The 461,373-nt window shown below is 42.2% G+C and carries 409 protein-coding genes, 34 tRNA genes, 6 rRNA genes, 9 pseudogenes, 1 riboswitch and 2 other annotated features (2 of these 461 cut by a window edge); of the genes and pseudogenes, 77 read left to right on the top strand and 381 right to left on the bottom strand.

Annotation, left to right across the window (positions count from 1 at the left end; genetic code table 11):
* The 16 genes from MP387_RS03040 to MP387_RS02965 form a co-directional block, all read right to left on the bottom strand.
* Positions 1-1,385, bottom strand: partial view of a nicotinate phosphoribosyltransferase gene (locus MP387_RS03040; protein ID WP_242747597.1) — the 5' portion only. Its footprint begins 76 nt before the window's first position; 1,385 of the gene's 1,461 nt are visible here — the first part of the coding sequence; its start codon is at positions 1,383-1,385; its stop codon lies off the left edge, out of view.
* Between the two features lie 116 nt (positions 1,386-1,501).
* Positions 1,502-1,990 carry a DUF6773 family protein gene (locus MP387_RS03035; RefSeq protein ID WP_242747595.1) on the bottom strand — a complete coding sequence of 163 codons (489 nt, stop codon included), beginning with the start codon at positions 1,988-1,990 and terminating at the stop codon, positions 1,502-1,504.
* Positions 1,980-2,189, bottom strand: a complete 210-nt coding sequence (locus MP387_RS03030) for a helix-turn-helix transcriptional regulator (protein ID WP_001107501.1) — start codon at positions 2,187-2,189, stop codon at positions 1,980-1,982. Before MP387_RS03030 ends, MP387_RS03035 begins: the two co-directional genes overlap by 11 nt.
* Before the next feature lie 199 nt (positions 2,190-2,388).
* Positions 2,389-2,799 (bottom strand): GNAT family N-acetyltransferase, encoded by a 411-nt coding sequence (locus MP387_RS03025; protein WP_242747593.1) that lies wholly within the window; start codon positions 2,797-2,799, stop codon positions 2,389-2,391.
* Positions 2,800-2,898: 99 nt separating this feature from the next.
* Positions 2,899-4,263, bottom strand: coding sequence for an amino acid permease (locus tag MP387_RS03020; RefSeq protein ID WP_242747591.1), 1,365 nt, complete (start codon positions 4,261-4,263; stop codon positions 2,899-2,901).
* Between the two features lie 76 nt (positions 4,264-4,339).
* Positions 4,340-4,822: a transcription elongation factor GreA gene (greA, locus tag MP387_RS03015; RefSeq protein ID WP_000818765.1), complete on the bottom strand. Its 483-nt coding sequence runs from the start codon at positions 4,820-4,822 to the stop codon at positions 4,340-4,342.
* Positions 4,823-4,884: 62 nt separating this feature from the next.
* The gene (mltG, locus tag MP387_RS03010; RefSeq protein ID WP_242747589.1) at positions 4,885-6,591 is read right to left on the bottom strand and encodes an endolytic transglycosylase MltG; all 1,707 of its coding nucleotides are present in this window, start codon (positions 6,589-6,591) and stop codon (positions 4,885-4,887) included.
* A gap of 74 nt (positions 6,592-6,665) precedes the next feature.
* Positions 6,666-7,169 (bottom strand): GNAT family N-acetyltransferase, encoded by a 504-nt coding sequence (locus MP387_RS03005; RefSeq protein WP_242747587.1) that lies wholly within the window; start codon positions 7,167-7,169, stop codon positions 6,666-6,668.
* Positions 7,166-7,633 (bottom strand): GNAT family N-acetyltransferase, encoded by a 468-nt coding sequence (locus MP387_RS03000; RefSeq protein WP_242747585.1) that lies wholly within the window; start codon positions 7,631-7,633, stop codon positions 7,166-7,168. Before MP387_RS03000 ends, MP387_RS03005 begins: the two co-directional genes overlap by 4 nt.
* 9 nt (positions 7,634-7,642) lie before the next feature.
* Complete coding sequence (gene murC, locus MP387_RS02995) at positions 7,643-8,977, bottom strand: UDP-N-acetylmuramate--L-alanine ligase (RefSeq protein ID WP_242747583.1); 1,335 nt, start codon at positions 8,975-8,977, stop codon at positions 7,643-7,645.
* An 11-nt stretch (positions 8,978-8,988) separates the two neighbouring features.
* Entirely contained in the window at positions 8,989-9,600 is a 612-nt protein-coding gene (zapJ, locus tag MP387_RS02990; RefSeq protein ID WP_242747582.1) for a divisome accessory protein ZapJ, read from the bottom strand.
* A gap of 47 nt (positions 9,601-9,647) precedes the next feature.
* Positions 9,648-12,743, bottom strand: a complete 3,096-nt coding sequence (locus tag MP387_RS02985) for a pilus expression-regulating Snf2 family helicase (RefSeq protein WP_242747580.1) — start codon at positions 12,741-12,743, stop codon at positions 9,648-9,650.
* Between the two features lie 91 nt (positions 12,744-12,834).
* Complete coding sequence (locus tag MP387_RS02980) at positions 12,835-14,001, bottom strand: MalY/PatB family protein (RefSeq protein ID WP_242747578.1); 1,167 nt, start codon at positions 13,999-14,001, stop codon at positions 12,835-12,837.
* 7 nt (positions 14,002-14,008) lie between these two features.
* Positions 14,009-15,103 carry a cystathionine gamma-synthase gene (locus tag MP387_RS02975; protein ID WP_000031979.1) on the bottom strand — a complete coding sequence of 365 codons (1,095 nt, stop codon included), beginning with the start codon at positions 15,101-15,103 and terminating at the stop codon, positions 14,009-14,011.
* A gap of 145 nt (positions 15,104-15,248) precedes the next feature.
* Positions 15,249-17,207, bottom strand: coding sequence for a peptide ABC transporter substrate-binding protein (locus MP387_RS02970; protein WP_242747576.1), 1,959 nt, complete (start codon positions 17,205-17,207; stop codon positions 15,249-15,251).
* A gap of 202 nt (positions 17,208-17,409) precedes the next feature.
* Entirely contained in the window at positions 17,410-19,032 is a 1,623-nt protein-coding gene (locus tag MP387_RS02965) for a putative polysaccharide biosynthesis protein (protein ID WP_242747574.1), read from the bottom strand.
* Positions 19,033-19,137: 105 nt separating this feature from the next.
* Here MP387_RS02965 and MP387_RS02960 point away from each other — a divergent pair, with 105 nt between their 5' ends.
* A complete protein-coding gene (locus MP387_RS02960) occupies positions 19,138-20,583 on the top strand; it encodes a UDP-N-acetylmuramoyl-L-alanyl-D-glutamate--L-lysine ligase (protein WP_242747572.1) in 1,446 nt (481 codons plus the stop codon).
* A gap of 31 nt (positions 20,584-20,614) precedes the next feature.
* On the opposite strand, the gene MP387_RS02955 is transcribed toward MP387_RS02960, so the two are convergent.
* The 21 genes from MP387_RS02955 to MP387_RS02855 all read right to left on the bottom strand — a co-directional run bounded on the left by MP387_RS02955 (position 20,615) and on the right by MP387_RS02855 (position 37,994).
* Entirely contained in the window at positions 20,615-20,815 is a 201-nt protein-coding gene (locus MP387_RS02955) for a CsbD family protein (protein WP_000051178.1), read from the bottom strand.
* Between the two features lie 101 nt (positions 20,816-20,916).
* Complete coding sequence (locus tag MP387_RS02950; protein WP_033630026.1) at positions 20,917-21,567, bottom strand: DUF1803 domain-containing protein; 651 nt, start codon at positions 21,565-21,567, stop codon at positions 20,917-20,919.
* On the bottom strand, positions 21,551-22,063 hold the full coding sequence (locus MP387_RS02945; protein WP_242747570.1) for a YiiX/YebB-like N1pC/P60 family cysteine hydrolase: 513 nt from the start codon (positions 22,061-22,063) through the stop codon (positions 21,551-21,553). The genes MP387_RS02950 and MP387_RS02945 overlap by 17 nt, the downstream gene beginning before the upstream one ends.
* Positions 22,064-22,185: 122 nt before the next feature.
* Complete coding sequence (locus tag MP387_RS02940) at positions 22,186-22,512, bottom strand: DUF2568 domain-containing protein (RefSeq protein ID WP_242747568.1); 327 nt, start codon at positions 22,510-22,512, stop codon at positions 22,186-22,188.
* Positions 22,513-22,565: 53 nt separating this feature from the next.
* A complete protein-coding gene (locus tag MP387_RS02935) occupies positions 22,566-23,501 on the bottom strand; it encodes a manganese-dependent inorganic pyrophosphatase (protein WP_242747566.1) in 936 nt (311 codons plus the stop codon).
* 85 nt (positions 23,502-23,586) lie between these two features.
* Positions 23,587-23,871 (bottom strand): GIY-YIG nuclease family protein, encoded by a 285-nt coding sequence (locus tag MP387_RS02930; protein WP_242747564.1) that lies wholly within the window; start codon positions 23,869-23,871, stop codon positions 23,587-23,589.
* Positions 23,861-24,610, bottom strand: coding sequence for a tRNA1(Val) (adenine(37)-N6)-methyltransferase (locus tag MP387_RS02925; RefSeq protein WP_000657018.1), 750 nt, complete (start codon positions 24,608-24,610; stop codon positions 23,861-23,863). The genes MP387_RS02930 and MP387_RS02925 overlap by 11 nt, the downstream gene beginning before the upstream one ends.
* Before the next feature lie 53 nt (positions 24,611-24,663).
* Positions 24,664-25,023 (bottom strand): S1 RNA-binding domain-containing protein, encoded by a 360-nt coding sequence (locus MP387_RS02920; RefSeq protein WP_000689619.1) that lies wholly within the window; start codon positions 25,021-25,023, stop codon positions 24,664-24,666.
* A gap of 1 nt (position 25,024) precedes the next feature.
* A complete protein-coding gene (locus MP387_RS02915) occupies positions 25,025-26,425 on the bottom strand; it encodes a bifunctional Cof-type HAD-IIB family hydrolase/peptidylprolyl isomerase (RefSeq protein WP_242747562.1) in 1,401 nt (466 codons plus the stop codon).
* 122 nt (positions 26,426-26,547) lie between these two features.
* Entirely contained in the window at positions 26,548-27,651 is a 1,104-nt protein-coding gene (locus tag MP387_RS02910; protein WP_242747560.1) for a family 8 glycosyl hydrolase, read from the bottom strand.
* Between the two features lie 8 nt (positions 27,652-27,659).
* On the bottom strand, positions 27,660-28,970 hold the full coding sequence (locus MP387_RS02905; protein ID WP_242747558.1) for a glycosyltransferase family 2 protein: 1,311 nt from the start codon (positions 28,968-28,970) through the stop codon (positions 27,660-27,662).
* Positions 28,971-29,111: 141 nt separating this feature from the next.
* Positions 29,112-29,891, bottom strand: coding sequence for a hypothetical protein (locus MP387_RS02900; RefSeq protein WP_242747556.1), 780 nt, complete (start codon positions 29,889-29,891; stop codon positions 29,112-29,114).
* Complete coding sequence (gene wecB, locus MP387_RS02895; RefSeq protein ID WP_242747554.1) at positions 29,888-31,045, bottom strand: non-hydrolyzing UDP-N-acetylglucosamine 2-epimerase; 1,158 nt, start codon at positions 31,043-31,045, stop codon at positions 29,888-29,890. The genes MP387_RS02900 and wecB overlap by 4 nt, the downstream gene beginning before the upstream one ends.
* 437 nt (positions 31,046-31,482) lie before the next feature.
* Positions 31,483-31,992 (bottom strand): GNAT family N-acetyltransferase, encoded by a 510-nt coding sequence (locus MP387_RS02890; protein ID WP_242747552.1) that lies wholly within the window; start codon positions 31,990-31,992, stop codon positions 31,483-31,485.
* Between the two features lie 331 nt (positions 31,993-32,323).
* Positions 32,324-32,563 (bottom strand): 30S ribosomal protein S18, encoded by a 240-nt coding sequence (gene rpsR, locus MP387_RS02885; protein ID WP_000068664.1) that lies wholly within the window; start codon positions 32,561-32,563, stop codon positions 32,324-32,326.
* 31 nt (positions 32,564-32,594) lie between these two features.
* Positions 32,595-33,065, bottom strand: a complete 471-nt coding sequence (ssbA, locus tag MP387_RS02880; protein WP_242747550.1) for a single-stranded DNA-binding protein SsbA — start codon at positions 33,063-33,065, stop codon at positions 32,595-32,597.
* Between the two features lie 11 nt (positions 33,066-33,076).
* Positions 33,077-33,367: a 30S ribosomal protein S6 gene (gene rpsF, locus MP387_RS02875; protein ID WP_002896497.1), complete on the bottom strand. Its 291-nt coding sequence runs from the start codon at positions 33,365-33,367 to the stop codon at positions 33,077-33,079.
* A 135-nt stretch (positions 33,368-33,502) separates the two neighbouring features.
* Positions 33,503-34,708, bottom strand: coding sequence for an MFS transporter (locus MP387_RS02870; protein WP_070683872.1), 1,206 nt, complete (start codon positions 34,706-34,708; stop codon positions 33,503-33,505).
* 125 nt (positions 34,709-34,833) lie between these two features.
* A complete protein-coding gene (gene asnS, locus MP387_RS02865) occupies positions 34,834-36,177 on the bottom strand; it encodes an asparagine--tRNA ligase (RefSeq protein ID WP_423218897.1) in 1,344 nt (447 codons plus the stop codon).
* A gap of 152 nt (positions 36,178-36,329) precedes the next feature.
* Positions 36,330-37,508, bottom strand: a complete 1,179-nt coding sequence (locus MP387_RS02860) for a pyridoxal phosphate-dependent aminotransferase (RefSeq protein WP_242747548.1) — start codon at positions 37,506-37,508, stop codon at positions 36,330-36,332.
* Positions 37,509-37,517: 9 nt separating this feature from the next.
* Complete coding sequence (locus MP387_RS02855) at positions 37,518-37,994, bottom strand: cell wall elongation regulator TseB-like domain-containing protein (protein WP_000776858.1); 477 nt, start codon at positions 37,992-37,994, stop codon at positions 37,518-37,520.
* Between the two features lie 118 nt (positions 37,995-38,112).
* On the opposite strand from MP387_RS02855, the gene MP387_RS02850 reads away from it, so the two are divergent.
* Together MP387_RS02850 and MP387_RS02845 are read left to right on the top strand one after the other, a co-directional pair.
* Complete coding sequence (locus MP387_RS02850) at positions 38,113-38,559, top strand: MarR family winged helix-turn-helix transcriptional regulator (RefSeq protein WP_242747546.1); 447 nt, start codon at positions 38,113-38,115, stop codon at positions 38,557-38,559.
* Between the two features lie 91 nt (positions 38,560-38,650).
* Complete coding sequence (locus tag MP387_RS02845; RefSeq protein ID WP_242747544.1) at positions 38,651-39,199, top strand: NAD(P)H-dependent oxidoreductase; 549 nt, start codon at positions 38,651-38,653, stop codon at positions 39,197-39,199.
* Between the two features lie 31 nt (positions 39,200-39,230).
* On the opposite strand, the gene yaaA is transcribed toward MP387_RS02845, so the two are convergent.
* From yaaA to MP387_RS02820, 5 genes and pseudogenes are all read right to left on the bottom strand, one after another.
* A complete protein-coding gene (gene yaaA / locus MP387_RS02840; RefSeq protein WP_242747542.1) occupies positions 39,231-39,959 on the bottom strand; it encodes a peroxide stress protein YaaA in 729 nt (242 codons plus the stop codon).
* Positions 39,960-40,038: 79 nt separating this feature from the next.
* Positions 40,039-40,160, bottom strand: a pseudogene (locus MP387_RS02835) (DUF3953 domain-containing protein).
* 96 nt (positions 40,161-40,256) lie between these two features.
* Positions 40,257-41,852 carry a hypothetical protein gene (locus MP387_RS02830; RefSeq protein ID WP_242747540.1) on the bottom strand — a complete coding sequence of 532 codons (1,596 nt, stop codon included), beginning with the start codon at positions 41,850-41,852 and terminating at the stop codon, positions 40,257-40,259.
* Between the two features lie 11 nt (positions 41,853-41,863).
* Entirely contained in the window at positions 41,864-42,274 is a 411-nt protein-coding gene (locus MP387_RS02825) for a peptide deformylase (RefSeq protein WP_242747538.1), read from the bottom strand.
* Positions 42,275-42,378: 104 nt separating this feature from the next.
* Positions 42,379-45,075: a cation-translocating P-type ATPase gene (locus MP387_RS02820; protein ID WP_242747536.1), complete on the bottom strand. Its 2,697-nt coding sequence runs from the start codon at positions 45,073-45,075 to the stop codon at positions 42,379-42,381.
* Between the two features lie 306 nt (positions 45,076-45,381).
* Between MP387_RS02820 and mntE the strand changes: the two genes are divergently transcribed.
* Entirely contained in the window at positions 45,382-46,575 is a 1,194-nt protein-coding gene (gene mntE / locus MP387_RS02815) for a CDF family manganese efflux transporter MntE (RefSeq protein ID WP_242747534.1), read from the top strand.
* A gap of 53 nt (positions 46,576-46,628) precedes the next feature.
* On the opposite strand, the gene MP387_RS02810 is transcribed toward mntE, so the two are convergent.
* The 9 genes from MP387_RS02810 to cdaA all read right to left on the bottom strand — a co-directional run bounded on the left by MP387_RS02810 (position 46,629) and on the right by cdaA (position 55,653).
* The gene (locus tag MP387_RS02810) at positions 46,629-47,240 is read right to left on the bottom strand and encodes a hypothetical protein (RefSeq protein WP_061427806.1); all 612 of its coding nucleotides are present in this window, start codon (positions 47,238-47,240) and stop codon (positions 46,629-46,631) included.
* Positions 47,237-49,105, bottom strand: coding sequence for an ABC-F family ATP-binding cassette domain-containing protein (locus MP387_RS02805; RefSeq protein WP_242747532.1), 1,869 nt, complete (start codon positions 49,103-49,105; stop codon positions 47,237-47,239). Before MP387_RS02805 ends, MP387_RS02810 begins: the two co-directional genes overlap by 4 nt.
* Positions 49,102-50,301 carry a CCA tRNA nucleotidyltransferase gene (locus MP387_RS02800; RefSeq protein WP_278192663.1) on the bottom strand — a complete coding sequence of 400 codons (1,200 nt, stop codon included), beginning with the start codon at positions 50,299-50,301 and terminating at the stop codon, positions 49,102-49,104. Before MP387_RS02800 ends, MP387_RS02805 begins: the two co-directional genes overlap by 4 nt.
* On the bottom strand, positions 50,298-51,065 hold the full coding sequence (dapB, locus tag MP387_RS02795) for a 4-hydroxy-tetrahydrodipicolinate reductase (RefSeq protein WP_242747528.1): 768 nt from the start codon (positions 51,063-51,065) through the stop codon (positions 50,298-50,300). Before dapB ends, MP387_RS02800 begins: the two co-directional genes overlap by 4 nt.
* A gap of 264 nt (positions 51,066-51,329) precedes the next feature.
* The gene (locus MP387_RS02790; protein WP_242747526.1) at positions 51,330-52,178 is read right to left on the bottom strand and encodes a DegV family protein; all 849 of its coding nucleotides are present in this window, start codon (positions 52,176-52,178) and stop codon (positions 51,330-51,332) included.
* Between the two features lie 2 nt (positions 52,179-52,180).
* Positions 52,181-52,555, bottom strand: a complete 375-nt coding sequence (locus tag MP387_RS02785) for a DUF1149 family protein (RefSeq protein WP_242747524.1) — start codon at positions 52,553-52,555, stop codon at positions 52,181-52,183.
* 73 nt (positions 52,556-52,628) lie between these two features.
* Positions 52,629-53,981, bottom strand: coding sequence for a phosphoglucosamine mutase (glmM, locus tag MP387_RS02780; protein ID WP_242748030.1), 1,353 nt, complete (start codon positions 53,979-53,981; stop codon positions 52,629-52,631).
* A gap of 30 nt (positions 53,982-54,011) precedes the next feature.
* Positions 54,012-54,809 (bottom strand): CdaR family protein, encoded by a 798-nt coding sequence (locus MP387_RS02775; protein ID WP_001230932.1) that lies wholly within the window; start codon positions 54,807-54,809, stop codon positions 54,012-54,014.
* A complete protein-coding gene (gene cdaA, locus MP387_RS02770) occupies positions 54,796-55,653 on the bottom strand; it encodes a diadenylate cyclase CdaA (protein WP_033630051.1) in 858 nt (285 codons plus the stop codon). The genes MP387_RS02775 and cdaA overlap by 14 nt, the downstream gene beginning before the upstream one ends.
* Positions 55,654-55,789: 136 nt before the next feature.
* Here cdaA and MP387_RS02765 point away from each other — a divergent pair, with 136 nt between their 5' ends.
* Positions 55,790-56,758: an NAD(P)/FAD-dependent oxidoreductase gene (locus tag MP387_RS02765; RefSeq protein ID WP_242747522.1), complete on the top strand. Its 969-nt coding sequence runs from the start codon at positions 55,790-55,792 to the stop codon at positions 56,756-56,758.
* Between the two features lie 32 nt (positions 56,759-56,790).
* Here the strand turns inward: MP387_RS02765 and whiA are convergent, their stop codons facing one another.
* The 10 genes from whiA to MP387_RS02715 all read right to left on the bottom strand — a co-directional run bounded on the left by whiA (position 56,791) and on the right by MP387_RS02715 (position 63,851).
* On the bottom strand, positions 56,791-57,702 hold the full coding sequence (gene whiA, locus MP387_RS02760) for a DNA-binding protein WhiA (protein WP_049505290.1): 912 nt from the start codon (positions 57,700-57,702) through the stop codon (positions 56,791-56,793).
* Positions 57,699-58,676, bottom strand: a complete 978-nt coding sequence (locus MP387_RS02755; protein ID WP_242747520.1) for a YvcK family protein — start codon at positions 58,674-58,676, stop codon at positions 57,699-57,701. Before MP387_RS02755 ends, whiA begins: the two co-directional genes overlap by 4 nt.
* The gene (rapZ, locus tag MP387_RS02750) at positions 58,673-59,563 is read right to left on the bottom strand and encodes an RNase adapter RapZ (RefSeq protein ID WP_000163039.1); all 891 of its coding nucleotides are present in this window, start codon (positions 59,561-59,563) and stop codon (positions 58,673-58,675) included. Before rapZ ends, MP387_RS02755 begins: the two co-directional genes overlap by 4 nt.
* Positions 59,564-59,615: 52 nt before the next feature.
* Complete coding sequence (locus tag MP387_RS02745) at positions 59,616-59,996, bottom strand: RidA family protein (protein WP_001140417.1); 381 nt, start codon at positions 59,994-59,996, stop codon at positions 59,616-59,618.
* Positions 59,997-60,005: 9 nt separating this feature from the next.
* Positions 60,006-60,593, bottom strand: a complete 588-nt coding sequence (gene yihA / locus MP387_RS02740) for a ribosome biogenesis GTP-binding protein YihA/YsxC (protein ID WP_242747518.1) — start codon at positions 60,591-60,593, stop codon at positions 60,006-60,008.
* An 8-nt stretch (positions 60,594-60,601) separates the two neighbouring features.
* Positions 60,602-61,834, bottom strand: a complete 1,233-nt coding sequence (gene clpX / locus MP387_RS02735; RefSeq protein WP_061420517.1) for an ATP-dependent Clp protease ATP-binding subunit ClpX — start codon at positions 61,832-61,834, stop codon at positions 60,602-60,604.
* Positions 61,835-61,865: 31 nt separating this feature from the next.
* On the bottom strand, positions 61,866-62,036 hold the full coding sequence (locus MP387_RS02730; RefSeq protein ID WP_000442252.1) for a hypothetical protein: 171 nt from the start codon (positions 62,034-62,036) through the stop codon (positions 61,866-61,868).
* Positions 62,036-62,542: a dihydrofolate reductase gene (locus MP387_RS02725; protein ID WP_139658410.1), complete on the bottom strand. Its 507-nt coding sequence runs from the start codon at positions 62,540-62,542 to the stop codon at positions 62,036-62,038. Before MP387_RS02725 ends, MP387_RS02730 begins: the two co-directional genes overlap by 1 nt.
* 118 nt (positions 62,543-62,660) lie before the next feature.
* Complete coding sequence (gene cmk / locus MP387_RS02720; RefSeq protein ID WP_242747516.1) at positions 62,661-63,335, bottom strand: (d)CMP kinase; 675 nt, start codon at positions 63,333-63,335, stop codon at positions 62,661-62,663.
* Positions 63,336-63,344: 9 nt separating this feature from the next.
* Complete coding sequence (locus MP387_RS02715; protein WP_076984714.1) at positions 63,345-63,851, bottom strand: SAG1386/EF1546 family surface-associated protein; 507 nt, start codon at positions 63,849-63,851, stop codon at positions 63,345-63,347.
* Between the two features lie 45 nt (positions 63,852-63,896).
* On the opposite strand from MP387_RS02715, the gene MP387_RS02710 reads away from it, so the two are divergent.
* On the top strand, positions 63,897-64,100 hold the full coding sequence (locus MP387_RS02710) for a ferredoxin (RefSeq protein ID WP_002874767.1): 204 nt from the start codon (positions 63,897-63,899) through the stop codon (positions 64,098-64,100).
* Positions 64,101-64,175: 75 nt separating this feature from the next.
* Here the strand turns inward: MP387_RS02710 and MP387_RS02705 are convergent, their stop codons facing one another.
* The 6 genes from MP387_RS02705 to MP387_RS02680 form a co-directional block, all read right to left on the bottom strand.
* Complete coding sequence (locus MP387_RS02705) at positions 64,176-65,141, bottom strand: glycosyltransferase family 2 protein (RefSeq protein WP_242747514.1); 966 nt, start codon at positions 65,139-65,141, stop codon at positions 64,176-64,178.
* A 1-nt stretch (position 65,142) separates the two neighbouring features.
* A complete protein-coding gene (gene galE, locus MP387_RS02700) occupies positions 65,143-66,162 on the bottom strand; it encodes a UDP-glucose 4-epimerase GalE (protein WP_001156532.1) in 1,020 nt (339 codons plus the stop codon).
* 101 nt (positions 66,163-66,263) lie between these two features.
* A complete protein-coding gene (locus tag MP387_RS02695) occupies positions 66,264-67,367 on the bottom strand; it encodes an NAD(P)/FAD-dependent oxidoreductase (RefSeq protein ID WP_242747512.1) in 1,104 nt (367 codons plus the stop codon).
* A 16-nt stretch (positions 67,368-67,383) separates the two neighbouring features.
* Complete coding sequence (locus tag MP387_RS02690; RefSeq protein WP_242747510.1) at positions 67,384-68,181, bottom strand: Nif3-like dinuclear metal center hexameric protein; 798 nt, start codon at positions 68,179-68,181, stop codon at positions 67,384-67,386.
* Complete coding sequence (locus MP387_RS02685; protein WP_242747508.1) at positions 68,168-68,845, bottom strand: tRNA (adenine(22)-N(1))-methyltransferase; 678 nt, start codon at positions 68,843-68,845, stop codon at positions 68,168-68,170. The genes MP387_RS02690 and MP387_RS02685 overlap by 14 nt, the downstream gene beginning before the upstream one ends.
* A 101-nt stretch (positions 68,846-68,946) precedes the next feature.
* On the bottom strand, positions 68,947-71,283 hold the full coding sequence (locus MP387_RS02680; RefSeq protein ID WP_242748028.1) for a cation-translocating P-type ATPase: 2,337 nt from the start codon (positions 71,281-71,283) through the stop codon (positions 68,947-68,949).
* Positions 71,284-71,415: 132 nt separating this feature from the next.
* Between MP387_RS02680 and MP387_RS02675 the strand changes: the two genes are divergently transcribed.
* Positions 71,416-72,165: a lysophospholipid acyltransferase family protein gene (locus MP387_RS02675; protein WP_049485162.1), complete on the top strand. Its 750-nt coding sequence runs from the start codon at positions 71,416-71,418 to the stop codon at positions 72,163-72,165.
* A 41-nt stretch (positions 72,166-72,206) separates the two neighbouring features.
* Here the strand turns inward: MP387_RS02675 and MP387_RS02670 are convergent, their stop codons facing one another.
* From MP387_RS02670 to pbp2b, 26 genes and pseudogenes are all read right to left on the bottom strand, one after another.
* Positions 72,207-72,899 (bottom strand): alpha/beta hydrolase-fold protein, encoded by a 693-nt coding sequence (locus MP387_RS02670; RefSeq protein ID WP_242747506.1) that lies wholly within the window; start codon positions 72,897-72,899, stop codon positions 72,207-72,209.
* On the bottom strand, positions 72,880-73,890 hold the full coding sequence (locus MP387_RS02665; protein ID WP_242747504.1) for an ABC transporter substrate-binding protein: 1,011 nt from the start codon (positions 73,888-73,890) through the stop codon (positions 72,880-72,882). Before MP387_RS02665 ends, MP387_RS02670 begins: the two co-directional genes overlap by 20 nt.
* Before the next feature lie 19 nt (positions 73,891-73,909).
* Positions 73,910-74,665: an ABC transporter ATP-binding protein gene (locus MP387_RS02660; protein WP_242747503.1), complete on the bottom strand. Its 756-nt coding sequence runs from the start codon at positions 74,663-74,665 to the stop codon at positions 73,910-73,912.
* A 1-nt stretch (position 74,666) separates the two neighbouring features.
* Complete coding sequence (locus MP387_RS02655) at positions 74,667-75,713, bottom strand: FecCD family ABC transporter permease (RefSeq protein WP_242747501.1); 1,047 nt, start codon at positions 75,711-75,713, stop codon at positions 74,667-74,669.
* Between the two features lie 163 nt (positions 75,714-75,876).
* Positions 75,877-76,488: pseudogene (locus MP387_RS02650) on the bottom strand (CadD family cadmium resistance transporter).
* A gap of 849 nt (positions 76,489-77,337) precedes the next feature.
* On the bottom strand, positions 77,338-77,607 hold the full coding sequence (gene rpsO, locus MP387_RS02645; RefSeq protein WP_001018251.1) for a 30S ribosomal protein S15: 270 nt from the start codon (positions 77,605-77,607) through the stop codon (positions 77,338-77,340).
* Positions 77,608-77,899: 292 nt separating this feature from the next.
* Positions 77,900-78,592, bottom strand: a complete 693-nt coding sequence (locus MP387_RS02640; protein WP_000240130.1) for a phosphoglycerate mutase — start codon at positions 78,590-78,592, stop codon at positions 77,900-77,902.
* 196 nt (positions 78,593-78,788) lie between these two features.
* Positions 78,789-79,169: a hypothetical protein gene (locus MP387_RS02635; protein ID WP_180833429.1), complete on the bottom strand. Its 381-nt coding sequence runs from the start codon at positions 79,167-79,169 to the stop codon at positions 78,789-78,791.
* Positions 79,170-79,320: 151 nt separating this feature from the next.
* Positions 79,321-84,864, bottom strand: coding sequence for a ZmpA/ZmpB/ZmpC family metallo-endopeptidase (locus MP387_RS02630; protein WP_242747499.1), 5,544 nt, complete (start codon positions 84,862-84,864; stop codon positions 79,321-79,323).
* Between the two features lie 231 nt (positions 84,865-85,095).
* A complete protein-coding gene (locus MP387_RS02625; protein WP_242747497.1) occupies positions 85,096-85,476 on the bottom strand; it encodes a hypothetical protein in 381 nt (126 codons plus the stop codon).
* A 248-nt stretch (positions 85,477-85,724) separates the two neighbouring features.
* Positions 85,725-93,785, bottom strand: a complete 8,061-nt coding sequence (locus MP387_RS02620; RefSeq protein ID WP_242747496.1) for an SIALI-17 repeat-containing surface protein — start codon at positions 93,783-93,785, stop codon at positions 85,725-85,727.
* 304 nt (positions 93,786-94,089) lie between these two features.
* Entirely contained in the window at positions 94,090-96,882 is a 2,793-nt protein-coding gene (gene ileS, locus MP387_RS02615) for an isoleucine--tRNA ligase (protein WP_242747494.1), read from the bottom strand.
* A gap of 251 nt (positions 96,883-97,133) precedes the next feature.
* Positions 97,134-97,928, bottom strand: coding sequence for a DivIVA domain-containing protein (locus MP387_RS02610; protein ID WP_242747492.1), 795 nt, complete (start codon positions 97,926-97,928; stop codon positions 97,134-97,136).
* Positions 97,929-97,944: 16 nt separating this feature from the next.
* Entirely contained in the window at positions 97,945-98,199 is a 255-nt protein-coding gene (locus tag MP387_RS02605) for a DivIVA domain-containing protein (RefSeq protein ID WP_000028988.1), read from the bottom strand.
* An 8-nt stretch (positions 98,200-98,207) separates the two neighbouring features.
* Positions 98,208-98,999 (bottom strand): YlmH family RNA-binding protein, encoded by a 792-nt coding sequence (locus tag MP387_RS02600; RefSeq protein WP_242747490.1) that lies wholly within the window; start codon positions 98,997-98,999, stop codon positions 98,208-98,210.
* A complete protein-coding gene (locus tag MP387_RS02595) occupies positions 98,996-99,256 on the bottom strand; it encodes a YggT family protein (RefSeq protein WP_000576500.1) in 261 nt (86 codons plus the stop codon). Before MP387_RS02595 ends, MP387_RS02600 begins: the two co-directional genes overlap by 4 nt.
* On the bottom strand, positions 99,256-99,786 hold the full coding sequence (locus MP387_RS02590) for a cell division protein SepF (RefSeq protein WP_242747488.1): 531 nt from the start codon (positions 99,784-99,786) through the stop codon (positions 99,256-99,258). Before MP387_RS02590 ends, MP387_RS02595 begins: the two co-directional genes overlap by 1 nt.
* A 9-nt stretch (positions 99,787-99,795) precedes the next feature.
* On the bottom strand, positions 99,796-100,467 hold the full coding sequence (locus MP387_RS02585) for a YggS family pyridoxal phosphate-dependent enzyme (protein ID WP_049505659.1): 672 nt from the start codon (positions 100,465-100,467) through the stop codon (positions 99,796-99,798).
* Between the two features lie 3 nt (positions 100,468-100,470).
* Positions 100,471-101,727, bottom strand: a complete 1,257-nt coding sequence (gene ftsZ / locus MP387_RS02580) for a cell division protein FtsZ (RefSeq protein ID WP_242747486.1) — start codon at positions 101,725-101,727, stop codon at positions 100,471-100,473.
* A 16-nt stretch (positions 101,728-101,743) separates the two neighbouring features.
* Positions 101,744-103,114, bottom strand: coding sequence for a cell division protein FtsA (ftsA, locus tag MP387_RS02575; RefSeq protein ID WP_242747484.1), 1,371 nt, complete (start codon positions 103,112-103,114; stop codon positions 101,744-101,746).
* A 235-nt stretch (positions 103,115-103,349) separates the two neighbouring features.
* On the bottom strand, positions 103,350-104,054 hold the full coding sequence (locus MP387_RS02570; protein WP_242747482.1) for a YwaF family protein: 705 nt from the start codon (positions 104,052-104,054) through the stop codon (positions 103,350-103,352).
* Between the two features lie 198 nt (positions 104,055-104,252).
* The gene (locus tag MP387_RS02565) at positions 104,253-104,864 is read right to left on the bottom strand and encodes an NUDIX hydrolase N-terminal domain-containing protein (RefSeq protein ID WP_242747480.1); all 612 of its coding nucleotides are present in this window, start codon (positions 104,862-104,864) and stop codon (positions 104,253-104,255) included.
* Positions 104,851-106,224 (bottom strand): UDP-N-acetylmuramoyl-tripeptide--D-alanyl-D-alanine ligase, encoded by a 1,374-nt coding sequence (locus tag MP387_RS02560; RefSeq protein WP_242747478.1) that lies wholly within the window; start codon positions 106,222-106,224, stop codon positions 104,851-104,853. The genes MP387_RS02565 and MP387_RS02560 overlap by 14 nt, the downstream gene beginning before the upstream one ends.
* A gap of 84 nt (positions 106,225-106,308) precedes the next feature.
* The gene (locus tag MP387_RS02555; protein ID WP_242747476.1) at positions 106,309-107,352 is read right to left on the bottom strand and encodes a D-alanine--D-alanine ligase; all 1,044 of its coding nucleotides are present in this window, start codon (positions 107,350-107,352) and stop codon (positions 106,309-106,311) included.
* A 173-nt stretch (positions 107,353-107,525) separates the two neighbouring features.
* The gene (recR, locus tag MP387_RS02550) at positions 107,526-108,122 is read right to left on the bottom strand and encodes a recombination mediator RecR (RefSeq protein WP_000966754.1); all 597 of its coding nucleotides are present in this window, start codon (positions 108,120-108,122) and stop codon (positions 107,526-107,528) included.
* 10 nt (positions 108,123-108,132) lie between these two features.
* Complete coding sequence (pbp2b, locus tag MP387_RS02545; protein WP_242747474.1) at positions 108,133-110,175, bottom strand: penicillin-binding protein PBP2B; 2,043 nt, start codon at positions 110,173-110,175, stop codon at positions 108,133-108,135.
* A 255-nt stretch (positions 110,176-110,430) separates the two neighbouring features.
* Here pbp2b and MP387_RS02540 point away from each other — a divergent pair, with 255 nt between their 5' ends.
* Positions 110,431-111,282 (top strand): MurR/RpiR family transcriptional regulator, encoded by an 852-nt coding sequence (locus tag MP387_RS02540; protein WP_049479676.1) that lies wholly within the window; start codon positions 110,431-110,433, stop codon positions 111,280-111,282.
* 201 nt (positions 111,283-111,483) lie between these two features.
* Here the strand turns inward: MP387_RS02540 and MP387_RS02535 are convergent, their stop codons facing one another.
* The 28 genes from MP387_RS02535 to nrdR form a co-directional block, all read right to left on the bottom strand.
* Positions 111,484-112,248, bottom strand: coding sequence for a class I SAM-dependent methyltransferase (locus tag MP387_RS02535; RefSeq protein ID WP_242747472.1), 765 nt, complete (start codon positions 112,246-112,248; stop codon positions 111,484-111,486).
* Between the two features lie 328 nt (positions 112,249-112,576).
* Positions 112,577-113,461, bottom strand: coding sequence for an ROK family protein (locus tag MP387_RS02530; protein ID WP_242747469.1), 885 nt, complete (start codon positions 113,459-113,461; stop codon positions 112,577-112,579).
* A gap of 17 nt (positions 113,462-113,478) precedes the next feature.
* Positions 113,479-114,396 (bottom strand): dihydrodipicolinate synthase family protein, encoded by a 918-nt coding sequence (locus tag MP387_RS02525; RefSeq protein WP_001281471.1) that lies wholly within the window; start codon positions 114,394-114,396, stop codon positions 113,479-113,481.
* 170 nt (positions 114,397-114,566) lie between these two features.
* Positions 114,567-115,211, bottom strand: a complete 645-nt coding sequence (locus tag MP387_RS02520) for a YesL family protein (RefSeq protein WP_242747467.1) — start codon at positions 115,209-115,211, stop codon at positions 114,567-114,569.
* Positions 115,212-115,231: 20 nt separating this feature from the next.
* Entirely contained in the window at positions 115,232-115,684 is a 453-nt protein-coding gene (locus tag MP387_RS02515; RefSeq protein ID WP_000575429.1) for a NanQ anomerase/TabA/YiaL family protein, read from the bottom strand.
* Positions 115,685-116,129: 445 nt separating this feature from the next.
* Positions 116,130-116,969, bottom strand: a complete 840-nt coding sequence (locus MP387_RS02510) for a carbohydrate ABC transporter permease (protein WP_001183243.1) — start codon at positions 116,967-116,969, stop codon at positions 116,130-116,132.
* A 15-nt stretch (positions 116,970-116,984) separates the two neighbouring features.
* Positions 116,985-117,851, bottom strand: coding sequence for a carbohydrate ABC transporter permease (locus MP387_RS02505; RefSeq protein WP_161801140.1), 867 nt, complete (start codon positions 117,849-117,851; stop codon positions 116,985-116,987).
* Positions 117,852-118,070: 219 nt separating this feature from the next.
* Complete coding sequence (locus tag MP387_RS02500; RefSeq protein WP_242747465.1) at positions 118,071-119,399, bottom strand: ABC transporter substrate-binding protein; 1,329 nt, start codon at positions 119,397-119,399, stop codon at positions 118,071-118,073.
* A gap of 113 nt (positions 119,400-119,512) precedes the next feature.
* Positions 119,513-120,211, bottom strand: coding sequence for an N-acetylmannosamine-6-phosphate 2-epimerase (locus tag MP387_RS02495; RefSeq protein ID WP_001135658.1), 699 nt, complete (start codon positions 120,209-120,211; stop codon positions 119,513-119,515).
* Positions 120,212-120,443: 232 nt separating this feature from the next.
* Positions 120,444-123,836, bottom strand: a complete 3,393-nt coding sequence (locus MP387_RS02490) for an SIALI-17 repeat-containing surface protein (protein ID WP_242747463.1) — start codon at positions 123,834-123,836, stop codon at positions 120,444-120,446.
* Positions 123,837-124,498: 662 nt separating this feature from the next.
* Positions 124,499-125,572, bottom strand: a complete 1,074-nt coding sequence (locus MP387_RS02485; protein WP_242748026.1) for a restriction endonuclease subunit S — start codon at positions 125,570-125,572, stop codon at positions 124,499-124,501.
* A gap of 65 nt (positions 125,573-125,637) precedes the next feature.
* Complete coding sequence (locus MP387_RS02480; protein WP_242747461.1) at positions 125,638-127,692, bottom strand: HsdM family class I SAM-dependent methyltransferase; 2,055 nt, start codon at positions 127,690-127,692, stop codon at positions 125,638-125,640.
* A gap of 310 nt (positions 127,693-128,002) precedes the next feature.
* Positions 128,003-128,986, bottom strand: coding sequence for an acetylxylan esterase (locus MP387_RS02475; RefSeq protein WP_242747459.1), 984 nt, complete (start codon positions 128,984-128,986; stop codon positions 128,003-128,005).
* A 469-nt stretch (positions 128,987-129,455) separates the two neighbouring features.
* A complete protein-coding gene (gene recG / locus MP387_RS02470) occupies positions 129,456-131,471 on the bottom strand; it encodes an ATP-dependent DNA helicase RecG (RefSeq protein WP_242747456.1) in 2,016 nt (671 codons plus the stop codon).
* Positions 131,472-131,492: 21 nt separating this feature from the next.
* A complete protein-coding gene (alr, locus tag MP387_RS02465; RefSeq protein WP_242747455.1) occupies positions 131,493-132,596 on the bottom strand; it encodes an alanine racemase in 1,104 nt (367 codons plus the stop codon).
* Positions 132,586-132,948, bottom strand: coding sequence for a holo-ACP synthase (gene acpS / locus MP387_RS02460; protein ID WP_061420340.1), 363 nt, complete (start codon positions 132,946-132,948; stop codon positions 132,586-132,588). Before acpS ends, alr begins: the two co-directional genes overlap by 11 nt.
* 44 nt (positions 132,949-132,992) lie before the next feature.
* On the bottom strand, positions 132,993-134,024 hold the full coding sequence (locus MP387_RS02455; protein ID WP_061420336.1) for a 3-deoxy-7-phosphoheptulonate synthase: 1,032 nt from the start codon (positions 134,022-134,024) through the stop codon (positions 132,993-132,995).
* Between the two features lies 1 nt (position 134,025).
* Entirely contained in the window at positions 134,026-135,057 is a 1,032-nt protein-coding gene (locus tag MP387_RS02450; RefSeq protein WP_242747453.1) for a 3-deoxy-7-phosphoheptulonate synthase, read from the bottom strand.
* Between the two features lie 79 nt (positions 135,058-135,136).
* On the bottom strand, positions 135,137-137,650 hold the full coding sequence (secA, locus tag MP387_RS02445; protein WP_001284115.1) for a preprotein translocase subunit SecA: 2,514 nt from the start codon (positions 137,648-137,650) through the stop codon (positions 135,137-135,139).
* 115 nt (positions 137,651-137,765) lie between these two features.
* Positions 137,766-138,536: a DNA alkylation repair protein gene (locus MP387_RS02440; RefSeq protein WP_242747450.1), complete on the bottom strand. Its 771-nt coding sequence runs from the start codon at positions 138,534-138,536 to the stop codon at positions 137,766-137,768.
* Between the two features lie 142 nt (positions 138,537-138,678).
* Complete coding sequence (locus tag MP387_RS02435; protein ID WP_242747448.1) at positions 138,679-138,969, bottom strand: hypothetical protein; 291 nt, start codon at positions 138,967-138,969, stop codon at positions 138,679-138,681.
* A gap of 132 nt (positions 138,970-139,101) precedes the next feature.
* The gene (locus MP387_RS02430) at positions 139,102-139,698 is read right to left on the bottom strand and encodes a LemA family protein (RefSeq protein ID WP_000812471.1); all 597 of its coding nucleotides are present in this window, start codon (positions 139,696-139,698) and stop codon (positions 139,102-139,104) included.
* Positions 139,699-139,858: 160 nt separating this feature from the next.
* Entirely contained in the window at positions 139,859-140,710 is an 852-nt protein-coding gene (locus MP387_RS02425; RefSeq protein WP_242747446.1) for a TPM domain-containing protein, read from the bottom strand.
* Positions 140,711-140,938: 228 nt separating this feature from the next.
* A complete protein-coding gene (gene der, locus MP387_RS02420) occupies positions 140,939-142,249 on the bottom strand; it encodes a ribosome biogenesis GTPase Der (protein ID WP_242747444.1) in 1,311 nt (436 codons plus the stop codon).
* Positions 142,250-142,262: 13 nt separating this feature from the next.
* A complete protein-coding gene (locus MP387_RS02415) occupies positions 142,263-142,976 on the bottom strand; it encodes an NADPH-dependent oxidoreductase (RefSeq protein WP_242747442.1) in 714 nt (237 codons plus the stop codon).
* On the bottom strand, positions 142,973-143,869 hold the full coding sequence (gene dnaI / locus MP387_RS02410; protein ID WP_000446487.1) for a primosomal protein DnaI: 897 nt from the start codon (positions 143,867-143,869) through the stop codon (positions 142,973-142,975). The genes MP387_RS02415 and dnaI overlap by 4 nt, the downstream gene beginning before the upstream one ends.
* Positions 143,870-145,033, bottom strand: a complete 1,164-nt coding sequence (locus MP387_RS02405) for a DnaD domain protein (RefSeq protein WP_242747420.1) — start codon at positions 145,031-145,033, stop codon at positions 143,870-143,872.
* On the bottom strand, positions 145,034-145,507 hold the full coding sequence (gene nrdR, locus MP387_RS02400) for a transcriptional regulator NrdR (RefSeq protein ID WP_001203676.1): 474 nt from the start codon (positions 145,505-145,507) through the stop codon (positions 145,034-145,036).
* 140 nt (positions 145,508-145,647) lie between these two features.
* Here nrdR and MP387_RS02395 point away from each other — a divergent pair, with 140 nt between their 5' ends.
* Genes MP387_RS02395 through MP387_RS02385 form a run of 3 tightly spaced genes read left to right on the top strand, consistent with a single transcriptional unit; the run spans position 145,648 to position 147,457 of the window.
* On the top strand, positions 145,648-146,013 hold the full coding sequence (locus MP387_RS02395; RefSeq protein WP_242747417.1) for a GntR family transcriptional regulator: 366 nt from the start codon (positions 145,648-145,650) through the stop codon (positions 146,011-146,013).
* 4 nt (positions 146,014-146,017) lie between these two features.
* Positions 146,018-146,713: an ABC transporter ATP-binding protein gene (locus tag MP387_RS02390; RefSeq protein ID WP_242747415.1), complete on the top strand. Its 696-nt coding sequence runs from the start codon at positions 146,018-146,020 to the stop codon at positions 146,711-146,713.
* A gap of 15 nt (positions 146,714-146,728) precedes the next feature.
* Positions 146,729-147,457 (top strand): hypothetical protein, encoded by a 729-nt coding sequence (locus tag MP387_RS02385; protein ID WP_242747413.1) that lies wholly within the window; start codon positions 146,729-146,731, stop codon positions 147,455-147,457.
* Positions 147,458-147,488: 31 nt separating this feature from the next.
* On the opposite strand, the gene MP387_RS02380 is transcribed toward MP387_RS02385, so the two are convergent.
* Both MP387_RS02380 and MP387_RS02375 read right to left on the bottom strand, forming a co-directional pair.
* Positions 147,489-148,184 carry an LrgB family protein gene (locus MP387_RS02380; protein WP_001288935.1) on the bottom strand — a complete coding sequence of 232 codons (696 nt, stop codon included), beginning with the start codon at positions 148,182-148,184 and terminating at the stop codon, positions 147,489-147,491.
* A complete protein-coding gene (locus tag MP387_RS02375) occupies positions 148,181-148,555 on the bottom strand; it encodes a CidA/LrgA family protein (RefSeq protein WP_000781325.1) in 375 nt (124 codons plus the stop codon). Before MP387_RS02375 ends, MP387_RS02380 begins: the two co-directional genes overlap by 4 nt.
* Before the next feature lie 196 nt (positions 148,556-148,751).
* On the opposite strand from MP387_RS02375, the gene MP387_RS02370 reads away from it, so the two are divergent.
* The 7 genes from MP387_RS02370 to queF all read left to right on the top strand — a co-directional run bounded on the left by MP387_RS02370 (position 148,752) and on the right by queF (position 152,298).
* Positions 148,752-149,132, top strand: coding sequence for a MarR family winged helix-turn-helix transcriptional regulator (locus MP387_RS02370; protein ID WP_042768552.1), 381 nt, complete (start codon positions 148,752-148,754; stop codon positions 149,130-149,132).
* 97 nt (positions 149,133-149,229) lie between these two features.
* Positions 149,230-149,451 (top strand): DUF4649 family protein, encoded by a 222-nt coding sequence (locus MP387_RS02365; protein WP_000570263.1) that lies wholly within the window; start codon positions 149,230-149,232, stop codon positions 149,449-149,451.
* A gap of 15 nt (positions 149,452-149,466) precedes the next feature.
* The gene (trxA, locus tag MP387_RS02360; RefSeq protein WP_001029581.1) at positions 149,467-149,781 is read left to right on the top strand and encodes a thioredoxin; all 315 of its coding nucleotides are present in this window, start codon (positions 149,467-149,469) and stop codon (positions 149,779-149,781) included.
* Between the two features lie 202 nt (positions 149,782-149,983).
* Positions 149,984-150,637, top strand: coding sequence for a 7-cyano-7-deazaguanine synthase QueC (gene queC / locus MP387_RS02355; RefSeq protein ID WP_242747410.1), 654 nt, complete (start codon positions 149,984-149,986; stop codon positions 150,635-150,637).
* Positions 150,637-151,080 (top strand): 6-carboxytetrahydropterin synthase QueD, encoded by a 444-nt coding sequence (gene queD, locus MP387_RS02350; RefSeq protein WP_242747408.1) that lies wholly within the window; start codon positions 150,637-150,639, stop codon positions 151,078-151,080. The genes queC and queD overlap by 1 nt, the downstream gene beginning before the upstream one ends.
* Entirely contained in the window at positions 151,073-151,789 is a 717-nt protein-coding gene (queE, locus tag MP387_RS02345; protein ID WP_242747406.1) for a 7-carboxy-7-deazaguanine synthase QueE, read from the top strand. Before queD ends, queE begins: the two co-directional genes overlap by 8 nt.
* A gap of 17 nt (positions 151,790-151,806) precedes the next feature.
* Positions 151,807-152,298, top strand: coding sequence for a preQ(1) synthase (gene queF, locus MP387_RS02340; protein WP_000082582.1), 492 nt, complete (start codon positions 151,807-151,809; stop codon positions 152,296-152,298).
* 162 nt (positions 152,299-152,460) lie between these two features.
* Here the strand turns inward: queF and MP387_RS02335 are convergent, their stop codons facing one another.
* The 10 genes from MP387_RS02335 to MP387_RS02290 form a co-directional block, all read right to left on the bottom strand.
* The gene (locus tag MP387_RS02335) at positions 152,461-153,129 is read right to left on the bottom strand and encodes an MIP/aquaporin family protein (protein ID WP_242747404.1); all 669 of its coding nucleotides are present in this window, start codon (positions 153,127-153,129) and stop codon (positions 152,461-152,463) included.
* A 109-nt stretch (positions 153,130-153,238) separates the two neighbouring features.
* On the bottom strand, positions 153,239-154,030 hold the full coding sequence (locus MP387_RS02330) for a DUF2785 domain-containing protein (RefSeq protein ID WP_242747402.1): 792 nt from the start codon (positions 154,028-154,030) through the stop codon (positions 153,239-153,241).
* Positions 154,031-154,151: 121 nt separating this feature from the next.
* A complete protein-coding gene (gene pepF / locus MP387_RS02325) occupies positions 154,152-155,948 on the bottom strand; it encodes an oligoendopeptidase F (protein WP_242747400.1) in 1,797 nt (598 codons plus the stop codon).
* A gap of 10 nt (positions 155,949-155,958) precedes the next feature.
* Entirely contained in the window at positions 155,959-156,702 is a 744-nt protein-coding gene (locus tag MP387_RS02320; RefSeq protein ID WP_242747392.1) for a 16S rRNA (uracil(1498)-N(3))-methyltransferase, read from the bottom strand.
* A 1-nt stretch (position 156,703) separates the two neighbouring features.
* Entirely contained in the window at positions 156,704-157,654 is a 951-nt protein-coding gene (prmA, locus tag MP387_RS02315; RefSeq protein WP_217970964.1) for a 50S ribosomal protein L11 methyltransferase, read from the bottom strand.
* Positions 157,633-158,034 carry a hypothetical protein gene (locus MP387_RS02310; RefSeq protein WP_096422641.1) on the bottom strand — a complete coding sequence of 134 codons (402 nt, stop codon included), beginning with the start codon at positions 158,032-158,034 and terminating at the stop codon, positions 157,633-157,635. Before MP387_RS02310 ends, prmA begins: the two co-directional genes overlap by 22 nt.
* A complete protein-coding gene (locus MP387_RS02305) occupies positions 158,031-158,465 on the bottom strand; it encodes an NUDIX hydrolase (RefSeq protein WP_242747390.1) in 435 nt (144 codons plus the stop codon). The genes MP387_RS02310 and MP387_RS02305 overlap by 4 nt, the downstream gene beginning before the upstream one ends.
* A gap of 53 nt (positions 158,466-158,518) precedes the next feature.
* Positions 158,519-159,058, bottom strand: coding sequence for a hypothetical protein (locus tag MP387_RS02300; protein ID WP_049537159.1), 540 nt, complete (start codon positions 159,056-159,058; stop codon positions 158,519-158,521).
* A gap of 102 nt (positions 159,059-159,160) precedes the next feature.
* Complete coding sequence (locus tag MP387_RS02295) at positions 159,161-160,234, bottom strand: site-2 protease family protein (protein ID WP_242747388.1); 1,074 nt, start codon at positions 160,232-160,234, stop codon at positions 159,161-159,163.
* An 18-nt stretch (positions 160,235-160,252) separates the two neighbouring features.
* Complete coding sequence (locus MP387_RS02290) at positions 160,253-160,723, bottom strand: DUF3013 family protein (RefSeq protein ID WP_000257129.1); 471 nt, start codon at positions 160,721-160,723, stop codon at positions 160,253-160,255.
* Positions 160,724-160,838: 115 nt separating this feature from the next.
* On the opposite strand from MP387_RS02290, the gene MP387_RS02285 reads away from it, so the two are divergent.
* The 3 genes and pseudogenes from MP387_RS02285 to MP387_RS02275 all read left to right on the top strand — a co-directional run bounded on the left by MP387_RS02285 (position 160,839) and on the right by MP387_RS02275 (position 162,954).
* Positions 160,839-162,110, top strand: coding sequence for a replication-associated recombination protein A (locus MP387_RS02285; RefSeq protein ID WP_242747386.1), 1,272 nt, complete (start codon positions 160,839-160,841; stop codon positions 162,108-162,110).
* 263 nt (positions 162,111-162,373) lie between these two features.
* A tRNA-Lys gene (locus MP387_RS02280) sits at positions 162,374-162,446 on the top strand.
* A 71-nt stretch (positions 162,447-162,517) separates the two neighbouring features.
* A pseudogene (locus MP387_RS02275) lies at positions 162,518-162,954 on the top strand (XRE family transcriptional regulator).
* 248 nt (positions 162,955-163,202) lie between these two features.
* Here MP387_RS02275 and MP387_RS02270 read toward each other — a convergent pair.
* The 3 genes from MP387_RS02270 to MP387_RS02260 all read right to left on the bottom strand — a co-directional run bounded on the left by MP387_RS02270 (position 163,203) and on the right by MP387_RS02260 (position 165,985).
* Positions 163,203-163,913, bottom strand: coding sequence for a hypothetical protein (locus MP387_RS02270; RefSeq protein ID WP_242747384.1), 711 nt, complete (start codon positions 163,911-163,913; stop codon positions 163,203-163,205).
* Between the two features lie 120 nt (positions 163,914-164,033).
* Positions 164,034-164,234, bottom strand: a complete 201-nt coding sequence (locus tag MP387_RS02265; protein WP_278192669.1) for an immunity protein YezG family protein — start codon at positions 164,232-164,234, stop codon at positions 164,034-164,036.
* Positions 164,235-164,503: 269 nt separating this feature from the next.
* Positions 164,504-165,985 carry an AcpB/EbpR/MafR family transcriptional regulator gene (locus tag MP387_RS02260; RefSeq protein WP_242747379.1) on the bottom strand — a complete coding sequence of 494 codons (1,482 nt, stop codon included), beginning with the start codon at positions 165,983-165,985 and terminating at the stop codon, positions 164,504-164,506.
* Between the two features lie 296 nt (positions 165,986-166,281).
* Between MP387_RS02260 and MP387_RS02255 the strand changes: the two genes are divergently transcribed.
* The 5 genes from MP387_RS02255 (at position 166,282) to MP387_RS02235 (ending at position 168,216) form a co-directional block, all read left to right on the top strand.
* Complete coding sequence (locus MP387_RS02255) at positions 166,282-166,518, top strand: GlsB/YeaQ/YmgE family stress response membrane protein (RefSeq protein WP_033630119.1); 237 nt, start codon at positions 166,282-166,284, stop codon at positions 166,516-166,518.
* Positions 166,519-166,617: 99 nt separating this feature from the next.
* Entirely contained in the window at positions 166,618-167,181 is a 564-nt protein-coding gene (gene amaP / locus MP387_RS02250) for an alkaline shock response membrane anchor protein AmaP (RefSeq protein ID WP_000045613.1), read from the top strand.
* An 11-nt stretch (positions 167,182-167,192) separates the two neighbouring features.
* Positions 167,193-167,363, top strand: coding sequence for a DUF2273 domain-containing protein (locus tag MP387_RS02245; RefSeq protein ID WP_000454669.1), 171 nt, complete (start codon positions 167,193-167,195; stop codon positions 167,361-167,363).
* A gap of 11 nt (positions 167,364-167,374) precedes the next feature.
* Positions 167,375-167,971: an Asp23/Gls24 family envelope stress response protein gene (locus tag MP387_RS02240; RefSeq protein ID WP_045594996.1), complete on the top strand. Its 597-nt coding sequence runs from the start codon at positions 167,375-167,377 to the stop codon at positions 167,969-167,971.
* Positions 167,972-168,012: 41 nt separating this feature from the next.
* Entirely contained in the window at positions 168,013-168,216 is a 204-nt protein-coding gene (locus tag MP387_RS02235; protein ID WP_000102421.1) for a CsbD family protein, read from the top strand.
* A gap of 217 nt (positions 168,217-168,433) precedes the next feature.
* Here MP387_RS02235 and MP387_RS02230 read toward each other — a convergent pair whose 3' ends face one another.
* The 3 genes from MP387_RS02230 to MP387_RS02220 all read right to left on the bottom strand — a co-directional run bounded on the left by MP387_RS02230 (position 168,434) and on the right by MP387_RS02220 (position 170,107).
* On the bottom strand, positions 168,434-168,955 hold the full coding sequence (locus MP387_RS02230) for a hypothetical protein (RefSeq protein WP_242747370.1): 522 nt from the start codon (positions 168,953-168,955) through the stop codon (positions 168,434-168,436).
* A gap of 69 nt (positions 168,956-169,024) precedes the next feature.
* A complete protein-coding gene (locus tag MP387_RS02225; RefSeq protein ID WP_242747368.1) occupies positions 169,025-169,549 on the bottom strand; it encodes a thiol-disulfide isomerase in 525 nt (174 codons plus the stop codon).
* Between the two features lie 102 nt (positions 169,550-169,651).
* Positions 169,652-170,107, bottom strand: coding sequence for a GNAT family N-acetyltransferase (locus tag MP387_RS02220; RefSeq protein WP_242747366.1), 456 nt, complete (start codon positions 170,105-170,107; stop codon positions 169,652-169,654).
* A gap of 69 nt (positions 170,108-170,176) precedes the next feature.
* Between MP387_RS02220 and MP387_RS02215 the strand changes: the two genes are divergently transcribed.
* Positions 170,177-170,836 carry a prepilin peptidase gene (locus tag MP387_RS02215; RefSeq protein WP_242747364.1) on the top strand — a complete coding sequence of 220 codons (660 nt, stop codon included), beginning with the start codon at positions 170,177-170,179 and terminating at the stop codon, positions 170,834-170,836.
* Here the strand turns inward: MP387_RS02215 and trpA are convergent.
* From trpA to MP387_RS02145, 14 genes are all read right to left on the bottom strand, one after another.
* On the bottom strand, positions 170,808-171,584 hold the full coding sequence (gene trpA / locus MP387_RS02210) for a tryptophan synthase subunit alpha (RefSeq protein WP_242747362.1): 777 nt from the start codon (positions 171,582-171,584) through the stop codon (positions 170,808-170,810). The genes MP387_RS02215 and trpA overlap by 29 nt on opposite strands.
* Complete coding sequence (trpB, locus tag MP387_RS02205; RefSeq protein ID WP_242747354.1) at positions 171,577-172,800, bottom strand: tryptophan synthase subunit beta; 1,224 nt, start codon at positions 172,798-172,800, stop codon at positions 171,577-171,579. The genes trpA and trpB (MP387_RS02205) overlap by 8 nt, the downstream gene beginning before the upstream one ends.
* Entirely contained in the window at positions 172,778-173,377 is a 600-nt protein-coding gene (locus MP387_RS02200) for a phosphoribosylanthranilate isomerase (protein ID WP_242747352.1), read from the bottom strand. The genes trpB (MP387_RS02205) and MP387_RS02200 overlap by 23 nt, the downstream gene beginning before the upstream one ends.
* Positions 173,364-174,131: an indole-3-glycerol phosphate synthase TrpC gene (gene trpC / locus MP387_RS02195; RefSeq protein WP_242747344.1), complete on the bottom strand. Its 768-nt coding sequence runs from the start codon at positions 174,129-174,131 to the stop codon at positions 173,364-173,366. The genes MP387_RS02200 and trpC overlap by 14 nt, the downstream gene beginning before the upstream one ends.
* The gene (gene trpD, locus MP387_RS02190; RefSeq protein ID WP_242747342.1) at positions 174,128-175,132 is read right to left on the bottom strand and encodes an anthranilate phosphoribosyltransferase; all 1,005 of its coding nucleotides are present in this window, start codon (positions 175,130-175,132) and stop codon (positions 174,128-174,130) included. Before trpD ends, trpC begins: the two co-directional genes overlap by 4 nt.
* Before the next feature lie 10 nt (positions 175,133-175,142).
* Positions 175,143-175,709, bottom strand: a complete 567-nt coding sequence (locus MP387_RS02185) for an aminodeoxychorismate/anthranilate synthase component II (RefSeq protein ID WP_242747340.1) — start codon at positions 175,707-175,709, stop codon at positions 175,143-175,145.
* On the bottom strand, positions 175,706-177,067 hold the full coding sequence (trpE, locus tag MP387_RS02180) for an anthranilate synthase component I (protein ID WP_242747338.1): 1,362 nt from the start codon (positions 177,065-177,067) through the stop codon (positions 175,706-175,708). The genes MP387_RS02185 and trpE overlap by 4 nt, the downstream gene beginning before the upstream one ends.
* 376 nt (positions 177,068-177,443) lie before the next feature.
* Positions 177,444-177,669, bottom strand: a binding site (T-box leader).
* Positions 177,666-178,844: a tryptophan synthase subunit beta gene (gene trpB / locus MP387_RS02175; RefSeq protein ID WP_242747336.1), complete on the bottom strand. Its 1,179-nt coding sequence runs from the start codon at positions 178,842-178,844 to the stop codon at positions 177,666-177,668. Its footprint overlaps the feature before it by 4 nt.
* A 66-nt stretch (positions 178,845-178,910) precedes the next feature.
* Positions 178,911-179,136: a binding site (T-box leader), on the bottom strand.
* Positions 179,137-179,176: 40 nt separating this feature from the next.
* Positions 179,177-180,406 (bottom strand): DegT/DnrJ/EryC1/StrS family aminotransferase, encoded by a 1,230-nt coding sequence (locus MP387_RS02170; RefSeq protein WP_242747328.1) that lies wholly within the window; start codon positions 180,404-180,406, stop codon positions 179,177-179,179.
* Between the two features lie 42 nt (positions 180,407-180,448).
* Positions 180,449-181,141: a sugar transferase gene (locus tag MP387_RS02165; protein WP_000922221.1), complete on the bottom strand. Its 693-nt coding sequence runs from the start codon at positions 181,139-181,141 to the stop codon at positions 180,449-180,451.
* Positions 181,142-181,324: 183 nt separating this feature from the next.
* Positions 181,325-183,067, bottom strand: a complete 1,743-nt coding sequence (locus tag MP387_RS02160) for an ABC transporter ATP-binding protein (protein ID WP_242747326.1) — start codon at positions 183,065-183,067, stop codon at positions 181,325-181,327.
* On the bottom strand, positions 183,057-184,802 hold the full coding sequence (locus tag MP387_RS02155) for an ABC transporter ATP-binding protein (protein ID WP_242747324.1): 1,746 nt from the start codon (positions 184,800-184,802) through the stop codon (positions 183,057-183,059). The genes MP387_RS02160 and MP387_RS02155 overlap by 11 nt, the downstream gene beginning before the upstream one ends.
* A 206-nt stretch (positions 184,803-185,008) precedes the next feature.
* Positions 185,009-185,644 (bottom strand): DUF421 domain-containing protein, encoded by a 636-nt coding sequence (locus MP387_RS02150; RefSeq protein WP_000174434.1) that lies wholly within the window; start codon positions 185,642-185,644, stop codon positions 185,009-185,011.
* Entirely contained in the window at positions 185,641-186,096 is a 456-nt protein-coding gene (locus MP387_RS02145) for a DUF3290 family protein (protein ID WP_242747323.1), read from the bottom strand. Before MP387_RS02145 ends, MP387_RS02150 begins: the two co-directional genes overlap by 4 nt.
* A gap of 133 nt (positions 186,097-186,229) precedes the next feature.
* On the opposite strand from MP387_RS02145, the gene MP387_RS02140 reads away from it, so the two are divergent.
* The 4 genes from MP387_RS02140 (at position 186,230) to MP387_RS02125 (ending at position 189,910) form a co-directional block, all read left to right on the top strand.
* Complete coding sequence (locus tag MP387_RS02140) at positions 186,230-187,057, top strand: exodeoxyribonuclease III (RefSeq protein ID WP_242747321.1); 828 nt, start codon at positions 186,230-186,232, stop codon at positions 187,055-187,057.
* 11 nt (positions 187,058-187,068) lie between these two features.
* Entirely contained in the window at positions 187,069-187,455 is a 387-nt protein-coding gene (locus MP387_RS02135; protein WP_042902628.1) for a bleomycin resistance protein, read from the top strand.
* A gap of 131 nt (positions 187,456-187,586) precedes the next feature.
* A riboswitch (purine riboswitch) is annotated at positions 187,587-187,682 on the top strand.
* Between the two features lie 384 nt (positions 187,683-188,066).
* Positions 188,067-188,648, top strand: coding sequence for a xanthine phosphoribosyltransferase (locus MP387_RS02130; RefSeq protein WP_242747319.1), 582 nt, complete (start codon positions 188,067-188,069; stop codon positions 188,646-188,648).
* A complete protein-coding gene (locus tag MP387_RS02125) occupies positions 188,648-189,910 on the top strand; it encodes a nucleobase:cation symporter-2 family protein (protein ID WP_242747318.1) in 1,263 nt (420 codons plus the stop codon). Before MP387_RS02130 ends, MP387_RS02125 begins: the two co-directional genes overlap by 1 nt.
* 32 nt (positions 189,911-189,942) lie before the next feature.
* Here the strand turns inward: MP387_RS02125 and MP387_RS02120 are convergent, their stop codons facing one another.
* From MP387_RS02120 to MP387_RS02105, 4 genes are all read right to left on the bottom strand, one after another.
* The gene (locus MP387_RS02120) at positions 189,943-190,347 is read right to left on the bottom strand and encodes a PaaI family thioesterase (RefSeq protein ID WP_000651199.1); all 405 of its coding nucleotides are present in this window, start codon (positions 190,345-190,347) and stop codon (positions 189,943-189,945) included.
* Between the two features lie 69 nt (positions 190,348-190,416).
* Positions 190,417-191,904 carry a UDP-glucose--hexose-1-phosphate uridylyltransferase gene (locus MP387_RS02115; protein ID WP_242747316.1) on the bottom strand — a complete coding sequence of 496 codons (1,488 nt, stop codon included), beginning with the start codon at positions 191,902-191,904 and terminating at the stop codon, positions 190,417-190,419.
* The gene (locus MP387_RS02110) at positions 191,901-192,560 is read right to left on the bottom strand and encodes an HAD family hydrolase (RefSeq protein WP_242747313.1); all 660 of its coding nucleotides are present in this window, start codon (positions 192,558-192,560) and stop codon (positions 191,901-191,903) included. The genes MP387_RS02115 and MP387_RS02110 overlap by 4 nt, the downstream gene beginning before the upstream one ends.
* Before the next feature lie 11 nt (positions 192,561-192,571).
* The gene (locus MP387_RS02105; protein ID WP_242747311.1) at positions 192,572-193,750 is read right to left on the bottom strand and encodes a galactokinase; all 1,179 of its coding nucleotides are present in this window, start codon (positions 193,748-193,750) and stop codon (positions 192,572-192,574) included.
* A gap of 164 nt (positions 193,751-193,914) precedes the next feature.
* Here MP387_RS02105 and galR point away from each other — a divergent pair, with 164 nt between their 5' ends.
* Positions 193,915-194,916, top strand: coding sequence for a DNA-binding transcriptional regulator GalR (gene galR / locus MP387_RS02100; protein WP_242747309.1), 1,002 nt, complete (start codon positions 193,915-193,917; stop codon positions 194,914-194,916).
* Positions 194,917-194,983: 67 nt separating this feature from the next.
* On the opposite strand, the gene MP387_RS02095 is transcribed toward galR, so the two are convergent.
* From MP387_RS02095 to MP387_RS02085, 3 genes are all read right to left on the bottom strand, one after another.
* The gene (locus MP387_RS02095) at positions 194,984-196,021 is read right to left on the bottom strand and encodes a zinc-binding dehydrogenase (RefSeq protein ID WP_242747307.1); all 1,038 of its coding nucleotides are present in this window, start codon (positions 196,019-196,021) and stop codon (positions 194,984-194,986) included.
* Positions 196,022-196,375 carry a stress response transcriptional regulator NmlR gene (gene nmlR / locus MP387_RS02090; RefSeq protein ID WP_242747305.1) on the bottom strand — a complete coding sequence of 118 codons (354 nt, stop codon included), beginning with the start codon at positions 196,373-196,375 and terminating at the stop codon, positions 196,022-196,024.
* Positions 196,376-196,618: 243 nt separating this feature from the next.
* On the bottom strand, positions 196,619-197,506 hold the full coding sequence (locus MP387_RS02085) for a cation diffusion facilitator family transporter (RefSeq protein ID WP_242747303.1): 888 nt from the start codon (positions 197,504-197,506) through the stop codon (positions 196,619-196,621).
* Positions 197,507-197,638: 132 nt separating this feature from the next.
* Between MP387_RS02085 and MP387_RS02080 the strand changes: the two genes are divergently transcribed.
* Both MP387_RS02080 and MP387_RS02075 read left to right on the top strand, forming a co-directional pair.
* On the top strand, positions 197,639-198,193 hold the full coding sequence (locus MP387_RS02080; RefSeq protein WP_242747301.1) for a TetR/AcrR family transcriptional regulator: 555 nt from the start codon (positions 197,639-197,641) through the stop codon (positions 198,191-198,193).
* 26 nt (positions 198,194-198,219) lie between these two features.
* Complete coding sequence (locus MP387_RS02075) at positions 198,220-198,552, top strand: glucuronide permease (protein ID WP_242747299.1); 333 nt, start codon at positions 198,220-198,222, stop codon at positions 198,550-198,552.
* Between the two features lie 37 nt (positions 198,553-198,589).
* Here the strand turns inward: MP387_RS02075 and pnuC are convergent.
* A pseudogene (gene pnuC / locus MP387_RS02070) lies at positions 198,590-199,096 on the bottom strand (nicotinamide riboside transporter PnuC); the annotation flags it as partial.
* Between the two features lie 39 nt (positions 199,097-199,135).
* Between pnuC and MP387_RS02065 the strand changes: the two are divergent.
* From MP387_RS02065 to MP387_RS02045, 5 genes and pseudogenes are all read left to right on the top strand, one after another.
* Positions 199,136-199,459, top strand: a pseudogene (locus tag MP387_RS02065) (IS6 family transposase); the annotation flags it as partial.
* Positions 199,460-199,554: 95 nt separating this feature from the next.
* Complete coding sequence (locus tag MP387_RS02060) at positions 199,555-199,830, top strand: hypothetical protein (protein ID WP_423218896.1); 276 nt, start codon at positions 199,555-199,557, stop codon at positions 199,828-199,830.
* A complete protein-coding gene (locus MP387_RS02055; protein ID WP_242747296.1) occupies positions 199,823-200,059 on the top strand; it encodes a plasmid replication protein in 237 nt (78 codons plus the stop codon). The genes MP387_RS02060 and MP387_RS02055 overlap by 8 nt, the downstream gene beginning before the upstream one ends.
* Before the next feature lie 12 nt (positions 200,060-200,071).
* On the top strand, positions 200,072-200,299 hold the full coding sequence (locus MP387_RS02050) for a hypothetical protein (RefSeq protein ID WP_001152920.1): 228 nt from the start codon (positions 200,072-200,074) through the stop codon (positions 200,297-200,299).
* Positions 200,287-200,448 (top strand): hypothetical protein, encoded by a 162-nt coding sequence (locus tag MP387_RS02045; RefSeq protein ID WP_242747295.1) that lies wholly within the window; start codon positions 200,287-200,289, stop codon positions 200,446-200,448. Before MP387_RS02050 ends, MP387_RS02045 begins: the two co-directional genes overlap by 13 nt.
* A 224-nt stretch (positions 200,449-200,672) precedes the next feature.
* Here the strand turns inward: MP387_RS02045 and MP387_RS02040 are convergent, their stop codons facing one another.
* The 14 genes from MP387_RS02040 to MP387_RS01975 form a co-directional block, all read right to left on the bottom strand.
* The gene (locus MP387_RS02040) at positions 200,673-201,473 is read right to left on the bottom strand and encodes an energy-coupling factor ABC transporter ATP-binding protein (protein WP_049478413.1); all 801 of its coding nucleotides are present in this window, start codon (positions 201,471-201,473) and stop codon (positions 200,673-200,675) included.
* On the bottom strand, positions 201,460-202,296 hold the full coding sequence (locus MP387_RS02035) for an ABC transporter ATP-binding protein (protein WP_242747293.1): 837 nt from the start codon (positions 202,294-202,296) through the stop codon (positions 201,460-201,462). The genes MP387_RS02040 and MP387_RS02035 overlap by 14 nt, the downstream gene beginning before the upstream one ends.
* Complete coding sequence (locus MP387_RS02030) at positions 202,272-203,063, bottom strand: energy-coupling factor transporter transmembrane component T (RefSeq protein WP_000130448.1); 792 nt, start codon at positions 203,061-203,063, stop codon at positions 202,272-202,274. The genes MP387_RS02035 and MP387_RS02030 overlap by 25 nt, the downstream gene beginning before the upstream one ends.
* Entirely contained in the window at positions 203,063-203,665 is a 603-nt protein-coding gene (locus MP387_RS02025) for a hypothetical protein (protein WP_000846129.1), read from the bottom strand. Before MP387_RS02025 ends, MP387_RS02030 begins: the two co-directional genes overlap by 1 nt.
* A gap of 489 nt (positions 203,666-204,154) precedes the next feature.
* Positions 204,155-205,675 (bottom strand): ABC transporter permease/substrate-binding protein, encoded by a 1,521-nt coding sequence (locus tag MP387_RS02020; protein WP_242747291.1) that lies wholly within the window; start codon positions 205,673-205,675, stop codon positions 204,155-204,157.
* The gene (locus MP387_RS02015; RefSeq protein ID WP_242747289.1) at positions 205,668-206,396 is read right to left on the bottom strand and encodes an ATP-binding cassette domain-containing protein; all 729 of its coding nucleotides are present in this window, start codon (positions 206,394-206,396) and stop codon (positions 205,668-205,670) included. The genes MP387_RS02020 and MP387_RS02015 overlap by 8 nt, the downstream gene beginning before the upstream one ends.
* Positions 206,397-206,410: 14 nt before the next feature.
* Positions 206,411-207,175, bottom strand: coding sequence for a nuclear transport factor 2 family protein (locus MP387_RS02010; protein ID WP_242747287.1), 765 nt, complete (start codon positions 207,173-207,175; stop codon positions 206,411-206,413).
* 3 nt (positions 207,176-207,178) lie between these two features.
* A complete protein-coding gene (locus MP387_RS02005) occupies positions 207,179-207,616 on the bottom strand; it encodes a MarR family winged helix-turn-helix transcriptional regulator (RefSeq protein ID WP_242747285.1) in 438 nt (145 codons plus the stop codon).
* A 144-nt stretch (positions 207,617-207,760) separates the two neighbouring features.
* A complete protein-coding gene (locus MP387_RS02000) occupies positions 207,761-208,954 on the bottom strand; it encodes an O-antigen ligase family protein (RefSeq protein ID WP_025170970.1) in 1,194 nt (397 codons plus the stop codon).
* Between the two features lie 131 nt (positions 208,955-209,085).
* Positions 209,086-210,528 carry a sucrose phosphorylase gene (gene gtfA, locus MP387_RS01995; RefSeq protein WP_242747282.1) on the bottom strand — a complete coding sequence of 481 codons (1,443 nt, stop codon included), beginning with the start codon at positions 210,526-210,528 and terminating at the stop codon, positions 209,086-209,088.
* Between the two features lie 206 nt (positions 210,529-210,734).
* Positions 210,735-211,568, bottom strand: coding sequence for a carbohydrate ABC transporter permease (locus tag MP387_RS01990; RefSeq protein ID WP_242747280.1), 834 nt, complete (start codon positions 211,566-211,568; stop codon positions 210,735-210,737).
* A 16-nt stretch (positions 211,569-211,584) separates the two neighbouring features.
* Complete coding sequence (locus tag MP387_RS01985; RefSeq protein WP_242747278.1) at positions 211,585-212,457, bottom strand: carbohydrate ABC transporter permease; 873 nt, start codon at positions 212,455-212,457, stop codon at positions 211,585-211,587.
* 18 nt (positions 212,458-212,475) lie between these two features.
* Entirely contained in the window at positions 212,476-213,726 is a 1,251-nt protein-coding gene (locus MP387_RS01980; protein ID WP_242747277.1) for an extracellular solute-binding protein, read from the bottom strand.
* 34 nt (positions 213,727-213,760) lie between these two features.
* Positions 213,761-215,923 carry an alpha-galactosidase gene (locus MP387_RS01975; RefSeq protein WP_242747275.1) on the bottom strand — a complete coding sequence of 721 codons (2,163 nt, stop codon included), beginning with the start codon at positions 215,921-215,923 and terminating at the stop codon, positions 213,761-213,763.
* Between the two features lie 107 nt (positions 215,924-216,030).
* Between MP387_RS01975 and MP387_RS01970 the strand changes: the two genes are divergently transcribed.
* Complete coding sequence (locus MP387_RS01970) at positions 216,031-216,891, top strand: AraC family transcriptional regulator (RefSeq protein WP_242747273.1); 861 nt, start codon at positions 216,031-216,033, stop codon at positions 216,889-216,891.
* Entirely contained in the window at positions 216,888-217,823 is a 936-nt protein-coding gene (gene birA / locus MP387_RS01965) for a bifunctional biotin--[acetyl-CoA-carboxylase] ligase/biotin operon repressor BirA (RefSeq protein WP_242747271.1), read from the top strand. The genes MP387_RS01970 and birA overlap by 4 nt, the downstream gene beginning before the upstream one ends.
* 74 nt (positions 217,824-217,897) lie before the next feature.
* On the opposite strand, the gene MP387_RS01960 is transcribed toward birA, so the two are convergent.
* From MP387_RS01960 to rlmD, 23 genes are all read right to left on the bottom strand, one after another.
* Positions 217,898-217,985, bottom strand: a tRNA-Ser gene (locus MP387_RS01960).
* Positions 217,986-217,991: 6 nt separating this feature from the next.
* Positions 217,992-218,065: transfer RNA gene (locus MP387_RS01955), tRNA-Ile, on the bottom strand.
* Between the two features lie 33 nt (positions 218,066-218,098).
* A tRNA-Gly gene (locus MP387_RS01950) sits at positions 218,099-218,169 on the bottom strand.
* A 16-nt stretch (positions 218,170-218,185) separates the two neighbouring features.
* Positions 218,186-218,258: transfer RNA gene (locus tag MP387_RS01945), tRNA-Phe, on the bottom strand.
* 3 nt (positions 218,259-218,261) lie between these two features.
* A tRNA-Met gene (locus tag MP387_RS01940) sits at positions 218,262-218,335 on the bottom strand.
* An 11-nt stretch (positions 218,336-218,346) separates the two neighbouring features.
* Positions 218,347-218,436, bottom strand: a tRNA-Ser gene (locus tag MP387_RS01935).
* A gap of 11 nt (positions 218,437-218,447) precedes the next feature.
* Positions 218,448-218,521: transfer RNA gene (locus tag MP387_RS01930), tRNA-Ile, on the bottom strand.
* Positions 218,522-218,534: 13 nt separating this feature from the next.
* A tRNA-Met gene (locus MP387_RS01925) sits at positions 218,535-218,608 on the bottom strand.
* 5 nt (positions 218,609-218,613) lie between these two features.
* Positions 218,614-218,687: transfer RNA gene (locus MP387_RS01920), tRNA-Pro, on the bottom strand.
* 15 nt (positions 218,688-218,702) lie between these two features.
* Positions 218,703-218,776: transfer RNA gene (locus MP387_RS01915), tRNA-Arg, on the bottom strand.
* A gap of 11 nt (positions 218,777-218,787) precedes the next feature.
* Positions 218,788-218,873 (bottom strand) — tRNA-Leu (locus tag MP387_RS01910).
* Between the two features lie 7 nt (positions 218,874-218,880).
* Positions 218,881-218,952, bottom strand: a tRNA-Gly gene (locus tag MP387_RS01905).
* Positions 218,953-218,979: 27 nt separating this feature from the next.
* A tRNA-Thr gene (locus MP387_RS01900) sits at positions 218,980-219,052 on the bottom strand.
* Between the two features lie 12 nt (positions 219,053-219,064).
* Positions 219,065-219,146 (bottom strand) — tRNA-Leu (locus MP387_RS01895).
* A gap of 5 nt (positions 219,147-219,151) precedes the next feature.
* Positions 219,152-219,224 (bottom strand) — tRNA-Lys (locus MP387_RS01890).
* A gap of 24 nt (positions 219,225-219,248) precedes the next feature.
* A tRNA-Asp gene (locus tag MP387_RS01885) sits at positions 219,249-219,321 on the bottom strand.
* Between the two features lie 2 nt (positions 219,322-219,323).
* A tRNA-Val gene (locus MP387_RS01880) sits at positions 219,324-219,396 on the bottom strand.
* Between the two features lie 4 nt (positions 219,397-219,400).
* A 5S ribosomal RNA gene (gene rrf, locus MP387_RS01875) occupies positions 219,401-219,516 on the bottom strand.
* Positions 219,517-219,592: 76 nt separating this feature from the next.
* Positions 219,593-222,493 (bottom strand): 23S ribosomal RNA (locus MP387_RS01870).
* Positions 222,494-222,615: 122 nt separating this feature from the next.
* Positions 222,616-222,688: transfer RNA gene (locus MP387_RS01865), tRNA-Ala, on the bottom strand.
* A 51-nt stretch (positions 222,689-222,739) separates the two neighbouring features.
* A 16S ribosomal RNA gene (locus tag MP387_RS01860) occupies positions 222,740-224,286 on the bottom strand.
* Together the 16S, 23S and 5S rRNA genes with 19 tRNA genes alongside form the textbook arrangement of a ribosomal RNA operon.
* 232 nt (positions 224,287-224,518) lie before the next feature.
* Positions 224,519-224,590: transfer RNA gene (locus tag MP387_RS01855), tRNA-Glu, on the bottom strand.
* 45 nt (positions 224,591-224,635) lie between these two features.
* Positions 224,636-226,018, bottom strand: a complete 1,383-nt coding sequence (gene rlmD / locus MP387_RS01850) for a 23S rRNA (uracil(1939)-C(5))-methyltransferase RlmD (RefSeq protein WP_242747268.1) — start codon at positions 226,016-226,018, stop codon at positions 224,636-224,638.
* A 37-nt stretch (positions 226,019-226,055) separates the two neighbouring features.
* Between rlmD and recX the strand changes: the two genes are divergently transcribed.
* Positions 226,056-226,832, top strand: a complete 777-nt coding sequence (recX, locus tag MP387_RS01845) for a recombination regulator RecX (RefSeq protein WP_242747261.1) — start codon at positions 226,056-226,058, stop codon at positions 226,830-226,832.
* An 88-nt stretch (positions 226,833-226,920) separates the two neighbouring features.
* A complete protein-coding gene (ntdP, locus tag MP387_RS01840) occupies positions 226,921-227,454 on the top strand; it encodes a nucleoside tri-diphosphate phosphatase (RefSeq protein WP_000775318.1) in 534 nt (177 codons plus the stop codon).
* Between the two features lie 70 nt (positions 227,455-227,524).
* Here ntdP and MP387_RS01835 read toward each other — a convergent pair whose 3' ends face one another.
* The 16 genes from MP387_RS01835 to MP387_RS01760 form a co-directional block, all read right to left on the bottom strand.
* Positions 227,525-228,292: an epoxyqueuosine reductase QueH gene (locus MP387_RS01835; protein ID WP_242747259.1), complete on the bottom strand. Its 768-nt coding sequence runs from the start codon at positions 228,290-228,292 to the stop codon at positions 227,525-227,527.
* A 125-nt stretch (positions 228,293-228,417) separates the two neighbouring features.
* On the bottom strand, positions 228,418-230,040 hold the full coding sequence (gene groL, locus MP387_RS01830) for a chaperonin GroEL (RefSeq protein ID WP_242747257.1): 1,623 nt from the start codon (positions 230,038-230,040) through the stop codon (positions 228,418-228,420).
* A gap of 15 nt (positions 230,041-230,055) precedes the next feature.
* Positions 230,056-230,340, bottom strand: coding sequence for a co-chaperone GroES (groES, locus tag MP387_RS01825; RefSeq protein ID WP_000917326.1), 285 nt, complete (start codon positions 230,338-230,340; stop codon positions 230,056-230,058).
* A gap of 156 nt (positions 230,341-230,496) precedes the next feature.
* Positions 230,497-230,892: a single-stranded DNA-binding protein gene (locus MP387_RS01820; RefSeq protein ID WP_000282459.1), complete on the bottom strand. Its 396-nt coding sequence runs from the start codon at positions 230,890-230,892 to the stop codon at positions 230,497-230,499.
* Between the two features lie 78 nt (positions 230,893-230,970).
* A complete protein-coding gene (locus tag MP387_RS01815) occupies positions 230,971-231,732 on the bottom strand; it encodes an SDR family NAD(P)-dependent oxidoreductase (RefSeq protein WP_242747255.1) in 762 nt (253 codons plus the stop codon).
* A 41-nt stretch (positions 231,733-231,773) separates the two neighbouring features.
* A complete protein-coding gene (gene ytpR / locus MP387_RS01810; protein ID WP_242747253.1) occupies positions 231,774-232,400 on the bottom strand; it encodes a YtpR family tRNA-binding protein in 627 nt (208 codons plus the stop codon).
* A 15-nt stretch (positions 232,401-232,415) separates the two neighbouring features.
* Positions 232,416-232,733: a thioredoxin family protein gene (locus MP387_RS01805; RefSeq protein ID WP_049505072.1), complete on the bottom strand. Its 318-nt coding sequence runs from the start codon at positions 232,731-232,733 to the stop codon at positions 232,416-232,418.
* A complete protein-coding gene (locus MP387_RS01800) occupies positions 232,730-233,029 on the bottom strand; it encodes a DUF4651 domain-containing protein (protein WP_242747251.1) in 300 nt (99 codons plus the stop codon). Before MP387_RS01800 ends, MP387_RS01805 begins: the two co-directional genes overlap by 4 nt.
* A 176-nt stretch (positions 233,030-233,205) precedes the next feature.
* Complete coding sequence (locus MP387_RS01795; protein WP_084877510.1) at positions 233,206-234,813, bottom strand: CTP synthase; 1,608 nt, start codon at positions 234,811-234,813, stop codon at positions 233,206-233,208.
* Positions 234,814-235,131: 318 nt separating this feature from the next.
* Entirely contained in the window at positions 235,132-235,722 is a 591-nt protein-coding gene (rpoE, locus tag MP387_RS01790; RefSeq protein WP_000418417.1) for a DNA-directed RNA polymerase subunit delta, read from the bottom strand.
* Positions 235,723-235,977: 255 nt separating this feature from the next.
* Positions 235,978-237,186 (bottom strand): hypothetical protein, encoded by a 1,209-nt coding sequence (locus MP387_RS01785; protein ID WP_242747249.1) that lies wholly within the window; start codon positions 237,184-237,186, stop codon positions 235,978-235,980.
* Entirely contained in the window at positions 237,183-238,142 is a 960-nt protein-coding gene (locus MP387_RS01780) for a hypothetical protein (protein WP_242747247.1), read from the bottom strand. The genes MP387_RS01785 and MP387_RS01780 overlap by 4 nt, the downstream gene beginning before the upstream one ends.
* Positions 238,143-238,211: 69 nt before the next feature.
* Entirely contained in the window at positions 238,212-240,863 is a 2,652-nt protein-coding gene (locus MP387_RS01775; RefSeq protein WP_242747245.1) for a valine--tRNA ligase, read from the bottom strand.
* Positions 240,856-241,434 (bottom strand): AAA family ATPase, encoded by a 579-nt coding sequence (locus tag MP387_RS01770; RefSeq protein ID WP_242747237.1) that lies wholly within the window; start codon positions 241,432-241,434, stop codon positions 240,856-240,858. Before MP387_RS01770 ends, MP387_RS01775 begins: the two co-directional genes overlap by 8 nt.
* On the bottom strand, positions 241,434-241,994 hold the full coding sequence (locus MP387_RS01765) for a GNAT family N-acetyltransferase (RefSeq protein WP_242747234.1): 561 nt from the start codon (positions 241,992-241,994) through the stop codon (positions 241,434-241,436). Before MP387_RS01765 ends, MP387_RS01770 begins: the two co-directional genes overlap by 1 nt.
* A gap of 359 nt (positions 241,995-242,353) precedes the next feature.
* The gene (locus tag MP387_RS01760; protein ID WP_125422732.1) at positions 242,354-242,749 is read right to left on the bottom strand and encodes a helix-hairpin-helix domain-containing protein; all 396 of its coding nucleotides are present in this window, start codon (positions 242,747-242,749) and stop codon (positions 242,354-242,356) included.
* A gap of 217 nt (positions 242,750-242,966) precedes the next feature.
* Between MP387_RS01760 and MP387_RS01755 the strand changes: the two genes are divergently transcribed.
* On the top strand, positions 242,967-243,272 hold the full coding sequence (locus tag MP387_RS01755; RefSeq protein WP_001058555.1) for a DUF898 family protein: 306 nt from the start codon (positions 242,967-242,969) through the stop codon (positions 243,270-243,272).
* Positions 243,273-243,314: 42 nt separating this feature from the next.
* Here MP387_RS01755 and MP387_RS01750 read toward each other — a convergent pair whose 3' ends face one another.
* From MP387_RS01750 to MP387_RS01680, 15 genes are all read right to left on the bottom strand, one after another.
* A complete protein-coding gene (locus tag MP387_RS01750) occupies positions 243,315-243,569 on the bottom strand; it encodes a DUF1912 family protein (RefSeq protein ID WP_000119707.1) in 255 nt (84 codons plus the stop codon).
* A 9-nt stretch (positions 243,570-243,578) separates the two neighbouring features.
* Positions 243,579-244,913, bottom strand: a complete 1,335-nt coding sequence (locus tag MP387_RS01745; RefSeq protein WP_242747232.1) for a DUF438 domain-containing protein — start codon at positions 244,911-244,913, stop codon at positions 243,579-243,581.
* Complete coding sequence (locus MP387_RS01740) at positions 244,913-245,146, bottom strand: DUF1858 domain-containing protein (RefSeq protein WP_000368739.1); 234 nt, start codon at positions 245,144-245,146, stop codon at positions 244,913-244,915. The genes MP387_RS01745 and MP387_RS01740 overlap by 1 nt, the downstream gene beginning before the upstream one ends.
* Before the next feature lie 261 nt (positions 245,147-245,407).
* A complete protein-coding gene (locus tag MP387_RS01735) occupies positions 245,408-245,590 on the bottom strand; it encodes a hypothetical protein (protein WP_000505782.1) in 183 nt (60 codons plus the stop codon).
* Position 245,591: 1 nt separating this feature from the next.
* A complete protein-coding gene (locus MP387_RS01730; RefSeq protein WP_242747230.1) occupies positions 245,592-246,371 on the bottom strand; it encodes a hypothetical protein in 780 nt (259 codons plus the stop codon).
* A gap of 150 nt (positions 246,372-246,521) precedes the next feature.
* Positions 246,522-246,872, bottom strand: coding sequence for a 30S ribosome-binding factor RbfA (gene rbfA / locus MP387_RS01725; RefSeq protein WP_001273601.1), 351 nt, complete (start codon positions 246,870-246,872; stop codon positions 246,522-246,524).
* A gap of 250 nt (positions 246,873-247,122) precedes the next feature.
* On the bottom strand, positions 247,123-249,909 hold the full coding sequence (infB, locus tag MP387_RS01720; protein WP_242747222.1) for a translation initiation factor IF-2: 2,787 nt from the start codon (positions 249,907-249,909) through the stop codon (positions 247,123-247,125).
* A 16-nt stretch (positions 249,910-249,925) separates the two neighbouring features.
* Complete coding sequence (locus tag MP387_RS01715; RefSeq protein WP_001041402.1) at positions 249,926-250,225, bottom strand: YlxQ-related RNA-binding protein; 300 nt, start codon at positions 250,223-250,225, stop codon at positions 249,926-249,928.
* Complete coding sequence (rnpM, locus tag MP387_RS01710; protein WP_000857560.1) at positions 250,218-250,511, bottom strand: RNase P modulator RnpM; 294 nt, start codon at positions 250,509-250,511, stop codon at positions 250,218-250,220. The genes MP387_RS01715 and rnpM overlap by 8 nt, the downstream gene beginning before the upstream one ends.
* A gap of 21 nt (positions 250,512-250,532) precedes the next feature.
* A complete protein-coding gene (nusA, locus tag MP387_RS01705; protein ID WP_000032277.1) occupies positions 250,533-251,669 on the bottom strand; it encodes a transcription termination factor NusA in 1,137 nt (378 codons plus the stop codon).
* Positions 251,670-251,711: 42 nt separating this feature from the next.
* Complete coding sequence (gene rimP / locus MP387_RS01700; RefSeq protein ID WP_000338690.1) at positions 251,712-252,191, bottom strand: ribosome maturation factor RimP; 480 nt, start codon at positions 252,189-252,191, stop codon at positions 251,712-251,714.
* A gap of 126 nt (positions 252,192-252,317) precedes the next feature.
* Positions 252,318-252,953: a tRNA (guanosine(46)-N7)-methyltransferase TrmB gene (trmB, locus tag MP387_RS01695; RefSeq protein WP_033629357.1), complete on the bottom strand. Its 636-nt coding sequence runs from the start codon at positions 252,951-252,953 to the stop codon at positions 252,318-252,320.
* Complete coding sequence (gene ccrZ, locus MP387_RS01690; RefSeq protein WP_000363019.1) at positions 252,950-253,744, bottom strand: cell cycle regulator CcrZ; 795 nt, start codon at positions 253,742-253,744, stop codon at positions 252,950-252,952. Before ccrZ ends, trmB begins: the two co-directional genes overlap by 4 nt.
* A gap of 47 nt (positions 253,745-253,791) precedes the next feature.
* Positions 253,792-254,841 carry an ABC transporter permease gene (locus tag MP387_RS01685; RefSeq protein WP_242747219.1) on the bottom strand — a complete coding sequence of 350 codons (1,050 nt, stop codon included), beginning with the start codon at positions 254,839-254,841 and terminating at the stop codon, positions 253,792-253,794.
* The gene (locus MP387_RS01680; protein ID WP_242747218.1) at positions 254,838-255,569 is read right to left on the bottom strand and encodes an ABC transporter ATP-binding protein; all 732 of its coding nucleotides are present in this window, start codon (positions 255,567-255,569) and stop codon (positions 254,838-254,840) included. The genes MP387_RS01685 and MP387_RS01680 overlap by 4 nt, the downstream gene beginning before the upstream one ends.
* Positions 255,570-255,636: 67 nt before the next feature.
* On the opposite strand from MP387_RS01680, the gene MP387_RS01675 reads away from it, so the two are divergent.
* Together MP387_RS01675 and MP387_RS01670 are read left to right on the top strand one after the other, a co-directional pair.
* Complete coding sequence (locus tag MP387_RS01675) at positions 255,637-256,047, top strand: HIT family protein (RefSeq protein ID WP_242747216.1); 411 nt, start codon at positions 255,637-255,639, stop codon at positions 256,045-256,047.
* Between the two features lie 9 nt (positions 256,048-256,056).
* On the top strand, positions 256,057-256,344 hold the full coding sequence (locus MP387_RS01670) for a hypothetical protein (RefSeq protein ID WP_000777744.1): 288 nt from the start codon (positions 256,057-256,059) through the stop codon (positions 256,342-256,344).
* Between the two features lie 440 nt (positions 256,345-256,784).
* Here the strand turns inward: MP387_RS01670 and dnaJ are convergent, their stop codons facing one another.
* The 13 genes and pseudogenes from dnaJ to MP387_RS01605 all read right to left on the bottom strand — a co-directional run bounded on the left by dnaJ (position 256,785) and on the right by MP387_RS01605 (position 284,948).
* Positions 256,785-257,921: a molecular chaperone DnaJ gene (gene dnaJ, locus MP387_RS01665; RefSeq protein WP_001066315.1), complete on the bottom strand. Its 1,137-nt coding sequence runs from the start codon at positions 257,919-257,921 to the stop codon at positions 256,785-256,787.
* 403 nt (positions 257,922-258,324) lie between these two features.
* Entirely contained in the window at positions 258,325-260,148 is a 1,824-nt protein-coding gene (gene dnaK, locus MP387_RS01660; protein ID WP_242747214.1) for a molecular chaperone DnaK, read from the bottom strand.
* 258 nt (positions 260,149-260,406) lie between these two features.
* The gene (grpE, locus tag MP387_RS01655) at positions 260,407-260,922 is read right to left on the bottom strand and encodes a nucleotide exchange factor GrpE (protein WP_000046057.1); all 516 of its coding nucleotides are present in this window, start codon (positions 260,920-260,922) and stop codon (positions 260,407-260,409) included.
* 26 nt (positions 260,923-260,948) lie between these two features.
* On the bottom strand, positions 260,949-261,983 hold the full coding sequence (gene hrcA, locus MP387_RS01650) for a heat-inducible transcriptional repressor HrcA (RefSeq protein ID WP_242747212.1): 1,035 nt from the start codon (positions 261,981-261,983) through the stop codon (positions 260,949-260,951).
* 160 nt (positions 261,984-262,143) lie between these two features.
* Positions 262,144-262,230: pseudogene (locus MP387_RS01645) on the bottom strand (DUF2812 domain-containing protein); the annotation flags it as partial.
* Between the two features lie 92 nt (positions 262,231-262,322).
* Positions 262,323-265,640 (bottom strand): annotated as a pseudogene (locus MP387_RS01640) (SHIRT domain-containing protein); the annotation flags it as partial.
* Between the two features lie 364 nt (positions 265,641-266,004).
* Positions 266,005-267,837, bottom strand: a complete 1,833-nt coding sequence (locus MP387_RS01635) for a G5 domain-containing protein (RefSeq protein WP_242747208.1) — start codon at positions 267,835-267,837, stop codon at positions 266,005-266,007.
* Between the two features lie 75 nt (positions 267,838-267,912).
* Positions 267,913-277,017: pseudogene (locus MP387_RS01630) on the bottom strand (isopeptide-forming domain-containing fimbrial protein).
* A 61-nt stretch (positions 277,018-277,078) separates the two neighbouring features.
* Positions 277,079-277,668: pseudogene (locus MP387_RS01625) on the bottom strand (TlpA family protein disulfide reductase).
* Between the two features lie 389 nt (positions 277,669-278,057).
* Positions 278,058-279,404 (bottom strand): type I glutamate--ammonia ligase, encoded by a 1,347-nt coding sequence (gene glnA / locus MP387_RS01620; protein WP_001122885.1) that lies wholly within the window; start codon positions 279,402-279,404, stop codon positions 278,058-278,060.
* 36 nt (positions 279,405-279,440) lie between these two features.
* A complete protein-coding gene (gene glnR, locus MP387_RS01615) occupies positions 279,441-279,797 on the bottom strand; it encodes a transcriptional repressor GlnR (RefSeq protein WP_000664333.1) in 357 nt (118 codons plus the stop codon).
* 76 nt (positions 279,798-279,873) lie between these two features.
* A complete protein-coding gene (locus MP387_RS01610; RefSeq protein ID WP_000119887.1) occupies positions 279,874-280,401 on the bottom strand; it encodes an FUSC family protein in 528 nt (175 codons plus the stop codon).
* 131 nt (positions 280,402-280,532) lie between these two features.
* Positions 280,533-284,948: an antigen I/II family LPXTG-anchored adhesin gene (locus MP387_RS01605; protein ID WP_242747203.1), complete on the bottom strand. Its 4,416-nt coding sequence runs from the start codon at positions 284,946-284,948 to the stop codon at positions 280,533-280,535.
* Positions 284,949-285,247: 299 nt separating this feature from the next.
* Here MP387_RS01605 and MP387_RS01600 point away from each other — a divergent pair, with 299 nt between their 5' ends.
* The gene (locus MP387_RS01600; RefSeq protein ID WP_242747201.1) at positions 285,248-286,276 is read left to right on the top strand and encodes a transposase; all 1,029 of its coding nucleotides are present in this window, start codon (positions 285,248-285,250) and stop codon (positions 286,274-286,276) included.
* An 80-nt stretch (positions 286,277-286,356) separates the two neighbouring features.
* On the opposite strand, the gene MP387_RS01595 is transcribed toward MP387_RS01600, so the two are convergent.
* Together MP387_RS01595 and MP387_RS01590 are read right to left on the bottom strand one after the other, a co-directional pair.
* Complete coding sequence (locus tag MP387_RS01595) at positions 286,357-290,988, bottom strand: antigen I/II family LPXTG-anchored adhesin (protein WP_242747199.1); 4,632 nt, start codon at positions 290,986-290,988, stop codon at positions 286,357-286,359.
* 168 nt (positions 290,989-291,156) lie between these two features.
* Positions 291,157-292,356 (bottom strand): phosphoglycerate kinase, encoded by a 1,200-nt coding sequence (locus MP387_RS01590; RefSeq protein ID WP_001096777.1) that lies wholly within the window; start codon positions 292,354-292,356, stop codon positions 291,157-291,159.
* A 352-nt stretch (positions 292,357-292,708) separates the two neighbouring features.
* Between MP387_RS01590 and MP387_RS01585 the strand changes: the two genes are divergently transcribed.
* On the top strand, positions 292,709-293,635 hold the full coding sequence (locus MP387_RS01585) for a helix-turn-helix transcriptional regulator (protein WP_000764444.1): 927 nt from the start codon (positions 292,709-292,711) through the stop codon (positions 293,633-293,635).
* Positions 293,636-293,719: 84 nt separating this feature from the next.
* Positions 293,720-294,088, top strand: a complete 369-nt coding sequence (locus MP387_RS01580; RefSeq protein ID WP_002879468.1) for a hypothetical protein — start codon at positions 293,720-293,722, stop codon at positions 294,086-294,088.
* A 117-nt stretch (positions 294,089-294,205) separates the two neighbouring features.
* Here the strand turns inward: MP387_RS01580 and MP387_RS01575 are convergent, their stop codons facing one another.
* Positions 294,206-298,930 carry an endo-beta-N-acetylglucosaminidase gene (locus MP387_RS01575; RefSeq protein WP_242747197.1) on the bottom strand — a complete coding sequence of 1,575 codons (4,725 nt, stop codon included), beginning with the start codon at positions 298,928-298,930 and terminating at the stop codon, positions 294,206-294,208.
* A 332-nt stretch (positions 298,931-299,262) separates the two neighbouring features.
* On the opposite strand from MP387_RS01575, the gene MP387_RS01570 reads away from it, so the two are divergent.
* Positions 299,263-300,894 carry a Na/Pi cotransporter family protein gene (locus MP387_RS01570; protein ID WP_242747195.1) on the top strand — a complete coding sequence of 544 codons (1,632 nt, stop codon included), beginning with the start codon at positions 299,263-299,265 and terminating at the stop codon, positions 300,892-300,894.
* 200 nt (positions 300,895-301,094) lie between these two features.
* Here MP387_RS01570 and MP387_RS01565 read toward each other — a convergent pair whose 3' ends face one another.
* Positions 301,095-301,391, bottom strand: a complete 297-nt coding sequence (locus MP387_RS01565) for a bacteriocin immunity family protein (RefSeq protein ID WP_242747193.1) — start codon at positions 301,389-301,391, stop codon at positions 301,095-301,097.
* A gap of 22 nt (positions 301,392-301,413) precedes the next feature.
* On the bottom strand, positions 301,414-302,478 hold the full coding sequence (gene pepA, locus MP387_RS01560) for a glutamyl aminopeptidase (protein ID WP_242747191.1): 1,065 nt from the start codon (positions 302,476-302,478) through the stop codon (positions 301,414-301,416).
* 233 nt (positions 302,479-302,711) lie between these two features.
* Here pepA and MP387_RS01555 point away from each other — a divergent pair, with 233 nt between their 5' ends.
* The 4 genes from MP387_RS01555 to MP387_RS01540 all read left to right on the top strand — a co-directional run bounded on the left by MP387_RS01555 (position 302,712) and on the right by MP387_RS01540 (position 306,435).
* Positions 302,712-303,671 (top strand): ABC transporter permease, encoded by a 960-nt coding sequence (locus MP387_RS01555; protein ID WP_242747190.1) that lies wholly within the window; start codon positions 302,712-302,714, stop codon positions 303,669-303,671.
* Complete coding sequence (locus MP387_RS01550; RefSeq protein WP_242747188.1) at positions 303,661-304,617, top strand: iron chelate uptake ABC transporter family permease subunit; 957 nt, start codon at positions 303,661-303,663, stop codon at positions 304,615-304,617. Before MP387_RS01555 ends, MP387_RS01550 begins: the two co-directional genes overlap by 11 nt.
* Positions 304,614-305,366 carry an iron ABC transporter ATP-binding protein gene (locus MP387_RS01545; RefSeq protein ID WP_242747186.1) on the top strand — a complete coding sequence of 251 codons (753 nt, stop codon included), beginning with the start codon at positions 304,614-304,616 and terminating at the stop codon, positions 305,364-305,366. Before MP387_RS01550 ends, MP387_RS01545 begins: the two co-directional genes overlap by 4 nt.
* A 97-nt stretch (positions 305,367-305,463) precedes the next feature.
* The gene (locus MP387_RS01540; RefSeq protein ID WP_242747184.1) at positions 305,464-306,435 is read left to right on the top strand and encodes a siderophore ABC transporter substrate-binding protein; all 972 of its coding nucleotides are present in this window, start codon (positions 305,464-305,466) and stop codon (positions 306,433-306,435) included.
* 31 nt (positions 306,436-306,466) lie between these two features.
* Here MP387_RS01540 and yidD read toward each other — a convergent pair whose 3' ends face one another.
* The 13 genes from yidD to treP all read right to left on the bottom strand — a co-directional run bounded on the left by yidD (position 306,467) and on the right by treP (position 319,541).
* Entirely contained in the window at positions 306,467-306,709 is a 243-nt protein-coding gene (gene yidD / locus MP387_RS01535; protein ID WP_050251720.1) for a membrane protein insertion efficiency factor YidD, read from the bottom strand.
* On the bottom strand, positions 306,709-307,431 hold the full coding sequence (locus MP387_RS01530) for a pseudouridine synthase (protein ID WP_242747182.1): 723 nt from the start codon (positions 307,429-307,431) through the stop codon (positions 306,709-306,711). Before MP387_RS01530 ends, yidD begins: the two co-directional genes overlap by 1 nt.
* On the bottom strand, positions 307,418-307,987 hold the full coding sequence (scpB, locus tag MP387_RS01525) for an SMC-Scp complex subunit ScpB (protein ID WP_000105289.1): 570 nt from the start codon (positions 307,985-307,987) through the stop codon (positions 307,418-307,420). The genes MP387_RS01530 and scpB overlap by 14 nt, the downstream gene beginning before the upstream one ends.
* Positions 307,984-308,733 (bottom strand): segregation/condensation protein A, encoded by a 750-nt coding sequence (locus tag MP387_RS01520; RefSeq protein WP_242747180.1) that lies wholly within the window; start codon positions 308,731-308,733, stop codon positions 307,984-307,986. Before MP387_RS01520 ends, scpB begins: the two co-directional genes overlap by 4 nt.
* Positions 308,733-309,467: a site-specific tyrosine recombinase XerD gene (gene xerD / locus MP387_RS01515; protein ID WP_278192658.1), complete on the bottom strand. Its 735-nt coding sequence runs from the start codon at positions 309,465-309,467 to the stop codon at positions 308,733-308,735. The genes MP387_RS01520 and xerD overlap by 1 nt, the downstream gene beginning before the upstream one ends.
* The gene (gene cbpB, locus MP387_RS01510; protein ID WP_000560696.1) at positions 309,464-309,925 is read right to left on the bottom strand and encodes a cyclic-di-AMP-binding protein CbpB; all 462 of its coding nucleotides are present in this window, start codon (positions 309,923-309,925) and stop codon (positions 309,464-309,466) included. Before cbpB ends, xerD begins: the two co-directional genes overlap by 4 nt.
* Entirely contained in the window at positions 309,922-310,443 is a 522-nt protein-coding gene (locus tag MP387_RS01505) for a metallophosphoesterase (RefSeq protein ID WP_001118939.1), read from the bottom strand. Before MP387_RS01505 ends, cbpB begins: the two co-directional genes overlap by 4 nt.
* Positions 310,419-311,390 (bottom strand): nucleoside-triphosphate diphosphatase, encoded by a 972-nt coding sequence (locus tag MP387_RS01500; protein WP_242747175.1) that lies wholly within the window; start codon positions 311,388-311,390, stop codon positions 310,419-310,421. Before MP387_RS01500 ends, MP387_RS01505 begins: the two co-directional genes overlap by 25 nt.
* Complete coding sequence (racE, locus tag MP387_RS01495) at positions 311,387-312,181, bottom strand: glutamate racemase (protein ID WP_242747173.1); 795 nt, start codon at positions 312,179-312,181, stop codon at positions 311,387-311,389. Before racE ends, MP387_RS01500 begins: the two co-directional genes overlap by 4 nt.
* Positions 312,182-312,386: 205 nt before the next feature.
* Entirely contained in the window at positions 312,387-312,632 is a 246-nt protein-coding gene (locus tag MP387_RS01490; RefSeq protein ID WP_000364980.1) for a YneF family protein, read from the bottom strand.
* A 220-nt stretch (positions 312,633-312,852) separates the two neighbouring features.
* On the bottom strand, positions 312,853-315,483 hold the full coding sequence (locus MP387_RS01485; RefSeq protein ID WP_242747171.1) for an SEC10/PgrA surface exclusion domain-containing protein: 2,631 nt from the start codon (positions 315,481-315,483) through the stop codon (positions 312,853-312,855).
* 395 nt (positions 315,484-315,878) lie between these two features.
* Positions 315,879-317,510, bottom strand: coding sequence for an alpha,alpha-phosphotrehalase (gene treC / locus MP387_RS01480; protein WP_242747169.1), 1,632 nt, complete (start codon positions 317,508-317,510; stop codon positions 315,879-315,881).
* A gap of 63 nt (positions 317,511-317,573) precedes the next feature.
* Entirely contained in the window at positions 317,574-319,541 is a 1,968-nt protein-coding gene (gene treP, locus MP387_RS01475) for a PTS system trehalose-specific EIIBC component (protein WP_242747168.1), read from the bottom strand.
* A 184-nt stretch (positions 319,542-319,725) separates the two neighbouring features.
* Between treP and treR the strand changes: the two genes are divergently transcribed.
* Both treR and MP387_RS01465 read left to right on the top strand, forming a co-directional pair.
* Positions 319,726-320,439 (top strand): trehalose operon repressor, encoded by a 714-nt coding sequence (gene treR, locus MP387_RS01470; protein ID WP_242747166.1) that lies wholly within the window; start codon positions 319,726-319,728, stop codon positions 320,437-320,439.
* A gap of 252 nt (positions 320,440-320,691) precedes the next feature.
* The gene (locus MP387_RS01465) at positions 320,692-325,815 is read left to right on the top strand and encodes an SIALI-17 repeat-containing surface protein (RefSeq protein ID WP_242747164.1); all 5,124 of its coding nucleotides are present in this window, start codon (positions 320,692-320,694) and stop codon (positions 325,813-325,815) included.
* A 69-nt stretch (positions 325,816-325,884) separates the two neighbouring features.
* Here the strand turns inward: MP387_RS01465 and mraY are convergent, their stop codons facing one another.
* The 4 genes from mraY to rsmH are packed head-to-tail and all read right to left on the bottom strand — an operon-like array spanning position 325,885 to position 330,404.
* Positions 325,885-326,865 (bottom strand): phospho-N-acetylmuramoyl-pentapeptide-transferase, encoded by a 981-nt coding sequence (gene mraY / locus MP387_RS01460; protein WP_125413316.1) that lies wholly within the window; start codon positions 326,863-326,865, stop codon positions 325,885-325,887.
* A gap of 1 nt (position 326,866) precedes the next feature.
* On the bottom strand, positions 326,867-329,122 hold the full coding sequence (pbp2x, locus tag MP387_RS01455) for a penicillin-binding protein PBP2X (protein ID WP_125413317.1): 2,256 nt from the start codon (positions 329,120-329,122) through the stop codon (positions 326,867-326,869).
* Positions 329,123-329,125: 3 nt separating this feature from the next.
* Positions 329,126-329,443 (bottom strand): cell division protein FtsL, encoded by a 318-nt coding sequence (gene ftsL, locus MP387_RS01450; protein WP_000840795.1) that lies wholly within the window; start codon positions 329,441-329,443, stop codon positions 329,126-329,128.
* A gap of 10 nt (positions 329,444-329,453) precedes the next feature.
* Positions 329,454-330,404 (bottom strand): 16S rRNA (cytosine(1402)-N(4))-methyltransferase RsmH, encoded by a 951-nt coding sequence (rsmH, locus tag MP387_RS01445; RefSeq protein ID WP_000159431.1) that lies wholly within the window; start codon positions 330,402-330,404, stop codon positions 329,454-329,456.
* A 162-nt stretch (positions 330,405-330,566) separates the two neighbouring features.
* Between rsmH and MP387_RS01440 the strand changes: the two genes are divergently transcribed.
* The 6 genes from MP387_RS01440 (at position 330,567) to MP387_RS01415 (ending at position 339,118) form a co-directional block, all read left to right on the top strand.
* The gene (locus MP387_RS01440) at positions 330,567-330,761 is read left to right on the top strand and encodes a helix-turn-helix transcriptional regulator (protein WP_001082470.1); all 195 of its coding nucleotides are present in this window, start codon (positions 330,567-330,569) and stop codon (positions 330,759-330,761) included.
* Between the two features lie 15 nt (positions 330,762-330,776).
* Complete coding sequence (locus MP387_RS01435) at positions 330,777-331,319, top strand: DUF3278 domain-containing protein (RefSeq protein ID WP_139658336.1); 543 nt, start codon at positions 330,777-330,779, stop codon at positions 331,317-331,319.
* Positions 331,320-331,329: 10 nt separating this feature from the next.
* Positions 331,330-331,671 (top strand): hypothetical protein, encoded by a 342-nt coding sequence (locus tag MP387_RS01430; protein ID WP_139658335.1) that lies wholly within the window; start codon positions 331,330-331,332, stop codon positions 331,669-331,671.
* A gap of 12 nt (positions 331,672-331,683) precedes the next feature.
* Positions 331,684-332,262, top strand: coding sequence for a DUF3278 domain-containing protein (locus MP387_RS01425; RefSeq protein ID WP_139658334.1), 579 nt, complete (start codon positions 331,684-331,686; stop codon positions 332,260-332,262).
* Entirely contained in the window at positions 332,259-332,735 is a 477-nt protein-coding gene (locus MP387_RS01420; RefSeq protein ID WP_242747162.1) for a glutathione peroxidase, read from the top strand. Before MP387_RS01425 ends, MP387_RS01420 begins: the two co-directional genes overlap by 4 nt.
* Before the next feature lie 341 nt (positions 332,736-333,076).
* Positions 333,077-339,118: an alpha-L-fucosidase gene (locus tag MP387_RS01415; RefSeq protein WP_242747154.1), complete on the top strand. Its 6,042-nt coding sequence runs from the start codon at positions 333,077-333,079 to the stop codon at positions 339,116-339,118.
* Between the two features lie 360 nt (positions 339,119-339,478).
* Here the strand turns inward: MP387_RS01415 and MP387_RS01410 are convergent, their stop codons facing one another.
* The 15 genes from MP387_RS01410 to MP387_RS01340 all read right to left on the bottom strand — a co-directional run bounded on the left by MP387_RS01410 (position 339,479) and on the right by MP387_RS01340 (position 353,724).
* Positions 339,479-339,772 carry a DUF5960 family protein gene (locus MP387_RS01410; protein WP_061418039.1) on the bottom strand — a complete coding sequence of 98 codons (294 nt, stop codon included), beginning with the start codon at positions 339,770-339,772 and terminating at the stop codon, positions 339,479-339,481.
* Entirely contained in the window at positions 339,765-340,127 is a 363-nt protein-coding gene (locus MP387_RS01405; RefSeq protein ID WP_242747152.1) for a hypothetical protein, read from the bottom strand. The genes MP387_RS01410 and MP387_RS01405 overlap by 8 nt, the downstream gene beginning before the upstream one ends.
* Complete coding sequence (locus MP387_RS01400) at positions 340,124-341,539, bottom strand: Y-family DNA polymerase (RefSeq protein WP_242747150.1); 1,416 nt, start codon at positions 341,537-341,539, stop codon at positions 340,124-340,126. Before MP387_RS01400 ends, MP387_RS01405 begins: the two co-directional genes overlap by 4 nt.
* Positions 341,540-341,542: 3 nt before the next feature.
* Complete coding sequence (locus tag MP387_RS01395) at positions 341,543-342,229, bottom strand: XRE family transcriptional regulator (RefSeq protein ID WP_242747148.1); 687 nt, start codon at positions 342,227-342,229, stop codon at positions 341,543-341,545.
* 204 nt (positions 342,230-342,433) lie between these two features.
* Positions 342,434-343,399, bottom strand: coding sequence for a hypothetical protein (locus MP387_RS01390; RefSeq protein WP_242747146.1), 966 nt, complete (start codon positions 343,397-343,399; stop codon positions 342,434-342,436).
* 336 nt (positions 343,400-343,735) lie between these two features.
* Complete coding sequence (gene rpsI / locus MP387_RS01385) at positions 343,736-344,128, bottom strand: 30S ribosomal protein S9 (RefSeq protein WP_000075973.1); 393 nt, start codon at positions 344,126-344,128, stop codon at positions 343,736-343,738.
* Between the two features lie 18 nt (positions 344,129-344,146).
* Positions 344,147-344,593, bottom strand: coding sequence for a 50S ribosomal protein L13 (gene rplM, locus MP387_RS01380; protein ID WP_001044624.1), 447 nt, complete (start codon positions 344,591-344,593; stop codon positions 344,147-344,149).
* A gap of 210 nt (positions 344,594-344,803) precedes the next feature.
* Positions 344,804-346,003: an ABC transporter permease gene (locus MP387_RS01375; RefSeq protein ID WP_242747144.1), complete on the bottom strand. Its 1,200-nt coding sequence runs from the start codon at positions 346,001-346,003 to the stop codon at positions 344,804-344,806.
* Complete coding sequence (locus MP387_RS01370) at positions 346,000-346,893, bottom strand: ABC transporter ATP-binding protein (protein ID WP_125422907.1); 894 nt, start codon at positions 346,891-346,893, stop codon at positions 346,000-346,002. Before MP387_RS01370 ends, MP387_RS01375 begins: the two co-directional genes overlap by 4 nt.
* A gap of 251 nt (positions 346,894-347,144) precedes the next feature.
* A complete protein-coding gene (gene pheT, locus MP387_RS01365; protein WP_242747142.1) occupies positions 347,145-349,550 on the bottom strand; it encodes a phenylalanine--tRNA ligase subunit beta in 2,406 nt (801 codons plus the stop codon).
* A 128-nt stretch (positions 349,551-349,678) separates the two neighbouring features.
* On the bottom strand, positions 349,679-350,725 hold the full coding sequence (pheS, locus tag MP387_RS01360; RefSeq protein WP_242747140.1) for a phenylalanine--tRNA ligase subunit alpha: 1,047 nt from the start codon (positions 350,723-350,725) through the stop codon (positions 349,679-349,681).
* Between the two features lie 313 nt (positions 350,726-351,038).
* On the bottom strand, positions 351,039-351,458 hold the full coding sequence (locus MP387_RS01355; RefSeq protein ID WP_242747138.1) for a chromosome partitioning protein ParB: 420 nt from the start codon (positions 351,456-351,458) through the stop codon (positions 351,039-351,041).
* Positions 351,459-351,485: 27 nt separating this feature from the next.
* Positions 351,486-352,136: a phosphatase PAP2 family protein gene (locus tag MP387_RS01350; protein WP_242747136.1), complete on the bottom strand. Its 651-nt coding sequence runs from the start codon at positions 352,134-352,136 to the stop codon at positions 351,486-351,488.
* Positions 352,126-352,689: an ECF transporter S component gene (locus MP387_RS01345; protein WP_000185814.1), complete on the bottom strand. Its 564-nt coding sequence runs from the start codon at positions 352,687-352,689 to the stop codon at positions 352,126-352,128. The genes MP387_RS01350 and MP387_RS01345 overlap by 11 nt, the downstream gene beginning before the upstream one ends.
* Before the next feature lie 531 nt (positions 352,690-353,220).
* Positions 353,221-353,724 (bottom strand): tRNA (cytidine(34)-2'-O)-methyltransferase, encoded by a 504-nt coding sequence (locus MP387_RS01340; protein WP_242747135.1) that lies wholly within the window; start codon positions 353,722-353,724, stop codon positions 353,221-353,223.
* Positions 353,725-354,124: 400 nt separating this feature from the next.
* Here MP387_RS01340 and trkA point away from each other — a divergent pair, with 400 nt between their 5' ends.
* Together trkA and MP387_RS01330 are read left to right on the top strand one after the other, a co-directional pair.
* Positions 354,125-355,474 carry a Trk system potassium transporter TrkA gene (gene trkA / locus MP387_RS01335; protein ID WP_242747133.1) on the top strand — a complete coding sequence of 450 codons (1,350 nt, stop codon included), beginning with the start codon at positions 354,125-354,127 and terminating at the stop codon, positions 355,472-355,474.
* Between the two features lie 3 nt (positions 355,475-355,477).
* The gene (locus MP387_RS01330) at positions 355,478-356,917 is read left to right on the top strand and encodes a TrkH family potassium uptake protein (RefSeq protein ID WP_242747130.1); all 1,440 of its coding nucleotides are present in this window, start codon (positions 355,478-355,480) and stop codon (positions 356,915-356,917) included.
* An 88-nt stretch (positions 356,918-357,005) separates the two neighbouring features.
* Here MP387_RS01330 and MP387_RS01325 read toward each other — a convergent pair whose 3' ends face one another.
* The 5 genes from MP387_RS01325 to MP387_RS01305 form a co-directional block, all read right to left on the bottom strand.
* Entirely contained in the window at positions 357,006-357,935 is a 930-nt protein-coding gene (locus tag MP387_RS01325; protein ID WP_001291308.1) for an ATP-binding cassette domain-containing protein, read from the bottom strand.
* Between the two features lie 10 nt (positions 357,936-357,945).
* A complete protein-coding gene (locus MP387_RS01320; protein ID WP_242747119.1) occupies positions 357,946-359,013 on the bottom strand; it encodes an ABC transporter ATP-binding protein in 1,068 nt (355 codons plus the stop codon).
* Between the two features lie 8 nt (positions 359,014-359,021).
* Positions 359,022-359,948, bottom strand: a complete 927-nt coding sequence (oppC, locus tag MP387_RS01315) for an oligopeptide ABC transporter permease OppC (protein WP_000103692.1) — start codon at positions 359,946-359,948, stop codon at positions 359,022-359,024.
* Positions 359,948-361,444, bottom strand: a complete 1,497-nt coding sequence (locus MP387_RS01310) for an ABC transporter permease (protein WP_000759891.1) — start codon at positions 361,442-361,444, stop codon at positions 359,948-359,950. The genes oppC and MP387_RS01310 overlap by 1 nt, the downstream gene beginning before the upstream one ends.
* 66 nt (positions 361,445-361,510) lie before the next feature.
* Positions 361,511-363,490, bottom strand: coding sequence for a peptide ABC transporter substrate-binding protein (locus MP387_RS01305; RefSeq protein WP_242747116.1), 1,980 nt, complete (start codon positions 363,488-363,490; stop codon positions 361,511-361,513).
* Between the two features lie 298 nt (positions 363,491-363,788).
* Here MP387_RS01305 and MP387_RS01300 point away from each other — a divergent pair.
* Positions 363,789-363,859: transfer RNA gene (locus MP387_RS01300), tRNA-Cys, on the top strand.
* Between the two features lie 133 nt (positions 363,860-363,992).
* Here the strand turns inward: MP387_RS01300 and MP387_RS01295 are convergent.
* The 11 genes from MP387_RS01295 to MP387_RS01245 all read right to left on the bottom strand — a co-directional run bounded on the left by MP387_RS01295 (position 363,993) and on the right by MP387_RS01245 (position 372,782).
* Positions 363,993-365,324, bottom strand: coding sequence for a hemolysin family protein (locus MP387_RS01295; protein WP_000390020.1), 1,332 nt, complete (start codon positions 365,322-365,324; stop codon positions 363,993-363,995).
* A gap of 135 nt (positions 365,325-365,459) precedes the next feature.
* Positions 365,460-366,284 carry a DNA/RNA non-specific endonuclease gene (locus MP387_RS01290; RefSeq protein WP_242747114.1) on the bottom strand — a complete coding sequence of 275 codons (825 nt, stop codon included), beginning with the start codon at positions 366,282-366,284 and terminating at the stop codon, positions 365,460-365,462.
* A gap of 40 nt (positions 366,285-366,324) precedes the next feature.
* On the bottom strand, positions 366,325-366,519 hold the full coding sequence (locus tag MP387_RS01285; protein ID WP_000739701.1) for a DNA-directed RNA polymerase subunit beta: 195 nt from the start codon (positions 366,517-366,519) through the stop codon (positions 366,325-366,327).
* Positions 366,506-367,789 (bottom strand): UDP-N-acetylglucosamine 1-carboxyvinyltransferase, encoded by a 1,284-nt coding sequence (gene murA / locus MP387_RS01280; RefSeq protein ID WP_000411918.1) that lies wholly within the window; start codon positions 367,787-367,789, stop codon positions 366,506-366,508. The genes MP387_RS01285 and murA overlap by 14 nt, the downstream gene beginning before the upstream one ends.
* Positions 367,790-367,812: 23 nt before the next feature.
* Positions 367,813-368,043: a DUF1146 family protein gene (locus MP387_RS01275; protein WP_009013716.1), complete on the bottom strand. Its 231-nt coding sequence runs from the start codon at positions 368,041-368,043 to the stop codon at positions 367,813-367,815.
* A gap of 55 nt (positions 368,044-368,098) precedes the next feature.
* Positions 368,099-369,136, bottom strand: coding sequence for a SepM family pheromone-processing serine protease (locus MP387_RS01270; protein WP_000730765.1), 1,038 nt, complete (start codon positions 369,134-369,136; stop codon positions 368,099-368,101).
* A complete protein-coding gene (coaD, locus tag MP387_RS01265; RefSeq protein ID WP_242747112.1) occupies positions 369,120-369,608 on the bottom strand; it encodes a pantetheine-phosphate adenylyltransferase in 489 nt (162 codons plus the stop codon). Before coaD ends, MP387_RS01270 begins: the two co-directional genes overlap by 17 nt.
* The gene (gene rsmD / locus MP387_RS01260) at positions 369,598-370,137 is read right to left on the bottom strand and encodes a 16S rRNA (guanine(966)-N(2))-methyltransferase RsmD (RefSeq protein ID WP_242747101.1); all 540 of its coding nucleotides are present in this window, start codon (positions 370,135-370,137) and stop codon (positions 369,598-369,600) included. The genes coaD and rsmD overlap by 11 nt, the downstream gene beginning before the upstream one ends.
* A 64-nt stretch (positions 370,138-370,201) precedes the next feature.
* On the bottom strand, positions 370,202-371,194 hold the full coding sequence (gene asnA, locus MP387_RS01255; RefSeq protein ID WP_000747998.1) for an aspartate--ammonia ligase: 993 nt from the start codon (positions 371,192-371,194) through the stop codon (positions 370,202-370,204).
* Between the two features lie 109 nt (positions 371,195-371,303).
* Positions 371,304-371,987, bottom strand: a complete 684-nt coding sequence (locus tag MP387_RS01250) for a Bax inhibitor-1/YccA family protein (protein ID WP_242747098.1) — start codon at positions 371,985-371,987, stop codon at positions 371,304-371,306.
* A 54-nt stretch (positions 371,988-372,041) separates the two neighbouring features.
* The gene (locus MP387_RS01245; RefSeq protein WP_242747095.1) at positions 372,042-372,782 is read right to left on the bottom strand and encodes a TrmH family RNA methyltransferase; all 741 of its coding nucleotides are present in this window, start codon (positions 372,780-372,782) and stop codon (positions 372,042-372,044) included.
* Between the two features lie 33 nt (positions 372,783-372,815).
* Here MP387_RS01245 and MP387_RS01240 point away from each other — a divergent pair, with 33 nt between their 5' ends.
* Together MP387_RS01240 and yidC are read left to right on the top strand one after the other, a co-directional pair.
* Complete coding sequence (locus MP387_RS01240; RefSeq protein ID WP_001174620.1) at positions 372,816-373,094, top strand: acylphosphatase; 279 nt, start codon at positions 372,816-372,818, stop codon at positions 373,092-373,094.
* A gap of 77 nt (positions 373,095-373,171) precedes the next feature.
* Positions 373,172-374,101: a membrane protein insertase YidC gene (yidC, locus tag MP387_RS01235; RefSeq protein ID WP_242748024.1), complete on the top strand. Its 930-nt coding sequence runs from the start codon at positions 373,172-373,174 to the stop codon at positions 374,099-374,101.
* Positions 374,102-374,173: 72 nt separating this feature from the next.
* On the opposite strand, the gene pflA is transcribed toward yidC, so the two are convergent.
* The 13 genes from pflA to MP387_RS01170 form a co-directional block, all read right to left on the bottom strand.
* Positions 374,174-374,968, bottom strand: a complete 795-nt coding sequence (gene pflA / locus MP387_RS01230) for a pyruvate formate-lyase-activating protein (RefSeq protein WP_001288281.1) — start codon at positions 374,966-374,968, stop codon at positions 374,174-374,176.
* Between the two features lie 119 nt (positions 374,969-375,087).
* On the bottom strand, positions 375,088-376,344 hold the full coding sequence (locus MP387_RS01225; RefSeq protein ID WP_242747092.1) for a diaminopimelate decarboxylase: 1,257 nt from the start codon (positions 376,342-376,344) through the stop codon (positions 375,088-375,090).
* A 66-nt stretch (positions 376,345-376,410) separates the two neighbouring features.
* A complete protein-coding gene (gene purR / locus MP387_RS01220) occupies positions 376,411-377,238 on the bottom strand; it encodes a pur operon repressor (protein ID WP_002874197.1) in 828 nt (275 codons plus the stop codon).
* A 104-nt stretch (positions 377,239-377,342) separates the two neighbouring features.
* Complete coding sequence (locus tag MP387_RS01215) at positions 377,343-378,284, bottom strand: 3'-5' exoribonuclease YhaM family protein (protein ID WP_042903155.1); 942 nt, start codon at positions 378,282-378,284, stop codon at positions 377,343-377,345.
* Positions 378,274-379,530: a DNA recombination protein RmuC gene (locus tag MP387_RS01210; RefSeq protein WP_242747088.1), complete on the bottom strand. Its 1,257-nt coding sequence runs from the start codon at positions 379,528-379,530 to the stop codon at positions 378,274-378,276. The genes MP387_RS01215 and MP387_RS01210 overlap by 11 nt, the downstream gene beginning before the upstream one ends.
* Before the next feature lies 1 nt (position 379,531).
* Positions 379,532-380,194 (bottom strand): thiamine diphosphokinase, encoded by a 663-nt coding sequence (locus MP387_RS01205; RefSeq protein ID WP_198464977.1) that lies wholly within the window; start codon positions 380,192-380,194, stop codon positions 379,532-379,534.
* Complete coding sequence (gene rpe, locus MP387_RS01200; protein WP_061587992.1) at positions 380,157-380,813, bottom strand: ribulose-phosphate 3-epimerase; 657 nt, start codon at positions 380,811-380,813, stop codon at positions 380,157-380,159. Before rpe ends, MP387_RS01205 begins: the two co-directional genes overlap by 38 nt.
* A 10-nt stretch (positions 380,814-380,823) precedes the next feature.
* Entirely contained in the window at positions 380,824-381,702 is an 879-nt protein-coding gene (gene rsgA / locus MP387_RS01195) for a ribosome small subunit-dependent GTPase A (protein ID WP_242747085.1), read from the bottom strand.
* Position 381,703: 1 nt separating this feature from the next.
* On the bottom strand, positions 381,704-382,576 hold the full coding sequence (gene rsmA, locus MP387_RS01190) for a 16S rRNA (adenine(1518)-N(6)/adenine(1519)-N(6))-dimethyltransferase RsmA (protein ID WP_084880046.1): 873 nt from the start codon (positions 382,574-382,576) through the stop codon (positions 381,704-381,706).
* Positions 382,573-382,908 (bottom strand): hypothetical protein, encoded by a 336-nt coding sequence (locus MP387_RS01185; RefSeq protein ID WP_242747081.1) that lies wholly within the window; start codon positions 382,906-382,908, stop codon positions 382,573-382,575. The genes rsmA and MP387_RS01185 overlap by 4 nt, the downstream gene beginning before the upstream one ends.
* A 193-nt stretch (positions 382,909-383,101) precedes the next feature.
* Entirely contained in the window at positions 383,102-383,956 is an 855-nt protein-coding gene (locus tag MP387_RS01180) for an SDR family NAD(P)-dependent oxidoreductase (protein ID WP_242747079.1), read from the bottom strand.
* Positions 383,957-383,967: 11 nt separating this feature from the next.
* On the bottom strand, positions 383,968-384,531 hold the full coding sequence (gene rnmV / locus MP387_RS01175) for a ribonuclease M5 (RefSeq protein ID WP_242747075.1): 564 nt from the start codon (positions 384,529-384,531) through the stop codon (positions 383,968-383,970).
* Complete coding sequence (locus MP387_RS01170; protein WP_242748022.1) at positions 384,531-385,304, bottom strand: TatD family hydrolase; 774 nt, start codon at positions 385,302-385,304, stop codon at positions 384,531-384,533. Before MP387_RS01170 ends, rnmV begins: the two co-directional genes overlap by 1 nt.
* A 151-nt stretch (positions 385,305-385,455) precedes the next feature.
* On the opposite strand from MP387_RS01170, the gene MP387_RS01165 reads away from it, so the two are divergent.
* Positions 385,456-387,300 carry an APC family permease gene (locus MP387_RS01165; protein WP_242747063.1) on the top strand — a complete coding sequence of 615 codons (1,845 nt, stop codon included), beginning with the start codon at positions 385,456-385,458 and terminating at the stop codon, positions 387,298-387,300.
* A gap of 181 nt (positions 387,301-387,481) precedes the next feature.
* On the opposite strand, the gene rpmH is transcribed toward MP387_RS01165, so the two are convergent.
* The 3 genes from rpmH to MP387_RS01150 all read right to left on the bottom strand — a co-directional run bounded on the left by rpmH (position 387,482) and on the right by MP387_RS01150 (position 389,419).
* Positions 387,482-387,616, bottom strand: a complete 135-nt coding sequence (rpmH, locus tag MP387_RS01160; protein ID WP_000831905.1) for a 50S ribosomal protein L34 — start codon at positions 387,614-387,616, stop codon at positions 387,482-387,484.
* A gap of 144 nt (positions 387,617-387,760) precedes the next feature.
* Positions 387,761-388,975 (bottom strand): pyridoxal phosphate-dependent aminotransferase, encoded by a 1,215-nt coding sequence (locus MP387_RS01155; RefSeq protein WP_242747061.1) that lies wholly within the window; start codon positions 388,973-388,975, stop codon positions 387,761-387,763.
* 144 nt (positions 388,976-389,119) lie between these two features.
* On the bottom strand, positions 389,120-389,419 hold the full coding sequence (locus MP387_RS01150) for a hypothetical protein (protein WP_084849026.1): 300 nt from the start codon (positions 389,417-389,419) through the stop codon (positions 389,120-389,122).
* 166 nt (positions 389,420-389,585) lie between these two features.
* Between MP387_RS01150 and MP387_RS01145 the strand changes: the two genes are divergently transcribed.
* Complete coding sequence (locus MP387_RS01145) at positions 389,586-390,038, top strand: universal stress protein (protein WP_000079162.1); 453 nt, start codon at positions 389,586-389,588, stop codon at positions 390,036-390,038.
* A 120-nt stretch (positions 390,039-390,158) separates the two neighbouring features.
* On the opposite strand, the gene MP387_RS01140 is transcribed toward MP387_RS01145, so the two are convergent.
* Positions 390,159-392,135: a CAP domain-containing protein gene (locus MP387_RS01140; protein ID WP_242747059.1), complete on the bottom strand. Its 1,977-nt coding sequence runs from the start codon at positions 392,133-392,135 to the stop codon at positions 390,159-390,161.
* Positions 392,136-392,627: 492 nt separating this feature from the next.
* Entirely contained in the window at positions 392,628-394,019 is a 1,392-nt protein-coding gene (locus tag MP387_RS01135; protein WP_242747057.1) for a Cof-type HAD-IIB family hydrolase, read from the bottom strand.
* A gap of 65 nt (positions 394,020-394,084) precedes the next feature.
* Between MP387_RS01135 and MP387_RS01130 the strand changes: the two genes are divergently transcribed.
* A complete protein-coding gene (locus MP387_RS01130) occupies positions 394,085-395,047 on the top strand; it encodes an asparaginase (RefSeq protein WP_242747054.1) in 963 nt (320 codons plus the stop codon).
* A gap of 52 nt (positions 395,048-395,099) precedes the next feature.
* Here the strand turns inward: MP387_RS01130 and ccpA are convergent, their stop codons facing one another.
* Positions 395,100-396,110, bottom strand: coding sequence for a catabolite control protein A (ccpA, locus tag MP387_RS01125; protein WP_001090635.1), 1,011 nt, complete (start codon positions 396,108-396,110; stop codon positions 395,100-395,102).
* Between the two features lie 204 nt (positions 396,111-396,314).
* Here ccpA and MP387_RS01120 point away from each other — a divergent pair, with 204 nt between their 5' ends.
* Positions 396,315-396,632 (top strand): DUF960 domain-containing protein, encoded by a 318-nt coding sequence (locus MP387_RS01120; RefSeq protein ID WP_242747052.1) that lies wholly within the window; start codon positions 396,315-396,317, stop codon positions 396,630-396,632.
* Positions 396,633-396,682: 50 nt separating this feature from the next.
* Here MP387_RS01120 and MP387_RS01115 read toward each other — a convergent pair whose 3' ends face one another.
* The 7 genes from MP387_RS01115 to MP387_RS01085 form a co-directional block, all read right to left on the bottom strand.
* A complete protein-coding gene (locus MP387_RS01115; RefSeq protein WP_242747050.1) occupies positions 396,683-397,966 on the bottom strand; it encodes a DUF308 domain-containing protein in 1,284 nt (427 codons plus the stop codon).
* On the bottom strand, positions 397,959-398,780 hold the full coding sequence (gene folK / locus MP387_RS01110; RefSeq protein ID WP_242747048.1) for a 2-amino-4-hydroxy-6-hydroxymethyldihydropteridine diphosphokinase: 822 nt from the start codon (positions 398,778-398,780) through the stop codon (positions 397,959-397,961). Before folK ends, MP387_RS01115 begins: the two co-directional genes overlap by 8 nt.
* A gap of 159 nt (positions 398,781-398,939) precedes the next feature.
* Positions 398,940-399,494, bottom strand: a complete 555-nt coding sequence (folE, locus tag MP387_RS01105; RefSeq protein ID WP_000380931.1) for a GTP cyclohydrolase I FolE — start codon at positions 399,492-399,494, stop codon at positions 398,940-398,942.
* On the bottom strand, positions 399,475-400,797 hold the full coding sequence (locus MP387_RS01100) for a bifunctional folylpolyglutamate synthase/dihydrofolate synthase (RefSeq protein ID WP_242747046.1): 1,323 nt from the start codon (positions 400,795-400,797) through the stop codon (positions 399,475-399,477). The genes folE and MP387_RS01100 overlap by 20 nt, the downstream gene beginning before the upstream one ends.
* A 1-nt stretch (position 400,798) precedes the next feature.
* Positions 400,799-401,773 carry a dihydropteroate synthase gene (gene folP, locus MP387_RS01095; protein ID WP_242747044.1) on the bottom strand — a complete coding sequence of 325 codons (975 nt, stop codon included), beginning with the start codon at positions 401,771-401,773 and terminating at the stop codon, positions 400,799-400,801.
* Between the two features lie 74 nt (positions 401,774-401,847).
* Entirely contained in the window at positions 401,848-402,555 is a 708-nt protein-coding gene (locus tag MP387_RS01090; RefSeq protein ID WP_242747042.1) for a CPBP family intramembrane glutamic endopeptidase, read from the bottom strand.
* A 54-nt stretch (positions 402,556-402,609) separates the two neighbouring features.
* The gene (locus tag MP387_RS01085; protein WP_049520591.1) at positions 402,610-404,028 is read right to left on the bottom strand and encodes an NCS2 family permease; all 1,419 of its coding nucleotides are present in this window, start codon (positions 404,026-404,028) and stop codon (positions 402,610-402,612) included.
* 187 nt (positions 404,029-404,215) lie between these two features.
* Between MP387_RS01085 and MP387_RS01080 the strand changes: the two genes are divergently transcribed.
* From MP387_RS01080 to MP387_RS01065, 4 genes are all read left to right on the top strand, one after another.
* Positions 404,216-405,028: a Cof-type HAD-IIB family hydrolase gene (locus MP387_RS01080; protein WP_242747039.1), complete on the top strand. Its 813-nt coding sequence runs from the start codon at positions 404,216-404,218 to the stop codon at positions 405,026-405,028.
* 282 nt (positions 405,029-405,310) lie between these two features.
* Positions 405,311-406,300, top strand: coding sequence for a PTS sugar transporter subunit IIB (locus MP387_RS01075; RefSeq protein WP_242748021.1), 990 nt, complete (start codon positions 405,311-405,313; stop codon positions 406,298-406,300).
* A gap of 75 nt (positions 406,301-406,375) precedes the next feature.
* On the top strand, positions 406,376-407,188 hold the full coding sequence (locus MP387_RS01070) for a PTS mannose/fructose/sorbose transporter subunit IIC (RefSeq protein ID WP_061426591.1): 813 nt from the start codon (positions 406,376-406,378) through the stop codon (positions 407,186-407,188).
* A gap of 14 nt (positions 407,189-407,202) precedes the next feature.
* Positions 407,203-408,114, top strand: a complete 912-nt coding sequence (locus MP387_RS01065) for a PTS system mannose/fructose/sorbose family transporter subunit IID (protein ID WP_000818316.1) — start codon at positions 407,203-407,205, stop codon at positions 408,112-408,114.
* 57 nt (positions 408,115-408,171) lie between these two features.
* On the opposite strand, the gene MP387_RS01060 is transcribed toward MP387_RS01065, so the two are convergent.
* From MP387_RS01060 to pbp2a, 27 genes are all read right to left on the bottom strand, one after another.
* The gene (locus MP387_RS01060) at positions 408,172-410,400 is read right to left on the bottom strand and encodes an HAD-IC family P-type ATPase (protein WP_242747036.1); all 2,229 of its coding nucleotides are present in this window, start codon (positions 410,398-410,400) and stop codon (positions 408,172-408,174) included.
* 163 nt (positions 410,401-410,563) lie between these two features.
* Complete coding sequence (gene pepC / locus MP387_RS01055) at positions 410,564-411,898, bottom strand: C1 family peptidase (protein ID WP_242747033.1); 1,335 nt, start codon at positions 411,896-411,898, stop codon at positions 410,564-410,566.
* Between the two features lie 109 nt (positions 411,899-412,007).
* Positions 412,008-412,730: a pseudouridine synthase gene (locus MP387_RS01050; RefSeq protein WP_242747030.1), complete on the bottom strand. Its 723-nt coding sequence runs from the start codon at positions 412,728-412,730 to the stop codon at positions 412,008-412,010.
* Between the two features lie 72 nt (positions 412,731-412,802).
* Positions 412,803-413,033 carry a GlsB/YeaQ/YmgE family stress response membrane protein gene (locus MP387_RS01045; protein WP_216728805.1) on the bottom strand — a complete coding sequence of 77 codons (231 nt, stop codon included), beginning with the start codon at positions 413,031-413,033 and terminating at the stop codon, positions 412,803-412,805.
* A gap of 9 nt (positions 413,034-413,042) precedes the next feature.
* On the bottom strand, positions 413,043-414,284 hold the full coding sequence (locus MP387_RS01040; RefSeq protein WP_242747028.1) for an aminopeptidase: 1,242 nt from the start codon (positions 414,282-414,284) through the stop codon (positions 413,043-413,045).
* A 21-nt stretch (positions 414,285-414,305) separates the two neighbouring features.
* Complete coding sequence (locus tag MP387_RS01035; protein WP_000776623.1) at positions 414,306-414,458, bottom strand: hypothetical protein; 153 nt, start codon at positions 414,456-414,458, stop codon at positions 414,306-414,308.
* 13 nt (positions 414,459-414,471) lie between these two features.
* Positions 414,472-415,149 (bottom strand): hypothetical protein, encoded by a 678-nt coding sequence (locus MP387_RS01030; protein ID WP_242747025.1) that lies wholly within the window; start codon positions 415,147-415,149, stop codon positions 414,472-414,474.
* Positions 415,150-415,186: 37 nt separating this feature from the next.
* Complete coding sequence (locus MP387_RS01025) at positions 415,187-419,578, bottom strand: PolC-type DNA polymerase III (RefSeq protein ID WP_242747022.1); 4,392 nt, start codon at positions 419,576-419,578, stop codon at positions 415,187-415,189.
* Positions 419,579-419,754: 176 nt separating this feature from the next.
* Positions 419,755-419,828 (bottom strand) — tRNA-Pro (locus MP387_RS01020).
* 15 nt (positions 419,829-419,843) lie between these two features.
* Positions 419,844-419,917: transfer RNA gene (locus tag MP387_RS01015), tRNA-Arg, on the bottom strand.
* Between the two features lie 11 nt (positions 419,918-419,928).
* Positions 419,929-420,014, bottom strand: a tRNA-Leu gene (locus MP387_RS01010).
* Between the two features lie 7 nt (positions 420,015-420,021).
* Positions 420,022-420,093, bottom strand: a tRNA-Gly gene (locus MP387_RS01005).
* 27 nt (positions 420,094-420,120) lie between these two features.
* A tRNA-Thr gene (locus MP387_RS01000) sits at positions 420,121-420,193 on the bottom strand.
* Between the two features lie 12 nt (positions 420,194-420,205).
* A tRNA-Leu gene (locus MP387_RS00995) sits at positions 420,206-420,287 on the bottom strand.
* Between the two features lie 5 nt (positions 420,288-420,292).
* Positions 420,293-420,365 (bottom strand) — tRNA-Lys (locus tag MP387_RS00990).
* A gap of 24 nt (positions 420,366-420,389) precedes the next feature.
* Positions 420,390-420,462: transfer RNA gene (locus MP387_RS00985), tRNA-Asp, on the bottom strand.
* A gap of 2 nt (positions 420,463-420,464) precedes the next feature.
* Positions 420,465-420,537 (bottom strand) — tRNA-Val (locus MP387_RS00980).
* Positions 420,538-420,541: 4 nt separating this feature from the next.
* A 5S ribosomal RNA gene (gene rrf / locus MP387_RS00975) occupies positions 420,542-420,657 on the bottom strand.
* 76 nt (positions 420,658-420,733) lie between these two features.
* Positions 420,734-423,634 (bottom strand): 23S ribosomal RNA (locus MP387_RS00970).
* A gap of 122 nt (positions 423,635-423,756) precedes the next feature.
* Positions 423,757-423,829: transfer RNA gene (locus MP387_RS00965), tRNA-Ala, on the bottom strand.
* 51 nt (positions 423,830-423,880) lie between these two features.
* Positions 423,881-425,427: ribosomal RNA gene (locus MP387_RS00960) — 16S ribosomal RNA — on the bottom strand.
* Positions 425,428-425,659: 232 nt separating this feature from the next.
* Positions 425,660-425,731, bottom strand: a tRNA-Glu gene (locus tag MP387_RS00955).
* A gap of 64 nt (positions 425,732-425,795) precedes the next feature.
* A complete protein-coding gene (locus tag MP387_RS00950; RefSeq protein ID WP_242747020.1) occupies positions 425,796-426,269 on the bottom strand; it encodes a sigma-70 family RNA polymerase sigma factor in 474 nt (157 codons plus the stop codon).
* A 120-nt stretch (positions 426,270-426,389) separates the two neighbouring features.
* Positions 426,390-426,926 carry a transcription termination/antitermination protein NusG gene (nusG, locus tag MP387_RS00945; RefSeq protein WP_242747017.1) on the bottom strand — a complete coding sequence of 179 codons (537 nt, stop codon included), beginning with the start codon at positions 426,924-426,926 and terminating at the stop codon, positions 426,390-426,392.
* Positions 426,927-426,983: 57 nt separating this feature from the next.
* Entirely contained in the window at positions 426,984-427,160 is a 177-nt protein-coding gene (secE, locus tag MP387_RS00940; RefSeq protein WP_000505776.1) for a preprotein translocase subunit SecE, read from the bottom strand.
* Between the two features lie 9 nt (positions 427,161-427,169).
* Positions 427,170-427,322, bottom strand: a complete 153-nt coding sequence (rpmG, locus tag MP387_RS00935) for a 50S ribosomal protein L33 (protein ID WP_001809375.1) — start codon at positions 427,320-427,322, stop codon at positions 427,170-427,172.
* Positions 427,323-427,374: 52 nt separating this feature from the next.
* Positions 427,375-429,570: a penicillin-binding protein PBP2A gene (pbp2a, locus tag MP387_RS00930; protein WP_242747001.1), complete on the bottom strand. Its 2,196-nt coding sequence runs from the start codon at positions 429,568-429,570 to the stop codon at positions 427,375-427,377.
* An 86-nt stretch (positions 429,571-429,656) separates the two neighbouring features.
* Here pbp2a and MP387_RS00925 point away from each other — a divergent pair, with 86 nt between their 5' ends.
* Positions 429,657-430,532: an RluA family pseudouridine synthase gene (locus tag MP387_RS00925; protein WP_341275347.1), complete on the top strand. Its 876-nt coding sequence runs from the start codon at positions 429,657-429,659 to the stop codon at positions 430,530-430,532.
* A 66-nt stretch (positions 430,533-430,598) separates the two neighbouring features.
* Here MP387_RS00925 and gap read toward each other — a convergent pair whose 3' ends face one another.
* The 24 genes from gap to tgt all read right to left on the bottom strand — a co-directional run bounded on the left by gap (position 430,599) and on the right by tgt (position 452,859).
* Positions 430,599-431,606 carry a type I glyceraldehyde-3-phosphate dehydrogenase gene (gap, locus tag MP387_RS00920; RefSeq protein WP_000260682.1) on the bottom strand — a complete coding sequence of 336 codons (1,008 nt, stop codon included), beginning with the start codon at positions 431,604-431,606 and terminating at the stop codon, positions 430,599-430,601.
* 318 nt (positions 431,607-431,924) lie between these two features.
* Positions 431,925-434,576 carry a bifunctional acetaldehyde-CoA/alcohol dehydrogenase gene (gene adhE, locus MP387_RS00915; protein WP_198464993.1) on the bottom strand — a complete coding sequence of 884 codons (2,652 nt, stop codon included), beginning with the start codon at positions 434,574-434,576 and terminating at the stop codon, positions 431,925-431,927.
* A 295-nt stretch (positions 434,577-434,871) separates the two neighbouring features.
* Positions 434,872-435,285 carry an MORN repeat-containing protein gene (locus tag MP387_RS00910; protein WP_000413194.1) on the bottom strand — a complete coding sequence of 138 codons (414 nt, stop codon included), beginning with the start codon at positions 435,283-435,285 and terminating at the stop codon, positions 434,872-434,874.
* Positions 435,272-435,715 (bottom strand): low molecular weight protein-tyrosine-phosphatase, encoded by a 444-nt coding sequence (locus tag MP387_RS00905; protein ID WP_242746993.1) that lies wholly within the window; start codon positions 435,713-435,715, stop codon positions 435,272-435,274. Before MP387_RS00905 ends, MP387_RS00910 begins: the two co-directional genes overlap by 14 nt.
* A 47-nt stretch (positions 435,716-435,762) precedes the next feature.
* Positions 435,763-436,083 carry a preprotein translocase subunit YajC gene (yajC, locus tag MP387_RS00900; protein WP_070568166.1) on the bottom strand — a complete coding sequence of 107 codons (321 nt, stop codon included), beginning with the start codon at positions 436,081-436,083 and terminating at the stop codon, positions 435,763-435,765.
* Positions 436,084-436,211: 128 nt separating this feature from the next.
* On the bottom strand, positions 436,212-438,188 hold the full coding sequence (gene tkt, locus MP387_RS00895; RefSeq protein WP_242746989.1) for a transketolase: 1,977 nt from the start codon (positions 438,186-438,188) through the stop codon (positions 436,212-436,214).
* Positions 438,189-438,305: 117 nt separating this feature from the next.
* The gene (locus MP387_RS00890) at positions 438,306-438,929 is read right to left on the bottom strand and encodes a ribonuclease P (protein ID WP_242746984.1); all 624 of its coding nucleotides are present in this window, start codon (positions 438,927-438,929) and stop codon (positions 438,306-438,308) included.
* A 55-nt stretch (positions 438,930-438,984) separates the two neighbouring features.
* Positions 438,985-439,971 (bottom strand): RNA-binding cell elongation regulator Jag/EloR, encoded by a 987-nt coding sequence (jag, locus tag MP387_RS00885; RefSeq protein WP_242746983.1) that lies wholly within the window; start codon positions 439,969-439,971, stop codon positions 438,985-438,987.
* Positions 439,972-439,985: 14 nt separating this feature from the next.
* On the bottom strand, positions 439,986-440,813 hold the full coding sequence (locus MP387_RS00880) for a membrane protein insertase YidC (protein WP_242746981.1): 828 nt from the start codon (positions 440,811-440,813) through the stop codon (positions 439,986-439,988).
* On the bottom strand, positions 440,788-441,159 hold the full coding sequence (rnpA, locus tag MP387_RS00875; protein WP_000748120.1) for a ribonuclease P protein component: 372 nt from the start codon (positions 441,157-441,159) through the stop codon (positions 440,788-440,790). Before rnpA ends, MP387_RS00880 begins: the two co-directional genes overlap by 26 nt.
* A gap of 149 nt (positions 441,160-441,308) precedes the next feature.
* The gene (locus MP387_RS00870) at positions 441,309-442,499 is read right to left on the bottom strand and encodes an acetate kinase (protein WP_242746978.1); all 1,191 of its coding nucleotides are present in this window, start codon (positions 442,497-442,499) and stop codon (positions 441,309-441,311) included.
* Between the two features lie 50 nt (positions 442,500-442,549).
* Positions 442,550-443,503: a class I SAM-dependent methyltransferase gene (locus tag MP387_RS00865; RefSeq protein ID WP_242746975.1), complete on the bottom strand. Its 954-nt coding sequence runs from the start codon at positions 443,501-443,503 to the stop codon at positions 442,550-442,552.
* A gap of 58 nt (positions 443,504-443,561) precedes the next feature.
* Positions 443,562-444,152 carry a class I SAM-dependent methyltransferase gene (locus tag MP387_RS00860; RefSeq protein WP_242746972.1) on the bottom strand — a complete coding sequence of 197 codons (591 nt, stop codon included), beginning with the start codon at positions 444,150-444,152 and terminating at the stop codon, positions 443,562-443,564.
* Positions 444,153-444,184: 32 nt separating this feature from the next.
* Entirely contained in the window at positions 444,185-444,598 is a 414-nt protein-coding gene (comGG, locus tag MP387_RS00855; RefSeq protein ID WP_242746969.1) for a competence type IV pilus minor pilin ComGG, read from the bottom strand.
* The gene (gene comGF / locus MP387_RS00850) at positions 444,576-445,037 is read right to left on the bottom strand and encodes a competence type IV pilus minor pilin ComGF (protein WP_242746966.1); all 462 of its coding nucleotides are present in this window, start codon (positions 445,035-445,037) and stop codon (positions 444,576-444,578) included. Before comGF ends, comGG begins: the two co-directional genes overlap by 23 nt.
* Positions 445,000-445,302 carry a competence type IV pilus minor pilin ComGE gene (gene comGE / locus MP387_RS00845; RefSeq protein WP_242746963.1) on the bottom strand — a complete coding sequence of 101 codons (303 nt, stop codon included), beginning with the start codon at positions 445,300-445,302 and terminating at the stop codon, positions 445,000-445,002. The genes comGF and comGE overlap by 38 nt, the downstream gene beginning before the upstream one ends.
* Positions 445,265-445,699 (bottom strand): competence type IV pilus minor pilin ComGD, encoded by a 435-nt coding sequence (gene comGD, locus MP387_RS00840; protein ID WP_242746960.1) that lies wholly within the window; start codon positions 445,697-445,699, stop codon positions 445,265-445,267. The genes comGE and comGD overlap by 38 nt, the downstream gene beginning before the upstream one ends.
* Positions 445,662-445,985, bottom strand: coding sequence for a competence type IV pilus major pilin ComGC (gene comGC / locus MP387_RS00835; protein ID WP_000735798.1), 324 nt, complete (start codon positions 445,983-445,985; stop codon positions 445,662-445,664). Before comGC ends, comGD begins: the two co-directional genes overlap by 38 nt.
* A gap of 1 nt (position 445,986) precedes the next feature.
* Complete coding sequence (gene comGB / locus MP387_RS00830) at positions 445,987-447,003, bottom strand: competence type IV pilus assembly protein ComGB (RefSeq protein ID WP_242748017.1); 1,017 nt, start codon at positions 447,001-447,003, stop codon at positions 445,987-445,989.
* Positions 446,951-447,892, bottom strand: a complete 942-nt coding sequence (gene comGA / locus MP387_RS00825) for a competence type IV pilus ATPase ComGA (RefSeq protein ID WP_242746934.1) — start codon at positions 447,890-447,892, stop codon at positions 446,951-446,953. Before comGA ends, comGB begins: the two co-directional genes overlap by 53 nt.
* Positions 447,893-447,955: 63 nt before the next feature.
* A complete protein-coding gene (locus tag MP387_RS00820) occupies positions 447,956-448,321 on the bottom strand; it encodes a DUF1033 family protein (protein ID WP_000286396.1) in 366 nt (121 codons plus the stop codon).
* 152 nt (positions 448,322-448,473) lie between these two features.
* Positions 448,474-449,625, bottom strand: a complete 1,152-nt coding sequence (gene nagA / locus MP387_RS00815) for an N-acetylglucosamine-6-phosphate deacetylase (protein WP_001134442.1) — start codon at positions 449,623-449,625, stop codon at positions 448,474-448,476.
* A gap of 140 nt (positions 449,626-449,765) precedes the next feature.
* Entirely contained in the window at positions 449,766-451,583 is a 1,818-nt protein-coding gene (locus MP387_RS00810; RefSeq protein ID WP_242746929.1) for an acyltransferase family protein, read from the bottom strand.
* 133 nt (positions 451,584-451,716) lie between these two features.
* Entirely contained in the window at positions 451,717-452,859 is a 1,143-nt protein-coding gene (gene tgt, locus MP387_RS00805) for a tRNA guanosine(34) transglycosylase Tgt (protein ID WP_001285249.1), read from the bottom strand.
* Positions 452,860-452,975: 116 nt separating this feature from the next.
* On the opposite strand from tgt, the gene MP387_RS00800 reads away from it, so the two are divergent.
* Positions 452,976-453,833 carry a DUF975 family protein gene (locus MP387_RS00800; protein ID WP_242746926.1) on the top strand — a complete coding sequence of 286 codons (858 nt, stop codon included), beginning with the start codon at positions 452,976-452,978 and terminating at the stop codon, positions 453,831-453,833.
* A gap of 40 nt (positions 453,834-453,873) precedes the next feature.
* Here the strand turns inward: MP387_RS00800 and MP387_RS00795 are convergent, their stop codons facing one another.
* The 9 genes from MP387_RS00795 to MP387_RS00755 form a co-directional block, all read right to left on the bottom strand.
* Positions 453,874-454,236 (bottom strand): DUF1304 domain-containing protein, encoded by a 363-nt coding sequence (locus tag MP387_RS00795; protein ID WP_125441827.1) that lies wholly within the window; start codon positions 454,234-454,236, stop codon positions 453,874-453,876.
* Between the two features lie 10 nt (positions 454,237-454,246).
* Entirely contained in the window at positions 454,247-454,672 is a 426-nt protein-coding gene (locus MP387_RS00790) for a MarR family winged helix-turn-helix transcriptional regulator (protein ID WP_242746921.1), read from the bottom strand.
* Between the two features lie 196 nt (positions 454,673-454,868).
* A complete protein-coding gene (locus MP387_RS00785; protein WP_242746916.1) occupies positions 454,869-456,095 on the bottom strand; it encodes a LysM peptidoglycan-binding domain-containing protein in 1,227 nt (408 codons plus the stop codon).
* A 174-nt stretch (positions 456,096-456,269) separates the two neighbouring features.
* Positions 456,270-456,881 (bottom strand): HAD family hydrolase, encoded by a 612-nt coding sequence (locus MP387_RS00780; protein ID WP_242746914.1) that lies wholly within the window; start codon positions 456,879-456,881, stop codon positions 456,270-456,272.
* A gap of 3 nt (positions 456,882-456,884) precedes the next feature.
* On the bottom strand, positions 456,885-458,165 hold the full coding sequence (locus MP387_RS00775; RefSeq protein ID WP_242746911.1) for an MATE family efflux transporter: 1,281 nt from the start codon (positions 458,163-458,165) through the stop codon (positions 456,885-456,887).
* 60 nt (positions 458,166-458,225) lie between these two features.
* Positions 458,226-459,710 (bottom strand): threonine synthase, encoded by a 1,485-nt coding sequence (gene thrC / locus MP387_RS00770; protein WP_242746907.1) that lies wholly within the window; start codon positions 459,708-459,710, stop codon positions 458,226-458,228.
* A 75-nt stretch (positions 459,711-459,785) separates the two neighbouring features.
* Positions 459,786-461,063, bottom strand: coding sequence for a glutamate-cysteine ligase family protein (locus MP387_RS00765; protein ID WP_242746905.1), 1,278 nt, complete (start codon positions 461,061-461,063; stop codon positions 459,786-459,788).
* 184 nt (positions 461,064-461,247) lie between these two features.
* Positions 461,248-461,331, bottom strand: a tRNA-Leu gene (locus MP387_RS00760).
* Between the two features lie 9 nt (positions 461,332-461,340).
* Positions 461,341-461,373: transfer RNA gene (locus tag MP387_RS00755), tRNA-Gln, on the bottom strand (it continues 39 nt past the right edge of the window).

Here is a 461,373-nt window from a genome sequence, read left to right as displayed (position 1 = left end):
CGCGCCAAATCCACTGGATAGTGTTGCGGATTGAGTACCCGTTTGTACTCATCCCAAAGTTTGTCAAATTCCTTACGAGCATAGGCTTGAATGTCAGTCAAACTAGGCAAATCGTAAACTAATGTTCCTTCTTTAAAGATATCCACCAAGAGAGGAACAGCATCAAAATTACGAACGGTCTTTTTGATGTAGGTATAAGTTGGATGGAACATCTTGATTTCTGTCATGTCGCTCACATCCACACCGTCATAAGTAATGTAGTCGCCTTCTGACTTGCCTTTTTCACGACTGGTAATGCGCCATACCTGCTTCTTACCTGGCGTCGATACTTTTTCCGCATTATTAGACAGTTTGATGGTATTGCGCATCTGACCATTCCCATCTTCGATCGCAACAATCTTATAAACTGCCCCAAGAGCTGGCTGATCATAGGCTGTAATCAGCTTGGTACCCACACCCCAGACATCAATCTTTGCCTTTTGCATCTTGAGGTTGAGGATGGTATTTTCATCAAGGTCATTAGAAGCATAGATCTTTGCCTCTGTGAATCCGGCCTCGTCTAGTTGCTGACGGACTTTCTTGGAAATGTAGGCAATATCCCCAGAGTCGATACGAACGCCTTTAAAATTGATCTTATCACCTAACTCACGCGCCACCTGAATAGCAGCCGGCACACCTATACGCAACGTGTCATAAGTATCTACTAGAAAGACACAGTCACGATGGGTTGACGCATAGGCCTTAAAGGCCTTATAGTCGTTCCCATAGACCTGTACCAAGGCATGAGCATGAGTACCTAAGACAGGAATACCAAAGAGCTTCCCTGCTCGTACATTACTAGTACCATTGGCTCCACCAATCACGGCTGCACGTGTTCCCCAGATAGCTGCATCCATTTCTTGCGCACGACGTGTTCCGAATTCCATCAAAGGCTCATCTTCAATGACTGAACGAATACGTGCTGCCTTTGTCGCTATCAAGGTTTGAAAGTTAACGATGTTTAAAAGAGCCGTTTCGACCAATTGACATTGGGCTAGAGGTCCTTCAACCTGCACAATCGGCTCATTAGCAAAAACCAAGTCCCCTTCCTGAGCAGAACGAACCGTTAGTTCTAACTTGAGATCTCGTAGGTAATCCAAGAATTCTCCATGATACCCAAGCGTCTCCAAGTAGTCAATATCGCTATCTGAAAAGCGTAAGTCTTCAAGATAATGTACAATTCTTTCCAAGCCAGCAAAAACTGCATAACCGTTCTGAAAAGGTTGCTGGCGGAAATAAACTTCAAAGACCGCCTTTTTATTGTGAATTCCTTGGTCAAAGTAAACTTGCATCATGTTAATCTGGTACAAGTCCGTGTGCAATGTCAAACTATCATCTGGATACATCTGTTTTCCTTCTTCCTTATTTATAAAGGTATGAACGTATTCTACCACTTTCACACCGTCCGATAAATTAGTACTATTATAACACATTTTACCGAGATTGATAAAAAGCTAACAAGCTATTCTCCATTCTCAAGTTCATCCATATCTTGCTCAAACTTTTTTTGGGCCCATTCGCCATAACTTTTAAGGCCGAGATTGCCGATAAAAACCCAAGGAAGGTAAATCAGATAAGTAATAACCCAAGCAGACAAATACTTAACATTCAGAGGATTGTGCTGATAAATCTCAATATTGAACTGGTAGTTCTGTAGCATCAAGATGGCTGTAATTGCAAGAGTCACTACTAAGCATCCCAAAATCGTAAAATGAAAACGACTATAGTAGGTCGCTCCAAGTTGTCGTGCACGATTGAAAAAGAAGAAAATTCCTAAAAGAAGAGTAACCAGAAGAATATTAGGATTAAAAAGGGCAGGTGCTAATACAGCCACCAAATAACTTAGCAGAATGAGCCCGATAAACATATAAAAAGACTCTGTCCCAGCTTTGTTAATCAGTTGTTCTTCCCTTTCGTCTAATAATTGATAATAAAAAAATCTATTTTTCATCTTCTTCCTCCCAAAATAATTGATCTAAAGTTTTGCCTAAGCATCTGCAAATGGACTGGCAGAGGGAGAGACTAGGATTGTATTTCCCTGCTTCTATCAAACCTATAGTCTGCCTAGTAACACCAACAGCCTCTGCCAAATCACCCTGTGTCATATCAAGCTCCACCCGAGCTAGTTTTAACTTTAAATTTTTAGCCACTTGTTTCCTCCTTTTAATTTTTAAAAAGTTACGCTTCTTTTTAAACATATTATACCATATATCTAACTTAATGCAATATATAAATGTCATTTTGTAAGATTTTGTTAACAAAAAAACTCTCTATCATCTTACATGATAAAGAGTATTCGTTCTTTTTTGATACTTAGCTAAGTTCCTCTCCAAAAGAAAGAAGTCTAGGTCACAAATCCTTTTGGTAATAGTATCTTTTCCCTGTGTAGGGATAGTCTTGCAAGGTAAAAACTTCCTTGTAGCCATGACTTAGATAAAAATCTGGCGCTTGAAACTGGTAAGAATTCAAAAAAGCAAAACGACAATTTCGATTCTTGGCTTCACTTTCTGCTTGCTGCAGTAGTTTTGAACCAATTCCTTGTCCCCGTAATTCCTCTCTTACAAACAAATATTCGATTTCCAACCAATTTCCGAAAGTCTCAGCTACTAATCCTGCCATGAGATTGCCCTTTTCGTCTTCGACATAAAGGTTCAGTGGCTCGCTTTCAGCCTCTTCTCTTTTGGAACGATTATAAGCACGAATCAAATCCCCTATTTCTTGCGCTTTAAGCGATTCCTTATTTTCCAATCTAATGTGCATCCAAACCTCCCAATAAACTACTACAGCTTGATTATAGTCTTATTTCGATGGACTGTCAAACTAGAAAAACTCACCAAACAGAGTTGATGAGTTCATGATTTATTTTCTAAATTTCCACTGACTATAAATCCCAAAAACAAGGATCCAGATGGCAGAACCAACTGCCCCCATGAAAGTAGACTCTTGCAAAAAGAGAGTCACGAAAACAAAGACAAAAAAGAGAATGGTTAGGGGATTAAGCAAGCGATACTGAGGCATAAGGTAGCCATCAGCCATGAAATCTTGTGACTTGCGGTATTTGAGATGAGCCGCCATAATCAAGATATAAATCGCGATGTAAACACCTGATGAGGATGCGGTGATCAAAGCAAAGGCATCTGAAACACCTGGCAATACATTGATAAAGGCAGCGAGGGCAATCAAGATCGCTGAGGCGATGATGGCATTTTGTGGAACATTGTGACGAGAAAGGGTATCGACCTTGATGGCCTTTAAGAAACGATTGGGCGAATCATGGGCAATCTGATATAAGTGTCTCCCTGTTGAGTAGAGAGTTGAGTTAAGAGCAGACGCTGCTGAGGTCAAGACAACAAAGTTGATTAGAGCCGCTGCCCACTTGATCCCTGCCAGTTCAAAGACCGTTACAAATGGAGAATCTGAAGAATTAAGATAAGACCAAGGAATAATGGCCATAATCGCAATGAGAGCTCCCCCGTAGAAGAAGATAATTCTGAGAGGAATTTCCTTAACAGCTTTGGGCAAGACCTGACGAGGGTTCTTTGTTTCAGAAGTTGTCACCCCGATAAACTCAATCATCAGATAGGCAAAAAATACCATTTGAAAGGCCATGACAAAGTTCATAACTCCGTTTGGAAAAAGAGAGAACTGGTCGCTGATATTTGCCAAACTTGCAACACCATGAGGTGTCTTAAAGCCCGTCAAAACCATAAAGACCCCAGTGGCGATCATGGCTAAAATCGCCACAATCTTGACCATAGCAAACCAAAACTCGACTTCTCCAAAGAGCTTAACTGCAATCAGATTGACCAAAGCCAAAATCGTTAAAAAGACAAGCTGAATCAGCCAACTAGGCCATGTGGGAAACCAGAAGCGGACATAGTCTGAGATGGCAGTGATTTCTGCCATACCGATAAAGACAACTGATAACCAATAAGACCAAACTGAGAAATATCCCCAACCTTTCCCCAAATGACGGGTGATAAAGTTGATAAAGGTATGCTGTTCTGGATCCTGATACAGCATCTCCCCAACAGCCCTCATCATCAAAAACATAAAGGCTCCTGTAATCATGTAAATCAGAATGATAGAAGGTCCTGTAAGGCTGATAGAGCGACCAGCACCTAAGAAAAGTCCTGTTCCGATTGTTCCCGCAATGGCCATCACCTGAACATGGCGATTGGTTAAACCACGCTCCATTTTGTTTTTCTTCTTATTTTCACTCATATAGTCTCCTATTTATCCAAAAAACCAAAAAGGAGTTGAGCAAAGCAAAATCTTCACTACTCCTTTTTCATCCTATTTAGGCTGTTTTCTCAACCTTTAAAATTTTGACATCATAGCTACCAACTGGTGTTTCAATCGTTGCAGTATCGCCAGTCTTCTTGCCAATCAAAGCACGGCCAATCGGACTTTCATTTGATACTTTACCAGCAAAAGCATCTGCACCTGCAGAACCGACGATGATGTAGACCTCTTCTTCGTCTTCACCGACTTCTTGGATTGTTACTGTTTTACCGATTGCTACCTCATCTTGGGCAACTGCATCGCTATTAACAATTTCAGCATAGCGAATCTTTGTTTCTAGACTTGAAATTTGACCTTCAACAAAAGCTTGTTCATCTTTCGCTGCTTCATACTCACTATTTTCTGAAAGGTCTCCATAGGAACGAGCAATCTTGATACGCTCTACGACTTCAGGACGTCGAACGAGTTTCAACTCCTCTAATTCTTTTTCTAGTTTTTCCTTTTCTTCAAGGGTCATTGGGTAGGTTTTTTCTGCCATTTTTTTAACTTTCTTTTCTATTTACTTTTTTAAAACAAAATTATGTGGAAAACCACATAATTTTAGTTTGAACTACTTGCTTGAGGTAACTTGCTATTGATATGCTCTGCAACGTTTTGATCATGTTCTTCTTTTGTCGTCGCAAAGTATACTTTACCGTCTTCAACATTGGCTACAAAGTACAAGTACTCACTCTTTGTCTGGTTTACACTTGCTTCAATCGCATCGGAACTTGGGCTATCAACCGGTCCAGGCATGAGGCCAAGATTTGTATAGACATTATATGGTGAATCAATCGTTGTATCTATTCCAGCATCATCCGCTAGACTAATGTTTTGACCAAGTTTTCCTTGAGCATAAAGGATGGCGATATTGCTTTGAAGAGGCATACCGACATTCAAGCGGTTATAGAAGACACCTGCGATTTTCTTGCGGTCCTCGGTCTTAGCACCTTCTTTTTCAACAAGAGAAGCAATGCTGAGCAATTCATTAACTGTCAGATTCTTTTCTTTGATCGTAGCGTAATATGGTGACATAGCCTTATCCATAGCAGCAACCATCTCATCAATCAAACTTTCAACAGTTGTACTGTCTTTGATTGTATAGGTCGCTGGGAAAAGGTAGCCTTCAAGACGATAACGAACGCCACTGTCTTTTGTTGGAAGACTTCCTAGTAGGTTTGGATACTTAGCTACTAATTGTGAGATAAAGGTCTCATCTTGAGCTTTTGCCAAGAAAGCATCCGCAGTAAGAGGTTCTTTAAATTCACCTTGAAGTTGTCCTACTGTTTGAGCGATTTGCTCTAATGTATAGCCCTCTGGAATTGTCAAGTTTGTAAGAACAGGTGCCTGAGCTTCAGGAGTCCCACCTTTTTGCAATTCTTGAATCAACTCATCCGTACTCATACTCTTCTTCAAGTTGTAATAACCTGACTTCAAGTTGGCATGACTATAGTATTTAGCATAAAGGCTAAAGATAAGTCCATGTTTAACCAAACCAGATTTTTCCAAGGTGCTTCCAATTTCTTGAACATTTGCACCGTCTGGGATTTGAACCGTTACGTAATCCTTAGAGCTCGCATCCACAGGTTTCAAGGAATCTTGCACATAACCATAACCAAAGTAACCACCAACTGCAACGAGTACTAGGAAAACTAGAACTGTTACTAGGCAACCCTTGGCTTTTGATTTTTTCTTAGCTGGTTTTGCACCTTGGCGACGACTGCGACGAGTTTCTTCTCTTAAGCTGTCTGAGAACTCAGTAGAGTCAGGTGTCTCAAGCGCATTCTCAGGAGCAATTGAATCATCAGACTCTTTCGTCTTATAAGTCACCGCTATCTTAGTCGGAGTATCGTTAAATTCTTTCTCTTCGTGTTTAAGCTCAACTGGTTCTACCTTTGGTAAAACAGGTTCAGGTTCAGATTCTTCAGTTTCTACAACTTCAACCTTGTCGATGATGGGCTGTTCTCCCACTTCCTCAAGTGTCACTGTATCTTCACTTCCAGTTGCTGGACGTGGAGGAACACTTGGTGCATTTTTTAGGATTTTATCGACAACAGATAGGGAATCCGCCATCAACTCTTCTGTTGATGTTTCTGTTTCACGATTTGAAGGAGTTGCTGAACTAGCTTGAGATGACGAAGCCGTCAGATTTGGAAACTCTACTTCTTTCTCTCTTCTATCTTGTTCTTTTACTCTTTCTAAATCACGTAGAATCTGCTCTTTAAAGCTTAATTTTTCTTCTTCTCTTGATTTTTCAGTCAAAAGCATTACCTCCTTGTTGACAATCCATAATATTATATCTTAAAAGTCGCAGAAAAGCAACCAACTAGGGCATTCCCTAGCTAGTTTTCTTTATTTTCAGGCTGCCAGACCATATCATACCAGGTTTCCCCAGCAAAGCTTGACTGGGATATTCCTTCATTAACAAAGCCATGTTTTTCATAATAGGCTATAAGGTAGTCATGACACGTCAGGTTAATGCCCTCTCGTTCATGTTCTAAAGCGACTTCTTTCAGAGCCTTTAATAGTCTTTTCCCAACTCCCAAAGCTTGTGCTTCCTTGGCAATAGATAGGCAAGTCACAGAAATATAACCTCCAGGTTGATGGCTATAGTCTTTTATTTCTTCTGTAAAGGACTGATCATGGAGATGGCGGTGTGGGACGACTGGACCTTCGATATATCCAAGAATACTCCCCTCTTTTTCAGCTACCAGAAAACTGGTCTGAATTTCCTGCAAATGCGCCTCAAAGACCGAACGAGGAATGGCTTCCTCAAGGGAAAAATTCTCTAGCTCTATCTCTATAATCCGATCTAAATCCGAAAATCTTGCTTGTCTGATTTTCATATTTCCTCCTGATAAAAGGGATTTGCCCAAATCAGATACCATTCAGAACCACTGCCATAATGACTTTCTGTCATTTCTTCTTCAACAAAGCCATTCATTTCAAAATATGATAGCAGTTCATCAGGACTTTGCAAAAGAATACCTTGATAATCTAGTTCGACTGTCATCTGTTTCAAGGCTGCAAGAAGAAGAGTTCCCAGCCCCTGTCCCCAATGGTCAGGATGAATGGTCAATAATTTTATTTCTATCCATTTAGGATGGATAGACTGAACTTCTCCCAAAACATAGCCTAAGAGCTGATTTTCATCCCCAGCTACAAGAAAGGTACCCGCAGTCTTGCGGATACTCTCTTCTAAAGATTGGCGGCTAAATACCTCTTCTAACGAAGGATTGGCTTCTTCAATCGCCAACATTTCTTCTAAATCTGATAAGATAGCTTGCCTTATTGTGATTGGAAGTTCCATCTGTTTTCCTTATTGGACGTTGCTTGTCAAGTTAGACAAGAGACGTTCAAATGAATATTCATAGGTTTGGATGTCTCCAGCACCCATAAAGACATAAACAGCATTGTCATGGTCTAGGAGTGGAGAAACATTTTCAACAGTGATAACCTGGTGTTTCTTGTTGATTTTATTGGCTAAGTCTTCTACTTTGACATCACCATGGTCCACCTCACGAGCTGATCCATAGATTTGCGCTAGGTAGACGGCATCTGCTTGATTCAAAGCATGGGCAAATTCGTCCAACAAGGCAATGGTTCTTGTAAAGGTATGCGGTTGGAAGATTGCCACGATTTCCTTGCTTGGATATTTCTGACGAGCTGCATCCAAGGTTGCAATGATTTCTGTTGGATGGTGGGCAAAGTCATCAATGATCACTGTATCATTGACAATTTTCTCAGTGAAACGACGCTTAACACCTGCAAAAGTTTTCAAGTGTTCACGGACCAAGTTCAAATCAAATCCAGCTGTGTAAAGAAGACCAATAACAGCTGTCGCATTCATGATATTGTGACGACCAAAGGTTGGAATGTGGAATTGACCCAACTCTTGTTCACGGAAGTGAACGGTGAATGTCGAACCAGTCGTAGAACGAAGAAGATCGCTAGCTACAAAGTCATTGCCCTCAGCTTCAAAACCATAGTAATAGATTGGCGCATTGGCTGTGATCTTACGCAACTCAGGATCTTCACCATATACAAACAAACCTTTGGTAATTTGTTTGGCATAGTCGTTAAAGGCATTGAAAACATCCTCTAGACTTGTAAAGTAGTCTGGATGGTCAAAGTCAATGTTGGTGATGATAGAGTATTCTGGGTGGTAAGGCATGAAATGGCGCTCATATTCGTCTGACTCAAAGACAAAATATTTGGCATTGGCTGAGCCGCGACCTGTCCCGTCACCAATCAAGAAGCTGGTGTCTGTGATGTGAGACAAGACGTGTGACAGCATACCTGTTGTTGAAGTTTTTCCATGTGCTCCTGCCACTCCCATGCTGACAAAGTCGCGCATAAAGCTACCTAGGAATTCATGGTAACGTTTGTAGCTGATACCATTTTGATCCGCATAGGCGATTTCAACATTGTTATCTGGACGGAAAGCATTCCCCGCGATAATCTCCACATCACCTTGTAGGTTTTTTTCATCAAAAGGAAGAATCGCAATCCCTGCCTGCTCTAGTCCACGTTGAGTAAAGTAGTATTTTTCAACGTCTGAACCTTGAACCTTGTGTCCCATTTGGTGCAACATCAAGGCTAGGGCACTCATCCCTGATCCCTTGATTCCAATAAAATGATATGTTTTTGACATGCTTTTCTCCCCTACTCAGTAATTCTTGTCAGATTCAACTCTTGGGCAACCTGACGTTCCTGTTCTGTTTGCTTATTCTTTTTATTATAGATTTGACTCTTCTTTAGAAAATCGTAGTTGTTCTTTTTAGCTTTTTCCGCTTGGTTTTTCGGAGTTGGATTCGCCACTTGGCCAACCTCCTCAGCTAAGATATAGTGAGACTGGCTCAAGTTTTTGCTAAATTTGGCAAACTCACCAGGATTTTCCTTTTGAAATGGTGCTGTTGGTTGGTTTCCTTGACGAACAAGTGTTGAACCATTGTGTCGTCTGGTATGACTAACATCCTGAGTCAAATACTTGGCTGAACGTTTCTTCTTCAAGTCCGCACGCGCCTCTTCTCGAGCCAACTCTGCATAAGTCTTTTCAACTTTTTTAGGTTCTGGACTTGGCTTTGACTCCTTGTTAATCACTGGAGAAACTACGGTTTCTTCCTCATTGATAGGAGACCATTCCAAATAGTTCTTATCGCGGTAATCACCTTTGATATTGCTAATAAAGTCTGACTCATCGTACAAGTCCATGACTGGCATTTTGGTCAGCATGATCTCATCATCTGACACCAATGGAAATCGATCTTGTTTCATTTTGTATTTCCTTTCAACACTTCATTATAGCGTATTGTCTTGATTTTTCAAGTGCTGGCTTCAGAAATTCCCAAAATTTCACGAATTTCTGCCAGACTGAGACTCGCACGCGACTCCGTACCATCTAAAACTTGGGAAACCAAATGTTTCTTTTGTTCTTGAAGTTCTTGGATTTTTTCTTCAATGGTCCCCTTGGTAATCAAACGATAGACCTCGACCATCTGCTCCTGTCCCATGCGGTGAGCGCGTCCGATAGCTTGGGCTTCGACAGCGGGATTCCACCAAAGGTCAACTAAAATGACCGTATCAGCTCCCGTTAGATTGAGACCAACACCACCCGCCTTAAGGGAGATGAGAAAGGCATCTCTTTCCCCTTGGTTAAAGGCCTTAGTCATCTCCTGTCTGTCATGAGCAGGAGTTGAACCTGTGATTTTGAAGGAGGTCAAGCCCAAGTCTGGGAGTTCTTTCTCGATTTTTTCCAACATTCCTTTGAACTGGGAGAAAATCAAGACCCGATGCCCACCATCAGCCACTTGTAGCAATAAATCTCGGAGACTATCGAGTTTACCACTGGCTCCCTGGTAATCGTCCATGAAGAGGGCAGGCGTATCGCAGATCTGGCGCAATCGCATGAGACCAGATAAGATTTCTACCCGACTTCTTTGGAATTCTTGATCTGTCACTTGCGCTAGGCGGTCTCGCATCTGTTGCAACTGGGCGAGATAGATGGCCTTCTGTTGGTCTTCCAGTTCATTTTTATAGACGACTTCGATCAGATCAGGCAGTTCTGTAAGAACTTCTTCTTTCTTACGCCTCATGACGAAAGGCTTGATAAACTGCGCGACTCGGTCAGCCGGTAATTTCATAAACTCCTTTTTACTTGGCAAGAGCCCTGGAAGCACAATTTGAAAGATAGACCACAACTCTCCTAAATGATTTTCAATAGGCGTACCTGACAAAGCAAAGACTGCCGGCACCACAAACTGGCGCAAACTCTGAGCAATCTTGGTTTGGGCATTTTTCATGACCTGGGCTTCATCTAAGAAGAGAAAATCAAAAGCCATCTCTTGATAAAGCTCGCTGTCTTGACGAAAGGTGGCATAGCTAGTCACATAGATTTGGTGATTTTCAGAAAGAATCGCTTCTCGATTCGCTTTCAAACCATGAACGACAGCCAAATCCAACTGTGGGGCAAATTTCCTGAATTCATCTGCCCAGTTGTAGATTAAACCTGACGGCGCTAAAATCAAGACCCGACTGTCTTCTGTCACCTGACTGGTCAAAAAAGCGATGGTTTGCAATGTTTTTCCCAGTCCCATATCATCTGCCAGAATGCCACCAAAGCCATAGTGATAAAGCATCTGGAGCCAACGGACTCCCTTTTCCTGATAGTCTCTCAAACTCGCCTGCACCCGTATATCTCCCAAAGGAAAATCCTCTGGATGGGTCAAATCATGAGCTAAATGCTGAAATTCTTCCGAGAAAGAGATCCTGTTTCGACCTTCAAAAAGCTGAGAAAGGCTATAAGCCAGAGATTTTCGCGCTTGGAAAGAACCATCTTTTAGCTCAACCCCCAGTTCCTGCAAATTTTGACGAATCTGCTTGGTTTCCTCATCAAAAAAGTACACTTGATCAGAAGAACTGATATAGAAATCCTGATTACTGGTCAGGGCTTTAAGAGCTTGATCAATCTCTTCTTGGGCAATCCCTTGGAAATCAAATTGGATTTCCAACAGTCCTCCCTTGGACTCAATTTGAACCTGAGGAGCTTGGACGCTGTAGAGCTGATTCATCTCATCAGACAAGAAAAACTGACCCAATTTCTCAAAAGCTGGAATCGTATGGTGAAAGAAAGAATAAACTGCCTCTGGCTTCAAAGCCTGTCTCCAAGACTGAAAATCAGCCTCAAAACCAGCCCCTAAACAGACTTGAAATAGCTGGTTTTCCAAGACGGCATCACTTGAAAATGGTAATTGTTCCAGCTGTTGACGACTAGTCACCTTAACATCTCCATAGTCAAATTGGATATCTAAACGGATGCGGCCGTCATCCTCCCTATCAAAGTAAAAGATTGGTGAAAAGGGTCTGATTTGCAAGCGCTCAGGAGCAGAAACTGTGCCCAGCTGTCCAAACAAAGGCAGACAGGCAGCCAGACGGTCGCGATCACTGTTGTCAAACTGGAGGCATTTTCTCCCTCTCTCCTCCTGAGGAAGCTCCTTGATTTCCTTTAGGAGGCTGATTTGTTTAGGATTTAAGAGATAAAGATTCCCCTTACGAAATAGAACCGCTCCCCCATAGAATACGTTGACTCGCTCACTTTCAGAAATCTCCATTTCAAAATAATCGGGATACTCCTTCACAGAAAAAGAGAAAAGGTTTGCTTCTGGATCTAAATCATGAAAGAGAAGATTTTCATAACTAGTAATCTGGTGCTCAAAATAAGAATCCTCCAAATTCATCAGCAACTCCACTCCCTGCTCAAAAAAGGTTAGAGGGAAAAAGAGGTGACGACCTTGATTGGGGAAAAAGAGGTCTTGACTCAGTCCCTCCTCAATCAAGCCACATAAAAAAGTAAGAACATCTTGACTAGCTGTATCAAAAGCATCCCAAGACAAGTCATTTTCATAGTATTTCCCAATCATATATGGTTTTCGATGGACTAAGACCTTCAAAAAGAGAGGGATATCACGAATGACATAATATTTTTGACTATCAACTAAAGCGATTCGGAGAGTCCAAAGGAGACGATTGGTTCCAGCTTCTACCTGGCCTTGAGCCGACAAAGTGTAGATTTTCTCTCTCTTCTGAGGTTGGATACGCTCCAAAAAACTACCACCAAAACTAACCTTGGTTTCGACCTCTTCTTGCTCTTCATGTCCTTTTTCTAAGGCTTGTAAAATCACCTGGCCTTCTTCATCATTCTTCAGATAATGCTCGAGCGCTGCGAGGTGAACACAGTAACCTCTTTTTTGGAAAAAATCGCAAGCACAAAAAACCAGATCATCCTCTAAACTGTAGCGCAAGTCTTCTCCCGCCACACGAGTATAGAGGCGATTCCCTTTTTCCTTGATAATCTCAATGTTGCCTGTCTCATAGAGAGTAACACCCTCCATGCGCAACTTTCCCGGAATCAATTTAGCCATAGTTACCCCTTTATCTTATCTTTTCATTATACCACATTTTCCCCTATGAAAATAGCCTTCTAGGAAGACTTTTCTCCTAGAAGGCTCGATTTTAAAGTGTATCAAAAGTGGTCACGATGCGTTGGCAAACTTCTTCCAAAAGTGTTTTAGGCATAGCAACATTGAGGCGGGCATGAAGAGTTCCCTCCTCCCCAAAGTCCAAACCTCTGTTCAAGATGACCTTGGCTTCATTCTTCAAAAGCTCTTGCAAGCGATCATCCGTTAGGTCATAGGCTGAAAAATCAAGCCAGATCAAGTAGGTCCCTTGCGGTTTCATGACCTTAATCTTGGTTTCGTTGCCCAAAACATCCACTACATAGTAAATGTGGTCCTCAATGACTTCTTTCAACTCTCCTAACCAGTCCTTGCCATAACGGTAGGCAGCTTCTGTCGCCAAATACCCCAAGCCTGAGATTTCATGTTGGTTATTGGCCAACTGGCGTTTTTGGAAAGCCACACGAAGCTTTGGATTTTCAATAACTGCATAGGAATTCTTGGTCCCAGCAATATTAAAGGTCTTAGTGGCACTGCTCAAGATGAGGGCAAAGTCTTTGAAAGCAGGATCAATGGTGTTGAATGACTGGTGTTTGTGACCAAAGAGGGCCAAATCTTGGTGAATCTCATCCGAAACCAGCAATACACCATGTTTTTGGCAGAGATGACCAATCTTTTCTAACACTTCCTTTTCCCAAACACGTCCCCCAGGATTATGAGGATTGCAGAGGATATAAAGCTTCACATTCTCTTCCACCAATTGCTTCTCCAACTGGTCAAAGTCAATCTCAAACAGACCATCCTTTTCCACCAAAGGATTGGTAATCAATCGGCGATGGTTGAGTTTGACACTGCGAGCAAAAGGTGGATAGACCGGTGTGTTAATTAGAACAGCTTCCCCCTCTTTTGTAAAGGCTTGAATAGCTGTTGAAATAGCTGGTACCACCCCCTCGATAAAGACGAGGGCATCCTTGTCAAAGTGATAACCGTGTTGGCTGGCTTCCCAGTCCTGAACCGACTCAATCAAAGCGTCGCTTGCATAAGTATAGCCATAGACCAACTGGTCTGCGTAGGCTTGTACAGCTTGTCGAACCTCAGGCAAAACCACAAAGTCCATATCTGCTATCCAGGCTGGTAGAACTTCTCGGTCAGCTTCCGCTTCTTTCCATTTATAGGTATGATGCCCAAAACGATTGGGCAGGCTTGTAAAATCATATTTTCCCATATCTGTCTTATCCTTCCAAAGCTTGGCGCAAGTCCGCAATCAAATCTCTAGCATCCTCAATCCCAATGGATAAACGCAAGAGGTCATCTGTTAAGCCATAGGAATGGCGCACTTCTGCCGGAATATCCGCATGGGTTTGAGTCGTCGGATAGGTGATGAGACTCTCAACCCCACCTAAACTTTCCGCAAATGAAAAGACCTTGAGACTATTCAAAATATGAGGAATACGCTTTTCATTCACTACTTTAAAGGAAATCATGCCTCCACGTCCTGTATAGAGCACTTCCTTGACAGCAGGTGAATCCTTCAAAAAAGCAACCACTTCTTGGGCATTGGCTGTAGAACGTTCCATACGAAGAGGTAGAGTTTTAAGACCGCGAATCAACTGATAACTATCAAATGGTGACAAGACCGCACCAGTCGTATTCAAATTGTAGAACAGTTGCTCATATAGTTCTAAACTATTAGTCACAACTACCCCAGCCAAGACATCATTGTGCCCTGCTAGATACTTGGTGGCTGAATGAAGAACGATATCCGCACCATCTTCAATCGGACGTTGGTAAATCGGACTGTAGAAGGTATTGTCCACCACTACCTTGGCACCCTTGGCATGAGCTAGTTTGGCTAGTTTGGCAATATCAAATTCCAACATCAAGGGATTGGTTGGCGTTTCGATATAGAGAACATCCACATCTTTCTCTAACTCAGCAATCAGCTCTTCTTCTGTATTGGCATAGGTAAAATGGAAACGGCCTTCCTGCTCAACTTGGTTAAACCAACGGAAAGAGCCCCCATAAAGGTCACGAACAGCCAAGACTTTACTTCCTACTGGAAAAACACTAAAGGCCAGTACAATCGCAGCCATACCTGAACTCGTCGCTAGGGCATAGTCTGCTGATTCGATTGCCGCCAAGACTTCCTCCGCCTTACTGCGAGTTGGGTTTTTAGTCCGAGTATAGTCAAATCCAGTAGACTGGCCAAACTCTGGATGCTGATAAGTGGTTGAAAAATGAAGCGGTGTCACCAAGGCACCTGTCGCCTTATCCGACTTGATCCCAGCCTGGGCCAAAATTGTGTTGATGTGTAGTTCTTTGCTCATACAATACCTCCAAATCTATAGTAACTATTGTACCACTTATTTTCACTAACTTATTTTCTTGTTTTCAAGAGCTAGCTATAGTTTCAAACTATATAAAAACGATAGTTTCTTGAGAAACTATCGTTTTTCCTGTTGAATAGACTGGTTATTTAACGTGTTTTGCCAGTTCTTCTTGGGCTTTTTTATTTGATTCTTCTTTTTCTTTTAGCCATTTTTCTTTCGCTTTTTCATACTCATCAGCCGTTACAGTCTTATCTTGCAACTTGAGGTACTTGTATGATTCGACACCCTTATTTCCTGCTTGTGAGAATGGCGCTGAGAATGGAACTGTCTTTCTCAAGCCAGGTGTTCCACCTTGGGAAACATTTGGAATAGCAAGGGCGCTATCAACGAGCCAGGCTTGAACTTCAGCATATTTTTCATAACGTTTTGCTGGTTCTTGCTCCTTGTTCGCTTCTTCTAACATTTGAGTGTAAGTATCCAGACCAACTGCCTTAGCCTTGTCATTGACCTCACCTGGTTCTAGACCAAGGTTTTGCAACATACCACCGTTATTGACATTTAAGATATCAAGATAGCTTGATGGGTCCAAGTAGTCAGCACTCCAACCGCCATTATAGATATCAAAGTCTTTTTGAGATGCGGTTTGAGCTAGGTAGCTAGAGTTGTCAAAGTCATCTGTTGATAATTGTTGGATATCGATAACCACATTCTCAGCTCCTAGAACAGATTCAATGGATTGTTTCAAAGAGCTTGCTTCAAGTACACCTTTTTTAGCTGATTGGTCAACTGTTACATCCAAGTGGATTGGAAATTGCACACCCTTAGCTTCCAATTCTTTCTTGGCTTCTGCAAATTTAGCCTTAGCTTTATCAGGATTGTAGTATGGGTCTTGTGCATCTGCAAAGTTGATTCCTTGCCATTCTTGGCCATAGTTGACCATCTTTTCTGAAACAACATCGCCAAAGTCTTTTCCGTTGATACTTACAAACGTAGGAGGTACAACCAAGTTACGAATAATCTTTGTTGCTCCTTCTTCCCCTTGAGATTGTGCTCCATAGGCTGTACGGTTATAAGCATAGTTGAAGGCTTGACGGAAGTTTTTATTCAGAACTGCTTCTTGGGTTGATTTCTTTTCGATATCTGAGGATTTAGAAGTGAAGTTATAAGATTTTCTGTCCAAGTTGAAGTTCAAGTAATAAGAAGTTGCGTTTTGCATACTATAGATGATGTTATCCTTGTTCTTCTCTTTAATGCCTTCAAAGCTTGAGCTATTTGGGTAGAGAAGTGCGTAGCTGTATACTCCTTCTACGAAGTTACGAGCTAGGGCATCCTGGTCACTACCGTCATAGTAAGTCAATTTCACATCGTCCACAAAGACATTTTTAGCATCCCAGTAATTTGGATTTTTCTTGTATTCGATAACAGATTTTGAAACAAAAGATTTCATCAAGAAAGGTCCACTGTACAAAATGCTAGAAGGATCTACCTTACCAAAATCATCCCCTTTTGATTTCAAGAAGTCTGCATTGACAGGGAAGAGAATGGTTGAAGTTGTTTTAGAATTCCAATAAGGTTCTGGACGTGTCAAAGTGTACTGAACTGTTTGGTCATCAATAGCCTTAACACCGACTGTTGAAAAGTCAGTTGTTTTCCCGTTGATATAGTCATCCAAACCTGCTACAGAGTCTTGAACCAGGTACAAGGCTTCGGATTTTTTATCAGCAGCATATTTCAAACCTGTCACAAAGTCTTGGGCCGTTACAGGGGCGTATTCTTCACCCTCATAAGTATACCATTTTGCATCCTTACGCAATTTGTAAGTATAGGTCAAACCGTCCTGAGAAACAGTCCAATCCTCTGCCAATGATGGAACATAGTTACCGTATTGGTCATTTTCCATCAACCCATCCACCAAATTGGTCACGATGTCATTGGTTGTTGCACGGTTTTCTGCAAGATAGTTCAAACTAGATGGATCGTTCGAATAAACATAGTTATATGTTTTAGTAGCGCTACTTGAATTTCCACATGCGCTCAGTAAGATACCTGCGCTTAACACGACACTTGCAAGTGTCAGATACTTGGCCTTAGACTTTTTCATTTCCAGAACCTCCTGTTTAAAAGTTTTGTCTTATTATACAGCTTTGGTTTTATTTAGTCAAGTGATTTCTGAAGAAAAACTTAAAAAAGCATATTTTTTGCTCTTGATTTTAGAAAAAGTTCTCTTTTTTTAAGAAAAATGTAGTATAAAAACCTTTCTGTTAAAGAAAGGTTAAATTTATTACTTTTATTTATAAATCTTTTTACGATATTTTCAATCGTGTACGTAGTCGGTCTGCTTGAGCTTTGCCGATTATCTTGTCTAAGAGTCGTGTCCGTAGGCTCATCAAGCCATAAAGGCCTCCTCCAAGCCCTCCGATGAGAGCCACATAAAGGAAACTCCAGAAACGTCCACTTGGTTGGAAGACAAAACCGAGTAGCCACTGCAAGAAGCCAACTAGGATAAACATGACAAGAGTCAAGATGGTGATCAAAATAGTCCGTTTCAAGATAATCTTTCTACGAGCACCCGTTACCTGGCAGATATCTCGGTACATCAGGACATTCGGAATAATCAAACCGATAGTCGTTGAAATCAAGGGACCGTAGCTGTGGAAAATAGCAATGGTTGGCAATTGCAAGACGATCTTAGCAATGGAACCATAGATAAAGTATAGAACTGCCTTGCGGTTTCGGAACATGGCCTGAAGCATGGGAGACAAGACCATGTACAAACCTAGGATAGTAGACTGCAAAACTGCAAAGACAAATAAACCCATGGCCAGACTATCTGGCTTACCATAAAAGACTGTATAAAGAGGCTCCCCTACCATGACCACTCCAACTGTTGCAGGTAGTAGAAATAAGAAGAGCATGGTGAGGCTATCTTGGACTAGGCGAGCCGCTGCCTGCAAGTCGCCTTTTACATAGTTTTCCGTCAACAGCGGCAATCCGACACTCCCAATCGAAACCCCTACAGAGATTAAAATCATGGTGATTTTATTAGGATTGGCAGAGAAATAAGAAAACATGACAACCAAGTCTTCATTACTGTAGTTGGTAAACCACTTCATACTGTTGATAAAGGTCATCTGGTCTAAAATCTGGAAGAGCTGGATGGCTGATCCTGTCAGGATAAAGGGAATGGCTTCCTTGATCGTATCGACTAAGAGTCGCTTACTATTGATCCTATCCCGTGTTTCAAATACTCTTTTGAGTAAACCTTCTTGGGCAAGGAAATAAATCAAAACTGCAAAACTCGCCACCATCCCCACAAAGGCCGCAAAGGTCGATTGGGTAACGGCTGATAAGTAGTCACCAGAACCCATTTTCATAATGAAGAAGGTTGCCATCAACATCCAGATAACACGGATCACCTGCTCGGCGATTTGACTCATAGCATAGGGTTTCAGATTGTTCATCCCTTGGAAGAAGCCCCGAATGACACTCATAGATGGGAAAATCAAGACCGCCCAAGCCAAGCTCTGCATGATGGGAATCAGGTCTTTCCCCACACCTGACAAATCTGCTAACCAGGGAGAAAAGAGATACAAGACCAAGGCAAAGACTAAGCCCAAGCCTGTCATAAAGCTTAAGAAACTCCGAATCAAGGCAAAGCTATGCTCTTCTTCTCGCATGGTATTGTACTTAGCCACTTGTTTGGCGACCGCAACTGGGATACCCGCTGTCGAAATCAGCAAGAACCAGGCGTAAATATTGTAGCCCATGGTAAAGAGTCCATTTGCCTTAGCAGCATAGGTCCCCATCCAGATATACCAGGGAATAATGTAGATAGCACCAAGGAGGCGACTAATAAAGTTACTAGCTGTTAGCCAAGCAGTTCCTCGCAACATCTGGGCCTGCTGGTGATTGTTTTCGTTAGACATAGCTTCCTCATTCAATTTTGATAACTAGGAAAAGTTCCTTATCTTCCATTATAAACTTTTCCTTGTTACTTGTAAAATTCGGGCTTGAAGTTTATAATAGAAAGTATGATTAAGATTGAAACCGTATTAGATATTTTAAAGAAAGATGGCCTTTTTCGTGAGATTATTGATCAAGGACATTACCACTACAACTACAGTGAGGTTGTTTTTGATAGCATCAGTTACGACAGCAGAAAAGTAAAAGAAGGAACTCTTTTTTTTGCCAAAGGCGCTGCCTTTAAAAAAGAATACCTCCTTTCTGCTATAAGTCAAGGATTAGCTTGGTATGTCGCAGAAAAGGACTACGAAGTCGGTATCCCCGTCATCATTGTGAACGATATCAAAAAAGCCATGAGTTTGATTGCGATGGAATTTTACGGCAATCCACAAGAGAAACTCAAAATTCTCGCTTTCACAGGGACAAAAGGAAAGACAACAGCTGCTTACTTTGCTTACCACATCCTATCTCAACGCTATCCAACAGCTCTCTTGTCAACTATGAACACAACTCTGGATGGTGAGACCTTCTTTAAATCTTCCTTCTCAACACCTGAAAATATCGATCTTTTCGACATGATGGCTCAGGCTGTTCAGAATGGTCGAACCCATCTTGTAATGGAAGTTTCTAGCCAAGCCTATCTTGTTCATCGAGTATATGGTCTGACCTTTGATGTAGGTGTCTTTCTTAACATCACTCCTGACCATATCGGACCAATTGAACATCCAAGCTTTGAAGATTATTTCTACCACAAACGTCTCTTGATGGAAAATAGCCGAGCAGTTGTCATTAACAGCGATATGGATCACTTTTCTGTACTGAAAGAACAAGTTGAACATCAAGAGCATGACTTCTATGGTAGCCAGTCAAGTAACCAAATCGAGAATTCCAAAGCCTTTAGCTTTTCCGCTACAGGTAAACTCGCTGGTGATTATGATATCCAACTCATAGGTCACTTCAATCAAGAAAATGCAGTCGCTGCAGGACTTGCCTGCCTCCGTCTAGGCGCTAGTCTGGAAGATATCAAAAAAGGAATCGCTGCAACCCGCGTTCCTGGACGTATGGAAGTTCTCACTCAAAAAAATAGTGCCAAGGTCTTCATCGACTATGCCCACAACGGGGACAGTCTGAAAAAACTTATCAATGTAGTTGAAACTCATCAAACTGGAAAAATCGCTCTGGTTCTCGGTTCGACTGGAAACAAGGGGGAGAGTCGTCGCAAAGACTTTGGTCTCCTCCTCGATCAACATCCTGAGATTCAAGTCTTTCTCACAGCTGATGACCCCAACTATGAAGATCCAATGGCCATTGCTGAAGAAATCAGCAGCTACATCAGTCATCCTGTTGAAAAGATTGCCGATCGTGAAGAAGCCATCAAGGCGGCGATGGCCATCACAAATCAAGAACTCGATGCTGTGATTATTGCAGGCAAGGGAGCTGATTGTTATCAAATCGTCCAAGGAAAGAAAGAAGACTATCCTGGAGACGCAGCTATCGCAGAACGTTATCTATAAAAAAATCAAGGGAAACATTCCCTTGATTTTTTTAGTCTTCTTTCTTAAATGAATTTTTAAGACCTTCAACGGCACCTTCTACAGCACCTTTAGCATCTTCAACAACTTCTTTTGCTTTGGCAACTGTTTTTTCTACAGCACCTTCTGCTTCTGTCTTGCTATCACCAGTAACTTTACCAAATCCTTCTTTGATAGCACCAGTTGCTTGATCCAATTTATTTTCAAGTGACATAGTTCTGTCTCCTTTGCTTTTAATACGATAAACGTTATCGCTTACATTTAGTTTATGCTTATTCTTTAGTAAAGTCAAACAATCTGCTCAAAATGAAGCAATTAAGGTAAATAGAAAATCAACCGTTCCTTGTCGAAATCAACAGCCAACTCATACTTCCCTTCTTCGTTTTGCACAATATAGCCCAAGACGACTAGACTCTCAACGAAGATATCACGGCGTTTCTGTATCAGCTGGTCTTTTTTGAGAAACTTCAGTAAAAAGGTCGTCATATACTTGAGGGCGTACTCAAGATTGACATCTCCCAAAATGGCATAGAGTTCCTGCTGTTTTTCTGTCAAAGGATATTGGTGCTTGACCTTGTAGAAATAATTAGACAGGGACATCTTTTCTCTTGCAAAGTCAGACTTTTCAACTAAGATAGCTGCATTGGTTTGATTGCGCAATTCTGTCTCAAAAGTCTTCTCTAGCAAGGCTTGATAAACTGGACTGTCCTCTCTGATAAAAATTTCTTGGTCAAGGGCTAAATTATCCGTAGATTCTAAAAAAGGGAGATTGAGATAATAGCGTTTGTTTTCCCTTAGGATCAAGCCTGCCTTGATAAACTCTTCCATCAGTTTATCAACTGCAACATCTGGAAACCGAGCCTTGATTTCTCGTAGAGTCACATCGTCATGCTGGTTCAGATAGTCCACCAAATCTATAAAAAATGGCTGCCGAGTCAAACGGGAGGGATTAAAAATCTGAATCATGAAGATTCCTTTCTTTACATTCTAAAAGGGGGGATGCTGCTAGTTGACTAGGATTGCTCCCTGGTTGATTCAGAGGCACTGGAAGTTCGAGTTTCTTGTAGTATTCTCTCCAAAAATCACTAATCTCCTGCTCCCCGTCCCCAAATTGCATCGGAATAGTCTCAAAAATAGGAAGAATTTCCGCGATATACTGGGAGCAGTAAAAGCCAGGCCCATCTTGATAAAAAGAGGCATTATAGGGTGCACCTAAATGTTTGCCAGCTCTTTCCTTTACCAAGTCAGCTTCCAGCTCTGGATAGACATAAAGGTCATAGAGATGAGTCGGTTCAAAAAATTCAGCTGGTTCTTGACAAATAACACCTGCTTGCCCACTAGCATGATAGATCAATCCGTCCAAAAAGATAGCTACATGACTATAGTTCCCAGTGGAAGCCTGGATGGCCTGCCCCATATCTGAAAGATCCTTCACAAAAATCAAATCACCATTTTCTAACATCTTTCTCTCCTAGAAAAAAAGGAGCCGAAACCCCTTTAGCTATAAGGAAAACATCGTTTTCTCGTGTCAATCTCTAGTCAAATAATTACCATTTAAATAATTCATTGACTATATTATAAGAATCACTCTAGCTGAAAATAATAAAGCAGACCCAAACTTCCAAAAGACAGATCTAAGTATAGGATTCCTATTTGCAATCCATACAAATGCCAAAAACTACCACTAACTAAAATAAAAATCGATGTCTCAGCAATGAGGCGATGCCATTTTTTAAAAGCATGTGGAGATTTTGGTGCCATATATCGCGCCCAAAATAAGATTAATAGAACTGCTAGAAGAAAAAATAGGAATTTTTTTAGCCAAGAAATTTGTGTCACAGACACGGAGAAAAGACCAAGGATTGCCACAGCCTCAACCAAAAAGCGCAGTCCTTCAATCAATCGCATCATGCTATCACCTTCTATAAATAGTCAAATTAACAGTTCCAAATATTCCTTAAGAATTACCCATTAAAGCTTTCAGTCAATTGAGGTACCACTTGTTTCTTACGTGAAACGGCACCAGCAAGGAAAGCGTGGTTGTTTTCAAGTTTGAAGTTGAAAGCTGCTTCCACCTTGTCCATGTTTGATCCAAGAGCAAGGATTTCTGAGTTTGAGTTGACGATGTCTGTAATCATCAAAACAAAATCTGAGTAGCCATTTGCTGCATTAGCTGCTTGCATTGCTGCTTCGATTTCAGCTTGGCGTTCCAAGACTTCAGCAATATCAACAGTATTGACTTGGGCAACACGAACCTTATTTCCATTGAGTTCAAAGGTCTTAGCATCGATGTCAATCAATTCCTCAGCAGATTTGCTTGCCAAGTTCGTACCAGCCTTGAGCATAGCAAGACCGTACTCTTCCAAGTTGACACCAGCTAATTCAGCCAATTCAGGAGCAATGACTTTGTCAGATGGGTGAGTTGTTGGTGATTTCAAAAGAAGAGTATCTGAAATCAAACCTGAAAGCATCAAACCTGCGATTTCTTTAGGAACAGCTACACCGTGTTCTTTGAACATGCGGTAAACGATTGAAGACGCAGATCCAACTGGTTCCAAACGCATGTAGAGTGGGCTTGCAGTTTCAAAGTTAGCTACACGGTGGTGGTCTACAACACCGTAAACTTCTACTTCAGCGATATCTGATACAGACTGTTGGAATTCATTGTGGTCCGTTAAGATAACTTGCTCTACACCTTCTGCTTTAGCTGATGTGATGACGCGTGGTGCTTCAACACCAAAATAGTTCAATACATAGGCTGTTTCTTCGTTTGGTGTTCCAAGTGCTACTGCTTCTGTGTCCAATCCATAAGCCTCTTTTGCAAGATAAGCAAAGGCTACAGATGACCCGATGGCATCTGAGTCTGGATTTTGGTGACCAAATACTAGAATCTTAGACATGATAATACCTCTTTAAATTTATTCATCTTATTTTAGCACTTTTTTCCTCTTTTGACAAAAGTAAGAGGAGTCAAAGGACTCCTCGTTAGACATCAATATGATTGACTAGATTTTTCTCTTGATTTTCGGATAAAAATCGTTCTTTCTGTAGACGTTTCTTGCGTTTGAGGAGAGCTTCAGCAGACATGGCTTCTTCCTTAGTGGCAAAACCCTCTACATAGATAAGTTTGACTGGTAATCGAGCTCGGGTATACTTGGCTCCCTTACCACTATTATGAACGGCAAGGCGCCTCTTCACATCCGTTGTATAGCCCGTATAGTAAGAACCGTCGCGGCACTCCACCACGTACATATATGCCTTATGATCCATAGTAAATCTCTTGAATTTCTGGTGTATAGGAACCATCATCATTGTGAACGATGAGAGGTGGCAAGACCTTAAAGCCACTGGTCGATCCATCCTTGATAGCTTCGATTAAGAGCATATTGGCCTCCTTCTCACGTTTAGGATAGACAAATTGCAGGCGCTTGGGGGCCAAATTATGGCGTTGAAGCATGTCTAGAATATCCAAAAGTCGATCTGGACGATGAACCATGGCCAAACGGCCATTAGACTTGAGAATACTCTGAGCACTACGGCAAATTTCTTTCAGGTTAGTCGTAATTTCGTGTCTGGCCAGAAGGTAATGTTCACTCTCGTTCAGATTAGAATGCGGATCCACCTTAAAATAAGGCGGATTACACAAAATCATATCCACCTTACTTCCCTGAATGTGGGCAGGCATATTTTTCAAATCATCACAGATGACCTGCATCTGCTCTTCCAAGCCATTCAACTGAACCGAACGCTCTGCCATATCCGCCAAACGCTCCTGAATCTCCACAGATATTATCCGCGCCTGAGTACGTGAACTAGCAAAAAGTCCCACTGCACCATTTCCAGCACAAAAGTCCACAATTAACCCCCGTTTAGGGAAGCGAGGAAAGCGTGATAAAAGAACACTATCCACCGAATAGCTAAACACCTCTCTATTTTGAATGATCTTGATATCTGTTGAAAAGAGCTGATTGATTCGCTCTCCTGGTTTTAACAACTGTTCTTCTTTCATACTTTTATTATAACAAATTATGTTAATATTACAAATGATTTGGATAATCGTATTTATGGTTTCTTCTTTAAATGCTCAAGTGCCTCACGCGTCCAAACAGGCATCATTCGTCCAAGTGGTGCAAAACCGTGCTTGATACGATCATTTGAAAAACGTCTCCGTCTTGGCAATTGATGTTTCTCCTCTTCCAAAGTACGGATAGAAAGACTAGCCTTCCCAGTGTATTCGTCAAAATCCACCACCTGTACTTGAACCTCATCACCAATTTTTAAAATATCATAGATATTCTCAATAAATCCCGTTCGGATTTCCGAGATGTGAATCAGCCCTGTCACCCCTGTCTCTAACTCGACAAAGGCACCATAGGGCTGAATTCCCGTAATACGCCCAGTTAGCTTATCACCAATTTTCATTCTAGTCCTCAATTTCAATCGTTTCAATTACTACATCTTTAACTGGCTTGTCCATTGCACCTGTCTCAACAGCTGCAATGGCATCCAAGACCGCAAACGATTCTGCGTCCACCAATTGCCCAAAAACAGTATGGCGACGGTCAAGGTGAGGAGTTCCACCTTGTTCTGCATAAATCTCAGCAATTGGTTCAGGCCAGCCACCACGCGCAATCTCTTTCTTAGAGTACGGCAAATGTTGGTTTTGCACGATAAAGAACTGGCTACCATTGGTATTTGGACCCGCATTGGCCATAGAAAGGGCGCCACGGATATTATAAAGTTCTTCAGAAAATTCATCTTCAAAAGCTTGTCCATAAATTGACTCACCACCCATACCAGTACCAGTTGGGTCTCCACCTTGGATCATAAAGTCCTTGATAATACGGTGGAAAATCACACCATCATAGTAACCGTCTTTTGACAGAGCAACAAAGTTGGCTACTGTTTTAGGAGCATGTTCAGGGAAGAGCTTGATACGCAAGTCTCCGTGATTTGTCTTAATGGTCGCAAGAGGACCTTCTACTGTTTCAATTTCTACTTGTGGGAAATGCAATTCTTTTTCTACCATACCAAATCCTTCTAAGGCATCAAAAATACCATCTTCTTCTACTGTTTTTGTAATATAATCTGCTTTTTCTTTGATTTTTTCATGGGAAACTCCCATAGCAATACTGATTCCAGCATAATCAAAGAGTTCCAAGTCATTGAGCCCATCTCCAAAGACCATAACATTTTCTGGTTTCAAGCCTAGATATTCTACAACCTTGGCAACACCAGTTGCTTTGGATCCTGAAATCGGTACGATATCAGATGAATGTTCATGCCAACGCACCATGCGAAGTTTACCAGAGAGACTATCTGGTAACCGCAAGTCATCCCCTCTATCTTCAAAGGTCCACATCTGGTAAATATCTGCTTTTTCATGGAAGTTAGGATCCACATCCAAGTTTGGATAAATCGGGTCAATAGCCTCACTGATCAGTTCTGTTCGAGTAGAAAGTTTGGCGTCATGACTGCCAACCAAGCCATACTCAATTCCCTCTTCCTTCGTCCAAGAGACATACTCCTCAACATCTGACTTGTCAATCTGATGCTGATAAATCACCTTCCCTTTTTTATCTTCTATATAGCCCCCATTTAGGGTTACAAAAAAGTCAGGTTTGAGCTCACGAATCTCTGAAACAACACCGAAAATACCACGACCAGAGGCAATTCCTGTTAAAATTCCTTTCTCACGTAACTGTTTAAAGACAGTGGGAATTGTAGCTGGAATAAAACCTGTCTTTGACGTACGTAAGGTATCATCAATATCAAAAAAGATGATTTTAATCTTCTTTGCCTTGTATTTTAATTTCGCATCCATCTCTCTACCTCTTTTCCATCACTCTTTCCATTATACCATAAAGCTGATGAAATTCCTTTTTTGAAAAAAGATGAAAATCCTATCAAAAAGAGAGCTAGTAAAACTAGCCCTCCCTTTTCATCCTAGAACATCTCTAGAGCAATCATGGTAATCATCGTTGCATCATAGTAGTTGTCCAAAGGTAAATCTTGTGTGAAAATGTATTTATTTTGCTGAAGAAGTTTCAGATAACCTTCTCCCTTGTCAGATGCATAGGTAATCGGTGCCAAGAAACTACCTGCCTGGTATTGATTGAGGGCCGTTCCGTTCAAGTCATAACCAGCATAAATGCGTTGCTCTTTCATAAAGAAATCCATCATCTTTTGAACGAGTTTTTGGCTTCTTTCATCCTGACTCTGTGACAAGTGATATGGCAAACGACAAGCGTTATAAGAGTACGCCCCATCGTATTGAGATTCGATAGTGTTGGCATCAACAAGACGTGCCCCAGACTTCTCAGCCCAGATAAAGTCTGGCAAGAGACCCGTATCAGATTGAGAACTGATTTGCTCTAGTTGGCCAAGCATCTTATCCTTAATGTCTAACCACTGTTTATTTCCAGTCAGGTCATAAAAAGATTGGAAATAGTGAGGTAAGGTGTCAGACGTACGCATCAAGTAATAATAATCGGAATTCTTATTTGCCCAGTTCCCTACTGTTAAAACACCTGTCTCTTTATTGTAATTGTATCGAAGAATATCTTCTAAGATTTTTTTAGCCTGTTCTTGGTATTCCTGTGCTTTATCTGGCCACTGCTTAGAAGCTTCAATCAAGGAATAAGCAATGTAGAGATCTCCATCAGTTGCATTTTGCTTTTTGACCGTTTCACTACCATTTTTGATCACTTGTTTCCAAGACATTAACTGCGTTCCCTCTATGCGATGATTTTGATAATAGCGATAAAGGCTATCAAAATCTGCTTGTGTTGCTTGTCCTTTTTGGGCTGCTAAAACCGTTATGAGCATGCCGTAACTTTGAGCTTCTGATAGAACTGTCGTTTCCTCAGAATCATTCGTCGTACGAACATAAGACTGATCGCCTTTTGTAACAAGGAACTGTTGACTCCATTGACTGTAAATTCGATTACGCATCTCGATTTTAGTCCTTCCTCTTGCCAAAAACAAAGTTAAACAAAAGATAGATAGGATGAGCACAAACCAGACATATTTTAATTTATTTGTTTTCATAGAACCTCCTATCCTGCAAACCGTTTGGTTTTAACCCACTTGGTTTCTTTCCGTCGAAGTACCTTATCCAGTATAATAGATGAGATAGAATCAACCGATACGATAATAAAGATCTGAGAATAACTAAAATAAGATGCCAAGGCCAACCAGATTTGTTTAGTCGTCGCTTGTCCAAATTGACTTGCTAATGCTGTCATAATTTGCATCAAATACAGACCAATCATAAGTATCCAGTTGAAGAGCATAAGCTGGGCGATGTAGATATTGTCCGCATCAAAAGCGAATGGAACTCTGACATCTGGTAAGAAAAGATTAAGGCAGATCGCTAGCACATTCGCTAGGAAAATTAAATCTGAGAGAACAATGGCAAAGTTAAACCAAAAGAAGACACAAGAATAATTAAATACTTCTAGTTTGACACGCCAGTTTCCTCTGCTAAATAAATGCCTAAAGTTTGAGAGAACAACTTCATAATTTCCTTTCGCCCACCGTTTACGCTGCATATAGTAACTCTTTAAAGTCTCAGGTTCTTGTTGGAAAGCCTCTGAATTATAGGCAAGGGCAATCAATTTACCACTCTGCATGATTTTGAAGGAAATATCGGTATCCTCGGTCAAGGCACCATTTTTCCAACCACCGATACTCTTTACAAAGTCGGTTTGAATGAGAAAGTTGGTTCCTGGGATACGCCCAATTTTAAAGAGATGCCACATCCCAACGTGGTGCACCCGCTGAGTAACAACGATTTCTTGGTTGATACAACGTGTCAAGAAATTTTGATTGGCATTTCGAGTCTTGTTGCGACCGAAAGATGCCACGTGACGTTCTGGATCCTTCATCACTTCTTTTACAAGGAAATAAAGAGCGTTCTTTTCAGGCATGGCATCCGCATCATAAACACAGATATATTCGCCTGTTGCCATCTCCAAAGCATCGTTTAGAACGCCCGCTTTTCCTCCCGTACCAGTACGGTCGATAATAGTCAGATTTCTTCCTGCATATTCGGGCATGGCTTGTACAGACAAACACTCTGCATAGGTATTGTCCGAACAGTTATCCGCAAACAAGAGCAACTCCACACGGTCGTGAGGATAATTCATATCCAAGATAGCTTTTGTCGTCTGTGCAATAACCACATCCTCATTATGAGCAGGTACGACAATGGTAACCTTCGGATAATAAGGAAGTGGCGAAGTATCTACACGAAAATCACTGTGTTTAAACCAAAAGTGTACTGCCGAAAAGAGAATTACCAAGCCCCAAGCTAGAGAAATCCAAATTGTAAGCAAGGTAAAAATCATCAGTATTTGACTAATCATGTTTCACCGCCTTAAAATTCTTATTCACCCGATAGTAAAGAATATTATATGCAATAAATAGTATGGCAAAACAAATTCCAAAAAAGAAACTCACTCCCAAAGCAATTCTGAAAAATAGGTCTGTTAGAGTCATTTCCCCTCCTAATATTCTACAATTATATCCGTCTCTAATTGACGTTTCAAATAGCTCGCTAAATCAGAGTAATTTTGATACTTACTTTTATTTTGCGAGTCAACCACTAAGTAACCTAATTGAAATTGAATCTCTTGCATTCCATTTTTCCCATGGAAAAGCAAAGCCTCTAGATCCTTCACTATATTATTCAAACAAAATTCCTGTAAAGAAATCCGACTATCATTAGATAATATAATAAAATTCCCCTCCGAAAGATAGTAAAGTTTATCATTGTAACTTAGTTTTTGAGCAATTATTTCTTGAATACGAACTAACATGCGATTATATTCTCTTGGATTTATCTGAAAAAATAGGTCCTCATGCGACCAATGAATTAGTACTGACTGTAGCACAAATTCACTTTGTTTATTTACCATAGAATGATAATCTGATTTGGCATCATCTTCTTGATCCTGAACCTTTGAAGCCATTTTTAATAAATAATGTCGAACCTTCATTAGAATAGCAAGCAATGTTGGAAAACTGATTAATAAAAGCAGAACTGAAGAATTAGGGATGAAAACTACACCTGCTATTAAAACAATGACTCCCAATCCAAAAGATAAGATAAGTGTCCAAGCAAGGAGTAAATCAGATAAAACTAAAACCGAAAATAAGGCTAAGGCAAAAAACAATAGTTGCTCTAAAATAATAGTTCGAGCATAGAAAAAGCAAAGTACCAACAAAAGAAGCTCACATCCAAGCAAAGTCAGAAACCAGTTTCTAAATCTATACCAATTTTTCATTTTGTCCTAGCTCCTTCTTGAAACTCTGATGCAGATTCAGCAAAACCAAAATAATGTTTAATAGTTTGTACAATTCTTTCTGATGCATTTCCATCTCCATTAGGATTTGGTGCCTGAGACATTTGTCCATAAAGAGTTTCATCTGTTAAGAGTGCTGTCATCGCTTCTTTCACACTTACTGGATCCGTACCAACTAGCTTCAAAGTACCCGCACGTACTCCTTCTGGACGTTCCGTCGTGTCACGAAGGACAAGGACAGGTTTGCCGAGAGAAGGCGCCTCTTCTTGAACTCCGCCAGAGTCAGTCATGATAAAATAGCTTCTTGAAGCCAAATTATGAAAATCAAGTACATCTAGAGGTTCAATCAAGTGAATACGATTGTGCCCAGCTAAGATATCTTTTGCTGCTTCTTGAACGACAGGGCTAAGGTGAACAGGATAGACAACTTCAATTTCCTGATGAAGATCGACCATCTCACGTAAAGCTGTAAAGACATTTCTCATTGGTTGACCTTGATTTTCACGACGGTGCATGGTTACCAATACAAGTTTCTTATCTGGGTCCAATTGATCCAGAACTTTATGATAGTAATCCGATTGAACGGTTAGTTTCAAGGCATCAATGGCTGTATTTCCCGTAATGACAATAGCAGACTCAGGGTGATTTTCCTTGAGGAGATTTTCTTTACTCTCACTAGTTGGAGCAAAATAAAGATCCGCTAGGTTATCAGTCATCTGACGATTCATTTCTTCTGGGAAAGGAGAATACTTATCAAAGGTCCTTAGACCAGCTTCAACGTGGCCGATACGTACCTGATTATAGAAAGCAACTAAACTTGCTGCAAAAGTTGTTGTTGTATCTCCATGAACAAGAATTATATCTGGAAGTTCTTGCTTAACAACTGGATCAAACTTTTCTAAAATTTTTCCAGTAATATCTAAGAGAGATTGATTCTTCCCCATAATATCCAGGTCATAATGTGGCTCGATGCGAAACGTTTCAAGAACTTGGTCCAGCATTTGACGATGCTGAGCTGTCACAACTGTTATCGTCTCAATACTGTCACTATGTTTTTGCAATTCCAACACTAAAGGGGCCATTTTAATCGCTTCCGGTCGTGTCCCAAAAACAACCATCACTTTCAGTTTTTTCATTATAGTATCCTTTTGTTACAATAATATTTGATACATGATATTAATCACTATATCCAATTATTCCTCAAATCAATTAATTTGAGCATCATAATTATATTACCGCCTATTAATCTAAATGTCAATTTATTATTAAAGTATACTATTGCATTTAATTTAATTTTAACAATTTGTAACCTTTTTGTAACAATGTTATTTACAACCTCCAAAAAGCCTTATTTTAGGAAATTTTAAGACTTTTCAAAGAATCCGTATTTTAAAAAAACTAAACCTTATATGTTTTTTTCAATATTTATTTTTGTATCGAAATTTCAAACAATTATATTCTACCACTTTGAGGAATAGAGCAAGCTCATTCAAACAAAAAAATCCCTTTTTCGAATGAAAAAGGGACTGTGATTGTTTGCTATATTTAAAATTTAAACCTTATAAAATCTGTCTTAAAACAAATTTTTCGACAGATACAAGACTAATTCTCCGATATCTTCACAAACCGCATTCATGGCCGTTTGATGGTTCTGATACCAAACACCCGTCCCATCTGGAATATAGCCTCGTTTGATGTACAATCTCTGGGCAGGTCCATACCCTGAATGGAGCCCAACACCAAGGGTCACCTTATCCGATATGAGCCCAACTCGTTTTTCTGCTTCTTCCAGCAAGAGATTTCCAATACCTTGATTTTGAAAGGGCTCAAAGACATTGAAATCTGAAAGTTCTGGAGCCATTCCATCAAAGGGACCCTGCTTAGCATCGGGTAAAATCGTAATGTAACCCGCTACAGTACCCTCAACCTCTGCAACTAAAACTTCTCTCTCCCCACTTTCTTGTTCAAGAAAATATCTAGCCAAAATTTCTTCTCTACCCGGCCAACCTTGGCTGATAAATCCTCGAGATAGATCTTTAATGTCAGATTCTTGCATTTTTCTAATTGAACATGTCGTCTTCATAAGTTGCTCCTTTATAGCTTTCTCCTACCATTATAGCACGATAATAAAGATTAAAAGAAAAAACCTAGTAAGACAAAAGAATCTTACTAGGTCAACAGGGAATCCTTTCTAACAAAATCCTATAAAAATCTGAAAAAGAGGTCCACCCAGACTGAACTCGCCTTCTCATTTCCATGCTCGTGAAAAAAAGACCCGTCGGGGTCTTATTCGCTTTCTTATTTCCGAGCTCATGAAAAAGAGGTCCACTGGACCTCAACTCGCTCTCTCATTTCAAGGCTCGTGAAAAAAAGACCCGTAAGAGTCTGAAAAAGAGGTCCCCCGGACCTCTTTTTTAATCTTCGTTTACGAAAGGCATCAAAGCCATTACGCGAGCGCGTTTGATAGCTGTTGTTACTTTACGTTGGTTTTTAGCTGAAGTTCCTGTTACACGACGAGGAAGGATTTTCCCACGTTCTGAAACGAAACGGCTAAGAAGCTCAGTATCTTTGTAATCAACATATTCAATTTTGTTTGCTGCGATGTAATCAACTTTTTTACGGCGTTTGAATCCGCCACGACGTTGTTGAGCCATGTTTTTTCTCCTTTATAGTATTAATTGTCCATTAGAATGGTAAATCATCATCTGAAATGTCCAATGGATTGGTTGCTGCAAATGGATTTTCAGAACGTGAAAAGTCTGGTACTGGGTTTGCAGGTGCTGATTGGCCAGCAGTTGGTGCAGAATAAGCTCCACCTGAATGTCCTTCGCGCACTCCGCGGCTTTCCAACATTTGGAAATTCTCAGCCACGACTTCTGTTACGTAGACACGTTGTCCTTGCTGGTTATCGTAACTACGAGTCTGGATACGGCCTGTGATCCCGATAAGAGAGCCTTTTTTAGCCCAGTTAGCAAGATTTTCAGCCTGTTGGCGCCACATAACGACATTGATGAAATCAGCCTCACGTTCGCCATTTTGACTCTTAAATGTACGGTTTACTGCAAGAGTAAAAGTCGCAACTGCTACATTTGATGGGGTATAACGCAACTCAGCGTCACGTGTCATACGCCCTACAAGTACAACATTGTTAATCATAATTTACCTTCTTACGCGTCAAGTTTGACGATCATGTGACGAAGAATGTCAGCGTTGATTTTTGAAAGACGGTCAAACTCTTTAAGAGCTGCGTCGTCGTTTGCTTCAACGTTAACGATGTGGTAAAGTCCTTCACGGAAATCTTGGATTTCGTATGCAAGACGACGTTTTTCCCAGTCTTTTGATTCAACAACAGTTGCACCGTTGTCAGTCAAGATAGAGTCAAAACGTGCTACCAAAGCGTTTTTCGCTTCTTCTTCAATGTTTGGACGAATGATATAAAGAATTTCGTATTTAGCCATTGATATGTTCCTCCTTTTGGTCTAATGACCCCCAGTCTTTGCAAGGGGTAAGTGAGGTTCGCTCACAATAAACCATTATACTAGAAAAACTGATAGATAGCAAGTAAAAAAGATAAAAGTGAAAAAATAACTTTATTACTTAGAAATAACATCCTCTTCCAGTTTCAAAGCTCCAGCCATCTCTTTCAAAATGAAAAATAGCAAAAAGCTGGCTAGTACTAAAATGAGCCCTAAGTAAAGGAAGGCTACTACAAATCCTAGATAATCAATCAACCATCCCGTCAGAGGAAAAATGATAATCATGCTTAGGCTGAACATCATAGAGTAGACACTTAGCATGGTTGCCCGTACCTCACTTGGGAGTCGCTTTTGTAAATCATTATCAAAAATCGGCTGAAAGAGAGCATATAAGGCGTTACTGATCAAATAAACCAAAATATAAATCAGCGGCGTACCAAAGTAGGAAAGCAAATAAGTTCCTCCCGTCAAGAGTACAAGAATGGGAAAGAGTTTTAAGGCTGAATACTTCTTTCCAATCTTACTTGCTAGATAAACTGCCCAGATATTCAAAACACTGCCCATCAACATGACCATCGAAATCTGCCACCCTTCTAAGTCAGGAAGTTGATTTTGATAGTAAAAATAAAACATGCACATCAGTGTCCCGATGATTTGGGAAAGAATCATCCAACTAAAAAGACTGGGGTTTCTCCGCAACTCCTCTTTGACAGTCCAGATTATTTTTTTCATCGTCAAACGCTCAGATTTTTGCGCTTTAACACTAGGCTCTTTTAGCATCCAAGTTAGGAAAAGAACGATTATAGAAGTAACAATCATGATATAGTAGGTCAAGTGCAATTGACCATGGACAAAAAATCCCGCTAAAACGGTCCCCAAAGACCGAGTCCCTTCTGCGACTCCTGACATAAAACTGGAGATAGACAAGTAGCGCTCTTTTAATCCAGCCTCCACAGCCGAATCATAAACCATGGCTGCACTCGTCCCCGAATCAAAATTATAAGACAAGGCACTCACCACCATAGCGAGTGCGTAAATCCAAAAATTACCTTGCCCTGCTAACATGAGAATAGACGAGGCAATCCCAGCTATTCGACTTAAATATAGATTGGTTTTATAGGAATAGCGGTCAGCTAACATTCCTGAGGGAATTTCACAGATGACACTGGTGGCATGAAAAATACTTTCCAATAAGCCAATCTGCCAAAGCGACATCCCGTTTTGACTGAGAAATAGAATCCAAAAGCTGGTAATGCCCAGAAAGGCAAAAAATTCCACACCAGCCATGAGACCGATATTCTTCCGGTAATTTCGTTTAAACATAGTTTCTCCTTTAACAAGTGTATTTGTATCTTTGTGTTTGTCACTTGTTAAGCTGTGCTTTACATGTTCTCCACCTCTTCTTTCTTCTACTTTGAAAAAACGCCCTAAGGGCGTTTGGATTCATTTTATGGTTTGATACGATGCAACATACGTGGGAATGGAATGGCTTCACGGATGTGTTTGGTTCCAGCTGCGAAGGTTACCATACGCTCGATACCGATACCAAATCCTCCGTGTGGAACTGTACCGTATTTACGAAGGTCAAGATAGAATTCATACTCTGTACGATCCATACCAAGTTCATCCATCTTAGCGACAAGGGCATCGTAGTCTTCCTCACGCATAGAACCACCGATGATTTCTCCATATCCTTCTGGTGCAAGCAAGTCTGCACAAAGTACGCGTTCTGGATTTCCAGGAACTGGTTTCATGTAGAAGGCCTTGATAGCTGCTGGGTAGTTCATGACAAATGTTGGCACACCAAAGTGGTTTGAAATCCATGTTTCGTGTGGTGAACCAAAGTCATCGCCATGTTCCAAATGCTCGTAGTCAGCATCTTCATCGTTTTCATGCTCTTGCAAGAGGTCAATGGCTTGATCGTAAGTGATGCGTTTGAATGGCTCTGCAATGTAGCGTTTCAAGAGCTCTGTATCACGTTCCAAGGTTTCCAAGGCTTGAGGTGCACGATCCAAAACGCCCTGAAGAAGGGCTTTTACGTAAGCTTCTTGCAAGTCAAGTGACTCATCGTGTGTCAAGTAAGAGTACTCTGCGTCCATCATCCAGAACTCAGTCAAGTGACGGCGCGTTTTTGATTTTTCAGCACGGAATACTGGACCAAAGTCAAAGACACGACCAAGAGCCATAGCCCCTGCTTCTAGGTAAAGCTGACCTGATTGGCTCAAGTAGGCTGGTGTTCCAAAGTAGTCTGTTTCAAAGAGTTCTGTTGAATCTTCTGCTGCATTTCCTGAAAGGATTGGGCTATCAAACTTCATGAAGCCGTTCTTGTCGAAAAACTCATAAGTCGCATAGATAATCGCGTTACGGATTTGCATAACCGCTACTTGCTTACGAGAACGGAGCCACAAGTGACGGTTGTCCATCAAGAAGTCTGTGCCGTGTTCTTTTGGAGTGATTGGGTAGTCTTGAGATTCACCGATCACTTCGATGTCTGTGATATCGAGCTCATAGCCAAACTTAGAACGCTCATCTTCTTTGACAATTCCTGTCACATAAACAGAAGTTTCTTGGCTTAGGCGTTTAATTGTATCAAACTTCTCTAGTCCCACTTCCTCACCGAACTTTTCAATAAAGTTTGGTTTAAAGGCTACACCTTGGAAGAAGGCTGTTCCATCACGCAATTGCAAGAAGGCAATTTTCCCTTTTCCAGATTTGTTGGCAACCCAGGCTCCGATGGTCACTTCTTGACCAACGTAGTCTTTTACATCGATAATTGTTACACGTTTTGTCATAATCTATCTTCCTTTTTTCGTTTAACTTGTCCGAAGACATCATTACCCACTATTTTACCATAAATAGACTGCGATAGCTAGGTTCTACTAGAGAAAAATCGCGAGATTTTCGTTACAAAAAATCTTCGCTGAAAAGGCGAAGATTCTAAGTTTTATTTTTCCATAAATTGATGCAAACGGCGAATAGCTTCTTTTAATGTATCCAAGTCTGTGGCATAGCTGAGACGAACATTTTCTGGTGTTCCAAATCCAGCTCCTGTAATCAAGGCAAGACCGACTTCTTCGAGAATAGCCGTTGTAAACTCTGTCACATCAGTATAACCCTTCATCTCCATCGCTTTTTTAACATTTGGGAAAAGATAGAAGGCTCCTTGGGGCTTGACAACTTCAAATCCTGGCACTTGGCACAAGAGTGGATAAATGGTATTCAAACGTTCTTCAAAGGCTTGGCGCATGGTTTCAACAGAGTCTTGCGGTCCAGTCAGCGCCTCAATCGTTGCATACTGAGATACTGCTGTCAGATTTGAAGTCGTTTGTCCTGTCAATTTGCTCATGGCAGCAATAATTTCAGGATTTCCCACAGCATAACCTACCCGCCAACCAGTCATGGCATAGGCCTTAGATACACCGTTAATCACAATAGTTTGCTTGCGAATGGCTTCTGACAGACTAGAAATTGGAACAAATTCGTTCCCGTTATAAACCAGACGACCGTAAATATCATCTGCTAGGATAAGGACATCATGTTCAACAGCCCAATTTCCGATAGCCAAAAGTTCCTCGCGAGAGTAGATCATACCGGTCGGATTCGATGGTGAATTGAGAACCAAGACCTTGGTCTTATCTGTTCGCGCTGCTTCTAGCTGCTCTACTGTTACTTTAAAGTGATTGTCTTCCTTGGCCTGGACAAAGACTGGCACACCTTCTGCCATCTTGACCTGGTCTCCATAGCTGACCCAGTATGGTGTAGGAATGATGACCTCATCACCTGGATTGACCACAGCCATAAAGAAGGTGTAGAGAGAGAACTTAGCACCAGTGGCAAAGGTAACCTCGTTGGCTGCAACAGAATACCCATAATAGCGTTCAAAATAGGTATTAACCGCCGCTTTTAACTCTGGTAGGCCTGAAGCAACTGTATAAAAGGAAGCTCGTCCATCCCGAATCGCTTCTATCGCTGCATCCTGAATGTTTTCAGGAGTATGAAAATCAGGCTGTCCCAAGGTTAAGAAAAGAACATCCTTTCCCTGAGCTTTTAATGCTTTGGCTCTTGCATCACTGGCTAGAGTGACGCTTTCTTCCATTTCTAGTACACGTTTGGATAGTTTCATATGCCCTCCTTATTGGATCACTGCTCCTGTTTCAAAGTCAACCAGATAGTACTGGTTTCCTGACTTAACTTCCCAAATCGGCTTGTCCTGATAACGACCAAAGGTGATCTTGTCAATGTCGCTAGCTCCTTTTTCCCTCGAAATCGTCGCTGCCTTGTCTTGAGAAATCCCCTTATCAAGCTGATAGACATAAATCTTGTGGTCATTCTTTTCAATCAGTACGGCAATGGCCTCTTGCTTTTTATTATGTCCTAAAACGCTGTAATAACCTTCTAGTCCATTATAAAAATCAACCTGATCTGCCTGTTCCAATTCTGCATACTGCTTGGCTAGTTTTTCTCCCTCAACTCTAGCATCTTGATAGGGTTTCATGCTGAGTGATATCAGATAAAGGAAGGAAGTGGTCATGACTAGTACTACCAGAGCAATGCCGATTCCATACTGTAAAAGTAGCTTGTTTTTTGCTTTTTTCTGTCTTAGTTTCACTCGTCTATTTTACCATCTCTCCTTCTTTATTACAAGTGAAGACAGGAACATTCTAAGATTCTTTTCCTATAAAATGTAAGTTCTTGTTTTTCTCTCTCATTATTGATAAAATAGCCTTATGAAACAATATTTGAAAGAGAAAATTTCCGATAATCAATTAGACTTAAAAACGGCTATCGTCCTCAACAAAGCCATACGAACTTTTAAACCATATGAAGCCAATGCTGCCAAAGAACACGGATTAACCCCTACTCAATTTTCCGTTCTGGAGACCCTCTATAGCAAGGGGGAACTACGCATTCAGGACTTGATTGAAAAAATGCTAGCCACTTCTGGAAACATGACTGTTGTCATTCGAAATATGGTTCGAGATGGATGGATTTCTAGAACTTGCGACCCCAAGGATCGTCGCTCCTTTTTCCTGAAATTAACACCTGCAGGACGCAGAAAAATCGAAGAGGTTCTTCCTGACCATATCGATTCGATCGTAGAAGCACTCAGCATCTTGGAAGATGGCGAAAAGGAAGACTTAATCCAGATTTTAAAAAAATTTAAAAATTTGTGAGCAAAATTATTGCTAATTAGTATCATTTGTTGTAACATGGATGGTAACAAAAGAGTTCGCTCTTTGAATTTTAAACTAAAGGAGACATATCATGTCTAAAAAAGTATTATTTATCGTCGGTTCACTTCGCCAAGGTTCTTTCAACCACCAAATGGCCCTCGAAGCTGAAAAAGCACTTTCTGGAAAAGCAGAAGTTAGCTATCTTGATTACTCAGCTGTTCCTCTCTTCAGCCAAGATTTGGAAGTTCCAACTCATCCAGCTGTAGCTGCTGCTCGTGAAGCAGTCCTTGCTGCTGATGCAATCTGGATCTTCTCTCCAGTCTACAACTTCTCTATCCCTGGAACAGTGAAAAACTTGCTTGACTGGCTCTCTCGCGCCATTGACTTGTCTGATACACGTGGTGCTTCTGCCCTCCAAGACAAGTTTGTTACTGTCTCATCTGTAGCCAATGCCGGTCACGAGCAACTCTTTGCTATTTACAAAGACCTCTTGCCATTTATCCGTACACAAGTCGTTGGTGACTTTACAGCTGCTCGCGTCAATGACTCTGCTTGGGCTGACGGAAAATTGGTGTTAGAAGAAGCAACTGCTTCATCACTTGCAAAACAAGCTGACGACCTTCTTGCAGCCATCAACTAATCTAGCAAAAACCAGCTCGAATGAGCTGGTTTTATGCTTGTTTCACAAAGACGAGTTCTAAATCACTTGATAAATCAGGTCGGTAGTCAAAGCCGGCAAAGCAGAGCTTGCGAGCTTGTTCGACTGTTTGAACTTGTCCTTCTATCAAGGCGCTCAAAAAGGCGCCACGTGCTTTTTTTGAAATAGTTGAGTGAATCTTCAGCTGACCTTCCTTATCCTCCATAAATTTGAAGGTCACCATCTTTTCTCTGATTTTCTTCGAAAATACAGTTTCAAACTCTGATGATAGGAGTGAGAATATCAAGTTCTCATCCTGTAGGGCCTCATCGTAAGCTGACTTCCAATGACTCTTTAAAGTCTTACCAGCAACTTTTAACTTCATCAAGAAATCCAAACGGTGAGGAGCCATTGGAGATATGGCAGGGACAACACCGTATAAAGCTGATGTTATTAAAACATGATTTTCAAGATAGGTTTGTTCAGCCTCGGTTAACCCATCTCGTTTGATGTGACGATACATGAGACCATCGAAAAGTTTCAAGGCTGGATAATGTTTAGCCCTGTGATCTTTTAAAGCTTGAATATGGCCGTACTCTTCTTCTGCTTTCTCAGCAGATACCTTGTAAAAAGTCTCTAATTCACTAGCTGAGTAATTCGCCAGTGAGTCAAGGACTGCCTGACTTTTTTCCCTCAAAGGGAGCGCTTCGATACAAGGATGGTCTGTGTTCATTTCTTTTGCTGTTGGGATTAAAATTTTCATATTGTTAGTGTAGCATATTTTTCAATCACGACCAAGAATTTCATCTTAAAAACCTCGGTTCACACCGAGGTTTCTCTGTTTATTTTGGCCATCCTAACCAGATAGCCACGAGAACAAGGGCTGTGCCAGCTAAGCTTGTTAAGATAGATAAGAATTTATCTTTTTTCTCCTTGAACTGAAAAAACCTATTTTTATACTCAATGAAAATCAAAGAGCAAACTAGGAAGCTAGCCGCAGGCTGTACTTGAGTACAGCAAGGCGACGCTGACGTAGTTTGAATTTGATTTTCGAAGAGTATTATTGTACTTTAAAGGTCTTGAGATAATTATCTTTTCCAACTTGACCTTCGAAGGTTTGGCCATTTTCGAGGTAAGGAAGGTCGTCTGACACTGAAGCCTTGACCTTATAAATCTTGCCATCAACTTTAAAGAAGTAGACGGTATCCCCCTTGATGACAGCTGATTTAAGATCTGAAACCACTCCCTTGATGTTTTCTACCGTTTCATTATCCAGCTCGAGGTCGTTTTTATTGGCATATTTGCTAAGGAGTTCATCTACCGTAGTTGCTACGATAACGTTTTGGTACTCCACGGCATCGACCAATGCATACTCCTTGACCAAGCCTGCATTGTCCTTCAAGCCCATGATATAGAGAGGCTTGTCATTGAGATTGACAAGAATAGGGAAGGTAGCCTTATAGGCCTTCTCTTGCACTGCTCCTTCTGCGGAAGCACGGGCTGATTCTTCGGTTGCTGAAGCTAGATTGTACTTGGTGATTTCACCAGTGCGCATATTTTCAAGGATAAATCCTAGATTACTTTCGTCAGCGTTTGCTGAAGTCACCCCCGTGTAGAGATAGATGTCATTTCCGATAGAAAGATAGTTATAGCCCTCAGTCGTTTGAGTAACATTTTTCTTAGAAATCAAGGCATTCCAGAAACCGTCTTTATACTTACCGTTGTAGTTGATTTGTTCGATGGTTTCTTCTGCTGGATAGACACGATCCACCCATTCTGGGACTTCATCCAAGCTGTATTCCTTGGTTTCTCCATTGGTGGCGTCTAAGATAATAACAGATGAAGGACGCGGGACTCCTAGACCAAACTGCTTTTGATAAACGGTTGCTACATAGAAGGGATTGCCTTCATCATCCACCTCAAAGGATGGCGTTTTAAAAATCTTGGTTGGGTACTTGATCCGAAGATGGCGTTTAACGTCACGGTTAAAATACTCAGAGTCTGAATACTTCATTGGCGTTTTTAAATCCACCAATTCCGCATTTCCTGTCACCATATCAACCTTGATATACTCACCAATTCCCTTGGACTGATTATTAAACCATTTGATCGGGTCGGCATACTCCAAAGGAGTCACCCGATAAGGTTTGCCATCAACCGTCAGCTGAGTATAGGTATCTGCTGCCACGTACTGGGAGACCTTATCCGTCAGAGATCCTAGATAACGGTCTCCAATCTTTTCTGCAGTGCTCCGATCTAGGATTGGAACCTTACTGGTATCACTCTTAGGAAAATCTTTAAAGTCTTTTTCTGTAATGGATACCACATTAGCATAATTTTTTGCTTGGAAAAAGCTAGAGGTTACTAGGCTTACCAGACCAGCAAGGGCAAAGATAAGTCCTGCGGCCAGCAACAATCCTCCACCTAATTTATTAAAATGAAATCCTTCTAGATTGAGATCTTTGGCAGCCTTGCCATGACGTACATGAACAGTTTTAAGGAGATTGGTATCCTTGCGGAAACTAAACAAAATCCCCATCACCACCAGATGCCCACAGAGAAAGAAGATGAATTCCCAACTAGTCAGATTGAAGGGTGGTAAAAAGATATACCAAGTCGTTGCGATAAAAACAAGTTCAAATAGTATGCGTTTCATCTGAATTCCTCCTAAATAATCCGTCCTTCCAAATGATCCAGTTCATGTTGGCAGATCTGAGCCGGAAAACCTGTTAACGTAATGGTCTGTTCCTGCCACTTGCTATCACGATAGGAAACCGTAATCGTTTCATAACGAGTTGTTGGTCGCACCCCAGTCAAAGACAAACAACCTTCCTCTGTCTCGTAAGGTCCTTTATAGGAAAGGAGAACGGGATTAAACATGACTATGGGAACCAAGCCAAGATTAAAGATAATCACGCGCTTCTGCACGCCAATCATATTGGCTGCCAGACCGACACAGGTCTCGCGATTAGCCAGCAGGGTATCCTGCAAATCCTTAGCCAGATAAAGGTCTTCCTGACTTGCAGATTTCGAGACCTGCGACAAGAATAAGACATCTCGGACAATTTTCTTTTCCATTCTCTTTCACTCCTTGCTACTTTACTTTATTATAGCACAAAAGAGGATAACTTCTAACCATTCTCCTCAAATGAAAAAAAAGCCATCCGAAGATGACTTTCTTTTTAAATCGCATTCTTATCAAGACCAAGTTTACGTTGAACAAACTTGACGATTTCTACGATAAGTATCATTGAGAAGCTTCCAGCTAGAACAATAGCCCATTGAGACAAGTCTAGTTTGGTTACGTGGAAGATACCTTCAAGCGGTTCTATGACGATGGTTGCCATAAGAAGAATGAAGGATACCAAGATTGACCAGTTGAAGGTTTTAGACTTGAATGGTCCAACTGTCAAGATGGATTGGTAAACAGACTTAACGTTGTAGGCATGGAAGAGCTGAATCAAACCGAGTGTTGCAAAGGCCATTGTAAGGGCATCTGCGTGAATAGCTTGGTTGTCTCCTACATGGACTGGATAGGCAAGAGCTAGACCATAAACGGTCAAGACCAGTGCCCCTTGGAGTACACCTTGATAGATGATAGAACTCAAGACACCACCTGAGAAGAAGCTAGACTTACGTCCACGTGGTTTGTGGGTCATAACACCTGGCTCAGCAGGTTCAACACCAAGAGCAATAGCTGGGAAGGTATCGGTTACCAAGTTGATCCACAAAAGATGAACTGGTTGCAAAACATCCCATCCAAAGAGGGTTGCTAGGAAAATGGTCAAAACTTCAGCCGTATTGGCAGAAAGAAGATATTGAATTGTCTTTTGAATGTTTGAGAAGACCTTACGTCCTTCTTCAACTGCGACGATAATAGTCGCAAAGTTATCATCCGCAAGAATCATATCAGAAGCTCCCTTAGAAACCTCTGTACCAGTGATTCCCATACCAATACCGATGTCGGCTGTTTTCAGAGCTGGAGCGTCATTAACACCGTCACCTGTCATAGCAACGACCTTACCTTGGTTTTGCCAAGCTTTCACGATACGAACCTTGTGTTCTGGAGATACACGCGCGTAGACAGAGTATTGACCAACGACTTTTTCAAATTCTTCATCAGAAAGTTCGTTAAGCTCAGCACCAGTCAAGACATGGTCTTCTGAGTCATTTTCATCGATGATTCCCAAACGTTTGGCAATGGCTTCCGCTGTGTCTTGGTGGTCACCAGTAATCATAATTGGACGGATTCCTGCTTCCTTAGCGACACAAACCGCTTCAGCTGCTTCGGCACGCTCAGGGTCAATCATCCCAATCAAACCAGTAAAGATCAAGTTGTTTTCCAGTTCTTCAGAAGTCAAGTTTTCTGGAATGCTATCAATAATCTTATAAGCACCTGCAAGGACACGCAAGGCTTGGTGAGCCATTTCAGAGTTGTTTGTGTGAATTAAGTCATTGACTTGATCATCAATCGGAGCGACATCTCCAGCTTTATCACGAGCAACACAACGTTTCAAGAGTTGATCTGGAGCCCCTTTGACTGCCACGAGGAATTTACCATCTGACAATGGATGAACCGTTGACATGAGTTTACGATCTGAGTCAAACGGCAATTCAGCTACACGAGGATATTTCTCTAAGAACCCTTTAACATCGTAGCCCTTGTCCAAAGCATACTGGATGAAGGCTGTTTCCGTTGGATCCCCAATCAGATTTCCTTCAGCATCAATCTTGGTATCGTTGGCCAAGACAACAGAACGAAGAAGCGGCATGTCCAAGCCAAGTTCAATCTCATCAGCTGAGTCATGTAGGACTGCGTCATAGAAGACTTTCTCGACTGTCATCTTGTTCATGGTAAGCGTACCAGTCTTATCAGAAGCGATGATTTCTGTTGAACCAAGTGTTTCGACTGCTGGCAACTTACGAACGATAGAGTTTCGTTTTGCCAAAACTTGAGTACCAAGGGCAAGAACGATGGTCACGATAGCAGGAAGTCCTTCTGGGATGGCTGCAACAGCAAGTGCAACAGAGGTCATCAACTCACCAAGTGGATTTTTTCCTTGAATGAAGACTCCAACTACAAAAGTAACAAGGGCAATAACCAAAATTGCATAGGTCAAAACCTTAGAAAGGTTGTTCAAGTTTTGTTTGAGTGGCGTGTCTGTCTCGTCAGCATCTTGGAGCATACCAGCGATATGACCCACTTCAGTGTACATACCTGTATTGACAACAACACCAAGACCACGACCATAAGTCACATTTGAGTTTTGGAAGGCCATATTGACACGGTCACCAATACCAGCATCTGTAGCGAGCTCGACGGTCAAGTCTTTTTCAACTGGAACAGACTCACCTGTCAAAGCTGCTTCTTCGATTTTAAGAGAATTAGCTTCTAGCAAACGTAGGTCTGCTGGTACGACGTCACCTGCTTCAAGAGCAACGATATCACCTGGTACCAATTCTTTTGAGTCAATCTCAGCCATATGCCCATCACGAATAACGCGTGCTGCTGGACTAGACATAGACTTGAGGGCTTCGATGGCTTCTTCTGCTTTTCCTTCTTGGTAAACACCAAAGGCTGCGTTGATGATAACAACTGCTAGAATAATGATGGCATCTGCAATATCTTCCCCACCAGAAGTTATGACGGACAAGATGGCTGCAGCCACCAAAATAATAATCATCAAATCCTTAAACTGTTCGATGAATTTAACCAAGAGAGATTTTTTCTCACCCTCTTCGAGTTCATTGCGCCCATATTCAGCTAGGCGTTTCTGCGCTTCGCTTGACGAAAGGCCTTGTTCAGTTGCTTCAACCGACTTCAAGACTTCTTCGGGACTTTGAGTATAAAACGCTTGGCGTTTTTGTTCTTTTGACATGTGTCTCCTCCTTGACATTGTGTGCAAAACAAGGTCTCTTTTAGTTTTATGACAAACAAAAAGAGACCTGTTAATCATAACAAGTCTCGCTGTTTAAGATAGTGCCGGAAAACATACTTTTCAGTATACAATTCGGAATGACGACACTATCACAGGTTTCTGCCAGCTACTCCCTTGAGTAGTACTATTATATCAAAATTTGAAAAGTTTTCAAGGGTTTAAATCAGATGAAACAAGACTAAATTTGAATTTTCCCTTGAAAACCAGTATAATGGTAGAATACTATATGACTAGAAAGGAAGCCCGATGAACCAATCCATGTCAAATCTCAAATTGGCAGAGCGCGGAGCCATTATCAGTATTTCAACCTACCTCCTCTTGTCTGCAGCAAAATTGGCAACTGGTCACCTCCTGCATTCTTCCAGTTTGGTGGCAGATGGTTTCAACAACGTATCCGATATTATCGGAAACGTTGCCCTCTTGATTGGGATTCGGATGGCCCGCCAACCTGCAGACCGTGACCATCGCTTTGGTCACTGGAAGATTGAAGATTTGGCTAGCTTGATTACTTCCATCATCATGTTCTATGTTGGTTTTGATGTGCTTCGGGACACCATTCAGAAAATCCTCAGTCGGGAACAAACACCCATTGATCCTCTGGGAGCGATTCTAGGAATCATTTCAGCAGCGGTCATGTTTGCTGTTTATCTCTATAACACACGCCTCAGTAAGAAATCCAAATCCAAGGCTCTCAAGGCAGCTGCTAAGGACAATCTTTCCGATGCTGTCACCTCGCTTGGGACTTCCATTGCTATCTTAGCCAGCAGTTTCAATTATCCAATCGTGGATAAATTAGTCGCTATCATTATCACTTTCTTTATCTTAAAGACAGCCTATGATATCTTTATCGAGTCTTCCTTTAGTCTTTCAGATGGTTTTGACGACCGTCTGCTAGAGGACTACCAAAAGGCCATCATGGAGATTCCAAAGATTAGTAAGGTCAAGTCCCAAAGAGGGCGTACCTACGGTAGCAATATCTACCTGGATATTACACTAGAAATGAATCCTGACTTGTCTGTTTATGAAAGTCATGAAATTGCGGACCAGGTCGAATCCATGCTGGAAGAGCGTTTTGGAGTCTTTGATACCGATGTCCATATCGAGCCTGCTCCCATACCTGAGGACGAGATTTTGGACAATGTCTATAAAAAACTTCTCATGCGTGAGCAATTGATTGACCAAGGAAATCAGCTAGAAGAACTCCTTGCTGAGGACTTTCTCTATATCCGTCAAGATGGAGAGCAGATGGATAAAGAGGCTTATAAGTCTGAAAAAGAACTTAGTGCTGCGATTAAGGATATTCAAATCACTTCCATCAGTCAGAAAACCAAACTCATCTGCTATGAGTTAGATGGTATCGTCCATACCAGTATCTGGCGTCGCCATGAAACTTGGCAAAATATCTTTCATCAGGAAACTAAAAAAGAAGACAAACAATGACCCTATCCAGTGGATAGGGCCTTTTTGATTATTCTACTTTAAGCAAAGACAGACTATGACGGCTTGGAAGATTTGCTTTTCGAAGCTTGTTTGGTCTGTTTTCTAGCTTGGCGATTTTGCTCGATGCGCCATTCTCTTTCATAGTACTTCATGGCCTCATAGACCCTTTCAGGAAGTCCTACATCTAGTAGAAAGATCGGGATGATCAAATCTGCTGACGGATAAAAAGGGAGAACCCTTCTCTTCAGCAGTGTTAGAAAGGATTGGGATTTCACATTTTCCTTGTTTTTAAAATAGACTTCAATACGATAAGAATCCCTATACTTCCCTCTAATCCGAGAGAAGGAAAAGTCCTCTACATCTGCCCAAGCATAGAAACGACTAAGTTTCTTTGGATTTTGTTTGTAGTAAAACCCCTCGACAGTACATTTCAAATATTCCTTATCAGAGCTTAACAGTCTGTATGTCTGATAAACGACTACTCCAGCACAAAAGAGGACAAGCAGTATTAATAACAGACTTATCGTATGAAGTTTAGTTCCCTTTTGCGAGTACGAATGGAGATAAGAGAGAGGCAGCAAGAAGAAAAGCACTGAAGCCAAGCCAAACAAGGTATTCCAAATGATTTTCTTGGGACTACGTTTAATGACTTTTTCTTCCATCATGCCAACTCACTAAGGTATTCATAACGTTCGTATTTTTCAAGGAGTTCTTCGTTTTTCTCGTCTAGCTCTTTTTGAAGAGTCGCTAGTTTGCCAAAGTCAGAGCCATTTGCCTGCATTGCTTCTTCAATAGCAGCAATACGATTTTCCAAGGTTTCAATATCGCCTTCAATGCTTGCCCACTCCTGCTTTTCTTGGTAGGTCATGCGTTTCTTGTCTTCACGTACCCTGACTACTTTTTCCTTTTCTGCCTTTTGCACTTGATTGGCCATCTCTGTTTCAAAGGCTTTTTCATCAAGATAGTCGGTGTAATGACCAAAGAAAGGACGAATCTTGCCATCCTCAAAAGCGAGAATCTTGGTCGCTACCTTATCCAAGAAATAACGGTCGTGGCTAACTGTCAAGACAGGGCCGGCAAAGCTCTGCAAGAAATTTTCCAAAACTGTCAAGGTCGCAATATCTAGGTCATTTGTCGGCTCGTCCAAAAGAAGAACATTTGGTTTTTCAAGGAGTAGTTTGAGGAGATAAAGGCGTTTTTTCTCGCCACCAGACAATTTCTCAATCAAGGTTCCATGCGTCGAACGTGGGAAGAGGAACTGCTCCAGCAACTCTGCAATGGAAGTCGTAGAACCACCACTGGTCTTAACCTCTTCTGCCACTTCCTGCAGGTAATTGATAACGCGCTTGCTTTCATCTAAACCTTCGATTTGTTGAGAGAAATAGGCGATGCGAACCGTCTCACCGATGATAACTTGACCTTTAGTCGGCTCAAGACTTCCTGCGATGAGATTAAGCAGAGTTGATTTCCCCACACCGTTGTCCCCAACGATTCCGATACGGTCTTTGGCTTGCACCAAGAGATTAAAATCTTGCAAAATGGGCTTGTTTTCATAGGCAAAGGAAACATCCTGAAACTCGATGACTTTTTTCCCAATCCGACTGGTTTCAAAGTTCATGGTCAAGTCTGCCTCAGCAACGCCACCTGAAACTTCCTTTTTCAAATCGTGGAAACGATTGATACGAGCTTGTTGCTTGGTCGCACGCGCCTGCGGTTGTCTGCGCATCCAGGCCAGTTCTTGTTTGTAGAGTTGTTCTTTCTTGTGAAGAAGGGCAGCGTCACGCTCATCTTGTTCAGCCTTGAGGCGAACATAGTCCTGATAATTTCCCTGATACTCGGTCAAGCCTGCTCGGTCCAACTCGAAAATCCGCGTTGACAAAGCGTCTAGGAAATAACGATCGTGGGTGATAAAGAGAACTGTCTTCTTAGAATTTTTCAAAAAGAGGGTCAACCACTCAATGGTCGCAATATCCAAATGGTTAGTCGGCTCGTCCAGAAGCAAGAGGTCGTGGTTTCCTAGGAGAACTTGCGCCAACTGAACCCGTCTTCTTAGACCACCTGACAATTCACCAACTGGAGTCGACAAATCCTGAATACCCAACTTGCTGAGAACAGTCTTGACCTGACTTTCGATTTCCCAGGCTTGAAGAGAATCCATCTCTGCCATGACCCGTTCCAAACGAGCTTGCTTGTCCTCACTGTAGTTGAGCATGATTAACTCATACTCACGAATCAACTGGATTTCCTTGAGGTCGCTGGAGAGAACCGTATCCAAGACCGTCTTGCTATCATCAAAGTCTGGATTCTGGGTCAAGTAGCCAATCTTATAGTCATTCTTAGCGGAAAAAGGGCTAACGTCACCATCAAAGCCTGAAACTCCAGAAAGGACATCTAACAGAGTGGTCTTACCAGTCCCATTGACACCGATCAGACCGATTCTATCCAAGTCATGAATGATAAAGGAAATATCCTTAAAAACGGTCTTGTCACCAACGGATTTGCTTAGTTTTTCAACGATAAAATCACTCATTTTTTCTCCCTCAGGTAAGCATGGATTGCTTGACGATCATTTTCCAATTCTCCATCGACAATAGCAAACTCAATCTCTGTTAAAATCTCTCCCAAGTCTGGTCCTGGCTGGTAACCATATTCCTTAATCAAAATTCCACCATTAATCTGGATTTCTTTCTTATCATGAATGGTCAAACTCTGGTAAGTTTCTTTGATGGCTTGTGGGTTGACTTCTTTCCTTTGAGCCTGACGAAGATTTTCTGCCTGTAAAAGTAAATCCAAGTCAAAGCGGTAACAATCACGCTTACTCAGCTCTCCTTCTTCTCGCAAAGCCAAAATAGTCAGCAAATCCTGAACCTGCTTGGCAAACTGGCGTGAGGTTTTCCATACCTTCAAAAATGGCTGAGCATCCTCAATTTCCAGGACCCACAAGAGAGCCGCCCAGGCTTGTTCGGAAGACTCAAAAGTGAAATCAGTCTCCAAATCAAACAGTTTGTTGAGCTTGTCCTGGCTCCCTGCCATATCTGGAAGATAGTCATAAGCTCGACTCTCAATCATGGAAGACAGACCAACTCGCCAAAAAGGTGCCAGCAATAGTTTATCAAACTCAACGAAGGTGCGCTCCACAGAAATTTTCTCCAAAAGTGGCGTCAAAGTCTTCATCGCCTCAAAAGTTTCTGGCTCAAGTTCAAAACCAAGACTGGCTTGAAAGCGGAAACCACGCATAATACGCAAAGCATCCTCGTTGAAACGTTCACTAGCCACTCCAACTGCTCGCAAGACTTGGTTTTCTAAATCGTCTAAACCATGGAACAAGTCAATAATTTCGCCTGTCTCATCCAAGGCAAAGGCATTAACTGTAAAATCACGGCGCTTGAGGTCCTCTTCTAGCGAACGCACAAAGGAAACCGCGCTGGGCCTGCGAAAGTCCACATAGACATCTTCGGTCCGAAAGGTGGTTACCTCATACTCCTCATCCCCATCTAAGACCAAGACAGTTCCGTGCTCGATTCCGATATCAGCTGTTCGCGGAAAAATCTGCTTGGTCTCCTCTGGATAGGAAGAAGTCGCGATATCCACATCATGGATGGGGCGATTGAGGAGGGCATCTCGAACAGAGCCTCCAACAAAATAAGCTTCAAAGCCTGCTTCTTTAATTTTTTCTAATACTGGTAAAGCCTTCTGAAATTCAGAAGGCATTTGCGTTAATCTCATAATAAGTGTTCTAATCCATAGACAAGCTCATGACGCTTGACAACTTCTTTGATTCCCAAATTGACCCCTGTCATGAAGGAGCTGCGATCATAGGAGTCATGACGGATGGTCAATCCTTCTCCCTGATTGCCAAAAATGACTTCTTGATGGGCTACCAAGCCTGGTAGACGAACCGAGTGAATACGCATGCCATCAAAGTCAGCACCACGGGCACCTGCAATCAATTCTTCCTCATCAGGCGCACCTTGCTGGATAGACTCACGCACTTCTGCCATCAACTCAGCCGTTTTAATGGCTGTTCCGCTCGGAGCATCTTTTTTCTTGTCATGATGGAGCTCGATAATCTCCACATTTGGGAAATATTTGGCAGCCTGCGCCGCAAATTGCATGAGCAAGACAGCTCCCAAGGCAAAGTTAGGGGCAATCAAGCCACCCAAATCTTGTTCACGAGAAAATGCTTTTAGTTCTGTAATTTCTTCACTAGTGAATCCTGTTGTTCCAACTACTGGAGCAAAGCCTTTTTCAAGAGCAAAGCGTGTATTTTCGTAGGCAACGGCTGGTGTAGTAAAATCCACCCAGACATCCGCTTCAACACCAGCCAAGTCAGCCTTATCATTGAAGACAGGAATTCCCTGCCATTCTGACTCAGACTCAAAAGGATCCAAAACTGCGACCAAGTCCAAGTCTGGATCAGCCAAGACCATCTGACAAGCAGCTTGGCCCATCTTTCCCTTAAAACCGGCAATAATTACTCGAATACTCATCTCTACTCCTGTCTAAGATACAAAGCCTGTAAGAACACAAAGTGAAAATAGGAGTTCTGATCAAGGAGTGTCTACTCCTTGGAAGAACTATCTTTTTCACACAGGGTTCCAGGCGTGTTCAATTATCAAGATACAAAGGACGTTAGCTGCCCATGAAAAATAGGGAATGTCGCTGACTTTCCATGAAAGGCAAGACAGGCATCTTTTTTCAAGAGGCAAGTAGGCCGTGTTCAATTTCTAAGATACAAGGCCTATAAGAACAATTTAGACGATTGGTGTATAGCTCAAGGCGATACTACCTTCTCCAAGGTGGGTCCCAATGACACTACCAAAGGTTTCAATTGGAATTTCAGCAGTCACACCACTCTCCATCAAAAGCTGACGTAAATCCGCTGCCTTTTGAGGAGCATTCCCATGAATGACTGTTATACGGTAGTCCCCATCTTTTGTCAACTCCTTGATGATTTCCACCAAACGTTTAATTGCTTTCTTTTCTGTACGAACTTTTTCGTAAACTTCAATCACACCTTGGTCATTAAAGTAGAGGATAGGCTTGATACTGAGGAGATTTCCTAAGATAGCTGCTCCATTTGACAAACGTCCTCCCTTAACCAAGTGGTCGAGGTCATCTACTATGATAAAGGCTGAATTATCAGCAATTTGAATCCCCAACTTCTCCTGAATCTGGGCAAAATCATCGCCTTGTTCTGCCCATTCAAAAGCACTCTCTACCATAAATCCTAGAGGGGAGCTTGTGATATGGGTATCCGGAAAGGCAATGGTCAAGCCATCATACTCATCCAACATGTATTGGATGTTCTGATAAAAGCCTGAAATTCCAGACGAAAGAAAGAGTCCCAAGACATGGGTATAGCCCTCATCTTTCAAGGAATTTAGAATCTCATCCAATTTGGCAATACTCGGTTGACTGGTTTTAGGCAATTCTACAGACTGAGCCATTTTTTGATAAAATTCCTCAGCAGTCAGATTGACACCTTCGACATACTCCTCTCCATCGATATTGACAGGAATATCCAAGATAAATAGATTCTCTCTTTGCAGCGTCTTCTCCTCTAAATAGGCTGAAGAATCTGTAATGACAGCTAATTTCATGACTAAAACTCCAAATTGATCCCTGGAAGATCCAAGGCGATTTCTGTTACTTCATACGTCAAACGATTGAGCATGTTCAAACATGGACGAGCCAGAGTTTCAACTTCTTCTTGGTTAAATTCGCCTGGTTCGTTGACAATGCGACCTTCCACATGGTTAACTTGGGAAATCGTTCCGCTGATGACAAATTTGTCAAAGACAATCATGAAACTCAAGATAACAACAAGCGAAGTCACTTGGTTTTCTTGATCATGTTGGAGCAACTGAAAGTTCACATCTACCTTGGTTTCAGGAGCTCCATTTTCATTTTCCCATTCAAAATTACGAGCATCAAAGTGATACTGGCTAACAAATTCTTGTTCTCGTTTAAGATTCATTTTTCTCTCCCATTGCTACAATTTACTATGCAATTGTACCACATTTTTATCATTTCATCTAGTTTTCTAGGCTTTAGTCAATTCCGATTTCATCTTTAACAACAGCAGCAATTGTATCTACGTAGTAGTTAACTTCTTCTGTTGTTGGGGCTTCTGCCATGACGCGCAAGAGGGGTTCTGTTCCACTTGGACGGACAAGGATACGACCGTTCCCTGCCATTTCTTCTTCCATCTTTTCGATGATCGTTTTAATAGCTGGTACTTCCATGGCTTTTTCTTTCATGGCATTTTCCACTCGGATATTGACCAGTTTTTGTGGGTAAATCGTCACTTCTGATGCCAGTTGAGACAAGCTCTTGCCTGTTTCTTTCATGATTTTAGTCAATTGGACAGCTGATAATTGACCATCACCAGTTGTATTGTAATCCATTAAGATAACGTGACCAGACTGTTCACCACCAAGATTGTAGCCTGATTTTCTCATTTCTTCAACAACATAGCGGTCTCCAACAGCAGTCACTGCCTTGTTAATACCAGCACTTTCCAAGGCCTTATGGAAACCAAGGTTAGACATAACGGTTGTCACGATGGTGTTTTGAGCCAACTGGCCTTTTTCAGAAAGATATTTACCGATGATGTACATGATCTTATCACCATCGACGATCTCGCCATTTTCATCGACAGCAATCAAGCGGTCACTATCTCCGTCAAAGGCCAAACCAATAGCTGACTGGCTTTCTTTGACTAGTTCTTGGAGAGCTTCTGGGTGAGTTGAACCAACATTTAGGTTGATATTAAGACCATCTGGTGTTTCCCCGATTACAGTCAACTGGGCACCCAGATCAGCGAAAATCTGACGAGCACTTGTAGCAGCTGCACCGTTGGCTGTATCCAAGGCAACTTTCATTCCTTCAAGAGGAGTTCCAGTTGAAACAAGGTAGCCTTCATACTTACGCAAACCTTCTGGATAGTCCACTAAGGTTCCCAAGCCTTCGGCACTTGGACGAGGAAGAGTGTCTTCTGTAGCATCCAGCAAGGCTTCGATTTCTGCTTCTTTTTCATCATCAAGTTTGAAGCCATCCCCACCAAAGAATTTAATTCCATTATCAAGGGCTGGGTTGTGACTAGCGGAAATCATGACACCTGCACTGGCTCCCTCAGTTTTAACCAAGTAAGCTACTGCTGGTGTTGCAAGGACACCGAGTTTGTAGACGTGAATCCCTACAGAGAGGAGACCTGCCACTAAGGCAGATTCTAGCATTTCTCCTGAGATACGTGTATCACGTCCTACAAAGACTTTAGGGGCTTCTGTTTCGTGTTGGCTGAGAACATAACCACCAAAACGTCCCAGTTTAAAGGCCAATTCTGGCGTCAGTTCTACGTTTGCTTCTCCACGGACTCCATCGGTCCCAAAATATTTACCCATTTTATTTATCATCCTTTTCTACTATTTTATTTAGTCCTGTTTAGACGAGTCTGGTTTCGTTTCTGAACTCGTTGAAGACGAACTGCTGGTTGAAGAGCCCGTTGACGAGGTCGTTGACGAAGAACTCGAGCTAGACGATACTGTTTTGGTTGTAATTTTCATTGTAGTGTCAAATGGCATAATGACGCTTGGCAAGACATTTCCATTTTTATCAACTGCTTGTAGTGGAACAGATGCCGAGTAGTTACCTGTTATCCGTTCACTCGTTGGCAAGATGGCAATGACACGATCTACTCTAGAGAGAGTCTCCTCGTCACTAATAACCGTTACTTTTTCATCTGACACAGTGACTGTATCAATTTTCACACGAGAATCAATCTGGCTAGGGTCAATCTCCGGCACAACAATTACATTATCTCGTTTTGCTTTTTTACCAACCTTGACTGTTATCTTTTGCGGTGTCGCAACAGCTGTCAAACCACTCGGTAAATTTTCAATGGTTAGAGGAACTTCGATAGTTCCTACACTGGCATTGGTTAAGTCAGCTTTGACCTTGAATTTCCGAGTGCTTTCCTGCATTTCACTCGCCAAAGCAACTCTGTTTGACCCTGTCAGAAAGACGGTCACTTCAGAGGTAAAACCACTGATAAAGTACTGATCACTGTCATACTGAATATCGATTGGGACATTAAGAACCGTATTGGTATAGGTTTCTGTCCGCACTTGTCTGGCACTGTTGCTGTTCTGATAGTTTGTTGAAGTCGCATAGATAAAGAGGATGCAGGCGAAAAAGAAGGAAGAAATAATATAAAGACTATTTTTTCTCATGTTTCAATCCTCCTAGCAAACGCTCTTTCAGACCTTGTTTTTTCTCTGATGTTGGAAGCAAGATTCTTCTTAACTCCGATTCAAACTCTTCCAAGGTCAAATCATGCTTAAAGACTCCATTATAGGTGATTGAGATTCCGCCTGTTTCCTCTGAAACCACAAAGGTAAGAGCATCCGATACTTCTGACAGACCAATCGCTGCCCTGTGACGTGTCCCAAACTCCTTGGAAATTCCAGTATTTTCAGTCAGGGGTAGGTAGGCTGAAGTTACGGCAATCCGATCTTCTCTGACAATGACCGCTCCATCGTGTAAGGGTGTATTGGGGATAAAGATATTAATCAATAATTCAGAGGAAATCTTAGCATCTAGAGGAATCCCAGTTGAGATGTATTCCTGCAAGGTTCTCACACGCTGTACCGCTACCAGAGCACCAATCTTACGAGGGCTCATGTACTCGACTGATTTGACAAAGGCACGAACCATTTGCTCTTCCGCACTAATAGGGGCATTGTAGAAGAAATCCGTAGCCCGGCCCAATCGTTCCAAACCAGTCCGAATCTCTGGTGAAAAGATAACCACCGCTGCGATAACCCCATAAGTGATGATCTGATTGATCAACCAGGAAATGGTCGTCAAACCAATCATATTGGACAGAATCTGACCTAAAATAAAGACCAGAACTCCCCGCACCAATATCATGATTTTGGTCCCTGCAATCGCTTTGGTAAAATGATATAAAATATAAGTCACAATGAGAATATCAATCAGATTGGTGACTATTGTCCAAGGGCTTGAAAACAAACTCGTCCAGTATTGCAAATTGGATAATGGTTGAAAATTCATCCCTGGCCTCCTCCCTGTCAAAACACTTTCTGTACCATTATACCATTTTTTGCCCATTTTTTCCCTATCCTACCTCATTTTAAATTAAGCAAAAATATGATAAAATAAACTGACTAGAAAAAACGAAGGAGAAATCATGTCTCAACTCTATGATATTACTATTGTAGGTGGCGGTCCTGTTGGGCTCTTTGCTGCCTTTTACGCCCACCTACGTCAAGTCAAAGTCCAAATCATCGACTCCCTTCCCCAGCTAGGTGGCCAGCCTGCCATCCTCTACCCTGAGAAACAAATCCTTGATGTGCCAGGTTTTCCAAACTTGACCGGAGAAGAGTTGACCAATCGCTTGATTGAACAGCTAAACGGCTTTGATACCCCTATTCATCTCAATGAAACAGTTCTTGAGATTGAGAAACAAGATCAAGGTTTTAGAATTCAAACTAACAAAGGGAGCCATCTGACCAAAACAGTCATCATTGCCATGGGTGGTGGTGCCTTTAAACCACGTCCTCTTGAACTAGAAGGGATTGAGGCCTATGAAAATATCCACTACCACGTTTCCAACATTCAGCAATACGCTGGAAAGAAAGTGACCATCCTTGGTGGTGGGGACTCAGCAGTAGACTGGGCTCTGGCTTTTGAAAAGATTTCCCCAACTACCCTTGTTCACCGCAGAGATAATTTCCGCGCCTTGGAACATAGTGTGCAAGCCCTGCAAGAATCATCTGTGACCATCAAGACACCGTTCGTCCCTAGCCAACTCCTTGGAGATGGTAAGACACTCGACAAACTAGAAATCACCAAAGTCAAATCAGATGAAACTGAAACTATCGAAGTAGACCACCTCTTTGTCAACTACGGCTTCAAGTCTTCTGTCGGAAATCTTAAAAATTGGGGTCTGGACCTCAACCGTCACAAGATTATCGTCAATAGCAAGCAAGAATCTAGCCAAGCAGGTATCTATGCTATTGGCGACTGCTGCTACTATGAAGGTAAGATCGATTTAATTGCGACAGGACTGGGAGAAGCACCAACTGCTGTCAATAATGCCATTAACTACATTGACCCAGAACAAAAAGTGCAACCAAAACACTCGACCAGTTTATAAGAAAAGAACCACGAATCAACTGATTCGTGGTTTTATAATTCATCTGCTATTTTATTGATTTTTCTGAGTCTGTGGTTGACGCCACTTTTAGTCAAGGGATTGCTCAGACTATCTGCCAACTGCTGGATAGAGTAGTCTGGATGCTGGATTCGCAACTGAGCCACCTCCTGCAAATCCACGGGTAAATTTTCCAAACCCATTCTATCTTTGATTTTACTGATATTATTGATAGTCTTCATGCTGGCAGAAACTGTCCGAGCGATATTGGCTGTTTCAGCGTTATTGGCTCGATTGAGATCGTTACGAGTTTCACGCAAAATCTTGACGCGCTCAAAGTTATCACGCGCCTGCATAGCCCCAATTACGATCAAGAAATCCATGATGTCCTCTGCCCGCTGGAGATAGGTAACTGCACCTTTCTTTCGCTCAATAACCTTGGCATCCAGTAAAAATTGCTGGAGGAGAGAGGCTAGTCCTTGGGCGTGGTCCAGATAAACGGAACTGATCTCCAACTGGTACTTGCCAGACTCAGGATCTCGGATGCTACCATTTGCCAGAAAGGCCCCACATAAGTAAGCACGACCAGCCTCCTCATCTGCTAAGATATCGGGATCAATACCCGTCTCCAAACCAAAGAAGGAATCTGCAAGTCGCAAATCAGCTAAAAGCTCCTGCACCCTCTCATCTGTATAGACCGTATAGACACGATTCTTGCGAAGATTGCTTCTCTGATGGTGACGAATTTCTGACTTGATTTCATAAAAATGGAGAAAAGACTCATAAAGGTGCCGAGCTAACTTAGCATTTTCAGTCACAACAGACAAGGTCAGGCCAGAAGTCGAGAGACCGATACTGCCAGACATCTTGATAATGGCCGATAGTTCATAACGACTGAGATGGTGTTGACCAAGAATTTCCTCTTTTACTGCAACTGTAAAACTCATTTTCTCACCTGTATAATGCGCATCAATTCATCTACAATCAAATCGCCATCATGGAAGGCTCCTCCATTTTCCAAACGAAGGAAGTTGGATGAAATCACACGAGGGACCTGCTTGCAAAGACCAGCAAAATCATGCTCTACCTGAACCAAATATTCATCAAAACGGTTGGTATCCATGTATTCTCTAGGAACCTTTTCGATATTAACCAAGACCGTATCAATAAATGGCCGACCTAAGTGTCGATGGAGGACTTCCACGTGGTCACTGTCTGAAAAGTGCTCTGTTTCCCCACGCTGGGTCATGATATTGCAGACATAGGCGATCTCCGCCTTGGTCTCCAAGAGTGCCTGTCCAATCTCCTCGATGACAATATTGGGCAAAATTGATGTAAAGAGGGAACCAGGCCCCAAGACAATCATGTCACTCTCGAGAATGCTATTGACTACTCGACGGCTGGCTTGCGGTGTTTCATCATCCAAGGTATTGGTCACATAGACATGGTCAATCATGCCTGGATGATCTGCAATGTGGCTCTCACCTGCCACCTCAGAACCGTCTCTAAAGACTGCATGCAGTGTCAAAGGCTGATCACTTGAGGGGTAGATTTTTCCTGTTGTGTGGAAAAAGAGACTTAGCAGCTGCATGGCATTATAAGTGGACCCTTGCATTTCAGAGAGCCCTGCTATGATGATATTCCCCAGTGGATGACCCGCAAAAGCTCCAGCGTCTTCTGAAAAGCGGTACTGAAAAACCTTCTCATAAAACTTAGGCATATCCGACATAGCCACCAGAACATTACGAAGATCACCTGGTGGTGTCAGCTGTTGGATATTCTTTCTTAGCTCACCAGAAGAGCCACCATCATCAGCTACCGTTACGATAGCAGCAATCTCAACATCCTTTTCTCGCAAGCTTTTCAAAATGACGGGGATACCTGTTCCTCCACCAATCACCGTTATCTTTGGTTTTCTCATGAACGGTTTACCGTTTCCTTTCTTCTGTCTTTGTCACGATGGCTTTCATTGACAGGCCAATTTTTAGCAAGGTCCTCAGCGATTCGTTTGGCAAAGGCAACACTACGGTGCTGTCCACCTGTACATCCTACTGCGATGGTTAAAACAGACTTGCCTTCTTTTTTGTAACTTGGCAAAATGGGTTCAATCAAGGCGAGTAAGTGCTGATAGAAACTTTCAGACTCTTCATGATTCATCACATAGTCATAAACTGCTTGATCCTCACCTGTCTGATTACGAAGCTCCGGAAGGTAGTATGGATTTGGCAAGAAACGGACATCAAATACCAAGTCCGCATCGATCGGGATACCATACTTGAATCCAAAAGACATGACCTCGATACGGAAAGACTGGGCTTGTTCTTGGTCCGAAAATTGCTCAGCAATGGTTTTACGAAGTTCACGCGGAGTGAGTTCGGTCGTATCCACCACATTTTGGCTCATGTTTTTCAAAGGTGCCAAGAGCTCACGTTCCAGCTTGATACCATCTAAAATTCGACCATCTGCTGCTAGCGGGTGACTTCTTCTCGTTTCCTTATAGCGTGCTACCAATTCCTTATCTGCTGCGTCTAAAAAGAGGATTTTGAAGTCCAAATCGTCTTGGTTTTCCAATTCATCCAAAACTGCCTGAATCTCTGAAAAGAAGGAACGGCTCCGCATGTCCACAACCAAGGCCAGTTTGTGGTCATCATCTTTAGTTTCAACCAACTGCAAGAACTTTGGTAAGAGGGCTGGTGGCATATTATCAATGGTAAAATATCCCAAATCTTCGAAGGACTGAATGGCTACCGTTTTCCCTGCGCCACTCATCCCTGTCACAATCACCAGGTGAAGTTGTTTCTTTGTCATCTATCTCTCCTTATATCAAAAAAAAGTTTGGCAGAGCCAAACTTCAACTAGCTTATCCAATCTCTGCGATCACTTCAATTTCGACTTTTACATCACGAGGAAGACGTGCAACCTCTACAGCTGAACGAGCTGGGAACTCCTCTTTAAAGGCAGTCTGGTAAACCTCGTTAAAAGGAACAAAGTCATTCATATCGCTCAAGAAGCAAGTTGTTTTAACAACATGGTCAAAGTCTGTTCCTGCTTCAGCCAAAATAGCAGCAATGTTTTTCAAAACTTGTTCTGTCTGTTCTTGGATCGTTTCTCCTACAATTTCTCCAGTTTCAGGAGATAGAGGAACTTGACCGCTAGCAAACAAAAGATTGCCAACGATTTTCCCTTGAACATATGGTCCGATAGCCTTTGGAGCTTTGTCTGTATGAATTGTTTTTGCCATTTCTTTCCCTCACAATTTTTCTAATATTGCATCCCAAGCCTGATCCATCCCTGCCTTGCTGACAGATGAAAAGAGGATGAAGTCGTCACTTGGGTCAAAGTTTAATTTCTTTTTGATTGCTGATTCATGCTTATTCCACTTACCACGAGGAATCTTGTCCGCCTTGGTCGCAACGATGATAACCGGAATCTCATAATACTTGAGAAATTCGTACATCTGCACATCATCTGCTGACGGGTTGTGACGGAGGTCCACCAAACTGACTACGGCACGGAGATTTTCCCGAGTTGTCAGGTACTCCTCAATCATGCGCCCCCACTTTTCACGTTCCTTTTTGGAAACGCGGGCATAGCCATAACCTGGTACATCCACAAAACGCATCTTGTCATCAATGTTAAAGAAGTTGAGCAACTGGGTTTTGCCAGGTTTTCCTGATGTACGGGCCAGATTCTTGCGGTTCAGCATGGTGTTGATAAAGCTAGACTTGCCAACATTTGAACGCCCTGCAAGGGCAATCTCTGGCAATTCATCCTGCGGATAGTGGGACTTGTTTGCCGCACTGAGCAAGATTTCAGCATTGTGTGTATTGATTTCCATAGTCACCTCTAGGCTGTTTCTAGGATTGGTTTTTCCGTTCCATCGACAGCTTCTTTTGTGATGCGAACCAATTTCACATTTTCTTGACTTGGAACTTCAAACATAACGTCTAGCATGGTTTCTTCGATAATAGACCGAAGACCACGCGCACCAGTTTTGCGTTCGATAGCCTTATTGGCGATTTCCTGAAGGGCTTCATCGTCAAATTCCAACTCAACGTCATCATAAGAAAGCAAGGTTTGGTATTGTTTCACCAAGGCATTTCTTGGCTCTTTCAGGATGCGAACCAAGTCATCAACCGTCAATTGCTCAAGAGCAGCAAATACAGGCAAGCGTCCAATCAACTCAGGGATAATCCCGAATTTTTGAATGTCTTCTGCGATGATTTCTTGCATGTAGGAGCTGTTTTCGTCAATCGCCTTGTTGTTTTGACCAAATCCAATAACTTTCTCACCCAGACGTTGTTTAACGATTTCTTCGATGCCATCAAAGGCACCACCCACGATGAAGAGGATATTTTTAGTATCCACCTGAATCATCTCTTGTTGTGGATGTTTGCGTCCACCTTGAGGTGGCACGCTGGCTACAGTTCCCTCGATAATCTTGAGAAGGGCTTGTTGTACCCCTTCGCCCGAAACGTCACGTGTGATAGACACATTCTCGCTCTTCTTGGCAATTTTGTCAATTTCATCTACGTAGATAATCCCACGCTCTGCACGTTCGATGTTAAAGTCAGCAGCCTGCAAGAGTTTGAGGAGGATATTTTCCACATCCTCACCCACATACCCAGCCTCAGTCAGAGCTGTCGCATCTGCAATAGCAAAAGGCACGTTCAAGCTCCTAGCCAAAGTCTGAGCCAAGAAAGTTTTCCCAGAACCAGTTGGACCAATCATCAGGATATTTGACTTCTGCAAATCCACATCTTCTGACTCTTCACGCGTATCGTGGAAATTAATGCGTTTATAGTGATTGTATACAGCCACTGCCAAGGCACGTTTGGCACGATCCTGACCAATCACATAGTGGTTTAAGATATTGAGGAGTTCGATTGGTTTTGGTACTTCAGACAAGTCTGCCAAGACTTCCTCGGCCAACTCCTCCCGAATGATTTCCTGGGCCAACTCCACACATTCATTACAGATAAAGGCGTTGTTCCCAGCGATTATTTTCTTTACTTCTTCTTGGCTTTTGCCACAAAATGAGCAATAAACCATCATATCATTTTTCCTATTTGTAGGCATGATTTCCTTCCATTCTAATTTATCATTCTATCTAAAATAAGGTCATATAAAAAGCGTGGACACTGTTGACCAGATTGGTAAAAGCATTCAACCAGAGTAAGGCAGACAGTCCATAGCGCTTCTTACGAAAAGCCTGTGCTCCAGTCAAAATACAGATCACACACAAAAAAGCTGTAAAAAATCCAAATATACTGCGCTCCATTAGACTTCCTTTCTATCTCGGTATTCGATGGTAAAATCATAGTCGTTTTTCTCATCTCGGGTATAAGATTTGCTTGCAACTGTCTCAAAATGAGACAAGTCAAACTCCTCAGGAAAATAGGTATCTCCCTCCACCTGAGCATGAATCTGTGTCACAATGATTTCATCTAAATATGGCTCAAAAGCCTGAAAAATCTGTTTTCCGCCAATGATATAGAGATTTTTTTCCTGACTCTGATACCACGCTAAAACAGACTCCACATCTTGAAATACGAGCGCCCCATCTATGATTTCTTCGCTATTTCGCGTTAAAATCAGGGTTTGCCGTTTTGGAAGCAGACGACGTCCCATGCCATCAAAGGTCACTCGCCCCATCAGTATAGCATGATTTAAAGTTGTTTCCTTAAAATGTTGCAACTCTGCCGGCAAATGCCAAGGGAGACGATCTTCCTTCCCAATCACACCTTTTTCATCCTGGGCCCAAATGGCTATGATTTTCTTTGTCATGCTTCCGTCCTTTTTATTGATACTACTATTTTATCAAAATTCTCCCAAAAAGACTGTTTTGAAACGCGCGCAAAAGAGAGAAAAGGAGCAGGTATCATCTAGCCTGCTCCTCTCGTCCCTAGGACATATATTTTTTTGCTTCTGATTCGATTTTTTCGACCACTTCCTGGATACTTAGTCCAGTTGTGTCAAGGTAAACTGCGTCCTCAGCCTGTTTGAGAGGAGAGGTTTCACGATGACTGTCCTTGTAGTCACGCGCAGCAATGTCTTCTTTCAACGTTTCCAAGTCAGTCTCAATCCCTTTAGCAATGTTTTCCTTGTAACGACGCTCTGCTCTTTCTTCAACAGAAGCCACTAGGAAAATCTTGAGTTCAGCTTGTGGTAAAACAACTGTCCCGATATCACGCCCATCCATGACGATACCACCTTGCTGAGCAATCTCTTGCTGGAGCGAAACCAGCTTCTCACGCACCTCAGGAATGGCAGCAATGCTTGAAACTTTGTTGGTCACTTCATTTTCACGAATCGGATGCGTAATATCAACATCTCCTACAAAAACAAGTTGCTCACCAGTTTCTGAACGTCCAAAACTAATGGGGTGTTGGTTAAGAAGCTCAAGAAGTTGGTCTACATTTCCTGCATCCAACTGGTGTTTGAGCGCTATATAAGTCGCAGCACGGTACATAGCACCCGTATCGAGATAAGTGTAACCAAAATCCTTAGCGACAATCTTTGCGACCGTACTCTTGCCACTCGAAGCTGGACCATCGATAGCAATTTGAATTGTCTTCATGACCGACTCCTATCTTGTTTTAATCACATCACCTGGGTTGGCAAACCAAGATCCAGATGACATATGAGAAGGATTTAGGGCTTCTAGCTGGGCAATGGAAATCCCTGCACGTTGAGCAAGAGCTGCTTCTCCCTCTCCCGGCTGTACTGTAAGTGTTCCTTCACCCTCTGTATGTTCTTCCGAACTGCTCTCTGAAGGTGTTGATTCAGAAGAAGATGTTTCCTCTACCTTGCTACTTGAAGATGATGATGCTTCCACTTTAGAACTTGAACTTGTAGAAGGAGACGATGCATCATAGAAGTCCTTCAAAGATGAAGTACGATTGCTTCCTCCGGTTGATAGGTAAATCAATACAACTACCATTGCTACAACAATTACAAAGAAGAGGCTAGCTAGAACCGTCAAGACACGATTCGCAACAACGCCTTTCCCTTTTTGTTTCCGGTGTCGACGCTCTGATCTTGTTTCTTCCTCATTGTTTTCGTAAATATCTTCTTGCCATGGTTCTTTTTCCATACCTTACTCCTTGTTTTTTTTACATTTTCTTATTACAATATAAATATGAAAGTCACACTTATACCCGAACGGTGCATCGCCTGCGGGCTTTGCCAAACCTATTCTGAACTCTTTGATTACCATGATAATGGAATCGTTCGATTTTACGATGATCCAGTTGAATTGCAAAGAGAAATCGCTGAGACCAGCGATGTTCTGGAGGCCATCAAAAATTGTCCTACACGTGCACTCCTAAAAGATCCATCGTAGGAAGCAGGGAATAAATATAATTGATTTTTTCTCATTTTTCCCACACCTACTAGTTTAGCATATTTCTAGGTAAAATTATAGTCTTTTTTGGTTATTTTTTCCTTCAATAATAGAAAGGTCACTTTTTTCTTTGACGAGATAGAGTGGTCTTTTTTTGGTCTCTAGATAGATCTTACTGATATACTTACCGAGAATCCCAATCGTCAGGAGCTGAATCCCTCCAAGAAAAAGAATGACAGCCATCAAAGAGGTCCAACCAGATGTGGGATTTCCCAAGATAAGAGTCCGAAACACTACAAAAATAGTCATCACAAAAGAAAGAAAACAAGATAGGAGTCCCGCTACAAAGGCTATACTCAAGGGAAAATCTGAAAAGTTAAGAATTCCTTCAATCGAGTAGAAAAAGAGTTGTCTAAAACTCCAACTGGTCTTGCCAGCCTGTCGTTCAACGTTTGGATAATCAAGATAGTGCGTTTTAAAACCCACCCAGGCAAAGAGTCCTTTAGAAAAACGATTGGACTCGGTCAGGGTTAAAATAGCATCTACCACAGACCTTCTCATCATGCGAAAATCACGGACACCTGAGGGTAGAGCCACTGGGCTAATTTTTTGCATGAGGCGGTAAAAGAGGTCCGCACAGAAACTACGGAAAAAGGGTTCTCCCTCCCGACTAGTTCTCCGTGTCCCAACACAGTCTATATCTGCATTTTGGTCTAGTAAGGCTTTCATCTCAAGTAGCATACTAGGAGGATCCTGAAGATCTGCATCCATCACGACCACCAAGTCTCCAGTTGCATGCTGCAAGCCTGCGTATAAGGCTGCCTCTTTCCCAAAATTTCGTGAGAATGAGACATAACGGACCGCAGGATTTTGCTCCCGATAGGCCTTCAAAAGCTCTAAGGTTCCATCGTTTGATCCATCGTCTACAAAGACATATTCGACTTCTGCTCCCAAGTCAGGAAGCAGAGCTTCCACAGACTGATAAAAAAGAGGAAGTACTTCCTCTTCGTTGAGACAAGGGACAATGATTGAAATCATCATCTTAGTCTTCAAATCCATTTGGATGCTTGCTTTGCCAACGCCATGCGTCTTCACACATTTGGGTGATGTCGAGTTCTGCTTCCCATCCAAGCTCTGCTTTGGCTTTTGCTGGGTCTGAGTAGCAGGCAGCGATATCACCTGGGCGGCGTTCTACGATGCGGTAAGGAATAGGACGTCCCACTGCTTTTTCCATATTTTGGATAATTTCAAGAACGGAGTAACCTTTACCAGTTCCAAGGTTATAAATGTTTAGACCTGAACCTTTTTGGAGTTTTTTCAAAGCTGCAACGTGACCTTTAGCTAAATCGACAACATGGATATAGTCACGAACCCCAGTTCCATCTTCTGTATCGTAATCATCTCCAAAAACTTGTACTTGCTCTAGTTTGCCCACTGCTACTTGTGAAACATAAGGCAAGAGATTGTTTGGAATGCCGTTAGGATTTTCTCCCAAGTCACCGCTCTCATGTGCTCCGATTGGGTTGAAGTAACGCAGCAAGACCACATTCCATTCTGAGTCTGCCTTGTAGATATCGGTCAAAATTTCCTCTAGCATGAGCTTGGTACGACCGTATGGATTGGTCACTGAAAGTGGGAAATCTTCTAAGATTGGTACTGTATGAGGGTCTCCGTAAACTGTCGCCGAAGAACTGAAGATGATGTTCTTACAGTTATTTTCTTCCATGGCTTTTAGCAGGCTGACAGTTCCAGCGATATTGTTGTCATAGTAGGCAAGAGGGATACGGGTTGATTCGCCAACAGCCTTCAGACCAGCAAAGTGAATCACACCAGTCGGTTCTTCCTGCTTGAAAATATCTCTGAGGGTATCTGTATCACGGATATCTGCCTCATAAAAAGGAATCTCAACTCCTGTGATTCTTTCAACAACTTCTAAACTTTTACGATTGCTATTGACAAGATTATCCACCACGACCACTTGATGACCTGCTTGGATCAACTCAATAACAGTGTGGGTTCCGATAAATCCGGCACCACCCGTTACCAAAATCTTTTCTTGCATCTTATTTCCTCGATTCTCGGATTATTTTTTCTTATTTTATCATTTTTGATAGGGAATGTCATTTGACATCCTAAACTACCTGCTAAAATTTCAGTAAAATCTTACTCGCTTTTTACTCGGTTGACATAGTTTGCAATTGGGTAGTTTACTGGGTCCAAGGTCAACTCCTTGTCTTGGACCAGTTGAGCTAGATGATACCCGATGATTGGACCCGTTGTGAGACCTGATGAACCTAGACCACTAGCCGCATAAACACCCGCTAAGCCTGGCACCTGTCCAAAGAAAGGGGAGAAATTACTGGTATAGGCGCGAATTCCCACACGCTCACCTAATGATTTCGCTTCTGCCAAGGCTGGATAGTGGGGTAAGGATGCCTCCTCCATTTGTTGGAGCAAGGTTTCATCTACCGTCAAATCAAATCCCATATCATTTTCATGGGTGGCGCCCAAGGACAATTTCCCACCTACAAAAGGGATCAAATCCCACTCCCCTTCTGGCATGACAACAGGGTGAGATGCTAGGTCTTTGGAGAGCTGATAATCTCGGAGTTGTCCTTTTTGGGGACGAACATCTACCTCATATCCTAAAGGTTCCAAAACGTCTCCCAACCAAGCTCCTGTCGCCAAAATAACCTGATCAAACATCTCTTCACCAATCTGGTAACCTGATGCTAAAGGTGTCAGACTCACTTTTTCTTTGACCAGCTTGACTTGACTGGCTTCTAGCAAACGAGTCACTAATAGGTGGCCATCCACCCGTGCCCCACCAGAAGCATAGAGCAGGCGGTCAAATCCCTGCAAACCAGGGAATAATTCATTTGCAGACGCTTGGTCTAGAATGGCTAACCGGCCTATCAGGGGAGATTCTTCCCTACGCTGGAGTGCTAGTTCATAGAGTTCTTCTAACTTGGATTCATCCTTTTTCAAGAGAAAAACTCCCGAACGCTGGTAAAAGTCGATTTCCTGTCCTGACTTTTCTAAATCAGCCAACAAATCCACATAAAAGTCAGCCCCCAAGCGCGCCATCTTGTACCAAGCTTTATTGCGGCGTTTGGAAAACCAAGGACTGATAATTCCCGCTGCTGCCTTGGTTGCTTGTCCCTGTCCATGGTCAAAAACGGTCACCTCTAGGTCGCTTTCTTTCGCGAGGTAGTAGGCAGCAGTTGCCCCTACAATCCCTGCTCCAATAATGGCAACTTTTTTCATTTTCTTCACCTTCTAACTAGATATGGTGGAAAGGATTAGTCGATGCCTGACTAGGCAAAATATCAATAGACCAGCCCTTCTCTGCCTTCCATTGAATAAGGAGTGCAGTGATTTTTTCCACAAAAAGCACTTCGATATAATGTCCTGGGTCCAGTGCTAACAGGCCATCAGACAGCATATCCTGAGCTGTATGATAGTAGATATCGCCAGTGATATAAACATCTGCCCCCTTTGCTAAAGCATCAGAGTAGAAAGACTGCCCACTGCCACCACAGATGGCCACTCTTGAAATAGGCTTCTGCAAATCACTCTCTTGATAATGCACCATTCGAAGACTATCTAGGCCAAAGACTTGTTTGACATGCTGGGCCAATTCCCCAAATGTCTGAGGCTGAATATTCCCAATCCGTCCAATCCCACGTTCTGGGCCAGTTTCCTGCAGATAAGTCGTCTCCTCGATTCCTAGCATCTGGCAGAACCAGTCATTGAGACCATTTTCAACAATGTCAATATTGGTATGGCTGACATACACTGCAATGTCATGCTTAATCAAATCAATGTAAATCTGATTTTGCGGACGGCTGGCTACCAAGTCCTTGATGGGACGAAAGATAGGCGCGTGCTTAACGATAATCAAATCCACACCCTTTTCAATGGCCTCTGCCACCGTCTCTTCTCGAATATCGAGGGCAACCATGACCCTTTGGATATCCTTGTCCAAAGTACCGATTTGCAGGCCACGACTGTCTCCCTCCATGGAAAACTCCTGAGGGCAAAAGGCTTCATAAGCTCTAATTACTTCACTTGCTAGCATGGAGCACCTCCTTGATGGCTTGAATTTTATCTACAAGAACTTGACGTTCTTCTCGATTTTTCTCTGGGATTTGGTCAAGAGCAAACTCTAACTTAGCTGCTTCTTTTTGCCATTTTTGGACAAAGACTGGGCTGACTTCTTTGGACAAGAAAGGTCCAAAGCGAACATCACTGGCTGATAGCTTCATTTGTCCCGCTTCCACCACCAAAATCTCGTAGAATTTGCCAGATTCTTCTAGAATGCTTTCTGCCACAATCTGAAAACCATTGTCTTGCAACCAAATACGCAAGTCGTCTTCACGATTATTAGGTTGGAGGATTAAACGCTCTACATTAGCTAGTTTGTCCAAGCCTTCTTCCAATATGGTAGCAATCAAACGGCCACCCATACCAGCAATGGTGATAACCGATACTTGGTCTGCCTCTTCAAAGGCTGCCAAGCCATTGGCTAAACGAACTTGGATTTTCTCCTTTAGACCGTGAGCCTCAACATTTTTAACCGCAGACTGGTAAGGACCTTCCACCACTTCCCCTGCAATGGCGCTTTTGATTTGGCCTCTCTCAACTAACTCGATGGGCAGATAAGCATGGTCACTTCCCACATCTAGTAAAACGGCCCCCTGTGGCACAAAGGAAGCTACCAATTCTAATCTCTTTGAAATCATCTTCTCTCACTTTCCAAAACTCTATTACCTCTTATTATACCATATTTCAGCTAGCAATCTTGCACCTAAAAAGACCACAATCAACAGATTGCAGTCTTTCTTTATTTTCTAGATTGGTAACGACTGGTTAGAATGAAAATCACCGTAAATACCAGCATCATGGCCCCATAAACAGGTAACGTTTGTCCAGTTAAGGTCGAAATTTCAAGTAGCTTTTGAATCATTGGGAAGAGAGCTGTAGCTAGGAAGCCTCCTACAGACCAGACAATCAAGAGAACACGCCAGAGGGTAAATGGCATGCAGGCTCTAAATACAGATAAGAAACCGATAGAACCAAGGAGATAATAGAGTAGGGTTGAGATTTCTAACTCAGACCAACCTTGACTCGCTCCAAATATTTTCACAAAGAGAACGCTGAACACGACCATGAGTGCGCTTGGTAGGGCGCGAAGCATGGATCTTCTGAGGAAGTTTGGTTCAACAGGCTTGATATTTCGCTCAAAAGTCAGAACGAATGGTGGGAACCCTTCCACAAACTGGTCGATCATAGTAATCTGAATCGGAATGAAGGGGAAAATCAAGATCCACTCAGACCGTCCTAGTAAAACACTGGCAATACAGATAACTGCTAACAGGAAGGAATAGATAGTCTTAATCAAGAAAATCGGTGCGATATGGGCGATGTTATTGACCACGCGACGACCTTCAAAGAGAATCTCAGGAACATCATTAAAGTCTGAGTTCAAAAGAACTAGATTGGCAATCTGACGAGTCGCCGGATCTCCCTCCGCCATTACAATCGAACAATCCGCCTCACGAAGAGCTAGGATGTCATTGACTCCGTCCCCTGTCATTGCCGTTGTATGCCCTGCTTTTTTCAGCGTTTGGATGATGAGTTTCTTTTGATGAGGGGAAACACGTCCGAAAATAGCTGTCTCTTCAGCCATGGCAATCAATTCCTCATCCGTGATTTTTGAACAATCTACATAGCTGTGATAGTCTGCAAAACCAGCTTTCTGGGCAATACTGGAAACCGTGACTGGATTGTCGCCAGAGATAATCTTGAGGCCCACTTCCTGAGAACGGAGATAATCCAGTGTCTCAGCTGCTCCTTCTCGAATAGGGTCCAAGATTTCCAGCAAGGCGAGAGCCTGAATATCAGATGGTTTCTGTGGTTTATGATGGTCTAGTTCTTCCTGACTGAGGGCTAAGACCAAGACACGAGACCCTCTCTCCAAGGCCTCTCTAGCTTCTGGGACTTCAGAGTTTAACAACATTTCAGGCGCACCTAAGAAAACCGTTCCTAGCCCTTCTAACTCCATAGCTCCCCACTTGCGGTCGCTTGAGAAAGGAAGATTCGAAAGCATAGGATAAGAAACCTGACCTTGGAAACGCTGGCGAATGGCTTGAGCTGTTGGATTTTTATCCTCACTATGAGCGATATAGCTAGTCAAAATGCTGGCAATAGCCTCATCATCATAAGTTTCCGTCAGAGGAAGAACATCCTCCACCTGCATCTTTCCTTGAGTGATGGTGCCCGTCTTGTCCAGACAGAGCATATCCACGCGCGCCAAGGTCTCAACAGAGTACATCTCCTGCACCAATACCTTTTTCAAGCCCAGCTTGATCACCGCAGTCAAGAGTGAAGTAATGGTCAAAAGGGCGATTCCCTTGGGCAACATCCCCAAAAGGGCTGTTGACGAATTTACAACGGATGACTTGAGGGGCAAGCCTTTTAACATGAAGGCTTCTAGCAAGAGAGCAAGACCAAAGGGAATGATAATCTTCCCAGTAAAACCAGCTAGCTTGTCTAGCGATTTCATGATACGGGAATTGATCGGTTTCACAGTCTTAGCTTCCAGCATGAGTTTGGAAGCATAGTTTTCTGCCCCGACATGGTGGACTTGAGCCAAAACTGCGCCACTGGCTAGGAAACTCCCTGATAAAAGCAAAGTATCCACTTCTTTTTGCACCAAATCACTCTCACCCGTCAACATAGCTTCATTGACTTCTGCAAATCCTTCCAGAACCAGAGCATCACTAGGAATCTGCTCCCCAGCAGACAAACGAATGACATCTCCTAGAACCAACTCTTCTGGATCAAGAGCGACTTCTTGACCATCACGGATGGTTTTGACCTTTTCCTTAGTCATGAGATTGAGCTTGTCCACCATGTGTTTGGCCCGTAGCTCAGTCACAATCCCAGAAAAAGCGTTAAAGCAGATAACGGCAAAGAAAACCAGATTGCTCCAAGCCTGCACAAAGGCCAGCGCTAGGGCAATAACAAAGTTTAATGCGTTAAAAAGTGTAAAAACATTTCGTTTAAAGATTTGCCAAGTACTGGTACTAGCTGAAGCGGTAAAGTCATTGACCAAACCTTGAGCCTGTCTTTCCTTGACTTCTCTTTGGGTTAATCCCATAATCTTATTTTTATCCATAAATTCTATCATATCATTTTTTTTTAAAGAATTCTAATCCCATCTAAAACTGTTGGCTGATAACTGAAAAAGTTTGCCAGCAGTCTTTTGATAAGGTATAATAATAAAAGCAATACAATCGAAGGAGATCTCATGTTTTATACTTATTTACGTGGACTAGTCATGCTGATCTTGTGGTCCATCAATGGCAATGCCCACTATCACAATACTGATAAAATCCCTAGCCGAGACGAAAACTATATCCTCGTCGCTCCTCATCGTACTTGGTGGGATCCTGTATATATGGCTTTTGCGACCAAGCCAAAACAGTTCATCTTTATGGCCAAAAAAGAACTGTTTAACAACCGTATCTTTGGCTGGTGGATCCGTATGTGTGGCGCCTTTCCTATCGACCGAGAAAAACCTAATGCCTCTGCCATCAAGTACCCTATCAACGTCCTCAAAAAAAGCGACCGCTCTCTCATCATGTTCCCAAGCGGGAGCCGTCACTCAAACGATGTCAAGGGTGGAGTTGCCTTGATTGCCAAAATGGCCAAGGTCCGTATCATGCCGGTTACCTACACCGGTCCCATGACCTTGAAAGGCTTAGTCAGCCGTGAACGTGTGGATATGAACTTTGGAAATCCTATCGATATCTCAGACATTAAGAAAATGAATGATGAAGGGATTGAAATGGTTGCAGACCGCATCCAAGCTGAATTCCAACGTTTGGACGAAGAAACCAAGCAATGGCACAATGATAAAAAACCAAACCCACTCTGGTGGTTTGTCCGCATCCCTGCCCTCATCCTTGCTGTGGTTGTTGGTATCCTAACGATTATCTTTACCTTCATTGCAAGCTTTATCTGGAATCCAGATAAGAAGAGAGAGGCTCTTGGTTAAAAAATACAATTGTCCCTTGGCTTTTGCCAAGGGATATTTTTTTATTCGATTTTCCATTTTGGGGCCAACCAGCTGGAAAAGGCTAGAAATCGCTCAGCCACTTGCTCATGATGCCCATAGAGATCAAAGACAAACTGACCAGTCGGATAGCGTTGCTGAAGACTAGTATGAATCTGCTCAGCATAGGCTGGAGCTTGAGCCAAGCGATTGGTATGATGGGCTCCTTCTGTTTGACCATTCTGTAAATACAGTAAACAATCTAAATTTTTCACCTTTTCTTCCCTGCAATACGTCGTAAAATCAGGATACCAAAAGGAACCGCAGATAGAGAAGATACAGGAGACATTGTCAAAATGGAAAAGACTGTATACTGCTGTCAAACCACCTAGTGAGTAACCTCCATAGGCAAGGCGATCTTCGTCCAGGCGATAAAGAGACCGCAACTTATCTAAAAGACCTCCAAATAAATGACCATGATAGGCATTTGCCTGACCGCCAAAATCCGGAGCTCCATCCCTTAAAGCAGCTGCCTTCCAGGGCGTGTAGTCGTTTAGGCGATTTTTAGAGGTCAAACCAACTAAAATTACAGATTCTGAAAGGGAAGATAGAAAATCCAAGTTTCCATCATTCAAGAGAATAGCTGGATAGGTTTGATTGGGATCATAGGTCGAAGGAAGGCTGACCCTAACTTGAATCCCTTCCCAATCAAACTCATTATTTATTGATAAAGTCATTGATTTTCTCAAGGGAATCAATCACTGCTGGACCATAGTCCATCAACTCATCGTAAGAAATGGTCATGATTTTTTGATTCTTAATTGCAGGAACATTTTCCAAAACTTCATTTGCCTTCATCAACTCTACTGCGTTGGCATCCAATTTTTTGTTGCGGTCACTAGTTACATAGATAATCAACTCCGGATCCATTGACACGAGATTTTCCAAGGTCAAGCCTGATGTTCCCGTTGCAACGTTGGTATAACCAAGTTGATTCAACAAGCTTTCTTGCAAAGCAGACTTGTAAGCACCAAAGGTTTCGTCATTATAAGCAACCATAATCAAAGCCTTTTTCTTTTCACCTTGGCTTGCTGGGTTTGCTTTCTTAACAGCGTCAATTTTAGCTTGTAATTGGGCTGCGTATTCATTAGACTTGTCCTGAACATTGAAAATCATTCCAAGATTTTTGACATCTTCTACAATATTTCCCAAATCTTGCTGAATTGTTGAGAGAGAAGCTTTTTGCGTATAGACTGGGATTTTGTTTTCATTCCAAGTGCTAACTGTCCCCAAGGATTTTTCAGAAAACATCATGTTTCGACCCATCACAGCATCTGGTTCATAAGAAAGCACTGTCTCTTGAGAGACTGTTTTTTTATCGCCAATTTGAGGAATCGTCGCAATCGCGTCCTTGTATTTGTCCGTCACAGCATTGTCAGGGTTGAGCATGCCAGCAATTTTATCCTTCAAGCCTAACTCCAACAAGATTTCAGTGGTTGAAAGATTGTTGGTGATAACTTTTTCAGGTGCCTTGTCAAAGACTTGTTCGACTTCATTCCCTTTAGCATCATAGGTCTTGACCGTGAATGGATAAGTCGTCTCTGTGCTGGCCTTTTGACTTGTTTCTGTGCTAGACTGTGTGGTAGCTTTTTCTGTAGTAGTGTTACCACAAGCTGCCATAGTTAGGGTAGCTACTGTTACGAGTAAAATGCTTAGTGTTTTTTTCATCTTGTTTTCCTTTTCATTCTTATAAATAGTGAATCATGGCTTGCTGATCCTCAGTCCAAGTCACCTGACTTTGAACTCCATATACAGTTTGCAATGACTCAGGGGTGATGGTCTCCTTTGGAATACCTTGGTAAAGGATTTCCCCCTCCTTCATCAGATAGAGATAATCCGAATAGCGACAAGCAAGTTGAATGTCATGTAGGACAGCTAGAACATTGACCTTGAGATTCTTCACAATGGCCAACAAGTCTAACTGGTACTTGATATCCAGGTGATTGGTTGGCTCGTCCAGGAGCAAGAGAGTCGGTTCTTGCGCCAAGGCGCGTGCTAATAAGACTCGCTGTTTCTCCCCACCTGAAAGAGACGAATAGAGACGAGTTTTCTTCTCAAGCATATCCACCTTGACGAGAGCATCTTGAACGAGGGCATAATCCCTTTCCTTTTCCTTCTGTAAAAAAGAGAGGTGTGGAGTTCTTCCCAGCAAGACGATTTCCTCAACTGTACAATCAAACTGCAGTTGATTAAACTGGGTGACGACCGCCATTTGCTTGGCTGTTTCTTTGAGTGACCAATGCTCCAGCGGCTTTCCATCTAGGCTTATCAAGCCTTTGTTCGCCTTTTCCTGGCGATAGAGGAGTTTAAGCAGGCTGGTTTTTCCACTTCCATTTGGCCCTAGTATCGTATGAAATTGATGTCCCTCAACCTTAAGAGAAACTCCTTTGAGGATTTTTTTCTCTCCTAGTCCAAAATGGACATCCTGACAAATCAAGTCCATATCAGGCCCTCACCTCCTTTCGCCTACCTCCAACAATGTAGATAAAGAAGGGAGCACCCACTAAGGCTGTAAAAATACCAATAGGCAGCTCAGCATTTGGAATGATGACACGAGAGAGTACATCTGCCCAGACCACAAAGAGGGCACCCAGTATGGTCGCAACAGGAAAAAGTCTCCTGTAATTCGTTCCTACTAACCCTCGAGCTAAATGTGGAGTAATCAGACCGACAAATCCAATAATCCCACAGGTTGCCACTAAGACCGCTGTCAACACAGCCACCATGGTCACATAAAGATACCAATAAAAGCGTAAGGGAATCCCCAAAGTTAAAGCAGCCTCATCTCCCATCATCATCGCATTAAAAACACGATACTGGGTAGAGAAAAATAGAAAGGCCATACCTACTACTATAGTTGGCAGGACTAAATCAGACCAGGTAGTCCCGGCAAGCGAACCCATGGTCCAAAACTTAATGGTCATCACACTGTCCGCATTAGCGCCAACTGAGATAATAAAGTTGGAAAATGCCAGAAAGAGAGCATTGACCACCGTTCCTGATAAGATCAGACTGGAAGTCGTCATCCTTCCCTGCATAGAGGCAATGATAAGGACGGCAATTGTTGCCAAAATAGCTCCAAGAAAAGCTCCAAGGCTAATCATCACTTTTAAACCAAGAATGATGCTCAAAGTTGCTCCTAGAGTTGCACCCGCAGAGATACCTAAGACATAGGGCTCAGCAATGGGATTGTTCACTGTAGACTGCATCACGCTACCACACATGGAAAGACCAGCCCCTACTATCAAGCCTAACAATACTCGGGGGAACCTCATGTTCCATACAATGGCAAGAGTGGACTTGGAAACCTCTCCTATCTCAAGAGGAAAACCCAACCTGCTCAAAATAATCCGATAGGTATCGCCTAGATCAACCGCAACGGATCCCATAGAAACTGCCAGAAAGAGGGAAATCCCTAAAATACCTAGCAAAATACCTAAAAGTAACACAAATTGCAGGTCCCGTCGGCTTCCAGAAAATTTGGAAAGCATGCAAACCTCCTTTGATAGAATCTTAAAAATTTAGAAAATTCTCATGAAAAGTATACCATATTTCCATTAGATGGACAAGGATAGAGACATATATAGAAAAAGCCCTCTGAAATCTGAGAGCTTGATTTGAGCTCGGGCTATAATCCTAGTGAAACAAAAAAATCTACACGATCAGAAAAGTCTCTATCGTGCCATTTTCATACATAATGTATAGTCCAAGTAGAATGAATACTAAGGGCACAATGATTCGCTCGTATTTTTCAATTGTCTCGAATATTAACGGAATAGAGGATAACACCCGACTAATCTCGCAAAAGATAATTATGCCGATTACAAACACAAGCAACGCCACGAGGGTCTGTGACCAATCTAACGAAGCAAAATAAGGTATATAGATACCTAAATTATCTCCGCCAGACGCAATTGTCAGCAATGTAACTGTCCAAAACAGTTGATTTGCCTTGCTTTGTTCTAATCTTTCAATAATTTCTTCCTCTTCTTCCTCACCTTCTCCAACAATTGCAAAGCGAATCCCTAAATAGATAGGGATTAAACCAAGCAATCCAACCATCCATTATTCAGGCACGAAATTAACGACATAAGCAGCAACTAAACTCGCCCCTACAAGTAAGCCTGTTCCTAGATATTGCCCCGCATAAATATGCCATTTCTGTTTATTCTGTGATAGCTGTGCAAATAAAATAATTAAAATAATTAAATAATCGATACTGGTGGAAATATAAACACCAATAGCAGATATGATTGTCTGTCCCATAAAAACCTCCTGTATTAGTTAGTAATAAATCAGCAGATTTTAGGAGAGCACAGACACATTAATTTAGCTATCGCTAGTGGGTAATGTCGAACGTAGGAAAGCATTTTACTCCTCCTCAAAACGTAGTTACAAAGTAATTTCTAACTGGAATTCGGTGACTACTTCCATGTAAAGTATAACATACTAAACTTTACTTCGTAAAGTGTGGGCTCTCCGAGGGGGCTTGCAGACAGTTACTCGGCTTGAAAAGCCGAGTAACTGCGCACCTTCATGGTGTCATTAGCTGATACCATTTGAGGTTTTTGTAGTCTCCAAAATTATGACCGATAAAACAACTTGAAAACTAAAATTTTGCTCAGTTAGGTTTTTGTAGTCTCCAAAATTATGACCGATAAAACCTCAATAAAAAAGCTCTCTGAAGTCAGAGAGCTGATTTGAGCTCGGGCTAAAATCCTAGTGAAAAAGATGAAACTCCTTGTGTTCATCGAACACTGTTTCCTTTCCCTATTTTCATACGGATTTTTAACGCCCTTAGCATCATGATTCTTGCCGGATAAACCGTTTATAGACTAGGCGATGAGCTGAAGATTGTATAAAAATTTTAGTGAAACAAAAAATCTCCCCGAAGGGAGATGATCTGGTTTATTTTACCTTACAGTGCTAATGACCGTAACCGAAGATAATACTTGAGTTTATCGAGGTAAGGTGACGACATAAAAAGCTCTCTGAAATCAGAGAGCTTTATTCTTGCTGGATAAAACGTTTATAGACTAGGCGACAAGCCGAAGATTGTACTGATGGTACATCGAGGCGAAGGCAACGAAGTATAGAAACGTTTTAGACGCAAGATTAGCGACGAAGTCCAAGAGAGTTGATCAACTCACGGTAACGGTTAACGTCGTTTTTACGCAAGTATGCAAGCAAGTTACGACGGCGACCGATTTTCTTCATCAATCCACGGTAAGTAGCGTGGTCTTTTTTGTGTTGTTTGATGTGTTCGTTAAGGTGGTTGATTTCCCAAGTAAGGACAGCAACTTGAACCTCTACTGAACCTGTATCACCTTCGTGACGTGCATATTGTGCGATGATTTCATTTTTTTTCTCTTTTGAGATTGCCATGATGTTTCTCCTTTTTATTTGGCTTCATCCGAGTGACAGGTTGGCATGCCTGTAACCAAGAAGAAGTTATTTGTCTTTACGACAGTTCTTATTCTACCAAGAAGCAGGGACTTTGTCAACTGATTTACTATTTAAACCCTTGAATTACTCTACTGATTTCAGGACTTCGAGCATATCTACCTTTCTTACAATCAAGTCGCTCTTTACTATCATTATAAGGCTTTTTCAACTAGTTGAGAACTAGAAGCAAAAACAAAAAAGCCTAGGAATTCCTAGGCTTTCTGTTTATAGATTATTTTCCAAGGTAGTATTCAGAAACTACATTCAATTTTTCGTCGAATTCGAATACCAATGGTGGGAAGTTAGGGATTTCCACGTCCATGATTTCGTCGTCTGACAAGCGTTTGATGTGTTTTACAAGGGCACGGATTGAGTTACCGTGAGCTCCTACGAATACGTTTTTACCATCTTTAAGTGCTGGAGCGATTTTGTCTTCCCAGAATGGAAGGGCACGTTCCAAAGTCACTTTCAAGTTTTCAGCATCTGGGATAACTGAGTCGTCAAGTGAAGCGTAACGACGGTCAGTGTGAGCTGAATGCTCATCATCACGGTCCATGTTTGGAGGCAATACATCGTATGAACGACGCCAGATGTGAACTTGCTCATCACCAAATTGTTCAGCAGCTTCAGCTTTGTTTTTACCAGTCAAACCACCGTAGTGACGTTCGTTCAAGCGCCATGATTTTTCAACTGGAACCCACAATTGGTCAGAAGCTTCAAGAGCCAAGTTTGTTGTTTTGATCGCACGTTTCAATACTGAGGTGTAAGCTTGGTCAAATTCGATACCAGCTTCTTTGATCAATTTACCAGCGTCAATCGCTTGTTGTGTTCCTTTTTCAGACAAATCAACATCAGCCCAACCAGTGAAAAGGTTAGCTTTGTTCCATTCAGACTCACCGTGGCGAGCAAAAACCAATTTTACCATTAGATGGATTCTCCTTTTATTTTTCGAGGTTTCCCTCGTTTATCTATTCTATTTTACACAATTTTTCACAAAAAAGCTAGTTAAAATCAACTAAAAAGAGAAGAGTCTCAATATGACTCTTCTCTCAGCAATCTACTTTTAAAAATTGTTTTTGAAACACAAAAACAACCCTCAAACGGATTGTTTCACTAGACTATCAGACAAGACCACGGACTTCTTTCAAAAATTTAGAAAAAGAAACAGCACCTTTAATGATTAGAAATCCTCCTATCCACTCGGTCGCTGAAAGAAAGCCCAGCACGCCACCAATGATAAATAAAATAGATGGCAGCATTCGAAGTTGTTGATCCTCTTCGAAATAGATTAGCATAAAGGTTCCTAATGCAATTATCAAAATCTTAAAAAATGTCAGGAGCAGGGAAAAGGCAACCGTGACAACCAGCATTTTTGAAGGATCTTTATAGATGATGGCCCCAGTATAGGAAAGCAAAAATCGTAGAACAGGTCCCAAAAGCAAGGTTATACCTGCCAGCATGCCCAGTCTCCAATTGAGTCGAACCAATCTATCTCTCTCCATAAAAACCTCCTTCTATCGTAGCTATCATTCTACCATATTTGCTCCAGAAACAAAAGACCTTCTCAGTCACAAACAAATCGCCTACCAGCTTTCAGACATCCGAACATAAAAAGAGAAGATCTGTCGATCCTCCCTTTTCATTTTCCAACCCTTATTTCTTAAAAATAGAGGTTCTGAAGTCGTTTGTTTGGTCAAGATAGGATTTAAAGATTGCTCTCTTCAACTTATGAACAGCACTGTCATACTCTGGATTATAGTTGCTCCAACGAGGAGCATCCGCATCCTCCAGTACAGCTTGATCCATGAGGGCTTGCAATTCAGTCACACTATTGATGGTCTTTGTCGCATAGCTTGGCCATGGTTTTGTCGGATCTTTAAAGGTCACCTGTTTCAAGTTTTCAAACTGATCCACACGTTCTTTATACATGGCTTTCTTAAAGGTAGCCCAAGATGAATACTTGCCTTCAAATACCTTGTCCAATACAAGATCATCTGTCACCAATCCGCGTTCTTTACCATAGAGATTGATGGTTTTACCTTTTTGTTTGGCAACTTCTTCGTATTGGTTGGAGATATAAGGTACCATTCCATCCTTAAATCCTTTGGCAGCCAAAAGTTCGTAAGCGATCCGGCGTCCCATAAGGTCCCCTGGTGTTCCTTTCTCACTGCTGAGAGCTGAAAAGATTGGAGTAAAGAGTTTAATCGTATAGTAGCCATTTCGCTCATAGTCGCCAGACTGATACTGACGAGATGATAAGATGTTGTGGTCAATCAAACTATCAAAACTATTCAGGTTTCGGGCCTCTTCTTCTGTCAATTCTTTGACTACGTTAGTGGCATAAACCTCATTTCCATCTGCTGGATCTTTCACATACTTGTTCTCAATCTTTCTGAGAGCCGCCATTTTCTGGTAAACATTTAGTTTGTTAACGATTGACTGCCCTTCGAGATATTCCATCATGTAGATAAGGTCAAACATATTGTGAACATAGTTCTGAAGATCTGCTGCATTTTGGAATCTCTCTGTCGGATCCAAGACTTGCAGACGGGAGCCCTCTGTACTATCTGATGTTGAGTGTTTCAAGATAGAATTGATGGTAATAGTTGCGTCACTCGGCTGGTCAGGCGCTTGCAATAAGCCTTTTGCGAAGAACTCTGGTCCCAAGCCACTTCTTCGACCATAGCCGCCAAGGTAAATATCCTGATCGGAATCATGGGTCATTTCATGGGTATAAGTAATGGCTCCATCCTTGTCCAGCATACGGTAAGACATATAGTAGACGCCATCGCCTGTTGCGTAGGCTCCATGCTGATTGTGTACTACCTTATTGCCAACTGGTCCAAAGAAGTTCTTCATGGCTGGATTGGAACTATCAAACTTAGCCTCCACTGTAGCTTTTCCAGATGTTGTGTCATCACCAAACTTATAGGCATCATAAAGGAGAATTGTACGATAGAGTTTTTCACGTCCCTCATTATCTAAAATACGATACCAATAATCGTAGTGATCTCGCTGACGTTTGGCTGTTTCACGCGCATTTTCTTCTACAAAGTCATTGAGAGCCTTGCCCGCTTTATGCTCGCTATTGCGGTAGCGATCATAAGCTCCAAACCCTAGACTAGACATGGTCGAGATGACAAAGACGGATCTTTCTGGCAAGGTCAGGAGAGGCAAGACCATATTGCGGTATTTCCATGTGGCACTCGTGATGCGGTCATAGACACCGATAGAATACTTGGTGCCAGCTTGTCCTTGCTTTGTTTTCACCTCTTCGATAGTGGATTTTTCTTCGACGATGTAAGCCTTGGTCTCTGATTTAAACCAGTCATTGTTGCTTGTGGTTGGTAGAAAGACTTTTCGGTAATTTTCTAGCGTGCTAAACAAATCTGTCGTTCCATGATGGCTGGCAAGACTGATACCATAAGTATCGACATTATTCTTAGCTAGAAGATTGTTAAAACCAGATTTACCTAACTCAATCAGAGTGTCCAGTGGTGAAGCATTTCCCTTACCAAAGAAGTCCAGGTGGTACAGAACCAGGTCTTTGACGTTTACCTGACCATAGCTGAAGTTGTACCAACGTTCCAGATACGCCATACCAAGTAGCAAGGCTTCCTTGTTGCGTTTGATTTTATCTACAAGGTAGCCCTTGGTAACTGGGTTGTCACCAGCAAGCCCAGCATCTGCTGACAAGAGTTTTTTCAAACTGTCTTCCAAATGTTGTTTTGTTTTGGCGAACTGGTCTTCTAGATAGAGCTCGGTCTGTTTGACATTTGGAGAAATACCGAGTGTCTTTTTGATGGCTTCTGAGTGGTAGTCAACCTTTTGTAAGTCAGGTAAGACTTGCTTGATGATAGAAGATTGGTCATACAGGAATTGATTTGGCGTATAGAGAAGTCCAGTATCTCCTAGACTATATTCTGCTAATTTGGCAAAATCATCCTGGTATTTGAGATCCAGTTTCTCAGATGAATGGTCCTTGTAGTGAAGCAAGAGTTTGTTTGCAGTCTCTTTGTTAGAAACAATGTCTGTGATGACTTGGTTGTCCTTCATCATGACTGCTGACAAGAGTTCTTTTTGATATAAAAGACTGTTCTCATTGACCAGATTTCCGTATTTGACGATGGTTGCCTTGTTGTAGAAAGGTAGCAATTTTTCAATATTTTTATAAGCCAAGTTGCGCTTAGCTTGATAATGGGCCACCTTAGAAAAATCACTGTCTTTCTTGCTACTTGTTGAGAGGGGCTCCACTGTTGGTAGAGTGAGAGGATTGATGGCTGCTTTTTTGCTTTCAATTTGGGAAGCATCTAGCATTGTACCTCTTTCTTCAAAGGATTCCTTGCTGACGACCTCATCCTTGACCAAGGTGACATTGTAGACTCTGTTCGCCTTGCTGCTGAATGTGTCCTTCACCTTCATTCCATTATAGTGGTAACCGGTAATGGAATTCCCGTTGGTTACATTGACATCACTGAGAACATTGGTCAAACTTCCAGCATGCTTTTCTAGATTAGAAGTTCGGTCCCACAAATAGCCTGCTACTCCCGCTACTCTACCAAAGTGCTTGGCATTGTTAATATCGCCTTCAGCATAACTATCATGGATTTGTGCATCCTGATCTACTAGACCTGCAAGACCACCCACAGTCTGATCTGAACTATTTGTGTTAGATGAAATGGCTACTGTCGCTTTTGACTTCGTCAGCAAAGCTCTGCTACCTGTCAAATGACCGACAAGACCACCGATATTGTAAGCAGCAGTCGTTTCATAAGTGTTGATAATTCTTCCCTTGAAACTGCTCTCTGTGATGCTTGATTGGTCCGCCTTAGCCAGCAAACCACCGATACCGCGTTCACCTGCTAGAACACCATCGACATGAACTTGCTGAATCTTTGTGCTATTGTGCGCTTCATAGGCCAGTGCACCGATATCATCTTTCCCGGAAATAGAGACATTTTTTAGGCTCAGCTTTTCTACTGTGGCGCCATTCAAGGTTTCGAACAGAGGCTTTTTCAAGTTGTAAATAGCATACTGCTTGCCATCTTTTTCACCAATCAGCTGACCAGTAAAGGCGCCCTTGATATAGGATTTAGCTTCAGGCTCCAACTCCACTTCGTTGGCATTCAAACTAGCTGCTAAATGATAGGTTCCAGAGAGATTCTGGTTGATAGCTTTGACTAGGTTGCTAAAGGAAGTAAAGGTTGTTGTTTCCTCTCTAGCCTTCTTAGCTAGGTAGAAGGTGAAATTATCGACATATTTATTTTCTAGCTCTTGCTGGAGTTTCTCAGCCTTGGCTGTGATTTTATAAACTGGCTGACCATCTTTCGTTTCAGCCGTTATTGAAGCGACTGGTAGATAGACATCTTTAAACGACGAAGATTTAACCTTGACAAAGTAAGTATCTGGATTACTTGGGACACCGTCTAAAGAAACATGTTGTTTGTAAGTACCATTGGTCTGACTATACAACTCCAGATCCGAAACGTTTCTTAATTCAAGTGTTTTTTCTGTCGGAGCTTCCGGTTTTACTTGCTCGGTATTGCCAGTATATTCTGGAAGAGGAGCGACTTGTTCCGGTTCCACGATGGCTCCTGCTTGCTCACCTTTATATTCTGGTAGGGAAGACTGGGTCTCTGGTTCCACAATCGCACCTGCCTGTGTTCCCTGATACTCAGGTAGTGGAGTGACTTGTTCGGGTTCCACAATCGCACCTGATTGCGTATCTGTATATTCTGGTTTTTCAGCTGTTTCAGGAGCTACAATCGCTCCCGCTTGAGTTCCTGTATACTCTTGTGTCGGTGGTACCTTTTCAGGTTCTACGATTGCTCCAGACTGCTCGCCTGTATAGGTTGGTTTCTCAGCCGTTTCTGGTTCCACCAAAGCACCAGACTGGACGCCCCCAACCTCTGGCTCAACTTGTTCTGGCTCAACGATAGCACCAGCTTGGGTTCCCTGATATTCTGGTAGCGGAGCGACTTGCTCGGGTTCAACGACTGCTCCTGCTTGGGTGCCAGTATATTCAGGTTTTTCAGCTGTTTCAGGGGCAACAATCGCTCCCGCTTGATTCCCATTGTATTCTGGTAATGGAGCCTGAGTCTCAGGCTCTCCTTTTCTTGCAGACTGAGGTGCTTCACTCGCAGCTACTGCCTTCTTAGTCCCTTTCTCTACTATACGTGGCAAGGCTTCTTCTACTTTAGTTGATAGAACTTCACTAGAAATTTCTTGGTTTTCAACCGTGAAAATGCGAACAAGCTCAATCTTCTTCCCAGCACGACCTTCTTGTTTGACACGAATGGTTCCCTCTGTTAGTTCTGAATTTTCTTGAACCACTTCTGAAAAGCCTAGTTTGGTTACAATTTCTTGGTCCTTGTATAGGAGTTCTGGTTTATTCACGCGACCAGCCAAGACTTCATCCTGAGGATCCACACTAACAAGACCAGACGGTTTTAGATCGGATGAATCTTGAGAAGGGATTGTCTTGTCTGCAGGGCTTGTTGAAGACGGAGCTTTCTGCTCATCTCCTGCCTTTTGCCCACCTTCATTGGTCTGAAAATGAGGTTGAACCGTGTAGTATAGTTTCTGATCCCTAGCAGCAGTTTCTTGCTGACTAGAGTCCTTGTCTTGCTTAATATAGCCTAGGTAAGTATAACCCGATAAGGTACGTGGCAAAGGCAGACTATCTCCTTGGGATAATTGGTATTCCTGATTGTATTGGAGCAAAAGCTGATTTTCGATAGCCTGAACTGAAGAAGCCAAACCACTGCTCATCCCCGTTACCAAAATCACATTCAAGAGGGCTTTCTTCTTGCCTTTCTCTTTGGATACAACAAAAATAAGGAGGCCAATCGAAGCCAGGACTCCACCCGATAAAACGCTAGTAAGGCTATTCTGTCCACCTGTATTGGGCAACTGACCCAGCTGGGCTTTCTCATCCATACGGTAGACTAGATAATAAGTGCTCTCACTATCTTCAGCAATTTTAGGAATATCCTTGACAATCAAGTCCTTTTCTTGCCCACTCAGCTCCGTATCCGTCACATATTTGTAGTGAACAGCTGCATTTTCTTGAGCAAATACGGTACCACTGCTAGCAATGGACACAAAAAATAGGCTTGAAATCGAAGCTGACACAAGTCCAATTGCTAATTTTCGTAAGGAGAAACGATGCTGCTTCTCTCCAAAAATCTTTTTCATTCTAAATCCTCTAAACTTTTACCCTCTATCAAGAAAATAACTATTTTTATATTTTGATATAGGTATTTTACATCCACCATTATACTATAAAAAGAGTTGCTTGTCTCAAATAAATGCTTTAGATTTTACGATTGTCAATGCTTATTTATCCTGTCAAATTTCCCTCTGATTGATGACAAAAAAGAAGGCTAACCGCCTTCTCTTATTTGAAAATATTTCTAACAAAAGTCATTATTCTTGAATCTCGAATTTTTTCAAAAGTCCAAAGTAGAGGGATCCACCAATGATTGTCAGAATTCCTCCTACCCATCCCAAGAATGGGATCAATCCAACAGAACCACCCACGATAAACAAAACAGACGGTGCAGGAGTCACACGCTCATCGTCCTTGTAATACACAATAGACACAATTCCTAAAACCAAGATAGCAATTTTTACCAATGACAAAATGATTGAAAAAATCGTCAATATACCAACTGTTGCATCAGAGTCCTCCGTCGCAGCAGCAGCCCCGACAGCTATCATAAACATAACAACAGGCGCCAACAGTAAAACAATACCTGCGATAAGACCAAAAATCGCATTTACGCGAGCAAGTGTATTTGTTTTCATCTGAATCTCCTTAAAAATTTTTACAGCTATCATTTTATCATATTTTCATGAAAAACTGAAGAAATTTCAAAACGAGGATACTAGATGGTGAATGATTTCAATTTCTTATCTAAACAAGCTAAGAAGGAAATCAAAAAATCTACAGATTGGTTTGTAAGTCCATTCGTTTTTAGTAGTAAGCTAGTAATTTTCATAGAAAAAAGAAGATCACTTGGATCTTCTTTTTCGTATCTATCTTTGCAAAAAGCTTATTTTTCAAAGATGGACTGTCTGAAGTCGTCTGTCTCACGAAGATAAGCGTTGTAAATCTTCTTCTTGAGCAGGTTGACCCAGCTAGCTTCGACACGGCTAGTAGCATTGGTAATGTTGCGTACATCCTCTGCTACTGCTGCGTCCATCAACTGCTGCATCTCTGCATAAGAACGAATGGTTACTTTCTTGGTACTGTTTGGATTTTTAAGCTCGTACTCAATGGTGATTGGCTTCAGCTTGGTCAGCTGATCAATTCGCTCCTTGTACATGGCCTTCTTGAAGGCTGCCCAAGAGTCGTATTCACCCTTAAATACATTTTCCAAGACTTTCTGGTCTGTCACGAGACCGACATCTCTTCCAGACCATCCGTCCCACGTTTTCTTCCCTTCATCAAAGGCTTCCTGAGAGTACTGACCAGAAACATAAGGGACAAATCCTTCATGGTAGCCCTTGGCTGCCAGTAATTCATAGGCTGTGCGACGGAACATGACGTCACCTGGCGCTCCATTTGGATTGCTCAAGGCTGAGTAAATTGGTGAGAAGAGGCTGAGACTGAGGTAGCCATTTCGACCATATTTCCCACTTTCCTTATTCTCCCGACGAGTAATCACATCATTTTCAATCAGGGAATCAAAGGTCTTCAGCTGCTTGATTTCCTCAGCAGTAAAGCTTCGCGTCTGGTTACCTGCGTGAGTCTCCTTACCATACTTATCTGTAATATAGTAATTCTCCATCTTCCTGAACCACTGTAACTTGGCAGCATCGCTCTGCTTCAACATAGAAGTACCTTCTAGATAGTCCAAGGTGTAGATCATGTCAAACATACCATGGACATAGTGTTGTAGGTCTGCTTCATTTTGAACACGTTCCTTGAAATTATAGGTATGCATACGTGTCTTAGAATCTTTGTCCACCTTGAAGAGAGTATTGAGCGTAATAGTTGGTTCATCTGCGCTCGGTGAAGACTGCAAGAGTCCGCGAGCATAGAGTTCCGCACCTAGTCCCTCACGACGACCATATCCTTCAAAGTAAATTGCACCGTCAGAGTTATGGGTCATTTCATGGGTGTAGACAGAGTTTCCATAGTCTTCCAACAATTTAGCAGCATCAAAGTGAGTTACACTACCCGTAGCATAGGCATTATAGCCCTTGCTTGGATACCACTTGCCAGCTGGTCCAAAAAATTCCTGCATAGCCTGTGATTTTTTGTCATTAGCTGGAGCCCAATATCTTTGACCATTCTTGTCAACCAATGAGAATCCATCATAAACCAGAACTGAACGGAAGAGCTTGTCCTTGCTTTCCGGATTCAGAATCTTGTACCAGAAATCATAATGGTCGCGCTGGTATTCAGCTGTTTTTCTCACTCTGTGTTCAACATATTCAACTAGTTCTGCGTCTGTGCGCACTCTGTTATTGGCATCCAGGCGGTAGCGATCATAAGCTCCCATAGAGAGGGTAGACATATTAGAGATAGCATAGACACCCTTCTCCGTCATAGTCAAGAGTGGCAGGAGCATGCCCTTGTGTTCCCAATTATCTGCAGTAATCTTGTCATAAACACCGACAGAGTACTTGCTCTTGCCCTCGGCTGCGTCCTGAAGCTGTCTCGCTTCTGCTACATCGGACTTAGCCTCAACGATGTAGGCTTTTGTATTGGTCTTGAGCCATTCATTATTGGTCTTGTATGGTAGGAAGAGCTGACGGTAGCCTTCAAGGTAATTGAAGAGTCCTCGCTTGCCAGTTGCTTCAGAGAGCGAATTATCATATGCTGTATAGTTGTTCTTAGCCTTGAGATTCTCAAGTCCTGATTTCCCTAAAGCAATGATTGTATCAAGAACCGAAACGTCATTCTTACCATAGAAATCCATCTTGTAAGCCGACAAGTCCTTAACATTAAAGGTGTCATAGTTGATATTGTACCAACGGTTAAGGTAAGTCAACCCTAATAGGAAAGCTTCTTTATCAGCAAGAATCTTCTTAACAAGATAATCCTTAACTACTTCACCTTCAGTATTGATAGCCTTATCCATAGCCAGCACTTTGCGAAGCTCACCTGATAGCTTACTTTTCACTTGCGTAAATGCAGTGTCTAAGTATAGTTCATCCAAAGAAGTATCTGCTGCTACTCCGAGAGCTGTTCGCATAGCTGGCGAATCAAGAACGACCTTATTCAGCTCTGGCAAAACTTGATTTAGAATACTAGTATAATCTGATACAAAGGCTTCTGGAGTATAAAGAAGGTCTAACCCCTTGATACTATACTCAGCAATACCTTGGTTGACGAAATCTCCCTGATAAGATATTTCTAGGTAGTCAATAGTATTGTCCATGTAGTGCAGCATCAAACGATTGATTGCAGTTTTATTGCTATGGATATCTGTCACCACTTGATGGTCCTTCATCGGAACAACATCCAGTAGGTACTCCTTGTTCAACTTATGCTCTTTCGGGATCTTGTTAGCAAACGAAACAATAGTTTCTTTATTGTAGAAAGGAAGTAGTTTCTCCATATTTGCATAAGAATATCCGCGGTCGAACTGAGCATTGTTTACCTCACCATAGTCGACAAAACGCATATTTAGATTCGTATCATCTAGGCTAGTCGTGATGTCCATAGCAGTCAGTTTTTCTTCCATTTCTTCTTGAGTAATAGTAGAAGTAACAAACTGATCGTTTTTCAAGGTTTCACTCTTGGCAACTTTATATGCTTGCGTAATGCGGTCGTTTTTGTAGCCCTGATCCCCAGAAATACTGTAAACATTTGTACCGCTAACATTACTGATAACATTATCAACTAAACCATTAAAGTAGTTCGAGCCGACCACTCCACCGATTTGACCGTTAGTGGTTGCATTATATACTTTTCCTGTCACATAAGATTTGGTGATTCGAGCATTGTTTTCTAGACGTCCAACCAAACCACCGATACGTTGTTCATTTGATCGAGCACCACTAATAATCGTTACATCTGCTTTACTTTGGCTAAGAAGAGATTCTCCTCCTTTAAGGCTTGCAACCAAACCACCTACATTATAAGCTTTGATTTGTTGACTGTTAGATAGGATAGTCCCCGTAAAGGAACTATTGGTAATCTTCGTATTGGTTCCATTAACTACTAGACCCGCTACGTTAGAGGCGTTGCCTACTACCGATACTCTCCCCTGAACAGAAACATCTGTGATTAGCGCATTCTCCGCATTTCGTGCCACAGCAGCCGAGTCATAGGTACCCACGATATTCACATCTTTAAAGTCGATATTTGAAATGGTAGACCCACTCTTGAGGTTTTCAAATAAAGGCTTGGCTAGATTGTAAATGGCGTATTGCTTACCATTTTGACTACCTGTCAGACTGCCGGTGAAGTTCCCTTTGAGATAGACATAATCCGCAGGAGCTAGGTTGACCTCACTCGCATCCAAATCAGCACCCAACACATAGTTTCCTGCCATATTTCGCTTCATGGCGTCTACCAATCCAGCAAAGCTAGTGTAGACATTTTGCTGGCTTGGGACTGCCTTACTGATGTAGAAGTCGTGCCCAGACTTATAGCCCGTTTCACTTTCTTGGACGAGTTCAGGAAGGGTTACATTAACCTTATAGACGGCCTTGCCATCTTTCTCTGCTTCAGAAATGCTGTGAACTGGTAGGAGAATTTCCTTGGATTCGCTTGATTTGATCTTGACGAAGTAAGTAGACAGATCCGTAGGCATAGAGTTCATCGATACAAAGCGCTTGTATTGGTCGTTTTCTTTATGATAAAACTCAACGGAATCAATATCACGGAAGGCAATCTTCTTGTATTCTAGCTCAAAGTTACGACTGTCTGTTTCAAACTCAGTAAAGCTACCATTATCCAATTCATAAGTCAACTTAGTTTTTAGAGTGTAGCCTGTGTAGTAGTCTAAGTCGCCAATTTTCAAGCTGCCAGCAAAGTTAGTAATCGGAAGAGTGCGAACCAGCTGATCTCCCTGGTACAACTCTGCAGTCGCTGAACGGAAGGATTTGGTCTGGTCTTCCAATCTATATTGGACTGTCACCGACTTATCATCAGCATTCTCAGTCAGACTTAAAATCGAAACAGTCGGCTTGACTTTAGGCACTCCATTTAGAGCTTCTTTGGCTGCTGTCAGGCTAGCAAGAACTTGGTTGACTTGCACTTGTGTAGCTGTTTGATTGTTCAAAACTCCCTCTGCCTTGGTTAATTCGTCAGTATAAGCTGTCTGCTTTTCTGAATCCGCATTCTTATATTTAACCGAAGTTTTAACCGTTGGATTTAAATCGTACTCAGTCTGAAGAGCTGTTTTAACAACTTCAAGACCACTTAATTGAGCCTTGGCTTGATTGATTTGTTCCACCAGTTGGTTGACTTCTGCTTGGCTGGCTTGGGATTGGCTCAGAATCGCTTGACCAGCCGTCAAAGCAGCATCATAGTTAGATTGATGGCTCTGGCTATCGTTGAAATAACGGGCCTGAGCTTTAATCTGATCCGATTCTGCCAAGAGATTATGCAGTGAAATTAAATCGAACTCCTCTAAAGCTTCTGCTTTCGGTGCATCACTTGGTACCATATTTGGTTTAGCTGTTCCGACTTTGACAATTTGCGTTACAGGAGCTAGAGTTTCCTCGTTAGACAACTCTTGACGGTCAAGCTCTTGACCGTTAGAGCTGTAGACACGGGTCTTAATCGTGCGCTCACCCTCAACACCTGGAGTTGCGATCTGACGGGCATCTTGAACAAGCTCATCCGTATATTGCTCCTCGATATTGAACGCAATCTTCTCAATGCGGGTTTCATCTGTATATGTCAGTGGATACTCTGGTAAAGCATCTGCTTTCGGAGCTTCATTCGGTACCATAGTTGGCTTAGCCGTGCCGACTTTGACAATTTGCGTTACAGGAGCCAAGGTTTCTTCATTAGACAATTCTTGACGGTCAACAACTTGACCATTGGAACTGTAGACACGGGTCTTAATGGTACGTTCGCCTTGGACTCCCGGAGTCGCGATTTGACGAGCATCTTGAACCAATTCGTCCGTATGTTGCTCCTCGATATTGAAGGCTATTTTCTCTACGCGCGTTTCATCTGTATATGTCAGTGGATACTCTGGCAAAGTGTCTGCTTTCGGAGCTTCATTCGGTACCATGGTTGGTTTAGCAGTTCCGACTTTGACAATTTGCGTTACGGGAGCTAAAGTTTCCTCGTTGGACAACTCTTGGCGATCAACCTCTTGACCGTTAGAACTGTAGACGCGAGTCTTAATCGTGCGCTTTCCCTCAACACCTGGAGTTGTGATTTGACGAGCATCTTGAACAAGCTCATCGGTTTCTTCTTCACGAATGCTAAAGTTGATTTTTTCAACGCGCGTTTCGTCAGTATAAGTCAACGGATATTCTGGCAGGGCGTCTACTTGCGGTGGATCGTTCGGTACCATGGTTGGTTTAGCAGTTCCGACTTTGACAATTTGCGTTACGGGAGCTAAAGTTTCCTCGTTGGACAACTCTTGGCGATCAACCTCTTGACCGTTAGAACTGTAGACGCGAGTCTTAATCGTGCGCTTTCCCTCAACACCTGGAGTTGTGATTTGACGAGCATCTTGAACAAGCTCATCGGTTTCTTCTTCACGAATGCTAAAGTTGATTTTTTCAACGCGCGTTTCGTCAGTATAAGTCAACGGATATTCTGGCAGGGCGTCTACTTGCGGTGGATCGTTCGGTACCATGCTTGGTTTAGCAGTGCCGACCTTGACGATTTGCGTTACTGGAGCTAAGGTTTCTTCATTCGAAAGTTCTTGCCGGTCAACCTCTTGACCGTTAGAACTGTAGACACGAGTCTTGATCGTGCGCTCTCCCTCAACACCTGGAGTTGTGATTTGACGAGCATCTTGGACCAATTCATCCGTTTCTTCTTCATGAATGCTAAAGTTGATTTTTTCAACGCGCGTTTCGTCGGTATAAGTCAACGGATACTCTGGCAAAGCGTCTACTTGCGGTGGATCGTTCGGTACCATGTTTGGCTTAGCCGTGCCGACCTTGACGATTTGTGTTACGGGAGCTAGTGTTTCCTCGTTGGACAACTCTTGGCGGTCAATTTCCTGACCGTTAGAACTGTAGACACGAGTCTTAATCGTGCGCTCACCCTCAACACCCGGAGTTACGATTTGACGACTTCCTTCTGGAATCTCATCTGTATATTGCTCGTCAATAGAAAAATCAATCTTTTCTATTCTAACCTCATCATTTGTAGTCAATTCTAACTCAGAATTCTCATGAATAGGAGCTGTATCAAGAGTTGTACCATATTCCATCAGTTCTGGAATCTCTTGAACTGGAGGCGTATCAGAACTTGTGCCATACTCTGCTAATTCTGGAACTTCATGAACTGGCGCTGTTTCTGGACTGGTGCCATATTCCGTCAATTCTGGAACTTCGTGAACTGGTGCTATTTCAGGAGTTGTACCATATTCTGTCAATTCCGGAACTTCGTGAACTGGAGATGATTCAGGGTTTGTGCCATATTCTGTCAATTCTGGAACTTCGTGAACTGGGGATGTTTCAGGATTTGCCCCATATTCTGTCAGTTCTGGAATCTCTTGAACTGGAGGCGTATCAGAACTTGTGCCATACTCTGCTAATTCTGGAACTTCATGAACTGGCGCTGTTTCTGGACTGGTGCCATATTCCGTCAATTCTGGAACTTCGTGAACTGGTGCTATTTCAGGAGTTGTACCATATTCTGTCAATTCCGGAACTTCGTGAACTGGAGATGATTCAGGGTTTGTGCCATATTCTGTCAATTCTGGAACTTCGTGAACTGGGGATGTTTCAGGATTTGCCCCATATTCTGTCAGTTCTGGAATCTCTTGAACTGGAGCTGTATCAGAACTGGTGCCATACTCTGCCAATTCTGGAACTTCGTGAACTGGGGCTGTTTCTGGAGTTGTGCCATACTCCGTCAGTTCTGGAAGCTCATGAACTGGAGTTTCTTTTGGTATCGAGTTAGTTGAAGCTGTTCCAACTAAAATAATTTCAGAAACAGGTTCAAGCGTCACTTGATCAGAAATCATTTCGCTTTTCACGATTTCTTGACCCTTACGATAATGACGAGTCACAACTGTACGTTGACCTCGAACACCTGATTGTATAACTTTTGATTGACCTTGAGCCAATTCATCGGTATATTGGTATTTTGTCTGATAAGGAAGTTCTTGGACTGACTTTTGCTCACTAATTTTTAGTTCTGGTAAGTCATAAATAGGAGTTGAGCGTGTGAACTCTATCTCCTTAGCAGCTATAGCTTCTCTTTCTTCCTCCTTTAAACCATCACCCTTATCCGAAACAATCTCTTTCATATCAAGATTTGTTTCACTCGGTTTAAGTTCACTTTCCTTTCCTTTCTCCAAGTCAAGTGTCGGGTTTTCCTTCTGAACAGAATGAGCTAAATGACCATCATTTTGTTCTTTATTCTTTAAGTAACCTATATAGTCATAACCGTCAATTTTCAATGGCGCTGGCAGTGCATCTCCAAGACCCAAGTTAAGACTTTGATTATATGCTGCAAGTTCGATATTCGTCACTGCTAAGACTGTTGGAGATAGAAGTATAGATCCCATTCCAGTTACCAACAAGATCGAAGATAAATACCTCTTCCCATTTCTGCCTCTAACAACTACAAGCACTAGTAATGCAAGACCCATCGCTGTAAAAGTGGATTCCCAAAGGCCGGAGTGACCTGTCTTAGGTAATACTCCAGATTTATCCCCTTGAGTAGTCGGACGATAAACTAAGTAATAGGTCTCTGAAGCATCCTCAACATGCTTTGGAATCTCCCTGATCAAGGCACTCTTCTCTGCCTCCGTCAATTCAGACTCCACTACGTAGTGGTATTTGACCTGAGCAGACTGCTGACTTTGAATTTCTGCTGCCTTCACAGAAGTCAAGCCCCCAGCCATTTGCCCATTCAAAAAGAAGCTTCCAATAGTCGCCGAAACGAGCCCGACAGACAACTTTCTGAAAGAAAAACGTTGTCGTTTTTCTCCATAAAACCGATGTTTCATTCTCAAAATTTCCTCTTCAATATATTATTCAATCCTTTCTATTCTACCGAAATTTACTAGATTATTCAATTTATTTGTCACAATTTTTAAGGAAATCAATGCTTCTAAAAACACTCTTATCAAGCACTAAAGATTTTCATGATTCTTATAAAAACTTTCCGAAAATATACTCAAAAATCGTATTATATGCAAATTTATTTTAGATATAAGAAGACTAGAATCCAGCAAAAAAAGAGAGAAATGACTTTCTCTCTTTTACCTTTCCTCTCATCTTAAACTATGAGAAGACATATTTCTAATCTGATTATTTCGCTTCAAATCCTTCTGCAACTGCATCCGCAAAGTTTTCTTCTACGATGCTTGCACAGTGGTCACAGATAACTGCATGGTAGCTACGTTCTGCAGTAGTTGGATCGATACGACGGCAGCGGTCACATACTTCACCTGCAGCGCGTTTAACTGTAAAGGCTACATCTTCGAAGCTAACGGCACCTTCTGGAGCTGTACCTTCAGCGATGGTCAATTCTGACACGATCAAGAGTTGAGCCACATTGCTATCCACTGCTCCAAAAAGAGTTTTCACCACTTCATTTGGATAAACTGTCAAGTGGGCTTCGAGTGATTTACCGATTACTTTTGCATTACGCGCTTCTTCCAAGGCTTTTTGAGCTTGTCCACGGAAATCCATGAAGGCTGACCATGTATCCAAGATTTCTTCTTGGTTGGCAAAAGTTTGAGCCTCTGGTAATTCAGACAATTGAACGAAGTCTTCAGCTTCAAACTCAAGATATGACCAGATTTCCTCTGCTGTGTGAGGAAGGATTGGTGTCAAGAGTTTGGTGATTTTGACAAGAATGTCATAGAAGACAGTCTGCATTTGACGGCGTTCGAGTGATTTGGCACCTTCGATATAAACCACATCTTTGGCAAAATCAAGGTAGAAGGCTGACAAGTCAACGTTAATAAAATTCACCAAAGCCTTGTAGATAGTCAAGAATTCAAAATCAGCATAGGCATCACGAATCGTTTTCACAAGTTGGTTAAAGCGAATAGTCATGTACTTATCAACTGAACGAAGTTCATCGTAAGCTACTGTATCCTCAGCTGGGTTAAAGTCAGAAGTATTGGCAATCAAGAAACGAAGGGTGTTACGGATCTTACGGTAAGTTTCGGAGACTTGGCTCAAGATATCCATAGAGATACGGACGTCGTTGCTTGAGTCCACACTTGTTACCCAGAGACGCAAGATTTCCGCACCAAATTGTTTTTCAACATCGCTTGGAGCAATGGTATTCCCAAGAGATTTAGACATCTTCTCACCTTTACCATCAAGGGCAAAACCTTGTGACAAGATTTGTTTGTATGGCGCTACGCCATGGTTGGCAACGGATGTGATGAGTGAAGAGTTGAACCAACCACGGTATTGGTCAGAACCTTCAAGGTAGAGGTCAGCTGGGTATTTGAGTTCTGGACGGTTGACCACCACTCCATTCCATGACGAACCTGAGTCAAACCATACGTCCATGATGTCCGTTTCTTTCTTGAATTCGCCATTTGGTGAACCTGGATGCGTAAATCCTTCTGGCAAGAGATCTTTGGCATCTCGTTCCCACCAGATGATAGAACCATGTTCCTCAAAAAGTTGCGCTACATGTTCGATGGTTTCAGCTGTCATGATTGGTGTGCCATCTTCTGCGTAGAAGATTGGAAGAGGAACTCCCCAAGCACGTTGACGAGAGATAACCCAGTCGCCACGGTCACGGATCATATTGTAAAGACGCACTTTACCCCATTCTGAGTGGAACTTCACTTTTTCAATTTCATCCAAGATTTTTTGGCGGAATTTAGATACAGAGGCAAACCACTGTGGAACTGCACGCCAGATGATTGGTTTCTTGGTACGCCAGTCAAATGGGTATGAGTGAGAGATTTCTTCTTGAGCAAGGAGAAGATTACCAAGTTTCTCGATAACAGTCGGCACAACCTTGTCGTAGAATTGACCTTCAAAGTCAGAGCCAGCATTGGCCATCATAATACCGCGTTCGTTAACTGTTACAGCAACTTCAAGACCATTGGCAACACCGACATTGTAGTCGTCCTCACCAAAACCAGGGGCTGTATGGACAATACCAGTACCAGAGTCAGTTGTAACGTGGTCACCCAGGATTACCAACTCATCTACAGCCGTATCCCATGGGTGGACTGTCACAATGTGGTTCAATTCTTGACCACGGTAGGTTGCCAAGACTTGCACATCCGCCCAGCCAAATTTCTCAGACAAACTGTTCAACAATTCTGAAGCAACTACAAACTTACGAGATTCATCAGCTGGTTGAACGACTACGTAGTCAATATCAGCTCCAACTGTCAAACCACGAGAAGCTGTGATAGTAAATGGAGTAGTTGTCCAAACTACGATGTAAGTGTCTGTATCTAGGACACCTTTTCCGTCTTTGACGCGGTTAGCATAGTAAAGGGAAGTTGAAAGCAAGTCATGGTATTCAATTTCCGCTTCAGCAAGAGCTGATTCAGATGACCAAGACCAGTAAACTGGCTTGGCACCACGGTAGATGTAGCCTTTCTTAGCCATTTCTCCGAAGACACGGATTTGAGCCGCTTCATAGTCCGGAGTCAAAGTCACATAAGGATTTTCCCAGTCACCAGAAACACCCAATCGTTTAAAGTCTTCACGTTGTTTATCAACTTGAGAAAGAGCATACTCACGGCAAAGTTTCAAGTACTCAACCAAGTCCATTTCTTTGCGTTTAACGCCTTGTTTTGCCAAGACTTGCTCGATTGGCAGACCATGTGTATCCCAACCTGGGATGTAAGGTGCATAGAATCCTGACATAGACTTAGAACGAACAATAATATCTTTGGAAATCTTGTTCATGGCATGTCCAACGTGGATATTTCCGTTTGCATACGGAGGTCCATCATGCAAGGTGAAATGTGGTTTTCCTTGGTTCAATTCTTGACGACGTTGGTAAAGTTTTGCTTCTTCCCATTCTTTTTGCCAAACTGGTTCTTTAGTTGGAAGACCAGCACGCATAGGAAAGTCTGTTTTCCCTAAATTGAGGGTTTCTTTAAGTTTCATTGTTACTCCTTTAATTTAAACTGACAAAATAAAAACCACGATTCGCAAAAAGGACGAAAATCGTGGTACCACCTTTGTTCGAAAAAAGACAGGGTCTCTTTTCCTCTTTTCCCGTAACGTGGGGGACGTCCAGTCTTACTATTTTCGGACTGGATTGCTTGAGAGGATAATCTAACCACTAGGGATTGCAGGACTCTCACCATCTCCCGCTCGCTGAAAATATAGTTGGTTGGATCTTGTTCTCACATTTTTTATAGGATAAGAACAGATTCTTTGTTTGCATCGTTCTCAGTTGCCGTAGTAGCTTCTACTTCAACTGACTCTTCATGCTGGTCACTTTCTTCTGTCTGTTGATTTTGTTGAGCTTCAAACTCAGCTAATTCTTTGTTGCCAGCCTCGATACGAGCTTGCAATTCAGCAACCTCTTCTGGTGTGAATTGACGAGTCATATCAATTGGTTCTTCCTCTGGTTGTAAAGATACAGTTTCACCAAGAACTTCACCCACCACTTCTTTAAAGGCTTCATCACTTGTCTGAAGGTAAGTAGCTGTTGGGCGAAGAATATCTTCCCAATCAGATGACTCGACAATAGCCAATTGACTTTCAATCGTAGACTTGAGGCGTTGATGGAATACACGGCTCTTGTTCTTCAACTCTTCTGTCTCAACAGCCACTCTCTTCGCATTATCTGTTGCCTGACGGAGAATTTCATTTGCCTTGTATTTCGCTTCTTCAAGCAAACGTTGAGCGTCTTGTTCAGCTTGTTGAATAATATTGTTTGAACGTTCTTGAGCAGCCTGTTTAACACGCTCCGCAGTATCTTGAGCAATCAAAACTGACTGACTCAAGGAATCCTTCATCTCATCAAAGTAAGACAAACGTTCTTCCAAACTCTTGATGTGTGTCTCTTTATCGTGATTACTACGAACCAAGTCTTCATAGTCACGAACAACGATATCCAGAAATTCATCTACTTCTTCTGGATCAAAACCTCTAAATCTTGTACCAAAGGTTTTATCTTTAATTTCTAACGATGTAATTGGCATACTTTTCCTCACTTACTTAATAAAAAATAGAATCATTAATTGCTTCTGGTTCTTGCTCGCTTGTTACTGTTCTCTTAGGAATATCATTCGTATAATAGGAAAGACGTTCTTCTAGTTTTTTGATATAGAGTTCAGTTTCATCTTTGTATCGAATCATCTCCTCTAATTCAAAGTAAATCTTATCTAGAAAGAGGTCAACTTCTTCCTGATTGTAGCCTCTGAATGTTCTTGAGAAAGCTTTATCACTTATTTCTTGTGGTGTAATCGACATATTTTTTCTCACTTGCTTAAAAGTAGCCGGACTGTTAGTTTTTTCTTATCCTTTTTGGTCTGTCCATTGTCTTTGACAATTTTTAGACGACCAAACTTTCTCACACTGATCAAATCTCCAACAGCGACCTGGTAATCAGTTTTTTCAACCAGATGATAGTTTACCTGGACAGATTTTTTCTCAATCAGTTGACTAGTTTGATTTCTAGATAATTTCAAGGCACTTGATAAGAGGGCATCCAATCGAAAACTCGAAACTAAAATTTCTCGTTCTCTATAATCAATTTTAGACAAAATCCTATCGGTAAAAGGACATTCCTCCAGCGATACAGGAAGTCTGCCAATCTTTCTTATTCCATCCTGAAAAAGAGGAATGAAATCACGATTGACAAAAATCTGTGCTCTCTTTTCATCTACCAAGATATCACCAAATAATTTACGGTCAATTCCTAGTTGGTTGATAATTGTTCCCAATATTTTTCCATGACTCAGTTGCTCAAACTTACTCGGATAGCAAATTTCCAACAAGGCCATTTCAAAGTCTGATATCTCCGGTTCAAAGTAATCTGGATAGAGAAGAACACGAACCGACTCAGTCGGAAGAATATCACCACTACTTTGGCAACCCAGTCCATATGTCCCAGCTAGCACCCTCAAGATCTGTTCCTGATGGGGATTGATAAAGGGAGTAAGTACCGGTGCATAGGTATCTTCTACCCGCTTGATCCACTCTAAACCCTTATCAATAAAGGGAATATCATCTTGGGAAAAATGCTGATAAATGGCTCGATTTGCTGTCATAGTAATAAGACTAGTCGTGTTAAGATATTTCCAACAAACTGAATCAGAATCAGCGCTGCCCAAACCGTAAAATCAAGACCAGCAAATTGTAGATTGAGCTTACGAAGAGGCTCAATAACTGGGCGAGCAAGTCTGATAACTAAGCGACCTAGCTGGCTTTCATAGGCATTTGGAAACCATGAAAGAAGAGCAAATGCAACGAGAATGATGGAGTAAATGCTAACCGCATTTTGGATTAAACGGATTAAGAAAATCATTATCTTGCTCTATTTCGTTTAATATCAAAACCAAACTCAGCGCTTTGTGATTCGTCTGGAAGTTTGATATCTTCAATATTCACGATAACGTTGACAGGAGTCAATAGATACATCGTACTCGCAACTTTTTTCATATTTCCAGCCAAGACATGACGGGCTCCGTCCAAGTAATCAAGGCAACGACGGGCTTGTACTTCTGTCATGTATTGGAAATCAATCAAAATACTTTCATTTCCAGCCAATAAATCTACAATTTCAGTTGCATCTTCATATTTTCTTGGATAGCGAACGTCAATCGTCACTTTCTCATCTGAACGGTGACTTTGCATCGCCAATTCTTGCTGACGCGCATGAAGACGAGTAATATTTGCATCTTTTGCTGATCCTGACTGAGCAGGTGCTGGTAATTCTTTAGAAGATGAGATGGCTGGGCTAACTGTTTCCTCTTGTTGAGTCTCATAGTTAGTCGTTTCTTCTCCGTCTTCTGTAAAATAATCTATAAATTTATCGAATCTATCTTTTAAAGACATAGCTCTCTCCTATTTAAAAAATGCTGTACCGATTCGAACAAAGGTTGAGCCGAATTGAATCGCTTCTTTAAAATCACGACTCATTCCCATGCTTAGCTCTGTCATCGGCATATTAGGGATTTGTTTTTCTCTAATTTCTGCTTGCAGAGCCTGCGTATCCTTGAAAATTTCTTTCAATTCATCACTGTCTGCCTCAAAAGGAGCCATGGTCATTAAACCAACATACTCAATCTGATCTAACTTAGCCAATTCTGGCAAAAGTTCTAGCAATTCTTCTTTTGAAAATCCATGCTTGCTTTCTTCCCCAGAAATATTGACCTGCAAGAAACACTTGATAACATGATCTGTTCTCTTTTGAATTTCCTGGGCTAACTTTAGGGAGTCTAAAGCATGAAAGTAATCCACAAATGGGATTACTTCTTTCACTTTCCGTCTCTGTAGTGTTCCTATTAAATGCCAAGTAACTGGGTAATCTTTCAAGGCCTGATATTTTTCTAAAAATTTATCAACTCGATTTTCACCTATATGACGGACACCAAGCGGAAGCAAGGCTTCCGCTGTTTGTACATCTACATACTTTGTCACTGCGATTACTGAAACAGCATCTAGAGCACGGTTGGCTTCTTGACTAGCATCAGCTATTTGCTGAAAAACTAATTCAGTATTTTTTTTCAAATTCATTGATTAACGATTTTTGAAGAATGGAGGTGTATCCAATTCATCTTCATCTTGTGAAACTGGTGTTTCGAAGCGTTCTACTGATGAAACAACAGGATCTGTTTGGCGAACAATAGACTCGCGACGCAAGTCCCAGTCTCCAAAAGCAGACGCTTGGTTTGTTTCAAAACGACGAGGACTTGATTTAGGCAATTCTGCTGTTTCTTCCAAGTCGAATTGACGGTCAAATGTGTGTGCTTGAGGAGCTTTAGTTGATGGACGTCCAACTGGTTGGTTGTTACGAGCTCCAACTACTTTTTCCACGCGCTCTTGACGAACACCTGTCGCTACAACAGTAACACGGATTTCATCCTTCATGCTTTCGTCAATTGATGTTCCAAGCCAGATGTTTACACCTTGGCCAGCTGCTTGGTTGACGATTTCTGAAGCTTCTTCTGCTTCAATCAAGGTCAAGTCAAGACCACCAGTAACGTTGACGATGACATCCTCAGCACCATCGATAGTTGTTTCAAGAAGTGGAGAGTAAATTGCTTTACGAGCCGCTTCAACAACGCGTTCTTCACCACTACCGATACCGATACCCATAAGGGCATTTCCTTTATTTGCCATTACAGTTTTCACATCAGCAAAGTCAAGGTTAATCAATCCTGGGTTTGTGATCAAGTCAGTGATCCCTTGAACACCTTGGCGAAGAACGTTATCTGCTTCGCTAAGAGCTTCAAGAAGTGGGGTTTTCTTATCAACGATTTCAAGCAAGTTGTTGTTAGAGATAATCAACAAAGTATCAACATGCTCGCGAAGTTCGTTGATTCCTTCTACAGCGTACTGACCACGTTTGCTTCCTTCAAATCCGAAAGGACGTGTCACGACACCAACTGTAAGAGCACCAAGATCTTTAGCGATACGTGCAATAACAGGGGCTGCACCTGTACCAGATCCACCACCCATACCTGCAGTGATAAAGACCATGTCCGCTCCAGTGATAGCTTCCGTCAAAGCTTCTTCACTTTCTTCTGCAGCTTTACGTCCAACTTCCGGACGACCTCCAGCACCCAAACCACGAGTCAATTTTGGACCAAGTTGGATAACTGTTTCTGCTTTCGTACTGCTAAGGGCTTGTACATCAGTGTTGGCTGCGATAAATTCTACACCAGCAACACCTTCGTCAACCATGCGGTTGATGGCGTTACCACCACCACCACCGACACCAATTACCTTAATAACTGCGCCTTGAGCTGCTGCTGTATCAAATGAAAATGTCATAATTTCTTATCCTCTTTTATTCATCAAACATGCTTCCGATCAAACCACGGAAACGTTCTGTTAGCTTCGGTTTACTTTGAGAACTTGCTTGGAATTCTTCCTTGGGAGCAACTGGAGCTTCCTGCACAGTTTCAGCTGGTGCTGCTTGTGTTGGACTTGGTTGCGCTACTGGATTCAAACGTTGATTTGGAATGCCAAAGTTGATTGGTTTTTGACGAAGGAATTCATCTCCTTTAACTGCTTTTTGAGCAAGAAGATTGACTTCAGTCAATTTACCAGCAAACTCAGACAAGCTAATCACGTGCGCAAATGCAGGGTTGCGAATTCCAACTTGATTTGGTACATAAAGTTTTACGCGAACACCAAATACTTCTTGGGCTAATTCAACAATTCCTGGCAAAATTGCATTTCCACCGATAAGGACGATACCTCCTGGCAAATCTAACAAGTGTCTTCTTTCCAACTCTTGTTTGATTTGGTCAAAGATATGTTTGATGCGTGCTGAGATAATTTCTGCCAAATAGCTTTCTGTTACTTCAACAGGTTCTACTTCACCAATTACTTCAACTTGGAAAGTTTCGTTACTTGCAAGTGGAACGTAAGCTTCACCATAGTTCAGTTTCAAACTTTCTGCAATTTTTTGAGATGTTTTCAAGACTTTAGAGATGTCTTTAGTAACGTAATCTCCACCTTCTTGGTAGATGTTAGTGAACTGCAATTCTTGGTTGCGGATAGTCGCTACAGTAGTCTGACCTCCACCCATGTCAATGACAGTCGCACCAAATTCACGTTCACCTTCATTGAGAACGGAGTTCACGATTGCCAAAGGTGAAATAATCACGTTATCAACATGAATACCTACACGCTCAACCGTCTTGCGAAGATTGTGTAGAATCGTACGAGGACCTGTGTAAAGCAGACCACGCATTTCCAAGCGGACACCCATCATACCACGAGGGTCACGGATGCCTTGGAATCCATCCACGATGAATTCTTCTGGAATAAAGGTAATCACTTCACGGTCAGGAGTCATGCTCTTTGTCAAAGCTGATTTGACAACATTTTCAACATCTTGATCTGTGATTTCTTTGGTATCTGAAGTTACAGGAATCATTCCTTGTGTTGGTTCAACCTGCAAGAGGTTTGCTGGAAGGCCAACGTTAACAGACTTAATAGAAATACCCGCTTTCTCTTCTGCCTGTGTGATTGCAGATTTAATTGCTGAAGCAGCTGCTTCAATATCAACAATAATTCCGTCTTTGACACCTTTACTTTTGGCATTACTAACACCAATTACATTTACTTCGCCATCTCTATGCTCAGCTACTAGCACTTTAATCGAGCTAGTTCCGATATCTAAGCCTGTAAAAAAACCATCTCTAGTCATTACATCGCATCCTCTCTGTCTTCCAAGTTTCTCACTTCTATTTAATAACTATGTTTGGGCATAGCTATTCAAAGAATATTATAACACAAAAAATCCAATCGTGCTTAGTTTTTGATAAAATTCCTGCATGTTTTTTGAGAAAATTCTAGAAAAATTCTTCTTCTAAGAGATTATTTGAAGTTAACGTTCACAATTTCCTTTTTGTTTCTTAAAAATCCAAAAAAGAGAAGATCATTTAGATCTTCTCTTGAATAAATTCTTCCGATTTTTGTTGTAAAAAATTTTCTACTAATTTCCCTGTTAAGCGAATTGCTATCACGATAACAGTCGAAACAATGAGATAATTTAAGGGCTGGCCGAAACTTCCAACAAGTGGTGGTTTACTCAAAAATCCATAGTCCCCACCTACAACTAAATTGACAACCCATATCAAGCCATTTAAGGCAAAGGTAATCACCGCCACATTCTTCAAATCAAGAAGGGAAGCCTCATAGTTTCTAAACAAGTATAGAAGCGCATTTCCTAAAAGGGCAACATGTCCGATAATGAAAGACAAAATGGTCACGTGTGGAAATGGGTAGGGATCAAAGAGTGGGTAAGCCAGTGCCGCTGTTGCTCCAAAAGTTCCTAAAAGGGCAAAGTATTGTTTGTACTTGGATGTCCCTGGAATCAAGAGCATCACAAACATGGCGATACGGCAATGATAGAAGGGCAAACTTTCTGACAGAGGCATGAGATTGCCCCAATACCAGCTATACAGAACAATCAGTTGAACAGACTGAAGGATCTGAATAAAACGCTGGTAAGCCACTTTATCGCGAAAACGATAAGAAGCATAGAAAGTAAGAGCCAGTAAACATAACAAACCAATGTACCAGTGGAGTTCAAACTGGGGCGGTTCTGATATCTGTGTGGTAAATAATTTATCCCACAAATTCATATTCTATTCCTCGTTCATCTAGCTAGAGGCAGTAAAAAAAATTCACTCCCCCCAGCTTTTAAATTTTTTGAAAAAACTTGATTCTATGCCATGCATAGAATACTTGCGTCTTAAATTCGCAACCTATTATATCATTTGTATTGCAGAAATGCACCTTGTAGATACCCTTTTTTGATTTGTCAACTTCTCTAGCATAAACTAATCAACATATTGGTCTCTTTGTCCTTTATAAACTTGCCAAATAATCTCCATTTGCTCCTTGGTGATGCGTTTTTCAGATAAGACTGGCAATTGGTCAATGGCAAAAAATTGAAGCTCAGCAATTTCTTGATTCTCTTGAAATTGTCCATCAAGAAGCTTACATTCAAAGACAAACTTTGCATATTGTTTGCTCTGTAGTTGGAAACGATTGGTATCAAAAACTGCAAGTAACCTTTCAGCTTTTGCTGTAAAACCGGTTTCTTCTTCAATTTCTTTAAGAATATTTTCGGTTGGAGAATAGCCGACTTCACCAAAACCACCTGGCAAAGCCCAACTATCCTCTCCTTTTCCTCTAACTAAACAGATTTTTTCATCCTCAACAATCCAAGCACGGACGTCCATCAGAGGAGTTGCATAAGCGGACGTTGGTTTCAAGACTTCTGCCACTTCTTCTGCATCGAGGTCTGATACCTGATTCAACATTTCAGATAACAGGCTTCGCAAGTCCTCGTAGCGCTCACGGTCGAAAGGATCTTTTGTAAAGGTTAATCCAGTATCCGTAATGGCTAACATTCTTTGCAGATACTTGGTAAAATCACTTGCATTCATTTTCTAAACTTTCTACCAACTTGGCTAGATTCATGGAGTTAGAGCCTTTAAGCAAAATTTGGTCATTGGCACCGAGGCTTTCCTTGACTTGCTTGACAAGGTCTTCAAATTGGTCCTCGTCAGCTGTTTTCTTAAAATAGAAAACGTGGCCGATTGGAAACATTTGACTGGCAAGTTGTGCCAATTCGGCAATGTCTTCTCCATAGAAAATAACGGTATTCAGCACATCTGGCGATAGGCTTAAAATCATCTGGTTATGGAGCTGAACAGACTGGTCACCAAGTTCCTTCATGTCTGCCAAGACTGCGATTTTCTTGCCTCCTTCGTTGGCTGGAATGGCAGAGAATGTCTCCAAAATCAACTTCATAGCAGTTGGATTGGCATTGTATACGTCAGACAGAATATCTGCTCCATTGGCTGCCTTCTTCCACTCAGTACGGTTACGCGTCAATTCTAGGTTCTGGAAGGCCTGATGAATTTGCTCCTCTGAAACTCCTTCTTGTAGAGCCACATAAGCAGCAATCATAGCATTGGTGGCATTGTACTTACCTGTCACTGGCAAATCGAGGGCTTGTCCCAAGAAATTCGCCTTAAAGGTCAGACTATCCTTGCGCTCAATCAAGTCTGTGATTTCTAACTCAGCTCCTGGCCCAAAACAGACCACTTTTTTATCTGTAGGCAAGTAGTCCTCTACAATGGAGTCGGCTGGTGCCAAAAGCAAAGAACCTGGTGCCATACCATCAGCAATTTGCATCTTCCCTTTAGCAATCTCCGAACGGTCTTTGAAAAAGGCCAAATGAGCCTCTCCAACCAAGGTCACAATGGCTGTCTTAGGATGAGCTAATTCAGACAAGAGATGGATATCTCCCAAGTGATCCTGCCCCATCTCCAAGACCAACTTTTCAGTCTCCTCAGGCATATGGAGAACCGTATAGGGAAGACCAATCTCGTTATTGTAATTGCCTTGCGTTTTGTAGGTCTTGTAGGTTGTTGACAGTAAATGCGCCAACATATCCTTGGTCGTTGTCTTACCATTTGAACCTGTAACTGCAAAGACATCAACAGCTGTCTTTTCAAGATAGTAGGCAGCTAGGGATTGAAAGGCAGTCAAAACGTCATCTACTAGAATGTAGGGATGATTTGCAACCTCTTTCTCAGACAAGGTTACTACTGCACCATTTTCAAAAGCTGTTTCGATAAAGTCGTGACCGTCACGCGCACCTTTAAGTGGCACAAACAAATCTCCCGTCCCAATCAAACGACTGTCAAACTCAGCCTTTTCTAGCTGGATGTCCTCAAAGATGCTGACATCATTTTTAGCTCCAACAGCTTGGGCAACTTCGTGGATCGTTAATTTCATTTCTACTCCTTTAAAAAGGGTTGAAGTCCGAGAACTCTAGTCACCATGCAGTGATCGTTCCGGCTTCTACCCTCTCTTTCATTTTTATAGCAAATGCGCTTCGCGCTTGTCAAAACTTTGCTTAGCAAGGTCAACCAAATGCTCGATTAGTTCTGGGTAGCTGATTCCCATATTGTCCCAAAGTAGTGGATACATCGACCACTGGGTAAAACCTGGCATGGTATTGAGCTCGTTTAAGAAAATTTCGCCCTTATCTGTATAGAAGAAATCACAACGAGATAGACCAAGTCCACCAATCGCACGGAAGGCTGTTTCTGCATTATGACGCATGACAGCTACTACATCATCACTAATCTTGGCTGGGATGTCCATGGTAATCTTGTTATCGATATATTTGGCATCGTAGTCATAAAAGGCAACATCCTTGACCACTTCACCTGGCAAAGTGCTCTTAACATCGTAGTTGCCCAAGAGACCAACCTCGATTTCACGTGCATTTACCCCTTGCTCTACCAAGACACGGCTGTCATATTGGAAGGCGAGTTCCAAGGCTTGACGGAGTTCTTCTTGGTTTTCAGACTTAGAAATACCGACACTTGAACCCATATTGGACGGCTTCGTGAAGACTGGATAAGTCAATTTTTCTTCAACTTCAGCGATTTTAGCAGTCACATCATCTTCTTCGACGATGGCCACATAAGGTACTTGGGCAATTCCGACAGATTCTAAGACACGCTTGGTCGTGATTTTATCCATGGCAAGGCTGGATGACAAGATATTGCAGCCGACATAGGGCATTTTCAAAACTTCAAGGAATCCTTGAACAGAGCCATCTTCTCCCATCGGACCATGAAGAACTGGAAAGACCACTGCGCCTTCTTCGTAGATGGCACTTGGCGCTATTTTCTTATCCCAGTCAATAGTCGCATTGGTCATGAGACGATCTTCTTGACCTGGAGTCTGGCTAAATTCTTGCGTTTTAATAAAGTCACCTGACTGGCTGATGAAGAAAGTCTTGACTGTGAAACGGTCGTAGTTGACCGCACGCATAACACTTTCAGCTGAAAGGACAGAGACTTCACGCTCTGCACTACGCCCACCGTATAAAAGAATAATCGTTTGTTTCATATTGCTTGTCCTAATTCTAATAGAATACTCGTTCTTTAGTATATCATATTTGCTTCTTTTTTGAAACTTGAACATGGTACTAGAATTCAAGAAACATAAAAGAGACCTATAACATCAAAGTCGGTCTCCTTAATTTTCTTATGAATAAATTTAGTTCGTAAATTTGTCTACTCCTACAACTCTGTCCGATTTTCAATGGCTCGTAAGAGTGTGACTTCGTCCGCATACTCGATATCTGCTCCCACGGCTAGTCCTCGTGCTAGGCGAGTGACCTTGATACCAGCTGGCTTGAGGAGACGAGAGAGATACATCGATGTCGCTTCTCCATCCGCTGTCGCATTGGTTGCCACAATCACCTCTGAAACCTCACTATCCATGAGACGGGTCATGAGACTCTTGAGGTTGATATCGTCTGGGCTGATGCCATTCATCGGAGAAATGAGCCCGTGCAAGACGTGATAGAGGCCGTGGTATTCTTGGATGTTTTCCATAGCAGCCACATCGCGACTATCCTCTAACACCAAGATGGTTGTCTGGTCTCGAGTCGGGTCCGTACAGATAGAGCACGGATCATCATCGGTCAAGCGACCACAGATGGAACAATAGGTCAATTCCCGCTTAGCAGACAGGAGATTTTTGGCAAATTCATTGACATCGTCATCAGACATTCCAATGGTATAGAAGGCTAGGCGGGTAGCCGTTTTGATCCCGATACCTGGAAGCTTGGAATAGCTATCAATCAGCTTGGCAATAGGTGTTGGATACAGCATAAGTTCCTTTCTAATTCATTGGATGGTGTTGGTGATAAAGATTGATAATGTCGCGTGCAATCGAAGGTCCGACACCGTTTGTTAGGTTGGTGTTATGAGGAAAGACGACTGCGACTGCGATTTGGGGATTTTCGGTCGGTGCATAGGCGACTGCGTTGGTATTATTGGCTTTTTGACCACCATTAACATAACTTTCGGCAGTACCCGTTTTCCCGCTGATGGATACGGCTGCGCCATTTGAAAAGGCACGACCAGTTGTCAGAGCACTCGTTCCATGCGAAACTTGATAAAAACCTTGCTGCAAGATAGCCATATCTGATTCTGAGATATTGACCTTGTTCAGTTCCTTAGTGGCTGTTTCTTGAACCAGACTGCCTAAGCCACCTTGGTCATTGTTTCCATAAACCCCTTCAACGATGTGAGGAGCTAAACGGACACCATTGTTTGCAATGGTTGCAACATACTGGGCTAACTGCATCGGTGTATAGTTATCGAACTGGCCAAAGGAATTATTGATATAGTTCCCCAAATCAAATTCTTTTGGCGTAAATCCTGTGGATTCATCTGGGAGGTCAATTCCTGTTGAAGCTCCGAGTCCGTATTCCCCAAAGGTTGATCGCAATTTGCCCATTGCAGTCTCTAACTGTCCCGTTGCGGCCACCATATTTGGTGTGTAGGTCTGTCCCATGATTCCTAGCGCAGTTTGAACCATATAGGTATTAGAAGAGTACTCTAAAGCCTCAACTGCTGTGATAGGGAAAGAGCCATAGGACAAGGTGTACCATGAATTGATTGGGGCCGAACCTTGGAAAACAATAGGCTGGTCTGTCAAGGTTTGATTGCCTGACAAGACTCCATTTTCCCAACCAGAGCTGATGGTCGCTGCCTTAACAACAGATCCTGGCACAAAGACATTGGTTATCGTTCCAAGCGAATCTGAACTTAATTTCCCGGATTCGACATCATGCTTGACACCTGACATCGCCAAAACTGCACCGGTTTTAGGATTAAGGGCTACGGCGTAGACTCCTTCAGAGTATTTGGCTCCACCGTTACCCAACTCTGAGTTGAAGTAGCTCTTGAGTAGGTCGTCCACACCATTCTGGAAAGCTAGGTCAACCGTTAACTTGATATTGTTTCCTTTACTTCCTTCTTCGACATTTTCCACACTTTCCATATTTCCGTGTTTGTCGAGGTGGATTTCTTTGACGGAGCGTTTGCCTTGAAGAACATCTTCATATTGCTTTTCAAGATAGGAAGTTCCTACTCGGTCATTGAGAGAATAGCCTTTTTTGAGATAGGCATCAACTTCCTCTGCTGGAAGTCCTGACTTCTCATTTGAAACACTACCGACGATCGTCGATAAAGAAGTGTCCAAGACTTTACGATCCCATGAGGTTGAAATGCTGATACCTGGTAATTCCTTGGACGCTGATGCAACGAGAGCAACTTGGGTATCATCTAAGGCATCCGTAGAAATGGTTCCTGTCGCAAAATTTTCAACAGCATTGAGCTGACTAAAGAGATAGATTTCCTTTTTCTGGTCATCTGTATAATTGAGCTGACTCACGTCAATACTTTCAACCGCATTATTGTAAAGTGTCGCTTCTGATAAGCGATTTCCATCTGAATCCAGGCGTTTGTCACTTGGCAAGGATTCGACTGTTTTTTTGTAAATATCCTGATCCGCCAAGTAATAATCTGCAATCTGTCGATCTGTCAGATCAGGGGAGGTTACATTTACATATGTGAGGAGTTTCTTGGCTGTCTCCTTCAATTCAGCTGCTGTCATTTTATTGTTTCGTGTGAAAGAAACAACTTGCTTGACAGTATTTTCTACCAAGGGTTTCCCTGCCGCATCATAGATCTGTCCACGAGCTGAACTGGTTGTTACCCTTGTTTGGCTGGCTGAGGCCAATTTTGTTTCATAGAAATCTTTATTCAGTACCTGCATGTATAACAAACGACCAATAATGGCCATAAAGAGCAGGATGACAATCGCAAATAATAAATTAAGCCGAATCGGAATCGAATGGCTATTAAATTTTCTCATACAACTAAGACTCTTTTCTAGAAAAATTCCCGATTTCCACCTTTATTCCCCCTAAAATAATAGAGTAAATAGGTGAAGCTCAGCACATTTCATTGTACCATATTTTACGGAGAAACTCTTGGAAAAGTCGAAGTATTTTTTGACTTTTAACTGAAAATACCTTTTTATTTGGTTATCCTATTTTCTATGATATAATGATAGTAATAGTTAGGAAAGCGTTAACTTTTAAGACTTTGACTCATAAAAAGGAGCCTCATGAACAAGCCAGATATCGCAACCATAATCGACCTCCATTTTGAAGAATTAACCGAGCTCGAGCAAGAAATCGCTCGCTATTTTTTGCAAGCTGAAACGATCCAAGATGATCTCTCTTCTCAGCAAGTTACCCAGAAATTACATATCTCCCAAGCAGCCTTGACCCGCTTTGCCAAAAAGTGTGGTTTTACAGGCTACCGAGAATTCGTCTTTCAATACCAGCACCAAGCTAGTAAACCGGACACTCATTCGCACAAACACAGTCCTTTAACCAAACGTGTTTTGCGAAGCTACAGTATCATGCGAGAACAAACACAGGATTTGATTGACGAAGAACAACTGGAACGCGTCGCCCAATTAATCGATGACGCAGAACGAGTTTACTTCTTTGGGACGGGAAGTTCTGGTCTGATTGCCCGTGAGATGAAACTGCGCTTTATGCGACTAGGTGTTGTCTGTGAAGCTTTGACCGATCAGGATGGCTTTGCTTGGACGACCAGTATCATGGATGAAAACTGTCTGGTACTTGGCTTTTCCCTATCAGGAACTACCCAATCCGTCCTCGATAGTTTGTTGGATGCCAAGGAAATGGGTGCCAAGACCATTTTATTTACCAGCGCTCCAAACAAAAACAGTCAGGCCTACACCGAAACGGTCCTTGTGGCAAGCCATAGTCAATCTTCTTACATCCAGCGTATTTCCGCTCAACTCCCTATGCTCATTTTAATAGATTTGATTTATGCCTACTTTTTAGAAATCAATCGCGATAGCAAAGAAAAAATCTTTAATAGTTATTGGGAAAACAAAAAGCTCAACGGCTATCGTAGACAAAAACGTGTTAGAAAATCCTAGTTTGGTTAAACCAAACTAGGATTATTTTGTTTTAATACTCTTCGAAAATCTCTTCAAACCACGTCAGCTTCACTTTGCTCTTTGATTTTCATTGAGTATAAAATGATAATAGGCTCCCAACACACCTGCTGTGTTTTGGTGATGGGCAAATTCTAATCGGAAAATAAAACGGGCTATTCTCCTGAAGTATGTTCCATAACATTATAGTTTAATGCAAAGTGTAGCTATATAGTCATTTCCATAAGGTGATAAGCGATGTCTTTTGTCACACGATTCATAAAAATCGATCATAGCGAGGCCGTTTTTTAGTTGTCCTCTAATCTGACTTTCTAAGGTATGGCTAAATTCATATCCATATTCTGGATTGATGGTGATTTTGCCTTCCTCTTCAAGCTCTCTTGAATTAAAAGGTAGTGAAAACTTTAACTGTAATTCCTCATCGGGTTTGTCCCATACAGTGTCAGCATCATACATGTAGATCCAAGGATTCATAAATCCGACCATTAACAAACCGCCCTTTTTCAATACTCGAGAGGCTTCTTTATACATGTTTTCTAAATCCTCTATGTATACATTTGAAACCGGATTGAAAACAATATCAAAAGTTTCATTTTCAAATGGAAATGGTTTTGTCATATCACCTTGAACGGTATTGATTTTTAAGCCTTCTCGTTTTGCAACCATTTCATCTCTTTCTAATTGTGATTTAGAAAAATCCATAATGGTGACATCATAACCTTTTGCAGCAAAAACAGGACCCTGCTGTCCACCACCACAAGCTAACCCTAATATCTTTTTTCCCTTGGCTTTTTCAAACCATTCTATCGGAACTTTTTTCCCCACAGTTAAGGCGACAGAAATTGGATGCTTTCTAACTTCTTCTAATTCTTCCTGTGTCAATGGCTCAGTATAGGCATTTTTTACATTATTCCATCTATCTTCATTTAATTTTATATAATTACTCATCTTACAATCTCCTCGTAATTTTATAGTATTTCGATTTAAGTTGGATGTGTTGCCACACTTCTCTCACCTCTAGAAATTTTAATTTGTCAATTTTTCGTCCACCTCATTATATCATTTTTCCACATTTTCTCATTTACTCAAACTAAACACTAGTTGAATTTTATGATAGAATTGCTCTCGCTTCAACCTTTCATACAAGATGCTTATTTTCTCCTAGTTTCTCACGATTACCTCCTTTGGCTTAAATTTTTCAATAAAAAAAGAATTAAGCAAAACAGTTTTCACTCGAGTAGTGATTCAGTGTTTTTCTTAATTCTATAGTTCCAAACTAGGATTGTTTTGTTTTGAAATGATAATAGGCACCCAACATCCCTGCTGTATTTTGGTGATGGGCAAATTCCAATCGTGTTTTTTCAGCTAAGCTTGGTACCAAGGCCGCCTTCAAGGATGCGCGGATCTTTGGTTTGAGGATAGCCTCTTGCCCCATGATACCGCCACCGAGAATGACCACTTCTGGATTGGCCACATAGCAAATATTTGCCAGACCTTTTCCTAGATAGTCTACCATGCGGTCAATACCTGCCATACAGATTTTATTTCCTTCAGTGGCCTCCTTGAAAATGCGTCGGCCATTCCACTGATCAACTGGATCACCGTGAGCTGTTGCTACATACTCAACCAAGGCTGTCGTAGAAGCAAGATCCTGAAAAGCTCCATCCTGCATGTGCATGTAACCAACTTCGCAGGCCGAATTGCTAAATCCATGGAAGACTTTCCCATCCATAATCAAGCAACCACCGATACCGGTTCCAATGGTCAAGCAAAGTGTCACACTCGCTCCCTTGCCTGAACCAGATACTGCCTCAGCCAGACCTGCACAGTTGACATCATTTTCAATCTCACAAGGAATAGCAAAACTCGTCTTGATTTCCTTCTTGAACTGGGTTCCTGCATAGTTGGGAATCTGAGGACCAGCATAGAAAATCTCACCCTTATCAGGATCCACCATTCCTGCAGAAGAAATGGCAACACCTGCTACTGGGCATTTTTCTATATAGCTGGCTACGATATCTTTTGTCTTTTGTAAGATATGAGGTCCACCCTTATGCGCCTCGGTTGGCATTTCATGCGATTCAACAAGTTGGCCTTCTTGGTCAATCAAACCATATTTGATGTTGGTTCCACCGATATCAATTGCAACGTAGTGTGTCATAAATACCTCCTTATGGATTAGAGGAAGCGCTCCTTGGTTTCACGAATCAATTGCGCTGCTACTTCTACAACTGGTCGATCCTCTTCAGTCACTGGTGTCAATGGTGAACGAACTGATCCAATGTTCAAGCCTTCATTGATTTTCAAGACTTCTTTGATGACACCGTACATATTTCCATGTGCAGCAGTCAATTTACCAATGATTGCATTGATAGCGTATTGCAATTCACGCGCTGTTTCCAAGTCTTTCTCAGCAATCAACTCATTGAGTTTCAAGAAGAGTTCTGGCATCGCACCATAAGTACCACCGATACCAGCTTTAGCACCCATGAGGCGGCCACCTAGGAACTGTTCATCTGGACCATTGAATACGATATGATCTTCTCCACCAAGGCTGACAAAGGTTTGGATATCTTGAACTGGCATAGAAGAGTTCTTAACACCGATAACACGAGGATTCTTCAACATTTCAGTGTAGAGACTTGGAGTCAAAGCAACACCTGCCAATTGAGGAATGTTGTAAATCACGTAGTCTGTGTTTGGAGCTGCAGCACTAATGTCATTCCAGTATTTAGCAACTGAGTACTCAGGCAAGCGGAAGTAAATCGGTGGAATCGTTGCAATGGCATCTACACCCAAGCTTTCTGCGTGGCGAGCAAGTTCCATACTGTCTTTGGTATTATTGCAAGCAACGTGAGCAATGATAGTCAATTTTCCTTTGGCAACTGCCATGACTTCTTCCAAAATCAATTTGCGGTCTGCCACACTTTGGTAGATACATTCACCAGAAGAACCGTTGACATAGAGACCTTGAACTCCCTTATCAATGAAGTATTGAACCAAGGCACGCGTACGCTCTGGACTGACTTCTCCTTGATCATCATAACATGCGTAGAAGGCTGGAATGACACCTTCGTATTTTTTCAAATCTGACATAGATTTTCTCCTAAGATTTCTTTTTTCTGCTGAGAGCAGTTCTATTTTTTACAAGTTTAGTATACACCTTGTGAAAATCGCTTTCAATATCTTGTATACACTTAGATTTTAGTTTCTACTTGTATTTTAGAAACTATAACGATTGAAAGTAGTTTCAGAAACAAGCCATCCTACTGGTATTTGGCGAAAATTCTCTCCATCAATCCTGCTTGGAGAAAGACCAGCAAACCAAAACCAAAGAGGATAAAGCCCGATCCACCCAAAAGGAGAGTGAAGGCGGATAGATAAAGAACCATCACAATAAGAAAGAGAATGGCCAACATGAGGAAGAACCATGGAAAGTTAAAACTTGCCAAGATAAGCCCCTTTTGCAACACTTCTTTCCAAGACAAATCATAGCGCGCAGCGATGGGATAACTAGCCAACATCACGAGAGTGAGGAAGATGAGAATCCCCAAACAAATAGCCTTGACAATCTGGAAAGGCAAAGCTGTCTGTCCCCAGAAGAGATAGAGGTCTAGAAGGCTTAATGACACAATGCCCAACTCTAACAGACCCAACTGAAGCCCCAGTTTCAAATTTTGCTTGAAGGCCCTTATATAAGTTCTAAAGACTGGTACCCGTCTGCTTCTCTTAATCTCGAACATAGTCTCATAGAGGCTGATTTTCGCCACTCCAATCGTCACGATGGGCAAACAAGAGACGACAAAAAGAAGATTGACTGTCACGATATCCAAGACCTTCTCACTGAAACGCATGAGAAAATTATCTGTATCAAATGCTGCCTTGATAAGGCTTACTCCTTTTTGTGCCATGTTTGCTCCTCCTGATTCTTTTAATCAATCAAAATTTTAAAGAGATATTTGCGAACCTTTTCTTCCATACCCGCGTAGCCATTTGGCTGGTGTGGTTCTCCTGGGAAGAAAATTGCAAAATTGTGATAGCCCAACAAGAGTGGGTATTTTTCATGACAATGGACAAATCCAATGTCGCTCGCTTCGTCAAATGCTACCGCTTCGTCTTTGATACGTGAACCGTAGCTCGAATATTCATGTCCTTCTACCAGCAAATGCAAGTCTGCATAGTTCTTATGGTGCTCAAATTGATCATTTTCAGCTTGATTGAGGACATTTTCCTGAACAACTAGAAAGACCTTATCCCCGTCAATCTCATACTTACCGAGTTCGAAAGAATCCTTACGGTGCTGATAGAGATAGTCGATAGCCTTGTCTAGATTGGGATGGATTCCCTTGTAAAAGGCGATGTTTTTCAAATCGTCAAAAATCATACTGTTTCCTTCGTTTCTGATAGTTACTATTTTTCAGTTTCGAGTTATCCTTTCTCTATTTCCCTGTAATAGTGCGGACGGAAGCAAATTCCTTCGGAATTTCATTCCTAATTTTTGAGCCTTTTGCTCTTTCATCGTCAGTCTCAAAAATTCCGTCTAAGATAAGCATAAGATGCTTATCTTAGATACCACTAAAGCGGGAAATAGTTACCATAAAACGAACCTACTCTAACTAGTATCATGAAAAGAGTTCATTCTTAAGTTTATAAGTGTCTGACAAAACTTCACGAAGCAACTGCATACTCTCCATTTTGTAGACACTTATAACTCTGTATTCTCTTATACTCAATGAAAATCGAAGAACAAACTAGGAAGCTAACCCCAGGCAATACTTAAGTATGGCAAGGTAACGCTAACGTCGTTTAAGCTCGATTTTCGCAAGATCTTAACCTTTAACAGCTCCCATAGTGATACCCTGAGTGAAGGATTTTTGGAAGACAAGGAAGACGGTTACGATTGGCACGGCTGCAAGAGCTGCACCCGCCATGATCAAACCATAGTTGGTTGCCATTTCGGCCTGCATGGTCGCAACCCCGAGTGAGATGGTTAAGTTTTGACGTGAAGTCAACATAACCAACTGCATAAAGTAGTCGTTCCAAGTATTGATGAAGGTAAAGATCGCAAGGGCTGCAAATCCTGGTTTCACGATAGGGAAGGCTACGCTCCAGAAGGTACGAATCTCACCACAACCGTCGATTTTAGCTGATTCAAGCAATTCTGTAGGGATATTTTCACTAAATTGTTTCATAAGGAATACCCCAAATGGCCATCCAATCAAAGGCAAGATAACTGCCCAAAGAGTATCGTGAATTCCCATGAAGTTGACGATACGTACCAATGGTACAAGGACAACTTGTTTTGGAAGAGCCATGGCAGCGATAAAGACTGCAAAGAGGATGCGTTGACCATAGAAACGTTTCTTAGCCAAGACATAACCTGCTAGAGAAGAGGTTGCACACACTAGGAACATGGTTACCAGTGAGATAAATACAGAGTTCCACATCCACTGCATAGCAGGGTTTTGCACCATGAGTTGTTGGAAATTCTCCATGGTTGGCATTTTAGGGAACCACTGTGGCGGAATCATAATGGTGTCAGGTTGTGATTTGAAGGCCCCTGTCAAGATCCAGTAGAATGGAAAGATGAACAGTACGGTCAACAAGAGCAAGATAATCGTTGAAATAACAGTAAAAGCTGTTAAAGGTTTCTTTTGTGTAGGTTGCATAACTGTCTCCTTTCTTTAGTATTCTACATCGTTTCCGAGGATCTTGAATTGAGCAAAGCTGACAATGGCAATCATCACGGCCAAGAAGACACCGATGGTATTGGCATAGCCGTATTCTGTCAATTGGAAGGCTTTTTCGTAAAGGTAGTACATCAAGGTACTTGTTGAGTAGTTTGGACCACCAGAAGTCAACAACTGAATCAAAGCGAAACATTGGAATGAGTTGATAGTCGTAATAATCGCGATGTAAAGAGTTGTTGGAAGAAGGCTAGGCCATTTGATCTTCCAGAAGACTTGAAACTCAGTCGCACCGTCTACACGCGCTGCTTCAACAAGTGAGTTGTCAATATTCCCCATGGCAGCGATATAAAGAATAATCGGTTGACCAACAGATGTTGTCAAAAGGATGATCATAATCGCTAGCAAAGCCCAGTTTTTGTCACCCAGCCAAGAAATATTTTGGCTGATGATATGGCTTGACTTAAGGACAAAGTTTAGAATCCCTGATAGTGGGTCATAGATCCATTTCCATACAACCGTTACGGCAACACTACCTGTAACTACAGGAAGGAAGAAGACGAAACGATAGAAAGAACGGGCAATGGCATTTTGATGATAGGTTTGAGATGCTACAAAGAGCGAGAAGAGAACCACAATCGGAACAGATCCAATAACCAGGATAACGGTATTGATCAAAGACTTCACAAAGACAGGGTCTTTAAACATGCGAATGTAGTTGTCCAAGCCCACAAACTCAAATTTAGTCATGGAGTAGTTAAAGAAACTTGTAATGAATCCCATAATCATAGGAGCCAAAACAAAGATGACAAAGAAGAATAACACTGGTGCTAGGAAAGCGTAGGAAATCACTGTTTCCCGCATACGAATTTTATTGACTTTCACAGTCGGCACCTCTCTTTCAAATAGAATAGTTTTTGATTTTCTTGAACTGTTTTAAAACCAAAATGAAATTTTTTAAGATTCGCTTATGTAAGAACTTCATTTTAATTTCGTGACAGTTCCTACCATTTCAAACAAAAGTCCCCCTTTTCTTACACCGTAGTGCACAGGGAAAAGGGGGGAATCAATCTGACTTAGTGCTTATTGTTTTGTAGCTTTTTTGATTGTTTCGTTAGCTTTTTCAGTGAAGGCTTTCAAAGCATCCGCTGGTTTTTCGTCACCATTTGATACAGATTGCAACATTGGGAACCAAAGTGTTCTCATTTCAGCAAATCCGTCGATAGTATTGTAGTATGGTGAGTAGTATTTAGTCCAGCCACTGATTGTTTCCATACGTTTGTCTTCATAAAGTTTGCCAAATGAAGTACGAACTGGGAAGGCACCTGTACGAACTACGTCTTTAGGACCCCATTCTTTGTCATCAGCGATGAATTGAACGAATTTCTTAGCAGCTGCGACTTTCTTATCGTCTTTGTTATTAAATACTGCAAATCCGTTTACAAGGTATTCAAGAGATGGTTTACCAGAGTCTGATGGGAATGGTACTTCTACCACATCTACCTTACTTGCTTCCAAGAGTTTCGCTTGGATACCGTTTTGAGCTGGCGCCCAAAGGATTGTGTATGAAGTTTGACCGTTCGCAAAGTTTTGGATGTCTGCTCCACCGTCAAATTGTGAACCGTTGTTCAACAAACCGTCTTTAATCCAGCTAGCAGCTTTTTCAAGACCTTTGACGAATTTAGGATCGTCTGTTGTATATTTGGTTACTTTTTCATCTGTTACAGAACCTCCATAAAGGTTTGCAATGAAGGCACGTGTTCCTTGGTCTCCCCCTTGACCTGAACTGAACAATGAACCTGGAGTGTAGCCTTTATCTTTAAGGGCTTTCAAAACTTTTTCAAAGTCATCAGTTGTCCAACCTTCTTTTACAAGGTTAGCTACACCAGCATCTTCCAACATTTTCTTGTTCATTGCCATGTAGAATGGTGCTGAACTGATTGGATACATGTAGGCTTTGTCTCCAGCCTTACTTGCTTGTACGATGTTTTCGTTGTTCACATCTTTGACGAATTCGTCTGTGAAAAGGTCGTTCAACTCAGCCAATTTACCATTTTTACCGTATTGGATGATACGTCCTGGTGCGTCAAAGAGTACGTCTGGCGCTGTTCCCGCTTCGATAGCTGTTGTGATCTTTTCTGGACCTGACTTGAAGTCAATGGTTTCCAATTTCACTTTTACATCTGGATTTGCTTTTTCAAAAGCTTCGATGATTGATTTTTCATAAGTTCCAACACCGTCACCAGTTTTTTCTTGTGTGAATACTGGGAATGCCCACCAAGTGATTTCTGTTTTTCCGCTATCGCTACCAGAATTTGCAGCATCTTTGCTTCCACCAGAGTTACCACAAGCAGCAAGGCCAAGAATCGCAGCACCCGCAAGTACTGTACAAGCTAGTTTTCTAAATTTCATCTGTATTCTCCTAATTGATAAGCGTATCCATATTGGATAATGAGTTCTTTATATTTGTATACGTTTTCATTTTGTCCGACGCATCAACCACTCTCCTCTGTTTTGAGATTGTGTTATTTAAGACCGGCAACAAAGCGCTCCGTAATCTCTTTTGGTCTAGTAATAGCTCCACCAACAACGATGCCTCGCACCCCATATTCAAGGATTTGCTTAGCTTGTTCTGGTGTATGAATTTTCCCTTCCGCGATGACATCCACCCCTGCTTCACACAGTTTTTTGATCAGTTCAAAGTCTGGACCATCCACTTTGGGGCTATAAGAGGTGTAACCTGATAGGGTTGTTCCAACAAAATCAATCCCTGCTTCGACTGCAGCTATACCCTCTTCAAACGTGCTAGTATCAGCCATTAAGAGTTGATGCGGATATTTTTCTTTGACTTGTCGGATAAAGTCCTGAATTTCCAAACCGTCGTAACGTTCACGTTTGGTACAATCCAGAGCAATGACCTCAATATCGAGTTCAGCCAGTTCATCAACTTCTCTCATCGTAGCTGTAATGAAAGGCTCCTGTGGCGGATAGTCACGTTTGATAATCCCGATAATCGGGAGTTTCGTAACCTCCTTAATCTCCTTGATATCGCGAACACTGTTTGCTCGGATACCGACTGCTCCACCTTGCTCAGCCGCTTTGACTAGCAAGGGAATGACTCCTCCCGCTTCTGTATAAAGCGGTTCGTGAGGAAGTGCCTGGCAAGAGACAATGATTCCATCTTTGATTTGTTCAATCAAGGCTTCTTTGCTAATCTGTGGCATCCTCTTTCCTCCCTTTCTTGTTCTTATGGGCTTATTATATATCATTTGTTAAGCGCTTTCAATAGCTTGTAGTAGAATAGATTTCAGTTTCAAAACTATTTTATAGAACAGACTATCCTGAAAGTAGTTTCAGACTTCTTATGATTTCGAATCAACCTGAATGTCGTCAAAAAAGATAGCAGGCTGAAAAACCTGCTATCTCTTCTGAGACTTATTTAAATACTTTTGCTTATTATTCTTTTCTCTTCTTGCCAAATGCAAACAAGGATAAAAGAACACCTGCAAGACCAAGGGAAATCAGTGAGTTTGTTTCCTTGCTTCCAGTATTTGGTAGACCCGCTTGTTTAACTGCTGGCGCTTGATAGGTCACATCTTGTCCTAGAGATAGTTTGTCATTTGCAGCCGTTAAGACTGGTTTGATCTCTCCCTTATACTCTGGAAGTTCATGGATTGCCGCCTCAGCACCATTGACACCACCCTTATACTCTGGCAGGTCATTTGAAGCTGCCAAGACAAAGTTAGCACCTCCTCTATATTCCGGAAGCTCGTTTGAGGCTGCTAGAACTGCATTGACACCACCTTTAAACTCTGGCTGTTCATGGACTGCCGCTTCAACAGCGTTGATACCACCTGTAAATTCAGGTTTTTCAACCGTTGGAGCAGCTTCTTCGCCTACTGTTCCCATTGGACCTGTGTACTCTGGGATTTCTGCCACTGGGGCTTCCTCTGCATTTACACCACCTGTGAATTCAGGTTTTTCATCTGTTGGAGCTGCTTCTTCGCCTACTGTTGCTAATGATCCAGTGTACTCTGGTATCTCTGCCACAGTAGCTTCTTCTGCATTAACGCCTCCTGTGAACTCTGGCACCTCATGGATAGCAGCTTCACTGCCATTAATACCATCGCTTAGTTTAGAGCCGGCTAAAGATACTGGTAAATTATGCATACTTTCAATTGCACCCTCTGCCAGACCTGTAATCCTTTGACCCATATCCTCTGGATCTATTGTGAATAGGAGAGTTTTTGTATCGTACTGGGTCATAAAGGTTGCTGTCTTGCCATTTGCCAATTGAAGGGTCGGAGCCTTGTTTACCAATACTTCCGAATCGAACTCCATGGCAATAATACCTGGCCATTTTTGGATAGCATATTTCACTTTTGCTTCTTTAGGAGATATTCTTTCCTTGGTCAAGAAATCCCAGTTGAATTTCTTGAAGGAAAGTGTGTATGGAACACCTCCAGGAGCATAGTGTTCATATAAAAGTCCAAACTCATCTGGCCCGATTTGTTGAAGTGAGTTATAAGCATACTCACCTTCTTGAATCAAATGGTGGTGCAACCAAGTTAGCTGACCATCTTCTTCTACACGAGCCACTCGAATATAACCATTTTTACGACCAGGACCATTTGCATTTGCTAATAGAATATACTCTTTGCCATTTTGAACCGTGTGAGTCGCAGCCATTTGAACATAAACGTCTGGTACATCGTAGCGTTCAACGTTATTGTCCCAAGTTAGACCACCATCATGACTGGTTGCAACCTGTAGATCTTCTGTCAATCCACGCATAAAGAGTTTGAGGTCCCCATTGTTTAACTGAACAACTGAAGCTTCCGTATTTTGAGCATAATAATTACTCATGGTACTTGAATCGACTACTGTACCATCATAAAGTGTACGATTGTCGTTGACACCACCACCCATATGCCAAGTCTTACCATGGTCGTCTGAGTAGATGATTCGAGATGATTGAGAACCATTGAGGTGGTTAGCCCGGTTGGTCGTATAGACAGGAACGACGATTCGACCTTTATGTGGTCCAGTACGAAGGGTAATCCCCACTCCAGGACCTACTCCTAGGAATTTCATCCAATCGGCTTTGACCATCGGAGTAATATCTTGAGGCGCTGACCAGGTCTTCCCGTCGTCATCGCTGTAAGACATCCATAGGTAGCTATCCTTCGCAATTCTAAATGGAGAAGTTTTGTTTGTTGTGAAGTAGATATTGCCCAGTAGCTGGTCACCCTTGTATAGATCACCCTTGTCGCTATAGGCCGGTTTAACAGGTTCTACAACAACACGGTAGTCTGTTGCTTTACCATCTGGAGTGTAAACTGTACCATTTTCTCGAATAGTATAAGCTTCCTGTTCACCTTCTCGATAGAGGAGTTGATAGGTTTTACCATTGATTTCTTTGTAGGCTTCTTCTTTTTGCGAAGACATTCCAAAGATTCCTTTTCCTTCTGGGAACATGTCATAAATGGCAAAAATGCGTTTGGTTTCAGGATCTTGAGTCAGGGTCATATCGATATTCACTGGTGAACCGATTGATGGATCAGAAGCCTTTGGATTGTCACGTAGGTTGGTAATAGTTACTCGATCTCCCCAAGTTTTACCATTATCTTCACTGCGTCTGATGACCATGCCGATATCACCCCAGTCACTCGAATGGAGACGGCGTTCATCTGCACCTGCAATCAGCGTTCCTTTATCTGTCTTGAGAAGAGCTGGGATACGATAACTCTTGATACCATCTTTATTTGGTTGATTGTTCCTACCACCTTCAAAGACGTCTTCTTTCTCAGTGACTTTTGCTCCCTCAGGAAGTTTCTGTTCCAATTCACCTCTTTCAAATAATTGACTCCGTGTTTGAACTTCATCTGGGCTTAAAGCACGATCATAAACAGTTAGGTTTCGAACTTGTAGGTTTGATGCCCAAACTGTTTTATTGCCCCGTTTGGTTGCTCCAAGTTGAGCTTGATTAACATCTGGCATATCTTTAATGAAGTTCCCAGATTTTAGACTTGTTCGAGATAAGACACCGTTCACATAGAGACGAACTCGACCATGAGGTAACTCCGCTGTTGGTTGTTCGACAGTAAAGGTCACGGAATTCCATTGTCCAGGGCGAACTTTCAATGGAGCATCTGTATACTTATCATAGAACTGCTCTCCACTAGCGCCACGTCCTTCAATAAGAGCTGTATTATCAAGGACCGACATAGTAAAATACTCATTTTCCTTGGTTTCACTGGATACAGAGAAGAGATTGTAAAAGCGTGGAGCTGATGCATCTGGTTTGAACTCCATGTGAACTGTAGCATTTTTTAGTTGCTTTAGTTTATTTAGTTCACTTGATAAATCGACTCTCTGACCATTTGTTGCATTGGTTTCAACATCTTCTTTTTCAAGGACAGGATTGGCATTTTTTAAATCTCTTGAGTAATAGTCACGAGGAATAGCACCCTGATCCTCTGATTCCTCTTCCTTATTTGCTTCTTCTGCAGGGGTTTCCGTAGAGGATGGGGTTTCTGATTCTGCACTCTCATTTTTTTTCAAATGATCTTGGTCCACCTCAACACCGTTGTCTTGAGCTGCTGCCAATTTACCAGCCAAATCCTTATCCAAATGAGCAAGATCTCCCGAGGACGCTTCTTTTGGCAATTCTGATAAACCTTGACCAGGCTCGACAGTTTCTGTATTGGCCCCTGCTGCATTGGCTTGCTCTTGAGCTAAGACTGGATTTGCTCCAAATACTACTGTACCAATCACTACCGATGCTGCACCAACTGCAAATTTTCGAATTCCGTATCGCTGTTTCCGATGTAAAGATTTGTAATTCATGTTTGTCCTTTCATTTTTCATAAAATAAAGCGCTTTCTTTTTTCTTTAAAAATTTTTATTGTCTCTTCAAGAGACAAGTTTTACAAGAAAGTATCCAACTCAATGAGAGCTCCCAATCCTCTCCCATTTCTGCTGAGTCATTCTTTAAGCGCCCAGCAGCCTTTTTCCTCCTTTCACAAGTGACTTTTCCTTTATTATACAATAAAGTCTTATATTTATATCTATGTTACCACAGAATAGATTTTACTTTTAAGAATATTTTAATATTTTAAATTTTCTGAAAGTACTTTCAGGTTTTGGATGTTAAAAAGAGGGCTAGTGTGTACCGCACCCCAAAAAGTTCGATTTTATCCAATATCCAAAGATTTAATTTTTTCATGAAATTCTAATCATTCAGTTGATTTTTATTGAAGTACATTGATATTAAGAATTTCAAAAATCGCTGTAAAGCGAGGGCTCCTCGTTTCTATGGAAACATCGAACCTACTCTAGTTAACTTCTAACATTGCTTACGATATAACTAATCGCACTATAGAAAAAAGCATTCCGTAAATTTTTACGAAATGCTAAGACGATTTGGAATTTAGATTTACTTCCTAACTAACATATTTCTACCAATAGAAAGCTGAGTAATATGGTTAGTCAATTTGTTAAAATTGACTTTAATTTTGGTTTATATTGTGTTCTCCTACAACTCTTTTAGTCGCATCAATTCTTTCATCTGCATACTTAACTACATCTTGAATGATTAGTTTAGAAATAGCTTTTAAAAATATTTCAATATAATTGATGTCTATTTTATCATTTTTTATTGGTAAACAAAGCTTTTGATTTTGAATTATTTGAACACTATAACTAGAATTCCCCCATGAGAATTTTGAAAAAGATCTAGTTATTGCAGCCACAAATAATAAAGCATTTTCTTTTCTGAAATCCTGAAACTTCGGTTTCAAAATTTTTATTTTATCGCCAGTGAAATATGGTTTCTCCTGATAAAATGAAGTTGCAGTATCTTGTCCAAACGAAATTGTATTCCCATCATTCAAATAATCCGTACACTCCCGAATATAGCCTTTAATTCCATTATCAGAGCTTTTTCTTACTACATATGGATGTCCACCCTCGCTTAATAAATCAACTTTATTAGCATCAAATCGTTTTTTGTATGTTTGTACGTCAAATAGGTCACCTAATTTATACTCTCTCCACACCATAGAATCATAATCTTGAAGAGCTTTTAGCTCTTCAGCGGACAATTCATAATTGTCCAATCCGCTTACTTTTAAGTAAGCGGATAGCTCCGCTATACGCTCTGCCTCTAGCTCCGCTATAAAAGTATCCATAAATTTAAAATCTATTTGTTCATTATTTATCGGAAGCAAAATTGTTAGTTTCTTTAAGGTTGATAAAGTAGGATAGCTTGAATACCCTCCAAAACTAGATAAAGCTTTATTAATTGCAACAATTAACCATTGGTTGATTAATTTATCAGTTTTTGGCTTCAATATAAATATGTTTTGACTAGAATACCATTTTTTATTCCGTAGTTGCGCATGTACAGCACCAATCTGACTGACTGAGATACATCCACTATCATTTGGTTCTGAGTCTAACTTTAAAACATAACCTTGAACCCCATAATCAGACTGTGTACGTCCAATAAATTCAAAAGTTTCCTTACTTTTAGAAATAAAATTTAATTTCCCGGCATCATATCCTTTCGACGTTTTAACAATAAATAAATCTTCAATTTTATATTCCCCCCACTCAACGCTTCTCAGTTTCTCGTTAAGTGAGGCGTCTATTTTCCCAGCGTTTCATCCTCTACTGTTTGATTTCTTAACAAGTTAGAAACTTCCCAAGCTAAATAATCTCCAATTGTTTTCTTAAAGTCATTCAAAGTAGGCTTCAGGTCAACAGGTGCTGATTGATTCCAGTCATTTCCGTTAGTAACATCAATGTTACCTTCATAATATTCCTCTTCAGATAAATACTGTAGTTTACTTTTACCGTATTTCACCAAATCTACAACTTCTTGATATTTTTCTTTAGCATGGTCTGTATCCCTAAGATTGTTGCTTGCTTTCTTACGATTAGTTCTGGTATAACCATCATTTGTGAAATCAATAAATTTTACAATATAATCATTTTCATGCGCTTCTCCAACTCGAAAAACATAAATATAGGTTTGAACACTAGATTTACCTACAAATAAATCAATAGGCATCTTAATACTTGCAAGTAATCTATTCGACTCTAAAATTTCCTTGTTAATATCCGTTGCCTTACCACTTCCAGCCGAACCTTGAATAATGACAGAAGCATATCCTTTATCCATCATAGAAAGGGCACGTTTGACAAAAATCATTCCGTTACCCTCTGCTGAATATGGAGGATTAAGGATAAACGCAGTTGCTGGAAATTTCTCATCTTTCTTACCATAACCATATTTACCATTAAATTGTGTTAGAGAGTCTTCGTTGATAATATTTGATGAGCCATCTCCCATCATAATCATATTGAGAACAGCTAACATATAGACAGATGATAGTATTTCTAAACCTAAAAGTTGATTTGCTTTAATTTCCGCTTCTTTTTTGTATAATTCATCTGGTGAAGCAATTTTATTTTTAGCGTCATTCAGCATTTCATTCATTGCCGCAACCAACAAACCCGCAGAACCAGTCGCAAAGTCCCAAACATAGGAGTCTTTGTCAACACGAGCCAATTTCACTAATAAATTAGCTACGTATGATGGAGTTAGAACAACATCATTTAACTTATCTTGTGTAAAACCTAACCATGAATACATCTCATTAAAGAGTTTTCCAGTAAAATCAGTATTCAGACCAATTTTGTAGTAAATACCTAAATCATCAACAATTTTACTGAAAACTCGTTTGAGTTGGCTTTCGCCATTTACTGGTTTATTAATATTGTCCGTAGTTAATGTATTTTTCAATGTACGAATAATTATATTTTTTTTACCTTGCGGAATATTCTTCTCATTCAAAAAATTATTAACTTTTCTGATAATTATATCTCCATCTCGATAATCTTCTTCAATGGATGACTTTAAATCTTCTTTATCGAGTGGCTTAACCTTACCTGGAACTCCGAGAGTGGCAATGATAGAAGCTGCCACTAAATATACACGGTCATTTTCACCTAAACCTTTTTCGCTTTGATAGATATCATTATTAAGTTTCGTTAATCTGACATCGATTTCTCTTTCTCGCTGTTCTTTTAATTTTTCAGCTTCCTCAATCGTCAGTTCTAAAGTTTTGACTTTTTCGATAAAGGTATCGAAATGCTCAGACTTCAAAAAAGATAGATCAGTATAGTCATCTACCTTTTGGCCAATACCAAAGTTATCTTTTGAAACATAGTAGACCCCAATTTGTGTCTGAAGTTCCCCTTGTTCATCTTTGTATCCTGTAACCCCTATCGAAATAATGTCTGTATAACTCGTATAGTGTAATAATGCATTAGCATAATGTACTGCTCCATTAACGGCAAAAGAATTGATATGTGAATAATAAGGCTCATTCTTAGCATTTATATTATAAACTTGTCCATTGCCATCAAGTTTCTCCAACTTATCCTTATAACCTTTATACTCAATCAAAATTGGCCAATAATCCATATGTTTATCTTGCAGTAATAATTTTGCATCAGGACGATTTCCACCATCACCCCCACTTTTAGACGCATACTCCATTAAAGCTTTATCTATTTCTGAATTTAATGTTTCTTGTTCCAATTTGTATTTTAAACCATATGATTTCAACCAACCATTGACTAAATCAGCCACCATAGGCTCAACTGATTGAATTTTTTCTTTCCCTTTTGCCATCTGAACAATCTCCTATCATATTTGTAAAACATATATTTTTTTCTATTATATCATGTTTAATCTCTAATTGAACATGGTATTTATTAATTTAAAAATATAAAAGCCAGTATCTATTGATACTGGCTTCAGAACATAGAGAAACACTATCAGCAATTAAAAATTTCCCTTTTGGAGGTTGGCTACCGTATAGTGAAAATTCTTAGGTATACTGATATAATACTATTTTTAAGATTTTTTTAATTTCTCTAGCAAAAGAAAATTGGCCAAAATGGACTTTTTCTTCAATCTGAAGAAAGTCACTACTATCTCTTCATTTTTTTACATAAGAAAAAGGAATCTCACTGCCACAGAGCCAGTTGTAGACTTGGTCATTGACAAAAACATTCATGGCTTCGTGAGCATACTCGGGCATGATACGATAGGCCTTGTCGCAAGTTAGACGGTTGTAAATCGCAAACTGGGTAATAGGATAGCAGACATCGTCATCCAAGCCCGTAATCATCTTGACCTCACCTTGAATGCGATGGGCAAGATTTTTCACATCGATATAGGCAAGGGTCGCCATGATTTCCTCCTCTGTTTCATGGAAAGGATCGTGGAACTTGAAATATCGGAAAAGTTCATCATAGGCTTCACTGGTATTGCCAATCTCAAGCACTCGTCTAAAGTCTGACAAGAAAGGATAGATGGCAACTGTTTTCTGAATCCGAGGATTGAGCGCTGCTGCAACCAGGGCTAAAGCACCCCCTTGTGAGGCACCATAGCTAGAAAGTCTTTCCTCATCTACCTGAGGGAGACTGGCAACAATTTCAATCAACTGGTAAATATCCAGATAGACATCCTTATAAAAGAGATGCTCCCTACCTTCAACAGCACCACGGATGATATGCCCTTTCACCGTATTTCCAAGAGGAGAACGCATGCCGTCTTGAGAATAGCCAGACTGGCCCCGTACATCCATGGAGACAACACCGTAACCAGCTACAGTATAGGCCAGCATGTCGACCCAGTCCCAGCCACGTCCCATATAACCATGAAAGTGGAAGATTAGCGGAACCTTCTCCTCAGTCTTTGGAAGGACGATTCGTGCATAGACCTTTCCTTCATTAGTTCCTTCAAAGGTCAGCTCATAACACTTGACTTGAGGAATATGAAAATCTCTTTCCTCCAACTGGTAGGCTGGAAGAGATGAAACTTTTTTGACCTCTTCATCCCAGAAAGCATCAAAGTCTTCTGGAATCTCATCCCTTCCTTTATAAGTCTTGATTTCTTCTAACAAAGCTGGATGTTTCATAGCATGCTCCTTTTATTTTGTAATCGCTATCATAACTCTAGCATATCTAGGAAAGCAATGCAAGAAAGAAAGATAAACAGAAAGTGATTTTAGATTCTCTTTTCTCAAACCTATCGTCTGAAAGTAGTTTTAAAAATAAAAAGAGCGTTTCCGCTCTTCGTGTATCAATAGGTGCTAGCTCCTTTCTCTAGTTTGACGGTTTGAAATTTCTTTTGGTAGGTTACTTTAATCGTCATGTGAGAGTCCTCGTTTCTTTTTGATGACTCTAGTATAAAGCCCAAACCTAAAAGCTAGCTTAAGTTTTCCTTAGAGAAAGCTTATACTCAATGAAAATCAAAGAGCAAACTAGGAAACTAGCCGCAGGTTGCTCAAAGCACTGCTTTGAGGTTGTAGATAAGACTGACGAAGTCAGTTACATATATAATCCAAGGCGACGTTGACGTGGTTTGAATTTGATTTTCGAAGAGTATTAATCTAGATGTTCTTTCTTTTCCAGATGGAGAGCAATCATGCGCCATTCTGGATCCTCTTGCCAACCTTCTATCGAACTAATGTAGCTGGCAACCTTTCTGGCTTCTTCTAAAATCGGAAAATCTTCGATAATATCAGCCACTTGAAACTCTGGAAGTCCTGACTGTCTGGTTCCAAAAATCTCTCCAGAACCACGCATTTTCAAATCTTCCTCCGCAAGGACAAATCCATTAGTCGTTTCTGTCATGATGCGCATGCGATCCTTCCCAGAGTCCGTCTTGGGATTAGCCACAAGAACAGCATAGGACTGCTTGTCCCCCCGACCAACACGGCCTCTGAGCTGGTGAAGCTGACTGAGACCGAACCGATCGGCATCCATGATAATCATGACGGTCGCATTGGGAACATTAACCCCGACCTCGATAACCGTCGTCGAAACCAGAATATCCGTTTTTCTCTCTTTGAATTCCTGCATAATCTGGTCTTTTTCGTCACTCTTCATCTTACCATGTAGAAGAGCCACTTCTGTCTTGCCAGCAAAATGAGCTGTCAACTCCTCAGATAAGGCAATGGCATTTTTCAGATCTAGAGCTTCAGATTCTTCAATCAAGGGAGAGATGACATAGGCTTGAGAACCTTTTTGAATTTCTCCCTCTAACCAAGTCAAGACCTGAGGCAACTGCTCATGCTTAATCCAGCGCGTCACAATCGGCTTCCGCCCTGCTGGCATCTGGTCAATAATAGAAACATCCATATCGCCAAAGGCTGTGATAGCCAAGGTTCGTGGAATGGGCGTCGCTGTCATCATGAGAACGTCAGGATTGTCCCCTTTTTCCCGTAAAATACGCCTTTGGCCCACACCAAAACGGTGCTGCTCATCGATGATAATCAAACCAAGACGAGCATAATCAACCCCATCCTGTATCAGAGCGTGGGTTCCGATAATCAAATCAGCCCCACCCTTTGCTATGGTCTCCAAGACTTCTCTTTTTTCTGCAGCTTTCAGGGATCCTGTCAAGAGAGCGAGTTTCAAGTCTGGAAAGAGCCTCTGTAGACTTTCAAAGTGTTGCTCAGCAAGGATTTCTGTTGGCACCATGAGAGCCGCCTGGTAGCCAGCCGTCACCGCCGCAAACATAGCCAAACCAGCGACTACTGTTTTCCCGCTCCCCACATCTCCTTGCAGGAGACGATTCATGTGGTGGTCGGACTTCATGTCGGTCAAAATCTCCTGCAGACTCTTTTCTTGAGCTTGAGTCAGGGCAAAAGGAAGATTTTCTTTAACGGCAGTCACTTTTTCCTGAGACCAATCCAGAACCAGACCACTTCCTTGAACTCTATTTTCAGACTTGAGCGTCTGTAACTGCATTTGGAAATAAAAGAGTTCCTCAAACTTGATACGGCGAAGGGCCTGCTTGTATTCTGCCAAATCCTTTGGAAAATGCATAGCACGAACTGCCTGACAACGGGACATGAGTTTGTATTTGTCCAGCAAAGACTGGGGAAGGTTTTCCTCTATCAAGAGGTCCAGTCCCTGATCAAAAGCCGTCTTGATGACCTTGACCAGACTGGCCTGACTGATTCCTTGAGCCAGACGATAGACAGGCTGGAGGTCATCTTCCACCTGAGCTAGAACCTTCATCCCAGTCAGACTGGCCTTGGCACGGTCCCATTTTCCAAAAACGGCAAGAGTTGCTCCCAACTCTATCTTATCTGCTAGATAAGGCTGGTTAAAGAAATTAACCGCAAAAACGACTTCTCCCTGCTTGAGGCTAAAACGCAGGCGATTGCGCTTAAAACCATAATACTGGACACTGGCAGGAGTCACGACTTGACCAGAAAGAACAGCCTTTTCACCATCTTCCAGCTCTAGGACCTGCTTGGTCTTGAAATCTTCATAACGGAAAGGAAAGTAGAGCAAGAGGTCTTGTAAGTTTTCAATTCCTAGTTTAGCGTATTTCTCTGCTGACTTTGGTCCCACACCAGGCAAGACATGCAAGGGTTGATGTAGATTCATGCTCCCCCTCCTTTCTTAGTTTTAATAATATTCTCGAGGAATGCGATCGCTGAGGAGACAAAGCACCTCATAGTTAATAGTTCCACGGTAGGCCGCTACCTGAGTTGCTGTGATTTCCTTGTCACCGTCGGTACCGATCAGGGTTACTTTTGTTCCTAGCGGATAAACCTTAGGCAGTCGAATAGTGATTTGGTCCATTGATACTCGTCCGACGATTGGGCAAGCTTGTCCATCTACCAAGACAGTGAAATTTTGCATGTCTCGTGTCCAACCATCCGCATAGCCGATTGGCACAGTCGCGATGATTTGCTCACTATCCGCCTGATAAGTTGCTCCATAGCCCATGCAAGCTCCAGCTGGAACTGTCTTAACATGAACCAGGGCAGATTCCAAGGTCAAGGCTGGAGTCAAGTCATAAGGTAAGGCCAAGACCTCTCCACTTGGATTCAGACCATACATGGCATCTCCCATACGGACTGCATTGAAAATAGTCTCTGCATGCCAGAGGGTCGTTGCCGAGTTGCTAGCATGAATCTGCTCTGGCACTTCCTTCATACTTGCCAAAATAGCTTTAAATCGTTCTAACTGACTATTAAAGTAGGCATCTGATTCTTCATCTGCAGTAGCAAAGTGAGTAAAAATCCCCTCAACACGAGCACCGTGTTGCTTGAGCAAGTCTTGAGCTTGCTCAGCCTCACTGGCCTCTCGAAAACCAATCCGACCCATCCCTGAGTCAATCTTAAGGTGAACAGATAAGCCAGATAAATCAGCACCAGTAGCTAAGAGTGCTTGAATCCACTCCAGTCCAGCCACCGTCAAAGTGATGTCGTATTCTTTAGCTAGGCCAATAGCTTCTATTTCAGAAACTCCTAAGATGAGGATTTTCTTGCTAACTCCAGCCTGACGAAGTTCAATAGCTTCATCAATATTAGAAACACAAAAACCATCGACATCATCCTGAATGGCCTTGGCAACGGCAACAGCCCCATGCCCGTATGCGTTGGCCTTAACCACTGCCCACTTGAGCGTCCCTTCAGGGATATGAACCCCCATTTGATGGATATTTTGTTGAATAGCTTCTAGACATATCAGAGCCTTGGTTGGTCTATGTGGACTAGCTTTCATGATTTTCCTCCAAAATGACACTGGCTGTCACAAACTGATCTGTATGGCTGATCGATAGCCAAATCTTTCCTGAAAATGGTGCCTGACTAAAATAGGGAGCCCCGCGTTCATTGTTCAAAACTTCCAAATCCTGAAAGGTCAGTTTGCCAATACCAGTTCCCATAGCCTTAGAAAAGGCCTCCTTAGCTGACCAGCGGCCTGCCAAGTATTCGATCTGTCTGCGCCCTCTGAGACTGGCAAAGCGCTCCATTTCTTTAGGTGTCAGCACGCGCTTGGCAAAGCCCTCACGTCGTGTAACTGCACTTTCTATCGAAGCTAATTCTTCGATGTCAATTCCGTGTCCAACTATCATACTCACAAAAGGAGTTGAGATTCCCCCAACTCCATCCTTTTCACTTATTTTGTTAAGGTAGTATAAATTTCTTCTACCAAGGCTACTGTATTTTCCCAACCTAGACAAGGGTCGGTAATGGAACAACCAAAGACCTCTGGTTGATTTTGGCGACCGTCTGCTAGGTAAGATTCGATCATAAAGCCTCGAACCGTCTTTTTAATCTTTTCATTCCAGTCACGATTCAGCAAGGCTTGACGCACAATACGAATTTGTTCCATATACTGCTTGCCAGAATTGTCATGATTGGTATCGATGATAATGAAGGGATTTTCAAGTCCCATGGTCTCATAACGATTGATGGCATTTAAGAGGGTTTCATAGTAGAAATTGGGTTCATTTTTACCATATTCGTTCATGGCGCCACGAAGGATAACGTGAGCCAAAGGATTTCCTGAAGTTTCCACTTCTTGGCCATGGTAAAGGAAGGTTTGCTTGTTTTGAGCCGCATAGATGGCATTAAACATGACCCCAAGGTTCCCAGATGTTGGATTTTTCATCCCAACTGGAGCATCAATCCCAGACGCTACAAAACGGTGTTCCTGGTCTTCTACTGAACGAGCCCCTACAGCATGGTAGCTGACTAGATCATCAATCAAAACGAGATTTGACGGATAAAGCATCTCATCAGCTGTCGTCAATCCAGTTTCGGTAATCACTCGGTAGTGTAGCTGACGAACAGCCTGCAAACCATTGATGAGACTAGGCGCTTCACTGGTATTTGGCTGATGAATCATGCCCTTATAACCATCTCCATTAGTACGAGGTTTAGCCGTATAGACACGCATCACGATAAAAATTTTATCCGCAATTTTTTTCTGCAAGTCTGCTAAGCGACGAGCATATTCGAGCACAGCTTCTTCATTGTCTGAAGAACACGGTCCCATCACCAAAAGGATTCGGTCGTCCTCACCCGAGATGATGGCTGCCAACTCTCTATCGCGGGCTTCTTTCTTTCGCAAGGCTTCAGGTGACAACTGGGTCGCAGCCTTGATTGCTTCAATATCAATTTCTTGACCTTTTTCGATAAATGCCATCTTACTCTCCTAGCGTTTGGTAAATTTCGCGAACAAGTGCTTCTGAGTTGTCCCATCCGAGACACGGATCTGTAATGGACTTACCAAAAACTTCTGGCTCATTTTGACGTCCATCTTCTAGATAGGACTCAATCATAAAACCACGAACGTATTTTTTGATCTTCTCATTCCAGTCACGGTTAATCAAGGTCTGACGAACGATACGGATTTGATCCATGTACTGCTTGCCCGAATTATCATGATTGGTATCGATGATGATAAAGGGATTTTCCAAGCCCATCTTTTCATACTGATCAATGGTATCCATCAAATTGTCATAGTAGTAGTTAGGAATATTTTTCCCGTATTCGTTCAAGGCTCCGCGAAGAATGGCGTGGGACAATGGATTCCCCGTTGTTTCCACCTCTTTACCGAGGAAAAGGAAACTCTGTTTATTTTGCGCTGCGTAAATCCCGTTAAACATGACATTGAGATTTCCAGATGTGGGATTTTTAAATCCTGTTGAAAAGTCTGCTCCACTCGCTACAAAACGGTGCTGTTGATCCTCTACAGAACGAGCTCCAACAGCCATATAAGAAATCAAATCATCCACCAGCGGAAGATTTTCAGGATAAAGCATCTCATCCGCTGTTGTCATTCCCGTCTCGGTAATCACGCGGTAGTGGAGCTGACGAACAGCCTTGATCCCATTGATCAAGCTAGGAGCTTCTGTCGCATTTGGTTGATGAATCAAGCCCTTATAGCCATCTCCATTGGTGCGAGGTTTAGCCGTATAGACACGCATGACCATAAAAATACGGTCTTTGACCTCTTCTTGCAAAGCAGATAGACGCTTGGCATACTCAAGAACCGCCTCTTCGTTATCAGATGAACATGGTCCAATCACCAAGAGAATACGCTGGTCTTCCCCACGGATGATGGCTTCCAATTCCTGATCACGTTGATTTTTTCTCGCAAGAGCCGCTCCCTCTAATTTAGACAAGGCGCGAACTTCTTCAATGTTAATTTTAGGACTTTTAGCTTTAAATACCATGATTCATCTCCTTATAAAGCAAACGGACACCAAGCAAAAAATGATTTTTACCAGGTATCCGCCTGTATCTTATCTCATATTATTGTCTCTTACCATGACAGTTCTTGAATTTCTTACCTGATCCACATGGGCATTGGTCGTTTCGTCCGATTTGGCTCAAGTCCAAATCTTCTGGAAGGCTTGCCTGCTGCGCTGCGATATTACGAGTCGCAGTTGTACTGATATTGTGTTCAGTTTGCGGACGTTCTTGTTCATGGATTTGTGCTTTCATCATCAAGCGGGTCACATCGAATTCAATCGATCCAATCATGTCGTTAAACATGCGGAAACCTTCTGCTTGATATTCTACAACAGGGTTGTTTTGGGCATATCCACGAAGGCCAACAGCGTTTCGCAACTGGTCAAGGGCATCGATATGGTCAGTCCACTTGTTGTCTACAACACGTAGAATCAAGACTTTTTGGAATTCTTTTACTGCATCTTCGTCACGAAGCTTAGCAACTTGGCTGTCATAGACTTTCAAGGCACGTTGGAAAAGTTCATCTTTGATAGCTTGGTCTGACAAACCTGCAAGGTCTGAACGGCTAATTGAATCTTCTGGAAGCAAGTTATACTTAGCAAAGTTCAAGATTGCTTCCAATTTTTCGTCTTCTTTCGAACGAGCATGTGCATCCACGATACGGCCAATGGTACGACGGATCATAGCATGGATTTCAGGTGCCAAGTCACGATCTGCAGTAATGACATCATAACGTTGTGCATAGATAATCTCACGTTGTTCACGCATAACATCATCGTATTGAAGGACTTGTTTACGAGTATCGTAGTTGTTTCCTTCGACACGTTTTTGAGCTGCTTCAACTTGACGCGTTAACATGCGAGATTCGATGGCTTCGTCAGACATGTTGAGACGTTCAAAGACACCTTTCAAACGTTCTGAACCAAAACGTTTCATCAAATCATCTTCAAGAGACAAGTAGAATTGTGACTCACCTGGGTCTCCTTGACGCCCTGAACGTCCACGAAGCTGATTATCAATACGGCGACTTTCGTGGCGCTCAGTACCAATGACGCAAAGACCACCAAGTTCACGAACCCCTTCACCAAGCTTGATGTCGGTACCACGACCGGCCATGTTGGTTGCGATGGTAACTGCGCCACGTTGACCAGCGTTCATGATGATTTGCGCTTCTCTGTAGTGGTTCTTCGCATTCAAGACTTCGTGAGGAACACCTGCAGCAACCAATTTCTTAGAAAGGAAATCACTCGTTTCAACGGCAACTGTACCTACCAAGACCGGCTGACCTTTTTGGTAACGAGCTTTTACATCTTCAACTACAGCCTTAAATTTCGCATCAAGACTTGCATAGAGAAGGTCTGAGTGGTCGATACGTTGAATTGGACGGTTGGTTGGGATTGGGATAACACGAATGTTGTAGATTTCGCGGAATTCTTCTTCTTCTGTTTTACCAGTACCTGTCATACCTGCCAATTTCTTATACATACGGAAAAGGTTTTGGTAGGTAATAGAAGCTGAAGTCTTGGTCTCGTCTTGGATTGGCACACCTTCTTTTGCTTCAATCGCTTGGTGCAAACCATCAGAGTAACGACGACCTTCCATGGTACGACCTGTAAATTGGTCGACAATCAAGATTTCCTGCTCTTCACTAACCACATAGTCGATATCAAGAATCATGATATAGTTGGCACGGAGGGCATTGTCGATAAAGTGAGTAAGAGCTACATTTTCAATGTCGTAGAGATTTTCTAGTTTGAAGTAGCTTTCAGCCTTGTCAATACCAGAATCTGATAAACCGATTGTCTTAGACTGCACGTCAATGATATAGTCGTCCTTGTCCAAAGACTTCACAAAGTGGTCTGCCATATGGTAGAGTTGGCTTGTTTCAACTGCGTTGGCACCTGAAACGATCAAAGGAGTACGGGCTTCGTCGATCAAAATTGAGTCAACCTCATCGACCAAGGCATAGTTGAGTGGACGTTGCACCATGTTTTCTGCACGAACGACCATGTTGTCACGAAGGTAGTCGAAACCAATCTCTGAGTTGGTTGAGTAGGTAATATCACAAAGGTAAGCCTCTTTTTTCTCCATTGGAGATTTAGCTGCCAAGTTAATCCCTACTGACAGACCGAGCCATGAGTACAATTCACCCATTTCAGTCGCGTCACGTTCTGTTAGGTATTCGTTGACTGTAACTACGTGAACTCCTTTACCTGCAAGGGCATTGAGGTACACTGGCATGGTCGCTGTCAAGGTCTTCCCTTCACCCGTACGCATCTCTGGAACGTCACCATGGTGAAGAACAATCCCACCCATGACCTGAACCTTATAAGGGAAGAGCCCAAGGACACGTTTTGCAGCTTCACGAACTACTGCAAAAGCCTCATATAGCAATGAATCAAGTGATTCACCCTTGTTGTATCGTTCTTTAAATTCGTCAGTTTTCGCTTTTAGTTCTTCGTCTGACATTGCAGCCATTTGGCTCTCATAGTTAAGAACCTTATCAGCCATCTTTTCTAGACGACGAAGTTCTCCTTTATCATTTTCAATAATCGTTTTTAAAATATTAGCCATGATTTTCCTTACTTTTTATTCTGAATATTTTAGAATGTTCTTTTCATTTTAGCATATTTACCATTATTTTTCAAGAAAGAATCCTTAATTTACAACGGAAAAGGCCAGCCAAAATTCAGCTTTTTTTGCATAAATCTTCTGTGGCTACCTTTTTGTTTTTTGTTCGTGATGCATGCTTGATGATCCAAGCACAACTTGGACTCAGCTCCTCCTTTTGCCAAGTTTGAAGAATCCTTTCAAACTTATCAGGGTCTTCCTTGTACAAATCATTTAGATTATTGGCTACACTTTTTTGAATGGACTTGTCTCTATCATCCTTTAGATTGGTCAGAATAGTGGTGAAATCCTCAAAATAATCCAATACCACGGTTTGTCTCTTAGCCCAAGGCAGACGGATACGCATACATTCGCTGGCAAGTCTGCGAACGCGCAAATTTTCATCCCGACTCCATTCTAACAGCAAAGCCATTGTAGCCTTAGGATAGCGAGCCAGCAAAGGTCTCATAGAAAATTCTCCAGTAAATCGCTTGGTTAGTTCCTTACTAAAGGCCGCGCTCAATTCAAATTCCTTGTCCCCATATAGCTCTACATATTTTCCGATTGGCCAAAGCCAATATCCTTCTGAGAACATACCTAAACCACCCTCTAACTCAGGACCCAAAATTTTCTCAAAAACCTTGAGAGAGTCCTGATAAGATAAGGGAAGACATTCTTTGATACTTTTAGCCAAGAGTTCTTGACGCTGGCTAAACTCCAAATTTTCCAAGTCTTTTTCTAACAAGAGCCTAAACTTTTGTCCATCAAAGGCAACGGATGCTTTTTGCAACCGTCGACTCAAATCCATAGCATAAGCCAAGTCATAATAATCTTTTACTTTTTTAGCCATTTTTCAAATCCCTTAATCTTCTTTTACGGGACTTATTATATCATACAGACAGCTGTCAACAAAATTATTTTTATATCTCCAACTATTTTAATAAGAAAGAAAAAAGGACTAGAAGCTAGTCTAGTCCTTTATTTTTTAATGTTTAATTTCCCAAGAATACAGGCAATATACCAAAATACCAAAAGAGATTGAGCCAGAAGGCCAAGCAAAAGATGATGCCAAAGATGAGAAGACTGATTTTTTTAATCAGCACGGAGTATAGGATAGATAAAACGCCAAAAACCACAAAGAGTTTTCTCATAACGAAATAATATACTGCAACTCCTCCTATTTGCCAATCCCAAGGAAGGAAAAACATGAGGAACCAGAGAAGGCAAATCGTAAGAACATATCTCTTGTAGTGCGCTTCAAGAAAGGCTTTTGTTTTCTCCATAGCAAACCTCCATTTGAGTCACTGTCTCTTCCCTTTTATTATACCAAAAAAACCTGGAAAAAACTTTCCAGGTTCGGGTTTAAAATCACTAGTCATACTAGAGAAATTCCTTTATTCATAGGCTGATTCACTTTATTGACTTGATGAAGATGTTCCAAAATCGACCTTAGGAACTGTCTTGGCTTCTTCTGTTTCTTTAAAGGTTTCAGCTTCTTTAAAGTTCATCATATTCGCAAAAAGCACGGTTGGAAAACTTCTCAACTTTTGATTGTACTCAGCTGCAACCTTATTATAGTCCTTGCGTGCTACAAAGATACGATTTTCACTGCCTGAAAGTTCGACCATTAGTTGCTCAACATTTTGATTGCTCTTGAGTTCTGGATAATTCTCCGTCAAGGAAATCAAGCGGGAAAGAGCGGAGCTCAATTCGCCCTGAGCCTTTTGGTTTTCTTCCGATGTCACTGAGCTACTACCGATTTTAGCTCTAGCATCCGCAATCTTGGTAAAGACTTCGGTTTCATGATTCATTTGTCCTTTAACGGACTCCACCAAGTTACCAATCAAGTCCGAACGACGTTGGAGGGCTGTCGAGACATCGGCCTGAGCCTGCTCCACCTTAGTCTGTTCACCAACCAGACCATTATAGGTCGTCACTGCGGAACAACTTCCCAGAATTAGTAGTCCAAAGAAAATCGCCACTATTGAGAGAATTACTTTATTTTGTTTCATATCAAAACCTTAACACTTTCTTTTATTAACTTTTCTGAGAAAATACTCAGATTTTAAATCAATTTCCCAAACTTTGTTTTTATTTTTAATTAAGGAGTGAACTCTTGCAAAGGAGTCACCTTACTGTATGGAGAAATCGGTTTGTGCAATATATGATCACTCACCAGTCATCAGACGAACCACCGCCATCAAAGCCACCGCCGTCCCAGCCTCCAGATGAGTCGGAGCCCGAATCAGACCAAGAGGAACCTGAGTCTGATGAGTCACCGCCCCACCAGCCACTGCCAGAATCATCACCATGTGAACCGCTACCACGACCTCCAGATATAAATCCGATAATCATCACGATGAAGTAAATGAGAATTCCAAATCCGATAACTCCGTCACTCGAACTGCTTTTTCGATGCCGTCTCGAAGAACTGCTCTCACCAGCATACCTTTCAAGTTCCCTTAAGCGACTAGAGTTGGTAGTATAGCCGTAGCTACTTTTAGAACTTGAAGCAGTCGTACTCGATCCACTATAGAACATGTAGTTGAGATTATTGACTATTGAGAGAACACCCTTGTTATAGTCACCATTTTTAAAGTAAGGACGTGCTGTTGTCAAGAACCTGTGAGTCTGATAGTCAGTGATCTTACTGGCCACATTATTACTGGTTTCAATCCGTGATTTTCTATCTTGGACTGCTACCACAATCAAGACACCGTGATTGTCTCCCGAGTAGCCAATCTTCCAAGCCCTAGCTGTTTCATTAGCCACAGTCTCGATTGTTTCTCCATCTAGGCTTTTCACAACGTAAACACCCATCTGGAATTTTTCTGATTTTTTACTATTTACATTATTCAATTCCCGAATCTGACTTATAGTCTCATCCGTTAAATAATGATCCGGGTCATAGATCCCGTACTCAGGTTTTTCAGGTGCTGTGAATGCTGACAAGAAGAGAAAGGCCATCAGCAACCCAAGCAAGCGAACCAACAAACTATGTTTAAATAATCTGCTTTTTTTCATAATAACCTCCCTGATAAAGGAAAATTGATTTAAGGAATTATAGCATTTTGATTTTTACAAAGAAAGTGCATTTTCATTACAAATAGATTACAAAAGATAGGAGAATGATTGAAATTTGATGACAGATTATCCTCCAATTTGGCAGGTTCTTTTCTCCCCTTTTAGTATAGAAAAAAGAAGACTATGAAGTCTTCTTTCAATTTATTCTTATAGGAAAACAAGCAAGGTTTACTTGCGTTTTCTTGCAATCAAGTGAATCGGGGTTCCTTCAAAGACGAAGGCCTTGCGGATTTGATTTTCCAAGAAACGCAAGTAAGAGAAATGCATGAGTTCTTCTTCGTTGACAAAAATGACAAAGGTTGGTGGCTTGGTTGCCACTTGGGTAGCGTAGAAAATCTTGAGGCGTTTTCCTTTGTCTGTCGGTGTTGGATTGATAGCAATGGCATCCATAATGACATCATTCAAGACAGCTGATGGAATCCGTGTGTTTTGACTCTCGCTAATTTGCTTGATCATCTCAGGCAGTTTATGGAGACGTTGCTTGGTGAGAGCGGATACAAAGACAATCGGTGCATAAGGCAGATATTGGAACTGCTCACGGATATCTTCTTCCCATTTTTTCATGGTGTGGTTATCTTTCTCAAGGGTATCCCACTTATTGACCACGATGATCATCCCTTTACCGGCTTCGTGGGCAAAACCTGCAATACGCTTGTCGTACTCACGGATACCTTCTTCGGCATTAAGGACCATCAAGACCACGTCAGAACGATCAATGGCACGCATGGCACGCATGACAGAATATTTCTCCGTATTTTCATAGACTTTACCAGACTTACGCATACCAGCTGTATCAATCATGATGAACTCTTGTCCATCAGCATCTGTAAAATGGGTATCAATGGCATCGCGAGTCGTTCCAGCAACAGGGCTAGCAATCACGCGGTCTTCTCCCAAAATAGCGTTGATCAAGCTTGATTTTCCAACATTAGGACGGCCAATCAAGCTAAATTTAATGACATCTGGATTTTCTTCTTCAACTTCGTGTGGTAGATTTTCCACAATGGCATCCAGCACATCACCCGTACCGATACCGTGGACAGACGAAATTGGCAACGGTTCACCCAATCCTAGCGCATAGAAATCAAAGATATCATTTCGCATTTCTGGGTTGTCAACCTTGTTAACGGCAAGGATAACAGGTTTATGGGTTTTATAGAGTTTGCGAGCTACGTACTCATCTGCATCTGTGATTCCTTCTTTTCCAGACACCACAAAAACGATAACATCCGCTTCTTCCATAGCGATTTCTGCCTGGTGCTTGATTTGTTCCATGAAGGGAGCATCGACATCGTCAATCCCTCCAGTATCAATCATACTAAAAGAACGATTGAGCCACTCACCCGTTGCATAGATACGGTCACGTGTCACGCCCTCGACATCTTCTACGATGGAGATCCGCTCACCAGCGATCCGATTAAATAGGGTTGATTTCCCAACATTGGGACGTCCCACAATGGCAATAGTTGGTAAGGCCATGTTTTCTCACTTTCTACAATAACTTTTTCTGTTCTAGATTCTTCCGAGTTGAACTAGGTTCGGCTTGACCAAACTGCTCAGCCAAACGTTGACTCCAAGAGGTCGTCGCACGCGCACCAGCATAGTCTGCCTGAACTTGATCATAGTCCAAAATCGCCGCTACTGGCTGTTCTTGGTATTCTTCTTCAAAAACCACTTGGTTCAAAGGCAGTCTTGGTTTGACATCGTGTTGTTGATCTGGCACGCCAAGGGCAATCCCAAAAACAGGGTAGGTATAGTCAGGCAGGTTAAAGAGCGCTGCCACTTCTTCCGACTTGTAACGGACCAAACCGATAATCATACCACCATATCCCAGACTCTCAGCCGCAAGCAAGGTATTTTGCCCAGCAAGTGCAGCGTCCACAGACGTGATGAGGAGACCTTCCACTCCTTGAGGTTGGAAAGTTTCTGTATGAAGACTTGCTCCCTTTTCAGCTCGGTTCAAGTCACCGACAAAAAGCAAAAAGGCAGCTGACTGACGAATGGCTTCCTGAGGAACCAGTTCATATAAGGCATTTTTCTTCTCTTGACTGCGCACAAGAATCACAGAGTAGGATTGGAAATTTTTCCAAGATGACGCCATTTGCCCAGCAGTCAAAATCTCTTCCAAGTCTGCTTGAGGAATTTCTTCCTCCTTAAAGCGACGAACTGAAGTATGAGCTTTCATCAGTTTAATGGTTTCTGTCATCGGCGATTTTCTCCTTCTAGTCTCGTTTCCTCAGCCAAATAACGGATTCGCTCCATAACCCGTCTAGCTTCCCAAGTCTCGTCATTTCCATTCTTTCCTTTGGCAAAATGTTTTTCCAAATCTTGGAAATTAAAGTTGGAAGTAAAGAAGGTCGGCAAATCTTCCTGCATGCGGTACTGAAGAATGACTTGAAGAATCTCATCACGCACCCAAGGTGTCGACTGCTCTGCACCAATATCATCCAAGACCAGGACTTCTGCTAACTTGATGTCATCCACCAAGGTCTTCACTGATCCTTCACCAATGGCATTTTTCACATCAATGACAAAGCTTGGATAGTGGAGAATCGTCGTTGATGCCCCACGTTTTTCAGATAGGTCATGAGCTAAGGCTGCCATCATGAAACTCTTTCCAACACCAAAATCTCCGTAAAGATAGAGGCCTTTTCGGATACTTGGGTAAAGGTCAACAAAGGAATAGAGTCTCTCAAAAATCGGCAAGCGTCCTAGATCATCCAGGTCAATCTGAGCCAATTTCGCTTTCTTGAGACTTGCTGGTAGATTGATCAACTTAAGACGATTCTTAATTGCAGCCTCTTTTTCTGCTGCGATTAGTTCTGGTGTTTCTTCATAAGACACATCCGCATAGCCGTGATTCATAACCAAGATAGGCTTGTAGCCACGCGCTATATAGTCCGCATCCCCACGAAGAAACTTATCCCGTTCTGTGATATATTGGTTGAACTTGGAGATGCTACGATTCAACTCCTCTGGGCTGAGGGATTCTTTCTGGATAAAAGCCGCTACATCGGGGTCCTTCATGATCTGCTGGACCAAGTCCTGATACTGAAAACGACTTGTCTGACGTTTGATTACATCACCAACGCTTTCCATCTAGTCTCCTCCTTCTTCTAATCGGGCTAACATTTCTTGTTTTTTGCGTTCTAGTTCCAGACGAGTTTCCTCACTGGTTTGATTTTTATATTCTGGATTACTCCACTTGGGAACATTGCTCTTAGTCGAGCTCGTTTTCGATTTTTGGTCTTCTTGGCCTTTTTGCTGACGTTCTCGAACCCGAAGCACAGCTTCTTCTGCTGTTCGAATTTTTTGATAAGCATAGTCATTTGCGACCTTCATGGCATATTTTTCATTGACATTTGCCGAATCAACCTTGTTAAAGGTTAGAAGCAAGATGATATTGATGACTTCATCCAACAAGCCTAAAGACGCCATCTGGTGAAGGAGTTCTCTTTCACTTTGGGTGATGTTCCCCTTGCGCGTTTGCTTGATTTCCGCTAAAAATTGTAGGGGAGTTTTATTTTTGGCTTCCCTGATAATGGTCATTTCTTTGGAGCTAAAGTCAGAAGATGCTGGTTTTTGTGCTATCTTTTCACGCATGCGTTTGACTGAAATAACCTGAGCCACCGCTGTCGCCTTAGCTAATTGATAGGTTTCAAACCAGGTCCATTTTTTTTCGTCTGCGATGGCAAACAATTCCAAAACATCTGCCTGCTCATTTTCAAAACGCAAGCCATCTCGAGCCATCAGGCGCTGGAAATGTTCCAAGTCAAAATCATTTTTTAACTTGCTTTTAGACTCACTTGGTGTCACTTCTTCAGTCAGGGTTGGAAAGACTTGGCTCAAAGAAACAGAGAGTGCTTCTCCCTCACTTGGAGCCTGCTTCATGGAAGCGACTGCAGTATCCCCAATCTTTTTCTCTAATAATCTGCTATAGACAGAATGACTTAAAAAATCCTGACTGGAGAGGGGAGAATGAAGCTGTAATTCATAAGTTTCTCCCCTTTGATAAAGGGTCAACAGATCTAAGGCAGATAAGACTTTGAAGGATTGGAGCAAGGTCGGCATACCAAAGTTTAAGTGGTTGAGAATATTGGAAAAGAGGTGTTCCTTTTGTCCACCATCCCAAAAGGTAATGGCATATAGATAGAGGCTCAGCGCCTCCTGACCGATAATCGGGAGGTAGCACTGCACCAGAGAAGAGGTATCTTGCGACACCCGATTATTCTTTAGAAAAGAAAAACGGTCATTTGGTTTCATCTATTTTTCCTTTTTCTTTTTAGAGGACTGGGTGATCTGCTGGAGCAGGCTCTCCAACTCACTCACATCCTTAAAGCTACGGTAAACACTGGCAAAACGAACATAGGTAATCTCATCAAGCTCTGCCAATTCTTCCATGACTAAGGACCCAATGTATTCGCTTTGGATCTCATTCTCACTGCGACTACGGAGTTTTTGCTCGATGCGATTGACCACCATGCCGATTTCATCACTTGAAACAGGGCGTTTCTGGGCTGAGCGGATAATCCCATTAAAGATTTTATCTCTCGAAAACTGCTCTCGTGTACCGTCTTTTTTGACAACGACCAGCGTTCTTTCTTCTACTCGTTCATAGGTTGTAAAACGATGCTGGCACTCGTCGCACTCACGTCTTCGGCGGATGGTATTTCCTTCTTCAGCTTGTCGACTATCAACAACACTAGACTTGGTAGCCCCACATTTTGGACAACGCATGCATTTCCCTCCTTGTCGTTTTCTTTTCATTATACCATTTTTTGAGCAATTCCCAAAACAATTCTTATTTTTACTTGACAAGTTTTTTGTTTTATTGTATTATTTAATTAGAACAATAAAGACAAAGAAAGGAGACTATGATGTCCTGGTCATTTGATAATACAAAACCGATTTATTTACAGATTATGGAAAAAATCAAATTACAGATTGTTTCTCATGAACTGGAACCCAACCAACAGCTCCCTACCGTGAGAGATTTGGCGAGCGAAGCTGGGGTCAATCCTAATACCATTCAGCGCGCCTTGTCTGACCTCGAACGTGAAGGATTTGTATACAGTAAGCGGACAACTGGTCGTTTTGTCACCGAGGATTTGGACCTCATCCTTCAGTCCCGCAAACAACTTTCCGAGGAGCAACTGCAACAATTCGTCTCTTGCATGCTCCGATTTGGCTACAAAAAAGAAGAACTGCCAAATGTATTAAGCGACTATATTAAAGGAGTTTAAGACTATGACACTACTAGCACTTGAAAATGTAACAAAATCATATGGAGCAACTGCAGCACTTGACAATATCTCACTAGAGATCTCAGCCGGAAAGATTGTCGGGCTCCTTGGACCAAACGGATCCGGAAAAACAACCTTGATCAAACTGATCAATGGTCTCCTTCAACCAAATAAAGGACGTGTCTTCATTAACGGACAGGATCCAAGTCCTGCCACCAAGGCAATCGTCTCCTACCTACCAGATACAACCTACCTCAATGAAGAGATGAAAGTTAAGGATGCTCTAACCTATTTTAAAACCTTCTATCAGGATTTCAATCTCGAAAGAGCCCAACACCTTTTAGCCGATCTCGGTATTGATGAAAACAGTCGCCTCAAGAAACTATCAAAAGGAAACAAGGAAAAGGTCCAACTCATCTTGGTTATGAGCCGTGAAGCCCGCCTCTACGTTCTGGACGAACCAATCGGAGGCGTGGATCCAGCTGCCCGTGATTATATCCTCAATACCATCATCAATAACTACTCACCAACTTCTACGGTGCTGATTTCAACCCACTTGATTTCAGATATTGAGCCAATCTTGGATGAGATCATCTTCCTCAAAGACGGGAAAGTCGTCCGCCAAGGAAATGTTGATGATATTCGTTACGAGTCAGGTGAATCAATTGACCAGCTCTTCCGCCAGGAATTTAAAGCCTAAGCAAAGGAGATTATTATGTTTTGGAATCTAGTTCGTTATGAATTTAAAAATGTCAATAAATGGTATCTGGCACTCTACGGTGCTGTGCTTGCAATTTCAGTTTTGATTGGAGCTTTTATTAGCAGCCTTAGCCAGAGTTACAATCCTAACAATGCTGCTTATTTCATCTTCTTTTTAGTACTAGTCTTTGGAGGACTCAGCGTCACTCTTTGGATTGCAACAATCTTTTTAATCATCCGAAGATTCAAGGGTAGTGTTTATGACCGCCAAGGGTACTTGACCTTGACCTTGCCTGTCTCCGAGCACCAAATCATCACCGCAAAACTTTTAGGTGGTCTTGTCTGGTCCATCTTAAGCTATATCGTCTTTATCTTGAGTATATTGATTATCATCTTCTTAACACCAATAGAAAAAGACTTCACTGCCCTCTACAACTTCATTTCCCCTTATCTCAGCTACGGCTGGCTTTATGCCCTATCACTATTTGTCGGATCAATCGCATGGATTCTATCCATTTACCTCTCCATCTCTATCGGACAACTCTTTAACGAATATCGAACAGCTATGGGAATTTTAGCCTATATCGTCATTGCCATCGTCATTGGTTATGTTTCTCTCTTCTTCAGAATTGAAAATGACTTTAACGTGATGGCTAGTACAGAAATCTTGCGCAATCTCTTTTTATCAGCTATCTACTATCTCGGAACCTACTACATCTTGAAAAACAAGGTTAATTTGCAATAAAAAATACCCAGCTAGGAAGCTGGGTTTTTCTTTAACTCAAGATCAAGCTAGCTACGATGGGACTAACAAATACGTAGAGAATGCCGGTGACTCCGATAGCCAAGCCACCCATGGCTCCTGCTACCGAGCCGTATCGAAAGGCTGTTCCCGTTCCGACAGCGTGGCCTGTTCCTCCAAGGGAAAGCCCGACTGCTACCGGATCATCAATTTTCAACCACTTCAAAAGGGTTGGTCCAATCACACTGGTCAAAATCCCAGTGGCCACTACGACGACCAAGGTCACAGTCGTCAAACCCTGCAATTTTTCTGTGATTCCCACTGCCATGGCGGTTGTCACTGACTTAGGAAAGAGAGAAATGGCTAGGAAAAAGTCCATACCAAATATTTTCGCTACTATGGCAGTGAAGCTAGTATTGACAACTACTGCTAGCAGACTACCAAAGAGAATACTGCGAGCATGGTGCTTCATCAAATGAAAACTCTTATAAAGCGGAATCCCTAGAGCCACGGTCGATGGAACAATCAAGTTGTTCAGATAAACACCACCTTGGTAATAATCTTGATAAGAAATACCCGTCGCCTTAAGGAAAATAATGATAAAAATAGCTGACAAAAGCAGGGGCGTTGTCAATGGATGGGGAAAACGTCTGTAAATCAGCATTCCCACTAGATAAGCTAGGATAGATAATGCAATCCCAAACAGGGGATTGGATACAAATTCGCTCATTTAGCATCTCCTTTCTCATAATCTCCCTCAAATCGTCTCTTGATAAACTGAACCACTAGGGCAATAAGAATAATGTTGATGACAGCCGCAAAAAAGACAATCAAGACGATAGGCAAAAGATAAGGAGCAATCACATCAAACTTTTCCATGATACCCACTGCTGGTGGCAAAAAGAGAATGGTCATATTGGCCAGCAAGAAATTCCCGACCATATTGACATGTCTGGTCCTTAGCCACTTGAACTGTAAGGCTAGAAAGAGAATAATCAAACCGATAATACTGCCTGGGATGGGCAGATGAAAGAAACTGGAGATTCCCTCTCCGATAAGAGAAATCACAAAGAGAATCATTAATTGAACATATAATTTCATCCTAAACTCCACGAAATAGACTTCTTGCATACCAGTTTACTCTTTTTTCAGAAAATTTCAAGGAAATATTGCAATTCTTCTCTCTTGCAAGGATTAGTTAAAAGTAGTATAATCATTGCATGCGCAATCATCTTGTGTTGCAAAGACAATCAGTAATGACTTTGTGATTTTTACTTTGAAAAGAAAGGAGAAAGCAATGACCTATTTAGAAAAGTGGTTTGACTACAACCGCCGTCAAAAGGAAATGGAAGCCTTGTTGGAAGAAACTATTGCCCAGCAGAGTGAACAAAGGTTGACCTTGAAAGAGTTTTACCTACTCTACTATCTGGACCTAGCTGATGAAAAATCTTTACGGCAGATTGATTTACCTGATAAACTCCATCTCAGTCCAAGCGCAGTTTCTCGAATGGTGGCTCGCCTGGAAGAGAAAAACTGTGGTTTGCTTAGTCGCCGGTGTTGCGATCAGGATAGACGGGCTAGTTTTATCTGCCTGACTGACGAGGGACAGACAACTCTAGCTTACCTGCAAAAGGCTGTCGAGGAAAGACTGGAGACGAGTCTTGATTTCATTTCATAATCAGATTTTCTAAAAAAGTTGCGTGCGCAATCATTTTTCTTGACATTCCTCTTTCCAAGGAGTACAATAAAGTCAAGATCGAACAAAGGAGTTTTATATGATCGAAATTACTTATCTAGACGCCAGCAAGCAAGAGAGAACCATGACTTTCGAGTCTTACCAAGACTTTGAACGTTCTCAACATGCCTGCCTCATCGGCGTTGCTGATTACTATACTGTCCAAAAATTAACCTACAATGGTCATGATTTGGACTACCATGGGACTTATGGAGATGTCTTCTTCTATCTCATGAAACAAGATTTAAGCCAATATAACTAAAAAAGGAGAAATACAATGGCAAAAGCAATTACAGATGCAACATTCGAACAAGAAACAAAAGACGGTTTGGTCTTGGTAGACTTCTGGGCAACTTGGTGTGGTCCATGTCGTATGCAAGGTCCAATCTTGGATAAATTGTCTGAAGAACTTTCAGAAGATGTCTTGAAAATCGTTAAAATGGACGTTGATGAAAATCCAAACACAGCTCGTGCCTTTGGAATCATGTCTATCCCAACCCTTCTCTTCAAAAAAGACGGCCAAGTGGTGAAACAAGTTGCTGGAGTACACACAGCAGAACAAATCAAGGCCATCGTTGCTGAATTGAGCTAATCACACGAGAGACCAAGTGCTTCATTTGGTCTCTTTTTTCTTGCCCTTTGCCATTTTTCAAAAAATATGCTAGACTGTAGGTAGAATATTACGATGTTTGGGACATGCCATCGCTAAAAAAAACCTCTATTTGGTATTTTTTAGCTCCCCTCAAGGGAGCTTTTTGCGTGCTCTGAACATTTCCCATTTTGGAAGGAGTACTATGAAACGTCAATCAGCCTTGGTCGTCTTTAGTGGCGGTCAAGATTCCACAACCTGCCTCTTTTGGGCTAAAGAACACTATGAAACAGTCGAAGCTGTCACCTTTGCCTATGGCCAACGCCATCATCTCGAAATTCAAGTTGCTGAAGAAATCGCTAAGGAACAGGGTATTCGTCATCACATCCTCGATATGTCTCTGCTGGGGCAAATCACTGAAAATGCCTTAACCTCTAATTTGGAGATTGAGCAAAAAGAGGGAGAGGTTCCCAATACCTTTGTTGACGGCCGCAACCACCTCTTTCTATCCTTTGCAGCAGTTCTTGCCAAGCAACGTGGGATTAAAGATATCGTGACAGGTGTCTGCGAGACAGACTTCTCAGGCTACCCTGACTGCCGGGATGTCTTTGTCAAATCTCTCAATGTTACTCTCAACCTTGCCATGGATTACGACTTCGTTATCCAAACGCCTCTCATGTGGCTAGACAAGGCTGAAACTTGGGAATTAGCCGACCAACTCGGTGCCTTTGACTATGTTCGCGAAAAGACCTTGACCTGCTACAATGGGATTATCGGAAGTGGCTGTGGAGATTGCCCAGCCTGCCACCTACGCCAGCATGGTTTAGATGTTTATCTCTCACAGAAAGGAGAGGGCTAATGTTTTTTGCACCCAAAGAAATCAAACAGGAAACTGGGGAGTCTCTTGTCTACAATCCTCACAGAACCTTGGTATCAAAAGAGTTTACTTTCGACGCTGCCCACCACCTCTTTCACTATGAAGGAAAATGCAAGTCCTTGCACGGACATACCTATCATCTGCAAATTGCTGTCAGTGGATTTTTAGATGACCGTGGCATGACCTACGATTTTGGAGGCATCAAAGCTATCTACAAGGACTACTTGGAGCCCCATTTGGATCATCGCTATCTCAATGAAACCCTGCCTTATATGAACACGACTGCTGAAAACATGGTTTACTGGATTTTCCAAACCATGAGTCAAGAGTTGCCCGACGAACGCGGTCTCCGTATGGAATACGTTCGCCTCTATGAGACTCCGACTGCCTTTGCGGAGTTTAGACGGGAGTGGTTAGATGACTAGGGAACGTGTCCTCAAACTACCAGTTCTGGAAATTTTTGGCCCAACCTTTCAAGGTGAAGGCCGTGCTATTGGGCAGAAAACCATGTTTGTCCGCACTGCTGGTTGCGACTACCATTGCGACTGGTGCGACTCTGCCTTTACTTGGGATGGTTCTGAAAAGCCAACTCGCATGACCGCTGATGAAGTCATTGCTGCCTTAGATAAGCTAGGAAGCTACGACTACGTTACCCTGTCTGGGGGAAATCCTGCTATCCTAGCAGCCAACATGGCTCAACTCGTCACCAAGCTCAAGGAACGTGGTGTCACTCTGGCAGTTGAGACCCAAGGCTCCCGCTGGCAAAATTGGTTAAAAGATATCGATCAGGTCACTCTGAGTCCCAAGCCTCCTTCATCCAAGATGGAAGTCAACTTCGAGACCTTGGACTTTATCGTTTCCCAACTAGATCCAGACAAGGTCACCTTTAAAATCCCTGTCTTTGACGATGCCGATTTGGCCTTTGCTAAAGGGATTCAAGAACGCTACCAACCAGATGTCCTCTTCTTATCAGCAGGAAATCCTGAGCCCAAGGTTACAGGCAATATTGTCCAAGATCAACTGGACCGCCTCAAAGAACTCTGGGAACGCGTCGCTGCTGACGATAGCTGGGGCAATGTCCGCGTCCTTCCTCAACTCCATACCCTCCTCTACGACAACCAACGTGGTGTTTAAATTAGAAAGAAAAAATCATGTCACAACAAGAAGAAATGAAAAACCTTAGCCTCCTCGGCAACAAAGAAACCAACTACATTTTTGACTATCAACCAGAAGTCCTCGAATCTTTTGACAATCGTCATGTGGAAAATGACTATTTCATCAAATTCAACTGTCCTGAATTTACCTCGCTGTGCCCTATCACTGCTCAACCAGACTTTGCGACCATTTATATTTCCTACATTCCTGACAAGCTCTGTGTCGAGTCAAAATCCCTCAAACTCTACCTCTTTAGCTATCGAAACCATGGGGATTTTCACGAAAACTGTATCAACACTATCGGGAAAGATTTGGTCAATCTACTAGACCCTCGCTATTTGGAGGTATGGGGAAAATTCACTCCACGCGGTGGCATCTCAATCGACCCTTACTACAACTACGGTAGACCTGGAACTAAGTATGAAGGCTTAGCAGAACAACGCCTCTTCCAACACGACCTTTATCCAGAGAAAATTGACAACCGCTAAACTCATACTCAATGAAAATCAAAGAGCAAACTAGGAAGCTAGCCGCAGGCTATACTTGAGTACGGCAAGGTGAAGCTGACGTGGTTTGAAGAGATTTTCGAAGAGTATCATACGAAAAAGCCCTGTTCCTCAAGCTGAGGAGCAAGGCTTTTTGAGTTTCAATTATTCTTCTGTTCCAAGGAAGTTTTTCGCAACAAGAGCTGCAAGAACACCACCAACGATTGGGGCAAGGATGAAAATCCATACTTGTTGAAGGGCTGCGCCACCGACCAAGACAGCTGGTGCCAAGCTACGAGCTGGGTTAACTGAAAGTCCAGTAATGTTCAATCCAACAAGGATCATCGCCATCAAGGACAAGCCGATTATCAAACCAGCGATTGCGCCATTGCCCTTGCTTGCTGATGTTACCGTCATGATAACCAAGACAAACAAGAAAGTTGCGATAACTTCAAACAAGAAACCTCCAAAGACTGTGACACCGTTTGCCAAGGCGTTTTCACCAAGGCTAGCAGTTGACATGCCTGAGTTAGACAAGAGGAAGAATACTGCAGCTGATGCAAAGAAAGCTCCAACTACTTGTCCAAGGATGTAGTTTACAAGTTCTGAAGATGACAAACGTTTGTTTACAAACATAGCGATCGAAACGGCTGGGTTCAAGTGAGCACCTGAAACAGTTCCGATTGAGTAAGCTGCGACTACGATTGCCAAACCAAAGGCAAAAGCAATTCCAAGGTGTCCAAGGCCATTAAGACCATTTCCAAAAACAACAGCTCCTGTTCCAATGAACACAAGCATAAATGTACCGATTAATTCAGCAACAAATTTTTTCATGATAAATCTCCTTTTTTCAAACTATGTATTAGTCTATCAAAAGAAGGAAAGGGTTTCAAGAAAATTGACTGGAAAGTTCTTTGAAAATCATGAAACGACTCGCTTATCCTTAGTACTGAAAAGATTGAATGGCTTCTTTCAAGGCATCTTGTAAACTATTTTTCTGGTCAAGTTGGATATAGACTTCCAACAGACAGGATCTGAAGTTGGAAAATTTATAAAAATCTTCCTTCTCTTCTATCGGAAAGTCAATAGTTTTTATCCAAGAAGCTACTTGTTCTTGCCCTAATTTCCCTTGCAAAATGGGTTCATAAAGTACTCTCGCTAACCGCCAATCCTCATCATTTGTAAAACGAATGGTAATTCTTTTAAATAGTTGACCCAGTACATCAAATACTTCATAATCTCTATTTTTAGGAAAGTCTGGATGACAAACGACTTCAGTCAAGAGATCCGCTCCATGCGCAAAAGCGTGAACCCAACCATACTGACTTGAAAAACCTGTCGTATCCTTTTCTTTTTTAAGATAATACAAACCTTGATTTAAAAGGACATTGCGAATTTCTCCTTTTAATCCCTGATAAAAAACTGATTGCTGGTTGGCATCTGCAGACAAAAGATTAGCATAAATAAGTGCGCTAAAAGAACGTTTAAAAGCCGAAACTCCTCTACTATCAATCTCTTTGTATAGACCTTCATCAGAGGAGACCTCTTCTGAGATAAACTGAAACTGTTCAAGGGAAAACAGTTCTTCTTGAATCCCTCTAGCCAAACTCGTAAAAACAAGTTCGTCTCGAATTTCTGGAGAGGGATCTCCTAAATGATCAAGCAACCACTGAATTTCTTCTCGACTATAGCTTGGTTTTTCTTCTGTCACTTTTCTTTGTAATTCTTCATACATCTCAAGTACCTCTACATTTCTAGTAACTTATCAAAAAGTCATCCGAAGATGACTTTCTGTTCATTAAACTTCGAATTCAGTACGTACTCTATAGTAGGTTTAATTCTGACATCCTGTTTCTTTACTCCCCCAACTCAGCACTGTAGGCAATAATCTGGTCAACTGTGTCTGACAAAAATTGGATGGTATCACGGAGTGGTTTGTCTGTTGAGATATCCGCTCCGATAATCATGGCTGACTCAAGCGGTGTCTTACTACCACCTGATTTAAGGAGATTGAGCCAGTCTCTAGCCCCATTCTCAGAGTTTTTCAGATGGAGATAACCTGCTGTCGAGATGACAAGACCAGCAGAGTAGGTGTAGCTATACAAGCCCATGTAATAGTGAGCTTGTCGCATCCAAGTCAAGGCCGCATCGTCGTCAATTTCAATAGCATCTCCCCAGAAATCTGTCAAAACTTCCTTCATAATGCTGTTGAGCTTGCTTGCTCCAAAGGTCTCCCCTTCCTCAATCAATGTATATACCTTACGCTGGAAGGCTGCTTCCAAGAGGTGGGTGATGAAATTATGGAAGTAGGTGTCTGTCAAGCGGTGGGCAAGAGCAAAGCGTTTTTGACGCGGATCGTCAGACTGGTGCTCCAAGTAATCACTTAAAAGCAATTCATTGAAGGTTGATGGAGCTTCAACGTAGTAGGGCGACATGTGGGCATTGAAGTAGCTTTGGTGATTGTCTGAAAAGATAAATTGACCAGAATGCCCAATTTCATGAATCAAGGTATAGACATCACTCAAACGACCAGTCCAGCTCATGAGGACATAAGGGTGCACGCGATATGGATCCGCCGCATACCCACCAGAATCCTTGCCACTATTAGCAGCGAAGTCCACCCAGCGTTCTTCTTGATAGCGCGCAACTTCCTGACAATATTCTTGTCCCAAAGGTTCTACTGACTTCATGACCAAATCATAGGCGTCATCAATAGTCACTTCAGGATTAAGAGCACTATCCAAGTCCAATTTCCAGTCTGCAAAGGTCATCTTTTCAAGACCATTGATCTTGGCAACATGCTTGAGGTACCTCTGAGCAACTGGCGCAAATTCTTGCATGATGAGGTCAATCTGGCGGTCAAACATGGCACGGTCAACTTCTTGTTCAGCCAAAAGATAGTCGAATACTGAGTCATAACCTTTCATATCAGCCAACAGTTTTTCAGACTTGACTTGGGCTAAATAGGCTGCCGCAGCTGTATTTTGGTGCTTACGAAGTCCTTCTGAGAAAGAACGGAAGGATTTTTCACGAACCTCAGCGTCCTCGTGGTTTTGGTAGAAATTTTCATAGGTCACAAAGCTGTTTTTGTAGGTCTTGCCATGGGCTTCAAAGTCAGCCATTTCAAAGTCCCCAGCTCGCATCTTAGTATAAATGTCCTGTGGACTGTAGAAAACTTCACCCAGATTTGTCAAAGCCTTCTCCACATCCGCCCCTAGATAGTGGGCTTTTTTGATTTTGGCCTGACGAATGGCTGCCGTTAAATGTGGCAATTCACCCAAACTGTCCAAGACCTCCTCATCTGCAGCAACCAAAGCATCGTCAAAGAAGGTCAAGGCTACGCTGGCATCTGTTTCAAATTCCATCCCAGCTTGGGCAATGTTGGCAAATTCTTCATTGCTATAGTCTGTCGTCTGAGGCATAAAGGCATAATTGCCGATATGACTCATCTGGATATAGATTTGTTCCAATTCTGCAAAAGCCTTCTCGAAATCTTCAAAAGTGTGAAGATTGCCCTTGTAGTCACGGCTAAATTGGTTGATGTCTTCGCGCGTTTTCTCGATTGCACGCAAGAAATCCTCACGGTCCTGGTATAGGGCAGTTAAGTCCCAAAGTTCCTTTTCGGGAAATTCTGATCGGTGTTTTTGTTCCATTTTCTTCCTCTTATTTTTCTAATTCTACTAAAACACTAAGGGCTGATAAGGCATAAAGCGGGGCTGTTTCCGCTCGAAGAATCCTTGGACCAAGTCCTGCAAGAACAGCTCCTTTGGCTTCAAAACTTTCAATTTCGGCAGGTGAAAGACCGCCTTCTGGGCCAAAGATAAAGAGCAATTTGGCTCCTTTTTCAAGACCAGTGACTGCTTGTAAGAGCGCAGCAGCTTCTCCCTCTTTTGCTGATTCTTCATAAGCCACCACAATTGAGTCAAACTGGTCAAACTGAGCTAGAAAATCTGCTTTTTTCTCAAAAAGTTTGATACTTGGAACGATATTACGCTTGCTTTGTTCTGCCGCTCCAAGGGCGATTTTTTCTAGTTTTTCAACCTTTTTGCCTAGTTTCTTGCCGTCCCATTTGGCGACCGACCAGTCGGCAGGAAATGCCCAGATCTGGCTGGCACCTAGCTCTGTCACTTTTTGAGTGATGAACTCCAGCTTGTCTCCCTTGGGAAATCCTGATGCGATGGTTACTTGAACGGGCAATTCCATATTGTCAGCTAATTCTTCAACCAATTCAAACTGACGATTTTCCACATCCAGCACGCGCGCCAAGCGCTTGATACCATCATCAAAGACCAAGGTCACCTCATCATCTTCTTTCAAGCGCATGACCTGAAACATATGCTTGCTGGTTTCCTTGTCCTCAATAGTGACAGGAGAGACTGCACTGCCCTTGATAAAATACTGTTGCATGCTAGCCTCCAATCACACCAGAAATATCCTTGGTTTTCTTAAAGACACAGGCATTCCATTCCCCTTGAATCATATGGGTTTCAAGGAAAAATCCAGCTGACTCAGCTGACTCTCGCACCATGTCCCACTTGTCCTTGATAATGCCACTCATGATGAGGTAGCCTTCATCCTTGACCAAGCGATAAGCATCCTCTGTCAGATGAATGAGAATATCCGCCAAGATATTAGCCACGATGACATCTGCCTCAATCTCCACACCCTTAAGCAAATCTCCAGCAGCAACGTGGATGTTTTCCATGCCTGGATTAAGTTCAATATTTTCCTGAGCCACACGAACTGCCACATCATCCAGGTCATAGGCGAAAATTTCCTTAGCACCAAGTAGCGAGCTGGCAATAGAAAGGACACCTGAACCAGTCCCCACATCTAGCACCGTTTCGCCACCACGAAGAACCTGCTCCAAGGCAAAGAGGCTCATCTTGGTCGTTGGATGAGTACCCGTACCAAAGGCCATGCCTGGATCTAGCTTGATGATCTTTTCTCCCGCAGTCGCCTCGTAGTCCGTCCAAGACGGCACGATGGTCAAGTCATGAGTGATGCGAGCTGGCTCATAGTATTTCTTCCAGTTGTCAGCCCAGTCTTCCTCAGCCAAATCAGTCGTGCCCATCTTGACCTCTCCTAGATCCATAAAATCGGTCAATTCTGCTAGACGAGCCTGCAAATCCGCCTCAACCACTGCCACATCAACCGTATCAGGGTAGTAGGCTGTCACCACGATTTCTTCTTGCTGCTCGACTTCAGGGAATATTTCACCAAAACGGTCGACATTCCCCACATAGTCCATACTATCTTCAATCGCAACACCTTGCGCTCCTAGCTCAATCAAGAGATTAGAGACCAGCTCCTCCCCCTCACGCTTCACTGTAACTTTTAACTCTTGCCATGTTTCCATTTTGAATCTTCCTTATTTTTCTTAAATTCTTCAATCACATCTGTATAGTGTTCTTTCATTGCACTATGAATCTGCTGTTTAAAAATACCAAACGTAAGATAATAAACAAATAGAACAATTCCTTCAAACAGTATCAGAAACAAAAAATATTCTGAAAATGAAAGTGTTTGATTATTCTCACCTTGTAAAGACAGAACATACAGCAACCCCCAGATAAGGGCCATAGAAATCCCAGCTACTTTCGTACCACCTTCTCTCTGCTTCTTTAACTTTAAATATTCCAAATAGATGAATGTAGCTTCTTCTCTAGAATATTGTCCTGTTTTTAGTTTGCGTTTAACTTCCTTATTTAACGTCGTTGTTGCAATTGCAAAAATCATTTTACTTCCTCCAAATAATCCCTCACTCTATCCTGCAACTGGGGTACAACCTTATCTGAGCCAAGAAATTCCTCAATGCTCATCAACTTGTAGCCTTGCCCTTCATCACCAAAGACAATCTTGTCAAACTGTTCCTGATCCAATTTTCCAACTAGAAAGACGGATTCCTTCCCCTCAAAAAGCATACTTGGGTACACCTTACTCCAAAGCAGACAATCTTCAGTCAAATGTATCCCCAGTTCTTCAAAAACTTCGCGCGCTGCGCACTCAAAAGGACTTTCATCATCCTCACGGCCACCACCTGGTAACTCCCAGGTATTAGGGTATGGAATGTTTGATTTGTCATCACGTAAGATAGTTAAGAGCTTATCACCACAAAAGAGGGCAATTTTGCAACCTGTGAAATTCATTCTTTTATTCAATAATTCCATGATTAACTCTCTTCCTATGATAACAAACTGCTCTGTGCTAACATTCTACTTAGCTATTCTTGAATCAATTTTTGACAATCTAGATCCCAATATGCCTGCCATCTCCCCTGATTCTTACTAAAATAAACCGTAAACTCATCGTTTACATTATCTGCAACATAGCGAAGACTAGGTGGAGCCTCCTCGCAACTCAGTATCCATGGATGAAAATAAAAATATTTCTCTCGCCTCTCTCGACTATTGTTCAACTTTTTCTTGTTCTGAGGAATGGAGTTTTGAAACTCCCTTTCCAAACTGGACTGGATGGCATTATCAAAGTCGTTTAAAGAAGCTATCAACTGCTCAAACTGTTTCTCTTCACCAGTCTTAAAGTAAATCAAAAACTCAAATTCTCCAAAGCCTTCAGAAAACTCAAGTTCCATGATTTTTGCGCTCTCGTCATAAAGTCCCCCTTCATTAAAAAATCGGCGGCTTTCACACTTCAACACTCTCTCAAAATCTAAATTTTCAAATCGATTGCGTGGTAGAGAAATCCCATACTCTTGCGAGTTTGGGCTTATTTTCCTAAATAGCTGCTTGAATATATGAAACATTTTTCCCTCTTTTCTAGACTTCAAACCCTCTTCAGAAACACCAGTTAGATCCCCTTCTCATTTATATCAAGCAATCAAGCCGATTGAAACAAACCTAGCTTGTCAGCTTACAACAGAGTTTTCTTCATGGATTTCCTTCTCCAACTCCTCTAACCAGTTTTCATAGTAGCGTTTCTCATCTCGCAACATGCGACTAGTATTCATTTTCTGTCTAGCAATCTTCATAGCCTTGCGAGTTTGAGCCATGTCGTTCCTTACCTTAAATTGATACCAGGCTTGAATGCTCTGCATGTCTGCCATTTTTAGAGATAAGAAGGATTTAACTCCTCGATTACTTGCATATTCCTCTGCTTTCTCATGATCCCTTTCAAGCAAGGCTATTTGAAGAAGGTATAATTGAGAAAGAGTTTGAGACATTGGGTTATCTGTTTTATCTAATAAAGACTGAAAGTGTTTTTTGGCAGTCTCTATCTGACCATCGAATATGAAAACTAGTCCCTGAAAAATCTGAATGCTTTCTGCAAAACTCCCTCTTGCATCCTCATCAACAGGCACGATAAAGTCTTTCAAATCATATTCTTGAGGAGCTAGCAAGGTCTGGGCAGAATGCCTCAACACCGAGTAGGCGTATTTCGTATTTTCAGGTTGCTGTAGCAATTCCCAAATTTTCGCTCCATCGGTAATCCCAACTGGCTTTGCATTGATGAGAAGAAAAGATAGATTTAGACAAACCCAAGTAGCCGCAAAATACCAGTTAGCTGTCAAAATTCCATACAATATCGCCAAAAAAATCAAGACAAGATGAACTATCAAGCCTCCTGCAAGCATCAGGATGATTCTTTGATCACTTTCATCTTCTTTTGATCCAATATACTGAGCACCAACATTTTTCAGAACGGCTGTTCGACTCAGATGAAACTTGCCTAACTTTTTTGTCAAAAGAAAGTTTCCTAATCCAAAAGCCACCAGGCGATAGCCTGTCAGGTAACCGCAAAATGCATGACCTAGCTCATGAAGGATAAATATCAGATAAATACTGAGAAAAGTAAATAGATAGCCTGGAACAAAGACTAACGAGAAACCTAGCTCTTTGAAGGAAATCGTTCCAAAAGCAAATCCTAGCATCAAAAAAACAAAGGACAGACCAGAAATAAAAGACAAACCTATTTTCTTCATATACTTCCTCGCTAATTTCTAATACCTAGGATAAGGATAAAACTCCCCTTCTTCCAAACCCACCTTTCCTTCTTCAAAGACTTCTTGGTTCCATTCCATGACAAATTCTTCTGCTTCTGGGTCTTCCAAAAAGTCCATAAGGGCATCTAGTCCAACCTCAGCAGTGTCTTTGAGGAATAGCGCAAAATAAGCTAAAAATTCACGAGAAAATCCTTTTTTAGGTAGGTAAGGGATGACAGCCAAATAGTCTTCCTCATTGACGGTTGATTTGGCAGGATTGTAAAAGAGCACCGCTTCCTCAAATAGGATATCGTCCGATGACACCTCTCCGTCTTCATCCAGCATCTCCACACCTGTAGCATTTTGCGCTTCCAACAAAAAACTCACTTCAACCGCATGATTGCGCTTGTCCCAACTAATCTCAAAGTCAAAGGGAAAGTTCTTCTCCAATTCTTCCTCTAAAACATCTAAAAATCCGTATGTTGCCATTTTGTCCTCTTTCTATGCGACTCTTTAATCGCCCCGATTGCTCGGAAATATGCTAAAATAGATACTACCATCTTACCACATATACATCAGAAAATCCATGTTAGAAAGGACTGCTATGCCAGACAATCTCGCGCTTCGCATGCGCCCAAAAACCATTGACCAGGTCATCGGTCAGAAGCATCTAGTCGGACCTGGAAAAATTATCCGTCGCATGGTGGAAGCCAATCGTCTGTCCTCCATGATTCTCTACGGACCTCCAGGTATTGGAAAGACCAGTATTGCCTCTGCCATCGCTGGAACGACCAAGTATGCCTTTCGAACCTTTAATGCGACAGTGGATAGTAAAAAGCGACTCCAAGAAATCGCTGAAGAAGCTAAATTTTCAGGTGGATTGGTCCTACTACTGGACGAGATTCACCGACTAGATAAAACCAAGCAAGACTTTCTACTTCCCCTCTTGGAAAGTGGTCTGGTCATCATGATTGGCGCTACGACTGAAAATCCTTTCTTTTCTGTCACTCCTGCCATTCGTAGCCGTGTTCAAATTTTTGAGTTGGAACCTCTGTCTAACCAAGACGTCAAAGAGGCTCTTCAGATAGCTCTAAGTAACCCTGAGCGTGGTTTTGATTTTCCAGTTGAGCTAGATGAGGAGGCGCTGGATTTCATCGCAACTTCTACAAACGGAGATCTTCGCTCTGCCTTCAACTCACTTGACTTGGCTGTTCTTTCTACTCCCGAAAATGACAAGGGCATCCGCCATATCACTCTAGACATCATGGAAAATAGCCTGCAGCGGAGCTACATTACCATGGATAAGGATGGAGATGGACACTACGATGTCCTCTCAGCCCTGCAAAAGTCCATCCGTGGCTCTGATGTGGATGCTAGTCTCCACTATGCTGCCCGCTTGATTGAGGCTGGCGATTTGCCTAGTCTCGCTCGTCGCTTGACTGTTATCGCCTATGAAGATATCGGCTTGGCCAATCCTGAAGCCCAGATTCATACCGTGACTGCTCTAGATGCTGCTCAAAAGATTGGGTTCCCAGAAGCTCGCATCCTCATTGCCAATGTCGTGATTGATTTGGCCCTCTCTCCAAAATCCAACTCAGCCTATGTGGCTATGGACAAGGCTCTTGCTGACCTCAAAACATCGGGGCATTTGCCTATCCCTCGGCACCTGCGTGATGGTCATTACAGTGGAAGCAAGGAATTGGGCAATGCCCAAAACTATCTCTATCCGCACAACTATCCTGGAAACTGGGTCAAACAAGATTACTTACCCGAAAAAATACGTGATCATCACTACTTCTCACCAGAAGATAGTGGAAAATACGAACGGGCCTTAGCTCAACGCAAGGAAACCATTGATAAATTACGGGACTTGTGAAATCCTTTTCAAATAATTGCATTTTCCTCTTGATTTTTTTTGAAAAAGTGGTATCATATAAACATAGAAACGCTGTGGTGTACGACTTCACACTTAAGTGTTGACCGACTATTTTTTGTATTATTAGGGAAACAAAAGTCTTCTAACAGCATGTAGGCCGTCTCACACGGAAACAGCTTCAGTTAGAGCGAGTTGCCCACCTGCTTAATTGCGCGGGTTCAATACAAACCGTGAAGTTTCGGCACCAATACAGCTTTTTCTTTGCCTCCTTAGCTCAGTTGGTAGAGCAGTAGACTCTTAATCTATGGGTCGCAGGTTCGAGCCCTGCAGGGGGCATCTAGATACAACAGGAAAAGCTCTGGTTTCAGGGCTTTTTTGTGTCCTCCCTACTTTTATTCTATCAACGGATACTCAAGATATATTTGGTGTGTAAAAAATTCTTTTGCCCCTCTACGAAAAACAAAAAAGCTATCCTACCTTTGCAAATTTGGATAAGATAGCAGAATATTTTAATGCAACTCCAACCCAACTATTTGGAACTAGTAAAGAGATTAAATTAGAAAAGAGTGTTCTTGAATCGAATGAATACTCTGATAAAGTAAGTGAGATCTTAAAGGCTGTCAAATACATCGAACATTTCCTGCATACTGATGGACAGCACTTAGAGGATTTACTTTACCTAACAAGAGGTAACCAACTATACACAGAAGATGGAGGAGAGTTGTATATTGACCCAACTTCTCAGAAAAGAACATTTCATACCCAATATGAACCTGGTTTTATTGTAGCAAGAGATAAATCCCCACTAGAACTCTTAATTGAAAATAAGGACTTATTAGATTAATAGAAAGTAATCTTTTTAGAGTATCCTGACAAGAGAAACATATTGAAAAACCAATTCAAACCATAAATACTATAATAATGCAACATATTTTTCAAGATAAGATAGTATAAGTGCGTTTTTAAGATAATTTAAGTCTGTTATATATTTTTTTGAAATAACAAAAAATCCTTGATCTAAAAAATTAGAATCAAGGATTTTTGCAAGTACTATAATTAATTATTGATTATTTTTTAGTCTTTATAATTTCTTTAAGTCAACTCTTCATAATCAGGATGCTTCCTTATATAAATTGCTGCATAAACTGCATCTACCATGACCGCCGGCAAAGTCAAAGTCAATAAAATTCCCAATAAAACACCAAAAGCAATCTGAATATAACCGGTTAGGAGGGAGGGAATGATTGTTGCCCCAGCAAAAGCTATTGCAAAATTATTCCACCACGTTTTCTTTCTATCTCCTTCTTTTACTTGATTAAAGGTCCAGACTTTCCCCTGGTTCTTTGGAAGATAATACCAAGCATAGAGGCCACAAGCAAAGATAAAAAGGAACATCATCAATATTACATAAAATGGAGTGAGAGGTGATTGATATATCTCCTTAGCTCCGATAGGACTGCCGTCTGAAATAACCATTAATAAACCAATAAAATCTAAACCTATCACTAAACTTAACACTGTGAGGGCTATTAAATAATATGTTAAAGTCTTCCAGGCGTTTACCAAATAGGGAATAAAAGAAATGATAATACCCAATATATTCACAACACCGCAAAGCAAAGAAAGCCCTTTAAAGATACCTAGATTATCTTCATAACTTCCAACCAAATACATAAAACCGCTCAATGCCAAACCAATCCATGGATATAACTTAATATAACCTAAACTAACTTCATTTGTAATCAAAGGGCCGTGGTAGCGTTCTTCAATCACTGCTTTCTTTTTCTTTGAAGCTCTCGACATAAATATACCTACTTATCTGTTCTGAATGATATTTTAATACTAGTATACCACAAAACCCATGTACCAACTTTTATTAAATCACAAAAGAACGCCTAAAAGACAATCTTTGATCCAAGCAAACTATTTTTCATTCTGCTCTATTTTGAAGGTCTCCATTGCCTTGAACTGCTCTAGTTCTTTTTCATCTTGAGGTTCAAAACCAAGGTATTTATACTTAAAATATTTTAAAAGAGCACTTGATCCAAAGCCACTTTGATTCCATGGTGCATAGTCAAATTCAGCAGATAAGTTCATGCCAAGAACCTTTATGAGCCATTCGATTTTGCCCCACTTTTACCCCATTTTGAAATAATTAAATTGAAAATCACTCCAAATATATTCCGAAAAACACTTATATTCCAATATTTTTAATTACTTTCAAGATGATAAATCCTTCCAAATTCATGCAGGGGGCATCTAGATACAACAGGAAAAGCCTTGGTTTCAGGGCTTTTTTGCTTAGTTTTTTAGGATATTCTGAGTTTAGTATAGAGGAAATTCTTTTCTTATAAAACAAAAAACGCTATGTAGCGTTTTTTTGTTATTCTTAGTTACTCGTCTAGTCGAATAAACATCATTGCGTTAAGCAAAGAGATGAGAGCGACTGTATTGACATTATTGGAATAGATCAGTCTCTTATTTTCAATAGGAGGAATAATAAAATTAGAAATAATGATGTCGTAAGGTGATTCTTTTAGAGACTCAAGTGATAACTCTAATTCACTCCAGACCTCCAGTTCAAAATTGTTACTGCAATAGTAAGAAAGTGTCTCTGCTACTGATTTTGCATGATACTGATCAAAATTGCTCATAACCAAAACCTTTAATTTAGGTTGATTTTGTAAAAGGTTTAACACCAAGTGTTTGCTATGGGTGATAAAAGTATAGGTCAAATGATTGACCTTCATTGAACTACGATCCATATCCAAAGCCTCTAGATAGTGTTCAATCCCTTCCTTCACCTCTGAAACGAATCGAGGGAAAATATTTTGAAAGTTCTTGATTGTATTGCCTTTTTGATCAAATAAGATAAACTCTGTTGATAATTCCTGGCGATGCAGATGTGCCGTATTGTGCATATGCCAAATCAGATTGTCTCTATTGTCTACTTGGAGATTATACTCTCTTGATACCTGGTCTACTAGATCTCCCAATAACTGATACGATTTTTTTACATAGCTGTCTGTTTTTGCATGGTTGAGAAATACTTCTTCATCTATGAAAAACATTTTTTGAAAATAGGATACAAACAGTTGACCTATCACTTCTTTATTCAGTGAGATATGATATTCAGAATCAAAGCTCGCTACAATCTCGTCAATTCCTTCTGCCTGCATAAACGATTCCAACAATTGGTTGTTAAAAGAATTTTTCTCAACTTCCAAGAAATGACCAAACTTAATGCGGTATAAATTTGTTACGAGGAGTAACTTTAACATTCGTTGAGTGGCGAAATTGACTGGAAATGCAGTTTCTTTATAGACCAGTGCCAACAGCTTACACAAAGGTTCTACAGAAAAATCTTCAAAGGGCCATTCAAGGAAATAATATTTCTCTGAAAAATACTGGGCAAAAAAGTAACGGATATCGATTTCATTTCCAGTGATTCGAACTGGATTGAGGCTAATTTCAAAACGATATTGTTTCTTAATAATTTTATTAATATGACGGATGATACGGTAAAGAGAGGAAGAACTGATATAAAACTCTTTGCAAATACTATCAGTATCACATCCTTCATTAAAGAAGATAAATTCTAAAATTGAAAAGTGGGTTGAATGCTTAAAAAAATGATGATAGACCATCTCAATATCACTATCATCGGTATTAATGATACGGATGCCGTTTGTTGAGGAATGAAATATCAAGTCAGGAAAAGAAGACCTGACATGGGACAAGTCATCTTTTACAGAACGTTCTGTACAGTGCAATAATTCTGCTAGTTCTGAAATATGAAACCAGCGTTTGTTTTCAAATAGTAATTCTAATAATTCTAATTGTCTGTGACTTTTTTTCGATAATAAATCTCTCATGTATAACTTTTCTTTCTTTATAATAAACTAATTGATTGTCTTTCAATCTTCATGCAATTATACCATATAGAGTGTATTTATTCTCTTATAACGACTTTTGCTTGCGATGAAAAGACTCGCTTCATCACCTAGAACCTCAGTAGAATCAAATTTTTCTTATTTATCTGTATCTAAAGTACATATTTACAGTACGGATTTTAAGACGAACTATTATGTTTCCAAGTCGAGATAGTATATAATTAGTTCAGTCAAAGAAACAGATTCTTTGACTTAGAATTAGAAAAGGAGGATACACTATGTTGTGGTCCATTATTGTAGGAGGTCTTATTGGTCTCGCCGCAGGTGCAATCACTAAAAAAGGTGGTTCAATGGGATTGATTGCAAATATCTTTGCAGGTCTTATCGGTTCATCTGTAGGGCAATCACTTCTAGGAAGCTGGGGACCTTCATTGGCTGGAATGGCTATTATTCCGTCAATCGTAGGTGCAGTGATTGTTGTTGCAGTCGTTTCATTTCTATTTGGTAAAAAATAAGCATTACCTAATAGAACATTAAAAGTGATAAGCCATAATTTTGAATTCTTTAGACGGGTAAAATTATGGTTTAAAGCTTTTCATTTGAAAGGATTTAATATGTCAAAATCAAAGAAAATATTGCTACTTATTTTCTGTATTTTAATCTTGGCTATTTTCCTTCCTATTCTCATAGATTATCATCAGGTCAGTGATTTAGATATCCACTTATTCAGTTGGAGAGAACTCTACGCTGAATTTCTGATTGCTAGATATGTCTTTTGGGGGACACTTGTCCTATCTGTTTTAGTGTTAATTTCAATGTTAGTAATACTCTTCTATCCTAAACAGTATTTAGAGATTCAATTAGAGACTCAAGAAGATACATTAAAACTAAAAAATTCAGCTATCGAAGGCTTTGTTCGATGTTTGGTCATTGATCATCAGTTGATCAAAGAACCAACAGTCCATGTAAATAGCCGCAAAAATAAATGTTTCGTTTATGTTGAGGGCAAAATTCTTCCTTCGGACAACATCTCAAAACGATGTCTTGTCATTCAGAATGAAATAACTCATGGATTAAAGCAGTTCTTTGGTATTGAACGTGAGGTAAAACTTGAAGTTAAAGTGAAAGAATTTGAACCTCCAAAAACGACCAAAAAGACTGTTAGTCGTGTAAAGTAAGGAAGTAAAAAATGGAATGGTTTAAAAAATATCAGTATCCAATTATTGCAGGTCTAGTAGGTGTCATTCTCGCTTGCTTTATCTTATCCTTTGGCTTTTTCAAAACACTATTTGTACTAATTTGTGGAGCCCTAGGAGCATTTGCAGGATACTATGTTAAGGAAAAATATTTAAATAAATAAAGGAGTCTCGTATGTCAAACGTAGATAAAAATGTAGAAAAAAATGTAGAAAAAAAAGATGTTGCTGTTGTTTCTCAAAATGTTAAAGGGGAACTCACTTATGAAGACAAAGTAATCCAAAAAATCATTGGTCTTTCACTTGAAAAAGTACCTGGACTTTTGGATGTTGATGGAGGATTCTTCTCTAATCTAACAGAAAAAATTATCAATACTGATAATGTCACTCATGGTGTCAATGTTGAAGTTGGGAAAGAGCAAGTTGCAGTTGACTTGAACATTGTTGTTGAGTACCAAAAGAATGTCCCTGCTTTGTACAAAGAAATCAAAGATGTTGTCGTATCACAAGTTACAAAAATGACGGATCTAGAAGTTGTTGAAGTCAATGTGAATGTTGTTGATATCAAAACGAAGGAACAGCATGAAGCAGATTCAGTTAGCCTCCAAGACCGAGTAACTGACGTGGCTTCTTCAACAGGAGAATTTGCTTCAGAACAATTTGAAAAAGTGAAATCTGGTATCGGTTCAGGTGTTGCTGCTGTTCAAGAAAAAGTAGGCGAAGGTGTTGAAGCCGTTAAAGGCGAAACAAAGGAAAATGCTCGCGTACACTAATTTATCTTGTCAAAATCAATCAATTTAAAGGAGGCAGAATCATGTCAACAGAAGAAAAATTAAATCAAGCAAAAGGTTCCATTAAAGAAGGTGTCGGCAAAATGATCGGCGATGAAAAAATGGAAAAAGAAGGAACAGCTGAAAAAGTTGTTTCTAAAGTAAAAGAAGTTGCTGAAGATGCTAAAGACGCTGTCGAAGGCGCTATTGAAGGTGTGAAAAACATGCTTCACAAAGATGAAAAATAAGGCTAAACGTTAATTGACCTTTTCATTATAGTAGTCAAAAAGAGGACCGTAAATGTCCTCTTTTTTTGTAGATCGGATTCTAAACATGCTTCCCATTTTTCGTTAAAAGAGATTCTTAATAGGAAAGGCTCTGGTTTCAGGGCTTTTTTGCTTACTTAAAATAATATCTCCCTTTTAAAGAAAGAAAATTTAAAAGCTTGCACACTACTAGACTGGCTTATTTATCCACCACCTGAGCCTCAAATTGGGCTGGCTGGGTGTCTACATTGGTAATAGTTATCGTGTAGGGTTTGTTATTGGTGGCATCAAATACTTTTTCACCTTGGTAACTCACAACAACTCCATCTTTTTCTAAATAAATATCTGCTTGCTTGTTTGGAAGTTCTTCATCCTCCTCGTCCAAACCATGGCTTTTTATAATTTTTTGTTCCTCTACTCCATAATATACATCACCATTTCTCTCACTCCAAACACCAGAGCCAGTTAGTTTAATTTTACTTGAATCATTTTTCTTCAAGATGAAGATTGAATAGTATTCCAAATCTTGTGTTCTGGGATTTACTCTTAAGTTGACGGATTGACCTGGTTGAAGAGTGTATTTGCCATAGTTCAAAACGGAAAAGACAAACCAAACTAGTAGCAAACTATACAAGACTCCTATAATCATTCGTGAGCGCCTACTCTTAAACAAACGTAAAAGTAACACAAAAGAGACAATAAAGAGCAATTCTGTAAACATTCTTTTCTCCTTTTCTTATCGTCGTTGTCAGCCTCAGCAGAGTCTCGCATCCATTTCTCACTAGTAACATCAACCATACAAAGTCTGATACATCTTATCTAGAAAAGCTTTCAACTCTTTTCGAACAATCTTTAACAGGCGTTCTTCTTCGACTTGAGAGATGTTCACATCTTCTTTTTTTTGATTACTAATATAAGAATAGTAACTACGTTTTAGAGTAAATTGATGATCTAAAATATAGTAGGCATTTATTTTTTCCTCCTTTACCATTGTTGCAAATAAAACAGAAACTTCATCCCTGCCAGGATTCAACATTTTCAGATCGATGTCTCCTTTTATCCCTATGGAGTCAATTCCTCCATCCAAGCGAATGGCACCGTCGGGAGGAACGACATAGCCTGCTTTACGAATGTCAGACGCATATTTTCCTGACGCCGTTAAATGTTTTAAGACGGCTATAGTGTCCTGTTCTTCAAAGGAGGTTTTTAATTGGAGGCGTTCTTGGTGGCTTTGATACTGAGAATAAAGAGTGATACCAACAACTAAGGCAAGTACAGAAGCGAGCAAGATTCGTATTTTTCTAGGTCTCGACATGTTTATCTCCTCTATCTAAGAAATCATAGAAGGCTTGTTTCCAACTTTGAAAGGTAACTGCCTTATCCTTGGATATCCTTGGGACTCTAACTCAAGTGACTGCTATCTCCCCTTTTTCATGATGTATTTTCGTATAGGTGTTTCAACCATTTGAACGATTTCAAATCCTTCTTTTTGGTAAAGATTGTAAGCTGTGTGATTTGCCTCGTAGACATTTAGAGAAATAGTATCTATGTCTTCATTTTCAAAGGCCAAACTAACAAATTTCCTTAAAGCCTGGCTACCTAAGCCTTGCCCCTGTTTCTGGGGGTTGATAAAAAATCTCCCGATATGAAGATTCCTGTCTTCTAGCCTGATTTTCTGGATAAGCCCCACAAACTCTTGTCCATCAAAGATTGAAAAGATTCCTTCCAAATCTTGCAAGATTTGAATTGTTAAGGGAAAAGGAATCATTGTTCCCATCCATTGTTCTTGAAAGGATTTGCCAAGGGAGTTAGACCATTGGCATACGAGCTGAGCATTTTCTGTGCTCATATTTTCTTCAAAACGAATCATCATCTTGGCCTCACCATCTTATCAATATTTCTTTATTATACTACTTCTCTTATTTTTTACGAATAGATAAGTATGATTGATCTTTATTTTTTTCTTGTTGGGAGCATTCTCGCTTCTTTCTTGGGTTTGGTCATTGACCGATTCCCTGAGCAATCCATTATTCGACCAGCTAGCCACTGCGATTCCTGTCAGACTCGCTTGCGTCCCTTAGATTTGATTCCGATTATCTCTCAAGTAATTGGTCGCTTTCGCTGTCGCTACTGCAAGGCTCGCTATCCATTCTGGTATGCCCTCTTTGAACTCGGCTTAGGAATCCTCTTTCTAGCTTGGTCTTGGGGCTGGCTTTCCTTAGGTCAAATCATCCTCATCACTGCTGGCTCAACCTTGGGCATCTACGACTTTCGCCATCAGGAATATCCCTTAATGGTTTGGCTAACTTTCCACCTAATCCTCATGGCTTTCTGTGGCTGGAATCTGGTTATGATTTTCTTCCTTGTCCTCGGAATCATGGCCCATTTTATCGATATTCGCATGGGCGCAGGGGATTTTCTCTTTCTGGCTTCTTGTGCTCTCATCTTTAGCGCGACAGAATTACTGATTTTGATCCAGTTCGCTTCTGCGACGGGGATCCTAGCTTTTCTCCTGCAAAAGAAAAAGGAAAGACTTCCTTTCGTGCCTTTCCTCTTACTTGCTGCTTGTTTGATTATTTTTGGTAACCTACTGCTTGTTTGATAAAGTCCTCAATCGGCTCTCCTTGGTGGAGAGCTTTTACAATTTTTGAACCGACGATAACGCCATCTGACACCGCATTGAATCGTTCTACATCAGCCTGGCTAGACACACCGAAGCCTGTCAATACTGGGATGTCAGCTACTTGATGCAATTGCGCCAAGTGCTTGTCCAAGTCTGCACGGTAATTTCCTGATTTCCCTGTCACCCCATTGATGGCAACTGCATAGACAAATCCCTCAGCTCCCTTGATCAACTCTTTTTGGCGCTCAAGTCCTGTGGTCAAACTAACTAGGGGAATCAAGGCGATATCTGTGTCTACCAAAAATGGCTCCACAAAGTTGGCATGCTCATAAGGCAGGTCTGGGATAATCAAGCCCTTAACTGCTGTATCTGAAAGATCTTTGACAAATTTCTCCACACCGTACTGAAAGAGGGGGTTGAAGTAGGTCATGATGACCAGCGGAACCTCAGTCTGAATGGTTTTCAAGGTTTCAACCAAAGCCTGGGTAGAGGTCCCGTGGGCTAAACTGCGCAAGCCTGCTTCTTCGATCACAGGTCCATCTGCAACAGGGTCTGAAAAGGGAATACCCACTTCAATAGCTGAAACACCCAAATCTTCTAAAAAGTGGATTGTTTCACCGAGACCTTCCAAACCTTTTTCATGGTCTCCAGCCATGATATAGGGAACGAAAATTCCTTTTCCTGCTGCTTTGATAGCATTCAATTTTTCTGTTAGTGTCTTAGGCATGGGCTTCTCCCTTCTTTGCTGCATCTGCTTCCAAGCGGTCTTTGACTTGGACCACATCCTTGTCCCCACGACCTGATAGACAGACAATCATGGATTTGTCTGGACCGAGTTCTTTGGCCAATTTCACTGCAAAAGCGATAGCATGGCTAGATTCCAAGGCTGGGATAATCCCTTCCACACGAGACAAGAGTTGGAATCCTTCCAAGGCTTCTTCGTCTGTCACAGGAACATAGCTGGCACGTTTAATATCGTGGTAGTGAGAATGTTCTGGACCGATACCAGGATAGTCCAAACCTGCTGAGATAGAGAAGGCTTCAAGAATTTGACCATGAGCATCTTGAAGCACATCCATAAGAGAACCATGGAGGACACCTGGACGTCCCTTTGTCAAGGTCGCTGCGTGATGCTCTGTATCCACACCAAGTCCTGCCGCCTCAGCCCCATACATGGCTACTGACTCATCTTCTACAAATGGATGGAAGAGACCGATAGCATTAGAACCACCACCAACACAAGCTACTAGGGCATCTGGTAAGTCTTGTCCTGTCAAATCACGGTACTGTTGTTTAGCCTCCTTACCGATGACACTTTGGAAGTCACGAACGATTTCTGGGAAAGGATGAGGTCCCAAGGCAGAACCAAGGATATAGTGGGTATCGTCGATATTTGCCACCCATGAACGGAGGGCTGCATTGACCGCATCCTTGAGCACGCGCGAACCATCTGTCACGGCCTCGACCTTGGCTCCCAAGAGCTCCATACGGAAGACATTGAGTGCTTGGCGTTTGACATCTTCCTCACCCATGTAGATGGTGCATTCCATATTAAAGAGGGCTGCAGCTGTTGCAGTTGCTACACCGTGCTGACCGGCACCAGTTTCAGCGATAATTTTCTTTTTGCCCATGCGTTTAGCGAGAAGAACTTGTCCCAAGGCATTGTTAATCTTGTGGGCCCCTGTATGGTTGAGATCTTCCCGTTTGAGATAAATCTTGGCTCCGCCGATATGCTGGGTCAAGTTTTTTGCGTAGTAAAGAGGAGTTTCACGTCCTACGTACTGACGTAAGAGTTGGTTTAATTCCTCTTGGAAACTTGGGTCTGCCTGACTCTCACGGTAAGCCTTCTCCAACTCCAAAACTGCTGTCATCAGTGTTTCTGGGACGAAACGTCCGCCGAATTTTCCGTAAAATCCATCTTTATTTGGTTCTTGATATGCCATTCTTTACCCTCTCTATAAATCTTCTAATCTTTTCATGATCTTTCTGTCCATCTGTCTCCACTCCGCTCGATACATCTACTGCATAGGGAGTAAAGTGTTGAATTGCTTTTGCTACATTGTCTTCCTTAAGCCCACCTGCGATAAAGAAGGGCTGAGCAAGTCTTGCCGTATCTAGTTGACCCCAGTCAAAGGTCTGACCACTCCCTGCCACAGGCGCATCAAAGAGTAGATAATCTGCCCGAGAATGAGGCACATGACCATTTCCATCCACCTGCACAGCCTGAATGCTGGCACAAGGCAAATCCTCAAACAAATCATCTGCTACCTGACCATGAACTTGAACCAAGTCCAAGCCAACTTTTTCAATCGCTTCTAGCAGTTCTGCCCGACTTGGTGAAACAAATACGCCAACCTTTTTTACACCTGCAGGAATGAGCTTTGCCAGCTCTGTAGCCTCTTCCAAGGTCACCTGTCTTTTACTAGGTGCAAAGACAAAACCAATATAGTCTGCCCCTGCTGATACGGCTATCTCCACCGCTTCTTTGGTCGACAGTCCACAAATCTTAACCTTTGTCAATTTGCAACTCCTTGATTCTCTGGGCTACATCTTCTGCCTGCATGAGAGCTGTTCCTACCAAAATTCCGTTAAAATATGGTGCTACTCGTTCCGCATCCTGCCCTGTGAAAATAGCAGATTCAGAAATGTAATAGCGATCTTCCTCAAAGTGCTGGGCCAAGTCTACACTGGTCTGCAAATCGACTTCAAAGGTGGTCAAGTTGCGGTTGTTAACCCCAATAATCTCAGCACCCAGCCTGTGGGCCACTTCTAGTTCAGCTAGATTGTGAGTCTCCACCAAGACTTCCAAACCAAGCTCTGTCGCGTAGTCATACAGTTCCTTGAGGCGTTCTTCTGACAAGGCCGCGACGATGAGCAAGATAACTGTCGCGCCGGCATTGCGAGCACGGATGATTTGCTTTTCATCGATGATAAAGTCCTTGTTGAGCGTTGGAATGTTTACCTGACTGGAGATCTCACGTAAATAATCCAATTGCCCTTTAAAGAAAACTTCATCTGTCAAAACCGAAATCATCACTGCTCCATTTGCTTCATAAGTCTGGGCCTGTTGCACAATATCCACATCGAGATTGATATCTCCCAAACTAGGGCTAGCCTTCTTGACCTCAGCGATTACCTGCAAACGGTCCTGGTGATTCTTCAAAAATTCTGCCAAGCGATAGGTCTGGCGCAAGGGCTGGACTTGCTCCAGCTCCATTTGCTCGACTTCACGCGTCTTCTGTTCTAAGATTCGTGCTAAAAATTCCTGACTCATTTTTGGTACTCCTGTAACAGTCTGAGTTTTTCAAGGGCCTTACCACTAGCAATCACTTGACGAGCCAAGGCTACTCCTTCCTTGATACTAGCTACCTTACCATTGGCATAGAAACCAAGACCAGCATTTAAAACTGTCGTTTCCAAGAATGGACTTGGTTCGTTTTGAAGAACGCTAAGCAAAATTTCTGCATTTTCCTGAGCATTCCCTCCACGAATATCTTCGATAGCGTAGCGCTCCATCCCCAAATCCTCTGGAGTGAAGCTGGATAAGGTGATTTCGCCATTTTCAAGAAGAGCAATCTTGGTTGTTCCGTTCAAGCCAGCTTCATCAAGACCTTCTGGTCCAGCAACCACAATGGCACGCTTACGACCCATATTTTTCAAAACCTGAGCTGTACTTTCTAAAAGTTCTGGACGACTAATACCAAGAAGCTGTGTTTCCAAGGCCATTGGATGAATCAAGGGACCAGTCAAGTTCATAATTGTTGGAATTCCCAACTCCAAACGAGCTGGCATGATGTACTTCATAGCTGGGTGCATATTTTTAGCAAAGAGAAAGACGATTCCAGTTTTATCAAAGACCTTACCTAGTTCAGCTGGTTTGAGGTCAAGATTGATGCCCAATGCTTGAAGGACGTCTGCAGAACCCGATTTAGAAGAAATCGAGCGGTTGCCATGCTTGGCCATATGAATGCCGCCACCAGCCAAGACAAAGGCTGCAGTTGTTGAGATGTTAAAGCTGAAGGACTTGTCCCCACCAGTACCACAGTTATCCATAGCATCATGAATTTCAGTTGGAATATGTTGAGCATGCCCTCTCATGACTTGTGCAATGGCTGTGCGTTCTTCCGGTGTTTCCCCCTTCATCTTAAGGGCCAAGAGGATAGAAGCAATCTGCGCTTCGGTTACACGTCCAGTAACGATACGCTCGATGACATCCGTCATTTCCACACCTGATAAATTTTCAAATTTTGCTAGTTTTTCAATAATCTCTTTCATCCTAGTTTCCTCACTTTACAACCTTCTCGATAAAATTTCGAATAGAAGACAAGCCATCTGGCGTTCCGATACTTTCTGGATGGTACTGGAATCCATAAATCGGCAGGGTTTTGTGTTGAATTCCCATAATGGCCTGGTCATCAGTCGAACGAGCTGTCACTTCAAAGCATTCTGGCATTTCTTCAATTAAAATGCTGTGATAGCGCATGACTGGACGACCATCCTCAATGCCTTGATAGAGAACAGATGGCGCTTCAAAGCTGATATGGCTCTGTTTCCCATGCATGACTTTTGGAGCCAAACCTAACTTCCCACCAAAGACTTCTGCGATAGCTTGGTGACCCAAACAAATCCCTAGAATTGGCTTCTTACCTGCAAAATCACGAATCATGTCTTCCATCTTTCCGGCATCCACTGGCCAACCAGGACCGGGAGAAAAGACCAGTCCATCTGCTTTTTCAGCTTCTTCATACAGCTTGGGATCATCATTTCTCAAGACCTGCACTTCTGCAAAATTCCCAATGTATTGATCCAAGTTATAAGTAAAAGAATCATAGTTGTCAATCAATAAAATCATGGTCTTAGTTCTCCAATTCTAGTCATAGATTTAGCCTTGTTAATGGTTTCTTGGTATTCATTTTGGGCAATAGAGTCATAGACAATCCCTGCCCCAGCCTGCACATAGGCTGTTTGATTTTTGAGAATCATGGTTCGGATGGCAATGGCGAAATCCATATCACCCGTCGCAGACAAGTAGCCGATTGCTCCTGCGTATACGCCTCGTTTTTCCGTCTCCAGTTCATAGATGCGTCTCATGGCCCGAATCTTTGGTGCTCCTGAAACTGTTCCAGCTGGAAGTGTAGCTTTCAAAGCATCCATGGCAGTGAGGTCTGGAAGCAAACGTCCCTTGACCACGCTGGTCAAATGCATGACATAGCGGAAAAGCTCCACTTCCATATACTTGGTGACTTGAACACTGGCTGTTTCAGAGATACGACCAATATCATTACGTCCCAAGTCTACTAACATTCGATGTTCTGCTGTTTCCTTCTCATCAGACAGGAGGTCTGTCGCCAATGCCTTGTCCTCTTCATCCGTAGCCCCTCTTGGTCGCGTACCTGCAATCGGATTGGTAGTTACAATGCCATTTTTGACAGAAACCAAACTTTCTGGACTAGCACCGATAATTTGATAATCCCCAAAATCATAGAAATAGAGGTAATTAGATGGGTTGGTCACGCGGAGATTTCTATAGAAGTCAAATGGATTTCCAGTAACTTCTGCTGAGAAGCGCTGACTGAGTACGCATTGGAACATATCACCATTACGAATCAAGTCGCGAGCTGTTTCGACCATTTGCTCAAACTTCTGAGGAGCGATATGTGGTTTAAAGTTCAGCGGAGATAGATCCAAATCTTCAAATTCATTTGGAGCAGGAATGCGTAATTCCTCAAGCACTTGGTTCAAGGCTTTTTCCAAATCTTCTTGACTGCGATCGCTGTAAAGAGCATCCTCAATGACATGGATTTTTTCCTTCTTGTGGTCAAAGACCATATAACTCTCATAGACAAAGAAATGCATGTCTGGCGTCCCAATGGTATCCTCAGGGATTTGACCAATTTCTTCATGGAGCGAAATCATATCGTAACCAACAAAGCCAATAGCTCCCCCACCAAAAGGTAGGTCTGAATGGTGGTGGCTCTTATGAGTCACTTCATAAAGGAAATCCAAAGGATCCCGATCAATCACTTGACCATTTTGATAAAGGACTCCATTTTCAAACTGAATCTCAAAAACAGGATTATAAGCTAGGATAGAAAAACGAGCGGTTTCCTTGTCTCTCGGAATACTTTCTAAGATCACCTTGTGTTGTCCCTTTAGGCGCATGTAAGCCAAGATTGGTGATAAGACATCTCCATGAATGATTCGTTCCATTGTAATTTCCCTTTCAGTTCCTTATTTTTAATTTTTTATCTTTTTCTATTTCCCTTAAATAGTGCGGACGGGAGGTAAAATTATCCAGTGGATGATTTTAGAAATCCATGAAATAAAAGACCTAATTTTTGAGCTCCTCGCTCATTCATTTCTAGGCTCAGGCTAAAATAGTTCCCCAAACTATTTTACTCTCAAAAATTCCGTCCTAGAGAAGCATCTTTGCTTCTCTAGGATACCACTATGGCGGGAAATAGTGGTTTAATGCTCACTTCGTTCGCAAATATTTTATAGAAATCTATCTAGTGATGAAGCATAATTAAAAACTGATAGCCATATCTACGATAAATATATAAAAATCCCCACGCAAAATAACTTACGTGAGGACGAAATTCGCGGTGCCACCTCAATTATAGGATTTCTCCTATCTCTCATTCCTGTCTCAGAACTTTCCTGTAACAGGCTGTGCGATAAAGGGCACTCCCTTGAGAATTATGTTTTCTTCTCTCGTTTCAGATGGACCCAACCTTACAGCTTTCTCTGCTTGTTTCCAGCAACCACAAGCTCTCTGGGAAAGAAAGTACTGTAATTTTTCCATCTTTTATTTTTTAGCTTCTAGGTAGTCTGCAATCGCAGCTACGTCCTTGTCTCCACGACCAGAGACATTGATGATGATAAGCTCATCTTTACTTAGTTTCGGTGCGCGTTTAACCGCTTCTGCGATGGCGTGCGAACTTTCAATCGCTGGGATAATCCCTTCAGTCTTGCTTAGAAGGAGCAAGGCTTGAACAGCTTCTTCATCTGTCGCTGCTACGTATTCCACGCGACCTGAATCTTTGAAGTAGGCGTGTTCTGGGCCAACCCCTGGATAATCCAATCCAGCTGAGATAGAGTAAACTGGCGCCAGCTCTCCATCTTCCTTAAAGACTGCATAGGTCTTCATACCATCGACAATTCCGACACTACCTTTTGTCATAGTGGCTGCGTGCTTGTCTGTGTCCAGTCCGTGACCGGCAGCTTCGACCCCAACCAATTTGACTTCTTCATCAGCCACATACTGTGAAAAAGCACCGATAGCATTAGAACCACCACCTACACAGGCAATGACGTAGTCTGGTAAACGGCCTTCTTTTTCTAAGATTTGACGGCGAGATTCTTCACTGATGACTTTTTGGAATTCATGAACAATAGTTGGATAAGGGTGAGGTCCCACAGCAGAACCTAAAACGTAGAAGGCTTCAAGGTCATTCATCCATGCTCCAAAGGCTGCATCGACCGCATCCTTAAGAGTTCGTGTTCCTGTTTCAACTGCATGAACAGTTGCTCCCATCATCTCCATACGGAAAACATTGAGACGTTGACGCTCAACATCCTCTGCCCCCATATAGACATCACAGGCCATACCAAACTTGGCTGCAGCAGCTGCAGTCGCAACACCGTGCTGACCAGCTCCTGTTTCTGCGATCACTCGTTTTTTGCCCATACGTTTGGCAAGAAGGATTTGTCCTAAAACGTTGTTGAGCTTGTGAGAACCAAGGTGATTAAGGTCTTCGCGCTTGAGATAAATCTTAGCTCCACCTAGGTGGTCTGTCAAACTTTCCGCAAAATAAAGCGGTGTTTCGCGACCAGAATAATCCTTCAAGTAATGGCGAAATTCTGCCAAAAATTCTGAATCATCCTTGTATTTATCAAATGTCACTTCCAACTCATCCAACAAAGCCTGAATCGGCTCCGGTACAAAACTACCACCAAATTGTCCAAAATAACCTTTAGTTGTCATAAAATTTTTCCTCTTTCAGTATTGATTTCAAGATATGAAAAAAGCCCACACACAGATTGGATTCTGTGTGAGGGCGTTGGTAACGCGGTGCCACCTCAATTATAAAGGGACTATTCCCCTTTACATCTCTGCCTTGTCTAACAACAAGTTGCACTGTAAGGTGTGCGCACCGAATTTTCATTGTTTCAAATTCATTTTTTAAATCAGCCCACTTTCACTACTTCCAACCACCTGTTCACAATCACCACAGGCTCCCTGAAGATCAAAAATAGTTACTTTTCTGATTTGTTGAGAATATTATATGCTATTGTCCGCTTTTTGTCAAGATTTTTTTATGATTTTTTTCCAGAACCGAGGATTTCTTCGGAAATTCTCACCAAAGTCTTAACGATGTAATCAACTTCTTCATCGCTTAATTTTGTATGAAGAGGAAGCGTAATTTCATTTTCAAAGAAGGCATAGGCTCTTGGATAATCTGCCATATCGAAACCAAGATTCTTATAGGCTGTCAAGAGAGGAAGCGGTTTATAGTGTACATTACTTGCAATTCCTGCTTTGGCCAATTCTTGGATGATGAGGTTGCGTTCTTCTAAACTTGCTCCTTCTACATGGGTGATATAGAGGTGGCGTGAAGATTCAACAGTATCAGTCTTGTGTGCCAGTGGGTGAATACGAGTACCCGCAAAACCACGATCATAGCGGTCCACGATGTCCTTACGACGTTGTAGCAAAGCTGGGTAACGATCCAATTGTACCAAACCAATCGAAGCCATGATATCCGTCATGTTGCACTTGTAGGCAGGTGTTACGATATCGTACTCCCATGAACCCAGTTGCATCTTAGCAAGGGCGTCTTTGGTTTGACCATGAAGGGAAAGAATTTGGAATTCCTTATACATCTCTTCGTCGTCAATAGCTGGATTGGCCTTCCAAGTCGCACTTCCTCCCTCAGCAGTTGTAAAATTCTTAACGGCATGGAATGAGAAGGAAGTAAAGTCAGCGATAGATCCAGCTGGTTGCCCTTTATAAGTAGATCCCAAAGCATGAGCACTATCAGAGACAATCACGATACGGTTAAAGGCCTTTTGCCACTTGCTAGCAGCTGTAAAGAGATCCCGTTTTTTCTCCACGACTTGGAACAAACGGTCATGGTCGCACACAATCCCTGCAAGTTCAACCGGAATAATCACCTTAGTCTTTTCAGTGATGGCTTGCTCAAGAAGGTCATAGTCCATCTCAAACGTATCTGCTTGAATATCCACCATGACAGGTGTCGCTCCTACGTGAGTGATGACACTACATGAAGCTGTATAAGTCATAGCTGGAACGATGACTTCATCACCTGGTCCCACTTCCAAAACACGTAAAATCAACTCAAGAGCGGCTGTCGCAGAGTTGAGGCAGACAGTCTTAGGTGTCTGTGTATATTGAGACAAGCGACGCTCCAGTTCTTTTGTCTTAGGACCTGTTGTGATCCAACCAGAGCGCAGGGTATCCGCTACTTCAGCAATTTCTGCTTCTGTAATATCGGGTGGTGAAAATGGAATATTGTAATTTGGCATTGATTTGCTCCTTTTATCTGTACTCATTTTCTCATGACTACTTTATTTTAGCACTTCAAACACGGTTTGAAACATGATTTTGATGTCTCCAAGGAAACTAAACTCTCGAAGATAGGCGAGGTTATAGCGCATCTTCTCAGGGAGGACATGTTCGACATAGGCTTGGTCAACCGATAGGCCTTTCTCCGTCATTTGACTGATGATAGTATCCTCGTCCTTGTAGTTGATACTTGCTGGGGAGGTAATCCCTGCGGGTAAGAGCAAGGTCGCCATCATTTCAGGGCTATACTGCTCGGTGTAGCGTGGCACTTCAGGTCTTGTTCCTACAAAGGACATTTCGCCTTTAAGGACATTGACCAGCTGAGGCAGTTCGTCCAGACGCACACGGCGAATGAAATTTCCCACTTTGGTAATACGGCTATCGTTAGCAGAAGTCACCAGGCTTCCTTTTTTATCCGCATCCGTTACCATAGTACGGAACTTCCAAATCTTGAACGGACGGTTGTACTGGGTCACGCGCTCTTGCTTGTAAATGACAGGTCCCTTGCTATCCAACTTGATCCAAATGCTCAAGATAAGAAAGACGGGAGAAGTCAAAAGTAGCAAAAACAGGGCCAGAACCCAATCCAGGCAACGCTTGAAAATCAGCGAACCCTTCCTTTTAGAGACAAGCTGGTAGTAGGACTCAACCTCGCTTGATTGCATTTCCACGGGCAAGTCTTCCCATTTCAGCATGCTGTTTCTCCTTTGTTTTTATTATACTATTTGTCAACATTTTTCATTATACCACAAAATGGAAAAGGCGGTACAAGAAATCTGTGATTTGAAGAATTTCCTTCTGGTGCTCAATGAAAATCAAAGTACAGCTTTGAGGTTGCAGATAAAGCTGACTTGGTTTGAAGAGATTTCCAAAGAGTATTAGGACATAGCTCCAGCCTGCAAGCTATACATCTTGTGATAGGTTCCTCCCAAGTCCAAGAGTTCCTCATGGGTTCCACTCTCAATGATGCGCCCCTTGTCCAAGACATAAATGCAATTGGCGTCTTGGATGGTCGAAAGGCGATGAGCAATAGCAATGGTCGTCCGACCCTGCCTCATCTTGGCTAGGGAATCTTGAACCAAACTTTCTGTTTCAGAGTCAATATTGGCTGTCGCTTCATCCAAAATCAAGATTTTAGGCTGACTTGCGACTGTTCTGGCAAAGGCAAGAAGCTGGCGTTGGCCAGTAGAAAAGCTCGAACCACGCTCAGACACAGGTGCATCATAACCCAGCGGAAGGTCCTGAATAAAGGAATCTGCATCCACAAAGGCAGCCGCAGCCTGTACCTGATCATCACTAAGATCTTGGTACATGGCGATATTGGACTTGATAGTCCCATGATAGAGGAAGGGATCCTGTAAGACCAGACCGATGTTTTTTCTCAGCTCTTCCTGACTGTAGTTCCTGATATCCACATCATCCAAAAGAACGCGGCCTGACTGAAATTCATAAAAGCGCATGAGGACATTGATAATCGAAGATTTCCCAGAACCTGTATGTCCTACAAAAGCAATGGTTTCACCTTTCTTTACTGAAAAGGAAATATCATCCAGGATCGGATGTTTGCCATCATATGAGAAACACACATGTTCAAAACGGATATTGCCTTCTTTGACTTTAGCTTGCCCATCTTTTTGAAGAGGCTCATAGGTCGTTTCGTCAATCAAGGCAAAGACACGACCTGCAGATACCATGGACGTTTGAAGGGTTGAAAAGTTTTGCGTCACCTCAATTAAGGGATCAAAAAGACGGTTGATGTACTGGATAAAGGCATACATAGTTCCGGCCGTTATCCCAATAGAAAGACCACGATAGCCAAAGTAGGCCATCAAGACGGCGTAGCCTAAGAGTTTCAGCAAACTCATGGCAGGGCGCAAAAAGAGGGCATCCAAGGCTACAGAACGGTTGGCATAGACCAAGTGTTCTTGGTTAATCTCATCAAATTCTGCTTGCAGGCGCTTCTCTTGATTAAAGGCCTGGATAATCCTGATTCCCTCGATATTTTCTGCCAGCTTACTATTGATATCTGACAAGAGACTTCTGGTTTTTTCGATGATTTTCACTGATTTTTTCCGATAGAGATTGACCAACAGGAAAATCAAGGGAAGAAAGAGCAAGACTAAAGCTGTCAAACGAAAATCCAGCACCAACATGGTATACAGTGTTGTCAGAAAGATGAAAACTGCTGAGATAAAGCTGGACAAAATTCCCGAAAACATATCACTGATGGTCTCGGTGTCATTTGTCAAACGAGAGACGATGGAACCTGCTGGCGTCTTGTCAAAATAAGACATGCCGAGTTTTTCCATATTGGCAAAGGCATCGCGACGAATATCTCTGACAATACTGTAGGACACCCGCGCAAAGAGAAGATTGCCGACATACTGAACCAGAGTTTGCAGGATATAGAGGCCATAGTAGGCCAGCAAAACGGTCACGGCCAGTTGATTAAGATTGCTGAGGTACTGGTCGATAAAGTGGGAAGCCACAAGGGGAATGACACTTTTAATGACCGTCGTCGCAAGGAGAAAACTGAGTGCCAAAAAGGTCAGGAGGCCATAGGGCTTGAGATAGGACATCAAGCGCGTCAATACAGCCCATTGTTCTTTCTTATTCTGCATCTTCTTCTCCTTTCATTTCCAACTGCTGAGACTGGTAGGTTTGGGCATACCAGCCATCTAAAGCTAGCAGGTCTTCGTGTGTACCGCGTTCGATAATTTGGCCATTTTGCAGAACCAAAATCAAATCTGCATGAACAACTGCACTGAGACGATGTGCTGTGATGATAGTTGTCTTACCCTTCCGCGTCTCCTTGAGATTGTCGATGATGGCATACTCTGTCTTGGCATCCACGGCGGACAGGGAATCATCCAAAATTAAGATATCAGGGTCTAGAATCATAGCTCGACTCATGGCTAGGCGCTGCTTTTGCCCACCAGATAGACTGACCCCTTTTTCACCGATAACTGTATCAAATCCTTGAGGCATGTCCACAATATCTTTATAAACTTGAGCTAGCTTAGTCGCTTCCTCAACTGCTGAAAGGGGCAAGTTAGGATTGCCAAAGCGGATATTGTCTAAGATCGAGGTCGCAAAGAGGAACTGGTCCTGAGGAACATAGCCCATGAGGCTACGAAGGTCTGTCAGACGATAGTCCCGAATATCATGACCATTTAGGTAAATAGCACCCTTATCCACATCGTATTCTCGCAAGAGGAGCTTAATCAAGGACGTTTTCCCAGAGCCTGTCTGCCCGACCAAACCAAGAGTTTGCCCTTTTTCTAAACTAAAGTGAATATCCGTCAGTGTCTCCTCATTTTCAAAAGCAAAGCTGTCAATGGCGTACTCCAAACGTCCATTTTCAATACCGTCCAGAGGAAATTCAGGATCTTGTACAGGTGATTCCTGAGACAAAAGATCCTCAATCCGTTGGTAAGAAACCTTGCCTCGCTGAGTGATATTAAAGAGGAAGCCAATGGCCATAAGAGGCCAAACTAGCATATCCAAGTAGCTGATAAAGGTGACCAGATTCCCAACTGTAATCTGCCCCTCCTGCACCATTAAGGAACCGACCAAGAGGGTTAAAACATATGACGAACCAACAAACAAGAGAACCATGGGGTCAAAGAGACTGTCGTATTTCATGGTTTGCAGGTTCTTTTGGAAGGTCAATTCATTGACTGCTTGAAAGGACTTCAACTCGTCCGCCTGATAACCGAAAGACTTGGTCACCTTAATACCTGATACAGACTCCTGCACCTTGTTATTGAGTTCGGAAAAGGCTGCCTGTGACTCGCCAAAGGCCTTGTGGGTCTTTCTCCCTAAACGACTGGTGGCATAAGCCATGAAAGGCAAGGGAAGAATGGCAACCAAGGTCATCTGCCAAGAAATGCTAAAGAGCATGGTCAGCAAAGTCACCAGTGCCGTGATAGAAGCATCCACCGCAGACATAACACCTCCACCTGCTAAACGGGTTAAGGCGTTGATATCATTGGTGGCGTGTGCCATCAGGTCCCCTGTCCGATATGTTTGATAAAAGGCTGGCGACATTTTAGTAAAATGCTCAAACAAGCGAGACCGCATAATCTGCCCCAGACGGTAGGAAGTCCCAAGGATATACATGCGCCAAACATAGCGTAGATAGTACATCCCAAAGGCTGCCAGCAGTAGATAAAATAGATTAAGAAGGAGGTCCTGCTGGGTTAATTGTCCCCCAGTGATGGCGTCAATCACCCGTCCCATGACCATGGGGGGAATGAGATTGAGGACGGAAACCAAGACCAAGGCCACAATCCCGACTAGATAACGGCGCTTTTCTAACTTGAAAAACCACCAAAGTTTTTGAATAATGGACATAAAATCCCTTTCTGATTGCAAATGGAAACCTGAGACCAAGACTCAATGAAAATCAAAGATCAAACTAGGAAACTAGCCGCAGGCTGCTCAAAGCACTGCTTTGAGGTTGTAGATAGAACTGACGAAGTCAGTAACCTACATACGACAAGGCGACGTTGACGCAGTTTGAATTTGATTTTTGAAGAGTACAAGACCCCAGGTTTTTCTTATTCATAAGTTACGACTGAGACGACACCCTTGTCATACTCAGCGATAAAGATATTGGCAACATTATCATACCCTTGTTTACTGAGGTTATCAAGCAGCCATTCTTCGCTCCGACCAATGGTCTCCAAAATTTCGACTTGGATAACACCGTCTGTGACAACAGGATACTTGGGATTCTCATCTCCCATTTGGACTACGATGAGTTGACCGTTCTGCTCCTGCATAGCGCGTTTGACTTGTTTCATTTGGAAAATTCCCTGGCTACGGAGCTTAAGTGCTACGTCCGCTGCTGATAAACCAACCGAACGGCAGGCTTCTGGATCAATCTTCCCATTTTTGATAAGCAGGGTTGGCTTCCCATCAATCAAACGTTTCACAAAGTGAACATTATTGTTGAGCCATTTGAGAGTCAAGACCAGAATGGTCCACATAATCAGGATAACTGCATACTGAAGGATACTGATGGCACTATTGTAAATCACCCCACCGATGATACCCCCGAGTACATAGTTCTGAATTTGATCTATTGCTGAGTTAGGCGCCAGGTTGCCCTTTCCTGTCACATTGATTACAAAAACCAAAGAAAAGAGCCCCAAGGCTAGTTTAATTAAAATTTCGATATAATTGAGTGTCATTTGTTCACCTCCACCAGTTCAATTGCATCTGTTTTATACAATTCCACTTTCTCTAACAGGTACTTGTCTGGCTCACTTCCGTTCAAAGCACGGTAATAGCGATCTCCTACCTTGATAAGTGCACCATCCGTATCTGCAGAAGTATTGACATAGACTTCTGACTTGTCTACGCCCAATTCTTTGGAAACAAGCTCGATGAAATGAAGTGAAGCTTGAAATTTATTATTAGATACTTGATTGTTTTGATAAGTCGTGATGCTGACCAAAAGGAGAGCTAATAAGGTCAAAGCTGAAATCATGACCAACTCACGAAATTTGCTCCCCTTTTTATCATGATAAGCCTTGAAAGCTAAAAATCCTGTCACAGCTAATAGGACAATCCCTAAACCAATCATGATGCCATTTTGCTGACCGATTTGGCTAAGGACATAGTCATAAGAATAGAATTTCATGTATTTTCACTCCCTTTCATAAAATCATTCTTCATTATAAACGAAAGAGGGTAATTTTTCAAACCATACGTTGGGGAAATAGAGCTTTTTTTGGTATAATATAGTCTATAATCTCAATGAAAAAGGTAACTTTATGAAACTCATCTCATGGAATATCGATTCCCTAAATGCAGCCCTAACGAGCGACTCAGCTCGCGCCAAACTGTCACAGGAAGTCCTACAAACCTTGGTAGCCGAAAATGCTGATATTATCGCTATTCAGGAAACCAAGCTTTCTGCAAAAGGGCCTACAAAAAAACACTTGGAAATTTTAGAAGAACTCTTCCCAGGTTATGAAAACACTTGGCGTTCCTCTCAAGAACCTGCTCGCAAAGGCTACGCTGGAACCATGTTCCTTTATAAGAAAGAACTCACACCAACGATTAGCTTCCCAGAAATCGGGGCTCCTTCTACCATGGACTTGGAAGGCCGCATCATCACCTTGGAATTTGATGCATTTTTCGTGACCCAAGTATACACTCCAAACGCTGGCGATGGGCTCAAACGCTTGGAAGAACGCCAAGTCTGGGACGTCAAATACGCTGAGTATTTGGCGCAACTAGACAAAGAAAAACCAGTCCTTGCGACTGGAGACTACAACGTAGCTCACAAGGAAATAGACCTTGCAAATCCTGCCAGCAACCGCCGTTCACCAGGATTTACAGACGAGGAACGTGCTGGCTTTACCAACCTTTTGGCAACTGGATTTGCTGACACCTTCCGTCACATTCACGGCGATGTCCCGGAACGTTACACTTGGTGGGCGCAACGCAGCAAGACTTCTAAAATCAACAATACAGGCTGGAGAATCGACTACTGGCTCACCAGCAATCGCGTGGCTGACAAGGTGACTAAGTCTGACATGATTGACTCAGGTGCGCGTCAAGACCATACGCCGATTGTATTGGAAATTGAACTCTAAGGAGAAAGCTAATGGACTATCAAGCTGTCATTCCTGAATTTGTAGTATCTGACCTCGAAAAGTCACGCCACTTCTACTGCGACTTGCTGGGATTTTCTGTCGAATACGAGCGTCCAGAGGAGAAATTTCTCTTCCTCTCGCTTGAAGACTGCCAACTTATGCTAGAAGAAGGCAGCACAGAAGAATTAGCCCAACTAACCTATCCTTTCGGGCGCGGTGTCAATATTTCCTTTGGCATTGAAGATGTCCCTCAGCTCCACCAAAAACTGCTGGAAGCTGACTATCCTATTTATCGTCCTTTGACTAAACGAACATTTCGTGTTGGGGATCACTATATCTATCCTCATGAATTTGCCGTTTTGGATCCAGATGGTTATTTTCTAAGATTTAGCGAATAGAATAATCGAAGTCTACAATACTATCTAGCCTTGTAGGCTTTTTCGTTCGCTTTTATGATCTATTTACTAACAAAATATTTGATTTATAAAGCTAATTGGTGTAAAATAAAAACATTGGCAGCGGCCTGTTTAAAATTGAATATCATTTTACTTGTTTATGTCGTGAATTGGCACGACGTTTCTACAAGGTGCCGGAACACCTAACAATGAGTATGTCAGCTGAAGGTATGGTTTTGGCCATGCCTATTTTGGGGACTTACTTAGGGGATTAAGTAGGTCCTTTTTGAATATTTTTGTTAAATCACGCCTTTAAGTGTAAACTAAATATTTTTAATATTTCCCTTAATTAGTGCGGACGGGAGGTGAAATTACCCTGTGAGTAATTTCAGGAATCCAGGGAATTTCATCCCTAATTTTTGAGCCAAAAGTCTCAAAAATCCCGTCATAGACAATAACAAGATTATTGTCTATGATACCACTACGGCGGGAAATATTTGATAAAACTCGCTTCGCTCGTACTAGTTTTATCAAATATATAGTACTAGCAAACTGGTTCACTATAGAAATATTTAACCAACAAGTAAACTTGCTTTTAGACTTTAGGAGGTCTTATGAAATTATTAGAAGAGCGCATCCTCGAGGATGGGCATATCTTGGGTGACAACATCCTCAAAGTGGATTCCTTTCTAACCCACCAAGTTGACTTTAGCTTGATGCGAGAGATTGGTAAGGTATTTGCGGAAAAATTTGCTACTGCTGGCATTACCAAGGTCGTAACCATTGAAGCTTCAGGCATTGCCCCAGCCGTTTTTACAGCTGAAGCCTTAAACGTTCCCATGATTTTCGCCAAGAAAGCTAAAAACATCACCATGAACGAAGGTATCTTAACTGCCCAAGTCTACTCCTTTACCAAGCAGGTGACAAGCACCGTTTCCATCGCTGGAAAATTCCTTTCACCAGAGGACAAGGTATTGATTATTGACGATTTCCTTGCTAATGGCCAAGCTGCCAAAGGCTTGATCCAAATCATCGAACAAGCTGGAGCAAAAGTTGAAGCGATTGGTATCGTGATTGAAAAATCTTTCCAGGATGGTCGTAATTTGCTTGAAAAAGCAGGGTATCCAGTCCTATCACTGGCTCGCTTGGATCGTTTCGAAAATGGTCAGGTCGTATTTAAGGAGGCAGATCTCTAATGCAAAAACAAGAAAAACATTCGCAAGCAGCCGTTCTTGGCTTGCAGCACTTACTAGCCATGTACTCAGGTTCTATCCTGGTTCCCATCATGATTGCGACAGCCCTTGGCTATTCAGCTGAGCAGTTGACCTATCTAATCTCCACAGATATCTTCATGTGTGGGGTGGCCACTTTCCTTCAACTCCAACTCAACAAATACTTCGGAATTGGACTACCAGTCGTTCTCGGAGTTGCCTTCCAGTCCGTCGCTCCTTTAATTATGATTGGGCAAAGCCATGGTAGTGGTGCTATGTTTGGTGCCCTTATCGCATCAGGAATTTATGTGGTTCTGATTTCAGGTATTTTCTCAAAAGTGGCCAATCTCTTCCCATCTATCGTAACAGGTTCTGTTATTACCACGATTGGTTTAACCTTGATTCCTGTCGCTATTGGAAATATGGGAAATAATGTCCCAGAGCCAACTGGTCAAAGTCTTTTGCTTGCTGCTATTACTGTTCTGATCATCCTCTTGATTAACATCTTTACCAAAGGATTTATCAAGTCTATCTCTATTTTGATTGGTCTAGTTGTCGGAACCGCCATTGCTGCTACCATGGGCTTGGTTGACTTCTCTCCTGTGGCTGCAGCACCGCTTGTCCATGTTCCAACTCCCCTCTACTTTGGGGTGCCAACCTTTGAAATCTCATCCATCGTCATGATGTGTATCATTGCAACGGTTTCTATGGTTGAGTCCACTGGTGTTTATCTGGCCTTGTCTGATATTACTAATGACCCAATCGACAGCACGCGCCTGCGTAACGGTTACCGTGCAGAAGGTTTAGCCGTACTTCTCGGAGGAATCTTTAACACCTTCCCTTACACCGGATTTTCACAAAACGTTGGCTTGGTCAAATTGTCTGGTATCAAGACCCGTCTGCCAATCTACTACGCAGCTGGTTTCCTAGTCCTCCTTGGACTCCTACCTAAGTTTGGAGCCCTCGCCCAAATCATTCCGAGCCCTGTTCTTGGAGGGGCCATGCTGGTGATGTTTGGTTTTGTTTCCCTTCAAGGGATGCAAATCCTCGCTCGCGTTGATTTTGCTAACAATGAACACAACTTCCTTATCGCAGCTGTCTCCATCGCTGCAGGTGTCGGACTCAACAATAGCAATCTCTTTGTCAGCATGCCGACAGCCTTCCAAATGTTCTTCTCAAACGGAATTGTCGTAGCAAGCCTACTCGCAATTGTACTCAATGCTGTATTAAATCGGAAAAAGAAATAAGAAAAAGAGGTGTGAGCCTCTTTTTTGTTTATTTATATCCTTACCTGTCTTTCTTCTGACCGCTGGCCTGTGACAAACATGGTAAAGGTGGCTTTGCAGACATTTCTGCCTTCTTGATTGGTGATATCGACATCCACGACACAGGTTGTGCGACCTTGATGGACACATTCTCCTTTAATGGTCAGCACATCGTCGAGTTTTCCTGCTTTGAGGTAGTTGATAGAGGACTGGAGCGTCACTCCATCAAGCCCTAGCGAGATAACCACCAAACCACTGATCTGGTCACAAAGGGTAAAGAGATAGCCACCATGGGCATTGCCATAGTAGTTGAGCGACGAGTCCACTACTTTTGTCGTCACCACAACGTGACCGTCTCTCATTTTTTCTATTTCGTAATTTTCAAAGGCAGATATAGCGTCAAAATGAAAATCTTTCATCGTTTCCTCCTGATAGTTCAAACGACACTATGATACTACTTTTTATAGGACTGCGCAAGGAGAAAGCTCCTAGTTTGGCAAAATTCCTACCTGTTCTACAAAGCGCATAAAGGCTACCTGTCCTTGTTCCGTCTGCTTGTAAACCCCTGCGTCCTCCAAAACACGCGCAAAAATAGCGCCCACAGAGTCCTTAACGATTTCAAGGGCTTTTTCTTTATCCGCTAGGTCCGGATGTTGATCTTTGATCTGGTCTGCCCATTCCTGATGATAAGAGGCAACTGCTTCATCATCGCCTACAAGATAGCTGGCAACTTGCTCCACTTCTGCTTTCAGACGTGGTGGCAAAATAGCCAAGCCCATGACCTCAATCAAGCCGATATTTTCCTTCTTGATATGTTGGACATTCTTGTGGGGATGATAGATGCCATCAGGATGCTCTGGCGATGTCTGATTGTCTCGCAAGACCAAGTCCAACTCAAACTGTCCATCGCGTTTACGGGCAATGGGTGTAATGGTGTGATGCGGTGTCCCGTCTGTCTCTGCCAAAATCTGTACTTCAGGGTCTGAATATTGCCGCCATTCCTGCAAAATCTTGTCAGCCAAGTTGCTCAAGTCCTCTTTGGAATCCGAAGTCAAACGTAGCACTGACATAGGCCACTTGACAATTCCAGCCTTGACCTGCTCAAAACCAGCAAATCGGAAAGCCTTTTGCAAGGGAGCTAATTCCATAGGAAACACGTGACGTCCTCCCTGATAGTGGTCATGGGTTAGGATAGAACCACCAACGATTGGCAGGTCCGCATTCGAACCCGCAAAATATCCCGGAAATTGCTCTACGATCGCCAGCAGACGCTCAAAACTCTGACGACTAATCGCCATAGGTCGATGCTGACCATCTAAGAAGATACAGTGCTCATTAAAGTATGCATAGGGCGAATACTGGAAGCCCCACTCCTGCCCAGAAATATCAAAACGTATAATACGATGGTTAGTTCTAGCTGGATGGTTGACACGACCATGGTAGCCTTCATTTTCCATACAGAGCTGACATTGAGGATAGTTACTAGACTTGACTAACTTGGCTGCCGCAATCTCCTTTGGATCCTTTTCAGGCTTAGAGAGATTGATGGTAATCTCCAGTTCACCGTAGTCAGACGGTACACGATAAGCAATATTCTTAGCAATGGCCTTGAGTTTGATGTAGTCGTTTTTCTGGCTAAGTTGGTAAAAATCTGCAATTGCCTGCTCTGGTGACTGGGCATAGGTTTTCCAGAAGTCACGATTGACTTGACTTGGACAAGGGGTTACCAAGTCCATCAGTTCAGCACCGAGGATTTCACACGCAGTCTGACTATCCTCAATCGTCTCTAATCGAACCGCTTCTTCGACCAGCTGGTCCTTGAGGTCAATCAACTCATCTAGATCAGTCTCAACTTCCAAAACACCTTCACCCACTCGCGCCAAAACACGATTGGTCAGGTAGATTCGATCCATTTCCTCAAATGAACTTCCAGCAATGACTTCCGTGATAAATGCATCTAGAATTCCCTGACTCATTGATTCTCCTTCTTACTTTCTAAATAGTCTCTGACAGCATCTAAATCCTGAAAAACTTGTTCTGTTTTATTTAAGAAAGACTGTGCTGGCATTTTTAAGTCTGGAATACAAATAACTGGTATCCCAGCTCTATACGCTGCTTCAATCCCTGCTTCACTATCCTCTAGTACTAAGCAATTCTCTGGTAAAACATTCAAATCAATACAGGCCTTTAAAAATATATCAGGGTAAGGTTTGCTTCGCTTTACATCTTTTGCAAAAACTAGATGGTCAAATAAGGACAGTATACCATTACTATCCAAAATCATTCTAGCTCTAGATTCAACACTTGAAGTTGCTAGAGCGATTGGAATACCTTCTCTTTGCAAAAAAGCAAGCAAATTTTTAGCACCTTTTTTTAAATTTACACCTTTGGCTAATATTCGAGCTTCCAGTTCATAAACTTTTTCCAAGGTTTGTTCAAAGTTCCAAGGTAAATCATAGGTATCTAAAAATCGTTGAACATTCTCCTCTTCCCTATGTCCACTGTATTCTCTAGAATATGTTTCTTCTGTGAAAGGAATTCCAAAATCTTTAAGCAATTCTTGATAAACTTTTAGAGAAATGATCTCAGTATCAGCTAATAAGCCATCTAAATCAAATATTACAGCGTCCATTTACTTCTCTCCTAGTCTAAAACGCGAGTGCCACCTGCAACTTCAGCGATATAGAAGCTTGGAGCGTATCCAACTACTTCCTCGTAATGCTTGCCTACAGCTTCCTTAAAGGCCTCAACAGCATCTTTTTGCACCAAGGCAATGGCACAGCCACCAAAACCTGCCCCTGTCATACGAGCACCCAGAACACCTTCTTGATCCCAAGCTGTATGAACAAGTGTGTCCAATTCCAAACCAGTTACTTCATAGTCATGTTCTAGAGAGACGTGAGAAGCATTCATCAAGCGACCAAATGTTTCCAAATCACCTGCTTGAAGTGCTGCTTGAGCTTTAAGAGTACGTTGGTTTTCAAGCACAGCATGGCGAGCACGTTTTAAACGATTTTCGTCTTTAATCAGATAGCTGTATTGGTCAAAAGCCCACTCATCCAATTGACCCAAGGTCTGAATATCCAAGGCAGCTTGCAATTCTTCCACTGCTTTTTCACACTCAGAACGGCGTTCATTGTATTTGGAATCTGCCAATTCACGACGTTTGTTGGTATTCATGATAACAACAACATTGTCCTTCAAATCAAGGGGCACCAAGTCATATTCTAATGTGTTGGTATCTAGGTAAATAGCACGTTGGTCAGCCCCCATACCGATAGCAAACTGATCCATGATACCAGAGTTGACTCCGATAAAGTTGTTTTCTGTTTGTTTTCCGATTTTAACCAAATCCAAACGGTCTAGTTTTAAATCAAAGAGATGCTCTGCCACGACCCCTGTCAAGAGTTCCAAGGATGCTGATGAAGACAAGCCAGCACCATTTGGGATATTCCCATAAACATAAAAATCAAACCCTTTATCAATCATGTGCCCAGCTTCTTGCAAGAAATGAAGAACACCTTTTGGATAGTTGGTCCAGCTGTGCTCTTTTTCATATTTGAGGTCAGCAAGAGGTACTTCGATAATGCCCTTGTCCTCAAAGTTGGCTGAGTAGAAACGCAAAACTTGGTCGTCACGCTTGCGAGCCGCTCCATAGGTTCCCAAAGAAATAGCCGCCGGAAAAACGTGCCCACCGTTGTAGTCTGTGTGTTCACCAATCAAATTGATACGACCTGGTGAAAAGAAAGTTTGGTCTGCTTCTTGACCAAAAACGGCAAGAAAGTCTTTGCGAAGGGCTTCAGCAGTAAGATGTTGTGTCATATAAATTCTCCTTTGACTGTCCGTTAAGTCATCTTAACGTGTAATCGTTTTCTTCTATTGTATCCAAGGGATTTGCTAAGGTCAATCCTTTTTACTAAACTTTTACTAAACTATCAGTAAAAAGCAGAAAAATATGATATACTAACCTAAAAGGAGGAGGATTTATGGCTACCTTAAAAGACATTGCACAGCTAGCCTCTGTCTCTATCGCGACCGTATCTCGTGTCCTCAATCGCGACCAGAGCCTATCTGTTACAGAAGAAACCAGACACCGCATTTTAACTGTCGCTGAAGAGCTGGGCTATACTAAGCACCTCAAGACAGGCGAATCCCACAAACCCAAACAAAAGATTGCCATTATCCAATGGGTCAGCGAACAAGGGGAGTTGGACGATCTCTACTACTATCAGATTCGTCTCGGTATTGAAAAAAGAGCCCAAGAGTTGGACTATGATATCTTGCGCTATTTCAACGACCATCCTTTTACTCTGAGCGAAGAAGTGATTGGCATTCTCTGCATCGGAAAATTTAGCCGAGCACAGATTGCCGCCTTTGAAGAATACCAAAAACCTTTAGTCTTTATAGACAGTGATACCCTCTCGTTGGGACACACCTGTATTATTACTGACTTTTACACTGCTGTGAAACAAGTTGTAGACCATTTCCTCAGCCAAGGGATGAACCGTATCGGAATTCTCACAGGTCTTGAGGAAACAACCGACCAGGAAGAAATTATCCAGGATAAGCGGCTAGAAAATTTCAAAGACATTACCCAAGCAAATGGAATCTACCATGAAAAACTGGTCTTTCAAGGGAGCTTTACTGCCCAGTCTGGCTATGACTTGATGAAGGAGGCCATTCACAAGCTAGGAGAACAACTCCCACCAGCCTTTTTCGCTGCCAGCGATGGTTTAGCCATCGGTGCCCTCCGTGCCCTTCAAGAAGCAGGAATTAGCCTACCAGACCGCGTCAGCCTCATTTCTTTTAACGACACTAGCCTGACCAAGCAGGTCTATCCTCCTCTTTCAAGCATCACTGTCTATACCGAGGAAATGGGCCGAGCAGGTATGGATATTCTTAACAAGGAAGTTCTCCACGGTCGGAAAATCTCTAGCTTGACTATGTTGGGAACAAGACTGACTCTGAGAGAGAGTACGCTGCCATAACTCAACTAATATAATAAATCAAAAAATCCTAATAGAGAGTCTCAAATCTCCATTAGGATTTTCATTGTTAATCCATCACAATCATAGACTTAATGGTCTTGCGTTCATCCATATCTTTATAAGCCTGGTCAATATCTTCCAATTTATAACTTGATGTAAAGACACGGCCTGGATTGATGTCTCCATCAAGAATCGCTTTTAACAAAAATTGTTTGTCATAAGTAGTAACTGAGGCTGCTCCACCTGCCACTGAAATATTTTGAGCAAAGGTAGAACCGAGCGCACGGTTATTGTAATGAGGAACACCAACGAAGCCTAAACGTCCACCATTGTGAAGAACCCCAAGGGCTTGATCTACGGCTGCTTCAGTCCCAACACATTCAAGGGCTGCATCTGCTCCACCACCAAGGATTTCACGGACTTTGGCAATTCCCTCTTCGCCACGTTCAGCCACAACAGCTGTCGCCCCTGACTCCAAGGCCATTTGTTGACGGTCTTCATGACGGCTCATCAGGATAATTTGCGATGCACCACGCATTTTAGCCGCGATGACAGCACATTGACCAACAGCCCCATCACCGATAACGACCACCTTGTCCCCTTTTTGCACATTAGCAACACGCGCCGCATGATAGCCTGTCGGCATGACATCAGCAAGAGTCAATAGGGATTTTAGCATACCTTCGCTATAATCTGAAGGCTGTCCAGGGATTTTAACCAGTGCCCAATTAGCAAAGTGGAAACGGATATACTCAGCCTGGACACCACCTGACCAATTGGTGCCAATATGGCGGTCACAAGTCCCATCATAGCCAGCGCGACAGGCATCACACTCCCCACAGCCATGGGTGAAAGGTGCAATGACAAAATCTCCCGGTTTGACCGTTGTAATAGCCTCTCCGACTTCTTCGACAATCCCGATCGCCTCATGACCACTATTTCCATGCCCTTCTTCGATTTCGGGATTACGATAACTCCAGAGGTCCGATCCGCAAACGCAAGTACGGACAATGCGGATAATAGCATCATCTGCTTCTATAATTTGCGGACGTTCAATTGTAGCAAGTCCAACCTGGCCTGCCTTTGTATATACTGCTGATTTCATTTAAAATTTTCCTTCCTTGTAAAGTTTAATTTTGTGATTTAAGCGATTTAAAGCCGTCTGTAACTGAGACAAGCGCTCCTCTAATTTTTTCTTTTCGTCTTCTAAAATACCAAGCCTTTCCTCTCTCGTTTCATCCCCCTTTTGGTAGAGCGACATATAGTCAACTAAACTGTCTACAGAGACACCCGCCGAACGGAAACACTTAATAAATTCCAGTGCTTCTATATCCTGATCTTGAAAGTCACGAATTCCAGTTGCGGTTCGAGTAATCGGTGGCACAAGACCAACTCGCTCATAATACCGAATCGTATCCGCTGAAATTCCTAATAAGTCGCTGGCAGATTTAATATTCATATACTAGCCTCCTTTCATTATCTTCACTGAATTTAAGCAACTATAACTCATTCATCTTATTATACAACTTTGAGTTGACTCCAAGTCAAACTTTTTGCATCTAATCGAAAAATTTTTTTAATTACCAAACAACTAAGTAAAGTTTATACAGAGCCTTATAGGATCAAACTTTTAAAATATTTAAACCGAAAAGAAATACTCTATTTAAAATAACATAGGGGCTTAATCATTCTTTACTTTTTACTAATGATGCCCATGCTTCTGCTCTAACTCTCTCATCCTCCGCTTATGTTGCGCATGATTACTTTGACTGCTGTCCACTTCAATAGTGATATTCTGCACGCCTCTTTCTTCTAAACATTGACGCACCACTTCTTTGGTCTCCATCATCTGCTCCCAGTCCTTAATACAAATGTGAACAATAGCATTGTTCTCTAGACCGTCCATGGACCAAATACTAAGTTGATTGACACTGTTGACATTGGGTAGAGCCTCTAAATCCTTCTCCAAATCATGTGTCTCGACCCCTTCTGGCACAGCATCTAGGAAAATCTTCAGTGCGCTCCAAAAGCGAGGAATGGCTTTTGACAGAATAAAGATGGAAATAACCAGCGATAAAAGCGGATCAAGGATATACCAATCTGTAAATCGGAGGATAATCGCCATTAGGATGACAGCCAGCCAACCAAGGGTATCTTCCAAAAAATGCAAGCTCAAAATAGACTCGTTCTTTGTTTTCCCCTTTCGAACTACCAGACTTGCTAGCACATTAATAACTACTGCAATGATTCCCAGCCAGAGGATGCCCTCCTCATTAACGGGTTGCGGGTGAGCGATCTTTGTGATATTTTCCAAGATCACTAGGACAGACCCTATCGTAAGAATCACAGCCGTTAGCATTGCCCCTAAAAGACTAAAACGTTTGTAACCCAAGGTGTACTGTCTATCTTCTTCACGGTTTGAGATTGTTTCTAAAAGGGCTGAGATACCAATGGCTATAGCATCCCCCAGGTCATGAACAGAATCAGCAAGAACTGCACTCGAACCAAAGATTCCTCCTGCGATAAACTCAACAATCGCATAGCTTAAATTTAAGAAAAAAGCTAGCCAGATAGATGTTTTAGAACTCATTTCTCTCCCTCCTTTGGTATAATGGGTATATACATACTTCTTTCATTTGTATTATCTAATAAAATTCAAAGAAAGGATAGAAGCAAACTGTCAGCCATGTTCAGTTCTGAACAGTTTGTCTCAAGTGTCTATATGCCAAAAAGAGATCGTCGAGTCAGTAAGACTAAAAAAGCCATCTATCAAGCTTTTTTACAACTTTTAAACGACAAAGGCTATGATGCCACTACTGTCCAGGACATCATTGACCTAGCAGATGTTGGACGTTCTACTTTTTACTGTCATTACGAAAGTAAGGAACTCCTTTTAGATGAGCTCTGTCGCTACCTCTTTCACCATCTCTTTGAAAGGGAAGGACACTTTACTACCGAGGACTACCTCGCACATATCTTTTTACATTTTCAGAAAAACCAGGACCATGTCACCAGTCTCCTTTTTTCCAAAAACGACTACTTCCTCCGCCAACTACACAAGGAGCTCGAACACCACGTTTATCCCATGGTGGCGGATGACTTGCAAGAAGCCTATCCAAACATTCCGGCCTCCTACCTCCAGCATTTTGTTGTGACGAACTTTATCGAGACCCTGACTTGGTGGCTAAAAAAAGGAGAATCTTATACCGAAGAGCAAGTGGTGAGATTTTACCTTGATGTAATAGAGATGACCTCTACAACTCCACTTGATAACTAAGCCTGAAACTCAGAAAGGAACAAACTATGTTAACTTCGATGATTCTAGGAATACTAACAATTGTACTAGCTCTCGCCTTCTCATTGCTTCACCTTGCTGCTGCTTTTTCAGCCATGAAACAGAAGAACTACAGTCTGGGAAACACGTGCATCTTGGTCGGCAGTTGCCTCACATCTCTGGCTCTAGCCATCTTTTACTTCGTTCCAGTTGCAACCATTCTTCTATGGATTGTGGGTTCGAGCATCGTCTGCTATGGAGCCTACTGGAACGGCCAACAGAAAGAAAAACAACATATCTCGCACCACATCGTTCGTATAACGAGCGCTATTGTCATTACGGTATTATTCATTTTGCTCTAACACAAAAAAAGGATCATCTGATCCTTTTTTTACTTTTTTAAGCGCTTTTTGCTGCCTTGCTCCACTGATACCACCCAACTAGACTATTGATGAGATAAATTAGGTATTTCCCTTGGATTTGCAGGCTTTCTCCCCACCAGAGATAGATAGAAAAGACATTGGTAGCTGCCCAGAATATCCATTGTTCACGGTAAACAGCTGTCATGAGGATTTGCCCTACACCATTGGTCGCATCAGTGATAGAATCACGATAGGGACGATTAGCTCCGATAGACTGATAAATAAACCCAAAGGCCAACCACCAAAGAACACTAATAGAAAGATATTTTGTCCAACCCTTGCCGTCTAGTTTACGTGCGACAAACTCTTGTTGTTCTTTCTTAAACTGGGCTTGATAAATCGAAACCAAGAGACCAATTGGCTGCATAATTGTAAAATTGAGAGTTGTTAAAACCTCACCATAGAAGCCTTTTTGAAGGGCAAGCACCAGATAAATGATGGAATTAATCAAACCAAATAGGTAGTTACTAGCACGACCTTCAGCTTCTCAAAGAGCAGAAAAAAGGTTAGTAAGGCTTGAGAGATGAATCATTTTAAAGGCAAACAATTCCAACAAGACGTCATCATTGTCGCTGTTGGTTATTACCTACGTTACAATCTGAGCTATCGTGAAGTTCAGGAATTGCTTTATGACCGTGGAATAAATGTTTGTCACACTACGATTTATCGGTGGGTTCAAGAATACAGTAAAATCCTCTATCATCTCTGGAAAAAGAAAAATAAACAGTCCTTCTATTCGTGGAAAATGGATGAAACCTATATCAAAATTAAGGTGCGTTGGCATTATCTCTATCGAGCGATTGATGCGGACGGTTTAACATTGGATATCTGGTTACGAAAGAAACGTCGAGCAGACGATAACAGCTATAAGTTAGAAGATACCGCCTATCAAGAAGATAAAGCACGCAAAGCAGAAACCGAAGATAAGCTAGCTATTGAACAATGAAAAGCAAGTACACCACGCTATTGCTAGAAAATATGTTGCTAAGTCCGTTTGAAATGCAAGATACAAAAATCATGGCAGAATTGCAAGTCCATGTTTACCCCCTCTATGACGAACTGAAAGAATTAAGAGGGCTAAATAGTGTTAAAGACCACTTGTCTTATGTTGCCAGCAGACGTGAAGAATATTCTAAGCATAATATCGCACGCTACCTCAAAAAAGCCATTGAACAATATCTACCAACGGTTAAAAGGCAGGACTTAAACCATGAGTGAAGACTTAAAAACGATCAAAGAGCTGGCGGATGAGTTGAGTGTTACAAAACAAAATATTCAATATCACTACCAAAGGTTACCAAAAGAATTACAGTTTAAAAGTTCCAATGGGTCTAATCTAATAAATTCTAAAGCAGAAAAAATAATTTTAGGTAAAGTAGAAAGTAGTAGCAAATCAAATACCAAAGACCAACAAATAGAAAAACTAACTAATTTGTTAGACCAGTAACAATGATTAGCCTTGCAAGATAAAAAGTTGCTAGAAGAATACAAGGCGGAAAATGATAACTTAAAAGCCCTCAAAATGCCCTCACAGGAAACAGAATTCAAACACTTAGACAATCAATATAAAGATGAAGTGAACGCTCTTAAAGAGAAGTTGGAAAATTTACAGGAACAAATCAAAGATCAAAAAAGGATAGAAGAACAAGAAAAACCAATAAAATGGTGGGGACTATGGCGAAAATAGATGATTCAGTTAAAAAGAAAGTTCCAGAATTGCGATTTAAAGGATTCACGGATGAATGGGAACAGCGTAAGTTGGGAGACGAAGTTCGAATAGTGATGGGACAGTCTCCTAATTCAGAAAATTATACTGATGATCCTAATAGGCGCTAAAAATGCGAAGACCTATGAAGACCTATTTTGTATTAGTCAAACAAAAAATCCAAAAGAAATGGTATATGATTATGACCATGAAACAAAGTAAAATCAAACCGAGTGATCTGAGGAAGCACCCGATGATCATGAAACGTTATTAAACACAAAAGTCACCCATGTGAGTTCTTGCCAGAAGCTGAAGTTAATCCTTCAACCTGGAAAACCCGCAGAGGTGACTTTTTCTATACATCTCGATTTTTCTGGCAATAATCATTAACCGATAAATATGTCTGTGAATCACCCAGCGACTCCGCTATGTCCATAATCCGCGGTGGTAGTAATCCCACTCGCTGGACAAGTTCGTGATTGCTGAACAATTCCCGTGGACTGCCGGCGAAGCCAAACTTCCCGTGTTCCATAACATACACTGACTCAAACTCGGCGGCGACCCAATCCATGTCATGGGTGATGGTCACAACTTGGTGGCCCGAATCAGCCAACTGATGGAAAATTGCGGTCAACTTGCGCCGGCTTTCCCAATCAAGCGACATCATCGGCTCATCAAATAAATAAATCGCCGGATCCACCGCCAAAACTGTGGCAACGCTCAACAGCTTGCGTTCCGACAATGACAGGTCATATGGACTTTCAGCTGTTTTATCATCCAAGCCAACTCTTTTTAGAGCCGCTAAAGCCCGCCTCGTAATCGTGTCGTGGTCATCTATGACCTGCGCGACATTCCACTCCACCTCTCGTTGAACGGTCGGGTTGAAAAGCTGATCGTCAGGATTCTGAAAAGTAATCCCAACCTTCAGTAACTTTTCGACTGGTTTAAGATCATTAAAATTTTCTCCATCGATCTTAATCACACCGGTTTGTGGTGTCAGCAAACCCGTCAACAATTTGAAGAGCGTTGATTTGCCGGCACCATTTTGGCCGACAATCGCCACCATCGGATCGGCGAAGTGTTTGTCTTCAACATCCAAGCTAAAGGACCGTTCCGGATAAGTGAACGTCAGGTGGCTCAGTTCAATTGTGGACATAACGAACCTCCTTCAGATCAGCGTAATTCACCGGATACCGGCCATCAGCCAAGTGCCAATCCATTTTTTGAGCAAGTTGCTGGATTGTCGGGGCTGGAATCTGCCAGTCAGCTGCCAAATGATTAAACACCTCACCCGGCCTGCCCTGGGCTACCATTTGACCCTCGTGCAGCACCCACACAACGTCGGCGACTTCGCACAAATCGTCAATTTCACTGGTGACAATGAAGACAGTCGTCTCTTTGACTTGGGCCAGCCATTGGAAAAATTGCCGGCGGCCAAGGGGATCCATCTCACTGGTCGGATCATCCATAATCAAAACAGCCGGATTAGCCACAATCGCCGTGGCAATTGCCAACCGCTGGATCTGACCACCGGAAAGGCTCTCGGGACGCAAATTCAGCTGTTCAATCAGCCCCATTTGCGTGGCAACTTCTTCAACCCGTTTTTGAATCAGTCCTTCAGCCATTCCCTGATTAATCAAGTCAAAGGCGATTTCATCGGCAACCGTGTCTGCCAACCCGCTTAGTTGGCCAGCTGGATTTTGCAGTACAACTCCATTCATGGCATTATAAACGGGCCAATTGTCAGACACTCGCTGGCCAAACATGTGCCAATCGCCCTCAATCTTAGCAGACACAATTTTGGGAATGACCCCTGCCAGCACACGGCACAAAGTCGATTTGCCGGAGTGGCTATTCCCGATAATCCCAACCACCTGGCCGGTATGAACCTCCGCGTTAATCTGACGCAGTTGTGGTTGCTCAGTACCCGGATAAAGGGTGGTCAAATTTTCAATTACAATCCGTTTATCTTCGTCCATATCTTCCACCCAATCAATAAAATTGCCAATCCAGTCAGACCAATGTGCAGCGTCCGCGACAGGCGATACACGCGCTGGGAGGTTCTGACAGTCCGGTTGAGATTATCAAAACCTCTCAGTTGGAGAGAAATCGACCGCGTCATCGATTGATCCAAGGTCTTAATCACCAATGGAATTAGAACCGGCAGGACTGACTTTAATTTCTGAATCAACGTTTTTTGCGGATTGGTTCCGCGAACTTTTTGTGCCTGCTGGATTTTCCGCATATTGCGCATCATTTCCGGCAAAATATAACACACCGACATCAGAACGTAGACGGTTTTATAAGACAATCCGGACAGTTCCAAATAGGCCGCGTTTTCTGAAATACTCGTGGTCACCATAAAAAAGCCACTGGTCAAAATAATCACCAATACTCGACAACCCAGAGTGGTGGCGTAAATCAGGCCCTCTTTGTAGAACGACACCCCAAGCACAGAAAACAGCACAGTTTGATTCCGACTGTAAAATAACCCTTGGATGATCAGCATGGTGCAAATCAGAAACAGGCTGAATCCCAGCGCCTTAAAGGTGGTAGAACTCAATTTGGAAAATAACAATAGCAGTGTTGCGACAAGAATTAATCCGGCCTGAAGCAATAAATTCATACTGGCAAAGCTCAACAACGTCATGTCCAAGATGAACAAAAGCTTAGTAATCGGATCGATCACCTGGTACCACTTGAGCTTGACCCGTGGCGCTCCAGAAATCAATGTTTTATCAGTCATCATTTATCATCTCTAAAGAAGTGCACCATCCGCTTCGGCAGCTGACGATAGATGAAGAATGCCAGGTAGGCCACGCAGACTTTATCCAAAATATCCAAGACAAACTCATCGGTAAATGAGGCCAGCCACACTGGTGCATGATTGGCGACCATTACCGCAAACAATGAGTCACCCCAAGCGATACCGGTCTGACCACCCCAAAAGATGACGTTGAGTGGCGTTGAAATGACAGCTGAAACGATGGCAATAATAATAGCAGAAACAAATACTCGTCGCGCTGACGAGAACCACCCATTGGCGTGCAAAACTCCTACAGCAATCCCAATTCCGATGCTGGTAATCGCATACACGGTTGAAATTGGCGATAAGGTCAGCCCATAGATCACGTTGTTGATGAAACCACTAATGGCACCGGCAACCGGCCCAGCCAACATGCTGGTAAGAAAGGTTCCCAAAGACCCCAGCCAAACGGGCAACTTTAACCCCTCCGCCAATGCTTTGGCAACATAGTTAATCCCCACGGCAGCGGGAATCAAAGTCATGGTGGCAGCACTTAACTTAAATTTCCACATACTGGTACGATGAATCGGTTCTGTTTTCATAATCTTCTCCTTTTGTTTTTAAAGAGCCGTGTCTGGATAGACTTTCGGACGCAACGCTCTATTATATATCTACTGAACTGTCTATACACAAGATTTCCATCCTTAGTCGACATGAGCTGAAAATCTTTATTTGTTAAGTAGTTCACAACACATTATACACCTAATTTCTGAATAGTCAAGTGTATTTACAGTAAAAATCTAGAAAATCCTGAAAATTTCGTCTTATACTCTTCGAAAATCAATTTCAAACTACGTCAGCGTCGCCTTACCGTATATATGTTACTGACTTCGTCAGTTCTATCTACAACCTCAAAGCTGTACTTTGAGCAACCTGCGGCTAGCTTCCTAGTTTGCTCTTTGATTTTCATTGAGTATTATTTTCCATTTTAAATGACATTTAGTAACTCTAATATCAAAAAAGCCCAGACAAGATTGTCTGAGCATTCTTCTGTATGGTCATTTAAAGAAGTTGAGTTTGACATTTTCAATCTATTTCTTCAACAAACCTTGTTCTTGGAGAAACTCCTTGGCTACTTGTTCTGCTGACTTGCCTTCAACACCGACTTGGTAGTTGAGCTGGCTCATCTGGCTTTCAGTAATTTTACCTGCTAGTTTATTGAGAACTGTCTCCAACTCAGGATGTTTCTTGAGAAGAGCTTCTTTCATGAGTGGCGCTCCTTGATAAGGTGGGAAGAGTTGCTTGTCATCCTCCAAGACCTGCAAATCATAACGCGCCAACTCTGCATCTGTCGAATAGGCATCTGTGATTTGAATATTGCCTGACTGAATTGCCTGATAGCGAAGAGCTGGCTCCATAGTCGCTACGTTGAGATTGAGACCATACATTGATTGCAAGCCCTTATTGCCATCTTCTCGGTCATTAAATTCGAGTGTAAAGCCTGCCTTCAACTGCCCTTCCACTTTTTTCAAGTCCGAAATGGTCTTCAAGCCATATTCTTGAGCAATCTTTTTCGGAACAGCTACAGCGTAGGTATTTTGATAAGACATAGGTTTTAGATAGGCCAGATGATCCTGTTTGGCAATGCCATCACGCGCCACCTGATAAACCTGATCTGGCTCATGACCTACCTTGGGTGATGGCTGAAGCAAACTTTCAGTCACCGTACCAGTAAATTCAGGATAGATATCAATGTCCCCTTTTTTCAGAGCTTCATAGAGGAAGCTTGTTTTCCCAAAATTCGGCTTAACAGTCGCAGTCATACTGGTATTTTCTTCAATCAGCAACTTATACATATTTGCCAAAATTTCTGGTTCAGGTCCCAATTTCCCAGCAATCACCAAGTTTTCTTTCTCTTTTTGAGCTAAGAGGGCTGGACTATAAGACAGACCGAGCAATATGGTCACCAAGGCAAAACCAGAGAAAATCGTCCGCAATTTTGCTTTTTCCATCACTTTTAGTAGGAAGTTAAAGGCAATGGCAAGCACTGCTGAAGAAAGGGCCCCAATCAAAATCAGACTGGTATTATTGCGGTCAATTCCCAAAAGGATAAAGGAACCCAGTCCCCCTGCCCCAATCAAGGCAGCCAAGGTTGCCGTACCGATAATCAAAACCGCTGCCGTCCGAATACCAGACATAATGACCGGCATGGCAAGTGGAATTTCAAACTTCTTGAGACGCTCCCATCTAGTCATCCCAAAGGCAATCCCAGCTTCTTGCAGACTTGGATCAATTCCCTTCAGCCCAGTGATGGTATTTTGCAAAATTGGAAAAATCGCATAAATCACTAGAGCCGTCAAAGCAGGCAAGGTTCCAATTCCCATCAAGGGGATAAAGAGTCCCAACAAGGCCAGAGACGGGATAGTCTGGAAAATTCCTGCAATCTGCAAGACCCAGTCCGCCAACTTCTCATGATAGCGAAGATAAACAGCCAAAGGAATCGCTATAAAAATAGCTAGTAACAAAGTCAAAAGCGACAACTGCAAATGTTGAGATAGAGCTGTTACCCAGTCACCAAAACGATCCTGAAAAGTTGATATCAAATTAGTCATGAACACTACCTCCAAACAAGTCTGCTACAAAGTCCGTTGCAGGGGCCTTTAAAATCGTCTCAGGATTCGCCACCTGACGAATCTCTCCATCCTGCAAAACAGCAATACGGTCACCTAATTTCAAAGCTTCATCCGTATCATGGGTCACAAAAATCGTTGTCATCCCAAATTCTTTATGCAATTCTTTCGTCAAAACCTGCAACTGTTTTCTCGAAATAGCATCCAAGGCTGAAAAGGGCTCATCCATGAGGAGAATCTTAGGCTGACCAATCATGGCACGGACAATGCCCACCCGCTGCTGTTCTCCACCAGATAGTTCACTTGGAAGTCGATGCCCATACTCAGCTACCGGTAAACCAACCTTAGCCAAAAGCTCTTCAGTTTTCTGAGCAATTTCTTCCTTGCTCCAGTCCTTCATCTCAGGAATGAGGGCAATATTTTCCGCAACCGTTAGATTGGGAAACAGAGCAATGGCCTGTAAAACATAACCAGTAGAAAGACGAAGCTCACGCTCATCATAGTCTTTGATGCGCTTGCCATCCATATAAATATTTCCATCAGTTGGTTCCAAGAGACGGTTAATCATCTTAATCATGGTCGTCTTACCGGATCCAGAAGGTCCAACTAAAACCATGAACTCTCCATTCTCAATCCGTAAATTAACATCTCTCAAAACATCTTTTTCTGTGTAGCGTAGCGCTACATTTTTATATTCAATCATTCTTAGTCCTCAATTTAAAATTTTCCTCGGTTAGTCAAGTCTTCTACCTTAGGCATGACTTCCTTATTATCCCAATGCTCCACAATCAAGCCATTCTCCAAACGGAAGATGTCATACTGGGCATAAGGCACCCCATCTATCTGAGTCTGTCCATAGCTGACCACATAATTTCCTTGTCCCAAAAGCTGGAAAACAAAGTCGAAAGTAACCCTGTGCTCTGTAACATAGTCTTTGTAAGCTTGACTTCCTTGGCCAATCTCATGATTATGCTGAATCAAATCTTCTGCCACATAATCATTCCACTGCTCTAGTTCGCCGTTTTGAAAGATTTCTGTCAAGAAACGACGGACTAACTTTTTATTTTCTGCTGTCTTATCCAAATCTGTGATTTCAAAATCACCAAAAATCTGATCTAATTGTCCATTTTCTGGAGCACGATAGTAGTCAATGACATCCCAATGCTCCACGATACGACCATTCTCATCCGCACGGAAAGTATCTGTCGTCACCCATTGCGCTTCTCCGCCATTGAGATATTGATGAACATGGACGAAGACCAGATTGCCGTCTTCAATGGTGCGAACAATTTTCATCTCACGCTCGGGATGGCGCTCAAAGAAATTTGCAAAGAAAGCCGCAAACCCTTCTTTCCCATCTGGCACACCTGTCGAGTGTTGGATATAAGTATCCCCTACAGACTGAGCTTGAGCCTCAGCAACTCGTCCGTCTTGAATAGCATGAATATATAGATTTTGTGCATTTTCAACTTGTTTTGACATGATTTATGCCTCTTTTTCTTTTAAATTTGCTAAGATGCGTTCCTGATAACTTTCAAACTGGCGAATTTCTTCCTCAGTGAATCCTTTATAAAAAATTGCATCCAATTTTTGACTGATACGATAGCCAACTTCTTTCTGGGACCAACCCTGCTCTGTCAATTTGACATACTTCTTCCTCTTATCTATTCCACATGGACTAATGATGACCAGGTTTTGCTCCTCAAGTTTCTTAATCATAGTCGTCAGCGTATTATTCGCGAGACCAGTCGCAAGCGCGATATCTGTCGCCGTAGCACAACCTGTCTCACTATTCCATAAAACCGCTAAAATCTTACCCTGTTCACTCCGATAAAGAGCCTCAGGATCCTGACTCAGTAACTTTTGAAAAATCCGCCCATTTAACAAACGAATATGATGGGCTACCAAATGACTATCTTTCATGACCTCTCCAATTTGTTTCTATATCGAATTGTTTTTATTGTAACACCTCTCGTTCCATCTGTCAACTATTTCGATTTAGAAATAATTTTCACCAACAAAAAAAGATCTCCTACCTAAAGTAGAAGATCTTCACTATTTATTAACTTAATCTGTCATTTCGGACACCAAGGTTCGATGTTCCAGTGGTAGACTGCACATAACCAGCAAGAAGATGAATCCTGACTGAACCCAGAAGAGAGCCAAGTCAAAAATTCCATGTACAGCGACTACTGTCAGGAAGGAGAGATAAAGACCGATAATTGGTCGTTTACCAGACTCCTGACTCATATCCATCATCATGTGAACCGGGATAACTGAAGAAATGGATAGGAGAATGGTTCCAATCAAACCATAACTTAAAATAGTATCGATGTAAAGACTATGCGCGTGCTCGTGGTATGGTGCATGGATTCTCGGGAAAGAATTCATATAGGTCAGCGGACCCTCACCCCAGATAGGATTTTGCTTGAACAAAGTCATACCCGCATTCCAGATTGAAACACGCTCCTCCATTGAAGAATCTAGGGTTCCCATACGGACACCCAAATCGCTTGAGAAGAGGAAACAAAGTCCAATCCCGAAAACACCAATACTGAGCCAGAAGGCGCGCCAGTTTTTAATGGTTGTAAAGAGATAAATGATGGCCCCAGCGATGATGGCAGGAAAGGCTGTTCTATTTTGCGTAAAATTCAAACCAAATAGATTCACAAAACCTGCTAGCACACAAAAGACTTTCAACCATCTTAGCTTCGTCGTTGTAAAGAGATAAAAGGCAATCATGATACAGAAGCAACAAATGATCCCATAGTAGTTAGGATTAAAGAAGGTGACCTCTGCACGGTTCTGGTGCCACACTTGCATATTGGGCGAAAGAAAGGCGTAGTTAAATTTCTTTACAATTTGGAAATGCTCCAAAGTAGCAAAAACAGCAGAGAGCACACTACCAAACAAGATTGTCTGCAGTATCAGTCGAAAGAAAGCATGTGTCAGACGTTTCTGGTAGAAGCTAAAGAAAATGAGGAAGAGAAACATCAGTAAAGATGCAACCAATCCAAGCCAGTTCTTGGCGACGATAGAGATGATACTACTGTAGGCAATAAAAAAGAGAAGTACAGGATGTTTGGCCAATCCTTTGATAATTCCCTTCATCTCCCCAGTAACAAGTAAACCTATCAAATATAAAGCAAAGAGCGCTAAGAACAAATAAAAAGGTAAAAAGATACTTATGATCATCAAATACAAAAAGAAATCTTTTTTCGAAAGCCCTCTTATCTTATCCAGTAATCCAATTGATTTCAAAACGGATCCTTTCTGTTCTGGATTTCTCCAGAAGATAAATGCTAAACTATCTTTATATTCTACCATTTTTTCCGTCATTTGGGAACAATGAACACGTTTTCACCACAAAAAATTCTATCATCAATATAGCACTAGAATTGAATGTTTCTGCCGTTTTCCACTACTTGATAGGTCTGACTTTGCAAATCAATTTCTGCTACTGCTGTTACGGACTTGTCTTTATTTTGACGTTTGATTACAATGCTGTGAGCTGTTGGTGTTTCAATGTCAATAGTCCCTTCTAGGTCAAAGGCCTCTGACCGATTACGGAAAGAAAATAGATTGAGAAGAGACTTCACCACAGGACGTTGAACTTCTTCTGCTATTTCCTCATTGCTATAGTAATGACGATTAATATTTCGACCTTCTTTGGTTTCTTCTAATAATTTCAAGTCATTTTTTCCTGCTAATAGACCCACATAGTAAACCTGAGGAATGCCTGGCGCAAAAGCTTGAATCAAACGAGCGAGGAAGTACTTGACATCATCATCTCCAAGCGCAGAATAGTAGGTTGAATTGATTTGGTAGATATCTAGATTGTTATACTCTGCACTAGAGTACTTACGTTTGACATTCGCTCCAACCTTATAGAGCTCATTTGAAGCATAGTCAATTTCCTCATCGGTCAGGATATCCTTGACATCCACCACTCCAATCCCATCATGGGTATCTAGTGTCGTAAATTGCTTCATCGGGCTCATCTTTAACCACTTAGCCAAACGCTCTGTTCTGGAACTGTAAAGAGTATAAAGGGTCACCATTGGAAGGGCAAAATCGTAAACATAGTAATCATGGTCCGCTATTTTAAACTGAATCGAATAGTGTTCATGAATCTCAGGTAAGAGCTCTGTCTCATACTCAGCAGCGATATCTCGAACTTTGTCCAATAAATTCCAAATATCTGGTTCCACAAAGAAATCATTGGTATCCAATTTCTTCACTGCATAAGCAAAGGCATCTAGACGAATCAAATCACACCCGTTACTTGCTAGATGTTGAATCGTCTTACGGATAAATGACATCGTTACTTCTTTGGTCACATCAAGATCAATCTGCTCCTCACCAAAAGTATTCCACAAATGTTCTACTGAACCATCTGCAAAAAGAATCTCTTGCTTTGGTGCACGGTCCTTACGCTTGTAAATTAAATCTACATCAGCTTGTGTCGGACGATTTTCCGGCCAAAACTTATCCCAGTTTAAAAAGAGATCTTTAAATTCACTAGCTTCATTTTTTTCTTGATAGTCCTTATAATATTTCGATTGACGAGAAATATGATTAATCATAAAGTCAAACATAAGATAATATTTCTCACCTAAACTCTTAACATCCTCCCAATCACCAAACGCTGGATCCACTTCATCATAGTCAACTGGTGCAAATCCACGATCACCTGTTGACGGGAAAAATGGTAAAAGGTGCACTCCCCCAATAGCATCGCCAAAATGTTCTTCCAAATTCTCATACAAGTCTTTAAGGTTATTTCCAAGACTATCTGAGTAAGTAATCAACATAGTTTTATTTTGAATGGTCATATATGGTCTCCTTTTTCTGATGAAAGCCAAGTCTTATATGACCTGGCTTCGTAAATGAAAGATATTTTTAGGTTTTTGTTCACATCGAACTCGTACTAATATAGACTGCACGTAACTAAGTACTACTTTCTTGTTTTCTACATAGAATTGTAAACAAGCTGAACTGTTCCTCTATGTATGGAATTATAAATTCCCTAAGCACTTTTTTACTTCACTGCCCCGTTACTCATTCCTGAAATGATATGTTTTTGGAAGATGAGGTAGACAATGGTTATCGTTACAATTCCCACAATATAAGATGCAAAACTTGGGCCATAGTCATTGAAGTACTGACCTTGGTAGTTGTATTGGAAGAGAGGTAAAGTCCACATCTTGGAATCCTTATTCAGAATCAAGAGTGGCAACATAAAGTCATTCCAGAACCAGAGAGCATTGATAATCAAAGTTGTCGCATGCATGGGCTTCAACATTGGAAAAATGATTCGACGATAAATTGTAAAACGATCAGCCCCATCAATTTCCGCAGCTTCGTCCAAACTATCTGGTACACTGATTTTTATATAACCAACATACAAGAAGAGAGTCTGTGGAATAGCATAAGTTAGGTAGAGTATTACTAGCCCCCACATATTTGCTAGGCCGAGTTTACTCATCATAACTGTGATGGGAATCATAATCACCTGAAATGGAACAAATATCCCTAAGATCAAGAGCGAATACATAATTGCAAAGGCTTTTTTCTTGGACATATTTCGAGCAATGGAATAAGCTGCAGCTGGTATAAAGAAAGTTACTACAATCAATGATAACACCGTAATAACTGCTGAATTCCAGAAATAGCCTCCAATTCCATCCGAAATCAATCGTTCATAATTACTCAACGTAAAAGGATTGGGCAAACTAAAGAAATGATTCATGATATCCTTAGTTGTTTTGAAAGAACTAAACACTGTTACCAACAAAGGAACAAGTATAAGAATACCACCGACTATCAAGAGGACGTATTTCCAAAACTGATTCAATTTTTCTTCTTTTTTCATGTGTAGGACTCCTCTATTAGATTTCAAATTTCTTTGATAGCTTGATTTGGATAATAGAAACAATTCCAATAATTAAGAATAAAATCAAGGCAATTGCATTCGCATATCCATATTGATTACTCTTGAAAGCATAATTGTAGACTAAAAGTCCAAGAGACGTTGTAGCATTATTTGGACCACCACTCGTCAACGCAAAAATTTGGTCAAAGGCTGTCAAACCAGACTTAAGAGCCAAGATAAAAACCATTGAGATCGTTGGCAATAAATAGGGTAATTCAATCTTCCAAAAGGTTTGTTTACTTGTTGCACCATCAATTGATGCTGCCTCTAAAATATCATTTGGAATACTCTGAAGACCAGCAAGAAAGAGAATAATTGGCATTGCTACTCCTTGCCATAGAAGAACAAAAATAGTTGCCACTACCGCTCCGACTGGTGTCCCCAATAGACTCTCTTGTAAAAAACCAATCCCTAAAATTTTTCCAATCGTTGGAAGACCATAGTTGAAAAATTGTTTAAAAATCAAGGAAACTGTCAAACCAGACAAAACAGCCGGGAAAAAGAACCAAGCTCTAAAGAAGGTCTGTCCTTTCATCTTAGAATTTAAGGCTCGTGCCACAACCATCCCAATTGTAATCTCTCCAACAATCAATGCCAGAGTTAAAATCAAAGTAAAGGCTATGGCTGTGAAGAATTTCCCATCAATCATCAGCAATTTGTAGTTATTTAAACCAACAAATTTATAATTATAGGTCAATCCAGTCCAGTTAGTCAAACTATAGAAAGCGCCTTGTACCATTGGAAAGTAAAAGAAGATAGCTTGTAAAGCAAGCGGGATAAGCAAAAATGTCCAACCCCAGTATTTATTTAAAAATTTTCGAATAGCCATATCATCTTAACTCCTATTCTAGTCCAAATCTGCCTTCATTGGATTAAAGAAAGCATTGAGATTGTTTGCCATATTTTTCAGATTTTTATCCATCAGGTAACCTGCACTTAGATTAAAAAAGTCTTCTTCAGAGTTCCAGCGTTGGCCCAACCAAACATAATGTTTGTCCGTAAATGCCAGTTTAGAAATAGCTGCAAGCGCTGAATCTTCTTTTTCCTGTATGCCTTTTACCGCAACAGGTGATCCATCTACATCATAGTATGACTGCATAGCTTTTGGACTAGTCATATAGCTGATAAATTCTTCGGTTTCCTTAGGGTGTTTGGTAGTAGCTGAAGTTGATAATGCCATATCCCCTGCACCAACAGTGACTTCTTTTCCTACTTCTTCTCCAGGAAAAGCAAACATCCCCACCTCAAATTTTGGATCCTGTTGATTAATTGCGGCTAATGCCCATGATCCTTGTGGCATCATCAAGGCTTTTTCACTCGAAAATGCTACCACCGCATCATTATAAGAGGCACCACGCCAACCATCTTGAGCATTATCTGCTAATAAATCGAGTCGTTCTGCATCTGCTTTTAAAATAGCATCATCTGCAGAGATTGCGTTTGGTTTTGAAAAGCGAAGATAGTTATTAGCCGCGTCTCCACTACCCGTAAGGGTAATGAGAGAAAGTTGGTGGTAACCATTTAATGTCCAGCCTTCATTGCCTGCAACCGCAAACGGAGAATTTCCACTATCTTTTATCTTTTTAACAATCTCTTGAAACTCTTTAAAAGTCTTCGGTTCCTCAAGTCCTAATTCTTTAAACTTCGTTTTATTGTAATAGATTCCATAAAGGTTGGCCGTTAAAGGCACACTATAAACTTTATTATTAATCGCATACTTTTCGGCATAGTCATTCTTGATGTTCTCAAGATAGGGTTTTCCTGTCATATCTGCAAAATAGCCTGCCTTTGCCCACTCCTGAAAATCCATATTTTGAGGATAGATATTAATAATATCTGGAACATCTCCTGATAAAATCCGAGTCTTTAGAACAATTCCAGCTGAAGGTACTGTAGTCAGCTTCACATCAATATTAGGGTGTTCCTTTTCAAAATCATCCACTATCCTTTGCAAGGTATCTGCCATCTCGGTCTTCTGGTTAAAAAACTCAATCGTTACTTTACCATCAGCTGATTGATTGTTCTGACCACAAGCCACTAAGCCTAGTAAACTTGCCCCAGCTACTAAAAGAATACCTGCTTTCTTATACCATTTCATTGGAATGCCTCCTTGATAAATTTATACGCTTTTATTATAGTCTTTTGAATTTATACTGTCTACTTAAAAAATCTCCTGGTGATAGGGTAACAGTTAAACCTGCATACATGAGCTCTGCACCCGAATAAACAATGTTTGTCCCTTCCAGCTCATAAAGCCCTTCCACCTCCAAATCTTTCAGTTTCAAGGTGGTTTCCATTGTTTCCACAACTGACAGGACTCGGACATAGGTTACAATCGTTTGATTTCCATAGTTAAATTGTAGAGCTGCTTCATTGGATTCAGCATTGGGATTGATTAACCTATACTGATTTCCCAACTGGACTACTGGTCGCAATTCTTTATATAAGCTCACCTGATTAGCAATCTCAGCCTTCTCTTCATCTGATAAACTTGTCAAATCAAGCTCATAACCCAGATTTCCCATCATGGCTACATGACCACGAGTTTCCAATGGTGTCATTCGTCCCATCTGATGATTTGGTACTGCTGACACATGAGCCCCCATAGAAATGGTTGGATAGAGATAGGAAGAGCCGTATTGAATTGGTAAACGTGCAATAGCATCAGTATTATCACTAGCCCAGACCTGTGGGAAATAACGCATCATACCAAGATCATTTCGTCCACCACCACCAGAGCAGGACTCAAAGAGAATATGACTGTGTTTCTCTGTCAGATAAGAAACGAGTTCGTAAAGCCCCAGCATGTACTGATGAGACTGCATCTGAGTTTCCAGATAAACTAAACCATTCCCCAGATTAGTGATATTGCGGTTCATATCCCATTTGATGTAGTCAATATCATGATGAGAGAGGAGTTCATCTAAGACATTTTTCAAATATTCTACTACCTGAGGATTAGCAAGATTAAGTACTAATTGATTTCGAGAATAGGTATGCTCATAACCTGGAACCTGAATAGCCCAGTCAGGATGTTTACGATACAAGTCGCTATCAACAGAAATCATCTCAGGTTCTAACCAAAGCCCAAACTGCAAACCTCTTTCATGGATCGCTGAAATCAGACTTTCTAGACTTCCACCCAATTTTTCCTCATTAACACGCCAGTCACCTAAAGCACGATTATCATCAAAGCGATTACCAAACCACCCATCATCTAATACAAAAAGTTCAATTCCAACTTTCTTAGCTTCATCAGCTAGTTCTAACAGTTTTTCTTTCTGAAAGTCAAAGTAGGTAGCTTCCCAGTTATTGATTAGAATTGGACGCTCTTTTTTAGAAAATTTACTTGGCATAATGTGCTTAAGTACAAAATTCTGACTTTCATGACTGATACCAGTTAATCCCTTATCTGAATAGGTCACTAAAGCTACCGGTGTTTCAAAATTTTCCTCAGGATTTAACTTCCAAGAAAAATTTTCTGGATTAATGCCAATAGCCGCCCGAACTTCATTCAGTTGATTCTTTTGGACAAAAGCTTCGAAGTTTCCACTATACATCAGTTGTAGAGCAAACACATTCCCAGCATCCTCTGTAACTCCTTGATCACATAATAGAAGAGCTGGTGTTTGAGCATGCCCAGAAGCTCCACGGTTCGAACTAATCGAAAAGATTCCTTGCTCTACCTGTTGACGTCGGACAGTCTTTTCACGAGCATAAGCTCCCTGCAGAGTTAGTATTTCGTAAGCTGCAGCAGGAAAATCAGCCATAAAAGAAAAGTCCTTATGGATGACAACTTCCTGATTGCTATTATTCTCCAATTTGCTATAACTAGCAATTGTCGCATCGTTATCAAAAGCAGTATAATACAAAGTCAGACTAAGTTTAGCTTGAGGATCTTTTAAAATAAAGGCAAGCGTCTCTGTAGCATCCATGCTGTGAGGAGAAGGTAAGCCCTGTGGACCATTCTGACCTTTTAAAATCTTTGCTTCTACAAATCGAAAGTCTGTTACTTCAGCTGCATCATGTTGAATCTGTAAAGTTGGTTTTCTAAAGTCACCCAAACCATGTTGTCCAAAAATCTGACGTTGCGTATCCAAACTAAAGGTTCGATTGGTAGCTATGGGATTACCAGAAAAAGCATGATCGCGTTCGTAAACACTATTAGCCCCTCTATAGTTCTTAATAGTCTTTCCTAGATGTTTTAATAATAAGAACCCATCCCTATTTTCAATAATCAAACTTAAACCTTTACTCTCAACGTAAAATAGATTATTCTCTATCCGAATTCCCATAAATTGTACCTCATCGATTTCCTGATAAAATTTTAGCAAATAAAAGCGCTTTCTAAAATAGAAAAATGTCTCTAAAGTATGGTAAAATGTTAGGTAGGAGGTGGCCCATGCTCGTTTTTTCAGAATACCAGACTGGAACAATTGATCTTTCTCTTAGCTTCTACGGTTATGAAGAATGCACGCCTAACTATTCTTTTGGCCCAGCTATTCGTGACACATACGTTCTACATTACATTACTAAAGGAAAAGGTCAATTTCATTATAAGGGTAAAATTGTTGATTTAAAGACAGGAGATTTCTTTTTACTAAAACCAGATGAATTAACATTCTATCAAGCAGATAACCAGGATCCTTGGGCTTACTACTGGTTGGGGATCACTGGAGGGAGGGCACCTGACTACTTTGCTCTATCTCAAATTTCTAACCAATCTTACCTCATCCAGTCAAATAACTGTCATACACAGACAACTGCAAAACTCATCTCAGATATTGTCCGCTTTGCTCAGATTACAAAATCTAATGAATTGGCTCAACTCCACATCATGGGACAACTCCATGAACTAATGTTTCATCTAGGAACGATTGCTCCCAATCAGAAAAAAGAGAATATTTCATCAACCCACCAGCTCTATCTTGACTGCAAACGATTAATTGATAGTCACTATCCACAATCGCTCACCATTCAAGATTTAGCAAAAGAGCTATCGGTTCATAGAAGTTACTTAACTAGTGTGTTTAAAGAATTTCACCAACTCTCTCCAAAGGAATATTTACTTTTCGTTCGAATGAAGCGTGCGCAACAGTTACTAGAACACACCAATGAAACGATAAAAGTCATTGCGTATTCTGTGGGTTTTTCAGATCCACTACATTTCTCAAAAGCCTACAAGCAGTTTTTTCATAAAACACCTAGTCAAACTCGAAAAGAATACTCTCATTCCCTCTCAGCTAGAAAGGAAAATCAATGAAATCACACCAACTAGTCTACCAAATATTAGCTAGAGAAAACGATTATGTTAGCGGAGAAAAAATCGGAGAAGAACTGAATTTAAGCCGTACATCTATATGGAAAGCGATCCAACGTCTTCAACAAGATGGCCTAGAAATTGACAGTATCAAAAATAGAGGCTACAAGCTTATTCAAGGCGATTTGATATTGCCAGAATTGATTCAAGAGAACACCAACTTAACCATTCGCTACAAACCTGAGACCAAATCAACCCAAACAGATGCAAAAGAAGGGATTGAAGCTGGAAACCAAGGAAATACACTCTATCTTTCAACCTGTCAAACAGCAGGTCGTGGCCGCTTTCAGAGGCCCTACTATTCTCCATCTCAGGGAGGTATCTATATGTCCCTGCATATTCAACCAAACCTTCCCTATGAAAAACTCCCATCCTATACTCTTCTTGTGGCAGCTGCAGTCTGCAAAGCCATTAAAAATCTAACTATGATAGAAGTAGATATCAAATGGGTAAATGACATCTACTTCAAAAATAAAAAAATAGCAGGAATCCTCACCGAAGCGATGACATCAGTTGAGACAGGCTTGGTTACAGACGTCATTATCGGACTTGGTATAAATTTTTCTATAGCAGACTTCCCAGATGACCTAAAAGAAAAAGCAGGCAGCCTATTTATGCCACCTGCAGCAATTAGTCGTAATGAGCTCATCAGCGAAATATGGAATTGTTTCTACAATACGGATTCAGATGAACTACTTTATATCTATAAAGAAAGATCAATCGTTCTTGGAAAAGAAGTTACCTTCCAGCTAGATGGAAAATTGAAAAAAGGTCTTGCAAAAGAAATCTCAGAATCCGGCCAACTTCAAGTCGAACTTGAAGATAAACATACTATCTGGCTAAATAGCGGAGAAATATCACTAACAAGTTGGTAATAAACAAATCCCCCTTTTAACGATTTAGAAGGGGGATCAGCTTACAAAAAAAGAGCCCAGCAGCTCTTATCGTACGGAGAATGGGGGATTCGAACCCCCGCGCCGGTTACCCGACCTAACGATTTAGCAAACCGTCCTCTTCAGCCTCTTGAGTAATTCTCCTATTAATGGGCACGAGTGGACTCGAACCACCGACCTCACGCTTATCAGGCGTGCGCTCTAACCACCTGAGCTACGCGCCCAAGTTCAAAAACTTGGTATGAACTTTCGTTCAAAGCGGGTGACGAGAATCGAACTCGCGACAACAGCTTGGAAGGCTGTAGTTTTACCACTAAACTACACCCGCTTAATAAAATAAAATATGGCGCGAGACGGAATCGAACCGCCGACACATGGAGCTTCAATCCATTGCTCTACCAACTGAGCTACCGAGCCAAATTGCGGGAGCAGGATTTGAACCTACGACCTTCGGGTTATGAGCCCGACGAGCTACCGAGCTGCTCCATCCCGCGTTAATATAAAAAGGAGGATGTGGGATTCGAACCCACGCACGCTTTTACACGCCTGACGGTTTTCAAGACCGTTCCCTTCAGCCGGACTTGGGTAATCCTCCATTATTTACAATGGACCTTGTAGGACTTGAACCTACGACCACTCGGTTATGAGCCGAGAGCTCTAACCAGCTGAGCTAAAGGTCCAACAAGATCAATATAGCGGCGAAGGGGATCGAACCCCCGACCTCCCGGGTATGAACCGGACGCTCTAGCCAGCTGAGCTACACCGCCATGAATCGGGAAGACAGGATTCGAACCTGCGACACCTTGGTCCCAAACCAAGTACTCTACCAAGCTGAGCTACTTCCCGCGTTAAATAAAAAAATGCACCCTAGAGGAGTCGAACCTCTAACCGCCTGATTCGTAGTCAGGTACTCTATCCAGTTGAGCTAAGGGTGCTCATCATTATATGCCGAGGACCGGAATCGAACCGGTACGATCGTTACCAATCGCAGGATTTTAAGTCCTGTGCGTCTGCCAGTTCCGCCACCCCGGCCTCTCTAAGCGAACGACGGGATTCGAACCCGCGACCCCCACCTTGGCAAGGTGGTGTTCTACCACTGAACTACGTTCGCATCGACCTCTTATTCTATATAAAAAAATGCCGGCTACATGACTTGAACACGCGACCCTCTGATTACAAATCAGATGCTCTACCAACTGAGCTAAGCCGGCTGATTTCTATTATGCGGGTTAAGGGACTTGAACCCCCACGCCGTTAAGCGCCAGATCCTAAATCTGGTGCGTCTGCCAATTCCGCCAAACCCGCAAATATGACCCGTACTGGGCTCGAACCAGTGACCCATTGATTAAAAGTCAATTGCTCTACCAACTGAGCTAACGAGTCTAAAATAACTTCCGTTATCTTAAACGGTCCCGACGGGAATCGAACCCGCGATCTTCGCCGTGACAGGGCGACGTGATAACCGCTACACTACGGGACCTATGGGAGTTAACGGGATCGAACCGCTGACCCTCTGCTTGTAAGGCAGATGCTCTCCCAGCTGAGCTAAACTCCCTCAAGCTAAGCGACTTCCATATCTCACAGGGGGCAACCCCCAACTACTTCCGGCGTTCTAGGGCTTAACTGCTGTGTTCGGCATGGGTACAGGTGTATCTCCTAGGCTATCGTCACTTAACTCTGAGTAATACCTACTCAAAATTGAATATCTATCAAATACCAAGAAAACCTCACACTTCGTATTCTCAGTTACTTTGGATAAGTCCTCGAGCTATTAGTATTAGTCCGCTACATGTGTCGCCACACTTCCACTTCTAACCTATCTACCTGATCATCTCTCAGGGCTCTTACTGATATAAAATCATGGGAAATCTCATCTTGAGGTGGGTTTCACACTTAGATGCTTTCAGCGTTTATCCCTTCCCTACATAGCTACCCAGCGATGCCTTTGGCAAGACAACTGGTACACCAGCGGTAAGTCCACTCTGGTCCTCTCGTACTAGGAGCAGATCCTCTCAAATTTCCTACGCCCGCGACGGATAGGGACCGAACTGTCTCACGACGTTCTGAACCCAGCTCGCGTGCCGCTTTAATGGGCGAACAGCCCAACCCTTGGGACCGACTACAGCCCCAGGATGCGACGAGCCGACATCGAGGTGCCAAACCTCCCCGTCGATGTGAACTCTTGGGGGAGATAAGCCTGTTATCCCCAGGGTAGCTTTTATCCGTTGAGCGATGGCCCTTCCATACGGAACCACCGGATCACTAAGCCCGACTTTCGTCCCTGCTCGAGTTGTAGCTCTCGCAGTCAAGCTCCCTTATACCTTTACACTCTGCGAATGATTTCCAACCATTCTGAGGGAACCTTTGGGCGCCTCCGTTACCTTTTAGGAGGCGACCGCCCCAGTCAAACTGCCCGTCAGACACTGTCTCCGATAGGGATAACCTATCCGGGTTAGAGTGGCCATAACACAAGGGTAGTATCCCAACAACGTCTCCTTCGAAACTGGCGTCCCGATCTCATAGACTCCTACCTATCCTGTACATGTGGTACAGACACTCAATATCAAACTGCAGTAAAGCTCCATGGGGTCTTTCCGTCCTGTCGCGGGTAACCTGCATCTTCACAGGTACTAAAATTTCACCGAGTCTCTCGTTGAGACAGTGCCCAAATCATTACGCCTTTCGTGCGGGTCGGAACTTACCCGACAAGGAATTTCGCTACCTTAGGACCGTTATAGTTACGGCCGCCGTTTACTGGGGCTTCAATTCATACCTTCGCTTACGCTAAGCACTCCTCTTAACCTTCCAGCACCGGGCAGGCGTCACCCCCTATACATCATCTTACGATTTAGCAGAGAGCTGTGTTTTTGATAAACAGTTGCTTGGGCCTATTCACTGCGGCTGACGTAAAGTCAGCACCCCTTCTCCCGAAGTTACGGGGTCATTTTGCCGAGTTCCTTAACGAGAGTTCTCTCGCTCACCTGAGGCTACTCGCCTCGACTACCTGTGTCGGTTTGCGGTACGGGTAGAGTATGTTTAAACGCTAGAAGCTTTTCTTGGCAGTGTGACGTCACTAACTTCGCTACTAAACTTCGCTCCCCATCACAGCTCAATGTTATAGATATAAGCATTTGACTCATATCACACCTCACTGCTTAGACAGACACTTCCATTCGTCTGCTTTAGTTAGCCTACTGCGTCCCTCCATCACTACATACTCTAGTACAGGAATATCAACCTGTTGTCCATCGGATACACCTTTCGGTCTCTCCTTAGGTCCCGACTAACCCAGGGCGGACGAGCCTTCCCCTGGAAACCTTAGTCTTACGGTGGACAGGATTCTCACCTGTCTTTCGCTACTCATACCGGCATTCTCACTTCTATGCGTTCCAGCACTCCTCACGGTATACCTTCTTCACACATAGAACGCTCTCCTACCATACCTATAAAGGTATCCACAGCTTCGGTAAATTGTTTTAGCCCCGGTACATTTTCGGCGCAGGGTCACTCGACTAGTGAGCTATTACGCACTCTTTGAATGAATAGCTGCTTCTAAGCTAACATCCTAGTTGTCTGTGCAACCCCACATCCTTTTCCACTTAACAATTATTTTGGGACCTTAGCTGGTGGTCTGGGCTGTTTCCCTTTCGACTACGGATCTTAGCACTCGCAGTCTGACTGCCGACCATAATTCATTGGCATTCGGAGTTTATCTGAGATTGGTAATCCGGGATGGACCCCTCACCCAAACAGTGCTCTACCTCCAAGAATCTTTATGTCGACGCTAGCCCTAAAGCTATTTCGGAGAGAACCAGCTATCTCCAAGTTCGTTTGGAATTTCTCCGCTACCCACAAGTCATCCAAGCACTTTTCAACGTGCCCTGGTTCGGTCCTCCAGTGCGTCTTACCGCACCTTCAACCTGCTCATGGGTAGGTCACATGGTTTCGGGTCTACGACATGATACTAAAGCGCCCTATTCAGACTCGGTTTCCCTGCGGCTCCGTCTCTTCAACTTAACCTCGCATCATATCGTAACTCGCCGGTTCATTCTACAAAAGGCACGCTCTCACCCATTAACGGGCTCGAACTTGTTGTAGGCACACGGTTTCAGGTTCTATTTCACTCCCCTCCCGGGGTGCTTTTCACCTTTCCCTCACGGTACTGGTTCACTATCGGTCACTAGGGAGTATTTAGGGTTGGGAGATGGTCCTCCCAGATTCCGACGGGATTTCACGTGTCCCGCCGTACTCAGGATACTGCTAGGTACAAAGACTATTTTAAATACGAGGCTATTACTCTCTTTGGCTGATCTTCCCAAATCATTCTTCTATAATCTTTGAGTCCACATTGCAGTCCTACAACCCCGAAGAGTAAACTCTTCGGTTTGCCCTCCTGCCGTTTCGCTCGCCGCTACTAAGGCAATCGCTTTTGCTTTCTCTTCCTGCAGCTACTTAGATGTTTCAGTTCACTGCGTCTTCCTCCTCACATCCTTAACAGATGCGGGTAACAGGTAGTACCTGTTGGGTTCCCCCATTCGGAAATCCCTGGATCATCGCTTACTTACAGCTACCCAAGGCATATCGTCGTTTGTCACGTCCTTCTTCGGCTCCTAGTGCCAAGGCATCCACCGTGCGCCCTTATTAACTTAACCTTATTTTTTGACCTTTCAGTCATAAACTCTTTTAATACTACAGCGTTTCGGTTTATTTTCTTGTTACTATTTGATATAGATATTCAATTTTCAATGTGCATTACTTGGTGATCTCTCACCAATGGAGCCTAGCGGGATCGAACCGCTGACCTCCTGCGTGCAAAGCAGGCGCTCTCCCAGCTGAGCTAAGGCCCCACAAGACCTCTCAAGACTAAACAAGACCAATGTGCAGTTCCTTATCCTTAGAAAGGAGGTGATCCAGCCGCACCTTCCGATACGGCTACCTTGTTACGACTTCACCCCAATCATCTATCCCACCTTAGGCGGCTGGCTCCTAAAAGGTTACCTCACCGACTTCGGGTGTTACAAACTCTCGTGGTGTGACGGGCGGTGTGTACAAGGCCCGGGAACGTATTCACCGCGGCGTGCTGATCCGCGATTACTAGCGATTCCGACTTCATGTAGGCGAGTTGCAGCCTACAATCCGAACTGAGACTGGCTTTAAGAGATTAGCTTGCCGTCACCGGCTTGCGACTCGTTGTACCAGCCATTGTAGCACGTGTGTAGCCCAGGTCATAAGGGGCATGATGATTTGACGTCATCCCCACCTTCCTCCGGTTTATTACCGGCAGTCTCGCTAGAGTGCCCAACTGAATGATGGCAACTAACAATAGGGGTTGCGCTCGTTGCGGGACTTAACCCAACATCTCACGACACGAGCTGACGACAACCATGCACCACCTGTCACCTCTGTCCCGAAGGAAAACTCTATCTCTAGAGCGGTCAGAGGGATGTCAAGACCTGGTAAGGTTCTTCGCGTTGCTTCGAATTAAACCACATGCTCCACCGCTTGTGCGGGCCCCCGTCAATTCCTTTGAGTTTCAACCTTGCGGTCGTACTCCCCAGGCGGAGTGCTTAATGCGTTAGCTGCGGCACTAAACCCCGGAAAGGGTCTAACACCTAGCACTCATCGTTTACGGCGTGGACTACCAGGGTATCTAATCCTGTTTGCTCCCCACGCTTTCGAGCCTCAGCGTCAGTTACAAGCCAGAGAGCCGCTTTCGCCACCGGTGTTCCTCCATATATCTACGCATTTCACCGCTACACATGGAATTCCACTCTCCCCTCTTGCACTCAAGTTAAACAGTTTCCAAAGCGTACTATGGTTAAGCCACAGCCTTTAACTTCAGACTTATCTAACCGCCTGCGCTCGCTTTACGCCCAATAAATCCGGACAACGCTCGGGACCTACGTATTACCGCGGCTGCTGGCACGTAGTTAGCCGTCCCTTTCTGGTAAGATACCGTCACAGTGTGAACTTTCCACTCTCACACTCGTTCTTCTCTTACAACAGAGCTTTACGATCCGAAAACCTTCTTCACTCACGCGGCGTTGCTCGGTCAGACTTCCGTCCATTGCCGAAGATTCCCTACTGCTGCCTCCCGTAGGAGTCTGGGCCGTGTCTCAGTCCCAGTGTGGCCGATCACCCTCTCAGGTCGGCTATGTATCGTTGCCTTGGTGAGCCGTTACCTCACCAACTAGCTAATACAACGCAGGTCCATCTGGTAGTGATGCAATTGCACCTTTTAAGTATATGTCATGCAACATCTACTCTTATGCGGTATTAGCTATCGTTTCCAATAGTTATCCCCCGCTACCAGGCAGGTTACCTACGCGTTACTCACCCGTTCGCAACTCATCCAGAGAAGCAAGCTCCTCCTTCAGCGTTCTACTTGCATGTATTAGGCACGCCGCCAGCGTTCGTCCTGAGCCAGGATCAAACTCTCATTAAAAGTTTGAGTTCTCACTCATTTCTGTCACTGACAGATTTATTGTTTTTTTCATTGTTCAGTACTATAACCTCAGTTATAGTGCCCTGCACATTGGTTCGTCTTGTTCAGTTTTCAAAGGTCTTTGTCACTCATTCTCTCTCAAGCGACAACTATATTAGTATATCACAGCCATCTGTCTCTGTCAACAGATTTTTTAAACTTTTTTCCAAGTTTTTTTACCACAATATACCCATAGTCCGTACGGGATTCGAACCCGTGTTACCGCCGTGAAAAGGCGGTGTCTTAACCCCTTGACCAACGGACCTTGAGCTTTTCAACTCTTTCTATTATACCTACTTTTCCGCCTTTGTCAAGAACTTTTTTCAGTGAATTTGATTTTTCTTTTCTTCACTAACTTAACCACTGCTTCTGTTCGTGCAGTGTGGGGAAACATATCGACCGACTGGATATACTGGAGGTCATAGACTTTTACTAGTTTAACCAAATCTCGTGCCAAGGTCGAAACATTGCAAGATACATAGACCATTTTTTCTGGAACATAGGTCAGAATGGTATCCAGTAGCTTATCATCTAAACCTGTACGTGGAGGGTCAACTATCAAGGCATCTGCTCGGTAGCCTTCTTTATACCAGCGTGGAATAATCTCTTCTGCTGTTCCCGCTTCGTAATGGGTATTGTCAAATCCCATTTTTTTAGCATTTCGCTTGGCATCTTCAATGGCTTCTGGAATAATATCCATTCCTCTGAGACTCTTGACCTTATTTGCGAAGGCAAATCCGATCGTCCCAACACCGCAATATGCATCGATTAGATGATCCTCTTTGCTGACATCCAGAGCTTTAACTGCTTCACTATAGAGAATTTCTGTCTGCTCAGGATTAAGCTGATAAAAAGCTCGGGGCGAGAGAGAAAACTCATAGTCCAGTACTCCTTCTTGAATACTCTCTTGGCCCCAGATAATTTCCGTCTTTTCACCATAGATTTCACTTGTCTTTGCTGTATTTGTATTGACAGCAACCGTGACAACTTCTGGAAAATCATTGACTAGGTCTTTAACCAGTTGATTTAAATTAATCTGGCGATTTGTGACAATGATAATCTGAACTTGTCCTGTTTTTCTTGCTCGACGTACCATAATGGTGCGAACACCGAGCATTTTTCTCTCATCTGTAATTGGAATTTGGTGGTAAGTAAGAAGTTCAGCTAGACGATTCGCAATCACTTGGGTTTCCTTATCTTGCACCAAGCAGTCTTTCAACTCTACGAGATAATGAGAGTTTTGCGCATACAAACCAGCCTTGACCTGATTTTTAAATTTCCGAGTCTGAAATTGAAGCTTAGCACGGTAGTACTTTGGTTCCTGCATTCCGATAGTTGAACGGATTTCATAGTTTTCATATCCTGCAGGAGCAAATTTTTTCAGGGCTTGGTGGAGCAAATCCGTCTTGAACTCTAACTGTTTATCATAGTGGAGGTGCATGATTTGGCAACCACCACATTCATTATAAATCGTACAAGCTGGCACGACCCGAAATTTCGACTTCTTATTAACCTTTAGTAATTTGGCTTCAACAAAGTTACGTTTAACAGAAGTAATCTGACAATAGATGTCTTCTCCTTTGAGGGCGCCTGGTACAAAAACGAGGGTTTTCTGGTAAAAACCGATTCCCTCACCATTGATGCCCATCCGCTTAATTTTTAAAGGTATTTTTTGTTTGACTTTCAGATTCATACCCCTATCTTATCACATTTTAGGGTATAATAGAACTATGAAAATCACAAAACTTGAAAAGAAAAAACGTCTCTACTTGATGGAGTTAGATGGACAGCAAAACTCTTTTATCACGGAAGATACCATTGTCCGTTTTATGCTGTCTCGAGATAAGGTCATTAGTAAAGAGGAACTTACCGAGATTCAGGACTTTGCCCAGTTCTCTTATGGTAAAAATCTCGCCCTCTACCATCTATCATTTAAAGCTCGAACCGAAAAGGAAGTGCGAGAGTACCTGAAAAAGTATGATATTGAAGAAAAAATCATTAGTCAAGTTATCGCTAATCTTAAAGAAGATGACTGGATAAATGATCGTCAGTATGTCTACTCTATTATCAAAGCAAATCAACTCTCTGGAGATAAGGGACCCTATGTGCTAGCTCAAAAACTGTCTCAAAAAGGGATTGTCAAATCAACTATTGAAGATGTTTTAAAGGATTTTGATTTTTCAGAGGTTGCTCAACGTGTGGCGGAGAAACTGCTAAAAAAATACACGGGAAAGCTTCCCGCTCGTGCCTTGCAGGATAAGATTATTCAAAACTTGACCAACAAAGGCTTCTCCTATTCTGATGCTAAGAATGCCTTTGACGACTTGGATAGTCAAGTTAATCAAGAAACGACTCAAGAACTCATTTTCAAAGAGCTAGACAAACAATATGCTAAGTATGCTCGAAAGTATGAAGGTTACGAACTAAAGCAACGTTTAACTCAAGTTTTAGCTAGAAAAGGCTATGATTTTTCGGATATAGCAAGCGCTCTCAGAGAATATCTTTAACATTTTCAGGTAAAATTCAAAAAAATTAGACCAATTTATGATATAATAGTAGACGATAAACTTATAAATTGTAGAAAGTTGGTTAGTTATGAAACTTCCAAAAGAAGGCGACTTTATTACAATTCAAAGTTATAAGCATGATGGGAGTCTTCACCGTACTTGGCGAGACACCATGGTACTAAAAACAACAGAGAACGCTATTATCGGCGTCAACGACCACACACTTGTTACCGAAAGTGACGGTCGTCGTTGGGTGACTCGAGAACCGGCTATTGTTTACTTTCACAAAAAATATTGGTTTAATATCATTGCCATGATTCGCGATAATGGGATTTCCTACTATTGCAATATGGCCAGCCCCTACTATCTAGATGAGGAAGCCCTGAAATACATTGATTACGATTTGGATGTCAAGGTCTTCACTGATGGTGAAAAACGTCTCTTGGACGTTGAAGAGTATGAGCGCCATAAACGCAAAATGAAGTATTCTGATGATTTAGACTATATTTTGAAAGAGCATGTTAAAATCCTTGTTGATTGGATCAACAATGGACGCGGTCCTTTCTCAGAGGCCTATGTCAACATTTGGTACAAACGCTACATAGAACTAAAGAATCGGTAAAGTTGTCAAACTGGGGTGAAAGCCCTGGTTTTTTTATTTGAAAAAACCAGCTTTTCACCTGGATTGGTTTCTATATATCTAATTTAGTGACGGTAAACTTGATATGGGAATAGTCTTTTTCAACATCCTTATCCAACAAGAAAGCCGTGGCATCCTTCTTAACCTGAACCAGGTCAATATTCTGGGCTTGAGCTGCATAGACGCATCCACAATAACATTGACGATAGATATCATACTCCTCGCACATCTCCACCGAACGCTTGTAGCCTTGATTTTTCTTGAAATCACTTGGGAGATAGTGGGTGGTATAAATCTTTTGCACATCAATTCCGATGCTGTTGATGGTTTGAGAATTCTTATGAGGACTGATGGTCAAGGCTGAACCAAAGTAGTCAAAGCCCAAGTCCATAGCTACCTGTGCTGTTTTGTCCAAACGGTAGTCAAAACAAACCTTGCAACGGTCACCACCTTCGGGTTCTTCTTCTAGTCCTCTAACTAGCTTCCGGTATTCATTGGGTTCGTAGGGAGCTTCAAGGTACTGAACCCTATTACCTGTTCGCTCATTGAAATCACTGACAAATTTCTTGGTGACGTAAGCCCGCTTGTGGTATTCTGCCTTGGGATGGATGTTAGAATTGGCAAAATAGATGGTCACATCCGCGTATTTGGTCAAGTATTCTAGGGTGTAAGTACTACAAGGAGCACAGCAAACATGCATGAGAATAGTCGGACGTTGCTCATTTTTTTCCCAAACCTGAACCATTTTCTGCATGACACGGTCATAATTAATCTTCTGATTGGGATTCATCTTGCTCAGAATTTCTTCTACATCAATCATGTTCTTCTCCTTTTTCTAGTCTTATTTTATCATATAAGTTAGGAGAGCTCAAATCAATTTTAGAAGAGAAAACCTTAAAAGGAGGGATGCATGTTCCCTCCTTTTGTGTTTTTTATAAGTTACTTTTACATCATCCCGCCCATCATGCTTGGATCCATTGCTGGAGCTGGGGCTACTGGTTCTGGTTTATTGGCTACGACTGCTTCTGTTGTTAAAATCAAGCTAGCTACTGAGGCTGCATTTTGAAGGGCTGAACGGCTCACTTTCACTGGGTCAATGATTCCTTCTTCAATCATGTTGACCCATTCGCCAGTTGCTGCGTTGAAGCCTGTACCAACTTCAGCATTTTTCAAGCGGTCAATAACGATAGACCCTTCAAATCCTGCATTGTGGGCGATTTGACGAACAGGTTCTTCCAAGGCGCGGAGAACAATATTACGTCCTGTCGCTTCATCTCCTGTCAATTCCAAATCAGCTACGGCTGGAATGACATTGGCAAGAGCAGTTCCACCACCTGCAACGATTCCTTCTTCAACGGCTGCACGAGTAGCGTTGAGGGCATCTTCAATGCGGAGTTTCATTTCTTTCAACTCAGTTTCAGTTGCAGCTCCGACCTTGATAACTGCGACACCACCTGACAATTTTGCCAAGCGTTCTTGCAATTTTTCGCGGTCAAATTCAGATGTTGTAGTTTCAATTTGAGACTTGATAACTGCAACACGGTGAGAAATAGCTTCAGGATTTCCAGCACCTTCTACGATAACAGTGCTATCTTTGTCCACAGTTACTCTAGCAGCTTGACCAAGCGCCTCAATAGTAGCGTCTTTCAACTCAAGACCAAGATCTTCTGTGATGACTGTTCCGCCTGTCAAGATGGCGATGTCTTCTAACATAGCCTTACGACGGTCACCAAAGCCAGGGGCCTTAACTGCTACTACGTTGAAGGTTCCACGAATCTTGTTCAATACAAGAGTCGGAAGAGCTTCACCATCCACATCATCTGCAATAATCAAGAGAGGACGGTTGCTTTGAAGAATGCTTTCTAGGAGTGGCAAGATTTCCTGGATATTTGAAATTTTCTTGTCGGTAATCAAAATGTATGGATTTTCAAGGTCCGCCACCATTTTTTCGCTATCTGTCACCATGTACTGTGATAGATAACCGCGGTCAAACTGCATTCCTTCCACGACTTCAAGCTCTGTTTCCATACCACGTGATTCTTCAATAGTGATGACACCATCTTTACCAACTTTTTCCATGGCTTCAGAGATGTATTCGCCGACTTTTTCAGAGCGAGAGGATACGGCAGCCACTTGTGCGATTGCTTCCTTGCTTGATACTGGAATTGCATTGTTCTTCAAGGCTTCCACAGCAGTTGCAACCGCTGCTTCAATCCCTCGGCGGATACCGATTGGGTTTGCGCCAGCCGTAACATTTTTGATTCCTTCACGAACAATAGCTTGGGTCAAGACAGTTGCAGTAGTTGTCCCGTCACCCGCAATATCATTGGTTTTAGAAGCTACTTCTGACACCAATTTGGCACCCATATTTTCAAAATGGTCTTCTAGTTCGATTTCTTTAGCAATTGTTACACCATCATTGGTAATCAATGGTGAACCGAATGACTTTTCAAGAACAACGTTACGACCTTTTGGTCCCAAGGTTACTTTAACAGTATCTGCAAGGATATCGACACCACGGACCATAGCTGAACGAGCATCAGATGAAAATTTAATTTCTTTTGACATACTTACTTTCTCCTTCTATTCTTCAATGATTGCCAAGATGTTGGCTTCGCCTACGATAATGTACTTTTCATCGCCATCTTTGACATCAATACCTGCATGAGCTTCAACTAAGACACGGTCTCCAGGCTTAACGCTTGGAGCAACCAAGTCACCATTCAAGGTACGAACACCTTGTCCAGTAGCTACAACTTGGGCTGTTTTTGTTTTTTCTTGGGCTGAGCCCGCAAGGACAAAGCCTCCAACAGTTTGTTCTTTTTCTTCGATTTTCAAGACCACACGGTCTCCTAATGGTTTCAACATCTGTTTTCCTCCATGATAAACTACATATTATTAGCACTCTTTATATATGAGTGCTAATTCATAGTTCTATTGTATCACTTGGTCAGAAATAGTCAAGAAAAAAGTCTGACTTTCTCAATATAAAAAAGCCTGAGACCAACTCAGACTTTTCAATGCTTAAAATGGCAATTCCTCCTCTTCCAAGACCAAATCTGCCAAATCCTGTCCTGCGTTATTTTCACGCATAGCACGTTGGGCGCGACTTTCCAAAAGTTGGAATCCTGTGGCAAGGACTTCAGTCACATAGTTCATCTGGCCATTTTTCTCAAAGCGACGGGTACGAAGTTCTCCATCCACAGAGATAAGACTACCTTTAGTTGCGTAGCTTGCCAAGGTTTCAGCCAATTTCCCCCAAAGAACCAAATTGACAAAATCAGCTTCACGTTCACCGTTTTGGTCTTTGTAACGACGATTCACAGCGATAGTTGCTCGCGCTACTGACTTGTCATTGTTGGTTTTGTGCAATTCTGGTGTAGACGTTAAGCGCCCGATCATGATAACTTTATTATACATATTTTCTTCCTCCTACTTATCTATTCGCAAGGAATCAAAAAAAAGTTACAGAAATTTGTAACTTTTTGAGGAGATTCTTTATTTTTTATGGACCATGAAACCTGTCGCCTGTTGATTGGCCATAATGGTCATATCTGTAATCTGCACACGACGAGGCTGACTGGTCACATAGACCACTGTATCTGAGATGTCTTGTGCCTGCAAGGCCTCAATTCCTTGATAGACGGTCGCAGCTCGCTCTTTGTCACCATGAAAACGAATTGTAGAGAAATCTGTTTCGACAATTCCTGGCTGAATGGTGGTCACCTTGATATCTGTCGCAATGGTATCAATTCGCAGTCCATCTGAAAAAGTCTTGACTGCAGCCTTGGTGGCTGAGTAAACAGCTGCCCCAGCATAGGCATAGATTCCTGCGGTTGACCCCATATTGATAATATGACCCTGATTGGCTTTTACCATTGCAGGCAAGAAACAGCGAGTAACTGCCATCAAACCCTTGACGTTGGTATCCAACATGGTCAGCATATCCAATTCTTTATAGTCTTGATAGGGAGCCAAGCCAAGAGCTAGTCCCGCATTATTGACCAAGATATCAATCTGCCCTATCGTTTCCAAAATATCGGAGCAGACAGTCTTGACCATAGTCATATCCGTCACATCCAGTGGAAAGGTCCAAACTGATTGATTTGGAAAAGTTTCTGCAAACTCTGACTTGAGGGCCTCTAGTCTGTCTGTCCGTCGCCCTGTTAGAACGACATTCTCCCCCTGTTCCAGATAAGCACGCGCAATCGCTTCACCGATTCCTGAGGTTGCTCCTGTAATCACAACATTTTTTGCCATCTTATTTCCTTCTATCTGGTGTATCAGATACTGACAACTTCCTAGGCATTCCAGTGTTTAGCTGGGTCGAATGGAGTTCCGACAACTTGGTCTTCTGATAATTCAATAACCCCACGTTTTTGCGGAGCATTTGGCAAGGCAAGTTCACGAGGACTGCACATCATGCCAAAACTCTTTTCACCACGAAGTTCACCTGGGAAAATGAGGTTACCTTTTGGCATCATCGCTCCAGGAAGAGCTACAATTGTTTTTAATCCCACACGAGCATTAGGTGCTCCTGCAACGATTTGCACTGTCTTGTCACTTGCGACTGCCACTTGGCAGATGTTGAGGTGGTCACTATCTGGGTGAGCGACCATCTCGACAATTTCACCGACAACAAACTTAGGTTCCTTGTCATTGACAATTTCTTCTACAAAGCCTTCCGCCTGCAACTCTTGGTTCAAACGAGCGACTTGCTCATCTGTCAAAAAGACTTGACCACGCTCTTCAATTTCAAAGAAACTTGAAACTTCGAAAATATTCCAAGCTACTGTTTCCCCATTTTCTTTGAGGAAAACACGGGCTACCTTGCCTTTGCGCTCCACGTCTAGTTTGGCATCTCCGCTATTTTTCACGATGACCATAAGTACATCACCAACATGTTCTTTGTTATATGTAAAAATCATTCTTTCCATTTTCTCCTATTTCAGTCCTGCTAAAAAGTCGTTAATTTCTTCCTTGCTTTTACGGTCGCGATTGACAAAACGGCCGATTTCCTTGTCCTTTTCTAGCACAACAAGGCTAGGAATGCCGTACACATCCCAGAGTTTGGCCAGATCTAGATACTGGTCTCGGTCCACTCGAATAAATGTGAACTCTGGATTGGTCTCCTCAATCTCTGGCAAGGATGGATAGATATAACGACAATCGCCACACCAGTCTGCCACAAAAAGGAAAACCTTCTTGCCATCTTGCTCGACAAAACCTGCAAGCTCTTCTATACTATTTGGAGTAATCATAAGACTTCCTCCTCATAGACCAGGTCTTCATTTTCATAGACAAAGGTATAATGACGGCCATCCTCGAAAATGACTCCTCCGACAAGTCGCTCTAGGCTACTTTCGTAGACTTGAACATAGAGAGTCGCAATCTCACCCATATCTGAGAAAAGTTCGCGCACGATAGCGGTCAACTCTTCTTGAGTCTTCATGAGTTTGTGGTTATCTGCTGCTTTTTTAGCCCCCAAAGCAAGGACACTTAGACCAGCCACAGTCAAGCCAGTCATCCATAATTTCTTAGCTTTCATACCATTCATTGTAACACAAAAAGGGCTCTAGGACAAATGAGGAAGTAGCAGAAAAGCAAGTAAAAAACCTCTTCCCTCGGTGAGGAAAGAAGACTTCTGATTCTTATTGCCAAGCGCCTGAGTTAGCAAGACTTTCCTGAATCGATTAAAAACCTCTGAGATTGTTCTCAAAGGTTCTGATTTTGCTAATTGCTGTTCTCAACTGCTGCAGTAACAAAGGCAGTGTAGAGTTCCTCTGGACGGTTTGGGCGGCTGGAAAGTTCAGGGTGATACTGACAAGCCACAAAGAATTTATTCTCAGGAATTTCCACAATTTCGACCAAACGATTGTCTGGAGAAACACCTGAGAAGACAAAACCTGCTGCCTCAAACTGTTCACGAAAGGCATTGTTAAACTCATAACGGTGACGGTGACGGCGTTGCACTACTTCTTGATTGTGATAAGCAGCCGCTGCTTTAGAACCACGTTTTAACTTAGACGGATAAAGTCCCAAACGAAGGGTGCCACCCATATCCTCAACATCAACCTGATCACGCATGATATCAATGATAGGATATTTTGTTTCTGGTGCAAGTTCTGCAGAATTGGCTCCTTCAAGCCCTAAAACGTGACGAGCAAACTCGATACAAGTCAACTGCATTCCCAAGCAGACTCCCAACATTGGAACATCATTTTCACGCGCATAGCGAATGGCTTGGATTTTCCCTTCCGTACCACGTTGACCGAAACCGCCTGGTACGATGATCCCGTCCGCATCCGACAAGAGCTCTGCTACATTCTCTGCCGTCACATCATTGGCATTGATCCAATTAATCTTCACTTCTGCGTCGTTGGCATAACCAGAGTGTTTCAAGGCTTCAACTACAGAGATGTAAGCATCTTGCAACTCCACATACTTACCGACGAGGGAAATCTTAACTTGTTTTTTCAGGTTCATGACCTTGTCTACCATAGCTGACCATTCTGTCATATCCGCTGCTGGTGCATCTAGTTTCAAATGGTCACAGACAATTTGGTCCATACCTTGTGCCTGTAAATTCAATGGAATTTGGTAAAGATGTTCAACATCCAATGATTCGATGACAGCTTCTGGTGCTACGTCACAGAACTGAGCTAGTTTATTTTTAATTCCTTGACCAGCTGGTTTTTCTGTACGAATGACCAACATATTTGGCTGGATTCCCAAACCACGCAATTCTTTTACTGAATGCTGAGTCGGCTTGGTCTTCATCTCACCAGCAGCCTTTAGATAAGGAAGCAAGGTTGTGTGGATATACATAACATTATCTGCACCCACATCTGCCTTCATCTGACGAAGGGCCTCTAGAAATGGCAAGGACTCGATATCTCCAACGGTTCCACCAACCTCTGTGATAATGACATCAGAGTCGGTCGTTAGAGCGGCACGCTTGATTTTTTCCTTCAAAGCATCTGTGATATGAGGAATAACTTGAACAGTTGCCCCAAGGTATTCTCCACGGCGTTCCTTACGAAGAACTTCACTGTAAATTTTACCAGTTGTCACGTTGGAATATTTGTTAAGATTGATATCGATGAAACGTTCATAGTGACCCAAGTCCAAATCTGTCTCAGCTCCGTCATCCGTCACAAAAACTTCCCCGTGCTGGTAAGGACTCATAGTTCCCGGATCGATATTGATATAAGGGTCAAACTTTTGAATGGTTACTTTAAGACCACGATTTTTCAAGAGACGGCCCAGACTTGCTGCCACAATCCCTTTCCCAATAGACGATACCACACCACCAGTTACAAAAATATATTTCGTAGACATAGATTCCTCTTTCTAAAATGCTCAAGGTCTTGTTAACTACGAGGGGAGATAGAAAACAAGACCCTTATGAATCACGACATTTCAAGAAAAACTTCCTGAAAAAACAAAAATAGCTCCCTAGTAACTAGGGAGCCCCGACCTCTAAAAGAGGTGCCCGAACAATATGATACCTCAAAGCAGAACATTTGTCAACCCGAATCGGTAAAAGATGAAAAAAGGAGATTGTTTTCAGAAAACCAACTAAAGATCCACATCCAAACGGATGACCTGCTCTAGCAACAAAAAAAGGAGATCAGGCGATCTCCTCTGTGAAGTCTTTTACTCTTCTTCACTCGTTTCAGTATCATCGTCAGAAAACTCATCGTCTTCTTCGTTAAGATCCACGTCTTCACCCAAGTCATCAGGAGCGATTTCGTTGATTTCTGCATCGTAAGCTTCCACTTCATTTTTCTCATCATCTGGATTTTCATCATCATATGAAAGAGCTGGATCTGCTTCGTATGCATCTTCGTCTTCTGGATCATCTGCGTTGTAGTCAATGGCATCTGAGTCGCCATCCATAAAGGCATTGACGCGTTTTTTCTTAGCTTTTGGTGCTACTTCATCGTCGTCACTTTCTTCAAGAGCGATGATTTCTTCGTCGATTTCGTCCACACCATACCATGAACGAAGCCCCCATTTGTTGTCTCCAAGAGAGATGAAGCTACCGTCAAAGTTCAACTCTGTGTAGAACAAAGGCAAAGCTTCGCGGATATCGCTGTTTGATGTTCCAAGGTAGTTTTGAATTTCGTTTACAAGATCGCTAAAATGCATCTCATGATCGCGACCACGAAGTTCCAAGATAGCACGCGCTACCTCAATCATAGATAGTTCACTTTTTTCTTGCCCAGCAAATACTTCTAATTCCAAAGCGTTTCTCCTCAATTTTACTACTATCGCCAGAGCGAACAGACTCTGACCTCATTTTATCATGTACTCTTTATTGTACGATAATTTTGCAGAATAGTCAAAGGTTAAATGGGAGAAAGTGGCAGAACCTTTTATTTCTTTGCTACCCAGCCGATGGGAGCGATGGAGGGAGGTACGGGCATGAATTGACTGAATTTTCATGTGGTAAGCTACTTTCTAAAATATATTAAAAAGGAAATTCTATATTAAACTGTATTAAAAACAACCATATTTCATAGGAATTAGCAATCTTAAAACAAGTACAATTAATAAGCTTATTAATAATAAGTTATACATGTTTCGATACAATGGTTTCTTGATAAATTTGTTAAATTCTTCCTTAGAAATAAACATTTGATTCACATAAAGATCTTCTAAACATTGATATTGTTTTCTAATATTTTTAATATCCAGATTAAACATTATCATGATGATTAACAAAGCCATTATCAAAAGTAATAACAATACATTAGTTTTTTCTGAAGTTGAACAAACAATTCTTCCAAATAGACTTTGACCATCGCTCTTTTTTATAAAATCAAAAATAATCAAAGAAAAAGCCGTTAGCCAACCAAATAATTTCGTATTTAAACTTGAACTAGATTCACTAATCATAGTCGAAATTTTTATAAAGTCATCTTTTAAATTATTTTGAAGTTCAAAATAATGGTCTGTTTTTCCACTAACAATTCTATTAAAAATAGATTCTGCTTGATTTTTAATTAAGTCCAATTCATCAAGTCTTTTTTGTTTTATAATTAAACTTCGAACAATCTGCAGCTTTACTTTATAAGCTTCACTATATTCTTGCTCATTAACAATCCATTCATAAATTTCTAATAATCCATCACTTTTTAATAATTCATCAATTTCTAATAATCCATCGGTTAAATTTTGTTTTCCAAATTCAGTTATAAAGACACAAGAATCTAAATCTCTTTCAAAGGTAAATTCAAGTCTATTTTGTTGTCTCTTTGTTCGATTAGCTAAAAGCAATAACACATATATGTTTATAAGGTGGCGCACCCGATCACTTTTAGAACTATAGTCTCCTTCAGATAAAAGTTTTAAAGAAATTTTTAATTTTTCATATTCTACACCATTAATGGTATTAAAACTAATAATTTTAAAGTAGTTTTTAGCATCAGATTCTGTGACTACTTTAAATTCGCTAATTGCTGAATCAAAACATTGTATATTATCGTAATTTTTAATACATAATTTATCAAAAATTTGTTGTAAATTATGACTTGGTATATTTATAAACTCTTCTTCAAAAATCCAAGTATTCTCTTTATTAAAGATATAGTATCCATCATTCTTTTCGACACCAATCTGATTTGATTTTAAAATTTGTTGTAAAGGAGTATTTAAATCTATAATCGCAGCAGTATTTTGCCATTTTCTTACTACACTATTAGTCATTCGTCTATACCAAGATTTTGTAAAACTTGAGAGCGATACCTCTCCTGAATATCCAACTCTAACTTACCTGTATTTCTATTATATTCTACTTCCTGCCTATCCTTCATCTCAATAATGTTATCCGTATAAATACTTGTTATATCAGATATTTGTAAAGATTTTTTGAAATGTTTAATAATTATTTTCTTAGATATATCAAATTCTGAATCTAAATTCAATGACTTTTTAGAAAAAATCTCACTTTCATCATTTGTATCTAGTAAATCATTTTGGACCAACTTATTAGTTAATACAACCTTATCAAAAGAGAGATTTTCAAAAATATACTCTAATGATAGCTCTTTAATTTCTTCATAGTTATTTTTATTTATAACTTTTTCGGAAAATAATAAGTTATTTTTAACAAGAGTAATTAATGCATCAGTATTAGCATCACTATCTCTACAAAGTTTCAAATCTAAAAACTTATTATACCAAAATTTTGCAGCTGTATTACTTTTATCTATGATGGTCACATCTTTAAAATCATTATTAAAGATACAAATCTTGTAGTAACTATTATCTAAACCTAAATCTTGTCTAATAGCAAATGTCTCGGGATCGATTGCATTCGTCGATTCTAGCTTTATCAACTTAATACGACTACCAATTTGCTCAATAAACAAAATACCTGTTCTAATCGTTTTATTTCTTTTCCCATCCTCATTCGTTTCTGCTGACAATAATTTATCAGCGAATTTTTTAAAATCAAAATTATCTTTAGATCTATGATTTTTAAATTCAAACAATACGGAAGCATTGTTTTGTTTTTCTGGAGGTAAAATACACTTTACAGACAGATGAGATCTTTGATCACCTATCAAAAATTTAAATAATTCTTGGATATTACTTTCTTGTTTTTCATCAAGTATCCGCTCTTCTACAATTTCATTAATAGAATATGCTTTTATAGTCATACAAAAACCTCATTATTAGTGTTGTTTTAATTATACCAAAAACCCCAGCAAATTGCCGAGGTTTATAGTTTATTTCACCAACTTCTTCATCTCATCAATACGTGCGACGGTCGCGTCGTATTTAGCTTGGTAGTCGGCTTGTTTGTCGCGTTCTTTTTGGACGACTTCTGGTTTGGCATTGGCTACGAAGCGTTCGTTAGAGAGCTTCTTGCCGACCATGTCCAGTTCTTTTTGCCATTTAGCGAGTTCCTTGTCGAGACGAGCCAGTTCTTCTTCGACATTGAGGAGGTCAGCCAGTGGCAAGTAGATTTCTGCTCCTGTGATGACGCTTGACATTGCGAGTTCAGGTGCAGGAATGGTTGATGCGATTTCCAAGTGTTCTGGATTTGTGAAGCGTTTGATGTAGTTGACATTGCTGTTAAAGAAGGCTTCCAAGTCGTTATCGCTTGTCTTAACTAGGATAGTGATAGGCTTGCTTGGGGCTACGTTTACTTCCGCACGCGCATTCCGAACGGCACGAATCAAGTCTTTGAGGCTTTCGACACCTGTGTGAGCCGCAAGGTCTTCAAAGGCTGGGTTGACAGTTGGGTATTCCGCTGTAACGATCGAACCTTCTGAGATTTGTCCAAAGATTTCCTCTGTCACGAATGGCATGATTGGGTGAAGGAGACGAAGGATCTTGTCCAAAGTATAAAGGAGAACAGAACGTGTGATGACTTTCTCTTCTTCGTTATCGCTATAAAGGACTTCCTTAGTCAACTCAACATACCAGTCCGCAAACTCATCCCAGATGAAGTTGTAGAGGATGTGGCCAGCTACACCAAACTCAAACTTGTCAAAGTTTTCAGTGACTTTGCCGATCGTTTCATTGAGGTTGTGGAGAATCCAGCGGTCTGTAACATTTCCAGCTTCCTTGTTGGCAACTTTTTCCACATTGGCAGTTGCTTGCTCAAGGGTCAAGCCTTCATTGTTCATGAGGATGTAGCGAGAGATGTTCCAAATCTTGTTAATGAAGTTCCATGAAGCATCCATTTTCTCATAAGAGAAGCGCACGTCTTGACCTGGTGCAGAACCGTTTGAAAGGAACCAACGAAGGGCATCGGCACCGTATTTCTCGATGACATCCATCGGGTCAATCCCGTTACCGAGTGACTTAGACATCTTGCGTCCTTGCTCGTCACGAATGAGACCGTGGATCAGAACGTTTTGGAACGGTTGACGGCCAGTGAATTCCAAGGATTGGAAGATCATACGAGACACCCAGAAGAAGATAATGTCGTAACCTGTTACCAAGGTTGAAGTTGGGAAGTAACGTTTGAAGTCTTCTGAGTCGACATCAGGCCAGCCCATGGTTGAGAATGGCCAAAGGGCAGAACTGAACCAAGTATCCAAGACATCTTCGTCCTGAGTCCATCCGTCACCTTCTGGTGCTTCTTCACCGACGTACATTTCACCCTCAGCATTGTACCAAGCAGGGATTTGGTGACCCCACCAGAGCTGACGAGAGATTACCCAGTCGTGAACATTTTCCATCCATTGGAGGAAGGTATCGTTGAAACGAGGCGGGTAAAATTCTACCTTGTCATCTGTGTCTTGGTTGGCAATGGCATTCTTAGCCAATTGGTCCATCTTGACGAACCATTGTGTAGACAAGCGTGGCTCAACCACAACACCTGTACGCTCTGAGTGACCAACACTGTGGATACGTTTTTCGATTTTAACGAGGGCACCGATTTCTTCCAACTTAGCAACGACTGCCTTACGAGCTTCAAAACGGTCCATGCCAGCAAATTCGAAGGCCAAGTCGTTCATGGTTCCGTCGTCGTTCATGACGTTCACTTGCGGAAGATTATGGCGTTGACCAACCAAGAAGTCGTTTGGATCGTGGGCAGGAGTGATTTTCACGACACCAGTACCAAACTCAGGGTCTGCGTGTTCGTCCCCAACGATTGGAATCAATTTATTAGCGATAGGAAGGATGACATTTTTACCGATCAGGTCCTTGTAGCGTGGGTCTTCTGGATTGACCGCAACCGCAACGTCCCCAAACATGGTCTCAGGACGAGTTGTCGCAACTTCAAGGGCGCGTGAACCGTCTTCTAGCATGTAGTTCATGTGGTAGAAGGCACCTTCCACATCCTTGTGGATGACCTCGATATCAGAAAGGGCTGTACGGGCTGCTGGGTCCCAGTTGATGATAAACTCACCACGGTAGATCCATCCTTTTTTGTAAAGGTCCACAAAGACCTTGCGAACGGCTTTTGACAAACCTTCATCAAGAGTGAAACGCTCACGAGAGTAGTCTACAGAGAGCCCCATCTTGCCCCATTGTTCCTTGATAGTAGTGGCATATTCGTCTTTCCATTCCCAGACTTTATCGAGGAATTTTTCACGACCGAGATCATAACGGCTAATACCCTCACCACGCAAGCGCTCCTCAACCTTAGCCTGAGTGGCAATCCCCGCGTGGTCCATCCCTGGAAGCCAAAGCGTATCAAAACCTTGCATGCGTTTTTGACGGATGATGATATCCTGTAAAGTCGTGTCCCAAGCGTGACCAAGGTGGAGTTTCCCAGTTACATTTGGTGGTGGAATAACGATAGAATAAGGCTTAGCCTTTTGATCGCCTGAAGGCTTGAAAACATCAGCGTCAAGCCATTTTTGGTAACGACCAGCCTCAACCTCGGCTGGATTGTATTTAGGTGAAAGTTGTTTAGACATGTGTTTGTCCTTTCTCTATTGTATTCATTTTATTTTGAATCTGCTTGGCAACTTCTTCTGCAGACAGATTCGTATTATTTATTTTAAGGTAGTGGTACAACTCGTTCGGTTGATGTTGGGAATTTAATTGAAGTGTTTCAGCAGTCTCCAAAATTTCTCTTTCAGATACCTCAATATGTCGTTTTAAGGGTTTATGCTTTAATCGATTCTCCGTTCGATTTCGATGTAAGCGCTCCTCAAGACTTGTTTCCAACTCCACAAACAGAACCTCTTGATGATAGTCATCCAACAAATCCTGAATTTGCTTCAAATACAGTAGCTGGTACTGATTTGAAAAATCAATTACGTCTGTTAAAATCACAGATCGCTGATTCCTAGCACTTGCTCCAAGGAAAGAAAAGGTAATTCCACGAACAAATTCCCACATTTCCTCTGTATAGTCCTGATAGATTTCTAGTGCAAAATCGATGGCTTGATGGTTATAAAAGAGGGTAGCATTTGTCTTTCGAGATAACTCTTGGCCAATCGTCATTTTCCCAGAAGCCGGAGCCCCAATGATGAAAATGTGCATCAAACCACCTCCCACTCACTCCTCAGTAATCCATATATCAAACTGTCACAGCGATTCCCTTGGGCATCTTTGCGGTCTCTTATGCGAGCTTCAAGGGTAAATCCAAGCTTCTCTGCGACTCGTTGACTTTGGATATTGTAGCCAAAGCAAGACAATTCTATCTTATGAAGACCTAGTTCTCTAAAAGCTAAATCAATCAAGGTACTCGCAGCTTCTGGAACATAGCCTAAACCCCAATAGTCTGGATGTAAGATATAGCCAATCTCCAAGACATCATCCTCGTGACGGCGAGGGAAATCAACAGAGCCGATGACCTTATCAGTCCCTTTGACCACAATGCCGTAGCCAGCTGGTAGATTTTCCCTTTGATTTCGCTCAGGAAGGATATACTCCAGGTAATAAATCTCATCTTCCAAGGTCTTGATGGGTGGAAAGCCTGCTGGATAGGCAACTTCTGGCAGACTAGCATAGGCATGGATATCTTCAGCATCCGCCACGGTGCGGACTCGTAAGACTAGACGCTCCGTTTCTAATCGTTCTGGTAATTGTGCTTGCTCCATCTTCAGCCCTCACTTTCCATAAAAAATGCCCCTGCCATCTACATGACAGGGACGAATGTGTTTATCCGCGGTACCACCCAATTTCGGGCAGAGCCCGCAACTTTCGTCTTATTGTTTCTCCTTTATGACGTCGTTAGCTCGCATTGGCGTACTTGAGTACAGCCTGCAACTCGCTGCCTAGTCCTAAACGGAATCAAAAAGACTATTCTAATATTTCAATTTTTCATTCATCAGCAACCAGTTTTGACACATTTGTGGACTTCTCAGCACCGCCACTTTCTGTAAAATGTGGGATCCAAAACACCTCTAATGGCTCTATTGTAGCAAGTTTTTCTCGGAAATGCAAGGGACAAGAAAGATTACTTGAAGCTAATTCCGTGTTCTTTTAATTTCTTTATGGTAGCTGGGCCGATTCCCTTCAAGGCAAGGAGTTCTTTTTCAGTCCAGTTTTTGAAGTCAGAAGCTGACTTGATACCTTCATCATAAAAAGTCTTAGCGCGATCTACTGAGAGGCCACCCAAAGTAGCTGCGAAATCTTCTACTGAATTCGCCACTTTTTGAGCTTGTTCCTTGGTCGCTTCTACTGCTTGTTCCACTTTTTTAGAGACGACTTTTCCTGCTTGGCTGGCAGATTTTTCCGCGTGTTTCACGACTTTCTTGGTCTCTTCTACAACCTTGGTCACCGTATTTGAAAATGCACCTGAACGACGAAGGCTATTTCGCAATTGTTTTTTACGTTGGAGTTTCTTTGACATGATAAAATCCTTTCAATAAAAAATCCCTGCTCTAACAAGGATTTAATAAAAATATTCTATCAAGATTTTGGCAAAAAATCAAGAAAGGAAATAAGATTCCCATTAAAAATCTAGCCGTTTTTTCTTTCAATCTAATTTGACAATGATTCGACTTCTTGATAAAATATGCAGTAATGTGCAAGACTGATTCACGTAAAAAGCTGATAAGGAGAACGATATGAATAACGAAAGTTACTTTGACGGTGGTCTTTTGAGCTACGTTGGACATGCTATCCTAGCCATGCTTATCATGGGCTTTACTGTTGGAATCGCTACGCCTTGGGCAGTTTGCATGATGCAAAACTGGAAGGTTAAGCACACTGTCATCGATGGACGTCGCCTTTATTTTGACGGAACAGGTTCTCAATTATTCGGGAACTGGATCAAGTGGTTCTTGCTCACCATCATCACCTTGGGCATCTATTCATTCTGGTTGCATATCAAAATGGAACAATGGATCACCAAACACACACATCACGTATAAACAGAAAAAGTGCGTTCATACGCACTTTTTGATTTGTAACGATTAATAGTTCCGTTCGCCAAACAAGCCTTCTGGCAAGTCATGGAAACCCTTTCCTGCTTTGAAATTTTCAAACTTACCCAGCAAAAACTGATAAGCATCCAAGCGACTTTCGTAGCGAATCATGGCATCTTTGGCACGCTCGTCTTGGTCTTCTTCGTAGACTTTTTGACTTTCCTTGTGCGCCATGTCGTTGATCATGATCTGGGTATTGACCCAGGCTTCAAATTCCTTCATAAATTCCTGTTCGTAACTCATTGATTCTCCTTATTCTAATCCACGGAAGTAGTCCGTATCAATCTCTCGGTAGGGCTGAATATCCTGAACATACTCCAACACCCCTTGAAATTCTCCGTTTTCATCGTGTACCGCAGCATAGGTGATGTGGACAAACTTGCCTCGCGACTCCGACTTGAACCACATTTCATACTTGTCTTTTTTACCTTCACGAAGACCTTTCATAACGGCCTTCACCTTGTCTAGGTACTTAGGCGGATGGCAGAGTTCAACATTGCGCCCGACTTGGGATGGCGTCCGTTTGAAAATCATCTCATCAGCTGGCGCATTGTCATTGTAATACTGGAAAATATCGTCTTTATTGACAAAGGTAATCTCCATAGGGAGGTGATTGAGGATGAGGTTGGCCTGCTCGACGGAGAGATAGCCATTCCCAAAAGCCTGTTGACTATGACGGTCCAGCACTGCTTCCTTTTCCTTAGGGGTAAAGGTAATGGTAAACTGACCTTCTGGCGTATCGATAACTTGCTGAACTTGACCTTCAGCCGTGTCTAGCTGCACGGGCTCCTCTGCGCTCTTTTCCTCAATGAAACTCTGGCGCTCTGGCACCCATTTTTCAGACGGACGGATGATGGCATAACCATAGGCATCACTCTCCTCCGCAATCTGAAGCCAATCATCCTGAGTGAAGGACTCAAGGAGAATCATGAGGAGGATGGACTCTTCCTTGAAAATCATACTTTCAAACTCTGTCGCAAAAGCTTCAAAAGCTTCCTTTACAGTGTTAATCGACACTTCTGGTAGTGCCTTAGCCGTCGTTAGAGCTGTTTGAAAGAGTTCCCTAATCTGGTCATCCACTCCCCACATGACTTTAGGAGGTGAATCGTGACCATAGCGCTCCATGATGGGAAAGAAGAGTTCTTCCTTGCGCTGGTAGTGGATATCAAATTGCCCCAAAAGGCCCATTTGACGGACCAAGCCCTTGCGCATCTCTGCCAGCATTTCCTCGTCTTCCATAGACTCATAGATATCCAACAATCTCCGAATGCGAATCAAGGCTGCACGAAGAGCCAGATTTTCATCCTTGAAGACGCGAACGGGGTGGCCAGGATGCTCGGTATCCTCTACTTCGACACCCTTAACTGCATTTTTAAAAAGATTAGCATGGACATCACAGAGTTCCATGACATCTTCAAAGGTGACTCCTGAATCTGAGTTCATCAATTCGTGCTCCATGAGAGAAATCTCGATAGCTGAGACACCCGTAAAGGTTGCATCAAAACGCTCCTGAACTGACTCAGGAGAGGCACCGTTGTGCAATTCTAACAAAATATCCCGTAGGATATGAATCCGTTCATCTGCCATTAGTCTAATCCAATCACTTCATAGCCGTTCGCTTCTAGCGTGCGGACAATCTTGTCCATAGGAGTTCCTTCAAGCTTAGAACCCTGTTTGAGCGATACTTTGCGACCAACTGTGTTGCGCATCAAGGGATTAGCAAGTGGTTTAAAACCGAGCTCCACTAGGATTTCCAAAACTTCTGGGTGCTTGTCTACCACTTCTGCAACGGGAATTGATACATCGATGATATTGTCCATGACGACCTCCATTGTATGTTCTAATACTCAATGAAAATCAAAGAGCAAACTAGGAAGCTAGCCGCAGGTTGCTCAAAACAGTGTTTTGAGGTTGTGGATAGAACTGACGAAGTCAGTAACCATACCTACGGCAAGGTGAAGCTGACGTGGTTTGAAGAGATTTTCGAAGAGTATAAAATGATTTTACTGCTTATATTATACCATATGGGGAGAGATTAAAAAACTAGCAGAAGAGTTCCTGCTAGTTTCTTTCATTTCAAGTTATTCCTTATCCTCTGGTTTTGCGAGCCACTGGGCTACATCCATCAGCTTGTCAGCAAGCAGTACTTTCCCGAAACCTACTAGAGCATTGTCATCTTTTTTCATGTTCTTCAGGACTTTGACGCTTTGCATCACGAAAAAGTAATTCCCGTAAGTCTTGGCTAGAATCTTAATGAACCCCATATTACTCTCCTTCGATGATTTCGACCTCTTTTCGGATAGTATCAACGTCTCTTTGATATTGTACTTCACTGTAGTTGACTAGCTTGGACAATTCCTGTTGCAATCTTTCTCCCATCGGCTTCATGGTCGCAAAGGTTAAGCCACCAGAAATGACTCCACCTAAGATAGGAATCACTTTCCCCATCCCTTTGGCTAGACCTCCTTTTGTCAGATTGACACCAAAAATTTTCAAAACTTTTTCTAGAATCGGATACCAAAGAGTTTTTGTCAAGGCTTTCTTGTTCACTACTTTTATGACTTGCTTGGCTACTGTCACACCACCTGATCGAAGTAGGGCACCTGCGCCATTTACTCCCAGCATCACACCGAGATACAGTAGGAGTGTGTTTTTAGCTTCCTCGCTTAACTCATTGCGCGATGCCCAGAGATCATCAAATCCGTAAATATACCCTAGTTCTTGAGCTAATTTCAATGAAAAAGCATAAAACTGGGCTACGTCTGTCGGGATAGTGATCGCCATGACAATCCCTCCAGGTAGACCTGCCAAAACCGAAGTTCCACTGGCTAACAGGACATTGTCCTTAATACAGGCCTTGGCCACTCGATCCAAGCTTTCTTGAGGCAACAAAGAAGTCGGTCCTTGTTCAATCAAAGTTGGAATATCCTTACGGTCTAATTCCTTTGAAAACTTTTCTACTAAAAATTTCTCTCGATCAACTTTGACCACGGGTAATTTTACCACTTGTTGCAGTACTTGCATAGCTATATCTTGTTTAGCCATATGTCTCTCCGTTTTTCATTTATATCAAGCTTTATCATATCATACTATTTGAAATTTACAAATTTTTTAAACTGATTTTTATCAGATAGATATATCGTCAAATAGCAATGATCATACTCTGGCAACAAAAAAGAGGGTTGCCCCTCTTTCTTAGTTCTTATCCAGATTGCGTAGCATCTCGTCAATCTTGTTTCCATATTCGATGGATTCGTCTTTGACGAAGGTTAAATCTGGGATTTTGTACAATTTCAAATTGCGACCAAGTTCACGTTTGATGGTACCAGTTGCTTTTTCAAGCCCGATTTGAGCTTTTTGATTATCTGAAGCAAGGTTACTCAAAATGGTGTAGTAAACCTTGGCAACAGACAAGTCACCCAGCATCTGAACATCTGTGATAGTCACACCTTGGACACGCGGATCACGGACCTTCTTTTGCAAAATCTCATTGACTTCACGCTTGATTTCCATGCCCACACGATCCGTACGGAAATGATTTGCCATGATATTCCTTTCTCTACTTTGAACCAAAAGCTAGGCCAGCAGACCTAGCTATTTTTAAATTTATTGATTTTCAGTTCAAATTGAAACGAAGTGCAATTTGAACTCATTCGCTTCTTTCGCTGTGGTGAAAGTGATGGAACTGATTTATCAGTCCTATCACAGGGGATTTTTGAGACACTAGGCTCAAAAATAAGCAATGAAACCATCGGTTTGCTTGCGTCCCTCACCACCTAAGAAAGGAGCAAAAATCTTAACGTTTGATTTCTTCCATGACGTATGCCTCAATCACATCATCAGTCTTGATATCATTGTAGCCATCAATCATCAATCCACCTTCACGACCGTTTGTAACTTCTTTAACGTCGTCTTTGTAGTGTTTCAAGCTTGCAAGTTCACCATCGTAAATAACGACACCGTCACGGATAACACGGACTTTAGAATCACGGGTAACCTTACCGTTGATAACCATGAATCCACCGATAGTTCCGATTTTAGATACCTTAAAGGTTTCACGGATAACTGCTTCACCGATAACTTTTTCTTCGAATTCTGGGTCAAGCATCCCTTTCATGGCTTCTTCCATCTCTTCGATAACCTTATAGATAATGCTGTGGAGACGGATTTCTACATCGTCAGCTTCGGCTTGTTGACGCGCTTGTGGTGTAGGGCGTACGTTGAAACCAACGATAAAGGCATTTGAAGCTTCGGCAAGAGTCACGTCAGATTCGTTGATAGCACCGACTGCCGAGTGGACAATGGTAACTTTGACACCTTCCACATCGATCTTTTGAAGTGAGGCAGAAAGGGCTTCAACAGAACCTTGTACGTCGGCCTTGATGATAACATTAACTGACTTAAGCTCACCAGCTTTAAGCGTATCAAAGAGGTTTTCAAGGCTGACACGTTGGGTAGCTTGGCGTTGTTTCATGAGGGCACGTTTTGCACGTTCTTCACCGGCCGCACGCGCAGATTTTTCATCTTCGTAAACGGCAAAGTGGTCACCCGCCATTGGCGCTTCGTTCAATCCTGTGATAGAAACTGGCGTTGATGGTCCAGCAACCTTGACACGACGACCAAGGTCATTGGTCATAGCACGGACACGACCGAAGGTATTTCCGACAACGATTGGGTCTTGGACATTCAAGGTACCTTGTTGAACAAGAAGGGTTGCGACTGCACCTTTTCCTTTATCCAAGCGAGCTTCGATAACAGTACCGATCGCACGAACTGTTGGGTCTGCTTTGAGTTCTTGGATTTCAGCCACAAGTAGGACCGTTTCTAAGAGTTCATCGATGTTTTGGTTGAATTTAGCTGAGATTTCAACAAATTCAGAATCACCACCCCAAGCTGTTGACATAACACCATGCTCTGCCAATTCACCGATAACGCGTTCTGGGTTGGCACCTGGTTTATCAATCTTGTTGATAGCCACGATAATTGGAACGTTTGCCGCTTTTGAGTGGTTGATGGCTTCGATAGTCTGAGGCATAACCCCGTCGTCGGCCGCTACAACCAAGATAGTAATATCGGTAACAGATGCACCACGCGCACGCATAGAGGTAAAGGCCGCGTGTCCTGGTGTATCAAGGAAGGTAATCTTCTTGCCATTTTCCACGATTTGGTAGGCACCGATATGCTGCGTGATACCACCTGCTTCACCTGTCGCAACACGAGAGTTACGAAGGGTATCCAAGAGGGTTGTTTTACCATGGTCAACGTGTCCCATGATGGTTACAACTGGTGGACGCTCAACCAATTCATCTTCATTAAGATAGCCATCTTCGACAAAGAAACGTTCGATGTCGGCATTATCCACTTCAACCTTTTGTTTGGCTTCGATACCGTAATCCACCATGAGGAGTTCGATGGTTTCTCCATCTAAGGATTGGTTTTGTGTGGCCATCACACCCATCATAAAGAGTTTCTTAACGATTTCAGCTGGTTCACGTTTGATCCGTTTTGCGATTTCCGCAACAGTCATACCATCTGTATACTCAAATTCTGTTGGCAATTCGTGGAACTTACGCTCTGTAACAGGTTTTGGAGCCTGGTTACGGTTGTTTTGCTTGTTCCCTTTTTTATTTTTCTTGTTGTTATTCCAGTTACTATTTCTTTGATTTCTCACTTGATTCTGACTACTTCGATTCTTTTGTTGTTTTCTAGGACCATCTTCTTCGTGATCATAATCGTCACGTTCTTTGTCTGGTCGAGCTTGTTTTTTACGACGTGTATCCACTGGCGCTTCTTTCGCTACAGGAGCTACTGTTACGGCTGGTTGCGTTTGTTCAGCTAGCTTAGCAGCTTCCTCAAAGATTTCCTCCGGCTCCTTGCGTTTGTTAGCTTGAGCCAAGGCTTCTTTGGCTGCTTGCGATTGTTTGAAGCGCTCCTCGCTTGAGCGTGCGTACTCTGCATTTTGCTCTGCTTTTAGGGCTGCTGCACGGGCTTTAAAGTCAACACGTGGTCCAGCTTGTTTTGGCTGGAAGTCTTGTTGCTGACGGCGATCATTGCCACGATTCCCTTGACCTTGTGATTTTTTCCCTTGGTCGTTGAATCGGCGATTGTCGCGGTTCCCTTGACCAGGTTTACCACCATTACGGCCGTCATTTTTCTGACGGTTGCCGTTTTGTTGTTGGTCACGGTTGTTGCCCTTGTTTTGTTTGCGTCGTTCTGCCTGCTCTTTGGCACGCGCCTCACGCTCCGCCTTGAAGTTTCGACTCTGTGGTCTTGCGGCCACTACTTTTTCTTCCTTAGGAGCTGCAGGTGTAGCTGGTTTACTTTCTTCCTTAGCGACAACTGGTTTAGCTGATACAGGCTTTTCAACTTTCTTTTCTACACTTACTTTTGGTGCTGCAGGTTTTGCTTCTGCCTTAGGAGCAGGTGCAGGTTTAAAGCTAGCTGCGATTTGTTCAGCAGCAGCAGCTTCCACGCTCGATGAGTGGCTTTTCACATCCAAGCCCAACTCTTTTGCACGCGCTACAACTTCTTTACTTTCTTTTCCAAGTTCTTTTGCGATTTCGTACAATCTTTTCTTAGACAAATCATGTCCTCCTCTTCTATTCCATAAGAGACCTCATTTTCTTTGTAAATCCAGCATCTGTCACAGCCAAAACCTTTCTCGGTTTCCCGACTGCTATGCTTAATTCCAGTGTTGAAAACACGGTTATAACTTCTACTTGATAATAGTCACTTTTATCTTGAATCTTCTTGGTCAGATTAGGACCAGCATCATGGGCTAGAAAGACTAGCTTGGCTTTCTGATCTTGGATGGACTTGACCACCAATTCCTCACCTGATATGATCCGGCCTGCTCGTTGAGCAAGTCCCAAGAGATTACTTATCTTTTGCTTATTCAAGTCCTAACTCTCTTCTTTTCACTTTGTGATCAACATAGGCGATCAACTCGTCATAAAAGCTTTCTTCCACTTCCATGTTAAAGCTGCGGTTAAAGACTTTCTTCTTTTTTGCCTCTAGGGCTTCTGCATTGTCTAGCTTGATATAAGCGCCACGGCCATTGGCCTTGCCTGTCGGATCGATAAAGACCTGACCTTCTTTGTTCTTGACAATGCGGAGCAAATCACGCTTATCAATCACTTCGTTAGATACAACAGACTTGCGCAAAGGGATTTTTCTTGTTTTCATCTTTCCCTCCTCTAGCAGCTTTTATTCTTCGATCAATTCGTCCGCAGCTGCGTAATCAACTTGACCTGCTTCTTCCATAGCTTCAAATTCACTTGCAGACTTGATATCGATACGGTAACCTGTCAAGTGAGCCGCCAAGCGAACGTTTTGTCCACGACGACCGATAGCTAGAGAAAGCTTGTTATCAGGTACAACGACCAAGGCACGTTTGCTGTCGTTTTCATCAAAGATAACTTGGTCAACCTCTGCCGGTGCGATGGCATTGTAGATAAACTCAGCTGGATCTGCTACCCACTCGATAACGTCGATGTTTTCTTCGACAGGAATCATGCGGTCGCTCTTGGCATCGTAACGAGCTGGGTGGAATTTGCTGGTGATCTTCTTGATGTTTGCACCACCACGTCCAACGATTGTACCGATAGCGTCCACGTTTGGATTGTGGCTACGAACAGCAACCTTGGTACGGTCACCTGCTTCACGAGCTACGCTCATGATTTCAACAGTTCCATCGTAGACTTCTGGAATTTCTTGCTCCATCAAACGCTTAATCATCTCTGGATGGCTACGGCTAACAAAGACGTTGACACCACGAGGGTTATCTTCAACCTTGTAGACATATACTTCGATACGATCGTGGGAAGCAAAGACTTCTCCAGGGATTTGGTCTTGTTTGGACAATTGGGCTTCGATGCTGCCAAGGTTGACGTAAATAAAGCGGTTGTCAAATCGTTCTACTGTACCAGACATGATTTCTTGTTCATGTTCCTTGTAAGTATTGTATGTGATGGCACGTGTTTGCTTGCGCATTTTTTCCATGATGGTTTGTTTAGCAGATTGGGCTGCTACACGACCAAACTCAGCTGGTGCTTCTTCAAACTTGATTTTGTCACCAAGCTCATAGGCTGAATTAATGGCAAGGGCATCTTTCAAGCTGATTTCCAAACGGCTATCAAATACTTCATCTACAACTTCACGAACAGTATAGACAGTAAAGTCACCAGTCTTTTCGTTGAAGTCAATAGCTACGCTGTCAGATTGACCATAGCGTCTGCGATAAGCGGAACGAAGCGACTCTACTACTGCGTCGATGATGTCTTCTTTTTTGATTCCCTTGTCTTCTTCCAAAATGCGGAAGGCCTCTAGCATTTCTTTACTCATGTTTTCTTCACTTTTGAATCCTCAAAAGCTATCCTTTCTTTTCTATAATTTTACTGCTAAACGTGCTTTTGATACTAAACTGTATGGAATTTGGACAGTTTTCTTACGTGTTTTGTCCATATACTCCACAGTCAACTCATCGTCTTCAAAGGCCAACAAGGTTCCCTCAAAGACTTTCTGCTTGTCGATGGCTTGGTAGAGCCCGACATGGATGTATTTTCCAACTGCTCCAGCGACGGCATCCTTAGTTTTCAAAGGACGTTCCAAGCCTGGACTGGTGATTTCTAGGAAATATTGTTCTGGGAAGGGATCAGGCTTGATAGTATCAAGAACAGGACTGATGATTTCTGTCAGGTCTGCCGTGTCGTTCAAGGTAATTCCTTCGGGTTTATCTACAAAAATACTGAGAATCATGTCACTGCCAATCTTTCCATACTCGATATCCACGAGCTCGAAAGGCGCTTGGATGACAGGTTCTACAACTTCTCTGACTAATTCTACGATTGTTGCGATTGCGTCCACCTCCTCATAAGCAAGAGGCGAAGATATTTCCCCGCCTCTCTTTCTCATATTCTTACTATCAGTATAGCACGTTTGTCAATTTATGTAAAGCATAAGCACTCAAACAGCTGGTTTTCAAGCTATTTCTTAAAATTCTGCCTCAACTCGGTAGATCACTTGACCTTTGCTGGAGAATTTTTGCTCATACTCCGTCATGACATTGCCTTCAAAATCACTGGCATGCAAGTCCAGCCAAACACCATTGAGTTTCATCCCATACTGAGAAAAGCTCACTAGACTGTACTCAAATAAGCCACGATTGTCTGTCTTGAAATGGATTTCCCCATTCTCAGGCAAGATGCGCTTGAAGGTATCCAGGAAACTCTTGTAAGTCAAACGACGTTTTTCATGGCGTTTTTTAGGCCAGGGATCTGAAAAGTTTAGGTAGAGACGTTCAATCTCCCCGTCTTCAAAGTAGTCAGTCAAATCTGAACCATCTACCCACAGCAATTTGATATTGGGCACTCCAACTTCAAGCACCTTGTCCAAGGCATAACTCAATACTGACTTTTGAATGTCAATCCCGATGTAGTTGATGTCAGGGTTTTGTTTGGCCATTCCAGATACGAAGGCCCCTTTCCCACTTCCAACCTCAACATGAATAGGATGATCATTTCCAAACAAGTCTCGCCATTTCCCTTTTGCTTCTAAGGGATTGAGGACTACATACTGAGGATTAGCCTCTAGTAATTCTGTCGCCCCTTTACGATTTCTAACTCTCATCTCTTCTTTCCGTACTTGTCACGGAAGACGCGCAAGGCATAAATCTCCCGGTTTACATTGTCTAAATCTTGATTTTCACAGTATTTGGCAATCTGGTTCAAGTAAGAATACTGACCATACCAATACAATTTATCTAACACTGTCTGATTGTACTTATAGCCGTAGTCTCTCAACCATTGACGCCACTGATGATCTGGAATGTAGTGGCATAGCAAATGCGCCACATCAAACATACGATCCGTCAGACGAACCGAATCCCAATCCACTAGATAAACGAGTCCACTCTCTGTCTCAATCCAATTACTATGACGAAGATCCCCATGCACAATCGTTGCATGGTCTTCTCTAAAACCTGGAACCGTCTTACCTAGCTCCGCAATCACACTGTTCAAATAGTGGTTCTGCTTCAAGATTTCTGGAACTCCTTGCTGCCAAGAACGTAGCAAATCAACTGGTGTTTCCATGGTGTATCCCAAACGGCTCAACTGCTTCATCAAAGGACGCGAGCGGTGAAGGCGGTTCAAGATATTGATAATCTGCTTGCGATTCATATCGTAAGGGGTCAAGATTTTGCCCGTCAGCCATTCCTGAGCACACATATCACGACCATCTGGCAAACGACGAGTCCATAGTAATTGAGGAGCGATTTGTTCTCTGGCTAGGCCAGGTAGGATTGGAGAGGTGTTCATTTTTACAAAGACGCGCTTCCCATCAGGGTAGCTTCCCATATAAGCTTTGCCGCTCTTCCCAGGGATAGGGGTCAGCGTTAGCTCATTATCACCCAAGTCCATTTCTTTCCTCCGTATAAAGTTTCCTTACTATTCTACTAGTTTTTGGTCTATTCGTCAACCAATCTTTTTAGTTGGTAAGGCAAATAAAACAATTGTAGGAAGAGACCAGCCCCTACAAGAGCCAACAAGGCTACTTTTTCTTGAAAAACCACTGCTCCGACCAGCAATTCTAACAAAAGAACTGCACTTCCCACACCAAGTACAATCTGTTTCAATCCCTTTTCTTTCTCCCCTTTTTCTAGCGGAAAGAGCTGGGTCAAGTATTGGTAATCAAAGGCATGATAGAGAGCGAGTAACTGAAAGAGCAAGAGGTAGTTAAACAGCACTACCACCGCTGTAGCGATCCAAGATTGCTCAATAAAGATCACAGCTAACAAGGATAGGAACAAAAGGCGCAAACTGAGGGCAAAGAGGTCTCCATTTCGCAGATAAGAACGGAGATAGAGGTTTTGCCAAATCTTGCTCGGCACTTTCTGAACTACTTTAAGGATAAAATCCAGATAAGCGCGACGTTTGACACTATTGGAAACGCCCTTGACCTGAGTAAAGAGAGCAAAGAAACGAAGCAAGACTTGCTTGCGCTTGCTTTCTTGGGCAATCACATAGTCCCAGTCAATTCCGTTCTCAGTAAAACATTTACTGGCTTTTTGACGAAAGAGCAGGTATTTCCCAGCTCCCAATAAAAGCACATAGATGAGAAAAACTGGCAAGCCATAACCCATGGCTAAAAATAAGGGCGCAAATAAAAGCAAGAAAAGGGTTTGGACAAAGAGCCAAAAGACCAGTGAGCGCACTGTCTGCCCTTTGAGGTGAGACTTAACCTCCTCTTCACTGACTAAGAGAAAGAGCTTGTCAGGTCCTTCCATGTAGGTCGCGATTCCTCCCCAAGCCAAAAGCAAGGTAGATACTATTACTAAAAACAAGAGAATAGGCCAATGATTTTCAGGAAAATCTTGCAAGAGTTGACTGTACTGGTAGGCTAGAAAACCAATGAGAACCAGCAGGAACAAGACAAAGTGGTCATTTAGAACATAGCGCAGATAACCGACACATTCCTTACGAAAAGCCTGCTTTCTCTTTAAAAACAAGTCTTTCATAGCTCCTCCTCTTTGGTCAGAGCCAAGTAAATATCATTCAAACTCGCTTCAGGCATGTCAAAGGCTTCGCGGAGTTGCTGGAGGTTCCCCTGAGCCCGCACCTCTCCCTTGTGGAGAATGACAAAGGCGTCACACATCTTTTCCGCCGAATCCAGCACGTGGGTACTCATGAGGATGGACTTGCCTTTTTGCTTTTCTACTTCTAGAAGCTGAATCAAGTCGGCAATCGCCAAGGGATCGAGACCAAGAAAAGGCTCATCAACGATGAAAAGGCTCGGATCTACGACAAAAGCACAGATAATCATGACCTTCTGCTTCATCCCTTTGGAGAAATGCACTGGGAACCAGTCTAATTTTTGATCCAAACGAAACATTTTTAACAAAGGTTCCACACGATCAAAAGCTATATTCTGCTCAATACCATAGGCCATGGCAACCGTCTCGATATGCTCTCTGAGGGTCAATTCCTCATACAGACTAGGCGTTTCTGGGATATAGCCAATCTGCTTGCGATAGCTGGTCGCATCTTCTCGCAGGGTGAGACCATTAATCTTGATTTCTCCACTGTAAGGTGTCAACAGACCAATAATCTCATTGATTGTCGTTGATTTCCCAGCACCGTTGAGCCCAATCAAACCGACCAACTGTCCACTTTCAACTGTAAAGGACACATCTTTCAAGACAGGAACGTGAACATAGCCTCCTGTCAGGTTTCTAATTTCTAACATATTTTCTCCGAATCTGGTATAATGTAGCTATATTATATCAAAATTCAATACAGTAGAGGTGGATTTTATGTCAGATTGCATTTTTTGTAAGATCATCGCAGGGGAGATTCCTGCTTCAAAAGTATACGAGGATGAGCAGATTCTTGCCTTCCTTGATATCTCTCAAGTAACGCCTGGACACACCCTCATTGTACCAAAAGAGCATTTTCGCAATCTTTTGGAGATGGACGCTGCCAGCGCTAGCCAACTCTTTGCCCAAGTGCCAACAGTGGCTCAAAAAGTCATGAAGGCTACCAAAGCTGTCGGCATGAATATCATTGCCAACTGCGAGGAAATTGCTGGTCAAACGGTCTTTCATACCCATGTGCACCTCGTACCTCGCTACGGTGCAGAAGATGACCTCAAGATTGACTTTATCGCCCACGAACCCGACTTTGACAAACTTGCCCAAGTCGCTGAAACCATTAAAAACGCTTAAGGAGATGCTATGAAACTATCCAATCTATTGCTATTTGCAGGAGCTGCAGCTGGAAGTTATTTTGTCGTGAAAAATCGCCAAGCCATTCAGGATGAAGTGCTAGATACAACTGACCGCGTCCAAGCTATCAAGGATGATTTGGATATCATCCAAAACAGCCTACAAATCATCGACCAACAAAAAGCACTTATCAAGGAATACCAAAAAGATTTAACCTATAAATTTAAAGTCTTGGAAAAAGATTTCCAGACTAGACTAGCTGTGATAAAAGAAACACAGGAGCTTGAGGATAAGTAAAAAGAGCCCGATGGCTCTTTTTAGTTTATAGATTTTTTAAGACTTTCCTTAAGTAATGACGGACGGTAACGACCTTCTTCGAAATTCCATACCTAAACTTTGAGCCTAGGTCTCAAAGTTTCCAAACACCTGAAATCAACCGGTTTCAGGTGTTTCCATTGCGGCGAAAAGTCTGGGAAAGTATTTGATTTATACTCAATAAAAATCAAAGAGCAAACTAGGAAACTAGCCGCAGATTGCTCAAAACACTGTTTTGAGGTTGTAGATAAGACTGACGAATTCAGTCACATATATACGGCAAGGCGACGTTGACGCGGTTTGAAGAGATTTTCGAAGAGTATTAGTTATGAAATGGTGAATGAGTTGTCTAAATTGTGGTGTATAGTTGATGGGATATAGCTTGTTTACGCTTTAAAAAGAGCCCGCCGGCTCTTTTTAGTTTATTCTCCTTCAAAGGCATCTTTTATATGGTCAAAGAATCCTTTTTTCTTTGGATTGACTTTCAAGTCGCCAGCAGCTGCGAATTCTTTAAGCGCTGCTTTTTGGCGGTCGTTCAAACCTGTCGGAGTCACGACATTAACAGTAACGTATTGGTCACCAACGGCACCGCCACGAAGGCTCGGTGCTCCCTTGCCACGTAGACGGAATTTCTTGCCAGTCTGTGTTCCTTCTGGGATAACCAATTCAACATCTCCATGCACGGTTGGAATTTCAACAGTATCTCCAAGAGTAGCTTGGACGATATTAAGATTTAACTTGTAGAAAATAGTGGTTCCTTCACGTTCAAACTTGTCGCTAGCTTCCACAGAAACTACTACATACAAGTCACCATAAGGCCCACCGTTAAAACCTGCTTCACCTTGACCAGCTAGACGAATTTGTTGACCAGTTTCCACACCAGCAGGAATTTTCACATGTACGCTATGAGCTTGTTTTTCATGACCTGTTCCATGACAAGTTGTACATGGATCCTTGATTTCTTTTCCGCGACCATGACAGACATCACAAGTTACTTGACGGCGCATCATACCAAGCGGAGTCTGCGTATCGACATTAATGACTCCAGCGCCATGACAGCGTCCACAAGTGACTGGACTTGTCCCTGGCTTAGCACCAGATCCATTACATGTACGACAGCTTGCTTCACGGTTGTACTTAACTTCTTTTTCTGTTCCGAAGATAGCTTCTTCAAAGGTCAAGTTCACACGGTACTGGAGGTCATCCCCTTGACGAGGAGCGTTTGGATTGCGCGAAGCTCCGCCTCCGCCGAAAAAACTTGAGAAGATATCTTCAAAACCACCGAAGCCACCTGCTCCGTCAAAACCACCGAAGCCACCGGCACCACCAAAGCCACCGTTGGCACCTGCAGCACCATATTGGTCGTAGGCCGCACGTTTTTGGTCGTCACTCAAAGTCTCATAGGCTTCTTGAACTTCCTTGTATTTTTCCTCAGCGCCAGGCTCCTTGTTGATATCTGGGTGATATTTTTTGGAAAGCTTACGATAAGCCTTTTTGATCTCGTCTGCCGAAGCGTTTTTTGACACCCCCAGACGATCATAAAATTCAGTATTGTTCATAATTCAAGATACTAAGAGCGAACAGAAAGCGACTGAAATTTAGGAAACCGACAAGAAATCCTGATTTCTTAGGAGGTTTATCTAATTTCCAAGCTTTCCGCTCGAGTTCAATTACGAACACCCTTATTCCTTTCTGTTAATATTGCGGAACGAAACCTCAATCTAGTTCGGGTTCAATTCCTTTCTTTCATATTGATGATAAAAACTCAAATAAATTGGGTTTAGCCCCTTTTTACCGAAAAACAGAGGCTGGGTTGCAACCTCTGGATTTCTTCTTATACTTACAACGCAAAAGTCATCATAGCGATTGTAGTAGAATGACAATCACTTTAGTGATTCCTCATTCTTAACGACCTCGCTCTCCGATTTTCAAGCTCGGTATAAAATAGTCCACTGGACTATTTTATTTCTCCGTAAACTCTCCGTCTACGACGTCATCGCCTGCGTTTCCTGTTGCTTGTGCGCCTTCTGCTCCTGCTTGAGCTTGTTGGGCTGCTGCGGCTTGTTCGTAGAGTTTAACAGCAAGTCCTTGAGCTTTTTCATTCAATGCTTCAAGTTTTGCTTTCATTTCGTCCAAGTTGTTGTCTTCTTGCGCTTTCTTAAGGTCATCAAGGGCAGCTTGGGCAGCATCACGTTCTGCATCGAAGCCTTTTCCTTCAGTTTCCTTGATTGTCTTTTCAGTCGCAAAGATTGCTTGGTCTACTTCGTTACGAAGGTCTACTTCTTCTTTACGTTTCTTATCTGCTTCAGCATTTGCTTCTGCATCTTTCATCATGCGGTCGATTTCTTCATCAGTCAAACCTGAGTTAGATTGGATAACAATAGTTTGTTCTTTTTGAGTTCCAAGGTCTTTGGCTTTAACAGATACGATACCGTTCTTGTCGATGTCGAAAGTTACTTCGATTTGAGGAATTCCACGAGGTGCGGCTGGGATGTCAGTCAATTGGAAGCGTCCAAGAGTCTTGTTATCTGCTGCCATTGGACGTTCACCTTGAAGAACGTGGATATCAACGGCCGGTTGGTTGTCCGCTGCAGTTGAGAAGACTTGTGATTTAGATGTTGGAATAGTAGTGTTGCGATCGATAAGTTTTGTGAAGACGCCACCCATTGTTTCGATACCAAGTGACAATGGTGTTACATCAAGAAGGACAACGTCTTTAACATCACCAGTGATTACACCACCTTGGATAGCAGCACCCATGGCAACAACTTCGTCAGGGTTTACTGATTTGTTTGGTTCTTTACCAGTTTCAGCTTTCACAGCTTCTACAACGGCTGGGATACGAGTTGAACCACCAACAAGGATAACTTCGTCGATTTCTGACAAGCTCAAACCTGCATCTGAAAGGGCTTGACGAACTGGAACTTTTGTACGTTCAACAAGATCACGAGTCAAATCGTCAAATTTCGCACGAGTCAAAGTCATTTCCAAGTGAAGAGGTCCAGCCTCACCAGCAGTGATGAATGGCAAGCTGATTTGTGTTGAAGTTACACCAGAAAGGTCTTTCTTAGCTTTTTCAGCCGCATCTTTCAAACGTTGCATTGCCATCTTATCAGTAGACAAGTCAATACCGTTTTCTTTCTTGAATTCTGTTACCAAGTGGTCGATGATTTTTTGGTCAAAGTCGTCACCACCGAGTTTGTTGTCCCCTGCAGTTGACAATACATCGAAGACACCGTCACCCAATTCAAGGATAGATACGTCGAATGTACCACCACCAAGGTCGAATACCAAGATTTTTTCTTCTTTGTCAGTCTTGTCCAAACCGTAAGCAAGGGCCGCTGCTGTTGGTTCGTTGACGATACGTTCTACTTCAAGACCAGCGATTTTACCAGCGTCTTTAGTTGCTTGACGTTGAGCATCGTTGAAATAAGCTGGGACTGTGATAACTGCTTTGGTTACTTTTTCACCAAGGTATTCTTCAGCGTAACCTTTCAAGTATTGAAGGATCATAGCTGAGATTTCTTGTGGAGTATATTCTTTTCCGTTAGCAGAAACTTTTTCTGAAGTTCCCATCTTAGATTTGATAGAGATAACTGTATCTGGGTTTGTAACTGCTTGACGTTTTGCGGCATCACCAACGATGATTTCACCATTTTTGAATGACACTACAGATGGAGTTGTGCGATTTCCTTCTGGGTTTGCGATGATTTTGCTTTCAGTTCCTTCAAGAACTGCAACTGCTGAGTTTGTTGTACCTAAGTCAATACCGATAATTTTAGACATGTGTTTTTCTCCTTAAAGTTTAATTCGAATTTTGATTTTTTGATATTCCCCTTAAGTGGTGGGGACGTGAGCAACTCCCTACGGGATTTCATCACTTATTTTTGAGCCTATTGTCTCAAAAATCCCCTGTTTCAGTAGCAAAAGCTACTGAAACTTTCACCACGGCGGGAAATATCTTCCTTGCAAGCCTCCGGCTTGCTTTTTATCCTTCTTCATAGTTTATTGTCGTTTCGGACAAGTTTTTACGGGCTTTGTATCCTAATTATAGACTACTACCATGGCTGGTCTTAAGATACGGTCATGGAGTTTGTAACCTTTTTGGAAGACTTGAGCGATGGTGTCTGCTGGGTGTTCATCGTCTGCTGGGAGAGTTTGGATGGCCATATGGTAGTTATGGTCAAATTCACCGTCAGCTGCGATTTCTTCGATTCCTTCTTCTTTCAAAGCGTGAATCAAGCTCTCTTGCACCATCTCCAATCCTTTTTTGACATCGTCTGTCAAACCTTCAACGGCTAGTGCACGTTCTAAGTTGTCGAGCGATGGTAAGATTGCTTTTGCCAGGTCTTGGCTACGATAGCGTTGCAAATTTTGACGTTCTTCATTGGCACGGCGTTGAATATTTTGCATTTCTGCATGAGCGCGAAGGTATTTGTTTTCGAACTCATCTGCACGTTCATTTGCCAAGTCCAACTCAGACTTCTCAGGAGTTGTTTCTTCAGTTGTTTCCACAACTTCCTCTTCTTTCATTTCTTCGTTCTTTTTATCTTGGGCCATTTTCGCCTCCTTTAATGATTTCAAAATTAATTTACTTCGTAATGATTACTGCTGAGGTAGCGATAAAAATCTGTCAACTTCATCGTCAAAACACGATTGACCACATTGACTTGGTTGACCAATTGCTGGTAATCCAGATTAACCGGACCGATAATCGCTAGAATTCCAAAACCTCGATAAGGAATGAGGAATTTACTGCTAATCACTGCTAGGTTAGCTAGACAGGATTCCTGACTGTCCGCAACACGAACATTTTGCATCTGATCTTCATGCAGACCCTCACGAATCTCCAAAGCCACCTTTTGTGGTTGGTCAAAGAACTGATAGGCTGCTAGATTAGCAAAATTTAAGAGATTGACTTTTCCCGCTACTACAATATTTTCATTGAACATTTCTTTAAAAATGTGTTCAAAGAGATCCATGACATTGTCCGTTGTTGTAAAGTAACGTTGGATAATCTGCGGAATCTCCGTCCGAATCTTGTAGTGAATATCCAGAACGGTATGAGTGAGGAAACGTTCCTGAATGATGCTCTTCAGTTTCAGCAAATCTTCCTGCAAGAAGTTCCTTGGAATCAGAAATTGACTGGTAACCGTTCGGGATTCGTCTAGGGTAAATACAGCCAAGGCTGTATGTTGCCCCAAGACAACAATATCAAAGGCTGTCAACCGTTGCCTGCTCGGCTCAACATCCAGAGCCACTACCGTACAGTCACTCAGGTCTGTCAGTAGATTAGCAGCCTCTTGCAGAATATCCTCCAGTTTGAAGAACTCCTGATCAAAGGCTTTGACAATCTCGTATACCTCATTTTCAGCCAGTCTGTCAAAAGCAAGCGAATGTTTCACATAGTACTGAAACCCCGCGACACTTGGCATCCGACCGCTTGAGGTATGAGCCTTCTCAAGCAAACCCTGCTTCTCTAGAGCTGCCATGTCATTACGAATGGTAGCACTACTAGAATTAATAGACTCTTGTAGCGCCTTGGATCCGACAGGTTCGTGCGTTTTGGTAAAGATGTCAATAATCAGATTTAAAATATCCTGTTGACGCTCTGTAACCATCTCATCACTCCTCTCTGTCTGATTGATTAGCACTCTATGCATCCAAGTGCTAACTCATGATTCTATTATACACCCTTAGAAGAGAATGTCAAGACAAAAACTCAAAAAATTAGCACTCTTTTGCCAAGAGTGCTAAAAATCAGTCTAAAGACCTATAATCTTACTTCTCATCTACTTGGTATTTCCTTTTAAGTCTGAAAAAACCATAGATTAGATAAGAAATCAAGCAAGCGTATAAAACGAAAAAGAGAGAACGATTTCTCGTTCTCTCTTCTTAGATTCAGGAATTAAGAAGTCATTTTGTTATTTCCTAAGAGTGGCTTAGTCTTTCTTACGAAGAACAAAAGCTGCTAGACTTGCAAAGGCAAGACCGATGATTGAAAGAAGACCAGATACTGCTGAACCCGTGTTTGGTAACAAGTTCTGATTTTGACTACTTCTTTCTTCTGGTTGACTAGTATTTCCAGAATCTTTAATTGGGGCCGGAGTGAATTCCCAGGTGCCTACGAAGTGTGCGTCTGCTCCATTGATGGTTTCCGATGTCTTGTCATAGGACTTGAAGCTCCAGGTGCCTTCTGCTGTCTTCACTTCTGTTTGACTTGGTTGCGTTGGCGTTGCTTGGCTGCCATCTTTCAAGTTTGTTTGGTCTGCTGGAAGCAAGGATTTCACTTCTTGTGGTAGTTCTTTACCTGGAGTTTCGCTGACAAACTCGTGTATCGCCTTGTAGGTTGGCGCTGGGGTGAATTCCCAGGTGCCTACAAACTTAACATCTGATCCATTAATTGTTTCCGATGTCTTGTCATAGGACTTGAAGCTCCAGGTGCCTTCTGCTGTCTTCACTTCTGTTTGACTTGGTTGCGTTGGCGTTGCTTGACTGCCATCTTTCAAGTTTGTTTGGTCTGCTGGAAGCAAGGATTTCAATTCTTGTGGAAGTTCTTTACCTGAAGTTCCGCTGACAAACTCGTGAACTGCTTTATGAGTCACTGTTGGAACTGGGCTTGCTGTAAACTCCCATGTACCTACAAACTTAGCATCTGATCCATTAATTGTTTCCGATGTTTTATCGTAGGACTTGAAGCTCCAGGTGCCTTCTGCTGTCTTAACCTCTGTTTGACTTGGTTGCGTTGGTGTTGCTTGGCTACCATCTTTTAAGTCTGTTTGGTCTGCTGGAAGCAAGGATTTCACTTCTTGTGGAAGTTCTTTACCTGAAGTTCCGCTGACAAACTCGTGAACTGCTTTATGAGTCACTGTTGGAACTGGGCTTGCTGTAAACTCCCATGTACCTACAAACTTAGCATCTGATCCATTAATTGTTTCCGATGTTTTATCGTAGGACTTGAAGCTCCAGGTGCCTTCTGCTGTCTTAACCTCTGTTTGACTTGGTTGCGTTGGTGTTGCTTGGCTACCATCTTTTAAGTCTGTTTGGTCTGCTGGAAGCAAGGATTTCACTTCTTGTGGAAGTTCTTTACCTGAAGTTCCGCTGACAAACTCGTGAACTGCTTTATGAGTCACTGTTGGAACTGGGCTTGCTGTAAACTCCCATGTACCTACAAACTTAGCATCTGATCCATTAATTGTTTCCGATGTCTTATCGTAGGACTTGAAGCTCCAGGTACCTTCTGCGGTCTTCACTTCTGTTTGGCTTGGTTGTGTTGGAGTTACTTGGCTGCCATCTTTCAAGTTTGTTTGGTCTGCTGGAAGAAGGGCCTTCACTTCTTGTGGAAGCTCTTTACCCGGAGTTCCATTGACAAACTCGTGTGTCGCCTTGTAGGTTGGCGCTGGGGTGAATTCCCAGGCTCCTACGAAGTGTGCGTCTGCTCCATTGATGGTTTCCGATGTCTTGTCATAGGACTTGAAGCTCCATGTACCTTCCGCGGTCTTAACCTCTGTTTGACTTGGTTGAGTCGGAATCGCTTGGCTACCGTCTTTCAAGTCTGTTTGGTCTGCTGGAAGTAGGGTTTTCACTTCTTGTGGAAGCTCTTTGCCCGGGGTTCCACTGACAAACTCGTGCGTCGCCTTGTAGGTTGGTGCTGGAGTGAATTCCCAGGCTCCTACGAAGTGTGCGTCTGCTCCATTGATAGTTTCCGATGTCTTATTGTAGGACTTGAAGCTCCATGTACCTTCAGTTGTCTTAACTTCCGTTTGACTTGGTTGTGTTGGCGTTACTTGACTGCCATTAGGTAAATTCTTTTCTGTTGCTGGAAGCAAGTCTTTCACTTCTTGTGGCAACTCTTTACCTGGAGTTCCACTGACAAATTCATGGTGTTTTTCGTAAAGAAGAGCAGTGCTCACCTGATTAGAAGGAGCTGATAAGTTATCAACATGCAAGGTTACAGTATTGTTAATTTTTTCAGGTCCTTTTTCTTCCACTTTTTTGTTGGTAGCTGTTTTATAAGTGATAATAATCTCAGCGGCAGAATTTGATTTTATGTATTCAGGTGTCATTTTAACAGTAACTGTTTGACCTGACTTCTCGATCGTATAGTCACGTCCTTCTTGCAGAGTCACTCCACCTGATTCAACTTTAAGTTCTTTATAGTCCAAGCGATCATCAAAATTTTGAACCATTTCAATAGATGATGGAGCTGCTAAAAGGTCTTTACCTGGAACCGGAACTTTAAAAGTAGCCTTATAAGTTACATCCTGCCCCTCTTTAGCTGGAATCTCAGTTGGTTCTACCTCTAGAACTGGACTTGGGTCAAGCTTTTCAACATACAGTCCAAATACCGCCGAACAGGTTTCCGTAGATGAATAACCAAAATTCATGCTGTTACTATTTGAACGAAGCGCTAAACCTGAAACATTGTTTTCATAGTAACTACCTCCAGTTATTTGAGTGGCAATCCATGAAGTACGGTCACTTGTTTCTTCCTGTTGCAAGACATTGGCATTGTTCATTAATCGAAGGTTCACATCATTCTTATAGTTTTTTACATAGAAGGTTTCCTTCAAATTGTTTGCATCAATTGCATCAATATCTGTTGGTTTCATGACCAATTTCAAGTCTGTTTCTGTTCCATCAGCATAACGAATTTCTGCTGTAACATCAGCATCAATCCAAAACGCTTTATTCATGATGTAGTCATGATTCGCATCCACATAAGGAACATTCCCAATTTCGAAAGCACTACTTTCCCATAATTCAGAAATTGAGAAAAATTCGACAGTAGATTTTTGAGCACTATTCATTTCAGACTCTGCTTGAGCAGTATTTAGATAGTGAAGAGTTACCTTATTAAATCTTAAATAAGCATCTACTTGCTTACCGTGAACGTTACCAATATTTGTGAATTTTAGAGATAAAGGATTTTCAAAAACTTGATCTTGCTTTTTACTTTTATCTACTTTGAGAGTAAAATTTTCCATCTCTCCTGGATAAGCACCCCCACTTAGATATTCATAATGGGGATTCGATAGATGAAACTGATCAACAGACTGTGATTTAGATAAAACACTAGCATTGTTAATATTTAAATTAAACTTACGAATATCCAAGGTAGAGATATCCGTTCCATTTTTAATCTCTTCTAATGCAGCATAAGACTGAACCGGAAGAAGAAAAATAGAAAAAAGTAAAACGACTAGGCCGATATAAGCCTTTGTTTTTCTACTAAAATTAGTAAAAAACGGCACTTTCATGCCTCTTCTCCATTTCATAATTAACCTCCAAACTAAAAATGATTTATATACAATCATTTTAAAAAGAAATGTTCACCTCATTCTAACACAAAAAGGGGACAATTAAAAGTAGATTATAGATAAAAATTTATTATTTTGTATTTCCAGATTGTCAATTTTGGGGAGAGTCATTAAAATATCATAATGTTAGAAAAGGCGTTTACACTATGTAAATAGCCGTTTTATTGTTGAACCTATTATCACTCTATGAGTTTCATAACGTACTCAAGTTACACATAAACATTAATATATTTAATTTTTTATAAAAAAGAACCCAAGAATAAATTCTGGGTTCTTTTTAGTATTTCTCGTACAAAAGATGCTTTTGTACAATTAGAGAGCCTTAGTCCTTCTTACGAACGACAAAGCCTACTAGACCGGCGATAAATAAACCAATCATTGAAAGAAGACTGGTAGAAGCTGTACCTGTGCTTGGTAGAGCTTTCTTATCTTGGCTTGCAGTTTCTTCTTTCTTAGTGTTTTCAGCTTGGTTCCCTGTTGTTGCAGTACCATTCTTATTACCGTTGGTTGTTGTAGAAGCTACTTTCTTAGTTCCAACTTCGACAATCTCATCTACTGCTGGAGTAGTGATTGTGTTTGATTTCTCAACTCGACCTGTTTCAACGCCATCTGTGTAAGTCACTGTATAAACAATGGTGCGAACACCCTTCTTACCAGTAGCTTTCACTCGACGACTTCCTTCTGGAAGGTCTGCGTTCTGCACTTCTTTGACTTGGAAAGCAACTTCTTCTGTCTTCGTTTCTTCCTTAGTCGTTACAACTGGGGCTACTACTTTCTTAGTTCCAACTTCGACAACTTCGTCTACTGCTGGAGTAGTGATTGTATTGGATTTCTCAACACGACCTGTTTCAACACCGTCTGTGTAAGTGACAGTTTCAACAATGGTGCGAACACCCTTCTTACCAGCTGTCTTCACTCGACGAGTTCCTTCTGGAAGGTCTGTGTTCTGCACTTCTTTGACTTGGAAAGCAACTTCTTCTGTCTTGGTCTCTTCCTTAGTCGTTACAACAGCTGCTTTCTTAGTTCCAACTTCGACAACTTCGTCTACTGCTGGAGTCGTGATTGTGTTTGATTTCACCTCGCGGCCTGTCTCTTTTCCGTCTGTGTAAGTCACTGTTTCAACAATCGTACGAACACCCTTTTGACCAGCTGTCTTCACTCGGCGAACACCTTCAGCTAAGAGTGCATTTTCAACCTCACGAGTCTGGAAGGCAACTTCTTCAGTTTTGGTTACTTCCTTAGTGGTTACAACTGCTTTTGAACCGGTATAAGTAATCTTGTTTTTGGCTGCTTTCTTGGTCTTGCGTGAAACTTCTTTACGAGATTTTTCAACACCATCCACTTTTGTCACTTCATAAGTGACTTCATCGATACCTTCTTCACCTTCTTCAACACGCGTTTGACCTTTATCCAGTGCTGGGTCTACTTTCGTTTCTTCTTTGAAAGCAACTTTTTCCTCTACAGTCACTGTTTCTTTGGTTTCTACACCTGTTTTCTTAGTTCCAACTTCGATGATTTCTTCTACTGGTTCTTTGGTAACTTTCTCGCTTTTCTTAGTACGAGCTGTTTCTTTACCATCTGTCAGTGTGATATCCCAAGTAATGGTCTTAGTACCTTTAACACCCGCTTGTTTCACATTGCGAGTACCTTCTGCAAGATCAGCATTGTTTTCGGTACGAGATGCATAAGGAATCTCTTCTGTCGTAGTGATTTCTTGATGCTCAACTTTTGGTTCCGTTGGTTGTTCTGTCTTACCAGCCAACAAAGCTTCAGCCTTGGCTTTCAACTCATTGTAGCGAGCTTCATATGCCACAAAACCTTTTTGAGCTTCTGGACTCTTCATTGCCTTCTTTGCGGTAGGAAGGTAGTTAGTAGCTTCCGCCAAACTATCTTCTAATCCAGCTTTGTTGTCTTCATCATTAGGATTAGCTTTATAGTCAGCGATGAAAGCCTCTAGATCATTCAGTTTATCTCTAAATCGGAATGCCACGACTCTCTCTTGGCCATCTGGAATTTCTTCATCTTCCGCCGGTGTTTCTTCTGCATGCACTGTTGGAATTTGATATAGATCTGGAGCTACATGATAAGTTGCTACTCCAAGAGCGTTTAAAGCAAGTATTGAAATCCCTAACTTTAATAATTTTTTTCTACTCATTCTTTTTCCCTTAATTCATTTAATATATAGTAAGGAAGAGAGGAAATATTTCTACTCTCCTTTTACTATATGATACTAACGTTCAGCTTTACGCTTCCAAACTAGAAGTCCAGCAAGTCCTAGAGCTAGGGCAGCAAGTACTCCAAAGATTGAAGATGCTTCAGAACCTGTATTTGGCAATGTTTTCTTAGGTTCTGCAGGAGGAACGGTTCCACCTGGTGGCGGAGTTTGTGGTTTTTCTGGTGTTGGTGGTGTTGGCGGGAACACTACAACCTTGTTGGTAGGCTTTGGATTATGGTTAAAGCTTACTGTAGCTGTATTAGGAACACCAGCAGCGAATTGTGTAAAATCTGTTCCTTCTTTGAAGTTAGTGTAAAGTACAAGACGTACGGTACTTCCCTTCAAGGCTTCAAGAACATCCTTATCGCTGATTTCAAGAGTTACAATGTTTTTAGCTTCATCGTAAGTAACAGTGGCAATTGCTTCCAACTCTTTACCTACTAATTCACCACGATCATTTGAAGCCTTACTCAATTTATCAATAGCTGCTTGAAGCTTAGTTTGAGCTTCTTTTAGTTTCTTGATTTCATTTTCAAGTTTCTCTTGTTGTTGTTTCTTATCAGCTGGTGCCAATTCTGCTTCTTTCTCAGCTGGTGCTTGAAGTTTAGCCAAGTTTTCTTCAGCTGCTTTCAACTCTGCTTCCAAGCTTACAAGATCTTGACTTGGCTCGCTAGTTGCAGGTTTCTTATCTTCTGTTGCAGAAGAATCAGATGTAGCTGGAGTTGTTTCTTCAGTAGCTGTTGCTGGAGTAGCTGGTGTTGTAGTTTCAGCTGGTTTAGCTGGCTGCGCTGCCTTAGCTGCTTCCAACTTCGCTTTCAATTCAGCTACTTTAGCTTCCGCTGCCTTGAGTTCTTCCTTCTTACCAGTCTCTGTTGAAGTCTCATCAGTTGACTTGCCTGTCAAAGCTTTGAGTTCTTTCTCAGACTGTTCAAGTTGAGCTTGAAGAGTTGCTTTGATCTTGTCAAACTGAGCATTTTCAACTTTAAGAGCGATACGGTCTTTGTTGACTTTCAAGACTGAATTGATTTCATCCGTGATTGTAAAACTAGTCAAGTCTGTCTTGATAAGACGACCATATTGATCCTTCTTAGCATTTCCGTTTTCATCTACAGGATCTGTTGGAACCGGTGTAGTAATATCGAATCGGAAGGTATCTAAAGCGTTTGGCAAGTGGTATTCTTTATCAGGTTTAGATCCATCTTCTGGTCCAACAGACTTAGCTGGTTCACCTGGTGTTGGATCTGTTGGTTTTTCTGGGTCACGCGGTTTCACCGTTACCGGTTTTGATTCCTTGCTGCCAGATTGACCATTGGCATCCTTGAAGTTAACAGTTGCTTTGTTTGGTACCAATTGATCCTTATAAGGAGTCAAATCGCTATTCGCTTTGAGTTTAGCTGGGATGTACAATTGAATCTCTTTGAAGCCTTTTAGTCGAGCGAAATCTTTCACTTTCACAGTGACAGTGTTTCCTTCAACACTTGTTTCAAGAGCTCCATTTGCATCACGACCGTCCACATAGGCTACTGGTGTATCAGCGATTGCCAAAACAGATTCAAGTGTATCCGTTACGATAAACTCTTTGTACTTATCAATATCTTTTGGTAAAGCTGTATTGACATTGTACATGTAAGGTGCATCGTATTCGACATCCAAGTGATCCAAGGTACGGTTGATTTTCTTCGTAATTTCTGGTTCTGGTTCTTTTGGAACGATAACCGGAACTTTATTCGAATCTTTGTGTAGCCCTGGTCTATTTGGAATGTTTGCATCATAAGAAGCCTTATTCGGAATCTGTGTACGGCCGTCTTCCTTCACATATGCAGACAAGTTCGCGCCGGCTTTGATCTTGGCGTCGAATGTTAATTCAACTGCTTGACCGCCATTGGCTTTCACTTGTTCCTCTGTAAGGGTCAAGGTAATCGTTTGACCTTCTACCTTGATTTGACTTGCATTAAGAGCTTGACCATTCAAGATTGCACTTGCTGAACCTGCATAATCAAGAACAGACTCAAGTGTATCACTTACACTGAAGGATGATACATCTGTTGGGACACTTGTTTTCACGTTGTATGTGAAAATTTGGTCACGATCAGCAAGTGTTTCTTCAGCTTTAGTATTCACATCTTTCTTGATTTCTGGCTCGTCTGGTGTTGGTGGCGTTACTGGAACTTCGTTAGAGTCCTTGTGCACACCTGGTTTGTGTGGGAAGCTTGCGTCATAAGAAGCCTTATTCGGAATCTGTGTACGGCCGTCTTCCTTCACATATGCAGACAAGTTCGCGCCGGCTTTGATCTTGGCGTCGAATGTTAATTCAACTGCTTGACCGCCATTGGCTTTCACTTGTTCCTCTGTAAGGGTCAAGGTAATCGTTTGACCTTCTACCTTGATTTGACTTGCATCAAGAGCTTGACCATTCAATTTAGCACTTGAAGTTCCTGCGAATTCAAGAACGTCCACTAGGGTATCTGTGACTGAGAAAGCTGTCGCATCTTGCGCTACACTTGTTTTCACATTGTATGTGAAGACTTCATCACGTTTTGCGAGAGTTTCAGCTTCTTTGCCGTTCACATCTTTCTTGATTTCTGGCTCGTCTGGTGTTGGAGGTGTTACTGGGACTTCGTTAGAGTCCTTGTGCACACCTGGTTTGTGTGGGAAGCTTGCGTCATAAGAAGCCTTATTCGGAATCTGTGTACGGCCGTCTTCCTTCACATATGCAGACAAGTTCGCGCCGGCTTTGATCTTGGCGTCGAATGTTAATTCAACTGCTTGACCGCCATTGGCTTTCACTTGGTCTTCTGTAAGGGTCAAGGTAATCGTTTGACCTTCTACCTTGATTTGGCTAGCATCAAGAGCTTGACCATTCAATTTAGCACTTGAAGTTCCTGCGAACTCAAGAACATCTTCGATCTTATCGGTTACGCTGAAGGCTGTCGCATCTTGCGCTACTGTTGTTTTCACATTGTATGTGAAGACTTCATCACGTTTTGCGAGAGTTTCAGCTTCTTTGCCGTTCACATCTTTCTTGATTTCTGGCTCGTCTGGTGTTGGAGGTGTTACTGGGACTTCGTTAGAGTCCTTGTGCACACCTGGTTTGTGTGGGAAGCTTGCGTCATAAGAAGCCTTATTCGGAATCTGTGTACGGCCGTCTTCCTTCACATATGCAGACAAGTTCGCGCCGGCTTTGATCTTGGCGTCGAATGTTAATTCAACTGCTTGACCGCCATTGGCTTTCACTTGGTCTTCTGTAAGGGTCAAGGTAATCGTTTGACCTTCTACCTTGATTTGGCTAGCATCAAGAGCTTGACCATTCAATTTAGCACTTGAAGTTCCTGCGAATTCAAGAACATCTTCGATCTTATCGGTTACGCTGAAGGCTGTCGCATCTTGCGCTACTGTTGTTTTCACATTGTATGTGAAGACTTCATCACGTTTTGCGAGAGTTTCAGCTTCTTTGCCGTTCACATCTTTCTTGATTTCTGGCTCGTCTGGTGTTGGAGGTGTTACTGGGACTTCGTTAGAGTCCTTGTGCACACCTGGTTTGTGTGGGAAGCTTGCGTCATAAGAAGCCTTATTCGGAATCTGTGTACGGCCGTCTTCCTTCACATATGCAGACAAGTTCGCGCCGGCTTTGATCTTGGCGTCGAATGTTAATTCAACTGCTTGACCGCCATTGGCTTTCACTTGGTCTTCTGTAAGGGTCAAGGTAATCGTTTGACCTTCTACCTTGATTTGGCTAGCATCAAGAGCTTGACCATTCAATTTAGCACTTGAAGTTCCTGCGAATTCAAGAACGTCCACTAGGGTATCTGTGACTGAGAAAGCTGTCGCATCTTGCGCTACACTTGTTTTCACATTGTATGTGAAGACTTCATCACGTTTTGCGAGAGTTTCAGCTTCTTTGCCGTTCACATCTTTCTTGATTTCTGGCTCGTCTGGTGTTGGAGGTGTTACTGGGACTTCGTTAGAGTCCTTGTGCACACCTGGTTTGTGTGGGAAGCTTGCGTCATAAGAAGCCTTATTCGGAATCTGTGTACGGCCGTCTTCCTTCACATATGCAGACAAGTTCGCGCCGGCTTTGATCTTGGCGTCGAATGTTAATTCAACTGCTTGACCGCCATTGGCTTTCACTTGGTCTTCTGTAAGGGTCAAGGTAATCGTTTGACCTTCTACCTTGATTTGGCTAGCATCAAGAGCTTGACCATTCAATTTAGCACTTGAAGTTCCTGCGAACTCAAGAACATCTTCGATCTTATCGGTTACGCTGAAGGCTGTCGCATCTTGCGCTACACTTGTTTTCACATTATAAGTGAAGACTTCATCACGTTTTGCGAGGGTTTCTTCTGCCTTGCCGTTCACATCTTTCTTGATCTCTGGCTCGTCTGGTGTTGGAGGCGTTACTGGGACTTCGTTAGAGTCCTTGTGGTATTTTGGATTATGATCAATATCATAAGAAGCCTTATTCGGAATCTCTGTCTTACCATCTTTATTCACATAAGCTGATAAGTTGGCATTATCTCTAATCTTAGCCTTGAAATTCACTTCAATAGTCTTACCGGCATCTGCTTTTACAGAAGCTTCTGTAAAGGCAACTTTGATGACTTGACCAGAAAGTGTCACTGTCGCCTTCGATCCTGCATCCTCACCATCAAGTTTAACAGTGGCTGAAGCATTCTCACCAACAAATTCTAGAACTTCTTTCAACTCGTCTGTCATCTCAAACACAGTTGCGCTGGCAGGCATTGTTGTTTTCAAAGTATAAGTAAATTCTTCATTACGTTTTGCAAGATCATAACGTTCTGCTCCGTTTACTTCCTTCTTAAGCTCTGGAGTAGTGGTTGGTGGTGGTGTAACGGTAACTGGTTTTGATTCTTTCTTAGAATCAGGATTATCATTAATGATGTAGCTAGCAGTATTTGGTACTACCGGCTTGTCTTTTGATTCATTTGGATAAGCCGCTAAGAGTGCATCAAAGGTAATGCCTTCCTTCACCTTAGCCTTAAATGAAACTTGTACAGCTTTACCAGCATATTGTTTCACTTGCTCTTTACCAAATGTGACCGTCAAACGTTGACCTTCTGTTGTTACAGTGAGGTCTTGAACAGCTTGGCCATCAACAGTGACCGTTGCTTCTCCTTCAAATGCCAATTCTTTGACGATATCATCTGAAATGGTGAAGCTATCTGCCACATGTGGAACCGTTGAGTCAATCGTATAAGTAAAGATTTCTGATAACTTACCAAGATCTGCGTGTTCCTGACCATTCACCTTCTTCGTGATTGGTGGTGGTGTAACAGTGACCGGCTTGGTTTCTTTCTCACCTTGTTGGTCATTCTTGTTGGTGTAAGTAATCTTAGCTTTGTTCTCAATAGATGGAACAGTTGAGCCTTTCTTCACTTTGGCATGAATCACGAGCTCTACTTCTTGGTTACCGTAGTCACCCGCATTCGCAAAATCTTTCATCGTTGCAGTCACGGTTTGACCTTGAACTGTTACATCGAAGAATTTCGCTGCCGCTCCCTTGATTTCAGCTTGACCTGGAGTCAAGTTCTCATCCAAGGTATCCGTTACAACGAAGGACTTGTACGTTGTAATATCATTTGGCAATTTCGCTTTGATATTATAAGTAAAGTCGGTTTCCGCACCGATTGTTGCCTCTGTCAGTGTTTCGTTGATTTTCTTATCAACACCTGGTTCTGATGGAGGAGTTACGGTTACAGGTTTTGTTTCTTTTTCTCCGCTATGATCGTTCTTATCTGTGAAGCTGAACTTCGCAGTATTTGGAATGTTGATACGAGTCACTCCATCATTGATCTTAGCTGGAATAATCAATTCCACTTCTTGACCAGCAAGGTCTGTAGCGTTCGCAAAGTCCTTCATCGTTGCAGTCACGGTTTGACCCTCAACTGTTACATCGAAGAAGGCGGCAGCTGCTCCTTTGATAACTGGTTTGCTTGAAGTTTCATTGATAACTGACAAATCTCCTTCAAGTGTATCTGTAATCACAAATTTCTTGTAATCTGTAATATCGGTTGGAAGTTTTGTCTTAATGTTGTAGTTATACGCTTGACCTGTCGCGATATCTAAGTGATCAAGAGTTTCATTGATCTTCTTCGTTACAGGAGGTGGCGTTACGGTGACAGGTTTCTATTCAACTTCTTTCTCTACATTATTCTCATTTGTAAAGGAAATAGAAGCCTTGTTTTCAATGGTTGTGCCTGTCACACCATTTTTAACTTTTGCAGGAATGACTAGTTCAACAGTTGAGTATTTTGCAAGTTCACCAAACTGACCATCCTTCACCGTTGCCGTAATCTCTTGGCCATTGGTGTGGATATCAAAGAGGGCCGCTGCAGAACCTTTAATACTTACGTCTCCTGCAAGTTCCAAATTAGCATCCAGTGTATCACGAATCACAAATTTCTTGTAATTAGCAACATCACTTGGTACTGCTGTTGTAATATTGTAGTTGTATGGTTGCCCATCAAACGTTTGGAAGCTATCCAAGTTTTCATTGATTTTCTTATCAATCGTTGGTTCTTTTGGTTTTGGTGGGGTAACCGTTACTTCGTTAGATGTTTGTTTCACATCGTTCAAGATCACATCCGCTGTATTTGGTACTTTTACTTGACCATCTTTCTTGTATTTAGAAAGATCAGCACCTTTACGGATTTTCGCCTTAAAGGTTAATTCTACATATTGAATGTCTTTCACCTTACGGCGATTCACTTTACGAGTGATTTTTTCAAGATTAGTTTTGTCTAGTGTCAACGAAACGGTTTGACCTGAAACGGTTGTCGCACCTTTCAAATCAGCGTTATCTTTTCCACCGAGTTTTACATTCAAACTATCTGCTTGAACTTCTAACTCTGGAACAACTGTATCTGTCAGCGTAAAGTTGTCCGCAATACCTGGCCATGGAGCAGTCACCTTGTACTCAAAGAGTTCCTCTTCTGCCTTCAAATCTTCATGTTCTTTGTCATTAACCTTCTTCGTAATCTCTGTTACTACTGGCGGTTTCACGTAAACTGGATTTGAACGGCGAATGGTACTTGGTTTGGTATCTGTCTTGGCATGCGCATCTTGGTTTGGTTGATTGTCATCACCATTCCACATGATGTTCCCTTGGTTTAGGAGACCAAATCCATTACTTTCCTGAAGGAGAGCCATGAATTCTTTACTTGATTGATTATTGCGGTATTGTTCTTTCAAACGAACCTTAATGGTCATTTGAGCTTTCTTCAATACCAAGTAATTATAGTTGGATCCTTTAGCAGGAACATCCGCAACCACGACACTTTGAGGGTTGCCTTCTGAATCATCTTGACTAACTACACGAGTGGTCCATTTTTCTCCATTTGGTCCAGTAGCTGAACTTTCAACCACTTCCAAACGGTAGTCAAGTGGGTCTGTCAACATGACGTTCTTTTCAAATTCGTAGGCTACGTTATTGAAGTTGTAATCAAGAGTATAGGTGAACTCCTCTGCCTTGTCTGACAATTGTGCAGAATAGGCTTTTTTCTTTGTCAAACCAAGTGGGTCATCAATTTCTCCCAAGTCATTACTCTTATCTGCGTCGGTAATTCTCTTCGTGACACTTGGGTAACAGTACTCGAGTTTTTGAACTTCAACTTTTTCATTACGTCCACCGATTTTTTGAGTTGAAAATTCACCTGTCTTGAAGACACCCGTCAATTCAGGAACTGTAACTTCTTCGTTTACAGGTTTATAGTCAGCTGGCGGATCAACTTCATCTTCTTCATTCGTTTCAGGAGCACGAGCTTCCTTACTCAAATCATAGTCGAAATTGTTATTACCTGGATTGAAGACACTATCAGGTACATAGATTGTGACATTGTCACCTTCTTGATTGATTCGACCACGAATTTGTTTTGATGGATCTGTGACTTTTTCAACAACTGTTTTACCATTGATTCGAACAGCATCAACCTTATACCCAGGTGTAACAGTGAACTCACCTTTGATGTCTTCCTTGATCAACGCTGCAGCTACCGATTCTAAAATTCGATTTGAGAACTTATCGATATCGCTTTGTTCATTAACATAGAAGGAAACGTTCTTTCCGTTTACAACCTTGTCTGGTGAAGCCATCGATTGAAGAGCATCATGGAAGATTCCTTGAACTGAACGGCTATCACCGATATTCAATGTTTTTCCAAATCCATTCAAATAAGCAGAACCATATTGGAAGTATGGGTCAGTGAACCCTGCCACTCGCTCCCAGAAACCAATAACTACAGAGCCTTCTGATCCAACAGCATTCTTAAGTGTATTTCCTGCCTCTTTTAACTCGTTTGCACGGCTGACAATATCTTGCGCTGCTTCAGGGAAATAGTTTTGACCAAGTCCCCATGCAGGTTGTAGCTTATAAGTTCTGGCATAACTTTTATCCATAACAACATTACCATCTGGGAGACGGTAACCATTGGCCACACCATCCGTTACAAGGAGGAATACTGTCTTACGACCATTTTTCATTTCTCCTTTTTGACTGTTATAAGCAGCAAGAGCATCCGTGATACCAGGAACTGTAGGAGTTCCTCCTCCAACAGTAATATTATCAATAAAGCTATGAATAGATTTTTGATCTGATGTTAAATCACTTGAACTAAACTGATAATGTTTACCAGTGATCCCCTCATTTGTATAGGTATCAATCGCTCCTGTGAAGTCCTCATTATCAAAATATCGAACCTGATCCAATCCTTGATAAGCTGAAACGAAGACGCGGTCAGTCGTATCTGGATCACCTGTACTCACTAAATGTGGGTCAGTTTCATTGTACTGTTCAGGTTTCACATAAGTGGTCAAACGCTTCAAGGCATTCTTAACACTAGGAATAGTCTTTTCAAAGGATCCACTCGCATCTTGAAGGATAACTAAGTCGATCGGTTTACGTGGAACTGTCCACTGTGTTTTTTCTGTTTTCTTTACCTTACGATAACATCCATTCTGGATAATTTCTGTGTTCTCTCCTACTTGTCTTGCAGCCCCTTCATCAGCTGATGCACCTCGAGCAAGGAACAGTCCAGCCAATCCTAATGGCACAGAGAGAAACAGAATCATAAACAGAACAGAGACCTTTTTAATGAAATCTCTCATAGTTTTCTCTGAAATCCTATTGCGATTTCTTCTTCCTCCTTTTTTCTGAAATAGATGTATGTTAGTTTAGCAGTTCTTGTAACTCTTTCGAGAAATTTTCAGCAGTGGTATGATTTACTAATACATTCTTTACCTGTTGCTGTTTTGTCACAAGATACATACTTGGTATGGTTTGAACCTGTAAAAGATCGGCTGCGGACTGATCTTCGTCATAATAATACGGGAAAGTATATCCTTTTTCTTTGATATACTGATCAGCAGTTTCCTTTGTTTCTTTTCCTGGTTCGTTCATATTCAGAAGAACAAAATGAATTTGATCTCCATACTTTTCATACATCTGCTGAACAATGGGTAGTTGTTTCTGGCAATGCGGACACCAGCTAGCCCATTCGACAACTAATATAGGTTTATCATACAGTTCCGATATAGCAATCAATTTTCCATCTTGAGAGGCCGTTTTAAATTCTGGAAGTTGTTGACCTTTTAAACTCAAAGTTGAATTGTTCTCATCACTTGAAGTTGATTGCAAAATTGAAGACGCCCCTATATCTCCATCCTTAGTGGGTCTAGTGAAATAAATTAAACCCACCGCTAAAGCTATGATGACTCCATCTCTTAAAACAGAAACCACCATCTGTCTTTTTTACACAAAATCCCCTTTCTTATAATAGTAAAATATCATGAATAAGTTTCAATTAAATAATATATCAATCTATAAAAACGAGAGCTAAACCTCATTCATGTCAAATGATATTTTATCATTTACTAATTAGTATTTCAAGAAATATGTTGTCAAATTGTAAATTTTTTTTAGAATGTTAAAAACCTACTATTTCATACATTAGAGAGATTCTCGAGATAGGATTACGGGAATATTATTCTGAGTTTTTTCAGAATATTATTACTTTTTAATCAATTCAACTAATGATCCATTTTTGCTCAATTCACCATATTATATATACTAAGAATAGTATCAAAATGCATTTAAAAAATTGCAATAATAAAAAAGATTATCCAATTAGATAATCTTTTTTATGTTCTTAATACAAATCAAGATAATTATCAACTTCCCATTGTGAAACAAATGTTGCATAGCTGGCCCACTCGATACGTTTCGCTTCAAGGAAGCTAGTGTAGATGTGTTCACCTAGGGCTGCCTTGACCACTTCATCTTCTGTCAAAGCTTTCAAGGCGTTATGAAGAGTTGATGGAAGATCAGTGATTCCAGCTTCCTTACGCTCTTCTGCTGTCATGATGTAGATATTTTCTTCGATAGGAGCTGGTGCTTCGATTTTGTTTTCAATACCATGCAAACCAACTTCCAAAAGAACCGCCATAGCGATGTATGGGTTTGCCATTGGGTCCACTGAACGCAACTCAAGACGAGTTCCCATACCGCGTGAAGCCGGTACGCGCACAAGTGGCGAACGGTTACGACCAGCCCAAGCAATGTAAACAGGTGCTTCATAACCTGGAACCAAACGTTTGTATGAGTTAACTGTTGGGTTCATGATAGCAGTATAGTTGTAAGCATGCTTGATCAAACCACCAAGGAAATGGTAGGCTGTTTCAGACAACTGCATTCCTTTTGGATCATTTGGATCAAAGAAGGCATTGTTTCCTTCTGCATCAAACAAGGACATATTACAGTGCATACCTGATCCAGCGATACCAAATTTTGGTTTCGCCATAAAGGTTGCGTAAAGGCCGTGTTTGCGAGCAATGGTTTTAACAACGAGTTTAAAGATTTGAATCTTGTCACAGGCACGGAGGACTTCATCATACTTGAAGTCAATTTCATGTTGTCCAACCGCAACCTCGTGGTGACTCGCTTCTACTTCAAATCCCATTTTGGTCAAGACATTCACAATTTCACGACGTGTATTGTCCGCAAGGTCAGTAGGCGCCAAATCAAAGTAGCCACCCTTGTCATTTACTTCAAGTGTTGGATCCCCATTTTCATCCAACTTAAATAGGAAGAATTCTGGTTCTGGACCAAGGTTGAAAGATTTGAATCCTACTTCTTCCATATGACGAAGTGCACGCTTCAGATTACCACGAGGGTCACCTGCAAATGGTTCGCCTTCTGTTGTATAGACATCACAGATCAAACCTGCAACACTTCCATTTTCATCTCCCCATGGGAAGACTGTCCACGTATCCAAGTCTGGGTACAAGTACATATCTGACTCATTGATACGTACAAAACCTTCAATAGAAGAGCCATCAAACATGGCTTTGTTTGATAAGACCTTATCTAACTGTTCATCTGTAGCAGGAATTTCGACGTTTTTCATGGTTCCCAGAATATCTGAAAACATGAGACGGATAAAGGTAACGTTTTTTTCCTTGACTTCACGACGAATATCTGCAGCTGTGATTGGCATGGGTTTTCTCCTTAATATATGACTACTTGCGATTGCCTAACCGCGACCAAAGGGTGAACGTACTGAAGCAAAGCGCCCCTGCTGGAGGAGTTCATTGTGAAGTGCACGACGCACTTCCGTCTGACTCACAGCTTTCTTGGACTTCGCCTCGCGTTCCGCATATTTTTTCTTAATCGCAGCAATATTATGACCTTCAGAGATATAATCTTTGATTTCAAGTAGACGATCCATGTCATTCAACGAATACATGCGACGGTTCCCTTCGTTTCGATCAGGTTTGATCAACTCTTGATCTTCATAATAACGAATCTGACGCGCCGAGAGATCGGTCAACTTCATAACACTGCCGATAGGAAAAACAGCCATATTTCGGCGAAATTCTCTTTCCTTCATTTACAATTTCCTTCTTCCTGTCTATTATAGTCTAAAAAAAGACATACGTCAATGAATAATGTCATAAAATGTAACATTATTTTCTTTTTTTCTCCCAAAAGAGTTTCAGTTGCTCAATATCATAATTAACAAGGATTGCGACAAAAACTCCCATAAATGTTTCAAATACGCGCGCAAACACGTACAAAAATGTTTCTCCGCTCGGTATTGATAGGGTAATAATCAACATAGCCGCTACACCACCGATAACTCCTGCCTTGTTGTTCATGGCAACATTTGTCATAATGGTTAACATGGTGCAAATCGGAACAACTAGTAAGGTTACCCAAAAGGCTCCATGAAACAAAGTATTTAAGAGGAAAAAGACAAGGGCGTAAAAACCGCCAATGCTATTTCCTAAGATACGCGAAGTTCCAAAATGGACACTCTTATCAAAGCTCTCTCGTAAACTGAAGACCGCTGTTAGTGCTCCGATTTGAAGCCCCTTCCAGCCAAAAAAACCAAAAATCAAGAGAACTATAAATACGGCAATCCCTGTTTTGAAGGTTCGCATACCAAGCTTGAACTGTGACTTATCAAATTTATATTTTTTAAAATAACTCATAATCTCAACTTTCTACTACCATTTTAACATAAATTAGTTGATTTTATGAGTGAAAATCAATAGGAAGCGTTTTTAATTTAGGCTATAAAAAAGAGGAAACAGAGTTCCTCTTTTCTATTTAAATTCAGAGCTTAGTTGCTTTCGTCTTCTTTACGTTTCAACTGACCAAGTCCTAAAACTCCTACTAAAGCTGCTAGACCAAGATATGGCATGTAGCTTGAATCATTTGTACCTGTTTGAGGTAGAGTAGGGTTACCTTTTGGTTTTGGAGTAGGAGTCGTTGGCTCCTCTGGTTTCTTAGGTTCTGGCGTTGTTGTGCGAACTGTATTTGAAGCGTAAGCAACTTTGTTCACAGTATTTACATAGGTATTTTCAAAAGTTCCAACAGCAATTCGTTTCATTTGAATATAAGTCTCAGCTTGGAATGGAGAATCCAACTGAATCTCTTGAAGGAATTCTTCCTTGAAGCGAATGGTAATCATTCCCTTATCTTGATCATGTTCAACCTGTGTTTCAGCTGTTAAGTCTGTCCCTGCCTTAATAACACGACCGTCTTTCAATCGGATATCAACCTTGGCAAGAACTTTATAATTTCCAGTGTATTGATCACCTTTTTGGTCATAATCATCTACAAAACTATAGTCATTCAAGTCCTCAGAATGATTTTGTGGAATCAAACCACCAATTAAACGATAATTGAAGTACTGGTTCAACGGAATTGTTTGGCCATCAATATTGTCACTGCTTGGATCCATACTGATTGTCACATCTTTTTTAGGTGTGATTTTCGGTACATTGTTGACAACTACTTCTGTAGCATAGCCATTTCCAAAATCAATTTGGTAGGCTTTGTTTTCATACTTACCACCCGTTTGACCAAATTCAGGTTTAACTGTCATCGGATCTGTGATGAGCAATGATTTTCCTGCTGCTACATAGTTCTTGTAGAATTCGGCTGGATTATCAGCTGAGAAGAGTTGGAAAGCACCTTTAACAGTGATGTTTGCTTTCTTCAACAAGTCCTGAACTTTCTTAGGAGCAGCTTCTAAACTATCATATTGTTGAACACTGATACCTGATACAAGGTTGCCCTCTAGATCACGAATCTTAACCAATTCTGGTTGAAGGGTTAAGGCTTCTTCTGGATAATCATCCACATAGTAGAAACCATTTTGAATTGCTTCTTTAGAAGATTTATCTCCCTTGTATTGGTCCAAATCCCATGTGAGTTCGTAGTAGTTCGTTGAACCAGCTAGAACCTCTTTACCATCAATATTTACACCTTGCTTGTTCTTGTTAACTTTCAAAGGCTTGATGTAGTTGTTATTTGGATTGTCAGGATCATTTGGTTTACCTGGAGTCGTTACACGAACAATGTTTGACTTAACACCGTAGGCGTCGTTGACTGTCAATGTAAAGTTATTTGTATAAGTTGCCCCATCATTCAAGACACGACCAACAACAGTTGGATATAGAGTCTCAAAGGATTTTGTCAAATCTGCATTGAAAGCAGCCAAGGTCTCCTCAGTAGCCTTAAAGGTTACAGTGTGACTAGCTTTATCATAGCTTGTTTCAAAACCTTTGCTTGCAGCCTTGGTTGCTTCCAAATCAAACTGATAGCCAGTTGGAAGTGGATCTACCAATACAAACGAAGTTGTTTTTGGACGACCAGCTGTCAACGCTTCTGTTTTCAACTCAAACTTCACTACAGACTGCTTAGCAACGAGAGTACGGTCGATATCTACTCCGTCCTCATTTTTAATTTCTTTATTAATCTGAGGTTGTGCAAATAGACGATTGTAATGGAAGTGAACTGTTGGCATCGCTGGTGGTGTTGGCAACTGCTTAGGAGTTGGTGCTACCGGCGGAGTTGGCAATGGATCATAATTTGGCTCTTCTGGTTTTGATGGCTCCGGTTGATCTGGAGTTTTTACCGGTGGAGTTGGCTCATTTTCGTAGTTTGGTGCTACTGGAGCTGGTTCCAATGGTTTCTCTGTCTCATATGTTGGCTCTTCTGGTTTTGATGGCTCCGGTTGATCTGGAGTTTTTACCGGTGGAGTTGGCTCATTTTCGTAGTTTGGTGCTACTGGAGCTGGTTCCAATGGTTTCTCTGTCTCATATGTTGGCTCTTCTGGTTTTGATGGCTCCGGTTGATCTGGAGTTTTTACCGGTGGAGTTGGCTCATTTTCGTAGTTTGGTGCTACTGGAGCTGGTTCCAGTGGTTTTTCTGTCTCATACATTGGTTGAGTTGGAGCTGTTGGTGCAACAGGTTTCGTCGGAACCCCAATTGCATTAATGTTTGAATTGAAAGCAAACCAAATATTTCCACTTTTAGAAGAAGCCATATTAAAGCTAATCTCCGATTGAGTTATTTCACCGACAATAGCTCCGTACCAATTATTTGGACTAGAGGTTGTATCCCATTCCGATGTATTCCAACGAGCGCCTAGCGATTTTTCTGCATTTGATGAATCTGCATAAGCAGAGTTATTTTCATGAATCTTGATAGATGAACCAGAAATTGGAATATATCGACCGTTAAAGTTTCTAACACTTTCAATTGCATCCTTATCAATTGCCCCACTACCGTTACCTCTATTTAGAGATGAAAAATTAACTAATCCTCCTGTGAGATTCATAAGTTGACCTTCTTCATCATAAAACTTGACTTTTACATTAATGTTTGTAGAAGTAAAATAATCATTATACCATGCTGTCACAGTTGGATCACTCGAGGCAAACATAGTCATTTTGGTTCCATCATTAAAACCTGTTTCTTTTAATGTGTAAGTGTAAACTACTTTTGAAATTTTCTTACCATTAAAACTTGAATTTTTTAGACCAGTATAGGTAACATCGACTGGTTTATCCTTCTCTAATACAAGCTTTGCATAAGTGTTATTCGAATTGATTGCATTGAAATATGAATATGCTGTAGATTTCTTCCTATCAGGATTTGTTGGCGAAATCCCCCATGATTTTACCAAAGCATCCAATTCCTGCTGCCCATATTGATGTACAGATGAATCAATTGTTCGTATTGCATTTGGTTCTGATTTAAAGTTCAACGATTGTGATCTTGGTTCTGAAAGATAACCATCTTGTTTCTTTTTACTCTCCGCTTCTGCGAGTGCTGCAGTATAAGCTGCGAACTCTTTCTTATATTTGGCAAGATCAGCTTCATATTTCGCAACTTTAGCTTCGTATTCAGCTTTTGCGGCGGCATTGCGTTGCTTGATTTCTTCATTTTCAGCTTGGAGCGCAGCATTTTTTGCCTTGTTGTCTTCAACTGCCTTCTCGTAAGTTGCTTTTGCATCAGCATTAGCTTTTTGAACGCGAGCTAATTCCGTCTGGTATTCGGCTAGCTTAGCTTGGTAGTCTGCTTCATTGGTAGCATTTGCTTGCTTAACTGCCGCCAAATCTGCTTCGTATTTTTTCACCGCTGCGTCATAAGTCGATTTTGCAGTGGCGTTACGTTGCTTAATCGCTTCATTTTCAGCTTGAATGGCTGTATTTTTTGCAGTATTTTCTTTCACTGCTTTATCATAAGCTTCTTTAGCTTCAGCATTTGCCTTTTGAACACGTGCCAACTCTGTTTGATAAGCTGCTAATTTAGCTTGATAATCAGCATCATTATCTTCCTTGGCTTTCTTAATAGATGCGAGGTCTGCTTCATACTGCTTCATCGCCGCTTCATAAGTTGCTTTGGCAGTTTCATTACGTTGTTTAATCGCTTCATTTTCAGCTTGAAGCGCTGCATTTTTTGCAGTGTTTTCTTTTACGGCTTTATCATATGCCTCTTTAGCTTCAGCATTAGCTTTTTGTACTCGAGCTAATTCTGTCTGGTAAGCTGAAAGTTTATTTTGATAATCCTGTTGACTATCTTCGTTTGCTTTTTTGACAGTTGCTAAATCTTTTTGATATTGTGCTAGCTTAGCCTCGTATTCTGCTTTAGCTGTTGCATTGGCAGTGTTGATTTTTTCAACTTCTTCTTGATGACTTTTTAGATCTTTTTGATACTTGTCATCCGCTGCTTTGTTTTCAGCATTGATTTTATCTGTTTCAGCCTGATGAGCTGCGACTTCCTTTTTATATGCTTCAGTCGTTGTCTTTATTTCTTCAGCCTGTTTAGCATAGTCGCTTTTAATCTCATCTTGTTTTTGAGCATTCTCTGTAGCAGTTGTGGCGGTTCCTTTGTCTTTTGTTTCATCTTGAACCACCTTTACTCCTGCAGATTTTGCATCGGCAACTGCTTTATCCAAATCAGCTGATGATACTTCTACTGGCAAAGCTGAGTCTTTAGAACCAGCCTTAGCTTGACTCTCTTTGGCAACTTGGCTCATTTCACCCTGAGCTTCAGGTAGATTTGTAGCGGGGTTTCCCGTAGTAGCTACCTCAACTGTACTTGTACTAGTTGTCTCTGTAACTTCATCAGCAAATACTGCTTTGTCTGCAAAAGCAATCAAAGCCGTTCCTAAAACAGCACCACACAAAGTTTTCGCAACTTTGCTTTTACGAAATCCATAGACTTCTTTTTTATTTTTCATTATAAGTCATTTCCTTATCTAAATTTAGTCGTTACCTCTTATACTAGCACTTTACAAGGCAGGATGCAAATATTTACTCTTTTTTCTTTTTATTTATAGAAAAATTCTACATATTTATAAATTAAATTAAAAAGAAGATGGTCACACCATCTTCTTTTAGTTAAACTATTTATTTTGGCTCTATAATATTTGTAGTGGGTAAATCCCCTATAGATATTATGGAGCCTATTTTGTTGTAGAGAAAAAGTCCCATATGACCTATAATGAAAAGCAACCAAACCATCATTAGAAAGAGCCATATGGAACAATTACATTTTATCACAAAACTACTCGATATCAAAGACCCTAATATCCAAATTATAGACATCATCAATAAGAATACCCACAAGGAAATCATTGCTAAATTGGATTATGATGCCCCACTTTGTCCTGATTGCGGAAGCCAAATGAAGAAATATGACTTTCAAAAACCTTCTAAAATCCCTTACCTTGAAACGACTGGTATGCCTACTAGAATTCTCCTTAAAAAACGCCGTTTTAAGTACTATCAGTGCTCTAAAATGATGGTCTCTGAGACTCCTATAGTCAAGAAAAATCACCAAATCCCTCGTATCATCAACCAAAAGATTGCCCAGAAGCTAATTGAAAAGACTTCTATGACTGGCATTGCCCATCAGCTGTCTATTTCAACTTCAACTGTCATTCGCAAACTCAATGACTTCCGTTTTAAGCATGATTTTTCTCGTCTGCCTGAGATTATGTCCTGGGACGAGTATGCCTTCACTAAGGGAAAGATGAGTTTTATTGCGCAAGATTTTGAAAAGCTCAATATCATCACTGTTCTTGAGGGCAGAACACAAGCTATCAAGCGCTACTGGAAGCTCATTCAACAGGATAGTCGTAAACTCAGTGATAAGCGTTTTTATCGCCCTACTTTTCGTATGCACTTAACCAATAAAGAAATCCTAGACAAGCTTTTGAGCTATTCAGAAGACTTGAAACACCACTATCATCTCTATCAACTCTTGCTTTTTCACTTTCAGAATAAGGAAACAGAGAAATTTTTCGGACTCTTTGAAGACAATATAAAGAAGGTTCATTCTCTTTTTCAGACTGTCTTTAAAACATTTCTAAAGGACAAAGGGAAAATCGTCAATGCCCTTCAGTTATCCTATTCCAACGCAAAATTGGAAGCGACTAATAATCTCATCAAACTTATCAAACGCAATGCCTTTGGTTTTCGGAACTTTGAAAACTTCAAGAAGCGAATTTTCGTCGCTCTGAATATCAAAAAAGAAAGGACGAAATTTGTCCTTTCTCGAGCTTAGCTTTTCTTCAACCCACTACAGTTGACAATGAGCCGAAAAAGAGGAAACAGAGTTCCTCTTTTCTATTTAACTTTTAGAGCTTAGTTGCTTTCGTCTTCTTTACGTTTCAACTGACCAAGTCCTAAAACTCCTACTAAAGCTGCTAGACCAAGATATGGCATGTAGCTTGAATCATTTGTACCTGTTTGAGGTAGAGTAGGGTTACCTTTTGGTTTTGGAGTAGGAGTCGTTGGCTCCTCTGGTTTCTTAGGTTCTGGCGTTGTTGTGCGAACTGTATTTGAAGCGTAAGCAACTTTGTTCACAGTATTTACATAGGTATTTTCAAAAGTTCCAACAGCAATTCGTTTCATTTGAATATAAGTCTCAGCTTGGAATGGAGAATCCAACTGAATCTCTTGAAGGAATTCTTCCTTGAAGCGAATGGTAATCATTCCCTTATCTTGATCATGTTCAACCTGTGTTTCAGCTGTTAAGTCTGTCCCTGCCTTAATAACACGACCGTCTTTCAATCGGATATCAACCTTGGCAAGAACTTTATAATTTCCAGTGTATTGATCACCTTTTTGGTCATAATCATCTACAAAACTATAGTCATTCAAGTCCTCAGAATGATTTTGTGGAATCAAACCACCGATTAAACGATAATTGAAGTACTGGTTCAACGGAATGGTTTGACCATCGATATTGTCACTACTTGGATCCATACTGATTGTCACATCTTTTTTCGGTGTGATTTTCGGTACGTTGTTGACAACTACTTCTGTAGCATAGCCATTTCCAAAATCAATTTGGTAGGCTTTGTTTTCATACTTACCACCCGTTTGACCAAATTCAGGTTTAACTGTCATCGGATCTGTGATGAGCAATGATTTTCCTGCTGCTACATAGTTCTTGTAGAATTCGGCTGGATTATCAGCTGAGAAGAGTTGGAAAGCACCTTTAACAGTGATGTTTGCTTTCTTCAACAAGTCCTGAACTTTCTTAGGAGCAGCTTCTAAACTATCATATTGTTGAACACTGATACCTGATACAAGGTTGCCCTCTAGATCACGAATCTTAACCAATTCTGGTTGAAGGGTTAAGGCTTCTTCTGGATAATCATCCACATAGTAGAAACCATTTTGAATTGCTTCTTTAGAAGATTTATCTCCCTTGTATTGGTCCAAATCCCATGTGAGTTCGTAGTAGTTCGTTGAACCAGCTAGAACCTCTTTACCATCAATATTTACACCTTGCTTGTTCTTGTTAACTTTCAAAGGCTTGATGTAGTTGTTATTTGGATTGTCAGGATCATTTGGTTTACCTGGAGTCGTTACACGAACAATGTTTGACTTAACACCGTAGGCGTCGTTGACTGTCAATGTAAAGTTATTTGTATAAGTTGCCCCATCATTCAAGACACGACCAACAACAGTTGGATATAGAGTCTCAAAGGATTTTGTCAAATCTGCATTGAAAGCAGCCAAGGTCTCCTCAGTAGCCTTAAAGGTTACAGTGTGACTAGCTTTATCATAGCTTGTTTCAAAACCTTTGCTTGCAGCCTTGGTTGCTTCCAAATCAAACTGATAGCCAGTTGGAAGTGGATCTACCAATACAAACGAAGTTGTTTTTGGACGACCAGCTGTCAACGCTTCTGTTTTCAACTCAAACTTCACTACAGACTGCTTAGCAACGAGAGTACGGTCGATATCTACTCCGTCCTCATTTTTAATTTCTTTATTAATCTGAGGTTGTGCAAATAGACGATTGTAATGGAAGTGAACTGTTGGCATCGCTGGTGGTGTTGGCAACTGCTTAGGAGTTGGTGCTACCGGCGGAGTTGGCAATGGATCATAATTTGGCTCTTCTGGTTTTGATGGCTCCGGTTGATCTGGAGTTTTTACCGGTGGAGTTGGCTCATTTTCGTAGTTTGGTGCTACTGGAGCTGGTTCCAATGGTTTCTCTGTCTCATATGTTGGCTCTTCTGGTTTTGATGGCTCCGGTTGATCTGGAGTTTTTACCGGTGGAGTTGGCTCATTTTCGTAGTTTGGTGCTACTGGAGCTGGTTCCAATGGTTTCTCTGTCTCATATGTTGGCTCTTCTGGTTTTGATGGCTCCGGTTGATCTGGAGTTTTTACCGGTGGAGTTGGCTCATTTTCGTAGTTTGGTGCTACTGGAGCTGGTTCCAATGGTTTCTCTACTTCATAAGTTGGAGCTTGTGGTGCAGTTGGTTCTACTGGCGGAGTTGGTTTTTCTTTTGTAATTTTCGGAACGTTAACCGCACGAATTTTACCATTGAGCGAGTACCAAATGTTTGGTTTCTTACCATTTTCTACCGCCATAACTGGATCAGACGGAACTACTAAAGTAGCTGAAATGGCACCGACAGTAACACGGTTAGTTGAACCAGACATGCTGATTGCTCCTGCACCATACCAAGAGTTTGGAGCATCTGATGAATCCCATCCTGAATTAGGCTGGCTATTTTTATACATTGTCCAGCGAGCTCCACCTTGCCCTTGTTTAAAGTTCAGGGTTTCTGTGGCATAAATCTTTCCGTCTTTTTCTCCAACAGATGAACCGGAAATTTTAATAAAGTTACCAGTGTAATCCTTGGCCATCTCAATAGAATTATTTTCTCTATTTAGAGATGCAACTGAAAGAAGGGCATTGTCGAAATTAATTGGTTGGTCATTTTCATCATAGAAGGTAAATTCATTTTTAATAAAAATTGAAGTCCCTTTTTCAACATCACCAGTGTAAGCAGAAGCAAAGACTCCCAAAGTTGGGTCACTAAAGATTCCCAACCAAACTTTTCCAGTAGGATTTTTAAATTGAGAAGAAGGATCTACAGTATATTTGTAAACAATCTTCGAAATCTTTTTACCGTTGTAGTATGAATTTTGAAGGTTGGTATAAGTTGCTGTAGCACTTTGTCCACGTTCTAAAAGAACCGATCCCCATTTAACCTCTGTTTTATTCCCTACATTGGTCGTCCATTCTGATTTGTCTCCAATATTACCATACAATTCCACTGAAGAAGTAGTTGCACCGTTCTCCAAGTTCTTGACATTGAGATTGTCTAACTGAAGATTTTTCTTACCATATTGGTCTGTGTCTTTCTTAAAGGCTTCATCAACTGCTGCTGCAGTGAGAAGTTTTCCTTCTGTTTTGAGGTCAAGTTGGGCATTCGGTTCTAAATCATAAACCAAGCTCTGAGCAGATGGCTTAGACAAGTAACCATCTTGATCTTTATTCTTTTCAAGTTCTACAAGCGCTGCCTTAATTTGGGCCTGCTCATCTTCATAAGCCTTTAATTTAGCTGGATACTCAGCCAACTCTTTTTTATATTTGGCAAGATCTGCTTCATATTTCGCAACTTTAGCTTCGTATTCAGCTTTTGCGGCGGCATTGCGTTGCTTGATTTCTTCATTTTCAGCTTGGAGCGCAGCATTTTTTGCCTTGTTGTCTTCAACTGCCTTCTCGTAAGTTGCTTTTGCATCAGCATTAGCTTTTTGAACGCGAGCTAATTCCGTCTGGTATTCGGCTAGCTTAGCTTGGTAGTCTGCTTCATTGGTAGCATTTGCTTGCTTAACTGCCGCCAAATCTGCTTCGTATTTTTTCACCGCTGCGTCATAAGTCGATTTTGCAGTGGCGTTACGTTGCTTAATCGCTTCATTTTCAGCTTGAATGGCTGTATTTTTTGCAGTATTTTCTTTCACTGCTTTATCATAAGCTTCTTTAGCTTCAGCATTTGCCTTTTGAACACGTGCCAACTCTGTTTGATAAGCTGCTAATTTAGCTTGATAATCAGCATCATTATCTTCCTTGGCTTTCTTAATAGATGCGAGGTCTGCTTCATACTGCTTCATCGCCGCTTCATAAGTTGCTTTGGCAGTTTCATTACGTTGTTTAATCGCTTCATTTTCAGCTTGAAGCGCTGCATTTTTTGCAGTGTTTTCTTTTACGGCTTTATCATATGCCTCTTTAGCTTCAGCATTAGCTTTTTGTACTCGAGCTAATTCTGTCTGGTAAGCTGAAAGTTTATTTTGATAATCCTGTTGACTATCTTCGTTTGCTTTTTTGACAGTTGCTAAATCTTTTTGATATTGTGCTAGCTTAGCCTCGTATTCTGCTTTAGCTGTTGCATTGGCAGTGTTGATTTTTTCAACTTCTTCTTGATGACTTTTTAGATCTTTTTGATACTTGTCATCCGCTGCTTTGTTTTCAGCATTGATTTTATCTGTTTCAGCCTGATGAGCTGCGACTTCCTTTTTATATGCTTCAGTCGTTGTCTTTATTTCTTCAGCCTGTTTAGCATAGTCGCTTTTAATCTCATCTTGTTTTTGAGCATTCTCTGTAGCAGTTGTGGCGGTTCCTTTGTCTTTTGTTTCATCTTGAACCACCTTTACTCCTGCAGATTTTGCATCGGCAACTGCTTTATCCAAATCAGCTGATGATACTTCTACTGGCAAAGCTGAGTCTTTAGAACCAGCCTTAGCTTGACTCTCTTTGGCAACTTGGCTCATTTCACCCTGAGCTTCAGGTAGATTTGTAGCGGGGTTTCCCGTAGTAGCTACCTCAACTGTACTTGTACTAGTTGTCTCTGTAACTTCATCAGCAAATACTGCTTTGTCTGCAAAAGCAATCAAAGCCGTTCCTAAAACAGCACCACACAAAGTTTTCGCAACTTTGCTTTTACGAAATCCATAGACTTCTTTTTTATTTTTCATTATAAGTCATTTCCTTATCTAAATTTAGTCGTTACCTCTTATACTAGCACTTTACAAGGCAGGATGCAAATATTTACTCTTTTTTCTTTTTATTTATAGAAAAATTCTACATATTTATAAATTAAATTAAAAAGAAGATGGTCACACCATCTTCTTTTAGTTAACTATTTATTTTTCAGTCAAAGCTGCCAATCCTGGAAGAACTTTACCTTCAAGAAGTTCCATTGATGCTCCACCACCAGTAGAGATCCATGAGAACTTGTCTGCACGGCCAAGGTTGATAGCTGCAGCAGCTGAGTCACCACCACCAATGATTGATTTCACTCCTGGTTGTTTTACGATAGCGTCCATGACACCGATTGTACCAGCTTGGAAGTCAGGGTTTTCAAATACACCCATAGGTCCGTTCCATACAACTGTTTTTGCACCAGTCAAAGCTTCGTCAAATTTAGCGATAGATTTAGGACCAATATCCAAACCAAGGAAGCCTGGGTCTACTGCTTCACCTTCAGTGTCTTTCACTTCAGTGTAGTCAGCAAATGCGTTTGCTTCTTTTGAGTCAACTGGCAAGATCAATTTGCCGTTTGCTTTTTCAAGAAGAGCTTTCGCAACATCCAATTTATCTTCTTCTACAAGTGAGTTACCGATTTCGATACCTTGTGCTTTGTAGAATGTGTAAGTCATCCCACCACCGATAAGCACTTTATCAGCTTTTTCAAGCAAGTTTTCGATAACACCGATCTTGTCTGAAACTTTTGAACCACCAAGGATAGCCACGAATGGACGTTCTGGAGCTTCAACTGCTTCTTGGATGTAGGCAATTTCGTTTTCAAGAAGGAATCCAGCAACTGCTTTTTCAACGTTTGCTGAGATACCAACGTTAGATGCGTGTGCACGGTGAGCTGTACCGAATGCATCGTTTACGAAGATACCATCTCCAAGTGATGCCCAGTATTTACCAAGTTCAGGATCGTTTTTAGATTCTTTCTTGCCATCAACATCTTCGAAACGAGTGTTTTCAACCAAGAGAACTTGTCCATCTTCAAGAGCGTTAACAGCGGCTTCCAATTCAGCACCACGTGTAACACCTGGGATAAACTTAACTTCTTGTCCCAATTTAGCAGCCAAGTCAGCAGCTACAGGAGCAAGTGATTTACCTTCTTTGTCTGCTTCTTCTTTTACACGTCCAAGGTGAGAGAAGAGGACTGCACGTCCACCTTGTTCAAGGATGTACTTGATAGTTGGAAGAGCTGCAGTGATACGGTTATCATTGGTAATCACGCCATCTTTAACAGGTACGTTGAAGTCAACACGAACGAGAACTTTTTTCCCTTTCAAGTCAACGTCTTTAACAGTCAATTTTGCCATTAGATATGACTCCTTCTTTTTTTATACGTGTTAATTATATCACAAAATCCGCAAAAGAGATAGAAAAACCCTAAACTTTTCTTGTTCATTCTTCTATCTATTAACCTAAAAACCTAGGATTGCAGTGCGGGAAATAGTAATCTTCACATAATTCGGTTGGAATAATTTAGGCAAATTCTTGATTGATCTGCCTAATTACTTCTATACCATTCTTTTTCTAACACTTTAATCCTTAATATTCTAAACTCTACAGTCCTTCTTTTTGAATTGCTAGGTTTCTTATTATACAATATAACTAAAATAGTTTCTTTAGTTTGTGCTATTTGAGATTAAAAGAAGGGGAATTGCTACCATGAAATTAGAAAGACTAATCTATATTTTACTGTCTCTTTTAAATAAGAAGAGAATAACAGCTAAAGAGATTGCAGAGAGATTTGAAATATCTACTCGAACTGTATATAGGGACATGGATACACTCAGTTTAGCGGGGATCCCAATCTATTCGGAACGTGGAGATAAGGGAGGTTTCTATATACCGAGCGACTATAAGATAGACAGAAACTTTTTCACTGAGGAGGAGAGACAGTTTATCATTAATATGAGCCAAAATGTTAGTAAAATCGTTGGTCATTCAAGTCTTGACAGTATCGAACACAAGCTGTCTTCTCAAGAAATTACAAGAGCAAACAGTCCTTTTTACTTTGATCTCAGTTCCTGGACTCTTAATACAAATTATTTACTAGAAATTGAGGAAGCGATACAAACTGAACAGATGATTTCTTTTTCTTACTATTCGAAAAAACAGGAGAAAAGTCAGCGAACAATTATCCCATACAGATTGATCTATAAACTGAATGCTTGGTATGTTATCGGTTACTGCTTAGAAAAATTAGATTTTCGTATTTTTAAATTAACTCGAATTCGTGAACTAGAACTAGTGGAGATAAAAGATAAACCATTCGATTATCCACGTTTATCTCAAGAAAAGTTAGAGCTTTTTTTAAATCCCCCAAAACATAAAGTGGAGGGGCAAGGAGAAGAAATCGAACTAGTTTTTACAAGATTTGCACTCCCAAAAATCTACGATCACTTCACGGAAGAAGAAATCAGAGTCGAGGACGAAATAATAAAAGTTCAGGCATTCAGAGCTTTAACTCCTGCATTTTTTGATTTACTCTTAAGCTTTGGTTATCAAGTAAAGGTCGTATCTCCAAGTCACTTACAAAATCTACTGGTCAGTACTCTCAAAAAAAATCTTCAGCAATATGACAACCTGTAGTCATATTTCCTTTTGTATACTCTTAAGTGGGCAAAATATTTCGTGATATTCATCATAGCCCAATTATTTTACAGGAGGTTCCAAATGGATACAAAAACACTTGCAGAAAGCTATTTTACAGCAGTAAATGAGGGAGGCTGGGAAGATTTCGTAGCTGAAAACTTTGATTATGGCATGTGCGATAGTATAGAAATTCGACAAGGACGTGATGTTTATTTGCAAGGCGCAGGCCAATTCTATGCTTTGAGCCAGCATCTTGAAGTGAAGCAATTACTTGTTGATGGTCGAACAGTCTCAGCTTTAAATCGATACCGTCTACATTCTCCTCAAGGAAAAGAACTAGAGCTGGATGTCGCAGAATTTCTGAAATTCGATGAATTTGATAAATTAGTTGCATCCAATATTTATTTCGACACCTATCGTTTCCAAAAATTTATCCAAGGAATTGAATAACAAAAATCTAGCTTCAAATTTACTCTTCAATTTCAAAACTAAAAACAAGGCCTGACTAATCTACAGTCAAACCTTGTTTTTTATTTTTATAAGAAAATCCAAGATTCGTAAATTCGATTAATCTTCTCTCTTCTTTCCAGCAAGCAAGCCGTAGCCACTCATTACTCCGAGGAGTCCCAGCGCTACTAGACTAGCATCTCTTGTCGCTCCCGTATTTGGCAGCTCTTTACTTACTTCTTCAACTTTTGCTGGCGTTGCTAAAAGCGCTTGATCCCTTGTTTGTGAGACTTGCTCTTCTTTCGTTCCTACTTCAACAATTTCTGGAAGAGCTTCCTTGAGAACCTCAGTAGAATGAAGAGTGCGTTTGCCCTGACCATCAACTTCTACAAAGCGACGAACTTGGCCCTCAACTCCTGCTTGAACTAGCTGGCGTTTGCCTTTGAGAAGGGCTGCATTTGGCCGTTCCTGATGTTCGAAGGAAACTGTTCCCTCTTCAACTTCCAGTTTCGGAGTTTCTAGAACTAAATCTTTCACACCTTCAGCTGGTTGGTTGCTTGATAGAACTTTTGTCCCAACTTCAGTGATTTCTGGGATTGCTTCCTTGACCACCTCAGTCAAACGAAGAGTGCGTTTGCCCTGACCATCAACTTCTACAAAGTGGCGAACTTGACCTTCAACTCCAGCTTGCACAACACGGCGTTGTCCTTTGAGAAATTCGGAGTTTGGTCGCTCCTGACGTTCATAGGCTGTTGTTTCAGTTTCAATAACTAGTTCAGGGAGGGCCTCAACCGTTGGGGCCACTTCATTTGGATCCATACTTCCAACATGGTGACTTTCTTCTGCAGGAGCTAGTTTCTTATTTAGCTTTTCTTTCATTTCCGCAAAATCTTGTGGAGTTGGCATCTCTGAAGCCAACAAAGTTTCTGCTTGGGCAATCAACTCAGCTTGAGAATCTTTTTCACGAAGGGATTCGAGCAAACCTTCCAATTCTTCTCTAGCAGTCTGATAACGTTGATTTCCATCCAAGTCTGTCCCTGCTTGTTTCAACTCATTCAAAGCCTGGTTTACTTCTTCTTGGCTAGCATTATGGTTTTCTGCTACAGCTTTCGCTGCATTGAGCTTCTCTACTAGTGCTGCTTGTTTGTCCTCGCTTGAGAAGGTGTAGGCAAGGGTTGACTGACGGCCTTGGGCAGCAGTAATTTCTTGTTTGAGGTACTCGTCGTTGACAGCTGCTTTTGGAGAAACCAAGACGTCAAACTCAGCTGTGTGTCCCTTGTAATGAAGGGTCAAGGTCTGACGACCAGTCTTTTGAGCATCGTAGCCCGTAATTTCAACACCTTGATCCGTGAAGGCATGGCTTTCTTCTGTCTCATCATCATAGAGAATGCCGAAGCGCCCTTCTGCAAGATCCAGTTGCTCTCCTACTAGATAGTCCGTTTTCGGTTTCTGAGTAATGTACAGACCTGCTACTTCCTTTAGTTTTCCTTCATCTTGACCAGTCACTTGTACCTTCAAGTCACCGCTTACTGGAAGTCCAAGATAGCTAACTGTGAGCTTTTGTTCCCCTTTTTGATGAGCGTTGTAGCCAGAAACAGTCACACCTGAGTGAGTAAGGTTAATCAGCTCGTCTGCTTGCCCCCCTTCGTATTGAACACGGAGGGTTCCGCCTCTAAGGTCCAGTTTTTCTCCCTCTTTGTAAACCGTCTTCTTAGGCCCTTTTTCAAGACTAACTGCAGCAATTTTCCTCTCATCCTGTGGAATCGCTACTGCCAAGGTGTTACTGATTTCTTTGCCAGGTAGTTGGGTACGATAGTAGAGGAGATTTGGTTGCTTGTCAAAGGCCAATGGTGCAGTTGCCAGGTCGCCACCAGTTTCAGACTTCAAGGTTGCAATTGGTGTTTGTGAATCAGCCTTGTCGTAAACGGTGATGGTTGCGCCTGCTGGAACATCAGAGAAGCCTAGTTGAACTTGGTGGTTTCCAAGTGAACGAGCAGCTACCTTAGCCATTGGAATATTTTGACTTTCTGTGTCCAAGGTTTCGTACATCTTCCAGTTGTAGATACGAATGGCCTTCCAAGGTGTCCCATTATCTGAAGTGATAACTTTTAGGCGCCAGTCTTGGGCAGTGATTGGTTTGTCAAGAGTAATATCTGTCACGTGTGCTTTGTTGCCACGGACTTCCTTAGCTAGTTTCCACTCACCATCTGCATCTTTATAATAAAGGTCAAAGTCTTTGGTGTTCATCAAACCGTCGTTGACAGACTCACCACCAGCTCCCGCATGATCCATGACCCATCTAACAACGGTACGTGGCTTGGTCAAGCGAATATCCACACTACCGCTCAACTGAGCTGAAGACCACTTATCTGACAAGCTAGTAATGGTACCGTTCAACATGCCTTCGATGCCTTCCCCACCTTCAGTATTCGGGAAAGTGCTACCAATAACCGTTGCCCCTGGAACAATATTTTCAGCCAAAGGTCTTGGGAGAGTTGTATCCTGAACAGTCATACCCCAGTTGAATGACGCAGTTGCAGCCTCAGAACGGAGCCCATTTTTACCAACTGCAACGACTTTCAATTCTTGAGTCGTACCAGTCGCATTAGCAGAACGGCTAACTTTTGGCAAGTAGATGGTTGAAGCAGATGAACCTGTCAACAAACGCCAGTTATCCCCATCTTTTTCGTAGACTTCATAGAAATCCGCATCTTGGTTACCCGAAAATTGAACCACTGCTTCAGCTTCTTGGGCATTCTTAAGAGATTGCTTCACCACAGAGAGACCTGTAGGCGCTTGTGGTGCTTGGTGACTGTCTGAAATTGTTAATTGTCCTAGGTTAAACTGATAATCTTTTACAGCTCCTTCATGCTCGAAGAAGAGTTTGACTGCATAGATGGTTTTACCTGCTAGTGAGCTGAGGTCAAATTCTTCATTCTTCCAGTCATCAGAGAGAGTCAGTTCTTTCCATGCAGCTGCATCCTCAAATTTGTAGTCTGGAGTCGTAGAGAAGGCCATATAAACTTTAGAGCCTTTTCCTCCCTTGTGGGCAACACGAAGTTTGGTTTTCTCAGTTACTTCTAGTTTGGTAGAATACAAATTCACATCCTGGTCCGTCTTACCAGCTACATCACCTGAGAATTTAAGAGAGTTCCCACCATTATAGGCATCTGTAAAATCATATTCTGCACGAAGTTTTTCACCTGTCGAAGTCTGCCACCAGCGCCATGTTGGCAAAACACCTGAAACAGAACGGTAGTTCCACTCAGAATCCTTAGAAACTTTACCGTCAACAAACCATTTTCTACCATGACCTGTATTAAAAGAGGTGGTGAAGGTACGTCCTACTGCTGGTGTACGGTCAGCAACTAAATTGGCAATTCCATACCACTCTTTATCTGCTGGTTTTTGAGCCGTTGGATCTCCTTGGTAACCTGTAAAGAAGATGTCTTCGTTCTTGTGGTAGTCTTCGCCTGTTTTTCCTAGACTGGTAATCGTATCTGGTGCAAAAAGTCCAAGTGACAAACGCAACTTACCCTTTTCATCCAAGAGAGCATCCCATTTGACTTTGGTCTTATAAGAACCACCTTGTTGCAATTCCAAGCCTGCAAAGACATCATATTGGCTACGTTCTAGCCATTTGGCCATCTCTACGGAGTGGTCATTCTTTTCCTTGTTCCAGTTGAAATTGGCAAAAAATTGATCTGCAGGGACTTTGTCTCCTTCTTTTTGCATGAACTGGTAGTTGTAATCACCTAGACCATCTTCGTGGTAACGACCGTATTTGTAGGTCATGGCATCGTACCAAGCATACTTGATTGGGTGGTTGACTTTGGCTGCGTATTCTTTTGTATAGAGCATGAATTGGCGCATTTTTTCACCAAGAGGTGCTACCAATTCCCCCGTTGTTTCCTGATTAATGAAATAGCCATCAAAGCCATAGTACTTAGCAAGATCGACAAGTTTCCGTGCGATAGGGAAGGTGCCATCTGCGTCTTGTTTCAAGGCAGCTGCAAATTTCTCTTGGTCGGCAATGCTGTTAGACCAGTTGAAAAAGAGTGTTCCATAAACGGGAACTCCGTTACGGTGACCGGCATCAATGACATCTGGAGTTGGAACTAGACCTTCCCAGAAGACCATTGAATCCAAGTATTGCCAGTAATCAAAAGCGTAGGCCTTGAATTCCTCACCACCGACAGAAGCGTGGTCTTTAGCTTTCGAGTTGGTATTTGTTAGAGCTTGAACCTTGGCTCTTCTGCTTGCTTTTTCATTAACCAACTGGCCTCTATGGCGCTTGGCGAGTTCAACTGAGGAACGGTTGATGGAATCATCCTCACGCGCACCCGGTTCCCATTTCAACAAATCCTCCCATGTATCAAATTTGATTTCTTTTGGTCGGAGACTCTTTTCTTCATTTTTAGGAACGTCTGTTAGAGTCGGTTTGTCGGCTTTCTTCTCAGCTACTTGAGGTGCCTCCTCTGGTTTAACTTCTTCTTTATCAGTTGGTTGAGCAGGTTTTTCAGCTTTATCTGCCGGAGCGGGTTTTGCCTCTTCTTTTTCATTGACCAAATCAGCTATTGCTGGAGTGTTTTCTGAAATTGGCTGCTCAGCTACTTTGTTCTCTGTTTCCTCTAATTGTTTTTCAAGGGCTACAGTATCTGGATTAGCTGTTTCACTAGCGCTTGTAGCTTGGGCGCTCGTATTTGCAGCTGTTTCAGGGACTGCGACTTGTTCGGCAAGAGCTGGACTCACAAATAGAGCTGAACCAATCATCAAGGAACAGGCCCCGATTGACAGCTTACGAATACTGTAACGGCAACGTTTTTCAAAAAATAGATCTTTCATCTTATCCTCCTAATAAAATATAAAGTAAGCGCTTTACTTTTTGATAAAAAGTAACTGTTCTCAGTGCACACCACCAGAACAGGATCATCTTCATTTTATCCTATATGAAAGCGATGTCAATCTATTTAACATAAAAACTATAACTAGGATAAAAATCAGTAAAATTTGGACACAATCCTATAAATCATCTATCTCAAAGGAAATCTATCTCTCATTTTAAAAGAAAGTTCTTGTTTCTTATGAAAATTTCAGCTAAACACTTGTGAGATTTACTTTTATCCTTTAAAATAGAATAGGAGAAATTCCGTTATTATTTTTCGGAGGAAAAAGAAATGTCCATTAATTGGCAGGAAATTTTATTTCACTTTTTAGGAGGTCTAGGACTGTTTTTGTACAGTATTAAGACCATGGGAGACGGTTTGCAACAAGCTGCTGGAGATCGCCTTCGTTTTTACATTGACAAGTACACTAGCAATCCCTTTTTAGGTGTTCTAGTCGGGATTGTCGTGACTGCCCTGATTCAGTCAAGTACAGGGGTTACAGTTATCACGGTCGGACTGGTCAGCGCTAGTCTTCTCACTCTTAGACAGGCTATCGGAATTATCATGGGAGCCAACATCGGAACCACCGTTACTTCCTTTATCATCGGTTTCAAGCTTGGTGAGTATGCTTTACCCTTGATTTTCCTTGGGACTATGTTCCTCTTCTTTACAAAAAACAGAACAGCAAACAATATCGGGCGCATCCTGTTTGGTGTCGGGGGAATCTTTTACGCCCTTAATCTCATCAGTGCCGGTATGAGTCCGCTTAAAGATTTACCACAATTCAAGGAATATATGGTAACCTTGGGACAAAATCCTATTTTAGGAGTAGTAGCTGGTGCAGTGATTACCGTCCTCATCCAGGCTTCCTCGGCTACAATCGGGATTTTGCAAGGCCTCTATGCAGGTGGGTTCCTTGACCTTAAAGGTTCGCTACCAGTTCTCTTCGGGGATAATATCGGGACAACCTTAACCGTTATCATTGCCGCAGCTGGAGCCAATGTCTCTGCGAAACGCGTTGCAGCGACTCACGTTACCTTTAACGTTCTAGGGACTATTCTTTGCTTAATCTTATTAGGCCCCTTCACTGCTATGATCGAGTACTTCCAGGCACTCCTTCACCTCTCACCTGAGATGACGATTGCCTTCTCTCACGGTGCCTTTAACGTAAGTAACACCATTGTACAATTTCCGTTCATCGGAGCCTTGGCCTACTTTGTAACCAAGCTCATCCCTGGTGAAGACGAGGTTGTCAAGTACGAGCCCCTTTATCTCGACGAGCAACTTATCCAGCAATCTCCTTCTATTGCCCTAGGAAATGCCAAAAAAGAGCTCTTGCACTTGGGGAACTATGCAGCCAAAGCTTTTGACCTTTCTTATACCTATATCATCGCTTTGGATGAAAAGGTAGCTGAAAAAGGTCACAAGACAGAGGAAGCCATCAACACCATCGATGAAAAACTCACTCGTTACCTCATCAGACTCTCAAGCGAATCCTTGAGTCAAAAGGAAAGTGAAGTCTTGACTAACATCCTGGATTCATCTCGTGATTTGGAACGGATTGGGGACCACGCAGAAGGCTTGCTCAACCTAACAGACTACCTCCAACGTAAGAATGTTCAGTTCTCTGAAGCTGCTTTGGAGGAATTGGCGGATATCTATCAAAAAACTACTGACTTTATCAAGGATGCCCTTGATAGTGTGGAAAACAATGATATTGAAAAAGCTCAAAGTCTGATTGAACGCCATAAAGAAATCAACAATATGGAACGCGTTCTCAGAAAGACTCACATCAAACGCCTTAACAAAGGTGAGTGTTCTACACAAGCTGGAGTCAACTTTATCGACATCATTTCCCACTACACTCGTGTGTCCGACCATGCTATGAACCTAGCCGAAAAGGTCATTGCTGAACAAATCTAATACTCTTCGAAAATCTCTTCAAACCACGTCAACGTCGCCTTGCCGTACTCAAGTACAGCCTGCGGCTAGTTTCCTAGTTTGCTCTTTGATTTTCATTGAGTATAAGTACCAAGAAGCTGTCCTGAATGGGATGGCTTTTTTGTCTCCTCATCAAGAATTTCTTTTGGAACATATAAAAAAAGCTTTGATTCACAATGGAATCAAAGCTTTTTAAAGAGTTCTCCAAACATGATAGCAGAAACTGCAGTGCCCCTATACTTGGCTTCTTCTCTTTTGATAAAACGCGCCAAGTTTATCAATTCAGGTGCTGGGTGTTTGGGATTGGTGAGCAATTCACGGGTGACCAGTCCTGAGAGACGGACTGCTAGTAACTGCTCATTTGTAGTGGGTAGTTTTTTAGCAGTCTCTAGGAGAGCAGCAACTAAATCTTCACTCAAACCCTGACGAGCATGGTTGTAGAGATCTCTTATAAGGCTTTCTAGGTTTGGTTCTGCCATCTCCTGACCACCTCCCTTATGTTTAATAATTTTTAATCAAATCAACCGTTGAACGATCCAATTTTTTCACCAAGGCTTGCAAGAAAGCTTGGGCTTCTAGAAAGTCATCCATAGCGTAGAGAGTTTGGTGAGAGTGGATATAACGAGCGCAGACACCGATGGTTGTTGATGGGACACCACCATTTTTCAGATGAGCTGCTCCAGCGTCCGTTCCACCTTTTCCACAGTAGTATTGGTACTTGATGCCAGCTTCTTCAGCCGTTGTCAAAAGGAAATCCTTCATACCTGGGAGGAGCAAGTGACCTGGATCATAGAAACGAATCAAAGTTCCATCCCCAATCTTGCCTTGACCACCATAAACATCACCAGCAGGTGAACAGTCAACTGCCAGAAAGACTTCTGGGTCAAACTTAGTTGTAGAAGTATGAGCGCCACGAAGCCCAACTTCTTCTTGGACGTTAGAGCCAAGATAGAGTTCATTTCCGAGTTTTTGACCTGACAAAGCTTCTGCTAGCTCACTAACCATAAGAACACCGTAGCGGTTGTCCCAAGCTTTTGAAATGATATTTTTTTCATTGGCTGTTAAGATCGCTGAGCTATCTGGCACGATGGTATCACCAGGACGAATGCCAAAACTTTCTGCCTCAGCCTTGTCTGCAAAACCACCATCAAAAATGATATCAGAGATAGCTGGCATGGTTGGTCCACCTGTTCCACGAGTCAAATGTGGAGGGACAGAACCTGAGATCACAGGAATTTCACGACCGTTACGAGTAAAGAGTTTAAAGCGTTGGCTGCTGACCACCATAGGGTTCCAGCCACCGATTTCAACCACACGGAAGGTTCCGTCTGGCTTAATCTCGCTGACCATAAAACCAACTTCGTCCATGTGAGATGCGACCAAGACGCGTGGCGCATCCGCAGCTTCTGAATGCTTGATACCGAAAATACCACCTAAGCCATCTGTCACTACTTCATCCACGTGCGGTGTCAACTTTTCACGAAGATAAGTCCGGACAGGCGCTTCGTGGCCTGAGATCGCAGCAAGCTCTGTTACTTCTTTGATTTTTGAAAATAATGTTGTCATATCAGTTCCTTCTTTCTGTCCTCCATTTTACCACTTTTTATAGGAGAAGGATAGTGGGAAGGTGGATTGGTTTTTACTCAGTTTTCCAATAAAAGAGAGGGGCAGATATTATTTCAGGAATTTTTCTTTCTTTTTACATTAAATTGTCAGAAAATTTATTGACAGATTAAAAAAATCGTGTTACATTATCTCCAAGGGTATTTTTATACCAAATCTACATGAAAGGACGGAGCATGAAACTCTCTCATATTTTAACAGGCTTACTTCTACTCCTGGTCTTTCTCTCCATTAGTATTGGAACCAGTGATTTTTCGTGGGAAAAGCTCTTTGCTTTTGACCAGCAAACCTGGCTTCTCTTTCAAGAGTCGCGTCTTCCAAGAACCATCAGTATTCTCCTTGCAGCCTCTAGTATGAGCATGGCAGGACTCCTCATGCAGACCATTACCCAAAATCAGTTTGCTGCTCCGAGTACAGTCGGAACGACAGAAGCTGCCAAACTGGGAATGGTGTTGAGTCTCTTTGTCTTTCCGTCTGCGAGTCTGACCCAAAAGATGCTCTTTGCTTTTGGCTCATCCATCTTATTTACCCTCTTCTTCCTAGCCTTTATGACTATTTTTTCTATAAAGGAAAGGTGGATGTTGCCCTTGATCGGGATCATCTATAGTGGGATTATCGGTTCTGTCACAGAAGTTATCGCCTATCGTTTCAATCTGGTTCAGAGTATGACGGCCTGGACCCAGGGCTCCTTCTCCATGATTCAGACCCATCAGTATGAGTGGCTTTTCTTAGGCCTCATCATCCTGATAGCCGTTTGGAAATTATCCCAAACCTTTACCATCATGAATCTGGGCAAGGAAACCAGTGAGAGTTTGGGGATTTCTTACTCCCTACTTGAAAAGCTGGCCCTCTTTCTGGTGGCGCTAACGACAAGTGTCACCATGATTACCGTGGGTGCCTTGCCATTTCTCGGGGTCATCGTTCCCAATCTTGTCCGCAAGCGCTATGGAGATAATCTGAGTCAAACCAAACTCATCGTCGCTCTGGTCGGCGCCAATCTGGTTCTGGCCTGCGATATCCTCTCTCGAGTCTTGATTCGGCCCTATGAGCTGTCTGTCAGTCTCCTACTAGGAATCATCGGTAGCCTCGTCTTTATCCTACTTCTCTGGAGAGGAGGACAAAAGGATGCAGTTTAAAAGCAAACATACCAAACTCTTCAGCCTTCTCATTATCCTGGCCATCGGAGCTTGTCTCCTCTACTTTTGGCCTATCACTAACCTGTCTGTCTTTGCCTGGAAGCTGCGTTCCCAAAAAATCATCGTTTATCTCTTGGTAGCCATCGCGACAGGGATTTCGACCATTAGTTTTCAAACCCTGACGGAAAATCGCTTTCTGACGCCAAGTATTTTGGGAATCGAATCCTTCTATGTCCTGCTACAGACCCTGCTACTGATATTTGAAAGCAAATTTCTACAGCTTGGGAAGTCGCCTGTCTTAGAATTTCTAATCTTGCTTCTGCTTCAATCCCTCTTCTTTCTCGCCTTACAAGGTTACTTGAAGACGCTGATGAAGCAAAATTTGGTTTTCATTCTGCTAATCTGCCTAGCCCTGGGAAGTCTCTTTCGAAATATCAGTACCTTCCTACAAGTTCTGATGGATCCAAATGAATACGATAAACTGCAGAACAATCTCTTTGCCTCCTTTCAGCATCTCAACACTTCCATCCTAGCCATCAGTTCTCTGATCATCCTTGCCTTGACAATCTTTTTCTTTCGAAAAGCAGTCGTTCTGGATGTCTTGCACCTGCAAAGAGAAACGGCTCAGATACTGGGACTCGATGTTGAAAAAGAACAGAGAGAACTCCTCTGGGGTATCGTGCTTTTGACCTCAACAGCCACTGCCTTGGTAGGGCCTATGGCCTTCTTCGGCTTTATGCTGGCCAATCTTACCTACCTAATCGTCAAAGATTATCGGCACAAGTTGCTCTTTATCCTAGCCATTCTGATTGGATTTATTAGTTTGACCTTGGGGCAAGCCCTCATTGAACGAGTCTTTGCTTTGGAAATTCGCATCAGCATGATCATCGAGAGTGTGGGTGGTCTCTTATTCTTTATCTTACTTTACAGGAGGGCCCGTCGGTGAAACTGGAAAACATTGACAAATCCATTCAAAAACAGGATATTTTGCAAGACATTTCCCTTGAAGTCAGTCCTCAGAAACTGACAGCCTTTATTGGTCCAAATGGTGCTGGAAAATCAACTCTTCTCTCCATCATGAGCAGACTGACCAAGAAAGATCAGGGAATTCTCAGTATCAAAGGCCGTGAAATCGAGAGCTGGAATTCGCAAGAACTGGCCAAAGAGCTTACCATCCTAAAGCAGAAGATTAATTACCAAGCCAAATTGACTGTAGAAGAATTAGTCAGCTTTGGACGTTTTCCCTACAGTCGAGGTAGACTGAGAGCGGAAGACTGGGAAAAAATCCGAGAAACTCTAGACTATCTAGAACTGACCAACCTAAAAGACCGCTACATCGATAGTCTGTCTGGCGGACAGTTGCAACGTGTCTTTATCGCTATGGTACTAGCCCAGGATACAGACTTTATCTTGCTGGACGAACCGCTTAACAATCTCGATATCAAGCAAAGCGTCAGCATGATGCAGATCCTTCGGCGACTGGTGGAGGAACTTGGCAAAACCATTATCATCGTCCTACACGATATCAACATGGCTAGCCAATATGCGGATGAAATTGTTGCCTTCAAGGACGGTCAAGTCTTTTGCAAGGGAACGACTGCTCAAATCATGCAGGCTGGCCTGCTCAGTCAACTCTATGGGATCCCCATTACGCTGGCTGATATCAATGGCAAAAAGATCTGTATCTATAGCTAGCTATTCTGAACTCATGTTAGAGAACTCTCTATCTCTTAGCTAACAAACCTATCTAAGAGACCCCTACATCGTTACTATATTTTAAAAAGGAGAAATCATGAAAACATCCCTTAAACTTTATCTCACTGCCCTAGCTGCCAGCTTCTTGCTCTTACTTGGTGCATGTAGTACAAATACAAATTCAAGCACTAGCCAGACAGAGACAAGTAGCTCTGCTCCAACAGAGATAACTATTAAAAGTTCACTAGATGAGGTCAAACTTTCAAAGATTCCTGAAAAGATTGTGACCTTTGACCTTGGTGCTGCGGATACTATTCGCGCTTTAGGTTTTGAAAAGAATATCGTCGGAATGCCTACAAAAACTGTTCCGACTTACCTAAACGATCTTGCAGGAAATGTCAACAATGTGGGTTCCATGGTTGAACCAGACCTAGAAGCCATTGCTGCTCTTGAACCGGATTTGATTATCGCTTCTCCACGTACCCAAAAATTCGTAGACAAGTTCAAAGAAATCGCTCCAACCGTGCTCTTCCAAGCAAGCAAGGACGACTACTGGACTTCTACCAAGGCCAACATCGAATCTCTAGCAAGCGCCTTTGGTGAAACTGGTACACAGAAAGCCAAGGAAGAATTGGCTAACCTGGACAAGAGCATCCAAGAAGTCGCAACTAAAAACGAAAGTTCTGACAAAAAAGCCCTTGCTATCCTCCTCAATGAAGGAAAAATGGCTGCCTTTGGTGCCCAATCGCGTTTCTCTTTCTTGTATCAAACCTTAAAATTCAACCCAACTGACACCAAATTTGAAGACTCTCGCCACGGACAAGAAGTCAGCTTTGAAAGTGTCAAAGAAATCAATCCTGACATCCTCTTTGTCATTAACCGTACCCTTGCCATTGGTGGGGACAACTCTAGCAACGATGGCGTCCTAGAAAATGCCCTCATCGCTGAAACTCCTGCTGCGAAAAATGGTAAAATCATCCAACTAACACCAGACCTCTGGTATCTAAGTGGTGGCGGTCTTGAATCAACTAAACTTATGATTGAAGACGCTCAAAAAGCTTTGAAATAAACAAGAAAACCCAACATCAGGTGATGTTGGGTTATTTTTTTTCTTGATTTCGTCTGAGGCAAAAGTGGTCTGGCACAGGATCTTTGCCTATTTTCGACCAAGGATGACAACGCAAAATCCGAGCCAAGCCCATCAAAACACCCTTGAAACCATGTTTTTCAATAGCCTGGATCATGTAGTTGGAACAAGTAGGCTCAAAACGACAAGAGGGTGGAAAGGCTGGTGAGATAAAACGTTGGTAAAAGCGTACTGGTGCTATTAAGATTCGTTTCATTATTTCTTGGTTACAGCCATGGTGTGTAGTTGGCTGATTTCTTTTTTATTGAGGCGACGAGCTTCACCTGGACGAAGCCCCGTCAAGTCTAGATGCCCAAAACGTGTCCGAGACAACTTATCCACTTGGAGGCCGACAGCTTCAAACATCTTTTTAACCTGATGGTTGCGCCCTTCATGGATGGTCAACTGCACTACTGAGCGATTTTTGACTGGATCCATTTTGAGAATTTCATAAACAGCTGGCTTGGTTTTCTTGCCATCAATCTCAAGACCACGGGTCAAGGGGCGGAGATTGTCCTTATTAGCCACACCTTTAACACGCGCGACATAGACTTTGTCAATCTCATTACGGGGGTGAATCATTTCATCCGTAAAGTCCCCATCATTGGTCAAAATTAAAACACCTGATGTATCCCAGTCCAAACGTCCCACAGGGTAAATGCGTTCTTTAACATTAGGCAAGAGATCCACAACAGTCTTGCGACCCTTGTCATCTGTCACACTGGAAATCACTCCACGTGGTTTATTAAGCAGATAGTAGACCTTTTCTTCGTTGTAGATAGGTTGACCTTCAACTTCGACCTTGTCGCCTGACTTGATGGTGGTTGCGAGTTCACGCACCACTTGGCCGTTGACGGTCACCAAACCTTGCTTGATCAACTCTTCTGCTTTTCTCCTACTGGCCACACCTGCGTGGGCAATATATTTATTGATTCTCATCTTCTTCTATCCTTTCACCAAATAATTGGCTTTCTTGGGCTTGAATCTCAAGCTCATCAATCACTGGCAGTTCTTCCAAATGGTTAATCCCCATGTAATCTAGGAAATAATCCGTAGTCACATAGAGGTTGGGGCGGCCCAAAACTTCTTTTTTTCCATCTTCTCTTATCAATTCAAAAGCTTGTAGCTTAGCTAGAGCTCCACTAGAATTAACCCCACGAATAGCATCAATCTCAATTCGGGTAATCGGTTGCTTGTAGGCAATGATGGACAAGGTCTCAAGGGCAGCCCGAGACAAACTCTGGTTGATAGGTGCCTTTGAATATTCCTTCAAAATCGCTGCAAATTGAGGCTTGGTGACCAATCTGTAAGCGCCACCTGTCTCGATCAGGGACAAGCTCGACTCTTGGTCTTTTTCATATTTCTGGGCTAATTTTTCTAAACTCTGTTGGATGCCTGTCGGTGGCAGAGAGAGGAGTTCAGCCAACTGACGGACCCGAATCCCATCTTCACCTGCTACAAACAAGAGCGCTTCTATTTCTGCTAAAGTACTCATCTTTCCTCTCTATCAAGTCTAGCTTGTGCCTCTTGACTTTCTTCCTTCTTTTCCATGAGATAGATATCTCCGAAACTCTCCTCTTGCACGAGGATCAGTTCCTGGGTTTTGATTAACTCTAAGGTCGCCAAAAAGAGGGTAATAACCTCTTGAACATTCTGGGCTTCCTTGAACAAATCCTGTAAGCGCAACTGGTCTCGTCCAGTCAAGGACTCTTTTACGATGAGCATCATGTCCTCAATCTTATACTCATCGCGCAGGATGGTCGTGTGGTTCTGAGTGAACTCCTCTTTTTTCTTGGCTAGGATATTTGAAAAAGCCAAAAAGAGGTCAATGGTCGTCTTGTCATGTACAAGCTCTGCATCTTCGTAAATCAACTCAGTCGGCGCTTTGGAATAGTACTGAGCCCGATCTTGGTGCTTAGCCTCCAAGTGCTCACCCAGGAGTTTGAACTTGCGGTATTCTTCGATTTGGGAGAGAAGGTCCTGCTCCAGGTCATCCTCCAAGTCTGTCACTTCTGCTACCTTTGGCAAGAGCTTGCGACTCTTGATCAGCATCAGCTGACTAGCCATGACCATATACTCGCCCGTCACTTCCAGACGCATGGCCTGCAGAGTTGAGACATAGGCTAGATACTGTTCGATAACTTCTGTAATGGGCACATCGTAAATATCCATCTGGTACTTAGAAACCAGGTGCAAGAGTAAGTCCAGCGGCCCTTCAAAATCTTTTAATTTAATATCCATTATCTATATTTTTCTAAGGTCAGGACTGTTTTTAATCCTAATTTTTTTGCAATTTCGTACAAATCGACCTTATTTTCTATCTGTCTTAGAATGAACTGTTCCCGTAGGGCTTGGGCTGATAGTTCTGGGAAACCTTTCTCCTTGACAAAGGACTCCAGCTGACGAAAGGCCCACTGACGAGAATAGGTTTTCCCACTCCTTTCAAAGAGATAGGTCTGCCCCATCAAGGGTTCCAATTCTGGAGTCAAAATCGTGGGTATGGTGACAATCCTCTGTTGGGAAGCCTTGCTGATTCTCAACACTTGAAAATCCAGATTGATATCTGCAACCTTAAGGGCTAAAATCTCACTCGGCAAGAGCCCTATTTCCAAGATAAGAAGCGCCAGCAAGCGTCCTTCTGGATAATTACTTTCCTGCCAAAAAGAGTCTAGGTCTAGAATTTCTGGTTTTTCAATCTTCTTTTCAGCTTGTTTAGCTAATTCCAGGCGGTAAAAACTGTCCACTTCTCCTTTTCGATAGAGAAAGTAGAGAAATTGGTTACAGGCCGAAAGTTTTCGCTTCTGGGCGCTGATTTTTAGATTGGCTAGCTGGGCTTGGTAAATCTTAAGACTAGTCTCAGAAATCCGTTCCCCTACCATGTCTAAAAATTGCTCCAAATCATACTTATAAGACTGCTTGGAATTGGCAGACAAGTCCTGTTTTTCCTCTAAAAAGGCTGAAATCCTATCTCTCATTTGCATCGAATCTCATATTCCTTACTAAAGTCATGCAAGAGAGCATTGACGGCCTTGAGGATAGACTTGCGCGTGATGATTCCTTGAAAAATCCCTTCATCATCTACCACTGGCAAGAAGGGTTCATCCACCAGTTTATGGAGGACCTCTGTGATGTTATAGTCTGGAGCGACGACTGCCACATCCGTCTTGGTCATATTGACGATGTCTGTCGTTGCCATCTGCTCATCCGTCAAACCTTGCTCCATTTGATAAGCCAAAATGTCTCTCAGCCCAATGGTTCCAACAAAGCGTTTGTCAAAGGTCACAACAGGGATACGGGTATAGGTGATTTGACTCAGCACCAAAATTGCATGGTCAGCATTGTGGGTATCAATCAAAGCTGCTAGATTCTCAGCAGGGGTAAGAAAAGTCTCTTCCTGCTCCAATAAAAATGCTTCAAATTCCTTGGCAATCATCGAGCAAACTCCTTGGACAAGCCTGGATAAACCTCATGGTCACGTGTCAAAAAGTCTACTTTAAAATAGCTGTCATCAATCTCCACTCGAGCATAGAGACATTCTCTGATAGTCCCTCGTGGTTGGCTGATGGAGCCTGGATTTAGAAAAAGAGTCTTTCCTTCCATCCAAGCATTTGGTACATGCAAGTGACCATAGAGACAGATATCGGCATCTTCTTCCTGAGCCCAGTAGTCCAACTTTTGAAAGTTGAAATTGATATCAAACAAGTGTCCATGCGTCTGGATGATCTTGGTTGGACCAAGTTGAGTTACCAAACGTTCTGGGTAGCCAGCATAAAAGTCCATATTTCCTTTGACGACATGGATGCCTTCCCAGAGCGGAGAGTCTGGACGGAGTTCAGAGTCACCATCGTGAAAAATGGCATCAACTTTCCCCAGATAGCGATCACGAATTTCTTCCACAATCAAGCTATCGCCATGGGAATCACTCATTACAATGATGGTTTGCTTTGCCATGATGGAAATACCTCCAAAAGTTTCTTAACGGCTAAGGCACGGTGGGATTGGCTATTTTTTTCTTCAAGGGTTAATTCAGCTGCTGACTTACCTGTCTCTCCCACAAGGAAGAGCGGATCATAACCAAAGCCATTTTCACCCTTGGGTTCAAAGTTGATATAACCTGGCCAGTCAGCTTCGACAACCAAGCTTTCCTTATTTGGACTGGCTACAACTAGGGTTGTGTGGAACTGGGCTGAGCGATCCTTGAGTTCAAAGACCATGGCCAATTCGTGCAAGAGTTTGGCATTGTTTTCACGGTCGGTTGCTCCCACACCTGCAAAACGGGCTGACCAGACTCCTGGCAAACCGCCGAGGACATCGACTTTGAGACCTGAGTCATCTGCTAGCACCATCTTGCCTGTTAATTGGGAAATAGTTTCTGCTTTAAGTCGAGCATTTTCTTCAAAGGTCATACCTGTTTCAGCTACTTCAGGCAGATCTGGATAGTCATTGAGATTTTCCACATCGTAGCCTAACTTGTCAAAGATAGCTCGGAATTCCTTGGTCTTGCCCTCGTTACGAGTCGCAATGAGCAGAGTTTCTCTAACCTTGCTAGTTTCAAAGAAGGCTTCCACATTGACTCCTTCTTTAGGCAATTCAACATGCAAAAGCTTTCCATTTTCAACCAAGAGCAGAGCCCCCTGACGTTGGATGACTTCTAGATTACGGCCTGCTTGGGCATTTAAAATCTCAACGATAAAGGAGAGCAGACGAAAGTTAGAAGACCAGCGCATCACCGTTATCGTAATCGGAAAGCCATTTTCTTCGTCACGAAAAATCCGCGCTAAATCCATAAAATCAAGCTCGAGAGGATCTTTGATAAGGCTATAGATGCCTCCATAGACATCCCAGACACCGACATACCAGTCCTGGTCATCCTTGTATTCATAAATTTTGTTTGTCATAAAGTTACATGCTCCACATGAATCTCTTTTTCCAACCATTCTGCTCCAATCTGGGCAAAACTTTGGCTATTGGCTGTTGTGTAAAAACGATGTTGAAGAGGTCCCGCATCTCGGCTACGATTGATTTCAAAATAGTTCAGCAAAACCGAGATATCCCGTACACACTCTGCCCCACTATCGATGAGCTGAACCTTTGGTCCCATGACATTTTGGATGATAGGGCGAAGGAGTGGGTAATGGGTACAGCCCAAAATCAGGCTATCCACCTTGCTGACCAAGGGACGCAGGGTTTCATAAACCACTTTCTTGGTAACACTGGTTGACAGGGCACCAGACTCCACCAAGGGGGCAAACTTGGGACAGGCCAAACTCTCCACCTGTAAATCCGGATCCAGATCATGGATTTTCTGACGGTAGATATCTGATTGGACCGTCATGGGCGTTCCAATGACCCCGATTTTCCCACCTTGACTGGACTTGATAGCTGCCGAAGCTCCCGGCAAAATCACACCTAGGACAGGAATATCTAGTTGGGCCTTGATTTCTTCCCAGACGACCGCAGTCGCAGTGTTACAAGCAATGACAATCATCTTGACATCCTTGGTCAAGAGAAAGTTGACCAACTGCCAAGTATATTCACGGATTTGCTCAGCAGGACGGGGACCATAGGGCGCCCGTGCCGAATCTCCAATATAGACGATTTCTTCATGGGGAAGCTGGCGCATGAGCTCACGAACAACGGTTAAGCCCCCAACACCCGAATCCAAAAAACCAATTGGTCGATTATCCATACAGTCTTCTTTCTAGTCTTTTTTCTGATTGATAGTTCATCATAATTACTCGTCCTAAATGAACGGATAGACAGCTTGATAGAATGGCAACTGCCTCTCTCTTAATCATAATCAAATATCAATAGAATGCAAGGAAAAAGTCTTATCCTTGAGAACTATTGAACATAGTGAGAAGTCTGGAACTTTCATCCCAGACTTTTCCTATTTATTTCTTTTTATTGTTAGCAAGGGCTGCTTTTTGTTGACGGATGATTTGGTGGTAAACTTGTTGTACCTTGGCTTCGCTTGGTTTTTGACCATTTGCACTCAAGAGAGCACGAACTGCCTCAGCGTTCAAACGTGGGTTGTCCGCAAATTCTTTTTCGATTTGCTTACGAACCAAGTACATCCCTCCAAGAGCTCCTCCTAGAAAAGCTAACACAATCAAGATAATTGCTAAAAGTAAATCCATTCTTTTTCTCCTGTTTCTTTTTGAGTCTTCTATATTATACCACAAAGTGGCTTTCCTGACTAGTTTAGATTCCCTGTTGATATTCGTTATTTTTCCACCCTGTGTTTTGAAGAAAGCTTCTATTTTACGCGATTTACTAATGCTATCATCTTATAAAAATAGACAAACACAAAGCTGTGTTTGTCTATCATTCGAAACAGTTATAGCAGATACCGTCTCTTTACTGTCTATCTTTCATTTCCCAGATTAACAATCTGAAACTAGTGTAAATCAGAACGATTCCACTCAGCTGAATCCATAAGGAAATTCTTGAACCAGTGCTAGGAAGATGACCTGCATTAGAAATCATTGATAACTCCTTCGCGCTCTTCTCTGTTGATATCTGTTTAATATCTTGCACTTGTTTTGGAGTGTTTAAAAGAATTTGAGAACTTTTTGGAGTAGGTGGCTCAGAATTTGTCTGAAGTCGTTGATCCTGTTTAGCAAGATTCATCTCCGTCTGATCTAGAATTTCTCTATAGTAATCATCCGCCTGCTGTTTTTCTTGCATTTTCAGTTTAGTCGCTAAACGGTTGTAGTTCACTTGAGTAGTAGCTTGTGCCGTTTGCAAGTTGCTCAACTGCTCAATTGCCGCAAGTTGCGCTGCTTCCTTTGCTTTCACCTTTTGTTCAGCTGCTTCTAGCACCTCTTCAGCTTTGGAAAGTTGTTCTTCAGCTTGAACCAAATTCGACACTTTACTCTTTGCTTCTATCACTGCTGTTTGAGCTTTGACGAGTTGTTCCTGAGCAGTGTCCCTTTTTTCAATAGCATCAGCAAGCGTACTATTAGCATCTTTAAGCAAAGCTTCTTCTTTGGAAACATCGGCTTGTGCAGCAGTCAAGTTCTTTTGCGCAGTAGACAGGGCATCCCTAGCTTTTGATAAAGCCTTCACTTTATCATCCTTTTCCCTTTCAACGTTATTAGCAATTGTTTGAGCTAACCTCAAGGCCTCTTGATCAGCTTCTAACTGATTTTTAGATTCTTCTAAAGCTTGTTTAGCTTGTTCAAGCCCAAGAGGTGTTTGTGCTGCTTCATCAAAGGCTGTTTGAGCTTGAGTGGCTACTAACAGAGCTTGTTCATAAGCTGTTTTTGCATTTTCCTTATCAGCTTGAGCTTGATTATTTGCTGTCTGAGCTACATCAAAGGCTGTCTGAGCTTGTTCAAGCTTTTCTTGATCTGCTTCCCCAGATTTTCCACCAATTGGCGTCGCATCAAAATTGTTTTTACTAGCATATTTCACCTGATCTTCCGAAACCATCGTGAAATGAGATACTGTAATATCGTTCTCCATTGAAAAATCAACGCCTAGATAATTCTTTTGACTTCCTGTATTCAAACCAGAAATAGATTTAGCATGCACCCACTCATAGCCATTATACATGAATTCAACTAATGAAAAATAAATATCACGTTTCATATCTGCCACACTCATTTGAGAAGTGTTTGCTTTCCAGATATATGCATTTTCGTAATATTGAATCCCTTCTTGTTCTTGTTCAGAACTAGTTGTAACCAGTCCATACTCACGCGCAACTCGGTTAATACCCCATGAGTCATGATGGTAACGATTCATCAAATCCCAAGACCAATTATCATTTTTATATTCACGTGCTACTTTATCCGCAAATTCAAGTGCCGAAGGAGTAACAACTACTTCTCCCGTCCCCATCTGCGAACGAATTTGGTTAATCAATTCTGCTGTAAACTGAGATATTTCCAAACGGACATCATAAGGAATATTATTTGTATCTATCAGCGTTTTACTATCATTTGGGTCTGCTACATAATTGTTAAAAGATTTAGCCTTATCATTTACAGCTGTCAAGGTAGCTTCAATCTGACTAATCTGTGACTGCGGAGTATTTGGATCTGCCAACTGTTTTAAAGCAGCAATATATTCTGGAGTCATATAGAACGTATTCTTAGTATTAGATGTAACTGAAGCACCTGTATACTTAGCTGCACTCAATGTAGCTTTTGCTGATTCAAGGGCTGACTGAGTCTTTTCTGATTTTGCACTAGCATCATCAAATGCTTGCTTACTTGTTAATACTGCATCATCAGCCTTACTCTTATTAGCAGTGGCTTCAGCTAATTTCTTCTGACGTTCTTCATCTGATTGATTGGCCTTTTCTACACCTTGTTGAGCTTTATCAACGGCGATTTGACTGGCAGCGACTTTCGTTTTTGCTTGTTCAAGGTTTTTATCCGCGTCAGATGTTGACTCTGTCAATGTTGACTGTGCAACATCAACATCTTGTTGAGCTTGGGTTGCTTTTTCAGCTTCCCCTTTTTCCTTCTCTTTTGCAGCGGCTAAGGATTGAGCTTGATGATCCACTTGTGACTGTGCTTCTTCAAGCTCAGTCTTGCTGCTTAGCAGATTGGCATCTGCTTTTTTTTCTTCATCCAACTTGGTCGCTAGGTCTGATTGCGCTTCTTTTAATGCAGTAGGCGCAGCTTCTACAGACTCTTTTGCTACATCAACATTCTGCTGAGCTATCTTTAGTTCATCTTTGGCTGTAGCTGTGGATTGTCTAGCCTCCTCTACATCCCTTTGAGCTTCCGACACTACTCGATTTACACGATCAAGGTCTGCTTTTGCTGCATCTACTTCACCTTGTGTAACGTTAGAAACAGGTGATTGTTTTTCTTCTCTTTGAGAACTCGTTTTCTCTCCTGAAGGCGTTGAGTTTTCACGCACTTGATCCGCTTTAACACCTTTCGTAAAGAAAATCGAAAGAGCAACTGCACTTATTGAAAATGCACTGAGCATTTTTTTAAACATAAAATATTCTCCTTTAATTTTTATCATTAGGAAAAATGACTAAATTATTTTATCATGTTTACCTTTATCAAGAAAGACGTCAAGTATTAAATATAGCGTATTTATTTGAAAATCAAAGAATTTGTCATTAAATTGTCATTTATTTTTTTCTAAAAATCCTCATAAAAACGGGAATCTTTCAAGGAGGCCATTTTTATAAATGGTTCTTCTTGACAATCTTTTTACTTTTTTTTACATTTTAAAGACGAGTTTTAAAAAACGGTATATTATTTAATTATTTACTTTTTAAGTTGACAATCATTCCTCTTTATTTGAGTCAGTTAACTCTATCCTGTTATAAATATTTAATATATACTTCTGCAAAATAAAAAACAAACTTCATATAGAAGCTTGTTTTTTTGTGAGCCTTACGCTAAAATCGTTTATTTACTTTTTAAATATAGTGCTAGGCTATGATATGGTTTCAGAAGAATTTTTTCTGATACTTCTACATCTTCATAGTTTGAAATCAGAATTTGTCCATTTTGGTAGTCTACTGGTAAGTCGATTTCCACTTCTGTGGCATAAAAGTTATTGAGGACCAGTAACTTTTCATCCTCATACTGACGTTCAAAAGCATAAACTTGCTTACTGTCTTCAAAGGCTGGTTTGTAGCTTCCTTCTGAAATGATAGGCATTTCCTTACGAAGTCGAATCAAGTCTTGGTAGAAGGTGAAAATCGAGCCTTTGATTTCATTTTCTACGTTGATGTGAGGGTAGGATTTTCCTGCCTTCAGCCAAGGAGTTCTTTTTGAGAAACCAGCATTTTCTGAAGCATCCCACTGCATGGGAATGCGTGAATTATCTCGAGACTTAGCCTGAATAATCTGGAAGGCTTCTTGCTCACTTTTCCCTTCTTTTAAGAGCATCTGATAAGCATTGATGGACTCGACATCCACATAGTCAGCCATGGAATCATAGTCTGGGTCAACCATGCCAATTTCCTCACCCATGTAGATATAAGGTGTCCCACGTGACAGGTGAATGCTGGCAGCCAGCATGGTCGCACCTTCATTGCGGAAATGTTGAATATCGACAAAACGATTCAATGCTCGTGGTTGGTCGTGATTGTTCCAAAAGAGGGCACTCCAGCCGTTTTTGTCACTCATTTCCTTTCCCCAGCTATGGTAGAGATTTTTCAATTCTTCAAAATTAAAGGGAGCCAAGGTCCACTTTTGCCCGTCCTTATAGTCCACCTTGAGATGATGGAAATTAAAGGTCATGGATAATTCCTGACGGTCAGGTGACGAATATAAGACACAGTTCTCCATGGTGGTCGAGGACATTTCCCCAACTGTCATAAAGCTACCGTCAAATCCAAAAGTAGCTTGGTTCATCATGCGCAAATAGTCATGAACAATGGGCTTGTCTGTGTAAGCTGGCTTGCCTTCATTTTCTGGGCAATCCACTAAGATCTCATCTTTGCCGATCAAATTGATCACATCAAATCGGAAACCTTTGACTCCCTTGTCACGCCAGAAATTAACTACCTTGAAAAGCTCCTTGCGGACATTGGGATTGCGCCAGTTAAGGTCAGCCTGGGTCTCATCAAAGAGGTGGAGGTAATATTTTCCCGTATCCCCGAAAGGCGCCCAGGCAGAGCCGCCAAACTTAGACTGCCAATCTGTCGGTTGGTCTTGGATGAAGAAAAAGTCTTGGTAGTACTGGTCGCCAGCTAGTGCTTTCTGAAACCATTCGTGTTCTGTCGAGCAATGATTGAGCACCATATCCAGCATAAAGTCAATCTTGTGTTCTTTACCAACACGCACCATCTCCTCAAAATCAGCCATATCACCAAATAGAGGATCCACTGCCATATAATCTGAAATATCGTAACCATTATCCCGTTGAGGGCTTGGATAGAACGGATTGAGCCAAACCATATCCACGCCCAGTTTGGCTAGATAGGGGATCTTTTCGATAATCCCACGGAAATCCCCAATACCATTTCCAGTGGTGTCTTTATATGATTTTGGATAGATTTGATAGACTACTTTTCTTTTATCAAGTGCCATCTGTTTCTCCTTTTCTGATAAAAGGGAGGAACCTGTGTTCCTTCCCTGTTTGTACTATTTCGATTAGATTCGTGTAGCGACCATGAGAGCTGCCCCAGCTTGGATAGTTGTTGGATAAGTTCCAGTGATAGTCGCTGTATAAGCATCTTGGTTAGTGATGATAACTGGAGTTTCTGTCACGAGACCTGCAGCCTTAATGACATCCATATCAAAACGAATCAATTTCTGACCTACTGTGACGTGGTCTCCTTGGGCTACAAGACTTTCAAAACCTTTGCCATCAAGACCTACTGTATCCATACCGATGTGGATGAGCAATTCTACCCCCTCATCAGAGACAATACCAATGGCATGCTTGGTAGGGAAAAGAACCGTCACTGTCCCATTGACTGGAGAAGTCAACTCACCTTGGCTTGGTTCAATGACTAGACCTTGTCCCATGACACCTGATGCAAAAACAGGGTCCGTAGCTTGGCTCAATTCTTTCACTTGACCAGCAAGAGGGCTGACAATTTCTACTGGAGCAAGGATTACTGGTTCATGAGTCACAAATTCTGCCTCTTCTTGGGCAACGAATTCTGCCTGCAAGGCTGTATCATCCTCTGTCTTTGTAAAGAGACCGAATTTGCGGAAGAAGAAAGTCAAGAGCATTGGTACAACAATAGCAACTAGCATGGTTCCTGCAAATGGTAGCATGTATTGAGGTTGAATAGAGAGGATACCTGGCAAACCACCGATACCAATAGAAGCCGCCGTTACATTAAAAGTAACAGACAACATACCTGCAAGGGCAGAACCAATCATCCCAGCTACAAATGGATAGATGTATTTGACATTGACCCCAAAGAGGGCTGGTTCTGTAACACCGAGATAGGCTGAAATGGTTGCAGGAAGTGAAATCTGAGCCTCACGCTCATCATGACGATGCATGAAATAATAGGCAAATACAGCAGAACCTTGGGCAATATTAGAAAGAGCAATCATTGGCCAGAGGGCAGTTCCACCAGCATCCGCAATCAATTGTGTGTCGATGGCATTGGTCATATGGTGCAAACCAGTGATGACAAATGGAGCATAGAGAGCACCAAAAATTGCACCGAAGAGCCATTTAACTGGACCAGTCAATCCTGCCAATACAACTGCGGAGAGTCCTTGCCCGATCGTCCAACCGATTGGTCCCAAGACAGTATGAGCCAAAATCAAGGCTGGAATCAATGACAAGAAAGGCACAAAAATCATGGAAATGACTTCTGGAATATGCTTGCGCCAGAAAATTTCAAGATAAGACAGACTCAAACCTGCAAGAAAGGCTGGAATAACTTGAGCCTGATAACCAATACGATTAACAGTAAAGTAGCCAAAATTCCATACCCAGTTGGCTGCGATTTCTTCTGTTGAAGTAGACGCTACTGCATAGGCGTTGAGCAACTGTGGTGAAACCAAACAGATTCCGAGAACAATCCCCAAGATTTGGCTGGTTCCCATCTTACGAGAAACAGACCAGGTAATTCCTACTGGCAAGAACTGGAAGATCGCTTCACCAGGCAACCAGAGGAAGTGATTAACCCCTGCCCAAAACTGAGAGGATTCTGTGATGGTCTTACCATCCAACATCGACCAATGCACACCTTCCAAGACATTACGGAAACCGAGGATCAATCCTCCGACTATCAAGGCTGGAATAATCGGTGTAAAGATTTCTGCTAGAGTGGTCATGATACGTTGAAGCACGTTTTGATTGCTCTTAGCTGCAGATTTGGCTGCTTCTTTGGAAACACCCTCAATGCCTGAAACAGCTGTAAAATCATTATAAAAAATCGGCACGTCATTCCCAATAATCACCTGAAATTGACCCGCGTTGGTAAAGGTCCCTTTGACGGCTGGAATCGACTCGATGACCTTGACATTGGCTTTCTTTTCGTCTCCGAGAACAAAGCGCATCCGTGTCGCACAGTGGGTAACAGCAGTGACATTCTCCTTGCCTCCGATTGCTTGAAGCAGATCTTTGGCTTCTTGTTCAAATTTTCCCATTTGATTCTCCTTATACTTGTCAAAGCAAGCTTGACTTGATAGTTCTATTGTAAACGATACCAAACTTGTAGGCAACTTGTTTGCTATAAAAAGAGGATATTTTTGGATATTTTCTAGCACTTGTATGGTAAAATGGATACAAGTATGTGTAGAATAAGATTCAAAACTCATTTAAGGAAGCAATATGAAGAAATACCAACAATTATTTAAGCAAATCCAAAAAACCATTCAAAACGAGACCTACGCTATCGGAGATTTCCTCCCCAGTGAGCACGAACTCATGAATCAGTATCAGGTGAGCCGTGACACCGTCCGAAAAGCTCTGTCCCTCCTCCAAGAGGAAGGATTGATCAAAAAGATAAGGGGGCAAGGTTCCCAAGTCGTCAAAGAAGAAACGGTCAATTTCCCTGTCTCTAACCTAACCAGCTACCAAGAACTGGTTCAGGAACTTGGGCTGCGCTCAAAAACCAATGTCGTCAGTCTGGACAAGATCATTATCGATAAAAAGTCCTCACTGATAACCGGCTTCCCAGAGTTTCGGATGGTGTGGAAGGTGGTCCGCCAGCGTGTGGTGGATGATTTGGTATCGGTTCTAGATACGGACTATCTGGATATGGAACTGGTCCCAAATCTCACTCGCCAAATCGCTGAGCAGTCTATCTACTCGTATATAGAGGACGACCTCAAACTCCATATTGATTATGCTCAGAAAGAAATCACCATTGACCACACGGGTGATCGAGACAAGATTCTCATGGACATTGGCAAAGACCCTTATGTCGTTTCAATCAAGTCAAAAGTCTATCTCCAAGACGGGCACCAGTTCCAATTCACCGAAAGTCGCCATAAATTAGAAAAATTTCACTTTGTTGACTTTGCCAAAAGACATCCGAAATAAACACTTACAGTTGGGGATACTCTCAACTGTTTTTTAGTAGTAAATAATCTAGTTGATAGTTGGAAAAGAGGCACTACTTGCTACTTATTCTACTATTTTAAGAAAAAACAACAGCAAATATGTATCTTGCTAAAAAGCTCTTGACAAATGCTAAGCGACCATTAGAATGGGAGGTGAGGAGATAAATAGAAACAAAATAAACGAATTGCTTTATAAAATATAAGCGGTTTCGAATACACGAAGGAGGGTTTTATGAAAAAACACTTTTGGGAGAAATCCTGTCGCTATAGCATCCGCAAGCTGACGGTTGGGACTGCTTCTGTTTTGCTGGGGGCCGTTTTTCTAGTCAACCACACTGTAGCCGCAGACAGTGTTGAGGTCAAGCAGACTGAACCAACCTCTGTCGAAGCTATCACTAAGCCTGATAGTGAACCCAAAGCAGCTGAAGCTACTGAAACTACAAATCCGTCTCTAGCCGAAAGTCCAGTAGTTTCCGAAAGCAAGCCAGCTGAGGAGACTCAGACGACAAATAGTCAAGCTAGTGAAGAAGCCATTGTAGAAGCTAAAGAAAATAAGGAACCTGAAAAGGCAGATCAGCCGGTGACAAAGCAAGAAAACTATCAACTCAACTACGATCAGCCAACAGCTCCCTCCTATGATGGATGGGAAAAACAAGCCCTTCCTGTCGGAAATGGAGAGATGGGAGCCAAGGTTTTCGGTCTGATTGGGGAAGAGAGAATCCAGTACAACGAAAAGACCCTCTGGTCAGGAGGACCACAACCCGATAGCACCGACTATAACGGAGGAAACTACAAGGATCGCTACAAGGTCTTAGCAGAGATACGTAAAGCCCTCGAAGCTGGTGATCGCCAAAAAGCAAAACAGCTAGCTGAACAAAATCTAGTTGGACCAAACAACGCCCAGTATGGACGTTACCTAGCCTTTGGAGATATCTTCATGGTCTTTAATAACCAGAAGAAAGGACTAGATACTGTAACTGATTATCATCGTAATCTAGACATCACCGAAGCCACTACGACCACTTCTTACACCCAAGATGGGACGACCTTCAAACGCGAAACCTTCTCCAGCTATCCTGATGATGTCACTGTGACCCACTTGACCAAAAAAGGAAACAAGACACTTGACTTTACCCTTTGGAACAGCTTGACAGAAGACCTGCTTGCTAATGGGAACTACTCTTGGGAATATTCCAACTATAAGAATGGTCATGTCACTACAGATGCAAACGGAATCCTTCTAAAGGGAACTGTCAAAGATAACGGCCTCAAATTTGCATCCTATCTAGGAATTAAAACAGATGGAACGGTGACTGTTCAGGACGAAACTCTAACCGTTACAGGCGCAAGTTATGCAACCCTCTACCTCAGCGCCAAAACAAACTTTGCTCAAAATCCTAAAACCAACTATCGAAAAGACATTGACCTCGAAAAAACAGTTAAAGGGATTGTAGAAGCTGCTAAGGCCAAAGACTACGAGACACTTAAAAAGGCCCATATCAAGGACTATCAAAGTCTCTTTAACCGCGTTAAACTAAACCTAGGCGGAAACAAGACTGCTCAAACGACAAAAGAGGCCCTTCAAGGCTATAACCCTAGCAAAGGGCAAAAATTGGAAGAACTCTTCTTCCAATATGGCCGATATCTACTCATCAGTTCGTCTCGTGATCGGACAGATGCTCTTCCTGCCAACCTCCAAGGAGTCTGGAACGCTGTAGACAATCCACCTTGGAACGCTGACTATCACCTCAATGTCAATTTGCAAATGAACTATTGGCCAGCCTATATGAGCAACCTTGCTGAGACAGCCAAGCCCATGATCAATTACATTGACGATATGCGTTACTATGGCCGTATCGCCGCTAAGGAATACGCCGGTATCGAATCAAAAGATGGACAAGAAAATGGCTGGCTGGTCCACACCCAAGCAACACCATTTGGCTGGACTACTCCAGGCTGGAATTACTATTGGGGTTGGTCTCCAGCAGCCAACGCTTGGATGATGCAAAACGTCTATGATTACTACAAGTTCACCAAGGATGAAACCTATCTCAAAGAAAAGATTTACCCAATGCTCAAGGAAACAGCTAGGTTCTGGAACTCCTTCTTGCACTATGACAAGGCCAGTGACCGTTGGGTGTCTTCTCCATCCTACTCACCAGAACACGGGACCATCACCATCGGAAATACCTTTGACCAATCGCTAGTCTGGCAACTATTCCACGACTACATGGAAGTTGCCAACCATCTGAAAGTCGACCAAGACTTAGTCACAGAGGTCAAGGCTAAATTTGACAAACTAAAACCCCTTCACATCAACAATGAAGGCCGTATCAAGGAATGGTACGAAGAAGACAGCCCGCAATTCACCAACGAAGGCATTGAAAATCACCACCGTCACGTTTCCCATCTAGTTGGGCTCTTCCCTGGTACGCTCTTTAGCAAAGATCAAGCTGAATACCTAGAAGCTGCGCGTGCTACCTTGAACCACCGTGGAGATGGTGGTACTGGTTGGTCTAAGGCCAATAAAATCAACCTCTGGGCTCGTCTGCTGGACGGCAACCGTGCCCATCGCTTGCTCGCTGAACAGCTCAAGTATTCAACCCTAGAAAACCTTTGGGATACCCACGCGCCTTTCCAAATCGACGGAAACTTTGGGGCAACCAGTGGAATGGCAGAAATGCTCCTCCAATCTCATACTGGCTATATTGCACCATTGCCAGCCCTTCCTGATGCTTGGAAAGACGGTCAGGTTTCTGGCTTGGTTGCTCGAGGAAACTTTGAAGTCAGCATGAAGTGGAAAGATAAAAATCTGCAAAGCTTGTCCTTCCTTTCAAATGTCGGTGGAGACTTGGTTGTAGATTATCCAAATATCGAAGCCAGCCAAATCAAGGTCAATGGCAAACCAGTCAAGGCAACGATCCTTAAAGATAATCGTATCCAGCTTGCAACACAAAAAGGTGACGTCATTACCTTTGAACACTTCCCTGGTCGTGTAACCAGTCTAACAGCCGTTCGACAAAATGGAGTCACTGCCGAACTCACCTTTAACCAAGTAGAAGGCGCTACCCACTATGTCATCCAAAGACAAGTGAAAGACGAAACTGGCCAAACCTCTGCGACCAGAGAATTTGTAACTAATCAAACCCACTTTATCGACCGATCACTCAATCCTCAACATGCCTATATCTATACGGTCAAAGCTATGCTGGACGAAGTTTCTACACAAGTCTCTGAACAAGCAACTGTCGAAACCTATAGCGAGTTGATGGACGATCGAGATAACCGCATCCAGTACGGAGCTGCCTTTGGAAACTGGGCAGACTCAGAATTATTTGGAGGAACAGAGAAATTTGCTGACCTTTCAAAAGGAGACTACACAGACGAAGACCTCACTGCCACCATTCCTTTCACTGGCGTTGGTATCGAAATCTATGGACTGAAATCATCTGAACTAGGTCTTGTCACTGCTAAAATTGATGGCAAAGAGGTCGGGGAGCTTGACTTCCATACTGCTGGAGCAACTGAAAAAGGTAGTCTCATCGGTCGCTTCGCAGGATTATCTGACGGACCTCACACATTGACTCTTAGTGTTAAACGTGAGCACAAAGGACGTGGTAGTGAGCGCTCAAAAATTTCATTAGACTACTTCAAGATCCTAGCAGGAACAGGCAATACGATTGAAAAAATGGATGATCGTGATTCGCGCATCCAGTATAGTTCCCAGTTTAAGGACTGGTCTGACCCTGAACTCTACGGAGGTACGGAAAAATACGCTGACATCAACAACAGCGACCCTAGTGTAACTTCAGAAGCTCAGGCAACCATTTCCTTTACAGGGACAGGCATTCGTATCTATGGTTTGAAGAGCCTTGCTCTTGGACGAGCACGTGTTACATTAGATGGCAAAGAAATGCCAAGTCTAGACTTCTACACGTCAGGTGCAACTGAAAAGAGGGCCTTTATTGGCGAATTTACAAATCTTACTGACGGTCCGCACACCCTGACATTACAAGTTGACCCAGATTCGCCAGAAGGTCGTAAGAAAATCTCTCTAGACTCCTTTGATATCATCAAAGCTCCAGCTGTTGGTTTAGATAGCCCAAGTATCGCACCTCTTAAGGAAAATGACAAAGAAATTTCCTTAACCCTTCCATCTGGAGATTGGGAAGCCATCGCAGTGACCTTCCCAGGTGTCAAAGATCCTCTAGTCTTGCGTAAGGTGGATGAAACGCATCTGGTTACCAGTGGAGATCAGACTATCCTATCAATCCAAGACAATCAAGTTCAAATCCCAATCCCTGACGAAACCGATCGCAAAGCTGGAAATGCCATTGAAGCTTATACCATTCAAGGTACTACCACAAGCAGCCCTATCGTAGCCGTCTTTACTAAAAAGGATGAAAAGAAAGTTGATGAGAAGCAACCAACTACAAGTAAGGGGGACGAACCAGCTCCTACTGTAGAGAAACCTGAGTACACTGAAACTATCGGTACTGCAGGGCAAGAGGAACCGCCTACAGTGACAATACCTGAATACACTGATTCTATCGGAACTGCGGGAGAACAAGAAGCTCCAACAGTTGAAATTCCTGAATACACCGAGCCTATCGGAACGGCAGGAGAACAAGAAGCTCCAACAGTTGAAATTCCTGAATACACCGAAACTATCGATACTGCAGGGCAAGAAGATGCGCCTACTGTTGAAAAACCTGAGTACACCGAGCCTATCGGAACTAGCGGAGATCAGGTCGCTCCGACCCATAGCCTTCCTGACTATCCAGTTCAAGTCTTGAAAGATAAGGAGACTGGAGTAGAAATCATCGGTGGAGCCAGCGACTTAGAAGGAATTTCTCACGTTTCTAGCCGACGTGTCCTAGCTCAAGAACTCTTTGGCAAGACCTATGACGCTTACGACCTACAACTGAAAAATCCAACAGATCATAGCGTACAGCCAAAAGGCGCTGTCTTAGTTCGCTTGCCTATTTCAGCTAGCGTAGAAAATGTTTACTACCTCACTCCAAATAAGGAGTTGCAAGCCCTTGATTTCACCGTTCGAGACGGAAAGGTAGAATTCATCACTAATCATTTCAGTACCTATGCTGTCGTCTATCAAGCTACTGGAACAAGCTCTAACACAGAGGAAAAACCAAGTACTTCAGATGAAGAATCCTTGGCACACGAGGCTGAACAACTTTCAGCTAGTCTGATCCCTGCGAAAACTGGAAATCATTCTCCTAAAGAAGAACTTCCAGCAACAGGAGAAGCGTCCAACCCACTCCTCTTCTTAGCAGGCCTCAGCCTAGCCCTTACAGCCACTTTTATGTTAAAAGGAAGAAAGGATGACTCCAACTAACCTTTAAGCACACAAAAACAGGATGAAGATCACCTTCATCCTGTTTTATTTTGTAATCAGAAATTATGTTTACATTAGGTATAAAAAGGCTAGGGTCAAGAGACTTGCTAGAAGCCCAACTCCCCAAAAGAAGAAGTCAACCTTCCACTCACTCCAAGGATTGCCCTTGCCTGAGAATCCTCCAAGCTCGAAATGGTGATGCACAGGTGTCATACGGAAAATACGCTTCCCACCACTAAGTTTAAAGTAGGTAACCTGCATCATAACAGAGCTTGTCTCAAAGACATAGATAATCCCAATCAACAAAAGGGTCCATTCTTGGTGGAGGGCCATAGAAATAGCTGCCAGCATCCCACCAAGAGCCAAACTTCCCACATCTCCCATGAAGACCTTGGCAGGCTTGTGGTTAAAGACGAAGAAACCTAGCAAACCACCAATCATAGCAAGAATCACAAGAAGGATATCCAGTTGATTTTGCATATAAGCAATCACACCGTAGGCCGATAAGCTAATCACTACGGAAATACTTGCTAAGCCGTCAATCCCGTCCGTCAGATTCACCGCATTTGAAAAGCCAACTAGCCAGAAAAGGGCAAAGAAAATATAGAAAATTCCCAGGTGAACTTGGTAGCCAAAGACCGAAAGCATGTCGCCACCACGTTCATAAAAGAGGTAGAAAATCACTCCTCCAAGGAGCTGGAGAGCAAGTTTTTGCTTGGGATTTAAGCCTTCGTTGATTTTACGAAAGACCTTGAGGAAATCATCCAAAAAACCTACCAAACCATATAAAACCAAGATAAACAAAATCATGCCTACATTGTTGGTCAATTGTTGGGTAAAGAGAGCGACAAGGAAGCTCACTACTACTGCAACAATCAGGAAGACAATACCTCCCATGGTTGGAGTCCCAGCTTTAGCTTGGTGTTGTTTGACATCCTCGTGCATCTGCTGACCCGTAATCTGTGCTTTGCGATAAAATCGGATAAAGGCTGGAATACCTATCAAGGTCAATAGAAAGGCTAGAACTCCAGCACTAATGGAACTAATCATCTTAATCTCCTAAAGTTATTTTCATTTTTTTAATGTCTTTGAGGGCTGTATTGGCACGGACACTTTGTTTCTTGACCGTTTTGCCACTACCTTCCCACTCGACTTCTATATTGAGCCATTTGGCCAATGTTTGCACATTTTCATCTGTCCAGCCGTACATATCAGGCATTTCTTCGACCTTATCAGACAGGATCAAGATCTGCTGATTGGCTTCCAAATTATCTCCTTCAGAAACCGAGAGTTCCTTGATCTTGGTTCCTGTTCCGATAACGATTGGTTGGACAAGGTTACGACGCAATTCCTCTGCTAGGTCACCCGGAGTAAAGTCCTTGGTAGCTGGCATGGCATAGCTTGTTGTCTTGCTGACCTGATCCAAGCTCTTGGCAGTTGACTGAAGATTGAGGGATTCTTTCATGGCAGAAGCTCGCTCAAGGATTGGGTTGGCAAACTCTCCCAGCTGAACACCTGAATAATGCTCTGGCTGTTGCACCGTTACATAGAGAATAAAGTCAGGATTCTCAGCAGGATGCATCGACACAACGGAGAAGATATAGTTGGTTTCACCTGTTAGGTAGCCCCCATTCTTCTCATCAGCAATCTGAGCAGTTCCTGATTTGAGGGCAACATTCTGACCTGGAACATTGACATTAGGCTTTCCTGTGCTATGGTTGTACATGGTACCATAGACAGGATCTGTTCCGACCATGACCATGTGATCCCGAGTAGAGGATGCTGCCGCTTTTGATACAGGATTTCCGACGATTTCCTTTTGAGACTTACGGACAGACTGGTCATTTGGGTCATAGAGGGCGCTGATAAATTTTGGCTCCAACATAACCCCATCGTTGGCAATGGCTGTAAAAGCACGTAGCATCTGGGTCTGCGTTACAGAAATCCCCTGACCAAATGCACTCATGGCAATATTAACAATATTATCTGCAGGCAATTGACCTGAATACTCATCAGTCAGACCAAAACGCGTCGGCACCCCAAACTTAAAGCGATTGAGATAATCCAACCAAGTAGCATCTCCCATTTTTTGTTCAAGTAGACTCATTCCAACATTACTGGAGTGAGCGAAACCTTGTGAGAAAGTCATCATCCCACCAGTAGTCAAACCATCATTAACATCCCAATCTCGAATCGTCGCATCCGCTATTTTTAATTCACTGCTATTGAAGTATTCTCCACCTGGGAAGGTATTGTTATCAATAGAAGAAGCTAACGTCATGACCTTCATGGCTGATCCTGGTTCATAGTTACTTTGATAAAGAATATCACGCCAAACAAAGTCCTTAGTGATTCCTTCCTTAGTATCGGCATCAAAGGTTGGTCGTTGCGTTGTTGCGAGAATTTCCCCTGTTTTGGCACTGACCAAGGTCGCCGTCATGTACTTGCCTTTTACCTTTTCCTGAAAGGCATCCATCTGGGTTTCCATAAAGGATTGCAAGGGACTAGAAAGGGTTGTGTAGACATCTTTTCCATCTACCGTTTGTTGGGAAGCCTGATCTGTACCCGGAACAATATTTCCCAGACGATCTTTCTCATAGGTGATGATCCCATCTGTACCCGCCAGAATGTTATTTAAAGAACTCTCCAATCCAGATGTCCCAATCAAACGTTTGGTGCCATCCTCATTTTCATGGAGTTGCGCTAAACCGATAAAGGAAGAAGCAAACTGTCCATTGGGATAACTGCGGTTAGGGCTAGTTGTAAAGTCAATCCCCTCAACGCCAGCAGTTTTTAGGTCATTTTTAATAGCCATCATATTGGCATAGGTGATCCCATTTCCCTTGGTACCAAAGGATACCTGTTTTAGATCTGGTTGAGAAAGCTGTTCTTTGACATAAGACTCTTCCATATCTAGGTATTTATGGAAAATCTCAGCTACCTTATTAAATTGAGAATCCTCTACATAGAGAATTTTGCCTGTTGCTGACTTGTAGGTCTTGTCAATAACGGCATAGATATTATACGAAGTCGCATCCTCAGCAATAGGCGTTCCATTACGATCGTAGATGGTTCCCCGTTTGGCTGGGATGGTCTTGGTTGTTTGATGGACCTTGTTTGCTTCTTGAACCAAGTCCTTACCAAATTTTTTACCCGTTCCGATAATGACCGCAAAGTTGACCAAAAAGACAGCGAAGAGTATGACAGCCAATAAACTCAGGCTTTTCCCTACTCTTCGGCGGTTTTCTTCTGGAGATTTACGGTTACGAACGGCATAACGGATGATTTTTTCTTTCCACTGTTTCATTTCTTACTCCGCTGCTCGGATATTTTCGTTATTCAACTGCAAATCCTTAGAGTTTGCAATCTCTTTCAAACGTTCTGAACGAATCAATTCATTGACCTCTTGCTTGGCATCGTCTAGCTCTGTTTTCTTTTCTTCGATTTGAGCATTGACCTTAGTTAATTCATTCTGAACTTGTAATAGCTTGGTCTGCATAAACACAACGCTAATTGCCAGGATAATCATTGTTGCAGCAATCGAAACATAGAAGGCCTTTTCCACACGTGAAAAACCTTTAAACTTCGTTTGCAATAACTGGCTTGTTTTTTCGATTCTTTCTGCCATGTTTTTCCTCTTACTTGTGAATTTTTCTAGCCACGCGCAACTTAGCTGAATGCGAACGGTTGTTGGCTTCTAGCTCTTCAGCACTTGGCAAGATTGGCTTGCGGGATACCAATTCCATCTTGGGCTTAAGGTCATCTGGAATGAAGGGCAAGCCTTTGGGAACTTCCACTGTTGAAGCTTCTTTAAATAGTTGCTTGGTCAAGCGGTCTTCCAGCGAATGGAAGGTAATGACCGAGATTCTCCCATCCAGAGCCAGCATGTCCATAGCCTGCTGGATGGATTCATCTGCTGCACCCAGCTCATCATTGACTTCGATTCGGATAGCCTGGAAAATCTGCTTGGCAGGGTGCCCCTTTTTCTTGAGTTCCTTGGCAGGCTTGGCAGACTTGATAATCTCTGCCAACTCCGTCGTCGTCTCAATTGGTTTCACCTCACGCGCTTGCTCAATCTTACGAGCAATCTGTTTAGAAAACTTATCCTCACCATACTTGAAAAAGATCCGAACCAAGTCATGATAGTCATAATGATTGACCACCTCATAGGCCGTCAGACTAGCTTCCTGATTCATCCGCATATCCAGTGGCGCATCCTTTTTATAAGAAAAGCCACGCTCACGCTGATCCAGCTGAGGACTGGACACTCCCAAGTCATAACAAATTCCATCAATTTCCTGGACACCAGCCTCCTGCAAACGTGCCTGCAAATGACGGAAGTTATCCTTGATAAAGGTTACCATCCCCTTTTCGATATAGGGTGCCAACCTTTTTTGCGCATTGTCAATGGCATTCTGGTCCTGGTCAAAGGCATAGAGATGCCCTTTTTCGCTCAATTTACTTAATAAATATTCGCTATGGCCTGCTCCGCCTAAGGTCGCATCAACGTAGGTACCGTCAGGTTTTACGTCAAGCATATCAATCGTTTCATGAAGCAAGACCGTTACATGATGAAATTCTTTTGTCATATCCTATCTATTTTACCACAAATCTGACCAGCTTGCACTTGTCAGACAAGGCTAAGTTTCTTCGAAAAAAATTCTCAAAAATATGTCATATATACTTGACATCTCATCCCCAAAAGAATATAATATAGTCAAATATATACGACATATCAGAAAGGAGACTCTATGAATCGTGTGAAAGAATTCCGCAAGGAACTGGGCATTTCCCAGCTCGAGCTCGCCAAAGATATCGGTGTCTCGAGACAGACCATCAACATGATTGAAAATGACAAGTACAATCCAACCCTAGAACTCTGTCTCAACCTCGCCCGCAGCCTCCAAACTGACCTCAATAGCCTCTTTTGGGAAGACGATTTTTAAAAAAGGAGCAAACAAATGAAAAAAGAAACTCTCACTGACAAACTCATCAAACGCACATATGGCATTTCTGGCCCCCTTGACGAACACAAACGGCGCGAGGCCGATCGTATCGGGAATCAGGTCTTTATCGTTCTCTTTTATCTCATGATATTTGGCAACCTCATTCCCTTTGTCCTTGCTTATAAATACCCACAAATTGTCGCTATCGGCTATCCTCTCGTGGTGTTTGGCATTTCGATGATGGCTGCCCTCTATGTGGTCTCTCAAACCAAGAAAACGGGCATCACAGCTATTGATCCCGAAATGTTAAGTAAGAAAGAAAGTAAACAACTGCATTTTCCTGGTCTAAAAGCGGGCCTAATCTATGGAATAGCGATATTTTTTATAATGCCACTCATCGATACCCTAACCAGTGAAAATCCAAATTTCATCAGTTCTCTTCTGAATTCAAAACATATTTTAAAAACGATACTGGGAGCGTTCTTTTTTGGACTGATGATGCAAATTATCGTCTCTCTTCGCATTCAAAAAGCAAAGAAAGACCAAGAAGACGACTAGGAGGTGCCTTATGAAATCACTAGCTAGACTACTGATCAGTCATGTTTTTATCAGTATCTTTGTTACCTTTTTCCTACTTTCTGGACATATTGAGCATCCTTTCTTGATTATCTTTCTTTTATTCCTTCCTGTATTGAACAAGGGACAGAGATTCCAGAAAATCCAATCAAAAAAAATACGTCTTCTAAACGCATCTCTCTGTTTTATCCTCGTATCCTTTCCACAACTTTTAACAAATCCTAGGGATTGGAGATACCTGGTATTTCTAATAATCTGTATCATTTTTAGTTTGGTTTACTTCTATACTCTCTATCAACTCTTTAAAGAAGTCAATCAAAAATCGCTCATTTAGGAGATTACTCCCATGAAAAAAGAAGATCTCACCACTCGCTTACTCAAACTATTCTTTCACATACAAGGGCCTTTTGATGAATGCCGTCAAGAGATGATTTACAAGGCTTGTGCCCGTGCCTTGATCCAAATCGTTTACTCCTCCCTCCTACTCTTCTTGTTCTATCTCCTATTTGGACGCTTCATAGAGTTGGTTCGAGATGCCATGCCCTACCTCTATTTTGGACTTATCTTCGTCCTCGCATCTAGGGCGAGACTAGCAGTTCGCAACTTACATTTAGACAAGGATGACCCGTCCGAAATCCATCACAAAAGCTACAGCAAAAGCCAAATCAAAGTTCGTAGTTGGGGTGTATTCATCAGTATTCAGCTTGGTCTCTTCCTCTTACTAATCTTTCATAAACTCTTTGTTCAGCATCTTCCTCTCGACACCTTTTGGGACAATCTCTCCCAGTTCGATAAAATGCTCCCTTTACTAGTCTTGGGTTTAGGAATTGGAGCCATCTTTGGAACCATGACCTATGCCTTTTTATCGGAACACGAGGTGAAACACTCTGAATCAGGAATGCATAAGGAGAATATAGAAAAATGACTAGTATATATGATTTTTCCGTTTTGAACCAAAACAACCAAGCAACTCCCCTGGAGAGCTATCGTGGCAAGGTTCTCTTGATTGTCAACACTGCTACCGGATGTGGTTTAACGCCCCAGTACCAGGGACTTCAAGAACTCTATGAACGCTATCAAGATAAGGGCTTTGAAATCCTAGATTTCCCTTGCAATCAGTTTATGGGACAAGCACCCGGTAGCGCAGAGGAAATCAATAGTTTCTGTAGCCTATACTATCAGACCACTTTCCCTCGCTTTGCCAAGATCAAGGTCAACGGCAAGGAGGCTGATCCTCTTTATGTTTGGCTAAAAGACCAGAAATCTGGCCCGCTAGGAAAACGAATCGAATGGAATTTTGCTAAGTTTCTCATTGACCGAGATGGGCAAGTCCTTGAGCGCTTCTCTTCCAAAACAGACCCCCAAACCATCCAAGAGTCTCTTCAAAAAATACCCTAATTTCTTTTTATAACGTATCCTTTCATTTAGTTTGAGCCTTGAAAGGATGCGTTTTTTCTTTAAAAAGTAACTGATTTTCTTTAATTTATATTTATTTTTTTGCTTTTTGCCATTGCAATTCTTTTATTAATTTAGTATATTTGTTATATTAAAAGTTTTCAGTCATTTTAAGGGAGAAATGACCTTTTAAATTTTTTTATCTTAAAATGAAAGCGCTTTATACAAAGGAGGTAAGGTGGCTTACAAATTATCAGAGAGTTTTTCATTAAATCAAGTTGTAACCAAGTCAGACTTGGGCTCGGGCAGTAGCTGACTGCCTTTCTAAAAACTAGGAGTATATTATGAATCGATACCTTTTTGAAAAAGGGCAAACATTTAGCATTCGGAAGTTGACTGTAGGTGTGGCATCTGTTATCGTGGGACTGGCATTTTTTGCTTCTGGAATCGTGCGTGCAGACGAAACGTCTCCTGCCACGACATCCAATTTAGATCAGCAAATGAAACAAGTCGCAGATATAGAAGAGACCAAGGCTGAACCAGTCAAAGAAGAAGACCGTGTAGAAGCTGAAAAACAAGAAACACCTGTTGCAGATACTAACAGTGCTGACTTGCTCCCTGAAGACATTCAGGACCGTGCCTATCCAGACACACCTGTCAAAGAACTCGATACGACTACTATCGTTGACCAAAAAGCTAGTCCAACAGTAGAAACTAAGAGCATTCTAAAGGACAAGGAAGAAGCTCCAAAAGAATCTGAGAACGGAAACCGTGCCATCATTAACGGTGGACAAGACCTCAAACACATCAACTACGAGGGACAACCTGCTACTGCTGCTACTATGGTTTACAGCACTTACAATGCAGGGGAGCAACGCTACCTCGTTTCAGGCTCAGGTATCTTCGTAGCACCTAACCTGATCCTTACCGTTGCTCATAACTTCTTAGAGGCCAATAAAGAAACTGGCGAGGGTCACATTCGTGGTGGAAAATCTGCCCAGTTCTACTATAACGTTGGTTCAAACAGCGAAAAGAAAAACTCACTGCCATCTTCTGGAACTACGGTTTTATTCAGAGAAAAAGACATCCATTTCTGGAACAAGAAAGAGTTTGGAAAAGGCTATAAGAATGACCTTGCTCTTGTAGAAGCTCCTATTCCTCTTCCGATTGCTAGTCCAAACAAAGCAGCAACCTTTGCGCCTTTAGCGGAGCACAAGACGCATCAGCCGGGAGAAGCCATCAGTACGATTGGCTACCCAACTGACTCGAGCTCAAAAGAACTGAAACAACCTATCCTAGCTGGTCAGCTTTACAAGGCAGATGGGACCATCCGATCTGTTGAGTCCTATGATGATAAGGGAACGACTGGTATCACCTACAAAACCACTTCTGTATCTGGTTTGTCTGGTGGAGGGATTGTCGATAGCCAAGGAAAAGTTCTGGGTGTTCACCAACACGGAACCGTTGACAATGGTGTCGCTGAAAAGGATCGCTTTGGTGGCGGACTCGTCCTTTCACCTGAACAACTGAAATGGGTTAAGGACATGATTGCCAAGTATGGTGTGAAAGGCTGGTACCAAGGTGATAACGGAAATCGTTACTACTTTACTGATGAAGGACGTATGCTTCGGAATGAGAAAGCTGTGATCGGAGGCAACGAATATTCCTTTAACCAAGATGGTATTGCTACCTTGACCAAGGGAGTTGAGTACGGTCGTGTGGTTATCCAACACGAAGACGAAGAAGGAAATCCTGTCAAAGATAATGACACCTTTATCGAACAGACAGCTGTTGATTCGCCATTTGACTATAATTTCAAAAAAGAAATCGAGAAAACGGACTTCTACCAGAAGAATAAAGACAAATACGAAATTGTATCCATTGATGGCGTAGCAGTCAATAAACAGCTAAAAGATACTTGGACTGAAGATCACAATGTTGTCAGCAAAGCGCCTGCCGGTACACGTATCATCAAGGTAGTCTATAAAGTCAACAAAGGCACCTTCAAAGTTTACTACCGTCAAAAAGGAAGCACTACTGAACTAGCGGAAGCGACAGTTGATAACAATGACGGTCAAGAGTATGACGTTTCCTTTGTCAACACCTTCCATGCAAAAGACATTGCTGGCTACCGTCCAGTAAAAGCTAGCTTGGAAGCAAGGATCCAGCAAAAAGGTGTGAATGAGGTCGTCTTTGAATACGAGCCAGTCGCTGATACGGCTAATCCAACGACTCCGACTCCACCAGTCGCTCATCCAGAAGATAAAGAAACTGAGATTGGCAATCATGGACCTCTTCCAAGCAAGGCTCAACTCGATTACCACAAGGAAGAATTGGCAGCTTTCATCCACTACGGAATGAACACCTATACCAATTCTGAATGGGGTAATGGGAAAGAAGACCCTCGATACTTCAATCCAACCAACTTGGATACTGACCAGTGGATTCGCACTCTGAAGGAAACGGGCTTCAAACGAACCATTATGGTTGTTAAACACCACGACGGATTCGTTGCTTACCCATCTAAGTACACCAACCATACCGTAGCTGCTAGCCCATGGAAAGATGGAAAAGGTGACCTTCTCGAAGAAGTTTCCAAGTCTGCTAGCAAGTACGACATGAACATGGGGGTTTACCTATCACCATGGGATGCCAACCATCCAAAATACCATGTCGCAACCGAAAAAGAATACAACCAATACTATCTCAACCAGCTGAAAGAAATCCTTGGTAATCCGAAATACGGTAATAAAGGGAAATTTATCGAGGTTTGGATGGACGGTGCGCGTGGTAGCGGTGCCCAAAAAGTAACCTATACCTTTGATGAATGGTTCAAATACATCAAAGAAGCTGAAGGAGATATTGCTATCTTCTCTGCTCAACCGACAAGCGTTCGCTGGATTGGAAATGAACGGGGGATAGCAGGCGACCCTGTATGGCATAAAGTCAAAAGGGCCAACATCACAGACGATGTGAAAAACGAATACCTCAACCATGGTGACCCTGATGGTGATATGTACTCTGTAGGGGAAGCTGATGTTTCGATTCGTTCTGGCTGGTTCTATCATGACAATCAACAGCCGAAATCACTCAAAGAATTGATGGACATCTACTTCAAGTCTGTTGGTCGTGGAACCCCACTCCTTCTCAATATTCCACCAAATAAAGAAGGAAAATTTGCAGATGCAGATGTGGCTCGCTTGAAGGAATTCAAGGCAACCCTAGACCAAATGTATGCAACTGACTTTGCCAAAGGTGCCACTGTAACAGCAAGTTCTACTCGTCAAAACCACCTTTACAAGGAAAGCCACCTCACAGACGGTAAAGATGACACCAGCTGGGCGCTCTCAAATGATGCCACAACCGGTAGCTTTACAGTCGATTTGGGGCAAAAGAGACGCTTTGACGTCGTTGAACTCAAGGAAGACATCGCCAAAGGTCAACGTATCTCTGGTTTCAAGATTGAAGTCGAAATCAATGGACGTTGGGTGACATACGGCGAAGGTTCGACCGTTGGTTACCGTCGCTTGGTTCAAGGCAAGCCTGTAGAAGCACAAAAAATCCGTGTAACCATCACCGGTGCTCAAGCAACTCCAATCTTGACCAACTTCTCAGTCTACAAGACACCAAGTAGCATTGAAAAGACAGATGGCTACCCTCTTGGACTTGAATACCACTCAAACACAACGGCAGATACAGCTGGAACAACTTGGTACAATGAATCTGAAGGTGTTCGTGGCACTTCTATGTGGACCAATCAAAAAGATGCCAAAGTAAGCTATACCTTCACAGGAACCAAGGCCTATGTTGTCTCTACAGTCGATCCAGGTCACGGAGAAATGTCCGTCTACGTTGATGGTCAAAAGGTTGCAGATGTGCAAACTAAGAATGCTAGCCGTAAACGTAGCCAAAAAGTCTTTGAGACAGGCGATTTAGCACCAGGCCAACACACTATTACCCTCGTGAACAAAACAGGCGAACCAATTGCTACAGAAGGGATCTACACCCTAAACAATGATAGCAAGGGAATGTTTGAACTCGAGTCTACTAACTACGAAGTCGAAAAAGGAAAACCCGTCACTGTTAAGATTAAACGTGTTGGTGGAAGCAAGGGGGCTGCTACTGTTCGCTTCATCACAGAACCTGGAACTGGGGTTCACGGTAAAGTTTACCAAGATACAACTCAAGATGTGACCTTTAAAGATGGAGAAACAGAAAAGACTGTTACCATCCCAACGATTGACTTTACAGAACAGGCCGACTCTGTCTTTGACTTCAAAGCCAAGCTTACTTCTGTTTCTGATGGTGCCTTGCTCGGTTTTGCTACCGATGCAACCATCCAAGTGATGAAAGCTGAATTGCTGATCAAGGATCAAACAAGTTATGATGACCAAGCTAGTCAGTTGGATTACAGTCCTGGCTGGCACCATGAAACCAATTCCGCAGATAAATACCAAAAGACGGAGTCTTGGGCTTCCTTTGGTCGCTTAACTGATGAACAAAAGAAAAAGACAACCGTAACAGCTTACTTCTACGGTACTGGACTTGATATCAAGGGCTATGTTGATCCAAATCATGGTATCTACAAGGTATTCCTCGACGGCAAAGAAGTTCCTTACCAAGAGGGTATGGGAAATGCTTCAACTATTGATGGTAAGAAATACTTTAGCGGTCACGCTGCCCAACGCCAAGGCAATCAAACTCTGGTTAGCCTAAAAGGTCTGGACGAAAACTTGCACGCAGTCACCCTTCAACTCGATCCTGATCGAAACGATTTGTCTCGAAATATCGGTATCCAGGTAGACCAATTCATCACTCGTGGCGAAGGTAGCGAACTCTACAGCAAGGCAGATATCATCCAGTCTATCTCAAAATGGAAAGACGATCTGTCCAACTTTGATCCAGCAGGCTTGAAAAATACGGCTACTGCACGCCAAGCTTTCCAAGCAAATCTAGAAAAATTGAGAAACCAACTCAGTGCTGATGCAGTGGATGTTCAAGAAGTCATGTTGACAGTCAGTGCCCTACAAGATATCCTATCCAAGGACGAGAACTATCAAAGAGGCCAAGAGGAACCTAGTCCAGAGCAACCGGAACAACCAGAAGAACCTGAGAAACCTGACCAGCCTGAGCAACCAGCTGAACCAAAACAACCGGAAATTGAGTACGATAAGGCTATGGACAGCTTGACAAAAGCTATCGAGAAAAAAGTCGCTGAACTTGAATCCAACAAGGAAGCTAAGAAGAAATTGTTAGAAATTGCTGACCAAGCCATTGCTGCCATCCAAGAAGCTAAAACTCAGGAAGCAGTCAATCAAGCGCTAGAAACTGCTCTCGAACAAATCAACAAGCTCAAAGCAGCTCAGCCTGAAAAACCGGCGCAACCTGAACAACCTGCCGAGCCTGAGAATCCAGTTCAACCGGAAAAACCGGCGCAACCTGAGAAACCTACTGAGCCTGAAAAACCGGCGCAACCTGAGAAACCTGCTCAGCCTGAAAAACCTGCTCAGCCTGAGAAACCTGCTCAGCCTGAAAAGCCGGCTCAGCCTGAAAAGCCAGTTCAACCGGAAAAACCGGCGCAACCGGAACAACCCGCTCAACCGGAAAAGCCAGCTCAACCTGAGAAACCTGCTGAGCCTGAAAAACCAGCTCAGCCTGAAAATCCGACTCAACCGGAAAAACCTGCTCAACCGGAAACTCCAGCGCAACCTGAGAAACCTGCTCAGTCTGAAAATCCGACTCAACCGGAAAAACCTGCTGAGCCTGAAAAGCCAGTTCAGCCTGAAAAACCAACTCAACCGGAAACTCCGGCTCAGCCTGAAAAGCCAGCGCAACCTGAGAAACCGGCGCAACCGGAAAAACCAATTACTTCTTCAAGTCCTGAGGAAGGGGTTAAAGACCTTGTCTTTACACTTCCAAGCTTAGAAATCGTCAATAAGGTCGTACCGTTCAAGACGATTCGTCGCGAAAACCCACAATTAGACAAAGGAAAAGAACAAGTTCTATCAGAAGGGAAAGACGGTCTCTTAGTCGAGTATGTTGAAGTGGACGGTGACAATCGCAAGGTTCTCCAGACAGAAGCAACTCCAGCTCAAGATCGAGTGATTGAGGTAGGTAGCAAACAAAGCTCAGTTGGAACAGAAGCGCCACCGGTTGTGACCCTTCCTGAGTATGTTCTACCAAGAGAGACTGAAAAACCTGCGCCAGCCGTAACAGATAACTCATCATCAAAAGATGAAAAAGCTCCTGTTACAGCTACAATCAAAGAAGACAAGGAAAGACTACTCCCTGCAACTGGGGAACAAGAAGCAACTGCCTTCCTCTTCTTGGCAGCCATTACTTCTATCTTGTCTCTCCTCATTTTCCAAAAGAATTTCAAAGACTAATAACCCTCTTTGATTGATTCTTTCTAATTATTCAGTTCCCCCGTTGAGAAGACCATTTGGTCTTCTCTTTTTCTATCTGTAAAATTAAAAACATCCACAAATATACATGGATGTTTTGGTATGACTCTATAAAGTAAGATGATCATTGAAGATAGCTGTTCTCAAATCCAACCACGTTTTCAAATAAACGCTCATCTAAAAAGAGAGTGGCCCTTTTCTTATCTCATCAGAACTACCATCATAAGTTTCTGCAAGAACTCCACAGATAAAGGATAACGTTTCGAATTCCAATACCATGAGATCTTCTGACGTTCAAAAGCCACCTTTCCTAGATCGGACTTCCCTCTCCCATATCTAGCTCTACTGACTACTATTTTTGAGTCCAGCATATGCATAGGTTCGATTTCTGGGGCACTCTTTTTCTGTCACCACCCTAAAATAAAAGCGATGCTCCCGCCCATCCTTGGCATTTTCCTTGTTTAAGACAAAGTAGTTCTTCTGATTCATTGCCATGGTTCGTAGGATATCATCGATCAAAAAAGTCAAGGGAACATTCATGGCAGAGTATTTTTGGAAATCCTCTTCAAAACGGATATAGGCTTCTGAAAAATAATCCATCTGCAGTTTGTTTTCATACAACTCTTTTCTAGTCATACACTCCCTCCTCCCATAGTCGAATTTCGAGGACATCTACAATCTCTATCAGCCTGTAGCCCTCATTGGTCCTAATAGATAGAGTTTGAGGTGATATTTCGCTTACCTCGCCGACGATAGTGGTTTTCTGCTTCTTTTCCTTGACTACAAAGTATCCCTTTAGTTGCCCGATATACAACTGCGAAAGCAAGAATAGCTTCTCAACGGAATTCAAACTCGTCGAAAAAGCAACCCGATTTTTTTCTTCACCGAGTGAACTAGTATGCTCTGAGAGGAAAAAGCCCATCCACTTCTGCATCCCTGGATCTTGATAGTCACGCGCAGATTGAAAGGGTAAATAAGAACGATCAATCATTTTAAACCATCTAATCCTCCAGCAGAATGTCCCCCAATCAACTTGCTTCTAGCAAGACTCCTAGAGGCTTCTTCCAGTGCATTGGCCTTTAAGAGGGAGGTAAAACCAAATTGTTCCCGAATGGAGTCAATGGCTGTCTGGAGCCTTTCTTCTTTTTCTAACTTGTCAACATCATCAAAGAGGGAAATCAAACCAAAGGACCCGTCCACAAATCCTGAATAGTTGACTCCAACACTTCTGACCGCTCCAGAAGTGTATTTACTATGAAATAGCTTCAAAACATAATCCGTTAAGACAGCTGTATTATTGGTCGGTTCGACCTTCATTTGTGTGTGAATAGACGACCTGACCTCCTGTTTAGAGAAACCAACATAGACAGAGACAAGGGTTGTTTTCTTGCCCGCCCTTCTCAGTCTAATAGCCACCTGCTCCGCCATTTCTCGGAGAATAATTTCGATATCTCGTAGCTTCACGTAGTCTCTCGGCAAGATTTGAGAATTTCCTAATCCCTGAGACTTGGCTTTATAGGGCCTGTGAACATTGCTCTCATCAATCCCGTTAGCATGAAACCACAAACGCAGGCCAGCCTGACCCAGAGCCTTCTGTAGCTGGTCTGGATTACTGGTGGCCAATTCTCTGATGGAAAAAATCCCCAGAGCATGCAAGCGTTTCTCCATCCGCCTGCCAATCCCCCAAAAGTCTGTCATCTTAGGAATGGCCCAGACCTTCTCTTCCACATCCTGGTAAGACCAGTTGACCCTCATGGTCGGAGTGTGCTTGGCCTCATTATCCAGAGCCAACTTGGCCAGTAAGGGATTGGCATTGGACATACCCACCGTAGAGTAGATCCCTGTCTGCCTCCAAATATCCCTCTGGATGCGAGCAGAAAGCAGATCCAGCTTGTCTTTGCGAGAGAGACTCTTGTCTGGGATGAAATAGTTGAGCGAACTAGTCAGATCGATAAAGCCCTCATCGATAGAGTAGGGATAAATATCATCTGGACTACCATAATTTTGAAAGATTCGCTGGATTTCCATATTGACCGCTATGTACTCATCCATCCTAGGTGGCACAACCAAAGTCACTTGAGCCCAATCTTCGATGTAGCGAACATAGTCTGAGTCAGTAGGCAAGCCTTGCTTTCGAGCATTGTAATAAGAAAATTTGCGCGTTTTGATATCAAAAGGCAGATCATAGGCCCGGCCAACATTGGACTTGCCAAAAATCTTCTTAAACATGGGAGAGGAAGCTAGGATAAGGCCGGTAGAATTATCCGCGCGACTCATGACACAAAGCGAGGTCTTTAGCGGATGAAAGCCCCTTTTCACACACTCGACACTGGCATAAAAAGATTTCATATCGACAAAGGCAATATCACTTTTGGGCTCTCTGGAATAATCAAAGTAGCCCATAGGCTAACCCTCCATCGGCACAAAGTTCCCAACGATAATCCCCACAATCCGAGGATCTTCCTCATAGGAGATGAAAATGTCCTTGTATTTAGGATTTATAGAAACCAGACGCAAACCATCTTCCTCCCGATAGACCCGTTTGATATAGGTCTGGTTGTTACAGACCACTGCATAAACTGCCCCATCATAGTCAAATCCTGTCTCCCGAATCAGAGCCACTGAACCATTTTGATATTTAGGTTCCATAGAGTCCCCAGCCACCCAGGACGCAAAATCATGGGCCAACTCCTCGTTAAAGTAGACCGTATCAAAATTCTGGTCATCGTAGACCGAAGCCCCGATCCCTGCTGACATACGTTCATAGACACGGTACTCGTAGAGGCGCTCTGGCATGGTCGCCACCTTCTGAGTTTGTTCTTCTTGAGCCAGATTGCGAGCATAGAGCACAACCTTGTCCTTCCCTTGCTTGGAGAGGCTATTGTAGAGACGAACAATCTCAATCTGAGTAAAATACCCTTTTTCTACTTTTAAAATGTTCTCTAGCTGGGCAACCTTCTCCTTGGTTGGTTCCTTAATTCCACGTTCCCAAGCCGAGTAAGCCTGAAAACTAATCCCTAATTCCTCTGCAATTTCCTTCTGTGTCAATTTTAACTCTTTTCTCCGAGCCTTGAGTTTTTCTGGTTGGTACATGATTCACCCCCTAGTGTGATGTTTTATTGAGAATATCTCTCTTAGAAAAACAAATCGACGGTTAAGCTTACACCTCTAAAACTCAACCAATTCGGTTTAGTTTTATTATATAAAAAAAGTGGACGATTGTCCACTGGGAAAATCAAATTTTAACAACTGCACCTGGAGATTCTGAACAAAAAACTGGACTAAATCTAGCAACTCCTACTCTAATTTTTGCAGCAGCTTTACAACTTGCTGATTATCAATCCTCACATAGTATACACCATTATCACTGACAAGTTTATCCCCTTTATACTTAGCAATTTTGACAGCATAAAGACCGCGTGGTAGTGGTTGGTTGGCAAAAAAATCCTTCATGAGCGCTTCAAGCTCTTTAAGATAGTCATCATACAAGAGATCTCTTTTTTCTTTTGGAACGAAATATTGAAATTCAAATGTTGGTATAAAAATCTCTTTTTGGAAAAGATATTGAGCATCCATGGGATACATTCCTTGCAGAGCTTGGCCCTTGCTTTGATTTTCCTTTAATATTTCATTATAAAGATAGATATTATCAGATTGGTTATTAAATTCAAAACCAATACCTTGATACTTCAAATCAGAAAGTTTAGGATCTTTGATTGAACTGTCCAGTGTTTTTAAAAACTCGCTGGTGCCTGGACTAACCTCAATCCCTAAATAGGCTAATTCTGGGAAAACATCATAAATTTTTTTATAATTATTGTAATCAACTTCTGCATCTGTCTTTCCATATGTTTCATTTTTCGAAAAGCGAGTATAGTATTTAAATCGAGTTTTAACCTGATAGGTTTTTCCGGCTATATTTTCACTGTAGGTACCATGGATTATAAATCCTCCCACACTTGTATAGTTTTTCTCGTATTTTTCTAACTCAAACTGACCTGTAAGACCGTAGTTTTGATAAGAACGATGCACAGCTTGCTCAAGCTCAGTTCGACTTGCATGGGCAAACAGCCCCCACATATCCATTAGAGAAAAAATCGGACTGAACACTGTGAAGATTACGATTGGGATCACTATGGATAAGCAACCTATTAATAGCCAATTTCTTTTCTTGGCCTTTCCTTCAGATTTTTTAGCAGTTTTCTGTTTCCTTTTTAAAATTAGAATAAGCAAAACCAAAATCCCTAATACTAATAAAACCAATCTACAATCTCCTTTTACTTTTGACAGTTGTTAACAGGTAGATAGGAGACTGACAGAAATACTCATCTCACCTGCTAACTTATCCTGAATTCCATAAACTCGTCTAAAACGAGGAACAATCCTTGTCTCATTATACCACATGAGAGATACCGTGAGAAGATGAGAGAAGCAAAAACACCTCATAGTGTGAATCATGAAGTGCTTGTGAACGTTGATAGTATCGTATTGATTAACGTTCTGAGGCAACTGACTTTGTCAGATTGCACCAATTTAGTATGAAAATATAAAAAGAACACCTCGAAAGGTGCTCTCTGTAAGTATAGTAATTCTCTCGAATTAACGTTTTGAAAATTGTGATGCTTTACGAGCTTTCTTAAGACCTGGTTTCTTACGCTCAACTTTACGTGAGTCACGTGTAAGAAGTCCTGCGCGTTTCAATGAATCGCGGAAGTCTGGGTCTACTTGAAGAAGGGCACGAGCGATACCATGACGGATAGCTCCTGATTGACCAGCGTATCCACCACCTACAACGTTAACGAAAACGTCGTATGAACCTACAGTTGAAGTAACTGCGAATGGTTGGTTGATAACAAGACGAAGGTCAGCGTGTGGGATGTACTCTTCAACATCTTTTTTGTTAACAGTGATTTTACCAGTTCCTGGAACAAGGCGAACGCGTGCAACAGCGTTTTTACGACGTCCAGTACCTGCATATTGTGCTTGTGACATACTTTATTGTTCCTTTCCTTAGATAAGTCCTGAAATATCAAGAACTTCTGGTTGTTGTGCAGCGTGAGTGTGCTCAGCTCCAACGAATACTTTCAATTTCATACCTTGAGCGCGGCCAAGAGTATTGTGTGGAAGCATACCTTTAACTGATTTTTCGATCAAACGTACTGCATTTTTAGAACGAAGTTCACCAGCAGAGATTTGTTTCAATCCACCTGGGTGGTTTGAGTGAGTGTAGTAGATCTTATCAGTTGCTTTTTTACCAGTCAATTTAACTTTTTCAGCATTGATAACGATTACGAAGTCACCTGTATCAGTGTGTGGTGTGAATGTTGGTTTGTTTTTTCCGCGAAGTACGCTAGCAACAACTGCTGAAAGGCGTCCAAGAGGTACATCAGTTGCGTCAACAACGTACCATTTGCGTTCTACTTGGCCTGGTTTAGCCATGAATGTAGTTTTGTTCATGATTTCTCCTATATGAATATCGTTTTTGTTTACAGGGCGGATGTTCCGGTCCGCGGGGTATTTGAAAGGTTCCGGGGCCTTACAAATGGGGTAAACAATACCGTCTACTATCATACCAAATTTTACTACTAAAAGTCAATAGATATGAAAAATATTTTTGCCGATTTCAGTGTTTAACATCTAGAAAAACCTCGCTTTTGCGAGGCTCTCCTATTTATAAGCTAAGGCACGTTTAAAGGTTTTCCAGATTCCCAAATCATCTGTTTGAAGGACTAGACTAGCATACATGCGGCCGATAAAGGCTGTTGCAGTGACTGCAAAAACAACCGTTATGGCAAGCGAAATCCAAGCTTCTAGACCACTTGCATACCCATTTATAGCTCTAAATGGCATAAAGAAGGTCGAGATGAAAGGAATATAGGAACCAATTTTCAGAACTAAATTGTCCCCAGCAGCACCTAGAGAGGTCACACCGACAAATCCTGCTATAATCAAGATCATCAATGGCGACAAGGCCTTTCCTGAATCCTCAGGGCGAGAAACCATAGATCCTAGGAAGGCTGCTAAAACAACGTACATAAAGAGGCTAACCAAGACAAACAATAAGGTATTGAGCGAGAAGGCCTCTCCTATATGGTTTAAAATACCAGATTGTGCCAAGATTGGTAGGTCCTTAAAGAGCAGAATGGCAGCCAGCCCACCCACGACGTAAATGCCAATATGAGTCAAAATCACAAGAAGCAGAGCCAGCATGCGAGCGTAGAAATAATGACTTGCTCGGATACTAGAGAAGACCACCTCCATGATTTTGGTTCCTTTCTCGCTAGCCACTTCCTGAGCAGTGACACTAGCATAGGTAATCAAAATCATATAAAGGAAGAAGCCAAGCCCTGCGGCCGCAATGGTTTGAACAATTTTTTTGTTTTCCTTAGATTCATCAATTTTCTCAGTAAAATCAACGGTTTGACTCAGGCGTTTTTCCTGTTCTTGAGACAAATTGGCTGCCGAACGATTGAGTTGATATTGCAGTTCGTTTAACTTATTGGTTACTGCTAGTTTGATGCCTGTTTCAAGAGAAGTTTCACCATGATAGACGGCCTTGAGAACACTGTCCTCTTGGTCAATGGTTAGGTATCCCTTGATTTTCTCATCCTTGATAGCAGCTTGAGCACTGGCTTCATCCTTATAATCAAAGTTGATACCATTGGTACCCTTGAGCCCTTCTTCCACAGATGGCACAGTTGTTACTACTGCTATCTTGCTATTCTTGGCCATAGAAGACCCTTGGAGATAGCCAATTCCTACAGATAAGGCTAAAAAGAGGAACGGCGAAATCACCATAAAGAAGAAACTCCACGACTTGACATGTCGAAGATAGGTTTCCTTCATTACAACCCACATATTTCTCATACTTCCACCCCTGATTCTAGTTTAAAGATTTCATCGATTGTTGGAGCTTGTTGGTCAAAGGTCGCGATGTATTGACCTTGAGTGAGGATTGGGAAGAGTTCCCTTCCAGCGCTCTCGTCATCGAGGATCAATTTCCAACTGCCTTGCTTGGTCAAGCTCACCTGTTTGACATGAGGAAGTTTTTCCAATTCTTCCTTGCTTTGTTCACTTGAAACAAAGAGACGTGTTTTCCCATATTGATTGCGAACATCCTGAACAGGTCCGTGCAAGACCACACGTCCATCACGAATCATCAGGATATCATCGCAAAGCTCCTCGACATTGGTCATGACATGGTCAGAAAAGATAATGATTGCACCGCGCTCTTTCTCTTTCAAGATGACCTGCTTGAGCAACTCGGTATTGACTGGATCCAAACCACTAAAAGGCTCATCCAAGATAATCAAGTCTGGCTCATGGATTAGGGTGATAATCAGCTGAATTTTTTGCTGATTCCCTTTGGAGAGGCTCTTGATTTTGTCGGTCAATTTGCCCTTCACTTCCAATTTTTCCATCCATTGGGGGAGTTTTTCCTTGACTTCTTTAGCATCCATGCCCTTTAGAGTCGCCAAGTAACGAACTTGCTCAAGGACTGTCAACTTGGGCATGAGACTGCGTTCCTCAGGCAGATAACCAATCCGTGCATAGGTTTCCTGACGAATCTCCTGCCCATCCAGACTGATCTCTCCTTGATACTCTAAAAATTTCAACATACTGTGGAAAATCGTTGTTTTCCCAGCACCATTCTTCCCGACCAAGCCCAGAATCCTTCCCGAACTTGCCTGAAAATCGACACCAAACAAGACTTGCTTGGGACCGAAACTTTTCTCTAGATTTCTTACTTCTAACATTTTCCACCTCCGAGATATGTTGCACTTATTATACTCCTTTTTGATAGCCTTTACAACGATTTATGTCCATTTTATCGGATTATAAGTAGCAAAAGTATCCTTTCTCTAATAAATTTTAAGTACTTCAGCGATAGCTTTAGTATAACTCATTAAAGACTTTCTGAGATGGCTTCCTCCTCAACTATCGCTTTTCTCTTCTGAACTGTCCTTTTGAAACTAAAAATCCACCCCGAGGGATGGATTTTAGACTATTAACGCACTTCTGCATTCACTTTTTCTTCGAGTGATGCTTGGATTTTTTCCATATAGCGTGCGACTTCTTCGTCTGTCAAGCTATCTTCTGGATTTTGGAAGGTCAAGCTATAGGCCATTGACTTCATGCCAACTCCCAGTTTTTCGCCTGAGAAGACGTCAAAGAGTTTGATATCAGTCAAACGTTTCACGCCTGCAGCTTGGATAGCATCTACAACTTCTTGATGAGTGACTTCTGCCTTGAGGAGTAGGGCCACGTCACGGCTGACTGCTGGGAATTTGGTGATTTCCACAAATGGAGCAGCTGGTTGAAGGGCAGCTTCAATGGCTGAAAGGTTGAGCTCCGCTACATAAGTTTCTGGGATATCGTAAGCCTTGGCAGTAACTGGATGCACTTGGCCAAGGAAACCAAGAACTTGGTCGCCAAGTGAAATCACGGCCGTACGTCCTGGATGTAGACTTGCAATCTCAGCTGTTGCTGCATAGGTCACTTCTAGTCCCAAGCGAGTAAAGAGGGCTTCAAGGATTCCCTTAGCATAGAAGAAATCAACTGGAACTGCTGCCGTTTGGAAATCTTTTTCAGCAACCAAGCCGGTTAAGGCAAAGGCAAAGCTATTAATCTCATTTGGTAGATCTTCTTTTGGATTGCCTGTTTGTTCAAAGACTTTTCCAATCTCGTAAAGAGCCAAGTTTTTGTTCTTACGAGCCACGTTGTAGGCAACGGTATCAAGGATACCTGAGACCATATTTTGACGGAGGACAGAACGGTCCACTGTCATTGGCCACATGAGTTCTGTAAGGTTACTTGGTTGAGCTGTGAACTCAACTGCTTTTTCAGGCGTTGTCAGAGCGTAGGTAATGATTTCTGTCAAACCTGCTCCTTCAGCGATGGTACGAACTTGGCGACGCAATTTTTGTGTCGCAGTCAATTCACCAGCTGTACCGTCATCTTTTGGAAGACTAGTTGGCAAGCGATCATAACCATAGATACGGGCGATTTCTTCAAAGAGGTCAGCTTCGATAGTGATATCCCAACGACGACGGGGTACGCTGACTGTAAAGCTTTCTGCATTGCCAGAAAGGCCAAAGCCAAGACGACGGAAGACATCTTCCACATCAGCATAGGAAAGCTCCGTACCAAGGACGCGGTTAACGTCTGCAAGGGTTGAAGAAACTTCCACATCTGAAGTGTCAAGCTCCCCCGCTGAAACGATGCCCTTACGCACCGTCGCACCTGCAAGATCAGCAATCATGCTAGCCGCCGCATCAAGGGCTTCATTAACAGTTGCCACATTGATGCCTTTTTCAAAGCGAGAAGACGACTCAGAACGAAGGTTGAGGCGTCCGCTAGTCTTGCGGATGGATTTACCATTGAAAACAGCTGCTTCAAGGACAACACGACTAGAATTTTCAGAGATTTCTGTTGCTTGACCACCCATAACACCTGCAAGGGCTACTGGCTTGTCTGCGACAGTGATGACTAAGTCATTTGCTTCCAAGTCACGCTCTTCACCGTCCAAGGTCACCAATTTTTCACCAGCACGCGCTTCACGCACACGGATGTCGGTCCCTTCAAAGGTATCCAAGTCAAAGGCATGCATCGGTTGACCAAAGTAAAGCAAGATGTAGTTTGTCACGTCCACTACGTTATTGATGGGACGAATCCCTTCGTTCATAAGAAGGTTTTGTAACCATTGTGGACTTGGTGCGATGGTCACATTGTCCAAGATACGGGCTGCATAGTAAGGCGCCTTGTCTGTCTCAATACCTACAGAAAGGGCATCTGCTGCAGCTTGGTCTGTTTCTGTTAAGGTAAATTCTTTGAATTTGACTGCTTTGTCATAGATAGCTGCTACTTCGTGAGCTACTCCACGCATAGATAGAGCATCTGCACGGTTTGGTGTGATAGAAAGTTCGATGATTTCATCATCCAAGTCTAAGTAAGAAAAGACTTCATCCCCAGGAACAGCATCTTGAGGCAAGATTTGGATTCCATCTGCAAATTCCTTTGGCACAACTGAGTCAGAAATTCCCAATTCACCAAGGGAACAGATCATTCCAAGTGACTCCAAGCCACGGATTTTTCCTTTTTTAATCTTGTAATTGTCAGCAATACGAGCTCCCGGAAGAGCCACCATGACCTTGATACCAGCACGCACATTGGGGGCACCACAAACGATTTGACGGGCTTCTTCTTCGCCAACGTTAACCTGACAGACATGCAAGTGAGTTTCTGGTACATCTTCGCAAGACAAGACCTCGCCGACGACAATTTTTGAGAGACCGGCAGCCGGTGATTTGACACCTTCGACCTCAATCCCTGTAGTTGACATTTTTTCAGCCAACTCTTGTGATGGCACATCAATGTCCACCAACTCTTTTAACCATTTATAAGATACTAACATAATTCTGATTCTAAGATCTCACCAAGTGAGACCTTTTCAATTCCTTTCTTTTTCTTCGAGTCAGTCGTTTCTTTTTTAACTATATGACATGTGAGCGACTGTTTAGGACTGTGTTTCAGGTTTCAATCTTATTTAAACTGTTCTGAGAAGCGGACATCTCCTTGGTAGAATCCACGGATATCGTTGATTCCGTAACGGAGCATAGCTACACGTTCTTGACCAAGACCAAAGGCAAAACCAGAGTAAACCGTTGCATCAATACCACTCATCTCAAGGACACGTGGGTGAACCATACCGGCCCCCATAATCTCAATCCAACCCGTTTTCTTACATACGTTACAGCCTTCTCCACCACACTTGAAGCAGGAAACATCCACCTCAACAGATGGCTCTGTGAATGGGAAATAAGATGGACGCAGACGAATCTGACGCTCTTCACCAAACATTTTTTGCACAATCAACTGAAGTGTTCCTTGAAGGTCTGCCATAGAGATGTTTTTTCCAACAACCAAGCCTTCGATTTGGTGGAACTGGTGACTGTGGGTCGCATCGTCCGTATCACGACGGAATACACGCCCTGGTGAGATCATCTTCAAAGGACCTTTTGAAAAATCATGGGCATCCATGGCACGCGCCTGAACCGGAGACGTGTGAGTACGAAGCAAGATTTCTTCTGTAATGTAGAAAGTATCCTGCATATCGCGGGCTGGGTGGTCTTTCGGAAGGTTCATACGCTCAAAGTTGTAGTAGTCTTTTTCAACTTCAAAACCATCCACGACTTGGTAACCCATCCCGATGAAAATATCTTCGATTTCTTCACTAGTTTGTGTGAGAACGTGACGGTGACCAGTTGCAACTGGACGACCTGGAAGGGTTACATCGATGCTCTCGCTGGCAAGTTGTGCTTCAACTTTCTTTTCTTCCAAGAGCTTTGCTGTTTCTTCAAAAGCGGCCGTCAAGACATCACGAGCCTCGTTGACGTGTTTCCCGATGATTGGGCGCATCTCAGCAGAAACATCCTTCATCCCTTTAAGTATTTCAGTAAGCGAACCTTTTTTACCAAGGACAGAGACGCGCAATTCTTGCAGCTCTTTTTCATTTTCAGCAGAAATCTGCTTCAAGCTAGCTAGCGTTTCTTCACGAAGCGCTTTTAATTGTTCTTCAATAGTTAACATAATTCCTCCATCAGTCTCTCGTAGATAAAAAGAAAACCACATGCCAAAAACTCCATACTCGGAGCGTTGACACGCGGTACCATCCGTTTTTATCTGACAAGTCAGACCTTTATTTCTGAATCCATAGGCAAGTGAATTCACCCAGCTTTCATATAGAGAGCTTTCAGTCACGGCTCTCCTCCCTGATATACTTCCCCTGAGATACTAGTCTTGCAGATTCCTATTCAATTACTACTTAGTTTATCAGATTTTTAGTTAAAAAACAAGTTAGATTAGACTAATTTCAATATAAAAAGGAACAAGACATAATGCATTACCTATTTATAGGATTTGTTCCATCTGCTTTCCTTTTCAATAAAAGAGTTGCTGCTTGATTAAAACCATCACACCAGTTATACCATTTTGCTTCATACTCATCTTGAGATACGATATGTTTTTTTAAATCCAGAACAGAGTAAATCTTTCTTTCCTCGCAAGCTTGCGCATAGAGATGATATAGTTCATCGCCACCATCTCTATCCCACTCAGCAGAAATTGTATCCCTACCTGCCAATAAAGCCTGATAAGCCCTGTGATGCCCGTCTGTAATCAGCAAGCAGTCTCCGAATGCAAGAACACTGATTGGAGCAATATTGATTATTTCTGCCGACTGATAAAGCGTCTGGATATCTTGTAACTTCTTTTCTGATAAGTATAGTTGAGTCGGATGGAGATCTGTTATATTGACTCTCATTTCTTTCTCCTCAAAGGAATTTGATACTCACTTCTGCTTGCCTTTAAATCGCCATTGGAAGCGGAGCTTGTCATAGAAAGGAAATTCGATAAACAAGACTCCCAAACCCACACAGAAACTGGCAAGAACATCTGATGGGTAGTGAACTCCCAGATAGACCCGAGATAGCAGCACACTGACTAGGTAGAAGCCAAGGACGATTTGCACGATTTTTCTCCAAACCGGATCTTTAATCCGTTGACTGAGAATAACAATCAAAGTCCCTACCATCAGCGTTACAGCCAGAGAATGCCCGCTTGGGAAGGAAAACCCCTTCTCCTCGACTAAATGTAAGATAGCTGGTCGTGGGCGCTGGTAAATATTTTTAAAGGTCACGATTAAAAGACCAGCTAAGGCTAGATTGCCCGCCATGAAGTAGCTTTCTATCTTCCACTGCCTACGATAAAAGACAAAGGCCGCGATGACAACCCAGGTGATAATCACTGGGATATCAATCAAATGCGTAAGAGCACGGAACAGAACTGTCAAATAATCTGGCAAGTTCCCACGAATAGCTGTCTGAAGCGGTTGGTCAAAACCGACCAGCATTTCGGGGTAAAACTTAACCATGTAGCCAAGAAGGACGAAAAGTAAAAGGGCAAAACTGCCCTTCATTAAAAATGTTTGTTTATCTCTCATAATGTTTTAAGGTTGGTTTCAAGAGGACATATAACAACCAGAATGAAACGGCAAAGATGATACCCTCAATCAGGTTAAAAGGTAATACCATAGTCATTAGGTAGTTGGAAAGTCCCAAAATTTTTCCAATATCAAAGTTGGCAAACTGCGCGTACAAAGGAACAGCATAGACATAGTTGAGAACCAACATAGCCGCAGTCAAGCCGACAGTTCCCGCTAGAGATGCTAGTAGGAAACGAAGGGTGCTGCGTTCCTTTTTCCAAATCAAACCAAAAGCGATAACAAAAACTCCCAAGGCTACAATATTCATTGGCAAGCCAATGTAAGTATTCACTCCCTGGCTATTGAGAAGCAACTTCAAGAGTGATCGCATCAAGAGAATTCCTAGAGCAGCTGGCAAATCCATCACCACCAAGCCCACAAGGACTGGCAAGATACTAAACTCGATCTTGAGGAAGGTTGCCGCTGGCAAGAGCGGAAAGTCAAAGTACATCAGCACAAATGAAATGGCTGATAAAATCGCAATGGTCGAAATTCGACGTGTGTTTGTCATAACAGGTTCCTCCAATTTTCTATAAAATCAGAAGAAGTTGGAAAGGATCCCTCTATCTATTCTCACTTTTTATATCCCAAAAGTTCCCTCTCACTCTTTTGAGCAAGCGGTTACAATTCATCTATAAACTCATCAGAACAGACAAAGCCATTCTTTCGTCTTCTCCCATCCAGACTATACTGTCGGTTGTGGAATCGCACCACATCAGCTTGCGCTCGCGGACTTCTTTAAGGGAAGGAAATAGAGGTTTTTCTTTTAGACTAGGCGACAAGCTGTAGGCATAACTTCCAGTTAGGCAAAACTTGTCAACAAAGTTTTAAGGGAAAATTTTTTCCTAATGATACTCAATGAAAATCAAAGAACAAACTAGGAAGCTAGCCGCTGGCTGTACTTGAGTACGGCAAGGCGAAGCTGACGTGGTTTGAATTGGATTTTCGAAGAGTATTAAAGTCACCGCCGGTCGGGAATTACACCCTGCCCTGAAGACCCTTTAATCATAACAAAAAACGCTTGCACTTGCAAGCATTTTGTTTATTTCAATTTATCCGCTTCATAGGTGTGAACGAGCTCTAAACCAGCAAAATGTTGCTGACGGAGGGCTTCATAAACAATCATACATACGGTATTCGAAACATTGAGACTGCGGACATGTTCATCGTTCATAGGAATACGGAGAGCTTTCTCAGGATGTTCACGCATAAAATCCTCTGGTAAACCCTTGTCTTCACGTCCGAAGAGAAAATACTGATCTTCACCACTTGCCAAATTCGCCTCAGAATAGACCTTTTCTGCAAATTTAGAAATCAGATAGACTTGTCCTTTCATCTGAGACATAAAGTCTGCCAAGTTATCATAAAAATGAATCTCTAACTTATCCCAATAATCCAAACCTGCTCGCTTCATCTTGCGATCATCAATGGGAAAGCCCATTGGTTTAATGATGTGGAGGGGAGAATTGGTCGCAGCGCAAGTACGCGCGATGTTGCCAGTATTTTGTGGAATCTGAGGTTCAAATAAAACAATGTGATTTGTCATAATTGGCTTCCTTTTATCATTGCAAAAAAATAGCCACACTGCCCGGAGTCAAGCTCAGCAAACAGCGTGGTTAAGGCGTCGTTAACTTACCTCACAACAGGTTTGAAGTAAATCAGCGAAACTACTTTCTTAGTATAACACTTTCAGAACCAATGTCAATAGAAACGACTTGAATTTTTTACTTTTTTTAATGATATTTTCATGTTTGGTCATTTCCTTTCTGAAAAGGGATAGTAAGAGAGTAATATCACTCCAAATCGGAGACATCGTTATAGAAATTAAGCAAATGTAGCTTCAAAACTTGAAAAAGGCCTTTCTTCCCTTAAAAATCGCCTTAGCAAGTGCATTTTTTGCTAAAAAAGGGTATGATAGTTACATCATGAAAAAGTAGGTTTTTTATATGAAAATTGTCCTTGTTGGTGGAGGGAAAGTTGGTTTCGCCCTCTGTCGTTCACTGGTTGCAGAAAACCATGACGTTGTCCTCATCGAACAAGATGAGGCTGTCCTCAATCACATTGTCAGTCGCTATGATATCATAGGTCTCCTTGGAAATGGGGCTGACTTTGCCATCTTGGAGCAAGCCAGTGTTCAAGAGTGCGATATCTTTATCGCCCTAACCGAATACGATGAAGTGAATATGATTTCAGCGGTACTTGCTAAAAAAATGGGGGCTAAAGAAACCATCGTTCGGGTACGAAATCCTGAATACTCCAATGCCTATTTTAAAGAGAAAAATATTCTTGGATTCTCACTTATCGTTAACCCAGAACTCCTAGCAGCGCGTGCGATCTCAAATATCATTGATTTCCCTAATGCCCTCTCTGTCGAACGATTTGCTGGAGGTCGGGTCAGTCTCATGGAGTTTGTTGTCAAGGATTCTAGCGGTCTTTGTCAAATGCCAATCTCAGACTTCCGTAAAAAGTTTGGGAATGTCATTGTCTGTGCTATGGAGAGAGATCATCAACTGATGATTCCAAGCGGTGATGTTATTATTCAAGACAAGGATAGGATTTTTGTTACGGGAAATCGTGTAGATATGATGCTTTTCCATAACTATTTTAAATCTCGTGCAGTGAAAAGCTTGCTTATCGTTGGAGCTGGAAAGATTGCTTATTATCTACTCGGCATTTTAAAAGACAGTCGCATTGATACCAAGGTTATCGAGATCAATCCTGAAAGAGCTCGTTTCTTCAGTGAAAAGTTCCCCAATCTCTATATTGTTCAAGGAGATGGAACTGCAAAAGACATTTTGCTGGAGGAAAGTGCTCCCCACTATGATGCAGTCGCAACCTTGACTGGGGTTGATGAGGAAAATATCATCACCTCTATGTTCCTTGACCGAGTTGGCGTCCATAAAAATATCACCAAGGTCAACCGAACAAGCCTTCTAGAGATTATCCACGCGCCTGATTTTTCGAGTATCATCACACCAAAAAGCATCGCAGTGGATACCATTATGCACTTTATCCGTGGTCGAGTAAACGCTCAGTACTCAGACCTTCAAGCCATGCACCATCTCGCAAACGGTCAAATTGAAACTCTCCAATTCCAAATCAAGGAAGCTAATAAAATGACTGCCAAACCTCTATCACAGTTGAAATTGAAAAAAGGAGTTCTCATCGCAGCCATTATCCGAAAAGGAAAAACAATCTTCCCTACTGGAGAGGATATGCTTGAGGTAGGAGACAAGTTACTCGTAACGACCTTATTGCCAAACATCACCAAAATTTATGATTTGATTGAGAGGTAAAAAATGAATAAAAGTATGATTCGTTACCTCCTCTCAAAACTTCTCTTGATTGAGGCTGTTCTCCTCCTAGTTCCTGTTAGTGTAGCGATCTATTACCAAGAATCCAGTCAAGTATTTATCGCTCTTTTTTCTACGATTGGAATTTTAGTCCTTCTCGGTGGTCTAGGCATTTTACGGAAACCGAAAAATCAACGGATTTATGCCAAGGAAGGAGTCTTAATTGTTGCCCTCTGTTGGATTCTCTGGTCTTTCTTTGGTGGCCTCCCCTTTGTCTTTTCAGGACAAATCCCAAGCGTCATCGATGCCTTCTTTGAAATCAGTTCTGGATTTACAACGACTGGTGCTACTATCCTAACAGATGTTTCCGTTCTCACCCGTTCCCTCCTCTTCTGGAGAAGTTTCACCCACTTGATCGGAGGGATGGGGGTACTCGTCTTTGCACTTGCCATTATGGACAATGCCAAGAATAGTCACTTGGAGGTGATGAAGGCTGAGGTCCCTGGACCCGTCTTTGGCAAGGTCGTATCCAAGCTAAAAAACACTGCCCAGATTCTCTATCTGCTTTATCTGGCTCTCTTCTCCCTTTTTGTGGTTATCTACTACCTAGCAGGTATGCCTCTCTATGATAGTTTTGTCATCGCTATGGGAACAGCAGGAACTGGGGGCTTTACCGTCTATAACGACGGAATTGCCCACTATGGTAGCTCACTCATCACCTATCTCGTTAGTATCGGAGTTCTGGTTTTTGGGGTTAACTTCAATCTCTACTACTACCTCATGCTCCGTCGGGTTAAGGCTTTCTTTGGAGATGAAGAACTACGAGCATATATCATCATTGTCCTAGTTTCTACAGGCTTGATTACGCTTAATACACTCCACCTCTATCAAGGTGTCTCTAAAAGTGTTGAAATGGCCTTCTTCCAAGTTTCCAATATCATCACGACAACGGGATTTGGTTACGGAGATATTACCAACTGGCCCCTTTTCTCCCAGTTTATCCTCCTCTTCCTCATGGGAATCGGTGGATCAGCTGGCTCAACTGCAGGTGGTCTTAAGATAATCAGAGGACTCATACTCTCTAAAATCGCAAAAAATCAGATTTTGTCCACCTTATCCCCTCACCGTGTTTTGACTCTACACGTCAATAAAACTGTGATTGATAAGGATACCCAACACAAGATTCTTAAATATTTTGCTATCTATATGATGATTATTCTCTCACTCATCTTTATCGTTAGTCTTGATAGCAATGATTTTCTAGTCGTGACCAGTGCTGTCTTCAGCTGTTTTAACAATATCGGACCTATTCTAGGTACAACCTCGAGTTTTGCCATCTTTAGTCCCATCTCTAAAATCCTACTCTCCTTTGCAATGATTGCAGGTCGTTTAGAGATTTACCCAATTTTGCTACTCTTTATGAAACGTACCTGGTCTAAACGCTAATGATAATAAAATCCCCCTTTTACAAGCTAGTAAAAGGGGATTTTTTCTATTAAAAATGAGAAGACCTTTCGGTCCTCTCCTAATTTGTTTATTCTTTAAGAGCTTTCTTGTAACGAGCAAGTTCTGCTTGATTGGCCCAAACATAGTGACCTGGACGAATTTCTACCATAGATGGCTTGTCTGTCTCATAGTCATGTTGGTCAGGATCGTAAACTTTCAAGACCTTCTTGCGTTCCAAGATTGGATCTGGAATCGGTACAGCAGATAGAAGCGCTTGAGTGTATGGGTGGACAGGATTGTTAAACAACTCCTCTGTCTCCGCCACCTCGACGATAACTCCCTTATAGATAACCGCAATACGATCTGAGATAAAGCGAACAACTGACAAGTCATGCGCGATAAAGAGATAGGTCAATCCCAACTCTTTTTGGAACTTCTTGAGCAAGTTCAAGACTTGCGCACGTACTGATACGTCCAAGGCTGAAATTGGCTCATCCGCAATAACGAAATCAGGTTCCATCACAAGGGCACGGGCAATCCCGATACGTTGACGTTGACCACCAGAAAACTCGTGTGGATAACGGGTCAAGTGTTCTTTCAAAAGTCCAACTTCATGGATCATCTTTTGAACTTTTTCTTTTCGATCTTCTTCATCTTTGAACAAGTGGTAGTTGTAAAGACCTTCAGAGATGATATAGTCAACTGTCGCACGCTCATTCAAGCTAGCTGCAGGGTCCTGGAAAATCATCTGGATGCGACGGATCAAATCTGATGATTCTTTATGAGATTTTTTCCCATTAATTTTATGACCATCAAAGATGATCTCACCTTTACTAGTATTATTTAAACCAATAATGGCACGACCAATGGTTGTTTTCCCACTACCAGACTCACCTACAAGAGAGAATGTTTCTCCCTTGTTGATAAAGAAGTTGGCGTTTTTAACCGCGACAAACTTCTTACTTCCTTCACCGAAGGAAATTTCTAAATCTTTAATTTCTACTAATTTTTCAGACATTTCCTTCCTCCTAGTCTTCTAGATGAGCAAAGCCCATTTTATCACGAATCTTGTCATGCAAATCTGCAATGACCCCAGGTTTTTCAACTTTAGGAGCATTCTCATGAAGCAACCAAGTCTTAGCCCAGTGGGTATCAGTGACTGAAAACTTAGGTGCCTTCTCTTCAAAATCAATTTGCATCGCATAATCTGAACGAAGGGCAAAGGCATCACCTTTCAACTCAGTATAAAGAGACGGTGGTGTTCCTGGGATAGAGTACAATTCCCCTTTATCATCAGCAAGCTGTGGCAAGCTAGATAAGAGACTCCAAGTGTATGGATGACGTGGATCGTAGAAGACTTCCTCAACAGTACCGTATTCTACAATTTCACCAGCATACATAACCGCTACCTTATCGGCAATACTTGCTACCACACCAAGGTCATGGGTGATAAAGATAATAGTAAAGTGGTACTCATTTTGCAAGGTTTTAAGCAAATCAATGATTTGCGCTTGAATGGTAACGTCAAGGGCCGTTGTTGGCTCGTCACAGATCAAGATATCTGGACGACAGGCAAGGGCAATTGCAATAACAATACGTTGGCGCATCCCTCCAGAATATTGGAAAGGATACTCTTCAAAACGTTTTTCAGCATCTGGGATTCCGACCTTGTTCATATAGTCGATTGCCATCTCTTTGGCTTCCTTAGCTGTTTTCCCTTGGTGTTTAACGATAACTTCAGTGATTTGGCTACCGATTGTATTGATTGGGTCCAAACTTGTCATAGGATCTTGGAAGATGGTCGCAATTTTAGCACCACGAATCTTCTCCCATTCCTTGTTAGAAGTAATAGCGGTCAAGTCTTGTCCACGATAGTCGATGCTTCCTTGGGCAATACGTCCATTGTCTTCTAACATCCCTGTAAAGGTTTTTGTTAAAACAGATTTTCCAGAACCGGACTCACCTACCAAGGCAAGAACTTCTCCTTCAATCAGATCCAGAGAAACTCCTCGGATAGCCGTCAGAACTTTGTCACGAACGTCAAATTCCACGACAATATCGCGAGCAGTCAAAATTACATTACTTTCTTTTGTCATGTCTACTCCTATCTATGTGTACGTGGATCACTAGCATCCGCTAGGTTTTGACCAACAACAAAAAGAGATAGAGATACCAAAATCAAGGTAGTCAATGGAATCCAGAACAAGTAAGCGTTGGTCGTAACGTTTTGTGAGTAATCTGAGATCAAACGTCCCAAACTTGGCACTGTTACAGGCAATCCCAATCCAAAGAAGGAAAGGAAGGCTTCATAAGAGATAAAGCTTGGCAACATCAAGGTCATTGTAGAAACAATAACAGATACCAATTGTGGCATGATGTTTTTAACAATGATTTTAAAGGTTGGTGTTCCAAGTGTTTGAGAAGCAAGGTTGTATTCCAAGTCACGGTAACGCATGATTTGGATACGAATCATATAAGCAATCCCAATCCAAGTTGTCACACTCATGGCAAAAATCAAATTCCAGAAACCAGCACCAATTGAGTAAGTCAAGACAATGACAATCAAGAGAGATGGAATGTTTGAAATAATGTTATAAACTTCCATCATGACGCGGTCAACGGATTTTGAAATCCCCCAAATCCCACCAACAATAACCCCGATCACAAGGTTGATAAAAGTTGCAATTACAGAGATGAGGATAGAGTTACGCGCACCAAACCACACCCCATCAAACAAGGATTTACCATTGCTATCTGTACCAAACCAATGTTCAGCATTGGGCTTGATAAAACGAGCAGAGAAGTCATTGACCTTACTTACATCGTTGAAGTCAAAATCTGAGAACATTGGGTAAATAAAGCTCATCAAGATAATAGCAACCAAAATTCCTAGCATAAAGACAGTTGATTTTTTCTTTAGAAATTGTCTAAATACAGAACCCCAGTATGAATAGGCAGGGGCATCAATTGTTTCAGAGGCAAAATCGTCACGTTTTACGAACTGAAATTTTTCTTTATCGATTGTTGACATTATTTGCCTCCTTTCTCTGTCAATTTAATACGTGGGTCAAGCATGGTCATCCAGATGTCTCCTACAAAGAGTGAGAAGATAGAAATACATGTGAAGATGAAGACGAGACCAACTACCATTGAGTTATTTGATGCCTTAACAGAGTCAATCAACATTTTACCCATACCTGGGAAGGCGAAGACTGTTTCTGTCAATGTTGCACCACCAATAACCCCGATTACGGCACCAGGAATACCTGAAACCAAAGGAACCATGGCATTTTTAAAGATGTGTTTATTTGAAATTTCTTTTTCAGACAAACCTTTTGCACGAGCAAAACGAACGAAGTCCTGAGATTGCAAGTCGATCATGTAACGACGAATCCAGATAGCTGTACTTGGTGCACCCAGCAAACCTAGAATGACTGCTGGCAAGACATATGAACGCCAGTCCCCAGCTCCCAAGATAGGAAATGAATCTGGCAGACCGATAGATGATCCAATCAAGCGCACGATATAAACCAAGGCAATCGTTGGAAGGGCAAGCAAGAAGGTTAGAGCACCTGTCGAGAAGCTATCAATCCAAGTATTCTTGTGGCGAGCCATAGCAGATCCAAGTGGAATCGCAATCGCATACGAAATAATCAAACCAATCAAACCAGCAACCGCTGAGCTTGCGATCATTGAAGGATATTGATAATTGCTTTCTGTAGCTGTATATGGATCGTCTTTACCATAGTTGGCTACTTCACGCGCATCTGCTTGACTTGGAGATTTGTAGGTACGAGAGTAAATATCTACAGATGAAGTCTTTTTACCTGTAGGGAATTGAACTTCTGATGTCTTAGTTTGTCCCTGACCTTGTGTGATAACTTGAAGCACTGGTGTGTTTGCATAAGTTGGGTAAGAATCTCCCAAGTTAATGTTCACAAAGTTTTGGTGTACAAATGGGAATTGATTGTTGAAATACAAAAGGTATTTGTGTTTTGTACCTGAACCAACCAATGACCAACCGATAGCAGGGTCATTTTCAAAACGAAGATAACGTTGCAAGTTTGGATTTTCAGGGTCTTGAATTTTGTTTGGATGATCAATATCAATCAAGTTCGCATAGAATTTGAAAACACGTTCAAAAATTGGAATTTCACGCGTAGCATAGAATTGACCACTTTCTGAGAACACACCGAGTGTCCAACCATTTCCTAGTTGGTTGATGTATTTTTCATAGATTGCCTTATTGGTATCATTGGCATCCACTGTTACAGATGAGTCCATCGTGCTCGCTCTTTCTTGCAACTCTTTGGTATCGTAGTACTCGATATAACCCATCCGTTCATAAACGGTGTTTTCATAATTATCCCGCTTATCCGGCGTCGTTGCAATCTTGTTATAGTTGGTATCCTGCTTGAAAATCAATTTTCGAGGAACCATCGTATAAATAATTGTGTATGTCAAGGTTGTCACCAAGAAAATAGACAACAATGAACGCAATACACGCATAAAAATATATTTCTTCATATCGTTTCCTTTTAAAATCCCAAAAGAACCTTCTCCTCATGGAGAGAAAGTTCTCTTGAGAGTTATTTATTTAACGTGATTAGCCAATTCTTTTTGAACTTTTTCGTTTGATTCTTTTTTCTCTTTGAGCCATTTTTCACGAGCTTGTTCATAATCAGCTTTTGTTACAACCTTGTCTTGTAACTGAATATACTTAAAGTATACGTCTGAGCCCTTATCTCCAGATTGACTGTATGATGCAGAGAAAGGCACAACACGAGAAATGATTGGTGCAGCACCACTTGATGACATAGCTGGCAAGAAGAGTGAGCTATCTGTCAACCAAGCTTGGGCAGCCGCATATTTTTCATAACGAACATTCAAGTCACTTGTTTCTTTTCCTGCTTCATCAACTAACTTATCGTATTCTTTCAAACCAACTTGAGCCGCTGCAGCATTATCTGCACCTTCGTAACCCATATAGGTTTTTGTTTGTTCAGCATTCGTTGTTTTCAAGATATCAAGGTAAGTTGATGGATCTTCATAGTCAGGGTTCCATCCAACAGCACCTGAGAGATCCCAATCTTCTGCCGCTGCGCTAGCTGCGTAGTATGTAATATTCTGTAGTTCATCTGTAGTGATTTGTTGGATATCGATGACTACGTTTTCTTCTCCAAGTACTGTCTCAACGGATTGTTTGAAGGATTGAATACGTGCGATATAGTTTTTAGATGTTTGGTCTACTGGGATATCCAAGTGGATAGGGAATTTCACACCTTCTGCTTCCAATGCTGTTTTAGCTTTGGCAAATTCGGCTTTGGCTTTATCGGCGTTGAAAAGTCCATCTTGACCATCCGCAAAGTTTACGTTCTTCCACTCATCACCGTAAGCCGTCATCTTTTCAGTTACCAAGTCACCGAAAGTTTTTTCGCCTGCAGAGACAAAGTCTGGTTTCACAAAGAGGTTACGAACTGCAAGAGGAGCACCTTCCTTACCATTAATTTGTGCTGAGTAAGAAGTACGGTCAAAGGCAAAGTTCAAAGCCTGACGGAAGTCCTTGTTAAGAAGGGCTTTCTTAGTAGAAGTCTTCTCTTCATCAGTTGTCTTAGAAGTGTATTTGTAACCTTGACGGTCAATATTTACACCCAAACCACCAATACCTGGACCTGATGGAGTGTAGTAAATATTGTCTTTGTATGTTTCTTCTACCTTAGAGTAGTTTGAACTTGTTGGGAAGAGACGGGCATAGCTATAAGCCCCACTTGTAAAGTTACGTTCAATTGATTCTTGATCTGAACCATCATAGTAAGCAAGTGTTACTTTATCAAGATGAACATTGTCTTTGTCCCAATAGTTTTCATTCTTCACAAATTCGATAGATGACTTAGCAGTCCAACCTCTCAGCAAGAATGGTCCATTGTAAAGCAATGATGTAGGGTCAGTCGCTTTACCAAAATCAGATCCTTTTGATTTTTCAAATTCTTCGTTCAATGGCCAGAAGATTGAGTAGGCCAGCTTAGAGTTCCAGTATGGTTCTGGTTTGTTCAAAGTGTATTCAAGGGTGTAATCATCAACTGCTTTTACACCGACTGAAGCAAAATCTTTATTGTTTCCAGCTATATAGTCAGCTAGACCTTTAACTGAATCTTCTGCTAGATACTTAGCTGCTGATTTATTGTCAGCTGCGTGTTTCAAACCATTTACAAAGTCTTTGGCTGTTACTTCAGCATACTCTTCGCCATCAGATGTCATCCATTTGACACCTTTACGAATCTTGTAGGTATAAGTCAAACCGTCTTTTGAGACTGACCAGTCTTCTGCAACTGCAGGAACTAAATTCCCATACTTGTCGTTTGTGAAAAGACCATCGATACCATTTGAAGTGGCGACCTTAGTACTTTGTTTCCCTGAAATGAGGTAATCCAACGTTTCTGGGTCAGCTGTATAAACATAGCCATAATTTTTTGGCGCTGTTGAATCAGATGATTTTGAAGAACCACAAGCAGCTAGTACTCCTGCTGCTAATAAAGCAACACCTGCTGCAACAAATACTCTACTTTTTTTCATGTTTTTAACTCCTCTTGAAAAATTTAGGCTTATTGGAAATTATAACATATATTTTTTAAAAAGTAAACGAATTTTCAGAATATTTTGGCGCATCTCCTCAAAAAACTTCTATTTGTCAAAATTTCTGCATTCTTTGTTTGTTTCTTCAAGAAATACTTTCTAGTCTGATCTTCTTTAGAAAGGGATTTTTACAAGCTTTTTCTCACTTCTTCAATCATCATCTGTTTTCCTAAATTGGATTTTAGAATAAGAAACTATTGACGGGAAATGATTTTCAAGGTATAATAATAAACGTTGAGGCGGTATAGCCAAGTGGTAAGGCACGGCTCTGCAAAAGCTTGATCGTCGGTTCAAATCCGTCTACCGCCTTTCAGTACCTGAATGAACAGGAATTAACCAAATGAAAAGCTCGTAAAACCGGGCTTTTTTATTATTCCTAATAAGTGGGGATAACTGAACCTACCATCTAGATTTACAAAAAGCAGTGACTCAAGTCACTGCTTTATTCTGTTTCTTCTTCGGGTTCTAGTTCTGTGATTTGAACTTTTACCTTGGTAACACGTCCATTTTTCACCTTATCGTTGGTCAGGACGATTTGCTTGTTTTGACTGACCAGTTGGTAACTGATTTTCTCAGTGGTTGGAATCGTACCAACACCCGTCAAATAATAACCGGCGATGGTATCCACATCATCGCTTTCTAGTTCGACACCAAAGTAGTTATTGAAGTCGTTAAGATTCATGGTTCCCTGTGCAATATAGGTGTCCTCACCGATTTGATGGACTTCGATTTCTGCTCGGTCTGTCTCGTCGTCAATTTCTCCGACAATCTCCTCCAGCAGGTCTTCCAGTGTGACCAGTCCAGCCATACCACCATATTCATCGAGCAAAATGGCCATTTGTCTTTGGGTATTTCGCAATTCTTTTAGCAAGTCATCCACAAAAATAGTTTCAGGAACAAAGAGTGGATCTTGTAAGATCTTCTTCCAGACAATATTTTCAAAGCCATCTGCATAGGCAGCGTTTAGCAAACGCTTGGTATGAATCAAACCAATCACATTGTCCTTATCCCCATCATAAACAGGGATACGTGAGAAATTTTGCTTTAGAATACTTTGGATAATGGTTTGACTATCATCCTGAATATCCACCATAAAGGCATCTGTCCGAGGAACCATGACTTCTCTCGCCATCAGCTCATCTAGAGAGAAAATCCCTTGTAACATCTCGATTTCGTCTGCATCCAAAGTTTCCTCACTTTTGGTCAACATGTACTCAATTTCATCTCGAGTCATTTTTTCATCCGCATCATCAAAGGTCATTGGCGTTAAACGACTCAAGAGATTGGTTGAAGCAGATAACAACCAGACAAAGGGACTGACAATCTTCCCAAGCCCAATGATAATCGGAACAGAGCGAATGGCTAAGGCATCTTTTAGATTAAGGGCAATCCGTTTAGGATAGAGTTCACCAAAAACAATAGAGATGTAGGTCAAGAATGCCAAAGAGAGGAAACTTGCAATGGCATAAGTTGTTTCACTATTTCCTATCCAAGATGCAATTTCGCGTCCCAGCGTTTCTGCTAAACTGGCCCCTGACAAGATCGTGATCAAGGTGATACCGACTTGAATTGTTGATAAAAAGTGGTTAGGATTTTCAAGTACCTTTAACAAACGAAGGTAACGTTTGTCTCCCTCTTCTGCCTTTTGCTCCACTCGGGAACGGTTTAGTGACACCATCGCCATTTCAGTGGCTGAGAAAAAAGCATTTAACAAGGTCAAGATAAATAACAATACAAACTGTAGCAACAAATTCTGACTGCTCGGGTCTTCCATAGTCCTTCTCCTAAAATAGTATCTTGTGTTCCATTATATCATAAAATCCCTCAGGATTCACATTATTTTTCATTTAAAGAACAACTCCCCTGCCTCTAGAAGACAAAGGAGCTGTTTTTATTATATCTATTGTTTCTAATCTGTCACTGTTACTTGACCCGTTTGGTAATCAAGCTGGATTCCCTTTTGAACATTGGGGATTAGGACATTGAATTCCAATTCGCCATCTGAAGACTTGGCTTCGATTTGTGAAGCGGATGGAACTAAGTCCTCATTTGTCGCATAGTGGAGCGTCACCCGATAACGGACTCTCTTATTTTGGTCCAAGGCTTTTCTGACCAAACTCTCATAGTAGTTCTGACCTGTCGAATCTTCAGCCTGTGCTTGGTTTGCCCAAGCTGTCTGGACTGCAATGTTCTTGGGATTGCTAGTAGAGGCATCAAAACCATCCAATCCACCTATCAAGGCATAGCCCAGCAGGTGTCCTCTATCAACTGCATGTGTATAGGCTCCCTTTAGATTCTTGACCTGATGCCATCCTGGTGGCGTCCAAGAGGTGGATCCATTTCCAGTCTCTTCACGATTCTTATACTGCCGAGTCGCTTTGGATAAGATGGCATTGGCAACAGTCGGGACTGTTTCTTTTCCAACTGTCTTTGTTTTATTATCCGCATAGGGTTTGCTGGAAACCTTGGCATCTAGATTGGTTTTATTGCCATTGACAACAAAGGCCCCTGCTCCATTCCACTCGAGATTACCCTTGATTTGGTTTTTGATTGACTCGGTTAAGACACTTTCTGCCAACTCCTGACTGGGTGCTTCTGAAGCTTGTTTTTTCTGATTAACCTTGGTTCTAGGGCTATTTGGTGCTGACTGCATCTGCTTGATGTAGTAGCTTCCAGCAGCCAAGAGTAAGAATAGAAGTAATCCTATCAGAGCTTGTCTTGTTTTTTTGTCCATTTTTCTCCTTATTTCTTTAGAAAAAGACTGGTCTCCCAGTCTAATTTCCTGTAAATTTGCTAATCAATTCCTGCCACTTTGCTGGAGACAAGATTGCCCATGGATCCTGTCCCTTTCCTAGGATGCCATAACCAACCATCAAGCCGATTCCTAAAGCCAGAAAGCCTAGCAATAGTACGATAAAAATCAATAGTAAGCGACGGAGTACATAGCGTAAATTTTTATTCTTCTTCATCATTTGCCTCGATTCGCTGAATCTTCGCTCCTAGCTGAGCCAATTTCTCATGGAAACGGTAGTAACCTCTATCAAGGTGGACTAACTTACCGACAACTGTTTCTCCTTGCGCTACCAGACCTGTCAAAATCAAAGCGGCACTAGCGCGAAGGTCCGTTGATAAAACTTCTGCCCCCTGTAAAGCCTGTCCCCCAACAATACGAGCTGTGTCACGGATAATCTCTGAATGCAAGCCCATACGGCGCATTTCCTCTAAGTGTTGGAAGCGATTCTCAAACACCGTTTCCACCATGGTTGATTCCCCTTTTGCGACTGTCATCAGAGCTGTAAATTGCGCCTGCATATCTGTTGGAAAGCCTGGATGTGGTAAAGTTTTTACATGAACAGCCTTGAGGTTTTCAAGTTGAGAACGAACACGGATGCCTTCTGACTCCTCTGTCACTTCAACGCCCATTTCAAGTAGTTTTGAGATTAAGGGGCGATTGTGCTCCCAAACTGCATCACGAACGAGGACATCGCCACCTGTCATAGCTGCAGCCACCATAAAGGTTCCTGCTTCGATACGGTCCTGTACCACATTATGAGTCGTACCATGGAGTTCCTCGACACCAGTTACTGTGATGGTTTCGGTACCAGCTCCCTTGACCTTGGCTCCCATTTCATTAAGAAGGATAGCAAGGTCAACAATTTCTGGCTCACGCGCAGCATTTTCAATGACCGTCACACCGTCAGCTAGAGTTGCCGCCATCATGAGGTTTTGTGTTGCGCCGACACTAGGGAAGTCCATGTAGATATGAGCGCCATGCAGGCGTTCTGCCTTAGCTTCGATGTATCCAGCTGTCTGGGTGATTTTTGCCCCCATAGCTTCCAAACCTTTGAGGTGGAGGTCGATTGGACGACTCCCGATGGTACATCCCCCTGGCATAGAAACTTTGGCATGTCCTACACGAGCAAGGATTGGCCCCAAGACAACGATGGATGCACGCATCTTGCTGACATACTTGTATGGAGCTTCCTCAGTGATATCACCAGTCGCATCAACCTCGACAACATGAGCTTCCTCATCAAAGTCCACCTTGGCATTCAGACCTCGAACCACTTGATTCATGGTGAAAACATCTGACAAGATTGGGACATTCTGCAAGACTGTCTTACCCTTGCTTGCTAGAATAGTCGCTGCCAACAAGGGCAAGACTGCATTCTTTGCTCCCTCGATCGTCACACTCCCGACCAGACGATTATCTCCGCCTTGAACCACAATTTTTTCCATAGTTGTTTCCTTTACTTTTGATTTTATAATAGTCCTCTAAGTGCTTCTTGCCACAGTTGGTACAAACTGATAAAGAATGAACTCAAGATGTAGCCCATCACAATACTAAAGAAGCCTACCAACAAACGAACTTTTTTTGTGTTAGTACCGGTCACTTTTAAAACCTTTTCCCATCTCACAAGATCCTTCAAAAGGTAAAAACTCAAATAAATAAAGAGTATATGACTACTTAGAGTGAATAATAATTGAACCATTTGACTATTATACCATCTTATCCGCTTGCGCGCTAGTTTTCAATTTTTCTACGAATTAGGGATTGTTTTTAAGGTAATCAATTGCATCCTGCAAAGTCTTAACGGGAACGATTTTCATCTCTGTTTTGATCGTTTTAGCAGCTTCTAGGGCTGTTTCATAGTTGCTTTTCGCATTGGGATCTGCTTTTTTTGCTTCCTCGGTGACTGGATTGTCAGGAGCAAAAAAGATGTTGGCTCCCTGACGAGAGGCTGCAACTACTTTTTTATCAATTCCACCGATGTCGCCAACATTTCCATCGCGATCAATAGTTCCCGTTCCCGCAACGATGCGGCCATTACGAAGTCCTGGATCTGCTATCTGGGTATAAATAGCGAGACTAAACATGAGACCGGCACTTGGGCCGCCGATACCAGCTGTTGAAAAGCGAATTGGAACGTCACTGGTCACTTCCGTACGGTCAATCAAACCAATTCCAATCCCGTTTTTTCCGTTTTCGAGAGTGATAATTTTACCTTCTGCAGACTTGACTTTTCCGTCTTCTTCATAGGTTACCTTGACCGTATCTCCTAATTGTTGAGAGTTGACATAGTCGACCAAGTCTTTTGAACTGTCAAATGTTTTGTCATTAACAGCCGTCACGGTATCTGCAATGTTCAGAATGCCCTTAAAAGTTGAATTGTCCGTCACGGTCAAGACATAAACTCCCAGATACTTGAGTTCAATATCTTTCCCAGCCGTCTTCAATCCTTGATACTTGGCCATGTTTTGAGAAGTTTGCATGTAGAACTGATTGATCCGCATAAACTCTGCATCAGTAGAGCCACCCGTAGTCTCCTTGGCACTTCTAATATCTGTGAAAGGCGTTAACCAAGCATAGACAAGATGCGATAGGGTTGCGTGTCGAATACCGACTGTTACAAACTGGTAAGCTCCTGCTTCTGTGTCTTCTGTTTCATTGACTTTCAAAACGCGACGAATATCTTCCGCTCCACCTGGAACTTCTATGTAGTATGGTAAAGGTACTACAAAGGCTAAAAACGTCAATATTAGTGCTAGGATGACATATAAGGGCCATCTAGTTTTTTTCTTCATGTTCTAATTCCTCCACAACACTATTTGGGACATATTGCTGAATCTCCTGACCAAACTTCAGAAGTTCTCTCACGGCCGAAGAGCTGATATAAAGATGCTCTGGGCGGCTATATAGGTAAATGGTTTCGATTTCTGGAGCCAGTTGATGATTGTAGTAATCAAAACTAGACTCATATTGCAAGTCGGTGGTATTTCGCAAGCCACGGACAAGAGTTTTAGCTCCCAGTCTTCTTGCAACATCAACAACTAATTGGTCGTGAGAAGACATGACTTCTACATTTTCTAAATGTGCTACGGCTTTTTCGACTGCTCGTTTACGGTTTTCAACAGGGAGAAAGCCTTGTTTGTGGGGATTGTAGAACACCCCGACATAGAGCTTATCAAAGAGTTTGCTGGCACGTTCAATGATATCCAGATGTCCATTTGTCATCGGATCAAATGAACCTGTAAATAATCCAATTTTATCTGACATAGACCGTCACCTTACTAATCCCATATATTTTTTCCTTCCAGATGCCTAAGCAGGCGATTTCTTCTGGAAGTTCTACAGACTTATCGGTTTCACAGACAACCATGACCTCTTCGGAGAAAAGGTTTCTTTCTGCCATTTTCTCGATATCTGCAACGATTTGTTCCTTGGCATAGGGAGGGTCTAAAAAAACCAGGTCAAAGGGACCATTCACTTGCTCCAAGGCCCGTTCAGCCTCCATCTTTAAGAGCTGAAATTTGGAAACTTCCTTGGTCATTTGGATATTTTCAGCGATGATAGCTTGTGCCTCTCGATCCCGTTCCACTAAGACAGCATGGGACATCCCTCTTGACACAGCTTCAATAGACAGACCACCACTGCCAGCATAGAGATCCAAGACGCGACCACCCTCAAAATAGGGACCTATCATGTTAAAGATAGCTCCACGCACCTTATCCGATGTCGGCCTCGTCGTCTTGCCTTCTAGCGTCTTGAGGGGACGCCCTCCGTAGATTCCTGATACGATTTTCATACCGTTTATTATACCAAATTATAGGCAAAAAGAGAAAGAAAACCGAACCTTGCGGTTCGATTCTCTACAAAATATTTTCGTACGTATCGCGGACTTCTTGAGGCCAAACACTGGTCTGAACCTCTCCGATGTGTTTCTTACGAAGAAGGAACATGGCCATACGAGACTGTCCGATACCTCCACCAATTGTCAGTGGGAAAAGGCCGTTAAGCAGGGCTTTATGCCATTCCAGCTCAAGACGATCTTCGTCTCCTGTAAGAGCCACTTGGCGACGAAGGGTATCCTCATCTACCCGAATCCCCATTGATGAAAGTTCAAAGGCACAACCAAGAGATTCGTTCCAAACGAGAATATCGCCATTCAACCCCTTGTAGCCATTTTCAGACTCTGTTGTCCAGTCATCGTAGTCAGGCGCACGACCATCATGAGGCTTGCCATCAGGCAATTCCCCACCAATACCAATCAAGAAGACTGCCCCGAACTCTTTACAGATTGCATTTTCACGCTCTTTTGGTGTCAAGTCTGGGTAACGTTCTACTAGTTCTTCTGTATGGATAAAGGTGATTTGTTTTGGCAAGATCGATTCGATATCATAGCGAGCTTCTACTGCTAGCTCTGTCAGACGAATAGCCTTGTAAATCTTTTCAACTGTCTCTTTAAGATAAGCGATATTGCGTTGTCCATTTGGAATCACTTTTTCCCAGTCCCACTGGTCCACATAAACTGAATGGGTCGCGTCAAGCGAATCTTCGTCCGGACGAAGGGCTTTCATGTGAACAAACAGACCTTCACCTTCACCGAAACCAAAACGAGCCAAGGTATGGCGTTTCCATTTGGCAAGTGAGTGAACGACTTCATAGGTTTCATCTGGAATCTGCAAGACCTTGACGGATACTGGATTTTCGACACCTGACAAGTTGTCCTGCATCCCATCCCCGACCTTGCTCAAGATAGGACCTTGAACTTCAACAACTTCTAACTTATCTTTCAAATACTGGGTAAAAGTGTTTTTGACAAAGGAAATTTCTTCTTGTTGATGAATAAAACTTTTCTTCATAAACAGCTCCTCAAAAATTAGTTAAAAGCATTATACACCTATTTCCAAGAAAAGAAAAGAGTAAATAAGAAAAAGTCAGTGCTCTTTTAAACACTGACTCTGTCATTCATTAATCGTTTCGACCAAAGATTCGTAAGATGCTAAGGAAGAGGTTGATAAAGTCTAGATAGATGCTGAGCGCCATTGAGATGACCCATCCTGTCGCTACTTGCCCTCGTGACTGCTCATAAACATAGCGAATCTTTTGGTTGTCCCAAGCAATCAAACCTGAGAAAACCAAGACCATGGCAATACTAATCATGTAGTCAAAGAAACTATTGGCTAAAAATAGATTCACAACCATAGCAATGATGAGACCAACAAGCGCCGCCATCAAAGCTCGTCCCATTCCACTCAAATCTTTCTTGGTGAAAATTCCGATTGCCGCCATGACAAAGAAGAGAAGGGCGCTGGATACAAAGGCTGACAAAACTGTTCCCGGCGTATAGAAGGCTACGACAAAGCTAAGGGTGAAGCCATTCAGTAGCGAGTATACTAGAAATACTGGCAGAGCTGCTGGGCTATTTTTTGCTGCCATGCTACTTGCAACAAAGACCAGAGCAAGTTCTGCAAAAGTTGCAATCATCAACCAGAGACGGCCATGCATTAAAAAGTAGACCAATTGAGCCTGAAAGACTGTCAACATCAAAGCTGACACGAGAGCCGATAGACCAATCCCAAGTCCCACAAAAGCATAAACCTTAGCGTAAAATTGATTGAGACCCGAACGTTCTTGAATAATCGTTTGATTCATTCTGATTCTCCTTTTTCTATAAATATGTCTTGATTATAACAAAGATTTTATAAATTAGCTGAAATAAAACATCAAAATACCTGCGGCAACCGCCACATTGAGACTTTCCGCTCGGCCTTTCATGCTAATATGAACCAGCTGATCAGCACTCTCAGCCATGACAGAACTAATCCCCTGCCCTTCATTTCCCATGACTAAAACAAAGTTCTCTAGTGAAGAAAGCTCACGATAATCCTTTGACTCTCTCGATAAGGTCGTTGCCAGAAGAGGCAAATCGCTCTTCTTTGCCTCTTCTACAAAGGTGGCAAGAGGCATACGATAAATGGGCAAGTGAAAATGACTTCCTTGCATGGAACGTAGGGTCTTGAGACTGTAGATATCTGCTGACTTGTCTGAAACAATAACCCCTGTAAAACCTGCAGCATCCGCCGTCCGAATCATGGTGCCCACATTACCAGGATCTTGAACATCCTCTAAAAATAGATACTTGCCCTGACTAAAATCAGGCAGTCCCACTTCTTCTTTCTGAATCACCGCAACAATCCCTTGAGGAGTTTGCGTATCTGCCAAATCCAGCAAAATCTCCTCTGAAACCCAGATAGTTTGAGGAAAGGCAGCTAGCTGATCTCGGTAACTTTCTAGGGCAAAGACATTTTCAATCGTCACTCCAGCTTGAACAGCTTCTTCAAACAAGTGCCAGCCCTCAATCAAATAAGCAGACTTTCGATATTTTTTTTGATGTAATTTCTTGGCATTTTTTACCACAGAATTGGCTTTTGAGGTTATAATAGTCATAGAAACATTATAACACAATCAAGGGGGTTTGGTATGCAAAAGGTTAGAATGATTGCCCAAGGCAGGGTGCAGGGTGTTGGTTTTCGCTGGGGTGTTTATACTTTAGCTCTTGAAATCGGTGGCATCACTGGTCGTGTCTGGAATAATGACGATGGCACAGTGGAAATTCTTGCTCAGGCAGACTCCTCTGCCACTATGGCAAAATTTATCCAAGAAATCCGAAAAGGTCCGACACCTTTTTCAAAAGTTACCTATCTAGATGTGCAGATGAGCAACTTTTCATCCTATTCAGATTTCAAAGTCGCAAATTAGGTCTCTAGAACTATTGTATATTTTACAAAAAAACAGTAGAATAGAAAGGTATAATTTTTAAAGAAGGAATGAAAACATTGAAATCTATTAAACGTTTTGCACTCTCTGCTATGGGAGTGGCTATGCTACTCGTCTTGACAGGCTGTGTCCAAGTAGACAAAGCAACAGGACAACCTACAGGATTGATTTGGAATACCATTGGAGCACCTATGGCTGAGGCTATCAAGTACTTCGCTACTGATAAAGGACTAGGTTTCGGGGTCGCTATCATTATCGTTACCATTATCGTGCGTTTGATTATCTTGCCACTTGGTATCTACCAATCATGGAAGGCAACGCTTCACTCTGAGAAGATGAATGCCCTCAAACACGTCCTTGAGCCACATCAAACACGCCTCAAAGAGGCAACAACTCAGGAAGAAAAACTAGAAGCGCAACAAGCTCTCTTTGCAGCTCAGAAAGAACACGGCATCAGCATGTTTGGTGGTGTAGGATGTTTCCCTATCCTCATTCAAATGCCTTTCTTCTCTGCTATCTACTTTGCAGCCCAATACACTGATGGAGTAGCTAGCTCTACCTTCTTGGGTATCGATCTTGGTTCACCAAGTCTGCTCCTTGTCGCCTTCGCTGGTATCCTCTACTATCTCCAATCACTCCTCTCACTTCATGGAGTAGAAGACGAGATGCAAAGAGAACAGCTCAAGAAAATGATCTACATGAGCCCTCTCATGATTGTCGTCTTCTCCTTCTTCTCACCAGCTAGTGTGACGCTTTACTGGGTTGTCGGTGGTTTCATGATGATTCTTCAACAGTTCATCGTTAACTATGTTGTCCGTCCAAAACTCCGTCAAAAAGTTCGTGAAGAATTTGCCAAAAACCCACCAAAAGCAAGTTCGTTTGCGACTGGAGGCGGACGCAAAGACGTCACTCCAAACCAAGCAACTGCGATCATGACTAATAAGAAACATAAAAAACGCAATGCTGGTAAACAACATTCTAGAAAATAAGAAAAAAGCTTAGCTGAAATGCTAGGCTTTTTATGCATCACAAAAGCCCGATGTCTCCATCGAGCTTCTTTTTTATCCATGAACACGTTTCATGTAGTCTTGGTAACTTTCTGTATCCATCAATTCCTTGGCATTCTTGACACGGTCTGCTGTTGGAGGTTTGACCCCTTCAAGCGAATAAGGAATCCCAAGTTCACGCCACTTGAATTCTCCCATCGTATGATAAGGTAGGATTTCAAACTTGTCAACGTTTTTGAGGGTTTTTACGAACTTCCCAAGTTCAATCAAATCTTCATCACGGTCTGTCAATCCTGGTACAAGAACGTGGCGAATCCAAACAGGCTTCCCAATATCTGACAGGTACTGGGCACAGGCCAAGATGTTTTTATTGGTTTGACTTGTAACAATCTTGTGCTGTTCTTCGTTGATTTCCTTGATATCCAGAAGAACCAAGTCTGTCACCGCCATGAGTTTATTAAACTTTTCGAGATAACGTGGTTTATTACGGAACGGAAGGGCACAGGTATCCAAGGTACAGTGGATTCCTTTTTCCTTGGCCTTGGTAAAGAGGGCAATTAGGAAATCAATCTGTAAGAGGGCTTCTCCTCCACTGACAGTGATTCCTCCCTTATCTCCCCAGAAACCACGGTAGCGAAGGGCTTCTGTCAAGACATCGTCTACTGTCCGTTCGCGTGATTTATTGGTCTCCATAGCCCATGTATCGGGGTTATGACAGTACTGGCAACGCATGTGACAGCCCTGCAAAAAGACAATAAACCGAATCCCAGGGCCATCTACCGCCCCAAAACTCTCTGTCGAATGCACCATTCCTGTCACTTGTCCATAGTCAATTGTTTCTTCAGACATATCGTCACCTTCCTTGAAACCGTTTTATAGTTTTATTATATCACGAGTAAGGTGAAAAACAAGGTTTTTTGTCTATTTTTTAGAAAGCAATCTGTTTTTCACTTTCATTTTCAATTTTTTTAATGACCCGATTCAAAATCAAAACCATACAAGGTTGCGAAATAGTCCTCAGGGCGCTCTGCACGGCGGATTTGGCGGGCATTTCCTTCTTCGGTATAGAGGATTTCTGCCGAGCGTAGTTTGGCATTGTACTGATAACCCATGGAGAATCCATGTGCACCTGTATCATGAATCACCAGCAAATCACCGATTTCTGTATGAGGTAGTTCGCGGTTCACTGCAAATTTATCATTGTTTTCGCAGAGTGAACCGACCACGTCTACCACCTCAACAGGTCCATCTGGATGTGTCAGATTAGTGATATGGTGGTAGGCTCCATACATGGCTGGGCGCATGAGGTTGACTGCTGATGCATCCACACCCAGATAGGTACGATAGGTTTTTTTCTTATGAGTGACTCTTGTGACGAGAGCTCCGTGAGGGGCTAACATAAAGCGGCCTAATTCTGTGAAAATCTTAACCTGACCAAGTCCTGCAGGTGTAAGAACTTCCTCATAAACCTTACACACCCCTTCACCAATCACAGCGATGTCATTTGGCTCCTGGTCTGGACGATAGTTGACACCAATACCGCCGGAAAGATTGATGAAATCTAGCGAAATACCCAATTTTTCCTTGATTTCAACAGCCAATCCAAAAAGCTGACGAGCCAACTCTGGGTAGTAGAGATGGGTGACAGTATTGGATGCTAGGAAAGAGTGAATCCCAAAAGTCTTGGCTCCTTTTTCCTTCAAAATCGCAAAGGCTTCAAAAAGCTGGTCTTTGGTCATCCCAAACTTGGCCTCCCCAGGATTGTCCATGATGTCTGTTCCTAGCTCAAAAACGCCTCCAGGATTGTAACGACAAGACATAATTTCTGGAATGCCTGCCGCTCGCTCTAGATGTTCAATATCTTCAAAGGCATCCAAGTTAATAGTTGCGCCCAATTCACGCGCATAGGCGTACTCTTGGTCTGGCGTGTTGTTAGAAGAGAACATAATCTCAGAACCGGGGAAATTCAGTTTGTGGCTCATCAAGAGCTCCACGTAACTAGAACAGTCCACACCACAACCTTCCTCTTGGAGGATTTTCAAGATGGCTGGGGTTGGAGTCGCCTTGACTGCAAAATATTCCTTAAAGCCCTTGTTCCAGGAAAAGGCCTGGTTGACCGCTCTTGCTTTTTCACGAATCCCCTTCTCGTCATACAAGTGGAAGGGAGTCGGGAACTCTGCAACAATTGTTTCTAAATCTTCTTGGCTGATAAATGGTGTTTTCATAAGCTTCCTTCTATTCTGTTTGCAAAGAAAGGCTGGGACAATCGTTCCAACCTTTAGTTCTATCTCTTATTTGTCTTCGTCAAAGATATTTCCAATCTCGACATCGATGGATTGGTTCTTAACATCAATATTGGTAACCTTCAAGAGTGACTTGTAATCAAACTGCTTTTCACGTTCTTCTTGGGCATTGTCTGCAAAGACTGCGACACCAGCTAGTTCAGAATCGAATTCACGCAAGAGACTAATCATCCCGTTGACAGTTCCGCCGCCTTTCAAGAAGTCATCCACAATCAAGACACGACTGCCTGCCTTGAGACTGCGTTTTGAAAGGAACATTTTCTCAATTCGGTCACCACTGGAACCTGAAACATAGTTGACGCTGACCGTTGAACCTTCGGTAATTTTCAAGTCACGACGCACAATGACAAATGGAACGTTGAGGACATTGGCAACTGCATTTGCGAGTGGCACACCTTTTGTTGCTACTGTCATAACGGCATCGATTTTTTGGTCCATAAAGCTCTTGGCAATGATACGACCAATATTTTTCAAAATGGCAGGTGTACTGAGCAAATCAGACAGGTAGATATAGCCACCTGGCAAGATACGATCGCTTTCTGAAAGTTTGTCACGCAAGTCTGCGATCATTTCTTTAGCTTCATGACTCGAAATTGATGGTGTAAAGATAACGCCACCACCTGCTCCAGTCACAGTCTGAATATGGCCGATTTCGATTTCCTCAAAGGCACGCTTGATAATCACGATGTCCTCTGAAATCGATGATTTAGCAGATTCGTACTTTTCTGCAAAGGTGTTGAGACTTGTTAGTTTGTATGGATTATTAATCAAATAGTTGGAAATGACAACCATCCGATCACTTCTTCTTAATTTCATTTTTATTTACCATTCCATTTAATTTTGATATTTTATCCATTATACCATATTCACATAAAAAAACGAACATTATTGCGTAAAAAATGCTCGTTTTTCTTAAATTATTAATCTAAATCTGGTTTATAGAAGGAACGATTGTCCATAGCAAAGATTTTATTGGTCATCTCTCCTTTGTCCACCAAAGCTAGAGCTGTTGACATCATCATCATACTGGCATCTAGATTGTCAATCATATGGATAATCTCTGCTTCCATAATGCGTGGACGGACTGGACTTCCATACTCTAGCAAGCCATGGTGGCTGAGGATGACATGGCGCAGTAGCACCACTTCTTCTCTAGTATCATCGATGCCCAGTTCCATGACTGTCTTAGTAATTTCACTATCGATGAGAGCAATATGTCCAAGGAGATTGCCTCGCACTGTGTACTCCGTCTGATCAGGACCACTGAGTTCTAAAACCTTAGCCAAGTCGTGCAACATAATCCCCGCATAGAGCAGACTCTTGTTGAGCTGAGGATAGATCTCACTAATAGCATCTGCTAAGCGCACCATGGTTGCTGTATGATAGGCCAAACCCGTCTCAAAGGCATGGTGGTTGGTCTTGGCAGCTGGATAGGAGTAGAATTCCTTATCATACTTGGTGTAGAGACTGCGAACGATACGCTGCCAGACAGGATTTTCAATCTTGAAAATCATTTGCGACATGTAGTCACGAATCTCCTTGACATCAACCGGCGATTTGACCTTGAAGTCAGCTGGATCATTGGGTTCTCCAGGCTGAGGCAAGCGAAGAGTAATTTGATTGACTTGAGGTGTATTATTATAAACTTCTCGACGTCCCTGCATGTGGACGACTTTCCCAGCGGTAAAGGCCTCAACGTTATGAGGTTGGGCATCCCAGAGTTTCCCTTCAATCTCGCCACTATCGTCTTGGAAGGTAAAGGCTAGGTAGTTTTTCCCAGCACGCGTCTGTCTCAGGTCAGCTGACTTAATCAGGTAAAAACCTTCAAACAGCTCATCTTTTTTCATGTGACTAATCTTCATATTCTTCCTCATCTTCTTGGAAATGGAGTAGATCAAGCGCAGGCTCACTTTCTGATAACTCAATGTGACGGAGCGTACGCTCGATAGCTGTGGTACGACGGTTTAATAATTCATCAATATTGCCAGAGGCATGTTGGAGATGCTTTTGTGCTTTGACCAGAATGCCACCAAACTTGCCAAACTCGGTCTTGACACTAGCAAGAGTCTTGCTGATATGATCTGCACTCTTTTGGATATTGAGAGTTTTGAAGCCAACTGATAGAGAATTGAGCAGGGCTGATAGGGTACTTGGACCTGCGACAATAATCTGCTCCTCCCGTCTCAAATCATCAAAGAAGACCGGATTGCGGACGATTTCTGAGTAGAGTCCTTCTGTTGGAACAAACAAGACTCCAAAATTGGTCGTCCGAGGTGGCGCTATGTACTTGCTCTTGATATCCTTGGCAAAGCGCTTGACACTAGCTAGGAGTGACTTGCGACAGCGTTCAATCTCGTCCTTATCACCTGCTTCATAAGCCTCTTCTAAGCGGTAATAATCCGCCAATGGAAACTTGGAGTCAATCGGTAAGTAGACATATTCCCGATCACCTTGGCCAGGTAACTTGATGGCATACTCTACTCGCTCGCTAGAGTTTTCAACCGTTGCGTATTCTCGTTCGTACTGGGCTGGTGTCATGATGTCTTCGATGATTTGCCCCAGTTGCAATTCGCCCAAAATCCCTCGCGTCTTGGTTCCAGAGAGAACTTTGTTAAGGGCACCAACATCGCGGGCAACTGTCTGCATCTCTCCCAGGCCACGATTGACCGACTCTAGTTGCTTTGAAACTGTCTCAAAGGAAGCCTGCAAGCGCGTCTGCAAGGTCTTTTCCAATTTTTCCTCGACCGTCTGGCGCATTTGCTCCAAGCGTTGTTCATTTGATTCCTGCAGGGCTTGGAGACGTTGGTCAGTCTTATCTCTAGTTTGCAACAGATTATCTGTCATTTCTTGACGGACTTGCGTCAGGCCTTGGTGCAACTCCATTCGCACTTCTTGCAAACGGTCGCTGACAGCCACTTCCAAGTCTTTTTGATCCAGCTGGCTGGCTTGTCTGGCTTGTTCAAAGCGGTAATCCAGTTGATCTGAAAGATTGTCTGCCTGATCCTCCAAGCTCTTGGCTAGGTACTTGTCTTGCTTATCTTGCCTTTGCCAAATGAGAAAGAGTCCAGCTAGGTTGGCAATTAATAATAGTAGTAATACAGTCTCCATCCTACCTCCTGTCCTTGCTATGCAAGACAACCACATAGCCATCAGGGCAAGTCACCGAAACTTCCCTATCTATATATTCGTTAGAAGCGTATACTTTTTTAAAGAAAAAATTCTCCTCTGTCAATTCGTACTTGGCACCAAGAATAGTCAGCTGGCTATCCCGAACTGGCATAAAGGCTAGATAATCGTAGTCTGAACGGGGTTGAAGCTGACTGCTCCCTTCTGGACAATAGGCAATCAAGTTTTCCCCATCCTCAATCGCTATCTGGCGCATATAGGGTGCCAACTTGGGATTGCTAGGCAGAAAGACATTAGCCAGCATATGATCAATACGACCACCCAAAGCCCCAAAAATGGTCACTTGGGCTTGAGGATTTTTTTCAAAAATCGTTAAAAGTGCTAGTTCCAGATCCGTATCATCCTTTTCTGGCTGGGCTTGGACAAAATGTTGGGCACGTTTTTGAATCAACTGACGTTCGTCTGCAGTCACCGAATCAAAATCTCCAACTGCTAGATCGAGAGGAAGGTCTTCTTCCAAGACCCAGAGCGAGCCTCGATCCACACCGACAAAGCAATCAAAATCCGTCCGATAATGACCGCGATCTCCGCCGGCAAAAACGGCAACCCTAGTCCAATTGTTTTCTGAGAGTTTGCACTCGTTCATTGACATCTCCCTTAAAGACATAAGATCCCGCTACAAAAACGGTAGCACCAGCTTCTTTAGCCTGAGAAATGGTTTGATCATCAATCCCGCCATCGACTTCAATCTCAAAGCTCAAACCTTTTTCCTCACGAAGGGCAACCAACTCACGAACCTTATCCATGGTTTCAGGCAGGAAAGTTTGCCCACCAAATCCAGGGTTAACCGTCATCACCAAGACTTGGTCCACTAGGTGAAGGATGTGCTTAATCGCCTCCACAGGTGTCCCAGGATTGATAACAACCGAAGGTTTGACACCAAGAGAGCGAATTTTTTGGAGGGCACCATGGATATGAGGCGTTGCTTCCACATGGATACTGATGATATCCGCACCCGCACGCGCAAAATCTTCTAGATGATGCTCAGGATTTGATACCATCAAGTGGCAGTCAAAGACCATCTTGCTATGGGGGCGAAGAGCTTCAACCACACCTGCACCAAAACTGATTTGTGGTACAAAGTGACCATCCATGATATCGATATGGGCATATTCTGCACCAGTTGCTTCTAGACGTTTGATTTCACGTTCAAAGTTGGCATAATCTGCTGCCAGAATTGACGGAGCAATCTTGTATTGAGACATGGGTTTCTCCTTATTTTGAAATTTTTTTACTGACTTTTTTATAGGTTTCTCTGCGATTTTCAATCTCACTGAGGAATTGCAGGTAGTTGTCAAAACGGAAGGTTGCAATGGCACCTTCTTCTACAGCTGGCTTAACCGCACAGGACGGCTCATGGGTATGGGTACAAGTACGGAACTTGCAATCTCGACTGACAGTGGCAATCTCTGGAAAGGACTGATTGAGACCTTCAGCCGTTGACACTTCATAGTCCAAGGATGAAAATCCCGGTGTATCTGCGATTTTACCTCCATTGAGATTATAAAAACTAACTGCTCGAGTAGTGTGGCGCCCGCGACCCAGACTGTCTGAAATTTCTCCTGTTTCAAGATCGAGGTCTGGTGCGATTTTATTGAGGAGTGTTGATTTTCCAACACCAGTCTGCCCCATAAAGACTGTCACCTTGTTTGTTAATAGTGGCAAGAGCTCTTCCTTATTAGTCACAAAGTCATAACCAATGGCACCGTAAGTCTGTTGGTAAAAATCCAGTTCTTCTCTATCTTCCAACAAATCCATTTTAGAAATATAAACGATGGGATGGATGTCCTTGTGCTCCAAAAGAACCAAGAAACGATCCAGCAAATTGCTGTTGAAGTCCGGTTCCTTGACGGACATGATCACCACAGCTTGGTCAATATTGACAATGGGCGGACGGACCAGACTGTTTCTCCGTTCGTGAATCTTGAGGATATAACCTTCGGAATTTTCCTCGGCAGAAAAATCTACCCAATCCCCAACGTAGGGTGTATGACCTTTTTTGCGGAAATTCCCACGCGCACGTGTCTGATAGACTTGGCCATCACTCTCTACATAATAGAATCCTGCCAAGGCTTTAATAATTTGTCCCTGCATCTTAGAGTCCTTGTCCTTTAAGCGCATCTGAAAGGCTAGCAAATTCTTCCAAGCTAAGTGCTTCCCCACGCACAGATGGTAACAAGCCTGCTTGGTCCAAAGCCTTGGTCAGCTTATCCTTGACTTCATCAGTTTTCCCAAAGTAGCCTGTTAAGTTGTTCCATAAGGTCTTACGACGATGGGTGAAACTAGCCTTGGAAACCTTAAAGAAGAAGTTCTCATCTTTCACTGCTACAGCTGGTTCTGGACGACGTACCATTTTCAGGATAGCCGAGTCAACATTCGGCGCTGGCACAAAGACCGTACGAGGCACGATAAAGGCAACCTTGGCTGTCATGTAATACTGGACAGCAATCGACAAACTACCGTAAGCCTTGGTATTGGGTTGAGCGGAGATACGATCCGCCACTTCTTTCTGCATCATGACGACAAACTCACTAAAAGGAATGCCACTCTCGATCAAATGCATGAGAATAGGCGTTGTGATATAGTAGGGCAAATTGGCTACTACCTTGATTGGCAGGTCAGGATTTTTGAAATTCTGGATATGCTGGATCAAGTCAACTTTGAGAATGTCCTCGTTGACTACTGTCACATTGTCAAAATCACGCAGGGTATCTGCTAAAATCGGTACCAAACGGTGGTCAATCTCAAAGGCCATAACCTCTGCCGCACGCTCTGCCAAAAATTCTGTCAAAGCACCAATCCCTGGCCCGATTTCGATGACATTAACCTGATCATCAATTTCAGCCGTATCCACGATTTTTTGAAGGATATTGGTATCCGTCAGGAAATTTTGCCCGAAGGACTTTTTAAAGGTAAAACCGTGACGCTCCAGCACTGCCTTGGTCACGCTATAATCTGCAATTCTCATCTATTCTCTTTTCTATTATAGTAAGCTTCTGGAGTATAATGATAGAGCAAAACAAATAAGGGTATTCCATCAAATCCTTCCACCATTTCTTTTAGGAGTGCATCTGGATGAATGATTTCTCGTGTTTTGGTGAAATAAACTCCGTGTTCCCCGTTTCTATTACGAAGTTCCCAGGCAACATTATTCCCTTGGACAGAAGGTAGGTAACGTTCCTTTTCTAGAAAGTCAAAAAATTCTTTCACCGTCATATCTTCAGGAATCTCAAATTCTGTCTCATGAGGCAATACATCGTCCCCCATACATACAGAATCTCTATCAACTCGAATTTTCATTTCGCACTGTCCTTATAAGTTTCTATTTTAACGCTATCAAAATAAATCTAAGTACCTCTATTGTAACACATTCCCCTTATATTTTCGGGTTATCTGGTTATTGTTATTACTTTTCAGAGCTCTCCAAACAGATTTCGATATCTAAATTTCTTTCCACTATTGATGTAAGCATAAAATTTATTTTTCTAAATCTTTATAGATTGTCTCTTGAAAATGTCAGTTGTTCAAGTAAGGAATAGAGTTTTGCTTGCTCCTCTTCTTCGTAAGCAGATCTATTTGCTTTTACTTCCCTGCATTTCTCGTCATACAGAAAACCATAATGGCCATCTTCTGTAGATAAGGCTGTGTAGACTTTGGCCATTTCTTCAGGACTAATTGAAAATCTTGACTTGATTTTATACAGATTTTTCATAAAAGCGCTGAGGTGATCATAGCGACGCATATCAACTTTGACATTGGTCACACGGATTGCCTGAACCTTGATACCTTTCCAATGTTTCCGCATATAAAGCGACAGCATCAACAAGGCTAGTTTATTCTGATAATAAGTCTTAGCAGGATTGTAATGTTTTTGACCAGCTAAATTTTCAAAATCAAGCTTCATGAAGGGATAAAGTATCAGCCCTTGAGAAGAAATATTAATAATCCGACCACTTTTTGACTTTTCCAACAAACCCTTTAACAAGGTAGAAAGTAAAAAGGGAGCAACCACATTGGTCGCAAATTGCTTTTCTAATCCCTCCCTAGTCAGGATGGGCTTTTTGACTGACAAATCAAAATCAGCCGCATTGTTCATTAAAACATCTAAAGTCTCTTCTTTTGGGATATACTGTTCTACCGCTTCCTTGACACTTTTCATCTCAGATAAATCAACCAAGATATAATCTACATGCGGATTTCCTGTTTGTTGGCGGATTTTCTCACAGGCTTGCTCAGCAGCTTCTTTCCGTCTACAAAAGAGAGTTACCGACCAGCCCTTTTCAGCCAACTGTTTAGCAGACTGATAGCCAATACCACTATTGCCACCCGTAATAATCACTTTTTTCATTTCTGACTCCGTTAGACTGAATACTTAGCCATCACTTCTTCCACTTCTGCCAAGGTTACTCCAAACAACTCCAACCGCTTGAGCAGTTGTTTTCCATTGGAATAGCCGATGCGGAGCTGTTCGCCTAGATACTCTCGGCGTCTACGACTGTCTGCTCCCGCTAGGAAACCTAGGCGAATCAAATCACCACGACTGATGTCAAACTCGTTCTCGTTTTCAAATTGCTCTGTCACCTGAGCCAGCGCTGTTTTTAGATCTTCATAGCTGGCGTGTTCGATTCCCAGAGAACGTCCCTTGGACTTAGATTTGGGCACTGCTTCATCTCGCTTGAGAAAGGCATGCTGGACTGTTGGAATGGCCGTCATAATCATGCGACGAATGCGTTCACCATTAAAGTCGGGGTCTGTAAATACAATGACTCCATGCAGTTCATGCAGGCGACGAATCCGCTCTATATCCTGGTCATTTATTGCGGAACCTCGTGTCTCATAGGTTTCCACGTCAAAGTAACGTTTGAGATTGGCCGTATCATCGCGACCTTCGACCACGATGACTTGGGAAATTTTTTCTTTCATCACTTGCTGTCCAATCCAAAGATACGCTCTGCATTTGCAGTCGTTGCTACCGCCAGCTCTTCTGCCGTCATCCCACGCAAGTCGGCGATAAAGTCCACCACATAGCGTGTGTAGGCTGTTTTGTTTTCACGGCCACGTTTAGGAACAGGAGCCAGGTAAGGCGCATCCGTTTCTACCAAAATCTTGTCTAAAGGAAGTTCCCTAGCAGCTTCTTGGATATCCGTTGCTTTCTTAAAGGTCACCACTCCTGAGAAAGAAATGGTCATGCCAAGCTCGACAAACTTCTCAGCCCACTCGAGAGAGCCTGAAAATGAGTGCATGATGCCACCACGAGGACCAACGCCCTCACTCTTGATAATCTCATAAGTGTCTTCTAGCGCATCACGAGTGTGGACCACAAAAGGCAAGTTCAAATCCTTAGATAACTGAATCTGACGACGAAAAACCTGCTCCTGTACTTCCTTAGGTGCTGTCATCCAATGGTAGTCCAGACCAATCTCCCCCAAGGCAACAACCTTGGGATGTTTTAGTTTTTCAAGTAAGTAAGCTTCGACCTCATCTGTGTAAGTCCCTGCTTCCGTCGGATGCCAGCCAATAGTTGCGTAGAGTTGCTCATACTCATCTGTCAATTCTAGGGCTCGTTCAATGGTTGGCTTATCAAAACCAACAATATTCATCTGTGTCACACCCATCTCAGCAGCCAAGGCGATTTCTTCGGCCTCACGTCCTGCAAATTCTTCTACATTTAAATGTGTGTGCGTATCAAAAATCATCTCTTCTAACCTCATTTTCTTCCATCTATTATACCAAAAATAGCATCCCCCGGCTTATAAAAATATTCTAATACCGATCATTCTCCCTTGACTGCATTTTTTCAAAGCAGTATAATAACACTTATTGAAATTTTCAGCAAAGGAAAAGAAAATGTTTAGAAAATTAAAATATACCTTTATCGGTCGACCACTCAAGTCTCTCACAGACGGCGAAGGGGGATTGTTGGGAAAAACGCAGGCACTTGCAATGTTATCCAGTGATGCCCTGTCTTCTATTGCCTATGGACCTGAACAAGTCATTCTCGTTTTAGTCAGTCTCTCTCCTCTCGCTATTTGGTGGAGCCTCCCTATCGGTATTTTTGTCCTCTTACTCCTCGCTAGTTTGACCATTTCCTATCGTCAAATTATCCACGCCTATCCTCAAGGTGGTGGGGCTTATATGGTCACTCGGGAAAATCTCTCCCCTGAACTAGGCTTGATTGCAGGCGGTAGCCTCCTTGTTGACTATATGCTGACAGTAGCCGTATCCGTTGCTTCTGGAGCTGATGCTATTACTGCAGCCATCCCTGCCCTCCATCCCTATAATCTTCATATCTCTATTTTCCTAGTCTGCCTGCTCATGCTCTTGAATTTAAGAGGATTGAAAGAATCTGCCAGCTCTCTGATGATTCCCGTCTACCTCTTTATCTTCAGTACCGTCTTTCTCTTGCTTTATGGGTTCTTTCAACTATTTACAGGTTCCCTAAACTATCAGGCGACTTCAACCATTGGGCAAACCGTTCCGAGCCTTTCCATCGTTCTCCTATTGAGAGCCTTTACCAGTGGCTCTGCCTCTCTGACAGGGGTTGAGGCTATTTCAAATGCGGTACCATTTTTCAAAACTCCGAAAGAAAAGAATGCTGCTCAGACCCTGACCATCATGTCGCTGATTTTAGGATTTCTTTTTGCGGGCATTACCTTCCTAAACTACTGGATGGGCATCACACCTCAAAATGGAGAAACCATCCTCTCGCAAATGGCCAAGGGCATTCTTGGTGATTCATTCTTTGGTCATGCTAGCTACTATCTCTTCCAGTTCTCAACAGCCTTGATTCTAGCTGTAGCTGCAAATACTGGCTTTTCAGCCTTCCCTATGTTGGCCTACAATATGGCTAAAAACAAGTACATGCCCCATCTCTTTATGGAAAAAGGGGATCGCCTTGGCTACTCCAACGGTATCTTAACTCTGGCTTTTGGAGCTATGATCCTTCTTCTCATTTTTAATGGGAATACTGAACGCTTGATTCCTCTTTATACTATCGGGGTCTTCGTTCCCTTTGCCCTTTCTCAGACTGGGATGATTCGTCATTGGAAAAAGGAAAAAGGAGCAAACTTCTTAAAACCTGCCTTTGCCAATATCCTTGGGGCCATCATTTGTTATGCTATCGTTCTCATTTTACTCCTCTTCAGACTGGGTGATATCTGGCCATTCTTCCCAATTATCCTAGTCTTAACCTTCCTCTTTTTGTCCATTCACAGCCATTACCAAAAAGTGGCAAAACAACTGCGACTCTACGAAGGAATTGAAAAACGTACCTACGATGGCAATCTGGTTCTTGTCCTAGTAGGAAATGTCACTCGAGTAAGTGTCGGAGCCATTAACTACGCTCAAAGTATCGGTGACGAAGTGTTAGCCATGCACATTTCTACTAAAGAAACGGCCGAAAAAGACCAAGAAATCCTTCAGGAATTTGCCGATTACTTCCCAAATATCACTCTAAAGAATATCAATACCAGCTACCGCGACATCATCACCCCTAGCGTTAAATATGTCAAACGAATCGCCCAAGAAGCTAAGCAAAAAAACTACACCGTTACAGTTCTCGTACCACAGTTTATTCCTAACAAGCCTTGGCAAAATATCCTACACAATCAAATGAGCCTCAAACTAAAATACGCTCTCAGATGGCACGAAGATGTCGTTGTCGCTAGCTACTCTTATCACTTAAAAGAATAAACAAAAACTCAAAATCAGTAACTTATATCTGGTTTTGAGTTTTTTGTATGTGACCTTTTAAATGAGCCCTCCATGAGTTTCATCTGAAATGACCGATTTCGTGGACAATGCACCCTTTAAGATAAAAAGAAAAGTCAGTAGACTCGAGTTCCTACTGACTTCTTTGTTGAATTCGTTTGGATTATGCAGCCAAAACTTTGCGTCCTTTACGACGACGAGCTGCCAATACGCGACGACCGTTTTTAGTTGACATACGGTTACGGAATCCGTGTTTGCGCGCACGACGAAGTTTACTTGGTTGATAAGTACGTTTCACGATGAATACCTCCTCATAGATTTTGTATTCGTTTAGCCGGCTATAAAGTGATCAGTTACTAAACATACTTTACTATTCTATCTGATTCTTACCTATTTGTCAATAGCTCTAAGGAAATGTTTCCTGCTTTTCCCTATGAAAGCCTTATCTACGATACTGGCTCAAGAAACGTGTCATCTTTTCTTGGATTTGCGCCAATTCGTCCACACGAGGAAGGTAAACGATACGGAAATGGTCAGGTTCCTTCCAGTTAAAACCACGACCATGAACCAAGAGAACCTTTTCCTGCTTCAAGAAATCAAGAACGAACTGTTCATCATCATCGATGCGGTACATATTGCGGTCAATTTTAGGGAAGATATAAAGACCCGCCTTCGGCTTGACCGCAGACAAACCTGGGATATCTTGGATAGCATTGTAAATGAAGTTTCTTTGCTCGTAAATCCGTCCACCAGGAAGGAGCAATTCATCCACTGACTGGTGCCCACCTAGTGAAGTTTGTACGACTTGCTGGGCCAAAACGTTAGAGCAAAGACGCATATTGGACAGCATATTGAGACCTTCGATATAGCCCTTGACATGGTGCTTAGGACCAGACAAGACCATCCATCCTACACGGAAACCAGCGATGCGATGAGATTTTGACAGACCATTCATGCTGACACAGAAAACATCAGATGCCAAGCTCGCCACAGGTGTATGCACATGCCCATCCATCACCATGCGGTCATAAATCTCATCCGCAAAGATGATCAAATCGTTTTGACGAGCAATCTCAATAATCTCCAACAAGAGTTCCTTAGGATAAAGGGCTCCAGTTGGGTTATTTGGATTGATAAGGACGATTGCCTTGGTATTGGAAGTAATTTTTGACTTAATATCGTCAATATCTGGGTACCATTCTGCAGCTTCATCACAGATATAGTGAACGGCATTTCCTCCAGCTAGGCTGACCGCGGCTGTCCAGAGAGGATAGTCTGGCATAGGCACCAAGACCTCATCGCCATTATCCAAAAGCCCTTGCATGGACATAACAATCAGCTCACTGACACCATTTCCGAGGTAGATATCATCAATATCCACATTGGGGAATTTCTTCAGTTGGCAATACTGCATGATGGCCTTACGTGCTGAGAAAATCCCTTTGGAGTCAGAATATCCCTCACTATCACGCGCATTCATAATCAAGTCATGAATGACCTCATCTGGTGCTGTAAAGCCAAATTCTGCTGGATTTCCTGTATTCAGACGTAAAATCTTTTCTCCGTTTGCTCGCATCCGCATAGCTTCTTCCAAAACAGGACCACGGATATCATAGGCAACGTGCTCTAACTTACTAGACTTGTTATATTCTTTCATCTTGTTTCCTCAATTCATCGAGATAGTAACATTATACCACTAGAAAGGGATTGCGACAAGTTTCCTGAAATGAGCAAGCAAAGAAAAAAACTCACAACGACTAGGTTCTCACCGTCTAAACAACTAGAATACAGAAGTATTTTCTCACATACCAAAAGACAAACCTAGAAAGATCAGCGCTAAAAAAGAATCATACAAAAGATTAAACATGAGAAAGAGCCCCCACGTGACCAAATAGTCCAAGCGACAACTTCTCTTTGCAATCACAAATAAAATGATGTGGTAGACTAGGTGAAAGAGAAGAAATCCAACAAAACCTGGATAGAGAACGGGCATGACTCTTTCCAGCTGCCAAAGCATCACTACTTCACCTACAAGTGACGCAAGGATAATTCCATGATAAAGAAAACTTATTTTTTTAGAATCTTGAACAAAATCTTTCATACTTTCTCATCCCCTCGCTGTGTTTCCTACTATCCCGTTTTCTTTTATTTTAACATATCTCCACCAAATCGAATCTCCAATAATATTTATTTAAATATGATTTTTACTTTACTTCTTTAGTGAAAAGGGTTACAATAACAGTAAGAAAATTTCAGGAGGTTTCATTATGGCACAACGTTACCAAAATGTTATGGTCGCAATTGATGGTTCTAAAGAAGCAGACTTGGCTTTCGTCAAAGGTGTTTACACTGCTCTACGCAACGAATCCAAGCTCACCATTGCCCATGTTATCGACACACGCGCTCTTCAAAGCGTGTCTACCTTTGATGCTGAAGTTTACGAAGAACTCCAAGTCGATGCTGAAAGTCTGATGAAGGAGTACGAAAAGCGCGCAAGAGATGCTGGTGTGACCGATATTCATATCGTCATCGAAATGGGAAATCCAAAAACCCTCCTTGCCCGTACTATTCCAGACGCAGAAAACGTTGACCTGATTCTCGTTGGTGCAACAGGGCTCAATGCCTTTGAACGCCTCTTGGTTGGCTCTTCATCTGAGTACATTCTCCGCCATGCAAAAGTCGATTTGCTGGTCGTGAGAGAAAGTGAAAAAACATTGTAATCATTAAAAAGGGAGTCTCTGGCTCCTTTTTGTTTGTCCTGATTGGGTCACAAAAAGGCTTTAAACAATAGTTTAAAGCCTCTATCTTATTTAGAAAGTAGTCAATCTCAAAAGATTGAATTATTTGTAACTGTATGCCCAGTAGTATACACCGTTTCCATCAACTACTGCTGCTACAGCTCCTTCAGTGACATTCGGATCGAGAAGCAAGTCTCTCAAACCACTGTTTGCCCATTTCTTAACGACAACAGCAGCATCTTCATCACGACGTCCTACAAAGCCTGTACTATCGTATTGACGTGAAATTTCATTTACTTTTGGAAGTGCTTGATTTTGATAAATGTCTTCAGACCAAGTCAATTCTTTCAATCCTTGAGCTTTACGAGTCTCATTGATTTTAGCGAAAGCTTCTTTCGCTTTTGAAACATAGTCATAGTTTGTATCGTTTGTTGCTTCAACACGGTAAACAAACTTCACATAACCAAATTCTACATCACTGTATTTCTTGTCTTCGACACCACTCTTGAGATTTGCAATCAAGACATAGTCCTTAGCGTATGGGTTTTCTTTCGTCTTCTCAAAGATTTCTGGATCTTCGATTTCCCACTCAACTTTAGCATCCCAACCAGAGTTATCAAGGAACTTAGGATTCATTTTTTCGATGACATAGTTTTTGAACTCTTCAACATTCTTGAATGGCAATGCTTGACCTGCTTTAGCAGTCGTTACCAAGTTAGTTGAGTAAAGTTTCACGCTTGAGTTCTTGTCACTGTACATGTACTCGTCATCAGCAGTGTTTTCGTGAAGTTTTGGATCACGAGCTGGATCGTTTGGATCAGTCATCCCTTGAAGTTTCCATTTTCCTCCAAGCCACTTCCAGTATGCTGAATAACCTGTACGCTCTGAGTTAGATGATACATAGTAGTAATGTGCACTACCGTCGAAGTAGTAGTTTTTATCATTCTTGAGGACTGCATCACCTGGTTTACCTGGTGGGTAAACCAATTTTGGAGTTTGTCCATTTGGTGCCCAAGCCAAGTGTTCCAATCCTTCAGCTGGTTTTTCAACATAATCAGGGATTTGGTTTTCACTTGGTTCATCAGTCGTTACCAAACCTGGTGTTGTTGGGATAGCTGGAGTTGCTGGTGTTTCTGGTTTTGGTTCTGCTGGTGTTTCTGTTGATGGCTTGAATGGATCAAATTCACCTTCAGCACCATTAATTGGTGGATTTTCTGGTAGGTCAACACTTGGAGTTGCTGGTTGTTCTGGTTTTGGCTCAGCTGGTGTTGTTGGCTCTTCAGGTTTATCACTAGGAGCTGGTGTTGGAGTCTCTGGTTCTGCTGGTGTTGGAGCAGGAACTTCAGGTTGACTTGGCTGTGCTGGCTCAACCGGAGTTGTTGGTTGTTCTGGTTTTGGTTCAGCAGGTGTTGCCGGTTGTGCTGGTGTTGTATCAGCAGAATCTTTCACCAAGACCCACTTACCATTTTGGTAGTAGTAATAATCACCATTGTCTAATACATAGTAATGGTAACCATTTTCGTAACGATAGTGCGGATCGTTTTCCAAGTTGTTAGTAGATGAGTTGTTGTTACTATTGTTTGTCAAAGGTTTCCACTGACCGTCACGATAAATACGGTAGCTACCGTCGTTCATGCGGTAGTAGTGATTGCCATTCCAGTAAATATAGTTTTCATCGCTAGCAAGGTTGTTGTAACTATTCCAATAGTTATAACCATAGTAGTTGCTACTGTTGTCATAGCCATAGTAGTTATTCCAATTACTGTAACCGTAGTTGTAACTTGGGTAATAGCTACCGTATCCATAGTTATAACTTGGGTAGTAGCTATTGTAGCCATAGTTATAGCTTGGGTAATAACTGTTGTAGCCGTAACTTCTTACAGTATAGTTTGATGTGCGGCTACGATTTGCAGTAGTACGGTTAGAAGTACGATTGCTTGAACGACGGTTAGTTCTTGTATAGTAGCTATTATTCCCATTCCAATTGTAAGCAGCGTGAGCTTCACTTGGTGCAAAAGTTGGAAGCATTGTTACAGCTGTTAAAACAGAAGCTGTCAAATAGGTATATTTTTTCTTCATTTCAACCTCTTAATTCTTTAATTTCTAAACTTGAAAATTAAAATAATAAAAATTTGGAAAGCAATTGTGCACAATTTTATAACTAAACCTCAAAACTAGAGTAAATTCTTCACATCAACTTGTTAACAGGCCTGAAATAAACAAGTTGACTTTCTGTCTTAAAAAAGAGCATATTGTAGTAGCATGAGGATTTTATATTTATTCGCTTTCTGAATTTATTCTAACACATCAACTTTCAAATATCAAATAATTTGACTCATCTTTTTTGATATTTTTTTAAAAGGAAAGCTAGATAAATTGGGGCAAAATGCCGCTCTGCATTATTTTTTGTAAACTAAAATATTTTTCTTTTCTTTCTCAAAAAAAAATTCAAACGTTTTCTAATTCAAAATAAGTATAAATATGCTAATAATAATTAGTGATATATATGTAATTGTTCGGATTTCAGTTCAAAAAATCCCCGGATTTTTCATCCAGGGAAAAGAATTTCTCTTATTTTTTATTTTTTCTTTCTTTATGTCGCTCATAAGCTTTAAACTGACGTTGTAGTTCCTGTCGGATGGCAGGTTCTGGAGCATATTTTTCTTCCCAGTCATCTGGCTTTAAAATCTTGTGTGTAACTGGGTCAAAATGAGCTTTCCCATCAGGGAAAACCTTTCCCATATTTGCTTCATGGACAATATCAAAAATGCGTTCTGGATCTACTCCCATCAATACAAAGCTGCCGTATGTGAAATACAATGTATCAATCAAAGCATCCACTTGACCGACCAGATTTTGCTTAGCAGGCGTCTTTTTCGCCACTTTCTCTGCCGCCTTATCAAGTGCCTCATGCATGCTTGCAAGGGAGTTTTGGAATTCTTCCTCCGAAGAACTTGCTGCGCGAACAAACTCTACTAATTCTTCAATTTTGAAATCTGCGCGGTGGGTTGCACCTTCAGCATCCCATGCCCGTGGCTCTTCTTGAGTTCGTTCATCCATCATGTGGTGGAAGGTCTTGACCTTATTAAAGTGGTAGTCTCGACTGACAAACACTTTTTCTGAAGCCAAAACACCAAAGTGCTCGAGCGCCTTGTGGATACCATCTTGTTGATTACTTGCCGTAATATGCTTGGCAACTTCTTTGACACTGCTACTGCCATTTCCCATAGCGACCGACATACCAACGCCTGCCAACATTTCCAGGTCATTGTCTGAATCACCAAAGGCCATTACTTGATTGAGATCAAAGCCATATTCTTTCCCGACTCGGCGAATGCCTTCTAATTTGGAATTTCCTTGGTTAATGATATCTGCTGCAAAAGGATTGCTTCGAGTTAATTTCAAGTCGTCAAAATCACTTGCAGCTTTCTCAGATTCCTCTGGCGTCATCAGCATCAAAACTTGGTAAATGGGTTGATTAATCAAGTTAAGCAGGTCGTCTTCCTTTTGAGGAACTGCCTTGCTGACCATTCGATTAAAGGATCGGCTAACGGTTCTTGTCAGAACAGTCGGGATAAAACGACTAACCAGTTGAGAAAAGGAGCCGAGACCAAATGACATAATTTTCGAACCAACAACGGCATGCTCGGTTCCAAGAGCGATTTCTTTATGCTCCTTTTTAGCGTAAGCAATCAGTTGACGCAGGCTTGACTTAGCAATCGGACTTGCAAAGAGCACCTTTTCTTTATTAAAAATGTATTGGCCATTGTATGTCACCGCAAAGTCTAGGTCCAAGTCTTCCATCAATTCCTTGACAAAAAACGGCCCTCGTCCTGTCGCTACTCCAACAAGCACTCCTTGCTCTTTGACAATCTTAATCGCGTCCTTAGTGGATTTCAAAACACTCTTGCGATCGTTGACTAGCGTTCCATCGATATCAAAAAAAACAGCCTTGACTTCCATCCTGTCCCATTCTCCCCTTTTGTGTTACAATGATTATACCACATTTCAGAAAGAGTGACTAAATCATGCCTAAGAAAATCCTTGTTTTACATACAGGTGGGACTATTTCCATGCAAGCAGACGCCACTGGTGCCGTTGTAACTAGCCAGGACAATCCCATGAACCATGTTTCCAATCCGCTTGAAGGGATTGAGGTTCATGCCCTAGACTTTTTTAATCTTCCAAGCCCTCATATCAAACCCAAGCATATGCTTGCACTCTATCATAAGATTAAAGAGGAAGCTGATAACTACGATGGAGTTGTCATCACACATGGTACAGATACCTTAGAAGAAACAGCTTACTTCCTTGATACCATGAAAATTCCGCCCATCCCCATCGTTCTAACAGGGGCCATGCGTAGTTCTAATGAACTTGGTAGCGACGGTGTTTATAACTATCTGAGCGCTTTGCGGGTTGCCAGTGATGATAAAGCAGCCGACAAGGGGGTGCTGGTCGTCATGAATGACGAGATCCATGCAGCCAAGTATGTAACCAAAACTCATACGACCAATGTCAGCACCTTTCAAACCCCAACACATGGACCACTTGGTCTCATCATGAAGCAAGAAATCCTCTACTTCAAAACGGCTGAACCTCGTGTCCGGTTTGATCTTGAGCATATTCAAGGTCTGGTTCCCATCATCTCAGCCTATGCAGGTATGACAGACGAGCTAATTGATATGTTAGACTTGGAACAGCTGGATGGCTTAGTCATTCAGGCCTTTGGAGCAGGCAATGTTCCCAAAGAAACAGCTCAAAAGTTGGAAAATCTCCTGCAAAAAGGAATCCCAGTCGCCTTGGTCTCACGATGTTTTAATGGTATTGCTGAACCTGTCTACGCCTACCAAGGTGGAGGGGTGGAGTTGCAACGAGCTGGTGTTTTCTTTGTCAAAGAACTCAACGCTCAAAAAGCGCGCCTCAAATTATTAATTGCCCTTAATGCTGGACTAAAAGGACAGGCTTTGAAAGACTATATGGAAGGATAAACCTCTTCTCTAGAACGCAAAATCAGGAAATCTCACGATTTCCTGATTTTTTCTATTTACGTTTTCGTGTAGAGCGGCGCTCTGTCAAACCATGAGGCAAGAGAACTTCACGTTCTTCCAACTCTTCCTTATGCATAATCTTAGTCAACATACGCATGCTGATAGCACCTAAGTCATAAAGAGGTTGGGCAATAGTAGTCAAGTTTGGACGAGTGAATCGTGCAATCTGAGAGTCATCTGTCGTGATGATTTCAAACTCTTCCGGTACAGATACACCATGGTCAGCTAAACCATTCAACACACCTGCTGCCAATTCATCACCTGTTACAACTGCGGCTGTAGCTTGTGATGAAATCAAGCGTTCTGCCAAGGCATAACCATCGTCATAGCTGTATTTTGATTCAAAGACCAATCCCTCACTATAAGAATGTCCAGCTTTTTTCAAGGCTTCCTTGTAACCAATTAAACGAACCTTGCCATTGATATCATCGACGAGTGGTCCACTCACAAAAGCAATCTTTTCGTTTTCTTTGAGAAGATAGCTCACGGCATCAATCGTTGCTTGTTTGTAGTCGATATTTACACTTGGAAGTTGGTGTTCTACATCCACAGTACCAGCAAGAACAACCGGTGTCCGTGAACGAGAAAACTCTGAACGAATCTTTTCAGTCAAGTGATAGCCCATAAAGATAATCCCATCGACTTGTTTTGAAAAGAGAGTGTTAACCACTGAAACTTCCTTTTCATCATCCTCATCACTATTTGCTAGGACAATGTTATACTTGTACATTTCAGCAATGTCGTCAATCCCCTTAGCAAGCGTTGAGAAATAACCATTGGTAATGTTCGGAATCACAACTCCGACTGTCGTTGTTTTCTTGCTAGCCAAACCACGTGCTACCGCATTTGGACGATAGTCCAAGCGATCAATCACTTCTAGGACTTTTTTTCGAGTGTTCTCTTTAACATTCTTGTTGCCATTAACGACACGGCTAACTGTTGCCATCGAAACTCCTGCTTCACGGGCGACGTCATAAATCGTTACTGTATCATCTGTGTTCATTCCGTTTCCTTTCTATAATGAAAATTTCGCTTTCACGCATCTACTTACTCCATTTTATCACTTATTGTAAACACTTTCAAGTATTTTTTAGAGAAACTTTGAAAAAATTTCACAGTTTATTCCCATTTTGAAAAAACAAGCAGAATTCCTTGATTTTTCAGCTTTTTTACTGTATGATAAGAAAAATAAAAGGAGGAAGGAAACATGGCTTTTACAAATACACAGAGACGTTCCGCCAGTTTTGGTGTTGTGACCAGTCTACCCGACGATGTTATCGACTCTTTATGGTTCATTATCGATCATTTTTTGAAAAATGTCTTTGAATTAGAAGAAGAACTCGAATTTCAGCTTCTCAACAACGAGGGGACCATTACCTTCCATTTCTCTAGTCAAAACCTTCCGACTAGCATCGATTTTGATTTCAATCATCCTTTCGATCCGCTTTACCCTCCTAGGGTCCTTGTTTTAGACACGAATGGTAAAGAAACTATCCTCCTTCCTGAAGAAAATGACCTATTTTAAAAACTCTAGCTTCTTGGCGTAAACTGCTGAGGAACTAGAGTTTTCTTTTTCTAATAAATGGAGCGACTAACAACTAGACCATTGGGTTTTGTGTACTCTAAATCAAGGTAATCCTGATAAGTCCCTGGCACAATGAAACCTTGGGGACTCAATATATCAGTTCCAGCTTTTCCCACGATAGAGTCTGCCAGCAAAACACAATTGGTACTGAGAACAAAGTAGGTCTTAAACTCGGATGAGCTGAATTTATAGAGGGTCGCATCTGCTTCCTCTTTTAGTTGGTAGGAGTAGGTATGCTTGACCTCTCCCTCTCTTCTTTTCATCAACTGCGAACTTGGTTCCCAAGGAATTAACAGGTCTTCTATCTCTGCTAGGCGAGCTTGGATAGCTGTTTTCTGTTGGTCCGTTAAACTCAGACCATAAGCAAACAAGGTCTTCTGACTTTCTCTCTTACAGAGCTCGATGTATTTTTCCCGATTGGCTTTAAACAAGACACCGTCTCCAACCATGCCGAATAAGCGCTCCGAGTGAGGATCATAGGAACCATAGGAAATAACCGTCCCTTGATAACAAATATCCACATGTCCCATAGCAAGGAAGAAAGAGGTTTCTGAGATATGGATAAAAATTTCCAGATCCACTGTCTGGTCGTTTTTTCTTTCTGAATGAACTTCCCCTTCTTGGCTTTCATGATTTGCCAGCCACTCATTTAGTTTTCGCAAGGTACTAATAGGAATCAAAGCCGTCACAAAGATTGGCAAGGTCATTCGCATTCGTCGTTTCAGCTTGGGATTGTTTTCTATCTTTTCAAAAAAGAAACCGTCCCGGAGGCTACTGGCTCCTAGCATGAGCAAGTAAAATCCAAGCAAGAGCAATTCAAAATTCGCTGCATCGTGAAAAGGAGAGATGCTATAAAGACCGAATCCTATCATCCATACAGCATCGAAGAGATGATGAAGCCGAGGATGAATGGCATTTTTTCGATAGAGAGACCAAGTCACAAGGCTAATGATGCCCGTAAACAGCTGGTAGCTCGCAATGATAAAAACCAGGAGATAGAGGGCAAGGTCTTGCAAGATGATAGAGTCAAACACCAGAGCCGCAACCACCAGCTTAGCCAAGGTTACAAAGATGTTTTCCCGACGTTTTTTATCTTGAAACCAGCGAGTCAACAAGTGCCAAACTGCTGACAAGGAAAAGTAGCCCATCAGCAACTGGTACCCCATCCGCGGAATAACTTGTCCAAAACGAATCAAGAGAAGCCCTAAAACAATAGCAAGTAGTCCCTCCCCGATACTCTTCCACTTGCTATAGGTCTCAGAAAGTTTAGGCATTTCCTTGCCCCAACTGGTCAACCAAGTATCGAATTGGTTGCTTTAGGATCGGATGGATAAAATGGGGAGCTATTTCCACTAACGGCTCAAGAACAAAGAGGCGTTCTGCTATATAAGGATGAGGCAAGATGAGTTCGTCTGTGTAAATGATCTGGTCCTCCACAAAGAGTAGGTCCAAATCAATCAAACGAGGCCCCCAATGCACTTCTCTCACCCGTCCCATTTCTGACTCAATGGCTAATAATGTTTCTAACAAGACTGGTGCTGGTAGCCAGGTTTCTACTTCAATCACCTGATTGACAAAGCTATCCTGTTCCACACCACCCCAAGGCTCCGTCGCCAAGATACTGGACTCTTTGAGAATATGGATACCTCGAGCTCGCAGTTTGTCAATAGCTTGTTCCAAGTTTGCTTGCTTATCTCCCATATTACTTCCTAGAGCGATAAAGGCCCGCTGCTTACGACGGTGAATGGTCACCGAGCAGGTATCCAATGGTAAATGCACTGGCGCCCACGGTTTTTTTAGTTCCAACTCAATCTCTTGGACAAGAGGATAAGTCTCAAAGGTACGTTCAACTAGTTTGTAGGCTACCGTTTCAATCAAATCCTCAGTGCTTTCCTGAAACCAAGTCGTCCACTGCTGACACAATTCTCCGTAATGGACAGAAGCTGTCAAATCCAATTCTGTAGCCGCCTTGGTCATATCATAGGATAAGCTTGCGGAAATAACAAACTTCTGCCCTAATTCTTTCTCACTAGGAAAAAGACCATGATAGGCAAAAATTTCCAAATCTTTAATCTGCAGTTGATCCATAACTTGTCCTTTCTAGAAAAATCCGCCCAAAGCGGATTCTTTTTATACTCAATGAAAATCAAAGTGCAAACTAGGAAGCTAGCCGCAGGCTTTCTCAAAACACTGTTTTGAGGTTGCAGATGGAAGCTGACGTGGTTTGAATTTGATTTTCGAAGGGTATTATAGTCCCATTAAACGATAAGCCTGATCTCTTAGGTCCTTATCTGTTTCAAATAGACCACGAGCTACTGTCGTCAAGGTTGCCGTTCCTGGTTTTCTGACACCACGCATGCTCATACACATATGCTCGGCCTCAATGACAACAAAGGCTCCCTTAGCCCCCAGATAGTCCATCAAGGCATCGGCCACCTCAATATTCAAACGCTCTTGAATTTGTGGTTTTTTAGAATAAACTTCAACCGTACGGGCAAGTTTGGACAAGCCTGCTACACGTCCATCTGGAATGTAGGCAATGTGCGCTCTCCCATAAAAGGGCAAGAAGTGGTGCTCACACATAGTATGGAAAAAAATATCCTTTTCCACTACCATATTATCATCAATAATCTCAAAGGATTTTGACAGGTGTTCCTCAGCAGTTTGGCCAAGACCTGAAAAAATTTCTTGGTACATACGGGCTACACGAGCAGGTGTTTCCTGCAAGCCCTCGCGGTTAGCGTCCTCACCAACAGCTTCGATAATCATTTTTACAGCCGTTTCAATCTTTTGTGTATCCATTCTCGTTCTTCCTCTCCATCAGATAGGCTCTCACTTGGCTCAAGAAATACAAGGAACCTGTGACAATCCTAACTGTTTCTTTCTCTTCATTTTTATCTGTCAATTTCTGCTCTAGAAAATCCTGCCAACTTTGGTAATTGAGATTTCTAGACTTGGCTGTCTCTTTCAGCACGCTTTCATCAGTCGCCCGACTATCGTCAAAATGTGTAAGGGTAAGCTCGGTATCTGGCATTTCCCCTAGCAAGTCCAGCATATCCTCCAAAGCCTTGGTTTTGATGCAGGTAAAGAGGATTTCCTTATGATAATCCTCAAAGCGTTCTTGTAAGGTTGCTAGTAAAGCCTTGATAGCATGGGGATTGTGGGCCCCATCCAAAATCATCAAGGGGTCGCTAGACACGACCTCCAAACGCCCTGGCCATCTGGTCTCTTTCAAAGCTTGAGCAACCAAGTCATTACTTGCTAATTCTCGCCCAGTCTCCTGACAATAAGTGTCTAAGAGAGCAAGCGCCATCCCCGCATTTTCTACCTGGTGCAAGCCAAGCAGGCCTGTTTGAAAGCGACCTTGTCTGACAGAACTAATATAGTCAAAGATTTCGCCTGTCACAACACTCTTTTGGTGACTGATCTGATAATCTTTCCCATAGGCAAGTCTCGATGCATTTTTATCTTCTGCAATGGAGTCAATCTCAGCCAAGGCTTCAGGAACAATATGACCTGTCACTAATGGAATGCCTTGTTTGATAATACCAGCCTTCTGCTCTGCTATGGCTTCCAAGGTGTCACCAAGTAGGGCTACATGATCCAGTCCAATGGTCGTAATTCCTGTTAAAATTGGCTGGCAGACATTGGTGCTATCCAGAAGTCCACCCATGCCGACTTCCATGATGCCCACATCAACTTTTTCAGTGGCAAAATAATCATAAGCTAGTGCAGTGATAATCTCAAACTCGGTTGTTCCTTGTAATGCAACGCTCCTCTCCCCCTCAAGCAAAGAGCGATAAACTGCCATGAGGGCCTCCAGCCTCGCTTCTGGGATGGATTCCCCATTGATGCTAATCTGATCCGTGTAATGAATGAGATAGGGCGAGCTGAACACCCCAACTCTTAGACCTAGCTTTTCCAGCATCTTTTTCAAAAAAGCAATGGTCGAGCCCTTGCCATTGGTTCCTCCAATATGGATGACCTTGAGTTTGAGATGGGGATTGCCTCTCAGTGCCAAGAGTTCCACCATTCTCTCCAAACCAAAATGCGGTTGGTCTGTTCGATAGTGGGCAATCCACTGATTGTTTTGAATTTCGTTCATATTACTTATATTGTTTTAAATCTAGATTTTCTGCATCATCTGCCAAACGGATAGCAGAGGCAATTTCAACTGCCATCCTGTGACTGGCAACATCATGCACGCGCACCACTTCCACACCCTGTCTCGCAGCGATACTGGTTACATGAGCCGAAGCTGTGTCCCGATTGCGGAAACCAAGTTCGGTCTCAGGATTAACTTCAAAACCATTGCCCTCCAGGATATTAATGACAAACCGCTTGCGCGAAACTCCAAGAAAGATCGGATAGCCTTTCTGATGGAGTTTATCCAGATCCCGTAGAAGGAGTAGATTTTCTTTCTTAGTCAGACCAAAGCCAATTCCTGGATCCAGCAAAATGTTTTCTCTTGCTATCCCAGCTTGATTGGCTCTCGCTAGTGCTCGTTCAAAGAAAGCCTCCATCAAGTCTTCAATTGGCATTTTTTCAAAGTCAGCTAACTCTTCCTCTGTAAAAGATTGCCCAAAACCAAAATGAGGAAATATGAGCGAACTAGGGTGCTGAGGTCGAGCCATGACTGGATTAAACATGATGACTACTTTCGCACCAGCCTTAGCAACCACATCCGCCATTTTCTCATCTCCCATGAGACCCGTAATGTCATTTACCAGATTGGCACCAGCAGCCAAAGCAGCCTCTGCCACCTGACTTTTCCAAGTATCGATGGAAATGAGAACATCACTTTCCTCACGGATAGCTTTAATCACTGGAACAACACGCTGGATTTCCTCTTCTATCTCAACATAGCTACTGCCCGGCCGAGTCGATTCTCCACCGATATCTAGCATGCTCGCTCCTTCTGCTATCAATTTACGGGCTTGCTGGAGTGCCTGCTCAAGAGCAAAAAACTGCCCACCATCTGAAAAAGAATCTGGTGTTACATTGATAATTCCGCAAATAGCTGTCTTTGCATGATTAGCTTTACTTGACATATCGGTCACTCCCTCAAGGTTTTTCACCATATTATCTCTCTATTTTACCATAAAAAGAAAAAGATGAACACGCTAGTATTCATCTTTTCCAAGCGGCTAATGGTTTAGAATGATAGACCTAGATTTCTACTAATCAATACCAATAATGCCAACAAACAAAATGCAATACCATTGAGAATCATATGAAGCAAAATGGACATCTCCAAACGCTCAGTCTTATAGGCTGTCCAAGTCAAAACCGTTGACATTCCTCCATAAATAATCACAGAAGGTAAATTGGTTGGCATATGAAGCAAGGCAAAGACGATTGCACCAACAATAAAACCTAGTTTTTCTTTTCCGCGGAAGATCTTTTTTGGAATAATCCCACGACACAAAATTTCCTCACAAATCGGCGCAATCAAGACTAGTAGGAAGAAAGTTGAAATCAAGGAACTATTCTGAACCAAACCATTCAGTATTGATTGGTTACTGGTTGTTCCCTCATTTGTTAGTCGAAGCAGGAGTGAACCCAAGAGATTTGTCGCAAAAATCACCAGATAACTCAGTACCAAGCGAGCCAAGTCTTTTGCCTTAAAAAAGGATAGATTAAAAGTAGCAAGTTGTGTTTTTCGTGCACCAATAATGAATACAATCAAAACGACTATGGATAGGGCACCAACTAAGAGCCCTGACTGTAAAATCGGAAACTGTTTGTTTGCTAAAAACAAAGCAAGTCCTATGGGAAATTGAGATAGAACAAAAGCTACCAAAAGGATGAGCACCCATTTCCCTCTGTTTAAAACCTCTTGCCAAACCGTCTTATCTTTCATGATGTACCTCCTTATAATTAAAAAGGGGAGACTCCCCTTTTTCTATTATACCATTTATAGCGCCATACTGATATAGTTAAGGATAAACAAGGCATCCAAAATCCAAATCATTACGTGCACATCCTTGGCTTGACCTTTGACAACTTTTGTCAAGGTGTATGTCAAGAAACCAACAGCAATACCTTGTGTGATAGAGTAGCTAAATCCCATAAAGATAGATGTGAAGAAGGCAGGAACCGCTTCAGCCATATCATCCCAAGGGATATTTTTCAAGTTAGAAAGCATCATGATTCCGACGATGATCAAAATTGGTGCTGTTGCAGCTGTCGGAACAATCGCTAGAAGTGGGCTAAAGAAGCTAGATAGAGCAAAACAGATCGCAACCACTAGGGCTGTCAACCCAGTACGGCCACCAGCGCCGATACCCGCCGCAGACTCAACATAGGTCGTAACGTTTGAAGTACCTGCAATGGCACCTACTGAAGTTGCCACCAAGTCAGAGTAAAGAGCCTTGTCCAATTTAGCGGACTCATGGTTTTCCCCACTTGTCGCAACGATACCAACTTTTTCACCAGTACCGATAAGAGTACCGATTGTATCAAAAATATCCGTTAGTGAGAAGGCAAGAATAGCCATCAAGGTTTCTGGTAAACGCGAAGTGTTTGAAATCAAAGATCCTAAACCTTCTGAACCAAGAGCAGCACCAAACAAAGTTCCTAAATCATTAACCGCTGATGAAAGATTGTTGCTAGCAAAGTCGATCCCTGATAATTTGACAACACCAACAGCAATGGCAAGGACAGTCGTTGTTAAAATAGAAAGAATGATTCCACCCTTGATACCTTTAACAACAAAGAAGATGGTAATAGCCAGACCTGCAAGAGCCACCAATACGGCTGGAGTATTGAAGTCCACCAAGCCTGGAACGGCTGCTGAGTTTGCAGTAAGTGCAGCTTGAGCCTTGTCTGCTCCTTCACCTGCTACAGTATAAGTACCTGGATCGATTGAGAATTTCAAGAGACCAGCATTCTTAATCCCAACATAGGCAAGGAAAACACCAATACCAGCCGAAATAGCTGAACGAAGTGTTGTTGGAATAGATTCGATGATCATTTTACGAACATTTGTCAAGGTAATAATCAGTGAAATAATTCCACAAATGAAGACCATACCAAGAGCTTCTTTCCAAGTATAGCCCATCCCAAATACAACTGTAAATGTGAAGAAGGCATTTAGTCCCATACCTGGTGCTTGTGCGTACGGCAAATTAGCATAGAAAGCCATCATCAAGGTACCGACTACAGAACCGATAATCGTTGCCAAGAACACACCTTGAACAGGCATACCCGTTTGGGAAAGCATTTGAGGGTTTACAAAGAGAATATAGCTCATTGCAAAGAATGTTGTTAAACCAGCAAGCACCTCTGTACGGACATCTGTCCCGTGCTCTTTTAGTTTAAATAGTTTGTCCATTTTTAATCTCCTTTTGTTTTTTACGAACAATATTAGTATTATATCATTTATCATTCACCTTTTCAATATATTTGTTTGATTTATTTAATAAATCAAAGCAACTGTAGCTTTTGTTCTTATCTGCTTTTCTTCCTTCTTTTTGATATAATAGTAGACATCTTATCTGGAAACGACTAGGAAGGTTGATATGACTAACAAAATTATCGCAGTCGATTTGGACGGAACCCTGCTGAATAGTGAAAGCAAGCTCTCCGATTTCACCAAAGAGACGATCAAAAAAATTTCAGAAAAAGGACACCATGTTATCATCACGACGGGACGTCCGTATCGTATGGCAAAAGATTTCTACCGTGAGCTAGAATTGCATACTCCCATGATTAACTTTAATGGTTCTCTTACCCATCTACCAGGACAGGCTTGGGAGCATGAAAAGTGCTTGACCTTGGACAAAAAATATCTCCTAGACATGGTCAAGCGCACGGAGGACATCCAGGCTGATTTTATTGCAGGAGAATATCGAAAAAAATTCTACATCACGACTCCGAATGAGGAAATTGCAGACCCTAAACTATTTGGCGTAGAGAACTTCCGGCCGGAAAATCAATTCAAACCTGAACGAGTAACCAAAGATCCCAACTGCATCCTTTTGCAAACAAGGGCTGAAGACAAATACGCTTTAGCGGACGAAATGAATCGTTTTTATCAGCACCAACTAGCTATCAATACCTGGGGCGGGCCCCTCAACATCCTCGAGTGTACTCCCAAGGGTGTAAACAAGGCCTTTGCTCTAGAGTACTTGCTCAATGTGATGAATCGTGATAAAAAAGACTTAATCGCCTTTGGTGATGAGCATAATGACACTGAAATGTTGGCATTTGCAGGCAAAGGATATGCTATGAAAAACGCCAATCCTGCTCTTCTTCCATATGCGGACGAACAACTTCCTCTGACCAACGAAGAAGATGGAGTTGCCCACGCTTTACAAAATTTATTCCTATAAAAGGGAAGATTGCGACCATGCAATCTTCCCTTTTTGTTTTCATTTTGTTTTCACAAAAGCAACTTATTTTCTGTATTTTTATATTAAATTTTCCATTACCATTTTCATTTATCTCTCAAAAGCGTTGATATATTAATATTTTTAAAAAGTCATTCTATGAAAACTTTTACATCTTTTTAGAAAAAGTAGTTGATTTTTATATGAAAACGGTTTATACTTAAAGTTAGGCTTAAAGTTTTCTTAAACATACAGTCAAACATTTTATAAGGAGGAATGACAATAATGAGTATCGGAATCATTATTGCGAGCCACGGCGAATTTGCTGCGGGTATTCATCAGTCAGGATCTATGATCTTTGGTGAACAAGAAAAGGTTCAAGTTGTAACCTTTATGCCAAATGAAGGTCCAGATGACCTTTACGCTAAATTCAACAACGCTGTGGCTGCATTTGACGCAGAAGATGAGGTTCTAGTATTGGCTGACCTTTGGAGTGGATCTCCATTCAACCAAGCTAGCCGCGTAATGGGAGAAAATCCAGAACGTAAGTTTGCCATCATCACAGGACTAAACTTGCCGATGTTGATCCAAGCCTACACAGAGCGCCTTATGGACGCGAATGCAGGTGTGGATAAAGTCGCTGCGAATATCATTAAAGAAGCCAAAGATGGCATCAAGGCTCTTCCAGAAGAGCTTAACCCAGTTGAGGAAGTTGCAACTGCTGCAGCTGCTCCAGTTGCCCAAGCTGCTATTCCAGAAGGAACAGTTATCGGTGACGGTAAACTGAAAATCAACCTTGCTCGTCTAGACACTCGTCTCCTTCACGGTCAGGTTGCCACTGCTTGGACTCCAGATTCAAAATCAGATCGTATCATCGTTGCTTCAGACAACGTTGCAAACGACGATTTGCGTAAAGAATTGATCAAACAAGCAGCTCCAAACGGAGTAAAAGCTAACGTTGTCCCAATCCAGAAATTGATCGACGTTGCAAAAGACCCACGTTTCGGTGACACTCATGCCCTTATCTTGTTTGAAACACCACAAGATGCACTTCGTGCAATCGAAGGTGGCGTGCCAATCAAGACTCTTAACGTTGGTTCTATGGCTCACTCAACAGGTAAAACAATGATCAACAACGTTTTGTCTATGGACAAAGAAGACGTTGCAACCTTTGAAAAAATGCGTGACCTCGGTGTTGAATTTGACGTACGTAAAGTACCAAACGACACGAAAAAAGATTTGTTTGACTTGATTAAAAAAGCAAACGTTCAATAATGTTAATCTGTTTCTATCATTTTTGAAAACAGGATTAAATACTTTATTAAAACTAAATAGAAAAGGAATAAAACCATGTCAGATATTTCAATCATTTCTGCTATCTTGGTTGTAGTTGTTGCCTTCCTTGCAGGTCTTGAAGGTATCCTCGACCAATTCCAATTCCATCAACCAATCGTCGCATGTACCCTTATCGGACTTGCAACTGGTAACCTCGAAGCAGGTGTTATGCTTGGTGGATCTCTTCAAATGATCGCCCTTGGTTGGGCAAACATCGGAGCTGCCGTAGCTCCTGACGCTGCTCTTGCATCTGTTGCCGCAGCGATTATCTTGATCAAAGGTGGTAACTTTACTACTGATGGTATCGCCGTTGCAACAGCAACAGCTATCCCTCTTGCCGTAGCTGGACTTTTCTTGACTATGATTGTTCGTACAATCTCAGTTGCCTTGGTTCACTCAGCTGATGCTGCCGCTAAAGGCGGAAACTTTGCTGCTGTTGAGCGTGCTCACTTTGTTGCACTTCTTCTTCAAGGTCTTCGTATTGCAATCCCTGCTGCCTTCCTTATCGCTATCCCAGCTTCTGCTGTTCAAGACGCTCTTGGTTTGATGCCAGACTGGTTGAACGGTGGTATGGCTGTCGGTGGTGCTATGGTCGTTGCCGTTGGTTACGCTATGGTTATCAACATGATGGCAACTCGTGAAGTATGGCCATTCTTCGCTATCGGTTTTGCTCTTGCAGCAATCTCTCAATTGACTTTGATTGCCCTTGGTGTCATCGGTGTTGCCCTTGCCTTCATCTACCTTAACCTTACAAAACAAGGTGGAAACGGTGGCGGCGGAGCTGCGACTTCTAACGACCCAATCGGTGATATCCTAGAAGACTACTAGAAAGGGGAACAATCATGGCTGAAAAAATTCAATTATCAAAATCAGATCGTCAAAAAGTTTGGTGGCGTTCACAATTCCTTCAAGGTTCTTGGAACTACGAACGTATGCAAAACTTGGGTTGGGCTTACTCATTAATCCCAGCTATCAAAAAATTGTACACTAAAAAAGAAGACCAAGCGGCTGCTCTTGAGCGTCACCTTGAGTTCTTCAACACTCACCCATACGTAGCTGCTCCAATCATGGGGGTTACTCTTGCACTTGAAGAAGAGCGTGCTAACGGTGTTGAAATCGACGACGCGGCTATCCAAGGGGTTAAAATCGGTATGATGGGACCTCTTGCTGGTATCGGTGACCCAGTATTCTGGTTTACAGTTCGTCCTATCCTTGGAGCCCTTGGTGCATCACTTGCTGCATCTGGTAACATTGTTGGTCCCCTTCTCTTCTTCTTTGGATGGAATGCTATCCGTATGGCCTTCCTATGGTACACACAAGAGTTCGGTTACAAAGCTGGATCTGAAATCACTAAAGACATGTCTGGTGGTATCTTGAAAGACATCACCAAAGGAGCATCTATCCTTGGTATGTTCATCCTTGCCGTTCTTGTACAACGTTGGGTATCTATCAACTTTACTGTTAACCTTCCAGGTAAACAACTGGCAGAAGGTGCTTATATCAACTTCCCAGAAGGCGCTGTAACAGGTGGAGAATTGAAGGGAATCCTTGGTCAAGCACTCAGCGGATTGAGCTTGGATAGTGTTCAACCACAAACTCTTCAAGGTCAGTTGAACTCATTGATTCCAGGATTGATGGGACTTCTCCTTACTTTCCTTTGCATGTGGTTGCTTAAGAAAAAAGTATCACCAATCGCAATCATCCTTGCTCTCTTTGCAGTAGGTATTGCAGCTCGTTTCTTCGGTATCATGTAAACCATCGAGAATATAAATAAAAAAGAATCAGGTAATAAACCTGATTCTTTTTGTGTATCAACTTTTTCTTCTAGTCAGATAATGCAAGACTCCAATCACCACTGCTAGGATGGCTACATAGACGACTTGGGTGGTTTCTAAAGGCACATACGCTCCTTGCAGTATAAAGGTATTGACAAGCACTCCAACAAGGGCTGCAAGGCTCAAAAGTATGAGCAAGACTAGTTTGTATCGATTAAATGGCAGGCTGACCTTGGCAACCAGACACAGACCATTGATCAGGGCAAGGAGGAAGCAAATAAATTTGACCTGACCAGGGACAGTGATAAAGAAGTTCGTCAAGAGTACACTAGCGACTAGAATGCCACCACCAATCGCAGCATTGGTCAAAATATCTCGCATAAAGTGAGTGCTGACCTTTTCTTTATTGGACTCAAAAGTTAGGAAGAAAGATGGAATCCCAATCGTAATAGCTGAAATGATTGTAAACTGAATGGGGATAAAGGCGAATTCCAAACCAAATACCACACTCAAAATGGCAAAAACGATGGAGAAGAAGGTCTTTGTTAGAAAGAGAGAGGCTACCTTTTGGATGTTATTGATGACCCGGCGACCTTCCATCAAGATATCATAAAATACCGCAAAGTCATCGGTCAAAAAAATAATATTGGATACACTTTTGGCTGCGCTAGTAGCACCATTCATAGCAAAACTGATATCTGCTTTCTTGAGTGCCAGAACATCGTTGACTCCATCGCCACTCATAGCAACTGTTTTCCCAGCATTTTGCAAAACGGTCACCATCTTTTCTTTCTGCTCAGGAGTCACGCGACCAAAGATATCATGCTCCAAGACCACTCTTTCAAAGTCCTCATCACTCACCTTGGTCATATCAATCGCACGGGCTTCTTCCTTAAAACCTGCCTTACGAGCCACCCCATATACAGCCACATGATTATCACCACTGATAATCTTCACTTCAACACCTTGAGATTCGAAATAGTCAAAGGTTTCCTGGGTATTGTCCTTAATCTCATCTGACAGAACGACATGCCCTAATAGTTCCATATCGGCTGGGTTTGTAATCTGGTCCTTACTATAAGCGAGTGTCAAGATTCGAAAACCTTGCTGCTTCAGATGTTCATAGTAGGTATCCATTGGCTGGGTAAAGCCTAAAAACTCATAGGCTCCGAAGAAATAGGTCCCACCCTCTTTTACTTGGACAAAGGAATACTTGTTTTTGCTTGAAAAGGCACCGACTTCTTGAACTTCCCACTTTTTCTCACAGGTTAAGTAAGTCTTCAGAGCTCGCGAAGTCGCATTCTCATCGTCAAAATAGGCTAGATAAGAAGACAGTTTCTCTGCTACATTAGCATCCATTTCTTGGACCTTCATATTCCCCGTCGTGATAGTTCCTGTCTTATCAAAACAAAGAACATCTACTCGCGCCAAGGTTTCCACACAGTATAGTTCCTGCACCAGAACCTTCTTTTTGGCCAGCTTCATGGCCGCTACTGCTAGGGAGACACTAACAAGGAGAATCAACCCCTCCGGAATCATGCCGACCAAGGCACCTGAACTTCCCAATACAATTTCAACATAAGACCGTCCTAGACTAAAACCTCTGACATAGAGCAGAATGGCAACTGGCACCAGCAAGATCGAGACGATTTTTAAAATCTTATCCATGTAATCGCGTAGTTGAGAAGGGTATTTTTTGAATTCCTTGCTGGATTTTGCGAGTTTGTTAATATAGCTATCTGGACCCACAGCCGTTGCCATAACCAGACAAGTACCGCTGACGACATTGCTTCCGCTCATCAGCTTGTCACCAACTGTTTTAAAGACCGAATCACTCTCACCAGTCAGCAAGGACTCATCAACTTCAATATTCCCTTCAAGAACTTCTGCATCGACAGGCACCTGATCACCCAGATTGAGATGCAGATACTCCCCTAGAACGATGTCCTCCGGATCAATCTCGATTGTTTGACCATCTCGATTGACTTTGTACTTACTTTTACCAAGCAAACTTAGCTTTTCTAAGGCATTTTTTGAACGCACTTCTTGGAAAATCCCAATGGCTGTATTGATAGCAATCACACCTAAAAAGAGCATATTTTCAAATCGCAAGGTTGTGGCTACCAGAACTGCCAGAGCCAAGTTCATAGCATTAAAGAAGGTAAAGATATTTGAAACGACGATTTCCTTGGTTGTTTTATAAGGTTTAATGTCGCTGATGTTTCGTTGACGATCCTTGATGTCTTGACTACTTAAATACTTCATTTCTACTCCGATATCCTTTTGTACTACTATAGTAACACATATCCTTTTCTCTGTCACTTAAAGACTCAAAATAAGAAGAACTCCCTTGGCAAGCATCATCTATCCCCACTTTAAAAAGTACTAAGAAAAGGCTAGGATTCCCCTAACCTTTTTTCTTTATGCTTTATTCTGCCAAGGCACCCATTGGATCCCAAGGTGCGAGCACGATTGGTTCTGCTTCATAAGCGGCTTGTTCTTCTGCTGTCAGCAATTCCTTACGGACAACGATTTGATAGGTGTATTCATCCATCCAAGCGTCTGAGGCGACGAAGTAACCATCTGTACCGACCTTGTCTCCCCATGAGTTTTCAACCTTCCACTTGGTTGATTTGCCGTTTTCATCCAAGTCAACACCTGTCAAGACCATGGCGTGGGTCATCAAGCTTTCGCTGTAGTCCAAACGTCCAGCCTTATCTTGAGTCAGTTGAATGTCCATACTTGATTCAAAGTCATAAACATCTGTCGCAAGGATTCCAGCTTTACGGTTGCTGAGCTGACCGACATCTGAACCAAACCAAACAGTCTCTCCTGTCTGCATTTGGGCAATCGCCAATTCTTTCAAGCGTTCCATCGGAACGTTGATATAACGAACTGCACGACTACCAACGACATTCCCCAACATCTCAACCGTGTAAGATTTGCCATAAGGCTTGTCAGCAGTTGGAGCATTGATAACCGAAACATAATCTTCTAAAGGCAGATTGACATATTTCTTGTAAAATTCCTGTGGTGTGATTCCTTTTTCACTTTGGTAATTGTCATCCTTATCACGATAAGCAAAGTCAAATTTACGTGGTGGAAGTCCTAGTGACATAGCAAGGAAGTTAAAGATTTCTTGCAAGAGGTCTTCTTTCTTAGCTTGAACAGTCACTTGGTCTGCACCAGAAGCGAGCAAGTCACGTAAGATTTGGGCATCTTGGCGAAGCAATTTATTAAGGATGGCATTGAGCTCACGGCTGCTGCTAGATGAAACAGACTCAGGATAAATAGACTTGGGAACGACACCGTATTTCTCAAAGAGGGCAACGACCATATCCCATTGACCACCATCTTGTTGTGGAGTTTGGAGTAGGAAGCTAACCTTGCGGCTCGTCAATTCTTGGTCTGCAGTCGCAATCACTTGCTCCAAGAACCAGTTTGATTTCTCATACTTGTCCCAGAAGAAGGTGTGGGCTTGTGACAGTTCAAAGTTTTCGAGCTTGTATTGTGAAATGAGTTTGTGGCGGAAGGTGTTAAGAGCTGCGAACATCCAGCAACGACCAGACGCTTTCTGGTTGGTAACCTTGTCCTTGGTCAAATCAAGTGAGAAAACAGGTGTATTGTCTACATGGCTTTGACGACGTTCTAGGGCTGCAAAAATACCGTTGTGGCTTGCAGCATTTTCGATAGCTTGGTATTTTACATTTGCTTCATAGTTAGCAAATAAATTATCCGTAAATGATTCTTGAATCGCGTTCATAGATTCCTCCTTTTATTCTAATGTCTATTATAACTCTTTTCACAAAGGAAGCAACTGAAAAATGAAAAAGGCAGGGACTTTCTCCTCACCTTTTCTAACATAATCCAAACTAAGCAATACTAGCAAGGAGCTCCTCTAACTCCTCCTTGGTCAGGCGACGCCATTCTCCTTGTTCTAAGTTCTCATCCAAGACTAAAGTTCCCATCGTCAAACGTTGTAGGTCCACCACTTCCTTGCCACAGTAGGCTACCATGCGTTTGACCTGATGAAACTTCCCTTCAGCAATGGTCACACGAACCAGACTTTGATTTTTTTCTGGATCTACTGACACAATCTCCAGCTTAGCTGGCTGGCAGGTAAAGTCCTTGAGCGGAATGCCCTTGGCAAATGTCTCCACATCTTCTTGGCTCATGATGCCTTCGACTTGAGCCAAATAGGTCTTATCCACATGACGTTTGGGTGAAAGTAACGCATGGGCCAGCTGACCATCATTAGTCAAGAGTAAGAGCCCATGGGTATCGATATCCAAGCGTCCTACAGGAAAGACTTCTTTAGCACGTCCATATTCGTCCAATAAGTCCAAAACCGTTCTGTGTTTTGGATCCTCAGTTGCTGAAATGACTCCTTTAGGCTTGTTCATCATGTAGTAGACAAACTCCTCGTACTCTAGCACTTGACCATCAAAGCGAATTTCGTCTTTTTCTTCATTTATTTGCAATTTTGCTGATTTTTCTTTCTTGCCATTGACCGTCACGCGTCCAGCCTTGAGCAAGTTTTTAACCTCTGTCCGACTTCCCACAGCGCAGGCAACTAAAAATTTATCTAATCTCATAGAACCATTATATCATACTCAAAAGGAGGTTGGTACAATGACCAACCTCCTTTTTTCTAGTTTTTCAAGAAACTAACTTCCTCGTCTCCAGAAAATAGCTAAGACAATCATAGCTCCTAAAACTGATGGGATAATAGCCGTATCAGCTAAAATAGGCCCCCAAGTTCCAAAAAGCATTTGACCCAGGAAAGCACCAATCCAACCCAGGAACATTTTCCCAAAGCATCCCATCCGTTCTCCACGATTGGTGATAGCTCCAGCTAATAGTCCGATCAAAAGACCGACAAACATACTTCCAATCATAGTTTCTCCTTAAATTGCCCAATCTCCATTGCGGAAGAGTGGTACGCGTGTTCCATCCTCACGGATACCATCGATATCCATTTGGTTCGAACCAATCATAAAGTCAACGTGAACGTCTGAACGGTTGAGTCCTGCAGCTTCCAGCTCTTCTTCGCTCATCTCTGCTCCACCAACGACACTAGTTGCATAAGCTGCACCGATAGCCAAGTGGTTTGAAGCATTTTCATCAAAAAGGGTATTAAAGAAAGTAATGCCTGACTGTGAAATTGGGCTTGGATCTGGTACCAAGGCACATTCACCCAAGGCACGCGCACCAGCATTCTTAAAGACAAGGTCCTTCATAACCTGATCACCTTTTTCAGCTGTAATATCAATGATTTGACCATTTTCAAAGGTTACTTTAATACCTTCGATGATATTTCCATTATAGCTAAGTGGTTTTGTAGAAGTAACATAACCATCTGCACGACGGAAGTCAGGAGCTGTAAAGACTTCTTCTGTTGGCATATTTGGCAAGAAACCTTCGCCTTGAGCATTGATAGCTCCAGCTGATTCCCAAACGTGGTTCTTAGGCAAGCCAAGTGTCAAGTCTGTTCCAGGGGCAGTGTAGTGAAGAGCTGAGAATTGCTCTTTGTTGAGCATTTCCGCCTTGCTCTTCAAGATTGCTGCATGTTCTTCCCAAGCTTTAACTGGATCTTCTTCGTAGATACGGCAAGTTTTGAAGATTTGGTCCCAAAGGAGGTCTACTGCTTCTTCGTCACTCGCAGCATTTGGAAAGACCTTCTTAGCCCACTCGAGTCCAGCAGCTGCTGCTACAGTCCAGCTAACCTTGTTAGATTGAGTTGCGATACGCATTGGCTTCATAGCAATTCCCATAGCTTTAGCAGAAGCTGAAAGCTTTTCAGCGTCCACTCCGTTCAAGGCACCTGGGTCAGAGGAACGGACACCGAGACGACTTGCTTTGTTTTCAAGAAGGTAGTTCATCTCAGCAATCTTGTATTCTGGTACATTGTCCAAACGCTCTAGTGGCGCGTGAAGGAATTTCTCGCGATTTACAAAGTCATCTGCCCATTGAACGATAACTTCGTGTGCTCCAAGTGCATAAGCTTCTTTGACGATTAAGTGAGCCAACTCACGTTGCTCCACATCGATAGAGAGAGCCAAAGTGTGACCCGGTTGCACATTCACACCGTTTGCAACCAAAAGCTTAGCGTATTTTTCTAGATTTTCTTTAAAATTTGGTAAAACCATTTGTGTTTCCCTTTTCTATTTTTATTTTTCTTTCAAAGCAGAAAATAATCCTGCCAAAGCAATAGCACCTGAAAGGAGTGCTGTCGATAAAAGAATTGTCTGATCAGCAAGGTCTAATTGATACTCAAACACCTTCTCAGCTGGCTTGTCTTCCGCAAAAATTCTGAGTTTCATCAAATGTCCTTTCTTATTCTTCATGCTCTCCTAGGTAGAGGCGTCGTGCCTCTGGACTATTTGTGAGGATATCTATATAGGTTTCATAGTCATCAGGTAGAGGCTTTCCTAAAGAGATATCTTGTTCTGGATTTATATTTTTCCCATAAATAAAGCAAAGATAGAGACGTTCGTTGAGTGTTGGAAATACTTCAATAGACATAAGTTCAGCCTGACCTACCCGATCCCAATCCTGTTCTTTGATATCTGGTATGATATAAGCCTGGAAGAGGCCCATAAGTGGATTATCCTCCGGTTGACCACTGTCCTTATCCGCTAGAACTAAAGAACAGCGTCGACCAAAACCAGCTACTTGGCGCTCCCGTCCCTTTAGCGAAACAGTAATAGGCTGCCCTCCAATATGACTATAAATCCATTCTTTAGGTAGTTCATAATCTAACAGGGGGTTAACTTCTTTGACAATCGCTACAGGACTATAGCGTAGAAACTGACGAGTAACAGCCTTACAAAAGAGAATATTCTCCTCTTTCAAGGTGACTCCCTTCCAGTTATTTTCTTCGTTAAAATGGTTGAAAAATACCAGATAGGGATCACGCACCATTTGTGCTAATACGTAAACGCCATTTCGCAAGCGTATGGAAATAACTTTCCCTGGTTTCCAAGGTGTTGCTCTGTTTTTCTTTACCATCATTAACCAACCTCAAATCTACATAAGACATTTCAAACTCTTAAAACAAATCATCAAACAAGCTCAACTGATTGTCCTCTGGCATATTACCAAGAATCCCCATTTCATCCATCTTTTCAACCAAGGTTGATGAAAGTCCACCACGCTTGCGCAGTTCTGTCTTAGAGAGGAACTCACCCTCTTCACGCGCACGCACCAACTGCTTAGCAACGTTCTCTCCCAGACCATCCATTGCTACAAATGGTGGGATAAGAGTATCTCCGTCGATGATGAATTCAGTCGCATCACTACGATAGAGATCTAACTTGCCAAACTTAAAGCCACGTTCCCACATTTCATTGACAATCTCAAGAGTGGTATAGAGGTCAATTTCCACATTAGAGGCTTCATTATTCTTCCGTTTTTCAGCGATTTCTTCCATTCTACGCTTAATGGCATCCAAGCCCGCACCCATGGTCTTGATATCAAAGGCCTTGGCGCGGATAGAGAAGTAAGCACAGTAATAATAAATGGGATGGTGAACCTTGAAGTAGGCTACACGCAAGGCCATCATAACGTAGGCTGCCGCATGGGCCTTAGGGAACATATACTTGATTTTTCCACAGGATTCGATATACCACTCTGGCACCTTATTGGCCTTCATGGCTTCGATATAGCCATTTCTCTCCTCTTCGGAGATCTTCAGCCACAAACCCTTACGTACCCGTTCCATGATGGTAAAGGCCATCTTAGGTTCAAGACCAGCATGCATGAGGTAAACCATGATGTCGTCCCGACAACCGATAACGGTTGATAGGTCCGCAATCCCTTGCTTGATCAAATCCTGGGCATTTCCCAACCACACATCGGTACCGTGGGATAGACCTGAGAGCTGAAGCAACTCTGCAAAAGTCGTCGGATGCGTCTCGTCTACCATCCCACGTACAAAGTTGGTTCCAAACTCTGGAATCCCCAGCATCCCCGTCGGTGTACCGATTTGCTCAGGAGTCACCCCAAGAACATCAGTTCCTGAAAAGAGGGCCATCACGCCTTCATCATCCATAGGAATTTCATTAGGATCAATCCCAGACAAGTCCTGCAGTTTCCGAATCATGGTCGGATCATCATGTCCCAGCACATCAAGTTTGAGGACGTTCTCATCGATATCGTGGAAGTTAAAGTGAGTCGTCTGCCATTCAGCCGTCACGTCATCTGCTGGATACTGAACAGGCGTAAAGTCGTAAACATCCATGTAGTTAGGAATAACAACAATTCCCCCCGGGTGTTGTCCCGTTGTGCGCTTGACACCAGCTGCACCTTGAGCAAGGCGTTCCACCTCTGCATCACGATAAAACTTCCCATAGTCTCTCTCGTAGCCCTTTACAAATCCATAGGCAGTCTTGGCAGCCACCGTACCAACCGTTCCTGCACGGAAGGCATATTCCTCACCAAAGATATCACGCACATCCAAGTGGGCGCTAGGCTGGTCTTCTCCCGAGAAGTTCAAGTCAATATCGGGAACTTTATCTCCATCAAAACCAAGGAAGGTCTCGAAAGGAATATCCTGTCCATTTTTGCTAAGTTTATGACCACAGTTTGGACAATCCTTATTGGGCATATCAAACCCTGAACCGTAAGAACCATCCGTGATAAACTCACTATACTGACACTGACCACAAACATAATGAGGAGAAAGAGGGTTAACCTCCGTAATCCCAATCATGGTCGCAACAAAACTAGAACCGACAGATCCACGAGAACCAACCAAGTAACCCCGTTCATTGGAACGTTGCACTAACATCTGGGAAGCCAGATAAATCACGGCAAATCCATTCCCCAGAATGGAAGTTAATTCTTTTTCAATCCGCAAATCAACGATATCTGGCAGCGGATTGCCATAAATCTCAAAAGCTTTCTTATAGGTCAGCTCAGCGACCGTTTCTTCAGCCTTGTCGATGAAAGGTGTATACAAGTCACCTTTAACAACCTCAACAGGTTCAAAGATATCTGCCAAGGCATTGGTATTTTTAATAACTAGCCTGTGTGCTAGCTCCTCTCCCAAGAAAGCAAATTCATCCAACATCTCATTAGTTGTTCGAAAATGAGCCTTTGGCAAAGGAGCTGGTTGGGCATGTTCACCATGACCGATGGTTCGGTTAATCATAGCCCCCTGACCCAAACTACGGACAATAATTTCACGGTAAATCTCTTCTTCCGGTTCGATATAGTGGACATTTCCCGTAGCTAGAACAGGCTTGCCAAGACGGTCCCCAACCTCTATCAAACTCTTGATAATAGTCTGGAGTTCCTCCATATCCTTGACCTGCTCTTTAGCAATCAAGGGAGCATAGATAGCTGGTGGCATGACTTCGATAAAGTCATAATACTTGGCCACCTCAACCGCCGCATCCACACCTTGGGAAACAACTGCGTCAAAAACTTCGCCTTCCGAGCAAGCCGACCCCAAAATCAAGCCCTCCCGATGGGCGTCTAGAACCGTTCTCGGAATTCGTGGCACCCCTTCAAAATACTTGGTGTTAGACAAAGAAACCAGCTTAAAAATATTTTTTAAACCAACTTGATTCTTGACATAAATGGTCGCATGTTTAATCCGAGCTTTTTTATAAGAATCTGGACTGATTAGATCAATATTGAGTCTAGCCAGATCGGTCACACCATGTTTTTCTGCTACCTCTTTGATAAAGATGAAAAGCAGACGACCAGTAGCTTCCGCATCGTAATTAGCCATGTGGTGGTGTTCAAGTGCTACACCAAAACGCTTAGTCAAAGGTCCCAAACCATGACGTTTATACTCAGGATAGAGGTTTCTAGCAAACTCCAGCGTATCGATAACTGGCTGGCTAATCTTATGCAGACCATGACGCTCATAGTTGGCATTCATAAAGCCAACGTCAAAGGTAGCATTGTGAGCAACTAAGACTGTATCCTTGCAAAATTCTTGGAATTCTTGCAAAACTTGTTCCAGTGGTTTAGCATTTTTGACATGATCATCTGTAATTCCTGTCAACTCAGTAGTAAAGGCTGATAATGGATCCCCGGGATTGATAAATTCATCAAATTCGGCAATAACATTCCCCTTGTACATCTTAGAGGCCGCAACCTGAATCAAATCATTATAGATAGCTGAAAGTCCCGTCGTTTCCACGTCAAAAACCACGTAGGTCGCTTCTGACAAGTCCATCTCCACTTCGTTATAAACGATTGGAACACGGTCCTCCACAATATTGGCTTCCATTCCATAGATCAGCTGGATTCCAGCTTTCTTGGCCGCCTTATAGCCGTGTGGGAAAGATTGAACATTTCCATGGTCCGTAATGGCAACCGCCTTGTGTCCCCACTTAGCAGCTGTCTCAACGATCTCCTCTACCTCTGGTAGAGCATCCATAGTCGACATATTTGTATGAGCATGAAACTCAACCCGACGCTCACCTTCTGGCATCAAATCCTTCCGCTTATAGTGAACAACTTCCTGCACATCCTGCACGTTCATGGTCAAATCACGTGTGAAGTTATTCATCTCCACATTCCCACGAACTCGAAGCCAAGAATTCTTCTTAATGATGTCAAACTTCTGAGCCTCTTCTTCATTCTTAACCCATTTTTGCATTGAAAAACTTGAAGTGTAGTCTGTCATTTTAAAGTTGATCAAAACGCGACCAGTTCTGGTCACCTTATGCTCCACATCAAAAACGACCCCTTCAAAGACCAGGCGATTTTCCTCAGTCGTCACGTCGATCATCTGGGTAACTTCAGCCTTATCTAGTTTAGGCTTGGCCGCAGCCTTTTTAGCGTGAAAATCAAAGGTTGGCTTCTCTTCTACTGGAGGAGGAGCCATTTGTTCCAGTTGCTCCATAGCCCGGAGCGCTTCCTCATTGGCAGTTTGAACAATCTGTTCATTCTCCGTATGGAAGGCTTCCTCCTGCTCTTGTGTAAGAACATCATTCTTTTCTATTTGGCATACAAAAGCTGGAAAACCAAACTTTTCGAGTTGCTTTGCCAAATTAGGAAGATGATTCTTCTTAAAGTGCTCCTTATCAATCGCCTCTGAACCTTCAATAATGAGTTGATTTCCCTCCGCACGAACGTTTAAATTCTGGTAAAGAGATTTAAACCCTTGACTTGCACATGGACCTTCAGAAAAAGCCTCTCTATAGTAGGCCTGCAAGAGTTCATTAGAGAATTCTTGAGAAAGAGCCTTGATTTCGAAAACAGCTCGGTTTCCTGTCTTAGAAAATTCTTCACCAAGCCCTTTCTTTAACTCTAAAAAGATTTCAATCGGTAAAATATTAGAAAATACAAAATGAAATTCCCAAATCTTACTAATTTTATGAACCACAACACGCTCAATTCTGGCATCAACAAGAGCAGGATTCCGTCTCAATTGATCAGAGATTCCTAGTTGATTCATTAAAATTTCAAACTTACTTGACATTCATTTTCCTCACATTATTCTCTTACTATTTTACCATAATTAAAGAAAATATATGACTAGTACCATTCCTTAAGCACTGCTAGTTTACACAAATTTGTTCCGTAAACAAAAAAGAAGACTCTCAGAATCTCCTTAGTAAATAAAAAAAAGATACCTTTAAGTATCCTCGTAATCAATCGGGAAGACAGGATTCGAACCTGCGACACCTTGGTCCCAAACCAAGTACTCTACCAAGCTGAGCTACTTCCCGCGTTAAATAAAAAAATGCACCCTAGAGGAGTCGAACCTCTAACCGCCTGATTCGTAGTCAGGTACTCTATCCAGTTGAGCTAAGGGTGCTCATCATTATATGCCGAGGACCGGAATCGAACCGGTACGATCGTTACCAATCGCAGGATTTTAAGTCCTGTGCGTCTGCCAGTTCCGCCACCCCGGCCTCTCTAAGCGAACGACGGGATTCGAACCCGCGACCCCCACCTTGGCAAGGTGGTGTTCTACCACTGAACTACGTTCGCATCGACCTCTTATTCTATATAAAAAAATGCCGGCTACATGACTTGAACACGCGACCCTCTGATTACAAATCAGATGCTCTACCAACTGAGCTAAGCCGGCTGATTTCTATTATGCGGGTTAAGGGACTTGAACCCCCACGCCGTTAAGCGCCAGATCCTAAATCTGGTGCGTCTGCCAATTCCGCCAAACCCGCAAATATGACCCGTACTGGGCTCGAACCAGTGACCCATTGATTAAAAGTCAATTGCTCTACCAACTGAGCTAACGAGTCTAAAATAACTTCCGTTATCTTAAACGGTCCCGACGGGAATCGAACCCGCGATCTTCGCCGTGACAGGGCGACGTGATAACCGCTACACTACGGGACCTATGGGAGTTAACGGGATCGAACCGCTGACCCTCTGCTTGTAAGGCAGATGCTCTCCCAGCTGAGCTAAACTCCCTCAAGCTAAGCGACTTCCATATCTCACAGGGGGCAACCCCCAACTACTTCCGGCGTTCTAGGGCTTAACTGCTGTGTTCGGCATGGGTACAGGTGTATCTCCTAGGCTATCGTCACTTAACTCTGAGTAATACCTACTCAAAATTGAATATCTATCAAATACCAAGAAAACCTCACACTTCGTATTCTCAGTTACTTTGGATAAGTCCTCGAGCTATTAGTATTAGTCCGCTACATGTGTCGCCACACTTCCACTTCTAACCTATCTACCTGATCATCTCTCAGGGCTCTTACTGATATAAAATCATGGGAAATCTCATCTTGAGGTGGGTTTCACACTTAGATGCTTTCAGCGTTTATCCCTTCCCTACATAGCTACCCAGCGATGCCTTTGGCAAGACAACTGGTACACCAGCGGTAAGTCCACTCTGGTCCTCTCGTACTAGGAGCAGATCCTCTCAAATTTCCTACGCCCGCGACGGATAGGGACCGAACTGTCTCACGACGTTCTGAACCCAGCTCGCGTGCCGCTTTAATGGGCGAACAGCCCAACCCTTGGGACCGACTACAGCCCCAGGATGCGACGAGCCGACATCGAGGTGCCAAACCTCCCCGTCGATGTGAACTCTTGGGGGAGATAAGCCTGTTATCCCCAGGGTAGCTTTTATCCGTTGAGCGATGGCCCTTCCATACGGAACCACCGGATCACTAAGCCCGACTTTCGTCCCTGCTCGAGTTGTAGCTCTCGCAGTCAAGCTCCCTTATACCTTTACACTCTGCGAATGATTTCCAACCATTCTGAGGGAACCTTTGGGCGCCTCCGTTACCTTTTAGGAGGCGACCGCCCCAGTCAAACTGCCCGTCAGACACTGTCTCCGATAGGGATAACCTATCCGGGTTAGAGTGGCCATAACACAAGGGTAGTATCCCAACAACGTCTCCTTCGAAACTGGCGTCCCGATCTCATAGACTCCTACCTATCCTGTACATGTGGTACAGACACTCAATATCAAACTGCAGTAAAGCTCCATGGGGTCTTTCCGTCCTGTCGCGGGTAACCTGCATCTTCACAGGTACTAAAATTTCACCGAGTCTCTCGTTGAGACAGTGCCCAAATCATTACGCCTTTCGTGCGGGTCGGAACTTACCCGACAAGGAATTTCGCTACCTTAGGACCGTTATAGTTACGGCCGCCGTTTACTGGGGCTTCAATTCATACCTTCGCTTACGCTAAGCACTCCTCTTAACCTTCCAGCACCGGGCAGGCGTCACCCCCTATACATCATCTTACGATTTAGCAGAGAGCTGTGTTTTTGATAAACAGTTGCTTGGGCCTATTCACTGCGGCTGACGTAAAGTCAGCACCCCTTCTCCCGAAGTTACGGGGTCATTTTGCCGAGTTCCTTAACGAGAGTTCTCTCGCTCACCTGAGGCTACTCGCCTCGACTACCTGTGTCGGTTTGCGGTACGGGTAGAGTATGTTTAAACGCTAGAAGCTTTTCTTGGCAGTGTGACGTCACTAACTTCGCTACTAAACTTCGCTCCCCATCACAGCTCAATGTTATAGATATAAGCATTTGACTCATATCACACCTCACTGCTTAGACAGACACTTCCATTCGTCTGCTTTAGTTAGCCTACTGCGTCCCTCCATCACTACATACTCTAGTACAGGAATATCAACCTGTTGTCCATCGGATACACCTTTCGGTCTCTCCTTAGGTCCCGACTAACCCAGGGCGGACGAGCCTTCCCCTGGAAACCTTAGTCTTACGGTGGACAGGATTCTCACCTGTCTTTCGCTACTCATACCGGCATTCTCACTTCTATGCGTTCCAGCACTCCTCACGGTATACCTTCTTCACACATAGAACGCTCTCCTACCATACCTATAAAGGTATCCACAGCTTCGGTAAATTGTTTTAGCCCCGGTACATTTTCGGCGCAGGGTCACTCGACTAGTGAGCTATTACGCACTCTTTGAATGAATAGCTGCTTCTAAGCTAACATCCTAGTTGTCTGTGCAACCCCACATCCTTTTCCACTTAACAATTATTTTGGGACCTTAGCTGGTGGTCTGGGCTGTTTCCCTTTCGACTACGGATCTTAGCACTCGCAGTCTGACTGCCGACCATAATTCATTGGCATTCGGAGTTTATCTGAGATTGGTAATCCGGGATGGACCCCTCACCCAAACAGTGCTCTACCTCCAAGAATCTTTATGTCGACGCTAGCCCTAAAGCTATTTCGGAGAGAACCAGCTATCTCCAAGTTCGTTTGGAATTTCTCCGCTACCCACAAGTCATCCAAGCACTTTTCAACGTGCCCTGGTTCGGTCCTCCAGTGCGTCTTACCGCACCTTCAACCTGCTCATGGGTAGGTCACATGGTTTCGGGTCTACGACATGATACTAAAGCGCCCTATTCAGACTCGGTTTCCCTGCGGCTCCGTCTCTTCAACTTAACCTCGCATCATATCGTAACTCGCCGGTTCATTCTACAAAAGGCACGCTCTCACCCATTAACGGGCTCGAACTTGTTGTAGGCACACGGTTTCAGGTTCTATTTCACTCCCCTCCCGGGGTGCTTTTCACCTTTCCCTCACGGTACTGGTTCACTATCGGTCACTAGGGAGTATTTAGGGTTGGGAGATGGTCCTCCCAGATTCCGACGGGATTTCACGTGTCCCGCCGTACTCAGGATACTGCTAGGTACAAAGACTATTTTAAATACGAGGCTATTACTCTCTTTGGCTGATCTTCCCAAATCATTCTTCTATAATCTTTGAGTCCACATTGCAGTCCTACAACCCCGAAGAGTAAACTCTTCGGTTTGCCCTCCTGCCGTTTCGCTCGCCGCTACTAAGGCAATCGCTTTTGCTTTCTCTTCCTGCAGCTACTTAGATGTTTCAGTTCACTGCGTCTTCCTCCTCACATCCTTAACAGATGCGGGTAACAGGTAGTACCTGTTGGGTTCCCCCATTCGGAAATCCCTGGATCATCGCTTACTTACAGCTACCCAAGGCATATCGTCGTTTGTCACGTCCTTCTTCGGCTCCTAGTGCCAAGGCATCCACCGTGCGCCCTTATTAACTTAACCTTATTTTTTGACCTTTCAGTCATAAACTCTTTTAATACTACAGCGTTTCGGTTTATTTTCTTGTTACTATTTGATATAGATATTCAATTTTCAATGTGCATTACTTGGTGATCTCTCACCAATGGAGCCTAGCGGGATCGAACCGCTGACCTCCTGCGTGCAAAGCAGGCGCTCTCCCAGCTGAGCTAAGGCCCCACAAGACCTCTCAAGACTAAACAAGACCAATGTGCAGTTCCTTATCCTTAGAAAGGAGGTGATCCAGCCGCACCTTCCGATACGGCTACCTTGTTACGACTTCACCCCAATCATCTATCCCACCTTAGGCGGCTGGCTCCTAAAAGGTTACCTCACCGACTTCGGGTGTTACAAACTCTCGTGGTGTGACGGGCGGTGTGTACAAGGCCCGGGAACGTATTCACCGCGGCGTGCTGATCCGCGATTACTAGCGATTCCGACTTCATGTAGGCGAGTTGCAGCCTACAATCCGAACTGAGACTGGCTTTAAGAGATTAGCTTGCCGTCACCGGCTTGCGACTCGTTGTACCAGCCATTGTAGCACGTGTGTAGCCCAGGTCATAAGGGGCATGATGATTTGACGTCATCCCCACCTTCCTCCGGTTTATTACCGGCAGTCTCGCTAGAGTGCCCAACTGAATGATGGCAACTAACAATAGGGGTTGCGCTCGTTGCGGGACTTAACCCAACATCTCACGACACGAGCTGACGACAACCATGCACCACCTGTCACCTCTGTCCCGAAGGAAAACTCTATCTCTAGAGCGGTCAGAGGGATGTCAAGACCTGGTAAGGTTCTTCGCGTTGCTTCGAATTAAACCACATGCTCCACCGCTTGTGCGGGCCCCCGTCAATTCCTTTGAGTTTCAACCTTGCGGTCGTACTCCCCAGGCGGAGTGCTTAATGCGTTAGCTGCGGCACTAAACCCCGGAAAGGGTCTAACACCTAGCACTCATCGTTTACGGCGTGGACTACCAGGGTATCTAATCCTGTTTGCTCCCCACGCTTTCGAGCCTCAGCGTCAGTTACAAGCCAGAGAGCCGCTTTCGCCACCGGTGTTCCTCCATATATCTACGCATTTCACCGCTACACATGGAATTCCACTCTCCCCTCTTGCACTCAAGTTAAACAGTTTCCAAAGCGTACTATGGTTAAGCCACAGCCTTTAACTTCAGACTTATCTAACCGCCTGCGCTCGCTTTACGCCCAATAAATCCGGACAACGCTCGGGACCTACGTATTACCGCGGCTGCTGGCACGTAGTTAGCCGTCCCTTTCTGGTAAGATACCGTCACAGTGTGAACTTTCCACTCTCACACTCGTTCTTCTCTTACAACAGAGCTTTACGATCCGAAAACCTTCTTCACTCACGCGGCGTTGCTCGGTCAGACTTCCGTCCATTGCCGAAGATTCCCTACTGCTGCCTCCCGTAGGAGTCTGGGCCGTGTCTCAGTCCCAGTGTGGCCGATCACCCTCTCAGGTCGGCTATGTATCGTTGCCTTGGTGAGCCGTTACCTCACCAACTAGCTAATACAACGCAGGTCCATCTGGTAGTGATGCAATTGCACCTTTTAAGTATATGTCATGCAACATCTACTCTTATGCGGTATTAGCTATCGTTTCCAATAGTTATCCCCCGCTACCAGGCAGGTTACCTACGCGTTACTCACCCGTTCGCAACTCATCCAGAGAAGCAAGCTCCTCCTTCAGCGTTCTACTTGCATGTATTAGGCACGCCGCCAGCGTTCGTCCTGAGCCAGGATCAAACTCTCATTAAAAGTTTGAGTTCTCACTCATTTCTGTCACTGACAGATTTATTGTTTTTTTCATTGTTCAGTACTATAACCTCAGTTATAGTGCCCTGCACATTGGTTCGTCTTGTTCAGTTTTCAAAGGTCTTTGTCACTCATTCTCTCTCAAGCGACAACTATATTAGTATATCACAGCCATCTGTCTCTGTCAACAGATTTTTTAAACTTTTTTCCAAGTTTTTTTACCACAATATACCCATAGTCCGTACGGGATTCGAACCCGTGTTACCGCCGTGAAAAGGCGGTGTCTTAACCCCTTGACCAACGGACCTTGAGCTTTTCAACTCTTTCTATTATACCTACTTTTTTACCTTTGTCAAGAACTTTTTTCCTCTTTACCGAAATTCTGAAAAGATTAGGGAAAGTTCTCTTAGTAGAGCTTTACGTCCTCTAAAGACTTCTCCTCCTATTAGACGATCTATTAATTCTTGTTTTTCCATACTCTGCTTTGATTTGTATGTCTTCAGAAGTTCGTGAAAGAGATAATAATCGTCCAGCCTGAGTCCTTTTTCTCCTAGACGATGGCTAATCTCACTCACTTCTTCATAGGGTTCTTTGTCGAAACGACGCTTGTGGCTTTCCTGCTTACGGATGTAATCTAGAATACGATTTCTAAATTTTGTTTTAAAGCAAACATAAAGTTGATGGCGCTCGCCCTCTAGTAACTCTGGGTTGCGACTCACCAGCTCATATAGACATAACATGCCTTCCTGGTCCCAGTCCTCTTTCTCCCACAGATGCAAATGATAATCTTTTCGACACTTATGGACGATTCCCTTACTTTCTTCATATAAGTCTTTTAGATTCATAGACCTCTCCTTTCTGCATTTAGTTTAGCAAAATGCGCGAACCCATGGGTCTACTTCCTCTGTTTTATACTTCTTCCTCCCTAAACGGCACATAAAAAGAGAGGCAAAGCCTCTCTGGGGTTATAATTCTGCAATTTGGTTGAGATTCACTTCTGCAATCGTATCATTACCAAACATAGAGATAATCATCTTCACTTTGTTGTTATCAATTTCAGTAATTTTACCTGTGTAATCTGCAAAAGCGCCATCAACGATGCGGACTGTCTGGCCAACTTCAACATCAATATCAAACTCTTGAACAGTTTGTCCCATTGAAACCAGAATATCACGAATTTCTTGTTCCAATAGTGGAGTTGGTTTTGATCTGTTACCGTGTGAGCCGACGAATCCTGTTACGTTAGGTGTGTTTCGAACGACGAACCATGCTTCATCTGTCATGACCATTTCTACAAGGACATAACCTGGAAAGCGATTCTCTTCAACTTCCTTTTTCTTTCCATTTTTCTCAACTTGCACGGTTTGTGTTGGAATCTCAACGCGTAGAATATTATCCAACATGTTATATGTTTGCGCACGTTGCAATAGATTTTCTTTTACCTTATTTTCATAGCCATAATAAGTTTGTAGAACAAACCATCCCTTGTCAAAACTATCCATGATATTTCCTTTCATACATATATAGAAGAAAGTTAGCAGAAGTTCCCCGCTTCTCTTCTAAAAAATGTTAATAAATCGAATCAAACCTGAAACAATCAACTGGTCAAAAATGTAAATGATGACCACAAAGAAGGCTGTGTATTCCATAATAGAGCGAAAATCTCTCCAGCTTTCTTTGCGAGTTGGCCAAGTTGTTTCTTTAAGAAGTTTAAAAATATCCTTAATAAAACCCATCGTTCTCTCCTATCTCGTTTCTCTATGTGTCGTATATTTTCCACAATGTTTACAAAATTTATTTACTTCTAGTCGTGTTGGCTTGGGGTTCCCACTAATTTTGATTGAGTAATTCCTTGAACCACAAACTGCACAAGCTAGGCTTGCTTTTTTTAGTGCCATAACGCCTCCATCTTATCTATTATAACAAGAAACCTAGGCTTTGACAAGTCTCTTAACGAAATAGATTAAGGATTGAGTCCCATATTGTCTGGGCTTTTTCTTTTATCTTAGCTTCTGAAATCGCACGTCCTGCTTCATCTACAAGATTTTGTGCACGACTACGAATATCTCCTATCGGGTCCTCAGACTGGTTTGTCTCATTTTCAACGATTTGCTTTTTCGTATTTTCTGGTTCAATACCATTTTGTTTATAAGCATTCTCAACTGTAAAGGTGCTACCAGGAGTATAAGGCAAGATGGTATTAGCCATACTTCTAAAGACATGGGCAGCGCCATTAGAAGTCGAACCTGCTAGATAATGGTTCTCATCTGTTGTTGGGAAGCCGAGCCAGTGGCTGATTACCACATCCGGAGTATAACCAATCACCCACTGGTCACTGGTATATTCTGGGTTGAAAACAGCTTCAGTCGTACCTGTTTTACCAGCCATAACGTAATCCGCTGGTGACGAACTAATTCCTGTACCATTGGTAAATGTTCCTAGCATCATACTGGTCATTTTATCAGCTACCGACTTATCAATCACTCGTTTTTGGGAGTTTTTATGACTCTTGATGACCTGACCGCTGGCATTTTCAATACGAGTGATGAAATGTGCTTCAGGCATTAGACCTCCATTGGCAAAGGCTGCATAGGCTTGCGCCATCTGGAGAGGATTCGTCTCCACACCTCCACCAAGAGCAACTCCAAGAACTCGGTCAACTTTTTCCATATTCAAACCAAATCTCTCCCCAGCGTCAAAAGCTTTGTCAATACCTAATTCATTTACAGTCGCAACTGCTGGTAGGTTGAGTGATTCCGCCAAGGCCTGATACATAGGTACTTCTGGAGATGTCTTAATACCCGCATAGTTGTCTACTTGATAACTGTTGTACTGCATCGTATGATTATCCAGTTGCTTGTTCAAGGCCCATCCTGCTTCTACTGCGGGTGTATAAACGACTAAAGGTTTAATGGTTGAGCCTGGGCTACGCTTAGACTGAGTGGCATAGTTAAAATTACGGAAACCTGGTTTGTCATCACCAGCTACACGACCAACAACTCCACGCACTCCACCGGTCTTGGGTTCTAGAGCGACACTACCTGATTCGGCATGCGTTCCGTCTTCTGCTGTTGGAAATAGCGAAGTGTTTTCGTAAATAACCTGCATGTTTGCTTGGTAGTTTTGGTCAAGCTCTGTGTAGATTCGATAGCCATTGTTGACAATCTCTTCTTCTGTGAGATTGTACTTGGAAACCGCTTCGTTGACAACTGCATCAAAATAGGACGGGTAACGATAATCCGAAACTTTGCCTTCATACTTATCTTGCAGTTGAGAAGCCATATCTACTCCAGCCGCTTCGGTCTCTTGGTTTTTATCAATATAACCTGCTGCAACCATATTTTGCAAAACAGTATCCCTACGGTTGGTGGAAGTCTCAACAGAATTTAATGGATTATACAATTCTGGTCCCTTGAGCATCCCTGCTAGAGTCGCCGCCTGATCAAGCGTTAGTTGTGAAGCTGATACACCGAAATATTTCTTACTTGCATCTTCAACACCCCATACCCCATTTCCGAAGTAGGCGTTATTGAGGTACATAGTAAGGATTTGCTCCTTGCTGTATTTCTTGGTCAACTCTAAGGCAAGGAAAAACTCCTTGGCCTTCCGTTCAACGGTCTGGTCCTGGGAAAGATAGGCATTTTTCGCCAACTGTTGAGTGATGGTAGACCCCCCTCCAGAACGACCTGCTGTAAGGATGGCTAGAAAGAAACGACCGTAGTTAATCCCATCATTTTTATAGAAGGAACGGTCCTCCGTCGCGACGACAGCATTTTGCAAGTCTTTACTGATATCTGTCAGTTCAACATAGGTTCCCTTTTGACCCGACAGGGCTCCTGCCTCTTTTTCTTCGCGGTCAAAAATCAGAGTTCGCGTTTTCAGGGCATTTTGTAAGTCATTAACATTAGTAGACTTGGCTATCGCAAATAGGTAGGTTCCTACTAGCAAACCTGCACTTAACCCTAAAATGATGACGATTTTTGTCAGATGATAACGACGCCAAAATTTCCGAATTGGGCCTACTTGGGACAATTTTTTTCTATCGCTCCGAGAACGACGCATGCTAGTCGAATCAGACTCCGTGGATTCATTCGTTTCTTTTTTAAAGAGAGAAAGAAACTTCTCAAATAATTTATCTAATTTCATGCGTTTATTTTATCATCTTCACCATAGGAACTCAAGAATTTAGCTACTCCCTATCCAAATAGGGCTTTTTTTGTTACAATATCTGTATGCAATTCACATTTACATTACCCGAATCCTTGCCTCAAATGACGGTCAAACAATTTCTAGAGGAACAACTCCTCATCCCTAGAAAAATCCGCCATTTTTTGAGAATAAAGAAGAACATCTTAATGAACCACAAAGAAGTTCACTGGAACGAGATGGTCAAGCCAGGGGACATTTGCCAGTTGACTTTTGACGAGGAAGATTATCCCCCAAAAGAAATCCTTTGGGGCAATCCAGACCTCGTTCAAGAGGTTTATCAAGATCAACATCTCATTATCGTCAACAAGCCAGAGGGAATGAAAACTCACGGAAATCAACCTGGTGAAATTGCCCTTCTCAACCATGTCTCTGCCTACGTTGGTCAAACCTGCTATGTCGTTCATCGCCTGGACATGGAAACAAGCGGTTTAGTACTTTTTGCTAAAAATCCTTTTATCCTACCTATCCTCAATCGCTTGTTGGAGAAAAAGGAAATCGCTCGTGAATACTGGGCACTCGTAGAGAGGCAAGTAGCGAACAAAGAACTTATCTTCCGAGATAAAATTGGTCGTGATCGCCATGATCGTAGAAAACGAGTGGTAGATCCCAAAAGTGGGCAACATGCCGAAACTCAGGTAAGCCGACTAAAGCAATTTCCAAATCAGACTACCCTTGTCCGTTGCAAACTAAAGACCGGTCGAACGCATCAGATTCGTGTTCACCTTTCTCATCACAAGCATCCTATCTTGGGCGATCCTCTCTATAACTCTAGATCAAAAGCAAGCAGGCTCATGCTTCATGCCTTTCGACTTTCTTTTACTCATCCACTCACCTTCGAAAAATTGAGTTTTACCGCCTTCTCGGATACTTTTGAAATAGAATTAAAACAAAATGGATGACACTATCATCCATTTTTCTATACAAAAAAGCAAGACCAAAAGGCCTTGCTTTTATCGACTCAAGAATTATTTAGCGATTTTTGCAAAGTATTCAAGAGTACGTACAAGTTGTGCAGTGTATGACATTTCGTTGTCGTACCATGATACAACTTTAACCAATTGTTTACCGTCAACGTCAAGAACTTTAGTTTGAGTTGCGTCAAACAATGAACCGTAAGACATACCTACGATATCTGAAGATACGATTGGATCTTCTGTGTAACCGTATGATTCGTTTGAAGCTGCTTTCATAGCTGCGTTTACTTCATCAACAGTAACGTTCTTTTCAAGAACTGCTACCAATTCAGTAACTGATCCAGTTGGAGTTGGAACGCGTTGTGCAGATCCGTCAAGTTTACCATTCAATTCTGGGATTACAAGACCGATAGCTTTAGCAGCACCAGTTGAGTTAGGAACGATGTTTGCAGCACCAGCGCGAGCACGGCGAAGGTCACCACCACGGTGTGGTCCGTCAAGGATCATTTGGTCACCAGTGTAAGCGTGGATAGTAGTCATCAATCCTTCTACAACACCGAAGTTATCTTGAAGAGCTTTAGCCATTGGAGCCAAACAGTTTGTAGTACATGAAGCACCTGAGATAACTGTTTCAGTACCGTCAAGAACGTCGTGGTTAGTGTTAAATACAACTGTTTTAACGTCGTTTCCACCAGGAGCAGTGATAACAACTTTCTTAGCTCCACCTTTAAGGTGTTTTTCAGCTGCATCTTTCTTAGCGAAGAAACCAGTTGCTTCAAGAACAATTTCTACACCGTCAGTAGCCCAGTCGATTTGTTCTGGATCACGTTCAGCAGAAACTTTAACGAATTTACCGTTAACTTCGAATCCACCTTCTTTAACTTCTACAGTACCGTCGAAACGACCTTGAGTTGTGTCGTATTTCAACAAGTGTGCAAGCATAACTGGATCTGTAAGGTCGTTGATGCGAGTAACTTCAACACCTTCTACGTTTTGGATACGGCGGAAAGCAAGACGACCGATACGTCCGAAACCGTTAATACCAACTTTAACTACCATTAGTGATTTCCTCCTTATGAAAATCATGAAAATTTTATTGTGAAAAGAGTAACTTGAATCACTACAAATCACCTTTCAACAAACCTATTATATAACTATTTGAGTTTAATTGCAAGTACGGGCGTTGATTTTCTCTCCTGCTTTTCTACTTTTTCTCCCCCTTTTTATTCATCCATTCTTTTATTTCCAAAACATATCTCTAGAATCTTTTATAATATCTGCATATTCTCTTCATTATCAAGGTGAAACTACAATTTCAACTCTTTCAGAGTTACAAAAAAGAGACAGGATAACTCCTGTCTCTAGGCTGATAAACGATTATTTACGACGTCCTGGACGTTCTGCATAACCATAGTAAGCATCTGCCATGATTTCTTCCATGTCAGCTACCATTGGCAAGCGAGGGTTAGCAGGTGAACATTGATCTTCATAAGCAAGCAAGGCAATTTCATGCAAGCTATCTTTCCAAGCTTTTTCATCAATTCCTTGATCCTTGAAGTTCATCTTGATACCTACTGCAACACCAAGTTCGTAAACAGCTTTAGCGTATGCTTCAACTGCTTCTTCTGGAGTTGAGTGAGGCAAGCCAAGCATTTTCGCGATGTCTTGGAATTTCTCATCAGCTTTCCAGTAGTTGTATTTAGGCCATGTAGTAGTCTTAGATGGACGAGTTCCGTTGTAACGGATAACGTATGGAAGCAAGATTGCATTTGTACGTCCGTGAACAGTGTGGTGAACACCACCGATCTTGTGGGCCATTGAGTGGCTCATACCAAGGAAGGCATTGGCGAAGGCCATACCAGCCATTGTAGATGCATTATGCATTTTCTCACGAGCTTCTGGATCAGCTGTCTTAACTGATTTTTCCAACCATTCAAAGACAAGTTTGATTGTTTGAAGGGCGATACCGTCTGTGTAGTCGTTAGCAAAGTTTGAAGTGTAAGCTTCAGTCGCGTGAGTCAAGACGTCCATACCTGTATCCGCAGCGATGAAGTCTGGAACTGACTCAACCAAAGCAGGGTCAACAATCGCAATAGTTGGTGTCAATGAGTAGTCAGCCAATGGGTATTTGCGGTTGTTTTTCTTGTCAGAGATAACGGCAAATGGTGTTACTTCTGAACCTGTACCTGAAGTTGTTGGAATACCGATGTACTTCGCTTTCTTACCAAGTGATGGGAAGCGGAAGGCACGTTTACGGATGTCCATGAATTTTTGAACCAAGTCACGGAAGTCGATTTCTGGTTGTTCGTAGAAGAGCCACATTACTTTGGCCGCGTCCATTGGAGAACCACCACCAAGAGCGATGATTGTATCTGGTTCAAATGCTTTCATCACTTCAGCACCACGTTCTACAGTTGTGATGTCTGGATCTGGTTCAACATCTGAGAAGACTTGGATAGTTACACGGTTACTACGTGCGTTCAATTGATCGATAACACGTTGAACAAAACCAAGCTTTTCGATAGATTTGTCTGTAACAATCATAACGCGTTCAATATCTTCACATGTTTGAAGGTATTGGATAGAATTGCGTTCGAAGTAAATTTTTGAAGGAACTTTAAACCACTGCATATTATTTCTACGTTTCCCTACTTTCTTGATGTTTAGAAGGTTGATCGCACTCACGTTATCACCGACTGAGTTGTGTCCATATGAACCACATCCAAGTGTCAATGATGGAATGAAGGCATTGTATACGTCACCGATACCACCGAAAGTAGATGGAGAGTTCCAGATAATACGCATAGCTTTGATTTCTGTACCAAAGCGTTTAGCAAGAGCTTCGTCTTTTGTATGGATAGCTGCTGAGTGACCAAGTCCGTTAAACTCAACCATTTGACGAGCTTTTTTAAGACCGTCTTCTGTATCTTCAGCTTTTAGGACAGCGATAACTGGTGACAATTTTTCACGAGTCAATGGTTCTTTCGGTCCTACTTCTGCACATTCCGCAGCCAAGATGTTTGTTCCTTCTGGAACACTAAATCCTGCTTGTTCAGCAATCCATGCTGCTGGTTTACCAACGATGTTTGCATTTAGTTTAGCACCAGCACAGTTTTTGCTGTTTGCTTTCACGCCAAAACAGAATTCTTCAAGAAGTGCTTTTTCTTTTTTGTTTACAAAGTAAGTGTGGTATGATTTGAATTCTTCTACAAATTCATCATACACTTCTTTATCAATGATAACCGCTTGTTCTGATGCACAGACCATCCCATTATCAAATGATTTAGACATAACGATGTCATGAGCAGCTTGACGAAGGTCAGCAGATTTTTCTACATAGGCAGGAACGTTTCCGGCACCTACCCCAAGAGCTGGTTTTCCACATGAGTATGCAGCTTTAACCATAGCATTCCCACCAGTTGCAAGAATAGTTGCAACACCTTCGTGGTTCATTAGCGCTCCAGTTGCTTCCATAGATGGCTTTGTAATCCATTGTACACAGTTTTCAGGTGCACCGGCTGCGATGGCTGCATCGCGAACGATTTGTGCTGCGTGTGCTGATGATTCTTGAGCTGATGGATGGAAAGCAAAAACGATTGGGTTACGTGTTTTCAAAGCAATGAGTGATTTGAAAATCGCTGTTGAAGTTGGGTTTGTTGTCGGAGTGACACCACAGATTACCCCGACAGGTTCCGCAATCTTTGTCAAACCTGTAATTGGATCATCTTCAATAACTCCAACTGTTTTAACTCCACGCATATTGTTCACTACGTGTTCGCAGGCAAATAGGTTTTTTGTCGCCTTGTCTTCAAATACTCCACGACCAGTTTCTTCAACTGCATGTTGTGCAAGGATACCGTGTGCGTCAAGTGCTGCAACCGAAGCTTTTGCCACGATATAGTCAACTTGCTCTTGGTTCAACTTGCGCATTTCATCAAGCGCAACCAAGGCTTTTTTCACGAGACCATCGACATGCTTTTCAGCAGCAAGTTGTTTTTCCTCTGGTGTTACTGTTTTTTTATCAGCCATATTATCCTCCATAGCCTTTAAGGATTTTATCCTTTGTTAATTTTTTCACAAGTTTATTATAACTCTTTTTTTATGCTTTGTAAACAGTTTCATAAGCATTTCACAAAGAATTTTTCTGAGATTGTGATTTTTTTCTCAATATAGCTATATAATAGAGTTTTGTCTGGACGATTGTGAAATTATGGAAAAAATTTTTTTATTTCACAAAGTTTTTCTAGTTGATAGTTAGTTATCGAATTCAAGACAAGAAAGCGCTTTCTTTTTTGGTTTTGAGAATAGCCTCCTAACTTGGAGACTACTGTTTTTGCTGAAAAACGCCTTGTTTAAAGGTCCCTTCATAAACAACTTCTTGCTCTGTAGTCAACTTCCCTTGACCTTCAGCCTGACCATTTACAAAATCACCTTCGTATTTCCAGCCATCTTTTGATTGGAAAGTTCCTTTCCCATTAAAGGCTCCATTATTGAAATCACCTGTATATTGGTCTCCGTTTTCAAAGGTCAGGGTTCCTTGGCCATTCATTTTCCCTCGTACCAAGGTGCCATCATAAACAAGAGCTCCACCATCAAGTGTCAGGACACCCTTTTTAGGCGTATTTAGCAAAAATACCGAAAGAGCACAGAGTACCATTACAACTACTGCAACGAGCTCTAACCTAGGGCGAGTTAGGTAAACTCTACACTTCTCATAAAATTGTTTAAGCTTTTCCATTATTACTCTCTTTTTCTAATCGATCTAGCCAGCTTTGGCATCCACTTGTGATACGAGCATAGGTTTCCTCAAAATCTCCTGTATACCAAGGATCTGGGACACTTTCAGATGCAAAAGAGTAGATTTTGTACTGTAGTTCCTGAGGGCACATGTGACGCAGATCTGAAACGTTTGAAGCATCCATACCGATAATGTAATCAAACGATTCAAAGTCTGCTCTGCCAATCTGAAGTGATGTTTTATCTTTATCATACGGGATCTGATATTGCTGGAAAATTCCTTGCGTCCCCTTGTGAATCGGATTGCCATGTTCCCATGATGACGTTGCCCGACTTTCGACGTGGTAATCGCTCGTCATGGATTTCATCACAAACTCTGCCATGGGGCTACGACAGATATTTCCTAGGCAAACAAATACTATTTTTTTCATCCCTTTTCCTCTCATCTCATAGAAAAACGGGAGTGACAGGTCCCGTTTTATTCTTCGATTGCTCCGCCTTCGTCAACAACTGTTCCTTCTGGTGTCGCAGCTTCTTTGAGTGGCAAAACGGTCTTAATCGCAGCCAATTCAAAAGTCAAATAAACGCCATCTACATCCAGTACGATTGTACCTTTCTCAGTATCTACTTCATCCACTGTTCCGTAAAGCCCACCAATTGTAATGACTTCATAGCCTTTTTGAAGCTTGTTCAAGCTTTCCATACGCTTTTGTGCTTGTTTCTTTTGAGAACGTTGCATAAAGAACATCAAGGCAAACATACCTACAAGCATGATCAAAAATGTTAAATTTGGACTAATATTTTCCATAGTATTTTCTCCTTTGTAATTCAGATAAAACTACTATATCAAATTTCACCTATTTTTACAAGGTTGTGCCTTGTTTTTATGGTTATAAAAAATCAGAGTTGAAACTCTGATTTTTGTGATTATTTCAAGTTTTGAACAACTTTGACTAGATTTTCAACTGTAAATCCGTACTCTGCCAATACTTTTGGTGCTGGGGCAGATGCTCCAAAGGTATCAATACCGAGAACTGCACCATCAAGACCAACATATTTGTACCAGTTTTGAGTTGCTCCCATTTCGACTGCAACACGACGACGTACTGCATTTGGAAGGATTTCTTCCTTATAAGCTGCATCTTGTGCATCAAAGACATCTGTAGATGGCATGCTGACTACGCGGACTTTTGCACCTTGACCAGCCAATTCTTTGGCAGCTGCGACAGCGAGATTGACCTCAGAACCTGTTGCAATCAAGATAGTGTCAAAGTCAGCTGCATTTTCATAGACAACATAGGCACCTTTAGCAACCTTGCCAAAGTCTGTTCCCTCTTCAACAGTCAAGTTTTGACGTGTCAAGACAAGGGCAGTTGGTATCTTTTCGCTTGTCACTGCAAGGTACCAAGCTGCTTGAGTTTCACGCGCATCTGCTGGGCGGAAAACATTGAGATTTGGCATAGCACGAAGACCTGCTAGGTGTTCAACTGGTTCGTGAGTTGGACCATCTTCACCAACTGCGATTGAATCGTGGGTAAAGACATAAGTCACAGGAAGTCCTTGCAAGGCTGACAAGCGGACAGCTGCTTTCACATAGTCAGAGAAGACAAAGAAAGTACCACCATAAACACGAAGTCCACCGTGAAGGGCCATTCCGTTCAAGATCGTTCCCATTGCAAATTCACGAACACCAAACTGAATATTGCGGTTCAAGCGATTAGCATCATCTTGAAGTCCATCCGTTTTGATGTAAGTCATGTTTGAGTGAGCAAGGTCAGCTGAACCACCTAAGAAAGTTGGCAATTTAGCAGCTACAACGTTCAAAGCATCTTGACTTGAATTACGAGTGGCTTGAGAGAAACCATTTTCTAAGGCTGGGAAGTCTGCTGGAGTCACTTCAACTGGATCACGTCCGTCGATGATGGCTTCTACTTCTGCAGCCAGTTCTGGATGCGCTTCTTTATAATCTGCAACTAATTTAGTCCAAGCTTGATAAGCTGATGCGCCACGATCTGCAACATTTTCCTTGAAATCAGCATATACTTCAGCTGGGATTTCAAATGGTTCATAGTCCCAACCGAGGGCTTGACGAGTTGCTGCAGTTTCATCTGCTCCAAGAGGAGCACCGTGTACGGCATTAGTTCCTTGTTTGTTTGGAGAACCGTATCCAATCACAGTCTTGACTTCAATCAAAGATGGTTTTCCTGAAGCTTTAGCTGCTTCAATAGCCGCATGGATTGCTTCCAAGTCTGTTCCATCTTCAACCAAGGCTGTATGCCAACCGTAAGCATTGTAACGGTCACGAACACTTTCTGTAAAGGAATCTTTTGTCTCACCATCCAAGTTGATGTCATTTGAATCATAAAGAACCACCAACTTGTCGAGTTTTTGCAAGCCTGCGTATGAAGCTGCCTCACTTGAGACACCTTCCATCAAGTCTCCATCTCCACAGATCACATAAGTATAGTGGTCAAAGATATTATAGCCTTCGCGGTTATACTTCGCTGCAAGGAAACGTTCTGCTTGGGCAAAACCAGTAGCAGTAGAAATCCCTTGTCCTAGAGGACCAGTTGTAGCGTCAACCCCTGCAGTATGCCCAAATTCTGGGTGACCTGGTGTTTTTGAACCCCATTGGCGGAAGTTCTTGACTTCATCCATGTTAACATCTTCAAAACCAGAAAGGTGAAGAAGGGCATAAAGAAGCATAGAGCCGTGTCCTGCTGAAAGAATAAAGCGATCGCGGTTGATCCAGTTTGGTTGAGCTGGATTGATACGAAGTTGCTTTGTAAAGAGGCTATAGGCCATAGGAGCAGCCCCCATAACCACCCCTGGGTGACCTGAGTTTGCTTTGTTGATGGCGTCAATACCTAGAAAACGAATTGCATTAACAGATAGATTTGACATAGAATTTCCTTTCTCTTTGAGGTGATTAATGAATCACACATCCTATTTTACTATTATATGAAAAAATGCATAGAATAGCAATAAAACAATTTGCGTTCATCTAACACATTTGATTTTCTATTCCCTCGTCACTTCATAGTACGGAAGCAAGCGCGCATAAGCCTCTTCTAGCTTCTCCAATATCGCTTCTACAGACTGATTTGCAATGAAGGAAACATCTGCCTTAACCAAAACTTTACGGACTTCCTGACTTCTCACCTTCTCGCGTAAAGTACAACGATTCTCCTCAGTTGCCTCCACCTTATGACTTTCCCCATTTGAGTAGACTAGATAATAAATTCCTTCTACCAATGGAAGATCTAAAACCTTGGCTTGTTTGTCTAAGGTCTGTTCGTCTTTCTTGCGCTCGATGAAACTGACTTCTAAGGAAATCCCAAAATCTGAGGGTTCCCCATACAAACGCAAGGCTAACATGGGTTCTGTCACCTGCCCCTCTCTCTGTAGATAGGCCCAGAAATGCGGTCGCAAGCGCTGCGCTTGATTCATCCACTGGCTAGTCTGTTGGAGTTGCCATTCGGGATGACTTGCTTGGAAGGTCTTGGCCAGATTTGTAAAAGCCTTACGAGCCTCTTGACCTTTTTGCCGCAAGGTCAACATCTTTTCTCTTTCATCACCAGCTTTATCAGGATTGCGGTACTGGACTCCTGCAAATGATAGGTATTCTCTAACTGCTTTCAGCATATCTGAATCTTTCCTTTCCTAGCAAAAAATCAGGATGAACCTGATTTTGCTTTGCTTATTCTGCATCTACGACAACATAGCGATTTGGCTCGTCACCTTCAGAGTAACTCGTCACGCCATCCATGCGTGAAATAATGCGATGGATAATCTTGCGTTCGCTATTTGACATTGGATCAGTTTGTTGGCTACGACCTTCTTCTAAAACGCGAGTCGCCAATTTTTGAGCGTAGGTTTGCAAGACTTCTGCACGGTGTTCAACATAATCATTGACATTGATCGTGATGTAGAAGGTTCTTGAATAGCGGTTATAAAGATAATTTTGAGCCAATAGTTGCAAGGCCTTCAAAACTTTACCATGATAACCGATAATACGGCCTGGTTCATTGGTGTCAATTTGAAGATTGATAGTGCGACGATTGTAGTCGCTTGAAATCGTCCCTTCAACATCCATATCATCTACAATGGTTTGAACGTAGCTAGCTACTTCAGTTGCCACTTGTTCGATGTCATAACTTGGTTCTACTTTCAAGCCTAAATCTTCCAAAGATTGGCTTGTTGCTTCTCGCGTTTCAGTTTCTTTTTCTAGAGCAGATTCCACTTCCTCGGTAGTATCCTCTGGTTCCAATTCATTTAAAATTGAAATATGGCCTGTTTCTTCCAAAATCGTGCTGGCATGTTTTTCATTTTTCAGGATTTCAGCCTTGACCTCTTCAGAAACACCTTGACCTTCTTCTTCAATCTTCTTAATCGCTTCAACTACATGCCCCAAATCAACAGTTGCTTCACTTACTGTTTTCACGGGTTCATTTTTTTCATTGACTTCTTTTGGAACCCCTTTAATGGCCTGCTGATTGGCTTTGATCACTGTCGTTTCACTAATGGCTTCGATATCAACTTGAGCTGGCTTCTTACCAAACAAGCCTAAGAATCCTTTTTTCTCTTTCGAAACGACCTTGATGTGGGCCTTCATTCTTGGAATGTCTAATTCTTTCAATCCTTTTTGGATTGCTTCTTCAACCGTTGAACCTGTAAATAATACCATTACCAGATTCCTCCTTATTTTTTCTTTTTCTGTGCTTTTTTCAAAGCTCTTCTCTTCTTGCCTTCTAAATCTTTTTCTGCTTGCGCCACTGCTTCTCTTTCAGCAATAATCTTGAAAGGATTGTTCAAGAAATAGGTTTGCAGAACTTGGTAAGCATTGGATACAGCCCAGTACAAGGCTACACCACTTGGGGCGGAGATAGCAAAAACAAAGATCAATACAGGCATACCATACATCATCCCTGTCGTAGCTCCACTTTTTTCAGACAAAGCTTTATTCGATAACCAGCTACTCAAGAAGGTAAAGACTGCCGCCAAAATTGGAAGGACAAAACTTGTATCTACTCCTCCCAAATTAATCCATAAAAAATGACCTGTTTTCAAAAAGTCTACTCGACTCAAGGCTTGAAAGAGTGCCAAGAGAACCGGCATTTGTATTAAAATCGGCCAGAAAGAGGATGAATGTTTGATCCCTAACTCTTTATAGACCTTGCGCATCTCTTGGTCTAGCTTGGTTCTACTTTCCATATCACGACCCGGATATTGCTCTCTCAAAGCCTTGATGCGCGGTTGAGCCTCTTGCATTTTTCTAGAGGCAACCATCTGCGTCTGAAAGACCGGTAATAGAATCGTCCGGATCAAAATCGTGAAGAGAATAATCCCCACTCCGATACTAATGTCAAAGGACAAAAAGCGGATAATTTCAGCAAAAAAATAGACGAATTTGCTCCAAAAGTCTGTCGAATCTGCTGTTATATCGCTAGCTGTACCATTTGTTGCACAGGCTGTCATGATAAACAAGGACAAGCTCAACAAACTAGTCAACTGTAGTTTCTTTTTCACTCCCATTTCCTTCCTGGTAAATCTTTGATAACTTTAATACGTGGAGTAGGTTTTTCTCCATCTCTGCATATTCCAAGGTTTCCACCCCTTTTCGGGCAATCACGACAAAATCAACATGCTCTACTAAACTCCCTTTCACACTTTGTAGAATGTGTCGGATTCGTCTCTTGATTTGATTTCTGGTAACTGCATTCCCCAGCTTTTTGCTGACGGACAGTCCTACTCGAAAATGGTTTTGCTGGTTTTCCAATTGGTAGACAACAAATTTTCGGTTGGCAAAACTTGTTCCGTCCTTGAAAATCGCCTTAAAATCTTTCTCTCTTTTTACACGAAAGCTTTTCTTCAAAACTCAACTCCATCTATTAAATTACTACTATTATACCATATTTTTTGAAAAAGCCAATAACAGCAAGGTTTTAGACATTTTCTACATAAAAAAAGCTGGAAAATCTCTTTCCCAACTTCTTTTTACAATCAAATTTTACGTGTATTTACTTATTTTTTCAAGCGCTCAACATCGCGCGCAATCACCAATTCTTCATCTGTCGGAATAACTAAGACACGGATTTTCGCCGCATCAGTTGAGATGTCTCCCGTTACGCCAAAGACGTTCTTTTCTGGATCCACATCACAACCAAACCAAGAGATACCTGAAATGACATCCTCACGAACCAAAGCTGCATTTTCACCGATACCTGCTGTGAAGATAATCGCATCTGCCCCATTTAGGACTGCAAGGTATTGACCGATATGTTTTTGGATACGATCGACATACATTTCATAAGCCAAAGCCGCATCATGGTCTCCTGCTTCCATGGCAGCAATCACATCACGCATATCGCTTGACTGACCAGAAACTCCCATGAGCCCTGATTCACGATTGAGAACGCGACTAATATCTTCTGGGGTATTAAAATCCTCTGTATATTGCATGAGATAAGGGATGATAGCAGGGTCAATATCTCCTGTACGAGTTCCCATCATCACACCGCCAAGTGGTGTGAATCCCATAGAAGTATCCACAGACTTACCACCCTTAACAGCTGTGATAGAAGCCCCGTTACCAATATGGCAGGTAATCAATTTCAAATCTTCTAGAGGACGACCCAAAAGTTTCGCTGCTTCTCCTGCGACAAACTGGTGGCTTGTCCCGTGGGCACCATATTTACGAACCTTGTTGTCTGTGTAGTATTTAGTTGGTAGAGGGTAGCGATAAGCCTTCTCTGGCATGCTTGTGTGGAATGAGGTATCAAATACGACAACACTGGTAATATCTGGAAGCAATTCCTTAAATGCGCGAATTCCAGCTGCGTTAGCTGGATTGTGAAGAGGAGCCAAGAGTCCCAATTCCTCAACCTTTTCTAACACATCTCCCTCAACAACTGTTGATTCCTTGAAATATTCACCACCTGCAACGACGCGGTGGCCAACACCTGTAATCTCGTTGTACCCTTTGATGATGTCAAAACGAATCAAGTCATCCAATAAAATTTTAACGGCTTGTGTGTGGTCTTCAATATCAAGAATTTGTTGCTCCGAACGACCGTCAAATTTTACTGTTGAAATGGAATCTTTCAATCCAATACGTTCAATCAAGCCTTTAGCCAAAACTTTTTCCTCAGGCATTTGATAAAGTTGCCATTTCAAGCTTGAGCTTCCTGCATTGATTGCAATTGTTTTTGTCATAAGATGATACCTCTTTTTAAGCGTTTTCATCTATTATAACAAAATCTCTTTTATATTTCAGTACCTTTGCTCCAATTTTGAAAATTTTCTTTAAAGGTCAACAATACTGACGGATCTTGCAAGCTAGTAAGAGGGTAAACAAAGGGTTCTATTTCCTTGTCTCTTTTCTTCTGTAAGACAAAAATACTTTTAGCTTGGCTTGCAGTTGAGAAAATATCCTCTGGCAGAGCGATGATAGCAGCCAGACTCACTTCGTCTTTGAGCCACCCTTTTAATAAATCACTTTGAGGACTGGTCAATAAATCACTCGGAGCTAGAAAAATAGCATAACCATCTGACTTAAGGTACTTGAGCCCTTGCTCCATCAGCAAATGGTGGGCATAGGTATGCTCTTGACTAGAAGCCACTTGATAGCGTGAAGCGATGGCATCGTCTGGGTAATAGCCAACAGGCAAGTCGCTGATGACCACGTCGCTTTCTTTAAGCATTTGCGGACGAACGGCGTCGCCTTGAACAAATCCTGCCTGCAAACCAATCACATCTGACATACTTGCTGCCAAATCAATCAGCAAGTCATCCACTTCGATTCCCAAGTAATCTACTTTTTTAGCAAGAGAAGTTAAGAAAGTAGCCCCCAAAATCCCCATACCAGAGCCTATTTCGAGGATGCTAATTTCCTCTTGTTTAAACAACTCTTCTACAACAAGTACCAATAGGAGGGCAATGGTATCCGGCGTAAACTGGTGATTGGCCTGTAAAGGCTCCGTTTGTCCTGCCTTCATCAAGAGAAATTGGTAAGTCTTGAGCCACTCTTCCTTGCGAAGTGCTAAGCGTTTAAGGGCTTGGTTGTTCTCTTTGACCTGCTCTAGCTCGGTCTCACCATCCAGGTAGATACTATTTTGCTCAACCAAGGCGTCATAAAAGTTGGTCGCCAAATCACTTTGGATGACTTGGACATTCTCTAGTAAATACGTATAAGCTTGTTCAATTTTTTCAAAATCCATATTCCTATCTTATCAAATTTCCCTCCTTTTTTCCATCTGAAGAGAAAAAATCACTGCTTTAGTCAGCGAGTGATTTTTGGGCTACAGTTAAAAAGAGCTCTGCGTAATTTCCTAGGAAAAGACCTTCAGCACTATAGAGAATCTGACTGTCAATGCTTGAAAAACCAAATTGGGCGAGCTTGATTTCCAGTTCAGCTAAATCAAAACCATGATGGTTGGTATCTGTCTTGACAAAATCAGCAATGAGGACCTGTCCATTCTCCCTAAGGTGATGGTGAAACATGGCAAGAGTCGCATCTAGATCAGGCATATGATGAAGAACTCGACTGACAACAATTATGTCAAATTGCTGCTCCAAGGGATTTGCCAGTAAATCCTGCTCCAAGAGTTGAAGATTCCTGATTTCTTGTTCCTCTGCTTTCAAACGGGCTTGCTCCAGCATTTTCTCCGAGATGTCTACAAGGGTAACCGACTGGGCTTGCTTAGCTAGAGGCAAGGCTAACAGACCCGTCCCACCACCAAAGTCCAGTATTGCCTTGTCTGATAGAAAATCAATCTGTGCTTCAACTGCTTGACAAACCAAGTTTGCAAGGAAGATATTTTTAGGGGAATCAAAGGTTTCTGCTTTGTGATTAAAATCGTGTTTCATGTTTTTAGTTTAGCACAAAGTAGTTGAATTGACTAGGAATTATCTTTCTTTTCAGGCTTTTCTTCTGATTTTTTCTTCCCTGCTTGATTGCTTGAATCAGTCGCTACCTCTTCCTTTTTAGCTGTTTTCTTTTCTTGGGTTTTCAGCGGAGGAAAGAGAAATTCATAATTGCCCTTATTCATACGAACACTTGTTTCAAAACCTGTTTTCGTATTGTGATACCTGACTTTTCCTAAGTTAAAGACTCGTTCTCCACTTTCTTGTTCAACCTTATCTTTACTTCGCTTGGCCATGGCAAAAGCTGCCAACTTTTCTTTGTTTAGGGCAAAGTCTTTGTGATGGGCTACTTGCCGATTTAAATAAAACTGCAACAAAAGACTAAAGATAGCTGCCATGGTGACTGCATATAAAAGAACGCCTGCCTTAACTTTTTGCTTTTTCCACACGATAGATGAACTCCCTTTCTAAACCCTTTTGAAATTGGAAACGAAAGCGAACTAATTGATTTTCCTCTGTAATCTGTGCTGATTTGAGTCCATAAACCATAGGTTGGTAGCCCCGTCCGCTGGTATCGGTCTTCCGAAAATCATCCGATTTAGACTTCCCTATAGATACATCCTTACCATCCTGTTTCATGTAGAGGCGATTGGCTTCCACCTTTTCAAACTGCGAACGCTCTAACTCTACCTCCAGTTGATCCACAAACAAGAGCCACTCCTTTTGCTCGCTTTGCTGCTGGTAACGAACTTCTGAAATGAGGAGCTGACTCATAGCTTGAAAAAGGAGCAAGCCTCCGCTAATGACGATAAGGGCAATCAGAGATTCTAATAGAGTGAACGCTCTTACCTTACTGCTCTTTAAGGTCGAGCAACTTCTCTGAACCATGGTAGACCTCCAATCCCTTTTCACTAGCAAACACCTGAACCTCCACTCCGTTTATGTTTACCTGATTTTGACCTGTCTGCAGAGCCATCTTCGCCACACGCAAGACTTCTTCCTTTTGCAAGATTTCTGCCTCTTCTTGTCTATTTTTCTGGATTTGTCCCAAAAGAAGGGTCGCAATGCTGGCAAACACAGCCAAAGCTACTACCGCTTCCATTAAAATCACTGCCTTAATTTTTTGTTTCCTTAATGCGTTTAATTTTTCCATTTCCTAGATATAATTGATAGCGAATCGCTCCTTTGCTGGTCTGAAATTCAACCTTAGCCAGGGACGAATTGCCCCCAGCTCGGTCAAATATAATGCTTTGTCCTGATGGTGCCTGAATTCCTTTAGGAACGGTCAAGTTTTGACTCCCATTGCTGATTGTCTGTCCATCTAAGTTCAGACTGGTCTTTTGCTGACTGGCTAGACTGCGTTTTTGCGTTTCACGATAGAGTTCTTCAAACTCCATAAAGAAAACCTGCTCCTCTACCGCTGCAAAACTGGACTGGACAGAGCCAGACAATCCTAAACCAAGGATACTCACAAGTCCCAAAACTAAGAGACTTTCCAGCATAGTAAAGGCCTTAATCTGCAACAGTTTGACTTGTTTTTTGTTTTGCATGGTAGTCTTTATAAGCTTTAGCTTGCTCAGCTGTGATACGGCCGTCCGCTTGTAATTTGCTGAGGCTGGCATCATCATTTTTATCCAAACGATAAAGTTCTGCCTGGCTTTCCACGACCTTGACAACAGCAGCTTTTCCTTTGTCATCTACGGCATCCTTTTGCTTGGTCAAATTGGGCACAAAGAGCAAGAGAAGAACACTGATGATAAGCAAAACCACTAACATTTCTACCAAAGTGAAAGCTTTAACCTTGGCTTTTTTTAAATTGGTCATGAGTTTTTTCATTTTAAAAATTTACCTCCATATTTTGATACATGGGCATAAGCATTGCCGCATAAAGTAAAACAATAATCAGGGCCACAAAGATAAAAACCAGTGGCTGTACCAGATTCATGGTACGATTAACTCGGGTAAAAAAGGCTTCCCAAGTTTTTTCAGCATAGATTTCCAACTCACTCCCCAGCTTGGACTTGACTTCTCCATACTCGATGATGAGACTCAACTCCTTCTTAAAGAAAGGATAGGTCGCTATGGTTTGAGAAAATTCGCGGCCATTTTGCAGGGCTTGAGCCAAATCTTGACCGATTTCTTTAAAGAGCTGGGAGCCTTGTTCCTGCATGATCTGAAAAATCTGCGTCAGCTCCATCCCCTGTGAAATCATATTGCCCCATTCACGCGCATAATAGGCCGTCAGATAGGTCTGGACAAAGATTCCTAGAAAGGGAATCCGTGCCAACATCGAGAAAACCCGCATCTTGGAACTTCTTTTGTAGAAAGTGAGAGCTAAAAGCAAAGATAGAGAGCAAACCAACACTAGTCCCAGAAATATTTGTGGCAGATTGCCGATGATTTGGGTGGCGATATTGCTACTGTCCAGTTGGGGGAGCAAATAATTCCTGAGCCCCAACATGATTAGCAGGAGAAATCCCAGCAAAATCAGGGGATAAGTCGCCACTTCGATTAACTTTTTCTTGACCTTGGCCAAATTATCCAGATATTCTTCTATCTTTCCCAAACTCAGGTGAAGATTTCCATGTACTTCAGCTAGAGATAATTGGGTCACAATAGCACTTGAAAAACCCAAGCTGTCCATCATCTCTGAAAAAGATTTCCCATGAGACAATCCTTGGTGCATCTGGGCCACATAGTCCTTTTCCAGCAAAGCACTTCTGCCCAAGAAAGAAATAATTTCCACCAAATGAAAGCCACTGGAGAAGAGGTTGTTAAACAAGGTAATGATTTTCTTCTGCTTAGCTGTAGCTAATTTTTTCCGTTTCAGCCTGAAGACTTGTGATATGTCCATCTTTAAGAAGCTGATCAATCTGCTCATTCCAGCTAGTTGGCTGGTGTTCTTGATAGTCTTTGTTTGCAAAGTCAAGGATTCCTCCTCCCCCGATTAATCTCTGGTAGCAGACTCCTTGCAGGACAACTGCTAGTTCCTCCTCCGTCACACCCAACTCCAGAAGGCGTTCATAAACACCTCGGATACTCTTGGCATGAATAGTTGAAAAGACTGTCGCCCCTGTCAAACTGGCTCTGACAACCGCACGCGCCGTCTCACTATCCCGAATTTCACCAATAATCAAGAGGTCCGGACGATGCCGGAGAGACAGTTTGATCAGATTTTCATAGGTCAAGCCAATCGCTTCATTTAACTGCAACTGGAGCATGTCTTCCTGCTTGATCTCGACAGGATCTTCAATGGACATGACCTGTTGCCCCATAAACAGAGACTTGGCTAATTCATGCATCAGAGTCGTCTTGCCACTGCCGACTGGGCCAGCAAAGAGATAGAGGCCCCGTTGCCTGTACTGTTCACCCAGTTCGTTCATATCCTGAAACCAGAATTGCAGGTCCTTCTCCTCATCGTGCAACAAACGAATGACCAAACTCTCATGCCCCCGATAATCTCCCACGGTAGACAAACGCAGAGAAGACACCTTCTCCCCATGCTGATAGTCGCAAGATCCCAGCTGACTACGTCTCTTCTCTCCTACATTCATACCCGCTACAAACTTAAAATGACTAATCACAGCAGCTAAAATATCAAACTCATAGGAGTCAACGAGACACCGCTCGTCTCCAACCCGCATGTGAAGCTCATAGGACTTTTCCTTGGGGATAAAATAGATATCCTGGGCCTTCTTTTCTTTCGCAGTAGCAATAATTTTCTGTGCAATTTCTTGTACCATACCGCCCTCCTTATCTAACTATTCGCAAAAAAATAAAAAAAGCAACTTAAAAAGTTACTTTTTTTATCTCCATTTCATACGGCAAGAACGGTGCTTTTCTTGACCTGTTTGTTTTTCATAGCCTGGACGTAGCTTTTCATCGGGGATGACTTGCTCATCCTGTAAAAGTGCCAAAGAATGGTACTGTTGCAAATACTCATCACACTCATCACACCAGCGTTTATCAGCAGGATCCCAAAAGATAGTCATCAAATCACTCCGACTCTTATAAAGAGGATTCTTCTTTTCCAGCTCAAACCAGCATGATTTATAATATTTTAGAGCATCATAATACTTGTCAAAAGATTGACTCATGATGACATCTTCTTCCCAACCTTCTATGAACCACCACGGTTCAAAATCCCCATACATTTCTATAACACGATACATTCTTACTACTTCCTTTGTATCGTATATTATATCTAATTTTTTATTACAAGAAAAGGATTTTGCTTGCCTTTCCCTTTAGGAAGACTTCTTTAAATACCTTTTCAGCCTATCATAAAAATAGGAGTCCTTTATTGACCCCTATTTTTATCTTCTTAGGCTTGATAACGTTTCACACCATCTAGATAAGTTGCTACCAATTCCAAATCTTTATCTAGTACGATAAAGTCGGCATCGTAACCTTCACGGATTTGGCCACAGACATCATCGATGTGAACAGATTTTGCTGGGTTGAGGCTAGCCATCATGACTGCTTCATGCGGATTCGCAATGCCCCATTCGACCACATTTTTCAAACCATCTTTGAGTTTGAGGATAGAACCTGCCAAATTGCCTGTAGATTTGAGGCGAGCAGTTCCATTAGCAACTACTACCGGGAATTCTCCCAACATGTAGTCGCCGTCTTCCAAGCCACCAGCTGTCATACAGTCTGTGATAAGGGCGATATTTTCAGTTCCTTTTTGCTTGAGCAAAATGTCACAGGCCTTTGGATCTACATGGTGACCATCACAAATCAATTCTGCGTAAGTATGTGGCAATTCATACATGGCTCCCACCATACCGAGTTCACGGTGAGTCAACCCACGCATTCCATTGTAGGCATGTACCCAAACACTCGCTCCAGCATCGACTGCTTTTTTAGCTTCATCAAAAGTCGCATTGGAGTGTCCAAGAGCAACAGTCACACCTTCGCCCGTAATCGTACGAACAAAGTCTTCTACACCTTCACGTTCTGGTGCAAGGGCGATTTTATTGAGCAAGCCATTGGCTGCTTTTTGCCAAGCACGAAACTCATCCATACGAGGATCTTTCATGTAAGCAGGGTTTTGAGCTCCCTTGTATTTCTCTGTGAAATATGGCCCTTCAAAATAAATCCCACGAATCTTGGCTCCACTTGCTTCCTGGTAACGAGCACCGATATTTTCTGTTACTGCAAGCAACTGCTCGTAAGAGGAAGTCAAGGTCGTTGGCAAGAAGCTGGTAACACCTGTGCTAAGCAATCCTTCACTCATGGTATGAAGGGTTCCTTCGATATTATTATCCATGACATCGACACCGCCAAATCCATGAATATGGGTATCCACAAGTCCTGGGGCAATGCTATAACCGGTATAGTCAATCACCTCAGCTCCTTCAGGAATCTGTTCTACATGTTTACCAAACTTGCCATCCACAAGTTCCAAGTAACCGCCACGACGAACTCCGTGTGGGTAGAAAAACTGATCCGCTTTAATATAATTAGGCATAATGATAACCTCCTTGATAGATTGATTCTAGAATTTATTATGTCAATTACATTATAAACCTTTCTTTTTCATTTGTAAATGGTATAGACCTATTTTTCGTGGATATTTTAAAAGAGCTGGATTTCTCCAACTCTTTAATCTTATTTTGATTTTACAGGCAGTTCTTGAGCAGCCTTAACAGCAGCAGCAATCGTTTCTGCGTAAAGTTTAGCACCTTCTTCAATCATGTTGCTATCATTCCCAAAGTGGACTTGGTCGGTTCCAGCCCAGATTTCAGGGTGCTCCTTAGCAACTTTATTCCAGTCAGCGATGCTCACGTAAGGATTCTTTTCAGCTAATTCCCGCGCATAAGCCGCATACTGCTCCACTGATGTGTAAGTGTCCTTGCTCTTGTCTCCCTCATAAGGCGTCACCAGTATCAGATGGTGTCCTTTCGGTAGATTGTTCACGATGCTGTCCAAATCATTCTTGTAACCTTCAGGATTGTTGACTCCCGTTGCAATGACAACTGTTTTTAAAAGCGCCTTGTTCTGACTGTTATTGAGCATAATATCGTTGGCTTGCTTGGTCGTTCGACTAATCTGGGCATTGATATTTGCTTCAGGAAGTGCCTCTTGTAAGGCTGTATTGGCACGCAAGGCTACCGAATCTCCTATTAGGCTTGTTCCATCAGAAATTCCTAGACGACTCAGTTCAGCTTGTTCAGCAAGAGTCTTTGTTTGTCCTATATTAGTCTGGGCTTGTTTGAAACCATTGACCATCAAGTCTGTCTCAAAAGCTCCAACTTGAGGAGCCACAGCTATGATAATCAAGCTAATCAAGGTAAGAATGACAGCAGCACCAGCACTAATTGGTTTAATATGAGGCAATCGACTAATCTTCCGTATTAAAGGATTGGATTTACCGGCAATCAATGGCTCAATAATATAGAAGGATAGGATAGCAAAGAAATAAGAAAAGATGATTGTCAGAATAACAGCAGGCAGATTACTCATCAGCTGAGAAAAGATAATATAAAAAGGCCAGTGGAAGAGATAAACCGCGTAGCTGGTATCCGCTAAAAATGTAATGATCCGAGGTTCTTGTATCTCAGGCGTTTTCTCATGCAAGACACGCGCAGCAAAAATCATGGTCACTGCCGCTAAACTTGCTAGCAAGAAGCCAAATAAGTACGCAAACAGGTAGGTGAACTTGACAAAGAAAGTCAAGAGCACTAACACCAAAAGCCCCGCAGCAAATACCAGTAGATTCTGACGAAGGTCCCACATCCGGTCAAACTGCTTGACTAAATCGCTCGTCTGACGAACCCCCACAACTGTTGCCAAAATGCTTCCTAAAAAGAAGGGATAGACATGGGTCAAACTTGAAAAGTAGACAGATGAATAGGAACTCGCCATTAGACTACCAATAAACATAGAGAAAAAGCTAATGATGAAAGCTCCAGCAGAAAGGAGAAAGACCATCCCTCTCAATTGACTACTAGATTTTGAACGTTTCGATAAGAACCAAACCGCTAAGCCCCAAAGGATATAGTAGTGAACCTCAACAGCTAGACTCCAGTTGTGAACAAAGAGATGCGGAATGAACTGGGATTCATAACTGCCTCCTGTTAACATTTCGTAGAAGTTGGTCATAAAACCGAGAACTCCAGCAATCTGGCCACCAATTCCAGCAACATAGTCTTGACGAACCAAGAAAGTAAAAGGCATGGTCACCAAAACCATCAGCACCACAGGTGGCACGATGCGGTAAAACCGTCTCTTAAAAAAGCCCAGCAAATCGATCTGGCGTGCCTTCCCAAATTCTTCTAAAAGGAGGGAGGTGATCAAAAATCCTGAAAAAGTGAAAAAGACATCTACCCCAAAGAATCCTCCAGGAAAGATCGTTTGAAAGAAGTGGTACAAAAGCACCAAAAGTAAACCTGTAATCCTAATCAAGGAAAACCATTTAATACGCATACGAGTCTATTCTCCATTAAATTAGGAAGCAAAACACCACCTAATTTCCATTCCATTATACTCCCTATTCTATCAAAAAAATAGGAAAAATCCTAAGAGAAAACTTAGGATTTTGGCATTCTATTTTTACACTTTAGAAATTGCGTCCTGACTTGTTGTAGCCATATTTTTCTACAAAATACTCACGAAATTCCAAGAGATTGTCATCCATGATGGCTTGGCGGACCTGCTTCATCAGATTGAGTAAGAAATAGAGATTGTGGTAGCTAGTCAAGCGGATACCGAAGGTTTCATCAGCCTTGAGCAAATGACGAAGGTAGGCGCGTGTGTAGTTCTTACATGTGTAGCAATCACACTCAGGATCCAGTGGCGTAAAATCTTCAGCGAATTGGGCATTCTTGACAACCAAACGACCTTGGCTGGTCATACAAGTTCCGTTACGAGCGATACGAGTCGGCAAGACACAGTCAAACATATCCACACCACGAATGACCCCATCGATCAAGCTGTCTGGCGCTCCCACTCCCATCAAATAGCGAGGTTTATTTTCAGGGAGAAGCTGGGTTGTGAAGTCCAAGACGGCATTCATCTCTTCATGCGTTTCTCCTACTGCCAAACCACCGATAGAGTACCCAGGGAAATCCATGCTGACAAGGTCATGAGCTGACTGACGGCGAAGGTCTTCAAAGCCTGCCCCCTGCACAATTCCAAACAAACCTTGATCCTGTGGACGACGATGAGCCTTCAAACCACGCTCAGCCCAACGGCTGGTACGTTCGATTGATTTCTTAACGTAGTCATAAGGTTGGTAAAACTGAGGACATTCGTCAAAGGACATCATGATGTCTGAACCCAGATTATTCTGAATAGAGATGGCCTTTTCTGGTGATAGGAACATCTTGGAGCCATTGAGATGGTTTTTAAAGGTTACTCCTTCTTCGGTGATATTTCGGCTATCTGCTAGGGAATAAACCTGGAAACCACCACTATCCGTCAAAATTGGCTGGTCCCAGTTCATAAATTTGTGGAGACCACCTGCGCGTGCGATGAGTTCATCTCCAGGACGAAGCCACAGATGATAGGTATTAGAGAGGATAATCCCTGATCCCATCTCCTTCAACTCCTCTGGTGACTGGGTTTTTACAGTAGCTTGGGTCCCAACTGGCATAAACATAGGCGTTGGAAAGGTACCGTGCGGGGTGATGATTTCTCCCAGACGAGCTCCCGTGTGTTTCTCTTTCTTAATCAAACGGTATTTGATTGGTGAATCTGACATTTTCTACCTCCGAAGCTGGGAAAGACAGTCCCAGTTCATACTTTGTGCCCAAAGGCATACTGTATGATTTTATCAAAAAAACCAGGAACTGTCACGAACTATGGTATAATGAAAGAATGAAATACCCAAAAATTGATTTAAAAACCATTCGTCTGCAGACGAGGCAGTTTCAGGCTGAAAATCCCCGCCTCTTTCTCGTCTATCTCTTACCTAGTATGCTGGTCATCTTGTCAGGCTTTCTCAACCCCTTGGCTCGTCTCCAAGAAAGTGTTTTAGAGCAATCATTTTTCAGCATGCTAGCACAAGTGCTCCAAGCCTATCTCTTCCCGCTAGTGGTTTCTTTTATGAGCACGATTTTTCTAGCAGGTGCTGCTTTTGCGACACTCCGACTCCTCAAGGATCCTGATACAGAACTCTCAGTAAAATCAAGCCTGGCCCTCTTTGCTGCAGAGCGCTTCTCGCAAACCTTCCTAACTCTGCTCCTCAAACGTTTCTACCTCTTTTTATGGAGCATTCCAAACTTAGTAGGCGTTTATTTTCTCTTTTATAGCAATCTCTTGGCTCGGAGATTTGTCGCCCTACATCCTGAATTTCCAAAATTAGACCTCTCATCCCTTGAAACGGAGCAGTTCCTTATGACCTTTGGCCTCTACTTTTTCGCGAGTCTCATCTTGATGATTGTAGGGAACATCCTCTATGTTCCGCAACATTATGCCTACTCGCAGGTAGAATTCCTCCTCTGCGACACTCTGGATTTAGGACAGGCTAAACCCCGTCAAATCCTGAAAACCAGCCGTTTCTTGATGAAAGGTTACAAATTCCAGCGCTTTGTCCTCGACCTACAACTACTCCCTTGGTACTTCCTCAACTGGCTCACTTTTGGAATTGCTAGTTTTTCAATCCTTCCCTATATCCAAAACAATCACATCTTCTTTTACAGAGCCCTACTAGCCCGTAAACGTCGAAATGTATAAGAGCATATAAAAACCAGCGTCCTGAACGACGCTGGTTTTCTTATTTCAAAAGTAACATACTTAGCAGAGTCAAAATAGCAGGCCCACCTTGCTTCAGAATAATCTTCTTGTCTGCCGTCAGAGAACCGTAGGTCGCTGCACCAAGCACAAATAAAACAAAGATGGTCACAATTTCCAAACTTTGTGAAAAATAAATCCCGTACAAGAGAAAGGCCCCTATCAAAGCATTATAAATTCCTTGATTTTTAAATAATGAACTCACTGAAGGACGAGCCAGTTCTTCCTTATCCACATTAAATACTCGACTAGTAGTATCTGATTGCGTAGCCACACTTTCCAAATAAAAAATGTAAAAATGCTCCAAGGCAACGATAGTTGCTAAAATAATTGTAAAAATAGACATATTCTTCTCCTTAAATTTCTATCTCTTCTAAGCCAGATATCAACTTTTCCAACAAGCGACTGAACTCTTCTCGCTCTCCTTTTGTAAGTACACTCTCCATCTGACTCTTTACGTTTATATGGTGTTGGGGAGAGTTGGTTATTAGTTGTTCTCTCGCAAAGTCTGTCGCTTCCACCAAAACCTCCCTCTGGTTTTCAGGATTCCGACGTCGATTAACCAAACCTTCCTTTTCCAAAATTTTAAAGTGCCTTGTCAAGGCAGCCTGATCAATCTTCAATCTATCCTGAACTGCTATTTGATTACACGGAGACTGATCGATTAAGAAACATAAGATTTGATAACGAGTCAGACTAATTCCCAATTGGCGTTCAAATAGTTGTGTCATTGACTGATCTGCTAATCGTAGTTGATACAGTAAATCATGGATTGCTACCATAAATCTTTCTCCTTTAAAGTTGATTTATCAACAATTGACTTATCAAGTATAATGCAACCCAAAAAATAAATCAAGTAATATGCTTACATTCTCTTGAAATATTACTCACTTCCTCATATTTATCCCTTTTACCCTAAAGGAATGACACAAAAAAAGAAGCGGGAACTCAATCAGTTCCCAACTTCCATTTTAATGATTAGTTCATTGAAACGTGAACGTGGTCATAGTGGTTTTCGGTTACGCTACCACGGTCTGGCATTGGATTCCACGTATAGGCTGGTCCATATTTACTATCATATGGAGCGTAGAAACGTTGTTTCCAGATGATATAGTTGATACCACGGCTAGCCATATTTTTGACTGCATATTCCGCGATTTGATCACCAAGTGCTGAACTCACTGGAACCATGAAGTCGATGGCCAAACCTTTACCATGGTCCCCACTGTCACCAGGACGGTAGCCACTAAAGGATGTAATCCCAAACAAGTTGGCTACTTCTTCTTTAAAGGCTGCAGTTTGTGGTTGAAGACCAGCATTCTCAGACTTAGCTACAGCAAGTCCTGCATAGTCAGGAGCCGCTGGAGCTGAATAAGTTCTTGAAGGAGTTTGGCTTTGCTCTGCTTGATAAGTCGAAGTTGCAGTGTCAGAAGTTGCTGTTGATGCTGCTGTTTCTTCTGCTGCACTTGATCCTGTTGTATCAGCAGGTGTTTCAGTTGTTGGAGCAGCTGCTACTGGTGCTTCTGCTGGAGTTGTTGCTACCGTTTCTTCGGTCGCTGGAGTCGCCACTTTTGGAGCTTCTTCAACTGGACTAGTTGTTTCTGCTACTGGTGTTTCTGCTACTGGTGCTTCCTCTGGAGTCGCTTCTGCTGTTTCTTCAGCTACTGGTGTTTCTGTAGATGGTGTCTCTTCAGCAACTGTCGCTGTCTCAGAAACTTCTGAACTTGACGCTACTTCTGCTGGTTTTTCAATCTCTGTTGCAGTTGGAGCTTCCTCAATCGGTTGAGAAAGGTCTTCTACTTGAACTGTTTGTTCATCGACTGTTACTTGGTTGGTCGTCAAATCAGCTGTCGCAGTCGTCACTTCTTCACTAGCGTCTGCTTGAGGAGTTTGGATTTCAACTTCCGTTACCTCTTCTGCCTCATTGACAGTTGTAGTGAGGACAGTATCTGGGAAAATCAAGTCCATATTGGTGATTTTGTTCAAATTAGCAAGAACGGTCACATCTACTCCCAAAGCTTCTGCAATCGTGCTCAGGGTATCACCATACTGAACTGTATAGCTGTTTTTGTTTTCGTTTTTCGTCACGTCATTTTGGATTTGCTCAACGGTACGAGCTGCCCAAGAGATTTCTTGAGCTTTAGCTCCTAATGCGGGAGCAAGAGATAAGGCTACTGTTGAGGCTAAAATAATTCTTTTCTTCATTCGTTCATATTCCTTTCAAATGAGTACCTGTCTATCATAACACAAAAAAAGCAGAAAAAAAGCCCTCTCGGGCCTATTTAACAGAACTGTCTATTCCCTGTAACAAACTCGATTACTTGAAATAGTTTGTTAGGTTTCTGTCATAAAACTGACACAATCTTCTCGCTCCTAATCCTAGAAAATACGAGGAATATCTGCCAGTGCTTGAATCCTGTGATTCACTTCATAAGACGACTCTAAAAAATTGATGCTTTGAAGGCCGCTATTCTGGGCAAATTCCACATCCAAAGTCCGGTCTCCTATATAGTAGGTGTTCTCAGGATCCAGCTGATACTTGTCTAGCAGATAGGTCGCCGCTTCTGGACTGGGCTTGCGCGCAAAGCCACTCTGACTGGTTAAAATCTCTTTGAAATAGAACTCTAACCCCAAGTCTCTTAAAATAGTAAGCGCATTGTCTCCCTTATGAGTATAGACAAACTGCTGAATCCCTGCTTGGTCTGCCCAAGCTAGCACTTCACGCGCACCTGGCATCAAAACCACCTGAGCATTCTTCTCAGCCAAACTCTGGGCACGCACCTGATTGAGCACTTCCGCATCGAGTTTTCGCTCTTCTGCCACCTGCTCCAGCAAATCCTGCACAGAGTACCTGAGGATAAACTCTCTCACTTTCTCCTTGTCATAAGGAATAGAAAACTGACCAAAGGTTTCCTCAATCCCTGACAAAATCGCTTCGTAAGAGTCCAATAAGGTTCCATCTAAATCCCAAATAAAAGCTGTTTTTTGCATTTCCTATCCTTTCAAGCTCATATAACTCTGGTAACGGTAGCGTAGAAATAACCATCGAAAACCATTGTCCAATAACGTTCCAGCCCAAATACCAGGTAAGCCCCAACCAAGCACAATCCCCATCAGATAGGCTGTCCCAATGCGGATACACCACATCCCGATACTTGTAGCATAAAAGGGGAGGCGAGCATTGCCCAAGCCCTGCCAAATTGCCGTATAAATAACTGTCCCTGTTGCCATGGGAGTCCCTAGTAGTGAGAAAAGTGCCACCAAAACGCTCGCTTCGACCGCAACAGGATCCGTCGTATAGAGGTGGGTCAGTGGTATTCCCAATGCATAGATGCTGAGTGTCAAGGGCAACATAAGGACGAAAGAAAGCCAAAAGGTTTGTTTGCTTACCTCGTCTACTCTTTTCCAGTTATTCTCTCCAACTGCTCGAGCCACCTGCATAACCGTTGCCGTAGCGACGCCAAAGGCAGGCATGTAGTTAAACTGGGTCAAGACTTCTCCGACCGCATTCCCCGCTACTGCCTCCGTCCCAAAAGAAACAACTAAGGCAATGATCACTACATCTCCAGCCCGCATCATGAGACGTTCTCCTGCCGCTGGGAAAGCCAAAGTCAATAGTTCCTTATCTAAACCAAAAGTCGGTTTCTCAAAAGGCAGCTTTAATTGCGACCACAAAATCACAAGACCGACTAAGCGAGACAAGATAGTCCCCCAAGCAACACCCGCTATGCCCATATCAAGGACAAAAATAGCTAGACTTGAAAAAAGAATATTCAAGGCATTGGATAAAAGACTAACATAGAGAGGTAGACGCGGATTATGCGTTGCACGAATCAAGGCACCTAGACTGGTCATCAAGCCCAAGAGAACAATCGATCCGCCTACCAAAGATAGGTAGAGTCCACCACTCTCGGCCACATCCTGCTCAGTTCCCAAGAGCCCTATCATCTCTTGCCCAGCAAAGAGCGATAAGGCGCCTAAAAGTGCACTCAGCAATAGGGTTATCTTGAGAGCCTCTGTCACGTGATAAGCCAACTTGGACTGATCTTTCTGCCCCAAACTTTTTGAAATAACACTGGAAATAGCAGCTCCCAGAGCGATAAAAATCGCCTGGTAAATGGTGATAATATTGCCAGCCACTGAAACACCTGAAATAGCGATCAAGCCCAAGTGGGCGACCAAGTAGCTGTCCACCATTCCCATGAGCATCTGCAAAAAGTTTTCACCCATAGCTGGCAATGCAATATTAAGAATGTCTTTATTTTTCTTAAACAATCCTTCCTCCTGATGAAAAGAAACTCAGTTGGTTTCCCAACCGAGTTTACTTCCTCTGTCTTAAAGTCCTAGATAAGCTTCAACCGCTGCTTGCATGTCAGCAGCTGCCACTGTTGTTTTATGACGAACTGGAGCTGTTTCAAGGCCATCAACCGCTGGTGGCACTTCCACTCCTGAGATTTCATGTAATTGAGCCAAGGCTTCAAAGTCTGTCAAGCCTGCTTTTCCTGTTACAGCTTCTACGGCAACCACTGGGAACTTGTATGGACTAGCTGTTGAAGCAATCACTGTCTTGGTTACATCGCCAGTAGCTACTTTGTATTTTCTATAAACTGCTGAGGCAACCGCCGTGTGGGGATCCTCAATGTAGGTATCTGTTTGATAAACACGTTTAATTTCTGCCGCAGTTTCTTCCTCAGTCGCATATTCAGCTACAAAAAGATCCAGAATCGCTGCATCAAAGTCTGTCAATTCATATTGTCCTTGTGTACTCAAGGCATTCATGAGTTCAGCTGTCTTAACCGCATCATTCCCTAAAAGATGGAAAATCAAACGCTCCAAGTTTGAAGATACTAAGATATCCATAGATGGACTAGTTGTTACCTTAAACTCACGTTTCTTGTCGTAAACACGTGTCTTGAAGAAGTCTGTCAAAACATTGTTGTCATTTGAAGCACAGATTAATTTGCCAACTGGAAGACCGATTTGTTTAGCATAAAAGGCAGCCAAAATATTTCCAAAGTTTCCTGTTGGTACTGTGAAGTTGACCTTTTCACCAGCCACAATCTCACCAGACTTGACCAACTGAGCGTAGGCATAAACATAATAAACAATCTGTGGTACCAAACGACCAATGTTCATAGAGTTAGCTGATGAAAATTGCAGTTTATTGGCAGCCAACTTTTCACGAAGAGCTACATCGTTGAACATGTGCTTCACATTGGTTTGCGCATCATCAAAGTTTCCATCGATAGCGATAACATGAGTATTGTCGCCAGTCTGAGTAGTCATTTGCAACTCTTGTACCTTGCTGACACCATCCTTTGGATAAAAAACGATAATCTCAGTACCAGGCACATCGGCAAACCCCGCCATAGCAGCTTTCCCAGTATCACCAGATGTCGCTGTCAAAATGACAATCTTGTTCTCCAAACCATGCTTTTTAGCGGCTGTCGTCATAAAGTATGGCAAGATAGACAAGGCCATATCCTTAAAGGCAATCGTTGAACCATGGAACAATTCCAAGTTGTATTGCCCATCCAGTTTCACCAATGGCGCAATAGCTGGAGTATCAAACTTGCTATCGTAGGCATTGTTGATACAGTAGTCCAACTCCTCAGCCGTAAAGTCATCTAAAAATGCTGATAAAACTAATTTAGCCACTTCTTGGTAAGAAGCATCTTTTAATGTGTCAAAGTCCAAATCCACCTTTGGATAAGTAAGCGGAGTAAACAGACCACCATCCGTCGCCAAACCTTGCAAAATAGCTTGGCTGGCAGTTACTGTATTATTGGCATCACGCGTTGATTGATAAACTAATGTCATGAATCTCTATCCTTTATCTATAGTCTCTTCCATTATATCACGATTTTTCAGAAAATTCTCCCTTTATAAGAGAAATTATAATCCCAATTCTTTCTTCAAAGGCTCTAAATAAACCATTTCTTGCTTATCTCTTTTCTCCAGTCCTTCCTCAGCTAGGATGAGTAAGTCTTTAGAAAACTCGAGAATCGCAGCTTCTTCCTGATCTGTAAGTTTCTTCTTAGAAAATTGTCGTCTTAAAAGCTTATAATCACGACCAGCTGTGGTAAAACATGGAGCAGTTCGCAAGTAAGCTTCAAGCTTGTCTAAATGAACCAACAAGCCCAAATGAAAGGCTGCAGAAGCAAAGGTCCTATCAAGCGGCTGAGTACACACACTACGAAACTCAACTGTTCCTCGAGTCGTTAAGTCTTGGTACTGGTAACTACGATGAGTTTGGAAATCCTCCTCCTGAGGATGAATTAACACCTCATCCCCATTAAGGGTAAATGCTTGGATTTCAGGTGTAGCCAAATAGTCCCTAGCCTGAATCGGATAAAAATAATAGGTCTGCCCATCACGCTCCGCAGTAAAAATCGCAGAATGATTTAGATAGTCAAAAAAATCATCCTCATCTTTAAATAGTCTAGAATTGACACCTACATTCTCTGGATAGATACCATGCATTGATTCTTCCCAAAAAATATCTCTCGAAATTTTGGTATCCCAATCTGCCCCTGAAAACTCAGAATTGGCAAACAAATAAGCTTTGGCAGCTTCAATTTGCGTAAAAGCATTGATAACACGCAGGTAGTTGGACCTTGAGACGTCTAGTTGAACCTGACTTCCACAAATAAAGGCACCATACTCAGGGAAATGATGTAAATCTGATTTAGTTACATTTCTACTCAAATTCAGATAATCCATCAACATCTGATAGCGGGGATAAGCCACTGGACAATTCTCATTTTTATCCCAGTTGGGATGGATGCCGCAGCCAACAATAGCATGATTAGCTTCACCCAACTTATTCTGAATCGTAGCCATATAGAAATCAAAGCGTTCTTCTACCTCTTGGATAGATTCGGCCTTTCCGAATGCAAACTCAATTGTCGTATAAGCAACCTCAAATAAGATCGTATCTTGGCTGACTGGATCAAGTAACTGAATTGGATTCCCAAAATCATCCACTTTTTCGATAGTAAATCCCAGTACTGATGGTAAATACCGAAAGAGATCCTTAACAACTTCACCATCTGTAGCCTTACCCTCTAAATTTACAATAGGATATTCTAACTCAATCCCAATAAATAAATCTGGGTTCTCTTTTATATTCTTTAAGTAACGTTTCTTTAGTAATTCAACAGACCGAGACATTAATCACCAAACTCTTTCATAATCAAAATAAATTGTGAATAAGTAATATTATACCAAAAATACACTAAAAATGACTAGAATAAGAAGAAAAAGATATTTCATCAGTTATCTGTACTTAAAGAAAAAATATCAAAATCTTCACTAAATCAAAAAACAAGGTCCGAAAACCTTGTCTTTATTACTATACCGGCGGCCGGGGTCGAACCGGCACGTCCTTGCGGACACTGGATTTTGAGTCCAGCGCGTCTGCCAATTCCGCCACGCCGGCAAATAGTAACTGGGGTAGCTGGATTCGAACCAACGCATGAGG

Source organism: Streptococcus oralis, assembly GCF_022749195.1.
GTDB classification, from domain to species: Bacteria; Bacillota; Bacilli; order Lactobacillales; family Streptococcaceae; genus Streptococcus; species Streptococcus oralis_CI.
This window is presented reverse-complemented; position numbering and strand designations above follow the sequence as displayed.

Excerpts from the sequence above, each read along its gene's own strand:
- MP387_RS01580 (WP_002879468.1), top strand. The coding sequence starts at position 293,720 with ATGGATACAAAAACACTTGCAGAAAGCTATTTTACAGCAGTAAATGAG.
- MP387_RS03035 (WP_242747595.1), bottom strand. The coding sequence starts at position 1,990 with ATGAAAAATAGATTTTTTTATTATCAATTATTAGACGAAAGGGAAGAA.
- ccpA (WP_001090635.1), bottom strand. The coding sequence starts at position 396,110 with ATGAACACAGATGATACAGTAACGATTTATGACGTCGCCCGTGAAGCA.
- nrdR (WP_001203676.1), bottom strand. The coding sequence starts at position 145,507 with ATGCGTTGTCCAAAATGTGGGGCTACCAAGTCTAGTGTTGTTGATAGT.
- MP387_RS02305 (WP_242747390.1), bottom strand. The coding sequence starts at position 158,465 with ATGGAATTATTGAATAAAAGAATGAATTTCACAGGTTGCAAAATTGCC.
- MP387_RS01610 (WP_000119887.1), bottom strand. The coding sequence starts at position 280,401 with ATGAGTTATTTTAAAAAATATAAATTTGATAAGTCACAGTTCAAGCTT.
- rnpM (WP_000857560.1), bottom strand. The coding sequence starts at position 250,511 with ATGAAAACAAGAAAAATCCCTTTGCGCAAGTCTGTTGTATCTAACGAA.
- MP387_RS02590 (WP_242747488.1), bottom strand. The coding sequence starts at position 99,786 with ATGTCTTTAAAAGATAGATTCGATAAATTTATAGATTATTTTACAGAA.
- rpsR (WP_000068664.1), bottom strand. The coding sequence starts at position 32,563 with ATGGCTCAACAACGTCGTGGCGGATTCAAACGCCGTAAAAAAGTTGAT.
- MP387_RS02785 (WP_242747524.1), bottom strand. The coding sequence starts at position 52,555 with ATGAATCTTAAACGAGAACAAGAATTTGTTAGCCAGTATCACTTTGAT.
- MP387_RS02845 (WP_242747544.1), top strand. The coding sequence starts at position 38,651 with ATGTCTAAAAAAGTATTATTTATCGTCGGTTCACTTCGCCAAGGTTCT.
- MP387_RS00865 (WP_242746975.1), bottom strand. The coding sequence starts at position 443,503 with ATGGATTTTGAAAAAATTGAACAAGCTTATACGTATTTACTAGAGAAT.
- MP387_RS01775 (WP_242747245.1), bottom strand. The coding sequence starts at position 240,863 with ATGTCTAAACAACTTTCACCTAAATACAATCCAGCCGAGGTTGAGGCT.
- galE (WP_001156532.1), bottom strand. The coding sequence starts at position 66,162 with ATGCAAGAAAAGATTTTGGTAACGGGTGGTGCCGGATTTATCGGAACC.
- MP387_RS01490 (WP_000364980.1), bottom strand. The coding sequence starts at position 312,632 with ATGGATTTACTTTTAGCAATTATCTTGATTGTGTTAGCTTTTCTAGGA.
- MP387_RS02980 (WP_242747578.1), bottom strand. The coding sequence starts at position 14,001 with ATGGGAAAATATGATTTTACAAGCCTGCCCAATCGTTTTGGGCATCAT.
- MP387_RS00800 (WP_242746926.1), top strand. The coding sequence starts at position 452,976 with ATGAAATACCCAAAAATTGATTTAAAAACCATTCGTCTGCAGACGAGG.
- mraY (WP_125413316.1), bottom strand. The coding sequence starts at position 326,865 with ATGATTAGTTCCATTAGTGCTGGAGTTCTAGCCTTTCTATTGACCTTG.
- MP387_RS01555 (WP_242747190.1), top strand. The coding sequence starts at position 302,712 with ATGAAACTCTCTCATATTTTAACAGGCTTACTTCTACTCCTGGTCTTT.
- MP387_RS02015 (WP_242747289.1), bottom strand. The coding sequence starts at position 206,396 with ATGATTGAATATAAAAATGTAGCGCTACGCTACACAGAAAAAGATGTT.
- folK (WP_242747048.1), bottom strand. The coding sequence starts at position 398,780 with ATGGATCAACTGCAGATTAAAGATTTGGAAATTTTTGCCTATCATGGT.
- MP387_RS02520 (WP_242747467.1), bottom strand. The coding sequence starts at position 115,211 with ATGGCACAAAAAGGAGTAAGCCTTATCAAGGCAGCATTTGATACAGAT.
- MP387_RS01770 (WP_242747237.1), bottom strand. The coding sequence starts at position 241,434 with ATGCACATTTTCATCATTGGGGCTCCGGCTTCTGGGAAAATGACGATT.
- MP387_RS02595 (WP_000576500.1), bottom strand. The coding sequence starts at position 99,256 with ATGATTTTCTTAATCCGTTTAATCCAAAATGCGGTTAGCATTTACTCC.
- MP387_RS02540 (WP_049479676.1), top strand. The coding sequence starts at position 110,431 with ATGAACAAGCCAGATATCGCAACCATAATCGACCTCCATTTTGAAGAA.
- rpsF (WP_002896497.1), bottom strand. The coding sequence starts at position 33,367 with ATGGCTAAATACGAAATTCTTTATATCATTCGTCCAAACATTGAAGAA.
- MP387_RS01370 (WP_125422907.1), bottom strand. The coding sequence starts at position 346,893 with ATGTTAGAAGTAAGAAATCTAGAGAAAAGTTTCGGTCCCAAGCAAGTC.
- MP387_RS01295 (WP_000390020.1), bottom strand. The coding sequence starts at position 365,324 with ATGGAAGACCCGAGCAGTCAGAATTTGTTGCTACAGTTTGTATTGTTA.
- MP387_RS01750 (WP_000119707.1), bottom strand. The coding sequence starts at position 243,569 with ATGAGTTACGAACAGGAATTTATGAAGGAATTTGAAGCCTGGGTCAAT.
- MP387_RS01500 (WP_242747175.1), bottom strand. The coding sequence starts at position 311,390 with ATGACAAACAAAATTTATGAATACAAGGATGACCAGGACTGGTATGTC.
- prmA (WP_217970964.1), bottom strand. The coding sequence starts at position 157,654 with ATGGAAACATGGCAAGAGTTAAAAGTTACAGTGAAGCGTGAGGGGGAG.
- MP387_RS01070 (WP_061426591.1), top strand. The coding sequence starts at position 406,376 with ATGTCAGATATTTCAATCATTTCTGCTATCTTGGTTGTAGTTGTTGCC.
- MP387_RS01030 (WP_242747025.1), bottom strand. The coding sequence starts at position 415,149 with ATGATGGTAAAGAAAAACAGAGCAACACCTTGGAAACCAGGGAAAGTT.
- MP387_RS02160 (WP_242747326.1), bottom strand. The coding sequence starts at position 183,067 with ATGCAGAATAAGAAAGAACAATGGGCTGTATTGACGCGCTTGATGTCC.
- MP387_RS02105 (WP_242747311.1), bottom strand. The coding sequence starts at position 193,750 with ATGACACAACATCTTACTGCTGAAGCCCTTCGCAAAGACTTTCTTGCC.
- MP387_RS00820 (WP_000286396.1), bottom strand. The coding sequence starts at position 448,321 with ATGTATCGTGTTATAGAAATGTATGGGGATTTTGAACCGTGGTGGTTC.
- zapJ (WP_242747582.1), bottom strand. The coding sequence starts at position 9,600 with ATGAAACAAGATCGATTTCCATTGGTGTCAGATGATGAGATCATGCTG.
- MP387_RS02145 (WP_242747323.1), bottom strand. The coding sequence starts at position 186,096 with ATGAAATTCTATTCTTATGACTATGTCCTTAGCCAAATCGGTCAGCAA.
- ftsZ (WP_242747486.1), bottom strand. The coding sequence starts at position 101,727 with ATGACATTTTCATTTGATACAGCAGCAGCTCAAGGCGCAGTTATTAAG.
- MP387_RS02220 (WP_242747366.1), bottom strand. The coding sequence starts at position 170,107 with ATGATGATTCGTTTTGAAGAAAATATGAGCACAGAAAATGCTCAGCTC.
- cdaA (WP_033630051.1), bottom strand. The coding sequence starts at position 55,653 with ATGAATTTTCAACCATTATCCAATTTGCAATACTGGACGAGTTTGTTT.
- MP387_RS02825 (WP_242747538.1), bottom strand. The coding sequence starts at position 42,274 with ATGGAAAAGAAAATTGTCCGAGATGTCTTATTCTTGTCGCAGGTCTCG.
- MP387_RS00860 (WP_242746972.1), bottom strand. The coding sequence starts at position 444,152 with ATGAAACACGATTTTAATCACAAAGCAGAAACCTTTGATTCCCCTAAA.
- MP387_RS02215 (WP_242747364.1), top strand. The coding sequence starts at position 170,177 with ATGATTGATCTTTATTTTTTTCTTGTTGGGAGCATTCTCGCTTCTTTC.
- dnaJ (WP_001066315.1), bottom strand. The coding sequence starts at position 257,921 with ATGAACAATACTGAATTTTATGATCGTCTGGGGGTGTCAAAAAACGCT.
- MP387_RS02375 (WP_000781325.1), bottom strand. The coding sequence starts at position 148,555 with ATGAAATTATATGTTCAATTAATGATTCTCTTTGTGATTTCTCTTATC.
- ccrZ (WP_000363019.1), bottom strand. The coding sequence starts at position 253,744 with ATGGACTTGGGTGATAATGAGCTAACGCTGACCCCTATCCCTGGGAAG.
- trpE (WP_242747338.1), bottom strand. The coding sequence starts at position 177,067 with ATGGAACGAATCATTCATGGAGATGTCTTATCACCAATCTTGGCTTAC.
- MP387_RS01550 (WP_242747188.1), top strand. The coding sequence starts at position 303,661 with ATGCAGTTTAAAAGCAAACATACCAAACTCTTCAGCCTTCTCATTATC.
- MP387_RS01425 (WP_139658334.1), top strand. The coding sequence starts at position 331,684 with ATGAAAAAAGAAGATCTCACCACTCGCTTACTCAAACTATTCTTTCAC.
- MP387_RS01765 (WP_242747234.1), bottom strand. The coding sequence starts at position 241,994 with ATGGAGCAAGCACAATTACCAGAACGATTAGAAACGGAGCGTCTAGTC.
- MP387_RS02295 (WP_242747388.1), bottom strand. The coding sequence starts at position 160,234 with ATGAAGAAAATAGGTTTGTCTTTTATTTCTGGTCTGTCCTTTGTTTTT.
- MP387_RS02225 (WP_242747368.1), bottom strand. The coding sequence starts at position 169,549 with ATGTCGAGACCTAGAAAAATACGAATCTTGCTCGCTTCTGTACTTGCC.
- MP387_RS02495 (WP_001135658.1), bottom strand. The coding sequence starts at position 120,211 with ATGCCACAGATTAGCAAAGAAGCCTTGATTGAACAAATCAAAGATGGA.
- nusG (WP_242747017.1), bottom strand. The coding sequence starts at position 426,926 with ATGGATAGTTTTGACAAGGGATGGTTTGTTCTACAAACTTATTATGGC.
- adhE (WP_198464993.1), bottom strand. The coding sequence starts at position 434,576 with ATGGCTGATAAAAAAACAGTAACACCAGAGGAAAAACAACTTGCTGCT.
- cbpB (WP_000560696.1), bottom strand. The coding sequence starts at position 309,925 with ATGATTGCCAAGGAATTTGAAGCATTTTTATTGGAGCAGGAAGAGACT.
- rsgA (WP_242747085.1), bottom strand. The coding sequence starts at position 381,702 with ATGCAGGGACAAATTATTAAAGCCTTGGCAGGATTCTATTATGTAGAG.
- xerD (WP_278192658.1), bottom strand. The coding sequence starts at position 309,467 with ATGAGAGATAGGATTTCAGCCTTTTTAGAGGAAAAACAGGACTTGTCT.
- MP387_RS02425 (WP_242747446.1), bottom strand. The coding sequence starts at position 140,710 with ATGAAAAAAAGCAGATTATTTAAACATAGTTTGTTGGTTCGCTTGCTT.
- MP387_RS02110 (WP_242747313.1), bottom strand. The coding sequence starts at position 192,560 with ATGGACGCTGTAATATTTGATTTAGATGGCTTATTAGCTGATACTGAG.
- MP387_RS02285 (WP_242747386.1), top strand. The coding sequence starts at position 160,839 with ATGCCAGACAATCTCGCGCTTCGCATGCGCCCAAAAACCATTGACCAG.
- MP387_RS02935 (WP_242747566.1), bottom strand. The coding sequence starts at position 23,501 with ATGTCTAAGATTCTAGTATTTGGTCACCAAAATCCAGACTCAGATGCC.
- purR (WP_002874197.1), bottom strand. The coding sequence starts at position 377,238 with ATGAAATTAAGAAGAAGTGATCGGATGGTTGTCATTTCCAACTATTTG.
- cmk (WP_242747516.1), bottom strand. The coding sequence starts at position 63,335 with ATGAAGACAATTCAAATTGCTATCGATGGTCCAGCTTCGAGTGGCAAG.
- MP387_RS01980 (WP_242747277.1), bottom strand. The coding sequence starts at position 213,726 with ATGAAATGGTATAAGAAAGCAGGTATTCTTTTAGTAGCTGGGGCAAGT.
- asnS (WP_423218897.1), bottom strand. The coding sequence starts at position 36,177 with ATGACAAAACGTGTAACAATTATCGATGTAAAAGACTACGTTGGTCAA.
- MP387_RS00905 (WP_242746993.1), bottom strand. The coding sequence starts at position 435,715 with ATGAAAAAAATAGTATTTGTTTGCCTAGGAAATATCTGTCGTAGCCCC.
- MP387_RS01090 (WP_242747042.1), bottom strand. The coding sequence starts at position 402,555 with ATGAAAGATAAGACGGTTTGGCAAGAGGTTTTAAACAGAGGGAAATGG.
- MP387_RS01415 (WP_242747154.1), top strand. The coding sequence starts at position 333,077 with ATGAATCGATACCTTTTTGAAAAAGGGCAAACATTTAGCATTCGGAAG.
- MP387_RS02870 (WP_070683872.1), bottom strand. The coding sequence starts at position 34,708 with ATGTTTAAACGAAATTACCGGAAGAATATCGGTCTCATGGCTGGTGTG.
- MP387_RS02620 (WP_242747496.1), bottom strand. The coding sequence starts at position 93,785 with ATGAAACATCGGTTTTATGGAGAAAAACGACAACGTTTTTCTTTCAGA.
- alr (WP_242747455.1), bottom strand. The coding sequence starts at position 132,596 with ATGAAAGCTAGTCCACATAGACCAACCAAGGCTCTGATATGTCTAGAA.
- rpmG (WP_001809375.1), bottom strand. The coding sequence starts at position 427,322 with ATGGCACTAAAAAAAGCAAGCCTAGCTTGTGCAGTTTGTGGTTCAAGG.
- MP387_RS00950 (WP_242747020.1), bottom strand. The coding sequence starts at position 426,269 with ATGAATCTAAAAGACTTATATGAAGAAAGTAAGGGAATCGTCCATAAG.
- MP387_RS02805 (WP_242747532.1), bottom strand. The coding sequence starts at position 49,105 with ATGAGTGATTTTATCGTTGAAAAACTAAGCAAATCCGTTGGTGACAAG.
- MP387_RS02955 (WP_000051178.1), bottom strand. The coding sequence starts at position 20,815 with ATGTCACTTGAAAATAAATTGGATCAAGCAACTGGTGCTATCAAAGAA.
- secE (WP_000505776.1), bottom strand. The coding sequence starts at position 427,160 with ATGGGTTTTATTAAGGATATTTTTAAACTTCTTAAAGAAACAACTTGG.
- scpB (WP_000105289.1), bottom strand. The coding sequence starts at position 307,987 with ATGAGTACTTTAGCAGAAATAGAAGCGCTCTTGTTTGTAGCAGGTGAA.
- MP387_RS02040 (WP_049478413.1), bottom strand. The coding sequence starts at position 201,473 with ATGTCCACAATTGAACTGAGCCACCTGACGTTCACTTATCCGGAACGG.
- MP387_RS02630 (WP_242747499.1), bottom strand. The coding sequence starts at position 84,864 with ATGAAAAAGATTTTTGGAGAGAAGCAGCATCGTTTCTCCTTACGAAAA.
- rpe (WP_061587992.1), bottom strand. The coding sequence starts at position 380,813 with ATGTCTCAATACAAGATTGCTCCGTCAATTCTGGCAGCAGATTATGCC.
- MP387_RS01085 (WP_049520591.1), bottom strand. The coding sequence starts at position 404,028 with ATGGACAAACTATTTAAACTAAAAGAGCACGGGACAGATGTCCGTACA.
- MP387_RS01330 (WP_242747130.1), top strand. The coding sequence starts at position 355,478 with ATGAATAAAAGTATGATTCGTTACCTCCTCTCAAAACTTCTCTTGATT.
- MP387_RS02035 (WP_242747293.1), bottom strand. The coding sequence starts at position 202,296 with ATGGACGAAGATAAACGGATTGTAATTGAAAATTTGACCACCCTTTAT.
- MP387_RS02690 (WP_242747510.1), bottom strand. The coding sequence starts at position 68,181 with ATGCTAGCAAGTGAAGTAATTAGAGCTTATGAAGCCTTTTGCCCTCAG.
- comGE (WP_242746963.1), bottom strand. The coding sequence starts at position 445,302 with ATGGAAAAATTAAACGCATTAAGGAAACAAAAAATTAAGGCAGTGATT.
- ssbA (WP_242747550.1), bottom strand. The coding sequence starts at position 33,065 with ATGATTAACAATGTTGTACTTGTAGGGCGTATGACACGTGACGCTGAG.
- MP387_RS01215 (WP_042903155.1), bottom strand. The coding sequence starts at position 378,284 with ATGAAGATTAGTCACATGAAAAAAGATGAGCTGTTTGAAGGTTTTTAC.
- MP387_RS01240 (WP_001174620.1), top strand. The coding sequence starts at position 372,816 with ATGCAAAAGGTTAGAATGATTGCCCAAGGCAGGGTGCAGGGTGTTGGT.
- MP387_RS02600 (WP_242747490.1), bottom strand. The coding sequence starts at position 98,999 with ATGACAGCAAATCGAGCCATTTATCAGCATTTTTCCCAAGATGATATT.
- MP387_RS02455 (WP_061420336.1), bottom strand. The coding sequence starts at position 134,024 with ATGGCATTTATCGAAAAAGGTCAAGAAATTGATATTGAAGCAATCAAG.
- MP387_RS02960 (WP_242747572.1), top strand. The coding sequence starts at position 19,138 with ATGATTAAGATTGAAACCGTATTAGATATTTTAAAGAAAGATGGCCTT.
- MP387_RS01740 (WP_000368739.1), bottom strand. The coding sequence starts at position 245,146 with ATGGACAATATCATCGATGTATCAATTCCCGTTGCAGAAGTGGTAGAC.
- MP387_RS02085 (WP_242747303.1), bottom strand. The coding sequence starts at position 197,506 with ATGAGTTCTAAAACATCTATCTGGCTAGCTTTTTTCTTAAATTTAAGC.
- murC (WP_242747583.1), bottom strand. The coding sequence starts at position 8,977 with ATGTCAAAAACATATCATTTTATTGGAATCAAGGGATCAGGGATGAGT.
- MP387_RS00870 (WP_242746978.1), bottom strand. The coding sequence starts at position 442,499 with ATGACAAAAACAATTGCAATCAATGCAGGAAGCTCAAGCTTGAAATGG.
- MP387_RS01270 (WP_000730765.1), bottom strand. The coding sequence starts at position 369,136 with ATGAAGAAAAAAACTAGATGGCCCTTATATGTCATCCTAGCACTAATA.
- MP387_RS01420 (WP_242747162.1), top strand. The coding sequence starts at position 332,259 with ATGACTAGTATATATGATTTTTCCGTTTTGAACCAAAACAACCAAGCA.
- MP387_RS02635 (WP_180833429.1), bottom strand. The coding sequence starts at position 79,169 with ATGGAGAGAGATAGATTGGTTCGACTCAATTGGAGACTGGGCATGCTG.
- MP387_RS02800 (WP_278192663.1), bottom strand. The coding sequence starts at position 50,301 with ATGAGATTAACGCAAATGCCTTCTGAATTTCAGAAGGCTTTACCAGTA.
- MP387_RS01485 (WP_242747171.1), bottom strand. The coding sequence starts at position 315,483 with ATGATAAAAATTAAAGGAGAATATTTTATGTTTAAAAAAATGCTCAGT.
- MP387_RS01505 (WP_001118939.1), bottom strand. The coding sequence starts at position 310,443 with ATGGCAAAGCAAACCATCATTGTAATGAGTGATTCCCATGGCGATAGC.
- MP387_RS01275 (WP_009013716.1), bottom strand. The coding sequence starts at position 368,043 with ATGGTTCAATTATTATTCACTCTAAGTAGTCATATACTCTTTATTTAT.
- birA (WP_242747271.1), top strand. The coding sequence starts at position 216,888 with ATGAAATCACACCAACTAGTCTACCAAATATTAGCTAGAGAAAACGAT.
- MP387_RS01520 (WP_242747180.1), bottom strand. The coding sequence starts at position 308,733 with ATGGATATTAAATTAAAAGATTTTGAAGGGCCGCTGGACTTACTCTTG.
- pepC (WP_242747033.1), bottom strand. The coding sequence starts at position 411,898 with ATGAACGCGATTCAAGAATCATTTACGGATAATTTATTTGCTAACTAT.
- MP387_RS02515 (WP_000575429.1), bottom strand. The coding sequence starts at position 115,684 with ATGATTTTTGACGATTTGAAAAACATCGCCTTTTACAAGGGAATCCAT.
- MP387_RS03000 (WP_242747585.1), bottom strand. The coding sequence starts at position 7,633 with ATGGAACTTCCAATCACAATAAGGCAAGCTATCTTATCAGATTTAGAA.
- MP387_RS02435 (WP_242747448.1), bottom strand. The coding sequence starts at position 138,969 with ATGGAGAAAACAAAAGCCTTTCTTGAAGCGCACTACAAGAGATATGTT.
- MP387_RS01025 (WP_242747022.1), bottom strand. The coding sequence starts at position 419,578 with ATGTCAAGTAAGTTTGAAATTTTAATGAATCAACTAGGAATCTCTGAT.
- recG (WP_242747456.1), bottom strand. The coding sequence starts at position 131,471 with ATGAATCTACATCAACCCTTGCATGTCTTGCCTGGTGTGGGACCAAAG.
- pbp2b (WP_242747474.1), bottom strand. The coding sequence starts at position 110,175 with ATGAGAAAATTTAATAGCCATTCGATTCCGATTCGGCTTAATTTATTA.
- trpB (WP_242747354.1), bottom strand. The coding sequence starts at position 172,800 with ATGGCATATCAAGAACCAAATAAAGATGGATTTTACGGAAAATTCGGC.
- MP387_RS02810 (WP_061427806.1), bottom strand. The coding sequence starts at position 47,240 with ATGATGGAAGAAAAAGTCATTAAACGTAGTCCCAAGAAAATCATTTGG.
- nmlR (WP_242747305.1), bottom strand. The coding sequence starts at position 196,375 with ATGAATATTAAATCTGCCAGCGACTTATTAGGAATTTCAGCGGATACG.
- MP387_RS01970 (WP_242747273.1), top strand. The coding sequence starts at position 216,031 with ATGCTCGTTTTTTCAGAATACCAGACTGGAACAATTGATCTTTCTCTT.
- grpE (WP_000046057.1), bottom strand. The coding sequence starts at position 260,922 with ATGGCCCAAGATAAAAAGAACGAAGAAATGAAAGAAGAGGAAGTTGTG.
- MP387_RS02415 (WP_242747442.1), bottom strand. The coding sequence starts at position 142,976 with ATGACAGAAACCATTAAACTGATGAAAGCTCATACTTCAGTTCGTCGC.
- rsmA (WP_084880046.1), bottom strand. The coding sequence starts at position 382,576 with ATGAGAATTGCAGATTATAGCGTGACCAAGGCAGTGCTGGAGCGTCAC.
- tgt (WP_001285249.1), bottom strand. The coding sequence starts at position 452,859 with ATGTCAGATTCACCAATCAAATACCGTTTGATTAAGAAAGAGAAACAC.
- MP387_RS01375 (WP_242747144.1), bottom strand. The coding sequence starts at position 346,003 with ATGAGAAATATGTGGGTTGTAATGAAGGAAACCTATCTTCGACATGTC.
- trmB (WP_033629357.1), bottom strand. The coding sequence starts at position 252,953 with ATGAGAGTTAGAAATCGTAAAGGGGCGACAGAATTACTAGAGGCTAAT.
- MP387_RS03020 (WP_242747591.1), bottom strand. The coding sequence starts at position 4,263 with ATGAGTGAAAATAAGAAGAAAAACAAAATGGAGCGTGGTTTAACCAAT.
- MP387_RS02660 (WP_242747503.1), bottom strand. The coding sequence starts at position 74,665 with ATGGACTTGATTTGTCAGGATGTCCATTTTGGACTAGGAGAGAAAAAA.
- MP387_RS02020 (WP_242747291.1), bottom strand. The coding sequence starts at position 205,675 with ATGACTAATTTGATATCAACTTTTCAGGATCGTTTTGGTGACTGGGTA.
- MP387_RS01800 (WP_242747251.1), bottom strand. The coding sequence starts at position 233,029 with ATGAATGGTATGAAAGCTAAGAAATTATGGATGACTGGCTTGACTGTG.
- MP387_RS01675 (WP_242747216.1), top strand. The coding sequence starts at position 255,637 with ATGTCAGATTGCATTTTTTGTAAGATCATCGCAGGGGAGATTCCTGCT.
- MP387_RS01635 (WP_242747208.1), bottom strand. The coding sequence starts at position 267,837 with ATGAGTAGAAAAAAATTATTAAAGTTAGGGATTTCAATACTTGCTTTA.
- MP387_RS02095 (WP_242747307.1), bottom strand. The coding sequence starts at position 196,021 with ATGAAATCAGCAGTATATACAAAGGCAGGCCAGGTTGGACTTGCTACA.
- MP387_RS02570 (WP_242747482.1), bottom strand. The coding sequence starts at position 104,054 with ATGAATTTGTGGGATAAATTATTTACCACACAGATATCAGAACCGCCC.
- MP387_RS01305 (WP_242747116.1), bottom strand. The coding sequence starts at position 363,490 with ATGAAAAAAAGTAGAGTATTTGTTGCAGCAGGTGTTGCTTTATTAGCA.
- MP387_RS01565 (WP_242747193.1), bottom strand. The coding sequence starts at position 301,391 with ATGGCAGAACCAAACCTAGAAAGCCTTATAAGAGATCTCTACAACCAT.
- MP387_RS02480 (WP_242747461.1), bottom strand. The coding sequence starts at position 127,692 with ATGGCAAAAGGGAAAGAAAAAATTCAATCAGTTGAGCCTATGGTGGCT.
- MP387_RS02330 (WP_242747402.1), bottom strand. The coding sequence starts at position 154,030 with ATGTATGAAGAATTACAAAGAAAAGTGACAGAAGAAAAACCAAGCTAT.
- MP387_RS00790 (WP_242746921.1), bottom strand. The coding sequence starts at position 454,672 with ATGGTAGCAATCCATGATTTACTGTATCAACTACGATTAGCAGATCAG.
- MP387_RS02910 (WP_242747560.1), bottom strand. The coding sequence starts at position 27,651 with ATGAAAACAAATAAATTAAAATATGTCTGGTTTGTGCTCATCCTATCT.
- MP387_RS02120 (WP_000651199.1), bottom strand. The coding sequence starts at position 190,347 with ATGAAAGATTTTCATTTTGACGCTATATCTGCCTTTGAAAATTACGAA.
- MP387_RS02005 (WP_242747285.1), bottom strand. The coding sequence starts at position 207,616 with ATGAAAGATAGTCATTTGGTAGCCCATCATATTCGTTTGTTAAATGGG.
- MP387_RS01405 (WP_242747152.1), bottom strand. The coding sequence starts at position 340,127 with ATGATTGATCGTTCTTATTTACCCTTTCAATCTGCGCGTGACTATCAA.
- MP387_RS02985 (WP_242747580.1), bottom strand. The coding sequence starts at position 12,743 with ATGGCTAAATTGATTCCGGGAAAGTTGCGCATGGAGGGTGTTACTCTC.
- MP387_RS02365 (WP_000570263.1), top strand. The coding sequence starts at position 149,230 with ATGATCGAAATTACTTATCTAGACGCCAGCAAGCAAGAGAGAACCATG.
- MP387_RS00795 (WP_125441827.1), bottom strand. The coding sequence starts at position 454,236 with ATGTCTATTTTTACAATTATTTTAGCAACTATCGTTGCCTTGGAGCAT.
- glnA (WP_001122885.1), bottom strand. The coding sequence starts at position 279,404 with ATGCCAATCACAGCTGCAGATATTCGTCGTGAAGTCAAGGAAAAAAAC.
- trxA (WP_001029581.1), top strand. The coding sequence starts at position 149,467 with ATGGCAAAAGCAATTACAGATGCAACATTCGAACAAGAAACAAAAGAC.
- MP387_RS01040 (WP_242747028.1), bottom strand. The coding sequence starts at position 414,284 with ATGGTTTTACCAAATTTTAAAGAAAATCTAGAAAAATACGCTAAGCTT.
- pflA (WP_001288281.1), bottom strand. The coding sequence starts at position 374,968 with ATGTCTGAAGAAACAATTGACTATGGACAAGTGACAGGAATGGTGCAT.
- MP387_RS02440 (WP_242747450.1), bottom strand. The coding sequence starts at position 138,536 with ATGGCTAAAAAAGTAAAAGATTATTATGACTTGGCTTATGCTATGGAT.
- MP387_RS00780 (WP_242746914.1), bottom strand. The coding sequence starts at position 456,881 with ATGCAAAAAACAGCTTTTATTTGGGATTTAGATGGAACCTTATTGGAC.
- MP387_RS01805 (WP_049505072.1), bottom strand. The coding sequence starts at position 232,733 with ATGATTACTCCAAATAGTATAGAAGAGCTTGCAGGTTTTGTCGAGCAA.
- ntdP (WP_000775318.1), top strand. The coding sequence starts at position 226,921 with ATGAAACTTCCAAAAGAAGGCGACTTTATTACAATTCAAAGTTATAAG.
- MP387_RS01575 (WP_242747197.1), bottom strand. The coding sequence starts at position 298,930 with ATGAAAGATCTATTTTTTGAAAAACGTTGCCGTTACAGTATTCGTAAG.
- MP387_RS02715 (WP_076984714.1), bottom strand. The coding sequence starts at position 63,851 with ATGGAAAAAGAACCATGGCAAGAAGATATTTACGAAAACAATGAGGAA.
- queE (WP_242747406.1), top strand. The coding sequence starts at position 151,073 with ATGACTAGGGAACGTGTCCTCAAACTACCAGTTCTGGAAATTTTTGGC.
- secA (WP_001284115.1), bottom strand. The coding sequence starts at position 137,650 with ATGGCTAATATTTTAAAAACGATTATTGAAAATGATAAAGGAGAACTT.
- MP387_RS00765 (WP_242746905.1), bottom strand. The coding sequence starts at position 461,063 with ATGTCTCGGTCTGTTGAATTACTAAAGAAACGTTACTTAAAGAATATA.
- MP387_RS01150 (WP_084849026.1), bottom strand. The coding sequence starts at position 389,419 with ATGAAAGATTTTGTTCAAGATTCTAAAAAAATAAGTTTTCTTTATCAT.
- galR (WP_242747309.1), top strand. The coding sequence starts at position 193,915 with ATGGCTACCTTAAAAGACATTGCACAGCTAGCCTCTGTCTCTATCGCG.
- comGF (WP_242746966.1), bottom strand. The coding sequence starts at position 445,037 with ATGGTTCAGAGAAGTTGCTCGACCTTAAAGAGCAGTAAGGTAAGAGCG.
- MP387_RS01760 (WP_125422732.1), bottom strand. The coding sequence starts at position 242,749 with ATGTCAAAGAAACTCCAACGTAAAAAACAATTGCGAAATAGCCTTCGT.
- MP387_RS02300 (WP_049537159.1), bottom strand. The coding sequence starts at position 159,058 with ATGTTTCATATATTCAAGCAGCTATTTAGGAAAATAAGCCCAAACTCG.
- MP387_RS02920 (WP_000689619.1), bottom strand. The coding sequence starts at position 25,023 with ATGAAAATTGGTGATAAGCTAACTGGGCGTATTACGGGAATTCAGCCC.
- MP387_RS01245 (WP_242747095.1), bottom strand. The coding sequence starts at position 372,782 with ATGACTATTATAACCTCAAAAGCCAATTCTGTGGTAAAAAATGCCAAG.
- recX (WP_242747261.1), top strand. The coding sequence starts at position 226,056 with ATGAAAATCACAAAACTTGAAAAGAAAAAACGTCTCTACTTGATGGAG.
- MP387_RS01530 (WP_242747182.1), bottom strand. The coding sequence starts at position 307,431 with ATGAGAATCAATAAATATATTGCCCACGCAGGTGTGGCCAGTAGGAGA.
- MP387_RS01780 (WP_242747247.1), bottom strand. The coding sequence starts at position 238,142 with ATGACTATAAAAGCATATTCTATTAATGAAATTGTAGAAGAGCGGATA.
- MP387_RS02510 (WP_001183243.1), bottom strand. The coding sequence starts at position 116,969 with ATGCAACCTACACAAAAGAAACCTTTAACAGCTTTTACTGTTATTTCA.
- MP387_RS02155 (WP_242747324.1), bottom strand. The coding sequence starts at position 184,802 with ATGTCCATTATTCAAAAACTTTGGTGGTTTTTCAAGTTAGAAAAGCGC.
- racE (WP_242747173.1), bottom strand. The coding sequence starts at position 312,181 with ATGGATAATCGACCAATTGGTTTTTTGGATTCGGGTGTTGGGGGCTTA.
- MP387_RS02730 (WP_000442252.1), bottom strand. The coding sequence starts at position 62,036 with ATGGAGCGCAGTATATTTGGATTTTTTACAGCTTTTTTGTGTGTGATC.
- MP387_RS02170 (WP_242747328.1), bottom strand. The coding sequence starts at position 180,406 with ATGCCAAATTACAATATTCCATTTTCACCACCCGATATTACAGAAGCA.
- MP387_RS02185 (WP_242747340.1), bottom strand. The coding sequence starts at position 175,709 with ATGATTTTATTGATTGACAACTATGATTCTTTTACTTATAACTTGGAT.
- MP387_RS02560 (WP_242747478.1), bottom strand. The coding sequence starts at position 106,224 with ATGAAATTAACGATCCACGAAGTTGCCCAAGCTGTTGGAGCTAAAAAT.
- MP387_RS03005 (WP_242747587.1), bottom strand. The coding sequence starts at position 7,169 with ATGAAAATCAGACAAGCAAGATTTTCGGATTTAGATCGGATTATAGAG.
- MP387_RS01680 (WP_242747218.1), bottom strand. The coding sequence starts at position 255,569 with ATGTTAGAAATTAGAAACCTGACAGGAGGCTATGTTCACGTTCCTGTC.
- MP387_RS02405 (WP_242747420.1), bottom strand. The coding sequence starts at position 145,033 with ATGAAACCAAATGACCGTTTTTCTTTTCTAAAGAATAATCGGGTGTCG.
- MP387_RS01290 (WP_242747114.1), bottom strand. The coding sequence starts at position 366,284 with ATGGACAAAAAAACAAGACAAGCTCTGATAGGATTACTTCTATTCTTA.
- MP387_RS01100 (WP_242747046.1), bottom strand. The coding sequence starts at position 400,797 with ATGAACGAAATTCAAAACAATCAGTGGATTGCCCACTATCGAACAGAC.
- trpD (WP_242747342.1), bottom strand. The coding sequence starts at position 175,132 with ATGAAAGAGATTATTGAAAAACTAGCAAAATTTGAAAATTTATCAGGT.
- MP387_RS01435 (WP_139658336.1), top strand. The coding sequence starts at position 330,777 with ATGAAAAAAGAAACTCTCACTGACAAACTCATCAAACGCACATATGGC.
- MP387_RS01120 (WP_242747052.1), top strand. The coding sequence starts at position 396,315 with ATGGCTTTTACAAATACACAGAGACGTTCCGCCAGTTTTGGTGTTGTG.
- rpsO (WP_001018251.1), bottom strand. The coding sequence starts at position 77,607 with ATGGCAATCTCAAAAGAGAAAAAAAATGAAATCATCGCACAATATGCA.
- MP387_RS01985 (WP_242747278.1), bottom strand. The coding sequence starts at position 212,457 with ATGGCTATTCGAAAATTTTTAAATAAATACTGGGGTTGGACATTTTTG.
- tkt (WP_242746989.1), bottom strand. The coding sequence starts at position 438,188 with ATGTCAAATCTATCTGTTAATGCAATTCGTTTTCTAGGTATTGACGCC.
- treP (WP_242747168.1), bottom strand. The coding sequence starts at position 319,541 with ATGGGAAAATTTGAACAAGAAGCCAAAGATCTGCTTCAAGCAATCGGA.
- pbp2a (WP_242747001.1), bottom strand. The coding sequence starts at position 429,570 with ATGAAATTAGATAAATTATTTGAGAAGTTTCTTTCTCTCTTTAAAAAA.
- gap (WP_000260682.1), bottom strand. The coding sequence starts at position 431,606 with ATGGTAGTTAAAGTTGGTATTAACGGTTTCGGACGTATCGGTCGTCTT.
- MP387_RS01815 (WP_242747255.1), bottom strand. The coding sequence starts at position 231,732 with ATGGCAAAAAATGTTGTGATTACAGGAGCAACCTCAGGAATCGGTGAA.
- queC (WP_242747410.1), top strand. The coding sequence starts at position 149,984 with ATGAAACGTCAATCAGCCTTGGTCGTCTTTAGTGGCGGTCAAGATTCC.
- MP387_RS02585 (WP_049505659.1), bottom strand. The coding sequence starts at position 100,467 with ATGAATTTGAAAAAAAATACTGAATTAGTTTTTCAGCAAATAGCTGAT.
- MP387_RS02255 (WP_033630119.1), top strand. The coding sequence starts at position 166,282 with ATGTTGTGGTCCATTATTGTAGGAGGTCTTATTGGTCTCGCCGCAGGT.
- MP387_RS02450 (WP_242747453.1), bottom strand. The coding sequence starts at position 135,057 with ATGGTATTTAAAGCTAAAAGTCCTAAAATTAACATTGAAGAAGTTCGC.
- trkA (WP_242747133.1), top strand. The coding sequence starts at position 354,125 with ATGAAAATTGTCCTTGTTGGTGGAGGGAAAGTTGGTTTCGCCCTCTGT.
- MP387_RS00785 (WP_242746916.1), bottom strand. The coding sequence starts at position 456,095 with ATGAAGAAAAGAATTATTTTAGCCTCAACAGTAGCCTTATCTCTTGCT.
- yidD (WP_050251720.1), bottom strand. The coding sequence starts at position 306,709 with ATGAAACGAATCTTAATAGCACCAGTACGCTTTTACCAACGTTTTATC.
- ytpR (WP_242747253.1), bottom strand. The coding sequence starts at position 232,400 with ATGATTTTTACATATAACAAAGAACATGTTGGTGATGTACTTATGGTC.
- MP387_RS01600 (WP_242747201.1), top strand. The coding sequence starts at position 285,248 with ATGGAACAATTACATTTTATCACAAAACTACTCGATATCAAAGACCCT.
- MP387_RS02080 (WP_242747301.1), top strand. The coding sequence starts at position 197,639 with ATGCCAAAAAGAGATCGTCGAGTCAGTAAGACTAAAAAAGCCATCTAT.
- MP387_RS02010 (WP_242747287.1), bottom strand. The coding sequence starts at position 207,175 with ATGTCAAAACAAGTTGAAAATGCACAAAATCTATATATTCATGCTATT.
- mntE (WP_242747534.1), top strand. The coding sequence starts at position 45,382 with ATGAACCAATCCATGTCAAATCTCAAATTGGCAGAGCGCGGAGCCATT.
- rbfA (WP_001273601.1), bottom strand. The coding sequence starts at position 246,872 with ATGGCAAATCATTTCCGTACGGATCGTGTGGGCATGGAAATCAAGCGT.
- groL (WP_242747257.1), bottom strand. The coding sequence starts at position 230,040 with ATGTCAAAAGAAATTAAATTTTCATCTGATGCTCGTTCAGCTATGGTC.
- MP387_RS01325 (WP_001291308.1), bottom strand. The coding sequence starts at position 357,935 with ATGTCTGAAAAATTAGTAGAAATTAAAGATTTAGAAATTTCCTTCGGT.
- MP387_RS02710 (WP_002874767.1), top strand. The coding sequence starts at position 63,897 with ATGAAAGTCACACTTATACCCGAACGGTGCATCGCCTGCGGGCTTTGC.
- rsmH (WP_000159431.1), bottom strand. The coding sequence starts at position 330,404 with ATGACAAAAGAATTTCATCATGTAACGGTCTTGCTTCATGAAACGATT.
- trpB (WP_242747336.1), bottom strand. The coding sequence starts at position 178,844 with ATGACAACTAAAGGTTATTTTGGACAATTTGGTGGTAGTTTTGTACCG.
- wecB (WP_242747554.1), bottom strand. The coding sequence starts at position 31,045 with ATGAAAAAACTGAAAGTGATGGTTGTTTTTGGGACACGACCGGAAGCG.
- MP387_RS02290 (WP_000257129.1), bottom strand. The coding sequence starts at position 160,723 with ATGGCAACATACGGATTTTTAGATGTTTTAGAGGAAGAATTGGAGAAG.
- nusA (WP_000032277.1), bottom strand. The coding sequence starts at position 251,669 with ATGAGTAAAGAAATGCTAGAGGCCTTCCGCATTTTGGAAGAAGACAAG.
- trpA (WP_242747362.1), bottom strand. The coding sequence starts at position 171,584 with ATGCCTAAGACACTAACAGAAAAATTGAATGCTATCAAAGCAGCAGGA.
- MP387_RS01685 (WP_242747219.1), bottom strand. The coding sequence starts at position 254,841 with ATGAAAGACTTGTTTTTAAAGAGAAAGCAGGCTTTTCGTAAGGAATGT.
- pbp2x (WP_125413317.1), bottom strand. The coding sequence starts at position 329,122 with ATGAAACAGTGGAAAGAAAAAATCATCCGTTATGCCGTTCGTAACCGT.
- MP387_RS01345 (WP_000185814.1), bottom strand. The coding sequence starts at position 352,689 with ATGACAAACACACGTCGAATTTCGACCATTGCGATTTTATCAGCCATT.
- MP387_RS01135 (WP_242747057.1), bottom strand. The coding sequence starts at position 394,019 with ATGGAAGTCAAGGCTGTTTTTTTTGATATCGATGGAACGCTAGTCAAC.
- MP387_RS02525 (WP_001281471.1), bottom strand. The coding sequence starts at position 114,396 with ATGTCAGATTTGAAAAAATACGAAGGTGTCATTCCAGCCTTCTACGCA.
- MP387_RS01990 (WP_242747280.1), bottom strand. The coding sequence starts at position 211,568 with ATGAAAAAAGAAGAAAAATTGAATCAGTTTTGGAAATACGTCCTCTTG.
- der (WP_242747444.1), bottom strand. The coding sequence starts at position 142,249 with ATGGCCTTACCAACTATTGCCATTGTGGGACGTCCCAATGTTGGGAAA.
- pepA (WP_242747191.1), bottom strand. The coding sequence starts at position 302,478 with ATGACAACATTATTTTCAAAAATCAAAGAAGTAACAGAGCTTGCTGCG.
- MP387_RS02140 (WP_242747321.1), top strand. The coding sequence starts at position 186,230 with ATGAAACTCATCTCATGGAATATCGATTCCCTAAATGCAGCCCTAACG.
- MP387_RS02475 (WP_242747459.1), bottom strand. The coding sequence starts at position 128,986 with ATGAAACATCCAGCTTTGTTAGAAGAAATCAAGACTTATAAAGGAAGG.
- MP387_RS02915 (WP_242747562.1), bottom strand. The coding sequence starts at position 26,425 with ATGGATGCGAAATTAAAATACAAGGCAAAGAAGATTAAAATCATCTTT.
- MP387_RS01975 (WP_242747275.1), bottom strand. The coding sequence starts at position 215,923 with ATGGGAATTCGGATAGAGAATAATCTATTTTACGTTGAGAGTAAAGGT.
- comGB (WP_242748017.1), bottom strand. The coding sequence starts at position 447,003 with ATGGACATATCACAAGTCTTCAGGCTGAAACGGAAAAAATTAGCTACA.
- dnaI (WP_000446487.1), bottom strand. The coding sequence starts at position 143,869 with ATGGAAAGCGTTGGTGATGTAATCAAACGTCAGACAAGTCGTTTTCAG.
- ftsL (WP_000840795.1), bottom strand. The coding sequence starts at position 329,443 with ATGGCAGAAAGAATCGAAAAAACAAGCCAGTTATTGCAAACGAAGTTT.
- MP387_RS01730 (WP_242747230.1), bottom strand. The coding sequence starts at position 246,371 with ATGGCTAAACAAGATATAGCTATGCAAGTACTGCAACAAGTGGTAAAA.
- yaaA (WP_242747542.1), bottom strand. The coding sequence starts at position 39,959 with ATGAAAATTTTAATCCCAACAGCAAAAGAAATGAACACAGACCATCCT.
- MP387_RS02655 (WP_242747501.1), bottom strand. The coding sequence starts at position 75,713 with ATGCTTTCCAAATTTTCTGGAAGCCGACGGGACCTGCAATTTGTGTTA.
- MP387_RS01310 (WP_000759891.1), bottom strand. The coding sequence starts at position 361,444 with ATGAAGAAATATATTTTTATGCGTGTATTGCGTTCATTGTTGTCTATT.
- amaP (WP_000045613.1), top strand. The coding sequence starts at position 166,618 with ATGTCAAAATCAAAGAAAATATTGCTACTTATTTTCTGTATTTTAATC.
- murA (WP_000411918.1), bottom strand. The coding sequence starts at position 367,789 with ATGGAAAAAATTGTGGTTCAAGGCGGAGATAATCGTCTGGTCGGGAGT.
- MP387_RS02890 (WP_242747552.1), bottom strand. The coding sequence starts at position 31,992 with ATGAAGACGACATGTTCAATTAGAAAAATGCAAGAATCTGACATTAAA.
- MP387_RS01440 (WP_001082470.1), top strand. The coding sequence starts at position 330,567 with ATGAATCGTGTGAAAGAATTCCGCAAGGAACTGGGCATTTCCCAGCTC.
- MP387_RS02765 (WP_242747522.1), top strand. The coding sequence starts at position 55,790 with ATGTCTCAACTCTATGATATTACTATTGTAGGTGGCGGTCCTGTTGGG.
- MP387_RS02670 (WP_242747506.1), bottom strand. The coding sequence starts at position 72,899 with ATGACTTTATCAATAAATAATGAGTTTGATTGGGAAGGGATTCAAGTT.
- gtfA (WP_242747282.1), bottom strand. The coding sequence starts at position 210,528 with ATGACCATTCAAAATAAAACTATGTTGATTACTTACTCAGATAGTCTT.
- MP387_RS02695 (WP_242747512.1), bottom strand. The coding sequence starts at position 67,367 with ATGAAAAAAGTTGCCATTATTGGAGCAGGGATTGTAGGGGCAACTGCT.
- MP387_RS02610 (WP_242747492.1), bottom strand. The coding sequence starts at position 97,928 with ATGCCAATTACATCGTTAGAAATTAAAGATAAAACCTTTGGTACAAGA.
- MP387_RS02490 (WP_242747463.1), bottom strand. The coding sequence starts at position 123,836 with ATGAATTACAAATCTTTACATCGGAAACAGCGATACGGAATTCGAAAA.
- acpS (WP_061420340.1), bottom strand. The coding sequence starts at position 132,948 with ATGATAGTTGGACACGGAATTGACATCGAAGAATTAGCTTCGATAGAA.
- MP387_RS02535 (WP_242747472.1), bottom strand. The coding sequence starts at position 112,248 with ATGAGTAATTATATAAAATTAAATGAAGATAGATGGAATAATGTAAAA.
- MP387_RS01155 (WP_242747061.1), bottom strand. The coding sequence starts at position 388,975 with ATGAAAGAATATAACAAGTCTAGTAAGTTAGAGCACGTTGCCTATGAT.
- MP387_RS01340 (WP_242747135.1), bottom strand. The coding sequence starts at position 353,724 with ATGACAAATCACATTGTTTTATTTGAACCTCAGATTCCACAAAATACT.
- MP387_RS01795 (WP_084877510.1), bottom strand. The coding sequence starts at position 234,813 with ATGTCTACGAAATATATTTTTGTAACTGGTGGTGTGGTATCGTCTATT.
- MP387_RS01585 (WP_000764444.1), top strand. The coding sequence starts at position 292,709 with ATGAAATTAGAAAGACTAATCTATATTTTACTGTCTCTTTTAAATAAG.
- MP387_RS01820 (WP_000282459.1), bottom strand. The coding sequence starts at position 230,892 with ATGTATAATAAAGTTATCATGATCGGGCGCTTAACGTCTACACCAGAA.
- queD (WP_242747408.1), top strand. The coding sequence starts at position 150,637 with ATGTTTTTTGCACCCAAAGAAATCAAACAGGAAACTGGGGAGTCTCTT.
- mltG (WP_242747589.1), bottom strand. The coding sequence starts at position 6,591 with ATGCTTTTGACTGAAAAATCAAGAGAAGAAGAAAAATTAAGCTTTAAA.
- MP387_RS02905 (WP_242747558.1), bottom strand. The coding sequence starts at position 28,970 with ATGATTAGTCAAATACTGATGATTTTTACCTTGCTTACAATTTGGATT.
- MP387_RS02060 (WP_423218896.1), top strand. The coding sequence starts at position 199,555 with ATGAAAAGCAAGTACACCACGCTATTGCTAGAAAATATGTTGCTAAGT.
- MP387_RS02830 (WP_242747540.1), bottom strand. The coding sequence starts at position 41,852 with ATGAAACGCATACTATTTGAACTTGTTTTTATCGCAACGACTTGGTAT.
- MP387_RS02970 (WP_242747576.1), bottom strand. The coding sequence starts at position 17,207 with ATGAAAAAGTCTAAGGCCAAGTATCTGACACTTGCAAGTGTCGTGTTA.
- MP387_RS02385 (WP_242747413.1), top strand. The coding sequence starts at position 146,729 with ATGTTTTGGAATCTAGTTCGTTATGAATTTAAAAATGTCAATAAATGG.
- MP387_RS02940 (WP_242747568.1), bottom strand. The coding sequence starts at position 22,512 with ATGATGCGATTGATTGAAGGACTGCGCTTTTTGGTTGAGGCTGTGGCA.
- MP387_RS02235 (WP_000102421.1), top strand. The coding sequence starts at position 168,013 with ATGTCAACAGAAGAAAAATTAAATCAAGCAAAAGGTTCCATTAAAGAA.
- MP387_RS01430 (WP_139658335.1), top strand. The coding sequence starts at position 331,330 with ATGAAATCACTAGCTAGACTACTGATCAGTCATGTTTTTATCAGTATC.
- groES (WP_000917326.1), bottom strand. The coding sequence starts at position 230,340 with ATGTTGAAACCATTAGGAGACCGTGTGGTCTTGAAAATCGAAGAAAAA.
- MP387_RS01050 (WP_242747030.1), bottom strand. The coding sequence starts at position 412,730 with ATGAGATTAGATAAATTTTTAGTTGCCTGCGCTGTGGGAAGTCGGACA.
- whiA (WP_049505290.1), bottom strand. The coding sequence starts at position 57,702 with ATGAGTTTTACAGTTGCAGTAAAAGAGGAAATTCTTGGTCAACACCAT.
- MP387_RS02370 (WP_042768552.1), top strand. The coding sequence starts at position 148,752 with ATGACCTATTTAGAAAAGTGGTTTGACTACAACCGCCGTCAAAAGGAA.
- MP387_RS02075 (WP_242747299.1), top strand. The coding sequence starts at position 198,220 with ATGTTAACTTCGATGATTCTAGGAATACTAACAATTGTACTAGCTCTC.
- MP387_RS02395 (WP_242747417.1), top strand. The coding sequence starts at position 145,648 with ATGTCCTGGTCATTTGATAATACAAAACCGATTTATTTACAGATTATG.
- MP387_RS01140 (WP_242747059.1), bottom strand. The coding sequence starts at position 392,135 with ATGAAGAAAAAATATACCTATTTGACAGCTTCTGTTTTAACAGCTGTA.
- rapZ (WP_000163039.1), bottom strand. The coding sequence starts at position 59,563 with ATGACAAAGAAACAACTTCACCTGGTGATTGTGACAGGGATGAGTGGC.
- MP387_RS01670 (WP_000777744.1), top strand. The coding sequence starts at position 256,057 with ATGAAACTATCCAATCTATTGCTATTTGCAGGAGCTGCAGCTGGAAGT.
- jag (WP_242746983.1), bottom strand. The coding sequence starts at position 439,971 with ATGGTATTATTTACAGGTTCAACGGTTGAAGAAGCAATCCAAAAAGGA.
- MP387_RS02165 (WP_000922221.1), bottom strand. The coding sequence starts at position 181,141 with ATGCTGAAATGGGAAGACTTGCCCGTGGAAATGCAATCAAGCGAGGTT.
- MP387_RS01130 (WP_242747054.1), top strand. The coding sequence starts at position 394,085 with ATGCCTAAGAAAATCCTTGTTTTACATACAGGTGGGACTATTTCCATG.
- MP387_RS01180 (WP_242747079.1), bottom strand. The coding sequence starts at position 383,956 with ATGAAAAAAGTGATTATTACGGGTGGCAATAGTGGTATTGGCTATCAG.
- MP387_RS02505 (WP_161801140.1), bottom strand. The coding sequence starts at position 117,851 with ATGCGGGAAACAGTGATTTCCTACGCTTTCCTAGCACCAGTGTTATTC.
- queF (WP_000082582.1), top strand. The coding sequence starts at position 151,807 with ATGTCACAACAAGAAGAAATGAAAAACCTTAGCCTCCTCGGCAACAAA.
- pepF (WP_242747400.1), bottom strand. The coding sequence starts at position 155,948 with ATGGAACAAAAACACCGATCAGAATTTCCCGAAAAGGAACTTTGGGAC.
- coaD (WP_242747112.1), bottom strand. The coding sequence starts at position 369,608 with ATGTCAGATAAAATTGGATTATTTACAGGTTCATTTGATCCGATGACA.
- dnaK (WP_242747214.1), bottom strand. The coding sequence starts at position 260,148 with ATGTCTAAAATTATCGGTATTGACTTAGGTACAACAAACTCAGCAGTT.
- MP387_RS01285 (WP_000739701.1), bottom strand. The coding sequence starts at position 366,519 with ATGAAGAAGAATAAAAATTTACGCTATGTACTCCGTCGCTTACTATTG.
- rplM (WP_001044624.1), bottom strand. The coding sequence starts at position 344,593 with ATGAACAAAACTACATTCATGGCTAAACCAGGCCAAGTAGAACGCAAA.
- MP387_RS02605 (WP_000028988.1), bottom strand. The coding sequence starts at position 98,199 with ATGTCGATTACACCACAAGAAATAAGTGATAAAGCTTTCTCAAGAACA.
- MP387_RS02335 (WP_242747404.1), bottom strand. The coding sequence starts at position 153,129 with ATGAAAAAATTTGTTGCTGAATTAATCGGTACATTTATGCTTGTGTTC.
- MP387_RS02310 (WP_096422641.1), bottom strand. The coding sequence starts at position 158,034 with ATGATTTTTGCAATTGCAACAACGACGTTAAATAAGGAAGTTAAACGC.
- comGD (WP_242746960.1), bottom strand. The coding sequence starts at position 445,699 with ATGCAAAACAAAAAACAAGTCAAACTGTTGCAGATTAAGGCCTTTACT.
- yihA (WP_242747518.1), bottom strand. The coding sequence starts at position 60,593 with ATGGAAATCAATACACACAATGCTGAAATCTTGCTCAGTGCGGCAAAC.
- greA (WP_000818765.1), bottom strand. The coding sequence starts at position 4,822 with ATGGCAGAAAAAACCTACCCAATGACCCTTGAAGAAAAGGAAAAACTA.
- MP387_RS02900 (WP_242747556.1), bottom strand. The coding sequence starts at position 29,891 with ATGAAAAATTGGTATAGATTTAGAAACTGGTTTCTGACTTTGCTTGGA.
- treR (WP_242747166.1), top strand. The coding sequence starts at position 319,726 with ATGAAGAAATACCAACAATTATTTAAGCAAATCCAAAAAACCATTCAA.
- MP387_RS01060 (WP_242747036.1), bottom strand. The coding sequence starts at position 410,400 with ATGAAGTATTTAAGTAGTCAAGACATCAAGGATCGTCAACGAAACATC.
- MP387_RS01735 (WP_000505782.1), bottom strand. The coding sequence starts at position 245,590 with ATGGGGTTCATTAAGATTCTAGCCAAGACTTACGGGAATTACTTTTTC.
- MP387_RS02775 (WP_001230932.1), bottom strand. The coding sequence starts at position 54,809 with ATGAGAAAAAATAGTCTTTATATTATTTCTTCCTTCTTTTTCGCCTGC.
- MP387_RS01835 (WP_242747259.1), bottom strand. The coding sequence starts at position 228,292 with ATGATTGATGTAGAAGAAATTCTGAGCAAGATGAATCCCAATCAGAAG.
- MP387_RS00925 (WP_341275347.1), top strand. The coding sequence starts at position 429,657 with ATGCAATTCACATTTACATTACCCGAATCCTTGCCTCAAATGACGGTC.
- MP387_RS01745 (WP_242747232.1), bottom strand. The coding sequence starts at position 244,913 with ATGGCAGATGAACGGATTCATATCCTACGGGATATTTTGTTAGAATTG.
- MP387_RS01185 (WP_242747081.1), bottom strand. The coding sequence starts at position 382,908 with ATGAAAATTCGAGTTGATAGAGATTCTGTATGTATGGGGGACGATGTA.
- MP387_RS02555 (WP_242747476.1), bottom strand. The coding sequence starts at position 107,352 with ATGAAACAAACGATTATTCTTTTATACGGTGGGCGTAGTGCAGAGCGT.
- MP387_RS02755 (WP_242747520.1), bottom strand. The coding sequence starts at position 58,676 with ATGAGAAAACCAAAGATAACGGTGATTGGTGGAGGAACAGGTATCCCC.
- MP387_RS02320 (WP_242747392.1), bottom strand. The coding sequence starts at position 156,702 with ATGCAACAGTATTTTATCAAGGGCAGTGCAGTCTCTCCTGTCACTATT.
- MP387_RS01035 (WP_000776623.1), bottom strand. The coding sequence starts at position 414,458 with ATGAAACTCAGAATTTTTGCGGAAGACAAGCCAGCTGAGAAGGTGTTT.
- MP387_RS02625 (WP_242747497.1), bottom strand. The coding sequence starts at position 85,476 with ATGAAAACAAATACACTTGCTCGCGTAAATGCGATTTTTGGTCTTATC.
- MP387_RS01350 (WP_242747136.1), bottom strand. The coding sequence starts at position 352,136 with ATGAGAGATAAACAAACATTTTTAATGAAGGGCAGTTTTGCCCTTTTA.
- MP387_RS01145 (WP_000079162.1), top strand. The coding sequence starts at position 389,586 with ATGGCACAACGTTACCAAAATGTTATGGTCGCAATTGATGGTTCTAAA.
- treC (WP_242747169.1), bottom strand. The coding sequence starts at position 317,510 with ATGGCACTTGATAAAAGAAAAGTAGTCTATCAAATCTATCCAAAATCA.
- MP387_RS01540 (WP_242747184.1), top strand. The coding sequence starts at position 305,464 with ATGAAAACATCCCTTAAACTTTATCTCACTGCCCTAGCTGCCAGCTTC.
- thrC (WP_242746907.1), bottom strand. The coding sequence starts at position 459,710 with ATGACATTAGTTTATCAATCAACGCGTGATGCCAATAATACAGTAACT.
- MP387_RS02820 (WP_242747536.1), bottom strand. The coding sequence starts at position 45,075 with ATGTCAAAAGAACAAAAACGCCAAGCGTTTTATACTCAAAGTCCCGAA.
- MP387_RS02380 (WP_001288935.1), bottom strand. The coding sequence starts at position 148,184 with ATGAGCGAATTTGTATCCAATCCCCTGTTTGGGATTGCATTATCTATC.
- hrcA (WP_242747212.1), bottom strand. The coding sequence starts at position 261,983 with ATGGTTACAGAGCGTCAACAGGATATTTTAAATCTGATTATTGACATC.
- MP387_RS02260 (WP_242747379.1), bottom strand. The coding sequence starts at position 165,985 with ATGAGAGATTTATTATCGAAAAAAAGTCACAGACAATTAGAATTATTA.
- MP387_RS02230 (WP_242747370.1), bottom strand. The coding sequence starts at position 168,955 with ATGTTTACAGAATTGCTCTTTATTGTCTCTTTTGTGTTACTTTTACGT.
- MP387_RS02975 (WP_000031979.1), bottom strand. The coding sequence starts at position 15,103 with ATGAGCAAAGAACTACACATCAACACAATTTTGGCCCAGGCTGGGATC.
- glmM (WP_242748030.1), bottom strand. The coding sequence starts at position 53,981 with ATGGGTAAATATTTTGGGACCGATGGAGTCCGTGGAGAAGCAAACGTA.
- pheS (WP_242747140.1), bottom strand. The coding sequence starts at position 350,725 with ATGTTAACTATTGAAGAACAATTAAAAGCGCTTCGTGAAGAAACGCTA.
- MP387_RS02240 (WP_045594996.1), top strand. The coding sequence starts at position 167,375 with ATGTCAAACGTAGATAAAAATGTAGAAAAAAATGTAGAAAAAAAAGAT.
- MP387_RS02055 (WP_242747296.1), top strand. The coding sequence starts at position 199,823 with ATGAGTGAAGACTTAAAAACGATCAAAGAGCTGGCGGATGAGTTGAGT.
- MP387_RS01075 (WP_242748021.1), top strand. The coding sequence starts at position 405,311 with ATGAGTATCGGAATCATTATTGCGAGCCACGGCGAATTTGCTGCGGGT.
- MP387_RS01570 (WP_242747195.1), top strand. The coding sequence starts at position 299,263 with ATGTCCATTAATTGGCAGGAAATTTTATTTCACTTTTTAGGAGGTCTA.
- MP387_RS01410 (WP_061418039.1), bottom strand. The coding sequence starts at position 339,772 with ATGACTAGAAAAGAGTTGTATGAAAACAAACTGCAGATGGATTATTTT.
- MP387_RS02430 (WP_000812471.1), bottom strand. The coding sequence starts at position 139,698 with ATGAAACAAAATAAAGTAATTCTCTCAATAGTGGCGATTTTCTTTGGA.
- folP (WP_242747044.1), bottom strand. The coding sequence starts at position 401,773 with ATGGTGAAAAACCTTGAGGGAGTGACCGATATGTCAAGTAAAGCTAAT.
- MP387_RS01045 (WP_216728805.1), bottom strand. The coding sequence starts at position 413,033 with ATGATTGGAAGTATGTTTGTCGGTCTTTTGATCGGACTATTAGCTGGA.
- MP387_RS02115 (WP_242747316.1), bottom strand. The coding sequence starts at position 191,904 with ATGAGTCAGGGAATTCTAGATGCATTTATCACGGAAGTCATTGCTGGA.
- rpsI (WP_000075973.1), bottom strand. The coding sequence starts at position 344,128 with ATGTCACAAGCACAATATGCAGGTACTGGACGTCGTAAAAACGCTGTT.
- recR (WP_000966754.1), bottom strand. The coding sequence starts at position 108,122 with ATGCTGTATCCAACACCTATTGCCAAGCTGATTGATAGCTATTCCAAG.
- MP387_RS01080 (WP_242747039.1), top strand. The coding sequence starts at position 404,216 with ATGACTAACAAAATTATCGCAGTCGATTTGGACGGAACCCTGCTGAAT.
- MP387_RS01205 (WP_198464977.1), bottom strand. The coding sequence starts at position 380,194 with ATGAACGAGTGCAAACTCTCAGAAAACAATTGGACTAGGGTTGCCGTT.
- MP387_RS01355 (WP_242747138.1), bottom strand. The coding sequence starts at position 351,458 with ATGAGAGTCAATATAACAGATCTCCATCCGACTCAACTATACTTATCA.
- MP387_RS02790 (WP_242747526.1), bottom strand. The coding sequence starts at position 52,178 with ATGAAATTAGCTGTCATTACAGATTCTTCAGCCTATTTAGAGGAGAAG.
- MP387_RS02245 (WP_000454669.1), top strand. The coding sequence starts at position 167,193 with ATGGAATGGTTTAAAAAATATCAGTATCCAATTATTGCAGGTCTAGTA.
- MP387_RS00890 (WP_242746984.1), bottom strand. The coding sequence starts at position 438,929 with ATGCTGAAAGCAGTTAGAGAATACCTATCATTTGCAGGAGTCCAGTAC.
- MP387_RS02945 (WP_242747570.1), bottom strand. The coding sequence starts at position 22,063 with ATGTTAGAAAATGGTGATTTGATTTTTGTGAAGGATCTTTCAGATATG.
- MP387_RS02565 (WP_242747480.1), bottom strand. The coding sequence starts at position 104,864 with ATGAATGCAAGTGATTTTACCAAGTATCTGCAAAGAATGTTAGCCATT.
- MP387_RS02965 (WP_242747574.1), bottom strand. The coding sequence starts at position 19,032 with ATGTCTAACGAAAACAATCACCAGCAGGCCCAGATGTTGCGAGGAACT.
- ileS (WP_242747494.1), bottom strand. The coding sequence starts at position 96,882 with ATGAAACTTAAAGAAACCCTCAATTTAGGGAAAACAGACTTTCCTATG.
- MP387_RS02135 (WP_042902628.1), top strand. The coding sequence starts at position 187,069 with ATGGACTATCAAGCTGTCATTCCTGAATTTGTAGTATCTGACCTCGAA.
- clpX (WP_061420517.1), bottom strand. The coding sequence starts at position 61,834 with ATGCCTACAAATAGGAAAAATGATATGATGGTTTATTGCTCATTTTGT.
- comGC (WP_000735798.1), bottom strand. The coding sequence starts at position 445,985 with ATGAAAAAACTCATGACCAATTTAAAAAAAGCCAAGGTTAAAGCTTTC.
- ftsA (WP_242747484.1), bottom strand. The coding sequence starts at position 103,114 with ATGACTAGAGATGGTTTTTTTACAGGCTTAGATATCGGAACTAGCTCG.
- MP387_RS01225 (WP_242747092.1), bottom strand. The coding sequence starts at position 376,344 with ATGAAAACACCATTTATCAGCCAAGAAGATTTAGAAACAATTGTTGCA.
- MP387_RS02150 (WP_000174434.1), bottom strand. The coding sequence starts at position 185,644 with ATGACACTCAATTATATCGAAATTTTAATTAAACTAGCCTTGGGGCTC.
- MP387_RS02925 (WP_000657018.1), bottom strand. The coding sequence starts at position 24,610 with ATGAAAGAAGAACAGTTGTTAAAACCAGGAGAGCGAATCAATCAGCTC.
- MP387_RS00910 (WP_000413194.1), bottom strand. The coding sequence starts at position 435,285 with ATGGAAAAGCTTAAACAATTTTATGAGAAGTGTAGAGTTTACCTAACT.
- glnR (WP_000664333.1), bottom strand. The coding sequence starts at position 279,797 with ATGAAGGAAAGAGAATTTCGCCGAAATATGGCTGTTTTTCCTATCGGC.
- MP387_RS02705 (WP_242747514.1), bottom strand. The coding sequence starts at position 65,141 with ATGATGATTTCAATCATTGTCCCTTGTCTCAACGAAGAGGAAGTACTT.
- MP387_RS01785 (WP_242747249.1), bottom strand. The coding sequence starts at position 237,186 with ATGACTAATAGTGTAGTAAGAAAATGGCAAAATACTGCTGCGATTATA.
- MP387_RS01465 (WP_242747164.1), top strand. The coding sequence starts at position 320,692 with ATGAAAAAACACTTTTGGGAGAAATCCTGTCGCTATAGCATCCGCAAG.
- nagA (WP_001134442.1), bottom strand. The coding sequence starts at position 449,625 with ATGCCTAATTATATTAAAGCGGATCAGTTTTTCTACCCACACGGAGTT.
- MP387_RS01250 (WP_242747098.1), bottom strand. The coding sequence starts at position 371,987 with ATGAATCAAACGATTATTCAAGAACGTTCGGGTCTCAATCAATTTTAC.
- MP387_RS02950 (WP_033630026.1), bottom strand. The coding sequence starts at position 21,567 with ATGATTCAGATTTTTAATCCCTCCCGTTTGACTCGGCAGCCATTTTTT.
- MP387_RS02045 (WP_242747295.1), top strand. The coding sequence starts at position 200,287 with ATGGCGAAAATAGATGATTCAGTTAAAAAGAAAGTTCCAGAATTGCGA.
- MP387_RS01755 (WP_001058555.1), top strand. The coding sequence starts at position 242,967 with ATGAATAACGAAAGTTACTTTGACGGTGGTCTTTTGAGCTACGTTGGA.
- MP387_RS02640 (WP_000240130.1), bottom strand. The coding sequence starts at position 78,592 with ATGGTAAAATTGGTTTTTGCTCGCCACGGTGAGTCTGAATGGAACAAA.
- MP387_RS02125 (WP_242747318.1), top strand. The coding sequence starts at position 188,648 with ATGCAAAAACAAGAAAAACATTCGCAAGCAGCCGTTCTTGGCTTGCAG.
- MP387_RS02725 (WP_139658410.1), bottom strand. The coding sequence starts at position 62,542 with ATGACAAAGAAAATCATAGCCATTTGGGCCCAGGATGAAAAAGGTGTG.
- comGA (WP_242746934.1), bottom strand. The coding sequence starts at position 447,892 with ATGGTACAAGAAATTGCACAGAAAATTATTGCTACTGCGAAAGAAAAG.
- MP387_RS01595 (WP_242747199.1), bottom strand. The coding sequence starts at position 290,988 with ATGAAAAATAAAAAAGAAGTCTATGGATTTCGTAAAAGCAAAGTTGCG.
- MP387_RS02930 (WP_242747564.1), bottom strand. The coding sequence starts at position 23,871 with ATGGATCATAAGGCATATATGTACGTGGTGGAGTGCCGCGACGGTTCT.
- MP387_RS01170 (WP_242748022.1), bottom strand. The coding sequence starts at position 385,304 with ATGATTTTTGATACGCACACACATTTAAATGTAGAAGAATTTGCAGGA.
- MP387_RS01210 (WP_242747088.1), bottom strand. The coding sequence starts at position 379,530 with ATGGAGACTGTATTACTACTATTATTAATTGCCAACCTAGCTGGACTC.
- MP387_RS02390 (WP_242747415.1), top strand. The coding sequence starts at position 146,018 with ATGACACTACTAGCACTTGAAAATGTAACAAAATCATATGGAGCAACT.
- oppC (WP_000103692.1), bottom strand. The coding sequence starts at position 359,948 with ATGTCAACAATCGATAAAGAAAAATTTCAGTTCGTAAAACGTGACGAT.
- MP387_RS02025 (WP_000846129.1), bottom strand. The coding sequence starts at position 203,665 with ATGAAAACAGAACCGATTCATCGTACCAGTATGTGGAAATTTAAGTTA.
- MP387_RS02745 (WP_001140417.1), bottom strand. The coding sequence starts at position 59,996 with ATGGCAAAAACAATTCATACAGACAAAGCTCCAAAGGCTATCGGACCA.
- MP387_RS02270 (WP_242747384.1), bottom strand. The coding sequence starts at position 163,913 with ATGTCGAGAGCTTCAAAGAAAAAGAAAGCAGTGATTGAAGAACGCTAC.
- MP387_RS02860 (WP_242747548.1), bottom strand. The coding sequence starts at position 37,508 with ATGAAACTATCCAAACGTGTACTAGAAATGGAAGAAAGCGTCACTCTA.
- MP387_RS02500 (WP_242747465.1), bottom strand. The coding sequence starts at position 119,399 with ATGAAATTTAGAAAACTAGCTTGTACAGTACTTGCGGGTGCTGCGATT.
- MP387_RS02530 (WP_242747469.1), bottom strand. The coding sequence starts at position 113,461 with ATGACACACTACGTTGCAATTGATATCGGTGGAACCAACATCAAATAT.
- MP387_RS02685 (WP_242747508.1), bottom strand. The coding sequence starts at position 68,845 with ATGATTTCAAAGAGATTAGAATTGGTAGCTTCCTTTGTGCCACAGGGG.
- MP387_RS01165 (WP_242747063.1), top strand. The coding sequence starts at position 385,456 with ATGTTTAGAAAATTAAAATATACCTTTATCGGTCGACCACTCAAGTCT.
- MP387_RS02030 (WP_000130448.1), bottom strand. The coding sequence starts at position 203,063 with ATGACTGATAAAACATTGATTTCTGGAGCGCCACGGGTCAAGCTCAAG.
- dapB (WP_242747528.1), bottom strand. The coding sequence starts at position 51,065 with ATGAGTATTCGAGTAATTATTGCCGGTTTTAAGGGAAAGATGGGCCAA.
- folE (WP_000380931.1), bottom strand. The coding sequence starts at position 399,494 with ATGGATACACAAAAGATTGAAACGGCTGTAAAAATGATTATCGAAGCT.
- MP387_RS02680 (WP_242748028.1), bottom strand. The coding sequence starts at position 71,283 with ATGGATAAAAATAAGATTATGGGATTAACCCAAAGAGAAGTCAAGGAA.
- MP387_RS00810 (WP_242746929.1), bottom strand. The coding sequence starts at position 451,583 with ATGCGTATTAAATGGTTTTCCTTGATTAGGATTACAGGTTTACTTTTG.
- rnmV (WP_242747075.1), bottom strand. The coding sequence starts at position 384,531 with ATGAAAGAAAAAATTTCCCAAGTCATCGTGGTCGAAGGTCGCGATGAT.
- asnA (WP_000747998.1), bottom strand. The coding sequence starts at position 371,194 with ATGAAGAAAAGTTTTATTCATCAACAAGAAGAAATTTCCTTTGTCAAA.
- MP387_RS02130 (WP_242747319.1), top strand. The coding sequence starts at position 188,067 with ATGAAATTATTAGAAGAGCGCATCCTCGAGGATGGGCATATCTTGGGT.
- MP387_RS01320 (WP_242747119.1), bottom strand. The coding sequence starts at position 359,013 with ATGACAAAAGAAAGTAATGTAATTTTGACTGCTCGCGATATTGTCGTG.
- pheT (WP_242747142.1), bottom strand. The coding sequence starts at position 349,550 with ATGTTAGTATCTTATAAATGGTTAAAAGAGTTGGTGGACATTGATGTG.
- MP387_RS01605 (WP_242747203.1), bottom strand. The coding sequence starts at position 284,948 with ATGAAAAATAAAAAAGAAGTCTATGGATTTCGTAAAAGCAAAGTTGCG.
- MP387_RS01115 (WP_242747050.1), bottom strand. The coding sequence starts at position 397,966 with ATGCCTAAACTTTCTGAGACCTATAGCAAGTGGAAGAGTATCGGGGAG.
- MP387_RS02675 (WP_049485162.1), top strand. The coding sequence starts at position 71,416 with ATGTTTTATACTTATTTACGTGGACTAGTCATGCTGATCTTGTGGTCC.
- rlmD (WP_242747268.1), bottom strand. The coding sequence starts at position 226,018 with ATGAATCTGAAAGTCAAACAAAAAATACCTTTAAAAATTAAGCGGATG.
- MP387_RS02665 (WP_242747504.1), bottom strand. The coding sequence starts at position 73,890 with ATGAAAAAAACACTAAGCATTTTACTCGTAACAGTAGCTACCCTAACT.
- rsmD (WP_242747101.1), bottom strand. The coding sequence starts at position 370,137 with ATGAAAATCGTATCAGGAATCTACGGAGGGCGTCCCCTCAAGACGCTA.
- MP387_RS03025 (WP_242747593.1), bottom strand. The coding sequence starts at position 2,799 with ATGCACATTAGATTGGAAAATAAGGAATCGCTTAAAGCGCAAGAAATA.
- MP387_RS01400 (WP_242747150.1), bottom strand. The coding sequence starts at position 341,539 with ATGGGCTACTTTGATTATTCCAGAGAGCCCAAAAGTGATATTGCCTTT.
- MP387_RS02850 (WP_242747546.1), top strand. The coding sequence starts at position 38,113 with ATGAAACAATATTTGAAAGAGAAAATTTCCGATAATCAATTAGACTTA.
- trpC (WP_242747344.1), bottom strand. The coding sequence starts at position 174,131 with ATGAGTCAGGAATTTTTAGCACGAATCTTAGAACAGAAGACGCGTGAA.
- MP387_RS01065 (WP_000818316.1), top strand. The coding sequence starts at position 407,203 with ATGGCTGAAAAAATTCAATTATCAAAATCAGATCGTCAAAAAGTTTGG.
- MP387_RS01395 (WP_242747148.1), bottom strand. The coding sequence starts at position 342,229 with ATGTACCAACCAGAAAAACTCAAGGCTCGGAGAAAAGAGTTAAAATTG.
- MP387_RS01590 (WP_001096777.1), bottom strand. The coding sequence starts at position 292,356 with ATGGCAAAATTGACTGTTAAAGACGTTGACTTGAAAGGGAAAAAAGTT.